415 protein-coding genes, 2 tRNA genes and 15 pseudogenes (2 of these 432 cut by a window edge) are annotated in these 461373 nt (G+C 60.7%); 185 read left to right on the forward strand and 247 right to left on the reverse strand.

What is annotated here, in order from left to right; all coding sequences use genetic code 11:
- Positions 1-533: the 5' portion of an AI-2E family transporter gene (locus V1294_RS29200; protein WP_334478814.1), read on the reverse strand. The gene continues 460 nt to the left of window position 1, outside the view; 533 of the gene's 993 nt are visible here — the first part of the coding sequence; its start codon is at positions 531-533; its stop codon lies off the left edge, out of view.
- Positions 534-750: 217 nt separating this feature from the next.
- Between V1294_RS29200 and V1294_RS29205 the strand changes: the two genes are divergently transcribed.
- The gene (locus tag V1294_RS29205) at positions 751-2358 is read left to right on the forward strand and encodes a caspase family protein (RefSeq protein ID WP_334502005.1); all 1608 of its coding nucleotides are present in this window, start codon (positions 751-753) and stop codon (positions 2356-2358) included.
- 72 nt (positions 2359-2430) lie between these two features.
- On the opposite strand, the gene V1294_RS29210 is transcribed toward V1294_RS29205, so the two are convergent.
- The 4 genes from V1294_RS29210 to thiD all read right to left on the reverse strand — a co-directional run bounded on the left by V1294_RS29210 (position 2431) and on the right by thiD (position 6364).
- Positions 2431-3420, reverse strand: coding sequence for a threonine ammonia-lyase (locus tag V1294_RS29210; RefSeq protein ID WP_334478811.1), 990 nt, complete (start codon positions 3418-3420; stop codon positions 2431-2433).
- A gap of 71 nt (positions 3421-3491) precedes the next feature.
- Complete coding sequence (locus V1294_RS29215; protein WP_334489580.1) at positions 3492-4547, reverse strand: glycosyltransferase family 4 protein; 1056 nt, start codon at positions 4545-4547, stop codon at positions 3492-3494.
- Complete coding sequence (locus V1294_RS29220) at positions 4547-5359, reverse strand: UDP-2,3-diacylglucosamine diphosphatase (RefSeq protein WP_334502007.1); 813 nt, start codon at positions 5357-5359, stop codon at positions 4547-4549. The genes V1294_RS29215 and V1294_RS29220 overlap by 1 nt, the downstream gene beginning before the upstream one ends.
- A gap of 204 nt (positions 5360-5563) precedes the next feature.
- Positions 5564-6364 (reverse strand): bifunctional hydroxymethylpyrimidine kinase/phosphomethylpyrimidine kinase, encoded by an 801-nt coding sequence (thiD, locus tag V1294_RS29225; protein WP_334502009.1) that lies wholly within the window; start codon positions 6362-6364, stop codon positions 5564-5566.
- Between the two features lie 132 nt (positions 6365-6496).
- Between thiD and V1294_RS29230 the strand changes: the two genes are divergently transcribed.
- The 3 genes from V1294_RS29230 (at position 6497) to V1294_RS29240 (ending at position 8950) form a co-directional block, all read left to right on the forward strand.
- A complete protein-coding gene (locus tag V1294_RS29230) occupies positions 6497-6742 on the forward strand; it encodes an Lrp/AsnC ligand binding domain-containing protein (RefSeq protein WP_029583462.1) in 246 nt (81 codons plus the stop codon).
- A gap of 74 nt (positions 6743-6816) precedes the next feature.
- Positions 6817-7887 carry an Ldh family oxidoreductase gene (locus V1294_RS29235; RefSeq protein ID WP_334502012.1) on the forward strand — a complete coding sequence of 357 codons (1071 nt, stop codon included), beginning with the start codon at positions 6817-6819 and terminating at the stop codon, positions 7885-7887.
- Between the two features lie 235 nt (positions 7888-8122).
- Positions 8123-8950: a J domain-containing protein gene (locus V1294_RS29240; protein ID WP_334502014.1), complete on the forward strand. Its 828-nt coding sequence runs from the start codon at positions 8123-8125 to the stop codon at positions 8948-8950.
- Between the two features lie 20 nt (positions 8951-8970).
- On the opposite strand, the gene V1294_RS29245 is transcribed toward V1294_RS29240, so the two are convergent.
- Positions 8971-9906, reverse strand: a complete 936-nt coding sequence (locus V1294_RS29245) for a c-type cytochrome (RefSeq protein ID WP_334502017.1) — start codon at positions 9904-9906, stop codon at positions 8971-8973.
- A gap of 165 nt (positions 9907-10071) precedes the next feature.
- On the opposite strand from V1294_RS29245, the gene V1294_RS29250 reads away from it, so the two are divergent.
- Positions 10072-10494 (forward strand): CHRD domain-containing protein, encoded by a 423-nt coding sequence (locus V1294_RS29250; protein WP_334502020.1) that lies wholly within the window; start codon positions 10072-10074, stop codon positions 10492-10494.
- A gap of 213 nt (positions 10495-10707) precedes the next feature.
- On the opposite strand, the gene V1294_RS29255 is transcribed toward V1294_RS29250, so the two are convergent.
- From V1294_RS29255 to V1294_RS29290, 8 genes are all read right to left on the reverse strand, one after another.
- Positions 10708-11154 carry a c-type cytochrome gene (locus V1294_RS29255; protein WP_334478799.1) on the reverse strand — a complete coding sequence of 149 codons (447 nt, stop codon included), beginning with the start codon at positions 11152-11154 and terminating at the stop codon, positions 10708-10710.
- A 106-nt stretch (positions 11155-11260) separates the two neighbouring features.
- A complete protein-coding gene (locus V1294_RS29260; RefSeq protein ID WP_334502022.1) occupies positions 11261-13570 on the reverse strand; it encodes a xanthine dehydrogenase family protein molybdopterin-binding subunit in 2310 nt (769 codons plus the stop codon).
- A 303-nt stretch (positions 13571-13873) separates the two neighbouring features.
- Positions 13874-14746 (reverse strand): outer membrane protein, encoded by an 873-nt coding sequence (locus tag V1294_RS29265; RefSeq protein WP_334502023.1) that lies wholly within the window; start codon positions 14744-14746, stop codon positions 13874-13876.
- Positions 14747-14916: 170 nt separating this feature from the next.
- Complete coding sequence (gene murJ / locus V1294_RS29270; RefSeq protein WP_334502026.1) at positions 14917-16461, reverse strand: murein biosynthesis integral membrane protein MurJ; 1545 nt, start codon at positions 16459-16461, stop codon at positions 14917-14919.
- A gap of 36 nt (positions 16462-16497) precedes the next feature.
- Positions 16498-17649, reverse strand: a complete 1152-nt coding sequence (locus V1294_RS29275; RefSeq protein ID WP_334502029.1) for a DegT/DnrJ/EryC1/StrS family aminotransferase — start codon at positions 17647-17649, stop codon at positions 16498-16500.
- Between the two features lie 28 nt (positions 17650-17677).
- Positions 17678-18694 carry a Gfo/Idh/MocA family oxidoreductase gene (locus V1294_RS29280; RefSeq protein WP_334478792.1) on the reverse strand — a complete coding sequence of 339 codons (1017 nt, stop codon included), beginning with the start codon at positions 18692-18694 and terminating at the stop codon, positions 17678-17680.
- 166 nt (positions 18695-18860) lie between these two features.
- Positions 18861-20273, reverse strand: coding sequence for a mannose-1-phosphate guanylyltransferase/mannose-6-phosphate isomerase (locus V1294_RS29285; protein ID WP_334502032.1), 1413 nt, complete (start codon positions 20271-20273; stop codon positions 18861-18863).
- A 7-nt stretch (positions 20274-20280) separates the two neighbouring features.
- Positions 20281-21270, reverse strand: coding sequence for an NAD-dependent epimerase (locus V1294_RS29290; RefSeq protein WP_334502034.1), 990 nt, complete (start codon positions 21268-21270; stop codon positions 20281-20283).
- Between the two features lie 178 nt (positions 21271-21448).
- Between V1294_RS29290 and V1294_RS29295 the strand changes: the two genes are divergently transcribed.
- Together V1294_RS29295 and V1294_RS29300 are read left to right on the forward strand one after the other, a co-directional pair.
- Complete coding sequence (locus V1294_RS29295; RefSeq protein WP_334502036.1) at positions 21449-22408, forward strand: lysylphosphatidylglycerol synthase transmembrane domain-containing protein; 960 nt, start codon at positions 21449-21451, stop codon at positions 22406-22408.
- 29 nt (positions 22409-22437) lie between these two features.
- Positions 22438-23454, forward strand: a complete 1017-nt coding sequence (locus V1294_RS29300; protein WP_334502037.1) for a glycosyl transferase — start codon at positions 22438-22440, stop codon at positions 23452-23454.
- On the opposite strand, the gene V1294_RS29305 is transcribed toward V1294_RS29300, so the two are convergent.
- From V1294_RS29305 to rfaD, 5 genes are all read right to left on the reverse strand, one after another.
- Positions 23451-24653, reverse strand: a complete 1203-nt coding sequence (locus tag V1294_RS29305) for a glycosyltransferase family 4 protein (protein ID WP_334502039.1) — start codon at positions 24651-24653, stop codon at positions 23451-23453. The two genes, V1294_RS29300 and V1294_RS29305, sit on opposite strands and share 4 nt — an antisense overlap.
- 48 nt (positions 24654-24701) lie before the next feature.
- Positions 24702-26618 (reverse strand): SDR family NAD(P)-dependent oxidoreductase, encoded by a 1917-nt coding sequence (locus tag V1294_RS29310; RefSeq protein WP_334502040.1) that lies wholly within the window; start codon positions 26616-26618, stop codon positions 24702-24704.
- An 87-nt stretch (positions 26619-26705) separates the two neighbouring features.
- Positions 26706-27932 carry an O-antigen ligase family protein gene (locus V1294_RS29315; RefSeq protein WP_334504862.1) on the reverse strand — a complete coding sequence of 409 codons (1227 nt, stop codon included), beginning with the start codon at positions 27930-27932 and terminating at the stop codon, positions 26706-26708.
- 65 nt (positions 27933-27997) lie between these two features.
- Positions 27998-29470: a D-glycero-beta-D-manno-heptose-7-phosphate kinase gene (gene rfaE1, locus V1294_RS29320; protein WP_334502041.1), complete on the reverse strand. Its 1473-nt coding sequence runs from the start codon at positions 29468-29470 to the stop codon at positions 27998-28000.
- Between the two features lie 18 nt (positions 29471-29488).
- Positions 29489-30466 (reverse strand): ADP-glyceromanno-heptose 6-epimerase, encoded by a 978-nt coding sequence (rfaD, locus tag V1294_RS29325; RefSeq protein WP_334502042.1) that lies wholly within the window; start codon positions 30464-30466, stop codon positions 29489-29491.
- A gap of 161 nt (positions 30467-30627) precedes the next feature.
- Between rfaD and waaF the strand changes: the two genes are divergently transcribed.
- Both waaF and V1294_RS29335 read left to right on the forward strand, forming a co-directional pair.
- Entirely contained in the window at positions 30628-31695 is a 1068-nt protein-coding gene (waaF, locus tag V1294_RS29330) for a lipopolysaccharide heptosyltransferase II (RefSeq protein ID WP_334502043.1), read from the forward strand.
- A 123-nt stretch (positions 31696-31818) separates the two neighbouring features.
- Positions 31819-32412, forward strand: coding sequence for a D-sedoheptulose 7-phosphate isomerase (locus V1294_RS29335; protein WP_334502045.1), 594 nt, complete (start codon positions 31819-31821; stop codon positions 32410-32412).
- Positions 32413-32473: 61 nt separating this feature from the next.
- On the opposite strand, the gene V1294_RS29340 is transcribed toward V1294_RS29335, so the two are convergent.
- A complete protein-coding gene (locus V1294_RS29340; protein ID WP_334502046.1) occupies positions 32474-33532 on the reverse strand; it encodes a glycosyltransferase family 4 protein in 1059 nt (352 codons plus the stop codon).
- Between the two features lie 171 nt (positions 33533-33703).
- On the opposite strand from V1294_RS29340, the gene galE reads away from it, so the two are divergent.
- The 5 genes from galE to V1294_RS29365 all read left to right on the forward strand — a co-directional run bounded on the left by galE (position 33704) and on the right by V1294_RS29365 (position 38521).
- A complete protein-coding gene (gene galE, locus V1294_RS29345) occupies positions 33704-34717 on the forward strand; it encodes a UDP-glucose 4-epimerase GalE (RefSeq protein WP_334502047.1) in 1014 nt (337 codons plus the stop codon).
- A 103-nt stretch (positions 34718-34820) separates the two neighbouring features.
- Positions 34821-36641, forward strand: coding sequence for an ABC transporter ATP-binding protein (locus V1294_RS29350; RefSeq protein WP_334502049.1), 1821 nt, complete (start codon positions 34821-34823; stop codon positions 36639-36641).
- Positions 36642-36746: 105 nt separating this feature from the next.
- Entirely contained in the window at positions 36747-37448 is a 702-nt protein-coding gene (locus tag V1294_RS29355; protein WP_334478770.1) for a fumarylacetoacetate hydrolase family protein, read from the forward strand.
- A gap of 270 nt (positions 37449-37718) precedes the next feature.
- Positions 37719-38033 carry an EthD family reductase gene (locus V1294_RS29360; protein WP_334478768.1) on the forward strand — a complete coding sequence of 105 codons (315 nt, stop codon included), beginning with the start codon at positions 37719-37721 and terminating at the stop codon, positions 38031-38033.
- Between the two features lie 92 nt (positions 38034-38125).
- Positions 38126-38521: an ACT domain-containing protein gene (locus V1294_RS29365; RefSeq protein ID WP_334504864.1), complete on the forward strand. Its 396-nt coding sequence runs from the start codon at positions 38126-38128 to the stop codon at positions 38519-38521.
- Positions 38522-39257: 736 nt separating this feature from the next.
- Here the strand turns inward: V1294_RS29365 and V1294_RS29370 are convergent.
- From V1294_RS29370 to V1294_RS29390, 5 genes are all read right to left on the reverse strand, one after another.
- Complete coding sequence (locus V1294_RS29370) at positions 39258-39410, reverse strand: hypothetical protein (protein WP_190241690.1); 153 nt, start codon at positions 39408-39410, stop codon at positions 39258-39260.
- A gap of 160 nt (positions 39411-39570) precedes the next feature.
- Complete coding sequence (locus tag V1294_RS29375) at positions 39571-41037, reverse strand: flavin-containing monooxygenase (RefSeq protein WP_334502051.1); 1467 nt, start codon at positions 41035-41037, stop codon at positions 39571-39573.
- Between the two features lie 222 nt (positions 41038-41259).
- Complete coding sequence (gene ahcY, locus V1294_RS29380; protein ID WP_334478761.1) at positions 41260-42687, reverse strand: adenosylhomocysteinase; 1428 nt, start codon at positions 42685-42687, stop codon at positions 41260-41262.
- A 126-nt stretch (positions 42688-42813) separates the two neighbouring features.
- On the reverse strand, positions 42814-44007 hold the full coding sequence (gene metK, locus V1294_RS29385; protein WP_334478760.1) for a methionine adenosyltransferase: 1194 nt from the start codon (positions 44005-44007) through the stop codon (positions 42814-42816).
- A 57-nt stretch (positions 44008-44064) separates the two neighbouring features.
- Positions 44065-45417 carry a hypothetical protein gene (locus tag V1294_RS29390; RefSeq protein WP_334504866.1) on the reverse strand — a complete coding sequence of 451 codons (1353 nt, stop codon included), beginning with the start codon at positions 45415-45417 and terminating at the stop codon, positions 44065-44067.
- 190 nt (positions 45418-45607) lie between these two features.
- Here V1294_RS29390 and V1294_RS29395 point away from each other — a divergent pair, with 190 nt between their 5' ends.
- Positions 45608-47353: a caspase family protein gene (locus V1294_RS29395; RefSeq protein WP_334502052.1), complete on the forward strand. Its 1746-nt coding sequence runs from the start codon at positions 45608-45610 to the stop codon at positions 47351-47353.
- Between the two features lie 117 nt (positions 47354-47470).
- Here V1294_RS29395 and V1294_RS29400 read toward each other — a convergent pair whose 3' ends face one another.
- The 6 genes from V1294_RS29400 to V1294_RS29425 all read right to left on the reverse strand — a co-directional run bounded on the left by V1294_RS29400 (position 47471) and on the right by V1294_RS29425 (position 53314).
- Entirely contained in the window at positions 47471-48589 is a 1119-nt protein-coding gene (locus V1294_RS29400; protein ID WP_334502053.1) for a cobalamin-independent methionine synthase II family protein, read from the reverse strand.
- A gap of 18 nt (positions 48590-48607) precedes the next feature.
- Complete coding sequence (locus V1294_RS29405) at positions 48608-49324, reverse strand: ABC transporter ATP-binding protein (RefSeq protein ID WP_334478753.1); 717 nt, start codon at positions 49322-49324, stop codon at positions 48608-48610.
- Positions 49317-50069: an ABC transporter ATP-binding protein gene (locus V1294_RS29410; protein ID WP_334502054.1), complete on the reverse strand. Its 753-nt coding sequence runs from the start codon at positions 50067-50069 to the stop codon at positions 49317-49319. The genes V1294_RS29405 and V1294_RS29410 overlap by 8 nt, the downstream gene beginning before the upstream one ends.
- Positions 50066-51097 carry a branched-chain amino acid ABC transporter permease gene (locus V1294_RS29415; RefSeq protein ID WP_334478751.1) on the reverse strand — a complete coding sequence of 344 codons (1032 nt, stop codon included), beginning with the start codon at positions 51095-51097 and terminating at the stop codon, positions 50066-50068. Before V1294_RS29415 ends, V1294_RS29410 begins: the two co-directional genes overlap by 4 nt.
- A 7-nt stretch (positions 51098-51104) precedes the next feature.
- A complete protein-coding gene (locus tag V1294_RS29420) occupies positions 51105-51974 on the reverse strand; it encodes a branched-chain amino acid ABC transporter permease (protein WP_334358903.1) in 870 nt (289 codons plus the stop codon).
- A gap of 161 nt (positions 51975-52135) precedes the next feature.
- Positions 52136-53314, reverse strand: a complete 1179-nt coding sequence (locus V1294_RS29425) for an ABC transporter substrate-binding protein (RefSeq protein WP_417021116.1) — start codon at positions 53312-53314, stop codon at positions 52136-52138.
- A gap of 360 nt (positions 53315-53674) precedes the next feature.
- Here V1294_RS29425 and V1294_RS29430 point away from each other — a divergent pair, with 360 nt between their 5' ends.
- On the forward strand, positions 53675-53953 hold the full coding sequence (locus V1294_RS29430) for a hypothetical protein (protein ID WP_334502055.1): 279 nt from the start codon (positions 53675-53677) through the stop codon (positions 53951-53953).
- On the opposite strand, the gene purU is transcribed toward V1294_RS29430, so the two are convergent.
- The gene (purU, locus tag V1294_RS29435; RefSeq protein ID WP_334502058.1) at positions 53950-54813 is read right to left on the reverse strand and encodes a formyltetrahydrofolate deformylase; all 864 of its coding nucleotides are present in this window, start codon (positions 54811-54813) and stop codon (positions 53950-53952) included. The genes V1294_RS29430 and purU overlap by 4 nt on opposite strands.
- A gap of 139 nt (positions 54814-54952) precedes the next feature.
- Here purU and V1294_RS29440 point away from each other — a divergent pair, with 139 nt between their 5' ends.
- Together V1294_RS29440 and V1294_RS29445 are read left to right on the forward strand one after the other, a co-directional pair.
- Positions 54953-55798, forward strand: coding sequence for a uroporphyrinogen-III synthase (locus V1294_RS29440; RefSeq protein WP_334502060.1), 846 nt, complete (start codon positions 54953-54955; stop codon positions 55796-55798).
- Positions 55799-56504: 706 nt separating this feature from the next.
- Positions 56505-56837: a hypothetical protein gene (locus V1294_RS29445; protein ID WP_334502063.1), complete on the forward strand. Its 333-nt coding sequence runs from the start codon at positions 56505-56507 to the stop codon at positions 56835-56837.
- 350 nt (positions 56838-57187) lie between these two features.
- Here the strand turns inward: V1294_RS29445 and V1294_RS29450 are convergent, their stop codons facing one another.
- The 4 genes from V1294_RS29450 to V1294_RS29465 all read right to left on the reverse strand — a co-directional run bounded on the left by V1294_RS29450 (position 57188) and on the right by V1294_RS29465 (position 61057).
- On the reverse strand, positions 57188-58168 hold the full coding sequence (locus V1294_RS29450; protein ID WP_334502065.1) for a Bug family tripartite tricarboxylate transporter substrate binding protein: 981 nt from the start codon (positions 58166-58168) through the stop codon (positions 57188-57190).
- A 111-nt stretch (positions 58169-58279) separates the two neighbouring features.
- On the reverse strand, positions 58280-59224 hold the full coding sequence (gene fcl / locus V1294_RS29455) for a GDP-L-fucose synthase (RefSeq protein ID WP_334502067.1): 945 nt from the start codon (positions 59222-59224) through the stop codon (positions 58280-58282).
- On the reverse strand, positions 59205-60290 hold the full coding sequence (gmd, locus tag V1294_RS29460) for a GDP-mannose 4,6-dehydratase (RefSeq protein WP_334502069.1): 1086 nt from the start codon (positions 60288-60290) through the stop codon (positions 59205-59207). The genes fcl and gmd (V1294_RS29460) overlap by 20 nt, the downstream gene beginning before the upstream one ends.
- Positions 60291-60382: 92 nt before the next feature.
- Positions 60383-61057, reverse strand: coding sequence for a Crp/Fnr family transcriptional regulator (locus V1294_RS29465; RefSeq protein ID WP_334502071.1), 675 nt, complete (start codon positions 61055-61057; stop codon positions 60383-60385).
- A gap of 309 nt (positions 61058-61366) precedes the next feature.
- Here V1294_RS29465 and V1294_RS29470 point away from each other — a divergent pair, with 309 nt between their 5' ends.
- The 7 genes from V1294_RS29470 (at position 61367) to V1294_RS29500 (ending at position 68586) form a co-directional block, all read left to right on the forward strand.
- Positions 61367-62188: an ABC transporter ATP-binding protein gene (locus tag V1294_RS29470; protein WP_334502073.1), complete on the forward strand. Its 822-nt coding sequence runs from the start codon at positions 61367-61369 to the stop codon at positions 62186-62188.
- Positions 62185-64116, forward strand: coding sequence for a long-chain fatty acid--CoA ligase (locus V1294_RS29475; protein ID WP_334502075.1), 1932 nt, complete (start codon positions 62185-62187; stop codon positions 64114-64116). The genes V1294_RS29470 and V1294_RS29475 overlap by 4 nt, the downstream gene beginning before the upstream one ends.
- Positions 64113-64268: a hypothetical protein gene (locus tag V1294_RS29480; protein ID WP_334478733.1), complete on the forward strand. Its 156-nt coding sequence runs from the start codon at positions 64113-64115 to the stop codon at positions 64266-64268. Before V1294_RS29475 ends, V1294_RS29480 begins: the two co-directional genes overlap by 4 nt.
- On the forward strand, positions 64265-65158 hold the full coding sequence (locus V1294_RS29485; RefSeq protein ID WP_108513280.1) for a branched-chain amino acid ABC transporter permease: 894 nt from the start codon (positions 64265-64267) through the stop codon (positions 65156-65158). Before V1294_RS29480 ends, V1294_RS29485 begins: the two co-directional genes overlap by 4 nt.
- A 6-nt stretch (positions 65159-65164) precedes the next feature.
- Positions 65165-66238, forward strand: coding sequence for a branched-chain amino acid ABC transporter permease (locus V1294_RS29490; RefSeq protein ID WP_334502079.1), 1074 nt, complete (start codon positions 65165-65167; stop codon positions 66236-66238).
- A 56-nt stretch (positions 66239-66294) separates the two neighbouring features.
- Positions 66295-67575: an ABC transporter substrate-binding protein gene (locus tag V1294_RS29495; protein WP_334478729.1), complete on the forward strand. Its 1281-nt coding sequence runs from the start codon at positions 66295-66297 to the stop codon at positions 67573-67575.
- A 168-nt stretch (positions 67576-67743) separates the two neighbouring features.
- Complete coding sequence (locus tag V1294_RS29500) at positions 67744-68586, forward strand: ABC transporter ATP-binding protein (RefSeq protein WP_334478728.1); 843 nt, start codon at positions 67744-67746, stop codon at positions 68584-68586.
- A 17-nt stretch (positions 68587-68603) separates the two neighbouring features.
- On the opposite strand, the gene V1294_RS29505 is transcribed toward V1294_RS29500, so the two are convergent.
- Positions 68604-69764, reverse strand: coding sequence for an AGE family epimerase/isomerase (locus V1294_RS29505; protein WP_334502081.1), 1161 nt, complete (start codon positions 69762-69764; stop codon positions 68604-68606).
- Between the two features lie 89 nt (positions 69765-69853).
- Here V1294_RS29505 and V1294_RS29510 point away from each other — a divergent pair, with 89 nt between their 5' ends.
- From V1294_RS29510 to V1294_RS29520, 3 genes and pseudogenes are all read left to right on the forward strand, one after another.
- Positions 69854-71080 (forward strand): phenylacetate--CoA ligase family protein, encoded by a 1227-nt coding sequence (locus V1294_RS29510; protein WP_334502084.1) that lies wholly within the window; start codon positions 69854-69856, stop codon positions 71078-71080.
- 92 nt (positions 71081-71172) lie between these two features.
- Positions 71173-71528, forward strand: a pseudogene (locus tag V1294_RS29515) (DUF968 domain-containing protein); the annotation flags it as partial.
- A gap of 115 nt (positions 71529-71643) precedes the next feature.
- Entirely contained in the window at positions 71644-72081 is a 438-nt protein-coding gene (locus tag V1294_RS29520; RefSeq protein WP_334502087.1) for a hypothetical protein, read from the forward strand.
- 333 nt (positions 72082-72414) lie between these two features.
- Here the strand turns inward: V1294_RS29520 and V1294_RS29525 are convergent, their stop codons facing one another.
- The gene (locus V1294_RS29525) at positions 72415-72675 is read right to left on the reverse strand and encodes a hypothetical protein (protein ID WP_334502089.1); all 261 of its coding nucleotides are present in this window, start codon (positions 72673-72675) and stop codon (positions 72415-72417) included.
- A 189-nt stretch (positions 72676-72864) separates the two neighbouring features.
- Here V1294_RS29525 and V1294_RS29530 point away from each other — a divergent pair, with 189 nt between their 5' ends.
- Complete coding sequence (locus V1294_RS29530) at positions 72865-73005, forward strand: hypothetical protein (RefSeq protein WP_334502091.1); 141 nt, start codon at positions 72865-72867, stop codon at positions 73003-73005.
- A 271-nt stretch (positions 73006-73276) separates the two neighbouring features.
- Here the strand turns inward: V1294_RS29530 and asnB (V1294_RS29535) are convergent, their stop codons facing one another.
- From asnB (V1294_RS29535) to V1294_RS29545, 3 genes are all read right to left on the reverse strand, one after another.
- On the reverse strand, positions 73277-75220 hold the full coding sequence (gene asnB / locus V1294_RS29535; protein WP_334502093.1) for an asparagine synthase (glutamine-hydrolyzing): 1944 nt from the start codon (positions 75218-75220) through the stop codon (positions 73277-73279).
- 93 nt (positions 75221-75313) lie between these two features.
- Complete coding sequence (locus V1294_RS29540; protein ID WP_334502098.1) at positions 75314-76792, reverse strand: hypothetical protein; 1479 nt, start codon at positions 76790-76792, stop codon at positions 75314-75316.
- Positions 76793-77036: 244 nt separating this feature from the next.
- Entirely contained in the window at positions 77037-77906 is an 870-nt protein-coding gene (locus tag V1294_RS29545) for a class I SAM-dependent methyltransferase (protein WP_334502100.1), read from the reverse strand.
- Positions 77907-77998: 92 nt separating this feature from the next.
- On the opposite strand from V1294_RS29545, the gene V1294_RS29550 reads away from it, so the two are divergent.
- The 5 genes from V1294_RS29550 to V1294_RS29570 all read left to right on the forward strand — a co-directional run bounded on the left by V1294_RS29550 (position 77999) and on the right by V1294_RS29570 (position 82530).
- Positions 77999-78853: a class I SAM-dependent methyltransferase gene (locus V1294_RS29550; protein ID WP_334502102.1), complete on the forward strand. Its 855-nt coding sequence runs from the start codon at positions 77999-78001 to the stop codon at positions 78851-78853.
- A gap of 39 nt (positions 78854-78892) precedes the next feature.
- The gene (locus V1294_RS29555) at positions 78893-79588 is read left to right on the forward strand and encodes a class I SAM-dependent methyltransferase (RefSeq protein ID WP_334502104.1); all 696 of its coding nucleotides are present in this window, start codon (positions 78893-78895) and stop codon (positions 79586-79588) included.
- Positions 79585-80448 (forward strand): glycosyltransferase family 2 protein, encoded by an 864-nt coding sequence (locus tag V1294_RS29560; protein WP_334502107.1) that lies wholly within the window; start codon positions 79585-79587, stop codon positions 80446-80448. The genes V1294_RS29555 and V1294_RS29560 overlap by 4 nt, the downstream gene beginning before the upstream one ends.
- A 235-nt stretch (positions 80449-80683) precedes the next feature.
- Complete coding sequence (locus tag V1294_RS29565; RefSeq protein ID WP_334502109.1) at positions 80684-81766, forward strand: NAD-dependent epimerase/dehydratase family protein; 1083 nt, start codon at positions 80684-80686, stop codon at positions 81764-81766.
- Between the two features lie 263 nt (positions 81767-82029).
- Complete coding sequence (locus V1294_RS29570; protein ID WP_334502111.1) at positions 82030-82530, forward strand: D-glycero-alpha-D-manno-heptose-1,7-bisphosphate 7-phosphatase; 501 nt, start codon at positions 82030-82032, stop codon at positions 82528-82530.
- 161 nt (positions 82531-82691) lie between these two features.
- Here V1294_RS29570 and V1294_RS29575 read toward each other — a convergent pair whose 3' ends face one another.
- Positions 82692-83150 (reverse strand): hypothetical protein, encoded by a 459-nt coding sequence (locus tag V1294_RS29575; RefSeq protein WP_334502113.1) that lies wholly within the window; start codon positions 83148-83150, stop codon positions 82692-82694.
- Positions 83151-83616: 466 nt separating this feature from the next.
- On the opposite strand from V1294_RS29575, the gene gmd (V1294_RS29580) reads away from it, so the two are divergent.
- The 3 genes from gmd (V1294_RS29580) to V1294_RS29590 all read left to right on the forward strand — a co-directional run bounded on the left by gmd (V1294_RS29580) (position 83617) and on the right by V1294_RS29590 (position 87623).
- On the forward strand, positions 83617-84693 hold the full coding sequence (gmd, locus tag V1294_RS29580) for a GDP-mannose 4,6-dehydratase (protein WP_334502114.1): 1077 nt from the start codon (positions 83617-83619) through the stop codon (positions 84691-84693).
- 203 nt (positions 84694-84896) lie between these two features.
- Entirely contained in the window at positions 84897-86132 is a 1236-nt protein-coding gene (locus tag V1294_RS29585; RefSeq protein WP_334502115.1) for a glycosyltransferase family 4 protein, read from the forward strand.
- A gap of 177 nt (positions 86133-86309) precedes the next feature.
- Entirely contained in the window at positions 86310-87623 is a 1314-nt protein-coding gene (locus V1294_RS29590; RefSeq protein ID WP_334502116.1) for an aminotransferase class III-fold pyridoxal phosphate-dependent enzyme, read from the forward strand.
- Here V1294_RS29590 and V1294_RS29595 read toward each other — a convergent pair.
- The 8 genes from V1294_RS29595 to neuB are packed head-to-tail and all read right to left on the reverse strand — an operon-like array spanning position 87620 to position 94538.
- Positions 87620-88288 (reverse strand): hypothetical protein, encoded by a 669-nt coding sequence (locus V1294_RS29595; protein WP_334502117.1) that lies wholly within the window; start codon positions 88286-88288, stop codon positions 87620-87622. The genes V1294_RS29590 and V1294_RS29595 overlap by 4 nt on opposite strands.
- 4 nt (positions 88289-88292) lie before the next feature.
- Positions 88293-89069 (reverse strand): imidazole glycerol phosphate synthase cyclase subunit, encoded by a 777-nt coding sequence (locus V1294_RS29600; protein WP_334502119.1) that lies wholly within the window; start codon positions 89067-89069, stop codon positions 88293-88295.
- A 13-nt stretch (positions 89070-89082) separates the two neighbouring features.
- Complete coding sequence (gene hisH, locus V1294_RS29605) at positions 89083-89721, reverse strand: imidazole glycerol phosphate synthase subunit HisH (protein ID WP_334502121.1); 639 nt, start codon at positions 89719-89721, stop codon at positions 89083-89085.
- A gap of 33 nt (positions 89722-89754) precedes the next feature.
- Positions 89755-90933 carry an N-acetyl sugar amidotransferase gene (locus V1294_RS29610; RefSeq protein ID WP_334502122.1) on the reverse strand — a complete coding sequence of 393 codons (1179 nt, stop codon included), beginning with the start codon at positions 90931-90933 and terminating at the stop codon, positions 89755-89757.
- Between the two features lie 37 nt (positions 90934-90970).
- A complete protein-coding gene (locus V1294_RS29615; protein WP_334502123.1) occupies positions 90971-91783 on the reverse strand; it encodes an SDR family oxidoreductase in 813 nt (270 codons plus the stop codon).
- Positions 91780-92820 (reverse strand): nucleotidyltransferase family protein, encoded by a 1041-nt coding sequence (locus V1294_RS29620; RefSeq protein WP_334502124.1) that lies wholly within the window; start codon positions 92818-92820, stop codon positions 91780-91782. Before V1294_RS29620 ends, V1294_RS29615 begins: the two co-directional genes overlap by 4 nt.
- Positions 92821-93459, reverse strand: coding sequence for a NeuD/PglB/VioB family sugar acetyltransferase (locus V1294_RS29625; protein WP_334502126.1), 639 nt, complete (start codon positions 93457-93459; stop codon positions 92821-92823). It lies immediately after the preceding gene.
- Entirely contained in the window at positions 93456-94538 is a 1083-nt protein-coding gene (gene neuB / locus V1294_RS29630) for an N-acetylneuraminate synthase (protein WP_334502128.1), read from the reverse strand. Before neuB ends, V1294_RS29625 begins: the two co-directional genes overlap by 4 nt.
- Before the next feature lie 184 nt (positions 94539-94722).
- On the opposite strand from neuB, the gene V1294_RS29635 reads away from it, so the two are divergent.
- The 3 genes from V1294_RS29635 to V1294_RS29645 all read left to right on the forward strand — a co-directional run bounded on the left by V1294_RS29635 (position 94723) and on the right by V1294_RS29645 (position 97903).
- Positions 94723-95469: an acylneuraminate cytidylyltransferase family protein gene (locus V1294_RS29635; protein ID WP_334502129.1), complete on the forward strand. Its 747-nt coding sequence runs from the start codon at positions 94723-94725 to the stop codon at positions 95467-95469.
- Positions 95466-96656: a UDP-N-acetylglucosamine 2-epimerase gene (gene neuC / locus V1294_RS29640; RefSeq protein ID WP_334502130.1), complete on the forward strand. Its 1191-nt coding sequence runs from the start codon at positions 95466-95468 to the stop codon at positions 96654-96656. Before V1294_RS29635 ends, neuC begins: the two co-directional genes overlap by 4 nt.
- 92 nt (positions 96657-96748) lie before the next feature.
- Positions 96749-97903: a hypothetical protein gene (locus tag V1294_RS29645; protein WP_334502131.1), complete on the forward strand. Its 1155-nt coding sequence runs from the start codon at positions 96749-96751 to the stop codon at positions 97901-97903.
- Between the two features lie 28 nt (positions 97904-97931).
- On the opposite strand, the gene V1294_RS29650 is transcribed toward V1294_RS29645, so the two are convergent.
- Positions 97932-98732: an FkbM family methyltransferase gene (locus tag V1294_RS29650; protein ID WP_334502133.1), complete on the reverse strand. Its 801-nt coding sequence runs from the start codon at positions 98730-98732 to the stop codon at positions 97932-97934.
- Positions 98733-98895: 163 nt separating this feature from the next.
- Here V1294_RS29650 and V1294_RS29655 point away from each other — a divergent pair, with 163 nt between their 5' ends.
- A complete protein-coding gene (locus V1294_RS29655; protein WP_334502135.1) occupies positions 98896-99855 on the forward strand; it encodes an NAD-dependent epimerase/dehydratase family protein in 960 nt (319 codons plus the stop codon).
- Positions 99856-99861: 6 nt separating this feature from the next.
- Here the strand turns inward: V1294_RS29655 and V1294_RS29660 are convergent, their stop codons facing one another.
- The 9 genes from V1294_RS29660 to V1294_RS29700 form a co-directional block, all read right to left on the reverse strand.
- Entirely contained in the window at positions 99862-101265 is a 1404-nt protein-coding gene (locus V1294_RS29660; protein WP_334502137.1) for a hypothetical protein, read from the reverse strand.
- A gap of 206 nt (positions 101266-101471) precedes the next feature.
- Positions 101472-102797, reverse strand: a complete 1326-nt coding sequence (locus V1294_RS29665; RefSeq protein WP_334502139.1) for a polysaccharide biosynthesis C-terminal domain-containing protein — start codon at positions 102795-102797, stop codon at positions 101472-101474.
- Between the two features lie 63 nt (positions 102798-102860).
- Positions 102861-104249 (reverse strand): hypothetical protein, encoded by a 1389-nt coding sequence (locus tag V1294_RS29670; protein WP_334502141.1) that lies wholly within the window; start codon positions 104247-104249, stop codon positions 102861-102863.
- Positions 104249-105469, reverse strand: coding sequence for a LegC family aminotransferase (locus V1294_RS29675; protein WP_334502142.1), 1221 nt, complete (start codon positions 105467-105469; stop codon positions 104249-104251). The genes V1294_RS29670 and V1294_RS29675 overlap by 1 nt, the downstream gene beginning before the upstream one ends.
- A 5-nt stretch (positions 105470-105474) precedes the next feature.
- Positions 105475-106473: an NAD-dependent 4,6-dehydratase LegB gene (locus V1294_RS29680; RefSeq protein WP_334502143.1), complete on the reverse strand. Its 999-nt coding sequence runs from the start codon at positions 106471-106473 to the stop codon at positions 105475-105477.
- A 229-nt stretch (positions 106474-106702) separates the two neighbouring features.
- On the reverse strand, positions 106703-107803 hold the full coding sequence (locus V1294_RS29685; RefSeq protein WP_334502145.1) for a DegT/DnrJ/EryC1/StrS family aminotransferase: 1101 nt from the start codon (positions 107801-107803) through the stop codon (positions 106703-106705).
- Between the two features lie 11 nt (positions 107804-107814).
- Positions 107815-108282: an acyltransferase gene (locus tag V1294_RS29690; protein WP_334502147.1), complete on the reverse strand. Its 468-nt coding sequence runs from the start codon at positions 108280-108282 to the stop codon at positions 107815-107817.
- Entirely contained in the window at positions 108279-109340 is a 1062-nt protein-coding gene (locus V1294_RS29695; RefSeq protein ID WP_334502149.1) for a Gfo/Idh/MocA family protein, read from the reverse strand. The genes V1294_RS29690 and V1294_RS29695 overlap by 4 nt, the downstream gene beginning before the upstream one ends.
- Before the next feature lie 387 nt (positions 109341-109727).
- Positions 109728-110177: a hypothetical protein gene (locus V1294_RS29700; protein WP_334502150.1), complete on the reverse strand. Its 450-nt coding sequence runs from the start codon at positions 110175-110177 to the stop codon at positions 109728-109730.
- Between the two features lie 200 nt (positions 110178-110377).
- Between V1294_RS29700 and V1294_RS29705 the strand changes: the two genes are divergently transcribed.
- The gene (locus V1294_RS29705) at positions 110378-111691 is read left to right on the forward strand and encodes a hypothetical protein (protein ID WP_334502152.1); all 1314 of its coding nucleotides are present in this window, start codon (positions 110378-110380) and stop codon (positions 111689-111691) included.
- A gap of 67 nt (positions 111692-111758) precedes the next feature.
- Here the strand turns inward: V1294_RS29705 and V1294_RS29710 are convergent, their stop codons facing one another.
- The 9 genes from V1294_RS29710 to V1294_RS29750 all read right to left on the reverse strand — a co-directional run bounded on the left by V1294_RS29710 (position 111759) and on the right by V1294_RS29750 (position 124911).
- The gene (locus tag V1294_RS29710; RefSeq protein WP_334502154.1) at positions 111759-112934 is read right to left on the reverse strand and encodes a glycosyltransferase family 4 protein; all 1176 of its coding nucleotides are present in this window, start codon (positions 112932-112934) and stop codon (positions 111759-111761) included.
- Positions 112931-113860 (reverse strand): NAD-dependent epimerase/dehydratase family protein, encoded by a 930-nt coding sequence (locus V1294_RS29715; protein WP_334502155.1) that lies wholly within the window; start codon positions 113858-113860, stop codon positions 112931-112933. The genes V1294_RS29710 and V1294_RS29715 overlap by 4 nt, the downstream gene beginning before the upstream one ends.
- A complete protein-coding gene (locus tag V1294_RS29720; protein ID WP_334502157.1) occupies positions 113857-114714 on the reverse strand; it encodes a class I SAM-dependent methyltransferase in 858 nt (285 codons plus the stop codon). The genes V1294_RS29715 and V1294_RS29720 overlap by 4 nt, the downstream gene beginning before the upstream one ends.
- A 32-nt stretch (positions 114715-114746) precedes the next feature.
- Positions 114747-115814 (reverse strand): glycosyltransferase family protein, encoded by a 1068-nt coding sequence (locus V1294_RS29725; RefSeq protein ID WP_334502158.1) that lies wholly within the window; start codon positions 115812-115814, stop codon positions 114747-114749.
- Between the two features lie 5 nt (positions 115815-115819).
- A complete protein-coding gene (locus V1294_RS29730; protein ID WP_334502159.1) occupies positions 115820-116410 on the reverse strand; it encodes an acyltransferase in 591 nt (196 codons plus the stop codon).
- Position 116411: 1 nt separating this feature from the next.
- On the reverse strand, positions 116412-118247 hold the full coding sequence (asnB, locus tag V1294_RS29735) for an asparagine synthase (glutamine-hydrolyzing) (RefSeq protein WP_334502161.1): 1836 nt from the start codon (positions 118245-118247) through the stop codon (positions 116412-116414).
- A 3-nt stretch (positions 118248-118250) separates the two neighbouring features.
- Positions 118251-119804, reverse strand: coding sequence for an oligosaccharide flippase family protein (locus V1294_RS29740; protein WP_334502163.1), 1554 nt, complete (start codon positions 119802-119804; stop codon positions 118251-118253).
- A 390-nt stretch (positions 119805-120194) separates the two neighbouring features.
- Positions 120195-121373 (reverse strand): acyltransferase family protein, encoded by a 1179-nt coding sequence (locus V1294_RS29745; RefSeq protein WP_334502165.1) that lies wholly within the window; start codon positions 121371-121373, stop codon positions 120195-120197.
- Positions 121374-121827: 454 nt separating this feature from the next.
- A complete protein-coding gene (locus V1294_RS29750; protein ID WP_334502167.1) occupies positions 121828-124911 on the reverse strand; it encodes a M10 family metallopeptidase C-terminal domain-containing protein in 3084 nt (1027 codons plus the stop codon).
- 344 nt (positions 124912-125255) lie between these two features.
- Here V1294_RS29750 and V1294_RS29755 point away from each other — a divergent pair, with 344 nt between their 5' ends.
- The 7 genes from V1294_RS29755 to V1294_RS29785 all read left to right on the forward strand — a co-directional run bounded on the left by V1294_RS29755 (position 125256) and on the right by V1294_RS29785 (position 130332).
- On the forward strand, positions 125256-126449 hold the full coding sequence (locus V1294_RS29755) for a CaiB/BaiF CoA transferase family protein (protein ID WP_334502169.1): 1194 nt from the start codon (positions 125256-125258) through the stop codon (positions 126447-126449).
- Positions 126450-126642: 193 nt separating this feature from the next.
- Positions 126643-127119 carry a type II 3-dehydroquinate dehydratase gene (locus V1294_RS29760; RefSeq protein WP_334502171.1) on the forward strand — a complete coding sequence of 159 codons (477 nt, stop codon included), beginning with the start codon at positions 126643-126645 and terminating at the stop codon, positions 127117-127119.
- Positions 127120-127134: 15 nt separating this feature from the next.
- Positions 127135-127584 carry a hypothetical protein gene (locus V1294_RS29765; protein ID WP_334502174.1) on the forward strand — a complete coding sequence of 150 codons (450 nt, stop codon included), beginning with the start codon at positions 127135-127137 and terminating at the stop codon, positions 127582-127584.
- A 27-nt stretch (positions 127585-127611) separates the two neighbouring features.
- Positions 127612-127794, forward strand: coding sequence for a hypothetical protein (locus tag V1294_RS29770; protein WP_334502176.1), 183 nt, complete (start codon positions 127612-127614; stop codon positions 127792-127794).
- 162 nt (positions 127795-127956) lie between these two features.
- A complete protein-coding gene (locus V1294_RS29775) occupies positions 127957-128196 on the forward strand; it encodes a hypothetical protein (protein ID WP_334502177.1) in 240 nt (79 codons plus the stop codon).
- A 68-nt stretch (positions 128197-128264) separates the two neighbouring features.
- Positions 128265-128894, forward strand: a complete 630-nt coding sequence (locus V1294_RS29780) for a hypothetical protein (protein ID WP_334502179.1) — start codon at positions 128265-128267, stop codon at positions 128892-128894.
- Positions 128895-129096: 202 nt separating this feature from the next.
- Positions 129097-130332 (forward strand): radical SAM protein, encoded by a 1236-nt coding sequence (locus tag V1294_RS29785; RefSeq protein ID WP_334502181.1) that lies wholly within the window; start codon positions 129097-129099, stop codon positions 130330-130332.
- 629 nt (positions 130333-130961) lie between these two features.
- On the opposite strand, the gene V1294_RS29790 is transcribed toward V1294_RS29785, so the two are convergent.
- Positions 130962-132407 carry a tripartite tricarboxylate transporter permease gene (locus V1294_RS29790; protein ID WP_334502183.1) on the reverse strand — a complete coding sequence of 482 codons (1446 nt, stop codon included), beginning with the start codon at positions 132405-132407 and terminating at the stop codon, positions 130962-130964.
- Positions 132408-132972: 565 nt separating this feature from the next.
- Between V1294_RS29790 and V1294_RS29795 the strand changes: the two genes are divergently transcribed.
- The 3 genes from V1294_RS29795 (at position 132973) to V1294_RS29805 (ending at position 136095) form a co-directional block, all read left to right on the forward strand.
- The gene (locus V1294_RS29795; RefSeq protein ID WP_334502184.1) at positions 132973-134631 is read left to right on the forward strand and encodes a recombinase family protein; all 1659 of its coding nucleotides are present in this window, start codon (positions 132973-132975) and stop codon (positions 134629-134631) included.
- Positions 134632-135075: 444 nt separating this feature from the next.
- Positions 135076-135270, forward strand: coding sequence for a hypothetical protein (locus V1294_RS29800; RefSeq protein ID WP_334502185.1), 195 nt, complete (start codon positions 135076-135078; stop codon positions 135268-135270).
- Positions 135271-135423: 153 nt separating this feature from the next.
- Entirely contained in the window at positions 135424-136095 is a 672-nt protein-coding gene (locus V1294_RS29805; RefSeq protein WP_334502188.1) for a PEP-CTERM sorting domain-containing protein, read from the forward strand.
- Between the two features lie 149 nt (positions 136096-136244).
- Here the strand turns inward: V1294_RS29805 and V1294_RS29810 are convergent, their stop codons facing one another.
- Genes V1294_RS29810 through V1294_RS29835 form a run of 6 tightly spaced genes read right to left on the reverse strand, consistent with a single transcriptional unit; the run spans position 136245 to position 138827 of the window.
- Entirely contained in the window at positions 136245-136640 is a 396-nt protein-coding gene (locus V1294_RS29810; RefSeq protein ID WP_334502191.1) for a hypothetical protein, read from the reverse strand.
- Positions 136641-136680: 40 nt separating this feature from the next.
- Positions 136681-136995, reverse strand: coding sequence for a hypothetical protein (locus tag V1294_RS29815; protein WP_334502193.1), 315 nt, complete (start codon positions 136993-136995; stop codon positions 136681-136683).
- Positions 136995-137213: a hypothetical protein gene (locus tag V1294_RS29820; protein WP_334502194.1), complete on the reverse strand. Its 219-nt coding sequence runs from the start codon at positions 137211-137213 to the stop codon at positions 136995-136997. The genes V1294_RS29815 and V1294_RS29820 overlap by 1 nt, the downstream gene beginning before the upstream one ends.
- Positions 137210-137374, reverse strand: a complete 165-nt coding sequence (locus tag V1294_RS29825) for a hypothetical protein (protein ID WP_334502195.1) — start codon at positions 137372-137374, stop codon at positions 137210-137212. Before V1294_RS29825 ends, V1294_RS29820 begins: the two co-directional genes overlap by 4 nt.
- Complete coding sequence (locus tag V1294_RS29830) at positions 137374-138270, reverse strand: metallophosphoesterase (RefSeq protein WP_334502196.1); 897 nt, start codon at positions 138268-138270, stop codon at positions 137374-137376. Before V1294_RS29830 ends, V1294_RS29825 begins: the two co-directional genes overlap by 1 nt.
- Positions 138267-138827 (reverse strand): metallophosphoesterase, encoded by a 561-nt coding sequence (locus V1294_RS29835; protein ID WP_334502197.1) that lies wholly within the window; start codon positions 138825-138827, stop codon positions 138267-138269. The genes V1294_RS29830 and V1294_RS29835 overlap by 4 nt, the downstream gene beginning before the upstream one ends.
- Positions 138828-138966: 139 nt before the next feature.
- Here V1294_RS29835 and V1294_RS29840 point away from each other — a divergent pair, with 139 nt between their 5' ends.
- The 6 genes from V1294_RS29840 to V1294_RS29865 all read left to right on the forward strand — a co-directional run bounded on the left by V1294_RS29840 (position 138967) and on the right by V1294_RS29865 (position 142528).
- Positions 138967-139278, forward strand: a complete 312-nt coding sequence (locus tag V1294_RS29840) for a hypothetical protein (protein WP_334502199.1) — start codon at positions 138967-138969, stop codon at positions 139276-139278.
- Positions 139279-139901: 623 nt separating this feature from the next.
- Positions 139902-140198 (forward strand): hypothetical protein, encoded by a 297-nt coding sequence (locus V1294_RS29845; protein ID WP_334502201.1) that lies wholly within the window; start codon positions 139902-139904, stop codon positions 140196-140198.
- Positions 140195-140467, forward strand: a complete 273-nt coding sequence (locus V1294_RS29850; RefSeq protein WP_334502204.1) for a hypothetical protein — start codon at positions 140195-140197, stop codon at positions 140465-140467. The genes V1294_RS29845 and V1294_RS29850 overlap by 4 nt, the downstream gene beginning before the upstream one ends.
- 13 nt (positions 140468-140480) lie before the next feature.
- Entirely contained in the window at positions 140481-140774 is a 294-nt protein-coding gene (locus V1294_RS29855; protein ID WP_334502207.1) for a hypothetical protein, read from the forward strand.
- Entirely contained in the window at positions 140771-141166 is a 396-nt protein-coding gene (locus V1294_RS29860; protein ID WP_334502209.1) for a hypothetical protein, read from the forward strand. The genes V1294_RS29855 and V1294_RS29860 overlap by 4 nt, the downstream gene beginning before the upstream one ends.
- Positions 141167-141919: 753 nt before the next feature.
- The gene (locus tag V1294_RS29865; protein ID WP_334502211.1) at positions 141920-142528 is read left to right on the forward strand and encodes a hypothetical protein; all 609 of its coding nucleotides are present in this window, start codon (positions 141920-141922) and stop codon (positions 142526-142528) included.
- 178 nt (positions 142529-142706) lie between these two features.
- Here the strand turns inward: V1294_RS29865 and V1294_RS29870 are convergent, their stop codons facing one another.
- Both V1294_RS29870 and rpmD read right to left on the reverse strand, forming a co-directional pair.
- Positions 142707-143156: a hypothetical protein gene (locus V1294_RS29870; RefSeq protein ID WP_334505012.1), complete on the reverse strand. Its 450-nt coding sequence runs from the start codon at positions 143154-143156 to the stop codon at positions 142707-142709.
- Positions 143157-143248: 92 nt separating this feature from the next.
- A pseudogene (gene rpmD / locus V1294_RS29875) lies at positions 143249-143425 on the reverse strand (50S ribosomal protein L30); the annotation flags it as partial.
- Positions 143426-144451: 1026 nt separating this feature from the next.
- Between rpmD and V1294_RS29880 the strand changes: the two are divergent.
- On the forward strand, positions 144452-144664 hold the full coding sequence (locus V1294_RS29880) for a hypothetical protein (RefSeq protein WP_334502214.1): 213 nt from the start codon (positions 144452-144454) through the stop codon (positions 144662-144664).
- A gap of 182 nt (positions 144665-144846) precedes the next feature.
- Here the strand turns inward: V1294_RS29880 and V1294_RS29885 are convergent, their stop codons facing one another.
- The 4 genes from V1294_RS29885 to V1294_RS29905 all read right to left on the reverse strand — a co-directional run bounded on the left by V1294_RS29885 (position 144847) and on the right by V1294_RS29905 (position 151396).
- The gene (locus tag V1294_RS29885) at positions 144847-146913 is read right to left on the reverse strand and encodes a hypothetical protein (protein WP_334502216.1); all 2067 of its coding nucleotides are present in this window, start codon (positions 146911-146913) and stop codon (positions 144847-144849) included.
- A 667-nt stretch (positions 146914-147580) separates the two neighbouring features.
- Complete coding sequence (locus tag V1294_RS29895; protein ID WP_334502218.1) at positions 147581-147817, reverse strand: hypothetical protein; 237 nt, start codon at positions 147815-147817, stop codon at positions 147581-147583.
- Between the two features lie 433 nt (positions 147818-148250).
- A complete protein-coding gene (locus V1294_RS29900) occupies positions 148251-150590 on the reverse strand; it encodes a hypothetical protein (RefSeq protein WP_334502220.1) in 2340 nt (779 codons plus the stop codon).
- 380 nt (positions 150591-150970) lie between these two features.
- The gene (locus V1294_RS29905) at positions 150971-151396 is read right to left on the reverse strand and encodes a hypothetical protein (RefSeq protein WP_334502222.1); all 426 of its coding nucleotides are present in this window, start codon (positions 151394-151396) and stop codon (positions 150971-150973) included.
- A 216-nt stretch (positions 151397-151612) separates the two neighbouring features.
- Here V1294_RS29905 and V1294_RS29910 point away from each other — a divergent pair, with 216 nt between their 5' ends.
- From V1294_RS29910 to V1294_RS29930, 5 genes are all read left to right on the forward strand, one after another.
- Positions 151613-153445, forward strand: a complete 1833-nt coding sequence (locus tag V1294_RS29910; RefSeq protein ID WP_334502224.1) for an AAA family ATPase — start codon at positions 151613-151615, stop codon at positions 153443-153445.
- Complete coding sequence (locus tag V1294_RS29915; protein ID WP_334502226.1) at positions 153445-153753, forward strand: DUF6634 family protein; 309 nt, start codon at positions 153445-153447, stop codon at positions 153751-153753. The genes V1294_RS29910 and V1294_RS29915 overlap by 1 nt, the downstream gene beginning before the upstream one ends.
- A gap of 1 nt (position 153754) precedes the next feature.
- On the forward strand, positions 153755-154240 hold the full coding sequence (locus V1294_RS29920; RefSeq protein ID WP_334502228.1) for a hypothetical protein: 486 nt from the start codon (positions 153755-153757) through the stop codon (positions 154238-154240).
- The gene (locus tag V1294_RS29925; protein ID WP_334502229.1) at positions 154237-154572 is read left to right on the forward strand and encodes a hypothetical protein; all 336 of its coding nucleotides are present in this window, start codon (positions 154237-154239) and stop codon (positions 154570-154572) included. The genes V1294_RS29920 and V1294_RS29925 overlap by 4 nt, the downstream gene beginning before the upstream one ends.
- A 95-nt stretch (positions 154573-154667) precedes the next feature.
- Positions 154668-155201, forward strand: a complete 534-nt coding sequence (locus V1294_RS29930; RefSeq protein WP_334502231.1) for a DUF433 domain-containing protein — start codon at positions 154668-154670, stop codon at positions 155199-155201.
- A 117-nt stretch (positions 155202-155318) separates the two neighbouring features.
- On the opposite strand, the gene V1294_RS29935 is transcribed toward V1294_RS29930, so the two are convergent.
- Positions 155319-155696: a hypothetical protein gene (locus V1294_RS29935; protein WP_334502232.1), complete on the reverse strand. Its 378-nt coding sequence runs from the start codon at positions 155694-155696 to the stop codon at positions 155319-155321.
- Positions 155697-155780: 84 nt separating this feature from the next.
- Positions 155781-155990 (reverse strand): hypothetical protein, encoded by a 210-nt coding sequence (locus V1294_RS29940; protein ID WP_334502233.1) that lies wholly within the window; start codon positions 155988-155990, stop codon positions 155781-155783.
- Positions 155991-156321: 331 nt separating this feature from the next.
- Here V1294_RS29940 and V1294_RS29945 point away from each other — a divergent pair, with 331 nt between their 5' ends.
- The 3 genes from V1294_RS29945 to V1294_RS29955 all read left to right on the forward strand — a co-directional run bounded on the left by V1294_RS29945 (position 156322) and on the right by V1294_RS29955 (position 158452).
- Positions 156322-156804 (forward strand): hypothetical protein, encoded by a 483-nt coding sequence (locus V1294_RS29945; RefSeq protein WP_334502235.1) that lies wholly within the window; start codon positions 156322-156324, stop codon positions 156802-156804.
- A 220-nt stretch (positions 156805-157024) separates the two neighbouring features.
- The gene (locus V1294_RS29950) at positions 157025-157318 is read left to right on the forward strand and encodes a hypothetical protein (protein WP_334502236.1); all 294 of its coding nucleotides are present in this window, start codon (positions 157025-157027) and stop codon (positions 157316-157318) included.
- Positions 157319-158044: 726 nt separating this feature from the next.
- Complete coding sequence (locus tag V1294_RS29955) at positions 158045-158452, forward strand: hypothetical protein (RefSeq protein ID WP_334502238.1); 408 nt, start codon at positions 158045-158047, stop codon at positions 158450-158452.
- A gap of 23 nt (positions 158453-158475) precedes the next feature.
- Here V1294_RS29955 and V1294_RS29960 read toward each other — a convergent pair whose 3' ends face one another.
- Positions 158476-158976, reverse strand: a complete 501-nt coding sequence (locus tag V1294_RS29960) for a hypothetical protein (RefSeq protein WP_334502240.1) — start codon at positions 158974-158976, stop codon at positions 158476-158478.
- A gap of 494 nt (positions 158977-159470) precedes the next feature.
- Between V1294_RS29960 and V1294_RS29965 the strand changes: the two genes are divergently transcribed.
- Complete coding sequence (locus tag V1294_RS29965; protein WP_334502242.1) at positions 159471-159809, forward strand: transposase; 339 nt, start codon at positions 159471-159473, stop codon at positions 159807-159809.
- Between the two features lie 179 nt (positions 159810-159988).
- Here V1294_RS29965 and V1294_RS29970 read toward each other — a convergent pair whose 3' ends face one another.
- Positions 159989-160873, reverse strand: coding sequence for a hypothetical protein (locus tag V1294_RS29970; RefSeq protein WP_334502243.1), 885 nt, complete (start codon positions 160871-160873; stop codon positions 159989-159991).
- A 152-nt stretch (positions 160874-161025) separates the two neighbouring features.
- On the opposite strand from V1294_RS29970, the gene V1294_RS29975 reads away from it, so the two are divergent.
- The 3 genes from V1294_RS29975 (at position 161026) to V1294_RS29985 (ending at position 164145) form a co-directional block, all read left to right on the forward strand.
- Positions 161026-161949, forward strand: a complete 924-nt coding sequence (locus V1294_RS29975; protein WP_334502245.1) for a hypothetical protein — start codon at positions 161026-161028, stop codon at positions 161947-161949.
- Between the two features lie 524 nt (positions 161950-162473).
- Positions 162474-162713, forward strand: coding sequence for a hypothetical protein (locus V1294_RS29980; RefSeq protein WP_334502248.1), 240 nt, complete (start codon positions 162474-162476; stop codon positions 162711-162713).
- Positions 162714-163668: 955 nt separating this feature from the next.
- A complete protein-coding gene (locus tag V1294_RS29985; RefSeq protein ID WP_334502250.1) occupies positions 163669-164145 on the forward strand; it encodes a type II 3-dehydroquinate dehydratase in 477 nt (158 codons plus the stop codon).
- A gap of 357 nt (positions 164146-164502) precedes the next feature.
- Here V1294_RS29985 and V1294_RS29990 read toward each other — a convergent pair whose 3' ends face one another.
- Positions 164503-165786 (reverse strand): allantoate amidohydrolase, encoded by a 1284-nt coding sequence (locus V1294_RS29990; protein WP_334502253.1) that lies wholly within the window; start codon positions 165784-165786, stop codon positions 164503-164505.
- A gap of 54 nt (positions 165787-165840) precedes the next feature.
- The gene (gene pucL / locus V1294_RS29995; RefSeq protein ID WP_334502255.1) at positions 165841-166683 is read right to left on the reverse strand and encodes a factor-independent urate hydroxylase; all 843 of its coding nucleotides are present in this window, start codon (positions 166681-166683) and stop codon (positions 165841-165843) included.
- Positions 166684-166867: 184 nt separating this feature from the next.
- Here pucL and V1294_RS30000 point away from each other — a divergent pair.
- Positions 166868-168260, forward strand: a pseudogene (locus V1294_RS30000) (nucleobase:cation symporter-2 family protein).
- Between the two features lie 111 nt (positions 168261-168371).
- On the opposite strand, the gene uraD reads toward V1294_RS30000, so the two are convergent.
- The 8 genes from uraD to V1294_RS30040 form a co-directional block, all read right to left on the reverse strand.
- Complete coding sequence (gene uraD, locus V1294_RS30005; protein ID WP_334502257.1) at positions 168372-169256, reverse strand: 2-oxo-4-hydroxy-4-carboxy-5-ureidoimidazoline decarboxylase; 885 nt, start codon at positions 169254-169256, stop codon at positions 168372-168374.
- Positions 169257-169267: 11 nt separating this feature from the next.
- Positions 169268-170206, reverse strand: a complete 939-nt coding sequence (gene puuE, locus V1294_RS30010; protein ID WP_334502258.1) for an allantoinase PuuE — start codon at positions 170204-170206, stop codon at positions 169268-169270.
- A 2-nt stretch (positions 170207-170208) separates the two neighbouring features.
- Complete coding sequence (locus tag V1294_RS30015) at positions 170209-170622, reverse strand: DUF3830 family protein (protein ID WP_334478636.1); 414 nt, start codon at positions 170620-170622, stop codon at positions 170209-170211.
- A 141-nt stretch (positions 170623-170763) separates the two neighbouring features.
- On the reverse strand, positions 170764-171903 hold the full coding sequence (locus V1294_RS30020) for a mechanosensitive ion channel family protein (protein WP_334502259.1): 1140 nt from the start codon (positions 171901-171903) through the stop codon (positions 170764-170766).
- A 139-nt stretch (positions 171904-172042) separates the two neighbouring features.
- Entirely contained in the window at positions 172043-172834 is a 792-nt protein-coding gene (locus V1294_RS30025) for a shikimate dehydrogenase family protein (protein ID WP_334502260.1), read from the reverse strand.
- A 4-nt stretch (positions 172835-172838) separates the two neighbouring features.
- Positions 172839-173678 carry a carbohydrate ABC transporter permease gene (locus V1294_RS30030; protein WP_334502262.1) on the reverse strand — a complete coding sequence of 280 codons (840 nt, stop codon included), beginning with the start codon at positions 173676-173678 and terminating at the stop codon, positions 172839-172841.
- Positions 173675-174574, reverse strand: a complete 900-nt coding sequence (locus V1294_RS30035) for a carbohydrate ABC transporter permease (protein WP_334502264.1) — start codon at positions 174572-174574, stop codon at positions 173675-173677. The genes V1294_RS30030 and V1294_RS30035 overlap by 4 nt, the downstream gene beginning before the upstream one ends.
- Entirely contained in the window at positions 174571-175935 is a 1365-nt protein-coding gene (locus tag V1294_RS30040) for an ABC transporter substrate-binding protein (protein ID WP_334502266.1), read from the reverse strand. Before V1294_RS30040 ends, V1294_RS30035 begins: the two co-directional genes overlap by 4 nt.
- Positions 175936-176088: 153 nt before the next feature.
- On the opposite strand from V1294_RS30040, the gene V1294_RS30045 reads away from it, so the two are divergent.
- From V1294_RS30045 to V1294_RS30100, 12 genes are all read left to right on the forward strand, one after another.
- On the forward strand, positions 176089-176847 hold the full coding sequence (locus V1294_RS30045; RefSeq protein ID WP_334502268.1) for a FadR/GntR family transcriptional regulator: 759 nt from the start codon (positions 176089-176091) through the stop codon (positions 176845-176847).
- Between the two features lie 82 nt (positions 176848-176929).
- A complete protein-coding gene (locus tag V1294_RS30050; RefSeq protein ID WP_334502270.1) occupies positions 176930-178003 on the forward strand; it encodes an LLM class flavin-dependent oxidoreductase in 1074 nt (357 codons plus the stop codon).
- 85 nt (positions 178004-178088) lie between these two features.
- Positions 178089-179066: an NADPH:quinone oxidoreductase family protein gene (locus V1294_RS30055; RefSeq protein ID WP_334502272.1), complete on the forward strand. Its 978-nt coding sequence runs from the start codon at positions 178089-178091 to the stop codon at positions 179064-179066.
- Between the two features lie 29 nt (positions 179067-179095).
- A complete protein-coding gene (locus tag V1294_RS30060; RefSeq protein WP_334502274.1) occupies positions 179096-179659 on the forward strand; it encodes a DUF2889 domain-containing protein in 564 nt (187 codons plus the stop codon).
- A 36-nt stretch (positions 179660-179695) separates the two neighbouring features.
- Complete coding sequence (locus V1294_RS30065; protein WP_334478621.1) at positions 179696-179995, forward strand: hypothetical protein; 300 nt, start codon at positions 179696-179698, stop codon at positions 179993-179995.
- A 529-nt stretch (positions 179996-180524) separates the two neighbouring features.
- Positions 180525-180824 carry a helix-turn-helix domain-containing protein gene (locus V1294_RS30070; protein WP_334502276.1) on the forward strand — a complete coding sequence of 100 codons (300 nt, stop codon included), beginning with the start codon at positions 180525-180527 and terminating at the stop codon, positions 180822-180824.
- A complete protein-coding gene (gene hyfB / locus V1294_RS30075; protein ID WP_334502278.1) occupies positions 180824-182836 on the forward strand; it encodes a hydrogenase 4 subunit B in 2013 nt (670 codons plus the stop codon). Before V1294_RS30070 ends, hyfB begins: the two co-directional genes overlap by 1 nt.
- Complete coding sequence (locus V1294_RS30080) at positions 182827-183783, forward strand: respiratory chain complex I subunit 1 family protein (RefSeq protein ID WP_334478617.1); 957 nt, start codon at positions 182827-182829, stop codon at positions 183781-183783. Before hyfB ends, V1294_RS30080 begins: the two co-directional genes overlap by 10 nt.
- Before the next feature lie 5 nt (positions 183784-183788).
- Positions 183789-184451 carry a hydrogenase-4 component E gene (locus V1294_RS30085; protein WP_334489563.1) on the forward strand — a complete coding sequence of 221 codons (663 nt, stop codon included), beginning with the start codon at positions 183789-183791 and terminating at the stop codon, positions 184449-184451.
- Positions 184448-185899, forward strand: coding sequence for a hydrogenase 4 subunit F (locus V1294_RS30090; RefSeq protein ID WP_334502280.1), 1452 nt, complete (start codon positions 184448-184450; stop codon positions 185897-185899). The genes V1294_RS30085 and V1294_RS30090 overlap by 4 nt, the downstream gene beginning before the upstream one ends.
- A 12-nt stretch (positions 185900-185911) precedes the next feature.
- A complete protein-coding gene (locus V1294_RS30095) occupies positions 185912-187423 on the forward strand; it encodes a hydrogenase large subunit (RefSeq protein WP_334502282.1) in 1512 nt (503 codons plus the stop codon).
- A 12-nt stretch (positions 187424-187435) separates the two neighbouring features.
- Positions 187436-187969: an NADH-quinone oxidoreductase subunit B family protein gene (locus V1294_RS30100; protein WP_334502284.1), complete on the forward strand. Its 534-nt coding sequence runs from the start codon at positions 187436-187438 to the stop codon at positions 187967-187969.
- 6 nt (positions 187970-187975) lie between these two features.
- Here the strand turns inward: V1294_RS30100 and V1294_RS30105 are convergent, their stop codons facing one another.
- Positions 187976-188290 (reverse strand): helix-turn-helix transcriptional regulator, encoded by a 315-nt coding sequence (locus V1294_RS30105; protein ID WP_334502286.1) that lies wholly within the window; start codon positions 188288-188290, stop codon positions 187976-187978.
- 183 nt (positions 188291-188473) lie between these two features.
- Between V1294_RS30105 and V1294_RS30110 the strand changes: the two genes are divergently transcribed.
- A complete protein-coding gene (locus tag V1294_RS30110) occupies positions 188474-189103 on the forward strand; it encodes a class I SAM-dependent methyltransferase (RefSeq protein WP_334502288.1) in 630 nt (209 codons plus the stop codon).
- A gap of 146 nt (positions 189104-189249) precedes the next feature.
- On the opposite strand, the gene V1294_RS30115 is transcribed toward V1294_RS30110, so the two are convergent.
- The 8 genes from V1294_RS30115 to V1294_RS30150 form a co-directional block, all read right to left on the reverse strand.
- Positions 189250-189753, reverse strand: coding sequence for an SRPBCC family protein (locus V1294_RS30115; protein WP_057854007.1), 504 nt, complete (start codon positions 189751-189753; stop codon positions 189250-189252).
- Positions 189728-190078 (reverse strand): ArsR/SmtB family transcription factor, encoded by a 351-nt coding sequence (locus tag V1294_RS30120; protein ID WP_417021115.1) that lies wholly within the window; start codon positions 190076-190078, stop codon positions 189728-189730. Before V1294_RS30120 ends, V1294_RS30115 begins: the two co-directional genes overlap by 26 nt.
- Before the next feature lie 200 nt (positions 190079-190278).
- Positions 190279-191469 carry a mannonate dehydratase gene (gene uxuA / locus V1294_RS30125; protein ID WP_334504869.1) on the reverse strand — a complete coding sequence of 397 codons (1191 nt, stop codon included), beginning with the start codon at positions 191467-191469 and terminating at the stop codon, positions 190279-190281.
- A gap of 31 nt (positions 191470-191500) precedes the next feature.
- Complete coding sequence (locus V1294_RS30130) at positions 191501-192547, reverse strand: L-idonate 5-dehydrogenase (RefSeq protein ID WP_334502289.1); 1047 nt, start codon at positions 192545-192547, stop codon at positions 191501-191503.
- On the reverse strand, positions 192544-193950 hold the full coding sequence (locus V1294_RS30135; RefSeq protein ID WP_334502290.1) for a TRAP transporter large permease: 1407 nt from the start codon (positions 193948-193950) through the stop codon (positions 192544-192546). Before V1294_RS30135 ends, V1294_RS30130 begins: the two co-directional genes overlap by 4 nt.
- Before the next feature lie 4 nt (positions 193951-193954).
- Positions 193955-194533 carry a TRAP transporter small permease gene (locus V1294_RS30140; protein WP_334502291.1) on the reverse strand — a complete coding sequence of 193 codons (579 nt, stop codon included), beginning with the start codon at positions 194531-194533 and terminating at the stop codon, positions 193955-193957.
- 82 nt (positions 194534-194615) lie between these two features.
- Positions 194616-195590 (reverse strand): sialic acid TRAP transporter substrate-binding protein SiaP, encoded by a 975-nt coding sequence (locus V1294_RS30145; protein ID WP_334478598.1) that lies wholly within the window; start codon positions 195588-195590, stop codon positions 194616-194618.
- Between the two features lie 92 nt (positions 195591-195682).
- On the reverse strand, positions 195683-196420 hold the full coding sequence (locus V1294_RS30150) for a FadR/GntR family transcriptional regulator (RefSeq protein WP_334478596.1): 738 nt from the start codon (positions 196418-196420) through the stop codon (positions 195683-195685).
- Positions 196421-196541: 121 nt separating this feature from the next.
- Here V1294_RS30150 and V1294_RS30155 point away from each other — a divergent pair, with 121 nt between their 5' ends.
- Positions 196542-198062: a mannitol dehydrogenase family protein gene (locus tag V1294_RS30155; RefSeq protein WP_334502293.1), complete on the forward strand. Its 1521-nt coding sequence runs from the start codon at positions 196542-196544 to the stop codon at positions 198060-198062.
- A gap of 46 nt (positions 198063-198108) precedes the next feature.
- Here the strand turns inward: V1294_RS30155 and V1294_RS30160 are convergent, their stop codons facing one another.
- Complete coding sequence (locus V1294_RS30160) at positions 198109-198960, reverse strand: alpha/beta hydrolase (RefSeq protein ID WP_334502295.1); 852 nt, start codon at positions 198958-198960, stop codon at positions 198109-198111.
- Between the two features lie 156 nt (positions 198961-199116).
- Here V1294_RS30160 and kynU point away from each other — a divergent pair, with 156 nt between their 5' ends.
- The 3 genes from kynU (at position 199117) to V1294_RS30175 (ending at position 201730) form a co-directional block, all read left to right on the forward strand.
- On the forward strand, positions 199117-200310 hold the full coding sequence (gene kynU, locus V1294_RS30165; RefSeq protein ID WP_334502297.1) for a kynureninase: 1194 nt from the start codon (positions 199117-199119) through the stop codon (positions 200308-200310).
- Positions 200307-201146: a tryptophan 2,3-dioxygenase gene (kynA, locus tag V1294_RS30170; RefSeq protein WP_334502299.1), complete on the forward strand. Its 840-nt coding sequence runs from the start codon at positions 200307-200309 to the stop codon at positions 201144-201146. Before kynU ends, kynA begins: the two co-directional genes overlap by 4 nt.
- A 146-nt stretch (positions 201147-201292) precedes the next feature.
- Positions 201293-201730, forward strand: a complete 438-nt coding sequence (locus V1294_RS30175) for a VOC family protein (RefSeq protein ID WP_334502301.1) — start codon at positions 201293-201295, stop codon at positions 201728-201730.
- A 191-nt stretch (positions 201731-201921) separates the two neighbouring features.
- Here V1294_RS30175 and V1294_RS30180 read toward each other — a convergent pair whose 3' ends face one another.
- From V1294_RS30180 to V1294_RS30195, 4 genes are all read right to left on the reverse strand, one after another.
- The gene (locus V1294_RS30180; RefSeq protein WP_417021114.1) at positions 201922-202395 is read right to left on the reverse strand and encodes a RidA family protein; all 474 of its coding nucleotides are present in this window, start codon (positions 202393-202395) and stop codon (positions 201922-201924) included.
- Between the two features lie 31 nt (positions 202396-202426).
- On the reverse strand, positions 202427-204118 hold the full coding sequence (locus V1294_RS30185) for a benzoate-CoA ligase family protein (protein WP_334502303.1): 1692 nt from the start codon (positions 204116-204118) through the stop codon (positions 202427-202429).
- A gap of 171 nt (positions 204119-204289) precedes the next feature.
- A complete protein-coding gene (locus V1294_RS30190) occupies positions 204290-205780 on the reverse strand; it encodes a flavin-containing monooxygenase (RefSeq protein WP_334502305.1) in 1491 nt (496 codons plus the stop codon).
- Between the two features lie 84 nt (positions 205781-205864).
- Complete coding sequence (locus tag V1294_RS30195; protein WP_247517930.1) at positions 205865-206314, reverse strand: cupin domain-containing protein; 450 nt, start codon at positions 206312-206314, stop codon at positions 205865-205867.
- 250 nt (positions 206315-206564) lie between these two features.
- On the opposite strand from V1294_RS30195, the gene V1294_RS30200 reads away from it, so the two are divergent.
- A complete protein-coding gene (locus tag V1294_RS30200) occupies positions 206565-207584 on the forward strand; it encodes an AraC family transcriptional regulator (RefSeq protein ID WP_334502306.1) in 1020 nt (339 codons plus the stop codon).
- 33 nt (positions 207585-207617) lie between these two features.
- Here V1294_RS30200 and V1294_RS30205 read toward each other — a convergent pair whose 3' ends face one another.
- Positions 207618-208112, reverse strand: coding sequence for a MarR family winged helix-turn-helix transcriptional regulator (locus V1294_RS30205; protein ID WP_334478575.1), 495 nt, complete (start codon positions 208110-208112; stop codon positions 207618-207620).
- Positions 208113-208323: 211 nt separating this feature from the next.
- Between V1294_RS30205 and V1294_RS30210 the strand changes: the two genes are divergently transcribed.
- A complete protein-coding gene (locus V1294_RS30210) occupies positions 208324-209496 on the forward strand; it encodes an ABC transporter substrate-binding protein (RefSeq protein ID WP_334502307.1) in 1173 nt (390 codons plus the stop codon).
- Positions 209497-209516: 20 nt separating this feature from the next.
- Entirely contained in the window at positions 209517-209972 is a 456-nt protein-coding gene (locus V1294_RS30215; RefSeq protein WP_334502310.1) for a cupin domain-containing protein, read from the forward strand.
- Between the two features lie 104 nt (positions 209973-210076).
- On the opposite strand, the gene V1294_RS30220 is transcribed toward V1294_RS30215, so the two are convergent.
- From V1294_RS30220 to V1294_RS30255, 8 genes and pseudogenes are all read right to left on the reverse strand, one after another.
- Positions 210077-211327, reverse strand: a complete 1251-nt coding sequence (locus tag V1294_RS30220; RefSeq protein ID WP_334502312.1) for a flavin-dependent oxidoreductase — start codon at positions 211325-211327, stop codon at positions 210077-210079.
- Positions 211328-211518: 191 nt separating this feature from the next.
- The gene (locus V1294_RS30225; protein ID WP_334502314.1) at positions 211519-213867 is read right to left on the reverse strand and encodes a bifunctional salicylyl-CoA 5-hydroxylase/oxidoreductase; all 2349 of its coding nucleotides are present in this window, start codon (positions 213865-213867) and stop codon (positions 211519-211521) included.
- A gap of 180 nt (positions 213868-214047) precedes the next feature.
- Complete coding sequence (locus tag V1294_RS30230; RefSeq protein WP_334502315.1) at positions 214048-214884, reverse strand: enoyl-CoA hydratase family protein; 837 nt, start codon at positions 214882-214884, stop codon at positions 214048-214050.
- Between the two features lie 41 nt (positions 214885-214925).
- Positions 214926-215687, reverse strand: a complete 762-nt coding sequence (locus tag V1294_RS30235; protein WP_334502316.1) for an SDR family NAD(P)-dependent oxidoreductase — start codon at positions 215685-215687, stop codon at positions 214926-214928.
- Positions 215688-216954: 1267 nt separating this feature from the next.
- Positions 216955-217152: a hypothetical protein gene (locus V1294_RS30240; protein WP_334502317.1), complete on the reverse strand. Its 198-nt coding sequence runs from the start codon at positions 217150-217152 to the stop codon at positions 216955-216957.
- 173 nt (positions 217153-217325) lie between these two features.
- On the reverse strand, positions 217326-218213 hold the full coding sequence (locus V1294_RS30245) for a universal stress protein (RefSeq protein WP_334478563.1): 888 nt from the start codon (positions 218211-218213) through the stop codon (positions 217326-217328).
- A gap of 288 nt (positions 218214-218501) precedes the next feature.
- Positions 218502-219438: pseudogene (locus V1294_RS30250) on the reverse strand (alpha/beta fold hydrolase).
- Positions 219439-219518: 80 nt separating this feature from the next.
- A complete protein-coding gene (locus V1294_RS30255; RefSeq protein ID WP_334502319.1) occupies positions 219519-220706 on the reverse strand; it encodes a CaiB/BaiF CoA transferase family protein in 1188 nt (395 codons plus the stop codon).
- Positions 220707-220815: 109 nt separating this feature from the next.
- Between V1294_RS30255 and V1294_RS30260 the strand changes: the two genes are divergently transcribed.
- Positions 220816-221745: a dihydrodipicolinate synthase family protein gene (locus V1294_RS30260; protein ID WP_334478559.1), complete on the forward strand. Its 930-nt coding sequence runs from the start codon at positions 220816-220818 to the stop codon at positions 221743-221745.
- 85 nt (positions 221746-221830) lie between these two features.
- Entirely contained in the window at positions 221831-222022 is a 192-nt protein-coding gene (locus V1294_RS30265) for a hypothetical protein (protein WP_334478558.1), read from the forward strand.
- A gap of 25 nt (positions 222023-222047) precedes the next feature.
- Here the strand turns inward: V1294_RS30265 and V1294_RS30270 are convergent, their stop codons facing one another.
- The 10 genes from V1294_RS30270 to V1294_RS30315 all read right to left on the reverse strand — a co-directional run bounded on the left by V1294_RS30270 (position 222048) and on the right by V1294_RS30315 (position 234422).
- Positions 222048-222731: an endonuclease/exonuclease/phosphatase family protein gene (locus V1294_RS30270; RefSeq protein WP_334502321.1), complete on the reverse strand. Its 684-nt coding sequence runs from the start codon at positions 222729-222731 to the stop codon at positions 222048-222050.
- Positions 222728-224725 carry a VTT domain-containing protein gene (locus tag V1294_RS30275; protein ID WP_334502323.1) on the reverse strand — a complete coding sequence of 666 codons (1998 nt, stop codon included), beginning with the start codon at positions 224723-224725 and terminating at the stop codon, positions 222728-222730. Before V1294_RS30275 ends, V1294_RS30270 begins: the two co-directional genes overlap by 4 nt.
- Before the next feature lie 240 nt (positions 224726-224965).
- The gene (locus V1294_RS30280; protein ID WP_334502325.1) at positions 224966-225154 is read right to left on the reverse strand and encodes a hypothetical protein; all 189 of its coding nucleotides are present in this window, start codon (positions 225152-225154) and stop codon (positions 224966-224968) included.
- A 78-nt stretch (positions 225155-225232) separates the two neighbouring features.
- Complete coding sequence (locus V1294_RS30285; protein ID WP_334502327.1) at positions 225233-225421, reverse strand: hypothetical protein; 189 nt, start codon at positions 225419-225421, stop codon at positions 225233-225235.
- Positions 225422-225474: 53 nt separating this feature from the next.
- On the reverse strand, positions 225475-227037 hold the full coding sequence (locus tag V1294_RS30290; RefSeq protein ID WP_334502329.1) for a GNAT family N-acetyltransferase: 1563 nt from the start codon (positions 227035-227037) through the stop codon (positions 225475-225477).
- 45 nt (positions 227038-227082) lie between these two features.
- Complete coding sequence (locus V1294_RS30295) at positions 227083-228447, reverse strand: HlyD family type I secretion periplasmic adaptor subunit (RefSeq protein ID WP_334478549.1); 1365 nt, start codon at positions 228445-228447, stop codon at positions 227083-227085.
- Between the two features lie 41 nt (positions 228448-228488).
- Positions 228489-230633, reverse strand: a complete 2145-nt coding sequence (locus V1294_RS30300; RefSeq protein WP_334502332.1) for a type I secretion system permease/ATPase — start codon at positions 230631-230633, stop codon at positions 228489-228491.
- A 48-nt stretch (positions 230634-230681) separates the two neighbouring features.
- On the reverse strand, positions 230682-232448 hold the full coding sequence (locus V1294_RS30305; protein WP_334502334.1) for a hypothetical protein: 1767 nt from the start codon (positions 232446-232448) through the stop codon (positions 230682-230684).
- A 303-nt stretch (positions 232449-232751) separates the two neighbouring features.
- Positions 232752-233573, reverse strand: coding sequence for a hypothetical protein (locus tag V1294_RS30310; RefSeq protein ID WP_334502337.1), 822 nt, complete (start codon positions 233571-233573; stop codon positions 232752-232754).
- 300 nt (positions 233574-233873) lie between these two features.
- Positions 233874-234422, reverse strand: a complete 549-nt coding sequence (locus V1294_RS30315; RefSeq protein WP_442895392.1) for a hypothetical protein — start codon at positions 234420-234422, stop codon at positions 233874-233876.
- A 402-nt stretch (positions 234423-234824) separates the two neighbouring features.
- Here V1294_RS30315 and V1294_RS30320 point away from each other — a divergent pair, with 402 nt between their 5' ends.
- Both V1294_RS30320 and V1294_RS30325 read left to right on the forward strand, forming a co-directional pair.
- Positions 234825-235697 (forward strand): response regulator transcription factor, encoded by an 873-nt coding sequence (locus V1294_RS30320; RefSeq protein ID WP_334502340.1) that lies wholly within the window; start codon positions 234825-234827, stop codon positions 235695-235697.
- A 443-nt stretch (positions 235698-236140) separates the two neighbouring features.
- Positions 236141-237337, forward strand: coding sequence for an acetyl-CoA C-acyltransferase (locus V1294_RS30325; protein ID WP_334502341.1), 1197 nt, complete (start codon positions 236141-236143; stop codon positions 237335-237337).
- A 27-nt stretch (positions 237338-237364) separates the two neighbouring features.
- Here V1294_RS30325 and V1294_RS30330 read toward each other — a convergent pair whose 3' ends face one another.
- From V1294_RS30330 to V1294_RS30340, 3 genes and pseudogenes are all read right to left on the reverse strand, one after another.
- The gene (locus tag V1294_RS30330) at positions 237365-239140 is read right to left on the reverse strand and encodes a PAS domain-containing sensor histidine kinase (RefSeq protein WP_334502343.1); all 1776 of its coding nucleotides are present in this window, start codon (positions 239138-239140) and stop codon (positions 237365-237367) included.
- Between the two features lie 76 nt (positions 239141-239216).
- A pseudogene (locus tag V1294_RS30335) lies at positions 239217-239666 on the reverse strand (MHYT domain-containing protein); the annotation flags it as partial.
- Between the two features lie 296 nt (positions 239667-239962).
- A complete protein-coding gene (locus tag V1294_RS30340; RefSeq protein WP_244608183.1) occupies positions 239963-240844 on the reverse strand; it encodes an RNA polymerase factor sigma-32 in 882 nt (293 codons plus the stop codon).
- A gap of 456 nt (positions 240845-241300) precedes the next feature.
- On the opposite strand from V1294_RS30340, the gene V1294_RS30345 reads away from it, so the two are divergent.
- Positions 241301-241594 (forward strand): hypothetical protein, encoded by a 294-nt coding sequence (locus tag V1294_RS30345; RefSeq protein ID WP_334502345.1) that lies wholly within the window; start codon positions 241301-241303, stop codon positions 241592-241594.
- Between the two features lie 33 nt (positions 241595-241627).
- On the opposite strand, the gene V1294_RS30350 is transcribed toward V1294_RS30345, so the two are convergent.
- Positions 241628-242992, reverse strand: coding sequence for a sensor histidine kinase (locus V1294_RS30350; RefSeq protein ID WP_334502347.1), 1365 nt, complete (start codon positions 242990-242992; stop codon positions 241628-241630).
- A gap of 91 nt (positions 242993-243083) precedes the next feature.
- Positions 243084-243761 (reverse strand): response regulator transcription factor, encoded by a 678-nt coding sequence (locus tag V1294_RS30355; RefSeq protein WP_334502349.1) that lies wholly within the window; start codon positions 243759-243761, stop codon positions 243084-243086.
- Positions 243762-244215: 454 nt separating this feature from the next.
- Between V1294_RS30355 and V1294_RS30360 the strand changes: the two genes are divergently transcribed.
- From V1294_RS30360 to V1294_RS30380, 5 genes are all read left to right on the forward strand, one after another.
- A complete protein-coding gene (locus V1294_RS30360) occupies positions 244216-244440 on the forward strand; it encodes a hypothetical protein (RefSeq protein ID WP_334502351.1) in 225 nt (74 codons plus the stop codon).
- 264 nt (positions 244441-244704) lie between these two features.
- On the forward strand, positions 244705-245067 hold the full coding sequence (locus V1294_RS30365; RefSeq protein ID WP_334502353.1) for a hypothetical protein: 363 nt from the start codon (positions 244705-244707) through the stop codon (positions 245065-245067).
- A 119-nt stretch (positions 245068-245186) separates the two neighbouring features.
- On the forward strand, positions 245187-245936 hold the full coding sequence (locus V1294_RS30370; RefSeq protein ID WP_334478526.1) for a hypothetical protein: 750 nt from the start codon (positions 245187-245189) through the stop codon (positions 245934-245936).
- Between the two features lie 27 nt (positions 245937-245963).
- A complete protein-coding gene (locus tag V1294_RS30375) occupies positions 245964-247142 on the forward strand; it encodes an efflux RND transporter periplasmic adaptor subunit (protein ID WP_334502355.1) in 1179 nt (392 codons plus the stop codon).
- The gene (locus V1294_RS30380) at positions 247139-250249 is read left to right on the forward strand and encodes an efflux RND transporter permease subunit (protein ID WP_108513392.1); all 3111 of its coding nucleotides are present in this window, start codon (positions 247139-247141) and stop codon (positions 250247-250249) included. Before V1294_RS30375 ends, V1294_RS30380 begins: the two co-directional genes overlap by 4 nt.
- A 66-nt stretch (positions 250250-250315) precedes the next feature.
- Here the strand turns inward: V1294_RS30380 and V1294_RS30385 are convergent, their stop codons facing one another.
- The 8 genes from V1294_RS30385 to urtA all read right to left on the reverse strand — a co-directional run bounded on the left by V1294_RS30385 (position 250316) and on the right by urtA (position 258058).
- Entirely contained in the window at positions 250316-251356 is a 1041-nt protein-coding gene (locus V1294_RS30385) for an aliphatic amidase (protein WP_334502358.1), read from the reverse strand.
- A gap of 42 nt (positions 251357-251398) precedes the next feature.
- A complete protein-coding gene (locus V1294_RS30390; protein ID WP_334502360.1) occupies positions 251399-251746 on the reverse strand; it encodes an FmdB family zinc ribbon protein in 348 nt (115 codons plus the stop codon).
- Between the two features lie 93 nt (positions 251747-251839).
- Entirely contained in the window at positions 251840-253069 is a 1230-nt protein-coding gene (gene fmdA, locus V1294_RS30395) for a formamidase (RefSeq protein ID WP_334502362.1), read from the reverse strand.
- 36 nt (positions 253070-253105) lie between these two features.
- Positions 253106-253795, reverse strand: coding sequence for an urea ABC transporter ATP-binding subunit UrtE (gene urtE / locus V1294_RS30400; RefSeq protein WP_334478519.1), 690 nt, complete (start codon positions 253793-253795; stop codon positions 253106-253108).
- An 11-nt stretch (positions 253796-253806) separates the two neighbouring features.
- The gene (gene urtD, locus V1294_RS30405; protein WP_334502364.1) at positions 253807-254562 is read right to left on the reverse strand and encodes an urea ABC transporter ATP-binding protein UrtD; all 756 of its coding nucleotides are present in this window, start codon (positions 254560-254562) and stop codon (positions 253807-253809) included.
- Positions 254563-254573: 11 nt separating this feature from the next.
- Entirely contained in the window at positions 254574-255722 is a 1149-nt protein-coding gene (gene urtC / locus V1294_RS30410) for an urea ABC transporter permease subunit UrtC (RefSeq protein ID WP_334502367.1), read from the reverse strand.
- Positions 255723-255739: 17 nt separating this feature from the next.
- The gene (urtB, locus tag V1294_RS30415; protein WP_334502369.1) at positions 255740-256666 is read right to left on the reverse strand and encodes an urea ABC transporter permease subunit UrtB; all 927 of its coding nucleotides are present in this window, start codon (positions 256664-256666) and stop codon (positions 255740-255742) included.
- Positions 256667-256798: 132 nt separating this feature from the next.
- On the reverse strand, positions 256799-258058 hold the full coding sequence (gene urtA, locus V1294_RS30420; RefSeq protein WP_334478513.1) for an urea ABC transporter substrate-binding protein: 1260 nt from the start codon (positions 258056-258058) through the stop codon (positions 256799-256801).
- 174 nt (positions 258059-258232) lie between these two features.
- On the opposite strand from urtA, the gene V1294_RS30425 reads away from it, so the two are divergent.
- The 5 genes from V1294_RS30425 to V1294_RS30445 all read left to right on the forward strand — a co-directional run bounded on the left by V1294_RS30425 (position 258233) and on the right by V1294_RS30445 (position 265138).
- The gene (locus tag V1294_RS30425; RefSeq protein ID WP_334502372.1) at positions 258233-261604 is read left to right on the forward strand and encodes a hybrid sensor histidine kinase/response regulator; all 3372 of its coding nucleotides are present in this window, start codon (positions 258233-258235) and stop codon (positions 261602-261604) included.
- Complete coding sequence (locus tag V1294_RS30430) at positions 261594-262523, forward strand: response regulator (protein ID WP_334478509.1); 930 nt, start codon at positions 261594-261596, stop codon at positions 262521-262523. The genes V1294_RS30425 and V1294_RS30430 overlap by 11 nt, the downstream gene beginning before the upstream one ends.
- A gap of 219 nt (positions 262524-262742) precedes the next feature.
- Positions 262743-263567, forward strand: a complete 825-nt coding sequence (locus V1294_RS30435) for an aminoglycoside N(3)-acetyltransferase (RefSeq protein WP_334502374.1) — start codon at positions 262743-262745, stop codon at positions 263565-263567.
- Positions 263568-263760: 193 nt separating this feature from the next.
- The gene (locus V1294_RS30440) at positions 263761-264492 is read left to right on the forward strand and encodes a GntR family transcriptional regulator (RefSeq protein ID WP_334502376.1); all 732 of its coding nucleotides are present in this window, start codon (positions 263761-263763) and stop codon (positions 264490-264492) included.
- 190 nt (positions 264493-264682) lie between these two features.
- Positions 264683-265138: a hypothetical protein gene (locus V1294_RS30445; protein ID WP_334502378.1), complete on the forward strand. Its 456-nt coding sequence runs from the start codon at positions 264683-264685 to the stop codon at positions 265136-265138.
- A 71-nt stretch (positions 265139-265209) separates the two neighbouring features.
- Here the strand turns inward: V1294_RS30445 and V1294_RS30450 are convergent, their stop codons facing one another.
- The 3 genes from V1294_RS30450 to V1294_RS30460 all read right to left on the reverse strand — a co-directional run bounded on the left by V1294_RS30450 (position 265210) and on the right by V1294_RS30460 (position 268259).
- Positions 265210-265584, reverse strand: a complete 375-nt coding sequence (locus tag V1294_RS30450; protein WP_334478504.1) for a response regulator transcription factor — start codon at positions 265582-265584, stop codon at positions 265210-265212.
- Between the two features lie 182 nt (positions 265585-265766).
- The gene (locus V1294_RS30455) at positions 265767-266405 is read right to left on the reverse strand and encodes a response regulator transcription factor (RefSeq protein ID WP_334502380.1); all 639 of its coding nucleotides are present in this window, start codon (positions 266403-266405) and stop codon (positions 265767-265769) included.
- A gap of 9 nt (positions 266406-266414) precedes the next feature.
- Positions 266415-268259, reverse strand: a complete 1845-nt coding sequence (locus tag V1294_RS30460; RefSeq protein ID WP_334502382.1) for a sensor histidine kinase — start codon at positions 268257-268259, stop codon at positions 266415-266417.
- A 289-nt stretch (positions 268260-268548) separates the two neighbouring features.
- Between V1294_RS30460 and V1294_RS30465 the strand changes: the two genes are divergently transcribed.
- On the forward strand, positions 268549-269220 hold the full coding sequence (locus V1294_RS30465) for a helix-turn-helix domain-containing protein (protein WP_334489556.1): 672 nt from the start codon (positions 268549-268551) through the stop codon (positions 269218-269220).
- Between the two features lie 7 nt (positions 269221-269227).
- On the opposite strand, the gene V1294_RS30470 is transcribed toward V1294_RS30465, so the two are convergent.
- Positions 269228-269446: an alpha/beta fold hydrolase gene (locus V1294_RS30470; RefSeq protein WP_334502384.1), complete on the reverse strand. Its 219-nt coding sequence runs from the start codon at positions 269444-269446 to the stop codon at positions 269228-269230.
- A gap of 13 nt (positions 269447-269459) precedes the next feature.
- Positions 269460-270110: an alpha/beta fold hydrolase gene (locus V1294_RS30475; RefSeq protein WP_334502385.1), complete on the reverse strand. Its 651-nt coding sequence runs from the start codon at positions 270108-270110 to the stop codon at positions 269460-269462.
- A 368-nt stretch (positions 270111-270478) separates the two neighbouring features.
- Between V1294_RS30475 and V1294_RS30480 the strand changes: the two genes are divergently transcribed.
- The 5 genes from V1294_RS30480 (at position 270479) to V1294_RS30500 (ending at position 273602) form a co-directional block, all read left to right on the forward strand.
- Positions 270479-271126 carry a CoA transferase subunit A gene (locus tag V1294_RS30480; protein WP_334502386.1) on the forward strand — a complete coding sequence of 216 codons (648 nt, stop codon included), beginning with the start codon at positions 270479-270481 and terminating at the stop codon, positions 271124-271126.
- 3 nt (positions 271127-271129) lie between these two features.
- A complete protein-coding gene (locus V1294_RS30485; RefSeq protein WP_334478497.1) occupies positions 271130-271780 on the forward strand; it encodes a 3-oxoacid CoA-transferase subunit B in 651 nt (216 codons plus the stop codon).
- Positions 271781-271809: 29 nt separating this feature from the next.
- Complete coding sequence (locus tag V1294_RS30490) at positions 271810-272268, forward strand: MaoC family dehydratase (protein WP_334502388.1); 459 nt, start codon at positions 271810-271812, stop codon at positions 272266-272268.
- 48 nt (positions 272269-272316) lie between these two features.
- The gene (locus V1294_RS30495) at positions 272317-272607 is read left to right on the forward strand and encodes a hypothetical protein (protein WP_334478494.1); all 291 of its coding nucleotides are present in this window, start codon (positions 272317-272319) and stop codon (positions 272605-272607) included.
- 233 nt (positions 272608-272840) lie between these two features.
- On the forward strand, positions 272841-273602 hold the full coding sequence (locus tag V1294_RS30500) for an outer membrane protein (protein ID WP_334502389.1): 762 nt from the start codon (positions 272841-272843) through the stop codon (positions 273600-273602).
- A 305-nt stretch (positions 273603-273907) separates the two neighbouring features.
- On the opposite strand, the gene V1294_RS30505 is transcribed toward V1294_RS30500, so the two are convergent.
- The 7 genes from V1294_RS30505 to V1294_RS30535 form a co-directional block, all read right to left on the reverse strand.
- Complete coding sequence (locus V1294_RS30505; protein WP_334502391.1) at positions 273908-274354, reverse strand: hypothetical protein; 447 nt, start codon at positions 274352-274354, stop codon at positions 273908-273910.
- A 138-nt stretch (positions 274355-274492) separates the two neighbouring features.
- Positions 274493-274684, reverse strand: coding sequence for a hypothetical protein (locus V1294_RS30510; RefSeq protein WP_334490254.1), 192 nt, complete (start codon positions 274682-274684; stop codon positions 274493-274495).
- A 166-nt stretch (positions 274685-274850) separates the two neighbouring features.
- Positions 274851-275642, reverse strand: a complete 792-nt coding sequence (gene fabI, locus V1294_RS30515; RefSeq protein WP_334502393.1) for an enoyl-ACP reductase FabI — start codon at positions 275640-275642, stop codon at positions 274851-274853.
- Positions 275639-276856, reverse strand: a complete 1218-nt coding sequence (locus V1294_RS30520; RefSeq protein ID WP_334502395.1) for an acetate/propionate family kinase — start codon at positions 276854-276856, stop codon at positions 275639-275641. Before V1294_RS30520 ends, fabI begins: the two co-directional genes overlap by 4 nt.
- 5 nt (positions 276857-276861) lie before the next feature.
- On the reverse strand, positions 276862-277833 hold the full coding sequence (locus V1294_RS30525) for a phosphate acetyltransferase (RefSeq protein ID WP_334502397.1): 972 nt from the start codon (positions 277831-277833) through the stop codon (positions 276862-276864).
- A 29-nt stretch (positions 277834-277862) separates the two neighbouring features.
- On the reverse strand, positions 277863-280052 hold the full coding sequence (locus V1294_RS30530) for a DUF3141 domain-containing protein (protein ID WP_334502399.1): 2190 nt from the start codon (positions 280050-280052) through the stop codon (positions 277863-277865).
- Positions 280053-280170: 118 nt separating this feature from the next.
- A complete protein-coding gene (locus V1294_RS30535; RefSeq protein ID WP_334502402.1) occupies positions 280171-281349 on the reverse strand; it encodes an AI-2E family transporter in 1179 nt (392 codons plus the stop codon).
- Positions 281350-281484: 135 nt separating this feature from the next.
- Here V1294_RS30535 and V1294_RS30540 point away from each other — a divergent pair, with 135 nt between their 5' ends.
- Positions 281485-282006, forward strand: a complete 522-nt coding sequence (locus V1294_RS30540; RefSeq protein ID WP_334502404.1) for a GNAT family N-acetyltransferase — start codon at positions 281485-281487, stop codon at positions 282004-282006.
- A 32-nt stretch (positions 282007-282038) separates the two neighbouring features.
- On the opposite strand, the gene V1294_RS30545 is transcribed toward V1294_RS30540, so the two are convergent.
- Positions 282039-282287 carry a hypothetical protein gene (locus V1294_RS30545; protein WP_334502406.1) on the reverse strand — a complete coding sequence of 83 codons (249 nt, stop codon included), beginning with the start codon at positions 282285-282287 and terminating at the stop codon, positions 282039-282041.
- A gap of 837 nt (positions 282288-283124) precedes the next feature.
- Here V1294_RS30545 and V1294_RS30550 point away from each other — a divergent pair.
- Positions 283125-283265, forward strand: a complete 141-nt coding sequence (locus V1294_RS30550) for a hypothetical protein (RefSeq protein WP_334502408.1) — start codon at positions 283125-283127, stop codon at positions 283263-283265.
- Between the two features lie 326 nt (positions 283266-283591).
- On the opposite strand, the gene V1294_RS30555 is transcribed toward V1294_RS30550, so the two are convergent.
- The 3 genes from V1294_RS30555 to V1294_RS30565 all read right to left on the reverse strand — a co-directional run bounded on the left by V1294_RS30555 (position 283592) and on the right by V1294_RS30565 (position 286347).
- Entirely contained in the window at positions 283592-283888 is a 297-nt protein-coding gene (locus V1294_RS30555) for an HU family DNA-binding protein (protein ID WP_108513426.1), read from the reverse strand.
- A gap of 726 nt (positions 283889-284614) precedes the next feature.
- Positions 284615-285904, reverse strand: a complete 1290-nt coding sequence (locus V1294_RS30560) for an ABC transporter substrate-binding protein (RefSeq protein WP_334502412.1) — start codon at positions 285902-285904, stop codon at positions 284615-284617.
- 20 nt (positions 285905-285924) lie between these two features.
- Complete coding sequence (locus V1294_RS30565) at positions 285925-286347, reverse strand: carbohydrate ABC transporter permease (protein WP_334502414.1); 423 nt, start codon at positions 286345-286347, stop codon at positions 285925-285927.
- Positions 286348-286448: 101 nt separating this feature from the next.
- On the opposite strand from V1294_RS30565, the gene V1294_RS30570 reads away from it, so the two are divergent.
- Positions 286449-286862 carry a helix-turn-helix domain-containing protein gene (locus V1294_RS30570; RefSeq protein ID WP_334502416.1) on the forward strand — a complete coding sequence of 138 codons (414 nt, stop codon included), beginning with the start codon at positions 286449-286451 and terminating at the stop codon, positions 286860-286862.
- A 748-nt stretch (positions 286863-287610) separates the two neighbouring features.
- Here the strand turns inward: V1294_RS30570 and V1294_RS30580 are convergent.
- Positions 287611-289224 carry a DHA2 family efflux MFS transporter permease subunit gene (locus V1294_RS30580; RefSeq protein ID WP_334502419.1) on the reverse strand — a complete coding sequence of 538 codons (1614 nt, stop codon included), beginning with the start codon at positions 289222-289224 and terminating at the stop codon, positions 287611-287613.
- Positions 289221-290222 carry an HlyD family secretion protein gene (locus V1294_RS30585; RefSeq protein ID WP_417021241.1) on the reverse strand — a complete coding sequence of 334 codons (1002 nt, stop codon included), beginning with the start codon at positions 290220-290222 and terminating at the stop codon, positions 289221-289223. The genes V1294_RS30580 and V1294_RS30585 overlap by 4 nt, the downstream gene beginning before the upstream one ends.
- Before the next feature lie 490 nt (positions 290223-290712).
- Here V1294_RS30585 and V1294_RS30590 point away from each other — a divergent pair, with 490 nt between their 5' ends.
- The gene (locus V1294_RS30590; protein WP_334478479.1) at positions 290713-290964 is read left to right on the forward strand and encodes a hypothetical protein; all 252 of its coding nucleotides are present in this window, start codon (positions 290713-290715) and stop codon (positions 290962-290964) included.
- Between the two features lie 219 nt (positions 290965-291183).
- Here V1294_RS30590 and V1294_RS30595 read toward each other — a convergent pair whose 3' ends face one another.
- Positions 291184-291363: a hypothetical protein gene (locus tag V1294_RS30595; protein ID WP_108518767.1), complete on the reverse strand. Its 180-nt coding sequence runs from the start codon at positions 291361-291363 to the stop codon at positions 291184-291186.
- Between the two features lie 389 nt (positions 291364-291752).
- On the opposite strand from V1294_RS30595, the gene V1294_RS30600 reads away from it, so the two are divergent.
- The gene (locus tag V1294_RS30600; protein ID WP_334502423.1) at positions 291753-292403 is read left to right on the forward strand and encodes a phosphoribosyltransferase; all 651 of its coding nucleotides are present in this window, start codon (positions 291753-291755) and stop codon (positions 292401-292403) included.
- 81 nt (positions 292404-292484) lie between these two features.
- Here V1294_RS30600 and V1294_RS30605 read toward each other — a convergent pair whose 3' ends face one another.
- A complete protein-coding gene (locus tag V1294_RS30605) occupies positions 292485-293966 on the reverse strand; it encodes a trypsin-like peptidase domain-containing protein (RefSeq protein ID WP_334502426.1) in 1482 nt (493 codons plus the stop codon).
- 1177 nt (positions 293967-295143) lie between these two features.
- Here V1294_RS30605 and V1294_RS30615 point away from each other — a divergent pair.
- The gene (locus V1294_RS30615; RefSeq protein WP_334502428.1) at positions 295144-295569 is read left to right on the forward strand and encodes a hypothetical protein; all 426 of its coding nucleotides are present in this window, start codon (positions 295144-295146) and stop codon (positions 295567-295569) included.
- Between the two features lie 99 nt (positions 295570-295668).
- Entirely contained in the window at positions 295669-296592 is a 924-nt protein-coding gene (locus tag V1294_RS30620; protein WP_334502431.1) for a complex I NDUFA9 subunit family protein, read from the forward strand.
- Between the two features lie 30 nt (positions 296593-296622).
- On the opposite strand, the gene V1294_RS30625 is transcribed toward V1294_RS30620, so the two are convergent.
- The 3 genes and pseudogenes from V1294_RS30625 to V1294_RS38115 form a co-directional block, all read right to left on the reverse strand.
- Positions 296623-296856, reverse strand: coding sequence for a hypothetical protein (locus V1294_RS30625; RefSeq protein ID WP_334478467.1), 234 nt, complete (start codon positions 296854-296856; stop codon positions 296623-296625).
- Positions 296857-296875: 19 nt separating this feature from the next.
- Positions 296876-297376, reverse strand: a complete 501-nt coding sequence (locus tag V1294_RS30630; protein ID WP_334502433.1) for a hypothetical protein — start codon at positions 297374-297376, stop codon at positions 296876-296878.
- 219 nt (positions 297377-297595) lie between these two features.
- A pseudogene (locus V1294_RS38115) lies at positions 297596-297688 on the reverse strand (NADH-quinone oxidoreductase subunit B); the annotation flags it as partial.
- Between the two features lie 80 nt (positions 297689-297768).
- Here V1294_RS38115 and V1294_RS30635 point away from each other — a divergent pair.
- Positions 297769-298044 (forward strand): hypothetical protein, encoded by a 276-nt coding sequence (locus V1294_RS30635; RefSeq protein WP_334502435.1) that lies wholly within the window; start codon positions 297769-297771, stop codon positions 298042-298044.
- A 77-nt stretch (positions 298045-298121) separates the two neighbouring features.
- Positions 298122-298466 carry an antibiotic biosynthesis monooxygenase family protein gene (locus V1294_RS30640; RefSeq protein WP_334478465.1) on the forward strand — a complete coding sequence of 115 codons (345 nt, stop codon included), beginning with the start codon at positions 298122-298124 and terminating at the stop codon, positions 298464-298466.
- A gap of 965 nt (positions 298467-299431) precedes the next feature.
- Here V1294_RS30640 and V1294_RS30645 read toward each other — a convergent pair.
- The 4 genes from V1294_RS30645 to V1294_RS30660 all read right to left on the reverse strand — a co-directional run bounded on the left by V1294_RS30645 (position 299432) and on the right by V1294_RS30660 (position 302206).
- The gene (locus V1294_RS30645) at positions 299432-299698 is read right to left on the reverse strand and encodes a hypothetical protein (RefSeq protein ID WP_334502437.1); all 267 of its coding nucleotides are present in this window, start codon (positions 299696-299698) and stop codon (positions 299432-299434) included.
- Positions 299695-299874, reverse strand: a complete 180-nt coding sequence (locus V1294_RS30650) for a hypothetical protein (protein ID WP_334478462.1) — start codon at positions 299872-299874, stop codon at positions 299695-299697. Before V1294_RS30650 ends, V1294_RS30645 begins: the two co-directional genes overlap by 4 nt.
- Positions 299875-299884: 10 nt before the next feature.
- Positions 299885-301090 carry an FAD-dependent monooxygenase gene (locus V1294_RS30655; protein WP_334478461.1) on the reverse strand — a complete coding sequence of 402 codons (1206 nt, stop codon included), beginning with the start codon at positions 301088-301090 and terminating at the stop codon, positions 299885-299887.
- Between the two features lie 123 nt (positions 301091-301213).
- Positions 301214-302206 (reverse strand): Bug family tripartite tricarboxylate transporter substrate binding protein, encoded by a 993-nt coding sequence (locus tag V1294_RS30660; RefSeq protein ID WP_334502438.1) that lies wholly within the window; start codon positions 302204-302206, stop codon positions 301214-301216.
- Positions 302207-302406: 200 nt separating this feature from the next.
- Here V1294_RS30660 and V1294_RS30665 point away from each other — a divergent pair, with 200 nt between their 5' ends.
- The 5 genes from V1294_RS30665 to V1294_RS30685 all read left to right on the forward strand — a co-directional run bounded on the left by V1294_RS30665 (position 302407) and on the right by V1294_RS30685 (position 309385).
- A complete protein-coding gene (locus V1294_RS30665; protein WP_334502439.1) occupies positions 302407-303171 on the forward strand; it encodes an IclR family transcriptional regulator in 765 nt (254 codons plus the stop codon).
- Positions 303172-303286: 115 nt separating this feature from the next.
- On the forward strand, positions 303287-304888 hold the full coding sequence (locus V1294_RS30670; RefSeq protein WP_334502440.1) for an FAD-dependent monooxygenase: 1602 nt from the start codon (positions 303287-303289) through the stop codon (positions 304886-304888).
- A gap of 74 nt (positions 304889-304962) precedes the next feature.
- Positions 304963-306696 carry a thiamine pyrophosphate-requiring protein gene (locus tag V1294_RS30675; protein WP_334502442.1) on the forward strand — a complete coding sequence of 578 codons (1734 nt, stop codon included), beginning with the start codon at positions 304963-304965 and terminating at the stop codon, positions 306694-306696.
- A gap of 33 nt (positions 306697-306729) precedes the next feature.
- On the forward strand, positions 306730-307701 hold the full coding sequence (locus V1294_RS30680; protein ID WP_334502443.1) for a Bug family tripartite tricarboxylate transporter substrate binding protein: 972 nt from the start codon (positions 306730-306732) through the stop codon (positions 307699-307701).
- Positions 307702-307726: 25 nt separating this feature from the next.
- Positions 307727-309385: an FAD-dependent oxidoreductase gene (locus V1294_RS30685; protein ID WP_334502445.1), complete on the forward strand. Its 1659-nt coding sequence runs from the start codon at positions 307727-307729 to the stop codon at positions 309383-309385.
- A 991-nt stretch (positions 309386-310376) separates the two neighbouring features.
- Here V1294_RS30685 and V1294_RS30690 read toward each other — a convergent pair.
- Entirely contained in the window at positions 310377-310604 is a 228-nt protein-coding gene (locus V1294_RS30690; RefSeq protein WP_334478449.1) for a hypothetical protein, read from the reverse strand.
- A gap of 444 nt (positions 310605-311048) precedes the next feature.
- Here V1294_RS30690 and V1294_RS30695 point away from each other — a divergent pair, with 444 nt between their 5' ends.
- Positions 311049-311558 (forward strand): hypothetical protein, encoded by a 510-nt coding sequence (locus V1294_RS30695; protein WP_442895393.1) that lies wholly within the window; start codon positions 311049-311051, stop codon positions 311556-311558.
- Between the two features lie 183 nt (positions 311559-311741).
- Here the strand turns inward: V1294_RS30695 and V1294_RS30700 are convergent, their stop codons facing one another.
- Positions 311742-314846, reverse strand: coding sequence for a DEAD/DEAH box helicase (locus tag V1294_RS30700; protein WP_334504873.1), 3105 nt, complete (start codon positions 314844-314846; stop codon positions 311742-311744).
- A gap of 775 nt (positions 314847-315621) precedes the next feature.
- Between V1294_RS30700 and V1294_RS30705 the strand changes: the two genes are divergently transcribed.
- Positions 315622-316275, forward strand: a complete 654-nt coding sequence (locus V1294_RS30705; RefSeq protein WP_334502446.1) for a glycerophosphodiester phosphodiesterase — start codon at positions 315622-315624, stop codon at positions 316273-316275.
- Positions 316276-316406: 131 nt separating this feature from the next.
- Here V1294_RS30705 and V1294_RS30710 read toward each other — a convergent pair whose 3' ends face one another.
- The 8 genes and pseudogenes from V1294_RS30710 to V1294_RS30740 all read right to left on the reverse strand — a co-directional run bounded on the left by V1294_RS30710 (position 316407) and on the right by V1294_RS30740 (position 322903).
- A complete protein-coding gene (locus V1294_RS30710) occupies positions 316407-316721 on the reverse strand; it encodes a GYD domain-containing protein (RefSeq protein WP_334419665.1) in 315 nt (104 codons plus the stop codon).
- Positions 316722-316756: 35 nt separating this feature from the next.
- A complete protein-coding gene (locus V1294_RS30715; RefSeq protein WP_334502447.1) occupies positions 316757-317644 on the reverse strand; it encodes a CheR family methyltransferase in 888 nt (295 codons plus the stop codon).
- A 451-nt stretch (positions 317645-318095) separates the two neighbouring features.
- Positions 318096-318512, reverse strand: coding sequence for a non-homologous end-joining DNA ligase LigD (ligD, locus tag V1294_RS38120; RefSeq protein WP_417021110.1), 417 nt, complete (start codon positions 318510-318512; stop codon positions 318096-318098).
- Positions 318442-319097: pseudogene (ligD, locus tag V1294_RS38125) on the reverse strand (non-homologous end-joining DNA ligase LigD). Before ligD (V1294_RS38125) ends, ligD (V1294_RS38120) begins: the two are co-directional and overlap by 71 nt.
- Positions 319007-319925, reverse strand: a pseudogene (gene ligD, locus V1294_RS30725) (non-homologous end-joining DNA ligase). The pseudogenes ligD (V1294_RS38125) and ligD (V1294_RS30725) overlap by 91 nt, the downstream one beginning before the upstream one ends.
- The gene (locus V1294_RS30730; protein ID WP_334502448.1) at positions 319912-320409 is read right to left on the reverse strand and encodes a DNA polymerase ligase N-terminal domain-containing protein; all 498 of its coding nucleotides are present in this window, start codon (positions 320407-320409) and stop codon (positions 319912-319914) included. The pseudogene ligD (V1294_RS30725) and the gene V1294_RS30730 overlap by 14 nt, the downstream one beginning before the upstream one ends.
- Positions 320410-320671: 262 nt before the next feature.
- Complete coding sequence (locus tag V1294_RS30735; protein ID WP_334502449.1) at positions 320672-321493, reverse strand: phosphosulfolactate synthase; 822 nt, start codon at positions 321491-321493, stop codon at positions 320672-320674.
- 30 nt (positions 321494-321523) lie between these two features.
- Positions 321524-322903, reverse strand: a complete 1380-nt coding sequence (locus V1294_RS30740; protein ID WP_334502450.1) for an MmgE/PrpD family protein — start codon at positions 322901-322903, stop codon at positions 321524-321526.
- Between the two features lie 291 nt (positions 322904-323194).
- Here V1294_RS30740 and V1294_RS30745 point away from each other — a divergent pair, with 291 nt between their 5' ends.
- Genes V1294_RS30745 through V1294_RS30755 form a run of 3 tightly spaced genes read left to right on the forward strand, consistent with a single transcriptional unit; the run spans position 323195 to position 324924 of the window.
- Complete coding sequence (locus V1294_RS30745; RefSeq protein WP_334419673.1) at positions 323195-323518, forward strand: rhodanese-like domain-containing protein; 324 nt, start codon at positions 323195-323197, stop codon at positions 323516-323518.
- Between the two features lie 36 nt (positions 323519-323554).
- Positions 323555-324118 (forward strand): uracil-DNA glycosylase, encoded by a 564-nt coding sequence (locus V1294_RS30750; RefSeq protein WP_334502451.1) that lies wholly within the window; start codon positions 323555-323557, stop codon positions 324116-324118.
- Between the two features lie 26 nt (positions 324119-324144).
- Positions 324145-324924 carry a succinate dehydrogenase iron-sulfur subunit gene (locus V1294_RS30755; RefSeq protein WP_334502452.1) on the forward strand — a complete coding sequence of 260 codons (780 nt, stop codon included), beginning with the start codon at positions 324145-324147 and terminating at the stop codon, positions 324922-324924.
- Between the two features lie 144 nt (positions 324925-325068).
- On the opposite strand, the gene V1294_RS30760 is transcribed toward V1294_RS30755, so the two are convergent.
- The gene (locus V1294_RS30760) at positions 325069-325476 is read right to left on the reverse strand and encodes a hypothetical protein (protein ID WP_334478435.1); all 408 of its coding nucleotides are present in this window, start codon (positions 325474-325476) and stop codon (positions 325069-325071) included.
- Positions 325477-325657: 181 nt separating this feature from the next.
- Between V1294_RS30760 and greA the strand changes: the two genes are divergently transcribed.
- The 4 genes from greA to V1294_RS30780 all read left to right on the forward strand — a co-directional run bounded on the left by greA (position 325658) and on the right by V1294_RS30780 (position 327426).
- The gene (gene greA / locus V1294_RS30765; RefSeq protein ID WP_334478434.1) at positions 325658-326158 is read left to right on the forward strand and encodes a transcription elongation factor GreA; all 501 of its coding nucleotides are present in this window, start codon (positions 325658-325660) and stop codon (positions 326156-326158) included.
- Positions 326159-326357: 199 nt separating this feature from the next.
- Positions 326358-326828, forward strand: a complete 471-nt coding sequence (locus V1294_RS30770; protein WP_334502453.1) for an ABC transporter substrate-binding protein — start codon at positions 326358-326360, stop codon at positions 326826-326828.
- Positions 326825-327100, forward strand: a complete 276-nt coding sequence (locus V1294_RS30775; protein ID WP_334502454.1) for a hypothetical protein — start codon at positions 326825-326827, stop codon at positions 327098-327100. The genes V1294_RS30770 and V1294_RS30775 overlap by 4 nt, the downstream gene beginning before the upstream one ends.
- Complete coding sequence (locus tag V1294_RS30780; protein WP_334502456.1) at positions 327097-327426, forward strand: hypothetical protein; 330 nt, start codon at positions 327097-327099, stop codon at positions 327424-327426. Before V1294_RS30775 ends, V1294_RS30780 begins: the two co-directional genes overlap by 4 nt.
- 21 nt (positions 327427-327447) lie before the next feature.
- Here the strand turns inward: V1294_RS30780 and V1294_RS30785 are convergent, their stop codons facing one another.
- Positions 327448-327585 carry a zinc-binding dehydrogenase gene (locus tag V1294_RS30785; protein WP_334502458.1) on the reverse strand — a complete coding sequence of 46 codons (138 nt, stop codon included), beginning with the start codon at positions 327583-327585 and terminating at the stop codon, positions 327448-327450.
- Positions 327586-327710: 125 nt separating this feature from the next.
- Between V1294_RS30785 and V1294_RS30790 the strand changes: the two genes are divergently transcribed.
- Both V1294_RS30790 and V1294_RS30795 read left to right on the forward strand, forming a co-directional pair.
- Positions 327711-330089: a phosphoketolase family protein gene (locus tag V1294_RS30790; RefSeq protein ID WP_334502461.1), complete on the forward strand. Its 2379-nt coding sequence runs from the start codon at positions 327711-327713 to the stop codon at positions 330087-330089.
- A 9-nt stretch (positions 330090-330098) separates the two neighbouring features.
- Positions 330099-331304: an acetate/propionate family kinase gene (locus V1294_RS30795; protein WP_334502463.1), complete on the forward strand. Its 1206-nt coding sequence runs from the start codon at positions 330099-330101 to the stop codon at positions 331302-331304.
- On the opposite strand, the gene V1294_RS30800 is transcribed toward V1294_RS30795, so the two are convergent.
- The 4 genes from V1294_RS30800 to V1294_RS30815 all read right to left on the reverse strand — a co-directional run bounded on the left by V1294_RS30800 (position 331301) and on the right by V1294_RS30815 (position 333255).
- Positions 331301-331582 carry a hypothetical protein gene (locus tag V1294_RS30800; protein ID WP_334502466.1) on the reverse strand — a complete coding sequence of 94 codons (282 nt, stop codon included), beginning with the start codon at positions 331580-331582 and terminating at the stop codon, positions 331301-331303. The two genes, V1294_RS30795 and V1294_RS30800, sit on opposite strands and share 4 nt — an antisense overlap.
- 12 nt (positions 331583-331594) lie before the next feature.
- Complete coding sequence (locus tag V1294_RS30805) at positions 331595-331894, reverse strand: hypothetical protein (RefSeq protein WP_334502469.1); 300 nt, start codon at positions 331892-331894, stop codon at positions 331595-331597.
- 556 nt (positions 331895-332450) lie between these two features.
- Positions 332451-333005 carry a NuoB/complex I 20 kDa subunit family protein gene (locus tag V1294_RS30810; RefSeq protein ID WP_334502471.1) on the reverse strand — a complete coding sequence of 185 codons (555 nt, stop codon included), beginning with the start codon at positions 333003-333005 and terminating at the stop codon, positions 332451-332453.
- 85 nt (positions 333006-333090) lie between these two features.
- Positions 333091-333255, reverse strand: coding sequence for a peptide ABC transporter permease (locus V1294_RS30815; RefSeq protein WP_334478424.1), 165 nt, complete (start codon positions 333253-333255; stop codon positions 333091-333093).
- A gap of 196 nt (positions 333256-333451) precedes the next feature.
- Here V1294_RS30815 and V1294_RS30820 point away from each other — a divergent pair.
- Positions 333452-333897, forward strand: a pseudogene (locus V1294_RS30820) (NADH-quinone oxidoreductase subunit D); the annotation flags it as partial.
- Between the two features lie 1916 nt (positions 333898-335813).
- Here V1294_RS30820 and V1294_RS30825 read toward each other — a convergent pair.
- Complete coding sequence (locus V1294_RS30825; RefSeq protein ID WP_334356720.1) at positions 335814-336074, reverse strand: hypothetical protein; 261 nt, start codon at positions 336072-336074, stop codon at positions 335814-335816.
- A gap of 81 nt (positions 336075-336155) precedes the next feature.
- Between V1294_RS30825 and V1294_RS30830 the strand changes: the two genes are divergently transcribed.
- On the forward strand, positions 336156-338246 hold the full coding sequence (locus V1294_RS30830; protein ID WP_334502474.1) for an MASE1 domain-containing protein: 2091 nt from the start codon (positions 336156-336158) through the stop codon (positions 338244-338246).
- Between the two features lie 25 nt (positions 338247-338271).
- Here V1294_RS30830 and V1294_RS30835 read toward each other — a convergent pair whose 3' ends face one another.
- The 11 genes from V1294_RS30835 to V1294_RS30885 all read right to left on the reverse strand — a co-directional run bounded on the left by V1294_RS30835 (position 338272) and on the right by V1294_RS30885 (position 350042).
- Positions 338272-338652, reverse strand: coding sequence for a response regulator (locus V1294_RS30835; RefSeq protein ID WP_334502477.1), 381 nt, complete (start codon positions 338650-338652; stop codon positions 338272-338274).
- A gap of 218 nt (positions 338653-338870) precedes the next feature.
- Complete coding sequence (locus V1294_RS30840) at positions 338871-339101, reverse strand: hypothetical protein (protein ID WP_334502480.1); 231 nt, start codon at positions 339099-339101, stop codon at positions 338871-338873.
- Positions 339102-339348: 247 nt separating this feature from the next.
- Positions 339349-339657 carry a hypothetical protein gene (locus V1294_RS30845; protein WP_334502482.1) on the reverse strand — a complete coding sequence of 103 codons (309 nt, stop codon included), beginning with the start codon at positions 339655-339657 and terminating at the stop codon, positions 339349-339351.
- Positions 339658-339952: 295 nt separating this feature from the next.
- A complete protein-coding gene (locus tag V1294_RS30850; protein WP_334502484.1) occupies positions 339953-341776 on the reverse strand; it encodes a sensor histidine kinase in 1824 nt (607 codons plus the stop codon).
- A gap of 112 nt (positions 341777-341888) precedes the next feature.
- On the reverse strand, positions 341889-342242 hold the full coding sequence (locus tag V1294_RS30855) for a response regulator transcription factor (protein WP_334478413.1): 354 nt from the start codon (positions 342240-342242) through the stop codon (positions 341889-341891).
- A 171-nt stretch (positions 342243-342413) separates the two neighbouring features.
- Positions 342414-342770, reverse strand: a complete 357-nt coding sequence (locus V1294_RS30860) for an HdeA/HdeB family chaperone (RefSeq protein WP_334504875.1) — start codon at positions 342768-342770, stop codon at positions 342414-342416.
- 318 nt (positions 342771-343088) lie between these two features.
- Complete coding sequence (locus V1294_RS30865; protein ID WP_334504878.1) at positions 343089-344594, reverse strand: DUF1254 domain-containing protein; 1506 nt, start codon at positions 344592-344594, stop codon at positions 343089-343091.
- A gap of 141 nt (positions 344595-344735) precedes the next feature.
- Positions 344736-346166: a DUF1254 domain-containing protein gene (locus V1294_RS30870; RefSeq protein ID WP_334478411.1), complete on the reverse strand. Its 1431-nt coding sequence runs from the start codon at positions 346164-346166 to the stop codon at positions 344736-344738.
- Positions 346167-346222: 56 nt separating this feature from the next.
- Entirely contained in the window at positions 346223-347662 is a 1440-nt protein-coding gene (locus V1294_RS30875) for a DUF1254 domain-containing protein (protein ID WP_334502487.1), read from the reverse strand.
- Between the two features lie 152 nt (positions 347663-347814).
- Positions 347815-349245, reverse strand: a complete 1431-nt coding sequence (locus tag V1294_RS30880) for a DUF1254 domain-containing protein (protein WP_334502489.1) — start codon at positions 349243-349245, stop codon at positions 347815-347817.
- A 116-nt stretch (positions 349246-349361) separates the two neighbouring features.
- Positions 349362-350042, reverse strand: coding sequence for a hypothetical protein (locus tag V1294_RS30885; protein ID WP_334502492.1), 681 nt, complete (start codon positions 350040-350042; stop codon positions 349362-349364).
- Positions 350043-350269: 227 nt separating this feature from the next.
- Between V1294_RS30885 and V1294_RS30890 the strand changes: the two genes are divergently transcribed.
- From V1294_RS30890 to V1294_RS30905, 4 genes are all read left to right on the forward strand, one after another.
- On the forward strand, positions 350270-351379 hold the full coding sequence (locus V1294_RS30890; protein WP_334502494.1) for an HlyD family secretion protein: 1110 nt from the start codon (positions 350270-350272) through the stop codon (positions 351377-351379).
- A 227-nt stretch (positions 351380-351606) separates the two neighbouring features.
- Positions 351607-352254, forward strand: coding sequence for a response regulator transcription factor (locus V1294_RS30895; RefSeq protein ID WP_334502496.1), 648 nt, complete (start codon positions 351607-351609; stop codon positions 352252-352254).
- 151 nt (positions 352255-352405) lie between these two features.
- Positions 352406-352909 (forward strand): helix-turn-helix domain-containing protein, encoded by a 504-nt coding sequence (locus V1294_RS30900; protein ID WP_334502498.1) that lies wholly within the window; start codon positions 352406-352408, stop codon positions 352907-352909.
- 209 nt (positions 352910-353118) lie between these two features.
- Positions 353119-354099, forward strand: coding sequence for a SphA family protein (locus tag V1294_RS30905; RefSeq protein ID WP_334504881.1), 981 nt, complete (start codon positions 353119-353121; stop codon positions 354097-354099).
- 7 nt (positions 354100-354106) lie between these two features.
- Here V1294_RS30905 and V1294_RS30910 read toward each other — a convergent pair whose 3' ends face one another.
- Positions 354107-355420 carry a TAXI family TRAP transporter solute-binding subunit gene (locus V1294_RS30910; RefSeq protein WP_334502500.1) on the reverse strand — a complete coding sequence of 438 codons (1314 nt, stop codon included), beginning with the start codon at positions 355418-355420 and terminating at the stop codon, positions 354107-354109.
- Between the two features lie 532 nt (positions 355421-355952).
- On the opposite strand from V1294_RS30910, the gene V1294_RS30915 reads away from it, so the two are divergent.
- Positions 355953-356183, forward strand: coding sequence for a hypothetical protein (locus tag V1294_RS30915; RefSeq protein ID WP_334504883.1), 231 nt, complete (start codon positions 355953-355955; stop codon positions 356181-356183).
- Positions 356184-356293: 110 nt separating this feature from the next.
- On the opposite strand, the gene V1294_RS30920 is transcribed toward V1294_RS30915, so the two are convergent.
- The 3 genes from V1294_RS30920 to V1294_RS30930 form a co-directional block, all read right to left on the reverse strand.
- Entirely contained in the window at positions 356294-357499 is a 1206-nt protein-coding gene (locus V1294_RS30920; RefSeq protein WP_334502502.1) for an ABC transporter substrate-binding protein, read from the reverse strand.
- Between the two features lie 267 nt (positions 357500-357766).
- Positions 357767-359311 (reverse strand): AMP-binding protein, encoded by a 1545-nt coding sequence (locus V1294_RS30925; RefSeq protein WP_334502505.1) that lies wholly within the window; start codon positions 359309-359311, stop codon positions 357767-357769.
- 44 nt (positions 359312-359355) lie between these two features.
- Positions 359356-360348: an NAD(P)H-dependent flavin oxidoreductase gene (locus V1294_RS30930; RefSeq protein ID WP_334502507.1), complete on the reverse strand. Its 993-nt coding sequence runs from the start codon at positions 360346-360348 to the stop codon at positions 359356-359358.
- 322 nt (positions 360349-360670) lie between these two features.
- Here V1294_RS30930 and V1294_RS30935 point away from each other — a divergent pair, with 322 nt between their 5' ends.
- Complete coding sequence (locus V1294_RS30935) at positions 360671-361744, forward strand: AraC family transcriptional regulator (protein WP_334502509.1); 1074 nt, start codon at positions 360671-360673, stop codon at positions 361742-361744.
- 126 nt (positions 361745-361870) lie between these two features.
- On the opposite strand, the gene V1294_RS30940 is transcribed toward V1294_RS30935, so the two are convergent.
- Positions 361871-362746, reverse strand: a complete 876-nt coding sequence (locus V1294_RS30940) for a LysR substrate-binding domain-containing protein (protein ID WP_334502511.1) — start codon at positions 362744-362746, stop codon at positions 361871-361873.
- A gap of 144 nt (positions 362747-362890) precedes the next feature.
- On the opposite strand from V1294_RS30940, the gene V1294_RS30945 reads away from it, so the two are divergent.
- A complete protein-coding gene (locus tag V1294_RS30945; protein WP_334502513.1) occupies positions 362891-363667 on the forward strand; it encodes an acyl-CoA thioesterase domain-containing protein in 777 nt (258 codons plus the stop codon).
- Positions 363668-363966: 299 nt separating this feature from the next.
- Here V1294_RS30945 and V1294_RS30950 read toward each other — a convergent pair.
- Positions 363967-364121, reverse strand: a pseudogene (locus tag V1294_RS30950) (GFA family protein); the annotation flags it as partial.
- A gap of 1175 nt (positions 364122-365296) precedes the next feature.
- On the opposite strand from V1294_RS30950, the gene V1294_RS30955 reads away from it, so the two are divergent.
- Positions 365297-366007, forward strand: coding sequence for an outer membrane protein (locus V1294_RS30955; protein ID WP_334502515.1), 711 nt, complete (start codon positions 365297-365299; stop codon positions 366005-366007).
- Positions 366008-366512: 505 nt separating this feature from the next.
- Here the strand turns inward: V1294_RS30955 and V1294_RS30960 are convergent.
- Complete coding sequence (locus V1294_RS30960) at positions 366513-367577, reverse strand: helix-turn-helix transcriptional regulator (protein WP_334502517.1); 1065 nt, start codon at positions 367575-367577, stop codon at positions 366513-366515.
- A gap of 254 nt (positions 367578-367831) precedes the next feature.
- On the opposite strand from V1294_RS30960, the gene V1294_RS30965 reads away from it, so the two are divergent.
- The gene (locus tag V1294_RS30965) at positions 367832-368071 is read left to right on the forward strand and encodes a hypothetical protein (protein ID WP_334502520.1); all 240 of its coding nucleotides are present in this window, start codon (positions 367832-367834) and stop codon (positions 368069-368071) included.
- A gap of 243 nt (positions 368072-368314) precedes the next feature.
- On the opposite strand, the gene V1294_RS30970 is transcribed toward V1294_RS30965, so the two are convergent.
- On the reverse strand, positions 368315-368722 hold the full coding sequence (locus tag V1294_RS30970; protein WP_334502522.1) for an SRPBCC family protein: 408 nt from the start codon (positions 368720-368722) through the stop codon (positions 368315-368317).
- 330 nt (positions 368723-369052) lie between these two features.
- On the opposite strand from V1294_RS30970, the gene V1294_RS30975 reads away from it, so the two are divergent.
- A complete protein-coding gene (locus V1294_RS30975) occupies positions 369053-369751 on the forward strand; it encodes a winged helix-turn-helix transcriptional regulator (RefSeq protein WP_334502525.1) in 699 nt (232 codons plus the stop codon).
- A 150-nt stretch (positions 369752-369901) separates the two neighbouring features.
- The gene (locus V1294_RS30980; protein ID WP_334502527.1) at positions 369902-370324 is read left to right on the forward strand and encodes a GFA family protein; all 423 of its coding nucleotides are present in this window, start codon (positions 369902-369904) and stop codon (positions 370322-370324) included.
- Positions 370325-370784: 460 nt separating this feature from the next.
- Here the strand turns inward: V1294_RS30980 and V1294_RS30985 are convergent, their stop codons facing one another.
- The gene (locus V1294_RS30985) at positions 370785-371204 is read right to left on the reverse strand and encodes a hypothetical protein (protein ID WP_334502530.1); all 420 of its coding nucleotides are present in this window, start codon (positions 371202-371204) and stop codon (positions 370785-370787) included.
- A gap of 497 nt (positions 371205-371701) precedes the next feature.
- On the opposite strand from V1294_RS30985, the gene V1294_RS30990 reads away from it, so the two are divergent.
- Entirely contained in the window at positions 371702-372022 is a 321-nt protein-coding gene (locus V1294_RS30990; protein ID WP_334502531.1) for a hypothetical protein, read from the forward strand.
- 123 nt (positions 372023-372145) lie between these two features.
- Here V1294_RS30990 and V1294_RS38130 read toward each other — a convergent pair.
- The 8 genes and pseudogenes from V1294_RS38130 to V1294_RS31020 form a co-directional block, all read right to left on the reverse strand.
- Positions 372146-372249 (reverse strand): annotated as a pseudogene (locus tag V1294_RS38130) (helix-turn-helix transcriptional regulator); the annotation flags it as partial.
- Between the two features lie 256 nt (positions 372250-372505).
- A pseudogene (locus V1294_RS38135) lies at positions 372506-372721 on the reverse strand (SRPBCC family protein); the annotation flags it as partial.
- An 18-nt stretch (positions 372722-372739) separates the two neighbouring features.
- A complete protein-coding gene (locus tag V1294_RS38140) occupies positions 372740-372988 on the reverse strand; it encodes an SRPBCC family protein (protein WP_442895394.1) in 249 nt (82 codons plus the stop codon).
- A 556-nt stretch (positions 372989-373544) separates the two neighbouring features.
- Positions 373545-374039, reverse strand: a complete 495-nt coding sequence (locus V1294_RS31000; RefSeq protein WP_334502532.1) for a DUF3455 domain-containing protein — start codon at positions 374037-374039, stop codon at positions 373545-373547.
- Positions 374040-374299: 260 nt separating this feature from the next.
- A complete protein-coding gene (locus V1294_RS31005) occupies positions 374300-374488 on the reverse strand; it encodes a DUF6894 family protein (protein WP_334502533.1) in 189 nt (62 codons plus the stop codon).
- A 426-nt stretch (positions 374489-374914) separates the two neighbouring features.
- A complete protein-coding gene (locus tag V1294_RS31010) occupies positions 374915-375808 on the reverse strand; it encodes an outer membrane protein (RefSeq protein WP_334502535.1) in 894 nt (297 codons plus the stop codon).
- Between the two features lie 438 nt (positions 375809-376246).
- The gene (locus V1294_RS31015; protein ID WP_334502537.1) at positions 376247-379486 is read right to left on the reverse strand and encodes an autotransporter outer membrane beta-barrel domain-containing protein; all 3240 of its coding nucleotides are present in this window, start codon (positions 379484-379486) and stop codon (positions 376247-376249) included.
- A 659-nt stretch (positions 379487-380145) separates the two neighbouring features.
- Positions 380146-381063, reverse strand: coding sequence for a helix-turn-helix transcriptional regulator (locus V1294_RS31020; RefSeq protein ID WP_334502539.1), 918 nt, complete (start codon positions 381061-381063; stop codon positions 380146-380148).
- A gap of 370 nt (positions 381064-381433) precedes the next feature.
- Here V1294_RS31020 and V1294_RS38145 point away from each other — a divergent pair, with 370 nt between their 5' ends.
- On the forward strand, positions 381434-381805 hold the full coding sequence (locus V1294_RS38145) for a hypothetical protein (RefSeq protein WP_442895469.1): 372 nt from the start codon (positions 381434-381436) through the stop codon (positions 381803-381805).
- Positions 381806-381944: 139 nt separating this feature from the next.
- Here the strand turns inward: V1294_RS38145 and paaI are convergent, their stop codons facing one another.
- Entirely contained in the window at positions 381945-382397 is a 453-nt protein-coding gene (gene paaI, locus V1294_RS31025; protein ID WP_334502541.1) for a hydroxyphenylacetyl-CoA thioesterase PaaI, read from the reverse strand.
- A gap of 283 nt (positions 382398-382680) precedes the next feature.
- Positions 382681-383553, reverse strand: a complete 873-nt coding sequence (locus V1294_RS31030) for a hypothetical protein (RefSeq protein ID WP_334502543.1) — start codon at positions 383551-383553, stop codon at positions 382681-382683.
- Between the two features lie 360 nt (positions 383554-383913).
- Between V1294_RS31030 and V1294_RS31035 the strand changes: the two genes are divergently transcribed.
- The 3 genes from V1294_RS31035 to V1294_RS31045 all read left to right on the forward strand — a co-directional run bounded on the left by V1294_RS31035 (position 383914) and on the right by V1294_RS31045 (position 385366).
- Complete coding sequence (locus V1294_RS31035; protein ID WP_334478374.1) at positions 383914-384240, forward strand: DUF1330 domain-containing protein; 327 nt, start codon at positions 383914-383916, stop codon at positions 384238-384240.
- 98 nt (positions 384241-384338) lie between these two features.
- The gene (locus V1294_RS31040) at positions 384339-384716 is read left to right on the forward strand and encodes a hypothetical protein (RefSeq protein WP_334478372.1); all 378 of its coding nucleotides are present in this window, start codon (positions 384339-384341) and stop codon (positions 384714-384716) included.
- 77 nt (positions 384717-384793) lie between these two features.
- Positions 384794-385366: a hypothetical protein gene (locus tag V1294_RS31045; RefSeq protein ID WP_334502545.1), complete on the forward strand. Its 573-nt coding sequence runs from the start codon at positions 384794-384796 to the stop codon at positions 385364-385366.
- A 400-nt stretch (positions 385367-385766) separates the two neighbouring features.
- Here the strand turns inward: V1294_RS31045 and V1294_RS31050 are convergent.
- Positions 385767-386001: pseudogene (locus V1294_RS31050) on the reverse strand (TRAP transporter large permease subunit); the annotation flags it as partial.
- A 406-nt stretch (positions 386002-386407) separates the two neighbouring features.
- Here V1294_RS31050 and V1294_RS31055 point away from each other — a divergent pair.
- Positions 386408-386588, forward strand: a pseudogene (locus V1294_RS31055) (IS5/IS1182 family transposase); the annotation flags it as partial.
- Between the two features lie 165 nt (positions 386589-386753).
- On the opposite strand, the gene V1294_RS31060 reads toward V1294_RS31055, so the two are convergent.
- The 6 genes from V1294_RS31060 to V1294_RS31085 form a co-directional block, all read right to left on the reverse strand.
- The gene (locus V1294_RS31060) at positions 386754-387005 is read right to left on the reverse strand and encodes a MafI family immunity protein (RefSeq protein WP_334502547.1); all 252 of its coding nucleotides are present in this window, start codon (positions 387003-387005) and stop codon (positions 386754-386756) included.
- On the reverse strand, positions 387002-390529 hold the full coding sequence (locus V1294_RS31065; protein ID WP_334502549.1) for an RHS repeat-associated core domain-containing protein: 3528 nt from the start codon (positions 390527-390529) through the stop codon (positions 387002-387004). Before V1294_RS31065 ends, V1294_RS31060 begins: the two co-directional genes overlap by 4 nt.
- Positions 390530-390654: 125 nt before the next feature.
- Positions 390655-393492: an FG-GAP-like repeat-containing protein gene (locus V1294_RS31070; protein ID WP_334502551.1), complete on the reverse strand. Its 2838-nt coding sequence runs from the start codon at positions 393490-393492 to the stop codon at positions 390655-390657.
- Between the two features lie 233 nt (positions 393493-393725).
- Complete coding sequence (locus V1294_RS31075) at positions 393726-394226, reverse strand: hypothetical protein (RefSeq protein ID WP_334502553.1); 501 nt, start codon at positions 394224-394226, stop codon at positions 393726-393728.
- Positions 394223-394804 carry a type II secretion system protein GspM gene (gene gspM, locus V1294_RS31080; RefSeq protein ID WP_334502555.1) on the reverse strand — a complete coding sequence of 194 codons (582 nt, stop codon included), beginning with the start codon at positions 394802-394804 and terminating at the stop codon, positions 394223-394225. Before gspM ends, V1294_RS31075 begins: the two co-directional genes overlap by 4 nt.
- Complete coding sequence (locus V1294_RS31085; RefSeq protein WP_334502557.1) at positions 394801-395424, reverse strand: PilN domain-containing protein; 624 nt, start codon at positions 395422-395424, stop codon at positions 394801-394803. Before V1294_RS31085 ends, gspM begins: the two co-directional genes overlap by 4 nt.
- A gap of 33 nt (positions 395425-395457) precedes the next feature.
- Between V1294_RS31085 and V1294_RS31090 the strand changes: the two genes are divergently transcribed.
- Positions 395458-395907: a hypothetical protein gene (locus V1294_RS31090; protein WP_334502559.1), complete on the forward strand. Its 450-nt coding sequence runs from the start codon at positions 395458-395460 to the stop codon at positions 395905-395907.
- Between the two features lie 80 nt (positions 395908-395987).
- On the opposite strand, the gene V1294_RS31095 is transcribed toward V1294_RS31090, so the two are convergent.
- From V1294_RS31095 to V1294_RS31150, 12 genes are all read right to left on the reverse strand, one after another.
- Complete coding sequence (locus tag V1294_RS31095) at positions 395988-397763, reverse strand: GspE/PulE family protein (protein ID WP_442895395.1); 1776 nt, start codon at positions 397761-397763, stop codon at positions 395988-395990.
- Positions 397764-397774: 11 nt separating this feature from the next.
- Entirely contained in the window at positions 397775-398269 is a 495-nt protein-coding gene (locus tag V1294_RS31100) for a prepilin peptidase (protein ID WP_334502561.1), read from the reverse strand.
- A complete protein-coding gene (locus V1294_RS31105; protein WP_334502563.1) occupies positions 398266-399096 on the reverse strand; it encodes a general secretion pathway protein GspK in 831 nt (276 codons plus the stop codon). The genes V1294_RS31100 and V1294_RS31105 overlap by 4 nt, the downstream gene beginning before the upstream one ends.
- A 28-nt stretch (positions 399097-399124) precedes the next feature.
- Complete coding sequence (locus tag V1294_RS31110) at positions 399125-399814, reverse strand: prepilin-type N-terminal cleavage/methylation domain-containing protein (protein WP_334502565.1); 690 nt, start codon at positions 399812-399814, stop codon at positions 399125-399127.
- The gene (locus tag V1294_RS31115; protein ID WP_334502568.1) at positions 399811-400305 is read right to left on the reverse strand and encodes a prepilin-type N-terminal cleavage/methylation domain-containing protein; all 495 of its coding nucleotides are present in this window, start codon (positions 400303-400305) and stop codon (positions 399811-399813) included. Before V1294_RS31115 ends, V1294_RS31110 begins: the two co-directional genes overlap by 4 nt.
- Before the next feature lie 37 nt (positions 400306-400342).
- On the reverse strand, positions 400343-400852 hold the full coding sequence (gene gspG / locus V1294_RS31120) for a type II secretion system major pseudopilin GspG (RefSeq protein ID WP_442895396.1): 510 nt from the start codon (positions 400850-400852) through the stop codon (positions 400343-400345).
- Positions 400853-400873: 21 nt separating this feature from the next.
- Positions 400874-401335 (reverse strand): GspH/FimT family pseudopilin, encoded by a 462-nt coding sequence (locus tag V1294_RS31125; RefSeq protein WP_334502571.1) that lies wholly within the window; start codon positions 401333-401335, stop codon positions 400874-400876.
- A complete protein-coding gene (locus V1294_RS31130) occupies positions 401332-402555 on the reverse strand; it encodes a type II secretion system F family protein (protein ID WP_334502572.1) in 1224 nt (407 codons plus the stop codon). Before V1294_RS31130 ends, V1294_RS31125 begins: the two co-directional genes overlap by 4 nt.
- A complete protein-coding gene (gspD, locus tag V1294_RS31135; protein ID WP_334502574.1) occupies positions 402555-404645 on the reverse strand; it encodes a type II secretion system secretin GspD in 2091 nt (696 codons plus the stop codon). The genes V1294_RS31130 and gspD overlap by 1 nt, the downstream gene beginning before the upstream one ends.
- A gap of 597 nt (positions 404646-405242) precedes the next feature.
- The gene (locus tag V1294_RS31140; protein ID WP_334502576.1) at positions 405243-405821 is read right to left on the reverse strand and encodes a hypothetical protein; all 579 of its coding nucleotides are present in this window, start codon (positions 405819-405821) and stop codon (positions 405243-405245) included.
- Positions 405818-409321 (reverse strand): polymorphic toxin type 28 domain-containing protein, encoded by a 3504-nt coding sequence (locus tag V1294_RS31145; protein WP_334502578.1) that lies wholly within the window; start codon positions 409319-409321, stop codon positions 405818-405820. Before V1294_RS31145 ends, V1294_RS31140 begins: the two co-directional genes overlap by 4 nt.
- Positions 409322-409405: 84 nt before the next feature.
- Positions 409406-413608 carry an FG-GAP-like repeat-containing protein gene (locus V1294_RS31150; protein ID WP_334502581.1) on the reverse strand — a complete coding sequence of 1401 codons (4203 nt, stop codon included), beginning with the start codon at positions 413606-413608 and terminating at the stop codon, positions 409406-409408.
- A 950-nt stretch (positions 413609-414558) separates the two neighbouring features.
- Between V1294_RS31150 and V1294_RS31155 the strand changes: the two are divergent.
- From V1294_RS31155 to terL, 5 genes and pseudogenes are all read left to right on the forward strand, one after another.
- A pseudogene (locus V1294_RS31155) lies at positions 414559-415853 on the forward strand (ISNCY family transposase).
- A gap of 228 nt (positions 415854-416081) precedes the next feature.
- Positions 416082-416729, forward strand: coding sequence for a hypothetical protein (locus V1294_RS31160; RefSeq protein ID WP_334502583.1), 648 nt, complete (start codon positions 416082-416084; stop codon positions 416727-416729).
- Positions 416730-416750: 21 nt separating this feature from the next.
- The gene (locus V1294_RS31165; RefSeq protein ID WP_334502585.1) at positions 416751-418133 is read left to right on the forward strand and encodes a site-specific DNA-methyltransferase; all 1383 of its coding nucleotides are present in this window, start codon (positions 416751-416753) and stop codon (positions 418131-418133) included.
- Positions 418130-418618, forward strand: coding sequence for a DUF5681 domain-containing protein (locus V1294_RS31170; protein WP_334502587.1), 489 nt, complete (start codon positions 418130-418132; stop codon positions 418616-418618). Before V1294_RS31165 ends, V1294_RS31170 begins: the two co-directional genes overlap by 4 nt.
- A complete protein-coding gene (terL, locus tag V1294_RS31175; RefSeq protein ID WP_334502589.1) occupies positions 418605-420017 on the forward strand; it encodes a phage terminase large subunit in 1413 nt (470 codons plus the stop codon). The genes V1294_RS31170 and terL overlap by 14 nt, the downstream gene beginning before the upstream one ends.
- Before the next feature lie 223 nt (positions 420018-420240).
- Here terL and V1294_RS31180 read toward each other — a convergent pair whose 3' ends face one another.
- Together V1294_RS31180 and V1294_RS31185 are read right to left on the reverse strand one after the other, a co-directional pair.
- Positions 420241-420807 carry a hypothetical protein gene (locus V1294_RS31180; RefSeq protein ID WP_334502591.1) on the reverse strand — a complete coding sequence of 189 codons (567 nt, stop codon included), beginning with the start codon at positions 420805-420807 and terminating at the stop codon, positions 420241-420243.
- A gap of 4 nt (positions 420808-420811) precedes the next feature.
- Positions 420812-421894, reverse strand: a complete 1083-nt coding sequence (locus tag V1294_RS31185; protein ID WP_334502593.1) for a hypothetical protein — start codon at positions 421892-421894, stop codon at positions 420812-420814.
- 196 nt (positions 421895-422090) lie between these two features.
- On the opposite strand from V1294_RS31185, the gene V1294_RS31190 reads away from it, so the two are divergent.
- The 5 genes from V1294_RS31190 to V1294_RS31210 all read left to right on the forward strand — a co-directional run bounded on the left by V1294_RS31190 (position 422091) and on the right by V1294_RS31210 (position 425153).
- Positions 422091-422381 (forward strand): helix-turn-helix domain-containing protein, encoded by a 291-nt coding sequence (locus V1294_RS31190; protein ID WP_334502594.1) that lies wholly within the window; start codon positions 422091-422093, stop codon positions 422379-422381.
- A 132-nt stretch (positions 422382-422513) separates the two neighbouring features.
- Positions 422514-422735, forward strand: a complete 222-nt coding sequence (locus V1294_RS31195) for a hypothetical protein (RefSeq protein WP_334502596.1) — start codon at positions 422514-422516, stop codon at positions 422733-422735.
- A 90-nt stretch (positions 422736-422825) separates the two neighbouring features.
- Positions 422826-423158 (forward strand): DUF3489 domain-containing protein, encoded by a 333-nt coding sequence (locus V1294_RS31200; protein ID WP_334502599.1) that lies wholly within the window; start codon positions 422826-422828, stop codon positions 423156-423158.
- Positions 423155-423649, forward strand: coding sequence for a DUF2924 domain-containing protein (locus tag V1294_RS31205; protein WP_334502601.1), 495 nt, complete (start codon positions 423155-423157; stop codon positions 423647-423649). Before V1294_RS31200 ends, V1294_RS31205 begins: the two co-directional genes overlap by 4 nt.
- Entirely contained in the window at positions 423639-425153 is a 1515-nt protein-coding gene (locus V1294_RS31210) for a recombinase family protein (RefSeq protein ID WP_334504887.1), read from the forward strand. The genes V1294_RS31205 and V1294_RS31210 overlap by 11 nt, the downstream gene beginning before the upstream one ends.
- Positions 425154-425539: 386 nt before the next feature.
- Here the strand turns inward: V1294_RS31210 and V1294_RS31215 are convergent, their stop codons facing one another.
- Together V1294_RS31215 and V1294_RS31220 are read right to left on the reverse strand one after the other, a co-directional pair.
- Positions 425540-427981 carry a DUF4238 domain-containing protein gene (locus V1294_RS31215; protein WP_334502603.1) on the reverse strand — a complete coding sequence of 814 codons (2442 nt, stop codon included), beginning with the start codon at positions 427979-427981 and terminating at the stop codon, positions 425540-425542.
- A 502-nt stretch (positions 427982-428483) separates the two neighbouring features.
- Positions 428484-429992, reverse strand: a complete 1509-nt coding sequence (locus tag V1294_RS31220) for a hypothetical protein (RefSeq protein WP_334502606.1) — start codon at positions 429990-429992, stop codon at positions 428484-428486.
- A 568-nt stretch (positions 429993-430560) separates the two neighbouring features.
- Between V1294_RS31220 and V1294_RS31225 the strand changes: the two genes are divergently transcribed.
- The 11 genes from V1294_RS31225 (at position 430561) to V1294_RS31275 (ending at position 447920) form a co-directional block, all read left to right on the forward strand.
- The gene (locus tag V1294_RS31225; protein ID WP_334502607.1) at positions 430561-432270 is read left to right on the forward strand and encodes a caspase family protein; all 1710 of its coding nucleotides are present in this window, start codon (positions 430561-430563) and stop codon (positions 432268-432270) included.
- Positions 432267-433229 carry a serine protease gene (locus V1294_RS31230; protein WP_334502608.1) on the forward strand — a complete coding sequence of 321 codons (963 nt, stop codon included), beginning with the start codon at positions 432267-432269 and terminating at the stop codon, positions 433227-433229. Before V1294_RS31225 ends, V1294_RS31230 begins: the two co-directional genes overlap by 4 nt.
- Positions 433230-433647: 418 nt before the next feature.
- Entirely contained in the window at positions 433648-434583 is a 936-nt protein-coding gene (locus tag V1294_RS31235) for a hypothetical protein (RefSeq protein WP_334502609.1), read from the forward strand.
- 1281 nt (positions 434584-435864) lie between these two features.
- The gene (locus tag V1294_RS31240) at positions 435865-436155 is read left to right on the forward strand and encodes a hypothetical protein (protein WP_334502610.1); all 291 of its coding nucleotides are present in this window, start codon (positions 435865-435867) and stop codon (positions 436153-436155) included.
- Positions 436156-436693: 538 nt separating this feature from the next.
- Positions 436694-437443, forward strand: coding sequence for a hypothetical protein (locus tag V1294_RS31245; protein ID WP_334502611.1), 750 nt, complete (start codon positions 436694-436696; stop codon positions 437441-437443).
- A 514-nt stretch (positions 437444-437957) separates the two neighbouring features.
- Positions 437958-438122, forward strand: a complete 165-nt coding sequence (locus V1294_RS31250) for a hypothetical protein (protein ID WP_334502613.1) — start codon at positions 437958-437960, stop codon at positions 438120-438122.
- A gap of 74 nt (positions 438123-438196) precedes the next feature.
- A tRNA-OTHER gene (locus tag V1294_RS31255) sits at positions 438197-438273 on the forward strand.
- Positions 438274-438313: 40 nt separating this feature from the next.
- A complete protein-coding gene (locus V1294_RS31260) occupies positions 438314-442600 on the forward strand; it encodes an NACHT domain-containing protein (RefSeq protein ID WP_334502615.1) in 4287 nt (1428 codons plus the stop codon).
- 136 nt (positions 442601-442736) lie between these two features.
- Positions 442737-446798: a P-loop NTPase gene (locus tag V1294_RS31265; protein WP_334502617.1), complete on the forward strand. Its 4062-nt coding sequence runs from the start codon at positions 442737-442739 to the stop codon at positions 446796-446798.
- Positions 446799-446800: 2 nt separating this feature from the next.
- Positions 446801-446965, forward strand: a complete 165-nt coding sequence (locus V1294_RS31270; protein ID WP_334502618.1) for a hypothetical protein — start codon at positions 446801-446803, stop codon at positions 446963-446965.
- A 109-nt stretch (positions 446966-447074) separates the two neighbouring features.
- A complete protein-coding gene (locus tag V1294_RS31275; protein WP_334502620.1) occupies positions 447075-447920 on the forward strand; it encodes an RES family NAD+ phosphorylase in 846 nt (281 codons plus the stop codon).
- Between the two features lie 966 nt (positions 447921-448886).
- Here V1294_RS31275 and V1294_RS31280 read toward each other — a convergent pair.
- Positions 448887-448961, reverse strand: a tRNA-Gln gene (locus V1294_RS31280).
- Between the two features lie 278 nt (positions 448962-449239).
- Between V1294_RS31280 and V1294_RS31285 the strand changes: the two genes are divergently transcribed.
- Both V1294_RS31285 and V1294_RS31290 read left to right on the forward strand, forming a co-directional pair.
- Positions 449240-451024, forward strand: coding sequence for an acyl-CoA dehydrogenase (locus V1294_RS31285; protein WP_334502621.1), 1785 nt, complete (start codon positions 449240-449242; stop codon positions 451022-451024).
- A gap of 207 nt (positions 451025-451231) precedes the next feature.
- Complete coding sequence (locus V1294_RS31290) at positions 451232-452581, forward strand: hypothetical protein (RefSeq protein WP_334502623.1); 1350 nt, start codon at positions 451232-451234, stop codon at positions 452579-452581.
- A 117-nt stretch (positions 452582-452698) separates the two neighbouring features.
- Here the strand turns inward: V1294_RS31290 and V1294_RS31295 are convergent, their stop codons facing one another.
- The 3 genes from V1294_RS31295 to V1294_RS31305 form a co-directional block, all read right to left on the reverse strand.
- Positions 452699-453028 carry a GcrA family cell cycle regulator gene (locus V1294_RS31295; RefSeq protein WP_108518747.1) on the reverse strand — a complete coding sequence of 110 codons (330 nt, stop codon included), beginning with the start codon at positions 453026-453028 and terminating at the stop codon, positions 452699-452701.
- A 128-nt stretch (positions 453029-453156) separates the two neighbouring features.
- On the reverse strand, positions 453157-454278 hold the full coding sequence (locus V1294_RS31300; RefSeq protein WP_334502625.1) for a hypothetical protein: 1122 nt from the start codon (positions 454276-454278) through the stop codon (positions 453157-453159).
- On the reverse strand, positions 454275-454466 hold the full coding sequence (locus V1294_RS31305) for a hypothetical protein (protein ID WP_108518742.1): 192 nt from the start codon (positions 454464-454466) through the stop codon (positions 454275-454277). Before V1294_RS31305 ends, V1294_RS31300 begins: the two co-directional genes overlap by 4 nt.
- A gap of 680 nt (positions 454467-455146) precedes the next feature.
- On the opposite strand from V1294_RS31305, the gene V1294_RS31310 reads away from it, so the two are divergent.
- The gene (locus tag V1294_RS31310; protein ID WP_334502627.1) at positions 455147-455362 is read left to right on the forward strand and encodes a hypothetical protein; all 216 of its coding nucleotides are present in this window, start codon (positions 455147-455149) and stop codon (positions 455360-455362) included.
- Between the two features lie 340 nt (positions 455363-455702).
- Here V1294_RS31310 and V1294_RS31315 read toward each other — a convergent pair whose 3' ends face one another.
- Positions 455703-456506, reverse strand: a complete 804-nt coding sequence (locus tag V1294_RS31315) for a hypothetical protein (RefSeq protein ID WP_334502629.1) — start codon at positions 456504-456506, stop codon at positions 455703-455705.
- Between the two features lie 6 nt (positions 456507-456512).
- Complete coding sequence (locus V1294_RS31320; protein ID WP_334502631.1) at positions 456513-456767, reverse strand: hypothetical protein; 255 nt, start codon at positions 456765-456767, stop codon at positions 456513-456515.
- A 464-nt stretch (positions 456768-457231) separates the two neighbouring features.
- On the opposite strand from V1294_RS31320, the gene V1294_RS31325 reads away from it, so the two are divergent.
- Positions 457232-458491: an IS110 family transposase gene (locus V1294_RS31325; RefSeq protein WP_334502633.1), complete on the forward strand. Its 1260-nt coding sequence runs from the start codon at positions 457232-457234 to the stop codon at positions 458489-458491.
- Between the two features lie 213 nt (positions 458492-458704).
- Here V1294_RS31325 and V1294_RS31330 read toward each other — a convergent pair whose 3' ends face one another.
- Together V1294_RS31330 and V1294_RS31335 are read right to left on the reverse strand one after the other, a co-directional pair.
- On the reverse strand, positions 458705-458911 hold the full coding sequence (locus V1294_RS31330) for a DUF1737 domain-containing protein (RefSeq protein ID WP_334502636.1): 207 nt from the start codon (positions 458909-458911) through the stop codon (positions 458705-458707).
- Positions 458912-459031: 120 nt separating this feature from the next.
- Complete coding sequence (locus V1294_RS31335; RefSeq protein WP_334502639.1) at positions 459032-459985, reverse strand: ring-cleaving dioxygenase; 954 nt, start codon at positions 459983-459985, stop codon at positions 459032-459034.
- Between the two features lie 130 nt (positions 459986-460115).
- Between V1294_RS31335 and V1294_RS31340 the strand changes: the two genes are divergently transcribed.
- On the forward strand, positions 460116-460883 hold the full coding sequence (locus V1294_RS31340) for a crotonase/enoyl-CoA hydratase family protein (RefSeq protein ID WP_334502641.1): 768 nt from the start codon (positions 460116-460118) through the stop codon (positions 460881-460883).
- 158 nt (positions 460884-461041) lie between these two features.
- On the forward strand, positions 461042-461373 hold the 5' end (the start) of the coding sequence (locus V1294_RS31345) for a bifunctional metallophosphatase/5'-nucleotidase (RefSeq protein WP_442895397.1). The gene runs 1336 nt beyond the window's last position; the window shows 332 of its 1668 coding nt (coding positions 1-332); it begins with the start codon at positions 461042-461044; its stop codon lies beyond the right edge, outside the window.

A 461373-nucleotide genomic window follows, 5' to 3' on the forward strand; every position in this document is an offset into this window, starting at 1 on the left:
AGCAAGTACCTTCGAAATTTCGTCGCGGTCGCCGCGCTGCCGTCGAGCAGTACTTGGGCCGCGGTACGATTATCCAGCCGCTCGATCTTCTGCCTGACATTGTCGACTTCGAGAAGTCCGAGCATGACGTAAACGAGCGCAATCACCCAGAAGGTCAGCGTGGTATTGACGCGCCCGGTGACATACTGCGTCGCGCGCAAGAGCCAGCCTACGTTGAAATGTTCGGCCCAAAGCCCTGCGACCGAAACGCCGTGGCCGTCCAGCCAAGTCACCATCGTCGAATAAAGGGCCTGGTAGCGCGGCAGATCCGCGACCAGCGATCGTCCGACGCGACCAAATCCCCAGGCCGCGAGAGAGGCAAAGCCGAGACAGATCGCCACCGTGACGACGACGGTGATCGCCAGCGCGACAAGCTTCGGCATCCACGACTGCAGCCGCTTCTGGACCGGCCACACGATGGCGATGATGAAAATGGCCGCCGCAAGCGGCGCGAACACGTTGCTCGCCTGAGCCGCAGCCGCGATGACCAGCACCGCCGCGATGATTCCGGTTGCGATCGTTAGTCCGAAGCTTACCCCATGTTGGGTTCCTTCGACCTTCCAGCAACCCGAGATTGTCAGCTGTCTTGAACCGCGGCAAGAGCCGGCCGCCTCCGGCAGCAAGCGTGACCGCCATCACGTACCGCAAGGGTAAAGCGGGTTAGCGTCCCCACAGCAAATCTCGCCACGAGATTCACGTGAGGAAGCCGCCATGTCCCGTTTTAAGTCATTGCTGTTATCTGCCAGCCTGCTGGCAGGCCTGCTGGGCTTCGCCGGCGCCTCTTTCGCCGAAGCCCCCAACGCCGACATCCGCAACGGCATGCAAACGCCACCGGCGGCGGACCAGCGCATCGCGCTGGTGATCGGCAATTCGAATTACCAGACCGCGCCAAAGCTCGCCAATCCCGGCAACGACGCGCAATCGATGGCGCAGCTTTTGAACTCGGCGGGCTTCGAGGTGACGCAGGCGACCGACCTGACGCGCAGCGACATGGTCAAGGTCGTGCAGGACTTCTCCGCCAGGGTCGCCGAGCGCGGCCCCGGCGCCGTCGCCATGATCTACTATGCCGGCCACGGCGTGCAGGTGGCGGGCGAGAACTATCTGCTCCCGGTCGATGCAAAAATCTCTTCGCCGTCCGATCTCGACCGCAATTCGCTGCGGCTGGTCGATCTGATGGGCACGCTGGAATCGATCCAGAGCCGGATGCGTATCGTCGTGCTCGACGCCTGCCGCAACAATCCGTTCCCGGAGGTCAATGACACCGGGCGGGGCCTTGCCATCGTCGACGCGCCGAACGGCTCGATCGTCGGCTACTCGACCGCGCCGGGCATGGAGGCGCAGGACGGCGACGGCAACCACAGCCCGTATACGTCGGCTTTCCTGAATGTCGCACGCGAACCGAACCTGCCGATCGAGCAATTGTTCAAGCGCGTCCGGCTCGAAGTGAACAGCGCGACCAAGGGCCGTCAGACGCCGTGGGAAAGCTCGTCGCTGACCTCCGATTTCTATTTCTTCGGCGATACGGCGGTTGCGGCAAGCCGCTCGCCGGATCGCCGCCCGATCATGCAGGCTGCGGCTAATCTGCCGTCGCGTTCGGTGCGCCAGGCCTACGACTACGTGCTGTCCGAAGGCTCGCCCGAGTATTATGAGGAGTTCATCCGGCTCTACCCGCATGACCCGCTGTGCGACCACATCCGCGTGCTGCTCGGCAACCTGCAGGTGGCAAAGGCGTGGCACAAGGCGGTGCTCGCGAACTCGCCCTTCGCCTACAAGACGTTCCATGACAATTATTCCAACAGCCAGTACGCCAAGTCTGCATTGAAGCTGCAGGCTGCGCCGAAGGCGGTGCATCTGATGCAGTTCACGCATCTGGCGAAGCAGTCGCCGTCGTTCAAGTCGGGGAACTTCGGCCACGCGCCGACGCTGGGTATCTCCAAGGGCAATCTTGGCGCCCAGGCTCATATACCCTCGCCATCGAAGATCGTTACGCTGCCCGCCAAGGGCGGGATCGCCCCGGCCAATATTGGTAACAACGGCAAAGTGGGTAAGGTCACGACCTTGCCTGGCAAGATCAACACGAATCCCGTCAACACCGGCAAGGTCGCGAAATTGCCCGGCAGGTTCAACAACAATTCGGCACGGCTCACCAACAGGCCGACGGTCAACACCGCGCCGCGTCGTTTCAACAGCGGTATGGGCGGAGGCTTCAGCCAGCGCGTCGCCGCAAGCCCGTCGCGCAATTCATTCGCCCGCAGTTCGTTCGGCGGCAGTTCGTTCGGCGGCCGTTCGTTTGGCGGCGGCGGCTTCGGACGGCGCTGACGGGAGAGCTTCGTACAAACGCGAAACCGGGCAGAGCACACGCTCTGCCCGGTTCCGTTTGAGATGGGATGATCAGGCGACCAGCTTGGCGAACAGGTCCGCGTCGACATTGCCGCCGGAGAGCACGATGACGACGTTCTTGCCCCTCGCATCGATGCGACCGGCCAACAGCGCGGCGAGGCCGACGGCGCCGCCCGGCTCGACCACAAGCTTCAATTCCCGATAGGCATAGGCGACCGCCGCGCCGACTTCCTCGTCGGAGGCGATCACGCCATTCGCCAGCAGCTTGCTGTTGATCGAGAAGGTGAGTTCGCCCGGCATCGCCGCCATCAGCGCATCGCAGATGGTGCGGCCGGCGGCATGATGGGCCTCGCGGTGGCCGGCGCGCAGCGACAGGCCATGATCGTCATAGTCCTTGGGTTCGGCGACGATCACCTGCGCTTGCGGAAATTTTGCCTTCACCGCCGTCGCAACGCCGGCGATCAGCCCGCCGCCCGAGGCCGGTGCCACCACGATATCGGGGACGAGCCCAAGCGCCGTCATGTCTTCGGCGATCTCACGGCCCGCGGTGCCTTGTCCGGCGATCACGAAGGGATCGTCATAGGGGCGCACCAGCGTCGCGCCGCGCTTCGCAGCAATGCCGTTGGCGATCGCTTCGCGGTCTTCCTTGTCGCGGTCGTAGAGCACCACCTCGGCGCCGTAGCCCTTGGTGCGCTCGCGCTTGGTGACGGGAGAATCCGCAGGCATCACGATGGTGGCCTGCATGCTGAGGATCTGCGCCGCCGCCGCTACGCCCTGGGCGTGGTTGCCGGAAGAGAACGCGACCACGCCGCCGCCGCGCTTGTCCTGCGGGATCGAGGCCAGCTTGTTGAAGGCGCCACGGAACTTGAACGATCCGGTCCGCTGCAGCATTTCGGGCTTCAGAAACACCTTGGTCCCGACGCGTTCATTGAGAACGGGGAACGACAACAGCGGCGTCCGCACCGCAAAGGGCGCGACCACTTTGGCGGCGGCCTCGATATCGGCCGCGCCAATGGGTGGATTTTGGATAGATTCTGGCATCCGCAATTTGTATCGCGGTCGCCGACGGGCGGGCAAGACGATTTACCGTGAATTCAGCATTACCCGTGAACTCAGGCGGCGAAATGCGGATCTTCCGTGCCAAATTCGGCCACCTCGCCTTCCGGCAGGACCGGGCGGGTGGTCAGGGCATGCTCGACAAAGACCCGCGCGGAGGCCTGCCAGCTGTAGCCGGTGGCGAATTCGACGCAATCCTGCCGCGAAACCTGCAGCGCCTCCAGGCAGGCCGCGCGCAGGTCGTCGTCCAGGACGCCGACCGGCGCCGAGCCGATCACGTCTCGCGGACCGGTGACCGGAAAGGCGGCAACCGGCAGGCCACTGGCCAGCGCCTCCAACAGCACCAGGCCAAACGTGTCGGTCTTGCTGGGAAATACGAAAATGTCCGACGCCGCGTAGATTTCAGCCAGTTCCTCGCCGTGCCTGGCGCCCAGGAACACGGCGTCCGGATATTTCCGCTCCAATGCCGCTCGGGCCGGCCCATCGCCGACGACGAGCTTGGTGCCGGGCAGATCGAGGTCGAGGAACGCTTCGAGATTCTTTTCGACCGCGAGGCGCCCGACGCTGAGATATACCGGCATCGGCAGACAGAGATCGACGCTGCGCGGATGAAACAGCGAGGTGTCGACGCCACGCGACCACAGCACCACGTTGCGAAAGCCGCGCATGCGCAATTCGGCCGCCAGCGCCGGCGTAGCCGCCATCACCGCCTGGCTCGGCCGATGGAAGGCGCGCAGCACTCGCCAAACCCAGGCTTCCGGTATCGGCGAACGCGCCGAAACATATTCGGGAAAGCGGGTGTGAAAGCTCGTGGTGAACGGCACGCCGCGCTTGCGGCAATAGCGCCGCACCAATAGCCCGATCGGGCCCTCGGTCGCGATATGAATGCTGTCGGGCTTTGCCGCCTCGATCAGCTTTGCGATTTTTGCCGGATATGGCAGCGCCAGCCGCAGATCGGGATAGCTCGGCATCGCAAAAGTGCGAAACGATTGCGGCGTCAGGAAGCTCACCTCGACGCCAAATCCCTTGGCCGCCTCTGCCATCATGGTCAGCGTGCGAACCACCCCGTTGACCTGGGGATGCCACGCATCGGTCGCGACCAGGATATGCATCATGCGGCGCGCGCCGCGACGCGGGGAACCGGCACCGTCCTTCGCAGTGGATCGGTCCAGGTGATGATCTCGAACCGGCCGTCCTCGTGCTCGGCGAGCGCAGTGCAGCTTTCCACCCAGTCACCGCAATTCATGTAGCGGATGCCATGCTCGTCGCGGATGGTGGCGTAGTGGATGTGGCCGCAGATCACGCCGTCGGCGCCGTGCCGCCGCGCCTCGCCGGCCAAGGTCTTTTCGAACGCGCCGATATAGTTCACGGCGTTCTTGACCTTCAGCTTCGCCCATTGCGACAGCGACCAATAGGGCACGCCGAACATGCGCCGGAAGAAATTGACGAGGCGATTCATCTGAATGGCGAAATCATAGGCCTTGTCGCCGAGATGGGCGAGCCAGCGCGCGTTCTGCACCACGAGGTCGAAAATATCGCCATGGATGACGAGATAGCGCTTGCCGTCGACGCCCTCATGAATGGTGTTCTCCACCACGTCGATACCGCCGAAATGCGTGCCGTAATAGTTGCGCAGGAACTCGTCATGATTGCCCGGCACGTAGATGACCTTGGCGCCCTTGCGCGCCTTGCGCAGCATCTTCTGCACGAAGTCGTTGTGCGATTGCGGCCAGTACCAGCTCGACTTCAGCGCCCAGCCATCGACAATATCGCCGACGAGATAGATGGTGTCGGCGTCATGGCTCTTGAGGAAATCCAGCAATCGATCGGCTTGCGAGCCGCGGGCTCCGAGATGAACATCGGAGATAAACAAGGTGCGAAAACGCCGTTCCGGGCTTTCTTCACTCAAGGAGTCACTACCCATACCTGTCCCCTGACAGATTTCTGTGACAGGGCGATGACTGTTCACGCCGCGATATTTCCGCGAGAATCACTGCCGCGCCCCCCACTTGCGGATAGCAGCGCGATGCGACAGGCAGGCGACAGTGGAGAGGCAATACGTAGCCGGATGGAGCCAACGGGGCGCGCATTCACGCGACCCGTTGGCTCCATCCGGGCTACGCTTGCTTCAATAAAACTTGTGAAAATGATGGATCGGCCCGTGACCGCGGCCAACGCTGAAACGGTCCGCCTCCGCAATCGCAGCGCTGACCCAGGCCTTGGCGTTGCGCACGGCGCTGTCCATGCCCTCGCCTTTCGCGAGCTCCGCGGCAATCGCCGAGGAGAGCGAGCAGCCGGTGCCATGGGTATTTTTTGTGGCGATGCGCGGCGCGGCGAGTGCGGTGACACCGGAGGAATCTATCAGATAGTCGATGCTCTCGGCGCCCTCCCCGTGGCCGCCCTTGATCAGCACCGCCTTGCAACCGAGCGCCAGCAATCGCCTGCCTTGTTTCTCGACGGCGGCTTCGTCCGCCGCCACGCCTTCGTCGAGCAGCGCTGCGGCTTCCGGCAGATTGGGCGTGATCACCGACGCCAGCGGAATGAGCCTGGTCCGCAACGCGTCGACGGCTTCGGTCGCGAGCAGCCGGTCGCCCGAAGTTGCCACCATCACGGGATCGAGCACGACATGCTTCGGCGCCCAGCGCTTGAGCCCGGCGACGATGGCATCGATGACCGGCGGGTGCGCCACCATGCCGATCTTGACCGCGCCGACGTCGAGATCTGAAAACACCGCGTCGATCTGCGCGGTCACGAACTCCGCCGGTACCTGGTGGATGCCGCTGACGCCCGTGGTGTTCTGCGCGGTCAGCGCCGTGATCACGGAGGCGCCGTAGACGCCGAGCGCGGCAAACGTCTTGAGGTCGGCCTGGATGCCCGCTCCTCCAGAGGAATCCGAGCCGGCGATGGTGAGCGCGATCGGCGTCGTCATCGCAAGCCTCGCGCAAATCGTGTGGTGAGGGCCATGAATTGTCCTACCGCGGCAGGGCACGGGCGGCAAGCTGGCTTGCCATCCCCGGCGGTTTTTGGCCTATTGGGGCCAACATTTTTGGAGACGACAGCGATGGTTCCCTTCTTCGTCCAGTTCAAATGCAAGCTCGGCCAGTCCTATGCCGTCGCCAATGCGCTCGCGGAGGCCGAGATCGCCTCGGAGATCTATTCCACCGCCGGCGATTACGATCTGCTGGTCAAATTCTACGTCGATAACGACACCGACATCGGCCATTTCGTCAACGAGAAGGTGCAGGTGATTCCGGGCATCCAGGACACCCACACCATCATCACCTTCAAGGCGTTCGGCACCGGCTAGCAACGGCGGCCCCCGCCTGCCCGCCATCGCCGTTAACTTTGCCCGGCGCGCGGCTATGCCCGCGGCCTCAGTGAGTGTCCGTCCTGTCCGATACATCAGTCACCTTTGACCGGTTGAAGGCCTTCATCGAGCAGGCGCTCACCGCGGTGGGCTTGCCGGACGCCGATGCTGCAACGGTCGCGGCCCTGATGGCGGAGGCCGACCTGCAGGGATCGGACGGGCACGGCGTCAGCCGGTTGCCGCAATATGTCCGGCGGATCAAAGCCGGCGGCTTCAACGTCCGGCCCAACATCCATGTGGTGCACGAGCACGCCGGCACCGCCGTCCTGAACGGCGACAATGGCATGGGCCACCTCGTGATGAAACGCGCGGCCGGGATGGCGATCGAAAAGGCGCGCAGCACCGGAATAGGCTGGGTCAACTCGCAGTTCAGCAACCATGCCGGCCCCGCCTCGCTCTACGCCACGATGCCGCTCGCCCATGACATGATCGGGCTCTACTTCGCGGTCGGCAACGCCAATCACCTTCCGGCCTGGGGCGGCCTCGACATGCTGCTGTCGACCAATCCGATCGCAGCCGCCATTCCGGCCGGCGACGAAAACCCGATCGTGCTCGACATGGCGACCACGGTCGCCGCCTACGGGAAAGTGAAAACCAAGGCGCTGCGCGGCGAGACCATGCCGGAGGGCTGGATGATCGATCGCGAAGGCAAGCCGCTGACCGACCCGAAACGCGCCGACGAAGGCATGCTGCTGCCGCTCGGCGGCATGGAGGCCGGATACAAGGGCTACGGCCTTGCGATGATCATCGGCCTGCTCGCAGGCACGCTCGGCGGCGCCGCGATGGGCCGCGACGTGATCGACTTCAATCACGACGACGACAGCGTCACCAACACCGGACAGGCGGTCGCCGCGATCAACATCGCAGCCTTCGGCGACATTGCCGTCTTCAAGCGAAGCGTCGATTCGCTGGTGCGCGATTTCCGCAACAGCCGGCGTATGCCGGGCGTGGACCGCATCTGGGTGCCCGGCGAACGCAGCCATGAAACGCGCCTCAGGCGGACCAGCCTTGGCATTCCCATAGCGCCTGCGCTGCTGCGGGGGCTGGACCAGGTCGCCGACGATCTTGGGCTTGCGCGGCTCTAGGCCGCGTCCTGCGGCTGTGATGGCGGCCGGGGGCTGGAGGCCGCCGCATCCGTGTGCTGCCGCCGATGAAGCCGCCTCGCGGGCGGTACCCATTAACCATCCCAGCGGATTTGCATGCTTTTGCCATAAGAGCATCATTCTACCGCCTTGATATTTTTGATTACCTAAGGCGTCGTCAATCGGAGGGCTCCGCGGCGGGGGACGTTCCGAGGGGGAAATAGTCGCGAGTACCACCATGAGGACGCTATACGATTTGCTCGGGGCGCTTCCGAGTGATGACGCCGAGGGCTTGCGGACCGCGTTCCGCAAGGCTGCGAAGGCGACACATCCCGATATCAATCCCGACAATCCCGATGCTGCCCTGAGGTTCAGGGAGCTGGTGCGCGCCTATGACATCCTGACCGATGCCGAGCAGCGCGAGACCTACGATGAACTGCTCGCCATTGCGCTTCAGCCGCCGGCCACGAAGGCCGTGCAGACCTACGAGACCGTGCGCAAGGTTGCCTCCAACACGATGGCGGCAACGGTCATTTCGGCGGTGCTGGTCGGAGGCTACGTCCTGTTCGGACTGTTTTCAACGCCACCTGGCGCAGCGGAAATCACGACCGACAGGACCATCGGCGAAGCGCAAGTCGTCGCAGCGCTGCATCCTGACGTCACGGCTTCGGATGAACCGCCCGTCCAGCGCGAGGGGGACGTATCGACCGTCGGCGCCATCGGGACATCGGCGGTTGCGCCCGCGGCGAAAGAGGCAAACGTCACGGCCATCGGCCGTTTCGAACAGGTCCCGGGATTCGTCTCATACAATCTCGCGATTCAATATTATCCGCGCTTCGCAACCGCCAATTTCGACCGCGGCATCGTTCTGTATCGCGTCGGCGATTTCGACCCGTTCGCCGCTATCGCTCCACCCAAGCCGGCCACGGACTTGAGGCGGGCAAAGATCGCCACGCCTGCGACCGCCACACCTGCGCCGCGCAAGCCGCTGATGATCGTGCCTCCTATTGCGTCCCCTGCGCCGCCAGAGAGGCGAATGCCGATCACCGCGGCCTTGACGCCCTGAGCGCAGGCGCAACGCGCCGGTCATGACTTCTCGGCGTCCTTTGCCTTCTTGGGCCGCGGCGGTCCCTCGACCGGCGGCAGCGACTTCAGGTATTCTGCGATGGCGGCGCGATCCTCCGGCGGCAATTGCGAAATGTTTCTGATCACCCGCGCCATCGATCCGCCGGCGGTGTCGCCGTCAGGCGTTTGCCCGGTTTCGAGGAAGTAGGCGATGTCCTTCGCGCTCCACTCGTCCAATCGCTTCTGGGTGATGTTGGGCACCCAGCCCTCGCCCTCCGGATTGGGCCCGCCTGCGAAGCGTTGCGCCTCGACGATACCGCCGAGGAAGTTGCGCGGGCTGTGGCACTCGGCGCAATGGCCCGGACCGTTGACGAGATAAGCGCCGCGATTCCATGACGCCGAATGTGAAGCGTCCACCGTGTAAGGCTTGCCGTCCATGAACAGCCATTTCCAGATGCCGACATTGCGACGGATGTTGAACGGAAACGGCAAGTCGTGGTCGCGCGGCTTGCCGGCAACCGGCGCCAGCGTCTTCAGATAGGCGAAGAGGTCGCGGATATCGTCGACCGTCGCATGCTGGTAGGACGCATAGGGAAAGGCCGGGAAATAATGCGCGCCGTCCGGCGACGTCCCCTTGAGCACTGCAGTTACAAAATCCGCTTCGCTCCACCGGCCGATACCGTAGGTGGGATCGGACGAGATGTTGGGAACGTAGAACGTCCCGAACGGCGACGGCATCGCAAGCCCGCCGCCCAGTTTCAGCCGATCGGGCTGGTTGGGAACGGCATGGCAGGAGGAACAGCCGCCGGCATTGAACGTTGTGAGGCCGTTGGCGAGGTTCGGCGTGCGAGGAGAGAGCGAGGCCGGGGCAACAACTGCAGGGATCGTCAGCCACCAGAAGATTCCAGCGCCGGCGGCGCCAACCAGGATCAAGCCAAGGAGAATTCGTCGCAGCATTTACCGATCCGTCATCAAGCTTCGCAATTCAACGACCAGTATGAACGCACTTTGCGCCATAGGCTTCCACGAAATTTTCAGACGTTGTTGGCGTTTCGGGAATAAATTCGTGAGGTCGTTGTTTTGAGGCTGACACGGCCGTTTGATGTCAACAGGAGAAACACCATGTCGAACAAGACCATGCTTGTCACGCTTGCGCTGGGGGCAGCGATTGCTTTTGCCGGACCCGCGTCCGCCGACAAGATGAAGGCGACGCTCGATGGCAAGGCCCAGGTGCCGCCCAACACCAGCGCGGCCACCGGCACCGCCGACATCGACTACGATCCCGCCAGCAAGAAGCTGAGCTGGAAGCTTTCCTATTCCGGCCTGTCCGGTCCTGCCACCGCCGCGCATTTCCACGGCCCTGCCGAAGCCGGCAAGAACGCCGGCGTCGCGGTCGCTATCCCGAACGCGACGTCGAGCCCGGTCGAGGGCAGCGCGACGCTGACCGATGCGCAGGCCGCGGACCTCGTGGCCGGCAAGTACTACGTCAACATTCACACCGCAGCCAATCCGGGCGGCGAAATCCGCGGCCAGGTAACCAAATAAATCAAGTCACCAGGCAAATTTGGTGACGAAGCAGGTAAGTTCGAACACGAGTAAACAAGAACAAGAAAAGGCTAACACAAAAGGGGCGGACGCTTCGCGGCGTCCGCCCCTTTTTAGGCCGGAGCATGATCGGGCAAAATGCGTAACTGTTTTCCCTCGCGACAAACGCGGAAACGCGTTTGCGCGGAGATCATGCTCAAAGTTAGAATGCGATCAGCCCTTCTTGATCCGGAATGTCTCGTGGCAGCCACCGCACTGCTTGCCGATGACGGGCAGTTCCGCCTTTAGCGTGTCGAGATTCTTGACCTTGCCTTGGGCATCGGCGACGACCTTGGCGAAGCTCTTAATTTGGGACTCGAAGCCGGCCTTGTCATCCCAGATTTTCGGCGAAGGATCGTAATCACCCTCCAGCTTAATACCTTTCATGCTCGCGGGGAACAGCGTCGGAAGGTTCTTGGCGGTGTCTTCGAACTGGGCCAGCGCGGCATTGACAGTCGCCTGATCGTAGGGCTTTTCGCCCTTGACCATCGCCGACAACGCGCCGGCGTTCTTGCCATTGTCCTTCATCATGGCCTGGGTCCGCTTGACCTGATCCTGCTGTGCAACGACCGCACCGGCACTGAATGCAAGCACAGCTGCGACGACGATGATCCGCTTCATTGGCTAAATCCCCCTTCAATTCGGGTTTGTACCGGTCCCAAAGGTGGTGCGGACTGGTTGTTTGTAAACACCGCATGCCGCGCATCATTCCGCATGCGACAAAATATCAGAGATTATGCAGCTTCTGTGCCTCACGGATTGCGATCCAGACCCGCTCGGCCGTGGCCGGCATGTCGATGTGATCGATCTTGTACTCGCGCCACAGGCCCTCGATGATCGCATTGACCACCGCGGGACAGGAACCGATCGCACCCGCCTCGCCCGCGCCCTTGACGCCGAGCGGATTGGTCGTGCACGGCACGTTGTGGGTTTCGAAATGGAATGACGGGCCGTCGGATGCGCGCGGCACCGCATAGTCCATGAAGGTGCCGGTGACGAGCTGGCCGTCAGTCGCGCTGTAGACTGCCTGCTCCATCAATGCCTGGCCGATCCCCTGCATCGCGCCGCCATGCACCTGGCCGGCGAGCAGCAGCGGATTGAGCGTGACGCCGAAATCGTCGACAATGACATAGTTGATGATCTTGATGATGCCGGTGGCGGGATCGATCTCGACTTCGGCGAGATGCGTGCCGTTCGGATAGGTGCCATCGGCCTGCGCGAAGGTCGCACTCGCATTCAGTTTCGAGGGATCGACGCCCGGACGTTTTGCAAGATCCGCGAAGCTGATCGAGCGGTCGGTGCCGGCGATGTGCACGAGGCCATTGCTGATCTCGAGGTCGCCGGCACTGGTCTCCAGCGCTTCGGCGGCGATCTCCTTCAGCTTGCCGCCGAGATCGCGGGTGGCACGCTCGACGCTGACGCCGCCGGTCGGGATCGACGCCGAGCCGCCGGTGCCGAGACCGGTGGCGATCTTGTCGGTGTCGCCCTGCAGGATGTGGACGCGCTCCGGTGGCACTCCGAACTGCTCGGCGACGAGTTGTGCGTAAGCGGTCTGGTGGCCCTGCCCGCTCGACTGGGTGCCGATCAGGATAGAGATGTCGCCATTGGGATCGAGCGCGACATTGGCGGTCTCCTCGCCCATGGTGCCGCAGACCTCGACATAGCAGGCCATGCCGATGCCGCGCATCAGGCCGGCCTTCTTCGCCGCCTTGGCGCGCTTGGGAAACTCCTTCCAGTTGGCGACTTCCATCGCGCGCTTCATATGCGCAGTGAAGTCGCCGGAATCGTAGACCTTTCCGGTCGCGGTCTTGTAGGGCATCGCCTTCGGCGGAATGAAATTCTTGCGCCGGATCGCATCCGGCGTCATGCCGAGCTTACGCGCCGCCGCATCGACCAGCCGCTCGACCACATACGCAGCTTCAGGCCGCCCGGCGCCGCGATAGGCATCGACCGGCACGGTGTTGGTGAACACGGTGCGGACGCGGCAATGGAAGGCCTGGATGTCGTAGAGCCCGGGCAGCATGCCGGCGCCGCCATGCGGGATGTAAGGCCCGAAGGTCGAGAGATAGGCGCCCATGTCGCCCATCAGGTCGACGTCCATCCCCAAGAACTTGCCGTCCTCAGCCAGCGCCATCTTTGCGGTGGTGACGTTGTCGCGGCCCTGCGCGTCGCCGATGAAGTGATCGGAGCGGTCGGCGGTCCATTTGATGGTCTTGCGCAGCTTTTTCGCGGCGACTGAAATCAGGGCGTATTCGCGGTAAGGGAATAGTTTCGTGCCGAAGCCGCCGCCGACGTCGGGGCAGATCACCCGCATCTTCTCCATCGGCATCTTCAACACCATGCCGCACAGGATTTCGCGCAGGCGATGGCTGCCCTGGCTGCCGATGGTCAACGTCAGGTGATCGCGCTTGGCGTCGTATTCGGCAACCGCAGCGCGCGTTTCCATGAAGTTGGTGATGACGCGCGGGTTGACGATCGATACCTCGGCGACCGCATGCGCCTTGGCAAAGGCGGCCTCAGCCGCCTTCTTGTCGCCGATCGACACGTCGAACAGCACGTTGCCGGGCTTGTCGGGCCAGACCTGCGGCGCGCCCTGCTTGACGGCGTTGACGACGCCCACCACCGAAGGAAGCGGCGTCCATTTGACGTCGATCGCCTCGATCGCATCGCGGGCCTGGTCGATGCTATCGGCGACCACGAAGGCCACGGCGTCGCCGACATGGCGCACCTCGTCCTTGGCGAGGATCGGGTATGGCGGGCCGGTGAAGGGATCGGTTTCCAGGTTGAACAGGCACGGCAGGTCGCCGAGATCGCCGACCTCGGCCGCGGTCAGAATCAACGACACGCCCGGCATCCCGCGGGCCTTGGTGACGTTGATGGTAAATTTCGCATGCGCATGCGGCGAGCGCAGCATCAGCGCATGCATCGCGGGCTGTGGCGAATGGTCGTCGGTATAGCGGCCCTTGCCGCGAATCAGCGCGTCATCTTCCTTGCGGAGAACGCTTTGACCGACGCCGAATTTGATGGGAGCTGCCATCGTATCTCCAATTGTCCTGGAGCACGATGACGCCTCTTCGAACCGTCATCCGCCCCATCTTTTTGTTTGAGCATGGCCCTTTCGGAAAACCGGTACCCACTTTTCCGGGCCAGGCTCTAGAAGCGTTCCATATTGCAGCGGTTCGCGCGTCAGCGCAAACCGCTTTCGGCACACCGGTCATGACCCGGTCTTGGCCTGGCGCAACAGACCCGGCGCCCACTCAGCGGAATTTTTCGCAACCGCACAACAAAAAGCCCCGGACGATGCCGGGGCTTCGAGTTCAGGGAGGAGACTACGTCGAAATCAATACTTCGCGATCACCGGGCCGCCGAAGGTGTAGTTCAGGCCGACGCGCAGGACGTGATCGTGGAAGCGCGTGTCTACATCAGCCCTGATCGCGCTCGCCGGCGCGAGCGTGAAGCTACCGGCGCGGAAGCTGTCGAAATCCATGTAAAGGTATTCGAGCTTGGCGCTCCAGTTGTTGGTGATCTTGCCTTCGACACCGGCGCCGACTGTCCAGCCGAAGCGGATATCGTCGTTCGAGGTAACCGAGGCGACGGCAACGCCGGCCGGAGTCACGCCAGCCATCGTGCCGGTGGTCTTGAACGAGCCATAGGCCAAACCACCGGTGCCGTAGAACAGAACCCGGGGAGTTGCGAGCACACCAACGCGGCCGCGCAGGGTGCCGAACCATTCGAGGTGCGTATCCACGGCAAGGCTGGTCCCGGTCACGCCCGGCGGCAGGAACGTCAAGCCGGGAAGGCACGGTCCGCCGACGCCCGTTGCGGCGCAACGAAACACGCCCCTGCCCTTCTCGTCCGACCACTGCGCGTCGGCTTCGATACCGAACACCCAGTTGCTGCTCTGCCAGTTGTAGCCGATCTGGCCGCCCGCGATCGCGCCGTCCATGTTGTAGCCGGCGTTGGTGATGGAGCCGGCGGGCGGAGCGATCGGCAAGCCAGTGGCGGTGTTGAAATAGGAAACGTCGGAATTGCCGCGGCCCCAGCTATAGCCGGCGTTACCGCCAATATAGAAGCCGGTCCAGTTCCAGACCTCGACCATGGCCGGCGGTGCCTTGGTGTAGCGCGGAGCCAAGTCCGCTGCGGATGCTATCGAAGTTGCAGCCACAATAGCCAGTGCCGAAGCTGCGATTGCCTTGAAGGCTGAAACGCCCATGGAAGCCCCTCTCTGAAAAACCGTTAATTAAATCCGGGATCAACCTAACGCGGAGTCGCCACACAATCATGTACGGATCGGCCGCAAATGGCGCTTTTCGGGAACTTGTTGCAAAAATGCCCGAATACGGCCAACACGCCCCAATCAAAAAATTTTCTTTTTATTTACAATCAGCTACGGGCGGATGTCCGGTCGCGCAGCAGCGAGAATAGCCACCCCCTGCCAAACAGCAGCAGGATCAAGACGCCGTACACAAAGGCACCCGCCACAATCAGCAGCAGCAACGCGGTCTCATCCCGGAAGGTGTGCATCTGCGCGAAATAGAAGCTGGCGAATCGCGCGATGGCCCAAAGTGCGGCGGCGAGCAGAACACCGGCCGCCGCGAACTTGGCGAGTGAAATCATCCAGGCGCGATCGAGTTCGAGGTAACCTGCCCGCACCGCGAAGAAGAGCACCAGCAACAGATTGACCCAGGCCCCGGTGGCCGTGGCGAGCGCCAGGCCGATTTGCGCCAGCGCGCCCATCAACGCGACCTTCAGCGCCACGTTGACAGCCACACCGGTCAGCGCCGCCTTGACCGGCGTCGCGGTGTCGTGGCGGGCGTAGAAGGTCGCGACCGCGCTGCGGATGGTCACGAACGGAATGAGTCCGATCGCGTAAGCGGCCAGCGTGGCACCCGCGGCTGCGGCATCCGCCTTCGAGAACGCGCCGCGCGCAAACATCGCGCGCATGATGACGTCAGGCACGGTCAGGAAGGCAGCAACGAACGGCACCGAAAACAACAGCGAGAATTCGAATGCCCGCCGCTGCGCGGCCGACGCACCGGTGACATCGTTCGCGGTGAGGCGCCGCGACATTTCCGGCAACAGCACAGTGCCGATCGCGATCCCGATCACGCCGATCGGCAACTGGTTGAGACGGTCGGCGTAATACAGCGCCGAAAGCGCGCCCGCCGGCAGAAAGGTTGCGATGATGGTGTCGGCGAACAACGCGATCTGCGTTCCCATCGAACCGATGGTCGCGGGGCCCAGCGCGCGAAAGAACGCGCGGACATCATCGTCGAGCTTGAACACCGCGAATTTGGGCAGGATGCCGGTCTTTGCCGCGTCACCGGCCAGCAACATGAATTCGAGGATGCCGGCGATCAATACGCCCCACGCGGCGGCGTAGCCCGCGCCCGGAAAGAACCCGGCCAGCGCCAGCGTCGCCATCATCGACAGATTGAGAAAGATCGGCGCGGCGGCAGCACTTGCGAAGCGGTGCATCACGTTGAGCATGCCGCCGTACAACGTCACCAGCGTGATCAGCAGCAGATACGGAAACGTGATCCGCGTCAGTGAGATCGCGAGTTCGCCGCGCGCCGGGTCATCCTTGAACCCCGGCGCGAGGATGGCGATCACCTCCGGCATGAACCACCAGGCCGCGACGAGCAGAATCACCTGGACGGCAAACAGCAGCGTGAAGACGCGATCGGCGAACAGCTTTGCCGACGCTTCGCTCTTGCCGTGCAGATGCGCATAGGCCGGCACGAAGGCGGCGTTGAAGGCGCCCTCGGCGAAGATCGCGCGAAAATGATTGGGCAGCCGCAGCGCCACGAAGAACGCATCCGCGACGGGACCGGCACCGAGAATGGCGGCGAGCATGATATCGCGCGCGAATCCGGTCAGCCGCGAAAGCAGCGTGTAACCGCCGACGGTGAAGATGCGTCCGAGCATGCGCCGCTTCTAGCGCATATTCGCCAAACCGTGAAATCAGGCAGAAAGCGCGCCGCGCACCGCCTCGATCACGCGATCCTGCGTCGCCTCGTCGAGATAGGCGTGAATCGGCAGGCTGATGACATCGTCCGAAAGCTTTTCGCTCACCGGCAGCCCGCCATCCGCCACCGGGAAACCCTTGTACGCGGTCTGCTGATGCATCGATTTCGTGTAGTAGACCATCGTCGGAACGCCCTGCGCCCTCAGCGCTGCCGCAAAACCGTCGCGATCGGTCCCCTTGGGCAGGCGGATGGTGTACTGCGCCCAGATCGAAGTGCATCCGGGAGCCAGCCGCGGTACGGTCACGAAGTTGCCGAGACCGCGCGAATAGCGTTCCGCCACGCGGTTGCGCGCCGCGATCTCGTCCTCGAAAATCTTCAACTTCTCGATCAGCACCGCCGCCTGCATGGTATCGAGCCGTCCGGTCAAGCCAAGGCGCACGTTGTCGTATTTGTCGGAGCCCTGGCCGTGCACGCGGATGCTGCGCAGCGTCTCGGCAAGCTTGTCATCATCGGTAAGGATGGCGCCACCATCGCCGAAGCAACCGAGCGGTTTTGTCGGAAAGAAGCTGGTCGCGGTCGCAAGTCCCAAGGAGCCGATCCGGCGACCCTTGTAGCTTGCGCCAAAACCCTGGGCTGCGTCATCGAGCACGAACAGGCCCTCGGCCTGCGCGACCTCGGCGATCGCATCGTGATCGGCGCTTTGGCCAAACAGGTCGACCGGGATCACGGCCCGGGGCTTCAGGCCGCGCTGCTTCGCCGTCGCGATGCCACGCCGGAGCGAACCTGCATCCATGTTGTAGGTCGCTTCGTCGACATCGACGAATACCGGCGTCGCGCCGGTCAGCGCCACGGCTTCGCCGGTCGCGCAGAACGTGAACGATGGACACAGGACGGCGTCCCCCGGGCCGACTTCCCTGGCCATCAAGACCATCAGAAGCGCGTCGGTGCCGCTCGCGCAGCTCACGACATGCTTGGCGCCGCAGAAATCCGCCAACGCCTTCTCCAGCACGGCCACTTCCGGACCATTGATGAAGAGGCAATGGCTGGTCACACGCGAGAGCGCCTCATCAATCGATGTGCCGAGCCGCCGGCGCTGCGAGCCGAGGTCATAGAAGGGAACGGGTTCTGGACGCATGTGCTGGTTCATGTGGCCTTGCTGGAATCGGAATGGAGGTTTAGCCGGCGATGCGGCGCGGACCCTTGCGCGCGGCAGAGGCCGCGGGCTTGGCGGGCTGCTCGAGGCAGCGGATCGCGATTTCGAGACTGGCGACGCCCTCGTCGCCGGAAACCGCCGGCAAATTGCCGGTGCGGACGGCATCGAGGAATGCGATCAGCTCGGCGCGCAGCGGTTCATCATGCCCGACCGGCAGATGGCGCATCGAATAGCTGCCGTCGGGCTTGAAGCCGAAGCATTCTGTCACCTGACGCGTCAACAGATCGCCCATCACATATTTGCCGCGCGTCGCGACCGTGACGCTGCGCGCCTTGAACGGTGTCAGCCAGTTGGTGTTGATATGGGCGAGCACGCCCGAGGCGGTGCGGAACTGTAATAGCGCGATATCCTCGCGCTCGGCGACTGCGCTGGAAAGCTGCGGCTGTACCTCGACGATATCGGATTCGGTGAACCAGCGGATCAGGTCGATATCGTGCACGGCCAGATCGATCACGACGCCGACATTGGACATGCGCGGCGGGAACGGCCCGACGCGGGTGATGCCGATGGAGAGAATATCCTCGCCCGCGATCGCCTGCTTGATCGCGGCGACCGCCGGATTGAAGCGCTCGACATGGCCGACCATCAGCGTCACGCCGGCGCTGCGCGCCGCATTGACGATGTCCTGCCCCTCCTCCACCGTCGAGGCGACCGGCTTCTCGACCAGGATGTGGATGTTGCGTGTGATGCAGGCCAGCGCAATCTCGTGATGGAGATGGGTCGGCGCCGCGATCGTGATGGCGTCGACGCCTTCGTCGAACAGCTCCTCAAGATCGGCGAACGCCCGGCAACCGACCAGCGCAATGGCCCGCGCGCGGTGTTCCGGCAACGGATCGACGATGCCGACCAGCGTCACATCAGGCAGACCTGCCAGCACGCGGGCATGGTTGCTGCCCATCACACCCGCGCCGACCACACCGACGCGCAGCCCGCGTTTTGCATCGGTCTTCGCATCAGATGCGGACCCTTTGGAACTCATGATTTTGTCGACCCCAAGACAGACTTTAAGCAGATTTCTGCGCCGGTAGTGTCCCCGGCGGTTCTCTAGCACGGCCGTCATAGATGTGGCGAACGCGATCGACGGTTTTCGGACACGTTTTGATTCAAACAATTACAGCCGCCGACCCGGTAAAATTACGGCTCGCTCAACTGCGCTTGTAGTCGTCCTCGATGCGGATGATATCGTCCTCGCCGAAATAGCTGCCGGTCTGGACCTCGATCAGTTCGAGCTGGATCTTGCCCGGATTCTCCAGCCGGTGCACCGCGCCGATCGGGATGTAGATTGATTCGTTCTCGTGCACGGTTTTGATCAGTTCGTTGACGGTGACCTGCGCCGTTCCGCGTACCACGACCCAGTGCTCGGCGCGGTGGTGGTGCTTCTGCAGCGAAAGCCGCCCGCCCGGCTTGACGATGATGCGCTTGACCTGATGACGGTCGCCATTGTCGACCGACTGATAGGATCCCCAGGGCCTGTGCACCCTGATGTGATCCTCGGTCACCTGCGGTGCCACCGTCTTCAGCTTTGCGACCAGCCGCTTCAGCCCGTTGGCGTCCTGTTGCCTGGAGACCAGCACGGCGTCCTGGGTCGCGACCACCACGAGGTCGTCGACGCCTTCGAGCGCGACCAGCGCGCGGTCGGTCGATACGTTGCAATTGCGGGAATCCTCGAACACCGCCACGCCCCGCGCCGCGTTGCCCTCGCCGTCCTTGCCGGACAATTCCCACACCGCATGCCAGGAGCCGACATCGGACCAGCCGCACGCGACCGGCACGACCGCGGCGCGCGCGGTCTTTTCCATGACCGCGTAATCGATCGAGATCGACTTCGCCGATCCGAACGCGGCCTCATCGAGCTTGACGAATCCGAGGTCGGCGCCGGCTTTCGTCACCGCATCAGTTACGGCCTGGACGCTTTCCGCATCGACCTTGCGATATTCGTCCGTCAGGACGGCGGCGCGGAACATGAAGTTGCCGCTGTTCCAGAGATAGCCGGCCTCGACATAACCCGCAGCCGTTGCCGGGTCCGGCTTCTCGACAAACTTCGCGACCGCACGGACCTTGCCGGAAATGACCTCGCCGGGATTGATGTAGCCATATTCGGTGGCGGCGCGTTCGGGCTGCACGCCGAACGTCACGATGTGCCCGGCTTCCGCCGCAGCCAGTCCCTCGCGGCAGGCGGCGCGGAAAGCGGGCGTGTCGGAAACCACGTGATCGGCGGCCAGCGCCAGCACGATCGCATCCTTGTCGCGCACCTCTGCAAAGGCGGCGCCGGCCGCGATCGCGGGCCCGGAATCGCGCCGCATCGGCTCGAGCAGCACGTCGGCCTCGAGGGCGATCTCCGCCAGTTGCTCGAGCACCATGAAGCGATAGGCGTTGTTGGTGATGATGACGGGCCGTTCGAACAGATCAGCATCGGAAACCCGCAACAGCGTGTCCTGGAACGTCGAGCGCGCGCCGAACAAGGACAGGAACTGCTTGGGGTGGACCTCGCGCGAGGCCGGCCACAGCCGCGTTCCCGCGCCGCCGCACATGATCAGGGGAATAATTCGTCGGTTCATCGGCGTCTCAAATCCTGTAGTGGTCACGATACCAGGCGACAAAATCGGCAAGCCCGTCCTCGATCGAGGTCTGCGGCCTGAAGCCGGTGTCGCGCATCAGTTCCGCGACATCGGCGAAGGTCTCGGTCACGTCGCCGGGCTGCATCGGCAGCATCTCCTTGACCGCCGCACGGCCCAATTCCCGCTCCAGGACTGATACCACATGGGTCAGTTCTTCCGGATGATTATTGCCGACATTGTAAACCCGTGCCGGCGCCCCGGCGCCCTCGCCGCCGTCACGCGGGGCCTGGTCGACCAGTTGCAATACGACGCGCGTCACATCGTCGATATGGGTAAAGTCGCGCCGCATCCTGCCGTGGTTAAAGAGCCTGATCGGGGTCCCTTCCACGATCGCTTTGGTAAACAGGAAAATCGCCATATCGGGCCGTCCCCACGGCCCGTAGATGGTAAAGAACCGCAGGCCCGTCACCGGAAGCCGGTACAGATGGCTGTAGGAATGCGCGATCAGCTCATTGGCCTTCTTTGTGGCGGCGTAGAGGCTGACCGGATGGTCGGTTTTGTCGTCCACCGAAAACGGTAGTTTCGTATTGGCGCCGTATACCGACGACGAAGATGCATAGACCAGGTGGCCGCAGCCATGATGCCGGCACCCCTCCAGCACATTGACGAAGCCTTCGAGATTGGCGTCGACATAGGCGTGCGGATGATCGATCGAATAACGCACGCCGGCCTGCGCCGCGAGATGCACCACCTTGGCAAAGCGGTGTCCGGCGAACAGGCGCTCCATCGATGCGCGGTCGGCGAGATCGATCTGCTCGAACGCAAAGCCCTGCTCCCGGCGCAGGATGTCCAGCCGCGCGCGTTTCAGCGCCGGATCGTAATAATCGTTGAGACTATCGAGGCCGACCACGGCGCGGCCTTCGGCGAGCAGCCGGCGAGCGACGTGGAAGCCGATGAAGCCCGCAGCTCCGGTGACCAATATGGGTTGATCGGGCATCGTATCCTTGGAAGGTGCCGCTCAAGGGTTGAAATCTCTGTCCGGGCCTCTTTACCTGCGTTGGCGAGGCCGCCGCAACACCTAGCAGCTCCGCTATTGCCAGATCGGCCCGAAAACCATACCAAGGCGCCGAATTGCATCGCTTTTTGCACCCCCTTCTCAAACCCGCACGGGCGAGATGCGCCGTATCCTGCTTTCGACGTTGAAGATACTGATCTCGGCGGCGCTCCTGTATTTTTCGCTGCGCAAGGTCGACCTTGCCGAACTCGTCGCTCGCATCGACGTTTCCAGCCTGGGCTGGATCGGCGTGGCGATTGCCGTGACGTTCCTGCAGATATTCATCGGCGTCCTGCGATGGCGCGAGATCAGCGCGGAGTGCGGGGCGCCGCTGCCAACCAGGCAGGCGATGCGCTTCAACGTGATCGGAACCTTCTTCAACCAGACGCTGCCCTCCTCGATCGGCGGTGACGCGGTCAGGCTGTGGCTGGTGGCCCGCAACGGCGCCGGCTGGCGGGCCGCGACCTATTCCATCTTCGTCGATCGCGCCATCGGCCTGATCGCGCTCGCAGTGGTGATTGTCGCGAGCCTGCCCTGGAGCTACCGCCTGATCACCGATCCGCACGGCAGGTCGGCCTTGCTTTTCGTCGATTTCGCAGCCCTTGGCGGCGGCCTCGGATTTCTGCTGCTCGGCCAGCTGCCATGGCCGTGGCTGAAGCACTGGTGGGGCACTCACCACATCCATGCCTGTTCTGTCATCGCCAATCGCGTGCTGTTCAGCCGCGTTCACGGCCCGAAAGTCGCAGTGCTTTCCTTGCTGGTGCATGTGCTTGCCGTCGTCATCGCCTGGTGCGTAGTGCAATCGATCGCAGCCCCCGTTCTGTTCAGCCAGATTTTCCAACTCGTTCCGCCCGTCATGCTGATCACCATGCTGCCGATCTCGATTGCCGGCTGGGGCGTCCGCGAGGCCACCATGGGGCTGGCGTTCGGTTATGCCGGCCTGATGGCCAACGAGGGCGTCAATATCTCCCTGCTCTATGGCGCGGTATCCTTCATCGTCGGCGCGATCGGTGGCCTGGTCTGGATATTGAGCGCCGAGAAGGCCGCGCAGGGCACGGTGCCCATCGAAGTTCCCAAATAGTCTTTCGAGCAACTTTCCACGCGGATAGAATGGCCAGTTCGCAACTACTGCTGTCGTTTGCTGCCGCAGCGCCTGCGGCGCTGTTGTCGGGCGTCCTGATATGGGCAATCCGGCCGATGCTGGTGCGAATAGCGCTGGCAAGGCCGAATGCGCGCTCTTCCCATCGGGTTCCGACGCCGCAGGGCGCGGGCATCGCGGTGATCGCGGCCACGCTGATCGCGGCCGTCACGGTCATCGCCTTTGCCGGCACGGCGGAGATCAAAATTCCCGTCGCGGTATTCGGCGCGACGCTGTTCATCGCGGGCGTGGGCTTTGCCGACGACGTCCATTCCATCCCGGTGGTGCCGCGGCTGCTGCTGCAGGGATTAGCCGTCGCGGCGGTGATCCTTGCCGCGCCCGAAAGCTTGCGGATCGTTCCGGCCTGCCCGCTCTGGCTCGAGCGCGGCCTGTTGTTGCTCGCAGGCCTGTGGTTCGTGAACCTCGTCAACTTCATGGACGGGCTGGACCTGATGACGGCAGCCGAGATCGTGCCCATCACCGGCGCGTTCGTTCTGCTCGGCTGGCTCGCCGAACTTCCGGCGCCCGCGACGGTCGCCGCTGCGGCGCTGCTCGGGGCGATGCTCGGCTTTGCGCCTTTCAACCGGCCGGTGGCGAAAATCTTTCTCGGCGACGTCGGCAGCCTGCCGATCGGGCTATTGGCCGGCTGGTGTCTGCTGCAGCTCGCCTGGCATCAGCAGATTGCGGCGGCGCTGCTGTTGCCGCTTTATTATCTCACTGACGCCACCGTCACGCTCCTGCGGCGCATCATCAGGCGCGAACCGTTCTGGGCGGCGCATCGCACCCACTTCTATCAGCGCGCCACCGACAACGGCTTTCCGGTGTGGCGCGTGGTGAGCGAGGTGTTCGCCCTCAACGTCCTGCTCGCTGCGCTGGCGATCGGCTCGGTCATGACCTCTTCTTCGGCGATCGCCGGCCTGCTTCTCGCCATCGGCGGCATCGCCACGGCGCTGCTGATGTACCGCTTCTCACGCCGGCAACCCGGCTAATCCGGCTTCTTTCGCAAAAGCTCGCGGATCAGGCTGCAATAGTCGGTCATGGCGATCTCAAAATCGAATCGCCCTGCGATTTCGGCCGCGCGCTCGGCCCGCTGCGGATCCTTGGCACCGGCGGCACGACTGATCGTTTTCGCGAGCTCATCGGCTCTGCCGGGTTCGACGACCCAGCCGACATCGTGTTCGGTCACCGTCAACGCCGCCTCGGCGCCCACTTCGGAAACCAGGATCACCGGGCGGCCGATCGCCAGCAGATTGTAGAACCGGCTGGGCACCGATACACCGGCGACGTTCCTGCGGTAGGGAATGATCCAGACATCGGCGGCAGAAAGAAACGTCTCCAGCCGGTCGTCCTCGACGCGATCGACCAGCGTGACGTTCGGAAGCCTTGCCTCGGACTGCATCTCGCGCAACTGATCGAATCCGATCCCCCAGCCCGACAGCAGGAAATGAATATCCCTGCTCTCACGTAGCAGGCGCGCAGCCTCGAATACGATGACGGGATCGTGGGTAAAGCCGAGATTGCCTGACAGACCGACGACGAAGCGGGCGGAAAGCGGACGGCGATAGGGATTATCAGGATCGACCGCGCGAACGCCGCGCGCGAGCGTCGCCCAGTTCGGAATGAAATGGATCTTGTCGCTTGTCACTCCGCCATAGCGCAGCAGCAGCTTTTCGGTGTCGCGGCCGATGATGACGACGGCGTCGAGCGCGCGAAACATCAACGCGTTCAGGCCGCGCATCGCACTTGCCGGCAACGAATGCGGCTTCAGAAGACCTGCCATGATGAGGACATCGGGATAGAGATCGTGCATGATCAGCACCGACCTCGCGCCCCTCAGTTTCGCGGCAGCGGCAAACGCGTAAGGCAGCAGGAAGGGTGCGGGCACCGTGAGCGCGACGTCGCCGCGGCGCAATTTCACCAATAACGCTGCGAACATCCGGATCGTAAACAGCAGTTCGGCCAGAGCGCGCTTGAGCAATGCGGCCTTGCCGGGCATCCAATTCCTGACTTCGACGACCGCAGGCTTGCCGGCGGCCGCTTTGGCGGCGGAGCCTGCCGTTCCCGACAGCACCAGGACTTCGGCTTCCCGCGCCACGCGTTCCGAAATCGCCGCCATGATCGCCGCCGTCGTGCTCGGATCCGGCGGATAATGCTGGCTGACGACGACGACTTTTCCGGACTTCTGCATCATGGCTTTCGAAACGGCCCGCAACCGCCGGCGGACACCGAAAAAAGATCAGGCGGCGTTCGAGCCGAACTCGGGCACGGCATCCTTGAGCACCGCGCGGATGGTGGAACGGTCATCCCGCGCAATCGCCTCCTCGAGCGCCGCAAGCCATTTGCGCAACGTCTGCATCGGCGGCTCGTTCGGCTTGGCCGCCATGATGCCGGAGACCCCGATCTCTACCGGAGGCTCCTCGCTGGCGAACAGGATCTCGTTCAGCCGCTCGCCCGGCCGCATGCCGGTGAATACCACCTCGATATCGATGCCGGGTTCGAGGCCGGACAGGCGGATCATCCGCTCGGCCATCTCCACGATCTTGACCGGCTGTCCCATGTTGAGGACGTAGACGGAAACATCGGGCCGCGCCGGCGTCAGCGCGTGGGTGGCCGCCGTCAGCACGAGATCGCAGGCTTCGCGGATGGTCATGAAGTAGCGGACCATGTCCGGATGCGTCACCGTGACCGGGCCACCGGCCTCGATCTGCGCCTTGAATTTCGGCACCACCGATCCGTTGGAGGCCAGCACGTTGCCGAACCGCACCGAGATCAACCGCATGTGCGGCTTGCCCTCCGATTGCGTCATCAGGTCATGGTCGAGCGCTTGGCAATACATTTCGGCAAAGCGCTTGGTCAGGCCCAGCATCGAGACCGGCTCGATCGCCTTGTCGGTCGAGATCATCACCATTGCTTCGGCGCCCGCCGCAAGCGCCGCGTCGGCGACGTTGACGGAACCGAAGATGTTAGTCTTGACGCCCTCGCTCCAGTCGCGTTCGAGGATCGGCACATGCTTCAGGGCGGCGGCATGGAACACGATGTCGGGCTTGAATTCCTTCATCAGGTTCATGATCCGGTCACGATCGCGGATATCGGCGATTCGGCCCTCGATCACGGCATTGGTTCCGTGCGCGGTCAGCGCCTCCGTCACCGCGTAGAGCGCGGGTTCCGAGTGCTCGATCACCAATAGCCGCGCGGCGCCGAAGGTTGCGACGCGGTCGCAAATCTCCGAACCGATCGAGCCGCCGCCGCCGGTGACGATCACCGCCTTACCCTTCACCAGCGCTTCGAGCCGCGCGTAGTCGATCTTCTCGCTCGGCCGCAGCAGCAGGTCTTCGACGGCGACATTGGTCAGCCTCGGCACGTCGCCGCTTTCGAGCGACGGCAGGCGGCTGACGAACAGGCCGAGCCGCTTGGCCCGCATCAGGACCGCTTCGGGGTGCGCCTCGGGTTCGAACGCCGACGGGGTCATGACGACCCGCGAAATCGGTTTTCCGCGTCCGGCATAATCGCGCACCACGTCCTCGACATCGTCGAGCCCGCCGAGCACCGGCACGTTGCGGATCGACTGGCCGCGGTCCGCGGCCGACGGCGACAGCACGCCGACCGGCCAAAGCTGCTTGACTGCACCGCTCTCAATCGCGCGCAACAGTACCTCCGCATCGGCGGCGCGGCCGATCAACAGCGTCGACGACGCTCCTTCGGTCCGGGCATGGCGGCGAACGCGCGAGTAGCGGAAATAGCGATAGCCGAAACGGAGCGCGCTCAGCGCGAACACCTGGAGAAACCAGTAGAGCACGATGGTGATGCGGCCGAACAGCACCGGCGCCTTGGCGTTCGATGCCGTGAAAATGAAGGCATAGTCGAGCACGATGAGCGCTACCGTCAGAATACTCGCTACGCGCATGATGTTCAGCGCATCGGGGAGCGAAATGAAACGCCATTTCGTCGTCGTCAGGTTGAAGACGTAGCAGATCACGATGCTGAAGAGGATGAAGAGGGGCAGAATGCGCAGCAATAGCGGCAGCCGGGCATAGAAGGCCTCGCCTCCCTCGAAGCGCAAATAGAAGCTTGCAAGCAGCGCAAACGCGGTCGCCAGCGCATCATGCGCTGCGATCAGGTAATTGCGACGGGTCAGTTGCGAAAGATGCGTCATTCCATTAGCCGGCTGCGGAGCGAGTGGGGATTCGCGAGGCGCGTCCCGAGCCCGCTGATATCTCATCTCTGGCGTGCACGCCAGCGATCATGGCCGGGCTGTTCCGGAAGATTCCTCCGCCTCGCCGCCGGATCCGGCGCGCAGCACCATGCCTCCGGCTATACCGACGCCCAGCACATACATCCAGCCTTCATGAAAATCGAACAGATGCGAGTTGAACAGCGACGTGAAGATATTCTGCGCGACGACCAGCAGCCCGATCCAGGTGGCGAGCCCGTCGCCGCGAAACAGGATCAGATGAGTGAGCCACATTGCGTACAGCAAAACGACGCCGACGATGCCCCATTGAACCGCGACATTGAGCGTCTGGTTGTGCGGATTTCCGATCACCTCGCTGCTGGCCTGGTAGGAGCCGTGCGTGGCGACGCGCTCGAACAGGCCTCGCGTGGCACCGGTGCCGTGGCCGATCAACGGCGCCTCAGCAAAGAAGCCAAGAGATTTCCGCCAGAATTCAAGCCTCAGCCCGATCGATGTCGGGACGTTTTGTTCCTTGTAGAGCCGATAGTCCCGGGCAAACGTCTCGGCGGTCTGGCGCAATGCCGGCGAGGTCTGCCAGGCCACGGCGGAGAACGCGGCTCCCACGCATAGGATGATGACGATGCTACGCCACCTCAGATGCAGCAGCGCAAATACCGCGAACATGACCGGCACCGTGACCAGCGCGGTGCGCGACACCACCAGAAACGCCATGTTGACGAAGAAGCCAAAGGCGATGGCGGTGAGCAGCAGGGCCAGCGCGATGCGCTTTGCCCGCAGCAGCATGATGACCGGGTAGGCCAGCGCGACCGCGCACAGCGTGAATTCCTGGCTCTGGGCGATGTAGTTCTTGACGAAGATACCGCGCGCCGCGAGTTCGGGAGTCCGCAACGAAAGTTCCGGACGGAGAAACACTATCCAGGACATCAGCATCAACAATGTGCACGAGACGAGGAACGCCACGAATACCCACGACCCGCGCTCCGATCGCTCGAAGTGATAGAGCAGAACCGGAAGCACCAGGAATTTCGCGGCCGGGCCCATGGCATAGAGCCTCGCGCCCCAGGCAGCGTCCGACCACAGAGTTCCGACAAGCGTCAGAACAAACAGGGCGATCGGTAGCGCGGATCTTGGGCGCTTCAGCGAGGCCAGAAAGCCCTTCAGTTCAACGGTCGGCGCAACCGTGATCAGAAGGACAGCGCCGAAAATACCGACCAGCGAGGTCGACCATGGCAGCGACAGCGCAAGCAGCACTGCGACGATGTCGCTCACCTTCATCCATGCGGCCGGATCGCGCCAGACCGGCAGCGCCTTGGCAATTGACGAGGAAGCTGCGTTGCCGCTCACGCCTTGCCTCCCCGCGCGCGGCCGACCAGCGACGTCGTGCTGTGGCCCGGCAGAATGTCGACGAGCACGACCTCGCCGCCGCCGGCCTCGACGATCTCGTGGCCGACGACCTGCTCGCGGGCATAGTCGCCGCCCTTGACCAGCACGCTCGGCTTCACCCGGGTGATCAGTTCGATCGGCGTGTCTTCCTCGAAGATCGCGACGAGATCGACCGCCTCCAGCGCCGCCAGCACTTCGGCGCGCGCCTGCTCGTCCTGAACCGGACGCCCCTCGCCCTTCAGCCATTTCGTCGAGGCATCGCTGTTGAGCCCGACGATCAGCCGGTCGCAGGCGCGGCGCGCGGCCGTCAGCACCTTGACGTGGCCGGGATGCAGGATGTCGAAGCAGCCATTGGTGAAGCCGATGCGCAATCCCTGCCGGCGCCATTCCGCCAGATGTGCATCGAGATCGCCGCCAGCAGGCACGATCTTCTCTTCAGCCGCCAGCGACGCATGCGGCAGGATCTTCCGCCGCAGCTCCGCCGGCGTCACGGTCGCGGTGCCCTTCTTGCCGACCGCAACTGCGGCGGCCGCATTCGCCATCCGCAGCGCCGTCTCCCAGTCGGCTCCGGCCGCAAGCGAAAGCGCCAGCACGGCGGCAACCGTGTCACCCGCGCCCGAGACGTCGCACACCTTGACCGGCAACGCCGGCACGTGGATCGCCTCGCCGCCGCGCGCCACCAGCGTCATGCCGTGTTCGCTCTGCGTCACCAGCATCGCCTCGCAATCGGCGAGAACCATCGCATCCTGCGCCGCGCCGGCAATGTTCAGGTCGGTATCGGCTCGGCTGCGGGTGGCTTCCGCAAATTCCTTGCGGTTGGGCGTCAAGAGCGTGGCGCCGCGATAGATCGCGAAATTGGCGCTCTTGGGGTCGACGATCACGCGCTTGCCGAGCTTCTTCGCGGCGTCGATGATGTTGCGGATGACGCGCGCCGTCAGCACGCCCTTGGCGTAGTCGGACAGCAGCACGATATCGGCGCGCGCGATCTGCGGCAGGATCGCGTCGATCAGCTTTTGCTCCACATCCGCCGAGGCCGGAACGGCCTGCTCCCAATCCGCGCGCAGCAAGTGGGTGGAAAAATGTTCGGAGACGAAGCGCACCTTGCGCGTCGTCGGGCGGGAGGAATCGCAGACCAGCATAGCCTCGATCAACTTCTCCCTCGCCAGATCGGCCTTCAGCTTCGTACCCGCCTCGTCCTCGCCGACCAGCCCTACAAAGATGCAGCGCGCGCCGAGAGCGGCGATGTTGCGCGCGACATTGCCGGCGCCGCCGACATTGCTCTCGCTGCGCTGGACCGCAATCACGGGCGCCGGCGCTTCCGGCGAAATGCGCGACACCTCGCCATAGACGAATTCGTCGAGCATGAGGTCGCCGATGCAGAGCACCGTCTGACGTGGGATCGCCTGGCTCAGGGCTTCAAAATCGAACATCTGTCTACCTGGTGCCCATCAGCGAAAGCGATCGGTGCAATCGAGAAAGCCCTTCACGTAACGCTCGACCGCGTCTTCCAGCGCGGTGAAGCCGCCATTATATCCGGCGCGCAGCAGCCGATCGACTTCGCTCTGGGTGAAGTATTGATAGCTGCCGCGGATCGCTTCGGGCATGTCGACATACTGGATGTTCGGTGTGCCGCCGAGCGCCGCATAGGCCGACAGCATCAGGTCGCGAAAGCTGCGCGCTGTGCCGGTGCCGACATTGAAGATGCCGCTGACGCCAGGCGCAGCCAGCAGCCACATCATCACGCGCACGACGTCGTCGACATAGATGAAGTCGCGCCGCTGGTCGCCATCGGCGATGCCTTCGCGGTGCGACTTGAACAATTGCACGGGGCGCCCGGCCTTGACGTCGTCGAAGCGCCGCGCCAGCACGCTCATCATCGTGCCCTTGTGATATTCGTTGGGGCCGAACACGTTGAAGAACTTCAACCCGGCCCATTGCGGCGGCAGCCGCTCGCCGCGCGCGGCGCGTTCGACGACCGCCATGTCGAACAGATGCTTGCTCCAGCCGTAGAGATTCATCGGCCGCAGCTTCTTCAAGGCGTCCATGGATTGGTCGTCGCTAAAGCCTGAGCTGCCGTCGCCATAGGTCGCGGCCGAGGACGCATAGATCAGCGGCGTGGCATTCGCCGTGCACCAGTCCAAAAGCCGCATCGACAGCCGGAAATTGGTCTCGATCACCAGATCGCCGTCGGTCGCCGTGGTCTCGGAGATGGCGCCGAGATGAATGACAGCCTCCAGCCGGCGGCCCTTCAGCCAGTCCATCAGTTCCGACGGCGGCACGACATCGGCGAGCCGGCGCTTGGCCAGATTGCGCCATTTGCCGTCGTGGCCGAGCACGTCGCACACGGCCACGTCCCGGCCGGCGTCATTCAACGCAGCCACGACGTTCGACCCGATAAAACCGGCGCCCCCGGTCACCAGCAACATGCCATCCCCTGCCATGATTGTTCGGCAAAGCTTTGCCTCACTCCCGCGCGGCAGGCAACTTTGGTTTCTTTGGGGCGGTAAGGGCGGATCGCTCGACTTTACCTGCCCTCGCAGAGCGGTTACCTCCGGAGCCGGAATTGCCTTGGCATCGAAAACAAAATATGAACACGAATTCGCTTAATGGGATCGAGATGGAGGACGCCGCCGACACGCGGCCGATCCTGATCGTGCCCTATATGTGGATCGGCGATTTTGTCCGCGGCCACACGGTCGTGCGTGTCCTCAAGCAGCGCTGGCCGAACCGGCCGGTCGATCTGCTGGTGACCTCGCTCTGCGCGCCCCTAGTCGACTACATGCCGGGTGTTCGCGCCGGGATCGTCTGGGACCTGCCCCGCGGCCGGTTGGCGGTAGCCAAGCAGTGGGGGCTGGCCACCGAGCTGCGCTCCCAGGGTTATGGAACCGCCCTCATCCTGCCCCGCACCTGGAAAGCCGCGATTGCGCCGACGCTGGCCGGGATTTCCGAGCGCGTCGGCTTTTTCGGCGAGGCGAGATTTGGGCTGATCAACCGGATGCGCTGGGGCGAGAAGGCCCTGCCCCGCTTCATCGACAAGAATGCCGCGCTGGCGCTGCCTGCCGGCGCGCCGCTGCCGGGCGAATGGCCGGTGCCGCAGCTCGTCGTGCCGCCGGAGGAAATCGCGCGCTGGCGGCAGGCCAACGAATTGGGCTCAGGCCCCGCGGTGGCGCTGGCCCCTGGGTCCGTCGGCGCCTCCAAGCGCTGGACCTATTACCCCGGCGCCGCACGGCTCCTGGCCGAGCGCGGGCTCGACGTCTGGGTGGTCGGCGGCCCCGGCGAGAAGGCGCTGGCGCAGGAGATCGTTGCCGCCGGCCGCGGCAAGGTCCGCGACCTCACCGGCACCGACCTGCGCAACGGCATCCTGGCGATGGCGGCGGCCGGCGTCGCCATCTCGAACGATTCCGGCCTGATGCACATCGCGGCAGCGATCGGCACGCCGACCATGGGCATTTTCGGCCCCACCAGTCCCTACCTGTGGGCGCCGCTGAACGGTCTTGCCGCGACGGTTGTTCAGACCAAGGCGGTGCTGCCCTGCCAGCCCTGCCAACGCACCGTCTGCACCATGAACGACCACCGCTGCATGCGCGACATCGATCCCTCCTACGTGGCCGACGTGGCGCAGCGCCTGCTGGTGACTCACACCAGAGCGCGATAGACCGCGGCGATTGCGTTCGCCTCTACAGCACACGCTCCCCCCCCCGCATTGACCATTGCCAAGCTTGCGCCGCCGCACAGCTATCTCTACCAAGGCCAACAATTGCAACACCGTGGGTGCGTCTTGAGCCAAGACATTATCGCAAACCATCTGCAACACTCGTTAGCCGCGCTTGAGCGTGCGGCGCGGGACGCGGCGTTGCTCGCCACCGCGCACAAGGTCGCGGCGACGATCGTCGACGCACTGCGCTCCGGCAACAGGCTGCTGATCATCGGCAATGGCGGCAGCGCCGCGGATGCCCAGCATATCGCCGCTGAAACAATGGGCCGTTACAAGAAAGAGCGACCCGCCTATGCCGCGGTGGCTTTGACTACAGATACTTCTGCGCTGACCGCGATTGGCAATGACTACAGCTTCGAGCGGGTGTTCGCGCGTCAGGTCGAAGGCCTGGGAATGCGCGGCGACGTACTAATGGCCCTATCCACCTCGGGTCGTTCGCCGAACATTCTGGCGGCGCTGCGCATGGCACGTGAACGCGGTCTCGTAACTATCGGCTTCACCGGGAGCAACGGCGAAGCGTTGCGTACGGCCTGCGATCACCTGCTGATCGTGCCGAGCGACGACACGCCGGTCATCCAGCAAATCTATATGGCGTATGCCCACGGCATCTGCGACGAGATCGAGCAGGGCATGATGCGCGAGGCCGCCAAAGAATGATCGGGGTACGCCGACCGCTTCGCTCAACCACGATGGAGACGGCGCAGCATGTTTTCGCTTCTCAGCCGAGCGTACGATAGACCGCGGCGATCGCGTTCGCTTCCGCCTCGAGGCTGAATTTCTGCAGCACACGCGCGCGCGCATGTTCGCCCATCGCGATTGCCGATGCCGGATCGCGCATCAACGGCTCCAGCGCCGCGACCAGCGCCTCGGTATCCCCCGGCGGCGTCAGCACGCCGGTCACGCCATCCTCGACCACGAATTCGGCGGCGCCTGCGCGCGACGCCACCAGCGCCGCACCTGAGGACATCGCCTCGATCAGCGTCAGGCCAAAACCTTCATTGCGCGAGGTGAAGGCGTAGATCGTCAGCCGCTGATACCAGCGCTGCACTTCCGCGATTTCGAGCTCGCCCGTGATGACGATGCGCGATTGCAGCCCGGCCGCCTCGATCTGATGCTTCAGACCGTTGGCAAAGCCCTGCTGCTCCGGCACCACCGCGCCGACGATGACAGCGGTGAAATCGGGATAACGCGGCAGCAGCCGGCACATCGCCTCGACAAAGACGTCCGTGCCCTTTTGCGCGCGCACCCGGCCAAAGCAGCCGATCGCGTAACGCCCCGGCAGTTTGGCTTCCGCAAACGCTGTCGCGCGATCGGCCGGCGGTGCGTAGCTGTCGGTATCGACGCCATGCATCACCACAACAGCCTTGCGCTTGAGAAACGACGCCGAGAGTTCGGAAGTGGCAATCACCGCATCCATCTGCCGGATCAGCCAGCGCGTCAGCCGCTTGTGATGCCGCTGCGCCGCCGAGGTGAAGACGAGTTTCAGCGGCCAGCCGAGCGCGCGCAGCAACAGCCCTGCGATCATCTCGTCATTGCGCCGCGCGTGCCAGATCAGCGGCGTGTTGTGGCGCCGGAGTTTCAACAGATCCGCAAAACCCATCCGCGCGATGCCGTCGGGCGCATGCGGCCCGAGCCACGCCGCGCGGTACATTGTGGCAAGCTTCGGCGCCACCATCCGGTTGGTCGCGGTGACGCCCGAATAGCGCCTGTGCAGATTCGGCACGATCAGTTGCAGATCACTGGCCAAATTGTTCTCGATCGGCACGTCCGGCTCCATTTCAGCCAGTTCCTATACGCAACATTAAGCATAGTGGCCAGTTCGCCCGTGCCGAAACCCACTCTTCACCGCAGCCCCGCTAGCATCGCCTCCCATAGAGCGCGACCAGCATGAAGTGGAAACCGGTTTTGCGTCCGGGCGCGCGCCAAATTCAAGAGCGAGAGGTGGCCCATGACCGTGCTCGTCACAGGTGGCGCCGGCTATATCGGAAGTCACATGGTTCATGCGCTGGTGGATGCCGGCGAAAGCGTCGTCGTGATCGACAATCTGTCCACCGGATTCTCCGCCTTCCTGCCGGAAGGCGTGCCTCTGTTCATCGGGGACGCCGGCGATGAAAACCTCGTCGCAGGCGTGATCGCCCAGCACGGCATCGAGAGCATCATTCATTTCGCCGGCTCCATCGTGGTGCCGGATTCGGTGCGCGATCCGCTCGGCTATTATCGCAACAACACCATGACGACCCGCAGCCTCTTGAATGCTGCGGTGAAGGGCGGCGTCAACCGCTTCATCTTTTCGTCGACGGCTGCCGTCTACGGCAATCCGGACCAGGTGCCGGTGCCGGAACATGCGCCGACGCGGCCGGCGTCGCCCTACGGCTCTTCCAAGCTGATGACGGAAATCATGCTGCACGATGTCGCTTCCGCCCATGGCATGAACTATGTCGTGCTGCGCTACTTCAACGTCGCCGGCGCCGATCCTTTGGGCCGCTGCGGCCTCGCCACCGTCGGCGCCACACATCTGCTCAAGATCGCGGTCGAAGCCGCGACCGGCCAGCGCGCCAAGATCGACGTGTACGGCACTGACTACCCGACGCCGGACGGAAGCTGCATCCGCGATTTCATCCATGTCAGCGATCTCGCGCAGGCCCATCGCGCCGCGCTGGCCTACTTGCGCGACGGCAAAAGCTCAATCACGCTGAACTGCGGTTACGGCCGCGGCTACTCCGTGCTCGAAACCATTGAAGCCGTCCGCCGCGTCTCCGGGCGCAATTTCGCGGTTTCATATGCGCCGCGCCGTCCCGGCGACATCATGACGATGGTCGCAGACGTCAGCCGCATTCACGCGGCGCTGGACTGGACGCCGCAATTCGACAATCTCGAGACCATCGCCTCCCACGCGCTGGCCTGGGAACAGAAGCTGTTCCACGACCGCGGCGGCCTTCCGCAGCATGCGGAATCAGCCTGAAATCAAGCGCTTATTTGGCTTGAAAAAGCCCCGCCAAGCAGGCAAGGACTAACCCGCAGCAGCCCTGACGCGCCGGCTACGAGGCGCCGTCAATGGAACGCGGATGACCGAACTTCCAAGCAAACCGATCAGAAAAATTACCGACGATCCCTATGGCGCGGCGATCCTGATTCGCCGCCTCGTCATGGAACAGGGTTCTGTCTATTGGCGGCGCTATCTGACCGCGTTCGCGCTGATGGGCGTGTCCGCCGGCGCCACGGCGGGCTCCGCCTATATTTTGGGCCAGGTGATCAATCAGGCCTATATCGACAAGAACGTCGTTGGCATCGCCATCCTCTCCGGCGTCACGGTGGTGCTGCTGTTCATCAAGGGTCTGGCGACCTACGGCCACACCGTGATCCTGTCGAAGATCAGCAACGCCATCCTCGCCAACAACCAGCGGCGGCTGTTTGCCAAGCTGATGAGCGAAAGCATCGGATTCTATTCCGCGCGGCATTCTTCTGAATTTTTGGCGCGGATGACGTCGGGCGCAAAATCCATCACCGACGTGCTGACGCTGTTGATCAACGCGGTCGGACGCGACGTGCTGCTGCTGGTCAGCCTGATATTCGTGATGGTGACGCAGGATCCGGTGCTGTCGTTTATCGGCCTCGTGGTGGTGCCGCCAGCGATGCTGATCCTGCGCAAGCTGATCAAGCGCATCAAGGGCCTCGCCCACAACCAGTTCACCGGCAGCGCCGACATCATGGAGACCATGCAGGAATCGCTGCAGGGCATCCGCACGGTGAAGGCCTTCACGCTGGAAGACACCATGCAGCGGCGCATCGACGAGAACATTGCCGTGGTCGAGCGCAACGCCAACAAGATGGCGCGGGTCTCCAACCGCTCCAATCCGCTGATGGAAATGCTCGGCGGCTTTGCCGTCGCCGGCTGCCTGCTCTATGGCGGCTACAGCGTGGTCGCGCTCGGCGCCACGCCCGGCCAGTTCTTCTCCTTCATGACGGCGTTTCTGCTGGCGACCGAACCCGCCAAGCGGCTGGCGCGGCTCAACATCGACCTCAACAGCCAGTTGGTCGGCGCGCGCATGCTGCTCGAAATCGTCGACAGCCCGGCGAGCGAGCCGGCCGACAACGACAAGCCGGCGCTGAAATTGTCGAACGCACGGGTCGAGTTCCGCGATGTCAATTTCGCCTACCGCCCGGACGAGCCGGTGCTGAGGGCCATAAGCTTCATCGCCGAGCCCGGCAAGACCACCGCTTTGGTCGGCCCGTCGGGCGGCGGCAAGTCCACGGTGCTGGCGCTGTTGCTGCGGCTCTATGAGGTGAACGACGGCGAGATCCTGATCGACGGCCAGAACATATCCGCCGTATCGCGGCATTCGCTGCGCACCCAGACCGGCTATGTCGGGCAGGACGTCTACCTGTTCCGCGATACGATCGGCGCCAACATCGCCTTCGGCAAGGAAGGCGCCACGCAGGACGAGATCGTGGCGGCGGCGAAAGCGGCCTGCGCGCACGATTTCATCATGGGCTTTCCACTTGGCTACGACACGCCCGTCGGCGAGCACGGCACGCAGCTCTCCGGCGGCCAGCGACAACGCATCGCAGTGGCGCGGGCGCTGCTCAAGAACGCGCCGATCATCCTCCTGGATGAGGCCACCGCGGCGCTCGATTCCGAATCCGAAAAGGCGGTGCAGGAGGCGATCGAGCATCTGTGCCGGAACCGCACCACCATCGTGATCGCCCACCGCCTCCACACCATCATGCATGCCGACGCCATCCTGGTGGTCGAGGGCGGCGAGATCGTCGAGCGCGGCCAGCACGACGATTTGCTGCGGCGCGGCGGCCGCTACGCCTCGTTCTTCCGCCTGCAACAGCGCGACGCCGGCCATCCCAGTCTGGCGCCGGTCAGCGCAACCGCGTAAAAGCGAGAGTATGATCCGGAAAAGTGGGTACCGGTTTTCCGAAAAGATCATGCTCAAATAAAAGATGAGCCCGGATTTCCTACTGTAACCCGTTGAGACCCCTTCATGAACGCAGCCTCCTACGTCATTCCCGCAGCCCCGCAGCCTTCGCTTCCCGTCGTCGGCGAGGCCGGCTCCTACCCCGTCCGCCGCATCTGGTGCGTCGGGCGCAACTATCTCGAGCACATCCGCGAGATGGGCAATGACGAGCGCGCGCCGCCGTTCTTCTTCGCCAAGCACGCCGACATGCTGGTGCCCGACGGCGCCACGATCCCCTATCCGCCGCTGACCAAGGATCTGCATCACGAGGTCGAACTGATCGTCGCGATGAAGAGCGGCGGCCTCAACATCTCGGCCGACAAGGCGCTCGACCATGTCTACGGCTATGCCGTCGGCATCGACCTCACCCGCCGCGACCTGCAGATCGCCTCGCGCAAGAAGGAGCGGCCGTGGGAAGTCGGCAAGTCGTTCGACTATTCCGCGCCATGCTCCGCGATCCAGCCGGCCGCCAAGATCGGCCATCCCACCAAGGGCAAGATCTGGCTGACGGTGAACGGCACGGAAACCCAAAAAGGTGATCTGACCGAACTGATCTGGAACGTGCCGGAGATCATCTGGCAGCTCTCGCAACAGGTAAAACTCGCCGCCGGCGACATCATCATGACGGGCACGCCGGCCGGCGTCTCCCAGCTCAACCCCGGCGACAAGATCGAGTGCGGCGTCGACGGCGTCGGCACGCTGAAGGTCGCGATCGGCAAGCCGGAATAGGCTGAACCGAAAGCCATCGCGAAATGCAAAGCCCCGGATCTGATCCGGGGCTTTTCTTATTGGTGCGCAGGATGGGTGGAGCGAAGCGATACCCATCACCTCCTGACGGCAATTGCTGATGGCTTGAGCTCCTTGCCAAGCGCATCGCCGTTGCGGGTCCCTGGTCCAGCCCGACAGCCGCTGCCTTCCGGTTGCAAGATCCGCAAAACTGACACAGACTCCGGATATTGCCGGAGCATAACGGCGAATGTCGGATCGGAGGACACATCCATGATCAAGGTAAGCGTTATGTATCCCAATACGCCCGGCGGACGCTTCGATCACGATTACTACCGCGACAAGCATATGCCGCTCGTGAAAGCGCGCATGGGCGATGCGTGCAGGTCCTACACCGTCGACAAGGGCATGGCCGGTGGCGCACCCGGCGCCCCCGCAACCTATGTCGGGATGTGTCACATCTTCTGCGACTCGGTCGAGGCCTTCCAGGCCGGCTTCGGGCCTCACGCCAAGGAGATCATGGCCGACATCCCGAACTATACCGACCAATCTCCGGTCATCCAGATCAGTGAAGTCGTCGTAGGCTGACGACCCGGCAGAAGCAGCCCGGATGAGCCATCGGACGCGCAATCGTGCGCCCGGTGGCTGATGCGGGCTACTTGCTGAAAGAGCACACGACCATGCCGGGCGAAGGCAATCTCAAGACACTGAACATGAAGCCCGAGATGCAGGAAGGCATTTTCGTTTTTTGCAGCATTCCGGAAGACGAGGAAATTCCAGCCACGCTCAGGCCGGTGCACATCTTCCGTGAACGCGAAGGAACGGCTTTCATCGTACGGCGCGAGGAAGCCGAAGCTGCAGGGCTCCCCCATCAATTTGCATCGCAAATGATCACGCTGACCGTTCATTCCTCGCTTGAAGCAGTCGGCTTTCTGGCGGCAATCACCGGTCTATTGGCGGACGCCGGCATAAGCGTGAATGCCGTATCGGCCTTCTATCACGACCATCTATTTGTGCCGGAGCACAGAGCCAGCGAAGCGCTGCATCTTCTGCAAAACATGCATGATCAGACGTAGCAAAATCCTCACTACGGGCTGATTTGCTTCGCGCACAAGCGCAACTTTGTGCAGCACCTGCGACACGATGGCTCGACGGGCAAATCACTTAAGACCTGTCCAGCCCATCGCGCAAAAATATTCTGCTTTCGTTCTCACCCAAATCAGTCCCATAACTCCGCCCGTCTCACGGCGGATGAGGGGCGTTGGCCATCGTCACGAACGCGCGGTGAGATGCGATGGACGCGAGAGCTGCGACTGACGTGTGTGGCTTGAGCGTACGGCGAAGTCGTGTGGTTCGGGCGCCGCGGTGCTGGCGCTAAGTCCCAGGAGAAGCGAAGCTTCTCGGGGACGACGGAGGCAAAAGAGCCGTTCTCCGGGAAGAGCACGAAGTAAGCCGTAAAGCCATTGCGCAGGGAAGGCCGGAATGCTCCCGCTGCCCTGTATGCTCGTGTGCACTTTTGTTTGCGCAAATCGCACGCGAGACCGCGGGTGCAGCAAGCACCCGGTCTTCCCTGCGCCCTCTAAATTCTGGAGGGCAAACGAAGATGCAAACCTCGGGCGATCAGCGCCGCGAGAATACAAAACTATTTCCGCCGTCATCGTCCGCGAAGGCGGACGATCCAGTATTCCAGAGACGTCAGTGATTGAACCGAGAAGCCGCGGCGTACTGGATGCCCCGCCGGAGCCTGTCATCGGGCTCGCCGAAGGCGAGACCCGGTGGCGGGGTATGACGACCTTGGTATGGGGCGAAGCCTCAGCTCCGCAACGCCTGCAGACCCTTGAAGGTCAGGCGCTTGGGGTCCCTCACGCCGGCCAGATAGAATTTTCGGATGAAGGCTACGGCCGCTTCGCGGTCGCAATCGGTCAGCGCCACGATGGCATCGACGGCTATTCGCTGGGCGTCCATGGGCTTCCTCGTGCTGTCAGGGGCCACAAGCCACGCAGCGTATAGGGACGCCGGTTAATCCGGCGTTAACCGTGAGGGAACCTTGAACGATTCGCGCTCGCCTACGTATACGCGAAATAACGCATGGGGCGTCGGGACGCACCTCGCGCGGTGGAACCGCTCACGAATACTGCATCACCCCGTCGTCGACCTTGCCGTAGCGCAGGGTGACGATGTCGAGCGCATAATTCTGATACAGCCGCCACGGCCGCTTCGAGCCCTGCTTGGGCAGTTTCGCAATCGATCGCTGCACGTAACCGGAGGAGAAATCCAGCGACGGCAGTTCTGTGACGTCAGGATCGACATTATGCGGCACGCACTGCTTGTAGCCGTTGCGGTCCATGTAATTGATCAGCCGGCAGACATATTCGCAGGTGAGATCGCATTTCAGCGTCCACGACGCGTTGGTGTAGCCGAACGCCGAGGCCATGTTCGGAATGTCCGAATACATCATGCCCTTGTAGTTCAGCGTTCGCGCGAAATCGACCGTGCGGCCGTCGACGCTGACCTCGAGGCCGCCGAGCACCTGCAGGTTCAGCCCGGTCGCGGTGACAATGATGTCGGCCTCGAGCTCGCTGCCGTCCTTCAACTTGATGCCGCCCTTGGTGAAGCTGCCGATCTCATGGGTGACGACGGAGGCGCGCTTGTCCCGGATCGACTTGAACAGGTCACCGTCAGGCACCAGGCACAGCCGCTGCTCCCACGGATTGTAGCGCGGCGTGAAATGCTTGGCGACGTCGTATTCCGGCCCCAGCGCCATCTTGACGCCGCCGAGGATCAACTGCTTGGCGCGATCGGGCTTGCGGCGGCAGAGCTGGAAGAAATACATGCCGAACAGCACGTTGCGCCAGCGGATCATGTGATAGGCGAGTTTCGCGGAGAGATTCCGGCGCAGCTTGTTGGCGAGCGCATCTTCCGCCGGCCGCGCCACCACGTAAGTCGGCGAGCGCTGCAGCATGGTGACATGCGACGCGGTCTTGGCCATTTCGGGCACCAGCGTCACCGCTGTGGCGCCCGAGCCGATCACCACCACGCGCTTGCCGGCATAGTCGAGGTCTTCAGGCCATTTCTGCGGATGCACGATCCGGCCTTCGAAGTCAGCCGTGCCGGAAAATTCCGGCGTGTAGCCTTCCTCGTATTTGTAATAGCCCGAGCACATGAACAGGAAATTGCAGGTGAAGCGTACGATTTCGGTCGCGCCCTCACCCACCGTGCGCTCAGCCTCCACGGTCCAGCGCGCATCCGGCGACGACCACGACGCGCGCTTGACGCGATGGTGGAAGCGAATCTTCCTGTCGATGCCGTTGTCTACAGCGGTCTCGCAGACATAATTCAGTATCCGCGGCCCGTCCGCAATCGCCTTCGGCTCGGTCCACGGTTTGAACGAATAGCCGAGCGTATACATGTCCGAGTCGGAGCGGATGCCGGGATAGCGAAACAGATCCCAGGTGCCGCCGATGCAGTCGCGTCCCTCGAGGATCACGTAGCTCTTGCCCGGGCATTTCTCCTGCAGGTGATAGCCCGCGCCGATGCCGGACAGGCCGGCACCGACGATCAGCACGTCGAAATGTTCAGTTGCCTCGGTCATGGCGCTCTCCCTGCTGCCCGATCTAATGGGCAGCAGAGAGGAATTGCAACTCGCATTGTCAGGTTGCCGCGGCGATACAGGCTGTATCGGAATTTACGATTGAATCTCAACGATCACGGGTTGTGCGGCCAACCAGCAAAAAGCCCCGGATCGCTCCGGGGCTTGCTGAGGCTCTGGCATTTACGTCAGGACGACACCTGCAGCGGCGCACCCTGCCTGAAATCAATACCGGTAATGATCCGACTTGAACGGGCCTTCCGGCTTGACGCCGATATATTCGGCCTGGTCCTTGCGCAGCTCGGTCAGCTTGACGCCGATCTTGGCGAGATGCAGCCGGGCCACCTTCTCGTCCAGCGTCTTCGGCAGCACGTAGACCTTCTTCTCGTACTTGCCGTCCTTGTTGTTGGCCCAGAGCTCGATCTGCGCCAGCGTCTGGTTGGTGAACGACGCCGACATCACGAAGGACGGATGGCCCATGGCATTGCCGAGGTTCACCAGGCGGCCTTCCGACAGCAGGATGATGCGGTGCTTGTCGGGGAATTCGATCTCGTCGACCTGCGGCTTGATGTTGGTCCACTTCAGGTTACGGAGCCCTGCGATCTGGATCTCGTTGTCGAAGTGACCGATGTTGCAAACGATGGCGCGATCCTTCATCGCGCGCATGTGGTCGATGGTGATGATGTCCTTGTTGCCGGTCGCGGTGACGAAGATGTCGGCGCGCGGGGCGGCGTCTTCCATGGTCACGACTTCATAGCCTTCCATCGCCGCCTGCAGCGCGCAGATCGGATCGACTTCGGAAACCATGACACGGCAGCCGGCCTGGCGCAGCGAGGCGGCCGAGCCCTTGCCGACGTCGCCGAAGCCCGCAACCATCGCGGTCTTGCCGGACATCATCACGTCGGTGCCGCGGCGGATGCCGTCGACCAGCGATTCACGGCAACCATAGAGGTTGTCGAATTTCGACTTGGTGACGCTGTCGTTGACGTTGATGGCGGGGAACAGCAGCTTGCCTTCCTTCTCCATATTGTAGAGCCGGTGCACGCCCGTGGTGGTCTCTTCGGAAACGCCTTTGATGTTCTTGGCGATCTCGGCGAAGTAGCCCTTCGGCTTTTCCTTCAGGAGCTTCTTGATCAGCGCGAAGAACACTTCCTCTTCTTCCGACTCCGGCTTGTCGAGGAACTTGACGTCGCCGTTCTCGGCGCGCAGGCCGTGATGCACCAGCATGGTGGCGTCGCCGCCGTCATCGAGGATCATGTTGGGCGTGCCGCCGCCGTGCCAGTCGAACAGCTTTGCGGTGTAGTCCCAGTATTCGGCGAGCGTTTCGCCCTTCACCGCGAACACCGGAATGCCGGCGGCGGCGATGGCGGCTGCCGCATGGTCCTGCGTCGAATAGATGTTGCACGACACCCAGCGGATATCGGCGCCGAGGGCCGCCAGCGTCTCGATCAAGACCGCGGTCTGGATCGTCATGTGCAGGGAGCCGGCGATGCGAGCGCCCTTCAACGGCTGCTTCGGGCCGTATTCCTCGCGCGTCGCCATCAGGCCGGGCATTTCGGTCTCGGCCAGCGAGATTTCCTTGCGGCCGAATTCGGCGAGCGAGATGTCCTTGACGATGTAGTCGGTAAAGGCGGGCTTGGTGGGGGCGTTCATGAGAGCTTCCTGTTGTTGAGCTCGTCATTCCGGGTTGCCCAAAAGAGGCGAACCCGGAATCTCGACATGATGGAGGGGGATTCCGGGTTCGCTCGCAGTCGCGAGTGCCCCGAAATGACGCAAGAACTAAAGCGCGCGCTTGAGCGGTTCGACCAAGTCGGTCTTCTCCCAGGAGAAGCCGCCTTCATTGTCCGGCGTGCGGCCGAAATGGCCGTAGGCCGAAGTACGCGCGTAGATCGGCCGGTTGAGATCGAGATGGGTGCGGATGCCGCGCGGCGTCAAATCCATCGCCTGCGCAGCCGCCTTCTCGAGCTTGTCCTCCGGCACCTTTCCGGTGCCATGGGTATCGATATAGATCGACAGCGGCCGCGCCACGCCGATCGCGTAGGCGAGCTGCAGCGTGCAACGATCGGCAAGACCGGCGGCGACGATGTTCTTGGCGACGTAGCGCGCCGCATAGGCCGCCGAACGGTCGACCTTGGTCGGGTCCTTGCCGGAGAACGCGCCGCCGCCATGCGGGGCCGCGCCGCCATAGGTATCGACAATGATCTTGCGGCCGGTGAGGCCGGAGTCACCGTCGGGGCCGCCGATGTAGAACTTTCCGGTGGGATTGATGTGCCAGATGGTCTTGCCGTTGATCCAGTCCTTCGGCAGCGCCTCGCGCACATAGGGCTCGATAATGTCGCGAACCTGATTGGAGGTCAGGTCCTCGACCAGATGCTGGTGCGAGACCACGATCTCGCGGACGCCGACAGGCTTGCCATTCTCGTACTGTACGGTGACCTGGCTCTTGGAGTCCGGACCCAGCACCTTTTCGCGGCCGGAGTGGCGGGCTTCGGAAATCAGCCGCAGGATCTTGTGGGCGTAGAAGATCGGCGCCGGCATCAGATCCGGCGTCTCGTTGGTGGCGTAGCCGAACATGATGCCCTGGTCGCCCGCGCCCTCTTCCTGATTGCTGGGCTGCTTGGCGTCGACGCCCTGCGCGATGTCAGCGGACTGCGGATGCAACAGGATTTCAATGTCGGCGGTCTTCCAGTGAAAACCTTCCTGCTCGTAGCCGATATCCTTGATCGCCTCGCGCACGGTGTTTTCGATCTGCTCATTGGTGACCGAATCCGGGCCGCGGGTTTCGCCGGCGATCACCACCTTGTTGGTGGTGGCGAGCGTTTCGCAGGCCGCGCGGATCGCCCACGGATCGATGCCCGCCTTCGGACCTTCGCGGTAAAACAGGTCGACGATCTCGTCGGAAATCCGGTCGCAAACCTTGTCGGGATGACCCTCGGAGACCGACTCGCTGGTGAACAGATAGGACGCGCGCATCAACAACCCCTTGTTCCCGCCGAATGCCGGCGGCTGTTTGTGATCTATCCTGGAATGTCAGTCGCGACGGCGCGAAATGACGTAGGATTCGTCGTAAAACCAAAGCCCATTATGCTTGCGCAAAACCTCTCTGGTGGCATCGAGGGTTCGGCTGTTTTCTGTCATTTCCGTCAACCGGTCGTCTTCGATCTGGGCGACATACACCGCCGCATTCCACGCTGCAAAGGCCGTCGAGGTTCCGATCTGGCCGGTGACCTCGTTGGGCAGCGCTTCCATATCATAACGGAAGATGGAACGGTTATCGGCGTAGGCATTAAAGTTAAGGTCGCGCCCGGCCGATCCCAGCTCGTATTTCACCGCGCGCAATAGCTCATGACGGCTCACGGCGAAAGGATTTTCTCCCGGCCAGACCGATTGGATGATTTCCAGGCCCGGATCCTGCCCATGGGAGTGAATTCCGATCAAACGCCCCCCTGCCCGCAGAGCCCGGGCCAGCGGCGCGATGATCCGCTTGGCGCGGAAATTCACAGAGGATTTCGCCCGATAGGGCTGGGAAGCAATCACAAGATCGAAATTGGCCTCGGTCCGGCCCGCCCGGGGGATGATCGAATCAAGCAGGAACCGGTGGTCTTCCCGGTATACGACCAGCGCCACCGGGCGTTCATAGATCGGCATGCCCGATTTGGCGCTGATGTTGGCCCGCCAGTTTTGTTCCAGAAACGGCCCCAATTCGGCGATCTGTGTCTCGAATTCGCCCGAGGAGGCCCCCCGCAGGGCGACCTCGTGCCAGATCATTCCGGCGGCGGCCGCGGGAGAGGCCGGCGTCAGCCAGGGTGCCTCGGCGTAATGCATGTTGGTCAGGACGACGACGGTCGCCGGGTGCTCGAACAGCCGGTCCGGCACCTTGTCGAGCGTCAGGCGGACGTCCTCGAGGCTCAACTCCTTGCCGGCGATGTAGAACGGCATATGGGGGAAGCGGCCGTGCATCGAGCGCATCACCCGCGCCAGCACCGTGCCGTCGCCAACACCGGCGTCGAATACCCGCAGCGCCGGCGGGCGCGGGTGCAGGCTGGAAAGCTCCAGCGCCACCCGCTCCGCAATTACCCGCTTCTCGCTGCAGGTATGGACGAACAGCAGGTATTTCTGGCGGTTCTCGAAAAAGCGGAAATTGCCCCGCGGATCACGCTTCTCCGGCGGCACCTCGAGCCCGCGCGGCGGCGGGAGGGTGCCGGTGGACGCCGCGATATAGGCCTGGATGCGATCCAGCGTATCGATGGTGATGCGTTTGCCCTCGCGCAGCCGATGCACCAGCTTGCCGTCGTTGACCGACCGGCGGCCAAACGTCGTCTCCGCCATGTCGGAGTGGCGGCAGAAGTCGGTGATCTGGCTGAGAATTTGATCGTTCTTCATCAGGCGGGAGTATTGGGAAATATCGGTGGGCAACACCAAGTGACGGCAGCATCCTACCACGCCCTGCCCACCAAAAGAAACCCCCTACTGCCGGCGGCCGACGATGTAGCGCGGCCGGCCTTGAACCCCCGCTCCGCGGGGAGCAACAAAGCGGTATCCGCTATTCGCGACCGCCAATCACGGGGACCTGATGCGCCGCGCAATCCTGACGCTTACCCTGCTCGCCGCCGCGCTTTGGCCGGCGCCCTCCCTCGCCCAATCGCGCGCGCAACTTGGGCCGCTCTGCACCACCGACACCACGCCGGCCGATCAGCAGATCAACGCCTGCAACAAGATCATCGCGCTGAAAGTGTTTGCCGGCGAGAAGCTCGCGACCATCTATTTCTGGCGCGCGGTCGGCTGGAACAAGAAAGGCAACTACAATCAGGTGATCGCGGACGCCGGCGAATCCATCCGCCTGCACCCCAGCACCGCCACTTATAATCTGCGTGGCTCGGCCTACTACGACAAGGGCGAGGACGACATCGCGATCGCGGACTTCAACGACGCGCTGCGGATCGGGCCGCCGAGCGGCATCATCTTTCACAACCGCGGCAACGCCTGGCGCTCCAAGGGCGAATACGCCAAGGCGATCGCCGACTACGATCAAGCGATCAAGCTCGGCCCGCCGTCGGCCTTTTCCTGGCAGAACCGCGGTACCTCGAAACGCGCGCTCGGCGATCTCGATGGCGCGCTGGCCGACATCAACGAGGCGATCCGGCTCGACCCGGAATTGCCGCAGCCGTTGACCAGCCGCGCGGTGATCTGGCGCGCCAAGGGCGATCTCGATCGCGCCATCGCCGATACGACCGAAGCGATCCGGCTCGCCAAGGCCAAGGCGCCAGTCAATATCATGACGCCGCCCGGCAGTGTTCTGATCTCGGCCTATAGCCATCGCGCGCTCGCCTATGAGGCCAAGGGCGATTTCGACCGCGCCAGGCAGGATTACGCCGCGGCGCTCGAAGGCAAGGCCTCCGACGCCGGCAGCAAGGCAAACCAGGCCACCGCAAAGGTTCGCCTGTCGCTATTGTCAGAGACGGTGCCGCCGGCGCCACGAAATACACCTGCAGCACCGGCGCCGTCCGCCAGCAAAGCCGCGCCGGCTTCGCCGGTGGGCGCAGCGAGCCCGCACCCCGTAGCCGAGCAGCGCCAGCGCGCAGAGACCGGCAGGGAAACCAGCAGGCGCGTTGCGCTGGTGATCGGCAACGGCGCCTATGCGCGTGTCAGGGCGCTACCCAATCCGACCAACGATGCGCGCGCGATGGCAAAAAGCCTGCGCGACATCGGATTCGTGGTGACCGAAGGCACCGACCTCGACCGCACGGCGATGCAGGCGACCATCCGCGACTTCCTGCGCGATGCCGCACGGGCGCAGGTGGCGGTGGTCTACTACGCCGGTCACGGCGTGCAGATCGACGGCCGCAATTACCTGGCGCCGATCGATATCCAGTTACGGGCCGGCAGCGGCATGACGGAAGCGATGATGGACATGGATACCATCATGGCCGGCCTCGACGACCAGGTCCGGACCAACATCCTGATCCTCGATGCCTGCCGCAACAACCCGATGGCGCCGAAGCTGGCTTCTGCCGGTCCGGCCCGTGACATCGAGGCCGGATCGGGACTCGCCGCGCCGGCCACACTCGGCGCCGGCGCGACGTTAGGTGCGGGCACGCTGATCGCATTCGCAACGGCGCCCGGACAGGTCGCGCTCGACGGCGAAGGCGCCAACAGCCCGTTCTCGGCCGCGCTGACGCGCCACATCGGCACGCCGGGGTTAGAGGTGCAGCAGATGCTGACGCGGGTACGGGCCGAGGTAGTCGCGGCGACCAAGGGCAAGCAGGTGCCGTGGTCGAATTCGTCGCTGCTGGGTGAGGTTTATCTGGCGGAGAAGTGAAGACGGTTGCGCCGCCCTCACGGCGTCATTGCGAGCGCAGCGAAGCAATCCACCTCTCCGCACCGGGATAGATGGATTGCTTCGTCGCTGCGCTCCTCGCAATGACGGTTGAGAGACTTACTTCCCCCACACCTCGTTCGCTACTTCGACCGCGAGGCTGAGCTTGGCCCATTGCTCTTCCTCGGACAGGATGTTGCCTTCCTCAGTCGAGGCAAATCCGCATTGCGGCGAGACCGCGAGTTGGTCGAGGGGCGCGAACCTGGCGGCCTCTTCGAGGCGGCGCTTGATGTCGTCCTTCTTCTCCAGTTCGCCGAATTTCGACGTAATGACGCCGACCACGACCACCTTGTTGCCCTTCGGCAAATAGCGCAGCGGCTCGAAGCCACCGGCACGGTCGGAATCATATTCGAGGAAATAGCCGTCGTAATTAGTGCCGGCCAGCATGGTCTCGGCCACCGGCTCGTAGCCGCCGGACGAGATCCAGGTCGAGCGGAAATTGCCGCGGCAGACATGCGTGGTAACCACCATGTCGGCCGGACGCTCGGCCAGCGCATAATTGATGACGCGCGCGTAGATTTCCTGCAGGCCGTCGGGATTGTCGCCGCGCTCGCGCGCCTTCTGCAACTCTTCCTGCGAGCAGAGATAGGCCCACACGGTGTCGTCGAACTGCAGGTAGCGGCAGCCGGCGTCGTAGAATGCCTTCACCGCCTTGCGATAGGTCTTGCCGAGATCGAGAAAGAACTCCTCCAGATCAGGATAGACCTCCTTCGAGATCGACTTGCGGCCGCCGCGGAAATGCAGCACGGCGGGCGACGGGATCGTCATCTTCGCCGTGACGTGCGCGGTGTCGGCATGCTTCTTCAGGAAGCGGAAATGATCCAGCATCGGATGGTCGTCCGGGAAATCGAGCTTGCCGATCACGCGGACGGCGTCATGGCGGGTCTCGACGCCCGCGAACTGAATACCGGTCTCGGGGTGGAAGAGCTCGCAGCCGGTGAGCTTGGCCAGAAAATCGAAATGCCACCAGGAGCGGCGGAACTCGCCGTCGGTCGCGAGCTTCAGGCCGATGGAAGCCTGCTTGTGCACGACCTTTTCGATCTCAAGGTCCTCGGCCTTGCGCAAATCCTCCGCCGTGATCTCGCCCTTCTCCAGCTTGGCACGCGCTTCCTTGATGCGCGGTGGCCGCAACAGGCTGCCGACCTCGTCGGCGCGGAACGGGGGCTTTGTTCTCTGCATGGTTTTCACTCCCTAAATCTAGTGCGCGGCAGCGCCGGCGACGCCGAGATAGCGTTCGAGCACCGCGGGATCGGCCTTCAACGCGTGGCTTGGCGCATCATGCACGATTGCGCCGCGTTCCAATATCACAACCCGATCGGCCAGCCCCAGAATCTTTTGCGCATTCTGCTCGACGATGATCGAACAGATGCCCCCCGAACGGGTGATGGTGCCGAGCGCCCGGAGCAGTTCCTCGACGATGATCGGCGCCAGGCCCTCGGTCGGTTCGTCGAGCAGCAAAACCTTGGGATTGAGGGTCAGCGCGCGGCCGATCGCCAGCATCTGCTGCTCGCCGCCGGAGAGCTGGTTGCCGAAATTGCTGCGGCGTTCCTTCAGCCGCGGAAACATTTCGTAAACCTTGTCCACGGTCCAGGGGCCGGGCTGGGCCACCGCGGTCATGTTTTCCTCGACCGTCAGCGAGCGGAAAATATTGCGCTCCTGCGGCACCCAGCCGATCCCCGCCCGCGCCCGCTGGTCCGGCCGCATCGCCGTGATGTCCACCCCGCCAAGCGCAAGGTTTCCGCCGAAGCGGCGGGTGATGCCGACGATCGAATTGATCAGCGTGGTCTTGCCGGTGCCGTTGCGGCCGAGCAGCGCCAGCACCTGGCCTTCGCCCAGCGTCAGCGACATCGAGGGCAGCACGACCGCCTCGCCGTAGCCGGCGCGCAAGGCATCGATGGCGAGAAGATCAGACATCGGCGGCCTCACCGAGATAGACCGCCTTGACCTGCGGATCCCTGGCCACCTCGTCGGGCGGTCCCTCCACCAGCATGGCGCCGTTGACGAGGACGGAAATGCGGTCGGCGAACGAGAACACCAGATCCATGTCGTGTTCGATCAGCAGTACGGTGACGTCGCGCGGCAGCGCGGCGACCGCCGCCAGGATATCGTGGCGTTCGCTCTCGGGTACGCCGGCGGCGGGCTCGTCGAGCAGCAGCACGCGGGGCTTGGTCGCGATCGCGACCGCGATTTCGAGCAGACGCTGTTTGCCGTAAGGAAGCGTCGCGGTCAGGTCGTTCATCACGTCGAGCAGATGAAAGCGCCCGAGCGTTTCTGCTATCTCCTCGTTGACGTCGGCGCGCGTGCCCATCCGCCGCCACCAGTCGCCGCCGCGGCCGAGCCGTTCTGAAACCGCAAGCCCGATCGTCTCGAGTGGGGTCAGGTCGGCATAGAGCTGATTGATCTGGAAGGTGCGCGACAGCCCGCGCAGCACCCGGGCGTGGACCGGCAGATCGGTGATGTCGTTGCCTTCGAGCAGGATCCGCCCTCCATTGGGCTTGAGCACGCCGGTCAGGAGATTGATGACGGTGGTCTTGCCGGCGCCGTTCGGCCCGATCAGGGCGTGGCGGGCGCCCTGCTCCACCTGCAGCGACAGATCGCGCGTAACCTTCAAGCCGCCGAAGGATTTCTCCAGTCCCTTGGTTTCCAGCGCGATCGTCATGGCGCATCGCTTTCGGGAACGGCCACGACGGCCTTGCGGCCGAAGACCTGGCGGATCAACAGGTTCGGTCCCCAAAGCACCCAGCGATGGATGCGCTCGCGGCCCACCAGCACGATCACGACCAGAACGAGCCCGATCCAGAACATCCAGTATTGCGGCGTAATGGTCTGGAACAGCTCCTGCAGCATCTTGAACACGACCGCGCCGATCAGCCCGCCATAGAGATAGCCGGTGCCGCCGATGACGAGCACCAGCATCAGATCGGCCGAGCGCTCGAACGCGAACACGTCGAGCGAGGCCAATGCCGTAGTCTGGGTGAACAGCGCCCCGGCAATGCCGGCATAGAACGCTGCCACTGTATAGATTGCGATCAGGCGGCGGTTGACGGGTACGCCGATCGCGGACGCCCGCAGCGGATTGTTCTTGATCGCGCGCAGCGACAGGCCGAACGGTGAGTTCACGATCCGCCGCGCCAGCAGAAACAGCAGGAACAGCACGATCAGCGAGTAGAAGAAGCCGGTCTTGCCGAACATGTCGAACGCAAACAGGCCGAGGATCGGCTGCATCTCGATGCCTTGCAGCCCGTCGGTGCCGCCGGTGATGTTGGAGAACCGTTCCGCCAGCGCCTCCAGCAGCAGCGCGATGCCAAGCGTCACCATCAGCCGGGTCAGGTCGACGCCGCGGATGACGAGGAAACTCGTGAGAAAGCCGAGCACGGTCGCGATCAGGCCGGCCGCGACAAGCGCGATCACCGGCTCGTTGATGATGCCGTGCAGAGCCAATAGCCCCGCCGAATAAGCCCCGACGCCGAAGAAGGCGGCGTGCCCCAGCGAGACGATGCCGGCATAGCCGAGGATCAGGTCGAGCGACAGCGTGAACAACGCCAGCCGCACGATGTCGGTCATGATCAGATAGCGGGAGGGAAACAGGAACGCGCAGGATGCCGCGAGAATCCAGAATGCGATTTCGGCGGGGCGCCAGCGGGCGCGGGCGATGGCATGGGATGAGACGTCGGTTACTGCGGTCATCGCGGGCTCATCGCGTGGCGGTGCGGCCGAACAGGCCGTTCGGACGCCAGATCAGGATCACGATCATGATGGTGTAGATGACGAACGGGCCCATCTTGGGCACGTAGTACTTGCCAGCGACGTCGCCGATGCCGAGCAATAGCGACGCGAGGAACGGCCCGGTGATGCTGGAGGAGCCGCCGACGGTGACCACGATCAAAAAGTAGATCATGAATTTTAGCGGAAAATACGGATCGAGCCCGAGGATCTCGGCGCTCAGGGCGCCGCCGAGACCCGCAAGGCCGCAGCCGAAAGCGAAGGTGAAGGCAAAGACCTGCGGCACGTTGATGCCGAGGCCGCTTGCCGCGCGGGGATCGTCCACGGCCGCGCGCAGGCGGCTGCCGAAGCGGGTCTTCGCCAGGATCAATTGCAGCGCCACTGTGAGCAGGCCGCAGATCACGATGATCATCAGCCGGTAGCGGCCGATGCCGACGCCGAAGAAATCAAACTGGCCCTCGAGCGCCGCCGGCAGCTTGATGAAGATCCGCGACGATCCCATGATGTAGTCGACCGCCGCCACCGACATAAAGGTCAGGCCGATCGTGAACAGCACCTGATCGAGATGGCTGCGGGTGTAGAGGTGGCGGTAGAGCGTTCGCTCCAATAACACACCTATCGCGGCGGCCGAGACAAAGGCGAGCGGAAGCGCCGTGAAGAACGGCCAGCCGGAATTGTTGACCAATACCGCGCAGATATAGCCGCCGGTCATGGCGAAGGCGCCATGGGCAAGGTTGACGAAATTCATCAGCCCCAGCGTCACCGCCAACCCGCAAGCGAGCACGAACAGCAGCATGCCGTAGGCGACACCGTCGAACAGGATGGTGAAGAGCGTGGTCATGGATAAGGTTGAGCCTCTACGTGGGACTCGTCATTCCGGGATGGTCCGAAGGACCAGACCCCAGGTGCGCAATTGCGCACCGGGGAATCTCGAGAACCTCAGGTGCGCAATTGCGCACCATAGTTCGCGCTGACGCACGCCCCGGGATGACGACTTCGCCGTTACTTCTTCGTCTTGCCGGAATCCTTCACCGCCTCGAAGGTCGCGAATTCGACGTTGTAGAGTTCGCCGTCGACCTTCTCGACCTTGCGGATATAGATGTTCTGCACGATGTCGCGGGTTTCCGGATCGATGGAGATCGGGCCGCGCGGGCTTTCCCACTTCATGCCCTTCATCGCCGCGATCAGCGCATCGCCGTCGGTCTTGCCGCCGGTCTTCTTTAGCGCCTCGTAGATCAGGCGGATGCCGTCATAGCCGCCGACCGCCATGAAGCCCGGGCGCGAGCCGAAGGCCTTCTTGTAGGCGGCGACGAATTCCTTATTTGCCGCCGAGGGATGCGCCGCAGAATAGAGATGCGCGGTGACGGTGCCGAGCGCCGCATCGCCCATGCCGTTGAGCAGATCGTCGTCCATCACGTCGCCGGGACCGATCACCTTGATGCCCGACTTGTCGAGCCCGCGCTCGGCATATTGCTTCATGAAGTTGCCGCCCTGTCCTGCCGGCACGAACACGAACACGGCGTCAGGCTTGGAATCCTTCATGCGCTGCAGGAACGGAGCAAAATCAGGGTTTTGCAGCGGCACCTTCACCTCTTCCACGATCTCGCCGCCACCGGCGGTGAAGTTCTGCTTGAAGAAGTTCAAGGCGTCGTTGCCGGGCGCATAGTCGGAGGTCAGCGTCGCCACCTTCTTGATGCCGTTCTTGGCGGCCCAGTCACCGATGATGGTCGACGACTGCGCCAGCGTGAAGGAGGTGCGCACGATATAGGGCGAACGCTCGGTGATGATCGAGGTGCCCGCCGCCATCACGATTTCCGGAACCTTGGCCTGCGTCGCCAGCGGCGCCGCCGCGAGTGCAGCGGGCGTCACGCCAAAACCCGCGATGAAATTGACCTTGTCGTTGACGATCAGTTCCTGCGCGAGGCGCTTGGTGTTGTCGGGAACCGCCGCGTCGTCCTTCAGGATGACTTCGATCTTCTTGCCGGCGACGGTATCGCCGTTCTGCTGCATGTAGAGCTTGACCGCGTTGTCGATCTGCTTGCCGGTCGATGCCTGGCCGCCGGTCATCGGCAGGATCAGGCCGATCTTGACGGTCTCCTGGGCGTGAGCCGGCGCGAACGCCAGCATTGCCGCGACGGCGCCTGTGGCCAGCAACATGTGACTGCGAATAGACATGAACATTTCCCCCTGATCGGCCTTGTGTCCTCGAACCGAGTCCCCGGCCCTTGATCTCCACCATAACCCAGATTTTTCGACCGGGTAGCGCGGCAACATGGCGTCCTTGGCTGCCCTTTTGTCAATCGGACCATTGGCGTGCCGCGGCGAAAGTTGCCGGGGCAACGGGAACTGTCGTGAAATACGCGACGGTATTATAATATGATCCGATATTGCTGCCCGACGTCTCCCAAGCGCGACCGCCTATTTGTACGATTGTACAAATGAAATGGTCCTGTCAACAAAGAAGCGCCCTTGCTGGTTTGCTGAAGGGCAGCGCCGCCCTAAATCCATCATCCTTAAAGGGTCAGACTGTACCTTCTGCCAATGCCGATCAGCGCGCGCCATATTGTCACGATCATCACCGTTGCCCTCGCGGGCTGCGGCATGGTCGGTTGCGGAACGATCAACGAGAAGCTGGCCGCCGGAGTCAGCGACGCCATTCCGGCGGCGATCGGCGGCATGCCCGCGGACGCGCCGCCGCGTCCCGGGACCGCGAAATACGACGAGTACATGCGGGAGCGCGAGCGAAAGCGCCTGCTGCCGGCATCCGAACGGGGCGAGGAAGCAAAGCCCGCGCCCTCATCGCAGGACGCAGCTCGCTAATCCATGAACACTACGGTCTTGCGGCCATTGAGGATCACGCGGTCCTCGAGATGATGGCGCATGGCGCGCGCCAGCACGCGGCGCTCGATGTCGCGGCCCTTGCGCGAGAGATCTTCCGGCGTGTCGCGGTGGCTGATGCGCTCGACGTCCTGGTCGATGATCGGGCCTTCGTCGAGGTCGCGCGTGACGTAATGCGCGGTGGCGCCAATCAGCTTGACGCCGCGCTCATGCGCCTGGTGGTAGGGCCGCGCGCCCTTGAAGCCCGGCAGGAACGAATGGTGGATGTTGATACAGCGCCCCGACAATTTTGCCGACATCTCGTCCGACAGTATCTGCATGTAGCGCGCCAGCACCACGAGATCGGTCTTGGTGTCCTGAACCAGTTTCCAAACCGCCTCTTCCTGCTCGCGCTTGGTTTCCTTCGTCACCGGCATGTAGTGGAAAGGGATCTCGCCGAAATCGAGATTGCCGTAGGTCTCGCGCGGGTGGTTGGAAACTACAGCGGTTGGGATCATCTCGAGTTCGCCGGTGCGCCAGCGATAGAGGATATCGACCAGGCAATGATCGGACTTGGAGACCAGCAGCATCACCCGGCGGCGGCTGGCGCGGTCGCGCATCTGCCAGTCCATGGCAAAGCGGTCGGCGATCGCGGTGAAGCCGGTTTGCAGGGCCGTCAACTCGACCGCGAGATCGGCCGCGGTGAACACCACCCGCATGAAGAATTTTCCGGTTTCGATGTCGTCGAACTGCTGGGCGTCCAGGATGTTCTGTCCGTTATGGGCGAGAAAGGTCGACACCGCGGAAACGATGCCGGGACGATCCGGGCAGGACAGGGTCAGGACGAACTGGTGATCGGGCATGGCGAGGCTGACTACAATTCGGGCAAAAGGGTGAAGCGGCGATTGCGGCCCTGCTCTATCACCGCGCATACGCTTGCGCCAATCCCGAAACCGGGGGCAGGATGAACAAAGCGCGAAGCAACAGCGTTGGAGCGAGATCATGGCAGACAGATTGAACGGTTACCGCATCCTGATCCTGGAAACGCGCGAGGAAGCGCAGTTTTCCCGCCTGCTTACCGAGCAGGGCGCCGACGTGCTGCAATGTCCGATGTTCACCATCCACGACGCGCCGGACCCGGCGCCGGTCGAAGCCTGGATCGGGCGGTGCATTGAAAGGCCCTTCGACGACGTCGTGCTGATGACGGGCGAAGGCCTGCGCCGGCTGATGAAGGTGGTACGGCGCATGGGCACCGAAGCGGCATTCGTCGCCTCACTCGGCAAGGCGCGTACATTTGCGCGCGGGCCCAAACCGGGCAAGGCGCTGCGCGAAATCGGGCTGGAACCGCAGATGACGACGGAAAAGCCGACCTCCGAAGGCATAGCCGAGATGCTGTCGCGCCTCGATCTCGGCGGCCATCGCCTCGGCCTGCAGCTTTACCCGGACAAGGATCACAGCGTCCTGATCGGCGCGATCAAGGCGCAAGGCGCCGAGGTCGATACCGTGCTGCCCTATGTCTATGATGCGCAGGCCGCCGACGCCAACATCATCGCCGCGATCGACGAGATGGCGGCAGGCCGCATCGACGCGATCGCGCTGACCAATCTCGGCCAGGTGCGCCGTCTCATCGAGGTGGCGCGGGCGCGCGGTTGCGAGGACCGGTTACGTGAGGGGCTAGAGCGCACGCCGATCGCTTCCGTTGGACCGGCCGTATCGGACGAACTCAAGTCTCATGGCCTGCGCACCGATATCTATCCAGCCGACGACGCGTTTTTCATGCGGCCGCTGATATCGGCGATGGCGGCGGCGCTTTCGAAGAACCCACCACGCGCGGCTGCAAGAATCTAACGGTTCAGCCATAATCCGGATTACTTGCGACTTGCCAAAGATCTGCTTTGCCGCGGATTGCGGACACTACGCGCTGATCTCCGCATGTCTGCGCCAAAAGCAGAAGTTCGAGCCTTTTCTGCAAAGCTGCGTTTTCGCCCGCCACGATTGATTGACCGGCTTGGCGTGATCGGCGGAGACAAGTGGTATGATGTCCTATCGACTGCCGCAACAAGGAAAAGGTACGAATGTTCATGGGCCCGCTCAATTGGCAGTTCGACACTGACGGCTCTGCCGCCGGTCAACCAGGGCGTTAGAAGGCAGCATGAATCGCCTAAGATACCCCACGATTGCCGCAGCTTTGGCGACCGTTCATCTAGCGTTGGCGTTGAGCTGTCTTCTCGTCAGTTTTTCCTTGGGAATGGGGCGCTTCGACTCGGGTGGCGATATGAGCCAACTCGAAAGTTTGGCCAAGGCGCTTTCGGACACGCTCCTTTCGCCGATCTCACATGTACAGACCAAGGGATCATCGTCCCCGATACAGTGGGCGGTCGTTGTTGCAAACAGCATTCTTTGGGGTGCCGTTCTTGCAGTACCGGTATGGGCATTGGCACGACTGTTAAGGGGGAAAGGTGCTGCGTGAACCATCGTGCGCCGCGTCTGACCGCGCACAGCGGTGGTGGCCGGCCGCTCAACTCGGTCGTTGGGAGACAACGTGAGAATGTTCTTGTCTAGATTGTTGATGGTAATGAAATTTATCGTGCCCGCCCTCTATATTGCGGGAGCAATAGTGATCTGGCTGGATTTTTTAAGATCGAACCCTGATGGCCTTGCCAATATTTGGATTGCAATCTACACGTTTCCAATTGTCATAATTGGCACCTTTCTACTGCAAGGCGAATTCCCATATGTGCCTGGCCGCTACTATGAAGCGCACGCCCTGTACTTCTGGCCGAGTGTTGCCCTTCTCACTCTTGCATTATTTTTCGTTTTCCATGCCTTGCAGAAAATCGTTCATCCGGCCGCTTCAATGGACGCGCAAAAAGCCGCGCGCGACTGAACCCATTCGTTAATCGACCCGAATGTCTGCTTTTCAATTGTCCGACCGGCGGCTTCGGGTCGATTTTGTTGAAAAAGGTCCTTTTTCGCTGATGACTGAAAACTCTCAGGGCCGCTGGTGCGTCTCTCTCGCTGCGAGGTGAGGGACCACAATTACGCTAGAATGATCGCTGGCTCTTGTATCGATTCTACAGAGCCTTGCAGCGGCTGAAATCGCCGATGCGCTACATTTGCGAGATTTTCGGAGCCCCAAGGTTTTCGAGTTTTCAACACAATCGGTCACTTACGGACATGACGGGCGGCCTATCGCGGCCACTGTCTTGCTTAGCCGCCAGTTTGATGAATATCGTCCTAATCCACCTTCGCGCCGGCGAACTTGACCACCTTGCCCCATTTCTCGGTTTCGACCGCCACCAGCTTGCCGAAGTCGGCGGCCGAGCCCGGCAGCAGGATGGCGCCGATCTCGGTGAACCGCGCCTTTGCCTTCGGATCGGCGAGGATTTCGTTGACTGCCTTGTTGAGCCTGTCGACGATTTCGGGCGGCGTGCCTTTCGGCGCCGCGAGGCCATACCAGGCGCTCGCCTCGTAGCCCGGAAGATAATCGGCGACCAGCGGCAGATCCGGCAACACGTCCGAACGCGTCGTGCTGGTGACGGCGAGGCCGCGCAGCTTGCCGGATTTGACGTGCTCGGCGCAGGTCGGAAGATTGTCGAACATCACCTGCATCTGGCCGGACAGCATGTCGGTGAGTGCCGGCGCGCCGCCGCGGTAGGGCACGTGCTGCATGTTGATGCCGGTGAGCATCTTGAACAGTTCACCTGACATGTGGATCGTCGACCCGTTGCCCGATGACGCCATGTTGAGCTTGCCGGGATTGGCCTTGGCATAGGCGATCAATTCAGGAATCGATTTGATCGGCAGCGATGGGTGCACCACCACGACATTGGGAAAGCGGATGATGCCGGCGATCGGCTCCATCTCCTTCATGAAATCGAACGGCAGCTTGTCATAGAGCGTGGCGTTGATGGCGTTGGCCGGGGCGACGAGAAGCAGCGTGTAACCGTCCGGCGTAGCGCGCAGCACGGACTCGGTGGCGATGTTGGTGCCGCCGCCCGGCCGGTTTTCGATAACGAATGATTGCCCGAGCTTTTCCGACAGCCACTGCCCCATCAGACGCGCGGTGAGGTCTGCCGAGCCGCCTGGCGTGTAACCGATCACGATGCGAACCGGCCGCGCGGGGTAGGCCTGCGCGCTTGCACTTCCGGATGCGAGCGGAAGCGCAGCCGCACCGGCTGCGAATTGCAAAAATTGACGACGCTGAAATTTTTTCATGTCTCCTCCAACGTACCGGCGGCTCTTGCGGCCGCCTGGGTGCGCATACTATCCGTGGAGCGTCGTGAAGCCGACAGATATTCTCAGTCCGGAGGCGGAAGGTTTACCGCGTCACTTCGTCTCGCTCAGGAAAGCCTGATAGGCGAGCCTGATGCCATCCTCCAGCGAGGTAGAGGCTCGCCAGCCAAGCCTGGTCAGCCGGCTGACGTCGAGCAGCTTGCGCGGCGTGCCGTCCGGGCGCGAGGTGTCGAAACCGATCTCGCCAGTGTAGCCGACGGTCGCTGCGACCACCCGGGCGAATTCGGCGATCGTGATGTCCTCGCCGGTGCCGATATTGACCAGCTCATCGCCGGAATAGGTCTTCATCAAATGGATGCAGGCGTCCGCGAGATCGTCGACATAGAGGAATTCGCGCCGCGGCGTGCCGGTGCCCCAGACCACGACCTCGCTCGCGCCGGACATCTTCGCCTCGTGGAAGCGGCGGATCAGGGCGGCGACGACGTGGCTGTATTCGGGATGATAATTGTCGCCGCTGCCGTAGAGATTGGTCGGCATCACATTGATGAAGTCGGCGCCATATTGGCTGCGATAGGCCTCCACCATCTTGATCCCGGCGATCTTGGCAATCGCATAGGGCTCGTTGGTCGGCTCCAGCGGCCCTGTCAGTATGGCATCCTCGCGCAACGGCTGCGGCGCCAGCTTCGGATAGATGCAGGACGAGCCGAGGAACATCAGTTTCTCGGCGCCATGGACATGCGCCGCATGGATCACGTTCGCCGCAATTACCAGATTGTCGTAGAGGAATTCGGCGCGCAGCGTGTTGTTGGCGACGATGCCGCCGACCTTGGCGGCCGCGAGAAACACCACCTGCGGACGCTTTGCGGTGAACCAGCGGTTGACCGCGGCCTGATCGCGCAGATCGGCCTCGCCGCGGCTCGCCGTCAGCAGTTCGACGTTTTCCGCCGCCAGCCGGCGCACCAGCGCCGAGCCGACCATGCCGCGGTGGCCGGCGACGTAGACCGTCTTGCCCTCCAGCTCAAACGGCAGGCTTGCCATTGGCCACCTCCCGCCGCGCCTCTGCGAGATCGCTTGCGACCATTTCCTTGACCAGCTGGGCGAACGAGGTCTTGGGCTTCCAGCCGAGTTTCTCGCGCGCCTTGCTGGCATCGCCGACCAGAAGATCGACTTCGGTCGGCCGGAAGTAGACCGGATCGATCCTGACCAGGGTCTTGCCGGACTTGCCGTCGACGCCGGTTTCATCGACGCCCTTGCCGCGCCATTCGATGGTGCGGCCGACTTCGGCGAACGCCAGCTTGACGAATTCGCGCACCGAACGGGTCTCGCCGGTCGCCAGCACGAAATCGTCGGGGACATCCGCCTGCAATATCCTGTGCATGCCCTCGACATAGTCCCGCGCGTGCCCCCAGTCGCGCTTGGCTTCGAGATTGCCGAGATAGAGCGCCTCTTCCAGACCAGTCTCGATCCGGGCAACGCTGCGCGTGATCTTGCGGGTCACAAACGTCTCGCCGCGGATCGGGCTCTCATGGTTGAACAGGATGCCGTTACTGGCAAACATGCCGTAGGCCTCGCGGTAGTTCACCGTGATCCAGTAGCCGTACAGCTTTGCGACGCCGTAAGGCGAGCGTGGATAAAATGGCGTGCTCTCCTTCTGCGGTACCTCTTGCACCAGGCCGTAGAGTTCCGAGGTCGAGGCCTGATAAAACCGCGTCTCCTTCTCCATGCCGAGGATCCGGATCGCCTCGAGTAGCCGCAGCACGCCGATGGCGTCGGCATTGGCGGTATATTCCGGGCTCTCAAAACTGACGCCGACATGGCTCTGGGCGGCGAGGTTGTAGATCTCGGTCGGCCTGATCTGCTGCATCAGCCGGATCAGGTTGGTCGAGTCAGTCATGTCGCCGTAATGCAGCAGGAACGGCACGTTGCGGGAATGCGGATCCTGGTAGAGGTGATCGATACGGGCGGTGTTGAACGAGGACGACCGCCGCTTGACGCCATGGACGGTGTAGCCAAGGCCGAGCAGATATTCGGCAAGATAGGCGCCGTCCTGGCCGGTGACGCCGGTGATCAGCGCCACGCGCCGCTGTGAATCCTGAGCCGTCATATCTTCTCCAAACGCGTTCTCGCGCAGGCCATAGCATTTCGACCCCCGCCAAGTCTATCGCCAAAGTCTTTTAAAATCAGTCTCTTAGGGGCTTAATCTCCGTGGTGGCGCAAGCGTTCGAGTTCGATGATGGTGACGCCACCATATTCGAGCCGCAGCAGGCCTTCCTTCTCCAGCCGCTTCAGGCACTGGTTGGCATTCTGCCGCGAAATACCGGACAACGCTCCGATTTCTTCCTGCGTGATCTCCAGATGGCGCGTCATGTCCGGATAGAGAATCGGGTTGAATAGCGAGGCGATCGAACGCGCGACGCGGCTGGTGGCGTCGAGCGTGCGGCCGTGTTCCACCGCGCCGATGAACTGGCCAAGCCGCTCGTTGAGCTGCCGGACCAGAAAGCGGTTGAATGCGACACTGTTCTCGAACAGCCAGAAGAAGGTATTGCGATCCATCAGCGCCAGCCTGGTATCGCGCAACGCGACTACGTCGTAACGGCGCGGCTCGCTCTTCAGCATCGAGCCCTCGCCAAACCAGGCGCCTGCCGTGAGGCCGGCGAAGGTCGCGGCCTTGCCGCCGCTCGACACGGTGCTCATCCGGGCAAGGCCGGTGACGATGCCGGTCCAGTAGTCGAAGGCATCGCCGCGCATGAAAATATGTTCGTTGGCGCGATAGGATTTCTCCACGATGCCGCCACGGGCGACCTCGATTTCCCGATCGTTGAGTTCGCGCGACCACGCCGCGATGCGCTTGAGATATTCCGCAGCAATCATGATCGCATCGACCGTCGCGTCCCCATCGATTCTCTTGCTGCACTGCAGCAGAAGCGCTCTCAGACGAAATTTCCCGACCAATTGTCAGGCAAAAGACATTTCAAACTATCGCATTGCCCTAAGGAGAGCCACCTCGGTACGCGCCGTCCATGGCGCGGTGGCGGGGTGCGACGCTACCACGCGTGACATCGTCCGGCATCGATAGTCGGATGGCCTGTCTGTCACCGCCGATGTAGGATCGCGCATGCGATTGCGAACGATAGATATAAATAAAGAGCGCTGCTCAAGCGCCATATCTGGAGGGAATGAGTGGCTTACACGTTGGAAGTGCGCGGGGTATCTCTGCGCTTCGGTGGCGTCCGTGCGCTGACCGAAGTCTCCTTCGGCGTGAACGAGGGCGAATTGTTCTCGATCATCGGCCCGAACGGGGCCGGCAAGACCTCCATCGTCAATTGCATTTCCGGCCGCTACAAGCCGACCGAAGGCCAGCTTTTTTACCGCGGCAAGGACATCACCGGCCTCAATCCAAACGCGCGGCCCCGGCTGGGCATCGGCCGCACCTTCCAGAACCTGGCGCTGTTCCATCACATGAGCGTGCTCGACAACATCATGGTCGGGCGGCACCACCTGCTGAAGAACAACTTCATCACGGGCTCGCTGTACTGGCTGACCGGCGCACGGCGCGAGGAACTCGAGCACCGCCGCAAGGTGGAGGAGATCATCGACTTCCTCGACCTCCAGTCCGTGCGCAAAGCCACCGCCGGCACCCTGCCCTACGGCCTGCGCAAGCGCGTCGAGCTCGCCCGCGCCATGGCGCTGGAGCCGCAGCTGATCCTGCTTGACGAGCCGATGGCCGGCATGAACTTCGAGGAAAAGGAGGACATGGCGCGCTACATCGTCGATCTCAACGAAGAGTTCGGCATGACCGTCATGATGATCGAGCACGACATGGGCGTGGTGATGGACATCTCCCACCGCGTCATGGTGCTGGATTTCGGCCGCAAGATCGCCGAGGGCGATCCGGCGTCCGTGCTCGCCGACCCCCATGTCAAGCGCGCCTATCTCGGAGAAGAGGATGAAGCTCTCGTCGACCCCGACGATACGCCGGCGCCTCGGGAGAGCGTGGCATGATGGATTACGCCGGACGCGCCGCGCAGGCGGATACTTTTCCGAAACTGTTGCGCCTCAACGCGAAGGAACACGGCGGCGAGATCGCGTTGCGCGAAAAGGACCTCGGGCTGTGGCGCGTCTTCACCTGGAACGACTACCAGAAGCGCGTGCATGATTTCGCGCTCGGCATGCTCGAACTGGGTCTCGGCCGCGGCGACGTCATCGGTATCATCGGCGACAACCGGCCGGATTGGGTGGCGGCTGAAATCGCAACGCATGCCATCGGCGCCATGAGCCTCGGCCTTTATCGCGACGTGCTGGACGAGGAAGCGGCCTACCTTCTCAGCTATGGCGACGCAAAACTGGTGTTCGCCGAAGACGAAGAGCAGGTCGACAAGCTGCTGGCGCTGGCCGATCGCGCCCCCAACCTCAAGCACATCGTCTATTCCGATCCGCGCGGCATGCGGAAATACGACGATCCGCGCTTGATGGAGGCGGAAAAGCTGGCCACCATGGGTCGCGACCGCGCCGCGCGCGAGCTCGGCCTTTACGATCGGCTGGTCGATGCCACCGGCGGCGAGGATGTCGCGATCCTCTGCACCACCTCGGGCACCACCGCCAACCCCAAGCTGGCGATGCTCGCAGCCGGGCGCGTGCTGAAACATTGCGCGACCTATCTGGCATTCGATCCGAAGGGGCCGGACGACGAATATGTCTCTGTGCTGCCGCTGCCCTGGATCATGGAACAGGTCTACGCGCTCGGCAAAGGGCTGCTGTGCCGGATGAAGGTCAACTTCGTCGAAGAGCCCGAGACCATGATGCACGATTTCCGCGAGATCGCGCCGACCTTCGTGCTGTTCGCGCCGCGGCTCTGGGAATCGATCGCTGCCGATGTGCGCGCCGGCGTGATGGATTCGTCGCCGCTGAAACAGAAGCTATTCGACGTCGGCATGAAGACGGGGCTTACGGCGCTGGCCCATGGCAAGCGATCGATGTTGGCCGACCAGTTGCTGTTCCGCGCGCTGCGCGACCGCCTCGGCTTCACGCGGCTGCGTTCGGCCGCGACGGGCGGCGCCGCGCTCGGGCCGGATACTTTCAAATTCTTCCAGGCGATGGGCGTGCCGTTGCGCACGCTCTACGGCCAGACCGAAATGTTGGGGGCCTACACACTTCATCCCTTTGGCAAGGTCGATCCGGATACGACGGGCGTGCCGATGGCCGACGACATCGAGCTCCGCGTCGACAACCCCGACATCAACGGCGTCGGCGAAATCGTCGTGCGGCATCCCAACATGTTCCTCGGCTACTACAAGAATCCGGAAGCCTCGGCCGCCGACATGAAAGACGGCTGGATGCATTCCGGCGACGCCGGCTATTTCAACAACGACAAGCAGCTCGTCGTCATCGACCGCATCAAGGATCTCGCCGAGACCTCGCGCGGCGAGCGCTTCTCGCCGCAATATCTGGAGAACAAGCTGAAGTTCTCGCCCTACATCGCCGAGACGGTCGTGCTCGGCGCCGGCCGCGATACGCTGGCGGCAATGATCTGCATCCGTTACTCGATCATCTCGAAATGGGCGGAGAAGAACCGCATCTCGTTCACGACCTATACCGACCTCTCCTCGCGCCCCGAGGTCTACGCGCTGTTGCGCAAGGAGGTCGAGGGCGTCAACGCCACGCTGCCGCCGGCACAACGCATCTCGCGCTTCCTGCTGCTCTACAAGGAACTCGACGCCGATGACGGCGAGCTGACCCGCACCCGAAAGGTCCGCCGCAGCGTCATCAACGAGAAATACGCCGACATCATCGACGCGATCTACGGCGGCAAGAGCGACATTCCCGTCGACACCGTGATCCGCTTCCAGGACGGCACCACCCAGCGCATCCGCACCACGCTCCGGGTGGTCGATCTCGGCCATGATGCGCCGATGGCGGAGGCCGCGGAATGATGGCGATGTCTGCCAGCAGCGCCGCAAAATTGATCGTCATGCGCGGGCTTGACCCGCGCATCCATCATCTTTCGAAGAAGCGCTTTTTTAAGCAATGGATCGCCGGGTCAAGCCCGGCGATGACAGCTTGTACGTCCGGTGACTTCGCATGAACACCCAGCTTCTGATCCAGCTCCTGGTCAACGGCCTCGTGGTCGGCACGCTCTACGGCGTGGTCGCGATGTCGTTCGTGCTGATCTACAAGGCGACGCAGGTCGTGAACTTTGCACAGGGCGAACTGTTGCTGGTCGGCGCCTGGGTGTGCTGGTGGCTTCTCACCAAATATCAGGTGCCGTTCTATCTGGGCATGCCGATCACGCTGGTCTTCATGTTCCTGTTCGGCATCGCCATCCAGATCGTCATCCTGCGCCCGATGATCGGCGAGCCGATCATTTCCGTGATCATGGTGACGATCGCGCTGTCGACGGTATTCTCCGCGCTGATGAAGTGGATGTTCGGCGTCAATTTGCAGCCGTTCCCGCGCATCTTCCAGACCCAGAACGTCAACATCCTCGGACTGCAGGTGCAGACCGTCTATCTGATGAGTCTTGCGGTCTCGGTGGCGATGATGATCGGTATGGCGTGGTTCTTCCGCCTTTCCAAATACGGTCTCGCCATGCGCGCCACCGCGTTCAACCAGCAGGTTGCACAGTCGCTCGGCATCTCCGTGAAAAGCGTATTTGCGATGGCCTGGGCGATCTCGGCGACCGTCTCCGCCGTCGCCGGCGTGGTGGTGGCCGTCGTCAACGGCGTCTCGGCCGGGCTTTCCGCCTATGGCGTCAAGGTGTTTCCGGCGGCGATTTTGGGCGGCCTCGACAGCGTCGGCGGCGCCGTGCTCGGCGGCATCATCATCGGGCTATTGGAAAACTTCGCGCATTTTCTCGACAGCGAATATCTGCACTGGGGCAATCTCTACGAGATCGCGCCGTTCTATGCGCTCATCATTATCCTGATGATCAAGCCGTACGGCCTGTTCGGCACCAAAGACATCGAGCGGGTGTAAACAATCATGGCAGGCCAGACCCTCATTCCCGCCGGCGATTTCCGCACCAGCTATGCGGCGGATACCACCGTGTTTCCGACCACGACCAGCCGCAACGCCATGATCGCAGGCATCGTCCTGATCTGCTTTGCACCGCACGTCGTCAACGAATACATCCTCAGTCTCCTGATCCAGATCGGCATCTTCGGCATCGCAGCCCTTGGGCTGAACATCGTCGTCGGCTTCACCGGCCAGATCTCGATCGGCCACGCCGCCTTCTTCGGCTTCGGCGCCTTCACCTCGGCCTATCTCTCGAACCGGTTCGGCATTCCCGTCTTCTTCTGCATCCCGCTTGCAGGCGTCGTGACGGCCGCAGTCGGCCTGATCTTCGGCCTGCCCGCCGCGCGGCTGAAAGGGCTTTATCTCGCGATCGCGACGCTGGCGGCGCAGTACATCCTGCTCGACTTCTTTGCCCGCGCCGAATGGTTCACCGGCGGCAGCGTTCCGGCCAGCGCCGAACCGTTCTCGATCTTCGGCTACATGCTGCGCGGCGATAAACAGTATTTCTACGTCGTGCTGGCCTACGTCATCGTCTGCTATCTCCTGGTCACCAACCTGATCCGTTCGCGCGACGGACGCGCGCTGGTCGCGGTGCGCGACCATTATCTGTCCGCCGAGATCATGGGCATCAACCTGACCAAATACCGGACGCTGTCGTTCGGGCTTGCGGCGTTCTTTGCCGGCGTCGGCGGCGCGCTCTACGCGCATTACAATCAGGTGGTCTCCAACGAAGGCTTCGGCATCGACCGCTCGATCATCTTCCTGGCGATGATCATCATCGGCGGGCTCGGCTCGATCATGGGCACGCTGATGGGAACCGCCTTCATGGTGCTGCTGCCTGAATCGATGGAATGGCTCAGCGTCGCACTGCGCGGCAGTCCGATCGACCAGTTCCTGGGATTGAAGAACAACATCGCTTTCCTGCGCGAGATGGCGATCGGAATCATCATCATCGTCTTTCTGGTGTTCGAACCGGACGGACTCGCGCATCGCTGGCGGCAGATCAAGGCATATTGGAAACTCTACCCGTTCTCGCATTGAGGTCGGAACGGGACGGACAACAAGAAGACCTCGAGAAATAACCGGAGGATTAGTCCATGACGATGAAGACTCTACTGAGCACCGCCTCGCTGGCGCTCCTGCTGGCGAGCGCCGCAACGACGTCGCAGGCCCAGGTCGCGCTGGGGCATCTCACCGACTATTCGGGCCCCACCTCGGACGTCGGAACGCCGTTCGGACAGGGTGTCGCGGACACCTATGCGTGGATCAACAAGAGCGGCGGCATCAACGGCGCCAAGGTCAACCTCGATACCGTCGACTACGGCTACCAGGTGCCGCGCGCGATCGCCCAGTACAAGAAGTGGTCCGGCTCCGACAAGGTCGCCGCCATTCTCGGCTGGGGCACCGCCGACACCGAAGCGCTGACGGGATTCCTGGCCCAGGACAAGATCCCGGATATCTCGGCATCCTATGCCGCGGCGCTCTCCGACCCGACCGGCGCCGGCGGCAAGGCCAAGCCTGCCCCCTACAACTTCTTCTACGGTCCAAGCTACTCGGACGCGGTTCGCGGCATGCTGACCTGGGCCGCCGAGGACTGGAAGTCCAAGGGCAAGCCCGGCAAGCCGAAGTTCGTTCATATGGGCGCCAACCACCCCTACCCGAACGCGCCGAAGGCCGCCGGTGAAGCCATTGCCGCCGAACTCGGCTTCGAACTGCTGCCGCCGATCGTGTTCGCCTTGACGCCCGGCGATTACAGCGCGCAGTGCCTGACCCTGAAGAGCTCGGGCGCGAACTACGCCTATCTCGGCAACACCGCCGGCTCGAACATCTCCGTGCTCAACGCCTGCAAGGCCGCCGGCGTCGACGTGCAGTTCCTCGGCAACGTCTGGGGCATGGACGAGAACGCCGCCAAGGCTGCTGGTGCCGCCGCCGACGGCGTGGTGTTCCCGCTGCGCACCGCGGTGGCGTGGGGCGGCAGCGCTCCCGGCATGAAGACCTTCATGGAAATCTCCAAGATGTCGGATGCGGCCGGTACCGCCTACCGTCCGGTGCATTACATCGCCGGCGTCTGCACCGCGCTCTACATGAAGGAAGCCGTCGAATGGGCTGCCAAGAACGGCGGCGCCACCGGCGAGAACGTCAAGAAGGGCTTTTATCAGAAGAAGGATTGGGTGCCCGCGGGCGGCGAAGGCATCTGCAATCCCTCGACCTTCACCGAAACCGATCACCGCGGCACGCTCAAGGTTGATCTCTATCGCATGAAGGTCGCAGGCGCGACCGACGCCCCGCTCAACGATCTGGTCAAGAACGGCGGCATCAAGATGGAGAAGGTGAAGACGATCGACCTGCCGCGCAAGCCCGAATGGCTCGGCTGGTAGGTTAGGCGTGCCTACAGGCGCCTCAACGCTCAACTGCCGTCCCCCGCCTTGTGCGCAATTGCGCACTGGGGCGGGGGATCCAGTACGCCGCAGCGTCTCGGTCGATCGCAGACGCCTCTGGAATACTGGGTCACCCGCTTTCGCGGGTGACGACACCGAGAGGTCAACATGACTGAAGTAACCGAAATCGACCGCCCTCCGACGGCCACGACGCCCGCTGCCGCCCCACTCCTCAGCGTCCGCAACATCGAGGTGGTCTACGACAAGGTCATCCTGGTGCTGCGCGGCCTCAGCCTCGACGTGCCGAAGGGCGCGATTGTCGCCCTGCTCGGCGCCAACGGCGCCGGCAAGTCGACGACGCTGAAGGCGATCTCAGGGCTTCTCAAGACCGAGGACGGCGAAGTCATCCGCGGCGAGATCGTCTTCGATGGCGAGCGCATCGACGGCATCGATCCCGACAAGATCGTCCGCCGCGGCATCTTTCAGGTGATGGAGGGCCGCCGCATCATATCCGACATGACCTCGATCGAGAATTTGAAGCTCGGCGCCTTTACCCGCAGCGACAATGAGGTCGGCGCCGATATCGACATGGTGTTCAAATATTTCCCGCGCCTGAAGGAGCGCACCGGGCTTGCCGGCTATCTCTCCGGCGGCGAGCAGCAAATGCTGGCGATCGGCCGCGCGCTGATGGCGCGGCCCAAGATGATCCTGATGGACGAGCCGTCGATGGGCCTGTCCCCGCTCCTGGTCAAGGAAGTTTTTGGGATCATCAAGGCAATCAACCGCGACCTCGGCGTCACCATCCTGCTGGTGGAGCAAAACGCGCGCGCGGCGCTGTCGGTCGCGAGCCACGGCTACATCATGGAACAGGGCAAGGTGGTGCTCGACGGCACCGCCGACGAATTGCGCGACAACGAGGACGTCAAAGAATTCTACCTCGGCGGCGCCGGCGACCAGCGCAAGAGCTTCAAGAACCTGAAAAGCTTCAAGCGGCGAAAGCGGTGGCTGTGACCGCCATCACTCATCATTTAGCCGATCACCTGCTCTGCTTCTGCAGCTGCGCAAAGAACATGATAGAACGAAGACGCAGGGATGGTGGCGACCAGCGATTTGCCGGCGCGATCGAATTGGTCGTACCAGCCGCCCGCGACGGGATGGCTCAGATAATGCCGTTCGAGCCGCGCCAACGCCGCGCGCGCTTCGTCGGCGGCTCCCGCCTCGCCCGCTTCAGCCTGCGCGATCCACGCCTTGGCGATTTCGGTCTGCGGCCACAGCCGGCGTGTATGCCGCCTGATGTTGCCGCCCGCGTCGCCCTCGTCGATCAGGCAACCGGTCGCCTCGTCGCGATAGCGCAGCGCCGAAGCCAGCAGTTCGCCGCGGTAGCGGCCGGTCGGGCAGCCGGTGATGCGTTCAAAGCCCTTCAAGAGCCACGCCCACTCCGCCTGGTGTCCGGGCTCGACGCTGACGGGCTCGATCTTCGAGAAGTCTTCCTCAAAGTACTCGCCAAGCACCTGCCGCTGCTTGTCGTAGAGGTTGGCCAGAAACAGGCTGAAGAAATTCCCGGCCCTGTTCTGGAACACGATGTCGTGCGTCGCGTCGAACGCCGCGATCATCGCTTCGAACAGATGCATGTGAGGGTTCTGCCGTCGCGGCAGCGACACCGGCAATCCTTCGTGAACCCCGCCGTGCGGCGAGCGCAACTGCGTCTCCACGAAATGGCACAGCGCGTCGATCTCGGCGCGGACCTGCGCATCGCGATCGAGTCCATGGACGGTTGCAAGGGCGAGCAGGACAAAGGCGTGATCGTAGGAATCGCGCAGCGGGTCCAGCACAGCACCATCCGGCGTCAGCGTGTGGACAAAGCCCGGTCTGCCATCGGGAGCTTTCGCCTTCGCCAGCAGGTGCTCCAGCCCCTTCAGCGCGATCGCGCGGCCGTCGGGATACCAACCCATTTGTGCCGCCTTGGCGTAGCAATAGATCTGGCGCGCCTGTACGAACACCCGGCGCGGTGCCGAGGCATCGGCGCGGCCTTCCACATCGAGCCGATCGATAAAGCCGCCCGCTACGTCGTCCCAGCCTTCGGTCGACCACAGCGGCAGGCAATGGTCGATCATGCGAAGCTTCAGCCTCGCGACGATATCGGCCGAATCCAGCATATCTGCCGCCGCAGCGGTATCTCTTTCAGCCATTGCGTTCCCTGGAACATCAACACCGGTAGAAGCCGTCTGATAGCACGTCAGAGGCGGCACGCAATCGACCCTAAACTGGGGAATTCGTCATGACGGATCATTACGACGCCCTCGAAACGCGCGAGCCGGCGAAACGCGAGGCGGAGCTGTTTTCCCGGCTTCCGGACATCCTGCGCAAGGCATTGGCCGCGCCGGCCTATGCCGAGCGCCTGAAGGGCGTCGACCCGGCTTCTGTGACCAGCCGCGCCGCGCTGGCGCGCCTGCCGGTGCTGCGCAAGTCGGAACTCCCTGCCCTGCACAAGGCCGCGCCCCCCTTCGGCGGTTTCGTGGCCGGGCCTTTGGGGTCGTTCGGGCGGCTGTTCACCTCGCCAGGGCCGATCTTCGAGCCCGAGCCCGTTCACGCCGACCCCTGGCGCGGCGCACGGGCGTTGTTTGCGGCCGGTTTCCGACCCGGCGACGTCGTGCTCAACACCTTCAGCTACCATCTGACGCCCGGCGGCTTCATCTTCGATGCGTCGGCGCGGGCGCTGGGATGTGCGGTGATTCCGGCCGGCCCCGGCAACACCGAGCAGCAGTTCGAACTGATCGAGGCCTATCGGCCGGTCGGCTATAGCGGCACGCCTGATTTCCTCAAAATCCTGCTCGACGCTGCCGCAGGCGCCGAGCGCGACGTTTCCTCGATCAAGCGCGCGTTGGTATCCGGCGCGGCGTTTCCGAAATCGCTGCAGGACGAAGTTAGATCGCGCGGCATCGACGCCTATCAGGCGTTCGGCACCGCCGACCTCGGCCTGGTCGCCTTCGAGACGCCGGCGCGCGATGGCATGGTCGTCAACGAGGACCTGATCATGGAAATCGTGCGTCCCGGCACCGGCGATCCCGTGGCGCCCGGCGACGTCGGCGAGATCGTCGTCACCTCGCTCGATCCGCAGCATCCGTGGATCAGGCTCGCGCTCGGCGATCTCACCGCAACGCTGGCCGGGACAAGCCCATGCGGACGCACCAACATGCGCATCAAGGGCTGGATGGGCCGCGCCGACCAGACCACAAAGGTCAAAGGCATGTTCGTCCGCCCCGAGCAGATCGCCGAGATCGGCAAGCGCCATCCCGAACTCGGACGGCTGCGCCTCGTGGTCACGCGGTCCGGCGAGACTGATCTGATGACGCTGAAGGCGGAGACGGCTGCACCCGGCAGCGCGCTCGAAGCTGAGCTCGCCGCCACCTTGCGCTCGGTGACGAAACTCGGCGGTAATGTCGAACTAGTCGCTGCGGGCTCGCTGCCAAACGACGGCAGGGTGATAGCTGACGAGCGTACCTAGCTGTGCCAAGGGCACAGCCGTGCCCGCCCAACGGATCCAATGAGCAATAGTTCACAAGCGATCCGTCCACGGCGGCGCAGAAAGGCTCCATCGCCGCTCTCGCTCTGCCGAAGGAGCCGGTGCGTAAGCGAAACAACTCCACCTATCCTTCGTACGAGGACAGCCTTGCCTGATCTGTCAACAAACCCCGTCAGACCCACACCACCTCAAGTTCGCCCAACCAAGAGCCCTGGGACGCAAGGTCAGCGATGAGTTCACGGTGCCGCTCTGTCGCACCCACCACCAGGATCTGCATCGCCACGGCAACGAGAAGGCCTGGTGGGCGAACATGCAGATCGTGCCAATGCCTATTGCCAAGCAATTGTGGAACGCAAGCCAAGCCGTCGGCCAAGATGGGGCCCCGGCTACCCCTTCCCATACAACACCGGCCGAAAGACTCGCAACATGAATGCGCCCTTTGGTACCGGTCAAGATCTTACACTAGCCACGTTGCCCGCGGAGTTCGAAGCTCTGTCGCCCCCGCCCTTGCTTTGCCGGGTGAATCACTCGAAAGATATCAGCTGATGCGTCAAATAATATTCGCCGAGCTCGCGCCACGATCCGCGATCGAGTGGCTTCTGGCGGTCGATGTGGTGGAATTATCCTGGGAGATCCAACGCTATCGAGTATTGCGGCACAAACTGTTGGAACACTACCGCGAAAACGCTATTGAACAGAGTTTGCACCACATCGACCTCGCAGGAATACCGCCCGAGATTGCCCCCGTCGCTGACCATATTCGGCGAAACGCACTGAACTGGCGAGTAAATCCAACGGCTAGGCGCGAGATCGAAGCACGACTTGCAGCCTATGGCTACGATTCGAATGCGATCAATACGCAAGTCTATCTGCAAGCGCGCGACGTCTTCTTGGTCTTCGAGGCGCTGCTCAATAGCGCGCAGAGCCGGCGTCTGTCCCTCCTCCGCGAAATAAAGAGGTCCGTGCTAAGAGCCTGGCCTTAGGACGCCTGCCTTGCAACTGCATGGCGCAGAAAATAGCACGCTTTGGCGTTTAGAACGCCAATTAGAACTGCAAGGAGTTCGCGCGCTGCGGAGTTGCCCAAGATGCTCCGGCGCTGGCGGCGCTATCGCGTTGGCTGCACCATAGCTGCGATGCCCTTACCACATCACCATCCCGCCTTCCTGCATCAAAGATCAGCGAGCTGCTGCCGTGGAACTTGAAGGCGAACCGTTGAACGCCGGTGCGGCCAAATCCGGCGTAGCACCTGATCGAGGCTGGGGTTTGGAATAAGCCAGCGCGCAGACTGGTAGCCCTTAGCGGAAGCGAGACCCTTCCTAGAGCCAATCGGGAAAGGCGTCGTGTGTGGCGTAGTGGATCATCACCTTGAGCTGCTCGGCCTCGGTCAGGCCAGCGGCCCGCAGGTCGTTGATGAACTCTCTGATGGTCGACAACTCCAAGAAACCGAGAAATCCGGCTCCAGCCGGCGAAGCATCGCATTGGCCCGGAATCCATGGTTCCTCGGCAAAAACAACCAAATCTTCCGGCAGCTCGTGTAGGAGCCCGGGCAGCTCGGCCAATATGAACTTGCCTCGCATTCGGCGATCAATCTCTTCGTTGCGAGCACATTAACGCTGCGCCGCCAGCAGAAGAGCACGCTGGCGCTCGGACACCCAGGTGCCTGGGTGGCGATCTCGGCCGTCAGGTCCTATTCCTTGAGATGGGCCAAACTGCGGCCCGCAAGTTGGTCCTCACCGGACGGGTACGTTATCGCCACGAGAAGCCCGATGCAGCTGCGACGCAGGCCCCGACCATTCGAAGTGCACAACCATGCCGTTGTGAGCCGCCGCGACGCGCTGGAGCAGCTTAAGGCATTGGCGGATGACGCGAGCGTCACCGGCGATGCCAAGTCCCCGGTGGTGATCTAAGAGGACGGCAAACAGATTGGCCCCGGCCAGAGTAGCTTTGCCGACATCAACGAATTAGGCAGGGGGCGGTATGCGCACTGGCCCAACGGCCTTGGTTTCTCAGCCAGCGACAACAGTAACCCGGCCAACGGCGAGTACCAGCGAGCCCCCGATGATCGCCAACATAGTTTCTCTGCGTTTCGTGATTTCCTCCCGAACCCTGCCCTTCCTTTAAAGAAGCGCAATATTAGTCGCCCGGTAACGAGATCCACCGGCGTGCGGGTCTCTATCTTCATTGGCGCTTTAAGCCGCGCAGATGTGTATCCGTCTGGCAAGGCAGCAGATCAATGCCTTCTAGCTGTGATCGCCAAAGGGCAAATGTCAGTAGGGGCCAAAGCGCGTAGGCATGATTTGCCTTCCGACTTGCGTGATCCAACCAAAGGTCGCGTATCACACCCGGCCTTAGGTAGGGCTCAAAAATATCCTGCGAGCGCTCGAAAACGTTTTCACCCAGACGCCGCAGCGGACCACGCAGCAACCTGGCAATGGGGGTATTGAATCCCCGCTTTGGAGCACTCCAGATTTGCTCGCCTGCGCCCCTGCTGCGAAGTGCCTTTCTCAGTAGCGGCTTGGTCTGGCCACGCAAAGGCACGATTAGATCGAGGTTGCAGTGGCCCGAAAATTCCATGATACGTCGATCAAGAAAGGGAACACGTATCTCAACGCCGTTTGCCATGCTCATTGCATCCGTCTTCATCAGAAGGCCGGCCGGCAGATGGTAGGTTTGGTCAGCGATTAGGCATCGATCCAACATAACAGGCCCGTCGGCGCGCTCGATAGCGGCGCGGTACCCGCCCATGGGACTTTCACTTGAGAGATAACGAAGCGCGGATCCGTAAAGGCCTGATACAAGAAATTCGGGGACATAGCGCCGCCATTCCGCATGAGGATACGAAGCCCCGGCCGCGAGCCCGAGCAGGAAGCGCGACAAGAGGGATGTCGCCGGAAGCCGCTTTTCGTTGCCGCCCGATATCCCGTACATGAACTTACCAACAGCTTCTGCGACGCCTTTCGGAATCATAGCGCCGGCGCCATGGGCAAGACGCGAAGCCTTGTAAGTCGGATATCCGCCGAAGAACTCGTCCGCGCCGTCGCCAGACAGAGCCACAGTGGAATTGCGGCGCAACTCTTGGGTCAGTAGGAGCAGCGGCCCTGCGCTTTCATCTGCGACCTGACCGTCGAAATGATGGACCACGCGCGCGAGGGTCGCATCGGGCCGCGGATCGTCGCTGACTGGTACAATGCGGTGCGGCAGTGAGGTTTGCTGTGCAACAAGGGAGGCGATTCCCGTTTCATCGTGAGATTGTTCCGCGAACGACGCCGTGACGAGGGGAAATCTGCCCAGCTTCGCAACCGAGTAAGCGATAAGGGAGCTGTCGATTCCGCCGCTCTGTAAAATTCCAACCGGCACGTCACTAATAAGCTGGTCGCTGACAACCTGATCAAACAGCGGAAGAAAGGCATCAACCGCGTCGTCAAGATTTCGAAACCCTTGCCCTCTGCGAGGCTGCCAGAAGCGTCGCGTTGTTTCGTTGCCATTCTCATAAATCGTAATCGAGCCCGGCTCGATCTGGCGAATGTGCCGCATCGTAGTCGATGTCGGCCCGACATAGCCCATCGCAAGGAACCGGTGCAGCCCTTCGGGGTCCAAATCGCGAGGATGCCGCGGGTCGGCCAGCAGACCTTTGATCTCGCTGGCGAATCGAACGACACCGCCAGTCGAAGAAAAGAACAGGGGCTTGGTTCCGATTGAATCCCGCGCCAGCATCAGGCGCCTAGCCGCCGCATCCCAAAGCCCGATGGCAAAGATGCCCTCAATGCGGGAGAATAGCTTCTCCCCCCAGGCCAGATAGCCGGCAGGCAGAATCTCCGTGTCGCAATGGGAGCGAAACGTGACGCCGAAATCGCGTTCAAGCTCCGAGCGCAACTCGGCTTCGTTATAGATCTCCCCGTTATAGGTTACGGTTATCCTTCCTGTCGGGTCACTCATCGGCTGCCGGCCGGCCGCCGTGAGATCGCGGATTGCGAGCCGGCGATGCCCCAAGCCGACGGCACCATCGATCCAGATTTCGCCGGCATCCGGACCGCGATGGGCCAGAACGTCAGTCATCCGCTTCATAACTTTCGGATCGACGTCCTGGCCGTCGAAATTGAAGATGCCGGCAATTCCACACATGCGCTCAGTCGGGTTTTGGAATCGGGGGAAAACGGGTCGATAGCAAGAAAACAAGCAGCGATGTAGTGATTTTCGACGCTCGACAGTCAGCGTCTATGAACAGCCGATCGCCTTTCCTTGATAGGAAGTAAACCTAAGCAATCGCATTCGCCCGGTGTCGATCACCTCAGCAGGCTCGCGCGATGCAAACTCCCCCGGCTCTGTCCCTCTTGGCAATGCCAAGACCACGTTGAAATCACCACACACACGTTCCACGATCTTGTCCACGTCCGAAAAATCCTTTCCGAGATGCACTAGCTTGTATGAAGCACCGAGTTGCTGGCTGATGGGATTGGCTTCGAGAACCGGAGAAACCACTACGTCCGCGTAGCGGGTATTTCGTCCGATGTCGTCCCACATGAGATAGGTATCGCGATCAATCCGTCCCATTAGGTATGATTCCGCGTTCGTGACCTTGACGGCGTAGAAAGCCGCGCAAGACGCCAAGACTAGGCTTGCCGAAGCAAGGCCAAACCGCCATGAGGCCATTTTGGGAGATGACAGTCGGAGCAGCGTAAAAAGGCTGATCGGAAGCAAGGCGAAAGGAACCAGCGCGTAAGCGAACATCGCCTTCATCATCGCCCATCGGTGAATATAAGTGTGCTGGCTCAAGATGATCATGTGCAGGTAGAACGGAACTGTGATCAACATCAGAATCGATCCCATTGCGAATAAGGATCGGCGCTCGAACGGATTGCGAGCTCGGACATACGAGACAACGATCAATGCGAGCGTAAGTAGCGCCGATATTACAATGACGAAGAACGTTGATTCCGAAAACCAGTCCCGATGCATCTCTATAAAGGCTTGAAAAAAACCAGACCTGTGCTCCGTTTGGGTGAGATTCATTCGCTCCATGACTTTGAAGACAAGTTGGTCCAGTGACGCCAATATCCCGGTACTTCCCGTGGGCGAATCGGGAGAAAGAAAGCGCCAAACCAGATATAGCGAGAATGCGCTGATCGGGATGAGCGCCAGCCACATTAAGCGGCGTAACGTCATGCGCTCCTCGATGCCGGCGTAACCGGCGGCGATGCGGCTGATGAGCCAGAACGCAAACAACGTGTAGGATAGCCAGTCGACTAGAAAGGCCAAGTAGATGGTGATCAGTTGCAATCCTTCGATGATTCGCTTTTCGCGTCCCGATTTGCTCCCATAAAACATCACTTCAAGCATGATGAACGTCGTAGTGTAGATCAGGACGGCATTGGTTACGTCGTAGATCTGCGAAAACACATACAGAGGGCCGCGGGACAGCAGAATCGGGAACATGACGGCGATAGCCACCAAGGCGCTGCCGACGTTCCCTAGCCGGTTCATCAATGCAAGATTGAACGCTATGAAAGCGGCCGCTAACGCGATCAGGCCGTGTTCGACGGTGTTGACCCAGTTCACCAGCGGGATGCTCGGTTGCATGCCCAAAAATTTTGCGGCGAGATAGATTGGGACAAAGGCCCCCGGAGGCCAGGACTGGTAAAGGGTGCGTGCAGGCGCCTCGATTGAGCGAGGCGCGTATGGGGTGGAAAACCACATTTTGAGGGCTCCCTCGTCCCACCACATCCGGGTCCACATGTGTGCCGCCGCCGTACACACATCGGCATCCCACACGGGTATCTGGTTCATATAGGGGAACCGCAGGCCAATTGAGTAAAGCCAAATCATCAGGACCGCAAACACAACCAGTCCTGCTGTCAAAGTTCGCGCGCGCATGAATATCCTAGACTAGCCTTGGATTGGATCCACGGTTGCGTGAGAACCTTTGCACTGAAGCCATGCCTCATGCAACTTGCGCGGGATGACTTTCAAGCCCACGCTCTAGGCTTTTGTCACGTCGCGTTCCTACTACAGTCCAGCTATATCCATGACGGAAGTGCAATTGAACATCTGCAAAGCCGTTCGATTCGAGAAGTCCGCGCGCCTCGGCTTCGCTATAGTACTTCGCATAGGCCGGTCTCAATTGGTCGTACACCACAAGATAACGCTTCGAGCGGGAAAACCGGCCTAAGACATTTCTAATATAGTCGCCGAGCGGCAATCCCGGCAGAAGGCGGCAGGCAACAATATAGACGTCAAGCGCCAACAAGAGGAAATGTGCAATTGCCGCCACGAAGAAATGCGGAAGCCGAGTAGTAAGGGCGCGCAATGCACGAATCCCAGACACGATGAGTCCGCTGCCTTCCTTTCCGTACAGCCAAACAATTATCCTCCCGCCGGGAGCCAACGCGCGTAACGAAGCCGCGATTACGGGGCGGGGGTCAGGGATGTGGTGGATCACGCCGATTGAGACGACGAAATCGTACTGACCATCGGTGGGAATCTCGTGTCCCGCCTTGTTCAGAAAAACGACACGGTCCGCATGCTGCACAAGGTTGCGCTTTAGTACTTCGAAAGCGGCGGACGGTTCTATGGCCGTCACCTCTTTTGCTCCAGCTTGCAGCAGCATGCTGACAATTCGTCCCGTGCCACTGCCAATCTCCGCGATGCGCTTACCTCTAAGGTCGTCGAGCTTGAGCAAGGGACGAAGAGTCCCCTCCAGCACACCGACGTCTCCGTAATAGCCCTCGTTGTCCGTATAACGCTGCCATTGATCGCCGAAATCGGAGATTGTCTGACGTGCCAGATGAGACTGGGAGCGTCTAGCTCTCATTATGCTGCCTCCGCGATATTGTGAGGGTATCCAAAGAATGCAAAAATAGCAGTGCGAGGTTGATCTTGGGCTAGTTGCAAGCTATGCAATAAATGCAACTTTTGCGCAAGTTGAACGGTTGGTCGAAGCGAGCGCAGGAACTCATTCATTTTGTGAATCGGACTATGGAAAGTTCCCGACAAAAGCAACACTACACCGAAATCCATGACGCCTATGAGTTGCATTACTACGACGCGACATCGATGAAGTACCGGTCGCGATTCATCTACGACTGGCTGTTCAGCCGAGCCGATTTGAGCAACGCGAAGATCGCCGATCTCGCGTGCGGCAGCGGCCACAATTCACTGGCAATCATCGAACGGTTCCGTGGCGTTCGTACCGTTGGTTTCGACATCTCCGATCGGGCCTGCGAATCCTATCAACGCACCACCGGAAACCCCGCTCGCGCGATCGATCTGACACGGCCCGCGCACGTTTCGGAGAAATTCGACGGAGCGATCATCGTCGGTGGCCTTCATCATTGCGTCGCAGATCTTCCGCAGGCATTGCGCAACATCGCGGAGATCGTGAAGCCGGGCGGTCACCTCCTGATGATGGAACCAAGCGCCGACTTCGCGCTCAACATCGTCCGCGACAAGTGGTATGTAGTGGACAAATATTTCGATGCCCCGACGGAGTGGGCCCTATCTCACGAAGCAATCCTCAAACAGGCTTCGCCATACTTCGAAGGCGACGCCGTTCGCTATTTTGGCGGACCTGCCTATTTCCTGATTCTCAACAGCCTAGTCACGCGTGTACCGCCAAGGATCAAGCCGATGCTTTGGCCGATTGTAAAGCCGATTGAAATCGCCTTCAGCAACATTCCGCTGCCCAGCATGTACCCCTGTTTCCTTGCAAGCTGGAAGCGGACCGGAGTGCCGGTTTCCGGCAAAAACCCCATTAAATAGGACATTGCCTTGGTCAAGCAGGAGTCCGAATGGCATCGAATGGCACCGACATTTTCCAGCGCCATCGCCGACGCGCGCAACTACATGGACTGGATCGTGGGCACTCTGAGGCCCTACTTCGGCCGTGACGTGCTGGAAGTCGGAATAGGCCACGGCAGCTATTACGAATATCTAGGCAAACTCGGCAGCTATCATGGTGTCGATATCGATCCGAACAATGTAGCAACCTCGCGCGTAAGATATCCAGGCGGTAGCTTCGAACTTGCCGATATCTGCTCGGAGGCGTTCAGGTCGCGCTTCCCGCCTGGCAGCGTCGATACCGTGGTGTGCTGCAATGTCATCGAGCACATCGAAGACGACAATCGCGCCGTCGCGAATATGGCCAACGCGCTTGCACCGGGTGGACATTTGTTGATCCTGGTGCCTGCGCTGAATCAGCTTTATGGCGATCTGGACCGGCTCGCCGGCCATTACCGCCGATACGACAAGGGGCTCATGCTCAAGGCGTGCGCGGGGGTACCAATCGAAGTTCTCGATCTCCGCTACTTCAACTCGATCGGCGGGCTTGCGTGGTGGATAAACAGCTTCGTACGACACCAGTCGCTGGATGATTCTGGGGTCAACGCGCAGATTCGCATCTTCGACAAATACGTCCTGCCGGTTTCGAGATTCGTGGATCCCCTGACCCGCAACTTTTTCGGCCAATCTTTAATCTGCGTCGCGCGCAAATCATGATCTCGATTGTAATTCCCGCGCTGAACGAAGCGCATGGTGTCGGCGCAGCCGTTGCTAATATCTGCAGCGTCATGACAAGCGCCAACCTGGTGCCGTTCGAGATTATCGTAGTCGATGACGGATCAACGGACGAAACCGGAATAGTTGCCATCGCGGCCGGGGCCCGGGTCGTCCGCCATCCTCATAACCTGGGTTATGGGCGGTCGCTAAAAAAGGGGATTGAGTCGGCGATATACGAGACAATCGTAATATCCGACGCCGATGGTACCTATCCGGCAACGGCCATTCCCGAAATCGTCAGTCTTTACAACGAAGGCTTTGATATGGTGGTGGGCCAGCGGCATGGCCCGCACTATCGAGAATCCATTCTCAAGATGCCGCTGCGCGCAATACTGCGTTTCCTCGTTGAATGGACAGCCGGCCGCCGCATTCCCGACATCAATTCAGGCCTGCGCGTTTTCAGCCGCAACGCAGTGATGAAATACTTCCCGCATCTGTGCGACACTTTCAGCTTCACCACATCCCTAACACTCGCTTATATGATGACCAACCGGTTCGTCACCTATTACAGGATCGATTATTTCGAACGAAGTGGCCGAAGCAAGGTGCGCCTGTTCAGGGATTCCCTGAGAACCTTGCAATATGTCATCGAGGCCATCCTCTACTATAATCCGCTAAAGATATTCCTGCTGTTCAGCTTGATGTGCCTTGCGATTGCCACGCCCATGATGCTGGCCTCACTTTACTTTTCGGTAGTGACTGGCGTTATGCTTGCAGTAGGTATCGCTATGGTGGCGGTCATCATGCTTGGCATCGGAATGCTGGCTGTTCTGCTCAAGCAAATTATGGACAAAGGCTGAAGCGGTTTACCGCGCCGGCCGCTGCCATGGCGCTGGCTTTAGAGGCGTAGCTCAAGGAAGGATTTCCCAATTCCATCGCGTATCCGCTTGGCCGGGACGGCAGTCCCGCTTTCGGTCCGTCTGTAGCCGACGCGGCTCGTCCAATGCAGGCCGAGCCCTACATTCTCCTGTCCGAGGTACCCCGGCAAGGCAGAGTTAGTTCCAGCTATGGATGCAAACTCTCGGTTGCCCCAGAATGATCCGTCCGGCTATATTGGAGTTTAGTGGATCAGTTCAGACCCTGAGCCATTTTTGCAGAGCCATTTTTGCAGGTTACATGCAGCTAGAAGTTCAACGGCAAGTGAATACCCCGGGGCTGTCGACTTTGCACGCCATGCCTGCTCACGATGCTACTGCGCCCCAATTCCGCTCCTCCGCGTCCAACTCGAACAGTGGCTGCAACAAGAAAAAGCCAAGGGTGCTCGTGACCGGCGCCGACGGATTCATTGGGCGCCATCTCGTTCCCTACCTCGCCATTCAGGGATACACCGTGATTGCCGCATCAAGGGCAGCATTCACTTTCGATAACCCGAACATCGCCGCCGTTTCGCTTCCGGATCTCTCGAGCCTGTTTGACTGGCAGCCCCTTCTGTCGCAATGCGACAGCGTGGTGCATCTCGCCGGCATCGCACACAAATATGCCGGCGATGACCTTTACGATCGCATCAATCATCGCGCGACCTCGGCGCTCGCGCAGGCGATATCTCGCAGCGGTACAAAACATCTGGTGTTTATTTCCACGATCGCCGCCCAGTCCGGCTCATATGCGGATCATGAGCTGACCGAGGATGATTTTCCGACACCCAATAATGCGTATGGACGATCCAAGTTCGCCGCCGAACAGGCCATTCGCGCGGCGGGCATTTCATTCACGATCTTGCGGCCCGTCGTGATTTACGGCGAGGGCGAGAAAGGAAACTTCGCGACCGTCCACCGACTTTCGCGTCTTCCGATCCCGCTTCCGTTCGGGTCGCTGACCGCTGAGCGATCCGTACTGTCGATCCAGAATTTCAACTCGGCGGTCGAGACAGCGCTCAGCACCCCCCGCGCGCAGGGAGAAACCTTTATCGTATCGGATCCCCAGCCGGTAACCGTTGCAAATCTCATTGCGAGCTACCGCGTCAGCCTGGGCAGATCACCGTGGTTGATCCCGGTGCCCGAAAGCTGGATTAGGGCGTCGCTTAAGGCCATAGGCCAGGGCGCAATCTGGGAGCGGATCGGGCGGCCCCTGGTGGCTCCTCCAACCAAGCTGCTTGCGCTCGGCTGGAAGCCCTCCTGAGCGAATTGAATTCGTGGCAGCACAGGACCTTCGCAACTGCTGCGCAGCAAAACGCGCCGGCATTGATAGTGCGGGGAACGGCGCATTCTCGAGTTCCTCGTCCACAGACTAGCGATACATGGATTGGCACCGCTCGGATTGAAGTTAGCGATCAGATGGCCTGGATAACCGCCACAATCCGACGCTATTCTCTTGTTTCGCATTTAGATTTGCAACCCAGATAGTTCTGGCGTGATTGCACCACTCGGTTTCAAGGCAATGAAATGAAGAGACCAGCAGTTTTCTTTGATCGGGACGGTGTGCTGATCGAAGACAGCGGTTATGTTTTCGAAGTTAGTAAGCTGAGGTGGATAGATGGCGCACGCGAAGCGGTAAAGGCCGCCAATGATGCTGGATGCTTTGCATTCGTGGTTACGAATCAGTCAGGTGTCGCTAGAGGCCTCTACGAGGAAAGTCACGTTGAAGAATTACATAAGGTGATGATAGACGATTTGGCAAAAATTGGAGCTCACGTCGACGCGTTCGAATACTGCCCTTATCATCCCGAGGCTCCGATAGAGCGGTATCGTCGAGTAAGCCCTCGACGTAAGCCTGCACCAGGCATGATTAACGATCTGCTAGAGCGTTTTCCGGTGGATGTCAGTCGCAGCATACTTATAGGCGACAAGCCCACCGATATGGAAGCAGCACGGGCCGCTGGAATAAAAGGATATCTGTTTGTGGGCCCTAACCTAGAGCATTTCTTGAGAGCGGTCCTTGAATGAGACTTAGTATACTCGGTCAACATCGATCCTGAGCGCTTGATCGAATGGATGCGGGAGCTAACACTACTCAACGTATCTAGCGGTCGCAGACGAGCGATGAGCATCGACTACGGTGTTGGGACTGTCAGAGAAAAGCATCAGCAGCACTTGGGCGCATGATACTAATGTTTTTCAGATTGATAGGGTCTAACCACCCAATAAGCTCTACCATTCGTCGCTGGATCAGTACCGTCGCTTGAAGACCAATACATGGTAGTGCCATTCTTCCTCCAATGAGAAAAACGGCCGCGACCAAAACAGGCGATATCCGCATGATCGCTGTGTGCCGGTCCAAGACGTGTGTTATTCTCGTATAGTTCTATGGTGGAGCGCCCGTTGTTATCGTCGGAATCGGCCAACTCGTCGAACAACTTATATCTCTCCTTCGCTACCGCGAATTTCGAGCATTCGAGCCGCGCAAATGGCGGCATGAGCCGGATCTTCTCACCCGGAACATCAGGGCCAAAAGCGAAGTTTAGATCTGGCGCGTAGGTAACCTGCAGCCAATCCGCTGCAACAAAATAAGCGCAAACTGCAGCGACAGCGCAGGCCGACTGTAGGGCTTTGTATGGGACGGTCATGGGGACAATTGCTATAAATGTCAGACATATAGCACCCGGTTCTTGGTGGTAAAGCCATCTTCGGCAACGGGAATTGTGTGCGGCCGTCATAAGATACGCAATTGGACGCCCCTGCACCACAAATACCGTGTAGCTGCGGAACCTTTTTACTCTGACGTGGAAAGGAGAACTGTTTGTTTTTCGGACCTCCACCGTCGATGTGCCCCTCTGCGTAATCTCGATTGAGCTATGCTATTAAGTGCTGAGATCCACATGACGGAGCCGACGACCTAATGCACAGAGTCCCTCGCTTGCATTTGCCAACTTTGTTAGGTTAAGGAGGCCTAGCCGGCTTGGAAAACCGGTGAACGGCAACCGAACCCAGCACGGGAAGCGCCGGCGACCTCAGGTTTTTAGGGTGCCTACCAATAACTCGCGTCGCGCATCTCGTACGGGATCTTCCAGAACATTTGTATAGGTTGAAGCTATGACACGGAAACCGCCTGTTGCGCTGATCACAGGCGTCACCGGCCAGGATGGCGCCTATCTTGCCGAATATCTGCTCGGGCTCGGCTACACCGTCCACGGCATCAAGCGGAGGTCGTCCTCGTTCAACACCGCCCGCATCGATCACCTCTACCAGGATCCGCATTCCCGCAATGTGCCGTTCCTGCTGCATTACGGTGACATGACCGACTCGACCAACCTGATCCGGCTGATGCAGCAGATCAGGCCGACCGAGATCTACAACCTCGCCGCCCAGAGCCATGTCGGCGTCAGCTTCGAAAGCCCGGAATACACCGCCAATGCCGACGCCATCGGCGTGCTGCGGCTCCTGGAGGCGATCCGCATTCTTGGCATGGAGCAGGAGACGCGGTTCTATCAGGCCTCGACTTCCGAGCTCTACGGTCTGGTCCAGGAGGTGCCGCAGAGGGAATCGACGCCGTTCTACCCGCGGTCTCCTTATGGCGTCGCCAAACTGTACGGCTACTGGATCACGGTGAACTACCGTGAGGCCTACGGCATCTATGCCTCGAACGGCATCCTGTTCAACCATGAGAGCCCGATCCGCGGCGAGACTTTTGTGACGCGCAAGATCACGCGCAGCGTCGCCCGCATCGAGACCGGCCTGGACGAAGCGCTCTATCTCGGCAATCTCGAAGCCAAGCGCGACTGGGGCCATGCGCGGGATTATGTCGAGGGCATGCACAGGATATTGCAGGCGGACGCGCCCGACGATTTCGTGCTGGCGACCGGCGAAACCCGTTCGGTGCGTGAGTTTGTCGAACTGGCGTTCGCCGAAGTTGGCCGCCGCATCGAATGGCGCGGCCAAGGCGTCGACGAGACCGGCGTCGACGCCAAGTCCGGCAAGACCATCCTGCGCATCGATCCCGTCTATTTCCGGCCGACCGAAGTCGATCTTCTGGTCGGCGATGCCAGCAAGGCGCGCGAGAAGCTCGGCTGGCAGCCCAAGACGTCGTTTGCCCAACTGGTCAAGGAAATGGTCGCAAGCGATCTTGCCGAAGCGCGGCGGGAGGTGGCCAATGGCAAGCCTTCCGTTTGAGCTGAAAGGCAAGACGGTCTACATCGCGGCATGGTCGGGTCCGCGCTGGTGCGCAGGCTGCTTGACGTCAGCCGGTTGGCCGAGCTCGGTTGGCGCGCCAGCACGCCCCTCGACGACGGTATCAGCCCCACCTACGAAGCATACCGAACGAAACAGTCGACTGATCGACCATCAGCGCTCCACATTTCAGATAGCCGTCACACATGGACAACTCTGCAAGGCTGATCCTCGCTACTCAGTTCTATCCCCCGGATACGAGCACGACGGCGGTGTATCTGGGTAAGATCGCCGATACACTTGCAGTAGATAGCCAAGTTGTCGTAGTTTCCGCCACGCCCAACTCGGATTTCCTCAGCGCTGACCCGCGCAGCAATCCGACCCTCATCGAAATCAGAAACTGGAATCCGCCCAAGTCCGCAATCGTGCAACGCGCGGCGGCGGTTTGCCTGCTGGCCGCGCGGATGTTCTTCTCGGTCTTGAAGCGAGCAACATCCAGCGACATCGTCTTTTGCATAACGACTCCTTTCACGTTGCCTTACACCGTGCTTCTGGCGGCGAAACTGCGAGGCGCCGCGACGCTGCTTCTCATCCACGATCTCTATCCCGAAGCGCTTGAAGCGGCCGGCCTGATCCAATCCAAGTCCTTTGCTGCCCGGCTCATCCGCTTCGCAAACACGCTCCTGTTTCGAAGCCTGGACGCCATCGTCGTCATCGGACGGGATGTACCGCCCCTAATCCTGAAGTACCCAGGCGTCAAACCAGACAAGCTTCACATCATCCCCAATTGGCCGCTAATCCCGATCGGATATCGGGAGATTGACCCATCCAGCCGTTTCCGCGCCCCGGATGCTTCCAAATTCATCGTCGGACTATCAGGCAATCTCGGCTTCACCCATTCCCCTGCAACGGTGGTTGAAGCCGCAAGACTGCTGCAGTCGGAGGACGACATTCATTTCATGCTGTCCGGATGGGGCGTCGGCTGGAAGGAATTGAATGATCTGTTCGCACGGGAAAGACTCGCCAACGTCACGATCCTGAGCCCAGTCCCTGAGGATGAGCTCGTCGAGTTCCTGTCCGCGGCGGATCTATGGGTCATACCCTACCGTCGAAATATCGCCGGCGTGTCGATCCCGAGCCGCCTCTACAATCTGTTGGCCGTCGGCCGGCCGGTCGTTGTCGCGTCAGAGACAAATTCGGAAGGAGCCCTGGTGCTCGGCGAAGAGGCTATTGGATGGGTCGTGCCGCCCGAGGACCCGGTCGAGCTTGCCCGGGCTATCCGGGAGGCTGCACGAGATCGTCAGGCGACGACCGAAAAGGGAAAGCGAGCGGCCAGCGTTGCCTCCAAGTACCGTGCAGAAGCTGCGCTTGCCCTTTATCGCAGCGTCGTCAACGACGTCAGGCAGGCAAGGATGGGCCGCAGGGACCGTCAAACGACCTGACAACGCGCTGGCCACAGAACTCTCTACTGCGGGTCGCGCGCTCCCGGTCAAGACAGGCGGTGCGGTGGCGAACACGCTTACATAAATCGGTTGCGAGCAGACGCCGGGCCCGGCACCTTGCCTGACCGAGGGGCTTGGGGTATCCACCGCCTGCTTTCCCTGCAGGAGAAACATGCGATGTCGAGCACTGGCCAAACGCTCTACCGGCGCGCGCGCAAGGTCATGCCCGGCGGAACGCAATTGCTCTCCAAGCGGCCCGAAATGTTCCTACCCGAGCAGTGGCCGACCTACTTCAAATCGGCCAAGGGCGCCGAAATCGTCGACCTCGATGGCAAGACCTATCTGGACATGAGCTATTGCGGCATCGGTGCCACCATTCTGGGCTTTGCCGATCCCGACGTCGACTCCGCGGTGAAGACCGCGATCGACATGGGCTCGATGTCGACGCTGAATTGCGCCGAGGATATCGAGCTCGCGGAACTGCTGATCGAGCTGCATCCCTGGGCGGACATGGTCCGCTTCGGCCGCGCCGGCGGCGAAGCGATGGCGATCGCGATCCGCATCGCGCGCGCGGCCACCGGCCGCGATATGGTAGCATTCTGCGGCTATCATGGCTGGCACGATTGGTATCTCAGCGCCAATCTCGGCGAGACCACCGCACTCGACGGCCACCTGCTGCCGGGCCTGGATACCAAGGGCGTACCGCGCGGTCTCGCCGGGCTGATGCATCCCTTCCACTTCAACAAGCTCGACGAGATCGAGGCGATCGTTGCCGCGAACGGTGAGCGGCTCGCTGCGATCGTGATGGAGCCGGTGCGCTCCAGCGAGCCCGAGCCCGCCTTCATCAAGGGCATCCGCGCACTCGCCGACCGCTGCGGCGCGGTGCTGATCTTCGACGAGGTGACGTCGGGCTTCCGCATCAATTCCGGTGGCGCGCACCTCGCCTATGACGTCGACCCCGACATCGCGGTGTTCGCCAAGGCGATTGCCAACGGCTTTCCGATGGCGGCGATCGTCGGCCGGGGATCCGTGATGGATGCTGCGCAGGAAACCTTTGTCAGCTCGACCGCGTGGACTGAGCGCGTCGGACCAGTCGCAGCCCTTGCCACCCTGCGCAAGCATCGCGAGCAGAACGTCGCTAGGCATCTGATGCTCATCGGCACCCGCATCCAGAAGGGCTGGAGCGAGGCATCAGAGGCAACCGGCCTGCCGGTGCACGTCTCCGGCATTTCGCCGCTCGGGCATTTCGCCTTCGACCTGCCTGACGCCCAAGAGGTGCGCACACTGTTCACCCAGATGATGCTCGACCGAGGCATTCTCGCCACCGGCTCGTTCTACGCGATGTGGGCGCATACCGACGCCCATGTCGACCGCTATCTGGAAACCGTGAACGAGGTGTTCCGCGACCTGCGGACCGCAGTGGACCAGAAGGCCGTCAAGCAATTGCTGCGCGGCCCGGTGGCCCATTCCGGTTTCAAGCGCCTCACCTAATCAGGGTCCACCCCGAAAATATCGCGCCTCACGTTGCGCGACGTCGGCGAGCGCGCGGCCCTCGGATAGATGCCGTGCAGCACGCCGTCGGCCGCGAGCGCGCCGCCATCAATGATGATCGCTCCCGTCGAAACGAAGGTGTTGTCGCCGACGGCGGTCTTCCCGATCACGCGGCTGCCGCCATACATCACGATACCACGGCCGAACGACGGGTAGTCGTTCTCAAGGTTCGCACCGACCGTGCAGTTGTGATAGCAGATGAAGTAATCCGAATAGTGCGCGCGGCCGAGCACGGTACCGACCGGATGCTGGACCGCGAACACGTCGGGCAGTTCGACCTCATAGAACGCATCCAGCGCGTGCAGCGCCTTGTTGAGCGCATAGGCCTTGTCGGCGATGGGATGGCCAGGCCGCTCGCGGAACGCGCTGTTTGCGAGGTAGTAGAGAAAGATCGCGTATTGGTCGGAGTGCCAGTGCGAGAATCGCGCCTCGCCATTGGCAAAGAACCCCTTGAGCCTGACTCGCGTGAAGCAGTGCTCGATCCGCCCGAGCGCAAGATCCACAAATTTCGGCAAGTCGCCGAGATCGGCGCTGTCCGGGAACAGGCTCTCGAACTGCTTCCGCACATAGCCGGCGAGGTCAATGCGGGCAAGCGAGAGCTGCACGGTACTAGTTCCTGCTGTTAGAGCTCGCCCGCACTTCGAGGCCGCGCGAGTAGAGATGGCTGCGCAGCTTGATCGGGCTATGATCGGTGAAGAGGAACATCGAGGAAATCGCCACCGCGGACGCGCCGGCCTCCAGCGCATCGATCGCATGCTGCAGCGAGCCACAGCCGCCGGAGACGATCAATGGCACACTCAGCACGTTGGCGGCCTTATGGATCATTTCGAGGTCGTAACCGCTCATGGTGCCGTCGCGGTCGATCGAGCCGAGCAGCACCTCGCCGCAATGAAGGTCCTCGCAGCGCCGCGCCCACTCGATCGGATCGAGGGCTGCGTGCTCGCGGCCGCCGTCGATGAACACGCTGGCGTGGTGGGGGCTGATCTTCTTGTAGTCGATCGATACCGTGATGCATTGGTCGCCGAACACCCGCGCCGCATCGCGGACGAATTCGGGACGCCTCACCGCTTCCGAGTTGACTGAAACCTTGTCGGCGCCGGCGCGCAGCAGCATGTTGACGTCTTCAAGCGTCTTGACGCCGCCGCCGACCGTGAACGGCATGAATATCTCTTCCGACATCCGCTCGATGATATCGACCACGCGGCCGCGCGAGGCTTCGCTCGGTACGATGTCGAGCACGATCAACTCGTCGACGCCATAGTCGTTATAGACTTTCGCGGTCGTCACCGGATTGCCGGCGGCACGCTCGTTCTCGAAGAAGTGGACATATTTGACGAGCCGGCCGTCGCGCAGCAGGAATTTCGGGATTAGGCGCTTCTTCAGCATCGCAGGCTAATTTTCAAGGATTCCAGCGCAGGAAATTGCTCATCAGCTCGATCCCGCTGTCCTGGCTCTTCTCGGGATGGAACTGGGTGGCGACGATATTGTCTTTTGCGATGATCGCCGTCACGGACTGACCGTATTGTGCAAGGCCAACGACGTCGCCCGAGTTGTTGCAGCGCATGGCGAACGAGTGCACGAAATAGAATGCCAGATTACCCTCGCGGATACCAGCGAGGATCGGATGGTCGCGCTCCCTGGCCACCATGTTCCAACCCATATGCGGGATCTTCAGCGCAGGATCGTTTGGCATCAGGCGCGCGACATCGGCATCGAACCAGCCGAGCCCGCGATGCAGGACGCCGTCATCGGCATGCTCCTCGGAGGACTGCGCCAGCAATTGCATGCCGAGGCATACGGCCAGGAACGGTTTGCCCTTTTCACGGACGTTACGTTCAAGCAATTCGTCGATGCCGCGGGCGCGGATGTTGAGCATGGCGTCGCCGAAGGCACCGACGCCGGGCAGGATCACATGCGAGGCATCGGCGATGACGTCGGCGTCGTGGGTCACAATCGGATTGTAGCCGCAGTACTCGACGGCATTGCGGACCGATCGTACATTGTTGATGCCGTAGTCGACAATCGCAACGTCTGACATCGCCTTAGCTCCCCCGCCGCCAGCGCCGATAAATCACCCCTTGCCGCCGATTTCAACACCCGGATGGTTCGGCCACGGCACCGGGGTTCGGTCCCACTTGTCCATGTCAGGCATTTTCCTGCCCGGCTCCACCGCGTTCGGGGAAAACTGCCACGGGCTGACCTCGTGTTTGATCGCGATGCCGAGAAACTGTTCTTCGGTGAGCTGCAGATAATCCAGGAACAGGTCGAGGCTCGGCGGCCGCTTGCCGTCATATTCGCGCACTAGGGCTTCTCCCTGCTCGCGGGTCATGCGCTTGTTGCGGATGTCGATATTGGCGAGATGGTTGGTTCGCCCCATGCCGCGCTTGATGTATTTCAGATAGTCGCGCACGCCCTGGAAGAAGCACTCGATCTTCTCGTAGTCGTATTCAGGCGGAATGCCCTCGACCTCCTGGCCTTTCCAGCCGAGCTCGCTCTTGATGATGTCGACGTGCTTCTTGGTGTCCCACTTGATGTAGCTGCCGAGACAGACCGAGCGGCACTTGATTCGCATCAATTCCTTGCGCGGCGGATAGACGAACGGATACAGGTCGCGCTTGGCGACGCGGCCGCCGAGGAATTCGTACATGTCGTCGGCGGTGATGCCGAGATTCATGGCGCGGTTGAAGCGCTTCTCGTCGACCTCCTCCATCTCGTCGTAGGAATAGAACGACTGGTATTCGGCAAGACTCTCGCCCCACATCAGCAGCGGCGTCTCGTACCGGATCGCGATCTGCATGGTGTGGGCATAGATGCCGGTATGGCAGTGCCAGCAGAAGTCGCCGCGGCGCTTCAGTGATTCCAGCATCAATTCGCGCACCACATGCCAGTTCGGCGTGAAGTTCAGAACGTCGACGCCGAGCTGCTTGAATACGCTGGTGTTGTTCTCCTCGACCAGCGGTCGATAGAACCAGTGGTCGAAGCGCACCACCAGGGGCTTCAGGCCGAGCTTGCGCACGACATACCAGAGCTGGAACACACTGTCCTTGCCGCCCGAATAGGGCACGATGCAGTCGTAGAGGCCCTTGTCGCGGTATTGGCCGACCAGCTCCATGAGCTGCTTGTAGCGATCTTCCCAGTCGATCTGGGTGTCACGAACCTCGATCTGACGGCAAACGCTGCAGGAACCGGTTTCGTCGAACGATGTCGCCTCCGCCGTTTCCGGCAACAAGCATTTGCTACAGCTCAACATTTCAGGGATTCTCGCGATTGCATGATTTGCTGTCGGCTTACCACGCCGTCCAGCCCCCGTCGACCGCAATGCACTGGCCTGTCACATAGGCCGATAAATCGCTCGCCAGATAGGCCACAGCGCCCTTCATGTCGTCCTCCCGCGCCATGCGCGCAAGCGGCGTGCGGGACAGATAGCGGCTCAAAAATGGCTCCGGCGTGGCCCTGAACACACCTCCAGGCGCCACGGCGTTGACCCGGACTTTCGGCGCCATGGTGGTTGCAAGCCAGCGCGTCATCTGGATCAGGCCGCCCTTGCTCGCGGCATAGGCCGCGGGGTTCCCCAGAGCGGTTCCCTCGTAAAGCCGCCAGTCCGGCCCGGCGAGCCCGTAGATCGAGGAGATATTGATCACACTGCCGTGGCCGGACCTGGCCAGATCCTCGGCTGCGGCCTGGACCAGGACGAACGGCGCGGTCAGGTTGACCTCGAGCGCCCGCCGCCAGGTCGCATCCGACTGCTGCTCAAACGGCACGGCCCACCCCTCAAGCCCGCTGGTGCCGACAAAGGCCGCGCAGTTGACAATGATGTCGATACCGCCGAACGCATCGCGCACCCGCCGCGGCAGATCTTTAACCGCCTCACCCTGCTCGAAATCGCAGTCGAACATTTCCGCCTTGACCGGCCAGCTCTTCGCAAGCTCTGCCGCAGCCTGTTTGCCGGCAGACGCCGCAATATCGACCAGCGCGATCGTGGAGCCAAGCTCGGCCAGGCCGCCCGCAATCGCGCGGCCGATATGACCGGCGCCCCCGGTGATGACAGCGACGCGCCCGTCGAGTGACATCATCTCGCGGAGAAAACGTTCGGTGCTCATCCGAAAATCCTCTGAAACTCGTCGGAGGCGCGCTGCAGATCGTCTAGCCGGCCGACATCGATCCAGTACTCCCGCAGCGGGAACACCACAGATGGCTTGCCGGTAGCGATCGTTCGCTCGATCAGCATGGGCATGTCCACGGCCTCGTTGGCGTCGAGGTAGTCGAGCACGCCAGGATCGAGCAGATAGACGCCGGCATTGACGAAGAATTTCTGCGTCGGCTTCTCGCGGATGCCGAGCAGGCGATGATCGTCGAAATCGATGACGCCGAACGGCACCGTCACCGAATGCTCGCGCACGCAGATGGTGGAGAACGCCTGATGCTCGCGGTGATATTTCAGCAACTGCTCGAAGTTCACGGTCGTGAGCAGATCTCCGTTCATGACAAAAAACGGCTGCGTGGGCCGCTCGGGCAACAGCGACAGCGCGCCAGCGGTGCCGAGGCGCGCGTTCTCCTGGAGATAGTTGATCTCAACGCCCCAGGCAGAGCCGTCGCCGAAATGGTCGCGGATCATGTCGGCCTTGTAGTTGACCGAGATGAAGAACTTGCCGAAGCCGGCCTTGACGAAACCGCCGAGCACGGTCTCCAGGATCGGCTTGTCGCCAACCCGGATCAGGGGCTTCGGTATGTCATCGGTCAGCGGCTTCAGCCGCGAGCCGAGGCCGCCGGCCATCAGGACCACCCAGTGGTCGGATTGCTGCGCGAGCGCAAGATCGTCGATCAGCTTGACCTCGACCACCCTGCCCTCGGCATCGACGATCGGAAGCTGGTGGATCGAATGCTTGCGCATCAGGTTGAGCGCAGCCGCGTTGGAAATGCCAACCGGCGCCGTGATCGGCGTGCGGTTCATCACGAGGTCGACGGAGGCATCGAGCCCGACGCCACCGAGCAGCGCGCGCCGCACATCGCCGTCGGTGACGGTGCCGACGATCCTGCCGTCACGTTCGACCACGGCGAGCTGTAAATGGCCTTGATCGATCCGCCGCAGCGTCTCGATCAGGGGCGTATCTTCACTGACAACGAATATTTCTTTCATTTACGAACCAATCCGGTCGCCGCCGGCGAAGGCGCCGGCTCCGACATTCTTTGCGACCAAGGCGCCCGCGGCAACGACAGCTCCCGCTCCCACGCTGACGCCCACCAGAACCACCGCGCCCGCGCCGATATGGGCGCTCTCGCCGATCGACACACCGCCGCAGAGCACCGCCCCCGGCGCGACATGAGCGTGATCGCCCACGATGCAGTCATGCTCCACCACCGCGCGCGTATTCACCAGAGCATTCCGCCCGATCCGCGCCGCCGACTGGATGACGGCGCCCGCCATCACCTGCGCGCCGTCGCCGAGCGTTGCATCGGAGGCAATCGCCGCGGAGGCATGCGAGATCACCGGAAACCTGTAACCCAGAGCGGCGAAACGGCCAAACAGCGTACGCCGCCCGGACAGGCCCGAATCGGTACGCGAGGCGCGGTTGCCCAGGCCGTTCACGAGCTCGACTGAATCCACGCTCATCTTCAGGATGTCTTCGTCGGATCCCGCGACCGGAACACCGCCAACCGCCCCGCCCCGCAGTGCGGTGTCGCGATCCATCACGGCGATGGGGCGTATGCCACGGCTCCGTAATGCTTCGATGACAACGCGGGCATGACCGCCGGCACAGAGCACGATAAGGCTCATGGCTCCAGCGCCTCATTGGCCGCATAGTCGCGCTGCGCCGTCTTGCCGAGATAGCTCCAGTATTCGATCGGCGGAATGCCGTCACCGGGCCGCTTGACGCCGAGATTGTCCTCCGTGAAGCGCTCGCCGGCGCTAACGGAGCGGATCGCAACAAGACTCCGTCGTGCCACCGTACGATTTGGGATCTCTTCCCGCGCAGGTATCTTGCGGCCGTCGCCGAGCGCGACCTCGACGTCGCGGATCGATGCAATCATCCTGGCCATTTCGTCGGGCTCGATCGAGGCGCGGTGATCGGGCCCCGGCAGATTGCAATCGAGCGTCAGGTGTTTTTCGATCACCGCCGCGCCGAGCGCAACCGCGGCTGCCGCAACATGAATGCCGCGGCTGTGATCGGAAAAGCCAACGGGAAGCTCGAACGCATCGCGCAGCGTCGCCATCGCGCGCAGATTGATCGACTGCGGATCGGCCGGATACTCGGTCGTGCAGTGCAGTAGCGTGACCTTGGCGCGCAGCTCGGTCCAGGTCTCGCGGTCGAGCAGACAGCTGGCGAAATCCGCAGGCGATGGCCGCGCGTGCACGTCCTCGAGATAGCCGAAGGCAATGACGCCGAGCGCCTGCTCCACTTCCGCCAGCGTCGCCATGCCGGTTGACAGGATGATCGGCAGTCGAAAGCGCGCCAGATGCAACAGCAGCGGCGCGTTGGTGAGATCGCCCGATCCGACCTTCAGGGTCGAGACGCCGATTCGGCGGACCAGATGCGTGGCGCTGTCGGCATCGAACGGGGTCGACATGTAGGTGATGCCGGCGGCCACGCAGGCCGTGGCAATGCGTTCTTCGTCGTCCTCGCTGAGCTCGAGCGCGCGCAGCATTTCCAGCTGTGACTGCGCGTTGCCGGTGGTCGCCTGCTGATAGCTCGCCTTCGCGGCCTCCGCGGTCGCAAGCCTGTCGGCACGAAACGATTGAAACTTGACGACGTCGGCCCCTGCCCGCGCGGCCGCCTCTACCAGTTCGAGCGCCCGCGCGCGATCGCCGTTATGGTTAACACCGGCCTCAGCAATGATCAGGGTTCGGCGATGCATGGGGTTTCGTCGCTGAGCGCGGGGGGCGACCGAAATCACCCGCCTATCAAGCGGTTGTCTTAGTCGAGTACACTGGTAAAAGCAACGCAAGCGGCGGCTTGCGGCGTTCCCCTTTGAGCCTCCTGGCCGGCGACGAATGGTGCCGGTCCTTGTTCGGCGCTGACAGCGGGATTGTCGAGAGCAAATGACGAATTCGCCGGAGATATTGTTCCTGCTGGTGGGCCGCGGAGGATCCAAGGGATTGCCGGGCAAGAACCTGCGCCAGGTCGGCGGTCTCAGCCTGGTCGGCTATAAGGCAAATGCGGCGCGGCAATCGCGCTACTGCTCGCGTCTGATCGTCTCCAGCGACAGCGCGGAGATCCAGGCCGAGGCGAAGCGCCACGGCGCCGAGGTGCTGTTCGACCGCCCCGCCGAGCTTGCGAGCGACACCGCCTCCTCCAACGACGTGGTGCTTCACGCCATGGACTGGGTCGAGACGCATGAAGGACGGCGCTACGACGCCATCATGCTCCTGGAACCATCGTCGCCTTTCGCACGGCCGGAACATTTCGACGAGGCGGTCGAACTGTTCGCCGCGCGCAAGGCGAGCCTTGTGGTAGGCATGCGCGAGACCGAAGTGGCCTCGATCTTCGTCGGGACGTTGGGCGCGGATGGCTCGATCGGCGGCATCGTCGAGAAGATGCTGAAGACGACGGCGCAGCGGCGGCAGGACCAGACGCCTGAAGTCACCATGAACGGCGCGCTCTACCTCGTCGGCTGGGACGCGATGCGCAAGCACCGAAAAATCTACGCCGATCCCTCCGCAAGCTATGGCATCATGATGGACCGCCTGCATTCGATCGAAATCGAGAGTGCTGCCGACCTCGCCTACGCATCCTACGTCATAGAGCACGGCATGCTCGACGCGTCGCCATGGCGGAAATCCGCATGACCGCAAGCCGCCGCATCGCCGTCGTCACCGGTTCGCGGGCCGACTACGGATTGCTGCGGGGAATCCTGACGCGGCTGAAGGAGACGGATGACGTTTCCCTCAGCATTATCGCCTGCGGCATGCATCTGGTGCCGCGCTTCGGCGAGACCTGGCGAGCTATCGAGGCCGACGGGTTTACAATCGCAGCGAAGATCGATCTTCAGCTGTACGACGATCGCGCCGAGACGGTGGCGCGCGGTACCGGCATCGGCGTTTCCGGCTTTGCCGATGTGCTCCCCCGGCTCGCGCCGGATGTTCTTGTCATGCTCGGCGACCGCTACGAGGTGCTGGCTGCCGCGGTCGCGGCGACGCTGTTGAACATCCCGATCGCACACATCCATGGCGGCGAGATCACCGCCGGCGCCTTCGACGATGCGATCCGCCACGCCATCACGAAGATGGCCTGCCTGCATTTCGTTGCGGCCGAGCCCTATCGGCAGCGCGTGATCCAGATGGGCGAAAATCCCGACTTCGTTTTCAATGTCGGCGCACCGGGCCTTGATCTCGCCAGCACGGCGCCGGCGCTCAGCCGGACCGAGCTGTTCGCAAGGCTCGGCGTCGGCGGCCCGGAGCGCTTCCTGCTGGTCACGCTGCATCCGACCACGGCGCGGCCGGATACGGATGCAACGAATGTCGCCGCACTCCTCGGCGCGCTCGCCGAGGTCAAGGACCGTAGCATCATCTTCACCGGCGTCAACGCCGATCCCGGCTATCGCGCGATCGACGACGCCATCAAGGCCTTTGTCGCGGCACGGCCAGACCGCGCGTTTCACTTCACCTCGCTCGGCAGCGAGCGCTACTGGGCCGCGCTGCGGCTCGCCGACGCCGTGGTCGGCAACTCCTCCAGTGGCATCCTGGAGGCGCCGGCCGTCGGGGTGCCCTCAATCAATATCGGCGACCGCCAGCAGGGCCGGCTGCGCGCCGCCTCGACCATCGATTGCCCGGCCGATTCGGCCACCATTCTCGCAAGTCTGGCGCACATTTTCGAAGGCCGGTTCGGCCCTGATCCGGGCGCAGAGCCGCCCTATGGCCGTGGGGGCGCGTCGGAGAAGATCGCTGGAACCCTTCGAAAGATCGACCTCCGTGGCGCTTTCCCGAAGCATTTCCATGATTTAGCCGTTGCGCTGGAACACCCCGGGAAGGGCTGATAACCGCCGGCCGTTGTTGCCTGTGCAATGCGCCAAGTTGTATAGATCCGACGACGTTGAGACGATCCGCGCTAGGCCCGGAGAAACGCGACATGACGACAATCGATTCCCTTACGGATGCGGCCCCCGCGGCACGAGCCGTCGATGTCGGTGAGCTGCCGATCCCGCCCTATCGTGGCAACACCCTGCCCTCGATCGACTATGACGCGCATCCAGCCTATGGCGGCATGTTCGCCCGGCCGACCTTCCGCGAGCGGCTTTATGCGTTGAATGTGTTCCTGCGGACCTTCGCCTTTGTCACCATCCGCCGCATCGTCGATTACGACAACATGCCGCTATTGACCAAGGAAGCCGGCTTTAGTGGCCTCAACGCGCGGACGGCCTTGCGTTACATCTCGATGTATGCGCGCATCCGCGCCAGCCGCGCGATCGGCACGCTGACCGGCACGCGACGTCCTGCGGTACTGGCAAACCCGGCATTGCTGAACAAGATCAAATCCGATGGCATCGTCTGCCTGACGCTCGCGCCGGATGAAATCGACCAGATCCGAAGCGTCACCGATCCGGGCTTTGCCAAGCTCGACGAGCGTCGTGCCGGCATTCCGCCTGAGAAACGCAAGTTCGACGATAATGTCTACTGGTGCACGCGCTCGGCCGATCCACAGGCCTTCGCGACGGTCGAGAAGATCTTCAAGCGCTATGGCATCATGGACGCTGCGAGCGCCTATCTCGGCCGCCCGGCCGGCGTGAAGCACGTCAATGCACAGATCAACGACCAGGACCTCGCGTTTTGGAAGCGGGTCTTCCCGGACACACAACTCGCGGACCCCTGGGGCAGCTACCTGCATATCGATGCCACCTACGGCATGCTGAAATGTGCGATCTACGTCCACGATATCGGCCCGGACGGCGGCCCGTTTTGCTACATCCGCGGCAGCCAAAATGCGAAGATCGGGTGGTTCGAAGGCATGGTGCGCCGAACCAACGACTTCAGCGGCTTCTCGGGCCGGCGCCCCGACGCGCGCAAGAAATTCATGGCGCTGCCGGCGTTCCTGCGCAAGAAGGCGGATTTCGGCGGCGACCTGCAAGACGACTCCCCCGACGTGGCGCGACTGCGCGAGGGACATTTCGCAGCGACGTCGAACTACGGCAATTGCGTACTGTTCGACGGCAACGGCATGCATCGCGGCGGCATGGTGAACAAGGGCGAGCGCCGCTGCCTGTTCATCCTGCTCGCGGAACTCTGAGGCCCGGCCCTAGCGGCGTGACGGGCGATCAGCTCTTCGCGCAGTGCAGCTTGCTCGGCCGCGTCAGATAATCCGCGAGCTGTTCGGGACTGAAATAGGCTGACTGGCTGCGCAGCGGGCTGTCCTTGCGGATAAAGGCAAGATCGATCTGCGCGAGCGCGCCGTCCAGCGAGCGCATGTGGCCCTCGAGCACGTCATAGACCGCGAACCCCGCCTCGTCACAGAAGCGCACGATGTCGGCGAACTGCGGAATGCCATGCCGCATCGGCATCATCGTGGTCTCGAGTATCATGAGGTCGATCTCGTTGATGCGCGACCCCAGCCCCTTCAGCACCTCGATCTCGGCACCCTGGGTGTCGACCTTGATGAATACCGGATGCTCAAGCTTCTCCGGCAACAATGAATCCAGCCGACGCATCGGCGTCTTCCGCGCTTCGCCGTCGAGCGCCTTGCCTTCGACCTGCGCGAAGATGCTTGAGCCCGAGATATCGTCATGGACGTTGAAGGTGATCTCGCCGTCCTCGGCGCCGGCGGCGACCAGAAAATATTCGGCGTCGAGCCGCTGCTTGAGCTGCTCGAGCACGGGACGGCATTCAGCGACCGGCTCGACCAAAAAATACTTCGCGCGCGGGAACGCGTCGTAGATCGGTGAGGTGCCGAAGGCGATGCCGACGTCGATCACCGTCTTCACCTCGAATCCCAGCGACTTCAGGTGTTTGAAGAACAGCGCGAAGTTCCGGACCGGTGCGTTGGTGCGCATCAGGCGCAGGCCGATCGGCTCCAGGACGCGATTGATGGCCTGGAACGCGGCTGAGACGAATGCCTTCATGAAGCGTGCGCCGGTTGGGCAAGAGCCGGGGTGAAAAAATCGATCGCAAAATGCCTGGTCCGCCAGAGGATTCGGTGGAATTTGCAATCGACAGGTCGATTTGGTAGATCAGCCGGGCAAGCCGGTCAAGCGACCGTCCCTCGGCCGTGACAGCGACATCAGCATGAAAATTCTCGTGACCGGAAGCTCCGGCTTCATCGGCCAGGCATTGGTGCGGCGGCTGCGCACTGAGGGGTGTGCAGTTGTGGGGCTCGACAAGGTTCCGGCTGCCGCAACCGATATTGTCTGCGACCTCCTGGAGGCCGATCGTCTCAAAGAGGCCGTGCAGAACGCGGCACCCGACGCGCTGGTCCATCTCGCCGCGCGCATCGACCTCGACGAGAAGACCAATCTTGCGGGCTATGCCGCCAATATCGAGGGCGTTGAGAATCTGGTCGAAGTGGTGCGGCTGACGCCGTCGATCCGGCGTGGGATCTGGACCTCATCGCAGCTCGTCTGCCGCGTCGGCTATGTGCCGAAAAGCGACACCGATTACACGGCGGACACTCTGTACGGAAAGAGCAAGGTCCGCACCGAACAGATCGTCCGCAGCGCCAATGGCGGCGAGCGCGAATGGTGTCTGGCGCGCCCCACCACGGTCTGGGGGCCCGGCATGAGCGCGCACTATCAGCGCTTCCTCCGAATGATCGAGCGCGGATACTATTTCCACGTCGGCCACGACCCGCTCTGGAAGTCCTATAGCTATATCGACAACATTGCGTTCCAGTACTGGCGCCTGCTGGTGGTGCCTGCCGAACAGATCCAGGGCCGAACGTTCTATCTTGCCGACTACACGCCGATCGACCTCATCGCCTGGTGCGACGCCTTTCAGCGTGCGTTCGGCGCTCGCGCCGTTTCGCATCTGCCAATCGCCATTGCGCGCACATTGGCGTTTTGCGGCGATGCCGTGAACTCAGTCGGGGTGAAGAGGTTTCCCTTCAATTCATTCCGCCTTAACAATGTGCTCACGCAATATCAATTCGACCTCAAGCCGACGGCTTCGGTCTGCGGCGATCTGCCGTTTGATATGGAGCAAGGCGTCGCGGCGACGGTTGCTTGGCTGCGCGACATCTCGGCGCACTGACCGACTTTAGGTGGCCGAGCTGTTCACCTGAAGCTCGCCGGCATCCTCCGGCGATCCCGACCGCAGCCTGGCAAAATCAAGCGTGAAACCGGTCACAACCAGCGAAACCAGCACCAGCGCCGAATTTGCTATGCCCAGCGGCCCCTGCACCACGCTGAGCAGGATGCTGGCGAGGACAAAGGCTAGGAGCAGCGACGGCGTCATCAGGTCGGAGTGTTTGCTTCCCGCCGCGCTCCAGCCCGCCACGACGCCCCAGATCAGGACGTAAATGATTGCACCGACAAAGCCGAAATCGATGAAGGCGGCGGCCCACACGGTCGGGAAGAATCCGTAGATCAAGGCAGCTCTCAGCTCGGCCTTCATCGCCTCGACCTGCTGGTTGCGCGGGAAGAAGACCCGCAGCAGCGGTGACAGCACCCCGATCTCGTAGACTCCCCATTTCGGAGTGAACTTGTCGCGTGCGTGCCACGCGATATCAATGGTGCGCACCCCGTGGGTCAGATAGAAATAGGTGCTCAGGCCGATCATCGCGCCAGGTGCCGATAGGCGGCCGGATTCGATCGCGGACGCGACGTAGCCCCGCGGCTTCACATTCCAGGCTTCCAACCTCATCGCGAGGATCGCGTCGGCGGAGCTCGGCTTTTGCTCCGGCGGTGGAGCCGCGCCCGCCTCTGCAATTCGCTTGCTAAGATCAGTTGCCGTGATTTTCTCGCTGGTCTCGGGCGGCCCGCTGGCAACGGCAGGAGGTACCTCGCGCTGCGTCTGTTCCTGCTGCAGCTTGGTGATCAGCGGCGACATCTGGATGCAGAAATTCTGCCGGCTCGTCCAGATCCCGCTCGAATAGATGGCAAACAGCCCGATCACGGCGACCGTTTTGAGGATGAGATAATGACCGCGCGGCAGCGGCGGTCGCCCCTGTGCGAGGCGGATCAGCATCGTCACGGCAACCAGAACGAGAACGAACAGGAGCGGCATCCGCCCTGAATAGAGCACCGCATAACCGGCTGGAGAAACGATGGACAATTGCGCCAGTGCCGCCGCCCATCCTGTGATTTCCTCTCCCTTGAGCAGGAACAGTACCACCGACACAAAGCCGAAGGAGAACATGGCATAGCCGCCATAGAGCAGTGGTGTCCGCTCGATCGATATGGCGTCGACCAGCCCGGGCGCACAGCGCAACAACTCCGCGTAGGCACTATTGCTCACCCCGCTCAGCACCATGCGGTCAAGTGCGATCAACGCAATGCCCACAATACCGAAAAGCGACACAGCGATGACGATGCGATTCAGCATCCGCCTGGAAAGCGGAGGCATTGGGACCTGACGCGAGAAATGGCGGACGAAAAGAAATCGGCCCCCCCGATGGCCGAGCAGGAAGAGCGCGACGCCCGAGCCGACCACGGTCAGCACGACGATGGACGGCTGTTCCGGATAGTCTATTGGTCCGACGGCGACGCTTATGAGCGCTGCACACCAGATCAAGACGATCAGGATTGCGGGTGACGAGAGACCGCCCGCCAATTGGATAAGCCGCTGCATTTTGCCGTCAGAAAAGCGCCGAAGCCCTAGAGTTGTGTAGCAGGGTCATTTTGACACCGCAATGACGGTGCGCTCGTTCATGGGTAGAGCATGTCCGGATCAGTCGGAAGGCCGACAGTATCCAGCTCGGCGGGTTCCTTGCGAGTCTCGCGCATTCTGTGGATGGCCAGTATGCCCAGCGACAGGAACAGCGCGGCGCTGGCGATGGCACCGGCCACTGCCGCACCATAGATTCCGTACACGGGAACCAGGAGGACGTTGAGCAGCGTCGACACCACGGCCGAACCGAGATTGCAGAGCATGAGATACTTGTCCGAGCGCGCCGCATAGAGCGCGTAGGAGGGAACATCAGCCAACATGCGCAGGAAGATTCCAGGCAGCATGGCATAAAACACCCCGATGGCGGACGCGTAGGTGGATAGTCCGAGCACCGACAACATCGGCTCCATGGCAAAGCCACAGATGATTACCGTTGCCGACGCCAGCGCCAGCATCGACCAGAAGAACGAGCGGAGTGCCGCGCGGTAAGTGTCGACGCCCGCCGCATATCCCGCGATGACTTTCGGCAGAAACTGGTGCGACACCGATCCGCCCAGCGACAGCAGGCCGATCAGGATCGTCGAATAGAACGTGTAGATGCCGAGCGCATCGCGACCAACGAAGATGTCGATGACGAAGCGGTCGACATAGGAGATGACCAGCGCGCCGACTGCGGTGAACATGAAGGGGCGCGCCGTCCGCAGGCCCTCGCGAATGGTCGACCAGTCGGGCCGGTATCCCCTTAGCTCGCGCCAGGGAAGCTCGGAGAGCGAGAAGGCGGAAAAGCCGATCGACAGCACGCCGCCCAGCGCCCACAAGACCAGCACCGTCTCGAGTGTTCGCGTCGAAGGCGCCGCGAACATCAGCAGCGCGATGGCATAGACCCAGATGCCGCCACGAAGGAACACGCCGACATAGGCGCGCACCGGCCGCGAGGTGATGATCAGGATCCGCGTAGCCTCCAGCGAGACATGCTCGGTGATCAGGATCACGACGAACCATGGCGCAAGACGGATCGGGAACCAGCCCGCGGCGATCGCACCGAAAACCATGACGCCGATCGCAAGCAGCGCCGCCGAGCCGAGCGCCATCTGGTCCGCGATGATCCGTGCGCGCCGCTCCGACGTCGCCGGCACTAATTCGCGTAGCGTATAGGAGTAGAACTCGAGTCCGACCGCGAGCAGCGCGAACGCAAGCGTCGCGGTCAGGAGACCGTATTGCCCCATCTCGGCCGGCGACAGCATGCGTGCCAGCAACAGCGATAACAGGAAGCGGCTTGCCAGCGTCATTGCGCGTAGGATGAGCGCCGCGGCCGTGCCCGCAATCGCAGGCCGGGTCACGAGGTCAAGCACACGAGATCGCATCACGCTGTTCCATCCCCCCATCGGCCGTCGACATCGGTTACAGCGCATTCCCCCCCGTGATCGTCAGGCGGCGGTTCTGCAGGATTTCAGGAAGCGCGGCAAATGCGCGTTCAGCGAACGCGCCAATGGCTCGACTGATGCGCGTGCGGCCGCATTCGTGGGATCGAAGTCGCGCCAGCCGAAATAGTCGCCCTCAACACTGATTGCCGCAAGATGCCGTACGACGTCGCGCCGCATCGTCTCGAGATCGTCTGACAGGCGCCATCTCGCAAGCCGCTCTGCCAGCGCGTCGATGTCGCCGACATCCCGGATGTGCACGAAGTGCTGCTCGGTCGCATAGTAAGGCTCGGTCGCGACCGAACAAAGCCCCGCCAACGCCGCCTGGAGCCCGATCGTCCCCGTGAACGTCACCGAGACCCCGCATTTGCCGATCAGCAGGTTGGCCGGCACATCATAGGGAACCAGCGTGACGAAGGGCAGCTTTGACAGCCGCTCGAACAACTCGCGCTGGCGGAAACCGAATTGCAGCGGATGATCCTTGACGAAGATGCGATAGCCCGCGCGGACAAGCACCTCGCAATAGCGCAGCAGCACGTCGTCATGCGCAAGCATGTCCTGGGACTGCAGCCAATAGTCCATCGAGGCTTCGGGAAATAGCTGCAGTCCGAGGAACACTCGCCGCTCGCGCGGCAGATCGGCAAGCCGCTTGTCCCAGTCATGGTCGAGCAGCTTGAGTGCCGCGACGTCGCGGACGCCCACCTTGTGCTTCAGTCGCTTTAGTGCGTCGAGATAATGGCAGTTGTAGCGGTCGCGCTTGAGGAAGCGCCAGACATTAAAGAAGGCGCCCCGCACGGCGTAGTAACCGAATATGCGCCAGAACTGGGCCCGCGAAAAGCGCTTGGCACCGCGCACATAGGCGGGTGCGAAATCTGCGGTGCAGAGCTGGCCCACCGCCGCATTGATGTCCTCGCTGGAGGGCTCGCGCAACCAGGCGGGCCGGCCGCGACGCATCAGCATCACCTGATCGGGAATGATCGATGTCGTCATTTCGAGGAAGTCGATGCTGCGCCGGCGCGCGGTCCGCTCCATCACGTCCATGACATAGCGATCGATGGTAAACGTCATAACGAGATCGGGATCGAGCTTGTCGAAGACCAGCTCGATCGCCTGGGTCATGCCGCCGATCATCCTGAGCGCGAGATCTCGGCCGATGCTGCGGAGCACGCGGCAGCGCAGGATGATATCGGCGCATCCCTCCTCGCCAAACCGCGCGAGTGCGACAGAAGCCGCATCCCCCCTTTCGATAAAACGGTAGAAATCGTCGACTAGGGAATAATCGCCGTCGTCCCGCAGGTCGCTCAGCACGACCGCGTCGGCAAACTCCATGCGCGACGCAAGGTACTTCCACCACGGCGTTGTGCTGTGAATGGTGAAGAAGACGACGCGGGGCATCAGATCTTGTTCGCGCTATCGGCCAAGAAGGGACTGCTCGGCAAATTGATGCACCGCGTATGCATGTCTTCGGCGATTGGAAGCAGCGAACGCGGGCAGTCTCGGTACATCGGCAAGAGGTGCATTGGCGTCCACAGCGGCCTTGCGCGAATGCCGTGACCGTGCAGCGCCTCGAGCAACCGGTCGCGCTCGGCGGCGTGTTCGCGGTCGAGCACAAGCGTATTGAGCCAGTAGTTGCTTTGCGAGCCCTTCGGCTCACGATAGATGCGCGCCCAGGGGAAATCGCTGAAAGCACGCAGGTAACGCTCGGCGAGCATACGCTTGGCCTCGACCATCGCCAACAGCCGCTCCATCTGCGCGCAACCAAGCGCCGCATTGATGTTCGGCAGGCGGTAGTTGTAGGCGACCTCGTCATGGTCGAATGCCCAGGCGTGCGCCTTCTTCGCCGTAGAGGTGAAGTGCCGCGCGTGACGGGCATGCGCCTCGTCGTCGGTCACGATCATGCCGCCGCCGCCGGTAGTGACGATTTTATTGCCGTTGAAGCTTAGTACGGCGGAATGGCCGAACGTGCCGCAGCCCTGCCCGCCCAGGGTCGAGCCGAGCGATTCGGTCGCGTCCTCAACGATCACGAGATCGTATTTGGCGGCCACCGCGCCGAGTGCAGCCATATCCACCGGATGCCCGAAGATATGCACCGGAACCACCGCGCGAAGCCGGCGGCCGGTCTGCTTGTTCACCCATGCGCCGCTCCGCCGCACCGCGATGGCACCAAGATGCGCCTCGAGCGCCTGGGGATCAAGCCCCAGCGTATCCCAGGTCGAATCGACGAAATGCGGGATGGCGCCGGCATGGCTCACCGCGTTCGCCGTGGCGACGAAGGTAATTGAGGGCAGCAGCACCTCGTCGCCTTGCTCGACACCCTCGAGCACCAGTGCGGCGTGAAGCGCGGCGGTACCGTTGACGATCGCCACCGCATGGCGCGCGCCAGTCGCGGCCGCAACCATCTCCTCGAAGCGAGTGACATATTTGCCCGCTGATGACACCCAATTGGTGTCGATGCAATCGAGCACGAGCTCCCGCTCGCGCTCGCCAAAGCGCGGCTCGTGCAACTCGACCGGGCGCGCGGCCGCGCCGAGCACGGCATCCATCGCGTCGAGCACGGGCTTGAGATCAGGTATGGCGGGACGGTCGCGGCTCGCCTGGGCGGAGGAGATGCTCATCTTATTCACAGCGTGTACGCATTGGCACGATAGCGAGACAGGTTCTCCTGCTTGGTGAACCAGGCGATGGTATGTTCGAGGCCATTGCGCAGGCCGTCGACACCGGCAAAGTGCGGCGACCAGCCGAGCAGCTTCTGCGCCTTGGCGTTGCTGGCCCACAGGCGATCAACTTCGCTGCGCTCGGGACGGACGCGGACGTCGTCTTGCTCGATCTCGATCGACACGTCCATCAGCTCGGCGATCATGCGCGCGGTATCGCCGATCGAGATCTCGAACGCACTGCCGATATTGATGACCTCACCGATGCCGGCTTTCGATTCGAGCGCTGCCAGGAAGCCGCCGATGGTATCGGCGACATAGTTGAAATCGCGCGTTGGATGGACGCTGCCGAGCTTGATCTTGCGCGCGCCCGCCGCGATCTGGGTAATGATGGTCGGGATCACCGCGCGCGCCGATTGCCGGGGACCATAGGTATTGAACGGCCGCACCACGGTCACCGGCGTGCCGAACGAACGCTCGAATGACAGCGCGAGCTGATCCGCACCGATCTTGGTTGCGGAATAGGGCGATTGCCCCTGCAGGCGATGGTCCTCAGTGATCGGAACGAATTGGGCCGTGCCATAGACCTCGCTGGTCGAGGTATGCACCAAATGCTCAACGCCGAGATCTCGCGCCGCCTGCAGCAAATTGAGGGTGCCGCGGATGTTGGTTTCGACGTATGTGTCCGGCGAATGATAGGAATAGGGAATCGCAATCAGCGCTGCGAGATGCAAGACGGCGTCGCATCCCTTCATCGCGGTGTGCACACCATTTGGGTCGCACACATTTCCTGCGAATATATCGAGCTCCTTGCGGATCTCGGGTGGCGAGGAATCAAGCCAGCCGTGCGAACCCATGCTGTTGTAGTGCACAAATGCGCGCACCGCGAAATTGCGGCGGACCAGTTCCTCCGCGAGGTGGGATCCAATAAATCCGCCGGCGCCTGTTAGCAAAATTTTCCGCAACTTCTCGGTTCCCTTCGCCAAGCCAAGCTACCCTGAAAAATAAGGTACCCGATCTGGTACGGCCGCTTCTAAACAGTCCTTCTGCGAGAGGCCAGCCGGAACGCACAGAAAATATGAGCACCATCCATCTTACGTCGGCAAAGTGCTCTCCCCGTAACGGATTGATCCCAATAACAATTACCCGGATTGCGCTGAAAATCGACAGCTACCATGATACCGCGCCAATCACTTAGCGGAACGCGCGGATGAGATCGATGACACTTTGGAGTTGTTCCGCGGCGATCTCCGCAAACATCGGCAGCGACAGGATACGTCCCTGATCGGCGAACGCATTCGGAAATTGCTCGGGACGTTGGTCCAGCCGCCGATACGCGGCAAGGAACGGCAGCGCCGTCGGATAATTGATCGCAGTCTGCACGCCGTTGGCGTTCAGGTGTGCCGCCAGCGCGTCGCGGCGCGGATGCCTGATCGTATAGAGGTGATAGACATGGCTGCGGCCCGGGGCGACCTCTGGCACGACGACGTCCTCGATCTGGTTGAGACCGGCGTCGTAAACCTTGGCGGCGTCCTGCCGCGCCTTTGTCCACTGCGCCAGATGCGGCAGCTTGGCCGACAGGATCGCCGCCTGCATGCCGTCGAGCCGGCTGTTGATGCCCTCGATGTGATGCTGATGTTTCACTAAGCCGCCGTGCCGTGCCAGCATGGTCATGTGTTCGGCAAGCGCATCGTCATTGGTCACGACAGCGCCGGCATCGCCCATCGCACCGAGATTCTTGCCCGGATAGAAAGAATAAGTCGCAGCCGCGCCGAAGGTGCCGACCTGCTGGCCTTTGTAGCGCGCCAAATGCGCCTGCGCGCAATCCTCTACCACCCAGAGCTTGTGCCTGCGCGCGATCGCCATGATCGAGTCCATTTCTGCCGGCTGCCCGTACAGATGAACCGGAATGATGCCGACCGTGCGCGGCGTGATCGCGGCTTCGATCGCCGCCGGATCAATCGTGAACGTCGTGCCGTCGGTATCGCAAAACACCACGGTCGCGCCGGCATGCGTAATCATTGCCGAGGTGCTGATCCAGGAATGCGCGGTGCTAATCACCTCGTCACCCGGGTTAACCTTCAGTGCGGCCATGGCCAGATACAGCGCGTCGGTGCCGTTGGCGCAGGAGACGCAATGCTTGACGTCTACGGCCGCAGCAAACTCCCGTTCGAAGGCGTCGACATAGGACCCGCGAATGAAGGCGTTGTCGCGGATGACGGATGCAATCGCGCCGTCGATCTCGTTCTTGATGGTCTGATACTGCAGTTGCAGGTCGGCAAAAGGCACCGGCATTGATTGTCTTCCTAACTGTCCGCCAGCAGCCGGCGCGCCGGATTGCCTGCATACGTCCCTGGCGTCGTGATGTCCCTGGTTACCACCGAGCCCGCGCCGATCACGACGTCATCGGTGATCTTGACCGGCATGATCGTGGCGTTGGATCCGATCGAGACGCGGTTGCCGATCACGGTCTCGCGCCACAATTCCTTGTTGCCGCGAGCCGGGCCGCCGGTCGAAAACGTATCGTTCACGAACATCACGCCATGGCCGACAAAGCAGTCTTCGCCGATCGTGACCAGTTCGCAGATCAAGGCGTGGGACTGCACCCGCGTGCGCGCGCCGACTACGACGCCTTTCTGGATCTCGGTGAACGGTCCGACAAAACAATCGTCGCCGATTTTGCAGCCGTAGAGATTGCACGGCTTCACGATCTTGACGCCTGTGCCGAAATCAACGTCGCGCACGCCGGCCTGATGTATCTCCGGCCGGTTCACGGCACGACACCAAGCCGGCCCAGCCGCGGCGCGAAGCGAAGCGGCACCTCGGCACCGGTCTCGATCGATTCGTAGAGCGCGGAAATCAGTTCCAAGCTCTTGCGCCCTTCGAGGCCATCGACGAGCGCCGAACGCTGGTTCACCAGGCAGTCGACCACGTGCTGGTAATAGGCCTGGTGGCCGAAGCCGTAGACGTTCGGAGGATTGACGGAAAATTTCTTGATCACGTCCTTGTCGGACGGAAGTTCTTCGACAAAACGCCAGTGCCGGATCTGGTTAACGGCAAAGCCCGCAATTTCAACCGTTCCCTTCTCTCCGAGAATCGAAAGTGAGCCTTCGAGGTCGGATGGACGCGCTGCCGTCGTCGCCTCGATGATCCCGAGCGCGCCGTTCCGGAATTTCAGCGTGGCAACCGCCGTGTCTTCGGCTTCGATTTTTGCCAGCGCCGTCACGGCGCGGGCATGAATGCTGACGACGTCGCCAAAGAACCATTCCAGCATGTCGACGTGGTGGCTGGCCTGGTTCGAGAGAACACCGCCGTCATAGGCCCAAGTGCCGCGCCAGGCATCCTGATCGTAATAAGCCTGGTCGCGGCACCAGCGGACGCGAACCGTGCCGAGAACCAGGCGGCCGAAGCGGCCGGCCTCCAGCGCCTCGCGCGCCTTCACGACGGGAACATTGAACCGGTTCTGCTTGACGACAAACAGCTTGACGCCGGCCACGTCGCAGGCGCGGATCATGTCATCGGCGTCCTGCAGCCGTAGTGCCATCGGCTTCTCGACGATGGCATGCTTTCCCGCCTTAGCGCAGGCGATAACATGCGCGGGGTGCATTCCGCTCGGGGTCAGAACAGCGACAGCGTCGATGTCCTTCCGGGCGAGGAAGGCGTCGGTGTTATAATCCGCGGGAACGCCGAATTTGGACGCGATCGCGTCGGCTCGCGCCCGGATCGGATCGCAGACAGCAACGAGACTTGCTCCACTGATGTGACCGCCTCCGAGCAATTCGGAATGACGCTTGGCGATGCGCCCACATCCGAGCAGGCCAATTCTAATCATATTGCGTCCCCATACCGACCGATCACTTGCACAACGACTTCGGCAACAACCAAAGACCATCGTCCGGTGTCAATCGATTTCCCTGTCATTTGGCTCTTTCCCGCGATCCGGTCGCGTGATACGACCTAGTCGCTGACATTCAGTAAATGTCACTGCCGCCTCAGACCTTGTCAACTCGGAAGGCTCCTTGCTGACTTGCTAGGTCCACGCTCGTCAACAGCCCGAAGGTTGATTGGCGCGCGGTGTTCCGCCTTTAGTCGATGAACCCGCTGTCTAGTGAAGGGCGGCGAGGACTTTAACATGACCGGAGGAGCCGAACGGCCGTGGCAGTTCAACGCGTCCGGCTTGCAACCGCCCATCGATCCAGGCGCCGATTTGCACTGAAAATCATTCCGGCTTCACCGCCCAATAGGCCCGGCCATTAGTCTGCGGATCACTGTTGTCCGACGAGGAAAAGACGAAAATCGCCCCATTGTTTCGCCAATGAGAATAGCGGCCTCGACCAACCGCCCGGATGTCTTCATGAACGCCATGAGGGGGTCCGAGCCTCCTTTCGTCTTCGAATATTTCGATTGGTGACCGCTCGTTATTGTCGACCGAGTCCGCGAGGCCGCTAAACTTCTCGTCGCGGGCGATGACGGCAAAATCGGAGTTCACAAACCGTGAGAACGGCCTTCGCAAAAGCACCTTTTCGCCTGCGACTTTCGGTTCTGCATGGGACACGGCCGGCGGCACATAGTCGAGCTGCAGCCAGCGCGCCACCAGGAAATAGGTGATTATCGCGACAACCGCGGATACCAGCTTGGTCCGTTTGTCCCAACGCACTGTCAAAGCCATGATTGCCGCTTAGGTTTAATCGCTCCGCATGCTATAAACCGACTCTGCCCCTTCCAGCAACCAAGCCCTGGCATTCGCGATGTGGTATGGTTCTTCCATCGGGTTGCACCCGCCTTGCTTGGCGATCGATCCATTACAAGCCGCAGCGAAGCAGACCTGCGGACCCGGAAACAATGAAAAGTCTGATTGAGCAAAAACACATGGTCGCACTCAACCGCCTGATTGGAGAACGTCAGCGGCTAATTTTCCTTAACTGGCTTCTCGTCGCTGCCTGCTGCGCCTCCTTGGTTTTCGTTGCCCGGTTTTACTCGGAATATTACATATCCTTCCGGCCGGCGGGCTTATTTGGCGCAATCGTGCTGATCACTGCATTTGCACTTGTCTCACTGCTTTTTGCCTTTGCTCCCAATAATTTCGGTTACATCGTCGGTTTCTATTGTTATGTGATGATCGCGGGATATCTCTGGCTAAATCATTTTTCGGAGTTGATATATAATCATCGATTGGCCCAATTCTCTGCGGCGGCATCGGCGATAGCTTTCTTGTTGCCCGCTTTGTTCATCTCTTCGCCCGTACGGCAATTTTACGCTCTGTCTTCATCAGCACTGGACCGTCTCCTCACACTGATCCTGTTGCTGAGCCTTGCGACCGTTCTCCTCGGCGCCAGCTACAACTTCAAATTCGTCAGCATTGAGAACATCTACAACTACCGCTCCGAACTCCGATTTCCGGTGATTTTGAACTACGTGATCGGAATAACATCCAACGCGCTGCTGCCATTTGCATTCGCCTGTTTCGTAGGACGCGGAGACATCTGGCGTGCCGGCGCGGCTCTGCTTCTGCTTTTGCTGTTCTATCCGATCACGCTGAGCAAATTGGCCCTGTTCACGCCGTTTTGGCTCGTGGCAATGTTGGCCCTTTCAAGGTATTTCAACTTCAAGCTTGCTGTCACTCTATCGCTGCTTGTGCCTATATCCGTGGGATTATTGCTGATCATTCTGTTCCAGCATGAGATCCTGCCTTACAGCATGACCATTCCCTATTTTGGGCTCGTGAATTTTCGGATGATTGCTGTTCCTTCGTTGGCCATGGACTATTACAATAGTTTTTTCTTCACCCATCCCGTGACGCATTTCTGTCAGATACGCTTACTCAAGCCCTTCGTCGCTTGCCCCTATCAGGAGCAGCTGGCGAGCGTCATTTACAATGCTTTTGGCATTGGCGGGCAATTCAATGCATCACTGTTTGCCACTGAAGGGATCGCCTCCGTAGGAGCCTTCTTTGCCCCGGTTACGGCGCTGATATCCGGGCTCGTTATAGCGGTCGGTAATCGACTTTCTGCTGGTTTACCGCCGCAGTTCATCCTGATCTCGGGCGCCGTCATTGCCCAAGCGCTTCTCAACGTGCCCCTGACCACGATGCTGCTCACCCACGGCGGCGCGATCCTGTTTCTTCTCTGGTACATCGTGCCGCGAAAGGCATTCGGATTGGGGGCGAACAAGCCGCAGGCTTAACCTGTGTGCGGCTTGGCGGGAATATGCCGCGCAGGGCTCAGCCTCCCGGCGCCGACTGGCAGACGTGCTACTGCCGCGGAAAAATCTGCATTGAACTTCGAACCGTATTGGCAAAATCCGCTGCGAAGGCAGCGACGCGGTCGTTTTGATGCGGAACCGGATATCGAATGATCGAAACTTCGGAATCCAGCGAAGCGCGTATGAGGTGATCTGCCAATGTTGTGGGATCGTCCGTTCCGAAATAGCGCGCCGCGCCGGCGGCCTGCTCGCGGTGCACATCAAGATCGGATAATATCATTGGGACGCCAAATGACTTCGCCTCTTCCACTGTCGTGCTCCATCCCTCAAATCGAGATGGGTTAATCAGCGCACTGCAAGCCCGTAACAGCGCATATACGTGCGGCATTGGAATCATTCCCAAATGAAGGAAGCGCTGTTCGAGGCCGAGGCTTCGGACCTGCGCCATGAACTGGTCGAAATAGCCGCGCTCTTGCGGATCTTCGGTGCTGCCCGTTGCGCACACCACGACATCGAACCCGCGCTGCACCAGGATAGCCAACGCATCGACCACGACCTGGTGGTTCTTGTGCCTGTAAAATTGATTTGGCAGGTAAAAATATTTCTCCGGCAATTGGTACTGTGCGACGACCTCGGCTGGATTCGTGGTCAACAACGCCGGCGATGGCCGGGTCGCGAAGCGAACCGTGGAAGTCTTGTTGGTAGCCCGAGGGTAATATTTCCTGAAGTCGCCAAGCGCGCTCTCGCTGCTGAGCATGATCGTCCGCCCTGAGGCGATCTGAACGCGGAAACCGGCCTCGCGCCGCCATCGTGCGGCAGCCGGAAAGAGTTGGGGCAACTTGCGATGCTGCAGATCGGGGAACCAGGCCACCGCCGGATAAGGCAGGCGCCAACCAAAGAAACGCGCGGCTTCGAAAACGGCGTCGATACGCATCCTCCGGAATTCCGCCGCCGCTGTCCGGTCCAACCCCAGCGCAACGGCAGCAGCTAACCCGGCACGGCCTTCGAAAGCCGCCGATCGCACGACTTCCACGCACGGTATCTCGGCTAGCTCCGCGAGATCGGCGTCGTCGTCACGGTTCCCGGCAAAGAGAATCGGGCTGAATTCGCCTGGGCGAAACTGGGCCAGTGCCGCAAAAAGATTGCTCTGGTAATTGTAGCCCCCAGCCCAAAGCCGGCGGGGAATATGCGTAAACGCGAGACGCACCGGCGCGCCCGGGCTCACTGGATCTGATCCTTGAACCACGAAACATAATCCGCAAGACCCTGTTCAACCGGGATCTTCCAGTCGAAGGACAGCGTGCGCGACATCGCGTCGTCCGACAGCAGACTTGCCGGGTCGCCGGCGCGAACGATGCCGGAATACTGCACGGAAATGCTTCCGCCCCAGCATTTTGCAAGGATTGCAGCAATCCGCGCCACGGTCGTGCCAATCGCGGATCCGCCGTTGATCACCTGAAAGGTCTCCACCTGCGGCCTTTTGTCGATCTCGACCAGCAGCCGAACAACGTCACGGACATCGATCCAGTCCCGCACCTCCGCGCCTGTGCCTCCCAGCACCAGCTTTCGCTCACCGGCCTGCAGGCGAGAGCAGATGTCCCAGGGCAATTGCTTGCGCAAATTCGGCCCGTAGACCGAGAACAGCCGCGCCACCGTGCTGTACAAGCCAAAGGTGACAGCGTAACTTCGGCAAAGCTGCTCCATCATCAGCTTGTGCTGCCCGTAGGGCGACATCGGAAGCGTTGCTGCATCCACTCCAATCGGCCCCTCGTGATCGGCGCCATAGACCGCCGCGCTCGATACGACAATCAAGCGACAATCCCTTGCGGCGCTGCGCAGCCACTCCAGCAATCTGGCCGTGCTTGCAACAGTGCGCGAAAAGTCCTCAAACGGCTGCGCGATCGACAGCCCAACCGACGAGCCGCCGGCCAGATGGAAAATCGTCGACGGCAATCCGGAGTGCTCCGCCAGCGCATTGAGATTGGCTGCATCGATCTCGCCGTTCAACCAATGCTCAAGGCCGAGGCGATGTCTTTCGGTCTCGCCGATCGCGCCGTGGCCGATGCCGTGAACGCGACAGCCCCGATCGGCCAGCACCCGAACGAGATGCCGACCGATGAAGCCATTGGCGCCGGTAACCCACACGTTCATGCCGGGGCCTTACGACAGACGAATGAGTAGAGCCGGCCGGGCCGATGGTCAAAGGGCTCTGCCATCGAAAGCAGCGATGTGAAGACGCTCCTGGAAGCGAGCGCGGCGCGCCAGACGGGCCTGACCGGAATCCTGGCTGTCAATCTCTCCACGACGGCCGCCCGAAGCGTTTCGATTGTATAGGGAAACAGATTGATCGGGCTCTTCAGCGGCGCAAGTACCTCGATCGCGGCAAATCCCGCACCCCTTAGTGCGCCGACATACCGATCGAGAAGATACGCGTGCTCGCCGCCATAGAGGTGATGCAGGGGATGCTGGTCGAGGAATGCGCCAAGGTCGGCTTCCTTGCTGATCACGTGTTCGCGCGCGGCGATGAGCATTCCGCCGGGGCGAAGCACGCGGGACATTTCCCGGCAGGCACCGTCTAGATCGCGCATATGATGCAGCACGGCCCGCGCGAATACGACATCAAACGTGCCGTCAGCGAACGGAAGGCGCTCGGAAAATTCTTCGACCACCTCGATTGTCAGGCGGGCCTCGGCCGCGAGCCCACGGATCGCCGCCGTCCCGACCACAGCGCTGGGGTCAGGCTCCAGCGCGGTGACCGCAAATCCGCTCCGCGCCAGCGCATAACTCGCGATTCCACGCCCGGCGCCGACGTCGAGCGCCTTGCCGGTCCGGTGCTCCAGAAACTTCGAAACCGCCTGCCATTCGGCACTGGCAAAATAGCGCTCGGCGGCAGCGATCAGAGGGTCGTCATAGAATGCGTCGAGCACGAGTTGACGCTTGTCCGGCTGGTTGCGCAGCCAGATCACGGCATCTTCCCACGTCGTGAGAGGCTTTTCGTCCAACATGCAAACCCGCACTTGCTGGCCCGGCGCGCCGGTCAGATCAGATCCTGAAATTTCGTCCATTGCAGTTGTTTGCTATAGCGCTCTCTCACCATGGCGCAACCCGCCTGAGCGATGGATCTGGCCAAAGTTTCGTCTCTCATGAGCCTGTTGATCAACTCGGGTATTTGCTCGGCGGAGGAGTATTCCAGCATGGTTTCGCCATCAACGAAACCCTCCGGATAGCGCCCTGCATCCGTCAAAAGGACCGCTCCGCAGCCCGTTGCCTCAAAGCATCTCATATTGCCGCGATCCTCTCCGGCCATGTCCACCGCACCGTTGAATACGATCCGGCTTTTGGCGATCGCGGCATACGCATCCAGGCCATACAGCGGATCGGCGCGAATCTCGCGAATTTCGTCCGGATGACGGTATGAGCGAAGCGCCGGCACAGGAGGAAGAAAATTTGCCAATCGGGTGAGGCGTGAATCTTCGAGGTAAAAGCGCGCCCGGATACCGGGCGTCGAAGCGGCAGCGCGGAGAGCCTGGCTGCGTTTGACGTGGTGCCGCGAGAATCCTCCGATGAAGATGAGGTCAAGTTCATCGGTTCGGGCTGCAGCATAGGCATCCATCACAGGATCGTGCGCCGGAAAAAAATACGCCACCCGACAGCCTTTCTGGCGCCAGCTATCGAGGATTGACGGAAAATTGCATACGATCAGGTCGTATTTCGTCAGGTCTGCGCTTCCGGATGGTGCCGCTCGCCAGCCAATCGACTTCCTCACGCAACCCGGCAACTTCGCAGCAAACTCGCTACCGTAACGGATCGGGTCAAGATTATAGAATACCTCAGTGCGATGCTGCTCGATCTGCGCGAGCAGAATTTGCTCCAGGTTCTTTGTCCGCAGACCATTCTCTTTCGCCCACAGCAACTGCAGCTGCTCATCGTCGCCATTGGTGTAGAACGCGTCGGGGCTGTTGGTGAGCACGGGCAGAAGAATATGGGACGCCGTGAACCTGGTATCGAGAAACTGCGATCGTCCGGCGGCAAAGCTTTGATAGGGTGACTGGCGGCGATTGACACGGAATCCACGTGAAAGGCCGTTATTCTGGAAAACGCGCATGGCAGTCAACCGGCCGGACGCGCGTCTGACGGCGGGCTTAACGCGCGGATTATTCTGGCGGGATTCCCGGCCGCGAGGGTGTATGGTGGAATATCGCGGGTGACCACCGAACAAGCTCCGATTACGGCGCCTTCTCCGATAGTCACTCCCTTCAGGACGCTCACGTTAAATCCGATCCAGGCCCTATCGCTCACCACGACTGGCGCATGCGCGATCCGCTCCCAGTTTTTTCGGCCGGCGCCCCATTCGCGAACATCGTTCCGGCGATCCATCCAATCGATACTGTGGGAGTCGTGGTCCACAATCGTAATTCCCCATGACATGATGACATCGTCGCCGATGACGAGGCTTCGATAACAGATCAGATGGCTTCGTCCGATAAATGTGCGGTCCCCGATCTGAACTTTGCCTCCAGTTTCCTCGAAGCTAATTTCGGCGTGAACGATCGAATCTTCCCCCACTGACAAGGTATTGCCGGCTACCTGTCGGATACGGCGCCATGCGATTGTCGATCCACGACCGATATTCACCGCACCCGAAAGCCGGCTCTTCCAACCAAGGATGGCGTCGACGCCTGTGAGGATTAGTCTTCGCATGTCAGGATCTTGCCAGCATCCATTTCATATTCAGATACGGCCAGATGCGGGCGGCCGACTCCCAGTCCCACTGCTTTGACGAGGTCAAGTGGCTAACCGTCCGGCGCAAGCCCTCCTCATCCACCAGTTCGGCGAACGCCGGCACCTTCTGATCGAGCAGACTGGCAGTCCAGCCGGCAAGAGGCCCGTTCAACCATTCCGGCATCGGCGAATTGAACCCCACCTTCCGGCGTCCCATGCGGATGGATTCCGGCATCAGGTCGGCCATCGCCCGCCGCGCAATCGCTTTGGAATAGCCATCGGAGAATTTGCACGTCTCCGGCAACGCCATGGTGTACGTCACCAGGCGCCAGTCCATGAATGGCATCCGGACCTCGATGCCGTGCGCCATCGACAGGCGGTCGAAGTTTCGCAGGATGGTAGGCAGCACAGTGCTGTGAAACATCCCGTAGAGCCGCCGGTTCAATGGACCCCAGTCGCGCGGCAGCACGTCGGCGGCGGCGACCAGCGGAAGCTGGGCCGGAACGTCGCGCAGACCGCCGCGCAGGAAATAGTGCCCCCGGCGTTTGATCATCAGCGTCCGCAACAGATCGGCACCTCGTCCAGCCAGCGTCGAACCGGAGCTAAGTCCTGCGAGCAGGTTTCGCATCCGGAACATGCCCGATTGTCCCTCCTGAAGATAGGCTCCCATCAGTTCATCCGCGCCATGGCCGTCCAGCGACACCGTTACGTCGTGACGCCTGAGTTCCCGATAGATTAACCAGGCGGCGCTTGGAAGTCCGATATAGACGTCATCATTGTCGTCGAGAATTCGATCGAGTTCGTTCAGCGCGTCGGCCTTCCCGATCTCGAGGAATGCGGGCACGACATCCGCCCAGGCCGCGGCCTCCTCGGCCATCGGCCGCTCGTCGTTCGAGGCGCCGGGAAATGTCGCAACGAAGGCATGGCGCCACGAGGTGCTGTCCCGCGGGCCCATACCGGCTTTCTCGTGCGCCGCCATGGTGCAGATCACGGCCGACGAATCGAACCCTCCCGACAGACAGGTCCCGATCGGAACGTCGCTGCGCATTCGCAGCGCAACCGCATCCTGGAAAATCTCGCGAAAGCGCTCGACCCGTTCGGCTTCGGTGTTCGGGATTGCCGGCAGGTGATCCACCGTCCGCCACCAGCGCCGGATTTCCAACCTCCCTCGGCGCAACCACATGCAGTGACCGCCCTGCAGCCGGCGCACCTCCTGGCAAAGCGTCCGTTCGCTGCCCTCGACGCCAAAGGCATCGAGCATGAGCCGTCGCGCCACGTCGATGTCCAGCGAAGCATTGATCAGACCGCTTCGCACCAATGCGCGCTGCTCTGATGCAAAGACAAAGCGCTCCGATGTCAGCGCATATAATAGCGGCTTGATGCCGAAGCGGTCGCGCGCCAGAAACAACTCTTCGGTCTTGATGTCGAAGATCGCCAGCGCCCACATTCCGTTGAAGCGCGTCAGCATGCCTTCCTGCCACGCCCGCCAGGCGGCCAGGATGACCTCCGTGTCAGACTGGCTGCGGAAAATTGCCCCCTGCGCCTCGAGCTCGCGCCGCAGTTCGAGGAAATTGTAGATCTCGCCGTTGAACACGATCACATGGCGGCCGTCGCCGGAAACCATCGGCTGATAGCCCCCTTCGCCGGGGTCGATGATTGCCAGCCGACGGTGGCCGAATGCCAGATTACGGTTCGCGCTGAACCAGCTTCCCTCGCCAAACGGCCCGCGATGCGCGACCAGGTTCGTCAGTCGCGAGATTTCCGCCGGTTCGACCGCCTTGCCGCGGAGGTTCACGATGCCTGCAATTCCGCACATTCGTCAGATCGCCTTGATGGGCAGGAAGCGACCGGCGATGACGCGGACATCCCGCCAGCAGGCCGCGCCGTAGGGGCCAGCCTGCGAAGCCACGACCGCGACGACGAAGATGATACCGGCCACCAGCACATAGAGGCCCCCCACGTACCACCAGCCAAGCGCCTGGTCGAGTTGCGCGCTGCGGAAGCCATATCGCAACGCCAGTGCGGTTGCGATACCGATCCCGATCGGCATCAGCACGAAGTGGATCAGACGCAACCACATGCCGGTGAGGCTGAAATGCCGGCGCAGCAGGATCACGACGGTGACCATTTGGGCGAGCATGCCGATGCAGGCGCTCCATCCCGCCGCCTGCCATCCGAAATAAGGCAAGGCGATCGCGCTGGTCGTCAGCGTGAACACGCCCGTGAGGAGGGAGATCAGCGCATTCGAGCTCGATCGCCCTTGCGCGAGAAGATAGAATGCAAAAACGTTCGAGCTCGATCCGAGTATGCCGGCGATCGACAATATCACCAGCACACGCTGAGATTCGGCGGCCACTTCGGCGCCGGTCCACAGATGAAGCAACGGGCCGGCGACCGGGATCAGGCCGCCAAGCGCACTCGCGGCGAGCACGTTGAGTATCCAGGAAGAGCGGAACAGTAGATCGGCCCTGCGATCGTCAGCCTCCTTTTGCAGAGTGCTGAAGAACGGGAAGAGAATTTCGCCGACCTTCAGGACGCCGATATACACTGCCTCCTCCAGCCGCTGCGCAATCGTAAAGAAGCCGACGAATTGCGGCTGCAGCAAAGCTCCAAGCAGATAACGATCCGCCTGCGCGGCAATGAGTGCGCCGCTCTGTGCGGCCAATTGCCAGCTGCCCAGCTTGACCAGATCACCGAGCGCCCCGCGATCGATCGACGGCCGCGCCAGCCAATCGCCTACGACACGTCGGGACCACCCGAAGGCGAGCAGCAGGCTCGTTGCAAAGCCCAGCGCCTGACAGCCGAGAAACGTCGAGGCCTGCGGCCAGCGCGGAATGAGAAACAGCATCGAGCCTGTCGCGACCACGGTGCTGATGATGCTGATCGAAGCAACCCTTCGATAGTCCTGGCGCGCCGTGAACAAGGCCAGGAAGATGGCGGACAGGCACTGGCACAGCCATCCGGCACTGGCCAGCACAAACGCAAGCCCGAGATCATCGGCGGACGGCCCGCTCAAATGAAATCCGAGGCGCGCAAGCGGCGCCCCGGCCAAACCGAAAAGAATCGCAATCAGGCCGCCCGCCGCCAATGCGAGCATCGCTGCCGTGGCGAACAGGCGTCGCGCATCGTCACACTCGGATGGCCCTAATCGTTGGGCGAGTTCTCGCGTCGTCGACAGCGCCAGCGCGTTGCTGAACGCCAGCGCGGGTGCAACACACGCCGTGACCAGACCTGCGACGCCGAACACAGCCACGCCGAGGCGGAAGACCACGAACGGCAGGACAACGAGATTGAGTCCCACAGCCACGATAAAGGCGATCGCGTTCCAGGCAGAATTACCCAGCAAATCGGTCGGACTTCTTTTCAATGCCATATCTGCTTCAGGCCGGCGCGACATGGATCGGTCGATCAGGAGTTAGCCCACCTACCCAACGACCAGGGAACAAGCCGCGCCGCGAATGATTTAGAAGCGGCACTTGCCGGCTTGACCGAAGCACCGAGCCGGAGGTCGCTAAGTGTTTGACTTGCCCCACCCTAGCCTATCTACAGTAGCGGCTAAGAGGCCGCAATACAGCCCATGTAAGTCATTGAAATATATTTGCTTAATGATACAGACGATCAAACCAGCTCTCTTCGGCTGGATGCGCCTGCTCCGATTTTCGTCCCTTAAAGCTTGGCGGGCTTTGCAGAGATCCCAGCTGCTGATCCGAATACATGTTCATCTGTGCGGACGTGGAAGGCGCGCCACGGCTTCGGGATAGCATCAAGCCTTTTCCTGCAAGCGATGTGCACGAGGCACGAAATGGCTCAGCAGTCTCCTGTTCTCTACGAGAAGGGCAACCTTTGAAGCGATATATGTAATCGGCGCGAGGACAGCCGACACTGTGATCACGGATATCATCCAGTCCCGATTGTGAAGCAAAGGGTGCAGCAAGCTGAAACTCAGCAGAAGTAGCGGATAGTGGATGACATAAAGTGTATAGGAAAATCGTGCCGATCCGCTGATTGCCTTGGATATCCGCACACCCGAAAAAGTCGCCCAGCGTATCAGGATCGACACCACGAGCGTAAGAAAGGCGCCCACAATCACCATCATCCTCTGCGCAGAAGGTGTATCGAAAGGATTAAGCAGATCGCTGACCAAGTGCCCGCGCCCCATGACGAACATCATGATTAAGGCGCTAACGGCTAATGCCGCTGCCCTTGGCCAAAACTTGTCGGTGAATAGTTGGCCCTTGACGTAAATGTGCCCGAGCCAGAAGCCGCTGAGCCAGATCAGGAAAAACCAAAGAAACAGAGTGTTGCGACCATATAGCAGCATGACGCCAACGGCGGCTAGCGGGAGCAAGGTAGAAAATGACCAGCCGTTCCAGAGTCGCGCTGACAAGAATATGAGAATGTAGAACCACCATTCGTAGCTCAAGGTCCAGAGCGGCCCGTCCATATTAATGGGCGGCGGAGCCCCCGGGACCGCTCCATAGAGCAGAAAGAATGTGCTGGGAAGCGCCGACCATTCGAGTGTCGCGCGTTCTCGGGCAACGAATAATTCTCCCCCAAGCCGAAAGCTCTCCCGACCGTGCAGGCCCAGAAGTTGGATTGTCAGGTAAACCAGGATGGTGATGACAATTGCCGCAATCAGCGGCGGATAAATCCTGAGTATTCGCGCTTCGGCAAATCTTGCCCATTGAAATGACCCATCCGCATTTCTATGACGAAGAGTGCTAACGTATATCATGAACCCGCTGACGATGAAAAACATGGTCACTGCGTGAGTGGCCAATAGACTCGTCAGGATATGGCTCGGAGAACCGACCCCATAATAGGGCAAGACGAACACCTGGAATCCGTGGACGCACGCAACGATCATTGCGCTCACGCCGCGCAAAGCATCCATCATGTTCGACGTTGCTGCATCGACCTTGACCTTGCCTCTGTTGTTCATCTGATGAATCGCGATTGGATAACGTGGCGCTCTGCAAATTCGGACGTCTGAATTGTCGCACTGAAGAAGGCGCCGTTAATCATTGATGGTAGCTCATCTCAAGCCTGATCTAGTCATTAACAACATGAGAGGCCTCTCGTTTCAAGTGCTCAAATTTTCTGTACGGGCTCTCAGAGGCGATGCAGCCATCGCTCTACCCGATCGTACGTTCCTTTGCTCTCACCACTGGGCCCAGCGTCCAATTGCATGCACTCGGCACATCTCCAGCAAGCATCGGGTTACAATTATCGAGATGACCGAATACTACTGCTCAGGCTCGCCCTCTCTTTGCTGGGCAACCTGTTTGCCCTAAACACAGGGCACGGGACCGGGCGGTCAACATACGCGGCGGAACGAGAAGCGCTGAGTGGAACGTCAGGCTAAACAAGTGCCGGTGTGTTCTGAGCTGGTTTGGCTAATGCAGGAAGAAAAAGCCAGCGTGCAGCTCGGTCAGCTGAAGCTTTGCGTCGTCATGGTTGTAGATGTTGATTATCGCATCCTGACCGCCATTCGCCGCATGGAACAACGAATCTGCCTGCGCAACCCTGAGAAGCGCCCCGAGGTTCGCATCGCTGGCCGGCGCTGAAAATTCAGCCAACCAGACTGAATCAGTTCCTCCGCCCTGCTCACCGAAATCTGTCCGGAACAGGAACGCGTCACGAGAGCCGGGCGTAGCCGGGGCCACTTGCGACATATCGAGGGATGAGGCTTCGAGGGATGAAGCTGCACTGGGTGCGACAGAAGCTCCCACACTAATCACACCGTCGCCGTTGAGATCCTGTTGGAAGCTCGCCTCAAGCGTCTTGATGGTTGAGCTCGCCCCCGATGCAGGCGCGGTATTGGTGATGTAATTGCCGCCGCTGTCGACGCTCCAGACAATGTAGCTGTCGGCCGTCCCGTACTTCAACACGACCTGATAACCGGTGGTCGTCTGCTCTGTTCCGATTGGGGTCCAGGCGCCAAACTGACCCGCCACAACCGGCGAACCGTAACATTTCAGCTCGGGGCCGGAGCCATTGCTGATGGCCTCAAGATAATAGTTATTTCCGACCTGAACCAGCTTGGTCGATCCGAAGGATTCGATGGCTGTACCTGACGCAACGGGAACGCCAATCGTGCCGTCGCCGTTGAGATCCTGTTGGAAGCTCACCTCAAGCGTCTCAATGGTAGAGCTCGTCCCCGACGCAGGCGCGGTGTTGGTGATGTAGTTGCCGTTGCTGTCGACGCTCCAGATGATGTAGCTGTCAGATGTCCCGTTTTTCAAGACAACCTGATAGCCGCTGCCCGTCTGCTCTGTCCCGATCGGCGTCCAGGCGCCAAACTGGCCCACGACTACCGGCGCTCCGTAACAATACAGCTCGGGGCCGGAATTGCTGCTGACGCTGGCGAGATAATAGTTGCTGCCGACCTGAACCAGCTTGGTCGATCCGAAGGACTCGATGGCTGTTCCGGACGCGATGGGAACACCGATCGTGCCGTCGCCGTTGAGATCCTGTTGGAAGCTCACCTCAAGCGTCTCAATGGTAGAGCTCGTCCCCGACGCAGGCGCGGTGTTGGTGATGTAGTTGCCGTTGCTGTCGACGCTCCAGATGATGTAGCTGTCAGATGTCCCGTTTTTCAAGACAACCTGATAGCCGCTGCCCGTCTGCTCTGTCCCGATCGGCGTCCAGGCGCCAAACTGGCCCACAACTACCGGCGCTCCGTAACAATACAGCTCGGGGCCGGAATTGCTGCTGACGCTGGCGAGATAATAGTTGCTGCCGACCTGAACCAGCTTGGTCGATCCGAAGGACTCGATGGCTGTTCCGGACGCGATGGGAACGCCGATCGTGCCGTCGCCGTTGAGATCCTGTTGGAAGCTCACCTCAAGCGTCTCAATGGTAGAGCTCGTCCCCGACGCAGGCGCGGTGTTGGTGATGTAGTTGCCGTTGCTGTCGACGCTCCAGATGATGTAGCTGTCAGATGTCCCGTTTTTCAAGACAACCTGATAGCCGCTGCCCGTCTGCTCTGTCCCGATCGGCGTCCAGGCGCCAAACTGGCCCACGACGACCGGTGCTCCGTAACAATACAGCTGAGGGCCGGCTCCGCTGCTGTTGCTCTGAAGAAAGTAATAAGAGGAAATCTGGACCAGACTGGTTGCCCCCAATGCTTCAATAACCGTTGGAGGGCCCAGGAATGTCGTGCTCGCAAACGTTCCGTCTGAAAACTGAAAGTTCTCCACGCCGGTAAGGGTATCTGCGCCATCGAGTTGACCGGAGGAACGTTGGTCGACGACCGTGAACGTCTGTGTCGCCGAGTTAAAAGCAATTACGTAGTTGCTTTGGGCACCTGAGAAGACCGCAACGTCAGTACCGGACCCGCCCACGATGGTGTCGTTCCCGGCGCCACCATCCAGCGTATCGGCGCCGCCGCCGCCCGACAGCGTACAGCCTGTGTCGCTTGCGATTAGCTTGTCGTTGCCGCTGCCGCCAATGGCTTTCTCGATGACCGCGCTGAGTGCGATCCCGATATTGTTGACGAGGCTGCCGATCGAGCAAAAGGCGCCCGCGTGCAGGTCGATGGTCTGCGCCCCCGAATAGCCGGAGCAATCGAGCGTGTCGGTGCCGCCGCTGTCATAGATCGTCAGCGCCGGCGCCGAGGTGTAGTTGCCGAAATTGAAGACGGCGCCGGCATTGCTGTTGAAGCCATAGACGGTGTCGCCGGTTCGCGTCGAGGTCGCCGCGCCGTACATCGAAGCCACGGCGTAGATGTCCGCCATCTGCGGCGTCACGACGTAGCGGTATGAGCTCCCGGAATAATTGTACTCCGGGAAATACGACATGACCGAATATTGCCAGGTGTCGTTGGCGTAGAGCGCGTTGGTCGAATACGACGCGCTGCCATCGTACGGCCCCTGGTGGCCGAGGCCGAGCGCATGTCCGATTTCATGGATGTAGGTCTGGTAGGCGTAGCTATCGATGCCGGTCTTGCCGTCGTTCGCGCCGCCGTCGGTGGTGACCCAGTCGGTGCTGATGTTGACATATGCGTATGCGATCGCGCCGGAGCCGTAGTAGGGCGCGCCGGCATAGGCTTGCATCGTGCCGTTGTGGGTGAAGGTGATGTTCGCGGAGCCGGAGGTCTGGACGAAGGTGATGTTGGCAACCTCGGACCATGCCTGCAGCGCCGACTGCGCCAGGAACTGCTCCGCCGAATTCAGCCCGGTGATGTTGTAGGTGATGGTGTGGGACACCCAATGATGGGCGATTTCGGTGGGGGTGCGGGATTGCCAAAAGCCGTTGATGAGGTAGTCGGCGAGCGTCGCGATCGATGCCACCGGCTTTGCAGCACTGACGGCGCTGCTCGAGCTTCCGGCATTTTCGGCGAGCGGGTACGGGTCGGAATCGTCGTCGACAAAGAACGTATCCCTCGCCCCTTCATGCACAGGCATGCCCGCGCCCTCACCAGCATCGAACGACGCGAAAGCCCAGATCTCATCGGAATACAGACCGTTCTTCTTCATCGATCAGGCCCGTCAGCAGGTCGTTCGGTTGCGGAGAATCGCAAAGCACACGGGAGGCTAGAATCGCCTCATTAACGCTTGTTTACCAGCCGGACTTGTCGCGCGCCTGCTTGACGGTGAATTATAGCGAAAAGCAGAATCCTCCCGTAACCCGTAGTTTTGCGGGGCCGGATTTCGGCCGTCTCGCACAGGCGAGCTTCCGATCCAAAAATGGCGCCCCGCCCCGCCCGCATGGCCGGCCGCTCGCCGGGCGTCGAACAAGGAGTTGGAAATCAGCGCCAGATTGGTTAAGCCAGACTGGTCTGCTCGTTCCCACGCGAAATCCAAAAAACAAAGGTTTCTCAATGCCTTTCCCCCGCGCTTCGCAGGCCCTTTCCCGCTTCACCGTGCTCGATCTGACCCGCGTTCGCTCCGGCCCCACCTGCGTGCGGCAGCTGGCGGATTGGGGCGCCAACGTCATCAAGATCGACGCGCTGCTGGAAGACAGCGGCGGCGAGCAGCCGGGCGGCCCGCGCCAGGGCTCGGATTTCCAGAATTTGCACCGCAACAAGCGGGCCATGACGCTGAACCTGAAGGACCCCAAGGGCCTCGAAGTCTTCAAGCGCCTCGCGGAGCAGGCCGACGTCGTGGTCGAAAATTTTCGTCCCGACGTGAAAGCCAAACTCGGCATCGACTATGAGAGCCTGCGCCAGATCAACCCGCGCATCGTCTATGGCAGCATCTCCGGCTTCGGCCAGGACGGCCCCTACCACAAGCGGCCGGGCTTCGATCAGATCGCGCAGGGCATGGGCGGGCTGATGTCGATCACCGGTGCGCCCGGGGAGGGTCCGATGCGGGTCGGCATCCCCGTCGCCGACCTCACCGCCGGGCTGTTCTGTGCGCTTGGCATCCTCACCGCGCTTTTGGAGCGCGACGTCTCCGGCGAGGGCCAGTGGGTGCAGACCTCGCTGTTGCAGGCGCAGATCTTTATGCTGGATTTCCAGGCCTCGCGCTGGCTGATGGAAAAGGACGTCGCCAAGCAGGCCGGCAACAATCATCCGACCTCGATCCCGACCGGCGTATTCAAGACCTCCGACGGCTACATCAACATCGCCACCACGGGCGGGAGGATCTGGGAACGCTGCGCGCAGGCGATCGGCGCGCCCGAACTGGTCACCAACCCCGATTACGCCACCGCGCCCGCGCGCTCGAAGAACCGCGACGCGCTGAACGAGATGATCGGCCGGCTCACCGAGAAGAAATCGACGGAAACCTGGGTCAGGGAATTGAACGAGGCCGGCGTCCCCTGCGGCCCGATCTATTCGATCGACCAGATGTTCGACGACGCCCAGGTCAAGCACCTCGGCATCGCCCAGCACGTGCCGAACGACGAGAACCGCCACATCCAGCTCGTCGGTCAGCCGGTGACGTTGTCGCGCACACCAAGCACCATGGCGGCACGCCCGCCGGAGTTCGGCGAGCAGACCGAAGAGGTGCTGGCCGAATTCGGCTTCGGCAAGGACGAGATCGCCGAGCTGCGCCAGCGCAAGGTGGTGTAGGCCCAATCCGCCGTCATTGCGAGCGAAGCGAAGCAATCCATCTATCCGCTTGCGGCACCATGGATTGCTTCGTCGCTTCCGCTCCTCGCAATGACGATTGTTGATCGATCGCCGCGTTGAGCAGATGCTTCACGGCTGACATGTTGCCGCGATCGGCTACACTGCCCTTTCATTATCCCGTGAAAGGCTTTCCATGCGCATCATGATCCTCAATGGCCCGAACCTGAACATGCTCGGCATTCGCGAGCCGCACATTTACGGCTCGACCACGCTCGACGCCATCAAGGCCTCCTGCGAGGAGTTTGCCACCTTCACCAGCACGCAACTGGCGTTTCACCAGTCGAACCACGAGGGCGAGCTGGTCGACCTGATCCAGTCCGCACGCACCTCGGCGGACGCCCTCATCATCAATCCGGCCGCCTATTCCTTCACCTCGATTGCGATGTTCGACGCCATGAAGATTTTTGAAGGCCCGATCTATGAGGTGCACATCTCCAATATCCACGCCCGCGATGAGCTGCATCGGCACTCCAAGCTTTCCGCCGCCGTGAGAGGCGTGATCGCGGGCCTCGGGCCCTACGGCTACATCGTCGCCATGCAGGCCGCACTGCAGGCTGCCGGCCAATTGCCGGGGTCGCTGCCGCCGGCCGTGCGCGTCGGCCCGAGATGACGGATGGAGCCTGACATGCAGGGAGCTGGTTATCTCGCCATCTGGAGCGATCTCGCGCCGCAGGACGAAACCGACTGGGCGCACTGGATCACGCGCGAACATGCCGCCGAGCGCGTCGGCGTCAACGGCTTCCTGGCGTGCCGCATCTTCCGCGCGCTGGGCGTCTCGGTGAACCGCTACTTCATCCTCTATGAACTCGAGGACGAGCGCGCCGTCGGCGGTCCGGACTATCTGGCGCGGCTGAATGCGCCGACGCCGTGGTCGCAGCGCATCATGCCCCGGCTCGGCAATTTCGCCCGCGGCGGCGGCCGCATCGCTGCCTCAGCCGGCACCGGCCAGGGTGGCATCGTCGCTCCCCTGCGCCTCGATACCGCGCCGCCCTGGGACGCCGCTGGGGTTGTCGCGGAGTTGGCCGGCCTCGACCGCATCATCGCCGTGCGGGTCCTGCTCACCGATATCGCGTAAACCTCGATCAAGACCCGCGAGAAGGGCATGCGGGCCAACGACGGCTCCTTCGCAGCCCTGCTGCTGATCGAGGGACTGGACGAAGCCGCGGTGCGCGACGCTCTCCATCACTTGCGCAAGACGCTTCCTGCCGAGGATCACGGCGCGATCGACGACCTGCCGCTCTACCGGCTGGCATTCAGCCTGCCGAAACGACTCCTGCCGGGCTGAAGCGCAGACGACGAAGGCAGTTCGCTTTGTGGCCAGAAGCGGACAGTTCGAAGATTGCTCGCCTAGCTTTAGAATCGCCCTAAGGTTGCTGAAACAAACCACCTGTATTACACCTTAGCGGAAGCGCGAACTTCCACGTAACGCAGGACAAAAAGACTAGCGATGAACGACAGCAACAGCATGTTGATATCCCTTCTCCCCTTTTTTATCATGAGCATTCCGCTCGCGATCTGCGCTGCGGCGCTCGCCCCGAGACTGGGCAAAAGTAGAGCGTTGTGGGCGATTCTATGCCTGATCCCTCTGATCAATCTCGTCTTTCTGTACTACGTGTTTTATTGCGTATCGGCTCGCGTCTTGGATCGGCTCGATGCGATTGCGAAACGTGTCGGCGCTGAAGTGTAGTGGAAGCAGGATTGCAAGCTTCGCAAGAAAGATGACGCCGGGTGCTTTGGAAACTTTACTTTGGGCTGATGAGCCTTCTCGTCGTGGGCAGCGTCGGCATTACCCTCATCGACGGGTCGCACCCGATCTACCCTGTAGCGGACTACGTCATCCTGGGGCTGACCGTTGCTCAGCTTATCGGCTTGTATGGCTACGCACTCAAGCGGCCGATGCTGTCCGAGCGGCTTTGGCAGTTAGCTTTTCCATTGTTCACGCTCAACCTAGTCGCAACGCTGGTGATTGGCAGCATACGCTTTGCAGCAGCGCGGGGCGATATAGGAGTGCCAGCGGCCACCATTGCGGCCCTCTTATTTGGGATACCGTTCCATCTTCCACTCCTGCTCGCTGATCGACGGTTCGCATTCCGTTCTACGACAACGATCTGGAAATTGCCGGTGTGGGATTTCCATGTCGCCTTTGGGGCCAGAAGCAGTTGCCCCGGCCCCACCACATTTCGGCTACAATACCGGAGGCATACTTCCTCCCCTGCTCAACCGGTGAACACCGGCCTTTCGTTCGATCCCTCGGCTGCGTCGCGAAAAGAGGAGCATGATCATGGGGATAACGACGCTGAAGGTTTTGGCGAGCGTCCTGCAACTGCATGGGCCAGGCGCGACAATTCAGAGCGATCATCAAGGCATCGACGCACTGCTGAGTGACCTGCGCGGCCAGGGTGGCGATCCCGTGGCAACCGAGGTTGCCTTCAGACGAGGGGCATTTGCCAAAGGGGCGCGTGCCGGCGCCTTTCGCAGGGCCGGATATGCTCCGGGTGCGGGCGCGTTCCGCAGAGGGGGATTTGTCCGAGGATACTAGACCAGTCGAAGACTGATAATCGTTTCATCCAGCCCATCTGGTGCCGATATGTCGGCTGACGATTTGGATCCTGCCACCTTTCAACACCAGCCGATCACGCAGTTGCTGGTTAAGGTGGCAACGAGATGTACCATCGATTGCTCCTACTGCTATTGGTTCCGCGACGCGGCCGTCTACAACAAGCCGAAGCTGATGGGCACCTACGTGCTGCATCAATTACTGCAGCGCATCGAACAACACGTCGCCAAATACTCCCTTGCCGAGTTTCCCATCATTCTGCACGGCGGCGAGCCCTTGCTGTGGGGCGTTGAGAATTTCCATCGTTTTGCTGAGGCTTGTGAGAACATTTCATCACGGATGGGCTGCGAAATACCTATCGCGGTCACAACTAACGGTGTGCTGATCGATCGCGAATGGCTGGACTGCTTCGAGACGCGCAACATCTCAGTTGCGATCAGCCTTGATGGACCGGCACATATTCACGACATTCACCGTCGCACGTTTCAAGATACGGGCACCCACGCTGTAGTGGAACGCGCCGCCCGCATGCTGGTGTCACGCGACATTGGCGTAATTGCTTTGGCCGTCTGCAATCCCGCCTACCCACCGGCGGACTATGTGGAGTTTTTCGCTGCGTGCGGGATTTCAAACTATGACATCATGATCCCCGATGCGACGGCAGATGAGAAGCCAGCATCCATTGCCTCATTCTACAATGGTCTGTTCGACTTGTGGCTGACGGCCAATCGCAGCGCTCCGACAACAAGTATCCGGATCATTTCCGACATGATCACTGCCCTGCTCGGCAACAATTCACCTACCGAGGGCGTAGGCCATAAGCCCATCGAACTTTGTACCATCATGACCGACGGCACGGTCGAGGCTCACGATGTGTTGCGGATCGCAGGCGACGGATTCACACAGACCAAGTTCGACATCTTCGATCATGCCATCGACGACGTCAGGAGTGAGCCTCGCTGGAAAGCCGCGCGCGACGCTTCAATTCATCTTTGCGAGAAGTGCCGACAATGCAAGTTCATGAACGCCTGCGGCGGCGGCTATCTTCCGCATCGTTTCTCCAAGGAAAATGGTTACGACAACCCGTCGGTCTATTGCGACGATCTCTATTCGATGTTTGAGAACATGCAATCCGTATTGGAGAGCCATCTTTACGTCGGCAAGCCAGGCGGGGAACGCATCAACGTGCGAGAGACGTTGCCAGGCACCTACACGCAAGATGGTGGGCACGCTGTCGCTCTGCCCGCCCTACGCCCTGTGGACTGATTTGCCTTGCCGGCAAGCGTAATTTCGATGCACGGCTGCGACCAATTGGCACGACGGGCAAATCAGCCAAAACCTGTCCAGCTCTTCCCGCAAAAATATTCCGCTTAACTTCCAGAGCAAATCATCGGCATAACCCCGCCCATCCCAAGGCAGATGAGGGGCGCTCGCGATCGTAACGAACGCGCGGTGAGATGCGGTGGACGCGAAAGCCATGACTGACGAGACAGGCTAAAGCGTACGGCGAAGTCGTGTGGTCCTGACGCCGCGGTGCTAGCGTTAAGTTCGCGAGAGGCACGCCTCTCACGGGCGACGGTGGCAAGAGAGCCGCTCAGCGGGGAGGGCTCGCTATAAGCCGTAAAGCCACTGCGCAGGGAAGGCCGGAGTGTTTCCGCTGAACCTGTATGCTCGTGTGCGCGTTCTCTGTGCGCAATTGCACGCGAGACCGCGGGTGCAGCGTGCACCCGGTCTTCCCTGCGCCCTTGTTTTCGAGGGTGGGACAACGAAGATGCAAACCTCGGGCGGAATGCGCCGCGAGAACGCGAAGCCATATTCAGTCGTCATCACCCGCCTTGTGCGCAATTGCGTACAAGGCGTGTGATGACGATTTGTTTCGCGTCAAACGTCCGCGGCTACGCCTTCGCCGGCCGCAACATGCGCGTGACGCTGCCGAACGCCCAATCGATGACGGGCCAGAACAGCAGCACGATCGCCAGTGTCGTGATCGAACCAACGAGACCGTTCGACCAGAACACCTTCATGTCGCCGCCGGAGCCGATCATCGACAGGCGGAACGCATCCTCGGCGCGGTTGCCGAGCACCAGCGCCAGCGTGAACGGCGCCAGCGGAATGCCGATTTTTTTGAACACGTAACCGACGACGCCAAACCCCAGCATCAACCAGATGTCGAACATCGCGTTCTGGATCGCGTAGGCGCCGATCGCACAGGACACCACGATCATGGGCGCGACCGCTGCGAACGGCACGCGCAGGATCGAGGCGAAGATCGGCACCGTGGTCAGCACCAGCACGAGACCGACGACATTGCCGAGATACATCGACGCAATCAGGCCCCAGACGAAATCCTTGTGCTCGACGAACAGCAACGGACCCGGATTGAGGCCCCACACCATCAACCCACCGAGCAGGATCGCCGCGGTGCCGGAGCCGGGAATGCCGAGCGCGAGCATCGGCAGCAGCGCCGCGGTGCCCGAAGCATGGGCCGCGGTTTCCGGCGCGAACACGCCTTCGATGCGGCCATTGCCAAAGCTGTCCTGGTCCTTGGAAAAGCGCTTGGCGAGGTTGTAGCTCATGAAGGAGGCGGCAATCGCACCACCCGGGGTGATGCCGAGCCAGCAGCCGATGAAGGAGGAGCGGAACAGCGTCACCCAGTATTTCGGCAAATCATTCCAGACCGACAGCACCACGCGCAGGGAGATGCCGGCGGCGTGACCGCGCAGCGCCAGGCGCTCCTCCATGGTGAGCAGGATTTCGCTGATGCCGAACAGGCCGATGACGGCGACCAGGAAGTTGACGCCGCGCAACAGCTCCGCCGAACCAAAGGTCATGCGCAACTGGCCGGACACGGTGTCCATGCCGATGCCGGCGAGCAAGAGGCCGAGCGACATCGAAATCACAGTCTTGTGCTTGGCTTCGCGGCCGAGGCCGACGAAAGAGCAGAAGGTGAGCAGATACACCGCGAAGAATTCAGGCGGCCCGAATTTCAGCGCGAAGGAGGAAATCATCGGCGCCAGGACCGTGATCAGCATCACCGCGACCAGCGAGCCGATGAACGACGAGGTGAAGGCCGCGGTCAGCGCTTCCGCCGCCCTGCCCTGCTGCGCCATCGGATAGCCGTCGAAGGTGGTCGCGACCGACCAGGCCTCGCCGGGGAGTTTGAACAGGAGCGAGGTAATGGCGCCGCCGAACAGCGCGCCCCAATAGATGCAGGACAGCATCACGATCGCCGACGTCGGATCCATCGTGAATGTCAGCGGCAACAGGATGGCCACGCCGTTCGGGCCGCCGAGGCCGGGCAGTACGCCGACAAAAATGCCGAGCACGAGGCCGAGCATCATCAGCAGCAGCGTTTTCCGGGCATGCCGCCACCACCGCGCACAGGCGGGCCGCCGGTCACGTCGAGCCCTTCCTCCTTGCAGGTCGGGACGTCGTTGGCCGGCGGACGCTGATGGCAATGACGGTGATCGCCTAGCGGCAACGATCTGGAGTAATTGGCCGAATTAGACGACCCGCCTGCCATTGTCTTATCGCTGCATAGGTCATCGAATACCAAACGAACGGTCCGGGGCCTGTCGTGTCTGTCAACAAGCCGCCTGCGTGGCTTTCGCTATCCAAAACCAAATAGGGACCGCCGCAGGTTTGGGTTGCCTTCTGCAAGCAGGCGGTGGAAGATTGATTGCATTTCGCGGTCTCGACGGGCGTACCCGATGGACCATTGAAGGACTGATTAGTCGTCTCCATGCATCCGGCCAGAAGTCGCGGCCAGAACCAAAATCGAAAAAACACGCATCAAAAAGTGCTCCCCACACAGTATCCAATCGCAGCTTTAGGACAAAATCAACTAGGAATTGCATAGATATCAACGACTTGGTATCATGAAATGGTGCCGGAGCCAGTTGATCCATGGTCAATGCGCTCGTCATCCGCCGCAATACGCAACTGGAAAAAGCCCAGCGGGCACTTCGCGCGGCGCAGTATGTGCGCATGTCTACGGATTATCAGCGATACTCGATCCAGAACCAAGCCGCTGCCATCGCGGTATATGCTCATCAACGAAACCTTACTATCGTTCGAAATTACGTCGACGAAGGCCGCAGCGGCTTGAGGATCAAGGGGCGACCGGGCCTAATCGAACTGATCGAGGATGTTCAATCCGGACACGCGGACTTCGATCACATCCTGGTTTACGACGTCAGCCGATGGGGGCGCTTCCAGGATGTTGACGAAAGCGCGCACTACGAATTCGTCTGCAAGCAAAATGGCGTCAAGGTTGCCTATTGCGCTGAGCAATTTGACAACGACGGAAGCCTTCTGTCGAGCATCGTCAAGAACATCAAGCGCGTGATGGCGGCTGAGTACAGCCGGGAGCTTTCGGTCAAGGTGCACACCGGTCAAAGCCGAATAGCGGGCCTCGGGTATCGTGTTGGCGGCCCCCTCACCTTCGGGCTCCGCAGGGAATTGGTCGATGCGAACGCGCGTTCAAAATGCGGACTTGCAAAGGGAGAGCGCAAGTCGCTGCAAACGGACCGCGTGCGGCTGCAGGCTGGATCTGACGATGAAGCCGCGATCGTCAGGTGGATATTCCATCAGTTCGTCATCGGCCGACAGTCGGACAGCCAAATCGCTCGGGAACTCAATCAGACGAGGGTCACCAATCAAGGACGATCCTGGACCGACGGGATGATCCACACCATTCTCAAGAATGAAAACTACATCGGCAACGTCGTTTATAACCGCACCAGCCGGCGCCTTGGACAGAAGCTGGCGAACAATCCTCATCACAATTGGATTCGAGGCCTGGCGGTTATCGATCCGATCGTCGATCCGGGCCTCTTTGCGCGCGCCCAGAAAATAATGGCCGAGCGGCGCGTCGAGATTGCGGAAGATCAGATGCTGCTGAGGCTGCGGGCGACACTCCATCGAAAGGGAAAGCTGAACTCCAGCATCATCAACAACACGGCCGGGCTTCCCTCCGTCTCGTCATATACCAAGCATTTTGGAACGTTGCGAAAGGTCTACGCGCTGCTCGGGTATGTACCATCGCGCGACTGCGACTGGATAGACACCCGACTTTTTTGGTCCGACGTTTTGGCGAAGCACGCCACGCAAATGGCCGAGGCGTTGAGCGTCGAGCAAAAACTTCAGCCGGTCGTCGAGCAGAGCCGCGTCGGACTGACGATCAATGGAAAACTTAAAGTCACCTTTCTGGCGGCGCGACATCTGGCAAAGAGAGGCGCAAATCATGCCCCGCAGTGGAGGGCCCACTGTAGCAAGATAACCTCCGGGCTCTTGGTTGTGCTCCGATTGAACGAAGCCAACAAAGCCGTTCAGGATTATGTGGTTTTACCGGCTTCGGGGGGAAGCGGGGCATACGTAAGGCTTTCGGATGCGGCTTTGATTCGTCAAAAGGCGGCGCGCGTCGATAGCTTGGACGAACTGATCCGAGAGATCAAAATGGGATTGATAGCGCCCAACCGTGTCGCGCCAGCCATGCCAGCAGCAAAGAGCAAGCGAAGGAAACCAATCCGGCCCAAAACCACGGCCGGCCACGCACGGCGCTGACGGATCGCAGATAGAGGTAGGCGCCGATTAGCTTGCCGTAATTTTTTCTGAAATCGCCGTTGAGCTTGGATATCTCGACAAGCTCCGAAGACTGGTCAGACATGACATCTCCTTCGGCCACGCAGTCAAATTGCGCGCCGCTGTACAGGTTTAGGGCATGGGAATGAACCGCTCTTGGGGCCTGGGAAGGAAGTCGCAAGGGCCTAGCGGTAGTTTGGCCTTAAACCACTGATTTGCCCGACGGGGCAACAGAAAAGATTCGATGCGCCAGCGCGAGCGAACCGATCCACACGACCGCTTCCTCGAATAGAACAACGTTGAATGCGCCCGTGCCGTCCCAGGAGATTTCGAGAACTTTCTTGTTGCTGTAGGAAGTGCGGAGCCGAGAAAACTCAGCGACTAAGGGCAGTCGAAACGGCTCGAAAGGTCAATGAAGAGAGGGCCATGTCGAAACTCGCGGAGATGTTTTTCTTCTCCCTCGATCTCCAGGACTCCCACCAGATTGGCAGAGTGAGCTACCCGGTATGCGATGCGGCCGATCGCCTTGGCTCTCCGCTGGCTTTCCTCGCGATCGGCTCCGTTCAATGTTGCGGCTCTACTCTTCCGAACACCTCGCGTAGCGAAATCCCGCAGCAATAGTCAACTTTAATTTTTCGCCTAGCTTCGATTGACTCAACCTCAGCGGGAAGATCAAAATAGCTGACTCATGGAGAGGATTCTCGCTGTGCGCAAGTATTACTGGTTGTCACTTCTCTTCCTCGTTAGTTTCGGTGCGAACGCATCACCCTCGTCTTGAGTACAGGCGACCTATCTGCTGTTGCTCAGCTCGGAAAATCCGGCCAGGGATGGTGGAGCAAAGACACCTCCAACATAGCGACTAACACGAATTATACGACCGGCACGAGCTTCGAAGTTAGCCCGGGAGTAAATTTCAGCTATCGAAGCTTCTTCACATTCGATTTCGGTAACCCGGCGGTGCAGGGCTATACCATCACCGGCGCAACGCTACAGCTTCAGGCGTTCATCGGCACCGGCTTAAACGACGGCGGGCAGATTTCTTTGTTCGACGTGAGCACCTCGCCAATCCTCCTAAACAACACGGTGGAGTTGGCCACGCAATCGATCTGGGACGACCTCGGCAACGGCACTCTGTATGGTACTAGCCAGGTTGGCGGCGCGATCAATCCGACGGATATACTCAGCTTCCAATTGAACGGCGCCGCCCTCGCGGACCTAAACAACGCAATCGGTCATGGGCTATTTTCGATCAGCGCCACGAAGGTCTTGAATGAGACATTCAGCGGCTCGAGCGCCAATGGAAATCAGCGACTATTGCTAGAGCTATCTCCGGCCGTCCCCGAGTCCTCCACCTGGGCCATGATGATCTTGGGCTTCGCTGGCGTGGGCTATCTAGCCTATCGCCGATCGCGCAAGGATCATGGTCTCGCGCTCGCTGCGGCCTAATCGAACCACTACACGACGCATGAGAGAGCCGCCTTCGGGCGGCTTTTCTTTTTGCATGGCGTTCTTCACTTCGGAGGCGGCAAGCTCCAACGCTGAAAGTTAGGTGGCCGCGGCGCGCACTGCACATGCGATAATGGCATTACTCCTGATCAGCGCGCCCAGCCCGGCCGAGTTTGCGGTCTGGCTTGCGGCGACGGCGGCAAACCCTTGATGCCGCCCGCGCGGGTCCAGCCACCGGCCGGCTCGGAATGATACGGCGGTGTGTTGTCGGGATCTAACGCGGGCGGTATCGCAGTGATCGGCGTCGGCGGTGCGACATTGGCGGCGCGCAGGCAATTGTTCTCGGCATCGAAGGCGGCATTCGACCAGATCATGGACGTGAGCGCGCTCAGATGTTCCGGCGATAGATTGCTGGCACCTTCAAGGAAGGCGTTAAGCGCCGGACTGCCTTCCGGCATCCCGATCAGGCGCGCGAGCGCCGGCGACTGCTTCCAGCAGACGACTCCCTTGCGACGGCGGGGGATGCGGGCGAAGTAGGAGGGCATCAGTCGATGGACTCTGCTCGCCATCCTGTGCCGACGTAGCTCACAGCCGCACCGCCGTTGGCTCGGTCGCCGCTGCCCGTTCCAGCACCTCGACGACGTCGGGACTGGCGTCCTCATCCAGCGACATCATACACATCGAAGTGATGTCCTGTCGGTTGTCCAACCAGAACAGAATCTTACCGCCGTCGTTCAGCCTTGCGATCGCGTAGCCCTCGGACCGCAGCAGATCGAGCAGCTGATGAAACAGCCTCTTCATGCGCTCAGCTTCAAGGTCGACGGCGACAACAGCCACCGCCGGCATCGTAGCGACGACAGCGGTTGCAGCAGCCCCGGCGATGAGTTCGCGGCGGTCCATCAATTCAGCCTCCTCTTTCTCTCGCTCTCTGCGATCTGCCACGCTTTGAACTCATAGGCGTCGTCGGGATGCAGGTAGATGTCGATGTTCGCCGTCGACAGCGCGCGGCTGATGACCAAGAGGTTCGACAGCGACCCCATCGCGATCGCGACGCCGTCTTGCATGACAAGGACGCGGCCGGGGTGCTGGTTGGGAGCGGCATGGATGCGTTGGCTCATGTTTCGATTCCGTAGATTTTGTTGTGATGCCGGATAGCGTCCTGCTGCTCGGCTTCCGTGAGATCGCGCCAGCGCACGATCTGCTCTCCGCCTGGCCGGCAGACCATCCAGAGGCTGTCGGCGCCGTCGTCGACGTCGGTGGTGTCGGTGGGATCTGCCATCACATCCTCATTCCGATTCCGAGCGACAGCTTCGGCTCGAGCGTGACAACCAACGTCGGATCGAAATCCGGATTCTCGCGGCGGCCGCCGAGCTCCGGATATCCCCTCGGATTCGACACGACGCGCGCCTGGCCAACGACGTAATCCCGGTTGCCGTGGATGTGGCCGTGCAGCCAAAGTGAAGGTGCCGCGTCGCCGTGCATCAGATGCTCGACGTCGGTCGAATAGCACCAATCCATTTCGCGGGTGCGCTCCGGATGCGCGGGATCGTAGCCGAGCAGCGAGCGGCGCGACGGCGCCATGTGCGTGACGACGACCGCGTCCTGATCGGCGGGACGGTCCGCCAGCGCGCTCTCGATGAATCTGACCGACGCCTTGTGGGCGTCGACGGTCTGCCCCGGCGTCAGCCTGTCGCGCGAGCGGCCGGCGCCGGTTTTGATGCACCTGTAGTCGTTCATCGCGCGAGCGGCGGCGCGCACCGCTTCGGCGTGCGACATGTAGGGCGGGCGCACCGACATGTCGGTCCACATCGTCGCGCCGATGAACAAGACGCCCTCGATCTCAACAGCGGAGTCGTCCAGCAGGATGATGTCCAGTTCGCGCGCGACCTCCGGCATCAGCCTGCGCTGGGCTTCCCAAGTGGTTTTCATTTCGGGGTGACGACGCAGGATCTTGGGGTTGCCCTCACTGTAATAGTCGTGGTTGCCGGCCACATAGATCAAAGGCCGGCTGCGGTCCGAATACAGATCGCGCACGCGGCGCAGCGCGACCGTCCCCGGCGCGGCCGCGTCGCCGGCAACAACAGTCACGTCGGCGTCGACGGACGGCATGCTCGCGAGCGCGTTGCCGGCGATGTCGAGATGCAAATCGCTAACTAGGTTGATGCGCAGCGTCACGGCGTCACTCCTCCGTTCGGATCCGGGTCGCCTTCGGGATCCACTAGCGGCGGCAGCGCGGCGAGGTACTGCTTGATCTGATTGAGCCGCACCGGCGCGAAGCCGAGCACGTCAACGCCGATGTCAGCGCTTTGCCGGTTGCCCGGCAGACGGCCGTGATTGTGGCCGTAGAGCATGAGGGCCCCCTTCCGGATGCCAGGCCACGTGCGCCACGCGTAATGGCACAGGACTACGCGTTGGCTGTCGATCGACAGATATGCGACGTCGCGCGGCGGAGAGGCCCACGGCAGCTTGAGGGTCTGGTCGTCGTCGTGGTTGCCGATGACGAGGTGCTTCCGCCCCTGCAGGCTGTCGAACAGCGCGCGCAATTCGTTCGCGTCGCCCGCGCGGTGCGCGAAATCGCCGAGCACCATGACGTCGTCGTCATTCTTCACGACGCTGTTCCAGGACATCTTCAAGACGCTGTTCATCTCGCGCACGTCGGCGAACGGACGCTGGCAGAGCTTGATGATGCCGGCATGGAAGTAGTGCGGGTCGGCGATCAGGAACGTAGCCAAGGATTCAGCCCCTCGATGATGGAGTCGGAAAACACTCAGTCCTTCGCATTTGAAGGATTGGTTTAACGAGAATTACATCGTTGTGTGCCAAAGTCAATACATCGTACATCTCATGTACGCTTTGCCAAGGAGATTGCAGATGACCACCGTTGGCGGCTCTCACGCACACTTTGACGTCGGCGCTTTCACGACCGGGGCCGCCGGCGGCGCACTTTCGATCGCCGGCGCGCTCGTCGCCGGCATCGCGAATTACCGCGCGGCCGTCGAGGCGAACTACGATGACTGGGCGGACGCAAAGCTTCGCGCGGCACTGCGGTACTCCGAGCTGATGCGCGCCCGCGAGCAGATCATGATGGGCCGGCTGGCACAGGAGCTGACGGCGGCACACGATGAGATCGCGCGGCTCAAGCGCGATCACGCCGTCAGTGCCGCTCGAGCTCTGAAGCGATAGTCGCGAACGACGGTTGGCCGAAGCAGGGGTCGGCAATCGGCTCCTGCTTCACCCATTTCGCCGCCGGTAACGGCTGCAACTTGCGAACGCGAGGCATCGCAAATAGGCGTGAAATATGCGCGATAATTGCGCGCTCCGGCGCATCAACGAGAGTGAAACACTCCTCTCGATTGAGGCCCCTCGCCCACTCCTTGACGTTCCTCGGCCATTTCGTCGGCAGCGGCTGCGGCGCATCAGCGAGCAACGATTCCGCGGCCCAGGTCTGCAGTGAGACGGCGACTTGGCGATACATCTCCGCGTGATCGACCGCCGGCGCCGACGGGATCTCGGCCGGCGGCGCGACCTCCGGAACGTCGACCTGACCGCGCACCGCCGCCAGGGAAAAGGAATCTAAACGGTGCGGAAATCGCCGCTGCAGCTACTCCGATCGCGGTTCTCAACGCTCCAATGATGGCAGAAATAATGGCACGCATGGTCGCCTCCGTTTGTTGCGCGCGCGCAGTGAACGCTGCCGGCCGGAAAGACGCAAGCGGGGCCAAGAATTTGGGGACCGCTTGACACTAGACGCACACATCGTACATACTATGTCGTGTCTGAGTTTGGTTACGAGCAAGGATTCACTAGTGCGTAGGCCGCCTCCCCAGAAGCCAGAATCAATCCCCGCCGAAATCCCCGATCGCCTCGCCCTGGTCGGCACGACGCTTTACGGAAAGTCCTGGCGTCGCCGCCTGGCCGAGGGTCTAAACATCTCTCGCAGCACGCTGTGGGATTGGCTCTCCGGAGCCGGCAAGCGCCGCGACCGTCGCGACATCGACGGCGACTTGATTGATCTGCTCGACACCGAGTGTGATGCCGCCAGCGAGCGCGCGCTGCAGATCTCCGCCCTCCGCCGCCGCTTCATGACCGGGAGGACGTCATGATGACCAACCAGGGTGCCAGTTGGTCCGACGCCGATATCAATCGGCTCGCAAGGCTCTATTTTTCTGTTCCGAGGCCGTCGATCGACGAGATCGCGTCTCAGCTGGGACGCACCAAGAAGGCCGTGTGGACGGAGGTTTCGAGGCTCGGCAGGCCAAGCCAGGCGCCAAGCTGCGGACATGCCTGGGACATGTCTGCGATGGCAGGAAGAGGTTCTTTCCCGCCGGAATCGGCGAGCGGATCTGCAGTTTTTGCAAGGGCAGCGAAGTGATGATGTGTGCGTGATGGACTCCAATGTCATCCGATTGAGAACTGGAAAGCCGATAGCGGAGCCGATCGAGATCAGCGTGACGTCTCTGACGGTCGGCGACGAGCTCTACCGCGCGCGCCGCGCCGTCGACCGCGACACGAAGCGCGGCTTCGTGACCATCATCGACGATACCGGCACCGCCATTATGGTCCTGTCGTCTTCATTTCCTGAGCAGCACATCAGCCAGCTGATCGTCGGTTGGCGCACCGGCTACAGGATCGGGCTCGAGCGCGGCCGTCGTGAACCACACTTGGAGAGCGTGTCGTGAGCCGCTGGCCCAAGACTGCACACTGGAAACGCCTGGAGATGGCCTTACGCGAGACGCATGGATCGCGCTGGCGGACCGCCGGCGCCACGCTGCTCCGCTGCGTGCGGCGTGATCTGCGTGCGCTGGTCGACCGCGACATGGATCCGGCCGATATCAAGCGGCTCGACGCGCTGCTGATCAGCCATCTGCACCGGCACGCCGCCGATCTGCAACGACGCGCAGATGATGTCTGCAACGTCGCGCGCGCCGTCATGCGGGCGACCAATGAGGTCGGCATCAACTACGAGATCGAGATCCCCGTGATTTTCGACACCGACACCCCACCAGTCGACGTCTCGGATGAGGACACGCCGTGGGCACGGGCCGTCGCTGCTCTTCTGGAAGACGCATGACACGCCCAGGAGGATTCCCCAGGATCAAGCGCCCGGATCCCAAGACGGCGCCGGTGACTCCTGTCGCCGCGACGCCTCCCGCGGAGGTCGTTACGGCATCTCCGGAGACCGCGCCGGCGCGTGTTCCGATGCCGGCGACGTCTCGCTGGCCGCGGCCTAAGGCACCGCCGCCGCCGAAGCCTTGGGCCGGGCCCAAGCTACCGCCAATGCCAAGTGTACCGCGCGCTCAGTCTCCGAGACCCGTTACTGCCGCCGTCACGGCGCCAGGAGCCACCGCCGGTTCGGCCGCGCGGGATCGGTTTTTGCACCCTAATTTCGGCGACGTCCTGGTCCGCGCAGGGCTGGTCACTTCGTCGCGACCGGCTGCAGCACCAGCACCGCAGCCCACCGCGCAGGTCGAGGTCGTCGCTCCTGCTGCGTCGGTGGAGAGGCCACCGGTGCCGGAGCCTGAATACGATGAGGACGGCAGGAGGCTCATCACCACTCCGTTGCAGTCGCCGGCGCGGCCGGTGCCGACCGTCTTGCATCCAGGGCCGACAGCGAATTCTGGCCTTCCAAGAGTGCAGCGCCCGCCGCCTTCAGCTCCGAAGGCGCCGCCTGCTCCGGTGGAGAAGCCGCGCCTCTCGATGTACGACGCCGGAAAATTGGCGCTACGTCGGCCTGTCAACAAGACGCAGCAGCCAGCATCCGCCAGCACACAAAAGCTGCCGAAGCTGACGGCCGACGACATCCCATTCTGATTGATTTGATGCGATGAAGCTGACCGCTGACCACCGAATCCTCATGGCACTACGCGACGGCTTCACGTTCACGCGCGCCGTCGGTAGCGCCTACGGGACCGGACACAATTTCGAGACGTGCCTGATCCGCCATCCGGACGGCCGTCGTCTGTCGATCCGGTCTCCGTCGGCGTGGCGGGCTCGCGACGCCGGCCTGATCGAACAGGGGCGCGCTCGGCGGTCCGACGACTATGAAGTGCAGCAAGAGCACGAATGGACGCTGACGGAGGCTGGCCAGGCCGCAGCGGCCCTCCTCCCTCAGGTCCCGGCCGACGTCCTGTTCGCGCCGCCGGAGCCGGCCGCCCCGGAGAAGCTCGATCGTGCGCGCGCTCGCCGTCACATGGCTAAGGTCGTCAAGGTGCTGACTTTTAACGGCGGTCGGATCCGCGGGCGGCGGGTCATGTTCCCGGGCACCGGGTCGTGTCTCACGGTGCCTTACGCGAGCAACCTACGACGCGACATTCCAGACGACGTGATGGCGCTGCTGGCGCCGCATGTGGGGCCGTTCGTCGACGTCGACGGCAAGGAATCGCTGCGGATCACCGAGCCCGGCATCGCCGCGACGGCTAAGCGCGTGCGCTAGAGTTTTTCTTAGATTTCCCGTCACAGAAGTGGGGGAGTAACGGGGGCGTTCAAGGATTCGGGCGTACACGTGACGGCATCACATGTGACGCCTATCGGATCGCAGTGTAACTGAGCGTGCGATAGTGGTACGCCAACTCGACTTAGCTTCCCATCTGATGCACCACGGAAATCGACGATCAGGTAAGGCAGACGCCTGGCCAAACTGCGCCGGATCCCCGCCGCTCGACGGCCTCGAACTCCAGCGAGTAGTCGAGAAAGTGCGCCCGGGAGGCGAATACGTTCCCGTAGATCGCGCCGCCCATCCATTCCTTCTCGACGATGAAGTTCACGTTCTCCGGATGGTGTTTGCTTCGATCCAGGAATTTTTGCCACGCATCATCGGTGTCCCCGGTTCGCGGGCGCACGGTCTTCACCTCGACGTAAAGGTTGTCTTTGCCGCGATCGATGACGAAGTCGATCCTACGGCCGTCCGGAAGCTCTGGTTCGTACGTGATCGAGCCGGTGACGTGTGGATCGTCGATAAGAAGTTTCGCGACCGCCAGTTCGTTGATGCGTTCGCTGATGGCCCGGTCGTCGCCCTTGGGATCCGCGCGGCAGGCGTCGACCGCCTCTTCGAACTGCTCCACAGCGCTTCGCCCCGGACTATGCCGGCTAGGATGGGCTCGCGGTACAGTGCTCGGACGGCGCCTGCGAGCCTGTCTAATTCGGTCGCGAGTCGGACGACGCGGACGAGATGTCTGACCTTGGCGACCATCCCGCGCACCTCCGGCGAGTCTGCACGTTCGACGACGCGCCCTATTCGATTTAGGCCGAGTCCGATCAGCGTTTCCCGCTGTCGGTGGTGCCGTCGGATGGGACTCGCTATCTGTTCGATTGCCAGGAAGACCTTGTTCATGGCGTGGTCCAGAATCCTGTGTTCACTAGCGGATGCTCACCACGAATGCCAGCGCACGGCGCCGGCGCAAACGAGCAGCCTGTGCCGCCAGTCGAATGAGTCGGGAGGCCTCCTCGGGAGACCGTCCCGTCGTTGTTGTTTCCGGTGATGCAAACGTATGCGAGCGCGACCGGCGAAAATCAAGGGGTGCGGTGTCTCCGTCGTGGGAGCACCATGAACGCCTGCGGTCAGAAGCGGCCACCCGCCCCTTCCTAACCCGCGTCCGTTCTAGCGGACGCCTCGTTTGGACCCACGCGAGCTTGCTTCTGCCTACGACCGAAGCCGGCCGCATTATTTGGCGTTGCGTAGTACCTAGTATGCGGCCGCAAGACATTGCTTCCCGTTCCCTACGACAAATCGATTTGTGGATATGTACATTTGAGCTACCGGACCTCCTAAGGTCGTTTGGTAGGCGGGTGAATTCGGAAACTTTATTTGCGGCGCTCTAGTACTGTCAGGCAGCCACTCGACAATGTCGCCTGAGATCACTCTCTGTCCGACTATCGTCCGTCCGACGTCCATCGTGGCCTTAACAGAACCATTCGCATCGGTGAACTCGAAGAGGAGCGTCCCCGCATCACCATCCTGCTGTAGGACGTCGCCATTCAATTCGATATCGCCGCCGCGCCCAATATCCGAAGGATTCACTCCTACAATCTGCGCCCATCTTGCGGCCGTGATTGGAAATTTACTGTCGTCGGCCAATTCGCTACGTAAGTCAGCCAAGACCTGAGACCAATCGGTCCCCTTCAGTTGCATGGCCATCCTCGCGGCCGGCGGCACGTCTACGTTCACGCACAAAGCAGTTTCCTTTCCGGGGACACAGTGCGCTTTGCAATCGACCGCGGGCGCGATCTTAGTTGCCGTAATGGCTCCTAGAAGTGGTGGATACCTGAAATTTGGCGGCCACTGCTCAGGAGCTGGCCGTGAAGCACACGTAGTACCGGGCGGATATACGCGCGACGAAGAGCATTTGGGAACAATGAAGTGCACAAGGTGAGTATTCGGCACTCCACTCACGGTATCTCGGCCGGCATCGCATCCGATCCAAACGTCCGCGCCCGCGCCAGCTTTGCGCTCAGTTGGTGGAAGCTCGTCGTATTTGACGCCGCTATCGCGTACTCGCTCAATCGCAAAAATCAAGCTTACCTGACCATCATCGGTCTTTACGTTAGGCCTGGCCGTCGCAAAAAAGCCTAGCGCATGTGGATCGAGCGCAGTTTGACAGCGATTGTCGGATCTGCGCGAGAACGAAAAACAGGATTGACCATCGCAGTACGAAGAACCTCCACCACCTCCCCCACCGTTGTCGCCGCTACATGCAGTCAGAAGGCTGCCTACGACCACGACAGCAAATACAGATAAGCTCTTCATGGCTTCACCTATTGAAAACAATGGAGCGCCAGCTCCCGTGATTGGGAACCGCCATTAAAATCTAGATAGTTGGCCCTCGACGCTACATCCAAATAAAGAACAGCCGCGAGAATGAACGTCATCGTAGGGGTGTCGAAATTGTGCCAACGCGGTCGGATGTCATTCAGGAGAGTCGCGCCCTTTCCGCCGCAGTTCAGTTGATCGTCCCGGGATGTCATCGGTTTGGGCGACATGATCTTGCAAAATCCGCCTTCATGAAATCCGGGTCTGCCGCCCCAAGTTGACATCGCGGAAATCGATTGAATGACTGGAGGGTCGAAGATCGTCTCCGAACGGAAAGACGCTATTGGCAAGACAACCGCAACGTTCCCTATGTTGGGTGAGTTCAATTGAAATCCCGCGGGCGACGATTGCGCGAACATCACATTCCATCCACTATCAACTAGGATGTCGGTCCCCAACTTCGTATAAAATTTGGGCCCTCCCGTCCTCGTTGGACTGCCGCTGCTGCACTGCAGAGATGTTCGATCATGCGCGACGCGTGCATCGAGGGCAACGCGCACCGAAGGTATCAATGCCCCAATTGTCGCGACGAGCCGAGCAAATAGCTCATCGTCTATAATGAGATATTTGTCAGAATCGATCTGCAGGTAGACTTTTCCGCCCGTGAGGAAGTCCTGCTCGCTCGTCCCGGAAGATCTCTGACGAGCCGTCTTTGATAGCTCAATATGGAGAAGCTTTATTACCTCGTCTTTCCATTTAAGCCGATCTCGATACCGATCTAGTCCGTTCGGATTTGTGCCTAGCGACCACCGGCTGGCGGAAAGACATTCTATTGATGGGGATCCCGCACAACATAATGATCCCGCACAATTGGCAGGAATAGGAGCAGGCAAGGGCAAGGGCTTTTGTACCAACCCAATCAAGACGAGCGGATTTACGAAACTTAAGATCCCATTCCGCCAGTCGGGGTTGATCACAAATGCGTCGCCTCCGCCGTTAGTTGGAACGACTTTGAAGGTCGATCCCAAAAGCCGATAGCCACCCAGCGTCCAAAACGCGTAGTTTGCTTGAGCGTCTATAAAGTCGCGCTCCGGCTGCGAGAGCGTCAGCGGTTCGCACTGATTGGGTTGGCCTACTTCTGTGAGTTTAAACGTGCCCGTCTTCTTGATTGACCCCTGATTCCCGAGCATCCCGATCTGGCCCAACTTGCCAGCCACACCAGGATTGCCAAGCAGACCCTGCCTCTCAATTTCCTTACTGATGCAAGGTCCGCCGCGACCGCCGCAACCTTGTAGGCCCGGCAATCCGCCAGGGCCAGGCAAGCCAGCGGCGCCCGGAACGCCAGGCTGCACATTTGCGTTCACCTTGAACCGCGGACTGGGGCTGCCAACATCGATGATAAGCTGAGCTCCATCGCCACCCGCCCCTCCATGGCCGCCATTGTCTCCGAATCGTCCGTCGCCGCCACGCCCACCGATGCCCGGGCCATTACTACAGATTGGGTTGCCCCGGCCTTCGGTGCCTTGCTCGCCATTTCCGCCAGACCAGCCGCGTGTACCGTCCGCGCCGCGTTGTCCGTCAGAACCCATCGTTTGAAGATTTAAGGTGCCCGCTCCGCTTTGAGCCACATGAATTTCTACATCGCCTGCGGACATCCCAGGCCGTCCGGAGGCGGCGTCCATGGGGAGGCCTTTGACAACCTTGCCTCCATTGCGACCCTGACCCGAACCATTCGTCGGACCCGGATCCCATGATGGGAAGGCAACCGGCAAGTCAGAACCTTTCGGTGGGGGGATCGCAGATTGTTCGCTTTCCCACGCATAGTTGAAAGCACGAATGGTTGCCGATCCGCTTATAATGAGGTTCTCAGCATCGATTGATAATTTGTGACCGTTCGTCGTGATAACGCTGTCAGGCGGCAAAACTAGGTTTTTTGCTAGGATGCATGTTTCCTTCGACAGGGACGTGCTTGCGCTAAGCAGTAAATCCGTGTCCTTCGCTCCGAGCGTGTCTTCGCAAGCTTGGGCAGAGACAGTAAGAATGGCAAAGAGGACAATACACAGTAATCGCATTTTCTCCCCCCAGGAAACCTTACTATACCCTTGCACGCAAAGCGTGCAAGCTGCGCTGGGGAGAGCTACGTCGTGGACTCATAAGCTCTGGTCCAAAGGCGCGCTGAAGCGAGAGCGACAGCGGTGAGGACGTTGCGTGCGAGCTTGTCGAATCGGTTGCGATGCGCCTGAAATGCTTGAACTTGCAGAAGAAGCGCTCAACTCTCGGGCTAACGGCATCCCCTATTGGGTACAAGACCTAGGTCTATACCCGCCTTGGGCGGACGTCATAGCGAAGCTGTCCCTGAACGCGGGGCTATTCAACTCGATGCGGAACGTCGCGGAGGCTTTGAAATTGGACGTCGACGAGACTGTGCGACACGTCCAGAGGATCAACGACATGTCGATTGTGTATCGGCTCCGAACTTTGACCCCTATAGGCGTCCAACAGTGACCCCAGCCAACTGCTGCTTTCCTTCGCAGTACCAATAACTTCGAGCGCCATTGGTGGGGTCTGCGTTGGACGCCCATTGGGGGTCAAACGGCTCGCCGATTTACAACCCGGGGACGAGATCGTCATCCGGGTCAGTCATTGAGAGGGCAGCGTGTTTCAGGCGCCACCGAACTTCAACCTGAGTCCACCAGCCGAAAGCATCAACGACAATCTGCGCTTGGCTTCCGATGACGGTCAGAACACCGGTGACGAGTCATCCGGCGCATTCGCGCCGAGAGAGGACTCTCTGGGCTCGCCCCTTTCGTCACCCGGATCACGCAGCCGGCGCCGGAGCCTGCGCAGCGTGTCCTTTATCTCCGCCAGATCGAATCCCCTGCTCTGAAGGTCAGCCAAGGCCCGGCCGACCAGATCCCAATCGTCCCCGGTCATCTCCTTCGACTTCGCCGTCGCCAGAGCCACGAGCAGGGCCATGCCGATTTCGTACGTGGTCGCCGCTCCGCGTTGATCGAGTCTGACGCGCCAGGCTGCCGTCCGAGCGCGCGCCTTGGCGCGGCCGATTGCCGGATCCTGCCGACGACGCGGTCTTACGCTCCGCGAATCCGGGCGATCCGGATTCCGGAAATATTCCGTCCGCCGGGTCTCGTCGATCTCCGATACGACCCGGGCGACATCATCGGCTTTCGAACTCCTCATACTCAATCTCCAGCGGCACGCCCTCTGGTGCCTGCGGAATCTTTGGTTCCAGAAGCCGCAAATGGCAAGGCCCGGGTCAGCACGTGACCCACCGGAGACAGCACGGCGCCTGCAGCAGGAAGCATGCGACCCACCGGACATGATGTTGGATGATTTGGAAGGCTTGACCCGGAGGACGTGTCAGCCGGCTGACTATCGACGACGCACTGGCTCAATGCCGACGGTGATGCACCCAGGCGGATCGTTCGAGTACCATTGCCCGGAATGCCGGATCGTCCGCGAGGTCCACCCCTTCGTCGGCCTGCTGACGATGCTTCGCGCTGCGCCATGCGGCCACTGCCACGCGCCAATCGTCGCGAATCCGGCACGCTTCCTCGAATTCGGTCAGCGAGTCCTTGTCGACCACCCACGCAGGAAGCGGCAGATCAGTGGTTTTGCCCGGATTTCGCACGGGATCGAATGCATGGACCGGTGTGGGCGCAGCAACGGGGACGGATTGAGCGCAGGATTCCGGATCCGGAACGATGACGTGGGAAGGGTTGCTCTGCTTACCGGATTGCTCTGACTTGTTAGAAAGAAGGTGATCTTGATATCTTGCAGCTTCCAGGACGGTTTTGAGAACATGATCGAAATGGGCGTAAGCTACTGACCTGCTTACGGTTCCGGCCTTCGCGAGGGCGTTGACAACCTCGGCCTTGACCACCTGGATGCCGGAGTCCATGCGCAATTCGATCTCCTCGGCGATGAGGCCGCAGTGAAGGTCCTTCATGTTCAACCGGCTCTCTGTGCCGCCCTGGGACTTCCTGTATAGTTCAACGCGTTTGCGCTCCTCGGCGGTCGCCATCGGGCCAGCGACGGGGCAATCCTTCTGCTGGTTACGGTAGTAGTCGCGACCGCGGTTGCAGAACTCTCCGATCGCGCTGGGGGTCAGATCCATCTGGACGACGAAGTCGCGCTGCGCTTTTAGCACCGAGCGAACCGCCAGTGTGTCGCTGTGCTCCTTGATGAGCCTGTTGGTCACCACGCCGTCGACCGGGTGATAGAGCCAGTCGACGAACGTCGCGTTCTTTTTGATCGCCTGTAAGAAGGCCGAATCCTTGCGGCGCTGGGCCGCCTTGATCTCCAGGCGCCGGAAGGCGATGCCGTCGTTCCAGATCGCCAGGGACAGGTTCACCTTCGCCCCGCTCTGCTGCGAGGCCTTGTGGACCTTGGCTCGGCGCTGCATCTCGCGCTTGTTCGGCGTGATGGTCGGAAGGGCCGCCCGCCAGTCGTCCATGGTGGCGAAGTGGTCGTCGCAGGTCTCGATGCTGAAGCTCGGAGAGAGCGGGTTTTTCGTCTTGAAGATGTTGGTGTGTCCAGGGTCGGCGCCGAGCTCGATCAGCAGGCTGACGATGCCGGCCTGGATCATCGAGTGGAGCTTGAACTGCTGATCCTTCTTCTTCCCCTTGCCGCGCAGCACGCGCGAGCCCGGTGGCAACATCCAGACCAAATGCGGGTTCTCTACCCCCAAGCCGTCGCATTCCCGGCCGCGGAACGTAATGATATTCGGCATCAGGTGTGACGGCAGGAGCTTACGTAGTTGAGCACGCAGCCCGGCGACAGACTCCCACCAGCCGTCCAGATCGACGATGAAGGCGCATCTTCGGCTCTTGTCGAGAACGATGTAGCTCTCGTCGAGCACGAACAGGCGCCGCCTGCCTTCCAGGCTCGATGAATATTCAACTTCCTTGTTGTAGCCGTAGTTGACCCAGCCGCGCGGCAGCGAGCTGTTGAGCAGACTGAGAGAGATGATTCTGAGCCAGCTTCGGATCGCCGGCGCCGCCGTTCCGTCGGCGTGCTCGAAGAATTCATTGAAGTCGGCATACACGCGGTCGGCGATCGGCATCGAGCCACGATGCCAGAACTCGCGCATCCGCCTCGCAGTCGATTTGGTGGCCCGCGACGCATTAACCATCGCCACGAACTGCTCGTCCTTGACGTAGTGCATGAAGTTCGGGGGGAGTTCGCGCGGCTTGGGGCGCTTCGGAAGCGGCTTACCCTTTGCCAAGGCACGTTTGCACCTGGCCTCCCACTCTGCTTCTTTTTTGTCGCTGCGCCCTTTGAAGTAGCCCCTCCTCTTCGCCGCGCGCTCAACGCCGGCCTTCTTCGCGGCGGCAGCAACGTCCGTGACGTCGCCGAACCACTTCTTCCAGCCCGGCTCAGTCGCCGGCGTGGTGTGAGGAACGGTCGGCTCGATCGGGCCGGTCACCACGGTGACCACATCACCGCGGCGATGCGTGATGATCGGCTTGTGGACGAATTTCGGTTTTGGGGCCACGTGCGGGAAGTAGACTGGCGGCCCATCGTCGAACGGAATGTCCTTGGCGAGCAACGTCGGCTTCTTCTCCGTCTTGAAATAAGCCTCTTGCCCAGTGCGCTTGCGGCTGACGTTGCGGCGGATTGGCTTGTGCGCCTCCGCCGGCTTCGCGTCGTAGCGTCCGCCAGGCAATACGAACGTGTCCGTTGGCACGGCCGAGACGATGTCCGCAGATGTGGGCGCGATCGAAAACAAACTCGGATCCTTGGTTCAGGCAACCATACCGAGCTGGAGAACCGAAAGTGTCAACAAGGATTCGCGCAAGGATTCGCTGCTATCCGCGGAAATTTCTGTATTCCGTCAGATGCCTGATAAGTGGCTTATCGGTCAAACCCCACCAAAGAACACAACCACCATCGAGGGGTCTACGGTTTCGGAACTGCCAGTTTCGAGTGCAGAACATTTCGAATCTCGGATTGTCGACAATTCGACTCTCGAAATGTCACTTCCCGAATTCGAAGTGCAGTCATCCCACCGTCGATTCGGCAAGCCATTGAAAATGATTCATTTTCACGGACATTCCGAAATCAATATAATCCGAGATTCGGATTATTCGAGAGTCGAATTGTGCGCCTTCACTTTTCGTCGTTGTCCACGGCGCGCTTGGCCCACTCGAAGTATCCCCACTCGTCATCGAGCCACTCATCTGGCACGCGGAACCCCAGCAGTTTGTCGTTGATGTCGACCCAGCGCGCCCAGCGCTCGCCGAACCGCAGCGGATCAGGCGCCTTGAGAGGAGCCGGGGCCTCGGCGTCGATGCGGCCGACGGCATCGATTTTCGGATTCCGCGGGTCCGCGCGCAGGAACGCGACCAACAGCTTCTCGATGTAGCGCGACCTGGACTCCCCACGCTCCTTGGCCCGGATGTCGAGCATGTGCACGAGATCTGCGTGGACCCGCATCATCAGCCGGCCTTCGCGGATCTCGTCGACAACGGGGGCTTTCGCCCGCGTAGGCTTCTTGCGGTCGCGCTTCGGTTTCGTCGCCTTCGAGTCCTTCATCGTCCGTTATCCATGCTCCGATCGAACGGTTGCCATTGTACGTACATTGTGATTACAAAGGACGCCAATGATGGCAACTTCGTACGGACGTTGGGGTAGCATGGAATTCAAGGATTCGATAGCCGAGGAGGCCGCCTGCTACTGGCTCCAGACCGTGCTGGAAGATAGAGCCGAGAGCGCGCCGCCGCCGGCGCCCGTCGAGCCGGAGGCCGAGCGATGAGTGACGTCGACAGGCGCATACTTTGGCTGGCCGGCTGGCTGTGCTTGCCGACGTGGCGAGCGGCTTTCCGCATGGCGAGCGACCGAACCCGTCAGGTCGCCGGTTTCGACGCCGTCGGCGAGCTGGAGGCAGCCGGCACGATCCTGGAGCGCATCCGCATCGTGAGCGGATTTGCCCAGCGCGTGCGCGTCGCCGACCCCGTGCTGTCGTGCGCGTTCGAACTGCTGGCGCTGCGCACTACCGACGACCAGTCGGTGATCCACGCCGCCGTCGCCGGCGCGCTCGGCGTGCTTGCGAGCGCCGACGGTGACACCCGTGAGGCGCGGGCTCGCCTGCGCGTCTGGAACGACGTCGCGCGCCACAAGTACGATCCGGCGGCGTACGACGATTTCTTCGCGCTCGCAGACACGTACTGGCGCAGCGAGATGCAGCGCATCGTCGCAGACGAGGAGGACGACTCCAGGATCGTGAGCGGTACTACGGCGTGCGTCGCGATCCTCGAGCACGACCGCGGGGACGACGCGATGGAATGGCTTCGCAAAACCACGGAGCGGCAGGTCGCGAGGCTCGGCATCGAACTGCCGGCGCTCGACGGGCGCGACCGCAAGAAGCAGGCTGCGCTGATCCGTGGATTCTCCAACGTGCTGTCCGCGCAGGGCCGCGACTGGACGGGCGAGCTCGCATTGGCCTGGCAGGCCATGCTATGCGATCCGCGCAAGCCGCAAACGTTCACGTGCGTGCTGCCGCAGATCTCGTGGATCCTGGAGCACCGGTCCATCATCACGAAACCGCCAGAGCAGCGCTTCCTGCGGGACCGCTTGGAAATCTGGTGGCGTGCAGCCCGCGGCGAGTGGGCCGACTCCAACCCTCCGGTTTCCGTTTTCCGGATCGCCGCCGTCGAAGCCGGCCGCGACTACCACGGTATGGACGAGGGGACGCCACCCGAGCCGCCTCCACCAACACAGTCGGCGCCGTCGGTCGTCGTCATGCCCGGCAAGCTTGCCGAGGAGAGAAACATGCCGACGGCTTGGCGGGATATGCGCGACCAGGCGCTGCCGCTGATCGTTGTCCGCGATATCGCAAGGATTCGCGACACGCTGCGCGCGGAGTATCCACATGCTTGGCAGGCCGTTGGCGTCCTGCTGCAGGACCTGCGGGAAGGTCTGCCGGTGCGTATGCGTCCGACCCTGCTTTTGGGCCCCCTTGGGTCTGGTAAGTCGAGGGTCGTGAGACGGCTTGCAGAGCTCATCGGTGGCGCCATGTACGTGTATCGATACGACGACGCGGCCGCCCACGATGGGACGTATGCAGGCAGCCCAAAATCATGGTCGTCTGCGCAGCCGAGAGTTCCGGCACGCGCGATCATGATGTCGCGGATGGCCAACCCAATCGCACTCGTCGATGAGATCGATAAGGGTGGGATCTCGACGTACAACGGAAATCTCTGGAACAGTATGACGCCGTTCCTGGAGTGCGAGACGTCGGCGCGCTACCGCGAGACCGGCCTCGACGCAGAACTTGACCTGTCCCACGTCTGCCACCTAGCCACCGCGAACAGCATCGATCGGCTGCCGGCGCCGCTGCGCGACCGCTATCGCGTGATCCGGATCCCCTCGCCTACGCTGCAGCACCTGCCTGCGCTGGCCGCGGCCGTGATGCGCGACCCGGCCGCCGAGGACGAGGCTCGGTCGCATGACCAGCCGCTCGCGGACGACGAACTTGCGATCATTGGCCGGGCCTGGGCGCGTGAGAGATTCTCGATGCGCAAGCTGCAGAGATTGATCGCAGCGACGCTCGAAACGCGCGATGCATGCGCGCGGAGGCACTGATGTCGATCGACGAGAAGAAGCTCCACAACGATTTCGAGGCCTACCTCCGCGGCGAGGATCCGCCGCCGGATGAGCTCGCGACGGCGCCGCGGATCGATCAGTGGGTTCCGGCGATCTCGCGCGGCCCGGACGGAAACTATCGGATGACGCTGGTCGGCATGATGATCGGCCATCCGACGCTGACTAATGGGCGGCGCATCGAGACGTCGCCGCTCGTCTGGATCGACGGCCAGTCGCGCTGGGCGCGGACGATGTCGCGGGTGTACGTACTCGGCGAGCCGGCAGGCGCCAGAGAAAGCGAGGTCTAAGATGAGGACATTCACGCTGCTCGAAGAGGGCCAGTCGGCCAGGTCGATCTACGTTCGCGGCGATGGCGAGGTGACTGTCTACGATGTCGGCAGGACGCTGCGTTGCCGCGTGTCGATCGACGGCGCGGAGACGGCATGGCAGATGCTCGAGCGCGTGATGCCTGGCACCGTCCATGCCGAGGCGGTCCGCCTCAAGATCGGCCGCCTGGTCGAGCGTGTGCAGACTGGCTGGCGGCCCAGCTATCCGGACGAGATCGATCCGGACATTCCGCAGCGGACGTTGCGCCGCGCGAGGTTTGCGATCGAGACGATGGCGTATCCCGAGGATCCGGAGGATCCCTACCACGCGCCGGCCACCGTCCTGATGGGTGTCGACGAGAGTGGCCGGGTCCAGCCGACCGGTGAGGTCCTCTGGATCGACGCCGGCCGCGAGTGGGCACTGTGCGAGGACGGGTTCTGGTGGACGCCAGCGGAGGCGGAGCGATGAGCTCGATCTGGCACGCCATTTTGTCCACGAACGCTGCGCCGCCCGTCGTTGGATCGCTTTGGCTCGTCGCCATGCCAACGCCGACGACGAATCCGCATGCGGTCGGCCGGATCCTGTCGGTCGCGCGGCGGCCAGGCGGCCACATGCCGACGTGGAATCTGACGGTCGCCGTCGAGAACGATGACGATGCAGTCGCGAAGCGCGCATACCCGCACTCGCTCGCGATCGACTGCTACGCCACGCCGGCCGAGGCCGAGCGCTGGCATGCCGTCGACCTCGAGCATTTCGGCAGGCGCGGATACGCCCGCAATCACTGGCCGGAGGGGAGCTGACATGATCGGTGATCCCGTGCAGCATCTGCTCGAGCGTCTGCAGACCGGTCGGCAGCAAGCACGGCTCTGCGAGGACTGCTTTTTTGGTGGACGCCATGACCGATGCAATCCAGCGCCTGCTTGAGCGCCTGCAGACCGACTGGCGACCCGTCTCTCAGGAAATCGACCCCGCGATCCCGCAGCGGACCCTTGTCGAGTGGTCGATGGTGCCTGGGAGCGCGGCGGTGTCGGCGATGAAGCTGTGGGGGACGCCGCTCGAGGAGATCGGCGACGTCGATAACACCTGGCTGACCGAAGAGGTGCTGTGGATCGATCCGTGGCTCTCCTGGGCGCTGTGCGCCGACGGGATGTGCTGGCTGCAGGCCGAGGTGGTCACGCGCCGGCACGGCGTGATGGGTGGGATGCCGTGCTTCGACGGCACGCGGATCCCCGCCAGGATGTTGTGCAGTTACGTGCTGGCGTCGACGGCGGTCGACGAGATGTGTCGATATTATCCTTCGCTGACGCCAGGCGCGGCGCAGACCGCGATCCTACGCGCCTTCAGGCTTCTCGAGCAGCACGCGCCTGTCATCGGGCCCGCGAGATCCGCTCGAAGCGCTGCTCGACCAGGCGCCGCGCGAGGACGATGAGGGAAACTAACTCGACTTAGCTTCCCTCTTCTTGCGTGTCGCCGTGCGGCGACCAACGTGCCGAAATGGCGCCTTTGGAGAGTGAATTGTCGCCGCTCGCCGACGAACGGGAAGAACTCACCTGAAGTCCGACCAGCATCCGTCTTCCTCATGCTGACCGCTCCGCATCTCGCAGCCGTCGTCGAGCAGCCGCTGGCCGACCTGGCGCCACTTGGCGTCGGCGCCGAAGCGCGCGATCGCGTCGTCGCGTCGGAGCTCGATCGCCCTGCCGCAGCGCTCGCACCCGACGCGCAGGACGGCGGCCTGGATCTCGCCGAGTGTCCTGCTCGGCGTCAGTGTCGACGTCACCGCACGTGGATCTGACAGCACCGCCTGCAACCAGGCGTCCTCGTCGGAGATCGGCGCCGCATGGCGGCTTAGCCTGCGCTCCACCTCTTCCGTGCGCTGCTGCTTCGCCGTCGGAAACCGCCACTCCGCGCACCGCCTGCCAGCCATAGACAATCTGCTCGCTAATCGAAAATACGGACACGGACTGCTCGCTAGTCGAATATTACGGACTAAACCGCGAACTCAGGCGCGCTAATCGAATATTACGGACATCGGCCGTTGACTTGAGAACATATGATCGTTCCCCGTCAATCCAGGAATCATTGAAATGTCAGCGCCGGCCGAGCACCAACCCGCTGACGATGCCGCCGAGGTGGAAACCGCGACGATGCAGCGATCGAGGCGTGCGGCGGCGATGCCCGGGCCGCCGTACGCGCCCTGCTCGAGCTTGACGCCGGCCATCACACAAGCTCCATCAAGGCCGCGTCGTCGGCTGGCGACAGCGTCGGCTGCGGCGTCACCGGCTTCGGGGTGCAGAACAGGAGCAGCGCGGCTTGGTCGCCTTCATCGACGAGGCCGGCAACAATATGCTGGTGTTCTCGTCCCGGACGCGTACGTCGCGCAGCTGATCGTCGCGTGGCGAACCGGCTATCGCCAAAGACTCGGCCGCGGCGAACGCTGGCTGGAGAGCGTGTCGTCAGCCGCTGGCCGAAGACGGCGCACGCACTGGCAGCGGCTGGTCGCTGCCTTCCGCGAGACCGATGGGGCCAGTTGGCGCACCGCAGGAGCTAAGTTGCTCAGCTACGAAAGGGGCGACCTGCGCGCGATGTTCGATCGCGAGATGTCTATCGAAACGCTCGACGCGACGATCGTAGCTCACCTCCACCGCGACGCTGCAAAGCTGCAGAAGCGCACCGAGGAGGTCTGCAATGTCGCCGGCGACGTCATGCGCGCGATGTACGATGTCCCACACGACTGCGCTCTCGAGATCCCGCTGATCCTCGACGACGCCGATCCCGCGCCTGGAAGTGGGCTTATGGCCAGCCGCTTAGTCGCGGTCTCGCCGCCGCTGTCTGCAGACGACCGCGCCTACATGGAGCGGTTACTTAAGACGCCGCCCGCGACTGTGGAGCCACACAAGTGGAGTTCGCCCGAGGCAAGGCAGCGATGGATCGACCCATGTGCGAAGCCGCCGCGGCCGTCCGCCCGCGCGCCGAAGCGGCGGTGGAAGCCGGCGCCGAAGCCGCTCACGGCCGACGACATCCCGTTCGACTGAGGCCACCAAATTCCCTTTCTCGCACACGCACCGTTCGAGAATCTCCCGGGTCAGATCGACATGTGGCGCGAGCGGTCAGGCGGCTCGCGGCAGCCTCTCCTGGACGCTGGGATCCGGTGGAGATTTTGAGGGTGTGCTCGATAGTGAATGGGAATCGCGTCTTCGAGGTGGACGAGAGTGCGGCTAGGGCCTATCTCCACATCGCCGTAGGGGCTGCGGCATGATCGTCGACAGCGGCACGGGATGGCTCCTGGAGGAGCGATACGCACCGGCCATGCGATACATGCAGGACCCGCCGCTTTGCCACGTCGCCGACATCGCCTATGCAGCTCCGTACGCCAAGCGGGTCGCCGCGTGGGTCCATCAGTTGAAGAAGATGACTGACAAGCAGCTGGATGCGGTCAACGGCATCATCGAAAAGCGCGGCTGGATCGAGCCGCCGCGGTGGCGGCCGTTCGCCGCCGTCGAGGAGCGATACCACTTATCGAAAGTGGAAGTGCGGACCCGTCTATAGCATCTACGTCTGCCCGGGCCTGCCGTTCGACGCCCATATCGCCGAAATCAAGGCTTTGGTGAAGGGCAAGCCGGCCGACCTCGACGGCGAGATCGCGATCGGCGACATCTGCCAGTACACTAGGGACACCGACGACCCTCGCCTACCGCCAACGCCGAGCGAGCGGCGGCTCCCTATGTCACCGTGTGCCGGCGAGTTGGGCAAGCTGATCGAATGAATCTCGGTTTCTTCGTTACCAAAGGGGGGAAGTAACGCAGGCGTTCAGAAGATCGAGCGCACTCGTGACGGCGTCACGTGTGACGTCTTTGGATCGCAGGGTAACATAGCGTGCGATAGTGGGAAGCTAACTGGACTTAGCTTCTCATCGGATGCACCAGAAATTTGAGGCGTCGGCCGAAGCGGCGGCGTCGGACTACTTAGGTGGCCACCATGGAGCGGTCAGGACGAAAGAGCGCTGCTCGTCGTCAACGACGCGCCCTCGATCGCGAGCTCGCGGCGCTCTATGCGAGGTCGTCGCGCGGTTACCTGCGCGGCCGGCGGGTCCGAACGGCAGGGAGCTCGAGTTAACGCAACACCTGTTACACGCGTGAATCCTTGCTCCGCCGTCCCCTTGTTGGGTTACGGGGAGAGCGGATTTTTCCAGTCGAATTTTGCCTGCAATCCCTGAATGTTTGAAGGACCAGGCGCGCAGCGTTGCTCGGTGTGGACAACCCTGGGGACAGCGTCGTGAGCCGATCGCCGAGCGACACCGTGGAGGAGCAGCCAGCCGAGCATCGGCCGGAGCGCGGCGCCGCGCCTGACGCCGCCCAGATCCGCTTCCGCGTCGACCCGGCTAACGTCCCTCCGGAGAAGGCAGCTAGGCGGCTCCACCTGACTCCACAGCAGTTCACCGAGGTACTGCCTCGCCTGCTCGCCCGCGGCTTCCCGCCAGCTGACCCGGACACCGGGATGTATGACCTCGAGGCCATCGACCGGCGGAGGGCCGCCCGTCACAGGCCGGATCCGGTGCCGGTCGCGTTGACATTCCGGCCTGAAGATCCGCAGAGTGCCGCCACCGGGGGAATGGCGGAGAGGTCCATTGCCGCAAAAAATCGGTGCTGGACGTTGAACTTCACTTTCTGCGGACTGAAATAACCGCAATTGCTAGCAGATTGCCCTCAGCTGACCAATCCGGCGGGCTGGCCATAGCCGCATTCAGGGTCCACACCGATGCGCAGAGGATCGGTCACAGGAAGCCATTGCAACATCAAAGCCCTAGCATCTGGATCAATCGGATTGTCTTCGGTCCTGTCGCTCAACCGCCTGATCAACCAGCCGAAGAAAAGGGCCGCCGTATCAAGCTCCTCCGGCGGGCAACTGCCGCTCGCGGCTTCAGCAAAAAGTTCGAGCGCGATTTGTCCGACGACTTCTGGCTCGTAAGTAATCGCTGCCCGCGTCAGCTCCTCTAGCATGGCCGGAGGGATCGTATTCAAGGTCGTGAGCACTTTATTGATGTAGGCAAGATGATCGCGACGCCACGCACGCCACATGTTGTCGTCGTAAACGCGATGAAATTTCTGCGGCGCCAACGCGTCGACACGGAGCTGATCCAGCTCGATTGCAGCAGCGAATCCACTGAGAAGATCTCGGATGTCTTCCAGCATTAGCGTCTTGGTCATCGCTCTTTCTCTCCTAGGTTGAGGCTACGATCTGGCGGTTTGCCCTATTTAGTCTGCACATTAAAAGGCGCGCCGAGGAAGACGAAAGTCTGCGCTAGGCCACCGAAAGCGTGGAAAACTCCGCTGGATGAGAAGCTTACCGGCCCAGCGTAGCGGGCGACCGACGAGCGCCGTTGACTGCAAATGGCGCGCCAGTCAGAATAAAACTGCAAAGTCACGCTTAAGAGACTGCATGGCGTTGACGCGTCTTGGACAGCAGCAGTTCGCCGACGCCCCGCAATAGAATGAAAGCGAGGGTAACGTCGGCCGCAACGGGGTTGGCCGACGACCAAAGCGCCGGGGCCTTCCGAAGCTGAGACGTTCGAGGGCGAGTTCGGGCGCCAAGCTACGGCGCGATCGGCGAGAGCTGATGCCGGGCGGTCTCGAATGCCCACGGGGGCACCAAGGCCGCGCTGGTGCTGACGGCCAGCTGACAACGCTGCCGCGTCCAATTCATGCGCAATGCGCTCGCCCATGGAGCCGAGAGCAGCAGGTGCGTAGTCTCCGCCTCCATCGTCACCACCTTTGTCCAGGACGACGCCGAGGCGACTGGCGCAAGGTCGCCGACCAGTTGCGGCCGTCAATGCCTTCTGGCCAGGCTGATGAACGAGGCCGAAGCGAACGTGCTCGCATTGATGAACTTTCCTGCCTCGCATCGGACCAGGCTCCAATCGACCAATCCGATTGAGCGCCTCAATGGCGAAATCAAGCGGCGCACCGAGGTTGTTGAGCTTCCCCAGGGACGCCGCTATCAGGTGTCTCGTCGGCACTATCTTGCTCGGACAGAACAATGAATGAGCGGCCCAGCGAGATCGTCACATGCCGTTGGAAACTATCGCTTTATCAGCGATAGTCCCATCGTCGCCTCGCCCACCGTAGCGACCTGACTGATCGGGGCCTAACCGGCGATCATAGTGATCATCAACAACCTACCACCACGGGACACGATCAGGCCAATGCGCAAGCACATCGATCACCCCTTGATGTGCGCTTGAGCAAACCCGATCTGCGGAGTGGGCATGCGAGCATGGTAGCGCTGCATCGAGGCATTGAACTTGTCCTCAAAGGCAGCATCCGTGGCGAATTCCGTGACCTGGTCAACCACCGCCATTTCGATGGCATCGCAAACGTGAGGCGGGATGGTCGTCATCCTGATAGTGCGGCAGACAGTGCTCTCATCTTGCAAAAGCAGGATCATGGTCCTTCCATCGTTCGTCTCGCGACGAGGCAGATACCTTGTCCCTTCGTCTTCGAGACCGATATGAAAGTGGGTCTCGAAAAAGAGCTGCTTTCGATCCGACGGCCTGATGATACGGCAGGTTAGGATAGCTGCGTTGTCCTGGCGCTCGAACGCGAACTGAGTGAGGCCAGTCTGAATGAGATTGATCTCAGCTCGCGTCGGGTCGCGCAACTCGCAAACGAGCATAATGCCGTTCGGTGGAACATGGCCGCCGATGGCAATGCCTGAGCCTCCGTCGGGGCCGGTGTCAAACCGGCCAAAGCCGGTGGGTTCACCGAGCGAAATTCGAACGGCGGACGGGCCCGTAATCTTCGGCACGGCGAACCTGACCAGCGAGCGCATCTCGGTAACCGAACTGACCGCCGGAGCGATGTGGTTATCAAGTCCAACGCTGCCCACGACCACACCAAATCCCGGCGCCGTGTTGCTCTGGCCGAGCCCGAAACGTGCGTCAAAACGGCCTTGGCCATCCGCGTTGACATACAGAATGTCGCCGTTGGGGAACTGATGGGCAAATTCAATCGGCCCGTGCACTACGGACCGGAGGCCTTCGAGGGTCGGCAGGATATCCGTCGCCATGACTTCATGCCTATAAGGGTCGATCACCAATGCTCGCATCTTCTCCTCCTCGTGGCATTCATTGCCACAAAACGCTTAGGCTCCAGCAGGAACTATCTTTTTCTTGCAGCGGACTCGTTTACGTGGCAATGAATGCCACGTGATCCCACGAGAGTCGAGCACCGCCTTTGTCTATCGTTAATGCAGGGTTAATGCTGGCCGTTCTGAAGAACGCCCGACGCGATGAGCGGCCGTGGCCCGAGATCGCCTTCGCTCTCCTCGAATTAGAAAGGATCGCGGCGGTGGACGAAAACGGCCGGCCGTGGATTCAACGTGCTGAGGTCGAAAGCGGATACGCCGCAAACCAACTTCGCAGGATGACCAAGGCCTCGCTGTTTCGGGATCACCTCATTCAATTCGAGCCGGCTCTCGCTGAAAAGTTATTATCCAGACCGTTCTCGCATATCGAGACCATTTCAAGAATTTGGCGACTCGATGAAAGCGAGGCCCGCTCACTGATTGAAGGACGATACCCAAACGCCACCTTTCGCGATCTTTACGCGGCCTATGAACGCGTGAGCAAATCAAGCCACGGAATCGCTCCCATCATGGCGGGGAAAAAGGCAGCAAAGGAATTTCGCGACAAAGCAATTTCGCTCTTTAAGAACGATCAATCGTTGCTCTTCGGCGGCGAGATAACGTTCGATGTCGAGATTGTGCGGCCAATTGTTCCGTTTCGGTATGCGAATCCGGATTGCTATGTCGTTTGCCGTGAGAACAACAAAGTGACGCGCATCGAAGCTATGGATAGTTTCGCGCTTTACGACGGAACGCACACAGAAGTCGCCCTGCGTAAAATGATTGCCACGGCAACGGAATCTACTTTTTTTTCGCGCTTCTGGATCGTGGTGCCAGCCGGTGAGAGTGCTACCGTCGTCCTTTCGGAATGTGATCACCTCGGCCTCCTCAATGTAGGCGTCATCTTAATGATTGACGGAGCGCTCAAATGGCAGCGTGTTCCCTCCATCAAGGTTAAGCCTAGTCCCGACCGGCGTGACCGGTGGAGCGAGTACGCGTTGTCGCGGCTACGACGGCGCCAAACCGTTGCTGAAGGTGAGAATGCAGGTGACGAATGATCTGGAGCAATGCCACGAAAGTCGTTTCGAGAATGGATGCCCAGCGCGCGACTCGCCCTTTCGGTAGTGTCGGCACAGGTAAGTCGAGAGCGATCAAGGAGGCATCGGGCACGCAAATCTTTCTGCCGGATCGAAACCGAGTTTATTCCGAACTGTCTGAAACAGATGCAGCCGCCGTCTCAAGGATCGTGACGGGCGAAAAGCGACGACATCTGTGAACATAGACGAAACGGCACGTTTTGGACAGTGCTCGGTAGTGCTCGCCGCCTGAAGCCTCACTTTGATTCCTATGCAAATATACGTCTAGGGCGGAGCATTTACAGGACCGCGCTCTAGTGAGGGCTCGGGCCCGTGAGCTGACGGCGCTTTTGAAGTCGCTCACTAACCAAGTCAGCTTCCTGGACAGGAAACGGATATCGCTCGAAAATTGTTTCTCGACCTACGAATGCTCGAGCTGGAAGCTGCGGCTACCACTGAGCGCGTAGAGTGACGGCGTTAGAGCCTGACATGACGTTTTTCAACCAATGGGTATCGGCGACTTTCTGGCGCGCGAGTGGGAGTCGTTGTTCAAGAGCGTTCCGAAGGCCACGATCGCTGCTTGCGGTGAACCTGGTCCCATTATTCGATTTATTGTCGGGGGTTTCCGCGAAATGCGATGGCAGGCGCTGACCGCCGAAGGCGTGCGGACTGCAATGCGTCATCACGGGAAGAAGGCTCAGCGTCTGCGCGGAAATCATGCACAGGGCCTGAAAGTGCGTAAGTGATATGACACAACCCGAACCTGGTGAAATCTCCCCGTAAGCTTTTCCTCAGCGCAGCGACGCATCTGACCATCGTCCTTTCCATGGTCCAGTGCAGCGTCACCTTGGTAAATGTTGTCAACGGGTTCGAGAATTCAAACTGCTTAAGCTGAACCCGTCGCCTTGACGCACCTGCGCAGGCATCCTGGCAATACAGCCGATTGGGCTGTTGAGGAGGCAATCGTGGTTCGTACGAAACAGATGATGACTGTCTCAGCCGACAGGACCCGGTCGACAGCGCCACAAGCCAAGCTCGGGACGTGAGTGATCCGTGCATGCGCGACCGTTAGTCGTAAAAATTGTTATCGTCAGCATTTGCAAAATGAAGGCGACAACGCAGAAAAGAGCGCAAAGAGCGATCAGCCGCTTTTTCATATACGCACAACTTGTTCCGCAGGTGCACGAGCGCGGGACACCCCCCGATCCGTAGAACATTCGCTGGCGCGGTTCGCCGACGCAACCGAACAACCGCACCAACGCCGGTATGGCCCAAAGCAGCTGTTGTCCGTAGTCTTGCGGGGTCGGATTTCGGCCGCGCCGGGCTTCCGATCCAAATGGCACCTCGCCCTGCCGCCCATGCGAACCCCGCCGTACGCAGAACGAGGAGTTGGAAATCGGCGCCAGATCGTTATTGTTTCAGGTCAGATCGGTCTGCCGTCCCACGCAAAGACCAAAAAAACAAGGTCTTTCAATGCCTTTCTCCCGCGCTTCGCAGGCTCTTTCCCGCTTCGCCGTGCGAAGCGTTTGCGCAAGGGAGCGAAGCGACGAAGCAATCCATCTCTCCGCTTGTCGCACTATGGATTGCTTCGCTTCGCTCGCAATGACGCCGTGAGAGCGCCGCGTTGAGCAGATGCTTCACGGCTGACATGTTGCCGCGATCAGCTACACTGCCCTTTCATTATCCCGTGAAAGGCATTCCATGCGCATCATGATCCTCAATGGCCCAAACCTGAACATGCTCGGCATCCGCGAGCCGCACATCTACGGCTCGACCACGCTCGACGCCATCAAGGCGTCATGTGAAGAGTTTGCCGCTTTCGCCGGCGCAGAGCTGGCGTTCCATCAATTGAACCACGAGGGCGTGCTGGTCGATCTCATCCAGTCCGCGCGCACCGCGGCGGACGCCCTCATCATCAATCCCGCCGCCTACTCCTTCACCTCGATTGCGATGTTCGACGCCATGAAGATTTTTGACGGCCCGATCTACGAGGTACACATCTCCAACATCCATGCCCGCGACGAGTTGCACCGGCACTCCAAGCTTTCGGCCGCGGTGAAAGGCGTCATCGCGGGCCTCGGCCCCTACGGCTACATCGCGGCCATGCAGGCCGCACTGCAGGCTGCCGGTCAGTTGCCGGCGTCGCTGCCCACGGCCATCCGCGTCAGCCCGAAATGACGGATGGAGCCGCCATCTGGAGCGGCGATGCGGCCGCCGCCGCGGGCGAAATTGCCGAGCCGAGGCATGATGCGTTGCGACCATGGACATCGCGCAGACCTCCATCAAGGCCCGCGAGAAGGGCATGCGAGCCAACGACGGCTCGTTCGCCGCTCTGCTGCTGATCGAGGGACTAGACGAAACCGCGATCCGCGACGCGCTCCACCATCTGCGCAAGGCGCTCCCTGCCGAGGATCACGGCGTCATCGACACCCTGCCACTCTGGCGTTCAGCCTCCCGAAGCGACTGCTGCCAGGCTGACGAACGCGCGCGTCGAGGAGGTAGGATGGGTTTCGCTGCGCTCCACCCATCCTGCGATCAGGCGGTGCCGCCCGCTTCCCTTGGCCGGAAATTCTCGATCAGCCGCAGCAACACGCGCGCGCCGGAATCGGCGTCGGCGGGTTCGACGTGCTCGGCCGGGTTATGGCTGATGCCGCCGCGGCAGCGCACGAACAGCATGGCGACATCGGCGATATCGATCATCGCCATGCCGTCATGCCCCGCCCCGCTCGGCAGTTCGAACACGCCATAGCCTTCCGCCGCAACCGCTTCCGCTACCTGCGCTTTCAGCCACGGCGCACAGGGCACGGTGCGGTTTTCGTGGGTGACGTCGATCTGCAGCGACAGCTCGCGCCGCTTCGCGATCGCTTCGATGCGGCGGACGATATCGGCCACCGCAAGCTTGCGGTGCGCATCCGTCGGCGCGCGAATATCCAGCGTGAACGACACCTTGCCCGGGATCACGTTGGTGGCGCCCGGAAGCGCGGTGATGGCGCCGACGGTGCCGACCAGTCCGGCACTATCGGCCTTGCAGAACTCCTCGACCGCCGCGATACATTCGGCGGCGCCGGCCAGCGCGTCACGCCGCATCGCCATCGGCACGGTTCCGGCGTGCCCGGCCATGCCTGTCAGGTTCGCCGCCAGCCGCGTGGCGCCAGCGATTGCCGTCACCACGCCGACGGGAAGGTTTTGCTGCTCCAGCACCGGCCCCTGCTCGATATGCAGTTCGACATAGGCATGCAGCTCGCGGCGCGTCCGCGCCGCCGCGCCGATATGCTCTGGGTCGAGCCCGAACTGCGCCATCGCCTCGCGCAGGGTGAGGCCGTTCGCATCGCGCGCATTGAGCACGCTTTCGTCGAAGGTGCCGGCGACCGCCCGGCTGCCGAGCAAGGTGGAGGCAAACCGCACGCCTTCCTCGTCGGCAAAGCCGACGATCTCGATCGCAAACGGCAATCGCACGCCGCGCCGGTTCAGATCGGCGACGCAGGCGATCGCCGTAATCACGCCGAGCGGGCCGTCCCATTTGCCGGCGTCGCGCACGGTGTCGTAATGCGAACCCAGCATCAGGCAGGGCAAGCCGGGACGTTCGCCGTCATAGCGGCCGCAGACATTGCCGATAGCGTCGAGATGCGCGGCCATTCCGGCATCTTTCATCCACGACATCAGGAGATCGGCAGCTGTGCGATGCTCAGGCGAAAGGAAGATCCGAGCCAGATGCGCAGCTGTCTCGGAAATCGCCCCGAGCTGATTGATCCGGCTCACGATTTCGTCGCCGAGCCGTGATCCTGTGGTCGCGCCGATGGCCGCCTTCGTCTCGCTCATGCCGTTCCAGGTAGCGCGCTTCGATCGGCGCTGCTCGATGGGTGGGCGTGCCTTTTAACCCCTTCCCACCGTGCACTCAATCTGGCCGTGGGGCTCGTCGGTCGGCAGGAAAACGTCATTATTGTTATCCAGCCCGAATGCCGACAGGTTCATCGGAATGAAGTGCATGTTCGGGCAGGCCATGCTGACTTCCGAGATTTCCGGCACGGCTGCCAGCGCCGCCTCTCCCATCCGGTACAGGCTGTCCTGCACGCTCATGCTGTAGGTCGTGCTGAACACTTCGAGCAAGGTGCCGAGAATCCGCGCATTGGCCGTCGGATAATTCGCAGGTCCCCCCGACCACTTCCAGGACGCCAGCATGCTGGTGGCGCACATCCGGTCGGCGGTCTCCGGCAGCGTGGTGTAGCGATCCCGGGGATAATTCTCCCAGCCGGACTGCGTCGATTTCATGAAGGCAAAGCCGTCGATACCGGACGTCAATGCCGTTGGTCCCCCACGCACCACTGAGGCTTCGACGAACGGCTTGCCGTTGCTGTCGAGCACGAAGCTGTGGGGATGCGGCTTGCCGCCGAAACTCAGGCGACTCCATTTGGTCTCGTGCGCGGTGATGGCAACCGAGGCAATCTGCGGATAGATGTCGAGATATCGCTGCGCCAGCACCTGGCAGAAATCCTCGGTGCTCAGCCCCGTGTTTTCACGCGCGACCACGTTGACGATGTTCTTGATCGTATCCGTCGCTACCGAGGTGGAATTGTCGGCGTGGGTATAGGCACGGGCAAAGTCGCCCTCGATCATTGCCTTGACGCTGAGCTGGCTGACTTCGTGCTGGTCGCCGTTCCGGTGAATCCGCATAACCCGGACGCGGCCCTTACCATATCTGTTCCTGATCAGCGGCATCCGAACGCCTCCCGTTCAACCTGCAATTTGCGGGGATCCACCCGCTATGGTTCAATATTGAGCAACCTTCGTGCCACAGGGCAAGATCTTGGGGGACAAGGTCTTTGGGGGACAAGCTTCTGGCACGAGCCTTGTATCAGTTCAAACAGGCCCGGTGGCCTGCATCCAGGGGGGGAGTCCGAACATGAGCGGCGAAGTCCATCCAGTCGACCAGATCCTGCCGACGCCGCGATTGCTGGCGCTCGGCCTGCAGCATGTCTTGGTGATGTATGCCGGCGCGGTTGCCGTGCCGTTGATTATCGGCCGCGCACTGAAATTGCCGCCGGAAGACGTGGCCTTCCTGATCAGCGCCGACTTGTTCGCCTGCGGCATCGCCACGCTGGTGCAATGTATCGGCTTCCCCGGCGTCGGTATCCGGTTGCCAGTGATGATGGGTGTGACGTTTGCCTCCGTCGGGCCGATGCTGTCGATGGCGGCCGCGCCTGATATCGGCCTGCTCGGGCATCTACGGCTCGGTGATAGCGGCCGGGCTATTTGCCATCGTTGCCGCGCCCTTCATCAGCCGGTTGCTGCCGCTGTTTCCGCCCGTCGTCACCGGGACCATCATCCTGGTGATCGGCATTTCCCTGATGCGGGTCGGCATCAACTGGGCCGGTGGCGGCCTGCCCACCCTGACCAAAATGATCGACGGCGTGCCGCACGCTTTCCCAAATCCCGCCTACGGCCAGTTGCAGGGGCTCGGCATTGCGCTGTTCGTGCTGCTGGTGATCCTCGGCCTGATCAAATGGGGCTCCGGCTTCGTCGCCAATGTCGCCGTGCTGCTCGGCATCGTCGCGGGCGCCGTTCTTGCCGCCGTGCTCGGCATGATGCATTTCGAGAAAGTCGCCGCGGCGCCGTGGGCCGCGATCGTGCTGCCGCTGCATTTCGGGCCGCCGAAGTTTCAGCTCGTCCCCATCATCACCATGTGCATCGTGATGATCGTGGTGATGATCGAATCGCTCGGCATGTTCCTGGCGCTTGGCGAGATCACCGGCAAGGCGGTCAGCCGCGATGTGCTGACCCGTGGCTTGCGGGCCGACGGCGTCGGCACATTTCTGGGCGGGCTGTTCAACACCTTTCCCTACACGTCGTTCTCGCAGAATGTCGGCCTGGTCGGCGTCACCGGTGTGCGCTCGCGCTGGGTCACGATCGCCGGCGGCGGCATCCTGCTGCTGCTCGGGCTGCTGCCAAAGATGGCGGCGCTGGTCGAGGCCGTGCCGCTGGTCGTGCTCGGCGGCGCCGGCCTCGTGATGTTCGGCATGGTGGCGGCCACCGGCGCGCGCATCCTCACCGCAGTCGACTTCAAGAACAACCGCTACAATCTGTTCGTGGTCGCGATATCGGTCGGCTTCGGCATGATCCCGCTGGTTTCGCCCAACTTCTTCAAGAACTTGCCGCACGGCCTGCATCCGTTGCTGGAGTCCGGCATTCTGCTTAGCGCGCTGGTCGCGGTGGCGCTGAACGCCTTCCTCAACGGCGTCAGCGGCAAGACAGCGGAAGCCGACGCCACAGCGGCTGCGGCAACGGCGACGCATTAGGTTGGGAGGCCGTAGGATGGGCAAAGGCGCACTTGCGCCGTGCCCACCATCGATCAACGCCATCGCCTGGAAAATGGTGGGCACGCTGCGCTTTGCCCACCGATTCGGCGATCAGCTTCCGCGGTAGGTCGCATAGCTCCAGGGCGTGACCAACAACGGCACGTGGAGATGGGCTTCCGGGTCGCTCACCGAGAAGTGCAGCGGAATGCGATCGAGAAACGGCGGATCTGACAGCGGCACGCCGCGATCGGCAAAATAGGCGCCGACGTGAAATGCCAGTTCGTAGCGACCGATCGGCACCGGCCGGCCGCCGATCAGCGGCTGATCGGTGCGGCCGTCGCTGTTGGTGACAGCGCCCGCCACCACGCGGGCCTCGCCAAGTTCGGACAGCTCGGTTAGTTCCACCGCTATCCCCGCCGCAGGCCTGCCGCTGTGGGTATCCAGCACATGGGTCGACAGGCGGCCGTGCACCGGAAGCTTGTCCTCGGACGCGACGAACTGGTCGAGACGCAGCGCCGCGATCCGGCAGATTTCCCCTATCGAGGTTTGCGCCTCGGCCTTTGCATCGTTCGGCAGCCGGCGCTCGAAATCGCGCAGGATCGAATCGCGGGTATGGCGCCGAACGCAGACGACATAGGGAAAGCCGAATTTGGCGCGGTAGGCATTGTTGACGCGCTCGAACGCAACAAATTCAGCATCCGAAAGCCGATCCAGGCCGGCGCTGTTCTGTTCAGCGTTCGACTCCGCGGTGAGACCCGCGGCGCGCTGGGTCTTGCTGGCGAGATCAGGATGCGCCCTGATCAGCGCCAGCCGCAATTCCTCAGGGGCGCGATCGACCGCCGACTTCATCGCGGCGAACAGCTCGTTGACACTTGCGAACGGCCGCAGCGCGGCTGCCTGTTCGGCGATCCATGGCGAATACTCAAAGACATTGGCCAGCGCGGTTACGAAGTCGTCCTGGCTGCAAATGTTGAGATCGGAAAGCTTGTTCAACATCGCTTTCGCACCTATCCAATGTCGAAAGCATCGTCGGCAAGATGCGCCAGATTGGCGTGCCAGTGCTGCGCGATCTCAAGCCGCGTCGGCACCCAGACCCGCTCGTGCTGTCCGATGTAGTCGAGAAACCGCATCAGCGCCGCCGCGCGGCCGGGACGGCCGACGACCCGGCAATGCAGGCCGATCGACATCATCTTCGGCGCGGTTTCGCCTTCCCTGTAAAGGACGTCAAAGCTGTCCTTGAGGTAGGTAAAGAATTCATCCCCGCCGCCAAAGCCCTGCGCGTTCACAAACCGCATGTCGTTGGCGTCGAGCGTGTAGGGAATGACCAGATGCGGCTTCGACCCGCGCGCCCTGATCCAGTATGGCAGGTCGTCGGCATAGGAGTCGCAGAGATAAAGCAATCCGCCGGTTTCCATCAGAAGCCTGAGCGTATTGATCGAAGAGCGCCCGGTGTACCAGCCGAGCGGGGGTGCGCCGGTCGCCTCGGTGTGGATACGGATCGCCGCCGCGATCTCGACGCGCTCCTCGGACTCCGACATGTCCTTGTGCTCGATCCATTTCAGGCTGTGGCTGGCGATGTCCCAGCCAGCTTCCTTCATGGCGGCGACCACATCCGGATTTCGCTTCAAGGCCATCGCGACGCCGAACACGGTCACCGGCAAATTGCGTTCGGTGAACATCCGCCACAGCCGCCAGAAGCCGGCGCGCGAACCATATTCGAACATCGATTCGATATTGGCGTGGCGCTGGCCGGGCCAGGGCTGCGCGCCCAGCACGTCGGACAGGAAGGCTTCCGAGGCGCGATCGCCGTCGAGAACATTGTTCTCGCCGCCTTCCTCGAAATTCACCACGAACTGCACCGCGACCCGCGCATTGCCGGGCCATCGAGGATCGGGCGGGTTGCGCCCGTAGCCGCGGAAGTCGCGCGGATAGGCGGGCGCAGCCATGCTCACACTTCCTCGAAGCGGATCTTTTGCGCGCCCTTCCACAGCACGGTCTTGCCGAAAGCGGTCAGGTTCTCCAGCCCCGAGGTCAGGGTGATGAAATGGTTGCCGGCGAGCTGGCCCATCTTGCTCGCAAAGTGCACGCCGCCATAGGCCAGCAGGATCTCGGTCTCGCTGATGCCGCCGGGATAAAGGATGATCTGGCCGGGCGCGGGATAGCTGGTGTGGTTCTCGTAGGAGACCCCGAAATCGAGATTGCCGAGCGGCATCCAGACACCCTCACCGCTCCAGCGGACGTGGATCGCCTGGCTCTCGAACGGCATCGCCTTGCGGAAGGCGGCCACCGTCTTGGGCGCCAGTTGCTCCTCGAAACGGGCCTCGAAGGTGAATTCACCGGCACGGACAATCAGTTGGCTCATCGATCTCTTCTTCTGGATATAGGTAAGGACGCAGGTTCAGCCGTATCCATTACAGCCGGAACCAGCGGAAGCAAGGGCCATTCCAGCCCGTGGGAGGTTTCAACGCGGAGCGTTTGGAACAGGAATCTGTCCCCGCGAGCCTCAGCTATGGGCCCGCGCCGGGACCGGCCGGGGCGGCCCATCGCCATGCTTGAAAGCGCCGCCGAAGTCGATCGGGGGCGATACCATCGCGCGTTCGCGCGGGAACGCTTCCGGCATCTCTTGGCGAATGAAAGCGAGCAGTTTTTCCCTGATCTCGCAGCGGAGATCCCAGGATTGCGGCGCGGATCTGGCGCTGACCAGCGCCCGAAGCTCGATCGCCCGCGGGCTGGCCTCGATCACCTGGAGATTGACCACCGCCCCATCCCACAGTCTGGACTCGCGCACGGCCTCCTCTAACCGCTGCCTGATCCGCGAGACATCGGTGCAGTAATCGACATGAAAGGCGATGGCGCCGATCAGCGACTGGGTGTCGCGGGTCCAGTTCTGGAACGGACGCTCGATGAAATAGGACAGCGGGACCACCATCCTGCGCCAGTCCCACAGCCGGATCACGACATAGGTCGAGGCGATGTCCTCGACCCAGCCCCATTCGTTCTCGATGATGACGGCGTCCTCGATCCGGATCGGCTGGGTGATCGCGATCTGGACACCGGCGATCAGGTTTGAGAGCAGCGGGCGGGCGGCAAGGCCGAGGATCAGGCCGGCGGCGCCGGCGGAGGCAAACAGGCTGACGCCATATTGCTTGACGGATTCGAAAGTCATCAGCGCCGTCGATACCGCAATGATGACGATCAACGTATCGATCACGCGCTTGAAGACACGCACCTGGGTGACGTGCTTGCGGGCGAGAAAGTTCTCGTCGGTATCGAGGCGAAAGCGCTGCAGATAGCGCGCAGCACCCATATCCACCGCGCGAACCGTGATCCATCCGATCAGCGCGATGACGGCGACGATGAAAAAATGCCTGAGCTGTTCACGAAGCACGTCGTTCAACGGCGCCAGCGGCAGCACCAGCGCCACCGCCACGAGACAGAGCGCCAGCCGGGCCGGGCCGGCGACCCTTTGCAGCAGCAACGTCACGGCCGGCCAGCGCGTGCCGACCGCCCGCTTGATGACGCGCGCCGCGATACCGTGCACGAACAGCGCCATGACGATGGCGCCAATGACAAGGCAGAGACCCACCAGCCATCGCGGCACAAAGCCAAACATCTGTTCGAACCATGACAAAATATCGTCCATGCAAATTCCCGCTGCGTAGCACACGTTCTGCCGCTAACGCAGGCTTCCGGGCATGGGTCCTCTGCCCAATGCAGTGCAGCAATTCACTGAGCGCATTTCCGAATTCAGTTGGGAACGCGGGTTCCCACGTAACTCGTGTTCACGCGTCGCTGCGCCAGAATGCGGTCTGCAGGGGCAGTTGGTGTTTGATCATCGCCACGCCATCGACCACCTTCAAGCCACGCGCGATGCAGGCCTGCATGAACTCAGTCTGGCGAGCGGCGATGATGTCGAACACAGCGCAATCAACGGGCAAGCGCCCCGGATCCATCGGTAGGGCGTCCGTCTCGCGAAGCCCGAGCGAGGTAGCGTTGACCACCAGGCCGGCGTCATCGAACTTTTCATCCAAGCTGATCTCAAGATCGGCGAAACGGCTGCGGAGTTTCGCGGCCAGCGTTTCAACCGGCCCCGGCGTTTCGTTCAGGATTCGCAGCCGCCGCGCACCGGCAGCGGCCAGCGCGTGGCAGATCGCCCGGCCGGCGCCGCCCGCTCCGATCACGACGCAGCGGCGGTCGGGATCGAACACCCCCTCCTCGCATGCTGCATTCAGGAAACCGCCGCCGTCAAAGGACTCGCCGACCAGCCGTCCACCCGGCTCAATCCGGATGGTGTTGACGACGCCTTCGAACTCGGCGGCAGGGCCGATGGCGTCACAGAGCTCGAACGCCGCCGGCTTGTGCGGCATAGTGAGGTTGAAGCCGGCGACGCTGGGCGATTTGGCCAGCGTGCGGATCGTCTCCGCCAGATGCTCGGGCGCAATGTCGAGCGGCACCATGTGCCAGTCGAGCCCGTTGCAGTGGAAGTACGGCGTGTAATGGCGCGGTGCGCCGACATGCCCGGCCGGGTGGGCAAAGATAAAGACTAACCGCGAAGCACCGGTCGGAAGCTGCATCGCTCTACCCCTTTACGGCGCCGGCCGTCAGCCCGCTCACCAGATAGCGGCGCACCGCGAGCGAGAAGATCAGCACCGGCGCCATGACAAGCGATCCGCCGGCGGCGATCTTGCCCCACTCCCAGCCCTCGTAGTTCATGAAGTTGACCACGGCAACCGGCGCGGTTCGCGCATTGGTCCGCGTCAGGATCAGGGCGAAGAAGAAATCGTTCCAGGCGTAGAGAAAGCACAGGATCGCGGTCGCGGCGATCCCGGGCGTCACCATCGGCAGCACGATCTGGAGGAAGACGACACGGGTCGATGCGCCATCGACCAACGCCGCCTCTTCCAGCGATGGCGGCACCGTCTCGAAGAACGGCTGCATCATCCAGATCACCAGCGGCAGGTTGAAGCTGGTGTAGACCAGCGCCAGCCCGGTGACGGTGTCGAGCAGCCCGATCCAGCGGTAGAACAGGAAGAACGGAATCGTGAACGCGATCGGTGGCGCCATTCGCGTCACCAGAATGGCAAAGCTCAGCGCGTGCTTGCCTCGCCCCGCCCATCGCGACAGCGCGTAGGCCGCGGGCACCCCGAGAACGAGCGCCAGCGCGGTGGAGAACGAGGCGCTCATCAGGCTGTTGACGAAGGAGACCGGAAACGCGCCCTGCCAGAGCGAGGCGTAGTTCTGCAGCGTCGGCGTGAAGATCAAAGGCGGTGGAAACTGCAGGATCAGGTCGTTGGACTTGAAACTCATCTGCAGCAGCCAGAGGAACGGCGACAGCAGCACGATCAGCGTCACGCCGATCGCCACGAGCCGGCGAACGCTGGCCGAACGACGGATAGGCCCGCTGATGCCGCCACTCATGCCATGGCCTCCCGACGGCGGCCCATCCACACCACGCCGAGGCTGACGGCGACGACGAGCAGCAGCATCACAATGGTGACTGCGCTGGAATAGCCGATCTCGTTGAAATCGAACGCCAGCAGGTAAGCGTAATAGTTCGTCACCTCGGTGACGCTGCCCGGCCCGCCGCCGGTCAGCAGGAATACCAGCGGGAAGGCTTTCACGCTGTCGATCAGGCGAAACATGCCCGAGATCACCAGGATCGGCGTGATGAAGGGCAGCGTGATGTAGAAGAAGATCTGCAGCCGGTTGGCGCCGTCGACCAGCGCCGCTTCGGAAAATTCGTCCGGAATCGTCTGCAGCGCGGCCAGCACCATCAGAAAGGTGAACGGCAACCATTCCCAGGTATCGGCGATGATGATCGCGGTTAGCGCAAAGTCGACGCTGGAGGTCAGCGACGGCATCGCGATGTTGAGCAGGCCAGCGGCGTAGTAGAGCGGGCTGATGTCGGGCGTGTAGATCAGTTTCCAGATGATCGCCACCACGATCGGCGGCAGCACCATCGGGATCAGAAAGAAGGTGCGGGCGAATTCCACGACGCGCGACTGCGTGTGCAGCAACAGCGCCAGCAGCATGCCGAGCAGGACCTGGAACAGCACGCCCCAGAACGACAGCTTGGCCTGCACCCACAGCGAATTGACGAAACGCGGATCGCCCGGCAGCAGGCGATAGTTGCGCAAGGGCGAACTGAAATCGGTCGACGAGCCCGGATTGACCAACTGGAATGGCGTCAGGCTGGTCACGACCAGATAGATCGCGGGCAGGCCCGCGATCATGAACAGCACGATCAGGCTCGGCGCCAGCGCGATAGCGTTGAAGCGGCGGCGCTCGGCGTCGACCAGTCCTTTTCCACTCAAAGCGCAGTCCCGGCCCGGCGCATATTGGCAATCGCCTGCTCCTGAGCGGCGTTCATCGCCGCCTGGGCCGGAAGCTGCCCGGTCGCGACCTGCTCGAAGGCCTTGTTGAGGACATCGCCGACGATCGGGAATTCCTTCACGGTGCGATAGGCCATGTAGTTCTCGCCCTTGGCCGGCAGTCCCAGCACCTCGAGATAGAGCGCGCCGAGGTCCTGGCCATTCACCGTGTTGAGCTTGCGATATTCCTCGCTCTCGATCACGGATCTGCGGCAGACCGAGGAATGGCCGTGCTCCTTGACGAGCCGCATCGAGATTTCCGGGCTGAGCGCCCATTTGATGAATTCCCACGCCGCCTTCTTGTTCTTGGCGTTCTTGGGAATGCCGAGCCCCTGGCTGTTGGCGGCCGGGAAATCGCGCACCGGGCCGGCCGGCATCCGCACGACGCGCGAGGTGTCTTTCACCTTGCTATCGCCGGACATCAGGATCGGCGTGATCCATGCGCTGGAATGGATGAAGATGTTGGAGCGGCCGGTGAGCAGGGCCTGGCGCGCCTGATCTTCGGTGTATGTCAGCACGCCCTTTGGCGCGTAGTTCTTCAACAGGTTCGCGTAGAACTCGACCGCCTGAACCGCTTCCGGCGAGTTCAGCGCCGGCATGATGTCGGTGGGCGGATTGCGGAAGATGTTGCCGCCAAAGCCCTGGATGTAGGGCGGCAGGCACCAGTGGTGAAGCTGGAAGCTCACGATGCCGGTGACCCCATCGGTGCCGTTGATCTCGGCGCAGACCTGCTGCAACTCGGCAAAGGTCTTCGGAATCTTCAGCCCCTTCTTCTCCATCAAATCCATTCGGGAGAGGCCCATCACCATGGCGCCGCCTTCCCATGAATAGCCGTAGGTGGCGCCCTTGGCGTCGCGGTAAGCCACCTGCGCGCCTTCGACGAAATCCTTCGGCTTCCACTCCGCCGGCGTCAAATTGGGATCGCCGGTGAACTCATCGAGATTGGCGAGCAGCCCCGCCGCGACCCAGCGCGCGGCGAGAATGAAGGTGACGTTGACGAAGTCGAAGGCCGAGCCGCCCGACGACAGTTCGAGATTGGCCTGCTGGTTGTAGACCGGAAACGCCGAGAGCTGCAGGTCGACCTTCATGCCGGTCTGCGCCTCGAACTCGGGAATGTAGTTCTGCAGCAGGGTGAAGAAGCGGTGCTGGAATGACGCGCCGCGCAGCGTGACGCCGGCAAAGGGTTTGGTCTGCGCGATGACCGGCATCGGGAATGCCGCCGCGCCGATGGTGGCGGCGCCGGCCCGAAGCAGCGTTCGGCGGCTGAGGCCCGCGGATTTATCGCTCGAATTCTTCTTGGTCATGGTGCCCTCCCTGACGAGCTTTTCGACAATATGACCGACATAAAATAGACTGTCAAAAGGAGGCTTCTCTCCATTTGGCTATTTTTACGGTATCAATTGACATCGCATCGCAATAAAGCAGACAATATTATTTCAAGGCTTGAGGGTCACGATTTGCCCAGGGACGCCGAACTCCGCCAGTCCAACACCCACGTCGCGCGCGAAATCGCAAAACTCATCGTTTCCGGCGTATGGCACGAGGGCTGGACGCTGCCGCGCGAGATCGAGCTGGCCTCGCAATTTGGCGTCAGCCGCACCTCGATCCGGGAATCGCTGTCCGTCCTCAAGGCGAAAGGCTTGATCGCGGCACGGCAGAAGGCCGGCACGCATGTCCGCGAGCGGATCAACTGGAACATGCTGGATGCGGAGCTTCTGGAGTGGACATGGGCGCTGCGCCCCACCGAAGAATTCGCCCGGCAGCTCACGCAGGTGCGGCGCATCGTCGAGCCGGAGGCCTGCGCGATCTGCGCCGAGCGTGGCTCCGATGCCGATCTTGCCCGCATCGAACGGGCTTATCGCGAGATGGACGCTGCCGGCATGGACAGCCGCGCCTATTCCGAACCTGATCTGCGCTTCCACCGCGGCATCCTGACGGCGACCGGGAATGATTTTCTGGTCGCCTTCGGCGCGACGGTAGAGGCGGCGCTTCGGATGTCGTTCGACCTCTCGACGCTGAACCCGGGGGCGCCGCGCAAGAGCCTGCCCTATCACCGCGCCATCCTCGACGAGATATGGGCGCGCAATCCCGATGGCGCGCGGCGCGCGATGCATCGCCTGATGGACCTGACCGAGCGCAATATTACCTCGGCCCTGTCACGCCGGCATGGCGAAGCGATGGCGGCAGCGGATGCCAGCCGTGAGCACGACGCGTAACGGAACGGCCCTAAACGCTTGCTTTCCCTTGATGTTGTGCGTTTCATTCCAGTCAAACATCAAGCGACCTCAGGAAACACCCATGCCCGCAAGAATCATCGGAATGATCGGCACCCAGCAGGAAGGCGTCGCGGTTCACCTGATCAAGGGACAGATATCGCGGGAGTGGGTGATCGACTTCACCCGTCTGCACGAGCAGTGGAACTATGATTCTGTTCTCGTTGGATATTACGCGTCCGCCGCCGAAGGTTTTGCGATTGCGCTTTATGCCGCCGACCACACCGAGCGGATCAAGTTCCTGATCGCGCACCGCCCGGGCTCGGTGGCGCCGGCGCTGGCGGCGCGGCAGGTCGCGACCTTCGACCAGCTCACGCAAGGGCGGATGGCGCTGCATATCATCGCCGGCACCAGCGACGCGGACCAGGCCAGCGAGGGCGACTTCCTGCCCAAGAATGACCGCTACCGCCGCGCCGGCGAATATCTTGACGTGATGCGCAAGCTCTGGACCAACGACAGCCCGATCAACCATCGCGGCGAGTTCTACCGCGTCGAGGGCGGCTACTCCGACATCAAGCCGTACCAGCAGCCCTGCCCGCCGCTGTTCTTCGGCGGCTCATCGGAAGGCGCGCTGGAGATGGGGGCCAAGCATTGCGACGTGTTCGCGATCTTCGGCGAGCCGCTCAAGGAGACGCGGGAGCGGGTGCAGGATTTCCGGAGGCGCGCCGCCGCCTTCGGGCGCAGCGTCGGCTTCAACATGTCGCTGCGGCCGATCATGGCGGACAGCGAAGGCGCGGCGTGGGACAAGGCCAACGCCCTGCTGGCGGATGTCGAGCGCAAGACCGGCGCCGCGCCGCAGCCGACCAACCATTCCGCCGAACGCCTGCTCGGCTACGCCGCGCGCGGCGACGTGCATGACGAGCGGCTGTGGATGGGGATCGCGCGCGCCACCGGCGCACCCGGCAATACGTCATGCCTGGTCGGAACGCCCGAGCAGATCGCGGCAGCGGTGCTGGAATATTACCGGCTCGGCATTCACTCCTTCCTGCTGCGCGGTTTTGAGAATCCGCACGACACGGTGGCGATCGGCCGCGACCTCAGTCCACTCATCAAGCAAGGCGCGCTTGCGATCGACCAGCAGGCTGAAGCGGCCGAATAGAACTTCACCCGAAGAATTTGCAGACGCCTCAAGATGCCGGCGTAATGCATTGGAGTCCAAGAAGGAAACGCATGAAAGAAATTGCATGAAGGCCGTGGTTGTCGAGAACTACGATTCGATCGACGGCATCTCGATCAAGGAGATCGATACGCCCGGCGTTTCCAAAGGCTGCGTCCGCGTCAAGGTCGGCGCCGCGGCGGTCGGCTTCGTCGATGGATTGAAGGTGCAAGGACTTTACCAGACCAAGGACCCGCTGCCGTTCGTGCCGGGCACAGAGTTTGCCGGCATCGTCGACGCCGTTGCCGATGACGTCACCGCGTTCAAACCGGGCATGCCGGTGATCGGCATGACCCGTTCCGGCGCGCTGGCCGAATATATCTCGGTGCCATCTGCGGCGCTCAAGCACCTGCCGCCGCAGGTTCCCTTCGAGGCAGGGGCATCGTTTCAGGCCAACTATCTGACCGGGCTTTACGCGCTGGATGCCCGTGCATCGCTGCGCGACGGCGAGATATTGCTGGTGCTGGGCGCGGCCGGCGGCGTCGGCATCGCCGCCGTTCAACTCGGCAAGCTGATGGGCGCGCGGGTGATCGCAGCCGCCTCGACGGCGGAGAAGCGCGCCTTCGCGGTGCAGTTCGGCGCCGATCAAACCATCGACTACACCCGCGCGGATTGGCGGGATACGCTGAAGGAATTGACCGGCGGGCATGGGCCGGACGTGATCTTCGACCCTGTTGGCGGCGAAGTGGCGCTGCAGGCGTTTCGCTCGATCGCCTGGCGCGGACGGCATCTGGTCGTCGGGTTCGCCTCGGGCACGATTCCGGCGCTGGCGTTCAACCTGCCGCTGCTCAAGGGCGGAGCGCTGCTCGGCGTCGATCTCGCCCAGATCCAAAAGCGCGAGCCGGAGACCCACACCCGCCTGATGGCGCAATTGTTCGACTGGCTGGGATCGGGCAAATTTCAGCCCGTGGTCGGCAAGGTCGTGCCGTTCGAAAATTTCCGCGACGCATTCAAAACCATGCAGTCGCGATCGGCGCTCGGGAAGATGATTGTCAAATTCGGCTGAAGTGACGCATCGATGCAGGATACGAACTGATGCCCCTGGAAAATGGCAATAAATCGCGCCGCCTGATGCATACGCGATCAGTCGAATGCGAAGGCTTTTTGCGCGACGACGGGCTCTGGGAAGTCGAGGCGTGGCTGCGCGACACAAAACCCTTCATCCAGTGCGCCGACCGCTTCCGCGGCGAACTGAAGCCGGGCGCTCCCGTGCACGATATCGGCCTGCGGCTCGCCATCGACGACGGCATGACCATCCGCGAGGCGCAAGCGATGATGCGCGCGACGCCCTGTCCCACCTGCATAGAGGTCGAGCCGATCCTGCAGCACCTGACCGGCGAGCGCATCGGCCCTGGCTGGCGCGAAACCGTGAGGCGCAAGATCGGCCGGCTGGAAACCTGCACGCATCTGATGGAATTGCTCGGCCCCGCCGTGACCACGCTGCACCAGACCATGTCCTACGGCGGGAATCCGGACGGCCGCGATACGCTGGAGAACCAGCAGAACTCCGGCGAGCGCCCATTCTTCATCGGCGGCTGCCATTCCTGGCGCACCGACGGCCCTGATCGGATCCCTGTGAACCTCGGCGGCCACCCCTAGACTTAACCTAAGGGGCCTCAGCGGAGGGATTAGGTCATGGCTATTGTACAATTTACGCGCTTCAAGAGCGACAAGCCTGAGGAAATGGTCAAGACCGCCAAGCAGGCGAAGGCAATCTTCGAAAAGCACGGCGCTGAATTTCTTCGGCTTTCCCGGTTTCACACCGGTATGTGGGCCGGGGAGTTTCTCATCTCTACGCGCTATTCCAGCTGGGAAGTGTACGGAAAGGTACAGGAAGCATTGGCAAAGGACGAAGCATTCGCGAAGCTGTTGGCGCACACGACCACCTTTGCCGAATTGACAGGCCGTAACATCGCAGTCAGCATCGATCTCTGAAGCTCGAAGCTGCGGGCGTCGCTTTCGAATATTGAGGTTCTGGAGCGAACCGCTTCGGCTGCAGCCGTCTCGGACCGGCTGCAATGTGCCGACGCCGCCAAGCGCAGTCGTCTTGACGGTGTCGGTATTGTGCTCGCCGCCTTGTTCGGGCCACGACGGGCAAGGACGACAAAACCCGGCCAAACCTCAAGGCAACAGCTAATTCGCACGATGCAAGTGCCCGATCAAATCGGCTGCATCGCTGCACTCGTTTGCCAGCCCGCCGCGTAGTCCCGCAATGATCCCGGCGCGGTTCATCATGTGGCTACCGTCAAAAAATTGCACGTGGCCTGCAGCGCGCAAATTCGAACTGTAACGCCGATGCTGTCGAGCGCCACGGCGCGGCGCGCCCATGCGACGCCCGGAAACCCTGGAAAGCACCCCTCAGAATAGATATCTGAGATATCACTTATTGACATATTAGCATCAATAATTAGGATGCAAGAATGACCTTTCATATTGGCCCTAGCCTCGCCGGCGAGGCAGGCTGATGATCACTGCGGCTCAATTGCGGGCTGCCAGGGTGCTTCTCGGCATCGACCAGCGTCGGCTCGCGGAGCTGTCGGGGCTTTCGGTGCCAACCATTCAGCGGATGGAAGCGAGTGAGACGATGGTTCGGGGCAATGTCGATTCGCTGGTGAAACTGATCACCGCGCTCGACGATGCCGGCATCGAATTGATCGACGATGGGGCAAACAGCGACGGCGGCGGACGCGGTGTGCGGCTCAAGGCCGGTTCCGGAGCTCGCGCGGAAGACAAGACATCGGGCGGCGCGAGGACGCGCAAATAATGTCGGCCGTCGCCCTGCAAATGGTCTGTGTCGCCGGATTGCTCGGCTTGGCTGTGCTGGCGATCGTTCTGGGCCGGTCGAAGATCTCCACAGCCGTCATCTACGGCGCGACGCTTGCCGTATCGGCGATTGCATTGGCCGGCGCGTTGCGCAGCCTGCTTGGCGGCGCCGATGCCACCACCCTTACCCTGCCGGTCGGCTTGCCATGGCTTGGTGCGCACTTCCGTCTCGACGCATTGGCCTCGTTCTTTCTCGTCGTCATCAATCTGGGTGGGGCGTCGGCAAGTCTCTATGGCCTCGGCTACGGCCATCATGACCCCGCGCCGCATCGCGTGCTGCCGTTCTTCCCCGCCTTTCTCGCCGGCATGAACCTCGTGGTGCTGGCCGACGACGCCTTCTCCTACCTGCTGTGCTGGGAATTCATGTCGCTGGCGTCGTGGGCGCTGGTCGTGGCCCACCATCGCGAACGGGGCAACGCCAAGGCCGGCTACGTCTATCTGGTGATGGCAAGCTTCGGCACGCTCGCCTTGCTGCTCGCGTTCGGCCTGCTGGCGGGTCCGGCGGGAGATTACGGCTTTGCCGCCATTCGCGCCGCCCAGCACACGTCCTACGCGGCGACGCTGGTGCTGATCCTGATGCTGCTCGGCGCCGGCTCGAAGGCCGGCCTGGTGCCGTTGCATGTCTGGCTGCCGCTCGCCCATCCGGCCGCGCCGAGCCACGTTTCCGCGCTGATGAGCGGCGTCATGACCAAGGTCGCGATCTACGGCTTCATTCGCGTCATGTTCGATCTGCTGGGACAGCCGAGCTGGCCGGCCAGCGTAGTCGTGCTGTTCCTCGGCAGCATCACCGCCGTCATGGGCATCCTTTACGCCATGATGGAGAAGGACCTGAAGCGCCTGCTGGCCTACTCCACCATCGAAAATATCGGCATCGTGTTCGTCAGCCTCGGCCTCGCCATGGCATTCCAGGCCAATGGACTGAAGGCGGCGGCGGCGCTCGCCTTCACGGCCGCCTTGTTTCATGCGCTTAACCACTCCTTCTTCAAGAGCCTGCTGTTCTTCGGAGCCGGCGCCGTTCTCACGGCGACGGGCGAGCGCGACATGGACAAGCTCGGCGGCCTCATCCACCGCATGCCGTTCACGAGCTTCGTCGTCCTCGTCGGCTGCGTCGCGATCTCGGCGCTGCCGCCGTTCAACGGCTTCGTTTCGGAGTGGCTGATCTTCCAGGCCGTGCTGCAAAGTCCGGAGCTCCCACAATGGGCGCTGAAGATCATGGTGCCCGCGGTCGGCGCGATGCTTGCGCTCGCCGCCGCACTGGCCGCGGCCTGTTTCGTCAAGACCTACGGCGTGACCTTTCTCGGCCGACCGCGCGGCGCCGCGGCGGAAGTCGCCGGTGAAGTCGATCGTTTCTCGCTCGCGGCCATGTTCATTCTCGCAGCGCTTTGCCTGCTGGCCGGAATCCTGCCGGGGCTGGCGATCGACGCGCTTGCGCCGGTCGCCACCCAGATTCTCGGCAGCCGCATGCCGGCCCAGACGGGTCAGGCCTGGCTTTCGATCGTGCCGATCGCGGAGAGCCGCAGCTCCTACAATGGATTGCTGGTGATGGTGTTCATCACGGCAGCCGCCTCGCTTGCCGTCTATTTCATTCATCGCTTCGCCTCCCACGCGCTGCGACGGGGGCCGGCCTGGGGATGCGGTTTCTCCGACGCCACGCCTGCCGCGCAATATTCTGCCGTCAGCTTTGCGCAACCGATCCGCCGCGTGTTCGGCACGCTAGTGTTCCACGCCCGCGATCACGTTACGATGCCGCCGCCGGGAGACCTCCGGCCGGCGCGGCTGCGGATTGAACTGCATGATCTGGTCTGGAGCGGAATATATGCGCCGATCGCGGATGCCGTCGGCTTCTTGTCGACACGGCTCAATCGCCTGCAGTTCCTGACCATCCGGCGATATCTCAGCCTGGTCTTTGCCACCCTCGTCACGCTGCTGCTGGTGCTCGCGATATGGTCGTGATCTCCGACATCATCGTGCAAGGCGTGCAGATGCTGCTGGTGCTGCTGCTCGCCCCGCTGCTGACCGGTTACGTGCGCAAGATCAAGGCGCGGCTGGTACGCCGCCAGGGCGCCTCGGTCTTTCAGCCCTATCGCGACCTGCTGCGGCTCCTGCGCAAGGAAGTGGTGCTGGCCGACAACGCATCATGGCTGTTCCGCGTCACACCCTACATCACCTTCGCGGCGATCTGGGTCGCCGCCGCCCTGGTGCCGACCTTCGCAACCGGGCTGCTGTTCAACTGGACCGCCGATCTCATTGCTATCGTTGCATTGCTCGGAAGCGCGCGCTTCTTCCTCGCACTCGCGGGGATGGACGTCGGCACCAGTTTCGGCGGCATCGGCTCCAGCCGCGAGGTGATGATCGCAGCGCTTGCCGAGCCCGCGATGCTGCTGATCGTATTCTGTCTGGCGCTGGTCGCCGGCTCGACGCAACTCTCGACCGTCTCGCACTTCCTGGCGTCGTCCTATGTGGGGTTGCGGGTGTCGCTCGGAATGGCGCTGGTCGCGCTGTTCATGGTGGCGATCGCAGAGAACGCACGCATCCCGGTCGACAATCCGGCGACGCACCTCGAACTCACCATGGTGCACGAGGCGATGATCCTGGAATATTCGGGACGGCACCTCGCGATGATCGAACTCGGCGCTTTCCTGAAGCTGCTGCTCTACGTCTCGCTGATCGCCTGCGTGTTCCTCCCCTGGCAGATCGCGCTCTACGGCAGCGGCGCGTTGTCCTACACGATCGGCGCCGGCGCCTACATCGCCAAACTCGCGCTTGCCGGCTTCCTGCTCGCACTGTTCGAGACCGCCACGGCGAAGATGCGGGTGTTTCGCGTTCCGCAGTTCCTCGGCGCGGCGCTCATGCTGGGCTTGCTCGGCACCCTCCTGCTGTTCGTCTCGAGGAGTTTCTGATGCAGATGCATAGCCTCGCCTTCGACGTTTCGCACACGCTGGCCGGTGGCCTGGTGCTGATCAGCCTGATGATGCTGTATCAGGACCGTCTCTATTCGCTGCTCAACGTATTCGCGCTCCACGCCCTGGTGCTGTCGCTCTCGGTCGCCTGGCAGGCTTTCATCCAGGATGCGCCCCATCTCTACGTCACCGCGGTCATCGCCCTGGTGTTCAAGGCGATCATCATTCCGGTGGCCCTGCACCGCATCGTCAAGCAGCTCGGGATTCACCGCGATATCGAATCCGCCGTCGGAATCGGCCCGACCATGCTGGCCGGGATGGGGCTGGTCGCGCTCTCGCTGGTTCTCATGTTGCGGGTGACGAGCGACGCCGACCCGCTGGCGCGCGAAGATCTTGCCTTTGCGCTGTCAGTGGTCCTGCTCGGACTTCTGGTCATGGTGACGCGCCGCAATGCGGTCAGCCAGGTCGTCGGCTTCATGTCGCTCGAAAACGGACTGGTGCTGGCCGCAACCGGCGCCAAGGGCATGCCGCTGGTAGTCGAGATCAGCGTCGCCTTCTCGATCCTGATCGCGTTCATCGTCATCGGCATCTTCCTGTTCCGAATCCGCGAGCGTTTCGATTCGGTGGACGTCTCCGCCCTCGACGACTTTCGGGGCGAACGCCGATGACCCTCTCTTTCTTCAATCCCGTCACCGCGGTCCTGCTGATCCCGATCTGCTGGGCCGCGCTGCTGGCCGCCCTGCCCGGCTACCGTGTGACGGCGCGGCTGAACGTCGTGGCGAGCCTCGCGACGTTCCTGTCTGCGCTCTCGCTGTTCGTGATCGAGCGGCCTAGCCCCGGGCCGTACGTGCTGATCGACGATCTGAACATCGTCTTCATCGTGCTCAATACCTTCGTGGGATTCACCACCAGCATCTTCAGCGCGAGCTATATCGCGCACGAACTAGATACCGGCCGGCTGACGCCGGTGTATCTGCGGTTCTATCATGCCATGTACCAGACCATGATGTTCGGTATGAATCTCGCTTTCGTATCGAACAATATCGGTTTGATGTGGGTTGCCGTCGAACTCGCGACGCTGACGACGGTGCTGATGGTCGGAATCTATCGTACCCACGCCGCGCTGGAAGCGGCCTGGAAATATTTCATCCTGGGCAGCGTCGGAATTGCGCTCGCCTTGTTCGGCACCATCCTGGTCTACATGGCGGCGCGTCCGGTGATGGGCGAAGGCCAGGACGGCATGGTCTGGACGATGCTGGTCGAGCGCGCGGCGAATTTCGACGCGGCCCTTCTCAATGTTGCCTTCGTTTTCCTGTTTCTCGGCTACGGCACGAAGGTCGGCCTCGCACCGCTGCATGCCTGGCTGCCCGACGCGCATGCCGAAGGTCCGACGCCGATATCGGCGGTGTTGTCGGGCCTCTTGCTGAACGTCGCGCTCTATGCGCTGCTGCGCTTCAAGATATTGCTCGCGGCCAACCCCGCTTCGATTGCCCCCGGTCCCCTGATGGTGACGATGGGCCTGGTCTCGCTGATCTTCGCCGCCTTCATGTTGTACCGGCGGCGCGACATCAAACGCCTGTTCGCCTATTCCTCGATCGAACACATGGGCATCATCGTGTTTGCGTTCGGCATGGGCGGTCCGCTCGCCAATTTTGCCGGGCTGCTGCACATGGTGATGCATAGCCTGACCAAGTCGGCGATCTTCTACGCCGTCGGACATATTTCGCAAATCAAGGGTACCCAACGGATCTCGCGGATCCGCGGCTTGACGGTGACCCATCCGGCGCTCGGCTGGGGGCTGGTGGTGGGCGTCGTCGCGATCGCAGGCCTGCCGCCGCTCGGCATCTTCATGAGCGAATTTCTCGTCGTGAGTTCGACCTTTGCCAGGCAGCCGCTGCTCGCGATCGTGCTGGTATTCGGGCTGTTGCTGGCCTTCGGCGCCTTGATGTTGCGCCTGACCAGCGTCGCCTTCGGCGAGCCGCGCGGCAGCACGGCGTCGGCCGAGGCTTCCTACATTCCTATGTTCGCTCATCTCGCACTGGTCTTGGGCGCGGGAGTCTATCTTCCTGCTCCGCTGGTGGTCTGGTTTCAGCATGTGGCCCAATTGCTCGGATAGGAACGACGTGACATGCCATCACTGATCGATTTGACGCTGGAAGGCCGCAAGGTTGGGCAACACCGCCCGTGGCCGCGCGTTATAGTCGATGCTTCGGTCTGGACATTCGCCGCGGCCGAACTGGCGCATGGTCGCTGGAGCCTGCTCGGCCTGTGGGGCGAACCCGCAACGGTTCACATGGCGATCATGGACGGACAGACCGCGGAGATCGCGGTTGTCAGCCTGGATTGCCCCGATCGCACGTTTCCTTCCGTCGGCAAGCATCATCCGCCGGCGCTGCGGCTGGAACGGACCATCAATGATCTGTTCGGATTGTCAGCCGAAGGCTCGCCCGACGTGCGGCCGTGGCTCGATCACAACCGCTGGGGCGTGCGCTTTCCATTGGGCGATCGCATCGACGCGTTGCCGAAGGCGGCGCCTTACCGTTTCCTCGCCGCGGAAGGCGACGGCCTGCACCAGATCGCGGTCGGCCCGGTGCATGCGGGCATCATCGAGCCCGGACATTTCCGCTTTACCGCGAGCGGCGAAACCGTGGTCCGGCTGGAGCAGCGGCTCGGATATGTCCACAAGGGCATCGACGGGCTGATGACCGGCGCCAGCCTGGCGCGCGGTGTTCAACTCGCCGCCCGCACGTCGGGCGACAGCACCGTGGCCTACGCCTACGCGTTTTCGCGCGCGGCCGAAGCAGCCCTCGACCTCGTCATACCTGACCGGGCCGTGTTCCTGCGCGCGCTGCTGGCAGAACTCGAGCGGCTCGCCAACCATCTCGGCGACATCGGCGCGATCTGCAACGATGCCTCCTTTGCATTGATGCACGCGCATTGCGGCGTGCTGCGCGAGAGCGTGCTGCGCGCCGCCGGCGCGGCCTTCGGCCATCGCCTGATGCGCGACGTCATCGTGCCCGGCGGTGTCAGCCGCGACATCAGCGATGGCGGCGTGCAAGCCATCCGGGCCGCGCTGGACAATATCCGGCTGCGCTTTCCGGCTCTGGTCGAACTCTATGACAACACCGCTTCGCTGCAGGATCGCACGGTCGATACCGGCGTGCTCAAACCGCCGCTGGCCAGGCAGTATGCCGCAGGCGGCTATATCGGCCGCGCCTCAGGCCGCTCGTTCGACGCGCGCCGGGCGCTGGCCTATCCGCCCTATGATCGTCTGCGCTTCGATGTTCCCACGCTCGATGAGGGCGACGTCAATGCGCGAGTCTGGATCAGGGTACGCGAGGTCGAGCAAAGCCTTTCGCTGATCGAGCAGATCCTGCGCCGGCTTGCCAAAGGCGCGACGCGCACGGAAGTGCCGCTTGGAGGGGCAGTGCGGGAGGGCATGGCGGTGGTGGAGGGATTCCGCGGTGACGTCCTGGTCTGGCTACGCTTGCGCAATGGCCTGATCGAACGATGTCACATGCGGGACCCGTCCTGGTTTCAATGGCCGCTGCTCGAGGCTGTGATCGAGAACAACATCGTCGCGGACTTTCCACTCTGCAACAAGTCGTTCAACTGTTCCTATTCGGGCCACGATCTGTAAGGAAGTCACGCAATGCGCAAGCTGCTTTTTGAAAGCGTGTTCCGCCGGCCGCTCACCGAGCAGGCGCCCTCACCCGATGACGCTGCCGTGGCGGAACTCGCCACCGCGCTCGGGAAAGCCGCGCGGCGACGGCTCGGCCGGAGCCTGTCGATCCGCGAGGTCGATGCCGGATCCTGCAATGGATGCGAGCTTGAAATTCACGCACTCAACAACGCCTATTATGACGTCGAACGGTTCGGCCTGCGGTTCGTCGCCTCGCCGCGTCATGCCGACGTCCTGATGGTGACGGGACCGGTAACGAAAAACATACGCGAGGCGCTCGAACGCACCTATCACGCGACGCCGAACCCGAAATGGGTCGTCGCGGTCGGAGATTGCGCGCGGAACGGAGGATGTTTTGCCGGCAGCTATGCGGTCGTCGGCGGCGTCTCCGAGGTCGTCCCGGTCGACCTGCACATTCCCGGCTGCCCGCCTGCCCCCACAGCCATGCTGCAAGGATTGCTGGCGCTGCTGGAACACGCGGACGCGGGCGCGGTTACGTCGTGAGGAACGCTATCGAACCCGCTCCAGCACCCTCTTCGGTTGGCGGGCGGTCTTGCTCTTTGTTTTGGGATTTGTGAGATGTTCGCGAAGGCGCACCCCTCGCCCACCTGTGGCGCTCGCGGCGCCCGGATTGATCAACTCGATCCCGGCGCTCTCGAGCGCGGAAACCAGTTTCATCAGGGAATCGACGTTGGCGCGGATCACGCCGTCGCTGGCTTCCATGCGCTGGATGGTCGGCACCGAAAGATCGGCCAGCTCGGCCATTTGCCGCTGATCGATGCTCAGAAGCGCGCGCGCGGCCCTGAGTTGATTGGCGCTAATCATGGGGCAGCTCTCCCGGTTCGGAAGCGGATATATTTATCCCATCTAAATTACCGTCTCAAGCATCAATTTAGAGGTTCAGTATATCAAAGAGGACGCCGCAAATGATCTCTGCATGATTGGCATCCGATTCATGACATGATAAGCGATGTCTCAAACATCCAATTTAATGCATGGTGACGTCAGGTGCGGTTGCTGGGGCGCTATCGGGGCAGGAACGGCGCAATCGAAATTGTCGAATGCTCCGCGGATGGAACGCGGATCTATTTCGAGGAGGGCGTCAGGCAGAGCCAGGCGACGCCCGACGGCGAGAGCGTCTTCAGCTACGTCAAGCTCATGGACGAACTCCTGCATCGCGCGATGAACGTTCTCGTCCTGGGATGCGGCGGCGGGAATCTCGCCACCAGACTGGCGCGTCTTGGAAAGGAGCTGACGATCGTCGACAACAATCCGATCAGCTTCATGATCGCTCAGAGATATTTTGGGCTGCCTGACGGATTGCCGCTGATCGTGTCCGATTTCCGGAAATTCATTCTCGACGACGATCTGCTTTACGACGGGATCGCCATCGATGTCGGAGGTCCGGATTTTTGCTTTGACGATGAATTCGACGTCGAGACTTGCGACGCCATCCGCGCGCGGTTGACGCCCGGCGGCCGCATCGTCATGAACGTGCTGGTCGCGAACGACATCGACCCGGTACCCGATCGCATCGCCGCGCGGCTCCCGGCGACCGGCTGGCAACGTGGATTATCGACGAGCAGGGCGTCCAGGATCGAAATGCAATCATTGCATGCGTGCCGGAGAAGCAGTTGAACGCGCGCCCGGCGCTTGCCGAGGTGATGCAAAACAGCCTCGAGCGCCGGTCGATCCGGCGAAGCAGGTTGCGCGGTCGCAGCCTCGGCGCGATGTATTCCACCGCTGACAGGTAACCAGCCGCGCCGAGAAACGCTCGCTTCAGTTTAAGTAGCGTTACTGCGTTCGACGTGCTGCGCCAGTTTCTCGAGGGTCTGATAACCGAACTCGACCGCGCCGAATCCGATTCCCGCGTCGCGCTGAGCCTTCGTCGGATGCAACTGCCGCAAAGTGATGACGGTCTTGCCGTCGCTCTGCTCATCGAACGTGATGGTGGTGCGGAAAATGCCAGGATCGTTGTCTTTGTCGGCGCCATGATCGATCTCGATCAGGTGCGGCCTCTCGATGCGCCGGAATTGCATCCGGTTCGTATATCGCTTGCCGTCGGGAGCGATCATATCGAACCGCCATTCGCCGTTGACGCGAATATCCATTGACTTTGTCTCGACCCTAAAACCGGCAGGACCAAACCATTGGGGGAGATGGCGCGGATCAACCCAGGCGGAGAACACCAACTCCCGTGGCGCGTTGATCACGCGCGAGAGGACGATCTCTCTATCGAGCGCCCAAGTGGACAGTGGCGTTTCATTTTGACTTGCGTTTGCGGGCATTGGACTTTTCCTCTTTCTTCAGTTTCTCAACGTACATTCCCAGTCGATCCAGTCGTTGCTCCCAAATCTCCCTTTGGGCCGCCAACCAAACCTCGACGGCTGCGAGAGCTTCCGTCTGCAATGCGCACATCCTGACGCGACCGGTCTTCTCGGACGCAACGAGGCCGCTGCTCTCTAGAATGCGGATGTGTTTCATCAGGCTCGGCAGCGCCATTTCGAACGGCTTCGCCAGCTCTCCGACGGATGCCTCGCCATCACATAGTCGCATGACGATCGCACGACGGGTCGCGTCGGACAGGGCGCCGAAAACGTGGTCGAGTTGCATTGATTGGTTAGCCATAAAGCTAACTATAGCGGAGACACAAACGTGTGTCAAGGAAAGTTAGCCATACGGCTAACTAATAGATAGTGAGCACAGCGTCGTCGATCGAGTTCGCCAACTCGACGCAGCAAATTCAGTCGCTTTCGGAGCGAAGCGGACGTGGGGGTGAGCCTTCTGCAGAACCGAATTTATGAGTTCACAGCCTAGCCGGCGTGTTCGATGGCGCGGATGGCGCCGCGCAGTTCAGCGAGCCCGCGCAGCCGGCCGATCGCGGTATAGCCGGGATTGGTGCGTTTGGTTTCCGCGAGATCGTCGAGCATGCGATGACCGTGATCCGGCCGGAACACAATCTGATCGTTCGATGAACGCTTGCGGTTCTCGGTGAGCAACGCCTTGAGCACCGCGATCATATCGACGTCGCCGTCGAGATGATCGGACTCGAAAAACGACAGGCCGTCGCCTTCCCGCTTGGTCGCGCGCAGATGGGCAAAGCCGATCCGCGGCGCAAAGCGCTTCGCCATCGCGGGCAGATCGTTTTCCGCGCGCACACCAAGCGAGCCGGTGCAGAAGCAGATACCGTTGGCCTTCGACGGCACCGCATCGAACAGCGCCTGATAATCCTCGGCCGAGGATGCAATGCGCGGCAGGCCGAACAGCGGCCGCGGCGGATCATCCGGATGCAGCGTCAGCGTCACCCCAAGCTGCTCGGCGACCGGCGTCACGCGCGCGAGGAATTCGCTGAGGTGCCGGCGCAGCACCGCGGAATCGATGCCGCGATACTGCTGCAAGCGGTCGCGGAATTGCGGGATCGTCAGCGGATCGGTGGTGGAGCCCGGCAGCGCACTGGCAATGTTGGTGACGAGGACGTCGATATCGGCCTGCGTCATCCGCGAATACACTTCCTCGGCGCGACGCCGCGCGGCCTCGGAATATTCGAGCGGCGCCTCGGGGCGCTCCAGGATATGCAGATCGAACGCCGCGAACCGTTCATGGTCGAAGCGCATCGCCTTGGCGCCGTTCGGCAGTTCCCATTCGAGATCGGTGCGGCACCAGTCCACGACGGGCATGAAATTGTAGCAGATGATCTTGATGCCGGCAGAAGCCACCGCCTCGAGGCTCGCGATCCAGGCCTCGATCGAGCCGGTCGCCTTCCCGCCGAGCCGCTTGACGTCATCGGGGATCGGAATCGATTCCACCACCGACCATATCAACGGCGCCCGGCCGGGCTGCGAGTTCTCGATCAGGTTCTTGCGCTCTTCGACCGCCGCGCGCGTCCAGGCCTCGCCGATCGGCACCTGATGCAGCGCCGTCACCACGTCGGTCGCGCCGGCCTGGCGGATATCGTCGAGCGACACTGGATCATTGGGCCCGTACCACCGCCATCCCTGCAGCATCATGGGCGATCTCCTGAAGCGAAAATTGCAATCACGCCGTCAGCACGACCTTGACGCTTTGCGAACGGTCGAGCGCTAGCCGAACCGCGTCGGGTGCCACCGAAAGCGGGCGCTCCGCCGTCACCAGCGAAAGCACGTCGACGCTGCCATCGGCGATCAGCTCGACCGCGGTGAAGAATTCCATCCCGAAGCGGAACGAGCCGCGGAGGTCGATCTCCTTGGCCATCACCGCATTCGCCGGCACTGCAATCTGTCCGCCCGGCAGGTTACCGACCTGAACCACGACGCCGCCGCGCCTGACGGCGCCGATGGCGCTGGCAAGGCCTGCGGCCGTTCCCGAAACTTCAAACGCGACATCGAACGGACGCGTCGCGGCTTCCGCCTTCAGCGCCTCCTCGCCGCCGGAGATATCGACGACATGGTTGGCGCCAAGCCTTGTCGCGAACGCCAGCGGCGCCGCCGCGATGTCGACGACGGTGGCCTCCGCGATCCCTGCGCGCTGCGCTGCCAGCATGGTCAGCAAGCCGATGGGACCGGCGCCGAACAGCACCGCGCGCTTGCCGGTGACGTCGCCGGCGCGGGTGACCGCATGCAGGCACACCGCCAGCGGTTCGGCGAGCGCCGCCGCCTGAAACGTCACGTGATCGGGAATCTTCACGCATTGCGCGGGAATGGCGTCGAAGTAGGACGCAAAGCCGCCTTGCATATGCGGGGTCTTCGAGGCCGAACCCATGAAGAAGATGTTCTCGCAGAGATTGGGCCGGTTCTCGCGGCAAGGCTTGCAATGGCCGCACCAGCGCGACGGATTGAGGGCGACGCGGTCGCCGACCTTCACATCGGGAACGGAGCCCGCGATCTCGACCACCTCGCCCGCGATCTCGTGGCCGAGCACCAGCGGCGAGGTCACGACGAAATCGCCGGTGCGGGCATGGCGGTAGTAATGCATGTCGGAGCCGCAAATGCCGCCGGCGCCGAAACGAATCCGCACCATGCCGGACGCCAGGGGATCGAGCGGCCGCTCGACCATGCGCAGATCTTCCGGGCCGAACAGCGTTGCGGCCAAAGCCATCGATGTCATCTTGAGAGTCCCATATATTTCGGTAGCCAGAGCGTCAGCTCCGGGATGTAGGTGATGGCGACGAGCGCCAATAGCAGCGGCACCAGCCACGGCAGAATCGCCATGGTCGTGCGCTCGACGGACAGTTTCGCCACGCGCGCAAGCACGAACAGCACCATGCCGAGCGGCGGATGTAGCAAGCCGATCATCAGGTTCAGCGTCATGATCAGGCCGAAATGAATGGGATCGATGCCCAGTTTCAGAACGATCGGCAGCAGGATCGGAACCAGAATGGTGATCGCGGCAATGGTGTCGATGAAGCAGCCGACGAACAGGATCAGGATGTTGGCCAGCAGCAGGAACACCCATTTGTTCTGGGTGATCCCGAGCATCGCATCCGTCAGCGTCTGCGCCGCCTGCGACACGGTCAGCAGCCACGCGAAGATCGAGGCCGCCGTCACGATGAACAGCACCGACGCCGTGGTCTCGATAGTGTCGAAAGTCGCTTTCGCCACCGTTTGCAGCGTCATCGAGCGATAACGCACCAGCCCGAGGAACAGCGACCAGATCACCGCGGCAACCGCGGCTTCGGTCGGCGTGAACCAGCCGAGCGTCATGCCGCCGATCAGGATGACCGGCGCCATCAGCGCCATCACCGCGGAGAAATCGAAATACCAATCGAGCGCCAGCAGCGCCACGAGACCGATGCCAACCGCCATGTTCACCGACATCCCGCCGACGACCAAGAGCCAGACCACCAGCGGGAATGCCAGGACGATAAAGATTTCGAGGGCGGCCGAACCGATCTGCGGCCATGAGAACGGGGTATCGCTGCCCCAGCCGTTCTTGTGGGCGAAATAGGCCACCGTCGCCATCATGGCCAACGTCATGACGACGCCGGGAATCACGCCGCCGAGGAACAGCGCGCCGATCGAGACGTTCGCCATCATGCCGTAGATCACGAACGGCAATGACGGCGGGATGATCGGCCCGAGCGTGGCGGACGCCGCGGTGACGCCGACGGCGAACTCGGTCGAGTAGCCGTGGTCCTTCATCGCCTTGATCTCGATGGTGCCGAGGCCAGCGGCATCCGCGATCGCGGTACCGGACATGCCGGAGAAGATCACCGAGCCCACGATATTGACGTGGCCGAGACCGCCGCGCATCCAGCCCACCAGCGCGACCGCGAATTTGTAGATGCGGCCTGTCACGCCCGCGATGTTCATGAGATTGCCGGCCAGAATGAAAAACGGCACGGCCAGCAGCGGAAAGCTTTCGACGCCCGCGATCATGCGCTGCGCCAGCGTCACGTCCGGCGTGATGCCGGTGACGAGAATGTACACCAGCGACGACACCGCCATGGCGAGCGCGACCGGCAGGCCGACCAGCATCAGCAGCAGAAATCCCCCAAGCAGCAGCAGCATCGCCCTAGCCTTCCGTTCCGTCGAAGGCGCCGGGGCGCTCCAGGATCGAATAGCCCCGCCGCCAGTTTTCGACCGCGATCTGGATCGAGCGCGCGAACATCAGCACGAAGCCGAGCACCACGGCGTAATAGACAAAACCTTTTTGGAACTTGATCGTGGTCATCCGCTCGTCGCCGATGATCTGGGTGAATTGCCAGACCAGCTTGATCGCGTATCCGAAGAAGGCGATGCGGATCAGGTCGATGACGGTCGATAGCGCGCGCGCCGGAAGATGCGGCAAATAGCGGAACAGCAGATCGACCTGGATGTGCCGCGACAGCCGAACGCACATCGCCGAGCCGATGAACACCACGCCGATCAGGCAGTAGGTCGCGATTTCCTCGGTCCAGGCATAGCTGTCGTTGAGGACATAGCGGGTGAAGAACTGCAGGAAGACCGACAGCGCCATGATCCAGAAGATGACCAGCGCCAGCCAGTCCTCGGGCGCATATCCGCTTAGATCGGCGCCCTTGGGGACCTCGTCCTCAAAGGTGTGGGCGATCTCGTCCGCCGTGATCTGCTTGTGCACTTCAACCGTCGACATGCGCCCTCCCCGAGTTGGGCTTTGAGAAGTCTCCGCCGTGCCTGCCGCGAACGTGGCAAGCACGGACGGAAGCCATAGCCGTTTACTTCACCGCCTGGATGCGTTCCCAGTCCGCCTTGCGGTAGTCGAAGCTCTCGAAGCTGACGGTCTTGAGGACGGTATCGCGGAACTCAGACTTGTTGACCTCGGTCACCGTCAGGCCCTTCTGCTTGAAGAAATCGACCAGCTTGGCTTCGTTGGTCTTGATCTCGGCGGTCGCCTTCGCGGCCGCTTCCTGCGCGACGTCGGTGAAGATCTTGCGGTCTTCCTCAGACAACTTTTTCCAGAGCGCGCCGGAGACCACGGTGTTGAGATGATCGACGATGTGGCCGGTCAGCACGATATGCTTCTGCACCTCGTAGAACTTCTTCGCTTCGATCGTGGTGAGCGGATTTTCCTGGGCTTCCACGGTGCCGTTCTGCAGGGCGAGATAGACCTCGGCAAACGCGATCGGTGCGGTATTGGCGCCGCAGGCGCGCGGCATCGCGAGATAGGCCGGCACGTCAGGCACACGAATCTTGAGGCCCTTCATGTCGGCGCAGGTCTTGATCGGCTTGTTCGACGAGGTGTGACGTACACCGTAGTAAGTCACCGCCACGATGCGATGGCCGGTCTTGTCCTCGTAGCCCTTCGTAAGTTCCTTGAAGACGTCGCTCTTGGTATAGGCCAGCAGATGGTCGGCATCGCGGAAGGTGTAGGGATAGTAGGTCACGCCGATCGGCGGAAAGCTCTTGGCCGCAAAGCTCGAGCCGGAAATGATCATGTCGACCGAGCCCAACGAAAGCCCCTGGTTGATGTCGGTTTCCTTGCCGAGCTGCGAGGCCGGATAGACGTCGATCTGGTAACGCCCGCTGGTGCGCTTGTTGATTTCGCCGGCTGCCCAGACGGAAGCTGTGTGGAACGGCTCGGAAGTCTCGTAAACATGCGCCCATTTGAGTTTGGTCTGCGCCATGCCCGATGTGGTCGCGGCCAACAGCGCAGCGGACGCCGCGAATGCAATCGTCAATTTCTTCAACACGTGAATTCCTCCCTTGCTACAATTTGTTTTTGTTACTCAACCGGTGCGGCATTTCGCCGAACCGTTCGAATTCTTAGTCTTTCCCTGATCGTTCAGCCGCTACTTGCGCGAACGCGGGAGGCGGACGAGGCTTCGGCTCCGAAATTTTGCGCAAAGCGCGCTTGCGAACGCGCCAAGTGCTCGCGCATCGTCACGCGCGCCGCGTCGGCATCATGCGCGGCAATGGCATCGCGGATCGCCCGGTGCTCGGCCAGCGCCGCATTCCAGGATTCCGGATTCTCGAAATAGTGGGCGAGCTTGGCGAAGTAGGGATTGAGCCGCTGGTCGAACAACTCGCCGACGACACGAACCAGCACGGCGTTGTCGAGACATCCGGCTACAGCGACATGAAACGCGCGGTCATGGATCATCGAGGCCTCGCCCGGATGCTGCACCTTGGCCATCGCATCCAGCGAAGCGTCGATGCGCGCGATGTCTTCGGGTGTCGCCACCCGCGCGGCCTGTTCGGCGATGGCGCCTTCAAGGAATTCGCGGGCGCGTAAGAGTTCGAACGGGCCTTCGATCTCGGCCGCCGCCGGCAAGGGCGGCGCGAGCGCCGCCGGTTCACTGACATAAATTCCGGAGCCGACGCGAATTCGGACCCGGCCCTCGACTTCCAGGGCGATCAGGGCTTCGCGCACCGTCGGCCGCGACACTTTCAACTGTTCGGCAAGATCGCGCTCGGTCGGAAGTCGGCTGCCCACGCGGTATTCGCCGCTGTCGATCAAGGCGCGGAGCTGATCGGCAACCTGGCGATAAAGACGTCGCGCTTCCACGGCTTCGAGCGGCACGCTCGGCTCTCCCTGACGATCCCTTAAGTGATCGATTTTTCTTGCTTTGATCGGGCCAAGGCCAATAAATCGGCAATATTGGCCTTACCAATTGACCAAAGATTGATAGATCGTGCCGCCCATGTCAAGCGAAACGCCGAAAGATCACGTTTACGGCCCGAAAGTCGGCGATTTGCGCCTGTCCAACGCCAGCCTCGACACACTTCCCGGCCATATCGGGCGACCGGCCTATGACCGCTCGCGCGTCACGCCGGGCATCGTCCATCTCGGAATCGGCGCGTTCCACCGGGCACACCAGGCGGTGGTGATCGACGAACTCCTTGCAGGTGGCGCGACGGACTGGGGAATCGTCGGGGCCAGCTTGCGCAGTCCGGAAACGCGCGATGCCCTCGCCCCGCAGGATTGCCTCTACACCCTCGCCGTTCGCTCCGGCGCGGGCACCGATCACCGGATCATCGGCTCGGTCCTCGCATGCGAAGTCGCCAAGGAGAGACCCACCCCTCTGATCGCGCGCCTCGCTCACCCGGCCACGCGCATCGTCTCGCTGACGGTCACCGAGAAGGGCTACTGCCACACGCCGCAAACCGGCGACCTCGACGAAAATCATCCCGACATCGTTCATGACCTGCAAAATCCGGGCACGCCGCGCTCGGCCATCGGATTCCTGGTGGCCGCGCTGGCGCGCCGGCGGATTGCGGGTGCCGCCCCCTTCACCGTTCTATCGTGCGACAATCTCTCCGCCAACGGCCATACGGTGGGGCGGATCGTGACGCAGTTCGCCGCCTTGCGGTCGCGCAACCTCGCCAAATGGATTGAGACCGAGGTTGCCTTCCCGTCGACAATGGTGGACCGGATCGTGCCGGAGACCACCGACCTCGACCGATCAGAGGTTTCCTCCGCGCTCGGCATGACCGACGCGTGGCCGGTGGTAACGGAGCCGTTCACGCAATGGATCGTTGAAGATCGCTTTCCAGCCGGACGGCCGGATTTCGCGGCCGCAGGCGTGCAAATGGTCTCGGATGTGACGCCGTTCGAGCACATGAAACTGCGGCTGCTAAATGCCAGTCACTCGGCGCTGGCCTATCTCGGCTATCTCGCCGGCCATGAGACCATCGCCGCGGCCATGACCGACCATCGCTTCGCGGCCTTTGCCCAGCGGGTAATGCAGGATGCGGCGCCAACGCTGACGATGCCCGAAGGTACCGACCTTGCCGCCTACAGCGCGTCACTGCTGCACCGCTTCTCCAATGCCGCCCTGCATCACCGTACTTGGCAGATCGCGATGGACGGCTCGCAGAAACTGCCGCAGCGGCTGCTCGCCACCATGCAGGACCGGTTGTGGCTGGGCCTTTCGATCGACACGCATGCGCTCGCGGTAGCGGGCTGGATGCGCTACGTCACAGCAAAGGACGAACAGGGACGCGCCATCGACGTGCGCGATCCGCTTGCCAGGGAACTGGCCGATATCAGCGAGCGCGCCGGCCCGTTCGCGGAGCGCCTCGCTCCCGCGCTGCTGGAGGTGAACTCCATTTTCGGCAACCTCGGCAGCGATCCTCGCGTGCGCAACGCCGTCACCGAGGCGCTCTCAAAACTCTATGCCCTGGGTGCACGACAGACGGTGCAGACGTTTCAGCCAACTTGACTGCTAGGTCAGAACCACCTGATGGCAAGGCCCCCGCGACCGCCGTTCATTTCGGAAATTCAGCAGGCCACGGAGACAACAACGTCCTGGTGAGTTGGTGATTGGGATCGGCGAGCCCGTCGATGACATCGAAATGATGCCGGCCGGGTTCTTCGATCATGCAGGTTCTCGCGCCGAGCCCGGTCCAGATGTTGGCGAGGAGCGCGTTCTGGCGGACGAATTCCGGGCGCTCGGCGCTGCCCACCCAGCACGTCACGCGTGCATTCTGCATCGGCTCCAGCAATGCGGGGCTTTCCACGAGCGCCTCGGCCTCGTCGATCCGGAGGTCCGTATTCATGGCGGTCTTCGTCAGCGGACGAAGGTCATGAACCCCGGAAATGGAAACCGTGTGGCTGATGCGCGCCCGGACATCGTCCGGGAGCGGCGACGTCGCCGAAATCATGCGTGTCACCAGATGCCCGCCGGCGGAATGCCCGGTCAGAAAAAGCGGGCCCTCGACCATCGCGGCGGCGCGCTCGACGGCCGCGGCAATTTCGCGCGTGATTTCGGAGATGCGCACGGTCGGGCACAGCGTGTAGGAAGGCATCGCCACCGCATAGCCGCTTTCAACCGATCCGCGCGCGAGATGCGACCAAAAGCTCTTGTCGAGCGCCTTCCAGAATCCGCCATGGACGAAGACGACCAGGCCGTTTGGCCGGCCTTCCGGTCCAAAGAGATCGAAGCGGTTTCGTGCGCGCTCGCCATAGCTGATATCGAGCGTCGCGCGGCCGCCACCCTGGAGTGCATCGCGATAGGCCTGCGCGGGCTGCACCCACGCGGCCGGCCAGCGTTCGCCGCCCGGAATGTTCGGAGCATTCGCATAGGCGTCGTTCCAGTCGGAAATCTGATGAAAAATCACGCGGTTCGGTTTCCATTCGATCTTGTGGGCCAGCGGATGCCCATCCGCCGGCAACAAGTCTATACCGGGACGCACGCCTCCCGCCCATAAATTTCAAGCTTGAAATAATCGATGTCCGCGCGAATAATTCCCCCGGGGCGCGGACCTGGGAAAGACATGACCGATTTCACGCGAACAAAATCCCTGTTCGCCATCCCGGATGGCATGATCTATCTGGACGGCAATTCGCTCGGCCCCCTGCCCGTTGCAGCCGCCGATCGCGTCGGCCGCATGATATCCGAGGAATGGGGCAAGCACCTCATCAAGGGCTGGAACGTCGCCGGGTGGATGACGCAGCCGCGGCGTGTCGGCGACCGAATCGGCCGGTTGATCGGCGCTGTCGACGGGACGGTGGTAGTGGGCGATACGCTGTCCATCAAGGTCTACCAGGCGCTGGCCTCCGCGCTCGAGCTCAATCCGTCGCGGCGCGTGATCTTGTCGGATACCGGCAACTTTCCTTCCGACCTTTACATCGCCAGCGGTCTGCTTGAATCGCTCGACCGTGGCTACGAGTTGAAGGTCGTGGCCCCCGAAGACGTCGAAGCCGCCATCGATGAGACGATCGCGGTGCTGATGCTGACCGAGGTCGACTATCGCACCGGCCGGTTGCACGACATGCGCGCACTGACGCGCAGGGCGCATGCCGCCGGCGCGTTGACGGTCTGGGATCTGGCGCATTCCGCGGGCGCGATTCCGGTCGACCTGTTAAGCACCGAAGCCGATTTCGCAGTCGGCTGCACCTACAAATATCTCAATGCCGGCCCGGGCGCGCCGGCCTTCATCTATGTGGCGCCGAAGCACGCCGATACGGCGCGGCCGGCGCTTTCCGGTTGGATGGGTCATCACGCGCCCTTTGCCTTTGACCTCGACTATCGCGCCGGACCGGGCATTGAGCGAATGCGGGTCGGTACGCCCCCGATCATTGCGATGGCCGCGCTCGACGCCGCCCTCGACGTCTGGGATGGCGTCAGCATGACCGACGTGCGCCATGCATCGATCGCGCTGGCCGACCTGTTCATCCGCGAAGTCGAAGGGCGTTGTCCCGAGCTGACACTGGCTTCGCCGCGGGACGGAAAGCAGCGCGGCAGCCAGGTTTCGTTTCGTCACCCGGAGGGTTACGCGATCATGCAGGCGCTGATCGCGCGCGACGTGATCGGCGACTTCCGCGCGCCGGACATGATGCGCTTCGGCTTTACACCGCTCTACATCGGAGAAGCCGAGGTTCGCGCGGCAGTCGAAATCATCGCCGACGTCTTGACCAATCGCCGCTGGGATACCGCGGATTACCGCAAGAAGGCGCTCGTAACATGACTGGCAAGCCCGACGAACCCTCGCGTGAGGGACCCCAGATATCGTTCGAAGGGCGCATGTCCTACAGCGATTATCTGCACCTGGAACGCGTTCTGGGCGCACAAGAGCCGCTCTCGGACGCCCATGACGAACTGCTGTTCATCATCCAGCACCAGACCTCCGAACTCTGGATGAAGCTCGCCATCCATGAAATCCGTTCCGCCATCAAGGCGATCCGCCAAGACCAGTTGCAGCCCGCCTTCAAGATGCTGTCGCGCGTCGCCCGGATCTTCGAGCAGCTCAATACCGCCTGGGACGTGTTGCGGACGATGACACCCAGCGAATACACCGAGTTTCGCGATCAGCTCGGGCAATCCTCGGGTTTCCAGTCGTACCAGTACCGCGCGATCGAGTTCCTCGCCGGCAATCGCAATTTGGCGCTGCTTGGCCCGCACGCCCACCGCGCCGACATCATGGCAAAGCTTGAGGAAATTCTCGCTGAGCCGGGCCTCTATGACGAGGCGCTGCTGCTGCTGGCGCGCAATGGTTTTGACATCGGCGAAGACGCGCGCCGAACCGACTGGCGCGTCAAGCGCACGCCAAACGACGAGGTTTTGGAGGCCTGGAAGACTGTCTATGCGTCGCCGGCGAAACACTGGATGCTCTACGAGCTCGCGGAAAAGCTGGTCGATTTCGAGGACTATTTCCGCCGCTGGCGCTTCAACCACGTCACGACGGTCGAGCGCATCATCGGCCTGAAGCGCGGAACCGGCGGCACGTCGGGCGTCTCCTATTTGCGCAAGATGCTCGAGGTCGAACTTTTTCCGGAACTCTGGAAGCTGCGAACAGAGCTCTAAGAGACCGTTTGAAAGCGCGGTTTGAGGCGGTCCATGATTCAAGCTTCTGATGTGGACAGCAGCGAATCGGGCCCGGATGGCCTCCGGTGTTGGGGGCACCTCAAGCGTCCGTAGTTAGACCAGGCGACACCTTGGAGATTGGAAACATGGCGCTCAAGCGGATGGACAACGTAGGAATCGTCGTCGAAGACCTCGGAGGGACGATTGATTTCTTTCGCGAACTCGGCCTTGAGCTCGAAGGGCGGACCACGATCGAAGGAGAATGGGCCGGACATGTCACTGGACTGGGCGATCAGCGTGTCGAGATTGCCATGATGCGCACACCGGACGGCCACAGCCGGCTCGAGCTCTCCCGCTTCCTCACGCCGCCTGTCGTCGCAGATCACCGGAACGCCCCGGTCAACGCTCTAGGCTACCTCCGCGTCATGTTCGCCGTGGACGACATCGACGAGACGCTTGAAAGGCTCCGCACGCGCGGTGCGCAGCTCGTAGGCGAAGTAGTCCAGTATAAAGACGCGTATCGGCTCTGCTACATCCGTGGGCCTGAGGGGCTTCTCATCGGACTCGCCCAAGAACTCAGCTGAGCGCAATACGAAGACAAAGGGCGAAGAGTGACCAATGTCAGCGAGCGCGTCCGAGGCCGACTCGCCTGTTCGAGGTCCATCCCTCCACGGTTGGCCGCGTTCTCGCCAAGCACGATTAGGTCGTCAACCCGGGCCGGGTCGCCCGCGAAAGCCGCCGTCAGCAGCCTAAGACGACGCCCGATAAGCGGGTTTCAGCGCGGCACCACTGCGGTAGCTTCGATCTCGACGCGGGCGGCTTTCTCGACCAGACGCACTACCTGCACCAGCGCCATCGCCGGATAATGCGCGCCAAAAATCTCGCGATAGGCGCGGCCAAGTTCTTTCAGGCTGGCGAGATATTCCTCGATGTCGACGACATACCAGGTCAAACGCACCAGATGTTCGGGCCTAGCGCCGCCCTCGGCAAGAATTTCGGAAATATTGGAGAGCGTCTGACGCACCTGCGCGACGAAGTCCGGCGCCAGATGCCCTTGCGTATCCCAACCGATCACGCCGCCGGTCACCACGAGACGGCCATCGGCGGCCATGCCGTTGGCATACCCCTTTGGCATCGGCCAGCCGCTCGGCTGCAGCACTTGCGGGCCGGACGACGGGGTGTCGGTCTCCACGTCAGGAGTTTTGGGGTGAGGCACCACCGTCAAGGTGGGGCCTTTAGGCGCGGTCACCGGCTGTTCTCCTTCATGCAATTCAAAGCATTCACTCCGCGGCGACATCAGGCGATGACGCAGCTCCGGCCGCAGCCATCTGCCTCAGCGCAAAGCGCCTCAGCTTGCCAGTCTCGGTCTTCGGCAGTTGCGCGACATATTCGATCGCACGCGGATATTTGTACGGCGCAATGGTCTGCTTGACATGATCCTGCAACGCCTGCGTCAGCGCGGCGTCGCCCATGGCGCCACCCGCCAGAACCACGTAGGCCTTGACGATCATGCCGCGAGCCTCGTCGGGCGCGCCGACCACGCCGCATTCGGCGACGGCAGGATGCGACAGCAACGCCGTTTCGATCTCGGGACCTGCAATGTTGTAGCCGGAGGAGACGATCATGTCGTCCGAACGGGCCACAAAGGACAGCCGGCCAGTCGCGTCGCGGACAAAGGAATCGCCCGTCAGGTTCCAACCGTCGCGCACATAGTTCGATTGCCTCTTGTCGGCGAGATAGCGGCATCCGGTCGGCCCGCGCACTGCAAGCTTGCCGACAGTATCAGGTGGCAATTCGTTCATGTCGTCGTCGACGATTTTTGCCTCGTAGCCCGCGACCGGATGCCCCGTCGTCCCCGCAACCGCGTCGCCGACGCGGTTGGTGATGAAAATGTGCAGCAGTTCCGTCGAGCCGATGCCGTCGAGAATGGTCTTGCCGGTCTTGCGGGTCCAGTTTTCGAACACCGGTGCCGGCAAGGTTTCGCCCGCGGAGACCGCGATTCGCAGCGACGACAGGTCGGCGCCGTTGTCCATCGCGGCCATCATCGCGCGATACGCGGTCGGCGAGGTGAAGCAGATCGTCGCCTTGTAGGTCTCGATGATCTTGACCATCTCGGGCGGCGCCGCGTTTTCCAACAGCGTTGCGGTCGCGCCGAACCGCAATGGGAAGATTGCGAGCCCGCCGAGCCCGAACGTAAAGGCTAGTGGCGGCGAGCCGACGAAAACATCATCTTCGGTCACGTCAAGGACTTCCCTGGCATAGCCGTCCGCCACGATCATCAGGTCGCGATGGAAATGCATCGTCGCTTTGGGTTCGCCCGTGGTGCCCGACGTAAATCCAAGCAGGGCTACATCGTCGCGTCCCGTTCTCACGGCTTCGAACTTTACCGGCTTGTTCAGCGCTATCCGGTCGAGCTCGGCATCATGGTTGGACGTGCCGTCGAAATTCACCACCTGCTTGAGAAAGCGGCTGGTCTTCGCGCACGCAACCAGTTCATCGGCAATGCGGCTGTCGGTCAGCGCCAGCGCAATCTCGGCCTTGTCGACGATCTTGCTCAGCTCGCCGGCGCGCAGCATCGGCATGGTGTTGACGACGACCGCGCCGGCCTTGGTGGCCGCAAGCCAGGCCGCGACCAGCGCGGGATTGTTGCCGGAACGGATCAGGACGCGGTTGCCGGGCTTGACGCCGTAGTTCTCCACCAGCGCATGCGCGAGGCGGTTGGACCAATCGGCCAGTTCCTTGTAAGTGCGCTGGCGGCCGTTGCCGATCAGCGCGATCCGATCGCCCCAGCCTTTCTCGACAATGCGGTCAGTCAGTTCGACCGCGGCATTGAGATATTCCGGATACTGAAACTCGGGCCGGTCGAGCAGCAGGTCCGGCCATTGGTCGGACGGCGGCAGATTTCGCCGCGCAAAGTCATCGATATGGCCCGATGGGCCAAGAGGCTGACCAAAGGTCCGGCTGGGTGACATTTTCATCTCCCCTCGCTTCCATCAATGAAAGGCTCGAGATCAATATCGAGGACGTCCGGCAAGCCGTCTCGCAAATCATTTTAGGCTTAAAACAATTTTTCGCAAGTGTGGAATCGCCCCTGCCCACCGCCGGTACTGGCCTGCGGCAGCGCCATGGGAACCCCTCCTCCGTCAGGCCGCGCGGTAGGCCGGCGCCGCGGCCAGGAAGCGGCCATAGGCCGCGGCGTCGGGCGGGGTAAATTTCTCCACCAGCGGATTGGCCCGGCGTCCGGACACCCCGATATCCGCCAGCAATTCGTCAAAATGCTTGAAGTGATAGGGCGCCACGCACAGGCCGCCATAGATGCCGGCCGCCGGCCGCTCGACGCGCTTGAAATGCAGCATCATCTCGATGTTGTCCTGCATCTCCTCAAGCGTCGGCTGACGGGCGAGCTGGCCATCGGCGTAGCGCACCAGCCAGTTCGCCGCGAGATCAGCGCACAGCACCGTGCAGAAGCTGGAATTGAAACCGACGAATCCCATCTCGGGCAGGTCCGGATTGGCGATTAGCCGATAGAGCCGGTATTGCCCGTCGGGATCGACCAGCTTCTCGCGGTACGCCTGCGGCAGGAACGGCACGCCCAGTTTGTAGCCGATCGCGAGCACGGCGACATCGGCCTGGACGCACTGCCCGCCGGTCGTCACGATCGAATTGCAGTCGTAGCGCGCAAAGCTGCCTCTGATGGCCTTGATGCGGCCGTCGGCGACCATCGGAAAGAATCCTGGCGTGGCGATCGGCACCGCGCAATTGACACCATCCTCGATCCGCTCTTTCGGCACCATGTCGCATTTGCCGAGCTTGAGCTGAACTTTCAGCAGGCTCTCCAGTCCACGCCAGTTTGCCCAGACGAGCGGCTTTGCGACCGCATGCGCGAACTGCGACATCGCGCCGATGCCCCAGCTCCGGAACATCTCCTCCTGCGCGCGGATGTAGAGAATGCGTTTGAAATTGACCAGGCCGCCGATGAAATAGGGAATCCGCCACACCGGCTCGCGGTACACCAGCGTCACTTCGGCAGCGCCGGAATTCACCGCATTGACCGCAATGTCCGTCGCCGATTTCGAACCGCCGAGCACGACGATCCTGCGGCCTTTCGCGATCATCGGATCGTTGTACTGCGAGGAGTGCAGGATGCGCCCGCCCTGCGCCGTGAAAGTGTCTTCACCGGGCAGGCTGAGTGTCTGGGGCTCGTTGAACTGCCCGGTACAAACTGCGACAAAATCGAAATCCTCGTAACGGACACCGCCGTCCGGCCCCCGCAGCTCGATCCGCCAGCCGGGCGCGGAATCGGGCCGGCGATCCATCTGCACCACGGCCGTGTTGAAGCTGATGGCACCGAGGAGATCGTTGTCCTTGGCGTATTCAGTCAGATAGGCGTGGACCTGCGGGCCCTTCGGCCATTCCGGATAGGAATCCGGCATCGCCTTGTCGGTGTAACGATAGAGATCCTTCGGGCTTTGCGTTTGCACCTCGGGATAGGACCGCGCCGGCTCCCAGACGCCACCGAGATCGCCGCTGCGCTCGACGATCGTGATTTGATGTCCGCGCGCGGCGAAGGCTTTTGCAGCGGCCAGACCGGATACGCCGGCGCCGATGATACAAACCTGTTTTTGCCTGACCATGACAATTCTCCAGCAGGGATCAGCCCCAGAACTGAGGGCTCAACGCGCTGCGATTTCCGGTGCAGTTGCCCGGCGGTTGCTGAGCTATTCGTTGGCTTCGGGCGGCAGGAAGTTCACTTCATGCTGCGCTGATATCCGGACCACCTCTTCGGGATCCGTCAGATTGTGGAGCTGGTTGAACAGCGCTTCGAGCTTCTGCATCGGTGACACCCAGAACAGCGCGCGTGCCGGTTTATCGGACTTGTTGAAATAGCCATGCGGAATGCCACGCGGCATCCGAACGAGGTCGCCGGCCTTGGCCTGCACCCAGACGCCGTCGAGCTTGAGGTCGAGGGTGCCCTCCTGCACCAGGATGAATTCATCCTGCGTCGGGTGGACGTGCACCGGCACGAACTGGCCGGGTTCGCTGTTGGTCTCGAAGGCAAAGGTTGAATCGGTCACGGCTTTAGGGAAGTAGACCTGACCCAGGATGTTCCAGGTCTTGCCGCCGTAGCCCGTGCCATTGGCGGTGATGCCTTTTTCGAGTGCTGCCATATCGCCATCTCCTGTGTCGCGGTTGGTGGTTCTTGGTGTCGAACTCGTTTCGCGCAGGCTGCGGCCCAGCGGCCCGACCGTCTAGCCAGAAAACGAATCCGTCGTCCGCGGATAGAAATTTTTCTGATTGCTGCGGCGCGGAAAGACGGCTCTTGCCTCCGGATCGGGCAGGCAAACGCCAACAAATCGCCTTTCCAATAGGGACCTGCGCCGATATTATAGGCTTCAAATAAATGCAAAGGGCCGGGCCGTGGCGAGAGCTACCAGCATTCCCCAGCATGACCCCGCCGTCCGGCTGGCGGCGTTCAACCGTGTTTCGACCGATAGCGTCGACGCTGCCGCCGACGCGGTTGGGCGGATATTCTGCCCGCACGAACTGAAGCCCACCGCGCGAGCATCACCCGACTTTTTTGCGCTGCATAACAGCGCGGTCTTTGGCGGCTTCTCCGTCAATTACGTCGCCTATGGCGGGTCGGTGTCGATCGACCCCGGCTGTCTCGAGCGCTTCTTCCTGCTGCAAATTCCCGTGCACGGTTCGGCGCGGATCCAAACGGCGGCGCGCGACATCGCAGCCGCTCCGGGCGCCAGCGCGTCGCTATTATCGCCGACTATCCCCACACGAATGACCTGGCAGGGCAATTGCGCCCAGATCATTCTGCTGGTCGAGCGCCGCCTGTTGGAGCAACGGGCTGCGGCGCTGTCGGGCCGGCCAGCGGGCGCGGTCGAGTTCGAGCCCGCGGTCGATCTCTCCTCGAGAGACGGCCGGGCGCTTCAGTCGCAAATTATGGAGCTCGTCGATCTCGCCGAACGGCTCGGACCGCAACGGCCGCTTTCGCCGATGGCGGCGGCCAATCTGCGCGAGACACTGTTGGGTACCTTGCTTCACGGCCAGCGCCACAGCGCCAGCGACGCGATCGAGCGATTTGGCGGCCGGGCCGAAGCGCTGCCGCAGCCGCTACGGCGGGCACGCGAATTCCTGTATGCGCACGCGGAAGAGCCGCTCGACCTCACGCAGCTTGCCGAAGCCGCAGGCACGGGTATCCGTGCGCTGCAGCTCGGCTTTCAGCGGCATTTCGAAACGTCGATCTCTGAGATGCTGCGCGATATCAGGCTCGCGCATCTCAATGTCAGGTTGGCCGCCGCCTCCCCTGACGAAAGCATCACCGATATCGCATTCGAGCTTGGATTTACCCATCTCAGCCGGATGGCAAGCGCCTACCGCGCCAAGTTCGGCGAAACGCCCTCGGCGACCCTGCGCGGGATGAACTAGCGTTCGGCCAGTTGCTTCAGCCGCAGCGTCGCCTCAGCCCGCTCGCGTCTTCGCGGACTTCTGCGCCGACGCCTTGGTCTTGGCCAGCAGGCGCATCAGTTCGCGGACGTCCTTTGGCGTCAGGTCCCCGAAGACATCGGCAATCCACAATTCATGCTCCGCCGCCATCTTGCGGAATTCGGCCCGCCCCGCCTTGGTCAGGCGGATTACCTGCACGCGGCGGTCGGCGTCCGACGTGCGGCGGTCGAGATGTCCGGATTCGACGAGGCGCTCGACCAGCCCGGTGACGTTGCCGTTCGAGACCATCATCCGCTTGGAGACGTCGGACAGTGTCATGCCCTCCGGCACCTTGTCGAGCTGGGCCATCAGATCGAACCGCGGCAGCGTGACGTCGAAGCGTTCGCGCAAGCGGCTGCGCACCTCGCCCTCGATCAGCGTCGTGCAGGTCAGCAGGCGGAGCCACAGCCTGAGTTCATCGCCATGATGTTCCGGGAGCTCGACGGCCTTGGTCTCTGAATCAAGGATCATGATGTAAATCTTGTCTGGCTTGGGCGTTCGGTGATCCGAACAGAGAGCAGCTTTCGATCATTGCCCAGATTTCTTTAAGTTTCAAGCAATTGGCGCATGGCTTGCATGGATGCGTTCTGCTTGCAGGTGCAGTCACCGTCAGAATAAGCTGCATCCCGAGCATTTGGTGCGACGTGGGTTTCGGCTGCAGAGGCCGAACGGAGGAATAATCATGAAGCAGTCGTTGAAGCTGACCGGACTTGCCGTTTTGCTGGGTGTTGCCGCGGAGCCAGTCGCAGCGCAGGAGAAAATCAAGATCGGCGTGATCACGACCTTGTCCGGGCCGGCCGCCGTCCTCGGCCAGCAATCGCGCGACGGCCTGCAACTCGGAATCAAAGACCTCGGCGGCAAGATGGCAGGCAAGGATGTTGAGGTCGTCGTCGTCGACGACGAACTCAAGCCCGACGGCGCCGTGACCAAGGCCAAGGGCCTGCTCGAACGCGAGAAGGTCGACTTTGTTGTCGGGCCGATTTTCTCCAACATCCTGCAAGCCATTCACCGGCCGGTGACCGAGAACAAGACGTTCCTGATCAGTCCGAACGCGGGGCCGTCGAGCTATGCTGGCAAGGAGTGCAGCCCGTTCTTCTACGTCACTTCCTATCAGAACGACCAGGTGCACGAGATCCTCGGCAAGGTCGCCCAGGATCGCGGCTACAAGCGCATGTACGTGCTGGTGCCGAACTATCAGGCCGGCAAGGATTCGGCGGCCGGATTCAAGCTCGACTACAAGGGCGAGATTGCGGAAGAAAGCTACACGCCGCTCGGTACGCTGGATTTCCAGGTCGAGCTGACCAAGATTTCTTCTTCCAAGGTCGATGCGCTGTTCACCTTCATGCCGGGCGGCATGGGCGTCGGCCTCGTCAAGCAGTACCGGCAGGCCGGCCTCGCCGACAAGATCCCGGTGCTGTCGGCATTCACCGTCGATGAATCCACCCTGCCCGCGCAGCAGGACGCTGCGGTTGGCATGTTCGGCGGCGCCAACTGGGCGCCCGACATGGACAATCCCCAGAGCAAGAAGTTTGTCGCCGCTTATGAAGCTGCCTACAACAGCGTGCCCGGCACCTACGCCATGCAGGGCTACGACACGGCCATGCTGATCGACAGCGCGGTGAAGGCGGTGAAGGGCGACCTCAAAAACAAGGAGGCGGTATCGGCGGCGCTTCGGAAGGCCGAGTTCACTTCGCTGCGCGGCGACTTCAAGTTCAACGTCAACGGCTACCCGATCCAGAATTTTTATCTGACCAAGGTCGCCAAGCGTCCGGACGGAAAATTCCAGACCGAGATCGTCGAGAAGGTATTTTCCAACTATGGCGACCGTTACGCCAAGGATTGCACCGCGAAATAATTTTTGGAAGGGAACAGCCAATGAAGACCGAAATCGCCGGCATCACGCGCGCCAATGAAGGCATCCAGGGAATCTCCTGGAGCATCCTCGGCCAGACCTATGTGCCGAAAAACGTCACCGAGCATTCCTTCTCATGGCATGCGACGTTCCCGCCCGAGACCTTCGTGCCGCCGCATATTCATCCCGACCAGGACGAATATCTCTACATCCTCGAGGGCCAGCTCGACTTCTTCCTCGACGGCGCCGAGACGCAGGCGACGCCCGGCGATCTGGTGCGGCTGCCGATGGGCAAGCCGCACGGCATCTTCAACAAGTCCGGCCGCACCGCGAAGACGCTGTTCTGGGTGTCGCCGACGCGGCGGCTCTACGATCTGTTCTGGGCGATCCACAACATGAAGGAGCAGACGCCGGACGCGGTGGTAGCGCTGGCCGCCGAGCACAACATCCACTTCCTGCCGCCACCTCCGGGGGCGTGAGATCATCTTCGTAGCCCGGATGGAGCGCAGCGCAATCCGGGGCCTTCGGGATACGGCCGCCACCGTCCCGGATTGCGCTGCGCTCCATCCGGGCTACGGGATTTTTACCGCACTGCCGCCAATCCCAGTGGTGGCGGCGCAAAGCCGGCCTTGGACGCATAGCCGCGCACGATCGCCTCGCGCTGGGCGTGGCTCAGCACCTTCTCGATATCAGTAAATCCATCCGGCGCCAGTTGCTCGACCGCGTCGATCACGCCCTCGGGGCCGCCGCGGCGGTTGGCGCGCACGATCTCCGCCGTCATCGGCAGCCGCTTCTGCTCATAGGCCACCAGCGCCTGACGCGGATGCTCTGCTCGCGCCAGTTCGTCGGCCAGCGCGCGGGCATCGAGGATCGCCTGCGAGGCGCCGTTGGAGCCAACCGGATACATCGGGTGCGCGGCGTCGCCGAGCAGCGTCACCCGGCCCCAGGTCCAGTACGGCAGCGGATCGCGGTCGCAGCAGGGGTACTCGTAGAATTCCGACGTCGCCGAGATCAGGCTGCGCACATCGACATACGGCACCTTGAAGCGCTCGACATGCGGCATCAGCTCCTCGCGCTTGCCGGGCCGCGACCAGTCCTCGCGGCGTGGTGGCGGCACATTGCCATCGCCGATCTTCACCATGACAGCCCAGTTGGTCAGCCGGCTCGACGGGCTCGATCCTTCCGCGATCGGGTAAATCACGACCTTGGCATTCAGCCCGCCGGCCACGATCATCGAGCGGCCGGTCAGGAACGCCGGCCAGTCGCGCGCGCCACGCCATAGCATCAACCCGTTCCAGCACGGCGGCCCCTCGTCCGGAAACAGCATCTCGCGCACGCGCGAGTGAATACCGTCGGCGCCGATCAGGATATCGCCGCGCGCGGTTTTGACATGGGCGCCGGTGCGGTCGAAAAAATGCGCAACCACGCCGCCCTCGTGCTGCGCGAACGCGCCGAGACGGCAGCCGATGTGGATGGCCTCAGGGCCGAGCCGTTCCTCGACGGCGCGATGGATCACGCTCTGCAGGCGGCCGCGATGAACCGAGAATTGCGGCACGTCGTGGCCGGCGTCGAGCCCGCGCGGCTCGCGCCAGACTTCCTGGCCGTGGCGGCTGAGATAATACAATTGGTCAGTGCGCACAGCGGCGGCATCCAGCCGGTCCAGCAGCCCGAGGCCGGTCAATTCTCTGATCGCATGCGGAAGTGTGTTGATGCCGACGCCAAGCTCGCGGATGCTTTCGGACTGTTCGAACAACTCGCAGTCGATGCCGCGCGCCCGCAACATGAGCGCAGTGGTGAGGCCGCCGATGCCGCCCCCGACGATGATCGCTTTCATGCGCGTTACTCCACTTTCTTCAACCTCGCCCCGCTTGCGGGGAGAGGTCGGATCGCATCGATAGATGCGATCCGGGTGAGGGGGGTACCGCACTCTCCGCACACCCAGTTCGCGGAGAGAGCCCCTCACCCCTGCCCTCTCCCCGCGAAGGGCGGGGAAAAGGAGGTGATGGAGGGAGCCTGCCATCCGGCCTATTCGGCTGCAAGCGGCTTTGTCGCCTCGGCTTTCAGCTCGGCGCGGGTTTTCGGCTTACCCTTAATTTTGAGGTCTTCGAAATCCTGCCGGTCGCGGACGCTGTTGCGGAAGATTTGTTCCTTGCCCGGCAGATATTGTGGCGGACATGCGATATCGGCGCCGTACCAGGCCGCTGCCCGCATCGTGAACGACGGATCGACCAGATGCGGCCGGGCCAGCGCCACGAGGTCGGCACGCCCGGCGGCGAGGATGGTGTTGACCTGGTCCGCGGTGGTGATATTCCCGACGCACATGGTCGCGACCCTGGCTTCGTTCCGGACCTGATCGGAGAACGGCGTCTGGAACATCCGGCCGTAGATCGGCTGCGCGTCGCGCACGGTCTGGCCCGTGGAGACATCGACCAGGTCGACGCCGGCCTCGGCGAACGCGCGCGCGACCGCCACCGCGTCGTCGCCGGTGATGCCGCCCGCGGCCCAGTCGGTGGCGGAGATACGAACCGACATCGGCTTGTGCGCCGGCCATGCCGCGCGCATCGCCTCGAACACTTCCAGCGGATAGCGCAGCCGGTTGGCGAGCGAGCCGCCATATTCGTCGGCGCGCTGGTTGGTCAGCGGCGAAATGAAACTCGCCAGCAGATAACCATGGGCGCAGTGCATCTCAAGCATGTCGAAACCGCAGGCTTCGCCGCGCAGGGCCGCCGCGACGAACTCCTGCTTGACGCGGTCCATCGCGGCGCGATCCATTTCGCGCGGCACCTGGCTGTCGGGGAAGTAAGGTAGTGGCGACGCCGAGATCGTGTCCCAACCGCCCTGCTCGAGCGGCCGGTCCATCCCCTCCCACATCAATTTGGTCGCGCCCTTGCGGCCGGCATGTCCAAGCTGCAGGCAGATTTTGGCGGCGGAATTGGCGTGGACGAAATCGACGATGCGCGTCCACGCGGCCTGCTGCTCGTCGTTCCACAAGCCAGTGCAGCCCGGCGTGATGCGGGCGTCGCGGCCGACGCAGGTCATCTCGGTGAAGATCAGCCCGGCGCCGCCGATGGCGCGCGAGCCATAATGCACCAGATGGAAATCGCCGGGCACACCCTCCTTCGCCGAGTACATGCACATCGGCGACACCACCGCGCGATTCGCAACTTCCATCTCGCGCAACTTGAGCGGCTGGAACATCGGCGCCACGGGCTTGTCGATATCGACATCGAAGCCCTTGGCGCGCACCTGTTTTGCAAACGCCTTGTCGACCTCGCGGACGAATTCCGGCGCGCGCAGCGTGAGGTTATCGTAAGTGATCGCCTTGGCGCGGGTCATGACGCCGAAGGCGAACTGCACGGGATCGAAATCCCAGAAGCGGTCGACATGTTCGAACCAGACCAACGACACGTCGGCGGCGTGCTGGGTCTTTTCGACCTCCTCGCGCCGGCCATGCTCGTAGGTTTGCAATGCGCCCTCGACCGTCGGCGCCTGCGCCATCGCATCGGCCAGCGCGATCGCGTCTTCCATCGCGAGCTTGGTGCCGGAGCCGATCGAGAAATGCGCCGTGGCCTTGGCGTCGCCAAGCAGCACCATGTTGTCCTTGACCCAGCGCTGGCTGCGGATCATCGGGAAATTGCGCCACATCGAGCGGTTGACCAGCAGCGGATGACCGTCGAGGAACCAGCCGAAAATCTCGGCCATGCGGTCGGCGGATTGCTGCTCGCTCAGGCCTTCGAGCCCGGCACGCTCAAAGGTTTCGGCATCGGTCTCGAAAATCCAGGTCGAGCGTCCCGCCTCATACTGATAGGCGTGCGCGATGAACGGGCCCCACTCCGTCTCCTGGAAGATGAAGGTGAAGGCGTCGAGCGGCTTGGTCGAGCCCATCCAGGCGAACTTGTTGGAGCGCAGATCAATCTGGGGCTGGAAGTGATCGATGTGCTTGTCGCGGAAGCGGCTGTTGATGCCGTCGGCCAGCACGATCAGGTCGGCATCGGCAAAGCGCGCCTCGTCATCGATATCGGTCTCGAACAGCAGCATCACGCCGAGTTCACGGGCGCGCTCCTGCAGGATCAGCAGCAGCGTCCGGCGCGAGCAGCCGCAAAAACCGTTGCCGCCGACGCGGTGGACGGTGCCGCGGAAATGCACGGCGATATCGTCCCAATAGGCGAATTCCTGGGTGATGCGGCGGTAGCTCGGCGGATCGTATTTCTCGAAATTGTCCAGCGTCGCGTCCGAGAACACCACCCCGAAGCCGAACGTGTCGTCGGTGCGGTTGCGCTCATAGACCGTGATCTCGGCCTGGGGCCGCTGTTTCTTCAAGAGGATCGCGGCGTAGAGACCGGCCGGTCCGCCGCCGATAATCGCGATCTTCATCTACCGCCTCCGAAACAGGCTGTCGGGCTAGTTCGAAATTACTTTAAGCCTAAAATAATTTTGGGGCAAGGGGGCTGGCGGCTCGTTCGTAGACCGGATGGAGCGTAGCGCAATCCGGGATTTTCGCGCCATCGGACGGAATCCCGGGTTTCGCTGCGCTTCACCCGGGCTATGGTCCCGTCAATTCCCCTGGAATACCGGGGTCCGCTTGTTCGAGAACGCCTCGAAGGCGCGGCCGAAATCTTCCGTCGTCATGCAGAGCGCTTGCGCAACCGCTTCGGCCTCGATCGCCTCCTCCACCGACATCGCCCATTCCATCGCCAGCATGCGCTTGGTCATGGTGTTGGCAAAAGTCGGCCCTTCGGAAATCTGCTTGGCCAGAAGCTGCGCCTGCGGCAGCACTGCGTCCGGCGTGACAATACGGCTGAAGAAGCCCCAGCGTTCGCCCTCCTCCGCGGTCATGAAGCGGCCGGTGTAGAGCAGTTCGGAGGCCCGCGACTGCCCGATGATGCGCGGCAGGATTGCGCAGGCGCCCATGTCGCAGCCGGCGAGCCCGACCTTGTTGAACAGGAATGCGACCTTGGCGCCGGTGGCGGCCAGGCGCAGATCCGAGGCCATCGCGACGATCGCGCCCGCGCCGGCGCAGATGCCCTCGACGGCAGCCACGATCGGCTGCGGGCACGCACGCATCGCCTTGACGAGATCGCCGGTCATGCGGGTAAAGGCGGTCAGCCTCTTGGTATCCATCTGAATCAAGGGACCGATGATCTCGAACACGTCGCCACCCGACGAGAAGTTGCCGCCCGCGCCTGACACGACGATGGTCTTGACCTCGTCATCCATCGCGCAGGCGCGGAAGAAATCAGTGAGTTCGCGATAGCTCTCGAAGGTCAGCGGATTCTTTCGCTCGGGACGGTTGAGCGTCACGGTGGCGACGCGATCGACCACGGCCAGCAAGAAATGCTTCGGCGAATAATCGCCCAGCGGCAGCGTGACGGGGTTGGCGGGCTTGCTCATGATCTCTCCCTGACTTTAATCGTTATCGATGTGGCGGCCGATCAGACTTCGCCGCCCGCCACCGCAATGGCCTGTCCCGTGATGGCGCCAGCGCTCTCGCCGCAGAGCCACAGCACGGCGTCGGCTACCTCCGATGGCGCAACAAGGCGTCCTTGCGGATTATGTTTCGACAGTTCCGCGATGGCTTGCTCGCGGCTGCGGCCAGTCTTCTTGATGATGTTGTCGATCGAGCCTTCCAGCAGATCAGTTTCGGTGAAGCCGGGGCAGACGGCGTTGACGGTGATGCCGCTCTTCGCCGTCTCCAGCGCCAGCGAACGGACGAGGCCGATCACCGCGTGCTTGGCCGCGCTGTAGGCCGAGACATAGGCGTAACCCTTGAGGCCGGCGGTGGATGCGACGGCAACGATCCGCCCGTGGCGACGCTCCGTCATTCCAGGCAATACCGCCTGCGTGGCGTGGACCACACCCATGAAATTGACGTCCATCATCCGCTGGAACAATGACGCATCGGAGCGGCCGAACGGCGAAGAATCCGCCGCGCCCGCATTGGCAACGAGGATGTCGATCGGTTGCCGCGCGGCGGCCTCCGCTATGGCCGATTTGACCGACGCCTGATCGGCGACGTCGGCCACGGCTGCGAACTGCGCCGCGCCGGATGCCACGGCTTCGTCCAGCGTCGCGCGGTTGCGGCCGAGCACCGTTACCGTCGCGCCCGCTTTCGACAGCGCCGCCGATATCGCCAGCCCAATGCCGCGCCCGCCGCCGGTGACGAGCGCATGGGAGGAACGCGACAATGGGGACATCGGTCAAGCCTCCTGGATGAGGGTTCAGCATATATTTTAAACTTCAAGCTTTTGCAAGGAAGCGGCGAGGCCAGGGTGGTGGTCAGGTGGCTCGGATTGGGCACCTTCCCTCACCGTCATTGCGAGCCACCACCCGGTCGGCGCGAAGCGCCGCCGGATGACAGGCTCCGCGAAGCAATCCATAGCGCGACAAGCGGAGAGATGGATTGCTTCGCTGCGCTCGCAATGACGGTGGATATAGATTCGCGATCTCGCGGCGCACGTCGCCCGAGGTTTGCATCTTCGTTTGCCCTCTTCGAGAACAGAGGGCGCAGGGAAGACCGGGTGCTTGCTGCACCCGCGGTCTCGCGTGCGATTTGCGCAAACAAAATTGCACACGAGCATACAGGGCAGCGGGAACACTCCGGCCTTCCCTGCGCAATGGCTTTACGGCTTACTTCGTGCTCTTCCCGGAGAACGGCTCTTTTGCCTCCGTCGCCTGCGCTTCTTATCGCACGCTTAACGCCAGCACCGCGGCGCCCGAACCACACGACTTCGCCGTACGCTCAAGCTGCACACGTCAGTCGCAGCTCTCGCGTCCATCGCATCTCACCGCACGTTCGTGACGATCGCGAGCGCCCCTCAATTGGGTGAGACGGGGCGGAGTTATGCAGCTGATTTGGGCGAGAACGAAAGCGGAATATTTTTGATTACCGGGATTGACACGATTTCGGAAAATCAGAAGTGATTTGCCCGACAAGTGGCTTTTGTCGCACCCATTGCCTCCACATCGTCATCGCGAGCGAAACGAAGCAATCCATAGCGCGGCTTGCAGAGACGTGGATTGCTTCGCTTCGCTCGCAATGACGCGGATATGATTTCGCGATGCTGCCGCGATGGGATTTCACCGGGCAGCTCACCCCGTCCGCGTTTCCCGGTCCTTGAACAGATGGACGATCGCGTTCGCGTAGTATTGCAGCAGCACGAACGCTTTCGGGTTGGCGCGGTAGGTGTCGTCGGTCTCGATCACCAGATGGCGCAGCGTCAGCGTCCGCAGGCCGACGGAGATGGCGTAGTCGCGGTCGGCGCGCGGGATGTGAACATAGCTTCCTGCTCGTTCGAGCTCGCCGATCAGGATGGAAACGCACCAAATTCCGCATCGCAGCCACGTAATGCGATGTGCCGACAGGCGACATCAACTGTCGCGACTGCGACGTCCGTTCACTCGCCGAACCTGAACCCACTCGACAGGTTTTCGTCCTATGCCCAATCCCAAAAGCATCATGGTCTAGTCTTCGTCCGGCTCGCGCACGACCGGCGGCTCGTCGCCGCGGTCGTCTTCGTCCTCTTCCTCTTCCTCTTCCTCTTCGTCCTCGTCTTCTTCGTCTTCATTAGGATCTCGGGGCGGCATCGTGTTGCCCATGATCACGAAGGGACTCCTGTCGATCAACCTGGTGAAAAATTCCTCGGGGATGTGTGGGGTCATGTTGTTACTCCTCAGGTGTGGGGGAACTTGGCTTCAGTCCGCCCGACGCTCCCAAGGGAGGAGGGTCGGTGCGTCAATCGCACGGCCCCCCCACCCGCCTTCGGCGAGGGAGCAAGCCCGCCATAGCGTTGGCGTCGGCGGCAACCTGCGCTGGGGTTGCGCTCTGACGAGGGCTAATGCGCCAAGAGAACGGGGCGTGCCGAAGCGTTCTTAAGAATGTGGCGCGTAGCCCCGCCCAGAAGCATCTCGCGCAGGCGGCTATGGGAATAGGCGCCCATGATCAGCAGGCCGGCTTCATGCTCTGCCCCCGCCGCGAGCAGCGTATCGCCCACCGAGCGCAATTCCGGTGCAACCACTTGCGCGGTCGCACCGATGCCATGACAGCGCAAATAGGCAAGCACCTCCGCCTGCGAGGCTTGGCGATTGCTGGCGTCCCGATCAACGCTTATGACCCGCACTGATTTGGCGAGTTGCATGAACGGTATGGCAGCCGAGACCGCGTGCCAGCATTCCGGGCTCTCGTCCCAGGCGATCATCACGCTGTCGGTCAGATCACTCTGCAGGCGAGCCGGCGCCAACAGCACGGGGCGACGGGTCTGCAGCAGCGATTGCTCGGTAATGGCCATGAACGATTCCATCACGGTGGCGCTTGCGGCGACCATTAGGTCGAAGGCAGCGGCCCGTTGCGCCGCGATTTCCACATACGATCCCTCGGCTTCGCGCCAGGATGCTGCGAGCGGGCTGCCGGGCTCGTCGTTCGCCGATAGCATCGGGATGCCGACTACCGCGCAGGCCCGCGCGAAAACCTCACGCGCTTCCCGCGTAGTTCGCTCCCGTTCCTCGGCGTACCAATTTACCGATGCGGCGGTCACCGCTTGTCCCATTTCAGTGACAGTTAGGCCGCCACGCGCGACACCGCTACGTGTGACCGGCGGCGGCTGGCTGATGAACAGTGCCTGGACGTGAGCCCCCAATGCCTTGGCGGCAGACAGGGCCGTCTCTATTTGGCCGGTGTGACTGGCTGAGCCGGGAAGTGGAACCAGGATTCGCTTGATACTCATGAAAGCCTCCTGCGATGCCGCCGTTTGCGACCGGCAGACGGCATATGTGTGTTGAGCCGAAAGCGAAATCGCGCAATAGCGCCTGATTCATAACTCCCGGAATCACCCCAAAGTTCCGGAGACCCGCAGGTGTGTCGGTTGCCGACATTGGTCGTCGATGCCCGCTTTGGGTCATTCGCGATCGGGTCGAGCCAGCAGCAAGTCCGGCCATGTCCGGAAAAGCGGAAGTAAATTCATCGCGCTTCAATCGGAATTTGGCTGCGTGCTAATGAGTCCACACCCTACTGGCTAGCCCGGCATGAAGGCATCGAATGCGGCCCAGAGTTGCTCGCGATGGCGGTCGTCTTCCTGCAGGATTTCGTGCTTCGCACCCGCAATCACGCGATGCGACCCCGCCGGCAGATGCCGGGCAAACGCTGCAATGGCCGGGGTCGATACGATGGTGTCGTCGCCTGCCGCTAGCATCAGGACCGGCTGGTGAACCCGGCCGGCAAACTCGCGCGAACGAAACTCGGCCATCGCGGCAAAGGCCGCATCGAGCCACGCCACGGTCGGCGACGCGATCCCGAGCGTCGGATCGGCCTTCAGGATAGAAGCGTTGCGGGCGTAGCGGCGCGGGTCCGAGGTCAGGGGATTGCCGGGAAAGGCCGTTGACTTGATCAGGTCGATGCTGCCGCCTGGAATAAACCGCTCGCCCATTCCACCCGCGCGGAGCATGCGCATCAGGCCGCGCATCGGCAGCGAAGTGCGCAGACGCGGCAGGTCGATCATCGGCGCGCAGAGCACGAGGCGTTCGAACATTTCAATGCCGGCATGCGCGACGCGCAGCATGACCGCGCCGCCCATCGAATGGGCCAGCGCAAAATAGGGCGGCGGACAATCCGGCAGTACGACCTGCTTGACGAAGGCCGCCACGTCGATCTCGTAATCCGAAAAAATTCCGGACATGGCCCTTGAGCGGATTGCGCAGCCGGCGCGAGGAATGCCCCTGTCCCCGCCAGTCGATGACAGCCACGGCATAACCGCGTTTGCGCAGATCCCGTACCGTCTCGAAATATTTCTCGATGTACTCGCCGCACCCGGTGAAGACGCAGACGGGTCCCCCTGCGCCGCTGGCCGGCGCCGCCCAGCGCGCAAAGCGCAATGTGGCGCCATCCGGCGTCCCAATCGTTCCGGCAAACGCACCCTCCGGAACAGGATTGGCCGGTATCGACAGCAGCGTCATGGCGCTGATGTCCAGGCTGCGGTTTGGCGAAAGACCACCTGACGGCAACGAACAAGACGCCAGGTCGTCGGCCGCGGCATCTAGATGATCCCGTTGTTGCGAAGCGCGGCGATCGCTTCCGCGTCGTAGCCGATATCGGCCAGCACGCGATCGGTGTGCTCGCCGAGCGTCGGCGGGCGCGTCGTGATCTCGCCCGGCGTCTCCGACAATCGCACGGCGGCACGTACCGTCGGCGCGGGCTTCGGCAGGCCCGGATAGTCGACATCCTGCATGAAGCCGGTGGCGCGGATGTGCGGGTGCTCGAGCGCCTGTTGCGGGCTCAGCACCGGTCCGGCCGGAATCATCGCTTTGCCCAGCGTATCGACCGCTTCCTGCGTGGTGCGCTCGGCGCACCAGCGCGCCATCCGCTTGCTGATGACAGGACCGTTGTCGCCGCGCTTGAGGTCGTCGGCGAAGCGCGGGTCGTTCAGCCAGTGATCCTCCTCGCCCATCAATCTGGCCCAGCGGATGAACAGCGGATGGCCGGTGACCTGGCACAGCACCCAGCCGTCTTTGGTGCGGTAGATGTCGGCGGGCGCCGCGGTCTGGCCGAGATTGCCGGTCGGCACACGATTGGCTGATATCACTGCCTGCTCGATCAGCGTGGCGTTGGTGAAGGAGAGCGCGGTCGCCAGCAATGCGCCCTCGACGATCTGCCCGCGCCCGGATTTGCCGCGCTCGATCAGGGCGGCGAGCGTGCCGAACGCGCAATGCAGCGCCGTGCCGAAATCGACCCAGTTCACCGCGGCGCGGTACGGCGGATCGCCCTTGCCCGTCATGTACACTGCGCCCGACATCACCTGCCCGACGCCGTCAAAACCGACGCGGTCGGACCACGGCCCGGGCCCGCCGAACGCGGTTGCCGTGGTCAAGATGATGTCCGGCTTGATCGCCTTCAGCGATTCATAATCGAGCTTCATCGCGCGCAGCGTCTGCGGCGGCAAATTGGCAACGACGACGTCAGCGGTGGCGACCAGCCGGCGCATCACCTCCTGCGCCTCCGGTTTCATCGGATCGAGCGTGATGCATTTCTTGTTGCGATTGACCTGCAGGAACAGCGCGCCCTCGCCGCCTTCGCCGACCGGCGCCACGAAACGATCCTCGCTGCCGTCGCGTTTCTCCACGCGAATGACTTCCGCACCGAATTCGGCCAGCAAGGTCGCGCAATACGGCCCCGCGATATAACGCCCGAAATCGAGGACGCGAACGCCCTCCAGAACTCCCCCCATCAATCTTTCCCTTGTTCTTGCTGCGCGATTGCGCCGAGCCTTCTATCATGTTGATGAATGCATCGGACAACCATACAATCACTGATCCTGTTCGAATGGAACATCCAGAATGACCCTGACTGCACAACGGCCCTATCGCGGTGTTTTCCCCGTTGCTCCGACCATCTTCGACGACCGTGGGGAGCTCGATCTCGCGGGGCAACGCCGCTGTATCGATTTCATGATCGACGCCGGCTCCAATGGCCTGTGCATTCTGGCCAACTTCTCCGAGCAGTTCGTCCTGACCGATGCCGAGCGCGAACAGGTGATGCACGCGGTGCTCGAGCATGTCGCCGGCCGCGTTCCCGTGATCGTGACGACGACGCATTTCGGCTCGCGCATCTGCGCCGAGCGCAGCCGCCAAGCCCAGGACGCGGGCGCGGCGATGGTGATGATCATGCCGCCCTATCACGGCGCCACTTTCCGCGTGCCGGAAAAGGGAATTTTCGACTTCTATCGCACCGTGTCTGACGCCATCGACATCCCCATCATGATCCAGGATGCGCCCGTTGCCGGGACGCCGCTTTCGGTCGACCTGCTGGCCCGCATGGCGCGGGAAATTCCGAACATCCGCTATTTCAAGATCGAGGTGCCGATGGCGGCGGCGAAGCTTCGCGATCTCATCGCGGCCGGCGGCGACAGCATCGAAGGGCCCTGGGACGGCGAGGAAGCCATCACCCTGATGGCCGATCTCGATGCGGGTGCGACCGGCGCCATGACGGGCGGCGGCTATCCTGATGGCATCAGGCAAATCGTCGATCCGTATCTTGCGGGGCGCCGGGAAGAAGCGATGGCGGCCTATGGGCGATGGCTGCCGCTGATCAATTACGAAAACCGCCAATGCGGCTTGCAGGCCGCCAAGATCCTGATGCAGGAAGGCGGCGTGATCGGCTCGGACGCGGTTCGTCATCCCTTGCAACGGGTTCATCCGGCGGCGCGCGCGGGTCTCATTGAAATCGCCCGCCAGCTCGATCCCGTCGTGTTGCGCTGGGGACAGTGATATCGCCTTCATGACGGCCAAACGCAAAAGCTCACGGGAACGGAACCTTCACTTCGATCAAACGTAAAAATCGGGGAGGAGCGACATGACCGAACAACAGATTTTTGCCTTGCTGCTGGGCGAGGCGGCGATGACGGTCTGGGGCGATATGCCGCGCGACATTCAGGAAGCGTTGTTCGAGACCGCGATGCGCGAGCGGGAGGACCTGCGCCATGGCCTCGCCTGTCTGCTGCATGAGCGCCACCCCAGAACGCAGCATCCGGCCAAGCCCGCGTGACCGAGCCTACCTGACGCAAGCCCCTCTACTGCGGAAATGCAACGTCCGCGATCACGGGAAGATGGTCCGAATAGGCGCGGGCCTTGCGATCGGTCCAGGCCGAGCGGATCGCCAGATCGCGCGAGGCATAGATCCGGTCCAGCCGCATCATCGGCAACCGGGAGGGAAACGTCCGCAAGCGCGTTCGCACCGGGCAAATCCGCGCCAGCACGCCCCTCACCGACTTCACCCAGAACCAGTCATTGAAATCGCCGAGCACGAGCGTCCGCGTCGGCCGCACCAGGTCCGCCAGGGCATGGGCCTGGGCGTGCCTTTCATGGATGCTCAGGCCGAGATGCGTGGCAATGACCGTTACCTCGCCATGATCAGACAGGATGCGTGCGGCAATGGCCCTGCGGGGCTCCCGTTCCAGATACGAGACGTCGGAAATTTTCGGCGGCTCGGCGAAGGGCCAGCGGCTCAACAGCACCTGTCCGTAGTCGCCGTCCTCGGTGACGATCGAGCGCGCATCGACGCTGTGGTCACCGACGGCCTTGGCCAGCAGGGCAAAGGGGTCATCGGTTCGTCCGCGCGAATCGACCTCCTGCAGCGCCACGACATCAGGCGACCAGTGACGGATGATGGAGCACACGCCGTCCAGATCGAAACCCGGATTGAGGTGGAAGATGCCGTGAACATTCCACGTCATGATGCGTATCGTAGCCGTCACGTTCGTCGTCCCGCCATCCACGTCACCAAAAACTGCACGCCAAGGCACAGCGCGATCCAGGCGAGGATCGCCAGCGCCAGCAGCACCGCGTTCGTCCACGAGGCGTTCCTGGCCAGATCCGCGATCTGCGCGCCGAGCGCGGCCATGACCGCGATCCCCGGCGCCATGCCGAGCACGGTGCCGAGCAGAAAATCGCGCAGGCTGAGCTTGCTGGCGCCCGCCACCAGGTTCACGATCGAGAACGGGGCGATCGGCACCATCCGGATCATCGCGACCGCGACGACCCCCTTGCCGATAATGCGGCTCTGAACCCGGGCCGCCCGGCGCCCGAGTAGGCGCTGCAGCCGCGCCTGGCCCAGCACGCGGCCGATCGAAAACAGCGTGAGTGCGCTGAGCAGCACGCCGGCGCCGGCGCTGAAGAAACCCATCCACGGCCCCAGCGCCGCCGACGTCGCCGCGATCAACACCAGCACCGGAAACACCACCAGCCCGCCGACGACGAAAGCGGCAATCGCAAACAGCGGCGCGAATTGCGTCCGCGCGGATTGCGAAATGACCGAAGACACGAAGCCGACGTCAGCGAAATCGCGTAACGACGTGTACTGCCAGGCTAGCGCTAGGCCGGCGAGCGCCGCGGCCAACCCCGACACGGCCAAAATGGTTCTTGCCGTCCACATCCGATTGGCGGCGCGATCGAGGTGAAGCGGTTCTCGGGGATCTGCGACGGGCTGCACCATAGTTGCCATGCTGCCGGCTGACGCGGCCGGGTCGATCGGCAGCAACGATTTCGTGCCGCCGCGCTCCGCCAGGCGGTCGAGGAATTCAAACAGATCGGCTTCGTTGCTTTCGATCTCCCGTTCTTCGACGCCGCAGAAATGCCCGATCAGGCCGCGGCGAAGCCGGGCGATATACTCCCGATGCGCACCGCACGTCGCCTCGAAGGCGAGATCGCACTCAGTGTCAGCGCCCATCGAGCGATTGTTGAGGTTGGCCGAACCCACGCGCAGGATGCGGTCGTCGACGATCATCACCTTGCTGTGCACCATGACGACGGCAGCCTGGTCCGCATCCCTTGTCGATGGATGGAGAAAGCGAATCCGGTCCATGACGCCTGCCGCGACGAACTGGGCGATGAATCCGCCGCGGCCGCTCTGCATGGCCTGCGATTCGAACCAGGACGAATGCATCTTCGGCGTGACGATCAGAACGCGAAGCTGTGGCACATCCAGCATCCGCTGCGCCAGGAGGCGCGCGATGTCGGTGGCGCTGGTGAACTGGTTCTCGATATAGATGAAGCGATCGGCCGCATTGATGGACGCCTTGAACAGAAGCGCGACCTCGTTCACGCCGGCTTCACTCGCGGAGGCGATCTCGGTCCGCGCGATGCCCACCGTCATTCCCCGGCATTGCACCGGCACCGAGGCCGGCCAGCGCTCGCCCTTGACGGATACGGTTGTTTCGACCGTGCAGCCGGCGGCGCGCCACCTGTTCTCCGCCAACTCCGTCAGGCTGACCGCGGCTTTCCCATCCACCATGCATTGCACGTCGTGAAAGGGCGGATAGGGCTTGCCGTCGGGATCGGTGCGGAGCGGATGATGGGCTTCGTGCGCGCTGGTGTCCCAGCGCCTTATCGTGAGGTCGAGACCGCCGACGAACGCAAGCGCGCCGTCGATGACAACGATCTTCTGGTGCTGCGACGACCCCAGGGGAAGGCTGGAGTCGAAGCAGAAGCAAAGCCGGTCCGCTGTTTCCGAGGTGAATTTGGCGGCTGAATTCCACTCCCGCTCCGCCGCGTAGAGGGCCGGGAAATTCCAGCTCAGGATGTTGATCCGCAGCTCGGGCTTCGCCTTCAGGAGCGCTTTCAGAAACGCGCCGAGCTCTTCCGGATAACCATCATCGGCCTGCCCGGAAGGCCCGACGAACCGCGTCAGGCTGTGGATGTCCCAGCCGATGATGTAGACTTGGCTCGTCGCGAGCAGCAGCGCTTCCCGCAAAGCGGCGAAATATGCGGCTGCGTCATTGAGGATTGCCAGCCGCCCTGCCTTGCACCTTCTCCAGACGGTGTCGCCCGGGATGAGGATGGATGAGCTTTGCAGCAGGCGGCACCTCGGCAAAACATGGCGTGTGAGCGCGGGACTACGCGCGCAGGCCCGCTGTGAGCAAACGTTTGGCAGGCAAGACCGTTCCTGCACCCGGAACGGTTTTGCGCTCCGCAATTGCTCGGGAAATCCAGTCTAGCGGCGATCCTGGCCGGACGGGCCATCTTCCCCGGCCACCGGCTCGATGTAGGTGCTGTGCAACGAGGTTGCCGACCTGAAGCCGTCGAACATCACGCGGACCGTGCTGCGATAGCGGCCCATGCCGATGACGACCCCTTCCCTGCCGGCGAGATTTGGGCATCGCGCCGCGCCGAGTGCGGTCATCCTGATGCGGGTCCGTGGAGACAGCCCGGGCGGTTCTGCAGGCGATCGCGACGAACCGAGAGCCATTGCGGGACTCATCTATTCACCCGGCGATGAAAAGCGTTCGGCGTCGAAGGCTTGGCGGGAAATCCACCGACGCACCATGCGATTGACCAACGCCGGCGAGTCGGAGGCGATCGCAGCTGCCGCCCACGCGGGCAGCAGAGGCATCCGGCCATCGAACCCCGGCTGCGAGCAATGCCTGTCGTTTCCGTTCATCGTGACCATCGTGCCCGCTCCTTCCCCGCCATGGCGAGCAGGGCCGTGCCGGCAAACCCGCGTCACGCCGAGACCGAGTGTTCGCTGGCGGTCTGCCGGTCCGGCGTGGGCCGCCAATCGCGCCACTTCCGAACCGACGGGGCGCTCGCCGGTTCGATCGCGGCCAGCACCGCGGCGTTGATCTCCGCCATCCGCCCGAGCTTGGCCATGCACCTGGCAACCGCGACGAAACCATCCGGCTGATCCGGTTGCAGCCGCATGAATTCGAGGTGCTGGCGTAATGCTTCCTCGTGCTGACCGAGGCTTTCGCAGACCTGGCCCAGACATTGCCACGCCTTGGCGGCGTCGGGCCGAACCGTCGTGAGAATCCGGAACTGCCGCTTGGCCGCGGCAAAGTCCCCCTTCGCCGCCAGCAATTGGCCGAGCCGGTGCAACGCATCGGCGTGCTTCGGCTGAACCTCCAGGATCCGCCGGTAGCCGATTTCCGCGTCAGTCGACTTTCCCTTCCGGTGCAGCTCGGTCGCCAGTTGCAGGACCTCGGGAATGCTGCGGGGATCGATCCCGCCGCCTAGATTCCTGCCGTTCCTGGTCTCCAGAACGGTGCAGCGGATCTTGCGCTCCACGCAGCCGAACGAATATTTGTACGGCTCGTTTCCGCGCAGGAAGTCGTATTCGGAAAAGCCGTTCGCGATCGCGTGGCGAATGCTGAAGGCGTGCAGGATCACTCCTGACGGCGGCCCGTCGAACGTCTCGTCACGTCCGGTCATGTAGAACAAAAACGCCCGCTTGCGCGGATCCACCAGCGTGGCCAGCGCCGCGACGGGCCGGTCGCGATTCCAGAAGGTCGGCAGGTACAGCATGCCGGATTGAAAGCTGCGCGTCAGCATGGCGCCGTTCGAGGCGACCAGGCTTTCGATCCTGTCACCCTTGCGAGGACGCCATTTCGTCTCCCAGAAGCCCAGCAAGGTCTTGAGGTCCTGCGCGAACGTCTCGGGCGTCGAAACGGTTATTCGATATTCGCCGGGCGTATCGACCTGCTTGAGGAGGCGCCGGATTTTCTGCCTGGTATTGGCGCTCAGCGATTCCAGATAGCTATTCCAGTCCTTGGGTAGCGTGAGATACGGGCAGAGACTGTTATCGATACCGTCGACCTTGTTGACCCTGCCGACCTCCGTATAGTTGAAATTGGCTTTCGGAAAGCAGGCCAGAAGCAACCGCGAGCGCCGCTCCGACATCCGCACATTTTCAAGATTGAGCCGCGCCCAATTCATCTGCCTGATGCAGCGGGCAAAGGCTGGAATGACCTTGTTCTCCGCCTCGGGCCTGCAAATGATGCCAGTGTAGTCGGCTGCGAAATTGCCGGCCATCCTCAGGTCGCTGACGACGTCTGATTTCTCGATCCTGTTCTGCAGCCGCAAGGGAAGGAACGCAACATAAGGCAGATCGGCGGACTCGCCGGCTTTTGCCGCCAGGATGAACCACGGCCGCTGGAGGTGGGACAGCCAGCCGTTGAGCCATTGCCACGACAGGAATATCTGCGCTTCGTCGTCCGCGTCGTAGACGCCGTTCCAGTTGTCCTCGAGCTTGGCCAGGGACGGCAGGGTTTCGATGATGTCGATATGCACGGCGGACACCTTTCCAAAGCTGCGTGTTAACTGCTCATTGATCGTCTAGCGCTCTCGGAATGCGCGCATCATGCTGTCGTGGATCGGCCTGACGATGTACTGGAAGAACGTCCGCTCCGACGTCTTGATGTAGACCTCGGCCGGCATGCCGGGCGTCGGGCTGAAGTTCGGCACATTCCTGCTCTCCTCGCTGTTGAGCTTGACGCGCACGATATAGATGTCGGTCGGTCCCACCTGCTGGGACTTCTTTTCGTCCGCCAGCGTATCGGCCGAGAGATAGATGACGTCGCCGGAAACCATCGGCGTAATGCGCTGATTCAGCGCCGTCAGCCGCACCATCGCTATCTGTCCGTGCTTCACGCTGTCGATGTCCTGCGGCCGCAACCGCGCCTCGATGATCAGCTCGTCCTTCAGCGGCAGCAACTCCATGATGTTCTTGCCGGCCTCGACCACCCCGCCCCGCGTATGATAGCGCAGCTTCACCACCACGCCGCTCACCGGCGCCGTGACGCGGACCCGATCGAGGATGCCCTTGGCGCTCAGCATCCGCTCGCGGACGTCGGCCAGTTCGCCGCGGATCTCGTGCATCTGTTCGACCGCGGTCTTGATCGCGGTCTTGCGCACGCCATTGATCTGCTCGACCGCGCGGGCGATGCGTTCCTTGGCATCGCCGATGTCGCCCATGATGCGGCCGACCTCGCCTTCCAGATTGGCCTTCTGCCGCTGCAGCACCATCAGTTCCGGCTTGCGCACCAGCCCGGCCTGCACCAGCTTGTCCTTGGTCACGATTTCCTCATCGAGCAGAACGATCTGCCGATGGGCGGCGTCGAGCTGCACCCGGGATCCCCGGATTCGCTCCTCCAGCGCGTTGATGCTCTCCTGGATGCTCTTGACGTCGCTGTTGAGGTTGTTGCGGCGCGCCGTGAATGTCATCTGCTGGCTGTCGACGATTTCCCTCGCCTCAGGCGAGCTGGGCAGCCATTGGACGATCTCGGGCGGCAAGGTGATTTCTTTTTCCTCCTTCATCTCGGCCTGCAGCCTCGCATCGATGGCCGTCAGGCGGATGCGCCGCAGGAACAGCCGCTGCAGCTCCGCGCGCGCCGCGGTGTCGTCGAGCTCGAGCAGCATTTGTCCGGCTTCCACCGTGTCGCCTTCGCGAACGTAGATTTCGCGGATCATTCCGCCCTCGAGATGCTGGACGATCTTGTTCTGTCCGGTAACGACGAACACGCCCGAGGCGACCACGGCGCCGGCGATCGGCGCCATGTTGCCCCAGACGCCAAAGCCCATCAGCACCACCGCCATGATCAGCGCACCGGCAACGGTTGGCAGCCTGGTCGATCGCGGCAGCGAATCGTACCAGGTGCCTTCCGATTCCGCGGCGCGGACCGCAATTTTCCTGTTGGCCATCGCGTAACCTCGTTGCTGTCAAACCCGGCCGGCGCCTTCGATCAATTCAACGAAGGCGGATCACCCGGCCCTGTCGGGATATTGTTCGGCTTGCGTCCGGTGATCATCGGAATGATCTCGTCGCGGCCGCCGAAAGCCTGCACCGCGCCCTGATGCAGGATCATGATCTTGTCGACGCTCATCAGCAGCGCCGCGCGCTGGGTGATCGTCACCACCGTGATCTGTTTTTCCTTGGCGCGCACCAGCGCCTTGGCCAGTGCCCGCTCGCCGTTGGCGTCCAGATTCGAATTCGGCTCATCGAGCACGATCAGGCGCGGGTTGCCGTAGAATGCGCGCGCCAGCCCGATCCGCTGCCGCTGGCCGCCGGACAGCGGGCTGCCGTCCATGCCGACGATGGTCTCGTAGCCCTGGGCAAAACTCGAAATCATCTCATGCACGTCGGCGGTCTCGGCGGCGTCGAACACGTCCTCGTCACGTGCGTCGTCGCGCATGCGGCCGATGTTGGCCTTGATGGATGCCGGGAACAGTTGCACGTCCTGCGGCAGGTAGCCGACGCTCTCGCCGAACTGGCGCGGATCCCAGTTGCGCAGGTCCATCATGTCGAGCCTGACGCTGCCGGCGGTCGGGATGATGGATCCGACCAGCATGCGGGCCAGCATGGTTTTCCCGGTGCCGGAATCTCCCACAATGGCGAGCGATTCCCCGGGCTTCAATTGAAAGCTGATTCCGTTCAGGATCACCTTCTTGTTCGGCGGCGGCACGTAGAGAATGCGCTCGACATTGAGATAGCCGGCCGGACGCGGCAGGCGGAGCCGCTCCAGGTTGAGCGGCGAGTTCAGCAACAGCGACTTGATGCGGGCATAGGCCGAACGCGCCTGCACGAAGCTGCGCCAGCCTTCGATGGTGCCCTCCAGCGGCGCCAGCGCGCGGCTCGCCACGATTGAGGCGGCGATGACCATGCCGCTGGTGATCTGAGCGTCCAGCGCCAGCCATGCGCCCCAACCCAGGATGGCGATCTGGGTGCACAGCCGCAGGAACTTCGACATCCCCGTCATCAGGATGTTGAGATCCTGTCCGATCACTTGCGCCTTCAAGGACTCCACGGTTTCGCGGCCCCATACCTGAACGCCTTCCGGAATCATGCCCATCGCATTGATGACCTGGGCATTGCGGGCCATCGATTCCGCCTGCAGGTTTGCCCGGGCGCCGTAATTGTTCGCCTGGTTGAACGGGATCGCGGTGACGCGCTGGTTCAGCAGCGCAACCGCGACCAGCGCGACGCCCGAGCCCAGCACGATGAATCCGAGATGGGGATGGATCAGGAAAACGACCGCGAAATAGACCGGCGCGACCGGCGTATCGAACATCGTCAGCAATACCGGACCGGTAATGAACGCTCGGAGGTGCTGCAGGTCGGCAAGCGTCTGGAATTCGCGGCTGGATCCACTCTGCGCGGATTTGGCGGCGGCGCTTAGCACCGGTCCGCCCAGTTTGGCTTCGGTCTCGACCGCAACCCGCATCAGGATGATGCGGCGCATCATGTCCATCAGCACGTGCGCCCCGATCGCGATGACTACGATAATGGTCAGCATCACCAGCGTATCCGTGCTGCGGCTGGTCAGCACGCGATCGGACATGTTGAACAGGTAGATCGGTATAGCCAGTACCAGCAAATTGACCACAACCGAGAAGATCCCGACGGTCACCATGTTGCGGCGGGCATTCGCCAGGCCGCTGCCGAGCACGTCCCTGAATTCATTGTCGCTGGAGCGCTTGTGCAGCGGCGGTGAGTTACCACCACCGCCACCTCCACCACCGTTACCGCCTGAAGAGCCGCCGCCGTCCTTGTCGCCTCCGGTGCGCTGCGGCGGGGCTGGAACCGCTTGCTCGATAACGACGGTGGATCCCGGCGGCGGGCTCTTGGCTTCCGTCTTGGCTTCCGTCCTGGCTGCTTCTCGCGGAGATGGCTTGACCGACGGCAGCTCGACGATCTTGGCTTCGGCACGGGCATCGTTCTCGTCGGCAAATTTGACGGGCGGATCTTCAGCCGGATCTTCGGCGCGCGAAGGCGGCGCATCAAACCACGGGCGAAGCGGAATTATCTTCGCCGTGTTCGACGTTGCTTCGTCATGCTGAATTAGGCGTCCGCTCGCGGCGCTGCCTGGACGATTATCCCAGCCCCACATTTGAAAACTCTCCTGCAAGTGCAATGAACAAAACAACTGCTCTTGCCGCTAATGCAGCACGCTTGCCATCGGGTCTGACTGCACCGAATTGGCAATCGCTGCCGGCGGCGGGCTCGCCGTGTCCTGAGGGTGGTCATCGACGAAAGCAATGAGTTCGGTCACCAGCGCGTGGGTATCGCCGTTGACGGCGCTGTCCGAAGCTGTCGGCACCAGATCGGCCTGCACCAAAATGGAATCGGTGTAGATGTGGCCCCCGACGTAAGTTGCATCAGGATTGACGTCCACGATCGCAGCGTCGTTGACCAGTTCGTTGCCGCCTGTGGTGACCGACTGCGTCACGGCTCCGTCCGGATCAAGCGCCAGCAGATCGGCCACGGGCTGGTTCTGGAGCTGATACATCACGTCGACGTCGGAGGTGATGTTGGTCTGCCAAGCCGCGTTGATGTCGTAATAGTCTCCAGTGATGTACAGCACTTTCAGCGGGCCGCCATGACCGATGAGGGCACCGGCCAATTCGGGATCGAGCGATGTCATGCCGGCGTCCAGCAGCCTTTGGATCAGCTCGAGGTTTCCGGGCAGCTCGTCGAAAGCATCGCCGCCATAGTTCGCAATCGTGGCGTCGTTCAACAGGTTGTTGTTGTCTGAACTCGCTGATTGAGACGGATCGGCGCCGTCGGCCGCCATCTTGATCTTGTCATTGTCCAACAGGATGTTGTTTTGAAAGATCACGTTCAGGCCGTGATAGCTGCCCTTGATGATGATCAGGTCGTATTCAACGCTGCCGTCGATGATCTGGGCCAGATTACCCTGGGTATTGTAACCACTGACGAGGTTATAATGGCTGCTGCTGCTGACCTGTGTTGCCACATCGTTGTCGGAGAGAAGGTTGACCTGCGCGACTGCATGAACGCTGTAGAAGTCGCCGTCGACCACGTCGACGATCCAGTTCGGGCCGGCAAATTGGGCCGAGAAGCCAGTGTAGATGCTGGGGTTCTGGACAAAATCGGCGATATTGGTCGCGACGTCCTGATCGCTGGTGGATGATGGCTCGCGGTCCCCGCCCGATATGCGGACCCGATCATCGTCCATAATGGTGTTGGTCTGGAAGATGGCATCGGTCTTGAAGTAATCTCCCATCACCACCATGGTGCGGGCGGACTCGCCGATATCGACGATCAGCGCCGCGTTGATGCTGAAGTTATTGCCCAACGAAGCCCACTGGCCGATACCGTGCCCGGTGTCGGGCAGTTCTGGCGCCTCGGCCGGCGGCGTCTCTTCCGACGGCCGCTCCTGCAGCTCGCCGTTGACATAGTAGCCAGGGGTCACCGAGTGTGCATCCGGCGTGCCCCCACGGTCGGCCCAGTCGGCGTCGTGAGTGCTCAGGAAATCCGTAGCGCCGCCATCGGTCTGCGGCATCTGCCAGTTGACGGGAATCGCGGCGTTCGCGTCGGCCGCCAATTCCTCGATAATGGTCATCGCATCGCTGTTGAGGCGTTCGATCAGAGGCGCAACCACGGCCAGGGCATCCGCCGGCAGATTGACGTCGTCATCATGCATGAAGTTGTATTGATGAGCCGTCAGTTGGGTCTCCGGACCACCATCCTGGTATTTTACTGTGACGTGATGTTCGACGCTGCCCCCTCCACCACCGCCGCCCGGCGGTTTCAGCAGCGGCACGTTCGGCGCCGGCGAACGCGGAAAGAAATCTGAATCGTCGTCCTCGGGATTCCGAAGCAGCTTGAGCGGGCGGCCTCGGACGAAATGGATCGGATCGTCCGGCATCAGCTCCGGCATCGGGCCGGCCGCGGTCTCCATGTCTTCAGGCACGACGCGATAATCGTAATTCGGCCGAAGCGTGGTGTAATCGCCGGGGGCATGGGGCGCGAGACTCTCGTCATCCTGGACGCGGTCGCGGGCGATATCGTGGAAGATCTGCAGATATCCTGCGAAGTGCGAAATTATTTCAACGAAGCTCGCTGACGCCATGGGAACCTCCCCGTCGCCGTAGACTGTGAAGCCGCGGTACGGTCCTCAGTCCTTCGGCAACTGCAGCGACCGAAATGAATGAATGGAAAAAAGGACCCGCGCGACTGGCGCCGCGCGGATCGAACGCTAAAACTAGCCTATGTCGTTATCAGTCAGATTGTCACCCGCAGCCTGAATGGTGATGCTGTTGAACTGGATGTTCGCACCCTGCGTGATGTTCTGGTCGAAGGCAGACTGGTTGAGAACTGCATCGGCGCTGGACGAAACGTTTGCACGATCGCCAATATCGCCGGCGTCGATCCTGGACGTCCCGCCCTCGATCTTGGCGTCCATGCTGAAGCTGGCACCCGGCTCACACCACGATCCACCGTTGCCGCCATAGTAGGTGGCAGACGAGCTGTTGCTGTCTTGATCGACCAGGTTGTTGACCTGATCAATATTGAACTGGTTGCCGTCGTTCATCTTCTGGTCGACCACGTCGGGCATGACAATAGACCCGGCCGTAGTGAAGTTGTAGAGATCGATGACCGGGCTGCTCAGCCCGCTTGTGTCCACGTCGACATCCACATCGACATCAACGTCTACCTTGCTCTCGACGGTGTTTTCGATCTTGTTTTCGATGTTGTTGTCGATCTTGTTGTCGACCGTGTTGTCGACCTTGTTGTCGAGATCGTTATCTACCTTGTTGTCGAGCTTGTTGTCGACGGTATTTTCGTTCTTGTTCTCATTCTCATTCTTGTTGTCGTTCTCGTTCTCGTTTTCGTTCTCGCTCTTGGAATCCAGCGACTGAACGGCGAACTGCAACTGGCCCTGACCTTGACCTTGGCCTTGGCCTTGACCTTGCAACTGAGCCTGGAGATTGGCCTGCGCCTGCAACTGGTCTTGCTTCTGGTCCTGGTCCTGGTCCTGTTCCTGATCGTTGGGATCCCAATACTTCTTGGCCTGCTTAGCCATAACGCGCTCCTGAGGTTGGAGCATCGCGGCCGGAACGAGATCGCTGATCTTCTAAGTCTGCGGTCTTCGAAGCGCGGCGGTGCTCTTTGCGTCGGTCCTTCCGACTGCCGGCACCTCGCCTTATTGCGGGTGTCAGCAATGTCAGTTTGCCGACACATCTTCGCAAACAACATGCACGCATTAGATGCAGCGCTGTATCTTGCGATATCAACCATCGACGCCGTTGTGGCTTCGACAGAGTCAGTTTTTGAATGAACAGAAGCGGGACGAGGCAGGATTGCTCGTCATGCGCGGCCTGTTTCAAGCCGCATCAACGGACACGCTTTGCGGCTGTGCGCCGCAGACATGCGCTTCAAGGCGCGGCAGCAGATCCCAGATCTCGCGGTTGATTTTCGTCATCTCGTGGGTCGTCCGCAGCATCTCCTGCAGACGGCCTTCGTCCAGAGCCTTTATCTCTCCGAACCTCAGGCTCGACCTTGTTTCCATCAATCGCATCGACTGTGTGTGGGTGATGGCGCCCGAGGAATCGAAGATGAACATGCAGTGATTCAATTCATTGCGGACCTTGGTGGACTCCGAGAACCGTTCGATGAGCGCCGTCAGATTTTTCGACAGTACCTTGTCGCTAACCCTGATCTTGGCCAGTCGCTGGATCAGATCGAGTCTCGCGCGGGTCGTGTTCAAAGTCGCGAACACCACCGCGGCGGAAGCCTCGTCGGTGCGCAGCAAAATCATCAGCACGTAGATGAAAAGGCTTTCGTTGTTCGACCAGCTGCAGATCAGGTTTCCCATCAGGGCGAGAACGAATGTACGGCGGTCTGCCGAGGCTGGCGCGGCCGCGGCGAGCATGTCGAAGTCCGGTTTTGGAGGCAGTTTGCTGACAAACATGGCAGTGGGTCCGCGATGCAGGCCGACATATTCACTCATTTGATCGTAACGGCTTCGTCGCCGAGGCAGTACATATCGAAAGATATAATAGCAGAGGTTGGGTCTGCACCTCAATACAACCGTTATGTTCAAAAATGTCGCCTTCCCGCTACGATCTTGCTGCAGTTCCCTTTTTTTCAACGACTTCTTGTCACACTCGGGCTCCTTGGCATTCCGTCGGAACAAGCGTAAACTTTTATGCACAATTAAGATGCTAAGTGATCTGTTTCACAGCGGTCCAGAAGGGTCGGAAGCAATCTATCGATAGTCATAGGATGTAATCATCGATAGTCATTGGACGTAATACATATATAGGGGCGCGTTATGTCGGTCCCGTTCAAGAAGACGGTTTTCCTTGTCGACGCGATGGCCTTCAGACGAGCTCGCGCAGAGAGCTTCCTAAACCCGTGGGCCAGGAACGAAAGCGTCGAACTGATTTCGCTCGATCCTGACGAAGCCCACACGAGACTCGTCGAGCGCGCCGTATGCGACATGCTGATTTACAGCGTCGGCGCGCCCTCTCCCCACGAGGTCTTCACCGAGATACAGGTATTGCATACGCTTCGCCGTGACGCGGCGCTCGCGATCGTCTCCGACGACGAAAATCCCGCCACCGTCCTCGCTGCGATGCGTTGCGGGGCTCAGGGTTACTTCAGCAATTCCATGGCGCCCGAACTTGCGTTGCAGGCCCTTTCGTTCGTCCTCCACGGCGGCACTTATTTTCCGCCGACCGCCATCCTGGCCAGCCAGACCTTCAGCACACCGGCGCCCATCGAATACAGGCTGCCTGAACTTTCCCAGGAGCAATCGCTTCCGGGGCCTGAACAACAGACGCAGGCGCCGCCTCTCGGACCGGAGGACGGCCTTTACGAGCCGCAAGTCCCCCTTTTCGACGACAAGGTGCTTAGCGTGCCGCGCCATAGCTTCAACGGCGTACGGCCCGCGCCCGAGTTTACCGAACGGCAGTACGCCGTTCTGGTTTGCCTCTGCCAGGGCGACCCCAACAAGGTCATCGGTCGCAAGCTCGGCATGACCGAAACAACCGTGAAAGTCCATGTCCGCGAAATCATGCGCAAGCTGGGCGTAAGCAACCGGACCCAGGTCGCGATCGCCGCGGCGCATGTCTGCTCGGACAACGCAGTCGAACTGGTTTCCGCGGATCTATCCATGGCGGTCAAGCCGTCGATCTCTCACTAGCGATGAATTTTCGGCACTGCGTCCCAAGTGCCATTGCGCCATCCTTGCGGAAATGAATCAGTACCCAATCGGTTCCACAATGCGCGCGTTGGAGAAGACACAGGGTTCATTGGTACTAATCCTTCCGACATAGCGATTCACGAAAGAACGAGTAACCGAGGAGGCTTTTGCACCCCCTCGTTCCCCGGTCCTCCGCTCCAGCCGGGATTCGCGGCAGGGACACGCTTCTGAAGGAAAAGCCGGGCCCCGGGGCGGCCCTTTCCCGCGGCCGATGGCGCGCTCGATCGGCTCCGCGAGGATGCGCCGCCGGGCGGGCTTTGATTTCCTCCATCTCCCGGCGGTCTTTCCGGCAGCGCCTCGTTGCGCAAGGCGGCAGCACCCCATTGCAATCCCGGTATATATGATTATCGTCATATAACAGTGACCGAGCAGGAGAACCCGTGATGTCCGCAAGCCCCGATCCCGTCGTCATCCTTTCCGCTGCCCGCACGCCGCTTGGCCGGTTTATGGGCGAATTGTCCCCCCTCAGCGCGCACAAGCTCGGCGGGCATGTGATTGGCGCCGCGCTGGAACGGGCGAAACTTGCTCCGGAGCGCATTGACGAGGTGTTCATGGGCAACGTGCTGCCGGCCGGACAGGGCCAGGCCCCGGCGCGACAGGCTGCGCGCGGCGCCGGACTGCCAGATGCCACCGGCGCCACCACCGTCAACAAGGTCTGCGGTTCCGGCATGAAAGCGACCATGCTGGCGCATGACATCATCCATGCGGGCTCAGCCGCAATCGTGCTGTCCGGCGGCATGGAGAGCATGAGCAATGCGCCCTATTTGCTGGCAAAGGCGCGCGGCGGCTATCGCGCCGGCCATGACCGGATCATCGATCACATGATGATGGACGGGTTGGAAGACGCCTACGAGAGCGGCCGCTCGATGGGCGATTTCGGCGAGGCCACCGCGGAGGCCTATCAGTTCACCCGCAAGGACCAGGATACCTATGCGATGGAGACGCTGACCCTCGCCCGCAAGGCGGTCGAGGGTGGCGCGTTCAGGGCCGAGATCGCGCCAGTCACGCTCACCGAAAAGGCCGGCCCGCGCGTCGTCGCCAATGACGAACATCCGCTCAAGGTGGACCCTGGCAAGATTCCCGGATTGAAGCCCGCGTTCCGCGCCAACGGCACCATCACGCCGGCCGCCTCTTCCGCCAATGCCGATGGCGCCGCGGCGCTCATTCTGGCCAGGCGTTCGCTCGCCGATCGTGACGGCCTGCCGGTGCTCGCCGAGATCAAGGGCCACGCCACGCACAGCCAGGAGCCGCAGTGGTTCACCACCGCGCCGATCCCGGCCATCCGCAAGCTGCTCGACAAGGTCGGCTGGGCCGTCTCCGACGTCGACCTGTTCGAGATCAACGAAGCCTTCGCAGTGGTGGCGATGGCGGCGCAGAAGGATCTCGGCATCGCCAGAGAAAAACTCAACGTCAATGGCGGCGCCTGCGCACTCGGCCATCCGATCGGCGCCACCGGCGCGCGATTGATCGTGACGCTGCTGCATGCACTGGAAGCGCGGAACCTGAGACGCGGCGTCGCCGCCTTGTGCATCGGCGGCGGCGAAGCTACCGCCATCGCCGTCGAGCGCGCCGTTCGCTGATCATCGCTCGCTGGCGGCCTCGCCGTGCTAGGCTCTCTTCGGGTGTAGGGTCAAAACCGAGCGCATATCGGCCTGTACGCGCATTGCCTCCTCGATGGCGGCCACCAGCGCCGTCTGGTCGAACGGTTTGGAAATGCGAGGCAGATGAGGCTGCGTGGAGCCTGGAAGCTCGGCATATCCCGTGCAGAGCACGACGGGCGTGCCGGGACGCTCGGCGGCCACAGCCTCGGCCAGCTGAAGCCCGTTCATTCCCGGCATGGCGTAATCGGTCACCACGATGTCGATCTTCGGCATTCGGGGCAGCAGCCGGACTGCCTCCTCGCCAGAGCGCGCTTCGATCACGGCGTGGCCGAGATCATCGAGCATCGCAGCGATGCTGTCGAGAACAAGAAGGTCATCATCGACGACCAACACGGAGATGGGTCGACTGCCGCGGGATGCGGAGCGCGACGGCTCAGCCGCATGGGGCACCGGCACCTTTTCGTCCTGACAGGCGGGCAGCCAGATCTCGGCCGTGGTCCCTTCGCCGATGTGGCTCTTCAGCAGCAGCGCGCCTCCGGACTGTTCGGCTAACCCTTTTACCATCGAGAGGCCGAGACCGGTTCCCTTGCCAATACCTTTGGTCGTAAAGAACGGCTCCTGCGCATGCTTCAGCGTCTTCTCGTCCATGCCGCATCCGGTGTCGCTCACCGCGAGCGCGACGTATCGTCCTTCCGCGAGACCGTCGATGGCATGCTCTTCGCGTGCGGAGATGCTGATCACCCCGCCGCCCGCCCTTATCGAATCCCGCGCATTGACGGCGAGGTTGAGGATCGCGAGCTCCAGCTGGTTGGCATCGACCTTCACATTTGCAAGTTCGATCGGAAAACGGGTCTCGACCCGGATGCCCGGATCAAACTTCAAGAGAGCTGCCATTCCGCGCACCAGCTCCGGGACATCCACGACGACGGGCTTGAGGTCCTGCTTGCGCGCGAATGCAAGCATGCGCTGGGTCAGCGAGGCCCCCCGGAGGGCCCCCTGGATCGCGTTGTCGAGGAGCCGGTGAATCCTGGGATCTTCGGGCTGGAGGCGCTTCTTCGCGAGTTCGAGGCTGCCCAGGATCACGGCGAGTAGGTTGTTGAAGTCGTGGGCCACGCCGCCGGTAAGCTGTCCGACAGTCTCCATCTTCTGCGATATCACGAGCGCGTCGCGCGTGCGCTCCAGCGCTTCCTGGGCTCGGCGGCGTTCCGTCACGTCCCGAACGATCTTGGCGAAGCCTATGGGCTCGCCCCGCTCGTTCCGCACCACGCGTATAGTCGTCTCGGCCCAGAAGCGGCTGCCGTCCTTGCGAACGCGCCAGCCTTCGCCTGTCGACTTGCCTTCCCGTTTTGCCTCCAGAAGCATGGCATCCGGAATTCCGGAATGGCGTTCCTCGTCCGTGTGAAGGATGGCGTAGTGCGTCCCGACGATCTCGTCGCCGTAGCCGATCAGCCGGCGCGCGCCGAGATTCCAGTTCGCCACCCGTCCCTCGGGGTCGAGCATGAAGATGGCGTGATCGGCCACACCCTCCACCAGCAGCCGGAATCTCTCCTCGCTTCGCCTGAGCGCCTCGGCTTCGCGACCAGCTCGTTCTGCCGAGAACCGGTCGTACACGGCCGCAGCAAGCCCCATGACAAGGACGACAATCGTGGTGCCGGCGATCAGGAACGCGAGGGGCGCTTGTCCCACCGAGCCGGGTGCTGCGCGGCCAAGGACGGCATCCGCCGGAACGAAGGAGGAGCCCTGCATGGCTGCGTAGTGCATCCCGGAAATCGCCACGCCCATGACGGCTCCGCGCCGATATGCGCTCGAGCACGCTCGTCATGTGAAAAGCGAGGCGCAGCGCTATGATGGACGCTCCGATCGCAATGGCGATGGAAAGCACGACCCAGACGGGATCGTAGTGGATGGAGGCCGCCATCCGCATGGCGCTCATGCCGGTGTAGTGCATGCCGGAGATTGCGAGCCCCATTGCAATGCCGGAAACGACGAGCGCGTTCGACCGCCGACTTACGACGACAAACGCGCCTGCCGCGACCAGGATGGGAATGGCAAGCGAGAGGAGCGTGAGGAGCGGATCATAGGAAATATCCACGCCGGGCAGGCTAAAGGCCAGCATGGCCACGAAATGCATGGACCAGATGCCGCCGCCCATCGCGACTGCCGCAGCCCCGAGCCAGCCCAGGCTGGCGGAACCTGAAGCGGCCCGCATGCGAGTCGCGAGATCCAGTGCCGTATAGGAAGAAAGCGCGGCGATCAGGACCGACAGCGCGACGAGAACGGGGTCATGGGAGCCTGGATGGTGATGCATTCCGTTCGACGACGCGTTGAAAACATCTGAATAGCACCGTTTTTCCAACAGCGCATTGTTCCGGTGCCGAATAGTTGAAGGCCAAGTTCGACGAAAAGCCCGGCCGGGCCGGGAGGGATCGAACCTCCGAATGGCGAAATCAAAATCCGCTAGGTTATTCAACGGCTTCAATGGGTATCAAGAAAGATGCCCAAAATGCCCCTTAGCGAGCGCGTGGCTCGCTGATCGGGCGATTGGAGGGAATGCGGCCAGCGCGAACGGTAGCGCTTGCCGCTCTCTTGCCGGCCGGCCGCCTCTCACGCCGGGAGGAGAGCAGGTCTTAAATTCCTGGTGGCAGCGCGCCTGACCTTTTCGAAGGCCAGCGTTTCAATTTGCCGCACGCGCTCGCCGGAAATGGACAGCTCGCGTCCGAGATCCTCCAGGCTCGGCGGATCCTCGCTGAGCCGCCGCGCCTCGAACACACGCCGCTCCCGCGCGGTCAGCACATCAAGGGCCGAACGGAGCGCCTTCGCCTTTTGCGCGCTTTCGTCCTGCTCGGCGACGATCGCCTCGGCGTTCGGCGAATGATCGACCAGCATCGCCTCCCATTCGGTCGGTCCGTCATCGCTGACCGGCGCATTCAGGGAGACGTCCCCCGTCAGACGGCTGCTCATCTCGATCACTTCGCGAAGCGGGACCACGAGCTCACGCGCGACGGCCTCGGCCACCTCCTGCGTCAGCCCTGCCCTGTCGCCGCCGAACTTGTTCATGGCGCGCCTGAAGCCGAAGAACAGCTTCCGCTGCGCCGCCGTCGTCCCGATCTTGACCAGCGACCGCGACCGCAGGATGTAATCGTGAATCGCGGCCTTGATCCACCACAGCGCGTAGGTGGAAAACCGGGCGCCGCGGCCGGGCTCAAAGTGCGAAGCCGCGATCACGAGGCCGAGATTGGCTTCGCCGATCAGATCGGCAAGCGGAAGGTCGTATCGCTGGTAGCGGCGCGCGACCTTTGCCGCCAACCGGAGATGGCTGGTGACGAGCGCATCGGTCGCGCTGCGGTCGCGATGCTCCTGCCAGCGCCGTGCGAGCTGCTGCTCGCGCGTCGGTTCAAGCAGAACGTATCGCTTGATGAGGGAGGCGTACTCATCGACGAGCGCGCGCGATCTGCCTTCGGTCAATATCTCGCGTCTGTCCGACATTAGTGTTGTGCAGTGAGCGTTCATGGGTGGCTCCAATCCATAGGGGTCCGGCAGGCAGACCCTAGGAGAAGGCACCACGATACAGCCATTAAATTGGAATTGAGGAACGTAAATTCGCTGTTAGGATTTTGCGCAACTATCGTCTTGATTTAAAAACCGCACGATTTCGTTCCGAACAAATTTGTGAAAGATCGAACGGTGAGCCGCCGCGCACGCGCGTATGATCTCGCTTCCCACACAAACGCTTCTCGAGACGGCTCAAGATTAGTTGAGCTTCGTGAAAGGCAATTTAGTGGGGCGACGGCGCCCCCGCCCCACATCTCCATCATGCATCCGCTGTCCCGGATGCAGCTTCAAGCGAGCAGTTCGCATTCGGAAGTACACAGGCCCGTTACGGTGCCGTGATCGCGCTTCCGCGTCCGGCGAACTCCCGCATCGACGATATGGAGAAAGACAATGAAATCGATCAAGACAATCGCTGTCGCAGGATTGCTGTCGCTGATGGCAGCGGCGCCCGCCTTCGCTCAGGAAGCCATTCAGGAGCCGGGCGCCTTTGCATTCTATTATCCGAATCTGGACGTCCTGAACGGCGGCGCCCCGACGCCGGCCTACAGGATGGAAGGGATGCCGCCTTCGGTGATGCAATCCTATAACGAAAGGGAAAGCGGCATGGCCGGCCCCACCGTCTGGCATCATGGCGGAGTCCTCCGCGCCTCTCACGCCAAGCATGACAGCCACCGGCATGGATGACGTCGCCTTCGCCGCCTTCGCAGCTCACCGATTCTATGCCCGGCCGACGGGCTCATCGGGGCAAATGATCTCCACCCGGCCTCCCGGGCCGGAGTGGATGATCAGGCGAAATCCGTGCAGTTTTACGATGGCCGAAACCAGGTTCAGTCCGAGGCCTATGCCCGGCGTGCTGCGGATCTTGTCCGAGCGATAGAACCGGCGCAGCACGGCCTCATGTTCCTTATCGCTGATCCCCGGACCCGTATCCGTCACACGCAGGATGGTTTCTCCCTCGCCGCGCAGCAGCTCCAGCTTGACGCTGCCGCTCCGGGGCGTGAACTTGATGGCATTGTCGACGAGGTTGGCAACTGCCTCCAGCAGCAGATCTCGATCGCCGCGCACGTGAAGCGTGCCTGACGTACTCGCGCTCAGCGCGATGTGCTTGTCTTCGGCGATCGGCTCGTACATGTCGCAGACCTCGCGCAGCATTTCGCCGAGAGCAACATCGCCGAATGCGGCTGACCGGCGGCTGTTCTCGATTTCGGCCAGGCGCAGCAGCGCCGTAACGATCGACAGCGACTGGTCGATGCCGGCGATGGCCTTGTCGGCGGCCTGCTGGAGCTGCTCCAGACTGGTGGCGTTGGTGCGGCCCCGCTCGAGCGTCAGGCGCGCGCGCGTCAGCGGCGTTCGCAGATCGTGGGCGATGTCGTTGCCGACACCGGCCAGCGCATTGATGGTGGTCTCCAGTTCATCGAGCATACCGTTGACGATGGCGGCGAGCCGCGAGAACGGTTCATCGATATTCCGGTGCGGCAGCCGCTCGTGCAGATCTCCGGCGATGATGCGCCGAACCCGCATGTTGACCTCCTCGACGCGCTTTTGCGCGCGAACGCTCAGCCACGCGCCCGCCAGCAGCCAGAAGCAGAACGCGGGCAACAGGCCAAGCGCGAGCGCTGCTCCGACAACCCTGGAGATTTCACGGGTCTCGTCGACGTTGCGTCCAATCACCAGGACATTGCCATCATCAAGGCTCCGCGCGACGGCCCTGACCAATGGAGCGTCGGCCTCCTTGTCATCGGCCCGCGCCATCCGCACACTCTTCACCGGCGCGCCGGGCCCGAGATCGTCCGGCAGGCGTACGACATTGCCGGCAAGGCGATTTCCCTTTGCATCGAAGATGCCGGCGAACTGGACGCCGCGGGAATCCTGATCGAGATGATCGTCGAGCGCGCTGATCAGGCGACCGGGCGGCAGCGCGGCAAAGAAATTGACCTGCGTCGTGATCATGCGATCGGAACGCGCGATCAGGTAACCATCGATCTTGAAGTAGATGAAGCCGAACAGGATCGTGACAAAAGCCGCGAACAAGGCTGCCAGTGCGGCGGCCCAGTGAAACGTGTTCGAGCGTATGAACTGCATCTGATGCTTCGAATCCTGCCGCCCGATTACCTCGCCGGCTCCGACGACGCGGGCGCGCGGCACGATCGTCAAAAACAACCCGGGAATTAACCTAGGACACCGCGCGCAGAATGAACCCCGCGCCGCGGACATTGTGAATCATCGGGGTGTCGCCCGGACCGTCGACCTTGTGCCGCACGCGGCCCATATGCACGTCGACCAGGTTGGTTGCCGGGACAAACTTGTAGTTCCAGACTTCCTCGAGCAGCATGGCCCGCGTGAGCAGCTGGTCGCTCCGCCGCATCATGTATTCGAGCAGGCGAAACTCGCGCGGCAAGAGATCGATCTCGCGTTCGCCGCGTTTCGCCGTGCGCTCGATCAGGTCGAGCTCGAGCTGTCCCACCCGCAGGGTGGTTTCCCGCGTTTCCGGCGGGCGGCGCAGCAGCGCTTCTATTCGCGCGACGAGTTCGACGACCGCGAACGGCTTGGTGAGGTAGTCGTCGCCACCCATCCGCAATCCGCGCACGCGGTCATCGACCGCCCCAAGCGCGCTCAACACCAGGACCGGCGTGCGCACCTGATCCTTCCGCAGGGACTCGATGACGGTAAGGCCGTCCATTCCCGGCAACAGGCGGTCGACGATCATGGCATCCGGCCGCAAGTCGCGCGCCTTGGCGAGACCATCCAGTCCGTCGGACGACCATTCCACATCGAAGCCGCGATCGGCCAGCTCGGCGGCGATTTCTCCAGCCGTCTCGTCGTCATCTTCTATGAGCAGAACTTTCGTCATGAGATCATTCCGACTGCCATCAAGATCCCCTCCCGCCGCACGGCACGGCTCGGTCGCAATGATACGCCGGCCGGCCGATAAAGCCATGGTGACGACGCAAGTCTCACGGGTTCAGGAGAGCCGGACAGCGTCGCCATCCCTTTGGGATCCGGCGTGCGCCATCCGCCCGGCGGCCATTTCCGCTGCCTCGGTACGAGCACAGCGAGCCCGCTCGAAACAGGTAACGCTCGTCGGCGCGCGGTGCCAATAAATAGCAATTTAATGAATCGACAGGCCGGCATCGTCAGGTCCCCGCGGGCGATTTCGGGCCGGGCCAGGCAACAGATCGGGCCCCGCATCATTCTCACGCCGAGTTGAAAGCACGTGAAGCGATGTGCCTTTTGGACGATGGCGGGCCGGCCGCACGTCACAGGGAGAAGCCAGCCTGGCTTCCCCTCACCTATGGAGAACACCAATGCACAAAGTGAAACTTCTGTCGGCTGCGTTACTGACCGCAGCCACCTTCGCCACCCCGGTGCTGGCTGCCACCTCGCGGCATGTCGTCACCGATAGCGACGGCCGCATGATGTCGACGATGCATCGCGGCGAAGGCGATAGCTGCATCCGCGCTCCGCGCGTCGGCGCCTACGCCTCCGAACCGTGGACCGTGCCGCCTTGCGAGCCCCACACGGGTTACTGATCCGCTCGCACTGCGACGGAGCGACGAAACAAGACGGGCTGGCGGGATATCCGCCAGCCCGTCCTCTTTTGGCGTGCGCCCGGGCAGTTCGCCTTTTTGACGCACGTCTGCTGCTGCTCCGGTTCGTGAACGCGACTAACGGCGAATTTAATGGAGGCTTTGTGCATCGCACCTACCTGTCAGTCATCCGACGTTTCGTTCGCGTGGCTCGTTGAGGTTCGCGCGTCACGGCGCCGAGCAATCTGACTGAAAAGGAGTGTCATGATGAAACGGATGATCACGATATTGGCAACGGCGCTTCTCGCTTCGAGCCTGATGTCGGGCGCGGCCGATGCCCGCGGTGGTGGCGGCGGTGGCGGTCACGGCGGCGGCTTCGGTGGCGGCGGCCATATGGGCGGCGGTTTTGGCGGTGGAGGCCACTTCGGCGGCATGGGCGGCGGCGAACACATGGGGGGCGTTGGTGTCGGCGGCGGTGGCCACATCGGCGCGCATGGTTTCGGACTGCACCAGCACGCCCTGCATCGCTTCGGCGGATACGGACCGGGATACGGCTACTACGGTTATCCCGATTGCTACGACTGGTACGAGCTGCATCCCGACCAGCCCTTGCCGCTGAGCTGCAGCTGAGATCCTCGCGCAAATCCTGCCTCGCAGGCTGTCGGACCGGAAGGCACTTTCTCGATGCCCCAGACCGATCGCCTCCCTGCTTATTCGTTCGCACTGCCCCACCGGCACCGGAGAGCACCATGAAACGCTTCCTGATGATCACGACAGCCTTGGCCCTGCTATGCGGCCAGGCCTTTGCGCAGCAGGCCGCGGTAATGCCGACGCCTTCGCTTTCGACCACGTCGCCGCTCGGCATGGTGCCAAGCGCGCCAGTCGGCGGCACCGGCATCCCGTTTGGCGCAACGGAAATCGCCTCCCCCGGCGTAAGTCCGGCGCCGATCTCGTCGACCATTGGCAGCACCGTGTGCTCGACCATCGGTACGGCACCGTCAACGATGTTCGGATCGGCGACCACCTTTGACGGCGGGGGCGTGGACGTCGGGACCGTCACACCGCAGAGCACGATGTCCACGATGCCGGGAATGTCGACATCAGCAATGTCGTCATCGGGTATTTCGCCGACATCGGCCCTGATCGATACTTCGGGTACCCAAAGCATGTGCGGCGCCGGCTCGAACAATCTCGCTGCGTCATCGACGCCGACGTCTCCCACGACGCCGGGCGGCGTGCCGCGCACCGGCATTCCGATGGGGTCGACCGAGATCGGCAATCTCGGGGTCAGCTCCGCCGCGATGGTGCCCACCATCACCGTCGGACCTACCATCAGCACCATCGCGCCAACGATCCCGACAGTGCCCGCCGTCACGCTGGCGGCCGCGAACACGACAGCCGTCGCTGCGCCGACCGATCCCATCACGGGGATACCGAACATCACAGGGGCGCCGAACACGATACCGGGCCTGTCAGCCGCCGCCACGATGTTGCGTTGAGCGAAAACCCACGTGCGAGAAGCAGCCATGAAAATGAAAGTCGCAATACCTGCCGTCATGTTCGGCGTTGCCGCCGCGGGCGGCCTCCTCTTCCTGACGCACGCCCATTTATTCAAAGCCGCCGTCGCAGCCGCGCCGCCGGCTCCGGTCCCGGTCGTGGCCGGCGTGGTCAGCCAGCATGACGTGCCGATCTACCAGAACGGCGTCGGCACCGTGATTGCCTACAACACCGACGTCGTGCGGGCCCAGATCCAGGGCCAGCTCATCAGCATCAACTTCACCGAAGGACAGACCGTCCATGCCGGCGACCTGCTCGCGCAAATCGATCCGCGCCCCTACCAGGCCCAGATCGACCAGTTCGAGGGAAATCTGGAGCGCGACCAGGCCCAACTCACCAATGCCCGTGCCAATCTCACGCGTTACACCCAGCTCGGCGACAAGGGTTGGGCCACGCCGCAGTTGATAGAGACCCAGAACGCGCAGGTCGGCCAGCTCGAGGCCGCGATCAAGACCGACCAGGCGCTGATCGAGGCGGCCAAGGTGCAGCTCAGCTACACCCGGCTGACCTCGCCGATCGACGGCGTGGTCGGGATTCGCCAGATCGACGTCGGCAACATCATCAGCCCGACGACGCCCAACGGCCTCGTCGTCGTGACGCAGCTCGATCCCATCTCGCTGATCTTTACCCTGCCGGAAGGGGTGCTGCCGCAGATCCTCAGGCAGGAGCAGGCGACCAAAACGCCGCTTCCGGTCCTCGCCTATAACCAGGACGATACGCTCGAGCTGGGTAAGGGCCAACTCGCGCTGGTCAACAACGAGATCCTGCAGACCACCGGCTCGATCCAGCTCAAGGCAACCTTTCCCAACAAGTCGCGCGAGCTGTGGCCGGGTGAACTGGTCAATGCGCGGCTGCTCGTTACGACCCGGCACAACGGCCTGACCGTCCCTGCCTCCGTCGTGCAGCAAGGTCCGAACGGCGCCTATGCGTATGTCATCAAACCCGACAGCACGGTCGCGATCCGTCCGCTCAAGGTCGCTCAAATCGCCGACGGCGAAGCGCTGATCGATTCCGGGCTGAAGGCCGGCGAGCAGGTCGTGATTGACGGACAGTACCGGCTGCTGCCGGGCACCCATGTCACGATTCTGCACGGCGAAGCGGCCGAGGAAGCAGCGGCACAGCAAGCACAACAGGCGATCATCCCATGAACATATCCGCACCCTTCATCCAGCGGCCGATCGCGACCGCGCTCCTGATGGTCGGCCTTCTGGTCGGCGGCCTGGTCGCCTATCCGCTGCTGCCGATCGCAGCGCTGCCGAACGTCAACTATCCGACGCTTCAGGTCACGGCGCAGTTGCCGGGCGCCGATCCTCAGACCATGGCGGCGTCGGTCGCGACGCCGCTCGAACTCCAGTTCGGCCAGATTCCGGGTCTCACCCAGATGACGTCGGCGAGCGCACTCGGCTACACCCAGATCACGCTGCAGTTCGATCTGAACCGCCAGATCGACGGAACGGTCAGCGATACGCTGTCGGCAATCAACGCCGCCAGTCCGTTTCTGCCGTCCGGCATTCCCTACCCGCCGACGATCCGCAAGGTCAATCCGGCCGATACGCCGATCCTCGTGCTCGGCCTGACCTCGGACAGCCTGCCGCTGACCACGGTGGACGCCTATGCGGAAAACATCCTGCTGCAGAAGATTTCGCAGATACCGGGCGTCGGCCTCGTCGGCCTCGGCGGCCAGCAAAAGCCCGCCGTGCGGGTGCAGCTCGATCCGCAGGCGCTTGCCGCGCGCGGCATCAATCTGGAGGACGTCCGCACGGCGCTCGGCCAGGCCAATGTCGACCTGCCGAAAGGCACGCTCAACAGCCCGCGCCAGACCTATACGCTGAACACCAACGATCAGCTGCTGAATGCGGACGATTACGCCAACCTGGTGATCGCCTACCGAAACGGCTCGCCGGTCCGCATCCGTGACGTCGGCCGCGCCGTCAGCGCGCCGGAAAACGACCTGATCGCCGGCTGGTACAACAACCAGCGCGCGGTCATCATGGCGATCCAGCGCCAGCCCGGCGCCAACGTCATCGACACTGTCGAGCGGATCAAGGCGATGATGCCGGTGCTGCAGGCATCGATCCCACCCGCCGTCAAGGTCAACGTCATCTCCGACCGCACCGATACGGTCCGCGCATCCATCCACGACGTTCAGTTCACGCTGATACTGACGGTTGCGCTTGTCGTGATGGTGATATTCGTCTTTCTAAGAAATTTCTGGGCGACGGTTATCCCGGCGGTCACCGTTCCGCTTTCGCTGATCGGCACCTTCGCGGTCCTCTACGAACTCGGCTACAGCCTCGACAATTTATCGCTGATGGCACTGTCGATCGCCGTGGGCTTCGTGGTCGATGACGCCGTCGTCGTGATCGAAAACATCGTGCGGCACATGGAGGGAGGCGCCACGCCCTACGAAGCGGCGCTGAAGGGCGCCGGCGAAATCGGCTTCACCATCATGTCGATCACGCTGTCGCTGATCGCGGTGTTCATTCCACTGTTCCTGATGGGCGGATATGTCGGACTGCTGTTCCGCGAATTTGCCGTCACCGTCAGCGTGGCGCTGCTGCTGTCGCTGGTGATCTCGCTGACCTTGACGCCCATGATGTGCGCGCGGCTGCTCAAGCCGGAAAGCAGGACGCATGGGCGGCTGTTCCGCCTCTCTGAAGGCGGCTTCAATGCCTTGCTCGGCGCCTACGAGGCGGGGCTCAGAATCGTGCTGCGTCACCGCTTCATCACGCTACTCACGATGTTTGCGACCATCGCACTGACCGGCTATCTCTACGTGGTCATTCCCAAAGGCTTCTTTCCACAGCAGGACACCGGGCTGATCATCGGCCTGTCCGAAGCCGCACAGGATATCTCCTATCAGGCGATGACCGAGCGCCAGCAGGCCTTGCTCAATGCCATCATGAGGGATCCGGCCGTCGCATCCATCGGCTCGGCGATCGGCGCCGGCGGCGGCAACACCACGGTCAACAACGGCCGCATCTACATTGCGCTCAAGCCCTACAAGCAACGCGACAGCATGGAAACGGTGCTCGCGCGCTTGCGGACCAATCTGGCCAAGATCCAGGGCATCACGCTCTATATGCAGGCCGCGCAGGATATCACCATCGGCGGCCGGGTCTCGAAAACCCAGTATCAGTACACGCTGGGCGACGCCGATCCCGGCGAGCTGAACCACTGGGCGGCACTGTTCCTCGACAGGATCAAGAAGGTCCCCGGCATCACCGACGTCGCGACCGACCAGCTCAATTCCGGTCCCCTGCTCGACATCGCCATCAAGCGTGAAGTGGCATCGAGCTACGGCATCCTGCCCTTCACCATCGACAACACGCTCGATGACGCCTTTGGCCAGCGCATCGTCTCGACCATGTACACGGCCCTGAACCAGTACCACGTCGTCATGGAGGTCAACCCGAAGTTCCAGTACTCGCCGGAGGCATTGACCGGCATCTACGTCAAATCCTCAGCCGGCCAGGAAGTGCCGCTATCGACGCTGGTCGACAGCGTGGTCAAGGTCGCCCCGCTCGTGGTCAACCATCAGGGCCAGTTCCCGTCGGTGACGATCTCCTTCAACCTGCTGCCGGGCACGGCGATCGGCGAAGCGACAACGGCCATCCAGCATATCGAACAGCAACTCGGCAAGCCGCTGTCGCTGCAGACGAGCTTCCAAGGCAACGCGCAGGCCTTCGGGGATTCGCTGTCGACCACGCCGATCCTGATCGCCGCCGCGCTGTTCGTGATCTACCTCATCCTCGGCATCTTGTATGAGAGCCTGATCCATCCCATCACCATCATCTCGACGCTGCCGTCGGCGGGGCTGGGAGCATTGTTGCTGCTGATGGCGGCTCACCTCGATCTCAGCGTGATCGCGATCGTCGGCATCATCCTCCTGATCGGCATCGTCAAGAAGAACGGCATCATGCTGGTCGATTTCGCCCTGCATGTCGGCAAACAGGAGGGATTGACGGCGGAGCAAGCAATCTACCGCGCCTGCATCATGCGTTTCCGGCCGATCCTCATGACCACGATGGCGGCCATGCTTGCCGGCGTTCCGATGATGCTCGGCACCGGCGCAGGCTCCGAGATACGTCAGCCGCTCGGCTACGCCATCGTCGGAGGTCTCGCCGTGTCGCAGCTCCTCACGCTGTACACGACGCCGGTGGTCTACATTTACCTCGACAGGCTGCAGACCTGGCTGTTCGGCAAGCCGAAGCCGGCGATCGACGGCGCTGCCGACCTGACGCCGGCCGAATGACGGCAATCCCGGGCGGCTCGATGCAGCCGCCCGGCCGGTCGCCGGGAGACGCGCTGGCTCAGCGCTCTAGTAATTGCTCCCCGTCATCTCGTTCGGGATGCCCTCGATCGGGCATTCGTCGGTGCCAACCGTAGGCCGCGTCATTGCCTCGACCATTTCGCGCGTGCCTTCGGGATCGTCGATCCACTTCTTGTAGAAGTCATAGGGGCAGGACGCGACGCCTTGAGCGCCTTCGCCGGAATTGATCATGCCGGTATAGCCGCGATGCAGCAGCTTGAAGAGATGGTTCTGCGACTGGCCATGGCGGCGAGCATCGCGGATCAGGCTCTTCGACAAGCCTGCGTACTGGATGCCGTATTCTTCCTCGCCGGTCTCGCCCAGCGTGCGGCCGTCGAAGCCGATGATCGCGGAGTGACCGAAGTACGAATAGACGCCGTCGAAGCCGGCGGCATTGGCGACCGCCACATAGACATTGTTGGCCCAGGCCATCGCCCTGGAAATCAGGATCTGCTGTTCCTTGGCCGGATACATGTAACCCTGGCAGCGCACGATCAGCTCGGCGCCCTTCATCGCGCAGTCGCGCCAGATCTCCGGAAAGTTGCCGTCGTCGCAGATGATCAGGCTGACCTTCAGACCCTTCGGGCCTTCGGACACATAGGTGCAATTGCCGGGATACCAGCCTTCGATCGGCACCCACGGCATGATCTTGCGGTACTTCTGGACGATCTCGCCCTTGTCGTTCATCAGGATCAGGGTGTTGTACGGCGCCTTGTGCGGATGCTCCTCGTGGCGCTCGCCGGTGAGCGAGAATACGCCCCAGACTTTTGCCTTGCGGCAGGCTTCGGCAAAGATTTCCGTCTCGGCGCCGGGGATCTGCGAAGCGGTCTCGTACATCTCCTTGGAGTCGTACATGATGCCGTGGGTGGAATATTCCGGGAAGATCACGAGATCCATGCCCGGCAGGCCGAGCTTCATGCCGACGATCATGTCGGCGATCTTGCGGGCGTTGTCGAGCACCTCGGCCTTGGTGTGCAGGCGCGGCATTTTGTAGTTGACGACGGCGACGCCGACCGTGTCTTTGCTGGAGGAAATGTCACCGTGGAGCATGGGATCGCCTCTTGTTCTGGTTTGGGTTTGACGGATCGCGCTTCAGTGGCTGATCATCCATGGGCGTGCGGTCGGAAAACCCTTGGCGCCGCTGCGCGTCTTGGTCATCAGCCGGGCCGGTTTCTTCTTTCCGGTTGAGCAGCAGCCGCAGCCGGGGCCGTGCGCGGCCTTGTATTCGGCGACTGTCTTCGGCGCGTGAGCGCTGCGCTCGTTGGTGGCCATCGCTTTCCGCTTGTCCGACGGCATGCAGAAGAACGCCGGCGCAGTCAGGATCACGCGCGGCGATTCATTGTCGCAGCGCGGGCAATCCTGCGGATCGTCGCATTCGGCCATCGGCCGCATGTCCGTGAACGGGCCGCAATCGTTGCAGAGATATTCGTAGACGGGCATTTCGTTTCCTCGCGCTATGATTTGGAAGATCACAACAGCGGATGCGGGGCGGCCGGCACGCTTGAGCCGTCCCGCATCCTTCTCGCGCAGGGATCACTTGTCCGGCGAGATCGGCATCTGGATGTCGCCCGTGATGTGTTTGATCGGTCCCGCCGAGGACGGCATGATGTCGAAGTCGAAGATCTCCGTCGGCAGCCACAGCGTCGCGCAGGCGTTCGGCACGTCGACCACGCCGGAGATATGGCCCTGGCACGGCGCGGTGCCGAGGATCGAATAGGCCTGTGCGCCCGAGTAGCCGAACTTCTTCAGATATTCGATCGCGTTCAAACAGGCCTGGCGGTAGGCGATGTGGACGTCGAGGTAATGCTGCTTGCCGACCTCATCGACCGAGATGCCCTCGAAGATCAGATAGTCCTTGTAGTTCGGCGTGATCGGCGACGGCTTGAACACGGGGTTCTTGATGCCGTACTTGGCGACGCCATCCTTGATGATATCGACCTTGAGATGCAGCCAGCCGGCCATTTCGATGGCGCCGCAGAAGGTGATCTCGCCGTCGCCCTGGCTGAAATGCAGATCGCCCATCGAGAGGCCGCCGCCGGGCACATAGACCGGGAAGAAGATCTTTGAGCCGCGCGACAGGTCCTTGATGTCGCAATTGCCGCCATGTTCACGCGGCGGCACGGTGCGCGCGCCCTCGGCGCCGACCTTGGCCTTGGCGTCACCCTTGGCCCGGCCGGCGTGCGCGGTCGCCGCGAACGGCGGATTGGCGAGGCCGGGCACGCGGGTCGGGTTGGTCGCGATCAGCGCCGTCTCACGTTCGTTCCAGGTCGCCAGCAACTTTGGATCGGGCAGACAGCCGATCAGGCCGGGATGGATCAGGCCGGCAAAGTTCACACCGGGTACGTGGCGCGACGAGGTATAGAGGCCCTTGATATCCCAGATCGACTTCTGCGCCAGCGGGAAATGATCGGTCAGGAAGCCGCCGCCATTTTGCTTGGAGAAGAAGCCGTTAAAGCCCCAGAGGCTTTCCTTCAGCGGGCCGACATCGAGCAGGTCGACCACCAGCAAATCTCCGGGCTCGGCGCCCTTGACGCCGATCGGGCCGGACAGGAAATGCACTATCGACAGATCGATGTCGCGCACGTCGTCGGCGGAATCGTTGTTCTTGATGAAACCGCCGGTCCAGTCATAGGTCTCGATGATGAAATCGTCGCCCGGGTTGACCCACGAAACCATCGGGATGTCGGGATGCCACCGGTTGTGGATCATGTCGTTGTCGTAGGCCGACTTCGAAAGATCGACCTTGATCAGTGTCTCTGGCATCGATAGCTCCCCTTTTAGACAGCACAGGTTGGGTTTTCAGACGGACAGGAATTTCGAGACTTGCGCGGCATCGACGCTGTCGCGCGGGTCGTCGCGGACGATCTCGCCGTTCTCGATCACCAGCACGCGGTCGGCGATGTCGAGCGCGAAGCTCAGCACCTGTTCAGACACCACGATCGACAGGCCGCGCTCGTCGCGAATCCGTTTCAAGGTGCGCGCCATGTCCTTGATGATCGACGGCTGGATACCTTCGGTCGGCTCATCCAGCAGCAGCACCTTCGGCTTGGTCGCGAGCGCGCGTGCGATGGCGAGTTGCTGCTGCTGCCCGCCCGACAAGTTGCCGCCACGGCGGTCCTTCATCTCCAGCAGCACCGGAAACAGCTCGTAGATGTCATCAGGCACTTCCGAGCCGCCCGACACCACGAGGCCAGTCTCGATGTTTTCCTTCACCGTCATGGTCGAGAAGATCATGCGGCCCTGCGGCACGTAGGCGAGGCCCTTGGCGACGCGATCGTAGCTCGGCAGCGCACTGAGTTCGGTGCCTTCCATGCTCACCGAGCCGCTCCTGGTGGGCACGATCCCCATCAGCGACTTCATCAGCGTCGTCTTGCCCATGCCGTTGCGGCCCATGATCGCGACGATCTCGTTGGGCGCTACCGACACGTTGAGGCCGTGCAGCACTTCGCTCTGGCCGTAGGCGACGTGTAGATCCGAAATAGCCAGCATCGATGTACTCCTTAGTGTCCGAGGTACACTTCAATGACCTTCGGATCGTTCTTGACCTTTTCCATCGTCCCCTCGGACAGGATCTGTCCCTGGTGCAGCACGGTGACCTTGTGGGCGATGTCCTCGACGAATTTCATGTCGTGCTCGATCACCAGCACCGAACGGTCCTTGATGATGCGGTTGAGCAGTTCGGCCGTCTTGGCGCGCTCGGACACGCTCATGCCGGCGACGGGTTCGTCGAGCATCAGAAGGTCCGGGTCCTGAATCAGCAGCATGCCGATCTCGAGCCACTGCTTCTGGCCGTGGCTCAACTGGTCGGCAAAGGTGTCGAGGCGGTCCTTCAGAAAGATCATTTCCGCGACCTCTTCGACCCGCTCCTTTACCGCCGCGTCACGCTGGAATGTCAGTGAACCGAACACGGTGCGGCCGCGCGGATACGAGATCTCGAGATTCTCGAACACGGTAAGATCCTCGAACACCGACGGTGTCTGGAATTTGCGGCCGACGCCAGCCTGCACGATCTCGTTCTCCTTCAGCTTCGTCAGCTCCTTGCCGCGAAACTGGATCGACCCGGAGGTTGCTCTCGTTTTGCCGCAGATCAGATCGAGCACCGTGGTCTTGCCCGCGCCGTTGGGGCCGATGATCACGCGGATCTCGTTTTCCTCGACATAGAAAGACAGATCATTGACCGCCTTGAACCCGTCGAAGGAAACAGTGAGCGCTTCGACCGCGAGCAGAAATTCCTTGGGCTGGTGACCGATGAGCATGATCTATCTCCTCATTCCGCCGGCGCGCCGTCGGCGACGGAATCGTCGCTCCAGCCGTTTTTGGGTTTCGATTTGCGCGATGCCAGGAGGCGATCGATGCGCGGCTGCACGTAGTCCTGCCAGATGCCGGACAGGCCGTTCGGGAAAGCCAGCACGACGGCGATGAACAGCGCGCCGAGGCCGAACAGCCAAAGCTGCGGGAAGGACTCCGAAAGGCTGGTCTTGGCAAAATTGACCAGCAGCGAGCCCCACACCGCGCCGAAGATCGACATCCGCCCGCCGACCGCCGTGTAGATCACCATCTCGATCGATGGCACGATGCCGACAAAGGACGGCGACATGAAACCGACATTGAGCGCGAACATGGCGCCCCCGATCGCGGCGAACACCGCGGCCATGCAGAAGGCGAAGATCTTGAAGTTGGCGACGCTGTAACCGGAGAAGCGGACGCGGTCTTCCTGTTCGCGCATCGCCACCAGGATACGGCCGAGCTTGGTCAGGCGGATGAACTGCGCGATGCCGATGCAGACGAACAGCAACACCACCTCGACAAAGTACAGGATGATCTTGGCGTGGTCCGGCCGGATGTCCCAACCCTTGAGGGTGCGCAGGTCGGTCATGCCGTTGATGCCGCCGGTGTAACCCTGCTGTCCCACGATGAGGATAGTCAGGATCGCGGCGACGGCCTGAGTGATGATCGCGAAGTACGTGCCGCCGACGCGGCGCTTGAACATCGCCGTGCCGATGATCAACGCAAACAGGCCGGGCACCAGGATGATTGCAGCGATGGTAAAGGTAAGACTGTGGAAGGGTTGCCAGAACAGCGGCAGCGAGGTGATCTGATTCCAATCCATGAAATCCGGAATGCCAGGGGTCGACTGAATCTTGGTGTTCTCGACGCTGGAGGCCTCCAGCTTGAGGAACATCGCCATGCAGTAGCCGCCAAGGCCGAAGAACACCCCCTGCCCCAGGCTCAGAATGCCACCGTAGCCCCAGCACAACACAAGCCCGATCGCGACAAAGGCGTAGGTCAGATACTTCGCGACCAGGTTGAGGCGGAATACGTCCAGCGACAGCGGCAGGATCACGACCAGGACGACGGCCAGAGCAATGAAGCCGATGAGTTCGGATCGATTGAAGAAGCGTGAAGTGATGATCATGAACGTGCCTGCTTCTGTTATTTGCGGACTTTGAGAGCGAACAAGCCTTGCGGCCGCAGCATCAGGATTCCGACCACAGCAAGCAGCGTGAGCACCTTGGCCATCGAGCCCGACATGAAGAATTCCAGCGTCGACTGGGTCTGCGAGATCGAGAAGGCGGAGGCGATGGTGCCAAGGAGGCTGGCAGCGCCGCCGAACACGACCACCAGGAAGGTATCGACGATGTAGAGTTGGCCAGACGTCGGTCCGGTCGAGCCGATCATGGTGAAGGCACTTCCGGCGACGCCGGCGATGCCGCAACCTAACCCGAAGGTGTAACGGTCGACCTTCTCGGTATTGATGCCGACGGCGCCGGCCATGATGCGGTTCTGCACCACGGCGCGAACCTGGCGGCCCCAGCGCGATTTGTACAGGACGTAGGCGACCACGACGGTAATCAGCACGGTCAGGCCCATCACGAAGACGCCGTTGATCGGGACTTCGATAGAATCGGTGACCTTGAGCGAACCCAGCATCCATTGCGGCAGTTCAACGCCGACCTCGCGCGGGCCGAACACCGAACGATAGGTCTGCTGGAGGATCAGGCTGAGACCCCAGGTGGCGAGCAGCGTATCGAGCGGGCGTTTGTAGAGATGACGGATCAGCGCCCATTCGACCAGCATCCCCAGCGCGCCGGATGCCAGAAACGCCAGCAGCATCGCTAGGAAGAAATATCCGGAGAACAGGGAAGGCAAATAGTGCTGGAACGTATTCGACGTCATCCAGGTGACGTAGGCCCCCAGGATCATGAACTCGCCATGCGCCATGTTGATGACGCCCATCTGGCCGAAGATGATCGCAAGACCGAGCGCCATCAGCACGTAGACGGAAAACAGGATCAGGCCCGCAAAGCCCTGCATGACGAAGATGGAGCCCAGATCGCCAATCGAATATTCGCCGAACATCGATGTTTCTCCGTCGAGGAAAGGTGCCCGCGTCGCGAGAGAATTCGCGACGCGGGGTCGTCAAGCGCGGATTGACGGTCCACGCCAGGGAGCTGGTTGCTCGAGAGAAGCTTGCGGAGAGTTCCGCTGCGCTTACTGGTAGCCCTTCGGGAACGGATCGGGCTCGACCAGATCGGCGGTCTCGAAGATCAGCTCGAACTGGCCATCGAGCTTGGCCTTGCCGACGCGGGTCTTCGACCAGAGGTGATGGTTTTCATGGATGCGCACGTAACCTTCGGGCGCCTCCTTGAATTCGATGCCTGGCGAAGCGGCGGCGATCTTGTCGACATCGAAGCTGCCGGCCTTCTCGCAGGTCAGCTTCCACAGCCACGGACCGAGATAGCCGGCCTGCGTCACGTCGCCGATCACCGTCTTCTCGCCCCACAGCTTCTTGAAGGCGGGAACGAACGCTTTGTTGTTGGCATTGTCGAGCGACTGGAAGTACTTCATGCAGGCATAGGCGCCTGCGATGTTTTCGCCGCCGATGCCGTCGATTTCGTCTTCGGTCACCGAGATCGTCAGCAGCGCCTGCTTCGAAAGGTCGACGCCGGCCGCCTTGAGCTGCTTGTAGAAGGCGACGTTCGAACCGCCGACGACGTCGGTGAAGATGACGTCGGGCTTGGTCAGCTTGATCTTGTTGATCACTGAATTGAACTGGGTGCTGCCGAGCGCGTAATATTCCTCGCCGACGACCTTGCCCTTCAGCACATTCTCGACGTGCTTGCGCGCGATCTTGTTCGAGGTGCGCGGCCAGATGTAGTCCGAGCCAATGAAGAAGAACGATTTGGCGCCCTTCTCCTTGGCGATCCAGTTCAGGCCTGCGAGAATCTGCTGGGTGGCTTCCTGGCCGGTGTAGATGACGTTCTTGGACTGCTCGAGGCCTTCATAGAAGGTCGGATAATAGAGCATGCCGTTGTACTGCTCGACGACCGGCAGCACCGCCTTGCGCGATGCCGAGGTCCAGCAGCCCATGATCGCCGCGACCTTGTCGTTGACGAGAAGCTTCTTGGCCTTTTCCGCAAATGTCGGCCAGTCGCTGGCACCGTCTTCCTGGATGAACTTGATCTTGCGTCCGAGCACGCCGCCGGCGGCGTTGATCTGCTCGATCGCGAGCTTTTCGGCCTGGATCGAACCGGTTTCCGAAATCGCCATCGTTCCAGTAGCGGAGTGCAGGATGCCGACGGTGACTTCCGTATCGGTGACCGCGAGGCCCGTTGTGTTGACCACGGAGGTTGCGGGGCCGGCCCCGAATGACGGCCGGGGAAGCATCGAAATGAACGGCAGTGCCGCTGCGCCCATCAGCAGTTTGCGGCGAAGCGGCGACTGCAGGCCCTTGTTTGGTTCGTCTGACATGAGCACCCCATTTTTGGTTCGAGAACGCAGATTGGTCAGACGAGGATGGCTTGGATTTGTGCACTGCACAGATACGTGGGATTGCGTATATTGCACCGCAAAATAGCGACGTAGATTTTGGTACGGAGTTTGCTGGCTACGCAGGGGTCGGTTGAACTGGGCAGGAGCATCACAGTGGCAGGGCGGCAGCGGATCGACCGCGTCAGACGCCAATATAATCAGTGGGTTGCTAACCAGACCCTGGAAGACTATGCGCTGCGCTTCACCGCCAAGAGCGCCCGGCGATGGTCGGCCGCCCGCGTCGCCAATACCGCGCTTGGCGCGATCTCTTTTCTGGCGCTGGAAGCGATCGGCGGCACGATTACGCTGAATTACGGCGCAGCCAACGCCACCGCCGCCATCCTGGTCGTCAGTGTCATCATCTTCTTTTGCGGCCTGCCGATTGCCTACCATGCCGCAAAATGCGGCATCGATATCGACCTGCTGACCCGCGGCGCCGGCTTCGGCTATATCGGCTCGACCATTACGTCGCTGATCTACGCCTCCTTCACCTTCATCTTCTTCGCGCTCGAAGCGGTCATCATGGCCGCCGCGCTGGAGATGTGCTTCGGCATCCCGCGCCCGATCGGCTATCTCATCAGCGCCGTCGTCATCATTCCGCTGGTGACCTACGGCATCACTCTGATCAGCCGCTTTCAACTGTGGACACAGCCGCTCTGGATCGTCCTGCACATCCTCCCCTTCGTGGCGATCGCCTGGGCCAACCCGCACTCGTTTACGGAGTGGCGGAAATTCGCCGGCGAGCATGGCGACGCCGGCGGCCATCTCGATCTGCTGCTGTTCGGCACCGCCGCCTCAGTGGTGTTTTCGCTGGTCGCGCAGATCGGCGAGCAGGTCGACTTCCTGCGGTTTCTGCCGCGCGACCGCCGAACCTCTCGCGCCTCATGGTGGATCGCATTGCTGAGCGCCGGCCCCGGCTGGATCATCTTTGGCGCGCTCAAATTATTGTTGGGCTCGTTCCTCGCCTACTTCGCGCTCAGCCACGGCGTCCCCAGCGAGCACGCCGCCGAGCCCGCGCATATGTATCTCGAAGCGTTCCGCTACGTGCTGTCGCAGCCCGATCTGGTGCTGGCGCTGACCGGCACCTTCGTCATTCTCTCGCAGATCAAGATCAACGTCACCAACGCCTATGCCGGCTCGATCGCGTGGTCGAACTTCTTCTCGCGCCTGACCCACAGCCATCCCGGCCGCGTGGTCTGGCTGGTGTTCAACGTCATGGTGGCGCTGCTCTTGATGGAAATCGGCGTCTACAAGGCGCTGGAGCAGACGTTGGCGCTCTACTCCAACGTTGCGATTGCCTGGGTCGGCGCGCTGGTCGCCGATCTCGTCATCAACAAACCGCTGGGCTTGCGCCCGCAGCACATCGAGTTCAAGCGCGCGCATCTCTACGATATCAATCCGGTCGGCGTCGGCGCGATGACGATCGCGACCATCGTCTCGATCAGCGCGTTCTACGGCCTGTTCGGGCCGACGGCGAAGGCGCTGTCCGCTTTCGTGGCGCTCGCCGTCGCCTTCGTCACCGCGCCCCTGATCGCCTGGGCCACCGACGGCAAATATTACATCGCGCGCAAGCCGAAGCGAAGCTGGCAGAACCTCGAAGCGATCCAGTGCTGTATCTGCGAGCATTCGTTCGAGCCGGAGGACATGGCCTCCTGCCCCGCCTATGCCGGCCCGATCTGCTCGCTGTGCTGTTCGCTCGACGCGCGCTGCCACGATCTCTGCAAGCCGCATGCGCGGATCGGCGCGCAGGTATCGGAGACGCTGGGCAAGATGCTGCCGGAGCCGATCTGCGCCCGGATCAACTCGCAGTTCGGGCATTATGTCGGCGTGTTCGCGATATCCGCCGGCCTCGTCGGGCTGACACTCGGGCTGATCTACCTGCAGACGTCGGCGAAGGTCGCGGTGGACAATCTCCTTCTGTCCGACGTGCTGTGGAAGGTGTTCTTCGCGCTCACCATCATCATCGGCGTGGTGGCGTGGCTGTTCGTGCTGGCGCAGGAGAGCCGTCGCGCGGCCGAAGCGGAAACGCGGCGGCAGACCGCGCTTCTGATTCAGGAAATCGACGCGCACAAACGCACCGATGCCGAGCTGCAGCGCGCCAAGGAAGTGGCGGAATCGGCGAACCTCGCCAAGAGCCGCTATGTGGTCGGCCTCAGCCACGAACTGCGCTCGCCGCTGAACGCCATCAGTGGCTATGCCCAGTTGCTTGAGCAGGATTCCGGCCTTGCCACCAAGCCGCGCGATCAGGTGCGCGTGGTCCGGCGCAGCGCCGACCATCTGTCCGGACTGATCGACGGCATTCTGGACATTTCCAAGATCGAGGCCGGCCGGCTCTATCTGTCGCGCGACGAGGTGCGGTTCAGCGAATTCCTCGACCAGCTCGTGGGGATGTTTCGCGTTCAGGCCGCCGCCAAGGGCATCGATTTCGTTTTCAGGCGGCCTTCGGTGCTGCCCCTCGTCGTCTATGCCGATGAAAAACGCCTGCGCCAGGTTCTGATCAACCTGCTGTCGAATGCGCTGAAATTCACGCAGACCGGCAGCGTGCAGTTCGTCGTACACTACCGCAGCCCGGTCGCGGAGTTCGAGGTGATCGATACCGGCCCCGGCATCCAGGCCAGCGACCTCGAACGCATCTTCGCACCGTTCGAGCGCGGTGCGCTCGGCGTATCGCAGCCGCAGACCGGCACCGGACTCGGGCTGACCATCAGCCGGCTGCTCGCCGGCGTGATGGGCGGCGATATCAGGGTGACGAGCGAAGTCGGCACCGGCAGCATTTTCCGCGTCAAGATCCTGCTGTCGGAAGTCACCAATCCGACGCGGATTGCGCCGATCGAGGCGCCGATCTTCGGCTATCACGGCCCGCGCAAGACGATCCTGATTACCGACGACGATCCGACTCACCGCGACCTCCTGCGCGAGGTGCTGGCGCCGCTCGGCTTCATTCTCTTGAGCGCGCCCGATGGACCCGGCTGCCTCGCGCTGGCGCAGCACTGCCGGCCTGATTTGTTTCTGCTTGATATCTCGATGGCGGGCATGGACGGCTGGACGGTGGCGGAAACGTTGCGCGCCAGCGGCCATCACCAGGCCCGCATCCTGATGGTGTCGGCGAGCGCGCTTGAAGCGCACGGCGCGCCGCTGGCGCAGCCGTTTCACGACGGCTATCTGATGAAGCCGATCGACATCCCCAAGCTGGTGGAGACGATCCGGCAGTTGCTCAAGATCGAATGGCAGTACGAGGCGGAGCCAATACCCCAGCCGCGCTGGAGACCGGAGACCGGATCGCGGCCGCCGGTGAAATATGTCGAGGAACTGATCGGTCTCGGGCAACTCGGCTACATCCGCGCGATCCAGGTCAAGCTGGACGAGATCGGCCAAGATTACCCTGAGCATGCCGACTTCGTGTCGCAAATGCGTACCTTGATCGACCGCTTCGATCTCGATCAGTACATGGCGGCCCTGAAAACACTGCACAGCTATGATCACTGAATCAAAAAAGCGCGACGTCGCCCTCATCGTCGATGATTCGCCGGAGACGCTGCGGCTGCTCACCGACGCGCTCGACGGCGCCGGCATGACGGTCATGGTCGCACTTGACGGTGCAGCAGCGATGCGGATCGTCGACCAGATCACGCCCGACATCGTATTGCTCGACGCGGTCATGCCCGGGCTGGACGGTTTTGAAACCTGCAGGCGGCTGAAGCGCGACGCCGGCCTCGACCATGTGCCTATCATCTTCATGACGGGGCTGGCCGAAACCGAACACATCGTTCGCGGGCTGGAAGCCGGCGGCGTCGACTATGTGACAAAACCGATTGCGGTCGAGGAGATGCTGGCGCGCATCCGCGTCCACCTCGCCAATGCGCGGCTGACCCAGAGCGCGCGTGCCGCCCTCGACGTCTCCGGCCGCTATCTGCTCGCCGTCAACGGCGTCGGCAAGATCATGTGGGCGACGCCACAGGCGCAGAAACTGCTGTCGGATGCGCTTAGCCCTGACAGCGACGACGATGTCGTGCTGCCCGACCCGATCCCGCAATGGCTGGACCAGGCCCGCAAGGGCAAGGCCGGGTCGAAGGCCGCGATCATGACCGCGCTTCCCGGCAACGAACAACTCCGGCTGCAATACATGGGCAGACTGGGCACCAACGAATTCCTGCTGCGGCTTGCAAAAGATTCCGGCGCCGACGCACCGGCGGAATTCTCCAGCGAGCTTGGCCTGACGACGCGCGAGGGCGAAGTGCTGTCGTGGCTGTCGAAGGGCAAGACCAACCGCGACATCGCGCAAATTCTGGGCTTGAGCCCGCGCACCGTCGACAAGCACCTCGAGCAGATCTACTCGAAACTCGGCGTCGAGAACCGCACCGCGGCGGCTGCGATCGCGGTGAACGCGAAGCATCGAAAATCCTGACGCAAGGTCAGCTTGGCCCTGCCGATCCAGCACGCTGTTCGCCGAAACTCCCTGACGGGCACAATTGAAGCCTGGCTCAGATAAATCATGGGACAGGCCATTTACCGGCATAAATGGCACTGCTAATTGAAAAGGCCTGCTGGGTTTGATGCGCGCAGGCGGTTCAATGGCCGCGGTGGATTTCGAGCAGTCGAATGCCGAGACGCACGATGGATTTGCATGGGCGCTGATTCAAACACAGGAAACAGCGAGGCGCCGCACACCAAGGCCGGAATTGCCTCGGACCTTCGGCGGCTGGGAGTGAGTACCGGGCAGGTACTTATGGTGCATTCGTCTCTCAGCGCTATCGGCCATGTGCTGGGCGGTGCGCCGACTGTGGTTCGTGCGTTGATGGACGTCCTGGGACCGCAGGGCACATTGGTGATGCCGGCGTTCAGCCCCGGGGTGTCAGACCCGGCAACCTGGAACGATCATCACTTTGGGGATGACGTTATCGAATTCGTGCGACGGCACGTGCCTGCCTTTGATCCTGCGATCACGCCGACAAGCATGGGCGCCATCGCGGAGACGTTTCGAACCTGGCCCGATGTCATGCGTAGCGAACATCCGCAAGTCTCGGTCACCGCGCGCGGGCCACTAGCCAGGTTCATTGTGAGCCCGCATGAACTGTCATGGGGACAAGGTGCGGGGTCGCCGTTCGCGCGTCTGTATGAACTCGATGCCAAATTGCTACTGCTCGGAGTGGGCTTCAATCGGGCCACACTGCTTCATTTTGCCGAATCCCGCCTACCGCACGGGCGGAGGAAGATGCGGAAGATTCCGGTGGATGCCGGGAGCGAGCGAGCATGGGTTTCCGCACCGGATGTGGGCGATGACTTGAACAGATATTTTCCGCTCATCGGCGAGCAGTTCATGCAACTCGGGCAGGCTCAGGTGGGTCCTGTCGGGCGAGCGCGTTGCAAGCTCACCTCGGCGCAGGCAATCGTCGACTTCGCAAGCGACTTTCTTTCCAAAGCGCTCGACCCGGACGCCACATCCCACTGACCTCGCGGTCAGGCGGTCCAGAATTGCCGGTTTCGGAGCCGAGGCCGCCGGCATGGCCCCGGATTCCTCGGGCTCCCTCCCCCGGCCTATCGGCCTCCAATCATCGGACGTTGTTTGATTTTTTCGAAAATCGGCCCTAGTGTGCGGACTGCAACCCATGACGTGTTGCGGACAGCGACCCAGGACGACGCGGATGCGCGACAGGCTCAAGCCAGCAGGAGAAACGCGCGCGGCGGACGTGCTGCACCGGATGCGCACTGACATCATCAGCTGCACGCTGAAGCCCGGCGCCAAGCTTCGGTTCGAAGCGCTGCGCGAGATGTACGCCGTCAGCTTCTCTACGCTGCGGGAGGCACTGTCGCGTCTCGTGGCCGAGGGCCTCGTGGTCGCGGAGGACCAGCGCGGCTTTGTGGTCGCGCCGGTCTCGATTGACGACCTGAATGACCTCACCTACGTCCGCGTGCTCGTCGAGCGTGAATGCATCGGGCTTGCCGTCAAGCACGGTAACGACGATTGGGAAGCCGATATCATCGGCGCTTTCCACCGGATGGACCGCCTCCAGAACCGCCTCGGCCCCAACTACTATCTTTCCGGCGAGTGGGACAAACTGCACGGCGACTTTCATTTTTCGCTCGTCGCCGCCTGCGGCTCCCCCAACCTGCTGGAGATCCGCCAGAAGCTGTTCGAACGCGCGCACCGCTACCGACGCATGTCGTCGCAGTTCCGGCCAAAGTGGCGCGCCAAGGATGTCGAACACAAGATGATCATGGATTCGGCGATCGCGCGGAATACGGCAAAGGCTCAGGAACTCATCGAGCGCCACATCCGCGAGACGACCAAAAACGTCATCAAGCACGCTGGTCATCTCTTCGTCGCACACGATGAGGACCGTCGCAGCCGGGCTGCTCACGTCGCCGCGGAATGATCCGACCGTCTGCACAAAATCAAACTTGCCGGTGAAGTAACCGCTTCATGCCATCTCCTCGCTCGGCCGGGCGCTGCCGAAAATTGAAGTCGCGCGGCGTCGCAAATGCTTGATTTGGATCAAAGGAGCGGTCTCGGCGCTGACGCTAGCTACCGGTTCAGGCGCGACGGTCATTGAGGAAGGATCAGCCATGCCCGAGAAAATCGACGAACTGCTGCCCACGGCAAGGGAAATCCAGAAGCAAGCCGCCCTCCAGGAGGCTGAAAGGGCCGAACAATATGCCCGCAGAACAGCCGCAGCCGAATCTGAAAAGCACAAGCTGATCGAAAAACTGAGCAAGCCGTCGGGCCTGACCGAAGACGAAAAGGTCAAGCTTGCCTCGACCGTCATCCAGCGCGCGGTACGAAATGGGCTGAGCGAGGTTCAGGTCTATCGGTTCCCCCACACGCTGTGCACCGACAACGGCCGCGCCATCAATCAACAGGAGCCGGGCTGGGAAAAGACGCTAACGGGAATAGCGCAGGAAATCTTTCAGCTCTGGTCCGACTATCTGAAACCGCGCGGCTACCGCATCCACTATCAGATCGTCGATTTTCCCGGAGGTGTGCCGGGCGACATCAGCATTACGATCGCTTGGGGCGAATAATCGCGATCCGGCGAGCCGAGGCGCCCGACAGGCGCCTCGGCATGAAGCGTAGTGTTCGCGACGGCGACAATCTACGCTGCCCTGGCCGCTAATTTTTCGATCGGCTCGATCAGCGACTTCGCCCGGAATGGCTTTGTAAGATAGGCAATGCAGCCGGAGTCGATGGCGGCCATGCGGACCGTGGGGCTGTCGTTGGCGGTAATGTAAATAACCGGCAGTGAAATCCCTGCCGCTCTGAGACGGTGCCTCAGTTCAATTCCAGATTCGTTGTTCAGATCGATGTCGAGAACCACGCAACATGCCGACTCGAAATCGTCGTGATTCTGGAACTCCTCGGCGGACGAAAACACAACGCTGTCGTAACCGTGTTCGCGTAGCAGCCGCTTTAGCCCTTTGAGCATTCCAGGGTCATCATCGACGACAAAGACGACATTCCGATTTCCCAAGATCGCAATCCCTGATCGCGCCTTGAACGTCTTTCCAGGAGACGATCTGAAACCTGTCAGCGTCCGCCGAAGCCGATCAGGTCGTGGTTCCCCGACTCACCACACTATTTTGGTAAGCCCTGAGTCCCGCATTTACTATTGTCCCATGGGACAATGCGAACTCAAATCCTGTTGACGACTTCTCAATTCGTCTGTCCGGTACTCGACGGATCTCTCAAAACTCCGGCCCGCTCGGCAAGGGAGACCAATTCGGCAAGAGACTGCACTTGCAGCTTCTCCATCACCCTGTGGCGATGCGCCTTGATCGTGCGTTCGGTCGCGCCCAATACGTTGGCGACCTGCTTGTTGGTCTTGCCGCGAATGACGAGTTCGAAGACTTCGCGTTCGCGCGGCGTCAACTTCGCAATATGAGCGCGCACGACGTCGAGCTGGATTCTCTGGCCGCGCATTACCTCGTGGTGAGCCAGGGCCCGCTCAACTGCGGCAAGAAGCTCCTCCGACGATACGGGCTTGGTGAGAACATCTTCTGCGCCCGCCTTGATGGCCCGCACCGTGGTCTGGACATCCGCATAGCCCGTGAGAAAAACGATCGGCAAGATCGAGCCGATTTCGCTCAAACGCCCCTGCAGCTCCGGACCGCTCAATCCCGGTATTCGCACGTCGAGCAAAATGCAGCCCAATTCATTTTCGCTCGGCAGACTGTCGAGCAAATGCTGGGCCGACGGATAAGTCGCGACTTCGTAACCGGCCTTCTTCAAACGACGTTCGATAGCCGTCCGAAACGAGGCGTCGTCGTCAACAATATGCACATACCCCGGCAATGGACCCCCCTACGATAAGGATAGCGGCAGAGACAAACGAAACACCGCGCCACCACTTTCCTTCTGATTTTCCGCCCAGATGCGCCCGTTATGCGCCTGTACGATGGTGCGCGAGATCGACAGGCCAATTCCCATTCCTTGCTGCTTGGTGGTGAAGAATGGATCAAAGACCTCGTTCAACTTCTCGGTCGGAATCCCGGGACCGGAATCCGAAATCGAAACAACTGCGGACGACCCACCATTCATCTCGGTTCGCCCAATCACGGTCCGCCCATTTGGTATCGCAGCCATCGCATCCATGCTGTTCACAACCAGGTTCATGATGACCTGCTGAAGCTGAACCTGATCGCCCTTCACCTGAAGCGGCTCTCCCGAGGGCTCGAAATACAGCGCAACTTTTCGCACCGATGCCTGAACCGACAGGAAATCGAATACCTTGCGCACGGTATCGTTGAGGTCGACAGCCTTGTCCTCGAACGGCGTCCTTCTCAAGAAGCTGCGCATGCGATGAATGACCTCGCTGGCGCGAATATCATCCCGCCTGATGTCGGCAAGGATTTCCTTGACCTCGCTTAAGTTCGGCGCCGGAGAACTCAATATCAGTTCTGCCGTCTCGGCATTGGTCAGAATTGTACCGAGGGGCTGATTCAGCTCGTGCGCGATCGTGGAAGTCAGCTCCCCGGCTGTCGCCTGACGATTCGCGTGGGCCAGCTCGGTCAGGCGATTCCGGGATTCGCGTTCAGCAATGGCTCGCCCATGCCGCTCGTGCAGCAAAATCGAAATCAGCCCGGCCTGTATCAACAACGCGGCCGCAACAGAAAGGGACTGCCAACGATACTTCTCCCACACATTTGGCTCGCGAAAACGAATTTCGCTTCCGGGAGGCAAATCAGACCCGCGGACCCCCCATCGCTGCATCTGCAGCCAATTGAAGATCGGCTTCACCGCTTGCGACATCGTTACGGGAATACTCGACGCCGGTTCTCCGTGTAAAATCCGCGACGCCAGCTTTGCGGCGTCAGCGCCAACCAGACCGGGAACGATGACAGAGCCCCCGATGCTGCCCAGCTCAACAAGCGGTTCCGCCGCAACGATAATTGGCCGATTCGCCTTCTCCGCAACCAGCTCAAACGCTTTGGCAGGCGAATAGTAGGTACCCTCACCATCGGAATAGATTGCGGAATAGATGATGGCGCTGCGCGCGGGGAGCGCTTCGACCCTCTTGCGCACTTCCGCCATCGTCGCGCCCACGAGATCAATGACATTCAATCCCGCGGTGGCCTTGGGTATCTCAAGGCCCCAGCTCCCGAATATGTTCTGGCGGTCCCAATGATCGCCAACGAAGACGACGGTTTCGAGATCAGGCACCACCGCTCGCGCGACCTCGATTGAATCGGCGAGTCGTGTCTTGAGAGTGCTGCCCGTTATATCGTTCGGCAATTTCAGCCGGGCGTAGTCGATCTCATCGACCATCCCGAACACGACAGGAATTCCCGGCCATAATTCATCCCTCCAGCGCTGCACAAGCTCCAGGGCCCCGGCGCCCATCGTGACGATAACGCCGATATCCTTGTCTCGATATTTCTCGCTGAAGTGACGGCGCAGACTTTCGTCATAGGCATCGCCATCAAAACGGCTGAGATCGAGACTTTCGGAGAAAAGCGTGGTGTGAGCGCTGGCACCGCCGTCGATCCCGGCGCGGAGCCCAGCGAACACCTGAAGGAAAAACGGCCCCGTAGATTGGGATTGGTCCAGAACAAGTATCGATCGCGAACGCAACTCCTGCGCCGTCACCGGGAGAGGGGTGAGGACGACAGCTACACTCATCAACAACGCACTGATCCAGTCGCCCATGGCATCAGAACCGAGGTTAGGCGATGAAGAATTGTCCCCACCATCGCCAATGAAACAAAAAATGAGACGTCGGCCGGGACAGCGGGCACGTCCTATAAAAATTTCTTACTGTTCTACTGTAATATTGGCCTTCCGGTCATTGTCCCAGAGGCCAATGACCCTCGATACAATAGCCTTCCCTGCACGCTCTGGTTTAACACAATTCCGGGAGCGGCCAGCCACGCATAGACACATGGCAACGCAGGCCTCTCCGGGATGCGAACAAATTGTCTCAAACAGGGAGAGATCCATGTTTGTCAACGTCAATGCTCATCCCGGAAGCAGGCCGAGGACTCTGGGGCAACTCGGCGAGCTTTCACGGGCAAGGGTAATCCTCAGCGAATTCAAGTACAACAAGGGCACAGAAATCTTTGGAGAGGCGGAACCTGCCGACTATATCTACCAGGTCGGAGACGGCGCGGTTCGCACCCACAAGCTTCTTTCCGACGGCCGCCGCCAGATCGGCGCGTTCCACCTCGCCGGCGACATTTTTGGACTGGAGAACGGTTTAACCCATCGATTTACCGCGGAAGCGATCGTCGATACGACAGTACGGCTGATGAAACGATGCAGCCTGGAGCACGTTGCGGAAACAGACGCGATGGTGGCGCTCGATCTCCTGAATATGACAACGAGCAACCTCCGGCATGCCGAGGACCACATGCTGCTCTTGGGGCGCAAGACGTCGCTGGAACGCGTCGCCGCATTCCTGCGCGAGATGGACCTCCGCTTGACGGCCGCCGGCGTGATGGCCCTTCCGATGTCGCGTCGCGATATCGCCGACTATCTCGGCCTGACGCTCGAAACGGTGTCCCGGGCGCTGTCACATCTTCACGGCATGGGCATTCTCGGCTTTCTCGGCCAGACCCAGCGGCAAATCGTACTGCTGGACCGGGGACGGCTGGCGGAGCTGGACCTTTAGCGCGGAGCTAGATCGCGACTTCGCTTCCGGGAAGCCCGCCGAACCATGCGCCAAAGTATCCGGCGTAGAGAGCGGGCGATTCGAGATTCATTGAATGTCCAATGCCCGGCACCGTGATTAGCCGGCAATCCGGCATGGCTGCTGCCATGGTCTTGAGATCGGCAGGAGCTATCCAGCCATCCTTCTCGCCCCACAGCACCAGGTGCGGGTGCCAGATCTCCGCCATGCGCCGTTCCAGGTCACCGCTCTCCCGCTCCAGATTGAGGTTGAACGGCGTCCCGAGCCAGACGCCCTCGGACACACCGAATGTCTGCTCCAGGATGCGGTTCGTAGAACGCCTGGATCTCAGCGAGGCCCTCGCGAAAGCGCGGCACGGTATTTGGCGCAAGGCTCTCGGGGACGAACAGCGAGGCCGCGGCGGTGGCCATGACCGCGCGCGTCAGCTCCCGGCTCCTCATCATCTTGCGAAACAGATCGGTCTGCTCGGCATTGAAGGCCATGCCCAGCGGCGTAACCGGATCCAGCGCGAACACCCTGCCAAAGCGTTCGGGCTGCTTGAGCAGCATGCGCGCGGCAATGATGCCGCCGGTGGAGTGGGTGGCGAGGTGGCAGAAGGGAATCTGCAACTCATCGAGTGCGGCCAGCATGTCGAGCGCATGCTGGCGCATGGAATAGTTGGAGAAATCGGCCGTCGGCGGCGGCCGGTCACTTTCGCCGCAGCCGCGCCAGTCGATGCCGATCACACGAACGCCGCTGGGGAACAGCGGCGCGGCGAGTTCGATCCAGTCCTTGCTGGCGAGATTGCCGTGGATGAAGACAACGGTGACATCGCCCTCGCCCCACTGTCGCCAGCCGAGTTGGACCTCACCCGCTCGCACCCGTGCCACCATCAGGTTCCTACTTGTTCAGGCCGGCGTTCGGCGCTGCGCTGGTCGACGTTGGCACAACACCGACAGTGATCTCGCTTGAAGGGCCATTGACCAGACGGTCGATGGCAACAGGCGAATTGACTCAGACCTGCTGCCGCTTCGCAACGAAGTGGACACGGCCATCGAGAGCCGCCACGAGCAGGTACGCAAGCTATGGGACGATATGCTGTCCTCGATTGGCATAGAACGCCGCAAGGACCGATAGACGGCGATCCCGGCAATGGCATCGATACCAGAAGCGGAAGCCTTGATACAGATCAAAGCTTCACGCCGGCTTCGCTCCACCTTCGGGCAAGCGCCTGCAAGCGCAAGCGATTTCGGAGTCTCCGATGAAAGCCGTCTCCGTGGAAGAAGCGGTCGCCAGGATCCCCAACGGCTCAACCGTGATGGTCGGTGGGTTCATGGGGGTCGGAACGCCGGAGCGTCTGCTGGACGAACTGGTCAGGCAAAGGAAGTGCGAACTCTCCATCATCAGCAATGACGCCGCGTTCCCCGGCAAGGGCGTCGGGAAACTGTTCGATGCGGCGCTGGTCTCGACGCTGACCACAAGCCACATTGGGCTCAATCCGAACGTACAAAAGCAGATGATGGCCAACCAGGTCGCCGTCAACCTGGTGCCTCAGGGCACCTTCGTCGAGCGCATTCGGGCCGGCGGCTGCGGCCTGGGAGGCGTACTGACGCCGACGGGCGTCGGCACCATGGTCGAGGAAGGCAAACGAAGGATCGAGGTCGACGGCAAGAGCTTCCTGCTCGAGACGGCGCTTCGCTCGGACTTTGCGCTGATCCATGCATTTCTGGCGGATTACCTTGGCAACCTCGCCTACGCGTTGACCGCACGCAACTTCAATCCCGTCATGGCAATGGCGGCCGATACCGTCATCGTCACCGCGGAGAACATCGTTCCCGTCGGCGTCATCGCGCCCGACCATGTCGTAACGCCCGCGCCGCTCGTCGATTACCTCATCGCCAACGGGTGACCCGTGGATGCTCAATCGATCATCGCGCGACGGGTGGCACGCGAACTCCGCGCAGGTAACCTCGTCAATCTCGGCATCGGAATTCCGACACTGGTCGCAAACTTTGTTCCGTCCGATCTCAAGGTATTTTTTCAGTCGGAAAACGGATTGATCGGCACGGGACCCATACCGGAGCAAGGCATGGCTCACCCCCACCTTACCGATGCCGGCGGACGGCCGATCAGCGCCCTGCCCGGCGCCTGCGTCTTCGACAGCGCGATGTCGTTCGGATTGATCCGTGGTGGTCACGTGGATATAACGGTCCTCGGCGGCCTGCAGGTCGACGCCGAAGGACACCTCGCCAACTGGATGATCCCCGGCAAGATGGTGCCGGGGATGGGCGGCGCGATGGACCTGGTGACCGGAGCAAAGCGCGTCATCGTCGCCATGCAGCACGCCGCCAAGGGAAAATCGAAGATCGTGCAGAAATGCGCACTGCCGCTGACTTCTTCCCGGCCGGTCGACCTGGTCGTCACCGATATGGCGGTGATCGGCTTCACCGCCGGACGGATAACGCTTCAGGAGACCGCGCCGGGCGTCACCATCGCCGAGGTCATGGCGGTAACGGAAGCGGACTTGTTCATCCCAGCCAACGTTCCCCAAATGAAAATCTGATCCGACAAGCTTAGGCACGAGGACCAGCAATGCGCATCTTCAGCGACTTCAGCGAGTTCAAGGCAGCGGTCGGCACCGAGGTCGGAGCCAGCGAATGGATTGACGTAACCCAGGAGCGCATCAACCTCTTTGCGCAGGCGACCTGCGACGATCAATGGATCCATGTCGACCAGGAGCGGGCAAGGAACGAGCTTCCGGGGGGCGTCACCGTCGCCCACGGCCTGCTGTCGCTCAGCCTTGCCCCGATGTTCATTCGTTCCGTGATGGGGCTCAAAGGACTGCGCAACACGTTGAACTATGGCGCGGACCGGATCCGCTATCTCTCCCCCGTCCCGGCCGGCTCACGGATCAGAGGCCGCACCAGCATCGCCGAAGTGGAAGACGTCCCGCCCGATGGCTTGAGGGTCAACTACCACATGGTGATCGAAATCGAAGGCGGCCAGCGTCCTGCGTGCGTCGCCGAGCTGATCGCGCTCCACCACCGCTGAACGCGATGCCGGAGACGCTCCGGCTGGCAGATCCATCGGAATTATCGGATGAAGAAGCACACTTGGTATGTGACCTTCGAACTCCCATGGCGAGGCACAGCGGTCCGCAGCCGGCGCTCCCGATCGACCCAAACGTTTGAAACCGAAATGGAAGCCAGGAATTTTGCGCGTGCGAAATTCGACGAGGGATTGGTCGTGACCGCCGGAACAATCATTCCTCATTTGCCGAGACGCGCGATCCCATCGGGAAACATTCCGTCATGGCTTGACGAAGGACAGCAACAAGACAGCGGCAACGCGGCGGAAAGCACTGACCCGCACTCTGGGAAGATCGAATAAACCGCACCTTCAAAGGGCGCGCGAAACTCTCGCGGCGCACAGCCGTGCCCGCCATATGCACGATAATCAACAAAGCAATATGAGCGCTCACCCATTGCTCTTGAGTGTTGCCATTTTGGCACGAGCATTTTGCCTAAAGTACGTAGGCTTCAGTTGCAAGTTGGAATCAATGCAACGCCTGCAACACCCGTTGGTGGGGACAATTTAAAGCCAACGGAAATGGAGAGGAAAAAATGAAAAGTTTTCTGCTGGCTACCGTTGGTCTTGTAGCATTGGTCGGCATCGCCGCCCCCACATCCGCTGCGGATATGGCAGTCAAGGCACGGCCACCCGCGCCGGTCGTGGCTCCGATCTACGACTGGACTGGCTTCTACATCGGCGCCAACGGCGGCTGGGGTACGAGCCGCAAGTGCTGGGACTTCGTGACGCCGGCCGGCACGTTCGTCACGGCCGAGGGTTGCCATGACGCAGACGGCGGCACCGTCGGCGGTCAGCTCGGCTATCGCTGGCAGGCCGGCACCTGGGTGTTCGGCATTGAAGGCCAGGGCAACTGGGCCGACTTCCAGGGCAGCAATGAGAGCCTGTTTTTCCCCGGCCTCCGCAACGAATCGCGCATCGATGCGTTCGGCCTGATCACGGGCCAGGTCGGTTACGCCGCCAACAACGTTCTGTTCTACGTCAAGGGCGGTGCGGCCGTTACGGCGGACCGTTTCCGCGTCTTTGATATTCCCACGGGCCTCGTAGTCGCCACCACTGGCGACGACACCCGTTGGGGTGCCGTGGTCGGCGCGGGCATCGAATTCGGCTTCGCTCCCAACTGGTCGGTCGGCGTCGAGTACAATCACCTGTTCATGCAGGACCGCACCCACACCTTCGTCGACCCGACCGGCGCCTTCGTCGGCAACGACCGCATCACTCAGGACGTCGATATCGTCACCGCTCGCATCAACTACCGCTTCGGCGGTTTCGGGGCGCCTGTCGCGGCTCGCTACTGATCAAGGGTTTGTCTCCAGCAAGTCGAGCCTTGGCCCCGGCACAGTGCCGGGGCTTTTTTGTATGTGCCGAGTATGAACGACAGCTTGGAGGTGGAAGTACTCTATCCAGCCTGATGACGGCGAAGGGTTAGCGAAGCGCAAGGGCGTCATCGCGAGGTGGGGTCTGAAGACAGCGCGGAGCAAAACCGCGGTCCGATGGACAAGGCCCGCAGCTCTGACGAGACGCTTAGGCCGCTCTGCATCCCGAAGTGAAAAAAGGGTGGTTGCCGTTCTACAATCGGTTGGCGACAGGATTGCGGATGCCATCACCAGACGGTGTTGCCAAACCAGCCGAACCGCGGCTGCCGCGCGACCAAGACCGGATGTGGCGTCACGTGCCGCTTCACGATTTTGCGTGGCCGTTGCGGCTTCAGTTCTCGCCGTCGCGGGTTGGATGGCTCCAGCCGCTTCGCGTCGGATGGTTGCATCAACGCAAATGCTTCGCGTTCCCTCTCCTTTATAGAGACGCCGGAGGCCGTCGCTGGACTGGCCACGCGGCCCTCCACGATCGCGGTCGGCGCGGGAACGATCGTCGGAAGGGTGGTATCGAAAACAATGCGCTCCGGCCATTTCCGATCGGAGTGAATGCGGATGACGGACGAATTGGCGTGCGATCTCTCAATGACCGGCAATCCGGTCAGGCATGCGTCCAGAAGGAACACCAGAGTGAGCAGTATTCCGCCGACATAAAGGAAATATCGCGCCAAGGGCATACGCTACTCCGTCGCGGCGCCGCACCCGCTTCGAGGTCGAACCCGGGTACGGTCGTGTCTTGGCAAGAGCCGCCTTCCACCTCGACGTCGAGCAATCCGAGACATCAACGAGGTGCTATGGCGGCAAGAAAGGTCCGGTCAGCGCCGACCGACGCGATCCACCGGGCCACCGCGGTTCGTGGGCGTGCCGACACGGCCGACGCCGGGCGTCGCCACCGCACGCGCGACCGGCCGCGGGCGCAGCACGACGCCTGCCCTAAGGCTGACCACGGCCCCCTCTGCCGGCTTGATACAGATCAAGGGCACGTGCGTAGAGGCTACTTGGGCCATCCTCGTTTCGCTTGAGCTCCCTCCTCGCCGCGCGCCAGCAGCGTCGTGCGCAACACCTCAAAGATCACCGCCGTCGACCAGCCGAACAACAGAACCCCGTTCATCGCGGTCATCGGTCCAAGCAGAGACCAACGTTTGACCGGCGCCACGTCGACCGCCGTGCGTCTCAATCGATGATGTGATATCCACCGTCGATATACATGACGCCGCCCGTGATCAGCTTCGCGGCGTCGAGCGCCAGGAATGCCGTCGCCGCACCGACGTCGTCGATGCTCACGAGACTCCGTGCAGGCGCGGTGGTTTGCGCCTTGTCCATCAGCTCGTCGAATTCGGGAATTCCTGAAGCAGCGCGCGTCGCCAATGGCCCCGGCGAGATCGCGTGCACCCGGATCCCCTTGGGGCCAAGTTCGGCTGCGATGTAGCGGACGGCGGCCTCGAGGCCCGCCTTCGCAACGCCCATGACGTTATAGTTTTTGACGACCATCTGGCTGCCGTAATAGGTCATGGTGAAAAGCGTGCCGCCATTCTTCATCAGCGGCTCCGCCAGATGCGCCATCCGCATGAACGACCAGCAGGAAACGTCCATCGTCTTGAGGAAGCCGTCGCGCTCGACATCGACGACGCGCCCATGCAGGGCCTCCTTCGGAGAGAAGGCGATCGAGTGCAGCAGGAAATCGAGCTGTCCCCACTCCTTCCCGATCCGCTCGAACACCTGTTCGGTCTGTCCTTCGGCATTCACATCGAGCGGCATGAAGATCGAAGCCTCGAGATCCTTTGCCAGCGGCTCGACGTGCTTCCTGGCCCGCTCGTTCAGGTAGGTGACCGCAAGCTCCGCGCCCAGGGCCCGAAACGCCTTGGCGCATCCCCATGCGATCGACTGATCGTTGGCGATACCGACGATCAGTCCCTTCCGTCCCTTCAGCGCAATCTTGGTTTCTGGAAATACCGGAATGGTCATGACGCTCTCTCGCGTTTCAGACTGGAGGATGAGTGTCGATTCCACAGCAGCGACAATGTGTGCTGTGCAATCATGAGTTCTTCGTCGGTCGGCACGATGTAGACCGGAATTTTGCTGTCCCCGCGCGATATCCGAGAGCTGTGGCGAGCGTTCTCGACCGGGTCGAGAGACACCCCAAGCCATTCGAGCCGCTCCGCAATCCGTGCCCGAATGCCGACGGAATTTTCACCGATTCCCGCGGTGAAGACGAAACCATCGAGACCTTGCAGGGCCGCAGCCAGCATTCCGGCCTGCAGCGCAACCCTGTGGACGAAATAGTCGACGGCAAACACCGCATGGGGATCGCAGCTGTTCTGAAGCTCCCGCATGTCGTTGCTGACGCCGGAAAGTCCCTTCAGCCCGCAATCGCGGTAGAGAAAATCCTGCACCTCGGCTGCTGACATGCCCTTTGCCGTCATCAGGTACAAAATGACTCCGGGATCGATCTGGCCGGTGCGCGTTCCCATCGGGAGTCCATCGAGCGCGGTGAATCCCATCGTGCTCTCCACGCTCCGTCCGCCGTGTATGGCGCACATGGAGGCGCCGCTTCCGAGATGCGCCACGATCACCCGGGCGCTGGCGATTTCGGGTGCAACGTCCGGCAGCGTCTGTGCGATGTACTCATAGGAAAGACCATGAAATCCGTAACGGCGGACTCCCTCCTCGTGCAGCCTAATGGGTATGGCGTAGTGGTCGGCGACCTCGTCGTGGTCGCGGTGAAAAGCCGTGTCGAAGCAGGCGACCTGGGGCAGCGCAGGAAATTTGGCAAGCAGGATTCGGATCGGCGCCAGATTGTGGGGCTGGTGCAATGGCGCAAGTGCCGTCAACCGCTCAAGACGCGCGACCACGCCATGATCGATCAATACGGGGCGATCGTAGTCGGGACCGCCATGGACGACGCGATGGCCGACGGCGAGCGGCCTCAATTGATGTTCGTCCCGTAGCCAGGCGCTGGCGAGCATCAAGGCGGTCGGGACATCAGGTACGTTCTCAATCGGATAGACCCGATCCGCCAACGACTCTCCTGCCGCGCCGGTTGCGCGCAGCCGTGGACGGCTGCCGATCCCGTCCATCTGCCCCTTGATCTGTCGGCGCAGCCTGCTGTTGCCATCCACGGCAAACACCTGGAACTTGACGCTTGAAGAGCCGCCATTGATGACGAGGATGGTGTCCATGGCCGTCACGCTGCGATTGTCTGGGTGCGGCGACGCCGCGCGTCGGCATGGAGCGTCGCAACCGCGCAGGAAGCCATGCGCGCTCTCGCTGAATCGGCACGCGACGTCAACACGATCGGCACGCGAGCGCCCAGTACGATTCCGGCACTGTCCGCCTTCGCGAAGTACGCAAGGTTCTTGGCCAGCATGTTACCGGCCTCGAGATCCGGCACCACCAGGATCTGCCCTCGTCCTGCAACTTCCGACTTTATTCCCTTGATCCGCGCCGCTTCGGGATCGACTGCGTTGTCAAATGCGAGCGGCCCATCCAGCAGCCCGCCCGTGATCTGCCCGCGGTCCGCCATCTTGCAGAGCGCGGCGGCCTCGATGGTCGACGGTATCTTGGATGTAATGGTCTCGACCGCCGAGAGAATAGCGACTCGGGGAGACGTGCCGATTCCAATCTGGATAAAGAGATCAATCGCATTCTGTATGATGTCACGCTTGACATCGAGGTCCGGAAAAATATTGATCGCGGCATCGGTGATAAACACGGTCTCGCTATAAGTCGGAACATCCATGATGAAGACGTGACTGATCCGCCTCTCCGTGCGCAGCCCGGTCGCCTTCGCGGTCACGCTTCGCATAAGTTCGTCGGTGTGCAGGCTGCCTTTCATCAGCATCTCGCCCTTGGCCGCGTAAATCAGCTCGACTGCCTTTGCGGCGGCAGCCTCGCTGTGAGGCGCATCGACCAGCTCAAATGCGCTGATGTCGATACCGTGCTTGAACGCGACCGCCCTGATCTTCGCCGATGGTCCGACAAGCACGGGCTTGATGATGCCCGCCTCGGCGGCATCGGCTGCGCCGCGCAGCGAACTTTCATCGCACGGATGCACGACGATGGTTGTCGCCGGCGGGATCGCTTTAGCCGCTGCAATGAGACGATCGTATTTCGCGCCGGCTCTCGCTTCACCCGCTTCTATGGATGCAATGCCCATTTTCAACTCTCCGATCAACCGGCCAAAGCCTAAGACGCCTTCGCCTGCGATGCTCCTGCGAGACCGAACAATTCAGTCACGCGATCGAGCCGCTTGGCTGCTTCGCCGGATATTTCCGCACTCGCGGACAGCACGCCCCGAATTGCCTCCAGGCCGGCACGCCGCTCGTCTTCGCCGGGCGGAAGCAGTTTGGGAATGGCGGCGAGGCTCGCCGCCGGCTCGAGCAGCAGCATGAAGAATTGCTCGCGCACGACCTTCTTGAACTGCGCGAGCGTGAGACGCGAGCCTGCGTCGTTGGCGCGAGCCCGCCGCAATGCCTCCAAGCTCCGCTCGTCGACCATCCCCCGCGAACTTCCGACATAGAGCAGGCCGCGAATGACGCATTCCCTGAGACCCCCGCTGCCGACCTGCGATCTGAGCTCGGCGATACGCGCCTCCAGACGCTTGCGGTGTTCGGGTGACATCTGCAGCTTTGGCGAAACTTCGGCATCCGGCGTGACGCCGACGGCGGCCTGCACCACGGGCGATCCATAGATGCCGAGAAAGAGCGCTTCGCTAAATGCTTCCTGCGTGTCGCGCCACTTGTCGAGGACGTCGACGATGTTCTTCGAGACGGTCTCCTGGAACTTGACGAACGGATTGTCCTCTGCCGCCGGCTTGCGCTGCTCGCGAATCTTGTCCGCGGCTCTGGCGACGCCCTTCATGACGGTGGTATCGCCTCCAAAGGCCTCGTAAGAGACGCGTAGCGGATGCCATTGGCGCGTCAACTCCGCCATTTGGGGCGTAACTGCCGCACGGACCCACGGCTGCACAAACTTCCGGTAATTCGAAAGGTTGATTTCGGATACGCGGGCGGCGGTCGCAAACCGCCGTTCATCTTCGGCCGTGTTGCCGCCCATCGCCCTGATATCGTCCAGCGTGCGCCGCTCGCACCGCATGATCCACGTTCCACCGGCAAGCTCCGCATGGATTGTGTCGGCGGATTTGGCTTCGAACGTTGCCTCGTAAAGCCCGGGCGGCAGCACGTCGATCAGGTCGATATTGCTCGAGAATTCGCTGTGCTCCTTCTTGGCGACGCCGCCGGAGACGAAGATGCCGAGATGCCCGACCGTCTCGTGAACGGTGTAGACGATGGTCTGCCCATACGCCCGGATCTCATCGACATCGCTGTAGAGATCCAGAATCCAGCCCAGCGCCTGCTGCGGCGGCGTGATGTTGTCGCCCTTTGAACAGAACACCACGATGGGGGAGCTGATATTCCGAAGGTCAACGGTCTGGCCGTCCGATGTCTTGATGCGCCCGGCGGCGAGGTTATTGCCGACGAACAGTTCGTCGACAATGAACTGGATCTCCTCGGCATTCAAATTGACGTGCCCGCCCCACCAGCGCTCGAATTCGAGGTAACGATCCGCCTCGCTGTCGACCTTCGAATAGACATTGTATTGCTTGGTCCAGAGCGTGTTCGCGGGGTTCATGTTCTCGAAGTTCTGAACAAGCCACGCCCCGTCGAACTTGCCGCCGCCAAGGTCGCTGGTGAGCGCGGTCAGCCAGCTTCCGCCCAATAACCCACCTGAGTAGCGCATCGGGTTCTTGCCGCGGACGCCGGCCCAGTAGGACAATGGCGCGCCGGCGATGATCAGCGGGCCGAACAACTCCGGCCGCAGCGAGGCCAGAATCATGACCGCCCAGCCGGCTTGGCAGTTGCCGATCACGCATGGCTTGCCGTCGGCTTCCGGATGCAGGGCGATAACCTTCTCGATAAAGACGGCCTCGGCTCTCGCGATGTCCTCGATGGTCTGACCGGGCATCGGTTCGGGCAGGAAGCCGATGAAATAGCAGGGATGGCCGGCTTTCATCGCCACGCCGATCTCGCTGTCGGCCTTGAAACCGCCGATTCCCGGCCCGTGACCCGCACGAGGATCAACCACCACGAACGGGCGGCGCTTGTTATCAATCGCCACGCCGCTTGGCGGAGCAACGCTTACCAGCGCATAGTTGACGGGGCGCGGAAGGGTTCTGCCGTCGACGATCAATTCAACTTCGTAGTTGAGGACATGAGGCGCGGTTTCAGCGATGTGTTCGCGGTATTGCAGTCCGCGCCGGCGCATGACATCGAGGAACAGAACACTGCGTTGCCCGGTATCGACCAGATATTCGAGGCCGGATGCAAAGAGCCCCGGAAGCGCTTCGCCCGAGAAGGCCGGCTTGTTGGTAAACATGCTCGATTCTCTCACTGCTTGCAGCCCTGCATCAGGATTGCGCCCGGGCGGCAGGGACCATTGATATAGGTCAAGGGAACAGCGCCCGTTCGGCGCGTGCAGCCACTTCAAGAAGCGCCTAAACGCCAGGCATTGCGGCGACTTTTTCGGTGCTCTGTTCGACACCAGTAGCGGCGGCATCGGCCCGCTCTTCGCGGATCCAGGCCATCATCAATTCCCAGGTCACCGCCAGAATGATGGGCCCGACAAACAGCCCGAGGATGCCATGCGCTAGCATTCCGCCCAGAACACCGATGAAGATGACAAGCATCGGCGTATTCAGCCCACGTCCCATGAGTATCGGTTTGAGGACATTGTCGGCCAACCCCACGACCAGAAGATAGACCGTCAACGGAAGCGCCAGCGCAAAGTCCATGGTCGCCCAGATCCATATGATGACGGGAACAAGGACGATTGCAGATCCGATCTGCAGGATGGCAAGAATCAGCACGAGGAAAGCCAACACGCCCGCATGAGGCACGCCTGCAAGCTTCAATCCGATTCCGACCAGCAGTGATTGAAGGACGGCTACACCGATGACTCCCTGAGCTATCGTGCGTATCGTCAACCCGGCAAGTGCGACAAAATCCTGGCTGCGCTGGGTAACCAAGCGCGCCTGGATCCTTTTTATTGCCGCCACGAGACCTGGACCGTAATGGAACAGGAAGCCCGACAGCACCACCGACGCGACGAATTTGAGCGTTCCCAGGCCCGCGCTGCCGGCAAAGGCAAGCACCGGACCAGCCAATGGCTTCAGGTGCGGGGCGACTTCTTTAAGCGCGGCCCCGAGATTTGTGAAAGCATAGTTCCAGAGTTCGTGAATCTGGGCGCCGACGACCGGCCACTCCTTGACGCCTTCAGGAGGTGACGGAATGACCAGGGTGCCGCCGCCAAGCTGGCGAGCAAACTCTTGCAAGCCATCGATCACGCCGTATCCAAGCCATGTCACCGGTCCAATGACGATCGCAAGATTGATGACAGTGATGATCGCGGCTGCCAGCTTCGGCCGATCGCCGAGATGCACCGATAGCCAGTTGTACGGCCGGTACAGGGCCACGGTCAGAACCATGCTCCAGGCGAGCATGGGGATGAAGGGACGAACAAGAACGAACGACCAGTAAACGAGGAAGGCCAGCAGACCCAGGCGGAGCGCCAGCTGGAAGATTTCTCCTCCGGATATCGTCTGTCGAACTACCCTCTCGGCCATCGTTTCGACCTCGTTGACGCGCGCAACGACCCCGCAGCGGACCGGATGCATCCCGATTGAACTTCACCTGACATCAGGAGCCTATCGGCGCCTGCCCAGGCGCGCGCTTGATCCAGATCAATCGGCAGCACGCAAAGGTCGTTCTGGCTGGTCAAGTGCACTGCCGGAGCCGGGGAGCCTCTCGTTATGCCTGAAGCCGCCGAATATTCGGTCCGTGAGCATCTTCGCGACGATCGTCCAATCACGATCCGTGCGCTTCGTCCTGATGACCGGGCTGAGATGCTCGCGGCGATCGGGCGGACCAGCATGCAATCGCTGCAGCGGCGCTTCTTCGTGCCGAAGAAGGGTTTTTCCGAGAACGAAATGGCCTTCTTCCTCAACATCGACTTTGAATCGCACGTCGCAATCGTCGCGGAAATCGCTGAGGATGGCCACCTGGTCATCGTCGGCGGCGGACGCTATATCGTTGTCCAATCGGGCCAGGCGGAGATCGCTTTCGTCGTGGTCGACGCCTATCAGGGCCAGGGTATCGGGACGATCCTGATGCGGCATCTCGCGGTCCTGGCGCGCGACGCAGGCCTCAAGGAACTGGTCGCGGAGGTGTTGCCCGAGAACACCGCCATGCTGAAACTGTTCAAGAAGTTCGGCTTCCGGCCCGACTCAAAAGGATCGCCGCAGGTGGTCCACCTGACGCTGCAACTGCCTTGAGCACGGAGATTCGTGCCGGAGTTCGCTCGACGCTACCGCAGCCCCAGCAGCGAGCGGCGATAGCCGTTGCTACGGGCTTCCTCCCGGCACACAAAACTTCCGGTAAAGCCGCGGCCATACCGTCGTTGCCGCTTCGAGTAGTAGATCCCTTTGCCGAGATCGAGCCAGACGACCACATCGGCGCGGCAATATCGTTGCGCCTGTGCTTCATATCGGAACGGCGTGAGCGGATTCGCAAAGGCGCCGGCAACGCCATAGGCAATGATCGAAGCGGTTATCACACCCGTACCCCAGAGTCCTGCGCGCGCAGCGCTACAATTCAGCGGCAGACATACGCCCCGTTGACCAGCACGCGGACACAGGCTGTGCCCGCAGCGGCTGCACCAACGGCCGCTCCGCCGACCACCGCGCGGCGGGTTTGTCGTCGTGCAACGCCCGCAACGCTCCCAGGGGTCGCCGGCCGTCCTACTCTCGCCTCCGCGCTCTCAATCGACAGTGCAAGACCATTGCTGGGTGACCACGTTACCGATCCAAGAGTCCCGAACGCGAAAACCGCGGTAGCCAAGAGCGCCCGCCTGATGCTGATCTTCTTCATATCGATCTCCTCTGCTGATGAGGCCATCGAAAACCCTCCGAGATCAGCGCGGTTGATCCAGGTCAATAAGCTTCGCTGACCTAATTCGGCACAGTCAATACTGCTGTCTTCGCATCTCGGCATCGAAGAACTCAAAGGCATTGTTGATGATATTCTGCGAGATGACCGGCGCACCAGCGAGGTTATTCGGAGGATGCGTAGCCTGCTGAGTGCTTCAGTCGGGTAGCGTTCAGTTCAGCGGTGCGCAGATAGATCTGCGTAATAGTACTGGCGTGCGATACCGGACGGCAACGTCCGGATCCCTGATCCCCCTGCCGAGGGTTAAATTATTGCCACGGGTTTACGACAAGCGCCCTGTCCGGACTATTGCCCCAATGGTCATTGTCCCAACGGGCGAGTGACCTTGACTGAACGCAAATCCGACGTGATCGCCGTTCCAGGACCTTGACCTGAGGGAAGACCAGGCGCTTCGAAGCGCAACGACATGCATCGCTACCGTAATCCATGCACAACAGAGGAGACCATGAAACAGGGTGCGAAAAACATTAATCTCGCCGCTTCCGCATTTGCGTTTGCGGCGCTGTTTTCGTTCAGCTGGTCACCTGTCGGACCCGTCAAACGCGCAGATATGGCAACCGATGTTCGATCGGAGCCGTTGCTGTGATCAACGCATGCTCGAACGCGCGCATGGCCCGCCAACTTGGCGTCAATCGCCAACATCGGCTTGCTGACCGAAACAAAGGTCTGAGCGTCCGCATCTGTTCACGGAGAACGAACAGAGTCCGTATTTTTGCGGTCAGACAAGTAAATAAACAAAAAACAAAAGGCCACGCGGGCATTACACCGCATGGCCTTTGCGAGACTGTTCCCTAGGCCCCCAAGAGATTCCGTCTCGGGGCGAAGAGTGCGCGGGTGGAGGCGTCTGTCCAGGTGGTGACGGAATTACCCACAGGCTAGACGAACGAACACACCTCAACCAACTCGCCCGCTTCAAACAGCGTCTTTAGCAACCTTCAGAGGTGACGCCTTGACCGACTTGCTGGCTGGCTTGGCCGCGAACTCCATAGGCTCTTTCGTGAAAGGATTTACACCGCTACGGGCTTCAGTAGCAGGCTTGTTCACGACTGACATTTTGACGAAGCCGGGAATGACGAACTCGCCGGATTCATTCAGCTCCTTATAGCCTACAATCGCCATCTGCTCGATGACGGCCTTTACGTCTCCTTTGGAAACCTGCGTTCCCTCTGCAATTGCATCAATCAACTGATTCTTGGTCATCTTGGCCATGATGGATTCCTTTGTGGAGGCTCAGAACAATTCAATGCGCATGAGCTACGCGGAGTGCGTCACACTGTTTAAAGCGCAGCAAAGCCACGCAGCTCGCTTCTCGTTCATGCCTATGGTCATGAAGTCACCGGGCTTAAAACCTATCGAGACCCAAAACGCAAGGAGCAGCTCGGCGTATGTTCCATGCCTGGCTTCTACTCACCTGCGCTTTTCTTTGATTGAACCATCGCCCAAATCTCCGCTTCGGACCTAATGGCCCACAGCCATGACAATGCAAATTATTGCAGATGCAATTGCGCGTGCCGGACGTGCCAGGTCTCGGTCCCCAACCGGACCTGCGATGTCTCAACCCGTCTTTCGCATGAGGTAGCTTATGAGAGATTGGAGATCCACTCCTCCCATCGATGCACCGATGACTGCGTCACCGGCAACAAACAGGTGGCGAGCGAAATGGCGACATCTCTCTACAACGGGCAGCGGAATCGCGCCATTCAAAATGAAGCCGCCAAAACGGGCGAATAGACGAGCAATATCAATTGGTTGGGGTGGGAGGGTACGCAGCCAGAATGGAGCAGCGTTGCATGGCTGATCGCGGCCATGCTTGAGTGCTGAGAATATTTGTTTCTCCCGCTCGATCGGCCCAATCCGTCATGAGGAAAGCTTGAGCTACCGACGGCGCGAGCGCGACGGCCCGATCGAGTCCCGCCCCGCGCGTTCGATCGCCAGCTAGTCGCCGCACTTTGGCAGAAGCTTGGATACATCTCCAACCAGCTCAGGCATGACCTGCTCCGCAGTGCGCTTGCCCGTCACCAGGCTCTCCATATGGTGCTTGATCACCTCAATAATTTTCAGCGAATTATCGCCTGGAAAAGATGCCCATTCCGTCAGCAGCGGCAATTGCTGGATACTGGTCAAGTGGTTGGGGCTCCTTGCATAGAAAGCGCCGAGCATCTCCGGCGTCTTCACGGCAATCTCGTTGCCAGGCATATAGCCGGTGGAATTGACCATCGCGGTCTGGCCGACCGGCCCGGTGGCGAACTTTACATATTTCCAGGCGGCCTTCTGGCGTTCGGCGTCCTTTGCGAAAACCATGGCGACGTTTCCGCCTGCGGGAAGGCGCCCGTCGACGACGGCGAGCGGGAAGGCGACGGTTTTGAACTGGAACCGACCGCCGATCTGCCGCTCGGCCGCGGCCACATAGGATGTGGAATCCGCTGATATCGCGATGTTGCCTGCGACGAATGATTGCCGGGCCTGACCGAGCCCGAGATTCGGCATGCCCGATTTGCCGAAAGCTTCGAGCGTCTTCAGCGCCCACATGCCGTTCGCATCGTCGAAGGCGATGCTGCATCCGTCGGCTTTGAGAATACGGCCGCCTTTGCTCGTCACCAGCGACTGGAAGAGCCAGTTTCCGGTTTGCTCCCACTGATAATAGAAGCCCGTAGCCGCAGTGCCCGCTTTCGCCTCGATGGTCTTGCCCAGAGCCAGAAGCTCTGGCCAGGTCTTTGGAAGCGCTGACACATCGGTGCCGGCCTTCGCGAGCAGATCGGCATTGACGTAGAGCACCGGTGTCGAGACGGCGAACGGCAGGCCGTAGAGCTTGCCTTTGTATTTTCCGAGTTCCGCAAGCGTCGGGTAATAGCCAAGTTCGGCAAGCCCACCATCTGCCGCTGCGAATCCGTCCAGCGGCGCGCCTAATCCCCGATCCACGAACAGGCCAATCTGATTGATTCCGTTGAAAGCCACATCCGGCGGGCGACCGGTGATCTGGTCACGCAGGATCTGCTGCGCGGCCTCCTCGTAGCTCGCCACGGGATTGCGGAACTTCACCTTGATATCGGGATGCGCCTCGGTGAAACGCCTGGCCAATTCCTGATGCAGCGCATTGAAGGTACCGGGTGTGGTGTAGAGCACGTCGAGCGTGACCTCCGCGCGTGCAGAGGTCGCGCCGATTGCCACGAGGGCAACGGCTCCGGCGAGCACCGGACCTAGCCGGGTTACGATTTGATCAAGCATGGACGGTCTCCAGTTTTGGATTACTTCATGGTCGTTGCGGCGAGGCCGTCGATAAACCGGCGCTGCGCGATCAGGAATGCAATGAGGAGTGGGGCGACGATAATCACGGCGCCGGCCATCAGCGGACCGAGGAACTGCCCGGCTTCATCGTCACGGAAGAGCAGGATGCCGAGCGCGGGCGTGGAAATCTCCGCGCTGCGAACCGCGATAAGCGGCCAGAACAAGTCGTTCCAGTGGGCCACAATCGAGAAGATGCCAAAGGCGGCCAGCGCCGGCGTGGTCATGGGGATCATGATGCGCCAGATGATCTCGAACTCGCCGAGCCCATCGAGGCGGGCTGCGTGAATGATCTCGTCGGGTATGGACCGAAAGAATTGCCGCAGCAGGAAAATGCCGAAAGTAGAGATCGCCCACGGTTGATATGCCGTCGTTCGCAGTTCCATTTGATTGTACCGGGCAGGAATTCAACCACGGTGCTTGATGCCTTCTGAACCTTCCGAGAAGAAATCGAAATCCCGCACGCCGAACAAACGCGGCGCAAAAAATGCGGGTTTCGTCGAAGAAGCCGACTCATGTCGACGAACACGTGGGGAAGCGGTTGCGTCTCAGGCGCACCCTCCTCGGCCTCAGTCAGGACGACTTAGCAAGGCGTCTTGGCCTGACGTCTCAGCTCATCCAAAAATATGAGGCCGGGGAAACCCGTATCAGCGCGTCAAGACTCTACAGCATTGCCGTGCAACTCGCCGTCCCGATCACATGGTTCTTCGACGAGTTGGAAGTCAAGAAACGGGCCTCCGCCGAGTCGAAGCAGACCTCCGAAGCGCAGGATTGGAGTGAACTCGTTACGAAGCGAGAGTCCCGTCAACTCCTCGAACTCTATTTCGGCATTGCTGATGAACGCCTGCGCCGAAAATTGATGGAAGTCGCGCAACTTCTGAAAACAACAGACGCGGAATAACGGTCAGCGAGGTCCGCCTCTCCCTTCGGGCCGCAATAGGCCAGTTTTTTTGACATCTCGGCACGGCTCCGGAACGATTGCGCCGGTTGGGCTTTGATTCACGGAGATGTCTCATGGTGAGAGAAGGTCCAGCCCAACCCGCGCCACCGCCGAAGGAGCCGTATCCTGCGGAAAAGGCCCGAGGCGGTGAAATCATTCTCAACACGCCCGGCCGTCGCGCCATTTTCATCGCCGGTCTTTTGGGTGCCGTTGTCCTGGCGATAGTCCTCGGGAAGCTAATCCCTTCGGCACCAAGAGGCGACGTCGATGGATCGAAGATCGAGCGCCCGTCCAGGCTTTTCCAGTAAGGGATCGAGCAGATGGCAACAGAACGGAAAACCAGCCGGCAAATCTACGACGAAAGCGTCAGGATTCGCCGGCAAGTTGACGACGGACGGCCAAGGCAGTCCGAAGATGACATCCAGCGAGAGCAACTCGGACCGAGGGGAGTACCGGGAAAGCCGGATCCCGCAAAAATGGTCCCCCAGCGCAAGAAAAAAACGCCTTCAGAATTCGACCCCGGCCATACCGCCTGAGTTTTGGAACACGATCCACGCACATCGCCGTGAGCTGCGGCATGCACGCAAGGACGTTCCTCGGGACCATTCTTAGCGTGCCGCGCGCAAGGGCGTTAATCGGAAGGCAACGTTGATATTCTAGCCCCTTTTCGCTCGAAGCGTCGGTAGAGGGGCGATTTGAAGCCTCACCTCTAATGTCCTTTCGCTGGCGCGCTCAAGTCGATCGGCTTGAGGATGAGTGCAAGTGGAATCATCAAACCGCCGATGATTGCCAGTGTCCAGAACACATCGATATAAGCGAGGAAGTCGACCTGCCGCTGCAAGGTTTGGCCCACCCACGCGACCGCCTGTGACGTTGCCTCGGTGGCGCTCGAGCCTTGCGACTGGAAATAGCGCGTCACGGCATCGACGGTCTGCTGATAACTGATATCGGACGGCCCCGCATGTTCGATCAGACGGCTCTGATGGAACTGCTGACGCTGCGCCAGGACACTCTGCGCCAACGCAACTCCCATCGATCCCCCGATGTTGCGGGCAACGTTGATCAGAGCTGACGCCTGATTGGTTTTGTCCGGCGGCAAGCCGTCGTAGGACGCCGTCGTGACCGGCAGGAACAGGAACGGTAACCCCAGCGCGAGGAAGATGCGCGACCACGCAGCGTAGGAATAGGTGATATCGCTGTTCAAGCCGGTGAGGTGCCACATCGCAAGTGCGACAATACACGCGCCTATCATGATCAGGTATTTCGGCTGCACGACGCCGACCAGTTTTCCGACGATCGGCATCATCATCAGCGTGAATATCCCACCGGGCGAAAGGGCCAATCCGGCCAGCATCGCGGTGTACCCGAGTTCGGTCTGCAGCAGTTGCGGCAATAGCTGCGTCGTCGAGATCAGCACGGCTCCGGTGCCGAGCATAACGAGGAAGCAGGCGCCGAAGTGGCGGCGTCCCAACAGCCGGATGTCGACGATTGGATCCTTTCGGGTCAATTCCCACGGTATGAGCGCCAGCAAGCAGAACGCCGAGACAAGCGCGAATCCGAGGATCATATTGGATCCGAACCAGTCCTTGCGCTGTCCCTGGTCAAGGACGAATTCGAGCGAACCAAGCCCGATCGCGACCAGCACGAAGCCGATATAATCGACACGCAGACCGTTTTTCAGGAGCTCGCGCCGCTCTTCTTCGGCGCCCGAAGGCTCTCTAACCAGCGTCCCGACAAGGAACAGCGACAACATTCCCATCGGAACGTTGATCAGGAAAACCCAATGCCAGGAATAGGTGTCGGTGATCCATCCGCCCAGCGTCGGACCTATGACAGGGGCGACCACGACCGCTACGCCGTAGATGGCGAAGGCCTGGCCGCGCTTGGCGGGTGGGAATGAATCGGCAAGAATCGCCTGCTCACTAGTCGCCATCCCTCCCCCGCCAAGTCCCTGCAGGATGCGGAATAGAACCAGGGATTCGAGGCTCCAGGCAAATCCGCACAACAACGACGCAAAGGCGAACGTTGCCACGCAAATCATGTAAAATCGCTTGCGGCCGATAACCGTAGATAGCCAGCCCGAAATCGACAGCACGATCGCGTTGGCAACGAGATAACTCGTGATGACGTAAGTGCTCTCGTCGATGCCAACGGCCAACCCGCCGGCGATATGACGCAACGCGACATTGGCAATTGTGGTGTCCAAAACCTCCATGAAGGTTGCGATCGAGACCACGAAGGCGATGAGATAGGGATTATGTCCGCCAGCCGCGGAACGCTCTGGCGACCAGGAGGAGTTCGTTCCGTCCGCGACGTCTGTCATCGCACCCTGGTCCAGGGCACGACCGACATGCCCGGGCCGACCGGAATATCGGGCGGCCAGTCGTCAACCACGATCTTGACCGGAACACGCTGCACGACCTTCACAAAATTGCCGGTGGCATTTTCCGCAGGCAACAGGCTGAAGGCGGTGCCCGAACCAGGCTGCACCGAATCGACGTGCCCCTTGAGCTTGCGACCCGGATAGGCGTCGATCCTGATCTCGACCGGCTGACCGGGCCGCATGTCGGCAAGCTGTGTCTCCTTGTAATTGGCCGTGATCCAGACTTCATCCGGCACGAACATCATCAGGCTTTGCCCCGCGGTAGCGAAAGCGCCCTTCGCTCCGCTCAGCTTGACGACACGGCCGGATTGAGCCGCCTGGACATTGGTGTATTGCAAATTGAGCCTGGCCTGATCGAGCTGGGCGCCCGCTTGTTGTTTTGACGCCTCGGCACTCTTGTGCTGGGTTTGCAGCACTTTCAATCCCAGCTCTGCTCCAATCTCGGCTGCCTTGGCGCGGCTGGTGTTAGCCTGCTGGGCTTCAAGATCGGACTTTGTCTGTTGGGCGCGCTGAACCGTGCCGGCGCCCTTCTGGACGAGATCCCCGGCGCGATCGGCCTCCTCTCTTGAAAATTGAAGCTGCGCCTCGGCCTGTTTGAGCTGCGCCTTGGCCTGATCGATCTGTGCCTGTTGGCTGTCGATCTGCGCGTCGATATTGGCGACGTTGGCTTGCGCGACCGCGACCTGCGCTTGCGCCTGATCGACGGCAATTCGGTAGTCGCGATCGTCAATGCGAGCCAGCAGATCGCCTGCATTGACATGCTGGTTATCGGTGACCGGCACCGCGACAACATAGCCGCCCACTTTCGGCGCGACCGAAAAGCTGCGCGCAGCCACGAACGCATCGTCGGTCGATTCAAAATGGCGGACCTGCAACCAGTACGCAACTCCGCCAATCAGCGCGATCAACAGCACGCAAGCCGTCAGGCTTGCCAGGATCCAATGCTCGCGCAGCCGTTCTCGCCACGACTGCTTGCCGGGAGATGGCTCCGCTTGCTCGGCTTCAGCGCCGCGCGCGGGTTCAGACGTCTGTTGCGGGTGGCGATTAGGCTGTCGCGTCGTGTCCGCGGACGGCCCACGCTCCTGAGTTTGTGCATGCAACGCAGCACCTCAAGCGATTTGGCATGCAGTCCAGTCAGGCCTAACCGCGCGGGCCGGGGACTGGTTCCCCGGAACGAAGCCCCGATATGGCACCGCGCGCGGTCGTCAAAACAAGGCCCCGCCCAGTTAACTGAGTAACTGACGGGGCGCTTAGAGCGTTCGCTTCTTCGGGGGATTTCTCCTTTCCAAAGCTACTGGGTCCGTCGAAATAACGAGCTGCTGTCCATGTCGTTCCTAAACTCCGTCCCGCAAATCTTTTCCGTGACAGCGATATTTAGGAACCAAGCCTGGTCCGGCTAGTTCCTCGATCAACGGTCGAGGAAAGACGATGTCGACATGGTTCAAGGACGATGCCAATCCGCAGCTACTTACGGAAGCGAAGCAGATCGCCTGGGAGTTTCTCGAACGCAGCGGCGAGATCGATGATCCCGGGGAGGTCAATCAGTTCCTGATAGGCAAGATTGAACAAATGATCGAACAAGGTCAGCGAAACAGGCTGGCGCTTTCGAACCGTGCAATAGCCGCCTTTCAGGAATATCGACGGGCGCGAACCATAGAGCTCGCGCTGGTTTCGCGCTGAGGTACGCCACTGAGAGATGATCACGCGCGCCGCACCCCGCATCCTTTAGAGAGCTCGCGAACAGCAGCACATCACAGAGCTTGTCATGCACGTTGTGCAATGGCCTATCATGTAACGATTGGATGTCCGCCAGCGGCCGCAGCTTGCATTCGCCCCATGGAAGCGCAGCAGCCGGCGATGCCTTCTCCTTCGGCACGGCTGGCCTCGAGGGTGAATGCATCAGAGCCCCGCAGCGATGCGAATGCCCAGGGCCAGAAGAACGCAACCCACAAGGCCGGCTATGAAAACCACACGCATCCATGGCTTGCGCAGGATGATCTCGCCCTGCCGTGCCTTCTCGCCGGGATAGGTTCGGGAACCATCCGAATGTTGAGGTCCCGGATTCTGCGTTTCAGACATCTGCACACCGCCTTGCCAAGGTACTCAACGGATGCTCCGCGGACGAGTTCCTGATGGAACACCGCCGGGCGTCATTGCGTTGCCGATAAGGCCAAGGAATAACTATCGATGTCACGATATGATCCCTGATGAGGCAGACTGCCGTGGCCAGCGCGAAGATCAGCGCAAGTGCGCCTGTCGGGGTATTTTGGCGCCAGCACAGGTGCCGGCGCCACCTCATCGTGACAGCGGAGTCGCCGTGGCGATCGGCTGCCGCGCGCTTGAACTAGTGCCTGCTGAAAAGCAGCTCAGCATTGTGCCGGGCCGACTCACCTTTTAGGAGCTGGGCGCGCTGAAGCAGGTCTGGCGAGCCGCTGGCTCGAAACTCATTTGAGAGTAACGCGGCCATCATGAATCACCATCTGTTCCGCGACCGTAGCGATGCTGGCCGGCAACTGGCGCAAAAACTTGGATATCTGGAGCACGCCCAACCGCTGGTCCTCGCGCTGCCGCGTGGCGGCGTCCCCGTCGGCATCGAGGTCGCACACGCGCTGCATGCGCCACTTGATCTGTTGCTGGTGCGCAAGATCGGCGTGCCGTGGCATCCCGAACTTGCCGCCGGGGCGGTGATCGATGGCGCGCGGCCCCGCACAGTCATCAACGAGGACGTCGTGCGTACGGCTGGTGTGTCCAAGTCCGAGCTCGCGAGGATCGTCGAAGCCGAACTCGCGAAGATCGAACGCCGTAGGCGCCTCTGGTTGAGCGACCGGCCGCACATTTCCGTCGCCGGACACAGCGCCATCGTCGTTGATGACGGCATTGCCACGGGCGCGAGCGCAAGGGTCGCACTTCAGGCCGTTCGCGCCGAGGGCGCCGCCCGCCTCGTCCTCGCGACGCCGGTGGCGCCAGCGGAAACGGTCGAGATGCTTCGTGCCGAATGCGATGACATGGTGTGCCTGGCAACGCCCGAGGATTTCACGGCGGTGGGCATCTACTATGAAGATTTTCACCAAGTGGACGACAAGGAAGTACAGGAACTCCTGCAACGCGCGCCAATCTGAGCGTCCGTAAATTAAGCCTCCGGGATCCTCGGCGGCCGGCCCTCGACTCTCAGTCATGTGCCCGCCGCGACATTCAATCCGTCAATTGACGGGAATAGCGACAAACCGCGTTGCCTGGCTTGACTTTACCCGTGCCAATGCGATGCGCTTGCCCTTGCTTTGAACCTCAGTCAGCGCCTTGTAGAAGTCGACAGGAGCCTTCACGGCGTTGCCGCCTACGTCGAGAATAACATCCCCGGTCGAAAGTCCGCTCTCAGCCGCAACACCTCCGGGATCAAGATCGGCGACGATGACACCTCGGACACCGCGGCCAAAGTTTTCCGCAGGCATCAGGGTCAATCCGACGTTTGGCTTATCGCTATCTGCCGTCGGTGATTTCGATTTTTCAGCAATCGAGCGGCTCTCATTGCGAGGAATCGGAAGTTCGCCCAGCGTTACGTTGACATTTTTTTGCTCGTTCTGACGGATCAGGCCGACCTCGATTGATTTTCCGGGGGGCATATCGCTGACTCTCCTTATCAAGTCGCGATCATTGCTGGCTAGCTGGCCCGCAACAGAAGTGATGACGTCGCCCGGCGCGATGCCGGCTTTCGCAGCCGGGCTGTCCGGCTGGATTTCGGCGACCAAGACGCCGTAGACCGGTTTGTTGAGATCGAGACCATCCACGATGTCGGGACTCACCGACTGAACCTCGACGCCGATCCAGCCACGGGAGACGATACCCTTCTGTTTGAGTCTGTCCGCGATCGTCTTGACGGTTTCCGCTGGAATGGCAAAGCCGACACCGACCGAGCCGCCCGTCGGCGAAAATATTGCACTGTTGATGCCAATCACTTTGCCGCTGACATCGAAGGTCGGTCCACCGGAATTGCCCTGATTGACCGGCGCATCGATTTGGATGAAGTCGTTGTAGGGACCAAGGATGTCGCGCGCGCGGGCCGAGACAATTCCAGCCGTCACCGTACCGCCGAGTCCAAACGGGTTGCCGACGGCAAGAACCCGCGCGCCGATCCGAGGCGCCTTGTCGGCGATCTGGGCAACGGGGAATTCCTTTTCGCCCTCTATCTTGAGCAGCGCGAGATCCGTTTTCGGGTCGGCGCCAACCAGCTTGGCAGGGTAACTCCTGCCGTCGTCGGTGATGACCTCAATTTTTTCGCCGCCCCTGACCAGATGGCTGGTCGTCATGGCGTATCCATCCGATGATATGAAGAAGCCTGACCCGAGAGTGGTGGCGGTACGGGGCTGTCGGCCGCCCATCGGCACATCGGAACGCTTCGAGGGCGCGTCGCGACCGGAAGGCGGCTCCTCGTCGTCGGCGTCTTGCTCTACCTTCGCGCGCACCCCCACGACCGTCGGCTTGATGCGGTCCACGAGATCTTCAAAGCCCACTGGCAGGGCGGCGGATTGAAAGCCAACCGCGGGATTGTACCAGGAGTGCAGTTCTCTCCAGGCACTCGATCCGCCCAGCCAGGCAGCCGTTCCTGCTCCGAGAATTCCGATCGAAAGAATAGAGGCAGCAAGAATGGCGCGGCGCATCTTACCGGCGGTACGTTTTTCGGCCATGAGCTCTCTCCAAACACCAAATCCAGACCTGACCGGAGGCCTCCAGCACCCGATGGCATCAAGTGGTCAACTCTCTCATCTCAGCCGAGGCGCACGGAATCAGTTTCCGTACTTTCGGCTTCCGGATTCCATGTGCTTTTGGCAGCCGAACCCTTGCAGGATGCAGCGGCGCAATCCCTCTCTTACGCGGACGAGACGTGAGAACCGCGCGGGCTCGACTACGCCGCACATAGCGGCGCCTGTTGCCGCTGGGTCGTATTTCATCGCGGCATCAGCCAGCGACATGATACCTACGAGGCGCTTGTTTCGACTGACGACTGGCAACCGCCTGACTTGTATATAGCTCATCACTGGGCGAACTGGCGCCTGCCGAAGTGGTTCCAAAGCAAATAGTGGCGATTGCGCGTGAGCAGGCTGAATTGCGCACTGAATTGCGCACCCCACCCCTCAGCCTTTCGCCAATGCATGGCTGCTGCTGATGGAGCGCAATGCTTCCAAATGATCGGGCATCGCGCCCGGCAGGAAACATTAAACATTACGGTCTGGAAACATTACGGTCTGGCGACATTTTTGATTTGGGCCGCTTGCTGGAACGCCGTCCCTGGTTGAGGCGTTTCCATTTTCGGGTTTCCACCCAGAGGAGATGGACATGAGAAAACTGACACTGACATTGCTCGCCGGCGCCGGTGCCCTCATAGCCTCGAATGCATATGCGGCCGACGAGATTCAAACCGGAGGCGGTTCTCCCCTCCTTCATCAAGCACGGCTAATCTGTGACGACACCGGCCGATGTTGGAATACCCGGAGTGATCGTCGGGTGATCAGAGATGGTTACTATGCAACTCCGCGGTACTATGACGACTACGATCGCGGCTATTATCGCAGGCCGGGCATAGGCGTTTATGGGCCGGGGTTCAGCTTCGGCATCGGCCCAGACTGGTAAAGCCCGTTTAGCGGCGCTTTGGAGGCGCGCCAGCGTTGGAGGCGCGCCTCGGAGGTACGACGGCCATTCGGCGGACAATTTGCAAACACTACCGAGCGATTCCATTTCGCTCGCGAGGTGCGCTGCGGGCCGCAGTTTGATTTACGAGCCGTGATGCACCGGTTCTTCGTGATGTACTGGTCCTTTTGGTCATGAACATGGAGTAACTCGGCTTGCCAGCAGGGAGAATGCTCGATGTGTGATTATGGTCTTCACGCCGTCGGATCGCGGGCCGCCAAGGTGGGCGACCGGCTAATTTCAACCCGATTTCCCGGGACCGAAACGCGGGGCTTCGCGGCGGTGGGCGAACCGGGGGTGGCAGTCTGCATTCTCCCAGGTACCGAACTCTCCTTTGAACGCAAAATCGAGACCGTCCATGCCTTCGCTCCTCTCTGCCCGAGTTTCGGATTTGGCATGCAGGGCGAACAGCTTGCCCGGTTTCGACGAGTCGCCTCCCGCCAACCGCACGTGCATCATGACGCACTCGAGCTTGCCAACGGCAGGATCGTCCTCGTGACGAGGCTCAGAGAGGATCAGCGCGCGAGCGTCCTGCAGCTACCGGCGAACTCGCGGTTCGGCAAGGTCGACGAGGGTCTCCATCAGCTGATAGCTGAAACCTGATCTCTAGAGATTGCTATGCGACAGATGATCGCCAATAAGCGCATGGCGTACGCGATATCGGGGCGGCGTAGCTAACAACCGTCGTGGTCGGTGGAGAATGTGAACGGTCGCAGCCAGACAGGTAAACTTGTCGTCGTGTTTGGCGGGACCGGCTTTCTTGGCCGCCGAGCAGTCCGGCATCTACGCAGGCACGAGTTTCCCGTTCGCGTGGCGTCGAGACATCCCGATCGAGGCCGGGAGCTGTTTGGGTCCGACGATTCCCAGATCGAATCGATCGAAGTGAACATCCATAGCGAGCCATCGATCGCCAGAGCTGTTGCCGGCGCTTATGGCGTGGTGAATGCAGTTAGTCTTTATGTCGAGCGTGGACGGGCGACGTTTCATTCCGTACATGTCGAAGCTGCCCACCGCATAGCGGCGCAGGCGCAACAAGCCGAAGTCGAACGGCTCGTACACATTTCTGGAATCGGCTCCGATGCGACCTCGTCATCGCTCTACATCCGCAAACGCGGCGAGGGCGAGTCGGCAGTCCGGGCAGCGTTTGCCGGAGCGACCGTCGTTCGCCCGGCTGTAATGTTCGGCCCAGATGACACGTTCATTACCACTATAATCACGCTCCTCCGGCGCTTCCCCGTTTATCCAATGTTCGGACAAGGACTGACGAGATTACAGCCGGCCTACGTGGAAGACGTGGGAGAAGCGATTGCGCAGGTATTGCAAGGGTCCGAAACGGGTGCCACGTTCGAGTGCGGCGGCCCGCGCGTCTACTCCTATAAGGAGCTCGTCAGAGCCCTCGCGCGCGAAGCCGGGGTTAAACCTATTCTTCTCCCCGTTCCCTTCGCCGCGTGGCACGCATTGTCGCGGATCTTGGCAATATTGCCGAGCCCGCCAATTACTCGTCATCAAGTAGCGCTCATGCAAGTCGACAATATGCAATCGCCGGAAATGCCGGGATTTGAACGGCTGGGAATTTCACCGCATGCGGTCGAGGAAATCGTCCAGACCATGCTGAGAGGCCACTAACCGGGCCCGACCCCACACAGATCGCCCGGGCTAGATCCGATCGCGCAGCCCTTTAACGCCTTCGCCTTCGGCACAATGCTCGCAACAAAAAAATGTGCCGGCCTTCTCGAGGCCATGCCCGACGATGCGGATTCCGCAATGATTGCAGGTTGGTGCGAGCGCATGAATGGCGCATTCGAAGCTATCAAAGGTATGTGCCTTGCCGTTCATCGTGACCTGAAAGGCTTTGTCGTAGTCGTTGCCGCAGGTTTCACATGTCGCCATGATGTCCACCTTTCGCTGATCAGCGTGTCAAATGATGATGTCTTAGGCCGCGTTTCCATTCCTGAGATCCATTTAGTCGATATGAATCAATCGCCGGAAAACCGGTCAGATCGCGAGAAACTTGTGAGGATGGCTGACACAGCAATAAGCCAGCACCGGCCGCCGTGATGGAAGCCAGGAATTGAATATCCGGCCGTTGTGCGGGATTGCGCGCAATCGCTGCTGCTTCATATTGAAGTCTCGCATTGCAGGCGCAACTCGGGAGGGCATTGAAACGCCCGCAGGCGTCGTGACGCATACAGGCAGCATCCAAAGCATCAACAGGCCGAGTTCCTGGTCGGCTACCCGGACCACAGTAATTGCCATGAAATAGCAGCCCGCCGTAGTCGATGTGACGGCCGTCGCCAGCAATCGATTGCTTGCCGTGAAATTCCCCAGATCGCGCTTCCGCCATTGCGGTCAGGACAACACAGGCGCAAAGGACGACAACCACGCACGAACGCTCCAGCCGGAGATACATGGCATTAGGCCTCGTCATGCTTGAGTGGCCGAAAGCATAATGTTCAGGGCGTGCCCGAGTTCCAGATGGAGTAGCGTTAGAGCGGTCGCTACGCGGGTTCCTGGCTCGCCGGCGAGCGGCACGGCCGCCCTATAGTCTTTCGCTGGTCAGTCGCTGACCGTAAAAGGCCGGCGCCATTTTGGCGTACGATATCCCGCGACGGTCATCACGCAGACTGGCCGGTGACGCACGCAGTGCAAAGCCGAAACGCTCAGCGTTGTAGCGCGGCATCGGCGTCATTTCGATCACGCAATAGACAAGACCACACTTCATACGTTCCGCCGGTCGGCGCGTTTGCGGAACAGATGAAGGTACCCGGGCGTTTCAGTTCCAGCGAAGCGAAGGAAATCCGCATGGCCGAGGCTGCGCTCCGCAATTTCACGATCAATTTCGGACCGCAACACCCGGCGGCACACGGGGTGTTGCGCCTGGTTCTGGAGCTCGACGGCGAGGTGGTCCAGCGCGTCGATCCCCACATCGGCCTGCTCCATCGCGGCACTGAAAAACTTATCGAGCACAAAACCTATCTGCAGGCGCTGCCGTATTTCGACCGGCTCGGCCACATGCTGGCCGACGTTTCCGCCATCATCGGATCGCTCGATATCGTGTTCGGAGAGATTGATCGATGAGTTCAGGATCCGAGACTACCGAAATGCCAGATCACTGCGATGCGCGGCGGAAAATCGCCCGAGAAAGGAGAGACATCATGCCCAATATTCAGATCAACACTCAGACGATCACGCAGATCACGGTGGTTGATGCCGAGCCGGAAAAGCAGGCTGAGGTTTTGTCAATGATGGCAGAGCGAGCGCGTTTCATGGCGCGCCAGCCGGGCTTTGTCTCAATCAGCCTGCATCGCAGTCTCGATGGACGACGCATTGTCAACTACGTCCAATGGCAAAACCGTCAACTCCTGCAGCAGGCTCACCAATCGCCGGATTTTCGCAAGGTCTGGGGGAAGCTTGACGATTTGACCGACCAAATTGACCCACACCTTTACGAAGTTGCCGAGGTCCTGGAAGTTGCCGAGGTCTTGGACGGTGCTCGCTGAGCATCTCGTGATGGGTGGACTCGAAGGCGAGAAATAGTTGCGCAAGGTCGCGGCGCCGACTCTGCCCGGATCGGCCAGAGTTGCTCGATGTTGTTCCGATAAGCACGTGCGCGACATGTTAGGCCATGGCGTAGCTGCTCACACCCCGCAAGCAGCGTTCAGGGACCTTTTGCGAGGTACGGCGTTACGCTTGAGGGCACTATGGAGGAATAGTCATGCCAGAGCGACGAACCGTGGAGAAGGCCCGGAAGGACAAGCGCGCGGGCAAATCAACCACCACTCAGGCGGGCGAATTTGTGCATGAGGAGATCCGCAAGGTTCGCCGCGGCGAACATGGGGCGAGATCGCCGCAGCAGGCCATTGCCATTGGCCTATCCAAAGCGAGGCGCGCAGGCGTTGCTCTTCGCCCGCCACGGAAAGGCAAGGCCAAGGCGAGCACCCGCAAAAGCGCCGAGTACGCGTATGAGGCAGGCCAGGGCAAGCGAAAGCCCCGACGCCGACCGCGCGTCTCGCGCGCCGTGTCACGGGTCCTTAAGCGCGAACCGCGCAGCACGGCGTCGCGCACCGCGCTCTCGAAGCAAGCGCGTCGTGCCGCCTCGCGCCGCACCGCCTCAGCTCGTTCTGCCGCAGCCAGGAAAGCCGTAAAGACAAAAGGCGCCGCTGGCCGCTCTGCCGCCGCCAAGAAAGCGGCGCGAACCAGAGGGCGTCGCCGACGATAGCGCGAGTTGGTCGATAGTTACTCCGGACCTAATTCCTGTCCGAACACCTCGTCCGGACGACCTCTTCGTGAAGGGAGATGGCGGGGCGAAGGGAGATGGCGGGGAAAACGATTGACGCTACCCGTGCCTCCGGATGCAACGGAACGTTGCGCTGGGACGGGACCTTCTTGATCCGCCTGCGTTCAATTTTGGCAATGTGGAGATAGGGAACGTCTCCGTTATACGGAACGTCTCCGTTATCGAAGATCACATCACCGACCATCGCTCCAAGCCGCCATCCTCGACGCGCTGGCCGCCATAACGACGGTCGATCTCGGCCAGCGCAAGTTTCATTCCGTCGAAGTAGGTCCCTTGGGCCACACTCATATTCATGGCGGTCGGCGGGGCCTCCACGCCGTCGATCATTTGCCGGAGGATATGATGCTTCGCCGGCACAAGGGCGTTCTTCTGAAGCATGGCCAAATGACGCTGCACGGCCTCGATGTCGGCCTCCGAAAGTCCATCGGAGGTCATGCGGATACGATCCACCGCGCGGACGATGGCGGTGGGGCGCCCTGGGCATCGAGCAAGGCGTAGGTCCACAATGCCCGCTTGTCGTCCGACCGCGCCTGGTCGACGTCGAAACCGGGCGCGCTCTTTGCAGCGAGTGCGACCTTCTCCAGGTGCCGCTCCACGACAGCGCGAAGCATTGCACCGATTTCACACGGGGACGGCGGTAGCATCGTATCTGTACATCCAGTCGTAACGCTCCCGCAGGCGGTCTTCCGCCCACTCGCGCTCCACATAGGCCTGCGCCGTCGCCGGATCTCCCAGCAATGGATTGTGAAAGCGTTTCGTGTTGTCGGCCGATCCGTTGACGACGCGGGATGTGCGTTCGTACCTCGCCGATTCATAGGCGCGGAATGCCGCGGCAACGTCCATGCCGTGCGCCTCGAGCGCTCGAGACAGGATGTAGCCGTCCTCGATCGCCATGACGGCGCCTTGTGCGAGGAACGGCAGTGTCGGATGGCAAGCGTCGCCGAGCAGCGTGACGCGACCCACCGACCACGACGGAAGAGGACGGCGCAGTTTCAATGCCCAGAGATAAGGCTGGGGAATGGCTGCGATGAGCGTCTGTACGTCTTCATGCCATCCAGCGAAGTCGGCGAGCATGTCCGCATGCGAACCCGGCGTCGTCCAGGACTCTTCGTGCCAGTCCTCGCGTTCGACGACGCCTACGAAGTTCATCAGCGTTCCGCGCCGCAAGGGATACTGCACGACGTGTCGGCCGGGCCCGACCCAGTTCGACGAGACTGAACGTGCTAGGCGGGGCGGCAGGTCCGCCATCGGGATGACGCCGCGCCATGCAACGAGACCCGTGAATTCAGCGTTGTCCGAGCCATGCAGTCCTGCACGGATCACGGAGTGGATTCCGTCGGCGCCAATCAGCGCGTCGCCTTCGGCGGTGCTGCCGTCGTCGAACCGCAGGATTACGCGCGCTCCTACGGTCTCGCATCCGACAGTCCTATGTCCCAGACGAAGTGCGCCGGGGACAGCCGTCGTCACCGCATCCGACAGGATACCCAGCAGGTCCGGCCGGAACATCGTGACGTAGGGGTGACCATAGGTCTGCACCGACACGGCGCCGAGATCGAAAGCGGTCCATGCTTGGCCGGTATTCCACATCCGAATTTCACGCCGCTCCGGATGCGCGGCCTCTTCCATGACGCGAGTAGCGAGGCCGAGTTCGTGAAGGACAAGCATGCCGTTGGCGCTGATCTGCACACCGGCCCCGATCTCCTGAAGGATCTGCGCCTGCTCGTAAATCTCGACCTCGAAGCCACGCTTGATGAGGGAAAGCGCCGCCGTCAGCCCGCCTATGCCGCCGCCGGCTACGATGATTTTGGGTTTTCCGGCATTTTTCACAGCTTGCTACCCTTTCTTATGGATGCCAGCAGGACCGTCGCCAAAAACAGCCGTTCCTCCTAAGCCAGCTTTTGACTCAAGGTCGACATGGGCAAGAAAAAGCCCCGGAGAGTCTCGTTCAAGCTATTCTGAAGTGATCTGGGCATCCTTGACGACTTTGGCCCAGCGCATGCGGTCCCTGGCGATCAGTTCTGCCAGGCGCTCAGGCGAGCCGCCTTGAGCGATCAAGCCTTGCTTGTCGAGTACGGCCCGAACGCCAGGCTGCGCCAGTATCTCGTTGAAAACCGCATTGTAGCGGTCAACGATCGCTTTCGGTGTATCGACCGGAACAAGAACGCCATACCACAAATCGACATCGAAATCGGTCACGCCAAGTTCCGCCAACGTCGGCACATGCATCGCCTGCGGCGCCCGAGCTTGGCTGCCGACGGCCAGGATACGGATTTGTCCCGCTTCCGCGAGAGGAAGCGCGGTATGGATCGGCAAGAACATGGCTGAGACATGTCCGCCCGCGAGATCTTTCACGGCGCCCGCAGAACCCGGATAGGGAATGTGTGTCAGGTTGATTTTCGCCGTCAGCTTCAGGAGCTCCATGGCGAGATGCTGCGGTGTTCCCCGACCCGGGGAAGCATAGTTGATCTCGCCCGGCTTGCTGCGAGCAACTGCGATCAGTTCAGGGAAGTTGTTGACCTTGATCGAAGGATGCACAACGAGCGCAAGAACGCCGGTCGCGATCTCCACGATCGGCGCGAAGCTCCTCTCTGGATCGTACGGGATCGAGCGATAAAGGCTCGCATTCATCACAAAAGTATTGACGGTCACTAGAAGCGTGTTGCCATCCGGAGCAGCGCGCGCCGCTGCATCCGTGCCAATGTTGCCGCTCGCACCAGCCTTGTTCTCCACGATGACAGGTTGGTTCCAGCGCTGCCGCAATTCCTCACTGAGGATACGCGCGAGTAGATCGGGCCCTGTGCCTGGCGAGAACGGAACGTTGAGCCGGATTGTTTGCTGCGACTGCCCCTGGGCCAGGCTTGGCGTTATTGCGGCAAAGGCCGCGGCCAGGATTCCCAGCACCGTGCGGCGCGAATGCGTGCAACTTGCGGAGTCGGTCGCCACGATATCCCCCGTTCATGCCAGCGGGTGGTCCGCCCGCGGTTACAGCCTAACAAAATCTCTCAATATGAGATTTTGATGTATTATGCGCTGATCGCGCGCCAGTTCAAGATTGATTCTGTCAGACCGGAAAAGTATCGCCGTAAGCAGGTGCGAGGCCGCGAGCCGAAAGTGGAGCGATGTCAGACCATGCGGCCTGAGGCATGAAGCCGACGAACAGCCTGGAACGGGTGCTGGCGGTTCTCGAGGTGTTTTCCGAGGAGCGCCTGGAATGGACGCCCGAGGATTTGATGCGCGAGCTCGGCTATAGCCGGCCGACGCTCTACCGCTATCTGAAGATCCTGAAAGATGCCGGCTTCCTGATGTCGACCCGCAATTCCGGCGTCACGCTGGGGCCCAAGGTCGTCGAGATGGATTATCTGACGCGGCGCTCCGATCCGCTGGTGCTGCACGGTGTGCCCTATCTGAAAGAGCTGACGGCGGCCCATTCCTGCACCGCCATGGTTTTGCGCTGGTACGGCAACAAGATCCTCTGTGTCGCCTCTGAATCCTCCACCAAAAACCCGATCAGTTCCTATCCGCGCGGACGGCCGATGCCGCTGGGGCGCGGCGCGATCGCGCGCTCGATCATGGCGCTGCTGCCGCGGCCGCGGCTGGTGCCGCTGGTCGAGCGCAACCTCGCCGACCTGCGCTCGGTCGGCCTCGGCAACACTGCCGCCGACGTCCTGAAAAGCCTGAAGAAGGTTCGCAAGGCCGGATTTGCCATCGCCTATGGCGAGGTCACGCCGGGTGCGGTCGGCATCGCTGCGCCGATCTTCGACGACCGGCACTACCCGATCGCCAGTGTCTGCGTCACCATTGCCGGCAACCTCGTGACCGGCGCCCAGATCGATCAGATCGGCGCCGAGGTCCGGCGCGTGGCGCTGCAGATCTCGGCGGATCAGGCCTCGGTGAGGCCGAAAATATGAAGTACAATCTTACATTATGAGATTATCCTTGACTTGGCGACGGTCCTGATTTCATTTCGCCGTGCCCGCGGCCCATCGCCGGGCGGACGACTCACGCCAATCGCAAGAAGCCAAGATGAGCACGCCCACCGAATCCCCAGCGCAAGTCGTCATCGTCGGAGGCGGGCCGGTCGGTCTTGGTCTTGCGATCGATCTCGGCCAGCGTGGTGTCAGGTGCGTTCTGGTCGAGCGCTACAATAGTCCGCAACCGATCCCGAAGGGTCAGAACCTGACCCAGCGTACCCTTGAGCACTTTTACTTCTGGGGCGCGGAGGCGGAGCTTCGCGCGGCGCGGACCATCCCGCGCGATTACGGCATCGGCGGCATGACGTCGTACGGCACGCTGCTAAGCGGCTACAGATATGACTGGCTGCAGCGCGAGCTGGTGCGGCCCTATTACTTCACCGACAACGAACGGCTGCCGCAATATGCCACCGAAGCGGTGCTGCGGCAGCGCCTGAGCGAGTTGCAAGGTGTCGAGACTATATACGGCTGGAGCGCTTCCGGCATCGAGCAGGACACGGATGGCGTGCAGGTGACAGTGGCCGAGCGCAACAGCGACCGTCGTCGCACATTGCGGGCGGATTATGTGGTCGGCTGTGACGGCAGTCGCTCTTTGGTGCGCGAGGCCACTGGCATCACACAGACCCTGACCGACCACGACCGGCTGATGGTGCTGCTGGTGTTCCGCTCGACCGGTCTGCACAAGTTGCTCGAGCGCTTTCCCAACAAGTCATTCTACAATGTGCTGCATCCGGAGCTAGAGGGCTACTGGAAGTTCTTCGGCCGCGTCGATCTCGGCAGCACCTGGTTCTTCCACGCGCCGGTGCCGCTCGGCACCACCAAAGACAATTTCGATTTTCCCCGCTATCTGTATTCGGCGGTCGGCGAGGAGTTTGACGTCGAATTCGAGCACATCGGCTTCTGGGATCTGCGCGTCGCGATATCAGATCAATATAGCATCGGGCGCGTCCTCATCGCCGGCGACGCTGCGCATAGCCATCCGCCCTATGGCGGCTACGGCATCAACACCGGCCTCGAAGACGCCGCCAATCTCGGCTGGAAGCTTGCCGCGGCGCTGCAAGGCTGGGCCGGAGCACATCTCCTGGATTCCTACGGCGAGGAACGGCGGCCGGTGTTCGCCTCGACCGCGCGGGACTTTATCGAGAAGGCGATCCAGAGCGACAGGGAGTTTTTGGCCAAATTCGATCCCGCGATCGACAAGGCTGCATTTGAAGCCGAATGGCTGGCGCGCTCGTCCGGTGCGCGTTCCGAGGTCAATTCGTTCGAGCCGAATTACGAGGGCTCCTCCATCGTCGCGGGTCAGCCAGATGCCACCTGCAGCGCGATCGGGTCGCATGAATTCGCAGCCCGGGCCGGACATCACCTGGCGCCGCGCCAGCTCGCATCTAGCCGCAATGTCTTCGAGGAACTGGGCGCCGGTTTTACGCTGCTCGATCTCGGCGCGCCGGACGCTGCCGTCACTGAAATCAGGTCCGCGGCCGAAGCGAGCGGAGTGCCGCTCACGCTGATCAGGGACGACAGCGCGGAAGTGCAAAAATTCTACCAGGCGACGCTGATTCTGGTCCGGCCCGATCAGTTTGTCGCCTGGGTGTCGGACGGCGATGTGACAGATGCCGCAGCTATCATCCGTCGCGTGGTCGGCGGCCACCCCTGACGGTATACGCGCCAACTCCGTCGAATAAGAAAACAAGCCGAAAGCTGGCAAAGGAAACACAGGGAATCAAGGGTATGAGCCGTCATAGCGCCGCGCATTATTTTCTCGAGGGTCTGGTCGATCTCGGCGTTGAATATATCTTCGCCAATCTCGGCACCGACCACGTCTCGCTGATCGAGGAGATCGCCCGCTGGGACCGCGAAGGCCGCAAGCATCCGGAAGTTATCCTCTGCCCGCATGAGATCGTCGCCGTGCACATGGCCGGCGGCTATGCGCTGGCGACCGGCAGGGGACAGGCGGTGTTCGTGCATGTCGATGCTGGGACCGCCAATGCCTGCATGGCGATCCAGAACCTGTTTCGTTACCGGCTGCCGGTGATGCTGTTCGCCGGACGCGCGCCTTACACGCTGCATGGCGAATTGACCGGATCGCGCGACACCTATGTGCACTTCGTGCAGGATCCCTTCGACATCGCCAGTATCGTGCGGCCCTATGTCAAATGGGAATACTCGCTGCCCTCGGGCATCGTCGTGAAGGAGGCGCTTGCCCGCGCGAGCGCCTTCATGCACAGCGATCCACCGGGGCCAGTCTACATGATGCTGCCGCGCGAGACGCTGGCCGAACAATGGGACGAGGCGCAGATGCCGGCCTATAACCCCGCGCGCTTTGGCAGCGTCGCGGTCGGCGGTATCGATCAGGACCGCGTCGAAACCATCGCCAGCCGATTGATGGCTTCGGAAAATCCGATCGCGCTGACGGCCTATCTCGGTCGCAATGCGGACGCTGTCGCGGCGCTGGAGCGCCTCGCGCTGGCCTGCGGCATCCGGATCGCGGAATTCAACTCGATCGATCTCAACGTCTCGCAGGATTCGCCGTGCTTCGCCGGTTTCGATCCGCTGCCTCTGCTGGAACAGGCCGATGTCGGGCTGCTGCTCGATACCGACGTGCCTTTTGTGCCGCAATACGCTAGGCGCGTCGAAGCCATCGACTGGATCCAGATCGACATCGATCCGTTGAAGTCGGATTTCCCGATGTGGGGATTCCCGACCGACATCAGGGTCCAGGCCGATTGCGCGACTGTTCTGCGGCAGGTGCTCGAAGTGGTCGAGGCGCGCGCGGATGATCTTTATCGCAAGCGCGTCACTGAGCGCACCGCCGGCTGGAGCGGTGCGCGCGATGCAGCGGCCAGGCGCCGCGCCGCTGCTGCCGAGAACAAGGGCGCGTCAGGCGCGCTCAGCGCGGCCTATCTGTTCGCAACCCTGAACCGTGCGTTGTCGCAGGACGATATCGTCGTCAACGAAGCGATCCGCAATGGGCCGCTGCTGCAGGAGCAGATCCGTCGCACGCAGCCGCACAGCTACGTCGGCCTCGCCGGCGGCGGGCTCGGCTTCAGCGGCGGCATGGCGCTGGGCTTGAAGTTGGCGCAGCCGGAGCGGCGCATCGTGCAGATCATCGGCGACGGCGCCTATCATTTTTCTTCGCCGGACTCCGTATTCGCCGTCGCCCAGCAATATCAAATTCCGATTCTGACAGTCGTGCTCGACAATGGCGGCTGGCAGGCGGTCAAGTCGTCGGTACAGAGGGTCTATCCGAAGGGCGTCGCCGCCGAGACCGATTCCTTTCAATCGCAACTGCGCTCGGGCCGGCAGGGCGAAAAACGAGGCTTCTCCGATATCGGCCGCGCCTTCGGCGCGCATGGTGAATTCGTCAGCGAGCCGGATGAACTCACCGCTGCGGTCGAGCGCTGCCTCGCCGCTGTCGACGGCGGGATCGCTGCCGTCCTGCATGTCCAGATCACGCCGCTCTAGCGCGCCAATCCAGCCCGGGGAGGGATCGAAATCATGAAAACCTTTAGCCGCGTGGCGCTGGCCGCCATCTGTTTGAGCTCTTTCGGCCTCGCGCCTGCTGCCGCCGAGGTCGAATATCCGGGCCGGGCGATTCACATCATCGTCGGCTTCACGCCGGGTGGTGGCAACGACATCATCGCCCGCATCTTCGGGCAGAAACTATCGGAAAGTCTCGGCCAGCCGGTCATCATTGAAAACAAGCCCGGCGCGGGGGCGATCCTTGCCACCGAATACGTCGCGCGGTCTGCACCTGATGGCTACACGCTGCTGGTCGGTGCCAGCGGCGCGATGGTGATCAATCCGGCAGTCTATGAGAAGCTGAGCTACGACACGATGCGGGATTTCAAGCCGGTGTCCGAGCTTGGATCGTTTCCACTGATCCTGATCGTCAACGCGGCGTCGCCGTTCAAGTCGTTGGCCGATCTCGTCGCCTACGCAAAAAGCAATCCAGACAAGGCGAACTATTCCAGTTCCTCCGCCGCCTTCCAGCTCGCGACCGAGCTGTTCAAGCAGAAGACCGGCGTTCCGATGCAGATGATCCCCTACAAGGGAGCCAACGATTCCGTCACCGCGGTGATCTCGGGCGAGGTGACCGCGACCATCGCCGACGCCGGACCGGTGACCAGCCAGGTCAACGGCGGTCAGGCGCGCGCGTTGGCAGTTGCTGCTCCGAAGCGGATGGACAGTTTGCCCGATGTGCCAACCATGAAGGAGGCGGGCGCTGACGTCGAAGCGGTGTTGTGGAGCGGCATATTCGTGCCCGCGGCGACGCCGCCCGAAATTGTCAGGAAGCTGGAGGCTGAATTCGTCCGCATCGCGCGGTTGCCGGACGTGATCTCCCGCCTAAAATTGCTCAACATCGAGTCCGTCGGCAATTCGTCGGAGGAGTTTTCGCGCGTCATCGCGGCGGATCTTGAACGCTGGAGAGCGGTGGCCCGCGCCGGCAATATCAAGATAGCCCAGTAGAACAGTCGTGCGCGGAGACGGGGAAATGGCCGAGCAGCTGCAGGCTGACGTCGTGGTGGTTGGCGCAGGCCCGGTCGGGCTGACCTTGGCAATGGATCTGGCCTGGCGCGGCGTCGACGTCATCCTGCTGGAATCCCGCGCGCGGGGCGAGCCGCCCAGCGTCAAGTCGAATCACGTCTCGGCGCGCTCGATGGAAATCTTCCGCCGGCTCGGCGTCGCGCAAAAGGTGCGCGACGCCGGATTGCCGGCGGATTATCCCAACGACGTGGTCTTTCGAACTGCGTTTCTCGGCCGCGAAATCACGCGGATCAAAATTCCGTGCCGTTCCGAGCGCTATACGGCCAAGGATGGCCCAGATACCTGGTGGCCGACGCCGGAGCCGCCGCACCGGATCAATCAGATCTATCTCGAGCCGGTGTTGTTCGCTCATCTGTCGGCGATGCCGAGCGCGCGCATTTTCAACGGCACGACACTGGTCGATTTTGCGCAAGGCGCCGAACGAGTTACGGCCTTCGCCACCGCGAACGGCAAGGAGATCGATATTTCCTGTAAATTTTTGATCGGCTGCGATGGCGGCCGCTCGCTGGTGCGCAAGAAAATCGGCGCGACACTGAGCGGCGACGTCGCCTTGCAGTATGTGCAGTCGAGTTACATTCGCGCGCCGAAGTTGCTCGGATTGCTGCTGGAACAAGGTGGCACTCCGGCATGGGCATCTTTTGCACTGAATGCGCGGCAATCCGGCAACGTTTACGCGATCGACGGCAAGCAGAACTGGCTGGTTCATGTTTATCTCAAGCCGGGAGTAACGGACTTTGAAGCCGTCGACCGCGACGCCGCGATCCGCACCGTGCTCGGCGTCGACCAGGATTTCGAATACGAACTGATCAGCAAGGAAGACTGGGTCGGGCGCCGCCTGATCGCCGACAAGGTGCGCGACGACAAGGTCTTCATCTGCGGCGATGCCTGTCATCTCTGGGTGCCCTATGCCGGCTACGGCATGAATGCCGGCATTGCCGACGCCGCTAACCTGGCGTGGCTCCTGGCGGCGCGGCTCGAAGGCTGGGGCGCTGAGGGAATGTTGGCAGCCTATGCCGCCGAGCGCCTGCCGATCACCGATCAGGTTTCGCATTTCGCGATGGACCATGCGCATGCAATGACCACGGCGCGACAATCCGTAAGCGACGAAATCGAGGCAGAGGGACCGGAGGCCGACGCCTATCGCGCCGCGCTTGGCAAGGCGACTTATGACCTCAATGTGCAGCAGTATTGCTGCGCGGGATTGAACTTCGGCTATTTCTATCAAGGCTCGCCGATCATTGTGTATGATGGTGAACCTGCGCCCCCTTATACGATGGGAGAGTTCACGCCATCGACAATTCCGGGCGCCCGCCTACCCCACGTCTGGCTCGCAGATCGACGTTCGATTTATGACGCGATGGGACCGCACTACACGCTGCTGCGACTGGACCCGGACATAGACGTATCCAGCCTGACAAATGCCGCAGTGGCTGCCTGCGTCCCGTTGACGGTACTTGATCTATCCAGCCCTGAAGCGGCGGAGTTGTTTCCGTACGACCTCATATTGGTCCGACCAGACCAGCATGTCGCTTGGCGGGGAAATGGCACCTCAGCCGATCCCGGTCGACTCGTGGATATCGTCCGTGGCGCGGGATCCGCAAAGTAGATTGGCTAACCCGCATTGCTGGAGTCATAAGGCGACCTTATCAATTCATGAGTATTTTGTGGCTAACCCGAAGCGTCAGGACTCTGCAAGATGATCTGAGGCGTGTGTATCAACCCACAGCGGAACGCGAACGATCATGAGAAAATTGCTGTTGGCGCTCGTTCTATTGACGATCCTGCCAGCTCACCTTCCTCGTGACCAAGGCGACCAGGGTTGGAGCATCAAGCATTTCCACTCGTCCTGGCTGCCGGCACAATGACGATCGGCAATTGCTACCAGTGCACCGACAATACCGGCCGGCATCCCTAGAAATCCAAATCTGTTGGCTGGCGCGAGCCTCACAAGAAACACCAGGAGGGATCATGAGAAGCGCTTCGAGAGCCGTGATAGCAATCGTGCTCGCATGCCAGTGGACAGCGGTTGGGAGTGGTACGGCTGCGGGCGCCTACCCCGAACGTGCGATCCGCCTCGTCGTTGGGTTTCCCGCCGGCGGCAGTTCCGATGCAATCGCACGCATCGTACGGCCGACCGCCGAAAAGCAATTGGGGCATACGTTGGTCATTGAAAATCGCCCGGATCGACCGCGGTGTGACGGCGGATACACACAGGGAAACCAGGCCCGCAGGATGGCCGACAACTGAGGCGGCCCAACTCCAACGAATCCAGCACTCGCCGATGCAGCTCGACCGGATCACGTTCGCCACCCTTGGCGAACTCATGATCCATTGGGCAACGAGGATGGTAAGTGGGTCGGTGCGCACCGTAAGCTTGATTTCCGTCAGGAATGACTTCAAAGGACTTGCCAAGCATTTCCACGCCTTTGGGAAGACGCATCGAACATCCGGTAAATAGTATCGTGCACCTCCGCGCGGGTCGGGCGGGAGCACAACACTCTCTCACCGATAGAAGCCAAGGGCGGGGCGGCGATGGCTTCAGTAGATTCCCGTAATGTTCGAGAGTAGAGGAAAATCGAATCGGACTCCTCCGCCGACTACTTTAAGTTAGCCAGCTTCTCTCTGTTCTCAATCGCCCGTTCGACGCTCGCGAACATTCCCAATACACATCTTCGGGCGGCCTCGTGGTACTCGCCCTCGCTGCGGACTACGCTCTTGGCGATCTCAATCCTAGTTTCTTTAGTTTTGAAAATCTTTGGCAGCCGAGCGAAAACTGTATCAACTGCAGCCTGCATTTCGTTCGCTTTCTTACTATCGAGCAACATGCGCCATCTCCTTGCCTGCATTGCCTGCTTACAAACGAAGAGGGGGTTTGAGATCTTTACCCACTGCCAATATATCGGTGCCCCTGAACCCTCGATGAACGCCCTCGAATTCGAAACCACAAAAAGCTGATCGTTCTGTCGGGTCCACGACAGAGGGAGAGCCCGCGAGCATCTCGCCGAACGTTAATTTTTGAGGGGAGGTCCATCATGCCCGTCAAGCAGAACCCATCGACCAGCATGGCGGCTGATTCGGGACGGTCTCGCTCAGATCGCGATCCGAATCGTGACGAGCCGCCGGCCGCCGGGCACAGGGATGGCCTCCCAATGCGCAGGGACCAAGACACGACGCAACTCCGCAACCAACACAGCCGCTATCCTCGACGAGGCTTACCTCGATGCCACCGAGAACATCCAGGGTATCTCGATCGCAACGGAAATCGCGACTTGACCAGAGTGAAAATCCTGAGCGAGACCGGCCTGACCACCTACGCCGGCATCTCCTACAACAAATTTCTGGCAAAGCTCGCCTCTGACCACCGAAAGCCAAATGGGCAGTTACGTTATCACGCGAAAGATGCGTCCAGCATTCGTTCAATCCCCCTCGGCAAATTCCATGGGTTCGGCCCGGCGGCAAGCGTGAAGATGAACGGTCTCAGCATCTTCACGGGGATGGATATGTGCAACCAGACGCTCGGGTTCCTGAACGCACGCTTCGGCAAGGCCGGTAGCTACTATTACTGGATCTCGCGCGCCATCGGCGAACGCCCAATTAGAGCTAACCGGATTCGGAAGTTCGTCGGCGCCGAAAACCCGTTCTCGCAGGGTTTAGCGGACTACGACGCGCTAGCGGCGGAGCTGCAGCCGCTGGTCGACAAGGTTTGGGGCCATTGTGAAGCTACCGGCGCGCGGGGCCGGACGGCAACCCCCAAAGTAAAGTTTCCGATTTCGAATTGATCACCCGCAGCAGGTCAGTCCCGTCATCGACGCTGAGCTTGGCCCTCGACCTGCTGAGGCATCTGATGCCCCCAAAGAAGACAATATGAACGCTCGGAACCTCCGTTTCCGGATTCAACAGGCCCGAACCTGAAGACGAGGATCAGTTGCCTCTCCACGTTAGATGAATAGCAGTCGCCGCGATTACTCGTCCAGAAGGTCGAGGAACTCTTCGACCTTCCTAAGCGGTCCCTCGCGTCCGTTGCTGATGTACACAACCCGATCGCCATCGCGTTGCAGTGATCGCGCCCTGGATTTCCGAAGTCGTCCCGGCAGGAATGTCGCGGCTACGGCATCCGGGCCGACATCAAGTCTTATGATTCCTCTTCGCCTGCAGTCGATCCTGAGCCTTGCTGCGGTAAAGAAATCGCGGGCCGCCGGAGGCAATCTGCCGAAGCGACGGGAAGTCTCCTCCTCGAGATCGTCCAACTCATCTTCGCTTCGGCATCTGGCGACGCGGCCGTAGATTTCCAGCCGAACCGCCTCCGATTGCACGTAGCCTGCGGGCAACATGTCTCCTACGGGCAGATTCAGGTCAGGCACCCACAGGTCGGCTGTTCTGTCGTCGGCTTTCTCCGAGGCCAATTTCAGAAGGTGGCTGTAGAGCACGGGTCCGAACACCTGCACGTGGCCCGACTGTCGCTCTGAAAGCACGTCCCCCGCTCCCCTGAGGTCCAGATCCCGCGCACTGATCGCGAAACCCGCGCCCGGTCTGCTGAACTCCTCCAGAACGGCCAACCGCTTCTCAGATCGCTCCGAGCCCGAATCGGTCAGCAAATGCGCAAACGCCCGTATCCCGCTGCGGCCCACCCTTCCTCTGAGCTGATGAAGTTGCGCGAGACCGAACTTTTCGGGCCAACAGACCACGATCGTGTTTGCACGTGGGATATCGAGACCGCTCTCTACGATGTTGGTCGCCAGCAGCACGTCCGCCGCGCCTTCGACGAAGCTCATCATTCGGTCATCTATGTCGTCGGCGGGCAACTTGCCATGCAGACAGACGATGCGGAGATCCGGGGCCACCGATTGAACGCGCGCCAGCATCGGATCGAGATCCTGAATTCGCGGACAGATCAAGAAGCTTTGCCCGTGCCGCCTTTGCTCGCGCAGCAATGCGGAGGCAATAGCAGCATCCGAAAGAGGAGCAACCTTTGTGACGACCGGGAGTCGATGAATGGGCGGAGAGGCGATGACGCTAAGATCCCTGAAGCCAGCAAGACCGCCCGCGAGAGTCCGCGGAATCGGCGTGGCGCTCATCCAAAGGGCATGAATACTCCTGGCCAGCCCGGAAAGTCTCGCCTTCTCCGCCGCCCCAAAATGCTGTTCCTCATCGATGACGACAAGGCCGAGGCCGGCGAACTTCACGTCCTTCGAGGTGAGGGCCTGCGTTCCGACTACGACCTTCAATTTGCCACTCTTCAGCCCCTCCTTCACCTCTCTTGTAGCTGCGCCCGAACCGGTTCGCGACAAACTCCCCACTTCGATGCCAAACGGAGCGAAGCGTTTGCGGAAAGTCGCGACATGCTGTCTTGCCAGGACCGTCGTCGGCACCGCTATCGCCACCTGCTTCCCTGACAATACGACGGCAGCCGTGGCTCGCAACGCCACCTCGGTTTTGCCGAATCCGACGTCGCCGCAAATGATCCTGTCCATGGGGTGGCCCGACGCAAGATCATTCAAGACGTCCCGAATGGCTTTCGCTTGGTCGACTGTCGTGAAATACGGAAAGCGCGCGACGAACCTTTCATAGACGGGACCTGGAGGTACAAGTTTCGGCGCCCGCCGGCGGCGTCGCTGGCTGATGTGTTTCGCGAGTTGCTTGCCGGCGACTTGGATTTCGCGCTCCGCCTCGGTACGCCGGCTCCACCATGTACTTCCATCCGCTTTGTCGAGGGTCAGCTCGCCGCGCTCCGACGCGTATGGCCAGATCAAGGCGACGTCGGCGGGCGGAACGAGAACGGCATCGTCTCCCGCAAATACCAGCCGGATCATTTCGCGCGACGACCCGCCCCCCGTTGCCACGGTCTGCAAGCCGTCGAGCAAGGCCAGTCCCCGCTGCAGATGAACGACCGCGGCGCCCTGCTCCGGTACATCTGCGTGGTCGAAAGCCGCATTCCAGCTTCTAGCCAGGGGCTGCGGATGATGGGCCCTGCTGCCGAGCACATCGGAAGCCGTTACGACGACAAGAGATTTCCGGCCAGGTACGACAAACCCTCTATCAAAATCGGCCAGCAGCGCCGCCTCACGGTGGCGTCCGGCCGTCGCCTCGTTCCAATCCGCAAAGTGCTCTGCCTTGACTCCGCTCATCCGTTCCAGCACGCGCAGGTCGTCCTCATGCGCTGCGACGAAAACCAGGCGCGAACCGGCGCGCCGCGTATCGTCGACGAACGCACGAAGCGCCTTCCTGGGCGATGCAACCTGCGAAAAGTCCGGTGCGGGAGCGAAACGTGCCTTTTGCGACAGCACGTTCATACGCCTGGTCGCCTGCTTCCATTCGCGCCTCCCGAGGTATTCTCGGTCTCTGTCCGTGCGACCCGCCGCCTCCTCGATCGTGCTAAGCCAGCTATCAGCGTGCGCTGAAACGCCGGCATCCGCGACCCACTTGGCTCGACCACAATAGTCGAATAGGGTCGAGCGCTTTCCGCGCATGTTCCCGAAGGCCAGCCGCTCCGACATCGGGTCGATGAGAAGCTCTTTCGTCTCAAAAACGATGTCATGTTCTATCGGATCGAACGCCACGATCCGACGTATCAGCCCGCCGGAATGCTCTACTCTGAACGGACCGAGCGCGCCGGCGGGAAAAATCTCGAATGTCTTCCCGTGAAACAGCGCGCCGCCGGGATAGTCCGCCTCTTCGTCAAGGTCGTATCCGAGGGTCTCAAGCCGCGGCCGGAGATCTTGTTCAGAAAACGCGGCGCCGACTTTCAACCGAAGGATTACGCGAGACCAACTCGCCACAGTGGGAAGGCGCTCCATCACGGCCTCTGCCGTGGACACGAGCAGAACCGGCTTCTCAGGCTTGGCAAGGCGCCGCAAGACCGAACTTCGTCTGCCCGCGATTTCGTGCGACGGCTCCAGCTGATCGAACGGCAGCGTATTGAGTCTTGGAAAAACAAGCACATCGCACGAAGCATCGATGGCATGAATGATGGCACCCAGCCGCTCGGCTCTATTCCCGTGTTCAGCAAGAAAGACGACGCCATTGCGGCCAGACTTCCTCCACTGTACGAGCAGATGGAGGGCCATCATGCCTAGGGGCGATGAAGAAGAGATTGCAGCCCGCGATGAAGAATTCTTTCGCTTCGTTGCCCTGCTGGCAACGTGCGCTTTTTTAGAACGGCCCACGTTGATCCCGTCGTTGATCGCGACCATCTCACGCTGATGGCGAGTGTTGCTTCGAAGAGGCCGGCTCTGATGTGCGAGCTACGCCTAGGATTGCATACATATGCGAGTTTGATCGCGGACGCACGCTTCCAGTCCAATCATCCCGTGAAACATCGCTTGGGAGCGGAGGCCTCTCGATCGTCCCCCTTCTCCGCCCGACAGATCACGGTTCTCAGCATTAGTGCGTTTCGGTTCGCCTTTCCGATCCTGATGCTCCGTTGCAGATCGAAATGAGATTCGGCAAGGACGCGCGCGGAAATTGACCGACTGCTCTTCGCCGTTGTTGGCTATGAGCGTTTCCCGGTCAAATTTCGTGCACCAGGCAAGTCCACCACGAGGGTATCAAATTCATTTTGCAAGGGAGCGCTGATTATTGGCTGATCTGGCAACTTCTTCGCTGGCTCGTACCACGGTCGACCTACGACCGGCACTCAGAGCAATTTGACAGGTATGAGGCTATTCTCGACTACGGCTGCGCGGCGCTAGTGGCGAGATTCCTTGGAACCTAAAATCGTTTGAAATCAATGGGCAGGTCCAAGTTAGCCAAGAGATTTCGATTTGAAATTGCGCCTCAAGCTGCACATTTCTCTCTACGGGGAGATTGCATGGCGCGCGCAGCTTGGCTTTTACGGACCTCGTCATGAAGCTTATTGCGCATCGTGGATGGTCCGCGGGTCGGGGTGAAAACTCGCTCGCCGCGTTCGCACGTGCCGCCCGTGACGGCAGAATATCTGGTGTCGAATTCGACGTCTGCCTTGCAGCGGATTCCGACACATTGGTGGTGTCACACGACCCGCCGCGTCATGTCGAGAATGCGCTTACCCTCGATGCGGCACTATCGCTTCTTTCGCCGACTGACCTTGAACTGTTTGTGGAGGTGAAGGAGACGGAACTTGTCTCAAGAGTCATCGAGAGGCTGGTTGCCAGCAACGTGGCCCGTCGCTCGGTCGTATTTGCCTTTGCTGCCGTCGCAAGATCCTTTCCGTGGGAGGGTACGCGACCGGTGCGCCTGGGCATCATCGTCATGTACCCGTGGAACCTGAATTGTGCGGTGCGCAGGTATGCGCCGGATGTCCTCCTGCTCGGCTGGGACGCGCGCGCTTGGACGCGAGTCGCTTTTCGCGCCTGGTGGACCGTTTTCTCGCTTGAGCACCTTGCGCGACGCTACCACGTGCCGGTTGTGGTAGGAATCGTGCAACGCATGGACGACCTTCATTGGCTCTCGCGGCAGCGCCTCTACGGGGTGGTTGCCGACGTCGACCGCACTATCGGCCGCAGCGCCAGACCTGATTAGGCCGGCGCAAACCCGTTCGTCGCCCGTGAAGTATTCCAAAGCAGCTAACAGATCGGTCTGATCTGGCGTGGGGAAGTATTCGATTTTGCAGGAAAGCCGGGTGCGGAGCCCGGTTCTCCGGCAGGCATGACTCATGCGCGGGCCGCGCCCGGAAGCGTCCGGACGATTTCCTTGAATCGGTCCCATTCAGTCGCCGACCAGATTTCGGTCTGGGCATGGCCAAAAGTACGGATGAGCGTTGAAACCTTGGCTGCAGTTTCGATATCCCTTGCGACGAAGATATCGAGGTAATCGTACGGGCCGAGCACAGCATAGCTGCTGAGCCATTCAACCTCCGGGCATTGCTCGCGGACGCGTTTCATGGCGTCGCGTTCGAGGGCTTCCAGTCCTTTCGGCGAACGAACGGCATCCGGATTTAGGCGGGTGAGCATGATGAATGTCGGCATGGCACCATCTCCTTGGCAAGGACGAGACCGCCAGCTCAATCAATCCGCTGGTGCGCGCCTAGTTGCGGCAATCGATCGTAGGATTGGTACGAAACTGAACGCTCGGCGACCTCAGTCCGTTCGAAAATATGCGGCGCGCCACACAGGGGTCTCAACATCTGCTTGACGCTCGGCAGCCGCTCATGCGTTCCAATGACGAGATAGCCGTGCGGCGCAAGGCGATCCATGATGCGCCTCAGCACATGACGTTGCAACGGTTCCGCGAAGTAGGTGAACGCGATGTTGCGGCAAAGAACGAGATCAAACATCCATGCTGGTCCCCGTCTCCGCAAGTCCTGAGGCAGGAATTCAATCCCTTCCCGATGTTTCGGCTTGATGCAGTAGAGGAGCCCGACCCGGTCGAATGCCTGCTCAATCAACCGCGGCGGGAATTCGCCGAGGCTGGTTGGCTCAAAGCACCCTCGCCGCGCCCTTGCGAGAACGGTTTCATCGATATCGGTCGCCACGATTGACACCGACGCATCGGGAAACTCACGCGCTACATCGTAGCCCCAAATGACTTTCAACGTGTATGGCTCTTCGCCAGACGCGCAGCCGGCAGACCAGATGCGGACCATCCTTCCTTCGCGAACGGCGCGTGCCGCGATCTCAGGAAGCACGCGTTCGCGCAAGGTCTCGTACACGCTCCTGTCGCGATAGAAACGGGAAATGGTCACGACGCAGCAATTATCAAAGGCCATCCACTCGGCAGGATCGGCCTCGAGGCGGCGGCGGTAGGCCGCAAAATCGGCAAGTCCGAGTTCGCGGATTCGCCGGTTCAGGCGCTTGCAGACTTGGCGGCGCACCTTACGAAAACCGGGCCAGCGGAAATCGCGCTGCGCGAGCGCCCACTGAAGAAAACCGGTGCAATCTCGATCGTCCATGGAACTGCCGATCAAGCGTGGTCAAACTGCTTGGCGGACCGCTCGCCGGCGGCGAATACCCGTTGTTCCACTGGCAGCGGAGACATATCAAAAGTACCAGCAATAGCCGCGCCGGCAAACGCGATGATGCGGGTCCCGGAACGCCCAACAATGGCAGTATCAGTGATAGCCAGGCTCGTTAAGTCGAGCATCCAGACTAGGCGCTACTAGGCAAGGACGTCGTCGGCCCCGACTCGTCCTGGATGCCAATTCAGCCTAAGGACGCATGCGAATCCCTGCTGGGAGATCGCGGGTGTCTCTAATTGGCAAAGCAACGTTTCACCGTCGTAGTCGCCTCTCCCAACTCTGACAGCGGCGATACCGGCGAGCAGCTCTTTGTCAGCGAGCCCTTGAGCGGCCTCCTGGCGGCAATCTGGTGGGGCGCGCCCGGGCAAGATCACTTTGGCCTGGCTTATGATCGCGAGGTGCGAGCGCGCGCCTTCGAGTCCCTCTCAAGGCTGCGGACGATGCGATGCAGGTCGGTTCGTTGTTTAAGGATTGGCTTCAGCAGGTCGCCTCTGGTTTTCAGTCGTCTGAAGATGGTCTTGATGGTAAATCGCCGCGGATTCAGCCCCTTTCTTACTTCGCGCCAATCCAGGGGAGTTGAAACCGTCGCACCCGGCCAGGGTCGCAGCGAATATGGCGCCGCCGCAGTCTGGCCGATCGCATTCCGCATATAATCGAGGTAGACCTTTCCGCGCCGTTTTCCGATTCGATGTTGCGTCGTGGCCAGAGCGGGTATTTCGGCTTCGATTCGTTCAGCCAACAGCTTCGCGAAGTGACGGACTTGCGCAAAGGTATATTTCCCCGCCGAATGGGACCAATACATGGATCCCCTTCTTCCCGGAGGTCTTGCAGTAGCTTTTCACGCGCAACCCCTCCAGGACCTGGCGCGCCGTTTGTGCAACGGCGATAACGTCGTCGAAAACGTCACCTTTACTCGGATCGAGGTCGAGGATCATGAAATCCGGCTTGTCGGGACGCGCGATGCGCGAAGACCATGGATTGATTTCGATGCAGCCGAGGTTGGCGAGATAGAGAAGAGTGTCCTTGTTGTTGCAGACCACGTAGTCCACAGTCTTTCCAGCGCTTTTGGCGCGCAGCGAAACGCTCTTGACGAATCGAGGAAGTCGCTTGGGATCGACGTCTTTCTGAAAAAATGGTTGCCTTTGATGCCGTCAGGAAACCGATTGAGGGCTTCGGCCTGGTCTTTGACATAAGGCAGCAGGTAAGGCGCAATCTTCTCGCAATAAGCTATCACGTCGCCCTTGGAATACCGCTCCTTCGGCCAGAACACTTTGTCTAGATTGGTGAAATTTACGGTCATGCTCGCTCTCGCCTGACTTGCCGCGCGGGCTTGTCGGTGCGCAGGCCGAGGAACACGGGATGACGCATCTCGCCCTTGCGAGTCCATTCGGTGAACTTCACTTGGCACACGAGCCGCGGTTTGATCCACGTCGTCTGGTCTTCGTGCGGAACGTCTGTGAACGGCTGCTTGCCGGTCTTCAGCTTCACCATGCGGGCGTGCAGCGTCGCGAGCATTTCGGTCGAAAAGCCCCCGCCGCTGTGACCGGCATAAACCAGTTTGCCCTCCTCATAGAGGCCTAGCACCAGTGAGCCGAAATGCTTCCGGCTGCCGCGCGGTGCGGTAAAGCCGACGATGATGGCTTCCTGCTCGTGGCCGGTCTTTATCTTTAGCCATTCTCTCGTGCGCTTGCCGGAATAATACCGACCGGACACACGCTTGGCGATGACACCTTCCTCGCCCGCGCGTTTTGCCTTGTTGAATGCTGCTTGGCCGTGTTTCTTTCGATGGACGCTGAAACGGATCAATGGATGGCGGCCCAGAATAGCGTGCAGGCGCTGCTTGCGCTCGACCAGTGGTGCGCCGCGCAAATCATTGTCGTCGAGGAAGAGAAGATCGAAGACGTAATATCGGAGGCGCGCTTTGCCCTTCAGGGCGTTCTGCAACAGTTGAAACCGGGATTGGCCGTGCGCGTCGAGGGCCACCAGTTCGCCATCGATCACGGCGTTGCGCTTGATAATGTGGAGCGCTTCGGCGATCGCCGGCGTACCGTCTGGTCACGTCATTGCCATTGCGCGAATACAGGGAAGCGTCTCCGCCTCCGGTTTTTGCAACCAGTCGGAAGCCATCCCATTTCGTCTCGAAAACCCACTCCTTATCGTCGAACGGCGCGTCGATCAGGGTTGCAAGCATTGGCTTCAGGTCACTCTTTCGCATGCTTCTTGATCAGCAGCCATTGCTTCGGGCTTTTCAAGCGCACGAGCGAATACGTTTCCCTGAGCTTGCTCCCATTGAGAACGAAGCTCATGCGCCCTCGCCGCAACCCTGCCCGCATGGATCGCTCGCTCTCCGCAAGATTGTGAGCGCCTTCAGCCGCGTAGGTTCCTGCGTCCCATTTTTCCGCGGTCCCGGCACCGTACTCGACCTCGGGTATCGCTCCCTCGAAATCCTTGTACGCGTAGGGATGATCCTCAACCTGCACGGCGAGGCGCTTGTTCGCAGACCTTCTGGGCGGGCCTTTGGGGACGGCCCAGCTCTTGAGCACGCGGTCCAGCTCCAACCGAAAATCATGATGCACGTGCGAGGCGCGATGCTTTTGGACGACAAAAATCAGCCCCCTCGCTCTGCGATGCGCATTCGCACGCGGCTCTGGCGTCTTCCGAAAATTACGCTTCCTGCGATAGGCGGTCAGCGCCATCATGATTCGCGGCTTTCGTTCCGGGAAAACGCCGCTTGGCGACCACTGGTTCCGAAAAATGGGCAGTAATGCTGCCAGTCCTCCTGCGCTACGCTCGGCCAAGCTGCTACGCGTAGGTCAACAATCCGAGCACAAGTGTGCAAGTGCAACACGCGCAGGTCAATTCGGGGACGGCCCTGCATGCCACCCATTTCTGCGATTCACATAAATAGGGCCCGGGATCTCCCCACGGCCGGCTGTGGAACGGCAAAATATCGTGCACGACTCATGGAGCAAGGTTTTGAATGCGGCCCCAAGTGCTTTTGGTGCCCCAAATGCCGGACCGCAGCGCCTCGAGCTGTATGATCTGGCTGTGATCGACGAATAGATTGACCTCGTTGCCATAGTTCTTGATGTACCACTCGAATACTGCGGGATCGGCACCTTCGAACATGACCTTTTCGAGCCCAAGCTGATTGATGATACGGGCAACCACATCAGTGCGCCATTTGCTCACATTTTCGGTGATACCTTCGCTTTCGATCATGATGATGTCGGCGCCGGCATCGAGCGCGCGCTCGGCCTGTGCGATCAGCCAGCCGACATCCTTGGTACCCTCGGCCGCGAGTTCTTCGGTCGCGGTGCTACCGCCAGCGCCGAACTGAATGCCGAGTTCGGGCTTGGCCTTCAGCCCGGCGCGTTTCACGTTCTGAATCAGGCGAAGCAGGCTATCCGTTGGCAAGCTGATGAAGCCGGTGGAAATTTCGATCACATCGAAGCCGAGCGCTTTGGCTTCCTCAATGTAGCGATCAACCGCTTCCGGACCAAAACGCAGCACGTTTTCGATCCAGCCGCCGGTCGACACGTAAACATCATGATCGTGTGCCAGCTTGTTTATGCTCGTCACCGCGCCCGCGGGCATCAGCGCGAACGACCCGCCCGCATACTTGATCCCATCGATCCAGGCACCGACCGTCTCCAGGACGTCGGCGAGATGACGCGGACCATAAGCGCTGTAGTATGGTCCTCGAATTTCGGTAAGGCCGGTCTTGCGCGGCTTTGCCGAGCGCGCCGCCCGGGGAATGAAAGAAAATGTGGTATCGGTCATCGGTCTCGTCCTTCTAACGCGCGCAGAACATCATGTGACAGCGGCATGCCAGCGAATAGCGCCGAGCAACTTCGTCAAGTCGGCGATCGGGCGCTCGTCGAGCGTGGCGATCACGTCGGCTATCGCCGCGCGCTCCGCTGCGGTGGTCAGGGTGCGGCTCACGCGATCGAACTTGGCTTGCGCGGCCGTCCAATCGAAGGGGCTGGTGTGAAAGCCGTGATAGGCTTGCCGCTGCACGGAACAGACGGTGCCATCCTCCAGCTCCACTTCGAGCTCGGCTGGCAGGCGCTGTGGGAATAGCCCCGTTAGCGATGCTTCCGGCGTGATGGTTACCTTGCGCAGCATCTGCTGGACATCGGTGGCGGCTATGCGATCGGGCGCGTACTGCTCGGGCTGCACCTGGCCGTCAATAAGGGCAACCGCCAGCATATAAGGAAGGCTGTGATCGGCCTCCTCCTTTGTTCGCACAATTCGTTTATCGCCTTCCTCTCCACCACCGATGATCCGATGGGCCACCGCAAAGGTCTTGAGCCGTACGGCCCGCACCGCGCCGGCTGCAAAGTGCGGATCGGAACGAATATCGAGGGCAGCATCGATGGCAGACTGCGCATGGATCTCGGCATTGTGCTTTTTCAGTATGGTGCGGCGCACGCGCTCCATGTCTTCCTTCGACCAGTCGATCTCGAATGGTCCAGCGATCGTGTCCATGAATCCCTTATTGCCCTCGAAAACCGCTTCCGGCCCGGTAATGCCGTGTGCCGCAAGCAGCGTCGCGTATGTCGCCGCCATGGCCGTATTCGGATAGGCGAGGCCCTTCCAGTGCGACAGCGCGCCGGTGCGGGTAACGCGCAGCGCGTTGTTCGCAGTGCCACTGATGGCGATTGCGTTGGCAATCTGATCGCGCGAGAGAGCGAGCGCCTTGGCAGCTCCGGCAGCCGCCGCGTAGGCGCCCTGGGTTGTGTGATCGAACCCCTTGTCTCGCACCGGAGCAACATCGCTCAAACGGGTATGGATCTGATATGCGACTGCGAGCGCGGTCAAGAAGTCCGCACCGCTTGCCTGCTGCATCTCGGCTGACGCCAGAACCGCGCCGAGATTGTCGGACGGATGACATGTCTCGCCTTCAGCGAGATAGCTATCCATGAAATCGAGATACCGGCTGAGCGCGCCATTGAAGAAGGCCGCCCGGTCCGGAGCGGTGCTGCCGCCGCCGATGAGGGTCGATAGAGGGCGGCCACCGAGTTCGTCTGTAAGCTTGCGGATGGCGCCGATGGGGCCAGCGTCAAGTGCGCCCAGCGCGACGCCAATGCTGTCCAGCACGCGGATTTTCAGCTGCTCCACAGCCGCAATACTGAGGTCGGCAAAACGCGCCCGCTCAACAAAGCCGGCCAATATCTGCACCTGGGTCATAGCCCGGCTCCTTGGTTCAAAGGTGGTGTGCAAGGATCGAATGATCAAATGACACTTGCTCGACAAGGGCCTCATCGCGCTGAGCCCGGAAGGCCTCTCGGTCGGGTTCCATCGCAGCATTGATCGCGGCCGCCAGGGCGATGGCCACGGCTGGCCGATATTGCGCTGCGCTGCTTCCTCATCCTCCTCGCAGTCCCGCAACCGCTATGTTGAAGGCGAAGTTCCAAACGACGACGGAACCGTTCTATTGGCGACGAGTTGCCCGTAAAAGAGCGTGCCAGGAGAGCAACGATGCAGGAAATTTCTCGTGAGCAGGTACGGTCGCTGATGCGGCGACATGCCAGCATCGTCGAAGTGCTTCCGGAGCCGAATTTTCGAAAAGGGCATCTGCCCGGAGCAATCAACGTTCCCTTCGATGAAGCATTCGACGAGCACATCCAGAATGCAATTCCCGACAAGAATGTCCCGGTGGTTGTCTATTGCGCTGATGGCGAGTGTCAGCTGTCGCCTCAGGCTGCTGAACATTTGGATCGGCTGGGTTACACCAAAGTATTCGACTACAAGGCCGGCAAAGCCGACTGGCAGAAAGCGAGCCTGCGAACCGAAGCCGGCTGAGCAAGGTACCTTTTGGCTTGGCGAGTGCCGGAACCGATGGCCAAGACAAGTGCCGCAAACAAACTTCTCGATCACCGTCGTGTCGCGCCTGAAGGTCTGTTCCGGCGACCGCGGCTATACTTGGTTGGTGAAGCGCCAGGCGGCGAGGAAGCCGCGCAGGGCAGGCCTTTCGTCGGGCCGGCCGGTAACGCATTGCGCAAGATGTTGGAGGAGAGTGGGATCGACCCTGGCCAGCTCCGTTTGGCAAATGTCATTCCATTTCGGCCCATCGAACATTCCGAAGACCGCAAGCCACGCAATCGCAGCCCAACGACTGATGAAATCCAGTGCTATGGTGCAGCGGTGCTAACTGACATCCGACGTTCCAAGCCGAGCGTGATCGTTGCCCTTGGCAGCACGGCGGCCCGCCTATTCGGCGAGTCGCAGTCGATTCAAACGGCCCGCAAGGCAAAGCGCCAATTTGAAGGCCATCCGCTGCAGATCACTTTCCACCCGGCCTACGTCCGCCGCTTCGGCGGGAGAAACGGCGACGCTTGGCGTCAGACGGTCGCCGACTTACGGCGAGCCTGGAAAGAATCGGGGTTGTCTAGATTCAAGTAGCGCTTGAAGCTCTCGACGAGGCGCTGATGGTCCAATTCACACTTCCCAATAACTCGAAGATCGGCGCAGGTAAGACGTGGGCTCGGCCGGCGGGCGCACGGGATCCACGCGAGTACCGCGTCTATCGTTGGAATCCCGACGATGGGAAGAACCCACGCATGGACACCTACTTCGTCGATCTCGACGATTGCGGGCCGATGGTGCTCGACGCGCTGATCTGGATCAAGAACGTCATCGATCCGACCCTCACCTTCCGCCGCTCCTGCGGCGAGGGAATCTGCGGCTCGTGCTCGATGAACATCGACGGCACCAATACGCTCGCCTGCACCATGGCGACGGATGCAATCAAGGGCGTGGTCCGGGTCTATCCGCTGCCGCATCTTCCGGTAATCAAGGATCTCGTTCCCGATCTTGGCAATTTCTACGCCCAGTACGCTTCGATTGAGCCGTGGCTCAAGACAGTCACGCCGACGCCGGAAAAAGAATGGAAACAATCGCCCAGCGACCGCGCCAAGCTCGACGGCCTCTACGAATGCATTCTCTGCGCTTGCTGCAGTACCGGGTGTCCCAGCTATTGGTGGACCAGCGAGCGCTTCCTCGGGCCAGCAGCCCTGCTGCAAGCGCACCGCTGGATCATGGACAGCCGCGACGAGGGAAGCGGCGAGCGGCTCGATAATCTTGAGGACCCGTTCCGCCTCTACCGCTGCCACACCATCATGAATTGCGCCAAGGTCTGCCCGAAAGATCTCAACCCCGCCAAGGCCATCGCGGAGATCAAAAAGATGCTCGTCGAGCGACAAGTGTGACCGCATTGCATGTCCGTTTCCGCAGATTGCGAAACTATTTTTCGCCGCAGACGTTTATTCGCCTCTAGGGGAGAATGCCCGATGTGCGATTATAGTCTTCACGCTGTCAGGTCGCGGGCGGCCAAGGCAGGCGACCTATTAATTTCAACCAGTTTCCCCGGAACCGAAACGCGCGGCTTCACGGCGGCGGGCGAGCCGGGAGTGGCAGTCTGCCTTCTCCCAGGCACCGAACTCGTTTTCGAGCGCGAAATCGAGACCGCCCACGCCTTCGCTCGCCTCCTGCCGAGCTTCCGGTTTGGCATGCAAGGCGAACGACTTGCCCGGTTTCGACGAATCGATGTCCGCCAACCGCGCATGCATCATGACGCGCTGGAGCTTGCCAACGGCAGGATAGTTCTCGTGACAAAGCTCAGCGAGGGTCAGCGCGCGACCGTCCTGCAACTGCCGGCGAACTCGAAGTTCGGCAAAACGGACGAAAGCAGGAGTTCGCCCGAAGCCACTGAGGCGCTGGCGGGGCCATGACCGTCGAGCCGGCGGCAGCGGCGTCAACAATACTGGTTCCGACCTAAGATAGCCCTGCAAACGCGGAACATTGTATTCCTGCGACAGTTGGGGGAGGCAAGCGCTGATCCGCTGCTGTTCCCCTGCTCCGTAGCGCCAAGGGGATCCATCCGAAGGGCGTGGCGGGGAACGTGCGCATGCACGTCCCACCTCGGACCTAGGCACAGGCCCAATGAATGACGATATCGAAACACCGATTCAGAAGCTGCCCACGACAGCCGAGGGTTACGCCGGTCTGCAAGACGAACTGAGGCGCCGCGTCCAGGTCGATCGCCCGCGCATCAACGAACGCATCAAGGATGCACTCGCGGATGATCCCAACCTGCCCGAGAATGCGGAGTACCAAGCCGCCAAATTCGAGCAGGAAGGCAACGAGGCACGCATCGCAGAACTTCAGGACAAGCTTGCCCGCGCCGAAGTAATCGACATATCGAAGCTCTCCGGCGACACCGTCAAATTCGGCGCCACAGTGACCGTCATCGACGAGGATACCGACGAGAAGCGGGTTTGGCAGATCGTTGGTGAGCCCGAGGCGGACGCAAAGAAGCGCAAGATTTCGATTTTTTCGCCGCTTGCCCGCGCATTAATCGGAAAGACCAAAGGCATGAGCATTGAGGTCCTGACGCCTGGAGGCGCCAGAGCCTTTAAGATCCGCAAAGTGGAATGGCGTTGAGGCCCAGCCATTGGACCGGGTGCGGCCCAGCATCAAACTGATCGGTTCAGTTCCCGCTCGCGACCTCGACACGGATGTTCATTGCGGCTCATCGACGTAAACCCGCGCCTGTCCTGCGCTAGTCCTTACCGTCGCCTCGTGTTTTGAAGCTTTTCGCCAAGCTCGATGTCTGCTTGTTCCCTTGATTAGAGGATCGGCAATGCAAACGTCCCGACTGTGCAAGATTGGCATCGGTGCGCCTCTTTCGGGACGAGGAGCCCCACTTGGTCGCGAGATGATGCAGGCGGCCGGAATCGCTGTTGTTGAGGCGAACGAGACTTGCAACGCCGCTGGAATCCGCCTCGGGGCATGGGTGCTGGATGATGCCGGTGATCCAGAGGAAGGCCGAACGATCGCCCACCGCTTTGCGGATGACGATGCCGTTCTCGCGATCATAGGGCATTATAACAGCAACGTGACGCTGGCGACCGCGCCTATTTATCTGGAACGTAGCCTGCCACTCGTTGCGCCGATCGTTTCAAACCCAAAACTGACCGAATCAGGATGGACCAACGTCTTCCGCTTCACTAACCGGGACAACGTCACAGCAGCGGCGATCACCCGGTACCTGCGCGACGAACGGCAAAAAGCGAGCGCGATCGTCGTCGAGACGCAAACGGCTCCAGCATGAGCGCGCAATTCGTTACTGCGTGGAAAGCGGTGGGCGGAACCGTTATCAACCATCATCAAGTTAGCGAGGGCTGTGAAGACTTTGTCGCATTAGTGAACGGATTTTCCGGAGATACCGACCTTGTATTCTATGGCGGCACATTTGAGGGAGCGCCTCTGCTCAAGGAAATGCGGACCCAGCGCTACATGCAGCTGTTTGCGGCCGGCGACGGATGCTGGGATGTCGGAAATTTCCTTGTGCCGGCCGTTCGGCGACGGAAGGCGAAGGCGTGATTGTGCTGTCGGCTTGTCCGGAGATCGGAACGGTGGCCGGATCGAGTGACTTCGCCATGCGATACGAACGTCAATTCGGTCCGATCACGAACTATGCGGTCAATTCTTTCGATGCCACGATGACGGTCGTTGAAGCTATCTGCGCGGCTGCGAGCCGCGGCGCGTTGGTTCGAGCCGGCGTGCTGGAGTGCCTGAGAGGTATCAATCGAATCGGGATCGCCTACCCTATGCCGGTACGGTGGGACTCAAGAGGCGACAATATGGCGGCCGTGACTGCACTGCACATCGTGAGGGGTGGACACTTCCATCAAGTTGCATCGATCTGAAGCTGGTGCACCGGCGCCCGGTCATCCGACCGTCAGCACGACCTTGCCGACCAAATGCCCCTGTTCGGCCGAGGCGAGCGCCTCGGCAGCGGCATCCAGCGAAACGGTCTTCTGACGGTGCGGCTTCACCCTCGCTATTCTTTCGGGGAACTCGCGCATCGGATCAAGTCACCCTGAGCCGCAGACGACCCCGCTACACTTCCTTATGAGCGGAACCTACGGCCTCACATTCGATTGAAGCAACGTGATCTTCAGGTTTGAAGTAGCACCTAAGGGATTGGACGGTGCATCAACCCGCGAATACAACCAGCGAACTCGGGCAACTTGATCGCTACTGGCGCGCGGCGAACTATCTGTCCGTCGGGCAGATCTATCTGCTCGACAATCCTCTACTTCGCGAGCGTCTGCAACCTACGCATATCAAACCCCGTTTGCTCGGGCACTGGGGCACGACACCGGGGCTGAACTTCATCTATGCCCATTTGAATCGCGTCATACGCGCCCGCAATCTCGACATGATCTATATATGCGGTCCCGGGCACGGCGGACCGGGCATGGTTGCCAACACCTATCTCGAAGGCACCTACAGCGAAATCTACCCTGACATTACGCAAGATATCGACGGCCTGCGAAAGCTCTTCCGGCAGTTTTCCTTTCCTGGTGGAATTCCAAGCCATGCCGCACCGGAGACCCCCGGTTCTATTCATGAAGGAGGTGAGTTGGGCTACGCGCTCGTACACGCTTACGGCGCCGCCTTCGACAATCCGGATCTCGTGGTCGCCTGTGTGATCGGGGACGGCGAAGCCGAAACCGGTCCGCTCGCCGCATCATGGCACTCCAACAAGTTTCTCAATCCCGCTCGAGACGGGGCTGTCCTGCCGATCCTGCATCTCAACGGCTACAAAATCGCCAACCCGACGATCCTCGCACGCCTGCCAACCGACGAACTGGATCAGCTGTTGAGCGGATACGGTCATGATCTGCTGTTCGTGGAGGGAAGCGAACCGAGCGAAATGCACCAGAAGATGGCACAAACGCTTGATGAGGCGTTTGATCGGATCCGGGAAATTCAAATCAGTGCAAGGAATGGGGGCAGACGGCAGCGCCCGCGCTGGCCAATGATCGTGTTGCGTAGTCCTAAGGGGTGGACCGGCCCGAAAGACGTCGATGGCAAGAAGGTTGAGGGTTTTTGGCGCGCCCACCAGGTGCCGGTCGACGGCGTACGAACCAATCCGACGCATCTAGACATTCTGGAGAATTGGATGCGGAGCTATCAGCCGGATACGCTGTTCGATGAGAGCGGACGGCTCGTTGGCGAGTTGCAGGCTTTGGCTCCGACCGGCAGCCATCGCATGAGCGCAAATCCGCACGCTAATGGCGGGACATTAAAACGAAAGCTCGAATTACCGGATTATCGTCAACACGCCATCGAGGTACCCTCCCCGGGCGCCGGGCCCGAAGAGGCCACGCGAGTCATGGGCAATTATCTCCGCGACGTGATCGAGCTCAACGCCGAAGCCAGAACATTCCGGCTTATGGGACCCGACGAGACCTCGTCAAACCGGCTCGATGCGGTATTCGAGGCGACCGAGCGGGTGTGGATGGAAGATATCGAACCCTACGATGTCCATCTCGGCCGGGATGGCCGGGTCATGGAGGTGCTGAGCGAGCACCTTTGTCAGGGATGGCTCGAAGGTTACCTCCTCACTGGTCGACATGGGTTATTCAATTGCTACGAAGCGTTCGTTCACATTGTCGATTCCATGTTCAATCAACATGCGAAATGGCTCGAAGTGTCGCGCACGTTGCCATGGCGGCAGCCGATCGCTTCCTTGAATTATTTGCTCAGTTCACATGTATGGCGGCAAGATCACAATGGCTTCAGTCATCAGGACCCTGGTTTCGTCGACCTAGTGGCTAACAAGGATGCGGATATCGTTCGCATCTATCTTCCGCCCGATGCTAACTCCCTTCTATGTGTGACCGACCACTGCCTGCGGACCTATGACCGCATCAACGTCATCGTGGCTGGAAAGCAACCGGCGCCGCAATGGCTGTCGATGGCGGAAGCCGAAGCGCACTGTGCTGCCGGCATCGGCATTTGGAGCTGGGCGGGGACAGAAGAAACAGACGAACCCGACGTGGTAATGGCATGCGCCGGCGATATCCCGACGTTGGAAACGCTGGCCGCCGTCTCACTGCTGCGCGATGCATTTCCAGACATGAAAGTCCGCGTCGTCAACGTGGTCGATCTGATGGCGCTGCAACCACGTGAGCAGCATCCTCATGGCCTTTCCGATAAAGAATTCGATAGACTCTTCACCCGCAACAGGCCGGTGATCTTCGCCTACCACGGCTATCCCTACATGATCCATCGTCTCACCTACAACCGCGCCAACCATGACAATATCCATGTTCGCGGCTTCCGCGAGAAGGGCACGACGACGACCCCGTTCGACATGGTGGTTCTCAACGAGCTTGATCGATTCCACCTGGCGATCGAAGCGATCGATCGCGTCCCCGGCCTTGTCTCAAAAGGCGCGTCGGCCAAGCAGGCGTTCCACTCGAGGCTCACCGAGCATCACCGATATGTCCGCGAACACGGTGAGGACATGGCCGAAATTCAAGGCTGGCACTGGCGGAGCAAAGAAACGATCGACTAGGATTACTCGATGCCGCAAGCGATACTGGCGCTCAATGCCGGTTCATCCAGCATTAAATTTGCTGCTTACAGAGTTGGTACCGGCTCCGAACTGACCCTCGCGTGCAAGGGCAGCCTGGATCGGCACGCCAGGGAAGCCAAATTGATCGTCAAGGATGCTGCCAGCACAGTTCTGCAAGAGCACACGTCCGAATCCGTCGATTCGAGTTCGGCCTTGACAACATTGTTACTTGGACGCATCGAACCACTGCTCGGCGACGCTGAATTGGCAGCAGTCGGTCACCGAGTCGTTCACGGCGGGCCGACCTTCTCTGCTCCTGTGTTGGTTGATTCCGCGGTCTTGCAGGCGCTCGACGCGCTCACGCCATTAGCCCCGCTTCATCAGCCCGGATGTCTTGATCCCATTCGCAGCCTGATCTCCGTCCGACCAAGGCTGTTGCAGGTTGCCTGCTTTGACACGGCATTCCACCACGATCTTCCGCCGACTTACCGCCGATTTCCGTTGCCTGCCGAATTTGAAGCGGACGGCATTCGCCGCTACGGATTCCACGGTCTTTCGTTCGAATATATCGCGCGGAGCCTCGATTCGGTTGAGGCGCGCGTCGTCGTCGCGCATTTAGGCAGCGGCTCCAGCCTCTGTGCTATCCGCAACGGAAAGAGCGTCAATACCACGATGAGCCTGACGCCCCTCGACGGGTTGATGATGGCCACCCGCAGCGGCGCCATCGATCCGGGACTTGTCCTTTACCTTCAACAAACGAAAAACATGTCAGCGTCAGAAATCGAAGAACTCCTTTACCACAGGTCGGGCTTGATCGGGCTCTCTGGAATATCGTCCGACATGAGGATCCTGCTCGCGAGCGACGATCTGAAAGCAAAGGAAGCTATCGATCAGTTCTGCGCCTGTGTGGCCGAACAAATCGCGGCTATGGCAACATGCATGAGCGGAGTTGATCTGCTGGTGTTTACAGGCGGAATCGGAGAAAACAGCCCGGAGATCCGGAAGCAAATCTGCGCGCGGCTGAATTGGCTGGGCCTCAGAATCGACGATGAGGCGAACATGCGCGGGCACAATTCTATCTCCACACGGGAAAGCCGCTTCGCGGTCCGCGTGATACCGACCGATGAAGAGTCCGTGATCGCTATGCAAACCCGAGACATAATCGATCGCGCAAATTTAGAGGATCCCAACCGGATTGCGAAAAGCCCGGCCTAATCGAGCATCCTCAGATCTTCAAGTTCGAACCGGCGGTCGCGAAATTCCTCCTGCAGCTTCTCAGGATACTCGGGCTTCTCCTCTTCACTCAGGCCTGCGCCTGGCGGCGCGCCGGCCTCAGGATTCTTGATCGACAATGCGAAGCCCGCTTCCGGCGCGAAATTGAAAGCGCGTTGCACCTCGGATGGGTGCTTCGGCAGTTCCAGCGCGTAAGCGACGTGCAGTTGACCGTTCAATAGCGTAATCGCATAGACGCCTTCGCCGGCTGGGCGGACCACGGGCGCGTGGCGTCATCCCCTCGTTTGTGTCTGGTATTCGCTTTCCCGCAAGCGGCGCTCCACCGCGTCGGCCGAATCGGTCACATGGTGAACGAAACCCCAGAACCGCTCATGCTCGGCTGCCTTGGGCAAGCGCTTGCGGCCGACGATAAGCAGGCGAAAGCGAGTTTCTCCCTGTGGCTTGAGCACAATGAAGAACCGCTGCACGTCGACCAGGCTTGTCGGATTCTCCTCTCCGACCGCAGGTCGGTAGAGGAAGAAGATGTCCCCACGTTCCAAAGTTTCGTGTCGAGGCGCGCGCGAAGTTGCCATGGCTCCGCTCCATCTCTTGGAAAGCCGCAATAGCCGAACCGGTTCCGGTCACACGTAATCCATTCCGTGTCGTCACTTGCGGTGGTATTTCACGGAACTCCCAAACCCGCGCACGGTTGCAGCGACAGGCGCCGTAATGTGGAACTGGAGATGCAGGGTGGCCGCTTCGCGCCGCGCGGCGTGCGGTCGAGGGAATAATTCGGATCATGCCGAGAATCTAGCCCGCATCAATTGCCGGGGCTAGATTCGATCACGTAGACCTTTAACGCCCCCGCCTTGGGTGCAATGCTCGCAACAGAAAAAAGTCCCTGCCTTCTCCAAGCCGTGCCCGACGATGCGGATTCCGCAATGATCGCAGGTCGGTGCGAGCGCATGAATGGCGTATTCGAAGCTATCAAAGGTATGCGCCTCGCCGTTCATCGTGACCTAAAAGACCTTGTAGCCATGATGTCCGCCTTCGCAGATATCTCGCAGATGCATACGGAAGTCTGCAAATGGTTCAGCTCCACCAGCGGATACTGCCAAGATCGATCATCCTAGAACCTGGACAGCCTTCTCACCGCTCGATCGTGCCCGTCCGCCGAATCTTCTTTTGCAGGAGCATAATGCCGTACAACAGCGCCTCGGCCGTGGGTGGACAGCCCGGTACATAGATGTCGACTGGGACGATCCGATCGCAACCGCGCACCACCGAATACGAGTAGTGATAGTAGCCGCCGCCATTGGCGCAGGATCCCATCGAGATCACATAGCGCGGCTCCGGCATCTGATCATACACCTTGCGTAATGCTGGCGCCATTTTGTTGCACAATGTGCCGGCAACAATCATCACGTCGGACTGGCGCGGCGAGGCACGCGGGGCAAAGCCGAAGCGTTCGACGTCGTAGCGCGGCATCGCCACCTGCATCATTTCAATCGCGCAGCAGGCGAGACCGAAAGTCATCCACATCAGCGAGCCGCTGCGCGCCCAGGTGACCAAGTTGTCTGCGGATGTGACCAGAAAACCCCGGTCCGACAGCTCGTGGTTCACCTCGCGAAAGAAATGATCGTCCGCGCCAATTTGCGGGTCGGCATAGGGATGGATGGTCCCGACTGGCGCAGTCATCGTCATGACTGGATGTCCGCCTTGCACTGTGAGTTGACTATTGCCCATGCAGATCTCCTGCTGGCCCGGCACTGCCGATGCGATGCACGGTTCAATGAGCAAATCGGGCAAAGGCGAGAAGCAGCGCCAACACCACGGCTCCCGCCAACCCTGCGATGAAGATCGCGCGGCGCAGCGGAGTGCGGAGAATGATCTCGCCTCCTCTGGCCTTCTCGGCCGGATAAGGCGCTGTCGGGCGTTCGTTCCGTTCGGTCATTGCTGGATCGACTCGGTTTCCATGCATCTGATTGTTCTCGAAAATGCACGCCGCTCTCGCCTCTCGGGGGCCAAACCAAAGCCAGACGAAAGGTTCCTGGCCGGCTGGCTCAAATCTCGCCGGCCGGCACACCTGTGGAACCGGTAATGGTACCGGACATTTCACCAGCGGCTCCAGCAAACGAAACGAGGCCCGCATGGCCGACGCTGCGCCCCGCAATTTCACGATCAATTTTGGACCGCAACACCCGGCAGCGCACGGGTGTTGCGCCTTGTGCTGGAACTTGACGGTGAGGTGGTCGAGCGTGTCGACCCCCATATCGGCCTGCTCCATCGCGGCACCGAAAAGTTGATCGAGCACAAGACCTACCTGCAGGCGTTGCCCTACTTCGACCGGCTCGACTATGTCGCACCGATGAACCAGGAGCATGCGTTCTGCCTCGCGGCGGAAAAGCTGCTTGGGATCACGGTCCCCCGGCGCGGCCAGCACATCCGGGTGCTCTATTGCGAGATCGGGCGCCTGCTGTCGCATCTGCTCAACATTACCACCCAGGCGATGGACGTTGGTGCCCTGACGCCGCCGCTATGGGGCTTTGAAGAGCGGGAAAAGCTGATGGTGTTCTATGAGCGGGCCTCCGGCGCTGTTTTTTGAGCGAGCTTTATCTTGCGGCTTCCGCCTCAGCCTGAGAAGAAGCAGGCCGCGCCGCTCGCGCAGGCTTCGATCTCTTCGACGGCGCCTGTCCCATAGGTGCTGGCGTATTTCGCCACTCCGTGGGTTGGGTCTTCACCGTCATCGAGGTGCGCTTCTTGGACATTAGCCTCTGCCGGTCCTGCGTTGACCGCGCTTTGTCTTTCCGATTGCGACTTGGACGCTTCGGGGCCAACTTTGCCCCACTGGCCGGACGCGCACACGGCCGTTATCACCCTCGCTGATCAAGGCTTGAAGGCTGATGTCATCGTCAATGCGCACAAGTTTGACATCGGTCTCAGGCTTCCAGTGTAGGGTGACGTCGAGATCACCGGGGAAGATTTGCCACTTCGTGCCGTCATCCAACTCGACAATATGGCTCTCGGAATGCGCTGTGATCTTCATAGGCTCTCCTGCTTGGATCGCTCATTCCAAACAAGGCGTTAGAACCGGGTTCGGTTCCGCCCTGTGCGACCAGTTGCCTCTGCAAAGTTCAGCGCTACCGTTCCTCGAACAAGAACGTGACTGACGAACTTCAACGTACGTTGAGCGCGCCGTGTTCTGCTTCGAATAGCTCGCCGAGAATCCTAATCCCAAAAGGGATGGATTCTGTTCCGACTGCCAGGGATCTGGAACCCTCTCCGGGTCCCGCCGGTCCTTGTTTGTAACGTTGCCTTGTTTGCAACGCAGCCCTTCTTGAACCGAAACTGGGCGATTAATACATTGTTATCGCATTGTCCCAATGGCCGCTATCGGTGATGAGAACGCCGGGTCGCGCTCCCGCCAATCCTCGAATGGATGGAGCAGCGCATGCGAAAGCGTCGCCGTTTCAGACAAATTACCTCCCTTGAAGAACGCCTTGCACAGGAAGCAGCGCAGTTACGCAAGCAGGCCCAAATCCAACGCCTTACGGAATTGTTCGAGTAAGAAGCGCTTCTATTTTTCAAGGCGCTTTAGAATGGCCACCCCAGCTCGAAAGACGAAGACCTAAAATCTCTGCCAGTTCCCCGCGACTGTCGATTGGTAGGCGGGATGCGCCATTTCGAATTAGGATGTCACCTGGACGGCTTGGCTTTGCCCTCCGAAGCTTGACCGGCCAGACAAAGAATCGCCATCAAACCAAGCCGCGTTGCTGCGGCAGCGACGCTATGTTCTTGCCCTCGGCACGCCCGGGCCACACTCTATCATATCGATCGACTCGATTGAGCCAGCTGCCTTTGACCTCGGGCTGGTCAGCGTCATATTTATAGAATCCTGCGTTGCGAGTTTTGCAGGCGCGTCTATGTTCTTCGGGGCTCTAACCCCCGTTTGAACGCAGTTCCGATCTTGTTAGGACCAAGGTCTCATCAAGCTCTCGTGGAGCGATTTTGACGATCTGTGCACGTCGGGCCATCACCTTCGAGTTCTCAGACCAACCACGATGGCTAAGACCGATAGTGGAAGCCCTACAAAACAATCTCGTTCCGGAAAATTATCCGTCGAACTTGTGCTCGCCTCAAGAGACGCCGCCCTTACCTCAGCTGTGGTTCAAGCAATTCCACGACCCGTTGCACTACATACCGGACCTGACGATCACGGATTCCCACGAACTCGCCTGCCCTTTCAGGATCGATCGTATTGCCTCGGACTGCCCCAACATCATCCATGATTCGGCGAATCCTTCGGTGCACCGCCGGCCCCAAACGCGCCTCGCGAGCCAACGCTATCAGAGCTACGGCATCCAACTTCGCAAAGCGGTGAAGGCCCGTTCGAATCCGAAACAGGAAGATGTCTCGACCAGGCAACTCCCGAAGCGCCGATTCCAGCTTTGGCTGAAGTTCTTTGAGATAGAAAAATGGGGGGACCGCAGGGTTGCAGCGCCCCATTCAGTTTCAGCGCCTCCCGACGCGATTAACCGGACCCCCGCGATTCATCGGTGTCCCAGGCCGTACTCCAACTCCGGCAGCACCGACGCCGGGAGTGACCACGGCTCGCGCGACCGGCCGCGGCCGCAGCACCACGCCGGGCCTTGCGACGCATCCCACCGGATAGGCAACATATTGGCAATACACTACCGCCCCGGCCGGTTCAGTGCTTGCCGTGATGAACCCAGCCATCAGCAACGCAGATAGCGCGATCGAAAGCTTCTTCATCGTTACCTCCGCCATTCTGACTAAACGGTTTCATTGAACAATCTGCGCTGACATACGCCGCGCAACATCGCAGGCGATAAGGTGAACCTTCTTCATACCGGTGACTATGCAAAATCGGACAGTTTCTGGGGCGGCCTGAGCGGTTCAGCTTTCGGCATTACCGACTTCGGTTGCGCGCTGGCAATAGGGCTTAGTATCGCTCGCGTCGCACGTTTTGTGCTACATGCGGGGTTCGAGAGAGGCTGCCGCGTGCTTCAGGATCTACGAAATCAGGTCCAGCGCCGAGTGCTCCCTGTCGCTGATCCGACGCGGCGATGGGTCAGCGCGATCGGGCTCGCTGTGGCTGTCGGCATCGCCTATTTCCTGGCCGCGCGACTGAGTCTTTCTCTACTGACAAAACCTGACGGCGTAGCCGTGTTCTGGCCGGCCTCCGGTGTTGCCGCCGGCGTCCTGATAGCGGTGGGCCGGAGTGCGCGATGGCCGGTGGCAATCGGTACGATGGCGGCAACGATCGTAGCCAATCTGTTGGGAGACCGAACCTTCGCCGGCGCTATCACCTTCGCCTTATGCAATGCTGGAGAAGCGATCCTCACGGCTGTCCTTGTCGAGCGCCAATTTGGTTCGGATTTCGGCCTCGACCGGCTGCGCCACGTCCTGGGATTACTTTCGGCAGCGGTCTTCGCGGCGGCCGTCTCCGGAATCGGTGGGGCTCTGGGGTTCAAACTGTTCCACGGCTCGACGGCACCGATCCTGACCATTTGGCAGCATTGGTTTGCGGCCGACGCCCTCGGCATCGTCACGGTTGCACCGGTGTTGATCGGAGTTGCCGCGGCCGTGCGCAACCCGCCGCCGCAGAGCGAGGCAATCGAAGGTGCCATGGCGCTCGTGGCGATAACCTCGACAAGCGCGATTAATATCTTTCTACCCCGCGAATCATGGGCGACTTTGGTGCCGCTCGCCTTGCTGTTCCCACTGTTGCTGTGGCTTGCCGCCCGCTGCCGGCCGGCGTTCGCCGCGGCGGCCGCGTTCATCGTTGCACTGACAATCGTATGGACGACTACCTTCGGCATCGGGTATTTCGGCGACCCCGATCTCCCGATCGCCGACCGCATCCTGGGTGCCCAAGCCGGCATCCTGACGACGTCGCTCTGCACGTTCGTTCTTGCCGCGCTATTCGCAGAGCGGCGTCTGCACGAGGCAGCGCTCAGTGAGGGCGCGGCGCGGCTGCAGGAGGCGTTGACGGCCGGGGCGGTGACGGCTTTCGAATGGGATGTCCGCACCGGTTCGTCGCACCGCAGCGATAACGCGGCAAAGATTCTGGGATACGACCCGCAAGCGCCCTTTACCGGGACTGATTTTCTTGCGTCGATTCATCCGGCGGACCGCGCGCACTTCAAAGCGCACGTGAGGAACGTCCGCCCCGACAGCCCTTCGTATGCGGTCACCTTCCGTGTGATGCGTCCTGACGGTCATGAAATGTGGCTGGAGGAAACAGCGACGGCCGAGTTCGACGCATCCGGGCACTGTGTACGCATCAAAGGCCTGACCCTCGACATCACCGAGCGCAAGCGGGCTGACGAGCACCAACGCTTGCTGATCGCGGAGCTTGACCACCGCGTCAAGAACGTGCTCACGCGCGTTGCCGTGGTCGCCATGTATACGCGCCAGGGCAGCAGCACGATGGACGAGTTTATCCAGGCACTCGATCGCCGCATCCAAAGCATGGCAGTCGCTCATGAGCTATTGAGCCAAGGTCACTGGCAGGGCGTTCGCCTCGCGGATATTGTCCGCCGCCAACTAGCTCCCTACGCGACGGACGCAAATACGACGACTAACGGCCCCGACATCACACTCACCGCCGCGGCATCCGAGGCGCTGGGGATGGTGCTGCATGAGCTTGTGACCAACGCCTCCAAATACGGCGCGCTGTCGATTCCGGATGGTCGGGTGTCGGTAAGCTGGGAGTGCGGCAACAGCGACGATACGGCGACAAGTGTGATGATCGTATGGCGTGAGACGGGCGGCCCGCCGGTATCGGCTCCGACTCAATACGGATACGGAACCAGCCTTATTTGCGATCTCATCCCTCACGAACTCGGCGGTAAGGTCGACCTCGCTTTTTCGTCCGAGGGCGTGTGCTGCACAATCGAGATACCCCTCAAGCGCAGATAAGCGACCATCGCACGGGAGAACCCCTTCATCGATCCACCTTCCTGGCAATGATCGGGCGCAAGATCGCAAGAAGCTGTTCCTTGCTGACGGGCTTCTGCAGAATGGCCTCGGCCTTTCCTGGGGCTAGAGAAACAACCGCGTAGCCAGTGAGCACGATAACTGGAATGCCTTGTTCATGCAGCCGATCGATCAAGCCGTCGGCCCGCTCGCCTTCTCGGAGATTAATGTCGACGATGGCTACATCCGGGGTGCGCTCGGCAACCAGGCGCTCGGCGTCCGCCGTGGTCGCGGCTGGTCCGGCCACGTCCGCTCCCAAGACATGAAGCAAGGTCTTCAAGGCTTTGCCGACGTGCCAGGAATCCTCGACTAAGAGGATACCCACGCCCTGCAGTTCCAAATTTTCCATCCCGTCTTCCGTCAAAAGCAGCCCCATAATCGGAATTTTACCAATCAAAGCACACCCGGCCGCTGGCGGGCTAGAGAGCATGATGGGTCGGAGTTGAATCGACTAGCTGTAAGCGCGACGCACAGCCGGTCCCGCTCGCTGCGATGATCCGGGAATTCCGTGAAAGTAATAACGTCAAGCTGGATCCGACGTTGTCAGATACGCCCTCCGTCAGTCAGCTATCGCATGTCATTTCGCAGGCGGCGCCTGCGTTTCTTCTCGGTGCGCTGGCCGCCTTCATTGCCGTCCTGATTTCCCGCCCGAACCGAATCGTCGACCGAACGGTAATCCTGAACGGGATTGCTGATTGACGATACCGTCCGGTGCCGGCTCAAGGCCGATCTTCCACGCCTGATGCGACGCGCGGCGATGATGAACCGGGCCATCTTCTGGGCGGTGGTCGCCAGCATTGCTGGTCATCGTCGCTTTTGTAACGGCGTTCTTGCAACTCCAGCATAAGCGGGGTCGCTGTCTTCATGATATCGCTCGCCGCGTTCACCATCTCGCTGGTCGATTTGCCCGGGAGGTGCGAATTGCACTGAGTGAGCACGACCATTACAGCTGATTTGGAAAACCCTGCGGCTGAATGTACGTGCGTTCGCCGTCCCCCGGCATCGTCGGCTTGCGATCCAAAGTACGAAAGGTCAGACTGAGCAGTCATCGGGCCCATTGGTCCAGTTGAAGGCAAGTCAACAGGCTGACGTAGCTCGGCGTGCCGCCAACGCTTTCGTTCGCGGTACAGTTTGCTCTGTTGGCCGCGGGAAACTTCGACCACCGGCTGGCCAGCTGCTGGCGGGCTTGCTGTTCATCCCTTATGCAGCTTTTTAACGATTGATCGACGGAGAGCCCGACGGTAGCGGCAACATCGAGCTTGCAATTTCGGGCAATATCGAACTTTGGCACATTGTCAGCCATTGCAACAACCAACTGAGAACTCACGACAATCATCGAGATCGAGATAGGCATTGTGGCCTCCAGCTCGCAGTGGCTTCACGGCATTCTAAGAAAGGCGCCCTCAGTCAGCTCTTCGTTCGATTTCTATGCAAGTCGGGGCGCGCGTCGTCTATGCGAAAACGGACAGGCATCCATAGAAGTCCGTGCCTGATTTTGCATAGCCGGATGCGCCCGCTTCGATAATCTTTGACTTCATCAGCGGTGAGGCGGTTCTAATACGTAACGCATCGCCCACGTGCCATCGATGGACAGATGAAGTCATCACGGCAGGTCATATGGGCGCAACGAATGTGACCGCTCATTTTGCCTAAGCGCTAGCCACCGGAAGCCTAAAGGAGAACACCGCGCCCCCGGTGCGATTCTCGGCCCACAACTCGCCGCCGTAGCTTTCGAGTATCGTTCGTGCAATTGGGAGTCCCAGCCCCGTCCCTTGCAGCTTCGTTGTGACAAACGGATTGAAAATGCTGACCAGTTTATCGTTGGGGATACCCGGGCCGGAGTCGGATATTCGGGCCTCGACCCCGCCGGTATCAGCCAAATTTGTTCGGATCGTCAGATTATGCGGTTTGGCTACCTCCTCCATCGCGTCCACGCCGTTCATCACGAGGTTGATGATGACTTGCTGCAGATGAATCGGATCGCAGCGCACCCGTAGTGGCTCCGGCGCAAGAATGGTACGTAAAATCACTCCCCGCCTCGTCACTTCAGGAGACACAATCTTGACGACGTCGCGCACGGTGTCGTTCAAATCGAGCGTCTGCAGATCGGCTTCCGTCCTGTTGTTGAGCAAATTCCGCAGGCCGCTGATAATCTCGCTCGCACGTTGCTCATCCCGGACAATATCGGAAAGGATTTCGCCGAGCTGAGCCATGTCGAGTGGATGAGCCTTGAGCAACATCTGCGCGGCCTCGGTATTGCTCAAGATGGCTCCGAGCGGCTGATTGAGTTCATGAGCGATCGAGGACGACAGAACGCTTGCGGTCGTGACGCGATTCAGACGGACGACCTCCTGACGGCGACTGATCGCCTCCGCTTCGGCGACAAGACGTCGCCGCCGCTCGACGAGCAGCAATGCAATGATGCCCGCCTGCAGCAGGATGGCCGCCATAACAGCCGTCAGTTGCGGGCGATACTGCTCCCAGAGGCTGGGCACGCGAAAAACAACTTCGCTGCCCGGCGGCAATTGGCTTTCACTGATGTTCCAGCGCTTCAGCTCCCTCCAGTCGTATCTGGGCGATGCCGCTGGAATCGGAGGCGTCTTGATGCTGCCCGGCGACTCTCCGCCGAGAATGCGCACGGCAACTGCGGCGGTCTGGCGGCTGACGTCGGATATGTTCGTCATCCGGCCGCCGACGATCCCTCGGCCGAAGAACGTGTCCTGTTCTGAAAAGATTGGCGCATTGGCGACCGCGTGAATCCGGTCTATGGCTCGACCGCCTTCGTGCACGACGCCGGCGGCGTCCACCAACATCTGGGCGTAGACGATGATGGTCCGGGGTGGCAGGACAGCCACCTGCTTGAGGATCTCTTCCAGCGACAGTTCATTGGAATAAGTGATCTCGACCCGGCTTGTCAGCGGTTGGAGCAGCTTGCGCATCTCCTCCAGCCATCGCTTCTCGATCGGAGAACTCCCGTGCACGATGAAGACCTTGGTCGTCTCCGGAACTAACTTCAGTATCTGTTCGACAGTGCCCAATACGTCGATAGATACGGAGACCATCGCATCGGTCGCCGGTGCGTTCGGAGAAATCCGCTGCTCGAGGGCCGCGTACAAGGTTGGGATCGAAGGAAAAATCCGCGGACGGTTTTGCTGAAAGAATCGTGCCGCGGGGCCGCCGATCGTCATGATCAGGTCGAGTTTGCGCTCGGAGAACACCGCATTCAAATAGCTGACAAAGGCGTCTTCATTCCCGTCGGGGAAGCGAGCCGTCGACAGGGAGGCCTCGAAGATATCGATGGGATCTTTCGACTGAAGCCTCAACTCCTCGCGGATCTTTCTTGCGTAGTCATCCCACGGCGAGAAATCGCGGCCGACGGAATGGACAATCAGCACCCGCTTTGGCTGGGAAAAAGCCGCACCGGTCATCGCCAGGAGCAGAACGATCGAACTGAGAAATATTCGAATTATCATGCGATAAGGCGGTCCGTTTACGCGGGATGTCACGATATGACCCGGAACCCAATCCTACTCGACTTGCCCAGTACCTATTCCCTGCAATCGTTAAGGAATTGGGCTCCATTCCTCAGGGAATCCTGCCGACGGCATCGATCAGCAGCTTTGACAGAAACGGTTTCTTCAAATACGCAATGCAGCCCGCGTCGAATGCCTCCTGCCGGGTAACCTCATTATCGATGGCCGTCATCATAATGACCGGTAATTCCCTACCTGACGCGATCAACTGCCGTTGCAGGTCGATGCCTGAGATTCCGCCAAGGTGAATATCCAGCAGCAAACAATCCGCTTCGCACTCGGCATAGGCCTCCAAAAACGACTCTGCCGATGCAAACGTCCGGACACGGTAGCCATGGGCCGACAAAAGGCGGTTTAGACCTTGGAGCATGCTGGGATTGTCGTCGACGACAGCTATGGTGCGCATGACGAAACGATCATTGGCTGTTTGCAGTTATCCCTTCGGCAAGAAAGGCAATTCCCAGTTACGGATCGCGATCAGGACTGGCGCTTGCGAACAGCAATCTGCATCGGCCCTCCCTGGGACGCTATGCACAATCCGCCCTTGCGCAGGGTCGCCGAGATCGCTGTGAATCCGCTAGGGCTTCATTTCAATCCCCAGCTTCGCCCGCATGTCCTTGAACACGACGGCGACCGCCTCGATGATCAATTGACCGGGGTTCGCCTTGCAATAGACAATGATTTCGTGCTCGGCCTCTTTTGATTTGACGATATCCATATAATGCTTGCGAGCAAGTCCGTTGTACCAGCCGCTGTACCAGGCTGTCAGGCGGTCGGCATCGCCTTGCCAGGTCCCGGCCAGCTGAGCGCATGTCAACTTCTGGACATTGAGGAAGCCGTTGGCGTCGGCATAGGTGCTGAGATCGACCTGGGCGCGGGCAACCGGAATCGCCGTCGCAGACAGTATCGTTGCGAAAATCAGGGCCCTGTGCATCTTGCGCTCCATTCCATTCTCCTGCTGAGCTCGTCGCCTGGTCGCTGAATTGAAGCGGGAGAAGTCCTGCATCTCCCCCGCTTCCTCTCTTCTCAGTAGAACGCGGATAGTGGTAGTAGCGCACGCAGGCCGCGCGTACGGTCTCAACGGGCTAGGCCATCAAGGCCTGGTACGATGGTGCGATGAAGAGCTTCATCCGCACGGCGAACGAGGCCGCTCCACTGGCCGCGAAAGAAGAGAAGAAATAGCCCGCAAGAGACGACATCCTCCGCACCGGTGCGGAGCGGCAAGCGCCTAGCCTGCCGCTCCGTTACCGCATCACTGCACCAGTTCGATCTCGCCCGGCTTCCATGTCTTGTCGAACCAAGGCTCCAGCGGACCGTAGAGCCGAAGGATCATGAACCAGCCCTTGCCCGGAATCGTCTGCACCCAGTTGTTCTCCATTCCCGCCGGGGCCTTCGGTCCGAAGTAGACATCCACCGATCCGTCCGTATTGACCTTGACTCCCTTGCTCTGGCTACTGACGCTCGGGGCTTGCTGGTCGGTTTGCACCATCGAGCGGGTCTGGTTGTCGTAGACGATGACCGACCAGAAATCCTTGACCGGGATATTTGGCGGCAGGCGCAGCTTGTAAGTGTTGCCGCCATCAAAGGGATTGCCCTTCGCATCCTGCACCGACCAGGGATATTGCGAGCCCCGGCCCACCATCTTCTCTTCCATCGCTGGCGTGACGCCGATGGCGAAGTAATAGTAGAAGACAGCACCGTCCAAGTTGCTGACACCGGGTGCTGTCTCGAACTTGTAGCCGCCGAAAAACGGCAAGCGCCACGTACTGTCCGGATAGAAATACGCATCCTTCGCGCGAACCTTGAAGGCGATCGTCCGCGCCGTCACGGCGCCGATGTTGGCGGCGTCGGTCAGGATCCTCTTCATCCGCTCATCGGGATTGAAGGGCTGGCCCTTGACGATGCCGATCGAGGCGAACAGGCCCAGGGTGGTGGGATCGGAACCGTCCGCCGGCTCTTCCTGGATGACCTGGTTCAACAGGCTCCAGAACGAGTAGTCACCCGGCGAGACAAAGTTCGAGGGAATACCGGAAGCATTGACGAACTTCATCGGCGGTGGGTTGGCGGTCTCGGCCAGGCGATAGATCCGCAGGTTCTTCTTGACCGAGTCAACCCCGGGTCGGGTCGAACCGTCCACAACGAAGGCACGAAAGACGAGGTAGCTGCCGAAAGTGCTCGGCCGCACGACGTGATACCCCGGTGGTATCTCGCCCTTGAATCCAGGCGGCAACAGGAGGTATTTGCCGCCCTCGCCCTTGTCGGCCCCGGTGATGCCGATGTCCGCCACCCACTTGTACCAGAAGTCGTCGATCATCCCGAGCACCTTGGGCGGAATCTCGGCCACCACCGGTCCCTTGCTCGTGTCGACCCACATGAAGTTGTAGATCGTGTTGTCGTTGGCCGTCAGCGCGACGGTCTTCGGATCGACCAGATTTTCCCAGATCACGTCTGTCTGGTTATCAGGTCCGAACTTGCGCAGCGAGTCGCGCATGCCGGCCTGATTCACGATCGGAATCGCCAGCAGATAAGCCTGTAGCGCGCGCGAACGATCCAGGTTGTCGTAGATTTTTTCAACGGTATCGACCGACGGGTAGCCGTAATCGAGATTCAGCGTCCCGATCGAGGATTCGATCTTGTCCGGTACGGCGACGCCCGATGAGAAAGGCGTCGTCATCTTGTAGGTCTGTGCGGAAGCGGCGCCCAAGCCCATCAGTACCACTGCAACGGTGGCGCAAAGCAGTCTCGTCGCGCGCATCACGGCTCTCTCCTCGTCGACAGCCACTGCAAGAGTAGCGCCGGCCAATCTCAGGTAGCGTTTCATGAGCTTTTGTTCCTTGTTGCAATCCGGGCTGCGCGGCGCCTCACGTGGCACCGCGCATCAGCAGGTCGGGGATAATCATTACGCAGCATTGATACCGGGCGGCTGCCACGTCCCATTGCCGACCGGCAGAATTGAAGGCGCTTCTGTTTTCGGCCAGTAGAGCCGCATGACCGTATAAATCGGGCCGTTCGGCGCCGGTAGCCAGTTCGATTCCTTATCCGCACCCGGCGACTTGTGCTGGATGTACAGCGTCAGCGACCCGTCGGCGTTCTTCTTCATGGTCGGCAGCATCGGCGAATTGATCAGATAGCGGTTGATCGGATTCTCGATCAGAAGCTGCGTCTTGCCATCGTACATCGTCACCGACCAGAAGGCGTTGACCGGCGGCAATTTACCGGCCGGGAAGGTCAGCGTGTAGTTGTGCTTGCTGCCGTCGAGCGGCTTGCCGTCATCGTCGACGCGCGTGAGCGGATAGACCGCCTCGACCGCATCGTTGCCGTAGATGCCCGCCTTGGCGCCCGCGGCGCGTTTCAGCCAGTCGCCATTGTAGAACTCGGCATTGCCAAAGAAGGAGTTGACCTGCCATCCGTTGAGCGATACGCCGCCCTTTGCGACGGCCTCGTCGACTTTTCGTTCGCCTTGCCTCATTCCGATGAGAATCTCCGCCTTGTGCTCAAGCGGGAGATCCCTGAAGCTGAAGGTCTTTCCCGGCCCGACGCCGATGCGCGCAAGCTTCGCGCGGATATCCTTCTCGCTCTCGAGCGCCGGCGCGAACTGCAGGCAGAAATCGAGATACTCGAAGAAGTTCGTCTTCACGAGTTCCTTGTCGATCTTCGGAAAATTCACAGCCGGCGAAGCGGGCGGCGCCGGCTGCTTCAGAAAGGCGGAAAGCGGCTGCGCCTTATAGCCGGCCTGCACCTTGATCACGTTGCCGATGTCGCCCGGATCAAAAAGCTGGGTGCGAAAGAGAACGAACGAAAACTGCGTGGTCGACTGGAACACCTTCTTGACTCCGGCGGGAGTTGCTCCCTTCCACTCCGGTCCGACGACCATGTAGTCGCCAGCCTCGCTTCCAGTGGCGCGGCTGCCGATATAGCCGTAGTTGAATGTGTTGCCGTCGATAAGCTGGACAGCGTAGTAGCGCTTCGGGTCCACCGCCGGGACCGAAACCACCATCGGCTCCGCCCTCAGGTCTACCCACAAAATCGAATAGGGCGTGTCGCTGTTCGGCGTAATGACGGCGGTGTCTTTATAAGTAGCGACGTGGGATAAGTTCTTGATCTGATTGAACGGCGCCTTGAACTGCCCCGAATTCTGGTCAACGGCAAATTCGTACATGGTGCCGTAGTTCATCACGATCGGCAGGCCGTAGATGAATCCGGTTTCGGCGATGCCCTTGGCCTCGATGATGCCGGGATAGCTCTGCGCCATCAGCAGGCTTGGCCTGGCAATCGCGGCGCCGGCGGCGATCGCCACGGTGGAGCGAAGTAAATCTCGCTTCGTCAACATTTGCACTACTCCTTAACTCGATTGAATTGTCGAATCGATCTGCATTCGGACGTCTGTCAAACCCGCTTGATGCCGGGCGGCCGCCAGGTGCCTTCGCCGGCCGGCAGGATGGACGGCGCTTCCGTCTTCGGCCAGTACAGGCGCATCACGAGATAGATCGTGTCATTGGGCGCAGGCAGCCAATTTGCTTCCTTGTCCGCGCCGGGGCTGTCCTTCTGGATGTAGAGGGTGAGCGAGCCATCCTCATTCTTCTTCATGCCGGGTAACATCGGCGAGTTGATGAGGTAGCGGTTGATCGGGTTCTTGATCAGGAGTTGGCTCTTGCCGTCATACATCGTCACCGACCAGAAGGAGTTCACCGGTGGCAGTTGTCCCGCCGGGAAGGTCAGTGTGTAATTGTGCTTGCTGCCGTCGAGCGTCTGGCCGTCGCTGTCAACGCGCGTGAACGGATAGGTCGCTTCCGCCGGGTCATTGCCATAAATGCCGGCCTGAGCGGCGACGGCACGCTTCAACCAGTCGCCATTGTAGTGGGCGCTATCGCCTGGAAGACCGCTAACCCGCCAGCCATTAATCGCCTTGCCGGCATTTGCGACGGCCTCGTCGACCTTCCGCTGGCCCTCCTTCATGCCGAGGCCAAGCTCCAGCTTATGCTCCAGTGGCAGGTCCTTGAAGTTGAGGGCCTTGCCCGGCCCGACGCCGATGCGTGCCAGCTTGGCGCGTATCTCCTTCTCATTACCCTGTTCCGGCGCGAATTGCAGCGCGAAGTCGAGATAATCGAAGAAGTTGGTCTTCACGAGTTCCTTGTCGATCTTGGGGAAGTCGATGGTTGGCGCGGCCGACGGCGGCGTCTGCTTCAGATAGGCCGAGAGCATCTGCACCTTGTAGCCAGCTTGCACCTTCTTGACGTTGTCGAGATCATCCGGGCCGAAAAGCTGGGTGCGATAGCCCGCGAGGGAAAACTGTGTGCTCGAACGAAACACCTGTTTGATGCCCGCCGGGGTGTCGCCCTTCCAGTCGGGCCCGACCACCATGTAGTCGCTGGCCTCGCTCCCTGTGGCTCGGGTGCCGATATAGCCGTAATTGTAGGTATTGCCGTCGCAGAGCATGACCGAGTAGTAGCGCTTCGGGTCGATCGCCGGCACCGAGAGCACCACCGGTTCCGCCCGCAAATCCAGCCACACGAAGGAATAGGGCGTGTCGCTGTTCGGCGTGACGATTGCCGTATCCTTGTAGGTGTAGACGTTGGGCTCGTTCTTGATTTGGTTGAACGGCGCCTTGAACTGCCCCGAATTGCGATCGACCGCGTACTCGTACATGATTGCATAGTTCATCACGATTGGCAGGCCGTAGATGAACCCTGCCTCGGCGATGTCCTTGGCCTCTAACAGCCTGGGCCAATCGGCTTTGTTCTGCGCAATTGCCGGGGTGGACTTCGCCGTTGTGACGGCGAGCGCAGTCATCGCAGCGGAGCGAAGCAGATCGCGTTTCGTCAACATGGGATGCTCTCCTTTATCATCGTCGTTGTTTCGTGCGGTCGGATGCCAGCGCCAAAGCGCCGGCGTTCAATAGCAGGGCGGATAAGGGTAATAGCCGCAGGCCGGACGAGCGTAGGGATATGAGAGTTTGTGTTTGCAGGACGACTTCAGGCTCACGTGACCTGCTTGACCGGCGGAATCTTCCACGATCCATCGATGATCGAGGGGTTCTTCTCGTTCGGCCAATACAGCCGCATCATCAGGACAAAATCGCCTGACGGTGCGGGAAGCCAGTTGGATTCCTTGTCCTTCCCCGGCGAGTCCTTCTGGATGTAGAGATCGGTGGAGCCGTCCGGATTCGATTTCAGCTCCTCGCGCGCGCTGATCGAGTAGCGGTTGAGCGGATTTTTGACGAAGAAATAGCCGGAGTCATACATCGTGAGCGACCAAAATCCCTCCGCCGGAGGCAGCTGGCCCTTGGCGAAACGCATCACGTACTTGTTGGCGCCGTTGTACTTGCGGCCCTCCGCATCCTTCTGTGAAGTCGGATAGACCGCGTCCTGCGGCCGGTTGGCCCCAAGCCCGATCGCGGTGACGAGCGCGCGCATCAGGTAGTCAGTCCCGTAGATGCCGGTCTTGGTCGTGAAGGCCCAGCCGTTCTCGTCGGTAATGTTCTTGTTGACCTTGAACTGCAACATGATCCGGTCGACGGCGACCTCTGGCACTCGCTTGACGAAATCCGCCTTGAGCTTGCTTGCGTCGAAGTCCTGACCCGGCACGATGCCGAGCTTGGCGAATTTGGCCAACTGCGGTGCATCGGCCGCCGCCGGAGGATTATCCTTCATCAGCTTGCACAGCAGCGTGAAGTACGCCACCGTATCCATCCGGTTGACCTGCTCGCGCACGGCCGTCTTCATGTCGATTGTGGGATCGACGGTCCCCGGAGGCGGCGTGTAGGGTTTTCCGTATGAGCTCAACGGCACCAGCTTGAATTCATCCTGCAGCTTGTGCACCTCGGCGTAATCCTCCGGCGTGCCGGTGCAGTAGATGCGCCCGAGCAGCCATACGATGGCGGTGGGCGACTTGTATTCCTTGACCCCTGGGGGCAGCGTGCCCTTCCAGCCCGGGCCGGTGATCGCGTAGGTCTGCGCACCGGTGCCGGTGGTGCGCTTGCCCGGCACCTCGAACACGGTGGTCCAGCCGTCGAGCATCGGCAACAGTGCGTAGCGGCCTTTCATGTCGGGGATGCTGAGCACCCACGGCTCCTTGCCGACATCGAAAAACGACGTCGTGTAGAGCGTGTCGGCGTTCGGCGCGGTGACGTCCCGGAACGATGCATCGGGATAGTGCCGCAGCTTGATGATCTGGCCCATCGGTCCGCGCGTCCCGGCGGGAGCCGCGACGTTGGTGATGACGCGCCGCGTCATCTCCATCGTCACCAGCGGATATCCGAAGATGTAGGCGTCGGTGGCGAGCAGGAAGTCCTCGATGCCCTCCCCGATTCCGAGGAATGAACCGAGTTCGGCACGGCTGATAGTGCTTGCGGAAGCTCCCGCCAACAGGCTGAGGCCGCCCAGGGTGAGATTGCGTCGCGTGATGTCCATTGAAAATCTCCGTTCAATCGGATTGCGTTTGGTTCAGATCAAAAGGCGCTGACGATTCCCTGATCGAGACGCCGTGCAAACGGGGGAAGCGGCGCCTCCCCCGTTTTTCGCGGGTCTCAGTAACAAGGCGGATATGGGTAATAGCCGCAGGCCGGACGGGGGTACGCGTATGCGTACGGGTGGTAGTACGCAGCTGCTCCATACGCTGCCGCCCCGACGGCGCCGGCATACATCGCGCCCCTGAATGCCGTGCGGCGTGCAACGCCTGCAAACGACAACGGCGTGAACGGCCGGCCGATGATGTCGATGAAGAGCGCGGCCGCGCCGTCGGCGCCGGCCAGATCGCCTTCAAGGACCTGAACGTTGAAAGTGAGCTTGTCGCCCTCGAGCTTCGGGTTCTTCAGCACCACGACGGCGTCCTTTACCGAGCCGTCCTTGCCGAGCACGGAAACGGTCGCGTTCGGCGGGTTCTTGGCGAAGCTGTCGTCACCGGATCCCCATTCCGCGATCACGTCGGCGGTTGGCTGGTGACCCGCGGCGCGCACCGGACGGTCCGCGAAGATGATCGAGCTCGGTGTCACGCCGGTCAGGGTCAGCGTGTCGCCCTGCAGGGCGGCGCCGCGCGAATTAAGCACGAACAGCGACGGCACGAGCTCGGACTTGGCGTGCCCTGAAGCTGCACCGATTGTTTTCATGTTGTGGGGCACCGGGGCCGTCTGTCCGAAGGACGCCCTCGGGCCAATTAACGCCGAAACCACGAGCAGTCCCGCAATCTGTGCCAGCCTTGCGCGCTTCATGTCTGCCTCTCCTGTTGTGAATGGGATGACCACGTCTCGGACGGTCACGCTCGTCCACGACTATGAGAAGGCTTCGCGCGATCGACTATGCAAAAACCAGCAACGCAAAGAATTTGCTGAGATGATCTGAAAATATAGAGTTCTCGCTGCGACCGATTTTGCATAGCGCGTCCCGGTGCACATCCGGCAAATGAGCAGTTGGCGCCACGAAACGAGAGAGGCCGCCCGTGGTTATTATCCTGTGCCTCTATGTGCTCGCGATGTGGGCGATATTTTCCAAGCTCAAGCTGGTCCGCTGGGGCTGGCTGTCGGGAACGATTTCGATACTGATCGGCGGGTTCATTCTCGCGACCTTTATGGCGCTGTTCAATTACCTCACGCCATCCGGCACAGTCACCGTCACAGGCAGAGTTGTCGAGGTAACTCCGAATGTATCCGGCGAGGTCGTGGCTATTCCGGTCAAGCCCAACGTGCCCGTGAAGACGGGCGACGTATTGTTTCAGATCGATCCAGCGCCGTTCCAGTACAAGGTCTCACAGTTGCGGGCATCATTGGCCGCGGCGCGACAGCAGGCAAAGGTTCTCAAGTCCAATTACGAGCAGGCCACCGCGAACGTCGCCGGTCTCGACGCGCAGCAGAAATATAATGCGAAGCGGCTCGACAACATCCAGAGGCTATATGCAAGCGGAGCCAACACCGAGTTCAAGGAACAGGACACCCAGATTCAATACGAAACCGTGACAGCTCAACTCAATGCGGCCAAAGCTACCCAGCAGAGCGCCAAACTGGCGCTGGACTCGGAGATCGGCGGCGTCAATACATCGGTTGCCCAGATCCAGGCACAGCTCGATCACGCCACCTGGGAGCTATCGCAAACCAACGTTCGAGTGCCAGCCGACGGGTACGTCACCGTCGTCGCGCTGTCGGTTGGCGATCGTGCGACACAGGCCCGTTCGACGATGTCGTTCATCGTCGAGAAGGAGATTACAATTGTCGGGTTGTTCTCGCAGAATGGTTTCCAGACCATTAAGGTCGGAGCGCCCGTCGATATCGTATTCGACAATGCGCCTGGCCGGATCTATCACGCAAAAATCATCGCGATTCCAAAGGGAATCGGCCAGGGCCAGATCGCCGTCTCCGGGACGCTCGCGCGCACCACGGCGCTAGGTGGCGCGACGACCTTCCCTGCGGAAATTTCCGTGCCTGATGAAATGAGCCGAGACTCGCTGCGGTTGGGAATGTCGGGAAGCGCCACCGCATTTGCCGCAAATGCAGGCGTTATCGGCCTGTTGGCGTCAATACTGGTGTGGGTCAGCTCCTATACGGCGTACCTGTAGCCAGCCGATTGGCACAACTGCATATTCCCGAGTCAGGCACAGACTTGCATATTGCATACATACACGCTCCGCGTTGACCGCCGGGGGGCTACACGTTATTCTCGCATTTCCGATTTTTCCTTGCTCAACGGCGTGCTTAGCCTTGGCTTGGCGCGCTCGCAGCGGATCGCTTCCGGAGTATGTTCGGGACTCGGCCGACGGGCCACGACAAGGGCGAGAGATTGGGAATGACGGGCGCGCCCGTAGTTTATATCGTGGACGACGACGCGTCGTTTCGCGGCGCGATTTCCCGGGTATTGAAAGCTTCGGGTTATGCCGTGGTCGAGTTCGACTCGGCGGCCGACTTTTTGCAGAACATCCCCGACGCCAAACCCGGCTGTCTTCTGCTCGACGTGCAGATGCCCGCATTCGGCGGTCTGGAGCTTCAGCAGGAGCTGGCGAAGCTGTCGCATCACTGGCCGATCATCTTCATAACCGGTCACGGCGATATTCCAACGACCGTTCGCGCTATCAAGGCTGGCGCCGAAGACTTTCTCTCCAAGCCGATCCTGAGGCAGACGCTGCTGGAAGCGATCGATCGCGCGCTGTCACGCTTTGCGGCGATCCAGCAGAGTCAGGGCCGGCTCGATGCGCTAAACGCTCTGATTGCGAAACTAACTTCCCGCGAGAGCGAGGTTTTCGCGTTGATGGTCCGCGGCAAAATGAACAAGCAGATTGCGCATTTGCTGGGTACTTCCGAGCGAACCATCAAGTATCATAGACAGATGATCATGCAGAAGCTTCAGGTCGGATCGTTTGCCGAGGCAGTCTCGGTGGCGGAGCGAACCGGAATCCTGACGCCCCAGCCCTCGCCCGACATCAAGAGCGCTTCATAGCCGTCGCCGCGCGAGCGCCCCCGCCGCGCCCCGCTGACGGCCGTTCAACTACCGGTTTTGCCCTCAGGTACAGTAGCGCGCTGTCGCGCATGATGCTGAGTTGCCCCAAGTCCAGCGCTTTCACCGCGATCGCAGAATCGGGGGGCATTAGATGACTATCAGTTATTTGTCAGTAAATCTTTCAGACGTTTCTAGCCAATCGACGATCAGAACCTGGCGCGATCTCGTGGTCCAAGCCGAGGCGATCGCTCTGGCAGAACTCGATTCACCGCTGCACATTTCGGCTCTCTGCAACGCCCTTGCCGTCAGCGAGCGCACGCTGCGCAAGGCATTTCACAATGTCCACGGCGTCCCCCCTTGTCGCCATCTTCGCATGCAGCGGTTGTTACAGGCGAGGCGCGCGCTGCTGTCTTCCGACAGCAACCTCACGACCGTTACAGAGGTTGCGACCTGCTACGGCTTTGCGGAATTGGGGCGCTTCTCGGTCGAATACCGCAGCGTATTTGGTGAAAGCCCTTCGGAGACCCTGCAGCGGACGTCGCAAGCCGACGCCGGCGAGTCGTCTGAACCGCACGAAAACGCAACGCCGCAACGAGACCACAGGCCCTCAATTGCACGCCGGCCAGCGTTGCCTACCGCTGCAGCTCAGGCGTGACTTTGCGGCAACAACTAGGACGGAAAATCAAAACCGGATCGAATCTGCATAGCGACCGCACCTGGCGTGAAATTTCCTCGCTATGCGGATCCAAAGAGATTTCGAGGGGCAAACAGATGACGCGCGAACGATCTCAGCAAACCACCAGCTTGCGTCCGAGGCATACCAGCGCAGCCGTAGCGATCGCGCTGCTGGCTTGCCTTCCGAGCATGTCCCGCGCCGACGAGGGTGGCGTTTCCTACTGGCTGCCTGGCCGTTTTGGCAGCCTCGCAGCCGTCCCCGCCGTGCCGGGCTGGTCGATGGCTGCGGTCTACTATCATACCACCGTGGAAGCATCCGGCGCGGTGGCCGCAGCCAGGCAGATTCAGATCGGCAGGATCCCCGCCAACGTCGCCGTCAGCCTGGACGCCAGTCTGAGCGCACAGGGCGATCTCGTATTTCTGAATCCTACCTATACGTTCGCAACGCCGGTGCTTGGCGGACAACTGGCGATCGGCGTTATCGGCCTGTTCGGTCGTTCGAGTGCCAGTGTCGACGGCACGCTGACGGCAGCCCTCGGTCCGCTGGCGGTGACCCGGACCGGCTTCATCCAGGACTCAATCACATCGGTGGGTGACCTGTATCCGCAGGCAACGCTGAAGTGGAATGCCGGCGTGCACAATTTCATGACCTATCTGACCGGCGACGTCCCCGTCGGTGCCTATAGCTCAACCCGCCTTGCCAATCTCGGCATCGGCCATGCCGCCATCGATGGCGGCGGTGGCTATACCTATTTCAACCCGGCGGCGGGCCAAGAGTTTTCGGCCGTTGCGGGATTTACCTACAACTTCAAGAATCACGACACCAACTACCAGAACGGAATCGACTTTCATGTCGACTGGGGAATGTCGCAATTCCTTTCCAAGCAGTTTTTCGTCGGTTTTGTCGGATATGGCTACCAGCAGATCACCGACGATTTCGGCCAGCACCCGATCCTGGGAGCTTTTCGATCGCGCGTGCTCGGCATCGGCCCCCAGGCCGGCTTCCTGTTTCCCGTCGGCGACATGCAGGGATACCTCAACCTGAAAGCCTATGGTGAGTTCGCGGCAGAGAATCGGCCATCGGGATGGAATGCTTGGCTGACGTTCTCGATCTCGCCGATGGCGCCGGCCAGCACGTTGACGCCGACGAAGCATCGGATTGTGAAATAACGCAATGCTACTGTCGGGAGGCCACCGTCGAACGAACCAGCATCCGGCGGTGGCTCATCAGATACTGTAGCCTGTGGGCCGCGAGACCCAGCGCGGCCATCTCGGCGCTGTCGGCGTTCTCGCCCGCGTTCCTCGCAAGCTCGTTCTTCAGGATATCGTCAATCCGCTTTTCGATATCCTCGAGTTCGGCTTCGCTTTTCGCATTCCTGATTTCGTTGCCGAGCTCGTAGAGCGGCTCCAGCATGCTCTCGGGCCCGGTGCCGGATCGGGCGAAACGCCAGGCAGCCACGAGGATGGAGATCAGCGAGCCCAGCAGCAACGAGCCGTAGTAGAGCTTGTCATCATACCTATCGAGAAAACTCTGCTGGTTGCCATTGTAATAGGTCGCGGCCCCCGGATGGATCGGGATCAGCGCGTCCGCGTCCGTGCTCGGTGCTGCGGCCTGGCCCAGTATCGGAAACTGCGACAGCAGGTCCCGTTTCGCATCGACCAGCGACTGCGTCAGGTCGGTAATGGCGTCGGCGCTTACGGTCTTGTTGGCGACGAGAAAGTACGAAACGCGCAGCGACGTGAGATCATCGGAAGGGACCGGCGGTGCGCCCCGCAAGGTGCCCTTCGGGATGTCATAGCTCTCGTAGTACTGCGCAACATTGGCGACCGCGCCGGCCGATTCGATCTCGATCAGCTTTGGCGCCGATCCCTTGGCGCGTTCCTGTTGAAAGAATTGCCTGACCTTGGCGAGATACTTTTCCGTCAGCGGAACAACAGCCAGCAAAGCGTGAACTTTTCCCGATGCGAGCGCTGCTGAGGCGTCGTTGATGGCAACATCCTGAAAACTGACCTGATACACCTGCTTCAGCGCCTCGACTGCCGGCTGGTTGATCGCTCCGCCGATGATACCGACCGTCGTATTGCGGAGATCGCCCAGACTATCGGCGCTCGCAACCGATGGGGTCATAATCAAGACCACGCCGTGGGTCAGGAGCAACACGCTCCTGGCATCCGCCAGACCGCCTGTATCGCCGCGAACAACGGCGAGGTCCACCCTGTGCGCGGCCAACAATTCGGCCGCCTGTGCCGATGTACCGGCGTCGCTGACTTTCAACCGGACATGCGAGTTGGACGCTGTCAGGCGCGCTGATATCGCCGAGATAAGCGCCAGCGCCTCGCCATCGGTCGACCCGGCAGCCACAGTAAGAACAACTGGCTTTGCGAAGTAGCGATACGCGAACCATCCGCCGCCGATCGTCGCAGCCGTCGCTGCCCCGACAATCGATATCCTGAGCCATCGCGGCCACAGATTGATCGCGAGGCCCGCCATCGCGTTACATCACGAGCGCCAGCTTGCCCGGCGGCGGCTGCGAAAACGCCGTCGTTGAACCCATCAGCGCGGCCAACGATAAACCTGCCAATATTCCAGGACTTTTCATGGACATGTTCAATCACTTTTCTGCTGGTTCGCCCCGCCTGCCTATCGAGATGGGTCTGTTCGTCGCTGGCAGGATATCCTTAAGGGCTGGGCCACCCGCCTGACTATGCAAATTCGGGCGTTTGAAATGATCGCGCCGTGATCCATGACATCTTAATCTTTGATATTTTGGCGCGCCTGCATCGCTGTTCGGACATACGCCTGATCTCGGCGTCACTCACTCAGCCGACAGGTGCGCCAACTGGAATCCGTCCTCGGCGTCGACTTGTTTGGTGGTCCAAGAAGCAAGCCAGAACTGACACCTACGGGCCAATCACTTGCTCCGGTCCTGACCGCAGCGCTCGACCAGATCGATAACGCTGTTCGAGCTGTCCTTGCTGAGAAAGAGGGCCTTCTTCAGGTTGCGTGTCTAAGCACGCTAGCGATGCGCTGGCTGATCCCACGCCTGCATCGGTTCACACAGGTCCACCCAGGCATTGACGTGCGCCTCAGCACCGACAAAGAACACATCGACCCTGAGCGCGGGAGCTTCGATCTTGTTATCACAGTGATCGATGGCACGGGCGCGCGACCGTGCTGCCTCAACCGGGTTGGCGGAATATGGGGCCTCGTCGATCACGCAGACGTTCAATCCATATTCTATCTTTTTAAGTGAGGGACGGCGCAAAGTTGTATGCGATACCCCGCAGTCGCCATCTGCCGAACCCGGAAGCGAATGAAGCCTCAATAGTGGCGAACGACAAAGCAATTTTGCTGGATGGCCTTTCAAAATTGCATGTTCCCTTTCAGTAACCCGCCGAAGAGTTCCCATTGCGTGCCCTTGAAGCGCATCATCTGCATTTGTTCGATCGGGGAAAAGTTATCCGCACTAGTGTTGATCGTGATGCCGGGAAGCAGGACGTCTGATTTGACAGCCCTCAAGCTTGCGGCTTGCTTCATTATATTTTCACGCGTGAGCTCGTTTCCGCACTGCTTCAGTACCTGCTCCATCGCCTGGGCGAACAAGTAGCCTAGGGTCACGATCGTGTCGGCCCTGTTTGCTTCCGGCATATATCTGTTGAGGAACTCTAGATAAGATGCCATCCCTGGATCGTCCTTCCACTGCGGGTCCATTGTATCCTTGTAGAAGGTAGCGGAAATTAGGCCTTGCAAGCTATCCAGCCCTGCAGCCGCAATGACTGCCCCGACCGACGAGGACACGCTCGTGACGATATGGAGCGGCCGCCAACCGAGTTCGCTAACCTTTTTTATTGCCTGCGCTGCGAACTTCGGGCTCGAGAAATTTACGAGCACGTCCGCGTCTGAGTGTTTGAGCTTAACGACCTGCGAATCGATCGTTGGCTCTGACACTTCGTAAGATTCTCGTGCGACGATCATCGACTGTTTACTGCCCAAAGCGTCTATGAATCCGCGCATCAGGTCTTTGCCAAAATCGTCATTTTGAAACAGAATGGCGATCTTGGCGTCCGGCTTCTGTTCGAGAATGGATTTTGCAAAGATTCTGCCTTCCGTCTGATAGTTGACGGCCAGGCCCATCGTCCACGGAAAATTCTTCGGGTCGGCCCACTTAGTGGCGGCGGATGCGACGAACAGCTGCGGTACCTTGCGGCCGTTTATATACTTGTGGATGGCGGAGTTCGATGGCGTCCCCATAGAGCTGAAGATCAGGAGCACCTCGTCGCTCTCGACGAGCTTGCGGGCCTGTTCGACGGCTTTGGGCGGACTGTATGCGTCGTCGTAACTGATGAAATTAATCTTGCGTCCGTTGATACCCCCGCGATCGTTGAGTCTCTTAAAATATGCAGCCTCCGCCTTTCCGATCAATCCGTATGCGGATGCTGGCCCGCTATAGGGCATGATGTTGCCTATCTTGATTTCTGTGTCCGTAACGCCTGCATCATATTTTTTCTGCACCTGCGCAGAGGCTGAATGGATCACACCAAGCATGAAAAGCGCGGCGATCACTGACATTTCGGCTCTAACCATCGTTTTTCCGTTCCTTCGTGAGTTCCCGACATCGGGCGTTTCAGCTGGCTCTGGCGCTACCGCAGATTGACTCCACTGATTGAAAGCTTCCGTCCCTGAAAGGCTGAGTCGACCATTGACGACAATCTGCGCGCCAGGGAAAAGCGACGCCAACTCGAGAGCGAGGCTGCGCGCAAGAGTCGTTCAGCACTCGACGGCAATCGTAGTAAGCATTTTGGTTGCTTCGCAGCTCCATCGTACGAAAGAGCAGCGCTATGTCTGGGTGCAATAGCGCGCGCGCAAAGCTTGTTTATCGACCTTGCCTAGCGGCGTCATCGGCAGGTCGTCGACAAAATAGATTGACTTCGGAGCTTGAACGGCTCCCTTCTTGTCTTTGACGTGCAGAACGAGCTCCTGCTCGGAGGCGCCGTGCGGTGAGCGCAAGACAACAATCGCGGTGACCGCTTCGCCCCACTTTTCGTCAGGCACGCCGATGACCGCAGCATTGGCGACGGCTGGATGAGACGTCAGTGAATCCTCGACTTCGCGCGGAAATACGTTGAATCCGCCGGTGATGACCATATCTTTCTTGCGATCGACAATGTAGAGGAATCCTTCATCATCCCTTCGTCCGATATCGCCCGTATGCAGCCACCCGTGCTTCAACGTTTCGTGCGTGAGATCCGAAAGCTTCCAGTATTCTTCCATCACATAGGGGCTGCGAATGCAGATTTCGCCGGCGTCGCCCAGCGGTACTTCACTCCCCTCATCATCGATCAGCCGTACGTCGGCTGCCGTGACGGGAAGTCCGCACGATGTGAAAAGATGCTTGCGCGAAAGATCATGGTCCGACTTTCGCAATACTGTTGCCGGGTAGCATTCGGTCTGACCATAGAGCTGCGAGAACACTGGTCCGATGCGCTTCAGCCCGTCCTCCAACCGGCTCGGCGACATCGCTGCCGCGCCGTAGAGCAGCAGTTCGAGACTTGAAAGGTCGGCCTTTGCGAACTCGGGATGATCCAGCAGAGCATAGATCATCGTCGGGACCATCAGCGAGAAATTGATTTTGTGCTCGCTGATCGTCCTCAAGACACGCGAGGGATCGAAGCCGGTCAGCAGATGAACCGTTCCCCCCAGAATCAGGGTCGGGAGCACCTTTACGCCAGCGACATGGCTGATCGGTGCCACCGTGAGATACCGGGGAGAAACAGGAAGTTCAAAGTTAGCAAGGATCGCCGTCACGTATGACGTTACCGCACCATGCCGCCGCATTGCGCCCTTCGGGCGCCCGGTTGTTCCGCCGGTGTAGTTGAGAAGCGCGATATCGGTGGTCTTCGCCAGATCGCGCGGCGTGAACGATCCCGCTGCTTCTGCGCCTGAGAGAAGGTCAGCGCCGAAACTGGCGTGCCCAATTCGAAATAGTTTCATGTCGCGCGGAATTCGCGCTGCAAGCTGATCACCTCGCGTCGCGAAATGCTCCGCATCGACGACTAGCGCATCAACTTCGGCGTCTTCGATTTGATAGATTTGATCGTCCAGCGACCCCGCCGGGTGCAGCCATGTGATGCTGAACCCGCTCAGGTGGGCGGCCACCGAGGCGCACCAGCAATACCCGCAATTGCCGGCCAGGAAGGCAATACGGCGGGGCCGGACGAGACCCGCCTTTGCATAAATCGATTGAATGCGTCCAATCAGATCAGCCGCGCCTCGATAGGTTAGCTTGTGGCTGTCCCACACGAACGCGGTTCTATCCGGATAACGCGAGAGCGCCCGCAACGTTTGCCGGCCAATCGTGGGGCCTGAAGTCGCCAATTCCATTTACGTCTCCGTTTGAGCCCGCCGATCCTTGCCGGCATGGGCCGCTAGTTCACGCGTGTTGCATCGCGCGCTTGGCAGTATTCGATGAATACTTCGTTCACTAGTTCCGCGACGGTAGTGACGCGATCGACGCCCGAGACGCTGTGTCCAGCACTCCAGATGTCGCGCCAGCGCTTCGGCCCCAATGTCGATGTCTTGCCGCCATACATCTCTGCGGCTTCGAGGACGGTGATTTGCTCATTCAGTTTCCCGGGGTCGAGACCGGCATTGATGATCGACGGCAACAGGATGTTGGTCTGCAAGCCCGTAAAGGCGTTTGTCAGCGTGACGTCGTCGATCGAACTGTCGACGAGCATCTGTTTGTGTTCGTCCGCGGCCATGCTCTCGCGGGTCGCTATGAATCGGGTGCCCATGTAGGCGAGACGGCATCCAAGCACGCGCGAGGCCCATAACGCGAAGCCGTCGGAGATGCCGCCGGCAAGCACAATCGGGCCGGAAAATATTTGACTGACGGCCCGCACGAATGCGAACGGGTTAAGCCATCCGGTTTGACCGCCGGCCCCCGCTGTCAACAAGATCAGACCATCGGCGCCGGCTTCGAGCGCACCCTCCGCGTGCCGCAACGTTCCGACGTCGGCAAAAACCAGAGATCCCGCATCATGAAGCGGCGGAATCACCGCTGCCGGAGAACCAACGCTCGTGATGACGATTTCGCTGCGATACTTGATGACGCAGGCGAGATCGTCCGCCAACCTCGGCTGCCGCATGATGAGATTTGGGCAGAATGGCGCGACAGGCTTGCCGTGATTGTCGGCTTTTGCCTTGGCGCCGGCATTTGTTATTTTAGCGAGCCAGCCGTCCAGTTCCTCGCTCGTCCTGGCATTCGCCGTTGGAAAGGCGCCGATCACCCCTGCCGCGCATGCGGCAGCAACCATGTCCGGGCCCGACACATGAAGCATGGGAGCGGCGATCAAAGGGAGCCGCAAGCGCGATGTGATGCGCTCAGGCAAGGCATCCGCGTACTCAGCGCCGTTCATCGATCGCGGCTCGCTACGTTCAGGCGCAGGAGACCTGCGATCTCCTCCACCGTTTGTACCGAACCGAAGGCCGCCTTGAAGATGTCCAGGGGGCCCCGATATGTGCGATCACTGGCCATGGCGCTAAGCGTGAACGGCAGCAGTCTCGGAATTCGCTCTTCAGAAAGCCGAGAGAACTCTGGGCCACGAGCACGACCTAATTTGATCACGGTTTCCCTCACTGGTATGCCTTTGGGCCATGAACAACATGCCGCAGCGTAGTTGACGGGTTGCGCCATTTGGCGCCAATTAGGTGGCGGATCGTGCCATCTTGAGAACTCAGATGCCCAAACACACGCACCGGCGCCCTGCTGCACAGTTCGAGCCCACCACAGTACCGATTGCCTTCATTCATACGATACTCTCGGGCTACAAGAGATACGGCCGGGACGCCTCGTCATTGTTGCGGCGCACCCAAATCGCGCCAGCAATTCTCGACAATCCCGGCGCATTGATCACATGGCAGCAGTTCCAGACCTTCTATTTCGGGGCGGTTCGCGAACTTGAGGACGAAACGGTCGGCTGCTACACGCGCCCGATACAGGTTATTGCGGGGCTCCTGTGGCGCGCGGCACTCGCCGCGCCGACTCTCGGTCTCGCGCTCCGCCGCTGGTTTCGATATCAGGCGCTGCTCATTGAGGATGTCACGATCGAAATTACGATCACCGGGCAGAATGCAGTTATCGCTTTGAACGAACATTCTGATCTAGGCGCGCGGCGGGACTTTGCTTGTGTCACCTGGCTCAAGGTTATTCATGGCTTCGCCTCATGGTTGATCGATTCCAGGGTGCCGCTGATCGACGTGACGTTCCCCTATCCTCGTCCACCGCATGGCGCACTGTATGCTCTCTATTTTCCTGGCAAGATCAGCTTCGGTCGTGAAGTCACGAGCCTGAGCTTCGACCGACGCTATCTCGAACTCCCGGTGGTACGAGACGACCAGGCTCTGCGTCGGATGCTGAAACAGCAATGTAATATGATGATCGTGCAATATCGCCGGGATCGGCTGCTCTCGGCACGCGTGCGTGAGCAGTTGCGCGCGGATCTAGGCCTCGCCTTAGGAGTTGAGGGTATTTCCCGCGCCTTGCGACTCTCGACCCGTAGTCTGCACCGCCATCTGCGGGAGGAAGGCACCTCCTTCCAGGCGATCAAGAACCATCTGCGTTGCGAATGGGCGATGACTCTGCTGACCGGTCCCGCTTTGCCGGTTAAGGTGATAGCGAAACAACTCCGCTTCGCCGACGACAAGGCCTTCGCTCGAGCATTCAAGCAGTGGACGGGGCAATCGCCCTCGACCTATCGGCGGGTAGTGGTGGCAAAGCGGCCAACTGCCAAAGCGGTACGCTTCGGGCGGTGAACCGGGAAGGCGCTGGCGGGGTCGCCAACTTCCTGTCCGATCCGAAGCGCTCGATGTGAACCCATTCTGCGAGCCCATCTTCGCAAGACTGGCCGATGGTAACTCCGTAAATCGGAGCTGTTGTTGTTAACGGGAGCGGTCGACTGCGTCCACGATCCATCGCCGGAGCGCGCCAATCCGCCGGTCGCGCGCCTGTTCGGTTCGCGACACCAGATAAATCGTCTCAGCGGGACCGATTTCTATATCAAAGGGGGCGACCAGCTTTTTGCCAAATCCAGGTCGCGCCTTGATCAAAGGAGCCATGGCGAGCCCGACGCCAAGGCCATGTTCTGCCGCCTCGAGCACCGCTGGCACGCTGTCGAGCCAAAGATGACCACGCGGTGTGATGTGCGGGATCCCGGCCTCCCTAAGCCAGACCGGCCAAGCGCGGGGCTGCGTCGTGAGGTGGATGAGCACCTGGCGGGACAAGTCGTCAGGCCTGCGCAGGTCGCTCTTGATCAGCGCGGGTGCGCATACCGGCAATCCGCTGACCTCGATCAGCGGTTCGAATTTCAGGCCGGCTGAATGCTCACGTCCATAACGGATGGCGACGTCGACCCGTGAACTGTTGAAGTCTGCATATTGATGCGTCGCTTCGATGCGCAACGTCAGTTCCGGATGGCGTCGTTTAAAATCCGGCAACGCCGGAATCAGCACGGTGCTGGTGAAGAATGGCAATGCGCTGATCCACAATTCGCCGCCGCTGTCTCGCCGATGTCGCAGCAGCTCCTGGCCGGCTTCCTGTAGCGCCGCCAGCGCTAGCGAAACTTTCGCCAGATAGCGCTGTCCGTCCGCGGTCAATCGCACCGACCGCGCGCCGCGAACAAAGAGCTTCACACCAAATTGCGCCTCCAGCCCGCGGATCTGGTGGCTGATTGCCGATGGGCTGAGCGCTAGATCGCGCGCGGCACGGCGGAAGCTCAATTGGGTCGCGGCACGCTCGAACGCGAGCAGCGCCGTCACCGGAGGGAGCGCCCGCAGCGGCAAGTCCGATGATACTGACGGGTGAACATTTTTCATCTCAAGTGATCTAATCCCTTTTGCTATGAGGATTGTTATCATTCAAATTGCGCTGGCACTCAATATTCTCACTCTTGGAAATCCCGCTTGACTATCTTCGAGCCGCTAGGCGTCCCTCATCACTGGCAGCCTTCGCCGCTGGCCGCAGGACCATTCGCAGGATTGCAGGGTGGCGCCGTCGCCAGCCTGCTGACGGCGGAAATCGAAGCGATCGCCGGACCGCGAAAGTGGGGGAGCGCCGTCTCCGCGACGGCGTGGTTCCTGCGCCCGACGCCTATCGCGAAGTTGCGAACGCGGCTTGCCGTTGTGAGCGAGGGCGGCCGCGTCAGCGTCGTCGACAATACGCTGTGGCCTGACGGCGAAGAGGATCCTTGCGCCACCGTGCGGGTAACGCTGTCGCGCGAACGCGCAATCGAGGTGCCGGGATTTGTGGACGGAGGGGGTGACAGCTTCGACCCAACTCGGTTCCCGGCGCGTCACGTGCAGGCTGCCCGCGGCCGGCCATGGTTCATGGACGCCATGGAGGCGCGCGCAGGCGATGGCATCGCTTGGTTTCGGCTCAAACACCAGATCATCGATGGCGCCGGCCCACTGTCGTCCGTGCTCGGACCTGCGGACTGGACCCATGGCATCGCGCGGCCGTTCCAGAATGTCGTCGCGGATCCCAATCCAAACCTGACGGTCCAGCTCCTCAGGCGGCCGGCAGGCGAGTGGGTGGGGATCCGCGCACAGAGCCGCTGGCAACCCGCCAGCGGGCTCGGAATCGGAAGCGGTACATTGCTGGATTTGCACGGAGAAATTGGCCATGTCTCTATGTCGGTAGTGCTGGTGCCATTTCCGAAGTCGGCGTCGGTCGCAAACTAGCCGCTCTCCCGGCTGCCCGCCGGCATCAGTGAGGCGCGCTTTGGCCGATCGTTAGTTCCGCTTGTTTCCTAGACGCGGCTTCACCGCGTTTTGTCCGGTCTTGTCCCTTCGCGAGCAAAATCGAACACCTCAAAGTTCGAGATCTCTGACGATTCGAACGCGAATGCACCACGACTGCGTCAGTTGAGGATCAGCATCGAAGCTCTCGAGAGATGTGACAAGTCGGGTGACAGGCGCCGAACGAAAACGATCGCACCATGCGGTACGATTTCCTCAGGCTCGGCAACGTTCAGGATTTCTCCTGACTTGATCTGTACCGCCTCCGGCTTCCATAGGCTGAAGGCGTTGACGGGCCGTCTGACCACAACCGACAAGTACTGCAATGACAGTAGCCCACGGCCTCGGGCGATCCAGTGACCTCAAGTTTAACGGCGCCGCCTCCAATGTGACTCATGCGTCTTGAGCTTGCGTTTCAATGAGACGCTCGCTGCATAGATTGTGTGTGGCCGCTCAGAGCGAACCAGGGCTCATCAACCCGCATGGGAGCCTGCCTGAGGCACTTTTTAACTCGCAAAAAAAGCTTGCGCAGCGCTTCGTCCTCGTGCTCGCAACCATCTTGGCATTAGCCCCGCGGCGGTGGGCCGGAAAAAGTCAATCCGCTGCCGGAGTGCAGGTCGATTGCCATGAACACTCCAGCAACGAGGAGAGTCATCGTACAACATAAAACTAACGCCATTTCAGGATGCTTCTCGATCGCAAAGTTTATTTTAGATAGCAGGTCCATAAATGTCCTCGTTTCTAAAGTGAAGCTACGCGACGAGGATTCGTCGCTGAGGTTTCAACTCAACTCAAAACCGCTCCCAATACCGAGGCTAGATTCCCAAGCACAAGTGGCGGCCACCCATGAAGCTCACGCGGAACAGAAAAGCATGACATCTTGATGCCCGGCTGCGAGGAGCAATTTTCCCTTGAGCTTCCAGAGTACGGCCTTCCAAAGAACGAGAGTCATGGTGTCGAATAAGATTGGGGATCGTAGCCTTGCATTTGCGGCCTCGCGTCCCTCGATCAGAGGATGCGGCGGCCCCAAGTAGCGCCGCGCCATGCGATAGTGGGTTGGCCCTGCTGCTTGCTTACTACACTGCGCTTGCCGTGGATTAGCAGCGCCTCATCCTCCGATCGAATGACGCGGCAGGCATATGTTTGTCGCCATGATCTGGCTCAGCTCTGGCCTCGCTGTCGCTAGAACCAGATGAGGGGACAAAGCAGGAAAAACTGATGAGGACCACATGAAACCAATTTCGATCGTGACGACGCTCGTGGCAGGGTTCGCGTTCGTGGCGGCTATGGACGGAGCATTCGCCCGAGCTAGCACCGGTACACGCCCCATCAGCACTGCCGCGGGAAAGCCCTTCAACATTAATGGTGGTACGGGCAAAGGCGTCGGCGGTGAGGCCAATGCCGGATTTGGCGGCTCCGCCGGTGGCACTACCCGACCCCGTCGCTCCCCCGCTCATCGGCCATGGGAACCAAGATCATATTAGTCATCGCAGAAGACGCAGGCACTCAGATCTCGTTCGTGTGTCTTTGTTGCTGCGAGAGATCGCTGCACCTAGAGAGGTTAGGATTTCAATGAAGCAAATCTGGAACGGATTGGTCTTGGCGGCGGTTCTTTCGGCGCCTGCAATGGCGACGGATATGATCCATCCGGTCCACAGTAAAGCACCGGCCATAGACCACTTATACAATTGGTCAGGTGTGTATGCTGGCGCCCATGTTGGTTATAACTGGGGACGCGCCCGCGTCGCCGACAATGGCGTCGTCACCGAAAATGCGGTGCGGATGGATGGAGCCGTCGGGGGGCTGCTTGCCGGTGTAAACTGGCAGGCCGGTGCGTTCGTCTATGGTCTGGAAGGTGATTTCGGGGTGAGCAATTTGCGGGGTACTGGCACCGTCACCCCGCCCTCGCCCCCACCAACCACAATCCCACCCGCGCCGATCGTTCAGCTACCCAATCACTACAAGGTTGACTGGACCGGGTCCGTTCGCGCACGGGTGGGTTACGCCATCCTCCCAAAAACGCTGGTGTACGTCGCGGGTGGCCTTGCACTGGCAAACTTTGAGTTCCGTGACGGTGACGCGGTGTACGCCATCTCCCGCCTCCTCAATGGTTGGGTTATCGGCGGCGGTGTCGACCATGCATTCACGTCGAATCTGATCGGTCGTCTCGAATATCTCTATGCGGACTATGGAAACCGGGATTTCGCGGTTGTTCCTGGCGACACCTACAATGTTGGCTTCAAGACCCAAACATTTTGCGGCGCGATGATCTGGAAATTCTGACCATATGGAATAATCCGGATTCACGGCGCGGGGGATAATCCTCGAGCAAGACGACATGATCCCCCGATCGCCGGACGCGCACCCATTCTGCCGATGCTAGTCGAACGGTTGGGGGAACAAAACCATCATACGGAAAGCATCTGGACTATGATCAAGATCCCAAACGTTCTAATTGCGTGCATGATCGCCATAGGCGGAGCAGCAGCGGCTGCCAGCGTCAATCCGGCGCTTGCGATGACAGCCGCGCCGAGCGGCCCTTCAGCATCGACGGCCGCCATCGTACTGACCTCGACCGTCGTTCGGCATCCAGGCGGCAATATTGTGCGGCCCGTTATCCGCGATAGCGCCGGCCAGACCGTTAATCGCCTGCCTGGTCGGTCCATAGGGCTAGGCAAACCGCGCAGGATGCAGTGCCTCAACTACGGCGGCAGGAACAGGTGCAGGCCTTACTGACGCAGCAAGTATCTCTGAAGGGCACGCCGACAAATACTTGGCGTGCCCTTTTTCAATCTGCCAACGGCGTGGAAAAACCGGCGACCAGCTTGACCAGATCGGCCTGACGGCTGGTTCCGGTCTTTTCAAACAAACGGCTGACATGCGTCTTGATCGTAGTTTGCGCGACGCCGAGCGCCGCGGCGACTTCCGGAACACCGCCAACTTCAACGACGGCAAGCAATACGCGCAACTCCGTTGGCGTCAACTTATAGGTAAGCCCTATGACTTCCGGAGCCGATCGCGTTTCCAGGATGGCCTTGCGGACGAACACTGCAGCGATCGCCGTATGGGCGACGCCGGCACGCAGACGAGCCTCTGAGGCCAGCGGCAACACGTGAACGACATAACGTTCTCCATCAGGCGCGCGCAATGGCAACGCGAGCCCCTTGGTACCGAGCGCGGCGTCGCCTTGATCGACCATTGCGAACTTATCGCGCAACGTTTTGTTGATCTGTGCCTCACCTGCGACGAGTTGCCCATTCATTGAACGCAGCACGCTGCCTTCGCTAAGAATCGCGCTCCCTGCGGAGTTGGCGTGGATGATCTGTCCTCTTCCATCGACAAGAAACATACCGGCGCCGAGTCCATCGAACGTATCTGCAAACGTCTGCGCTTCTTCGCGCTTGAGGCTGATCACCTTTCCAATCAGCGCCGCACGGCGGACGTGGGGAATAACAAGTGACATACGCCGGCGCATTTCATCATCGACCATGCCGTCCGCAATGCCCCGGAAAACACTGAGAAAAACATAACTAGTCGCTGATTTGTCCAGCACGGCACTCGCAACGTCGATCCAACCTTGGGGGACTGCCCATTCCTGGTAGAAGCGCCCTTTGCAGTATTCCTCAAAGCATACGAGATCCGGAAGACTCACGATTTGTCCGCCGCCAACAAACGCCAGTGCCGCAAAGGGGTCAAACTTCGAATATGTCTCCGAATAGAGCCGCACGCGATTCGGATCGATACCGAACTGATAGCGAGCTTCCACGAATGCACTGCCGCTATCCTTGAAGACAAGCGCAGCTGCCCGGCCGCCGACAAATTCCGATATCTCTTCAAGAACGACAGTCCACATCGCAGGGTCAAGGGAGGCATCGTAGATATGCCCAATAAGACGGGATGCTCTTTGATATAGGGGTGGGCGCTCGCTCCCTGCGTCTGGTCGACCTGCCCCGCAGGGCGGTGGATATTTTGCGATCTGTTGAACGGCACGACTCAAACTATCTCTCCTCTCAACATGGAGCCGCTATTCCGCAGCTGCAACCTTGGCAGCGATGGAGTTAGGGCAGCTAATTGCCGCGGACAAAGGTTTCTGGGCGCGATGCTGCCTTGGAAGGCATCAGGACCACGGACATCGAGACCCCGGCGGATCTCGCCGCACCGATCGAGCAGCGCGCCGCTCTCCAAGCGCCTACTCCGACTTCGGAATGCCAGCGAGTTTGCGGCGAACGACCCAGCGCCAGTGCCGACGGCTTCCAGCAATTGCGCGCGCCGAGTGGTGGTTCGAAGGTCGCCAAGCGAGTTTCCGAAGGTGAGAAATATTGCGCGTCGGCTCTGAACGAAGGCTGAGCATCTAACAAAAGGGATCTTGTCACTTCAGATGAAAGATATTCACCCATCTCTCCAAAGGCCGGTGGAGATTTTGCGGTTTGTTGAACGGCACGAGCCAATATTTCTCTCCTCTCAAACCGGCCGAAAGACGTTAGGCAAACGGAAGAAGCCGAAGCATCTCGCCGGTGAGCGTCGAACTTGGAGTCCGCGCCGCACCGGCGGAGCCGCGCCGGTAAAATAACGGAACAAAGGGCCTTCTGCTTATTTGGCCAGTTTAGCTTTGATCTCGGCCAGACCAGCTTCGTAGACGCCGTTCAACGCCTCGCTAGCAGCCTTTTCCTTGCCCTGGTCCGGCGTGTAGGAGCCGGTCCAGGTAATGGTGGAGAAGCCGTCACCCTTGGGCGTAACCTTGATCGTCGACGTGTAGTTCGTGACCGGCAATGGACTCGATATGAATGCGTAGGAATAGCTGTACTCTGCATCATCCCGTGCGATTTGCGTTTCCACGAACGCCGCCTTGCCATCCTTGGTCACGAGGGTTCGGGTCGGCGGCGTCTTGCCGTCCTCAATGCAGGCTCCCACGGGCGGCAACCAGTCCTTGATCGCGCAGAATGGACCGATCATGGACCACACAGCCGATGGCGACGCTTTCACGTCGATGGTGCGCATCAACGTGGCCGCGGAAGCGGGGAAGACACCGATAGCTACATGCGCTACTGCGCAAAGCGCCGCGGAACGCATCATTGTCGGCATGGTCGGTTTAATCGTATGCTTTCTCACAGGAAATCCTCATCGGTTGGAAGCTGGAGCTGCGGCTCGGCCGCAAGCGACGACAAGCTGAGTGCAGCTCTTGGGCGAGCCCAAGCCCGCCCCGGCCAACTACCAATCTGCGTTGCGCGCAACCAGTTCAGGAATTGAATCGAGGCCGGTACAGAAACTGAACTGGAAGCGCTTACATTTAAGCCGTAGGCTTCCCTGGTCGTTTTGGCGGAGGTAAGCATGTCGATAGGCAGCTATAAGCAATTCTGCCCGGTCGCGATGGCCGCGGAGATATTATGCACGCGCTGGACTGTGGTTTTGCTCCGCGAGCTCGTGGCCGGTTCAACGCGCTTTAACGAATTGCGCCGCGGCGTGCCGCGGATGTCGCCGGCCCTGCTCTCGCAACGCCTCAAAGATCTTGAAGTAGCCGGTATCGTCGCCCGCACGGCCTCGACGTCCGAGGCCGGCATTTTCGAATATCATCTGACATTGTCCGGACGTGAGCTCGGTCCGATCGTCGAGGCATTCGGCATCTGGGGTCAGCGCCGGATCGAAGCGGATTTGTCGCTCCAGCATCTGGACGTCCAACTTCTGATGTGGGACATGCGACGAAATCTGAATACGACCCCTATGCCGCGAACTCGCAGCGTGATTCAGTTCGTCTATCCCGAGCTTTCGGCTGCGCAGCGTTCCTGGTGGCTGCTCGTCGATCCCCAGGACGGTGTCGATCTTTGTTCGATCGATCCCGGCTTCGACGTCGACCTCTATGTATCCGTCGATCTGCGCACCATGACGGCCATCTGGATGGGACTTGATACCGTGCGCGCTGCTGTTGGCAGCGAGCGCATGCTGCTGACCGGAAACCAGCAACTTGCCTCGGCCATGCAGAGCTGGCTCGGTCTTAGCCCGTTTGCAAAAGAACAAAAGCTCGCAAGCTGAATGCAACCAGCCAGCATGAAACTGAACCTCGGTTGCAACCGCATCGCCTCTGCGGTCTGCGATGACGCGCAAGTACAGTTCGTGAACTGGAATGTTATCAAATTTCCTTGATAATTGGCGTGACTTGATCAACTTCGAAAGGGAAGAAACATGAGTCACGTCGGAGGCTGCTTCTGCGGCGCGGTTAAACTTGAGGTCACCGGATCGCCGGAAGGCATGGGCTATTGTCATTGCAACTCTTGTCGGTCGTGGTCGGGCGGGCCCGTCAATGCCTTCACGCTGTGGAAGCCGGAAGCGGTGCAGGTCAAGTCAGGAGCCGAGCACGTTGCGACGTTCCAGAAGACGCCACTCAGCGAGCGTCAGTATTGCAAGAAGTGTGGCGGGCATCTGATGACCAACCATCCGACCCTAGGACTGGTTGACGTGTTCGCCGCCACGATCCCGACGCTTGCCTTCACTCCCGGCGTTCACGTCAATTACGCCGAAACGGTGCTGCGCATGCGGGACGGACTCCCCAAGCTCAAGGACTTTCCGGCCGAGCTGGGCGGCTCCGGCGAAGTCGTCACGGAATAAGGGCCAGCTCTCGAACGGCGACCGACTGAAAAGTCACGCATCTCCGGTCTCGTCGAAGCCGAGCTCAAGCTCGCGCTTCGGCGATGAATCTGTAGGATCACAAGCGATAGAAGTTGGCGCTGCGACGCCGCAGGTCCCGGCTTCCAAAACATTCCACCACTGATCCTCTGATCGAATGACGGAACGTGATCGGCGTTCTGTCATCCATCCGGTTGGCAAAGGCTTGCAGGTGTTAAAGCATTCAGCCGCGATTCATTTGAGTGAGTGCAGACAATTTTTCGCTGGCAAAAAGTTAGCAAGCAAACGTCAGGCCTGGATCATGCTTCCAGGCCTGACGTTTTTGGCCGCGAACGCGGAGCTTCTTTGAACCATTCCTTGAGCAGGTCCGAAAAGCGAAGCCCGAGCTTAAGCTCGGGTTTCGACGATGGGTCTATGGTCGCGAAGGACGATGCCCAAGCGCTCATTCGCAGAACCCGACGTAAGCCGGTTCACGAGCTTCTATCGCACCGGCACAACGATGATTGGCACCGTGACGACCCGCCGATGGTGATTGTGATGGCGATGAGACCTGTGCCAGCCACTGCGATCGAACCTGTGCTGGTGTCGGGCAGTAATTGGCGGGAGAGGCTTCCTTATCGGCTCCGAGCCGACATGCGGCGTCGCGGTTGGCCTCGCTATCCCGCATATTGTTCGCCATCATTCGCGATTGCCTTGGGCCTTCGCTTCCAAATAACGGCATGTTGCCGCAGCTCTTCCGCTCCGCTGGATGAGGCACGTTTTGTCGGCGAACGATCTGCTTCAGGTGGCTTTCGGCGCAACCGGCAACAAATTCCGTGTCCACCTTGATTTTGGCGATGGGAAAGTTGGGCAGTTCCACCAAGAGTCAGCGGTCACCAAGATCATCGACTGCGAGAGCGACACTGTCGGACTTTCCTGGCGACGTCCATCGCAAGATCAAGGTTCTGAATGATCTCGGGTGCTCTTGATGGCTATGACCATGCCTCTGAAGGGCGGCGCGACATTAGTTAGTCGCCGCGTCGAGAGCTTCGCGTCTTTCGATCGGCGGATGCTGGCGGCGAAACGAACACGAAGCATCAACTCGCCGGGATCCGCGAAGTTAGCGCACCCGGCACGGAATCGCGGGCGACGATCCCGTGCTCGAAGGATTCTAGATTATCGGGCGATCGGAATGGGAACAGGCTTGGTCGTCCCGCCGCCAGCCCCGGGCCGCGGCCCGACTACGCCGCGTTTGAACAGCTCCCCCGGATCCTTTCCGATAATGGGAGGACTTTCATAGCGGCTATGCTTGTGCCTGTGTTTGTGCCAGCGGTTATAATAGCTGTGCCTTCCGCTATGTCTGTGATCGGACCTGCCGTCATGGCCGACACGACCGTCACCTTTTCCGGGGTCAATGGGAATGGGAGGAAGAGGCTTGCCGATCGGACCGCCAGGAGCGGGTTTTGCGACGATGCCGGCGGTGCCGCCGGCAGCCGGTGGGGACGTGGTTTCGGTGTTGCCGATGCCCGTGCCAGGCCGACGACCACTTTCGGCAAACGCCTCATCCGTCACTACAGCCAGGGTGATAGCAGCCACGAGCATCGGAAGAATCCGGATCGTTATTGCGAAGCATTCAGGTATCTTCATCAACTGGTCCTCTCGCTCGTTCACTGCACGATGCCGCCTGCCCAAGATTCCTGACCTCGCTTGGAACGAGATTCGACGGACCGTAGTGCGATGCTGAAAGGCGCGCGTCCTGCGATCGGAGGACGCGAGCCGCAGGATGAAGGTCTGATTAGCTGAGGCCGGCGCGCGATTTTCACATCAGACTGCGTGCGGCGTCGAAAATCCAGTAACCAGTTTGACCAGATCGGCCTGGCGGCTGACACCTGTTTTTCAAACATTCGACTGACATGCGTCTGGATTGTTCCGAGAACGAACGACCTGTCGCCGACTTCTCGAGCGCGGCACTTGCAACGTCAATCCACCCCCGGGACCGCGCCCATTACCGATAGAGGCGCCGCTGGGGCAAAAAGCCCGCGCGTGGGACGAAGTTTTTGGCTTTCTTCGTTGGAGGTCGGATCGGTATCTCGCCGGCCAACGTGCCGGAGGCTTGGCTCACGTCCAGCCGCTAACGCGCAAGCGATTTGTCAGGAAAGCGGGCCTGCCGGCGAGGTCACCGGCCTACTTCGCGAGCCTGGCCTTGATGGAGGTCAGACCCGCTTCGTAAATCGCGAGCAAACCATCGCTCGCGTCCTTTTCTTTCCCCGGCTCTGGGGTGTATGTGCTGCTCCAGATCACGGTGGATGTGTCCTTACCGTTCGCCACCACTTTGATCGTTGACACGTATTGCCTGACCGGCAACGGCGTCGCCCGGAAGTTGTAGGAATAACGATACTTTGCGTCGTTACGAGCGGTCTAGGTCTCCACGAACGCCGACTTGCCGTCCTTGGTCACAAGTGTGCGGGTCGGCGGCGACTTGCCGTCCTCGATGCAGGCGCCAACGGGTGGCAGCCAGTCCTTGATCGCGCAAAACGGACCGATCGCAGCCCATACCGCCGATGGCGTGCCATCGACATCAACCCTGGACGACAGCGTGCCAGCGAAAGCCGATGACGTACCCACGGTCAGGAACGCAAGCGCGCCAAGTGCCGCAGCGTGGATCATTGCCGTGACTTTCCGTTCAGTCGCATGTTTTTTCATAAGGAGTCCTTACCGTTTGGAGGCTGCGAAAATGCAGCTCAGCGCCGATCGGCGATAAGCGCCGACAAGGCAGTGAATGATTCCAGGCGGGCCCGTGCTCGCGAAATGCGGACTATCAGCCTTCGCCACGCCCCACTAGTTCAGGAACTGAACCTGGGCAGCGTGGAGGCCTCGTGTAGAGGCTGGATCATCGGAAATTGATCGAAGGGCGGCGCTCATCTCCGGTCGCGGATCAGGCACACCGGCTGACAGGCGGTGTCCACGATCAACCATGCGCCGCTGGCGCCCTCCAGAGTCGAGATCGATCTGATCCGACGAACCGCCTGCCCTTCGCCGCTTCACAGGCACCGACGCCCGACTCGAAGATCGAGCAATCATCTGCTCAGCTGGAACAGCCTGCAGCTCGAATCATCCAGGGCAGGTCCTCGACCCCGACCTCCCCGGCCAGGCAGCTGCGGCCGGCTTTTTCTAGATCGAAGCGCGCAATCCAGCCAGATTGCTGCAGGGAAGAGCAGAGCTTTCAGCTTCTCTTGCGCAAGAACACATAGTCCGCGGAATAGGCAACGCTGCGGTAGCTGCCCGCCTTCTCGCATGGTCCCTGCGCCATTCCGCCCTGCGTGTTGAGACGCTGGACGGTTGTCACGGTAGCGAAGGTGCCCTCGCCGTGATGTTCCGTCACGTCAAGCTTGAGCCAGGCGATGTCGTTCGACGTCGCGCCCGGCGCGGTGGCAGCAGCCTTTCCCCGTATTGCGCTCCCATCCATATGCTCCCAATTCGGTCCCGCGTAGTGGCGTCCGACGGTTTTTCCGTCCTGTACCAGCGCGGCGATAGGCTCGCGAAACTGCCAGACCGGCTTGCCATCGGCACCAGGTTTGCAATCGTAGATCTGGGCGCCTTCGGCGTGCAGCGTCGCGACTACAATGGCGTCCGGGACGGCAAGCCCTGCCGGCACCTGGGCCGAGGCCTGCGTTGCGGACAGCGCGGCGATAGCAAGCGAGATGGCGATAAGCGGCATTTTCAAACGGCTATTCATAGGCCCTCTTTTCGAAGATTCGTCTTTGCCAGGTTCACCCACGACCATAGCGCCATATGGATCGCGCCGCGTCGTACGGTCGGAGGATGCGCGCGTCTAAGTCCGCATGCCTCGCGTCCACGGCTGTCGCGCACCGATTTTCTAATCCGATTGGAATTCACGTTCTGGTATTCGCCCGTTTGGCTGGTGCATATGACGTGCTGTCTTCGGCTGCGTCAGGATTGACCGAGGATCGGCAGACTTCATTTCTGCGGCTCATCCCTGACCCGTATCCAGCCGCCGCTGTTCCGCAGTTCGGGCCGCGAAACCACAAGATGCCGCGCCATTTCGTCAGCGGCCGCCGCTGCGCTGGTGGCGTGTTCGAACAACATTCCTCCGGGGTCCAGAACCACATATTGATCGAAGATGAGATCGAAGAAAAAGCGAGGCATTCTCTGGGACACCTAACAGAGCGGCTGACGACTGGATGACGCATTGGGAACAAATCGGTTGCACCTGCAAGATCACGACTTCTGCCCGATGCTCGCGGCAGCGGACGCAAAGGCGCGAGTGACGCGCAACAGCGGAGGATGGGGCTTCCCTGGTAGCCGCTTGTGGCTGGCAAAAACCGGGGTCGATGAAGAGGCGCCCAGCCATACTGGCGCGCTATATGGGACGCGCCCTCCGAACGGAGGAGAACGCGACGGCACGCCTCGGCTGGATCCATGCGTGGTTAATGCGAGGCGGAGCGATGAGACGGTCGGCAGCTTGTGTCGATGAGTGTTGCAACACCGAGAATCATCGAACACAAAAAGCCCGGCGCGAGGCCGGGCTTTGCGTTGAAGCGCTGAACCGGCGCCGGCCGGTCGCCCTTGCGATCAATTGAAGTGATAGTTCACACCGACGCGAACGATGTGGTCGTCGAAGCGCACTTTGGTCGACGTATCGACAGCGCCAATACCGAATCCTGAGAAGGCCGTAGGCCCAAAACTGCTGCTGACAAGGCTTCCGGTCGAATAGGTCGCGGAGCCCAGATCATAGTATAGATACTCGAGCTTGGCGCTCCAGTTGGGAGCGAACATCCACTCGCCACCCGCACCAACGGCATATCCCACGCGCATGCCAGAAAACGCTCCTGATGCCGGAGTGATGGTGAAGGGCGGTTGGTTGGGGTTAGTGGCATTAATCCCGGATTGAGCGATGGCCGTGTCGGATTTTGTTTCCCCGTACGCCAAGCCACCGGTCGCATATAAAAGAATGTTCGGATTCACGGTAACGCCGAGACGAGCCCGAAACGTTCCAAGGTAGGCCGGATCCGACGTATTGGCGATGTTGGTCGCGAAGCCAGTCCCGGGTGGTACGCCGGGACCTCCCGGAAACACAGATGAGGACGAGCTTCGGCGCGATCGGGATATGCCCTGAATGTCCGCCTCGAAACCCGCTACAAACAACGGCGAGAATTGATAGTTGTACCCAAACTGACCGCCGCCGATGAAGCTGTTTGATCCCCGGGACGAACTTGTTGCACCAGCCGCCATGGCGGCTGCATTGGGCAGGTCAGCCGTATTGGCCGGAGACACCGCTCCGCTGGTGCTGACTTCGTTTGCGCCACCAACCCAGCCTGCATTAACACCGGCATACCAGCCGGACCAGTTGGCGGCGGGAGCCATCATCGCGGGCGCCTTGGCGTAGGTGCGCGCGCCGAGATCGGCGGCGAAGCTTGAACCGGATAGCGCCACCGCCACAACCATTCCGCCCAAAATCCGCTTCATTGAATTCTCCGTTGATTACGCGACCACGCGAGTGGCAGCGCCCGACATGAATCTCACAAGCGAGATTCGATATCCGCTAGTCTTATGCGCGAGGGGGATTTGCGACTTGGACGGAAGCGCAGAGGGCTTGGACCAAAACGAAATGCGGACAATTGGTGTGCCGCTGATGCAAATTTGCGACAGGCCCGGCCATGATCGGCATCGAGCGGTCATGCAAACGTCGCGCGGCCCTATACGCATTCCGTCAGCCTTCGTCATTCCCCGATGCGCAATTGCGCAACGTAGATGGTCCGAAGGACCAGACCTCAGGTGTGCAATTGCACACCGGGGAATCTCGAGATTCTCAGGTGCGCAATTGCGCACCATAGTTCGATGCTTTGCATCGCCCCGGAATGACGGCTTCGGATTGCCCCGCCTGACGGCGCGGCGGCGAAACGCTCAGAACGTCACCCGCACGCCGCCCTTGGCGGTGGCGGTGCGGCTCTGGTCGGACATCGCGATGCCTTCGACGGCGCCGAACACCGCGACGTTTTGGTTGGTGCGATAGTCGAAGCCGGCGCCGAACACCGCGCCGACCGTGCTGGCTTTGCCCGGCGTGGCGAAGGCGAGGTTCTGCCCGATCAGCACGGTGCTCACCGTGGTGTCGCCGACCCGCTGCAGCGCGATCACGCCGCCATGGACATTGGTTTTCAAGACGTGGTCGCCGCCGAAGAAGCTCGTCGTCCTGGAGACGTCGAGTTCGGCCCGCTCCTCGATATCCTGCAACGTGCGCCGGCCGACCGAGAGCGTCTGCGCCGAGCCGGATTCGCTATAGCCGTCGAAGAAGCCGGCGACATAGCGCAGCCGCGCCGTCGGCGTCAGCAAATAGCCGTTGCCGACGTCGAGGCGATAGCCATAGGCCACTTCCGGGCTGACGAACCAGCCGTTGTAGCTGGCGCTCGCGGTATCAATGCCTCCGGCAATGTTGTTCTGCACCAGCCGGCTCGACTTGTTGCGGGCATTGCCGCCCTGCAGCGTCAAATCGAGGAACTGGTTCGCCCATTCGAACCGGCTGTAGCCGCCGCCGAACACGTACTCGGTGTCGACCTTCTGCGAGCTCAGATCGATTGAGAGCCGTCCGGCGCCGCCGCCAATGAACGCCCCGAGCAGCCAGTCCGGCCGGACCTTGCGGTCGATGCCGATCGCGCCGCCAAACGCGGTCGCGGTCGAACGCAGCGTCGCATCGGTCTCGTTCTGGGTGCGTTGTCCGCCGAAGGCGCTGCTCCAGACCGTCACCGGCGCCGCGCCCCAGCTCGCCGCCGGAGCCTTGTTGAAGATCTGCGCATTGGCCTTCGCCGCCGGCACAGAGTCCTCCATGGCGTAGCTCATCATCGTCAGGTTCGAGCCGCCGGTCGGCGACACGCCGTTGAGCCGGCCCTGCACCATCGACGACACGCCGCCGGTGAACTCCATCAGCGTTCGATCGGCTTGCGCCAATGCGGTGGGATCGAGCGAGGCGGTGACGTCGCCGACCGTCACGCTGGGCTGGCCGCCCGCTCCGAGCGAGACCAGCACCGTGTTGATGACGCCTTCGAAATTGACGAGCCGCGCCTTCAGCGCCTCGACCACACCCGCCGCGCTGCGCGTCAAGGTCGACAAGCCGCGCCCCGGAGAGCCGGTGGTGGCCTCGACATTGATGACGTCGGCGGTGTTGAGACCCATGTCGACCTTGCCGACGACCTGCGAGCCGAGCTTCAGGGTCAGCGTGTCGGCGGCGCTGGTCAGCTTGATCGCGGTACCCGCCGCGCCGGCAGTACTGGCGATGGTACCGGCGTTGGTGATGGTGGCGGCACCGCTGGCTTGAATGCCGATCGTGCCCTTGATTGTGCCGCCGTCGTTGTTCACGGTCGCGGTGCCGTTGGCGAGGATGCCGAACGCCCCGCCTGAGATCGTGCCGCCGCTGTTGTTGGTGACGTTGGCGATGCCGGCACTGATGCCGGTCGCCGCGCCCTCGATGGTGCCGGTGTTGGCGCGGAGGGTGACAAAATTGGTCCCACGGACGGCAAGGGCCCCGGAGATCAGGCCGGCGTTAGTGACGGTGACGCCGTCGCCGAAGAGGCCCTCCCCGCCTCCCGAGATGGTGCCGGTGCTGGCGTTGGTGACATTGAGGGTCCCGCCGATGATGGCGGCGCTGGTTGCGCCCCCCAGGATGTGACCGGCATTGGCCACGATGGCGGTGGTCGCATTGATACCCTGTTTCCCCGAGATGATGCCGGCAACGCCGTTGGTCACGGTGGCGGTGCCGGTTGCATTGATGCCATCGAAGCCGCCGGAGATGGTGCCGGCGTTGGCGGTGACGTTGACATTATTGCCCTGAATGCCGACGCCGGTTATCGCGTCGGTACCCGAGATGGTGCCGGTGCCGTTGCTGACAGTTATACTGTGGTCGGCTTGGATGCCGAACGCCGTGCCCGAGATGTTGCCGATGTTACCGGACGCATTGATGGTCGCGTTGCTCCCGGTCGCAGCAATCCCGGTAGTTCCCGAGATAATGTTGGCATTGTTGATGATGTTGGTGCCGCTACCGCTGATCTCGATGCCAATCCCTAAGCCGGTAATGGTGCCTGTATTCGCGGTCACATTGACGGTGGATCCACCGATGCCGACCAGTCCACCCGAGATGGCGCCGGCGTTGGCGACCGCGGCAGTGGTCGTGGCCGCGATGCCGAACGCCCCGCCCGAAATGGTGCCGGCGTTGGCGGTGACGTTGACGGCGCTGCCGAAAATGCCCTTGCCGTCTAGGTCGGTACCCGAGATCGTGCCGGTGCCGTTGCTGACGGTTATAGTGTTGTTGGCTTGGATGCCGAACGCCCCGCCCGAGATGCCGCCGGTGTTGCCGGACGCATCGATGGTGACGTTGGTCCCCGTCGCAAAAATGCCGGAGCCGTCAGGGCTTCCCGAGATGGTGCTGGCATTGTTGATGATGTTGGTGCCGCTACCTGTGATCTGGATGCCAGTTAAGCCATCGATGGTGCCTGTATTCGCGGTCACACTGACGGTGGATCCAACGATGCCGACCTGTCCCGAGATGGCGCCGGCATTGTCGAGGGTGACGGTGCCGTTTGTGCTCCTGATACCAAATAATACGCCAGAGATGGTGCCGGTGCTCGCATTCGTCACATTCGCGGCGCCGGCGCTGATGGCGCCGCCGTTCGCACCCGGTCCCAATACCTGACCAGCGTTGTTGAGATTAAGAGCGCCAAGGGTGATGCCGTTGTTGCCCGTGATGATGCCGCTGATTGTGTTGGTAATAGTGGCATCAGTCCCAGTGATGCCAGCGGCACCCGCGCCCGTGATGGTGCCGGAACTATTAAACGTCGCCCCCGTACCGATGACCACCCCGAAACTATCTCCCGTCACCGACGCGCCCGACTGGATATTGTAGGTGTTATTATTGTCGTTCACGGAGCCGTAGCCGGCAATGCCGCCCGGCCCGCTATTGGTGGTCGCGCCGGAGCAATCGACGACCGAATCGCTGGCTGACGCGCTCGGCGATCCACCTACGGTGCAGGCCTCGGCCTGCCCGATCGCAGCGAACGGCGCGCTCAACAGCGCCAGCGCCAGCGCGGTCGCCGGCAGGCCGGCTGGCTGGCTCGATCGCGCCTGAGATGCGGCATCGTTTGGGGTAGCTCGGGTCATCTGCATTCCATTCGCTTCAAATTCGAAAACCGATTCGCTGCCGGACGCGACGGCGCACGCCTGCGAGAGTTGGCATCCGCAAACCCTAAACATCGCCGTGAATGAAACTTGGACAGAAACGAAAACGGATTGGGCCAGAACGAAGTACGGACAATTTCTCCGCCGCTGATGCAAATCGGCGACAGGCCCAGGCAATGATCGGCATCGAACCGGGCATGCACAACGTCTCGCGGCCTTCCGCGGCCATATCGGCGGCGGAGAAGCACGATCTCCGCAGCAGCAGCAGAAGGCTGGCTCAGCGAGAGCGTGATGAGTTGAGGTTGAAGCGGCGGGACTACTTCTCCCTCGCCCCGCTTGCGGGGTCGAGACGAGCGAAGCTCGCTCTTAGAGGGTCGGGGCGAGGAGGACTCTCCACAGATTCATGCTCGCGGATGGTCCCCCTCACCCGGATTGCCGGACTATCCGGAGCCTGTCATCAGGCGCGCATTCGCGCGACCCGTTGGCATCGCCGAGGCAATCCGACCTCTCCCCGCAAGCGGCCGCCCTTGCGGGGAGAGGTGAGCCAAACGTCGAGGCCCCTTCAACCTAAACTTATCACGCTTTAGATGGCGCCTTCACACACCAGCGACGAGAGGGACCAAGCCGATGCGAGGAATCTTTCAGGGATTATCCGGCTCATTGGCGGCAGCTTCCCTGACGTCTCGTGGCGTGAGGCCGTAAAAATTTCGGAAGCTGCGGTTGAAGTACGACAGATCGCCAAACCCGACGTCGTAGGCAATGGTGCTCACCGGGCGTCGGCGGGATCGCGGTGCGCAGAGCATCCGATGAGCGTGCACGAGCCGCCGATTGAGCAGGAATGCGGAAAACGTCGTGCCATCGACCTCGAAAAGCATTTGCAGGTAGCGCGCGGACACGCCGAGTTCCGCGGCAACAGCTCCAACCGAAAGGTCTCGACGGCCGCTTTGCTGCATGATGTAGGTCTTGGCAGCAATTAGCCGGGCGGCACGCACTCCGCGATCCTGCGCCGCGCCGGCGTGGTCACGTGTTGCTCCAAGCGCAAGTGCAACAAGGTCGTGGATATGACTGACTGCAAGATGCAGAAGCGCGGTCGCCGCCACCGCGTTGTCGTCGAGCAGCGTAGCCGCGTAGCCTGTCAAGAGCCTAAGGGCGTCGGTCTTTCGGGTTATATGACGCATCGAAACCTCGTCAATATCGCTGACAAGCTGCGAGATGATCGAGCGCGGAACCCGGAGCAAGGAAGATCGGCCGGAAACAAACCGGTCGAATGTGATCACTTGGTCGCTTCTGATCAGCACGGCATCACGCTCGCGAAGCACCACCTCGCGTTCGCCGGCCGCGATGGCAGCCGCTCCCGTGCAGTTCACAAGGAGCGCGACGTCGTCGTTGCCATCCGCGACAAATTTGCGGGTCCGCTTGACGCGGGCGGCCGACATATTTCCCGACACCAGATTCAATCCGGGCAAATGACGCGAAACAATGGAGGACTGGAACAGCGCGTCTTCGGCCGGTTCGATTTCGACACCGAGCACGGTACATCCATAGTGCTCGCGCCACATCGAAACGCGATCTTCCTCAGGCAGATCGTCGGTCGAGAACCGGATTGTTGCGAAGTCAGTCGCTTCGGTCATGCAGGTTTTTCCGTTCGGGACGGCGACGCTTCTGGTCGGCATGGTCCCCTATGGATAGATCGCGACGACCCAGGCCGCATCCTGCGATCGGTGGACGCGGACGCGATGCGCTTGTGTTATAGGGCGGTGGCTTTGGGTACCCGACCGTCATCTCGACGTCGCGGTAACCGAACCGCTGTTTCGCCGAAAGACGCGGCGCGAGTCCGCATCGAATCATCTCACGTCAGAAAGGCTGGGCAAACCGAGGAGTATCGCATTGAGCCTGGGTGAAATCCGTAACCTCGACCATACTATCCTCTTGTGCAACAAGATGGATGAAACGCGCGCGTTTTACCGCGACATCATGAAGTTTCCAATTGAGACTGACCGTGGGAATTGGGTCAGTTTTCGCGTGGGTGCCGCGCTACTGACGCTGCGGCCCCGCGTATCGTGGGTCGTCTGCGACGTTGGGAAGTCAATGCCTGAATCAGCGGCGATCCAGCTTGCCTTTCGCGTCCCGCCCCCGGCTGTAGAAACCTGCATGCGGAATTGGTCGCCAAGGGTGTGTCAATCCTATGGGGGCCAACCGATCTGCCTGACTGGCGCCACCGCACGATGTTCTTTCGCGACCCCGAGGACAACATCATCGAAATCTACGCTGAATACTGACCTTCGATGCTGGATGACATAAGTTTGATGAACAAGCACTTCAGCTTTGAGCCACTCGGACACAAAAAAGCTCTGCGCGACGCCGGGCCTCACGTGGTGTTTCACAAAGGCGGCGTTACCGCCGACGCCAGCGCGGGAGGTTAGACTGAAGGGCCGGTATTCTACCGCCCTGTAGTGACGGGCAGAAGGACCCCACCTATCACCCGCGAATGAGCGCGGAACTCCGCTATGATGGCATGTTCCAAAGTAACTCTGACACCGTAGAGTCCGGATCGTCCGGAACGTACGATTTCGGTCGCCGTCGCCACCAAACGGTCGCCGAGCCTGGTCGGTCGCAAAAACGAAATGCGGCAGTGTGCGGAGACGGTCCGTTCGTTGTAGGTATTCGAGGCAAGCGAAAATGTCACATCGGCCAACGTGAAAATAGCGCCTCCATGGGTGATCCCGAGGCCGTTGACCATCGCAGGCAGCACAGTCATCGCGACGGTGGCTTGGCCCGCCTCGATCGATAGCCGCTCCAGGCCAAGGCTTCGGAGCGTGGCGTCCTGTCTCCACAAGAAGTCCGCGCATGCCCGCGCCAGCTCGGAGGGCGAAATGCCCGCTGCATCGTTCACTGAAAGCTCCTCTTCTAATATTCCCCAATGCAATGGCGGCGCTCGGGAACCGGCGCGTGATGTCTGACAATTCGGCGCGGCGGGTCATCAGGATCAGCTGGCCATCCCAAACCGCAACGAACTCTTGCCGCGTCAACAGGTCGAGCTGCAGCGCTGCGGTGGCTGCAAGCTGAGGCCGACGAAGAGGCCGCCGTCCATTATGCGCGCCAGACGGCAGCCTCGTCGAATGCACGACACGCGAAAATTCACGCTGCGATCCTGTTCCAGTTCACACTGTTTCGATTTATTGCTGCTTGCGGTCGGTGCTGCCGTTCCTGGACGGCCCTGCACCCGAACCGCCCGCCGCTTTTTGTGTCTGGGTCACGGTCACGCCTCCGCCGCCCGACGCCTTTCGATGATCGCGGACGGCCGGCTGTGTCCCGTTGCTGGGTGGAGGGGTCGTGCTGACCGTTCCACTGGGCGCAGCGGGCGGCGGACTGCCGGGAGCAGGGGCAGCAGCCTTGCCTTGGCGATGATCGTTGACGACCGGCGCGGCGTTACCCAATGCGTCGCGGTTGCGATGGCCGGTCGGTTGGGGGACTGGCTGGCCCGCTGCGATCGCTCTGTCGCGGACGACGTTGTCGCGCCCCAGGGCGTACTCGTTTTTCGCGGTTGCGGGATTGGCGTATGCGGCATTGACGCCTGCGGCCTTGAGCTGTCTGGCCAATTCAGGATCCCAGACGTGATAACTGGCCCCATTCGGCGCCAAGATCATCTGTCCATTTTCGATCGGAACGCCTTGCTTGACCGTGTAGGTATGGGTGCCCGCCCCATCTGTAACGACGACCTTGGTGTACTGGCCGTTCCAGCCCCGGTTCGGGTCGTCCGCGACAACGCCGCCCTTGCTCTTGTCTCCAGTCTTGGTACCGCGACCTGGCTTGAACGGACTATCATCGCGTCCATATTTGTTCCGATTCTTGAGGTTGTCTGAATATGCTTTGTCTACGCACGCCTTGAAGGTGGCCTCACATTTTGCTTCGCATATGCCGCCTTTGCATTTTGAAGAACATCGGCTAGCATCACCGGAACAGCTCTTTGTTTCAGCGAGGGCTGACGGCACATGGGTGAAGGCCCCAAGGCTCGTAAGGCCAAGGGCAATGATGAGAAACTTACGCATTCCGGTCTCCGGGTTGGTTCACGGGGTCCGCTGCCTGTGGAATGGCTGAATCGCTCACCCCCGTAAGCTGCCCGCAATCATGGACGCCTACCGATCGCACCGCGTCGTACGATCGGAGGATAAAAGTCGTGCTTTTCAAGATAGCGAGTGGCGGCGCCATAGGAAGCGACCATGTTCGCCACAACCGTCGGCGCCGGACTCGTGATTGATGCAGTGCCTGCTCCAGTCCCGACCATCAATACAGATTCTGTATTGGCCTGATTCAGTTCCTGAACTGGTAATCGCTGCGTTCGTCAGGCAAGTCGAGGCCAGACCTTCGCGCATCCGCGGCGGCTAACATACAAACAGGATAGACATCTCATGAAGGCATTTCTGATAGCAGATATCAAAGTGACGGACGATAAATGGGTGCCGGAATACGCGACTTCAGTACACGACCTCGTGCATAAACACGGCGGCAAGTATCTGTCGCGCAGCGGCAATGTGAAGACACTTGAGGGTACGCCTCTGGAAACTTCCCTTATCGCAATTATGGCGTTTCCATCGGCAAAGCACGCGGAGGCCTTCGTTGCTGACCCCGCGTACGCCCCTTACGTCGCGGCTCGCCGAGCCGGTAGCGAAAGCCGCTTCCAACTAATCGACGATACCGATTTGGCCGGCACAATATCGTATCTGAATAAGGGCTAAATAACAGGTCTCCCGCGCTTGCTTCACGGAATCCCGCTCTCCTCTCCCCTGCGGGCACCGTGGCGCTTTTCTGAGACCGAGAAACCGCAGGAGCGGCCTTGTTGCGGACATACCAACCGGACGCCCTGCTGTTTTGCCTGAGAATTATTTCGCAAGCTGGTCTGTGCTTTTTCCAGGCCCGATTCTCCAACGGCACCCGCTTGCCACGATCTGCGAAGACGCCCAATGGCCAGCGTTGCGGACACCAAAGCTACGCGACGCCATCAAATACCAGACAATCCGACGACATCTCGAAAGGCCTTCTCGATGAAATTAAGCAAGACGACCAAGGCATCACATTGCCCAACGAGTATCGACTGCTTGACGCCTCATTTCTTGTAGGCATTTCAGGTCCTTCCTCAACGAACACCTCGAAGAGCAACACCGCGCCCTCCGATGCCATCCTCATCGAATCCATCAAACCTGGATCCCAGTGATCCTTCGGTGTGGGTGGGCCTCCGGCTTGTCCACGGCCCGGCTTGGTTGGCGCACCACAGGCTCGAGACTTGCGCATATGCAGACGGCATCGAGGCGAGCAAGACTTGACCGTGAAGGACGCGCTTTTTTCCCACCAAACGCAGCCGAGCTGGACCAGGCGCGCCGGATCTTGGCATCGCCTCTATGCTGGATAGTCGCCGAAGAAGTGGCCGAACATCGGGAGCGGTGGATCCGGCTGCTCCTAGCTATCCAGACCATCGTTCCTCGGTACATAATTGCCGTCGAACTCAACGATAGCGACTCTGCCGAAGAAGGATTGCGGAATTGGTCAGAGGAATTGCAGCAGACGCTCGAACCTAATGACTTATCGGCCGACTTCCGGAGCACACTGGAGCTGATCCGAAAGCACCCCCGGCACGGTGGCATGACCGAACTGGAGGAGGCAGAGCTGACCGACGGACAGGGCCGTGCGCTGTCGGCGCACCGGACGCAGCAGAGCTACATCGGCTACGCGAAGCGGACCCAGAAGCGCGTGCTGGCAGCAACCCGCAAGCGGCACGCGCACAGGCTGGCGAACGAAATGGCTACAGACGTTCAGAATGAGCAGCAGAAAACCGTTCAGAATGAACAGCAGAACAAAGCGGTTTAGCTGAGCAATATCAACTGGCTGGCGACTCAGTGCCGTTCGAACCTGTCTCCGGCCGAATTCCCTGCAAACAGGGAATTTTTCAGGGAATTGTCGAAGATTGGCACCCCGGAGACGCCGATCGTAGCGCGGAATCGCGACATCTACGGGGGTATCGGCGCAAATTCCCTACCCCGGATTGCAGGGAATTTGTCCGGCTAACAGGGTATTTTTCCAGGCACAGCAGGCAATCCCAAAGGATTCAAGGCTCTCGTTGCAGACCCATTCAAACTAGCAGACCGTCATCCCGGTGCAGGGGATGATTCGTGACCTACCTGGACGCGCTTATTCCCGAGCATCGCAGGGCCGGCGGCGGCCAACGGCGTCATCGGCGCCCGCTATTCGTTGCCCGTCGACCTCGCGGTCAGAGAAAGCCGATGGAGAACCAAGGTACTGCGGCTATAATTAGAAGCCCAAGAAGTAAAACGCCGAGATATGGCCAAACACGCTTCATCGCCACTTCGGGAGCTACTCTTCCGATCGCGCAAGGCGAATAATAGCCCACCCCAAATGGAGGCGAACAAACCCAAGCCCATCGAGAGCACGACGACGACGGCGCAATGCACGTCATTTATTGCCAGCTGACGCGCGATGGGAAAATGACCGGTCGGTTAGATCCGACGAAAAAAGAAGCCATGGAGCTCTCAGCCCAAGAGACCTTAGTCACCTTGCGAACGACCAAAGCCGTTTTCGGAAAAGTTCTGAACGTGCTGAACTAGGTTGGCGGCCCCTTTCTGAGCGGCGGCTGGCGCCAACCAGTCTACCGCAGCCTTTGGAAGCCCAAGATATTCCAAGACTTCGCTTGCTAGAGGCTCGACGCCAAATGTCGCAACTTCACTCGCATCGAACGACACCTCCAACGCACCACGTTCTAAGCCGCGAGACTGAATGGATTGTTCAAACTCACGGAGGTCGAGCGCGGCTTGCTGGTTCAGATATTTGAGGCTACCCGACTATCGCCTTTCCGATGAGGCGGTGTGCGAACGCTAGGTGGAGAGCCCCTAGTTCCAGTTCTTCACCGGGGAAGAGTTCTTCCCAGCACGAGTTGCCGCACGAGCGCGCCTTGAACCGATGGCGCAACTGGCTCGGCGACAGGCTGGAGCCTTTACTGGCCGAGAGCCTGCGCCTGGCCCGAGGGTGGCGCGTCACCGTAGTACGCGCTCACCTGTCCATTTCGCCCAAAGCATCTCTTCGTCCATGGTCGCGGCTTGGGTGTAGGCGGCCATCTCTTCATAGGTTAATTTATCTACTAGGCAGTGACGCATTAGGCGCGTTGCGATTGCTTCCGACCGAACGCTGCAAAAACAGCAATCGAGCTTTGAAGACCGCCAGTGATGGTGCCACCGCAATCTCAGCGATTAGGGGCAATGTTCATCAGCTTGGCCAATCGGACGAGTTCCTGCCGCTGAGTTGCTGACAACACGATACTCTGTTGGGAAATAGCATCGATTAGCCATTCAAGCGCAACTCCATATTCACGATTCTCGATAAACTCCTCGACGATCCCCACGGTGCTAGAGTCGAGCTGACCTTTCAAAGGACTAAGAAAGGAGGTTAGCGAATTCGCCAGGTGCTCCCAACGTTCGATTCGACTATCGCTCATGGATTCCTCGGTACATTAGTTGGATATCCCGTGATGATTCGACGACCATCATCTACAGTTTTGATATCAATACCATCTCTCGTGCCCTGCGATATGGTTCTTGTCCCTTGAGTCCTTCGACTTGAACTTGGGTCCGTAGCAACGTCCGATACTTCGCCGAGTATCTTTTCGTCTGACCAGCTAGGTGGAAACTCCGATTTTCCAGCGGTTCCCGTACCCGCCCTGTGCCCACCGCCGGTATTGTCACCATCTAGTATGTGCCCTTTGCCCTTATCGTCCGTCAGATCGGGAGGATTAGCGGAATCGTTCGTAAAGATATTCCAAGTCTTCCAGATGCCATAGGCGGCTGCGACAGCAGAAGTACCGAACAAGAAATCTGAAACAAAAGCTGCTCCAATAATTGGGGCCGCGACGACTATGGCTCCATTTGCATTCCTAAATCTTTGCTCCGCACTTCCCTCAAAACGGTTCGTCGCAAGATACTGGTATGCACCCGTAAGTGCACCGTTAGCAAACTTGCCGCCGCCGGCCACAGAAACTACGCCGCCGATGGTGGCGCGCGCGAGGGTCGCGCCCATGTACTGACCAAAATCGGTCTTCGCATTGGGGAACAACTGACCGGTCACCGGAGACAGGGCCGCTCCTACCGCGGCGGATGCTGCTCCCGATGCGCAAGATCCTCCGGAGGCAACTGACGACGCGCATCCCACGGCAGCGTTCGCACCAACATAGGCCAGCGGGTTTCCCGCCAGCGCTGATGTACCGCTGAATGCGTACGTTGTAACCGCTGCTATTGCGGCCGCCTTCAGCACCTGCCCCAGATTGCCCCCGGATATGCCCGTCACGATGGCGGCACTCACGGCGGCAACGCAGGGGACACAAGCCCCTGCAGTAGCTGCATTCAGCACCACATTGAGCGTGATCTGCACGATCGACATGAAATTGTTTTTGATGAAGTTACCGATGGCGGTGAACGCCTTGCCGATCCAGCCGAAGGCGTTGGAGAACCAGTTGAAGCCGTTGGGATCGGTGAAGGCGAGCGGGTCGTTGCCGACATAGGAGTACCGGTTCCAGCCCTGCATGTTCATGGGGTCGGTGACCGTCGGGTCCGCGCTGGTGAACCTTGCCAGCAATGGATCGTAGACGCGCCCGTTCAGGTGCACGAGGCCGCCGATCGAGAGCTGCTCCTCACCGGTGAAGCCGCGCGTGGACTGGCTGGTGATACTGCCCGCGGTGTCGTCGCTGCCGTTCGGGTTGCGCCGCTTGCCCCAGGCGTCGTAGCTCAGCCGCTCCACGACCAGGCCGTTCTCGTCCGAGATCACCGAGATCGAGCCGAGATGATCGGTGTGGAAGTAGCGTGTCGTCAGCGTCTCGGAGGCCGTCTGCAGCACCCGCATGCCGACCTTGGCATTGCCGACCGCGAGATAATCGGTCCACTTCTGTGAGATCTGGCCGGGATTGGTGACCTCCGCCAGCACGCCGAAGCCGGCGATGTAGAGCGTAGTGCCTTCCGGCGTCACCTGCTTGAAGCGCTGGTGCTCGGTGTCGTCCACGAAGCTGATGGTACGGGTACCTTGCGTGATCGATGCCGGCTTGTTGTAGGAGGTCCACGCGATGGTGCGGTTCAGGCCGGAGGTCTGGTTGCCGTTCTGATCGTAGGTGAAGGTAGTCGAGATCAAGCCGGAAGTGATGCTCGTGACGGCATGCGGCAGCGGCTGGCCGGCCGCCGGATAGACGTAGGTGCCGACGTCGGACTTGGTCAGCATGTTGCCGATCGCGCTGTAGCTGAAGGTCTTTGCAAGCGGCGTCGGCGTCAGGTTGACCGTCGAGGACGTCAACCGGTTCAGCGTGTCGTAGGAAAACGTCTCGGACAGATTGGTGTTGGCATCGGTGCGTGACAACGGATTGCCAAGCCGGTCATAGGTGTAGCCGAGATTCTGCACCGCGGTGCCAGCACCGCTGCCGGTGGTGAGGCTGCTGAGCCGGCCAGTGGTCGCTTCGAAGGCGCGATTGGTTACGAGACCATTGCCCGACGTGAGCTGCGTCAGATGCCCCTCGGCATCCATCGTGTTCGCGGTCCAGTAGGCCTGGCTGGTGGCGTCGTTGGATAGCTGGTTGGCAAAGCCGAGGCTGTTGTAGCCATAGCGCGCGGTGAAGCCGGAAGGATAGTTGACCTTGCTGATGCGGCTCTGGGCATCGTAGATCGCCCCCATCACATAGGTCGCGCCGTCGATCGTGGTTGAGACCTGCGAGGGCCGGCCGAGGGTGTCGTAGGCCACGCTGCGGCCAAAGCCGTTGCCGGCGCCCGCCGTGATCCCGGAAGACGCAAGCTTGCCGATGCCGTGGGCGGCGGTGTCGTAGGTCCATACGCTTGTGACGTCGACCTCGACGCGTTGCACGATACGGTCAAGCTTGTCGTAGGTGAGCGATGTGACCTGGCTCTTGGCGTCGGTCTGGCTGACCAGCTGGCCGAGCGTGTTATAACTATAGGTCCAGTGGCCGAGATCGGGATCGGTGCTCGCGACCTTGCGGCCGCGCAAATCGTAGGTGGCAGTCACGACGTTGCCGGCGGCGTCCGTGGCCGAGAGCAGATTGCCGACCGCGTCATAGGCATAGGTCATGACGCCGCTCTGGGCGTCGGTGATCGAGACCACCTTGCCCTGGCTGTTCTTGACGACCGTGCGGGTCTGGCTCAGCGCATTGGTCTCGGTAACGGACAGGCCGTGATAGGCGGTCTGCGAGAGGCTGCCGTCGGGCTTGGTCTCAGTCAGGACACGGCCGAGCGTGTCGTAGGTGTAGGTGGTGTATTGCGGCGTGCCGCCGCTGACGAAGTACGGCCGGCTGATCTGCGTCAGGCGGCCGAGCGCGTCATAAGTCCTGGTCGCGCGGACGACCGCGCCATTGAACCCCTGGGTCTCGCGCGCGATCTCACGATCGAGCTGGTCAAAATACACGGTCACATAGGGGCCGCTGACCGTGGTGCCGTCGGCGGCATAGGGAGTTTCGGTAACGAAATAGCTCGCACCCGATACGCAGGTTGCGGTACCGCCGTTCACGCCGTTACAGAAGCTGTAGATCCACTTGGTTTGGGTGCTGTCGGCGCGAACCTCCTGGGTCTTGCGGCCGAACACGTCATAGCTGAAAGTCGTGGTCAGACCATTGGGGCCGGTGTGACTGGTCGGCTTGCCGACGCGGGCATCGTACTGGATGCTCTCGCTCTGGCCGAGCGCGTTGGTGTTGGCGCTGTTGAACTGGCCATTCGCGCTGAAGGCACTGCTCGAAGAGCGCGTGACGATGTCGGCGCCGCTGACCGTGACCGAAGTCTTGTTGCCAAAACTGTCGTAGCCATAGTCGGTCTGCAGCCGCAGCGCCGGGGTGTCGGGCTCGACCACCTCCTGGTTCAGCACGCCTTGCGCATCATAGGCAAATGACGCAGTTCGCGCGATGGTACTTGCGGCCCATCCCGTGCTCGACGACAGCAGAATGACGGCAGCCGCAACCGACGACTTCACGATCTTCAACATTTGCCTATTCCCCAAAGCACAGAGTGCAAATCAGCCAGTCGATGAAGCACGCACTCACACAAAGCTTACAAGCAGACGTACACGACACGCAGGAAAAGGTAGCGCCTCCGCCGGGCCCTCACCCGCTACGGCGCTACGTTCGTTACTGTCGCCCGCGTCAGCCGGCCGAGATACCAGAGGCTCGGATCATTGCTGTAGGTATTGTTGGTCGTCTTGCTGAACCCATCCGGTGTCGACACCACCACCTGGGTCGCGTTCAAATAGGCGTCGTACTGGTTCGACGTCGTCACCGTCGGCAACGCCGATCCATCCAGATCCGCACCGCTCGAGACGTTCTGCGTCACGTAGACATGGTACGGAGCACCACCGCTGGTGTCGTAGGATTGATACGTGTTTATCGACTGGCCAAGCGTCAACGCGCCGATCGTTCGACTGGTCGAAGCGACTAAGCCAATGAAGGGGAAGTTCTGACGATAATTGGTCGTGTCAGAAATGCCCGTCTGCAGATCTTTCACGGTCATTTGCGCGAAGCCGAGATAGCCGCGGCCACGCATGTCAATCTTCGCTCCGGCGTAAGTATACGTCGAGCTATAGGTACCGCCGACGCCGTTTGAGGTATCGACCTGCGATACAACGTAAACGGGACTTTGAAATTCTTGCACAGGATATGTTGCGCCAGAACCTTTGGTATACACACTCGATTTTGTAAGGGCGTCGTAATTGATTGTCACCACCGCACCAAGGCCGCTGGTCACCGAGGTAATCACGTCCCTCACACCGCCATTTGCCAGCAAAGACAAATAGGAGTGATCTCGCACAAACGTTATATCCGTGAGCCCATCCCCATTGTAGTCGCCAGGAAAAGGTTCCCAGTACGTCGCGGGCGGAGATCCAAAACTGAATCCTCCACCGTAAGCTCCGACTTTTTGCGAGAAGTGCCCATCGCCGTTGCTGACGAGAAAGTAGTAGCCTCCGTCAGACAACAGCGCGAGATCGCTCCGGCCATCTCCATTGATGTCTGAAGTGAAAGGCATAAAGTTCTGATGCAGCGGAATTCCGAAATTCAAACCGTTGGAAAGAGTATCGACGGTTTGCGCAAATGTGCCGTCCCCTTTTCCGAGAAAACACCAATATGCGTTGCCGCCGACGACCGCAAAGTCAGCCTTACCGTCTCCATTAAAGTCGCCCGGAAACAATGCGTATTGGTATCCGGGCGGGCCACCGTAGTTTGACCCCAACGGGTAACCTACGCCTCCCGCACCACGGAAGGTACCGTCTCCATTACTTAGAAGAACGTAGTAACCATCGTTGCTGAGCATTGCGAAGTCGGTCTTGCCGTCACCATTGTAGTCGCCCGGCATCAAGTTGTATTGTGTGACGGCAGACAAGATGGGCGAAATCCACCCCACGGATCTAGTCAAACCAGCTACATTGGTACCAAAATTCCAACCGTTCGGGTGAGCTCCAATTATTTCGGAAAACGTTCCATCTCCATTGCTCAGGAACGTCCAATAGTTGGCGCCATTGATTAACGCAAAGTCGGTACGCCCGTCACCATTGAAGTCACCGGTAAAGGGTCGGTATAGGGAGGAAGGTGGCCAGCCATAGTTTGACCCTGCCGCGTAGAGATGTCCTCCGGGGCCGCCTAACGTGCCATCGCCATTGCCAAGATAGATGTAATATATATTGCCCCCTAATAGGATAAAGTCTGTCTTACCATCGCCGTTGAAATCGCCAGTCATCGGAACGAAATTTGCAGTTACGGGATTGCCGAAATTGGCACCATTGGGATAAGGGAAAACTCCGACAGCTCTAAATGTCCCATCGCCGTTGCCGAGCATCGAGTAATACCCATCGTTGCTCGCCATGATGATATCCGCTATGCCATCCCCGTTGAAATCCCCCGACACCGGCACACGTAAGGAGCGCGGCGGCGTTCCAAAGTCCCATCCATTCGGGAGAGCGTACCCTTGGAAGGACATCGAAACTGTTCCACCAGCCGTAGCCCACTGAAACGTTGTAGCCGGCAAGCAGACGCTGCTCGGTCCACACGGCGTAACCGCATTCAACTGCGAACGACCGCTGCTTGGACTCACCTGATATGAGAGCGCGTAATCCGTAACCAAGGCAGCCCCGACAAACGTCTTGACGCTTGTCAAACGCACATTGTTCTGCATCAGAGAGCCCGACTGATACAGCGGGGAAATGTCCGGCCGCGTTGCGTAGACAAACTGGACCGAGTTGTAAGGGCTAACCGAGGCCGATGAATTGCCAGTATAGTCAATCCGGCTGGGATGGAATTGGCCGTTTGTCGTGTCGTTGATGTAGCTGACCGTGTAGTAGTTCCCCTTCGTGTCACTGACTTTGTTCACCGTCCATGCGCGCGCGGTCGTTTTGCCTTGCGCGAGAATCCGCGAATCCACGCTGTTACCGAACTCAAGAGTTTGGCCGGACTTTGTACGAACTTCGAACCATGCCGGCCCCGTCCCAGCGGCACCGCGCGAGATCACTTTGGAGTAAGACTCAATCTCGGTACGGTATTGCGTACCGTCAGCTCCGTACGCGCCGTTGATCGCCGTGAGTCGCTGCCCGTCCAAACAAAAGCGATCGTTGGCGTCAAAGTTGACGCCGCCAACCACATTATCTTGCGCCATCGTTTTCGGGCAGCGGCCAATAGACGGCAGACCGGCAAGCGACCAACCCAACCCCAAAATCCCATTGGGGCCCTGGCTGCTATACTCCAGCGACAAGCTCGGACTCATGCCGGCCGTACCAGGCGGCAGCGCAATAGGGATCGAATATGTCGCCGCTCCCGTCGGACTCACTCCAGACTGGCCGGATAGCGACATCGTGCCGGAATGACTTAAGGTTGTGGATAGATTTAAAAAAAACGCCGCCACAACCAACACTGCGGCGGACAGATGCAAACGCCGACCATCGTCAGCAACCATTCCCATCGACATTCCCCAACCCCCAGCTCAACGTGTGTAAGCAAATCAACACAACGTTAGGAGACATCAACTTCTGCGCGTCGTCAATCGCACCGACACCCTTTCCAAAAAAAATTTTTCTCAACCGGATGCGAAAGAAGATCGGCGACATTGGACTAAAAATTCACCCGAGAGACATGCGAAGTTCACAAGCAACAGTGTGCATAATGCGCATCCCGTGACTCTTGCGACAACTTCAGCGACTTTCAGTCAGGAGGATAGAGACTCAATTCGATTGATCGTCCCGCCTGCTCAAGCTTCACGCCCATTCTGTTGACGGACTTGACCTTCCAGCCCTGAAACGTCTCGCCCTCCCCCGCCCACGCTCCGCCCGATCCGGCTTTGCTGAACAAATACGCCTTGCTGAGGCCGTTCTTGATCATCACGCCGCCAACAGCGAGGCCGGGATCGACGGCTACCGGCGGCGGCGGCGCCGTCACCGCGGGCGGGGCCGGCGGTGGGGGAACGAAGGGTTCGCGTGATTTGAACAATACCGGACGCGCCAGAATTTGCCCGTAGCTTTCGACCGGTCTCCGGTTGGTCGCATTTACGACCGAGCCCGTCAGATTAACATTCCAGTCAATTTTGTCGGCCACGGCCGAACCATCAGACGCAAGCTGCGTCGCCACGTTGGCCAGCAGGCCAGCATTGACGCACAAGACGATCAACAAGCCGGCCGCACGGAGTGGGGCAATGCGCCATCTCATGGTTGCCCACCCACCTGCATAGCGCCAAAGATATCGAGTTGCGCCTGGATGACGGGTTCTTCTGAAGCGCCCTGCCTGGGTGGCGGGGGGCTCTTCAGGGCGGCACCGGCAATGAAGAGATAGGGTTTCGAGCTCTCGATCGCATGGACTGCCTTGACGATGGATTGCAGCGAACCGAAGATCTCGATGCGCGACCCGCTATATCTGATCTGGTCGACAGTCTTGACGGGTAGCGCCTGCACCGCGCGCAACTTCGCACCACCCGCCTCGGCCATCGCCTTCAATTTGGTCTGCAGATCGGCGCTGACGACGTTTTCGTTCGGGCCAACAAGAAACTCGCCCCCCTGCATCTGGGCTTTTGTGTCGGAAACGATCGACTGGACGTTGGCCGCCTGCGCGGCGATGGCGGCCAGCCGCATGAGCACTTTCCTCTGCTCTTCGATGCGGTTTTCGCGATCCGCGAACAGCGTATATAACGGCAAGACGAAAAAGCCGACGATCGCAACGCATATCGCCACATTGCCGAGCACAAAGAGCGCCTGGCGGCGGAATTGAGCGTCGCCGAATATCTTCCTCATCGCGCGGCTTCCTTGAGCATGGTGGGCCTTCGTACCGTTGCCTGTAGGGCGAACCGTTCGCGTCCTTCGGCCGTATCGAAGGCAACCGGCGACGTTAGCGCCGCATCGAGGAACAGCCTCGACCCATCGATGATCCCGACGAGACTTGGCGCCGCCCCCGAAAATCCGATCATGGTCACCTGTCCCTCGCGCTTGCCGGAAATTTCAGCGAGACGGAACTCGGTCAGCCACGAATGAGACGGCATGACCCGTGTCGTCTCCTCCCATAAATCGATCAACCCCGGCGCCTCGCTCCGTTGCAGCCGAAGTCGGACCAGCGCGTTTCGTTTCTCGTGCAATTGATCGACAAGGGCGCGCACGTGCTGCGCCTTTTTGCTCGTCGCCGCAATCTCATCGCCGAGACGGTCGAGCGCGGCCTGCTGGTTCAGATATTTGAGGCTGCCCGATAACAGCGCGAGAATAACTGCGCTGCAACACAAGGCAGGCACCAGCTTGTGCCTCCACGATTTTCGCGCCTCCGCACTGCGGCGCAAATTGATCATGGGCGCGCACTGTTCGCCGTCACAGGCGTCGAACATGATAAATGCAATATTGTCGGTACTCAGGTTGAGTTCCGCCAAGGCGTGATGCACGAACTGACGCTGAATTATCCATTGCCGAACCTCGATCTTTTCACCGCCGGCGATCTCACTTGCCACGTGATCGCAATAGATATCGTCGGCCTTGAAAGGCGTCTTCTTCGCAAGATCCTGGGCAATGACGTCATCAACGACGCCACCGGCTTGGGCCGGAAGGATCAATTGCCTGCCAAAGACGCTCTCCGCCGGCAGCCGAAGACCAAGGTCGACGTCTCGCCGTTCCAGTTTCCGCGAGAGCAGGAAGCGATCAATCTCCAGCAAGAGGTTGCTCACCGACGCTGCGCGCTCCGAAGTGATTGGCGCGAATACACCGTCCAGCAGCTCAAGTGTGACTTCCTCCTGACCGGCGGAGATCACCAATCGCGGCCGCCCGCGCCCGGTGAGGAATTCTGCATACCTTTCGGGAAACAGGTTCACAAATTCGTTCATCCACCATCGTCCGAAGCGGTTCAAAAGCTTCGATAGCGGTGCAATGCCCGGTCGGCTCAACGAAAGTTGCATCGGCGCCTCACGATCTCATTTCGGTTGTTGCGAAGAAGTCTCCGCTATCCCATTCGAGTCGCACGCAACACCTCGTCGATCGTGGTTTCTCCCCGCCACACCCTGATAGCTCCCGTCTCGTACATGCCGAGCATGCCGCGCGTCCGCGCAGCCTTGCTGATCTGATCGTCGGACGCACTCGATAGAATGAGGCCGTGGAGCCCAGGATCGATCAATAATACCTCGGCGATCGTCGAACGGCCGGAAAACCCGACACCCACACATTCCGCACAACCGACCGCCTCCAGAATCTTCGGCTTGCCGTACCTTTCGATACCAGGAACCGCACGCGTCAACTCGCTTGCCCAATGGCCCGCCTGCTTATGCTCACGCACGCAGCAACGGCAAAGTTTTCGGACCAGCCGCTGCGCCACAACGCCTTTGACCGTCGAAGCCAGCAGGTAGTTCTCAACGCCGATGTCGATCAGCCGTGTGATCGCCGCAGCGGCGCTATTGGTATGGAGCGTCGATAGAACCAGATGGCCTGTGAGCGAGGACTGAATGGCAATTCGCGCCGTTTCCAGGTCACGAATTTCGCCGATCATGATGATATCCGGATCCTGACGCAGGATCGCCCGCAGCGCATGCGGGAAATCCAGCCCGATTTCTGCCTGCACCTGCACTTGATTGATGCCAGCCAATTGATATTCGATCGGATCCTCAACCGAAAAGATATTTCGCTCTGCATTGTTCAGCGAACTGAGAGCCGTATAAAGCGTGGTCGTCTTGCCGCTACCCGTCGGTCCGGTTACCAAAATAATTCCGTTGGGTTCCTGCAACAGTCCCCGAAGTGCGGAAATCTGATCGGCCGAGAAGCCTAGCTCGACGAAGTCAAGCGCCACCCGAGTACGATCGAGGATACGCAGAACCACGCTCTCGCCGAATATGGTCGGAATGGTCGATACACGAAAATCTATGTCAATACCTCTGATAGCTATCTTGATACGACCATCCTGCGGCATACGCCGCTCGGCGATATCGAGTTTGGCCATAATCTTGAGACGCGACGTGACGGCCGCACGTAACGCAGGCTCCAGCACCTGTGCTGTTCGGAGCATTCCATCGATCCGGTAACGGACAACCACCTGGTCAACGTTCGGCTTGATATGAATGTCGGAAGCGCGAGCCTCTACCGCACCGGCGATGATCTGATTAACGAGCCGGATGACCGGCGCTTCGCTCGCGATATCGCGCAGGCGCTGTACGTCAAGTTCGCTGGCTTCCCCCGATCCGAGTGAACGATTGTCAGAATCGCTGGCACGCACCGCATAGAGGGCATCGAACGATTTCTCGAAATCGGCTGGCGCAAAGATCCTGACATTGACCTTCAAATTGGTCAGATAAGCCAGTGCGCGGATAGGCTCGATGTTGAGAGGATCCGTCACACCAACGGAAAGCGTACCGCCTTCGAGCGCCAATGGCAGGACGCGGTTGCGACGCACGAAATCAGCCTCAATCACGTCAGGAAGAAGCCGCTCGAGCGGCAGGTCGTCAGGACGCGCCAATTTGAGGGCGAGGAATTTTGAAAGCGCCGCAACCAGATTGATCTCAGAGACCAGCCCAAGCTTGGTCAGGACACGATCCAGCCGCTCGCCAGTCTTGTGGGCGGCGCTTGTCGCGCGCTCAAGAACGATATGATCGACGATGTTTTCCGCAATGAGAAAGTCGCCGAAGCCTTGTTCAAATTGCATGTTGTTCGAGTTATCAATCGCTCCGAATCCCGATGCCCAGGGCAAGGGCTCCGGCTTTGTGTTTGTCCGCCGATTTTCGAGCATCGCCATTCCTTCCGTATCTAGGAGCCGGGTACAATTGCCATCGACCAGCACACCACGGTACCAAGGCCAAGAAACGGGCCAAACGGTAGACGCGCTGCGATATCGAGTTTCCGCCCCTTTGCAGATCGAACGATTACAAAAATCAATGCAGAACAGGACGCGATCAGGAGCATCGAGGTGATCTGCTCCCATCCGATCCAGAGTCCTGCTGCAGCAGCGAATTTCTGGTCACCAAACCCGAGGCCATCGATGCCGCGAACATAGCGGAATAGAGCGGCTATCATCGACAGGACGACGAATCCAAACAGCGCCCCAAGAAGAGCATCCGTTAGATCGGGGCGGCCAACAAAGACCGCCTGACCAACTCCACCGGCGGCCAACATCGCGTTGAGACGATTTGGCAGGATCATCTCCCGGCAGTCGATCACCGCCATCCTCAAGACAGTGGCTATAAGCAAACAGCCAAAGGCGGCCTTCGATATTACCAGCAGGTCTCCCAAACCATCGCTCATTTGGCCCCCCAGCTCAGCAGCCAATATGGCTGATTGGGATTTTGCGTTAGCCGAACCGTTGCCTCATGCACGAATGTTCTGTTTGACTTCTCAAACTCCGTCCGGATCGTGAAGGCGCGACCTTGCAGAAACGTCATGACGTCGCTGGCCGATCTTTCCATCAACTGCTGGCTTACGCGCGCTGCCAACGCGGATTCGACGGCATCCGGCGTCATGTTCGGAAGCGCGCGTAACACTTCACGTGGCGCCACTTGCGGATCGAGAAACTGGCGGCCCGAATAAACCGTCAATGCAGGTTCTATCCGCTGGAACAGGGCCGGCGTCATATCCATCACGAGCAAGAGTTCGTCGACACTCTGAAAGGGCCCATTGCGAGGCCGATATCCGCTTCCGAGAGCCCGGTAGTCCTGCTCCTTTGCGCCGTTGAGATGCTTGAGTGGCGTCGCCGTTCTCCAGTCCACGATCTTGTCAGCAAGAGCGCTGGCAGAACCAGAATCGAGGCCAGCTGACCTCAGCAAGCCTGCGAGCAACGACCCTTCTGCCTGGTTGAGGTCGATCTTGCCCAACTCGTCCTGAATCGAGATCCTGATGGAAGTTCCGCTGAACTCGAAGTTCTGCGTGCCACCGTCGGTCCGCCACCGGCGCTCAGAACGCGGTTCGAGCAACCCGGCGACTGCGCGATTAACACCCGCCTCTACCGTCGCGTTGACGCTAGCCATCTCAAGGCCATTGCGCGCAAGACTGTATGACATGTTGCCGCTCCATAGCAGCGACAGCGAGATCGCTGCCAGCAACCCCAGTCCCCACAGTACAGAAACGACAGGCATTTTCCTTTCCCTATCCGTTAGAGCCGGCCTAGCGGCCACGGCACCGCGTGGTGATCGGATCGTAAACGCAGCTCACGTCAGCAAGAATGCGCGGCGCGATCAGCAGGTCCGGCCATAGCCGCGCGTCGCCGGAACGGAATCCCACGCGAAGGCGGACAAGCCTCGGTACGTCGCTTTGTTTCGTCCAGCTGTCGTTCCATTGAAGCTTTCGCTCCGTCGCGGTCTCTCCGAAGTAGGAAAACTCTGCCCGATCTATCCCGGAAAGCAGCAACGTCTTTGTCGTCATTGATTGATCGTTGGGGCCGGCAAGCTCAGGCGTCGCGGAGACGACCAGGTCGGCCTGCGCCTGTCGCCGCTCGACGAAAACACTGAAACGAAACCTGCCGCCGCCATTCGAGGCGATCGGCGCATTTCCAAGGAAACTGACGGCCTCCTTTGTGCCCTCAAAATCTATCTGCTGCTGGAGCGAACCGTTCGTCACCATCATGGGATAGAGATTGCCGATGGTCCGCCGCAGCAGATCCTGCGAAATCATATTGCGTTCAAACTGCTCGGCGCCTCTGCCTGCGCTCTGCCAGGCACGCAAACCAAACCGCACATTGTCGAACAACAGGGTCACGAGCAGACTGAACAAGGCCAGCCCAACCAAGAGTTCCACAAGCGTGAAGCCCGCCTCACCACCGGTATGACGCCCGATTATCGCGGAGCGTGGGCTCATTGGCGCGTTGCCTTTGGTCCAAGACGCAATGTCGTCAATGCGTAGAAGCGCCTCTCCGTCCCCTCCTCCCACTCGACCTCCGCGGAAACACTATAGAGTCCGACGGGTCTCTCGTCGCTCTCCCTTACATTGTCATACGGTTGCATCTTCAAACGCCAGCGGTATCCATTTGGGTATTGGCCGTCCCGCACTTCCGCCCTGATCGCCAAATCGGTGCCTACTTCAGCCATCAGAGACTGCGCCAAGGAGCCGGCTCCCGCCATCCTCTGCGCGGACGCCGTTTGGCGCAGGCTGTTCGAAATCAATCCTAGTAACAGGCTCAGGCCAGCCGAAAGCATGGCCAGCGCCACGATGACCTCGACCAACGTAAACCCGGCCTCGCGCTTCCCGCCGATCATCGAGCGACGCAGCATACGTCCCCATTGGCAGCGTAACGGCAGCGGCCCATGCAAGGGCCACGAGCGGCGGGCCGCAGCTGCCGGCAGATACATGCACATTTCCGCTTCCCGCTGCCGGACCGTCGTCATGTTATTGCTGCCTGCCGGTCACGGTTGCTGCCGCGACCGAACTGTCACCCTCGCGCCCCTCCGGCCCCAGCGAGACGATGTCATACGCACCTTGTTGGCCCGGAAATTTGTAGACGTAAGGCCGCCCCCATGGATCCTTCGGCACTGAATTGTCGTTCAGGTACGGCCCGTTCCATGATGCTGCACCGTCAGGCCGTTGCGTCAAGGCGCCGAGCCCTTCTGCCGAGGTCGGATAGCGGCCATTGTCCAGGTAATAGAGATCGAGAGCCGCGGAGAATCCCTGAATCTGGATACGTGCCGTCTTCACTTTTGAATCTGAAAGGTAGCCCAAGACCCTGGGGCCGACGAGACCCATGAGCAGGCCGATGATGGCGACCACCACCAGGATCTCGACCAACGTAAATCCTGCGTCGGAACGATGCAGCCGGCCAGAACGATTCCCGGACTTCTGCCTCCCAAGCCCCACTATCAGATTGGCAAGGCCTGTTTGGAATATTCTTGTCAAACGCATTGGATTGCCCCTCATTTTCAATCAGCAAGGTGGTCCTTTGCGAACCGTGCCTGTAAGCCAATCGACGCACAGCTTGGTCTGCTTTCCTCGAAGTGACAGTGTCACGTCACCCCCGGTCGAAGAGCCGTCCGGGAAGAACTGAAAGCCACCATTCGAAGCGGCAGACTGCATCGCCGAAGCGAAGGTCAATTTGGCTTCAATGTTCGGAGCAAAGGGGCGCTCAGAAACGACGCTCGATCGAAATGTCCGCCGATCGACATCGATGAAAAGTGCCATTTGCGCATTTCGCGTGACGGCCGCGGAGCGCGTGACGCGAAGCGCCGCCGCCAACTCGCTCGACGCCATATCCAGACGCAAGCCCTCTGAACCGCCAGAGAGCAAGGGCGCCGCAAACGTCGTCGTGAGCGCAATGATTGTCAGCACGACAAGCATTTCCACCAATGTGAAGCCCTCGCAGCGGCTTCTGCTTTCGCTGGCACTCATCGGCCCACCATGTCGTTGATGCTGAGGACCGCATTCATAACCGGCATGATCAGGGCGCCAACCATGAGCGCAATTCCGACCGTAAGCGCTGGCGTGAGCGCCGACATGAAGCGATCGATGTTACTCTGCGTCTGCCGCTCAAGCATGACTGCGACCCGCGTCAGCATGCGGTCCAGTTTTCCCGCCTCCTCTCCGACGGAAATCATCTGCAAGGCAATCGCCGGCAATACGGCTTCGGCCCGCAACGCTCGGTGCAGTGCTGTTCCCTGATGAACGGCCTCGATCACCCGATCCATTCCAGCGGCGATGTGGCGATTGCCGATCACGCTGCATGCCGACTTTGCCGCCTGGATCAGTGGGACGCCCGCCTTGAGCATTGTCCCAAGGGTACGCGCAAAACGCGCCGCTTCCTGCTGCAACAGAAACGCTCCGACAACCGGGAGCCGCAACTTGAGACGATCTAGCTGTTGCCGCACTTCCGGATTGCGTGTCGCAACGGAGACGGCCCCGAGAAGCGCCGAGAGTACAATCGCGGAGCTCGCAGCGATCTCAATCCACCTTTCCTGCAACGCCAACATGAACTGAATGCTCGTCGGCATCGGCTTGCCACTTTGACCGAAAATCGGTGCAATCGATGGGATGAGTCCACCAACGATGATTGCGAGCGTGCCCAGGCTGAGAACGACCAGCATGCAGGGATAAATGAGCGCCGACTGGACCCGCGCGCGGATTTCCGCCCTGCTCTCCAGCAGTTCGGCTAACTCGACAAACACGTCGGCTAGCGTTCCTCCGGTTTCGCCGGCTCGCACGACCGCAATATAATCCGCAGGAAACACCGCAGACTGCTTCTGCATGGCATCCGACAACGGCATGCCATTCAGGATCTCGGACAGCAGGCCCTCGACCAACTCGCGAAGCCGCGAGGACGATGCCTGCTCTTGAAGTATGCGTAACGCATCGTCGAGCGGGATTTCCGCGGCATTGAGCATCGCGAACTCCCGCGTGAACGCGAGAAGGTCCCCACGTCGGGCGCCCCCTCCACCGAGCACGATTTCGCGATTCCACCATCTGGTGCCGGATTGATCCGCCGAATGCATCTGGAACGGCGACAACCCTTGTGACCACAGCGCTTCGTTGGCCGCATCTAGCGATGTCGCATCGACCGTTCCCTCGGCAAAGCGACCGTCATGACCATATGCGCGGTAGCGAAACGTCGGCATCACTCAAGTATCCTGCGTCCCATCTGCTCAACAGTGCGCGATCGGGCCCGGCGATGTGGCCCTTCGACTGCGATGTAGCGCCGAAACTCGTCTGTAATGAATCTCGCCTCATCCAGATTGCGAATGACGTGCGGCCTGATCAGGATTACGAGTTCGGTCTTGACGATCTCGTGGTCCTTGTAGCGGGCGGCGTTGCCAAATACCGGAAGGTCACCCAGGATTGGGATCTGGGTGCGGCCGACGGATTTGCTTTCCTGGATCATTCCACCCAGCACCAGGGCCTCGCCATTGTTCACCACCACGCTTGTCTTGATCTTGCGCTGGCGGATCGTCGGCGAGTCGATTTTCGAAGAGGTCGTCAGCACCACGCTGGAAACCTCTTGCTCGATGTCGAGCAGGACGCGGCCACTTTCGTTGATGCGCGGCGTGATCGACAGGATCACGCCGGTGTCCTTGTAGCTCACCGAGTTGACAATTGGTGCGCCGGGAGTCAGCACGCCCGTCGCCGACTGCGTCGTGATCGGAACCTGATCGCCGATCTGCAATATGGCTGGCTTGTTGTCCATGACCGTGAGCGACGGCGACGACACGATGTTGATGTCGGTGACCTTGTTCAGCATGTCCAGCGTCACGGCGACATTCGCCGCCGTCAGGGCATAGGAGAATCCAGGAAATACCGAGGTGACCGCGCCGTTCAAGGCATCGCTGAAGGTGTATCCGGCGTTCTTTTGCTGCATGTACCAGCGAACGCCGAATTTGAGATCGTCGTTCAGCGTCACTTCAGCAATCGTCGCCTCGATCAGCACCTGGTTGGGCATCAGATCGAGCTGGCTGATCACCTGCTGCACGCGCACGTAATCGGCCTTGGTCGCCTCAATCAAAATCGCGTTTTTGGCTTCATCCGCAACGATCTTGACCCGTGGCCCATCGGTCGTGCCGTCATTGCCGAGCTGGACCGTCGAACCGGAACTCGGGCTGGAAGTCGCCGGAGCACTCGCGACCGCAGGCTGGGCACGGCCCACTCCGCCAAACCCGCCGGACGACAAACCGATCGATCCCGTTACGCCCGTAGAGCCGGAACCGATGCCCCCTGACTGCTGAGGCGCGGACTGAACCCTCGCCTCCTGATAGGCCGGCGAAACGTTGCGGCGCGCCGCCGATCCGGCGGTCTCGTTCGAGAACATCGATTGCAGGACATCCACAAGTTCCTGCGCCCGCCGATTTTGCACCGAATAGGTGAAGAGCTGTTTTTCGCTGCCCTGCGCCTGGGCGTCGAGGCGGCGGATCCAGGTTTCGGCACGACGGAGATATTGCGGTTGCGGCGAAATCACCAAAATGGCGCCGAGCCGCTTGTTCGGGAGAAACTGCACCATGCCCGCCATCGGGCCTTCGCGATCGGAGGCAAACACCGTCTTCAGTTCGCTCGTGATAGCCTCCGGTTGCGAGCTCTTGACCGGTACAATCGCAAACGACATTCCCTTCATGACGTCGATATCGAACAGCGCGATCGACTCCTTCATGCTGGTGATTTCCTCGCGGTTGCCAGATAGCGTGATCAGATTACGCGTGTCGTCGGCGCGGACAATGCCGCCGCGCGGCGCGATAACTTCCAGCACGCGCCGGATTTCAGAAGCGGCAACATATTTGAGCTGCACGACCTGCAGCCCAGTGCCGATCAACTCGCCATCGTCACCCTCTTCCGTCCTGATCCTGGCGCCGACGACGGCCTGATCTGCGGCGGCGATGCGATAAGTGCCCTTGGTATTGACGATCACCGCGTTGTTGGCACGCAGCGCTGCCTGGAACAGATCGATGACGGTCGATCGCGCCACGGGCTTCGGCGTCTGGATCGTGACCTTGCCTTCGATGCCGGGATCTACCGTATATTTGACCGAGAGAATGTCGCCGAGAATGGTCTTGGCCGCTTGCGGCGCCGGCACGTTGACAAGGTTTATCGTGACTCCGTCGACGGCATCTTCCGATGACCGGCCGATCGTACCGGTGGCCTGCTCACCAACGAAACGACCTGATCCTTCGATGACAGTCGATTGGCCGCCGCGATTATTCGCAAGCAGCGACGAGCCGCCCATCCTATCAGTCGACCGTCCCAATCCTTCGCCCGTACGTGTCGCAGTCGGCGGCATCGGCGCGGAGGTCCACGTCGAAGAAGCCGGCACGTCAACGTCCGTCTGGCACGCGGAGAGGCCTAGCGCGAGAAAAAGCAACAGAGCTTGGAGCCGGGAAGCTCGGTAATTCAACGCAGGCACTCCCACCGACACGCCGCGGCGCGTCGACCGCACCTCTACCTGCAATTGTACACAGTTTCAGAGGGTGAATGTGAATCTATGCAATCCATTCACAGGTAATGCACATGATTATTCAAAAACATCGGAGTAAGTTGCTCCGTCCAAGTCAAGCGGCTGGGTGCGACAAACGGCAGAGATCGCCCGTCCATTGTAATCGTTGCCATGAGCCGGGTTGTCGTCCATCGATACCCCTCGACCGGTCTAGCCGTGCCCGATCTTGGCCTGGTTCTCCGCTGTAATCCCCATGACCATGATCATTGGGAACCTGTTCTATGATGATTGACCTGATACCTCTTGCCATCAAGTCGAGCATTATCGGTTGAGAACTCGGTCCTGAGATGGCACCAGCAGGTAAACATTTCTGCGCCTAGGTCCGCTCGCCTAATGAAGGCGACGCCCGAGCTTTCGCTCAACACGCTCTATAACTTGCATGTCTATTTCCGTAGAAAAATTGACCAATCTCGACGCTGACGGAATGTCTTTCCATTCCAACTTCTCCGATCGACAAAGCGCAAAGTAGGCTGCGCTTCGAATAAGCGGACGCTCCTCCTCATTTAAAAAGATGCCGTAAATAAGCTCTAACAGTTCCACGTCTGAATTTTCTCGAAGATATTCGCCAACAGTTCCGATCGTTTGAAGCTTGACGTAGCCGTCGACATCCCAATCGACGCCGTTCAGAAAGCGCACCAAATCCCCTTTGTACTCCTGCGACAATCCCCACGACCAGCATAAGACCTTCACCGCGAGTGCTGATAGTTGCGCATCACCAACATTATTTAGAAACGGCTCTACTATTTTCCTATACTTAGGTGAACCGGCTCTGCCCAGAATTTGTATCAGCGTGTACAGGTCCGCACCTCTCTCCAAGGAAATCATTCGCACAACTTCCGAGAGTTCTGCATCGGAAATCTTGCCCCATTGTGCTCGCTTCAAAAGCTCTGAGAGATTTATCTTCATCACGGAACAAATTTCTTGGAATGATCTAGTAGGCGACTTGCATTCCCGAGCTCTGTCTCAAGGAAACTGCGTTCGAGTTGGCTGGTTCCTGGATAGCTCAGTCTGTTGTTGACGCTACCGATGTAATTTAAGAGTCCTTGTTGGGCCTCTCTAACCTCAGTCACATGATCATAAGGCGTGCCATCCCACTTTCGCGCGACGACCTCTCCGTTAAGTTCACGCAACGCGGCGGTCAGGTGTGTATCATCTAATATCGATTTGTATCGGTCAACTCCCTGCGGACTTTGCAGCAAGTCCGGATATTGATTTGCTAAGGCCGCAAGTGCCCATACCCACAACGGGATGGGAACGCGAACCGTACCTGGATTCGGATTTGGATCGTCATCAAGTGGTGGCCCTCCATTTCTAGGATACTGTGCATAGGCATCGTTTGGGTCGCTGGAGCTCGCAGTTCCGCGGCTTGAACGCGACTGCGGGCCGAACATGTACTGGAAGGCACCGGTCACGGCTCCGTTTTCGAACTTGCCGCCGCCTGCCACGGACGCAAGTCCGCCGACGATGCTGGACGCCGCAAGTCGGCCGGGGCCGCCGGGTATCCGGCCAACCAGCGGCGACGCCGCTGCCGTGACACCAGCCGCAAGCCCACCCGATTTGCAGCTTCCGCCAGATGCCGCAGCGGACAGACATCCAATCATCGCGCTTCCGGCGACATTAGCGAGATACTGCCCGCTTTGTGAAATCCCCTGTTGGGCTAGATCACCTACGAAATTGCCAAGCCCCTGGAACGCCCCAGCAGTTATCGCCGCGATCGATGCTGCTCTGACTATTTGTCCGAGGTTGCCGCCGGAAAGACCGGTGACGATAGCTGCACCTGCTGCTGCGGCAAGGACCGGCCCGAGTGGCAACGACAAGACCGCCGTGATTACGGTCTGGACTATCGAACGCCAGTTTTGCGTGAAGAAGTTTGCAACGCTGTTGAAGAAGCTCGACAGCCAGGAGAAGCCCGACGGATCGGTGAAGGCGAGCGGATCGTTGCCGACGTAGGAGTATCGGTTCCAGGCCTGCGCGTTCATCGGATCCGGCACGGTCGGATCGGGGCTGATCATGCGTCCGACCAAGGCGTCATAGACGCGGCCGTTCATGTGAACGAGCCCAACCGAGTCGAGCTCTTCATGGCCAGTGAAGCCGCGGCTGGTCTGGCTGGTGATGCTGCCGGTCGGATCGTCGGCGCCGTTCGGATGGCGCCGCTTGCCCCAGGCATCATAGCTCAGGCGCTCCACCACCACCCCGCTCTCGTTGGTGATGACCGAGATCGAGCCGAGGTGGTCGGTGTGGAAGTAGCGTAGCGAAACGGTCGTTGTGGTGACTTCCTTCACCCGCATGCCGACCCGGACATTGCCGACCGACAGATACTCGTTCCAGCGCGGCGCGGCGGAGCCGACGCCGAACAGTTCGGCGGTGACGCCGAACGCATGGATGTAAAGCGTGGTGCCGTCGGGGGCGACCTGCTTGATGCGCTGGTGTTCGGTATTGTGCTGGAAGCTGACCGTGCGGGTGCCCTGCGTGATGGTCGCGGGCATGTTGTAGGAGGTCCAGGTAATGGTGCGCCCGAGCCCCGCGGTCTGGTTGCCGTTGGGGTCGTAGCTGAAGGTCGTGCTGATCGTGGAGCCGCTGATGCTCATCACGGCATGCGGCAGCGGCGAACCGGGCGGCGCGTAGCTGTAGGTGCCGACCTCCGACTTCGACATCATGTTGCCGATGCTGTTGTACGTATACGCCTTGGCTGGCGCGACGCTGCCGCTCACTGTCGCCGTCAGCAGCCGGTTCAGCGGGTCGTAAGTAAAGCTCTCGGACAGGTTCTGGGTGTCATCGGTGCGTGACAGCGGGTTGCCGAGCAGGTCGTAGGTGTAGGCCGAACTCTGCACGCTATTGCCGGCGCCCGCCGCGATCGATTGCAGACGCCCGGTGGTGGCCGAGAAAGTGCGTGTCGTAACAATGCCGTTGCCGCTGGTCTGCTGGGTCAGATGCTGTTCGGCATCGATCCCGTTGGCAGTCCAGAATGTCTGCGCGCTGCCGTCGGAGAGCTGGTTGGCGTAGCCGAGGCTGTTGTAGCCGTAGCTGGCGACAAAGCCCGAGGGATAGGTGACCTGGCTCAGCCTTCCATTGGCGTCATAGCCGGCCCCCATTGTATACGTCGTGCCGTCAATCGTGGTCGCGGCCTGGCTCGGACGGCCGAGCGCGTCATACGTCATCGTGCGCTGATAGCCCGCCGTGGGACCCGCCGTGATGCTGGCGGAGGCGACCTTGCCGATGCCGTTGGCCGCGGTGTCATAGACCCACACCGAGGTCATGTCCGGCTCGACCCGTTGCAGCGGCCGGCCGAGCTTGTCGTAGCTGATGGTGGCGGTCTGGAGCTTGGCGTCGGTCTGGCTCGTCAGTTCGCCCAGCACATTATAGGTATAGGTCCAGGAACCCAGATTGGGATCGCTGCTCGCAATCTTGCGGCCGCGGGTGTCGTAGGTCGGGGTGACGATATTGGTCTCCGCGTCGGTGGTCTGGATCAGCTTGCCGAACGCGTTGTAGGCATACAGCATGGTGTTGCCAGCCGCATCCGTCACCGACACCACATCGCCCGCGCTGTTCTTGGTCACCGTACGGGTCTGGTTCTTGGCGTTGGTCTCGGTGGTCGTCAGCCCGTGATAGGCGTTTTGCACGGTGCTGTTGTCCGGCATGGTCACCAGCGTCGCGCGGCCGAGCGCGTCATAGGTCGTGTAGGTGGTCCATTGCGGCGTGCCGCCATTGACAAAATACGGGCGGCTGACCTTCAGCACCCGGCCCTGGCTGTCATACTGCTTGGCGCCACGGACGATGCTGCCGTCAAACCCTTGCGTGTCGCGTGCCACTTCGCGCTCAAGGCTGTCGAAATACACGATGACCGTCGGCGCGTTCTGCGTCGTGCCGTCGGCGGCAAAGGAGTTCGCCTGGTTCAGCCGCACCGCGCCGGCCGGGCAACTCGCCGTGCCGCCATTGAAGCCGCTGCAGAAGGAATAGGTGAACTGGCTTCTTGTGCCGTCGGCGCGGACTTCCAGTATCTTGCGGCCAAAGCCGTCATAGCTCCAGGTGGTGGTCAGTCCGTTCGGTCCGGTGTGGCTGGTCGGCTGGCCGAAGCGTGGATCGTATTGCCACGTCTCGCTCTGTCCCAGCGCATTGGTCGCCGAGGTCGCAAAGCGGCCCTGCGCGTCGTAAGTCGTGCTCGCCGCGCGCGTGACGATGTCGATGCCGCTGACGGTTGCCGATGTCTTGTTGCCGTAGGCGTCATAGACGTAATCGGTCTGCAGCCGCATTGTCGGCGTGCCGGGCTCGACGACTTCCTGCGTCAGCAAACCCGAGGCTGGATCATAGCCGAAGCCGGAGCTGCGCGTGCCACTCGACTGGGCAAGAGCCGCACCCGACCAGACGGCGGCAAGCGCCATCGCTCCTGCGTATTGAGCCAACTTCTTCATCGCATCCCCCGCCACGCGAACGCCCGTCGCGCCCAAAATATGATCGCACATGCGCTGGCTTCTTCAGCCAGCGCACGATCTTCCTCAGTTGAGCGGCCCGCGCCGGTCGCCCACCGCACTCCACGTGATGAAGGAATTGCCGAGCACCGCCGAGCCCGCCGCTCCTCCGGGACGGCCGGCACATCCGGGGCCAGAGCCCCCTGCCGATCCCGCAACACCGGGTCCCCCGCCTGCTCCGCCGGCTTGGCCTAATGGCGCAAAGGTACCGCCCGCTCCTCCGGCTGATATCGTCCCGGCGCTTCCAGAGCGCGGTCCTGGAATAGGCGCCCCTATTGTTCCCCCGGCCCCTGGGGCGGAACCCGCCCCGCCTCCGCCTCCTCCGCTCCATGCAACAGCATTATTAGACCCGCCAATCCCCCCGCCTCCGCCGCCTCCCCAAATCGCGTTATTGTTTGTGATCGTCAGAGCAAGTTGCGCCCGCAGAGCCGGGCCCCCGTCACCTGCTACTGGAGTGCCAGTACCGCACAAAGCGGTCAGAGACCCGGCGCCATTTCCCCCACTGCCGACAATCGTGCCGTTGTTAATGATCTGCAGCGTGCTGCCCGCGGGGAATACGCCCGTGTCGAATGCGGGCGTCGATGTCGAACTCGATCCGATTACAACACCGCTAGCAATCGTCACCACCCAAATGCCGGGCGTGCCCGCGGTAGCGAAACCATTGGCCAACAGGTAGCTCCACAAGTTCAAATTGTTGGTACTGCTCGCAATCGTCACTACCGTCGGCTGCGTGCAGCTTTGGTGGGTGAAGCTGCCCGTCAAGATTCCGCTCGCACCGCAGGTGCGCGTTTGCGCGACCGAAGAGCAAACCTGGCCGATCGGTACACTGGCGGCTGAGTAAGCCGTGACGCTCTGGCCCTGAGTGATCGTACCGCCCCAGGGCAATGCGCAAAGTGCCGCACAGCTCTGCTGTGTATAGCTTCCGCTGAGCGCCCCAAGCGAGCACATGCGCGTCTCCGCGATCGTGCTGCAGGCCTGTCCCACAGGCGGGTTCGCCGCCGAATACGCCGCTACGCTTGCCCCGCTTGCGATCGTTCCGCCCCACGGCAAAGTACACGCCATCGGAGTGCAGGACTGCTGGGTGTAACTGCCGCTCAGCGTACCGTTGGTGCATGTGCGCGTCTGCGCAATCGCGCTACAGGCCTGTCCGACCGACGGGGTAGCTGCCGAATATGCCGTCACGCTCTGGCCGTTGCCGATGGTGCCACCCCAGGGCACGGAGCAATATTGGCCAAGCTGTTGCGGCGCCTGCGCTGTGACCGTCGCGGCGGTCAGCCGCCCGAGCAGCCAGTTGGTCGTGTCGTTCGTGTAGGTGTTGTTGGTCGTCTTGCTGTAGCCATCCGACGTCGCCACCGTGATCTGCGTCGCATTGTTGTAGGCATCGTATTGATAGGAAGTGGTCGCGCTCGGCACCGCCGTTCCGTCGAGATCATTCTTGGTGGTCTGGCTCTCGGTCAGAAACACCTGATAGCGCGTTCCTCCGAGCGACGTTGAACCATATGTGTTGGTCGTCGCGCCAAGCGTGGCACTGGCGAGTGTCTGAGATTCATTCGCTACTGAAAACAGGAAGGGATAGTCCTGCCGATAGGTCGTGGTCTGAACGATATTTGTCTGCAGGTCCGTCGTCTTCATCTGACGGAAACCGAGGAATCCGCGGCCGTTGATATCGGTTTTTGCACCGACATAGGCGTAAGCCGTGGCAAGCGTGCCGCCAATCCCGTTCGAGACGTCGATGCGTGAGACCGCCTGAAGCGGCATCTGCACATCGATGACTGGATCGACCGCCGTGTTGTCCTTGGTATAGACTGCGCTGTCAGTCAGAGACTTATAGGTAAGGGTGACCGTGGCTCCGACGCCGTTGGTGACTGTCTTGATGATATCCGGTGACGCGCCGTCGCTGAGCCACAACAAGCGAGCGCCTGTCGAGCGCGAGTCAGTCCCGGAGCGGCTGTCCCACAACACATCGGTTTTGCCGTCGCCGTTGAAATCGGCCAATATCGGCACGTAGCCAACGGGCCCAGTCCCACCGTAGTTCTGCACCACCGTGAAGGTCCCATCGCCCTTCCCAAACCACGCGACGCTTGAACCGGTCGATAAACCATTTCCGTCCACGCTGACCCAGAGCACGTCGGCAATGCCGTCCCCGTTAAGGTCTGCAGCATTTGGGATGTAGCCGGCCAGTGTTCCGTTCTGGCCGCCGGGATTGGCAATGACGTCGAAAGTGCCGTCACCCCTGCTAATCCAGAGAATGCGCTGCCCAGTCGTAAGCTTAGAGGTGCTGTCGAATTGATTCCAAAGGATATCGGTTTTGCCGTCACCATTGATATCAACAGAAAGGGCGTGGTGTCCGCTGACACTTGCGTCAGCGCCGCTGACCTGCGTGAACGTGCCGTCGCCGATCCCCAGCCAGAGCCCGAATTTTCCTCCGTTAAATGCGGTGGTGGACCAGAGGATGTCACCAACTCCGTCGCCGTTGAAGTCCACAGGACGAAGAGAACTCATAGCGGCTATAATTGACGCGATGGGGGTCCCATCGAAGGGGCCCCCATTTATGGTTCCTGGGAAATACGTCGACAGATTGATGTCGTTAGTAGCGACCGTTCCGTCTGAATTTACCCGCCAGACCGTCAAGATGCTCGAATTGCGCCACATTAGATCAGTGCGTCCATCGGCGTTGACGTCGAACACCGCGATAGGCACGCTTGAAGGAGGAGCCGCCCCTGTACCGATCGCGAACCCCGCCCCTGACGTACTGATCCATGTCGTACTTGGCACCGGCAAAGGGAAAGATAGGTACCACCAAACGTCCGAACGACCATCGCGATTGAAGTCACCAATGAGGGGGGCATAGTAGAAGACGAAGTCCCCTGTTAGTTGGACTGGAGTCAGTACTCCATTCTGGCCCACGAAATTGCTGTTGACGTTGAATCCGCCCGCGCCCGTGCTGGTCCACAATACGCGCGTGCCATTTGTCCCGACTTTATTGGCCGGCTCGTCATCCCACATCACGTCAGGCAGGCCGTCACCGTTAAAATCCCCGATATACGGACGCGAGCCAGCGAGCGCCCCATTTTGGCCGGCGACGTTGGAGATCACCGTCGGTGTCGTCGTCCCGTTCTGCCATGTGAAGCTCGTCGCCGGCAGGCAATTGTTTGAGCCGTCACATAGCGTGATGCTGGCGAGCTGACTGCGGCCAGTCGCACTGCCCGGCTGGTAAGCCAGCCTGTAATCGGCAACGAGCGCCGACCCGGAATAGGTCTGCACCTTGGTCAACCGCACCGTCGTCTTGAGCAGCGAACCGGCATGATAAACCGGAAGCACGTCGGTGCGGCTCGTATCATAAACGAACTGCACCGAGTTATAGGGCGCAAGCGAAGCGGCATCGTTGCCGGTATAATCGATCCGGCTCGGATAGGCCTGTCCGTTCACAGAATCATTGACATACGTGACGGTGAAATAGTTGCCCTTGGTGTCGCTGACCTTATTGACGCCCCAGGAGCGCGCGGACGTCTTGCCTTGTGCCAGAATGCGGGAATCAGTTGTATTGCCCAACTGGAGTATCTGACCCGATTTGCTGCGCACCTCGAACCAGGCCGGCCCCGTTCCTGCCGTGCCATGCGAAACGATCTTCGAAAAACTCTCGATCTCGGTGCGGTACTCCGTACCGTCCGCGCCATAGACTCCCGTCACCGCAACCAATCGCTGGCCGTCGATGCAGAACCGGTCATTGGCATCATAGTTGACGGCGCCTGCCACGCCATCCTGCGCTACGGTGCGCGGGCAGCGACCGATCGCGGGCAGTCCGCTGAGCGACCAGCCGACACCGGCCAGCCCCGCTCCCAGCCATCCGCTGGAAGCTCCGCTCTGACTATTGTAGTCAAGCGATAGCGAAGGGCTCATCCCCGCGGTGCCCGGTGGCACCGATATCGGGACGGAATAGGTAGCAGCGCCGGACGAGCTAACACCGGACTTGCCTGGCAACGACGAGGTTTGCGCTGAAGCTTGCAGCAAAGCTAACGACAGGCCCACCGCAACGCTGATAATCGTCGGCAGTACTCGACCAACGCAGCAAACAATGAGTTTGCCGCGAAACAATGATACCCCAGCCATACCCCACCCCAAGCCAAATTCGAGTGCAAGACTCCGCCGCCCTCGGTCAGCGTCGCCGACCGGACACAAAACTCTGCGATTTCGTTGAAAGCGCCTTGAAGGACTCAAAGCGCAGAGCATGAGAGCGCGCTATTCCTGCATTCCGAACACCACCCACCAATCACACTCGTGATGTTTCACGAAACTTCCTGCGCTCGCAACGAGACAACCTTACAGCGAACTTGTTGTCCACAATCTTATGTTGAATAAAAATATTTCGGCTGAGGTTGCGACTTTTGACATCATTTCTTCAACAATCATCTATGTCAGCGTGCGCACCTTCTCTCCGGCTTATCGAACGATCATCAAGCCATCGAGTTTTCGAGGACCTCCGCAAAAATCGAACATTAGGTTGGTCTTGCCAACCAACCGCAATGGCATGTCCTAACGAATTGACGAACGCGAATGCTTGGATGAACGCGCCATAAAGCCTAGCGAAGGTCTGCGGCGGCCGTTATCATGCCAAACCGATAATTGTCCGGCGCGGCTCAGATGACGCAGGCGCGCGGGCGACGCGCCTGCTTCTCAACCATGAATGGCATGCAACAACTCCTCGTTGCATCATCCATTGTGGCCGGGGAATAGTGCGCACGGACTTTCTTTCTGGCACCGTTGCGCCATCGCCTCTTTACCTTCTGCAATTGAGCCCGGCCTCGTCCAGCTTCCGGCCGTTCGTCCTTTTCCAACTTGGAAGGCTTCCTGATCGACGGCTCGTTCGAGCGGCAGCAACCCCGCCGGGGCGACAGGGCGTGCGCTTCCCCGACGAAACGCACAGCACACTTAGTGAAGTCCTTTAGCGCTCTATTCAGCGGACTAAGGACCGCGCCTTTTAGCGACGCCAGCAGAACGCCGCTTACATCCGCTCGCCAGATTGGGTCGAAACACTTTGCTGGTGAATTTGCAGAGACTCGCAGCAAATTCCATAACCGCTCATTACGCGAATGCTTGCTGTAGACGCCGGATAGAGAAGTCACCTTTGGCCCAGATAGAGATGTCACTCTCCACGGTTTCGGTTGGGGAGTTTTGGGCCGATGACGGTGATTGCGATGAGCCGGACGGAGATCGACCGGATGAGCGTGTTGCAGGATCTGGCGGCAAGCAGGATCACGGTTGCGGACGCCGCGACGCTGATGGGTCTGGCCGACGTCAGGTGTTCCGGCTTGGCAAGGCCTTTGCCCGGCACGGTCCGGAAGCCCTGGTGTCGCGCCGACGAGGCCGGCCGAGCAACCGCAGCTATCCGAGCGCCTGGCGCGCCGAAGTCCTTGGCATCATCCGGGAGCGTTACCCGGACTTCGGCCCGACGCTGGCGGCCGAGAAGCTGGCGGAGCTGCACAGCATTCACCTTGGGCGCGAGACGCTGCGGCAATGGATGATCGCGGCCGGGCTGTGGAAGGACCGCCGAGCGCGATTGAAGGCTGTTCACCAGCCGCGGTACCGGCGGGATTGTTTTGGCGAGCTGATCCAGATTGACGGGTCGGAGCACTGGTGGTTCGAGGGCCGCGGACCGCAATGCACCCTGCTCGTCTACATTGACGACGCCACTAGCCGACTGATGCATCTGCAGTTTGTTGAGAGCGAGAGCACCTTCGACTATTTTGCGGCGACCCGAGCCTATCTGGAACGTTATGGCAAGCCGGTGGCGTTCTATTCGGACAAGCACGGCGTGTTCCGGGTCAACAAGAAGGATGCGGTCGGCGGCGATGGCATGACCCAGTTCGGACGGGCTTTGCATGCGCTCAATATCGACATCATCTGCGCCAACTCCTCGCAGGCCAAGGGCCGGGTCGAACGGGCCAATGGCACGCTGCAGGACCGGTTGGTCAAGGAGATGCGATTAAGCGGCATCGATACGATTGAGGCCGGCAACGCATTCCTGCCGGCGTTCATGGAGAAGTACAATGCGCGCTTTGCCAAAGCGCCGTTAGAGGATCGCGACCTGCATCGGCCGCTCGCCAGTCATGAAGATATCGATGATGCTTTCGCCTGGAAGGAAGAGCGCTCGGTCTCGGTAAACCTGACTCTGCAGTATGACCAGGTACTCTTCATTCTCGAGCCAACCAAGATCGCACGGTCGCTGGCGCGCAAGCGGGTCACCGTGATTGACTACCCTGATGGACGGCTGGTGATCCGCCACAACGGCATCGAACTGCCCTATCGCACCTTCGACAAGCGGCCGCAGGTCAACCAAGCTGCCATTGTCGAGAACAAGCGCCTGGGGCCGATCCTGGCCTATATCGCCGAGCAGCAGAAGCAGCTCGACATGTCGCGCTCGGCCAAGGCGCCGCGCCGGCGCGGCCAGAAGAACCACATCTTCAAGGTCGGATAGATGAGCACCCGGGCGGCGCGTTGCGCGATCTGATGGCTCCACGCACCGCCCTCTCGATACAAAGGAATTCAACCCCAGCAAAGGAAAGGACGGCTAAGCCACCCCCAAACCGGGTGACATTTCTAAATGGCCCAAATCGTGACTTCCCTAAATGGCGGCGACACTTGCGGCGCTGACAGGTGATGCCCTGTTGACATCTGCCAATTTGAAACCTATTCTGTAGTTTCAATGATTGGCTACAAGCGAAATCAAGTTGAGGAGGCGATCTCTCGAACAGTGGGAGAGAAATCGGCCGAGCCCAGTCAAGCGCTGCGTACTCAACTGAAGCGGCTCCTTGATACTGATAGGGCTTTGACACGCGAGGCGAGAGCGAAAGGCGATAAAACAAGCAACTACGCTTTCTATAGCCGCGACGCACCCGGAAAGGGTTCGGAAGTGCTCTTTTCGAACTTTGAAGCTTTCGCACTGGAGACAGGCTGGCGCCTATTGGAACACCGTTGGCCTCAAGGATTCGTAGTCAACGCGCTGCGACATGTTCGGAGAGATTTTGAACGGCATCATTCTCGCATACTCAGGCAAGATCCCGTCGTCCTATTCGATGAAGAAGCAATTCGAGCCAACGCACAGCCGGGCGATTTGGGCGTCGATAATACTGACCCCGTCTACCTGACGATAGTTACCGGCAAGGCTTCTTACGAGGATGGGATCGATGATAGGACCAGCTTAAAAATATGCCGGGGCATGGAAGAAGTCTCTAAGTTCGTCAAGCAGAACCACGCGCACTCATCGAGTCTTTTCGAACTTGCGACTCGTGCCCACCGCTTGAGAGAACAACTCGCGCTCGCCCTGCCCCGGACGCGCGGTAGAAGCTCATAGGCAAACACAGACAAAAAGATCATGCGTCGATTTGAAACCCATATACAGACTACAAAAGGCGCGGATACGCTGCCCGGATCAGGCGTTATGCAGGTCAGGCTCGCTTCGTTGCGAACATTGAAACCGTCGCAAAGGAATGCGCGAACTCATTCGAAGCGTCAAATCAAGCAAATCGCCGATTCCATCCTGGCCGTGGGGTGGACCTATCCAATCCTCGTCGACGAGAACGACGATATCGTCGCGGGTAACGGCCGGTACCGGGCGGCCTTGCATATCGGTCTGACCGAAGTTCCAGTAATGACGATCACCGGGTTAAGCGAGACGCAGAAACGCGCGCTTGCCCTTGCAGACAACAAGATTGCCGCGAATGCGGGTTGGGACAGGCCGATACTAGCTGCAGAACTTGGAGAGCTCGCCACTCTACTGCCTGAAATCAATCTCGATATTTCCATAACTGGCTTCGATGCAGCGGAGATCGACGCATTGTCTGTCGATTTTTCTGATCCCGAGCGAGAACCGGCTGAAGAGATTCCTGCCCCTCAGAGCGATCGCGCAGTTTCCCAGATCGGTGACCTTTGGACCCTCGGCGAACATCGCCTGATTTGTGGCAATGCTTGTGAAGAAGCAGCGGTCAAACAGTTGATGGGGCAAAGGCTCGCCGCAATGCTGTTTTGTGATCCACCATACAACGTTCGCATCGGCGGCGTTGTAGGTCGGGGAAAGGTCAAACATAGAGAATTCTCTTCAGCCTCTGGCGAAATGTCCCCCTCCCAATTCATAGATTTTCTAGTCCGATGGATGACGCAGGCGGCACGCTTTTCCGAAGATGGATCGATCCACTATGTCTGCATCGATTGGCGTCATCTCGGGGAGATGCTCGCGGCAGGCAATGAAGTCTACAGCGAGCTAAAGAACGTCGTGGTTTGGGCAAAAACCAACGCTGGTCAAGGCAGCTTTTACCGATCTCAGCATGAGTTGATCTTTGTTTTTAAGAATGGCGATGCCCCGCATCAAAATAACATCGAGCTAGGTAAGCACGGCCGCAATCGCAGCAACGTTTGGACTTATGCCGGCGTCAACACGTTTCGTGCCAATCGAATGGATGAATTGTCGCTGCACCCTACAGTTAAGCCGGTCGCACTTGTCTCCGACGCGATTCGTGACTGTTCCCGGCGCGGCGAAATCGTGCTGGACGCATTTATGGGCAGCGGCACAACCATACTTGCCGCAGAACGCGTTGGTCGGCGTGCCTATGGACTAGAGATCGATCCGTTATACGTCGACGTCGCGATCCGGCGTTGGCAGTCGTTCACCAAGCGTGACGCGATCCTCAAGGCAACCGGTCAGACCTTTGATGAGGTCGCCACAAGTGGGCTCGTTCGCAAAATTCGGAGGATACGATGAGCGACGATGAAGACGAGTCAAAAGCTCGGCCGCCGCGCGAGAGACTTCCGCCGAGAAAATCCGCTAGGGCCAAACAATCTTTGAAGCGTATCCGCTTACGATCGGACGACGGGCGGGACGATGAGGTCGGTTATGGAAAGCCACCTCGCTCACATCAATTTAAGTCTGGTCAAAGCGGCAATCCCAAAGGGCGACCGAAGGGATCGAAAAATGAGTCCACAATTTTAAAAGAGGTGCTCAATGAGAAACTCTCTCTCCGACAATCGAACGGGCGCATAAGGAAAATCCCTGTCCTCGAGGGGATCCATCGCAAGCAGACCGAACTTGCCTTGAAGGGAGAGGTGAAGAGCGCCGTATTCGTGCTCAACAGATATGCTGCCTTGGTCTCTGGCGAACTCCAGCCGGAAGATCTCAGTGAAGACGATCGTGCGGTGCTCGACGCATTTGCGCGCCGGCTGCGGGGGTCCAACAATGACGATCAATGAATTTCGGATGCTCAAATTCGCTCTCAGTCGGGACTTCATGTCTTTCACCGATCGCGGCGTGCGGGAACTCAACCAGGGCGGTTCATTTATCCACAATTGGCATTTGGATGCGGTCGCGTGGCATTTGAAGAAGGTAATGGCTGGAGAAACCAAGCGTCTTATTATCAACCTCCCTCCCAGGTCCCTCAAATCTCTCATGGTCTCGGTTCTTTTCCCAGCCTCCTGGTTAGGACACGATCCTCGCAAGAAAATTTTTGGCATTAGTTATGGCGGCGATCTAGCCGCAAAACACGCCCGAGATTCTCAGTCGATAATGCAGACAGATTGGTACCGCCTGACGTTCCCACGCACGCGAATTACACGTATCGCCGACTCGTCGATCTACACCGATCAGCGGGGCTTTCGCAAAGCTACTTCGATCAATGCCACTCTGACTGGCTTAGGAGGCGACTGCTTCATCATCGACGACCCGCTGAAGCCCGTCGACGCTCAATCCGAGCCGCTTCGAAATGCTGTCAATGACTGGATATCCCACACCTTGATTTCGCGCTTGGACGACAAGGCCAAGGGAGCAATTATAGTCGTCATGCAGCGCGTTCATCAACACGATCTGACTGGCTATCTTACAGAGAATTTTCCGGGGACTTGGACTTTATTGAGTTTGCCGGCAATCGCCCGCGAGGAGGAAACTGTAGAAATCGGCCCCAAACGCTTCCACTCAAGACAAATTGGCGAAGCCCTCCATCCCGATCGCGAGCCCATTGAGGTCCTCGAAAATGTAAGGCGCGAATTGGGGTCCGACATTTTTGAGGGGCAGTACCAACAATCTCCGGTTCCGCCTGGCGGCGCAATGGTGAAACGGGATTGGTTGCAGTACTACGACGTACTTCCCGAACGCACATACCCAGCACGGGTCATTCAAAGTTGGGATACGGCGGTCAAGAATGGTGCGCAGAATGATTTTTCCGTCTGCACGACTTGGCTCATGGTTGGCAATAAGTTTTATCTTATGGATTTAGTCAGAGAACGGTTTGAATATCCTCGCCTCAAGCAGACTGCATTGTTGTTGGCGGACAAATTCAAGCCAAATGTGATTCTGATCGAGGATGCTTCGACTGGCAGTCCGCTCGCTCAAGAACTCCGCCAAGCAGGAACCTTTGCCGTCCGACTAGTTCCTGTAGAACATGACAAAGTCGCTCGGCTGTATGTTCAGCAGGCAAAGTTCGAGGCTGGTCAGGTTTTCTTTCCGAGGCGAGCATCCTATCTAGCTACACTAGAGGCGGAGTTGCTTTCATTCCCACAGAGTAAACACGACGATCAAGTTGACAGCATTACGCAGGCTCTGGGCTCTCAAGCTTCGAAGTATAGGTATGATACTTCTCTATCGTGGGTGGGTTAGTGAAAACCTAGAACGTCGCTCCACTTGAAAGCTGCGATTAATCGCGCTCTATGTCGAAAAGACCAAATTCGGCAGACCGCAACGTTCGCCAACCGAGCGCTCTCGCAATTAATGGTCGATCTTCGGTGGAACGGGCGCTTGAGCTTCACCGCCCGCAAAAGAGCCATAAGATTGCTCTTGCTTTTGGCAATAGTGTAATGGAGCAACGGGTCAAAGGCGACGCCTAGGCGTCGATCTCGATGTTTTGTTCAAAGCGACGCAGCTTGATCCTGCTCTGCCGGGTCAATTCGATAATGCGTTCAGCACTGATGATCTGCCGTCGAACGATGGGGACTAGATCGGCCTCTATTTCAGCACGGTTCGGAACCGCCACCGCGAAATCAAATCCCTCATTGTGAGTAATAAAGCGACGGCCGAGTGTTTCCAGCCCAACAACCGCAAAACCGTATCTTAGATAAGGATATACCTGCTTGTGACGCTGCGCTTTCCAGGAGTAGGTGATGACGTCGTGAGTCGAAAATGTTCCCGACTTCAACTCGGTCACCACGAGGGGGATTTCCGCCTTGCTGACTAGAATGTCGGTCTGGAATGCATATTGGCCGCGCCGCGGCGCACCGTCTCCATTATTGCTGATCTTTCCGGACCCATCGATTTCAATCCGGTACAGCAGGTTCGCGCCTTGATGAACCTGATAGTTACTAGACAAAGCGGAAGCGAGCACCTCCCTGACGTAGACGGTAACGTCGTGCTCACTTTGCGAATTTGAGGGTATTTCGGCCAGTGCAGGCATTTGGTTAGACCGCGTCATATCGGGGGAATGCCGTCTTGAGCCGCTCGATGGTGGCGCGCCATTTCGGTACCCTCGGTGCGCAGACCGTGTTTCGGTTGCCGAACAGGCCGGGTTCGTTGACGGCATTTTCTAGGGTCACGGTCTGCGCCCATTTCACCGCAACGAAATATTCCCCCTTCTCGCCTTGCCTGGGATTCTTGTAGTTCTCAGCTCCGAGAATGTCGGAGACCGCCTTTTGTGTTCCTTCGACATTGATACGGAATTCATTGGCCGGCGTGGAAACGCCCCTGACCCTGCCGACCCCCACAAAACCGTAGCCGGGAGCTTTCACCCAGATTCGGTCACCGGACTTGAGAAGTTTCAATGTATTTGAATACCAGGCCCCTCCCCCCGCACTGACGAAGCCGTACTTGGCGGCTTCCACCCAGGAGCGGCCCTCCGTGCCAAAAGATACGTAGAACTCACCATTCCAGGCTGCGTGTGGTGATTTGGACTCGGTTGCGCTGGTCGCTAGCTGGGATTCGACGGGGTCTTGCAGCCAGGCGCGGCTGAGGAACTTGTCGCTGCCGTTCTCGAAGATCTCGAAACAAAGCACGTTGATCGCGACCGACCGCTTGCTGAGGTAGGAAACGATCCGCTCCGAACTTGCATCAAGGGATGCTGCAACGATCACGATCTGATGGTGATTCGGAAACTCCTCCGTGTCGATCGCCGTGCCGAACCTTGCTTCAAAATCCCTGGCCAGATCCCCACCATCGCTAAACCGCGAATAGATCCGGAAGACGGCTTCGGCATCGAGTGCTTCGACCCAGGTTGCATAGTCAATGGCTTGAGCCACGACTTCGCGGGGAGAACGACCGCGCTTGATTTCGATGAGGATCAATGAGCTATCCGGCGCAATCCCCAGCAGGTCGATGCGTCCGCCCGATCCGGTGTCTTCTTGCTGACCAATGATCATCCACTCGTCGGAAACGATCTCTGGAGCGGCCACGATCATCTCTTCGAGCAATTTCACCGAAGCAAGAGCGCTGGCACGAAGCCGTTGGGGTGGCTGTGCGATCCGCCAAATTCGCTGTCCTACTGGCATTTAACTTTCCTTGCTGAGGCGATGCGCGGCTGTTTTCCGCCTCGCTTTCGTTTGGCCTTGAGCCGTCCGACAGCATTCGCTCGGTTGCGCGCCTGACATCCAGTGCAAAGCCCCTGAGCCGCCCCAGAAGAGCAGATCAGAGTTAATATTATCCTCTTTTGGGATAATCCGATGATGGGATCAGCCTGCCCCGGCAATGACCCCTTCCCGCGGCATCGGCAAGACCGTTCATTCGGCCGACCAGACGGCTTTTTGCGCGCTGATGATTGCAGCGCGCAAGGCGGCTGGGCTGACGCAACACGCGCTTGCCCGCCGGCTTGGGAGGCCACAGTCATTTGTGGCCAAATATGAGGGCGGCGAGCGGCGGCTGGACGTGGTCGAGTTCGTGGCGGTTGTTCGAGCCATCGGGGGTGATCCGGTCAGGCTGCTGCGGGATTTTGTGGCCGGCAAGTTACCGCCTAAGGGCCGTAAGAGGTCGCCAAGATAGGCAGGGACATTCGTTTTCCCACGATCACATCGTGATCCGCAACGCCGGATCTTCGCCACAAGATTATCCACAATTCCGCTCGACTTCTGCGAGCATTGGAGCGCTACTGACGGCCGTCAAGGAGGTCATTCAATGGATACAACGGCCATCAACGAAACCATAAAGATCTGCTTTGGCGAGATGCATGCCAAGCTGAGCGAGGCGATGCAGCTTGCAAAGGCGGCGGAAGCCTGTGCCCAAGCCGGCAGCCTCGACCAAGGCGTCGAGATTTCCATGGAAATGGACCAGCTGCTTTATGATGCGGGTCGCCTGCACGATGCGATCTGCCTGATGAATCGAATCAAGGAGCACTAGTCGCCTCCCCTCTGGGTTCTCGCCCTGCTTCTCGGCGGGGCTTGTCTCAGTGGCAGCACAAGATGCTGTCGTTGATGACAGGAGAGCCAAATGGCCAAATCCAAATCAAAAATCGCAAAGGGAGCGGCGAAGGCTGCGACCCGAAAGCGCCAATCTCCAGCAGTGAAGTCGCCGAACAAGCAAGGTGCTACGTCACTTACCTCAAAGGGGGTGTCGTCCAAGCAGGACACGGTTCTCGCCCTTCTTCGACGGGCCAAGGGCGCGCCGATTGCCGCCATCGTCAAAGCAACTGGTTGGCAGCCTCACTCGGTCCGGGGCTTCTTCTCCGGCGTCGTGAAGAAGAAGCTCAAGCTGGCACTCACGTCCGAGAGGGTCGGCGATCAGCGGCTCTATCGCATTGCGAAATCCGGAGCGGCGGCATGAAGGAGTCGTGGCCGGCAGGCGCCAAAGCGAATCCCGAAGTCGAGAGCGAGCTGGAGCGCCTGCCGGCCATCCCCATCGTCGAACTGAGGAAGCGATATCGGGAACTGTTCAAGGCCGAACCGCCCAAGGCATTCGGGCCAGACCTTCTGAGGCGCAGCATCGCCCATCGGATCCAGGAAAAGGCCTATGGCAGCCTGCCCCCGGCAACGCGGCGCACGCTGGATCAGCTGATGAAACAGGCAGTAGCCAAGCCCAACGCTAGGCTCGACCTGCCTCGTCGGATCAAGCCCGGCTCCGAACTTGTGCGCACATGGAATCGGCGGGCCTACCGGGTCAGGGTGCTGGAGAAGGGCTTTGCCTATGACGGCAAAACTTTTGCTAGCCTGTCGGAGATCGCTACCCTCATTACCGGCACCAAATGGAACGGCCCCCGGTTCTTCGGCCTAAGATCTAATGGCTCCGCAGATAGAGGCGATGGCCATGCCGGCTGAGTCGGCCAAGTCGCTGCGCTGCGCCATCTATACTCGCAAATCGACCGAGCACGGTCTGGACCAGGAGTTCAATTCTCTTGACGCTCAGCGGGAGGCCTGCGAGGCCTATATCAAGAGCCAGGCTTCGCAAGGCTGGAAGCTGCTGCCACAGCACTATGACGACCCGGCCTATTCCGGCGGCAACCTGGAGCGACCCGCCCTAAAGCGGCTCCTTCGCGAAATCCAGCTCGGCAGGATCGACGTGGTCGTCGTCTACAAGATCGACCGCCTGACCCGATCGCTGGCTGACTTTGCTAAACTGGTCGAGACGTTCGATGCCCGCTCCATATCGTTTGTGGCAGTCACCCAGCAGTTCAATACGACCACGTCGATGGGGCGGCTAACCCTGAACGTCCTCTTGTCCTTTGCACAATTCGAACGCGAGCTTGCTTCCGAACGGGTCAGGGACAAGGTGGCGGCTTCCCGTAAGAAGGGCAAATGGACCGGCGGCACCGTTCCGCTTGGTTACGAAGCCAAGGACAAAAAGCTCGTCGTCAACAAGGCCGAGGCACAAACCGTCCGCACCATCTTCGAGCTGTATCTCGAACTGCGATCATTCGGCAAACTGGTCGCCGAACTTGACCGCAGACGTATTGTTACCAAGCGACGTGACACCAAGGTCGCCAAATATCGGGGCGGCATTCCCTTCACTTATGGTCCCCTCGCCTATTTCCTGAAAAATCGCATCTACCTCGGCGAGATTCATCACGGTGGCAAATGGTTCAAGGGGGAGCACGCCGCTATCCTCGACCGTCAGACCTTTGACCGGGTGCAGCTGTTGCTCAAGGAGAATAACGCCAGGCGCGGCACGAAATTCTCGGAGAGCGGCGCCCTGCTCAAAGGCAAGCTGTTTGACGACAAAGGTAACCGGATGGGCCCAAGCTTTTCCGGCAAGAATGGCGTGCGATATCGATTCTACGTCAGCACCGCATTGCGCGGACGAAAACACAAGGCTGGCTCAGTCACCCGGATCTCGGCACCGGAAATCGAAGATCTCGTCGAGGCGGAGGTTCGAAGTAAACTGAACGCTGACGAGGTTGCGCTTGAAGAACTTTTTGGACAGATACAGTGCGTGACGGTACTGGCGGGCAAGATCCAGATCACGTTGCGAGATGCGAGCGACAACAAGCGCCCGATTGAAATCCCATGGGCTTCAAAGCCCAAAGATGAAGCGCAAATTCAATTTGCACCAGCCGAAACAAGAACCGATCCGAAGCTGATAAGAGCGATTGTCAGGGCTCAGGCGTGGCTTGACCAGCTTTCCGAAGGTCACCATACGTCCATCGAAGATCTGGCGGCTGCTGCGGATTATAATCCAAAAGTTATTCGGCAAGGCCTCAGACTCGCATTTCTCGCTCCCCAAATTGCGGCACGCGCCCTGCATGACGATACGCCTATCCGGCTTAAACAGATCCCCAAGCTCCTACCCCTATCATGGCGTGAGCAGCTCCAGTCGATCGGCTGATTTCGTCCATCGAATGTTATGGAACAGAAATTCTGAGCACTGACAAGTTCACGAAGCCGTTGTTTGGCAGCTTCACCTTCTGCCGCTCTGCTTCACACCTGTCGGGAAACATGGGAGACCATCCGCCGATTTGATGACACGAAAGTCCGCCCGATTCACGATAGGCGAAATCATGAACAAAACGCCAACCCGCTGCCACATCACGAGCCGCAGCCCATTCGACTGATACGCTTTCGTATGAAAGCTTATCAGTCGCGAACTGACTCCATTTGTGTAATTTCCTTATCAGTGACAAGCCAAGGCGCTCGGCCGGACACCAGACAATGCTGAGAATTGTTGGTAACGGGTACTACCGCGGCCCTGTATTTCAGGGAGGCGAGGAACGATCAGTCAGTCCGGGAGGCGAGCTTGTCACTCGGCGAATTGATGTAGAAGGCCATCGGCACGTTCGGCAGATGGTGCTCCGAACTTGACATCAACAACAGCCGATTGACCGTATTGTCCTGGATCCCTCCCTCGGGAAACATGCTAAGGACTTGCGCTTTCTTCACATCGGCCTGCATGTTTTCCAGCACAGCCTGCGCAGCCGCATGGGTACGGGCGAAGCGGCCGGCAAGGCCTTGCTCAACGTTCGGTTTCGGCCCCCGCTCCCCTAGTCTGGTCAGGTATTTGAAGGCGTCGCGCATCACCGGCTGATAACCGGCAAACGCCTTATCCGACGCGGTTTTGAAAATATCGGGGAGATGTTGCGGAAACGCGAACGTCGACGCGCCAATATTCTGCGCAAGCTCGGGCAGCGCCATCTCGCGCGGGCGCGCCGGTCGGCGCACGGCGAAACGCATTTCCTGCCAGCGCGCAGGGCTGTCGGTAATGATACTGGCGCCGGTCGCTTGCGCCAGATACATCGCCATCTCGAAGTTGGGCTGCAGCCTCATCGCGTTAAGCCTTCCATTGTCCTTTCCACTCTCGTTTGGTTCCTGGTGCAAAACGGCCAACCGGTCATACTGCTGCACGTCCAGCATCTGCTGCAGCTTGAAATCGAGCGCTTCTTCGGTTTGACTGGGATACATCCTGCTCAGCTGTGCCCGCAAAAGAGCGGGTGACATTGACATAATGCTACGGCCGGTGTCCGCTTTCATAAGCGCCATCGTGCGCTCGTCCTGGAAGAAACGAGGATCAATGTTGTCATGACGCGCGTGGGCCATGGCCATCATCTGATTGCGCAAATGACTGTCGAAGTCGCAAGGGTCGGGGATCAATTGCACCAGGCCACGGTCGACGAGCGGAATGACCGTCAGGAAGAAGATGATCGCCTTCAGCACCTCCAGCCGATACGAGCTCGGATTTTGCACTGGGCTGTATTTGGGATTGATGATACGCGGGTTGGTGAACGGATGCTGGATAATCAATTCACCAAAATAAAGCGATGCGCCGAGCGCGTAGTCCGTGATGGCATCGGGATGAATGCGGCCGGTATAGATCGCGCGCGGCCTGCCGTCCGGCTTCGGCAGCAATTGTAGGAGATCGGTATCCTCCGGCCATAGATCCCCGTACAAGAGATAGATCAGCTTGATCTTCTCATCCGTCAGTTCGCGGCGGACCGTCGTCCAGTCCTTGTCCTCGGCAAGCCCAAGCACATTCTCCAGCGCGTTGAAGAACATCATGTTGCGGTCGCGGATGCTGCGCTCGGTCCAGCTGGGCCGCAGTTCGGGCGGCTTTCCCGCGCAACAGTCCGCAAAGTTGCGCCCGTAGCCGCAGCCGCATGGGTCTTTGGGGCGCAGTGGCCTCACCGGCGGCGGCTTCTTCAAGATCTCGTGCTGTTTTTCCGTCCGGCCGAAGGCGTCTTGATAGTAAACCGTGCCGTCGTTGAACTTTGCGAACATCTCACCGCCATAGCGATACAATTCGTTTTTCGGCGGCAACAAGACATACCGAAGGTCACCCCACGCCTCGGTCTGGTCCGGATGAAGCCATTCCTTGCGACCGGCGGCGATATAGCGGCGCGCCCGCGCGCGAATGATCCGGTTGACACGCACAACGTCAGGAGCCGCGAGCTTGCGCTCGCGGATAAAGGCGTGGGTCTGAACCATCGAATTGCGGTAGTTGCGCGCGAAGGTGCGCTTTTCAAGCGGGCCCGCCGTAGGGTCCTGCGCATATTCGAGATTTGTGAAAATCATGCAGAAATCTCGCGACAGCGGAAAGAGTGTCTGGGACGCCTTTAGCGTAATCGATGGGTCGAGCGGATACGCGCAGGGCCCGACTTCCGGTGGCACCGCGTGATTGAAGATCGTCACGGGATGGTCGCTGATGATGAACTTGGTCTCAGAGTCCTCGGCGGAGACGATTTCGCGCACGCCCTCGGCCCAGATCGTGCAATGCATCGCTCGGATGCCTTGCATCTCGAGCATCAGCTCATTTTGCGTCAGGGCCGGGTATTGCGCCCTTAGCCAGTCGAGTCCTTTCGGCGTGCGGATTTTCTGGACATCGACATACCGAAAAAAGGCTTCGAATTGACGATGCCACTCGCTCATGTCCGCTTGCATGAACGCTCGGACAGCCTGGGCACCCTTGGCATCCATATCGCCGAACAGGTTGCGCTCGATCTCGTCATTGACCAACGTTCCAAAGAAAGTTGAATAAAGGTCGCGCTGCTGAAAACACCGGGTCGTTGGCCAATGGACAAGCGAGTTATGGGGCTTAGTACGGCCATCAGGAAGCAGGATCTGTGTCGGCGTCAGGTCCAAATAAGCGAGCGTGTTGCGGCCCGGCTCAAAGAAGCCCTCCTGATACCATCGTGGTACGTAATGGTTGTTCCTCGTTGCTGACATGCGGGTTATCGAGCGGCCACGGGGGCACTGCCATAGCATGAGTTCCGGCCTGCGTGCATCGGTTTCGGATGGCTAGTCGCGGGAAGATCTTATCCCGCTGGCCCATGTCATGTCCGCAATCGCTTTGCAAGCCAATGGCGCGGCGGAAGATGAGGTCGCGCCGAACCAGCGAGAGTGGGGTTAGACGCCGATCAGGTCGCAGGCTGTAAGCCTTTGCTCGAAACCTTATCAATCGACAACTGAATCCATTCCAATTCAAATCGACTTTCGGTACTACCGATCGAATAAGCATGCTGCGCGCGCACCTCCCCTCACATCCAATTGGGCGTGGGCGCATTGGGATCGAGCAGCTTTTCGCGCTTCAGCCAGTTAGCCTCCATAAGGACTTGCACCTGAACCGGAAGCCGGTGGTGAATCCTGGAACATGCCCGGTTGGAAGCATGGCAGTGGGAAAAAGTCGGGCGACCAGCGTGTCTCGCCATTAGACGTGCGGTTTGTCAGATTAGGGACTTGCGTCAGCCATCGCCGGATTCGGCGGGATCTGGCAAAGGTCTAAGAATTTCTTGATTTCAGCATCGTCCTTTAGCGAACCAGGACTGCTCGGAGGCATGGTCTTCTCAACAGCCTGCCGCAGGATAACCCCACAATACTCAGCGGTCGACGAAGACAGCTGCGGGAAACGGCCCGCCGGCCCGTCCTTCTCGTGACAGCTGCTACACGCCGAAGGAACGCGGTTTGAGGTCTCGGATTCAGCATTCTGCGGCCAGGCCGGCGGTACAAATGGATCGTAACGGTTCGCCGCAAAAGTAGGAAAATTGAAGGGAGGTCTGTTGAGCTTACCCATCAACACGCCCGCACCCAAGTCTGCTTTGGGGTGGATGATGAATGGGTTTTCGCCGGCGTGACACGTGGTGCAAACACCGCCAGTGCCATTATTAAGGTCAAATCCGCCGCCTTGGTAACGTCCTTTCGGATCAATCTTTAGGTCTGGCACGCCGATCGGAATCTGCTCACCTGCTGCGAATTCGAAACCAACTCCCCCTGTGACGCCCGTTCCATCGGTGACGGGCATCTGATTGTCCCAGATACAAACCTTAGATGTCGTCTGTCCTAAGCAAATAACGCCATCGAGGGCGACCGTTTGCTTGCTATCGTCTGCGTAACGCGGCAAGGCGAAGCACATTCCCGCCGGACTGGCGTAGACGCGCAGTTCGGCAGGCGTACCAACAATAAACTGAGTTTCCTTGGGGATGAAGCCTAGGCTTTTCCAGCCGTCGGTGCCCGCCGCATCCATCTTTCCGACCGGTGGGGGAATGGGTACCCCGTTGCTTCGACACTCATCGATGTACTGCTGCCCGCTCTTTTGTGTACTCACGAGCGGCTGACCAAGGCGTGGCAGCGAGAACGGTGCATTCAAGGACATTTGCTTCTGGAGCAAATCGCGGACCTGTACATCCGGCACGAACCTCCGAGTCGGCGTTCGCACGTCAGTGCCCTCCGGTACTTCGGTCTTAAGCGACTGGTCTAAAGCGTTCAGGAAACTCCCGATACGTCCCGCGGCGGGGTCCTTAGAATAGGGCACCAGAGATACAAGGAATCTGTTCGTAAGTAGGAGCTGGTTTTGACGCGATGAGGCCGGCACTTGCGTCAGCGCTTTTTCGCTTTCCGCGATGCTAGCCGCTCTCTCAGCCGGCATGGATGACGCAAGCTTCTTTCGATAGAATTCTTGTGCATTCGCAATGAAATCTTGAGTGACCTTGATCTGTCGACCTTGGTGGTCGAAAAACGCCCCGTGCCCGATGTACGCGATTGGCTCATCTGGCTCCGCCGCCAATACGTCAAACACATTCAAAAAAAACAGGCAGCTTAAAAACAAAGGTCGCAAATTTCTGCATTTAGCAGTCATCAAAACCTCCCTAAAAAGGGCCACCCTGATCATGTCTACTAATCTGTAGTTGTCAACCGCCACTTTGGCCCGCTGGGGCGTTCCAGGAAGCATCTTCGCCAGCATGCCCCTTCCCGCGCGCCAACACTTGAATGGATTGGATGCGGGCCAGCTCTCTTTGATCCGGCGATGTTTGCGCCTGCTCTGACAGTTTAGAAACGGTAGCCCTCCTAGGTGCTGGAAGGCAGCCGAAGGTCCGCTTAGAGGCACGGAGTTGCCGTACCGACAAGACATAACTTCAGCGCACTGAGAGTGGATCAGCACTCAGGCATCGCGAGCGAAGTTGTAAGGAGCACGATAACTCAATGGGGCAGCGGTCCCGGTTGGTCCATTATTGCTACCGTACGCCAAAGCGGTTGATCGAAGGGGCACCTGATGGACGCAATCTTTTGACGGGTATTGCTGGCGGAATAGCTGTCACGACCTGTTCGGCTTGCCGCACAATTTCAAACGATTGCAACTTTAAGTAAATTCGCGTAAGCTAAGGGTGAAATCGGGCAAGAGACGACGGCGTGGAAGATGGCCGTACCTAGTTCGAAGCGCCTGCGCATCGGGTCGACGACGCTCGGTTGTTTTACCGCCTAGGCTGCCGCTGTTACGATTCATATTAACGATAGCGACTAAGGCATTTGAAATGAGATATTTCGCGAGAAGCGCGCTCTCGGTCGCATTCGCGTGCCTTTGCACTTTGAGCAGTGCGGAAGACCTCATCCCGAACTACGTTTTCGAACAACCCGTACCGCGGAAGGCTTACGTTCTAGCGATCTCGGACTATGAGCACGAGGACAAGTTGCCGAGCTCCGTGAAGGACGAGGCCACCGTGAAGGCAAAGCTGGAATCATTGAAATTCGCCGTCACGCTGGCCAGCAGCGAAGCAAAAAGGAACGCTGAGGTCTTGCGATCAGATCTCAAGTTCTTCTTCAGTTCAATCAAGCGAGGAGAAATAGTCCTAGTGTACTACTCTGGCCACGGATTTTGGTTTAGAGGCAGAAATTTTATCGTTCCGTCGACAGTCGACAACGCTAATCCGCCTAAGCAGCCTGGCAGTGGCGATCCGGTTGATCCCGAAGACTTGAATGTGTCCATATCGGAGATCGTTAGTCTGATCGACCACGTGGGAGCCGGCCAGGCGACCGTCGTGATTGATGCTTGCCGAGATGCGCCCAAGTTTCCGATGTCAAAGGCGGACGCTCTCCAAAAAAAAGTTGATTTGTTGCAAGGAGCTTCATCACTGCTCTTCTTTGCCGCTCAAGAAGGTTACTCATCTGAAGGCAGTACCGATCCAGACCAGAATAGCAAGTATACCGGCTACTGGCTTAAATACGTCGATCAACCCGGCAAGCCAATCATCGATGCACACCGACAGGCGACGATAGCTGTTCAGATGGCCACTCAAGGCCACCAAACTCCTGAGCTAGGTGGTGTTTACAGCGGCGCGCTGTATCCCGCTCCGTCACAGGAGGTCTTGGATGAAGAGAAGGCCAGCTGGATAGCCATCTTGACCGCCGGTACGGAAGGAGATGCGAATTTTTATGTGCGACTTCTTCCTGGATCCCGCTTTGTCGCCGCGGCTCGGAAATGGTTAGCAGATCGACAAAGCCAGCCAAGAAGAACGACAACAAGCCGAGTAAATCCGCTCGCAGTGGAGAATGCTGGCCAGTTTTCAACTGTCCTTAGTACGCGCACTTTCCCGACCGACGCAAACAAATTGGGCGAGACTCTCTCTACGGTGGTCCCTGGGCTGAGCGGAAATTTGGAGTTTTCCGGAACGCAGCGGTCTGATGGAGAGAACGCGACCCCTAAATCGAAACCATACATCACAGCAAGAGCGACAATAGATACGTTTGATCGGCCTAGTCTGACGGGCGCGAAACTAAGAACGCTAAACAAAGGCGACAGCTTCATAGCAAGCAATTTCCTAAGGATTGATAAAAAAAACTGGATCGAAGGTTCGTTTCAGGACGGCAAAACAATTTACGTGCCAGACGCGGCAATCCCGGATTTGCGTAACCTTGCCACAGCGAAGCTGCGCGTCTCCGACGTTACGTTCGGGAGCAGTGACATCCTGTCACCTCCGAACTTTTCTTCACTTGCAATGACAGTAGAAGAAATTGGCGCCAAAAATGTCGTAGGTGTAAGCGTCCGCATTCGCCCACCGACTAATGTCGATAAAGCATATGGCGCACAGTCTTCGCAACTTCGTCTCACTCGTATTCGTTCCGAACTGTTGAGGCTTGGTATTTCGAACGCCCTCATCGGGGGGATTATTGAGCAGAGCGAAGGCACAACTGTCGCCAATACCGCTCGCATTACGATAGCTGTAAATCAGGAGGCTAAACGATGAAGCCGGATATGATTTCCCTCCGCGGACGCGCTTCGATCGCATGCGCGCTTGGCGCACTTGCTCTCGTGTGCGGCACTATGCTGCTGACGCCTGCCTACAGCGACGAACTAGCTGCGGATCAGCTCCAAGGTTCGGCACCTTACATCGAGACTGCCCGACGCTATTTGCAGAGTGCCGAGCAAAAGATCATTGGCGGCCATCCGGTTTTACCTGGCACACATAAATGGCAGAGTTCGCTGCAGATTTCATGGGTTCCGAGCGGCGTTGACGCTCACTTCTGCGGTGGATCTCTGATAGCGCCTGATTGGATCCTGACGGCCGGCCATTGCATGGAGGACTTAAAGTCGACCGATGTGAGAGCTGTTGTGGGGACTTCCGACCTTGGAAAGAGCGCGCAAGCTCGCAGCGTCAGGCGCATCATCGTACACGCGAAGTACGCTACGGATAAGTCCAACCTTGTAGCCGGCCCTCATCCAGTGAACGATGTGGCGCTAGTTCAGGTCTTCAAACCCTTCGAAATGAATGCGCAGTTGCAACAGATATCGCTGATCGATACCGCGTTGGAGGCCACCATTGCTCAACCCAACCAAGAGATGACTGCATCGGGATTTGGCGCGACAAAGGTGGGCGGGAAGCCCGTTGCCGGCCTACTTTCGGTAGACGTGCCATTCGTGAGTCGCGAGACCTGCAACCGCCCGCAAAGCTACGATCACGCCATCACTGACGGGATGATTTGTGCCGGCGAAGTCAACAAAGATTCTTGTCAAGGAGATAGCGGTGGCCCCCTCACCTATCATCCTTTGAAAGACGATGTTGTTCAGATAGGCATCGTTGGATGGGGAGACAAATGCGGCGTCCAAAATAAATACGGTGTCTATACGCGGGTGAGCGCATACCGAGATTGGATCGCGGCCTGCATGTCTAGCCCTAATGACCTCGCTAAGTGTCCGCGGAAATAAATCAGCGGCGCAGGAGACAGACGGACATCGACATAGAGGACCGCGATCTCCATTGTCCTAGAAGGCGGATGGTGACGGCTGCGCCGAAACGATCGAGTCGCATGCCGACCTATCTATTGCTGTAGCCTTACGGTGGCCGATCAAGTTGACATTTTCTGTTGGCGATTTCGCTTCATAGCGTCCGTCGAAAAGGTCGATCTACAGGAGCTTCTGTTGGATGGAACGTCAGAGCCTTGATAGCATCGTCGTGTTTCAGAGACTCAAATTCGGAATAGGCCCTTACTAGAGTGTCCATGACTCGCGCTACCCGCGGGGTGACATTCTATACGTTTTTGAAGACGCTGGCTCCAATCGAGAAGTCGCTTGCAGGCTACCAATAGTTGTGGGAACCTAGCTGCGTACGTTGGGGGCAACGATTATGTTTCGGCGATTTGTAGCCGCAGCCTATTGCTGCGCCAGCATTGCAGGCTGTGCGACTTTGCCAACTGAGCGAGCTGATGGTGTTTCGTTAGCCCTCGTCGAAACTCGCGTAAAATGTGAAATTGGGAAGGCTTACAAGGAGCTTGGCAGTCGAGTAGATTCATCTGGTAAGCACATCTTTCCAGACCTCAGCAGATGGGCTGCAGCCGTCACATTGTCGATGTTAGTGGATACCACTGGAGGGATAGCGCCCTCGGGTTCGGCCCTTGGCCCGTTCGGTAGTCTTGGCCCGCTAGAGATAACTGCCGGCGCAAGTCTGAACGCCAAACGCACCGCTCTCTCCAATGTCTACACAGCGTTCGCAGAAGCTGCGCTTCACGACTGCAAGAATGTCCCTGTCGGCATCCTGCTTGAGGGAAATCTTGGCCTTGCCGAATGGATTGTTCGAGTCTTCGAAGATCAACTCAAGGTTCAACTGGCAGCTGAAGAAAATTCAAAATTTGGTCAAGTGTTGCCATTCATAGGCAAAGATAAGTCAATCGGCTATACGCTTGATTTCCTCACAACCCTGGGTGCTGGTGTAACACCAAACTGGGCCTTTAGCGGCGGCTCAGCAAAGGCCGGCTTCGCATATGAAGCAAAGCTGACCAACTCTCTCGACATCGCCATGGTTGAAATGGGTCCTGGAGACTTTGAAAAGATATTTCAGACGTTCCATATCAAGGCCGTTACCCGACGAAAGCTGGTTGATGAACAAGATCCAGACAACCCGAACAGAACAATCCGCACCGTCAAGACGATCACCGTGCGTCCCGCCCGTACGGAACAGCGCTATGTGGGAAGAACGGGGATTGGGAGCGACACGAAAGCGAAGCTAAACGTCGTACTGCAGCAATTGAACAACAAGTTACTCATTCAAAGTCTTAGGAGGTAGCCCCCTTCATCCAGCACCAACCCATTACGCAGCACCTGCCGCCGTGGTAGCCGTGCAATAAAATGATGGCACATCTGCAGAACGTACCGAAGGTAAGAATCTGGTCGACCCCGGCGGCAACGGTCGCGCGTGTCGACGCGATCGCGCAGCTCAACATCTTCTCCGAGTTCGACCTCGACCAAAAAACAAGTCGCTCCCTAGGATTGCGATAGCCTGTGCGCGGAAGATCAGATACATCAGAGTGCAGCTCTGGGGGACACGGTCTTGACGGTCGCTTGACAAAATACGTAAGCGCTACGCCATTCAAGGGACGTTTGCTTCCGGACCCGCAAACCATTTATCGGCCGCGATCCCCGATCGAGCACGCACAATTCGAAGCTTGGCTCAAGCGTTCATTGAAGAATTGAGCTAATAGTGCGAACCAGATCAGACGAATCTGAGATGACCGTTAGAGCGGACTGATAAGCTTTGCGACCAAACCTTATCAGTCAGCGAACTGACTCCATTTGTGTGATTTCCTTATAAGTCGTCTGGGGCTTTCTTCGTGGGACTTGGTCACTGTACCGCATGGAACCCAGTAGAAAGTCAATCGTAGGCCTCGACCCTCATCGCGAACTGCAGAGCCTCAGCTAGAGCGAACCCTTGCCGGTTGGAAACGTCGTGATTGAAGCGAAGGATGCTTTTCATTGTATCTTGGCGCTGTAGGCCACGGCGTATGAGCGCATTTCCAACGACTTGCCCCGGATTGAACCGCTATACCTTGCATTCGACCGTCTTGAGCTTGTGAGCTTGGGCCTATATTGATACTGGAAGCCAAGCGCGCGCTGATGCGGCCGGTCGGCCACATCCATATCGGATACGAGATTGCCTGTTTAGGGCCTGACAAAATTCAGGATTCTCACTCTTCCATCGGTTGATGGTGCGCTCATCCTTTTCGAAAGAAGTCGGCGATTTTGCATCCGCCGCACCAAGGCGACAGAGCTTCGCGGCCCAATCTGCATACGCAGGGCAGTAGTTAGACGGGCGGCCTGCGTTTGCCACGTCTCATTATACGCACAGCAGTAGGAATCTTGGCAAGCTTGCTTCTCGTAAGGGAATGCAACCTTCAAAGCGTCGCGGAGCAGCTCCTCGGATCCGTTTTGGCAGATTGGCTTGTCCCTTAGGTACTTGCAAAAGACATCGCCCACTTGCGACAGGCGGAACCTGAGCTGTTTACACTTCCATTAGAGCGTACTTTCGTTAAATATCAGACGATTCATTTAAGACATTTGGGAGCCGCCCATGCGCAAGTTCGCTTTGATCACATCATTGCTGGCTATCGCCGCTCTGCCCGCAACTGCCGCTTATTCGCAGGATGCGGTCCTCAAACTTATCAAAATCGCTACCAAGAACGGTAAGCCCGTGTTCAACATCGTCGTTGGCGGAACCGTGCTCGGAACTTGCTACGAGACCGATTGTGCCAGCGAGGTGCGGAAATTAGCAGAGCAGCTAGTACCGACGGAGGCTGACCTCAATCACTCGGAGGATGATGAGGCCGCCGAGAAGCCAAAAGGGAAAGAGGGCCGGCACTGAAAGTCCAGGCAAGGGGGGCGAACTGAAATTAGTTGCACTACATAAAAAGACGCCCCGGGATGTGGGCGCTTATGCACTGATTTGGCGTTCGATCCTTTTGTAACTCTATTCTTGAGAGGACGGGCAGTCCGCACTTCCAGACATGACCACTTGCCAGGCCACCAAGACCAATCGATCCCTTCAACAAAAAGATTTAGAAGGTTGAGCTGCAGCCAGCGATTTCAGATAGAGAAGCTTCGCGCGCTTAATACCTGTGCTGCGATTTAGTCCGCTTCTTTCGCGATCGTCGCATATGAGTGATAAGCATCAGAGCCATCGCCCGCTATGCGGAGGCTGATGGTATAGCAGAGGAGCTTTCTGGTCGGCTCTATTGGCACGTCACATACCGCTTGTTGCCAGGAAAAGAATGCATTTAAATCTCCATGCTTTCAGCGTCGTCACGCTCTAGCCCTCACCGCTAAGCCTGCGGCGAGAAGTCGTTTACAGCAAGAGGCAATCACATAATATCTCTATCGGGACGCGCTGGGGCCTTTCATACATGTCAGACATTCTTTCTCACGTCGCAGATTCTATCGAATCACACGAGCAGATCTTCGCAAGGCTAATCTCCGTCTCCATCCTTGCCTTTGCTCTCTATCTATCGCTCAGGCAGCTTAAAGATGCGCACTCGCGCGAAATTTACGCAATCTGGTACGTCTTCTCCTTGTTCTTCGTGATATTTTCGGGCTTGGCGTACATTGCAACAATAAAGCAAATCAAGGTAATTGCGGTTTGCGGCGAATACGCCAGCACATGCAGGGCTATGATCGGTTGGCTTGTGAACGTAAACGACGAGCTGATCCTGGTTGGCTCCCTTTTCGCTATCGGCATCATTCCGCAGCTGTTGACCTACTTCCTCAGTGGGTTGACAGGGTCAGCGTCGCCACCGAAGTTCGTATGGCATATCGAGCAAATCGCAGTGTGGAGCCTAATCAAGTTTCTTGCGGGCTTTAGTGGCGTTACAATGGGAATTACTTTTGGAGAGTTCGCTGCAGGTAAACCTTCGGACTTCGGTGTCTACCTGGGTGGGGCAATGTTCGTTTTTGGCGCATTCTATCTTGCGGCAGCAGAAACTTGGCTAAGGGAAGGTTTGCCGGCGCTATGGCGTAGATACGAAGCGCATCTATGGCCGCTCGCAGCAATTCATAGGTTCTTCACACGTAACGCCCGCAAGGACTCTCCCGAACGCTTTTCGCTTTACGTCGAACCCGCCACAGCGCAAGATTCTCCGCGCACCGAAAATCTCTAAACCTTTTCGCAGAGGCAGTTATGCAGTTCGACAGTCGCCTCTGCCCGTGTAGGACTGACGTAATTCTCGAATTTAATCCAGTTCGGCACCGATAACGTTTTGTTAGAAACCTTATCAGTCTGCGAACTGACTCCGTTTTGCGACCAAACCTTATCATTTGGCGAACTGACTCCATTTCGCATAATTCCTTATCAGTCTGCAGACCCACGCAGTAACTCACCGGAGTCTTCGGCAGTGTCCGATTCATTCGGAGCCAGGGGTGTCTTCTCAGCACGGCCGAGATAATGTTGCCTGCGACTTCGAGCAAATCTGCTGCGGGTGGCTGGGTCGAGCGCTTGAGAAAACCAACAAGCCGCAGCCTACCGACAGGATCTTCCCCAAGTCGCACCATGCGATGTTCAATAAGATCCTGGTCGAGCTTGGTTGAAGCACGACCAGGAGGGACGTCCGCGCACGCTCTACAGCCTGCGCCACACCTACATTTGCTTCCCTGATGGAGGGTGCCGACATCTACATGCTGACCACGAACTGCCGCACCAGTGCTGAGATGATCGAGAATTACCATACCGCTCACTTGAAGGGCGTGCTGGATGCCAGCTCTAATAGTGTCAGGAAGACGAAGCCGCCGAAGAAGGAAGTGGCGGAAATCCGCCGAGGCGAGCTCGAAACCCCGCGCTAGGTTGCCCAAACCATGTGCGAAAACTGTTGGATTCTCTTGGCCTTAGGCGAATTGCGCCGTATAGATGGGCCGATGCGGGCGTGGCGGAATTGGTAAGAAAATCCGTGGGGCCGCAAGGCCTGTGCCGGTTCGAGTCCGGCCGCCCGCACCAGCTTAAGGGGTGAAGTCGATTGGGAGTGAAGCAATCAACGATGAAGCGGTTGTTTGCCTTGTCAGGCAACCGTTGTGCATTTCCAGATTGCCCTACCCGATTATCTGCTGAAGGCGGCACAGAGTTCGTGGCAGAAATCTGCCATATCGAAGCTGATAACTCGACAGGCGCCCGCTACAATCCGGCCCAATCAGACGAAGAGCGGCATGGTTTCTCAAATCTCATTCTTATGTGTGGCACGCACCACACTAAGATCGATGGCGATGAGAAAACTTACACGATAGCCAAGCTCAGAGAATGGAAACACACGGCTGAACTAGCAGCTCTCGAAGGCTATATAAGCGGCGCTACGGCGGACATTCCTGCGGCAATCGTAGCCGCAATTATTGCCGAGCTTGCCAAGCGAACTTCGATCGAGACCGCGCCGGATGTCGATGAACTCTCTACAATCGCCCTGGCAGAAGCCGCCGCAGACATCGCAACGTTTCGTCGCGGAGCACGGTGGCCAGTTCACCCTGTTGGGCTAGCGCTTCGCGTCGCCGGACAAGATTCAGCTCGTCCGTCGTTCGCGATAGACTCCCTCGCGGACATAATCTCAAGGTTCAGCGAAGTCACCGTAGTAGCGAACCCAGGGACCGGAAAGACTACAACCCTCATCCAATTGACCGAAGCGGCGATCAGAGAGAAGCAGTCCGTCGCCGTTTACATTCCCCTAAATGAACTTACACATGGCTTGGGTCCGCTGTTCAAGACTGTGGCCGAACGCCCCTCATTTCAGAAAACGACAGCGACCCACCTGGAAACTCTGGCCAGAGCCGGAAAACTCATTCTCGTCTTAGACGGATGGAATGAGCTTTCCGAAACTGCGCGCCACGCGGTGAAGGTTCAACTTACGCAGTTGCGGCGCAATTTTCCTGATTTGAATATTGTTGCTAGCACCCGCCAGCAAGCTGTGTTCCCGCCCTTGGATGGGCCGATCGTTGAAATTCAGCCACTTAGCCAAGATCAACAGCTAGAGATCGCGCGAGCCTTAAAAGGCACAGAGGGGGCTCAAATTGTTGATCACGCCCTACGAACTCCCGGCTTACGTGAGTTAGTAGAGATACCGCTCTATCTGACAGCTCTGGTTTCCTTTAGCACCGACGGCAAATTGCCGACGACCAAAGAAGAGGTTCTTCGTCTTTTCATTGCCCAGCACGAGAACGACCAAGAGACGGCAGAGGCCCTGCGCGCAATCTTTCATGACGAGGTGATGCGCCAACTGTCAAACGGTGCAACTGAGCAAGGCACCACGTCTTTAACTGAGGAGGACGCCCGGGCTATTGTTGTGCGCACGCACAAGCAGCTCGTCGCACAACAACAGCTTCATCAGCCGGCAGATCCCCAAAAGGTACTGGGCTTACTCGTCACGCATCATATTTTGATACGTCTGGGCACCGAGCCGCAACAATATGAGTTTCAGCACCAGCAATTTCAAGAATTCTACGCGTCTTCTTTTGTCGAGAAGACAATGCTTGCGTCAGCATCAGGTGACACCGCGGCAACGACCTCACTAAGGCAGTCGATTCTAGATCAACGCCATTGGGAAGAAGCAATCCTTTTTGCGTGCGAGCGACTGTCTCGGTCAGCGCAGGCAAGCGCTGTTGCAAAGGTGATTTCGTTGGCTCTCGCGGTTGATCCAATGCTCTCCGCCGAAATGATTTATCGATCCAATGACACAGTCTGGCGAGAGGCATCCGGATTTGTTCAAGCTTTCGTTCAGAGCTGGCATCGTCCGGGGCACGTTGATCGTGCCGTAAAATTCATGCTCAACACTGGAAAACCGGAGTTTGCTGACCTCATTTGGCCGCTGCTGCTAAGCTCCGATGATCAAGTTAGCCTCCGTGCCCTCAGCACGGTACGCCGAATTCGCCCAGGTGTCTTGGGTGCTAATGTAGACCGACGGTTTGCCGAGGTGGACGAAAATGTTCGATTGAGGGTCATATCCGAATTTGTGTTTCGGGGGGACATTCAAACAATTGAACTCGCAGCAAGCTTGGCAAAACTTGATGCAAGTGATTCCGTTCGAGGATCGGTCGCTGAGGGGCTAGCCTTTAGGAGAGCGGACGCTCTGCTAACCGATTTGCTTCAAACGTCGGGCCCTGCGGTTTGGCGAAAGCTTGCAAAGGACGGATACGATCGCGAAATCGCGGACCCAGCCATTCGCGAGCGGCTTAAGGCGGAACGTGAGGAGATGGACGCCGAATCTACCGATGATATCGCGCACCTCTACTCCCTTATTCAAAAAGATGCTCAGCCTACCGAAATCCAAACGGCGTTAGAAGCGCTCGATTTTGCCAGCAAGGACGATCGTTCCCCACATCTACTTTACGAAATTCGCCAGAAATATCCCGCTGCGATCCCAGACGCTTGTCGCACCTGGCTGAAAGCTGGGAAACAGCTTCCGCTCCACATCGACGAGCACCTCAATGGAGCATCACCGCGATCAGATACAGCTGTTCTAGCCATTGCGATTGCTGATGGCACGGATAGATCGTCTCTAGTGGCGGCCGCCTTGTGCGATACGGGGGAAGTGGCAACCCTTCTGGATATAGCAAGCAAGAAGCGCGAGGCACTCGTCGGTCAGTCATACTCTACGCATCGCGTCCTCTATGATGAGATTCGGGTATTCGAGCAACGTATTGCCAATACCCAAGCCGAGGCCTTTGTCGGCGCTTTGCTCGCCTTGCCGCAAACGTCCGACCCGAGCGAGATCAACTTCTTCGCGGACCTGATTGGGAGTCATGGAAAGTACGGCTCGCAAAGTGGCTCGCTTGTGCTGCCCGAACCTCAACATGAGAGATTGGCGGCGCTACTCAGCTCCTGGGCTACGGCTCTTGTTAATGATCCGCGATCAACACGAGCTCAGTTGGCCGAACTGGCTATCGCCATTTGTCGAACGCCATCCCCAAGCTTGTCTAAGAGCATAAAGCTCATGCTGGATGAAGACATCCGGCGGAAGACGTCCGGAGAAGATCGCGGAACGATCTGGAGCAACTGGTATGCAAAAGCACTCGTAACGATCGCTGACGACGCGGTGATAGAGATGCTTGTCGGATATCTCGACAACGAGGAATTCGGCGCGGAAGCTGCCCGCAGCCTCAAGGCCATTTTTGACCGACGCGAGGGACGGCAGACGACCGATCGACCGATAAGAGGTTGGCCGGATTATTCTGGTGTTGCAGAAGCACGATCACGTCGAGGCACTGAAATTGTAGAGAGCGCCTGCGCATCTCCCATTATGGCCGCAATAGAGCGCATTTGCCAGAACGGTCAAACTGACGCCGAAAGGCGCAGAGCGCTTGAAATGAGTGTGGTTGTTCTCAGTGTGCCTTATGCAGATCGAGAACAGACCATCGAAAAGGTCGTCAATCTTCCCTTGCCAGTAGCAGCAAAGCAGAACTTGTTCTGCGCGATGGCGATAGACGGCCAAATCCTGCCGGTCGGCCTGGTCCGCGCCGGCATCGACGCATGGATTGAAAGTACTAAGACGCAAAGTTGGAAACTACACGACAACAACCATTGGGAAATTGAACGTTGGCTGGCGCTTCTTGCGTTCACGGATAATCCGCTAAGCGTCGTTGCGGCCCTTCAAGAAATAGGAGCCCTATACCAATATCCCCATCAGTTGGAAGGCGTTGTTGCGGCGTTTGGGAACGCGCCGGGCCAGCAGGGAGAAGAAGCGCTGATCCGACTGGCCAGGGAATGCCCTTGGATCGCCAGCGAACATACGTTCGTAGGCGCCTTCCTCCGTCTCAACAATGGAAGCGCTCTGTTTTCGATGCTGGATTTGGTGAAGGACGGAACGTTTGGAAAGGCCCGGGGCGGCATAGATAGGCGAGATATTGTGCTCAAGGTGGCGAGCCAACTGCAGGGCTCCCCTACTGTCCTAGCCGAAGCGAAAGCGCGCTATCTTGGTGACCAGAGCGACAAGCTTCTGGAATTAGCTCTCGCGGAGGTTGGTGGACCTGACGTCGTCGTTTCAATTGTCCGCGCCTATGCACAACGAAGGCAACCATTTGATGCCATGCTGGCCCATGCGATACGGGAAGCCGCGACGCAGCGGCAGCCGTCGAGCACTTGGTCTGGCGCCTACGCGCTTCATCCCCAGCCCTTGATAGAGCTTCGCAAAGAGCTCTATGGCCTCCTTGGTGGGCCCAGCGAGGAATTGGGACGGAAAGGACTTGTGGCAATTGATCGGCTTCGCGATGAGTACGGCGTCTCAGATTGCGAACCGCGCCATCCAGACATACAGGCCGGCGGTAGCTGGCCACGCGTCAGCGGCTGACCCACGAATCAAGCCCCCGATCGATCTGGAGAGCCATAGCGGACGGCTTACAAATAACTACGCATTTACAACATCTTAAACGGCGCTACAGAAGCGCAGATTGATTTTTTCTCAAACACATTGTATGTGTATGAGAATGAATACGCAGAAGGCGCGCACCTCTAAGCAGTCAGCCAAATACGCCAGGTTCGGGCAGCTTCTCGCGCGGCTTCGCATGGCCGCCCGCATCGAACGGCAGGCGGATTTCGCCAACATGCTCGAGGCTACGCAGCAGACCGTGAGCCGCTGGGAAGCAGGGCTTTCGCGTCCGCGCGAAAGCCAGATTCCTCAAATCGCGACGGCTTTGGGTGTCGAGCCCGACGAGCTCTTGGAAGCTGCCGGGTACTCGGTCCCGACCGTCGTTGCGAGCTTTGACAAACCATTTCCTGTCGACGCCCTCTCCCCGGAAACGTTTGAGCGCCTGTGCGCGTATCTCGTGCAGCGGATGCATCCCGACGCGGAGATCCACCTTGCAGGCGGCCGCGGTCATACGCAGGACGGCACCGATGTGCTGATGACCCTTCCGGACGGGACCAAATACTCTTTCCAGTGCAAGCGCACCGAGGAGTTCGGCCCACAGAAGGTACACGCAGCAATCGCCAAGCATACCATCAAGGCCAATAAGAAGATTCTCGTGCTTAGCCGCGTGGCGAGCCCGCAGACGCGTGAAGCGCTTACCATGCATAAGGGCTGGGCGCTGTGGGATAAGGATGACCTGTCTCTGAAAATCAGAGCCTTGGACAAGGTCGACCAACTTGCCCTGGTTGACACCTTCTTTGCAGGCCGCCGATTTGAGCTTCTCGGAATCAGTGAGGAAGGCGTTTGGGAAACTAGCGCCGAGTTCTTTGCGGCGTTTCAGAGCGAGACAGCCCTGTTCAACCACACCTGGAAGCTGGTGGGACGAACTGAACCGCTTCAAGAGCTCGTCAACTATCTTGACGAAGACAAGACCCGGATCGTCTTCCTGATCGGATCAGGTGGAAGCGGCAAGTCTCGCGTATTGAAGGATGCCATCGAGACCTACGAAGCCTCTCACAAGGGGACGCGTGTAAGATTTCTTGCGCGCACCGCTGAAGCTACGAAGCGTAGCCTAGAAGAGCTCGGCGAAACGCCCTCGCTCCTCGTCGTGGACGATGCCCATGACCGTAGCGACCTCCCTATCCTATTCCAGCATGCGGCGACCACAGACCACACCAAACTTGTTTTAGCGCTAAGGCCGTACGGTCTCGATCATCTTAAGGCCCAGGCGAGCAACTACTCGCTCATCGAAATGGTACGCGACGTCAAACTGGCTTCTCTGTCCAAGACAGACGCCGAGACGCTGGCCAAGCAGGTCTTGAAGAAGGAGAACGGGCCGTTAGAGGCGGCAAAGGACATCGCAAACCTCACTTACGACTGCCCGCTAGCTACCGTGGTCGGCGCGCAAATCGTAGCCCGAGACAAGAAGCAGTTTGACCTGGCTAAAAATGAGGATGCCTTCCGTTCTACCCTCTTCGGCAGGTTCGAAAATGTCATTGCCGGCGAGTTGGGACAAAAGTCAGACGGCGAGCCCATCAAGAAGCTGCTTGGCGCCATCTCTCTCTTCCAGCCCTTCTATTTGGATGATCCGCAGTTGCTTAAGCTCATCCAAGAGCTTGAAGGCATTGCGCCCCACGATACCAGCAGGCTCTTCAAACTGTTGATTGATGCCGGCGTCTTGTTCAAGCGCGGCGCAAAATATCGCCTGTCGCCCGACGTCCTTGCCGACTACGTGATCGAGGCCGCCTGCGTCGGCGTTGGGCGTCAGTCCACTGGATATGCCGAGACGGCTTTTGACCTTGCTGGAGATAGGCTAGCCGACAACTTGCTTCTCAACCTGGGAAAACTGGACTGGCGGCTCTCCAATGGCGACGCGAGCAACAGCGACCTTCTGAATGGCGTTTGGCGTAAGCTCAAGCCACGCTCGGACTATCAGGACCCGCATATTCGCGCGGTTGAGGGGGTGGCCTATTATCAGCCGCTCCGCGCAATCGAGTTCGGCGAAGCCCTCATCAGGCGGGGCGAGTTCACGTCCCAGCTCTCCACATTATTCAAGTACGCGGCCTTCAACCTCTCATATTTGGAGCGCGCGTGTTCGGCGCTTTGGGAGTTGGGGAAGGATGACAGGCGCGAATTACACTCGCACCCCAATCATCCGATTCGCACATTGGCAGAGCTTTGCGAAGTCGCTCCGAATAAGCCACTCATTTTCAACGAGAAGATCGTGGAATTCGCTCTGCAGCTCGCGGACGACCCGACGGCATGGAACGCACATTACACCCCCCTCGATGTTTTGAAGGCGATTTTTCAAACCGAGGGCCACACGACTGAAAGCAAAAATCACACGGTCACTTTCAAGCCGTTCACCGTGGCCGCCAAGGCGGTAGCTTCCCTCAGAAAGCGAGCAGTCACGACCACGATCGCTCTTTTGGGAAGTCCAAATATTCGGGTAGCGACAAAGGCTGCGGAGGCGCTCGGTCACGCACTGCATTATCCGAGAGGCATGTTCAACGCCAAGGTCGATAAATCGCTTTACGATGAGTGGACTGCAATCTTCTGCGAGACCATGGGAGAGATTGAGCGAGCCGTACGTTCGCATGCGTATGACCCCCTCGTCCTGGTGGGCCTTGTTAAAGCGATCTCATGGCATGACCAGTACAGCAACACAGCAACCTCTAAGCCGGCCAAGAAGCTGAAGAAACTCCTTACAGCTTCGCTGGACTACCGCGTCTTCGCGACCCTAAGCGATGGATACGGCATGGAGTTCCGCAGGTTCAACCCAAAAACCCACGAAGCCGAATGGGATAAATATCTCAAGTCGCTTGCTTCTGAACTCATCGCAAAGTTTGCCCTCGGAGAGGATCTAAGGCAATTCATCGCCGAGCAACTGGAGCACATTCGGGCTGCAAACCCCAACGCGTCGGCCTCCCCTCATGTTCTATACGGCGCTTTGCTAAGGGCATCTCCGACGTTGCCTGAGGCTACCATCGCCGAAGCGCTCCAAAATCCAGTATCCCCGACCGCACGCTTTGTAGGAGATGCGTTGCTCACATTGTGGCTCAAGGATGTGAGTGCTGGGCGAAGCAAGATGCAGCAGCTGTTAAGGTGTTCCAATCCGGATCTGCATGCGAGCGTCGGCAGAGCAATCCAGGGCATAAGCCTCGCTCAGCGCGCCTATGGCCCTGAGGAGGCTGATGCGCTTGAGCAACTCTTGTCGTCCGAACACGAATGGACCGTTTACTCCGGCATCCATGCGCTGCGTTCGCTCTCACGGGCGAACGCCGAGGACGCATTGCGACTCGCTCGCCGAACGAACGTGGGCGCAACGCCACGGCTGGCAGATGAGCTTCTCTGCCTCTTTGGCTTCGGCGAGGAGTTACCCTTCCATCTTCTGAGCGAGGCAGACGTCAAGCTGTTCTTCGACAAGCTCATGGCCATTCCTAAGCTTGATGGGCATTGGACTGAAGTGTTTCTGTCCAATGCGTCCAAGAGTTTTCCGGATCTGACGCTGGACTTCCTTATCGCCCGGATTGAAAAGGCAGTCTCGACCAATTCCTGGAACTATCGACCGACTAACCATGGTCCTTATGTTCATGTCCCGCTCAAGCTTCGCGAGGCACCTAATTATGGCGCGCTGCTTGCCAAGACGGTGCAGTGGATTAGCAATGCCCGCTACGAAAAGGACCAGCGCGTTCTTTTCAATTATCGAGCCCGTGAGCTGTTCGAGGCCGCGTTTGGCGAGTTCGATGAAGAGGTAGTCGCATTTCTCGCGCGATGGTCAGAAACTGCGGATGAAGCAGGCTTCAAGATCATGTCGAATCTTCTCGAAGAGGCTCCCCATACCTTTGTTTTCACGCATAAGGACTTTGTCTTCAAACTGATGAGCAGGGCAAAGCGCGTTGGCGATAAAGCTCTCGAATACGTCGGCTCCGCTCTATTTTCGGCATCCGTAGGCGGCATGAGGCAGGGTACGGCAGGCGAACCGTTCCCGCGAGACGTAGAAACAAAGGAGAGCGCCGAGCAGATCTTGGCGACGCTCTCGAAATTTTCGCCTGTGTATGAGCTCTACGATAGCCTCCTAAAAAACGCGCAAGGCGAGATCGCGCGCTCCCTGCGCGAGCGCGAAGAATTCGAGGATTAGCCATGGAGCGCTTCGAGCTCACGGTTGTTGCCCAGGGTTCACAATCCGTTTGGGTGGCCGTCTTGGTCGTGGCGCTCATCTGCACCACTGTCATTGCCGTCGTGGCCTCGTTTGCGGCGGCCAAGCTTTGGCAAGGGCATCCCGAGCCTCGCAAGAAGCGTCGCTAGGCCCGCGCGTCCAGTCTTTACCATCGACGAGATAAGGCTGCAGCTTACTATGCCTGACGCAAACCTACCCCCGACTGTGCCCCCTAGCATCACTCGTCGATTTCCGCCGTTGCCCATTGATGAGCTGGTTGCTTTGATCCGGAGTTATCCCAACTGCGACGTTTCGAGCAAAAAGGCGATCATTTCCAGACTGGTCGGGGTTCATCCAACGCTTAACCTCGAATGGGGGCCAGGCTGGCGCTTTAGGCGTGCCCGGAAGCTGCGTGCGGATGAACGTCCCGATCATGTGGATGGGCTGATTTGGCGCAAAGATGTTTCGGCTGCACTTGGCCGTGCGAACCCGGCCGGATATCAGGTTCTCTATGTCGCGGATCGTATCGACACAGCACTTCTGGAAACGCACATAACGGACGACCCGGCTGTTATCTCCGAGTTCTCGGTCCAGCAAGGCCGCACTGTGCGCATCGCTTCCATAGGCGAGCTCATGCAAATTCAGCGCACCGGCCGGGGCTTCCTCTCGGGGGATTCTTCCGAAGCGTTGAGCTCAATGCTGAACGCTTGCGAGCCAAACGAAGCAAAGTCGCTCATTATCACAGATGCATTCTTGCACGAGTGCCTCACCTCGCATGATGACTATGACATCTCGTCCCACGTCGCCCTATGCGTGTTTGAAAAGAACCAGCAAGTGTCAGTGATCGCGTACAGCAGTCGTCAGCACGCCGGAGCGCTGTGCTTCGTGGTTAGGGTGGACGATTTTTGGAAGAACTGGTGCCTCGTTGCCGTCCGTCACATCCAAGCTCAGCACCTCGCTTGCGGCATGTATAGACTTAGAGAGCCCACGTGGGTGGACGGGATATTCACCGACGGTAGGTTGCGATGGAGTGATCAAAGGCTAGCCGAGAACGAGCGAGCAGAATTGCGGCCACCATTCACTCCAGAGCCCATCTCTTCATAGGCGGAGCATGCGAATTACTGGTTTCCGTCTCTAATCGAAATTCTTCTTGGCCACGTCGGTGAACCGACCGGGCTCTACGCGCAAGCGCGCCGTGCCATTTGTCTCGGCCTTCGGTGACGATCCTTGCGTGAGGGGCTACCGACCGAGCCCGGCTCCAACGCTAACGATGTCTCGACAGTCAGCAGCCTATTGGGACATTCGCCTGTCTAACGGCCGCCTGTTCCGGCCATTGATCCAAGGACGAAAAAGGCACTCTTCGCTTCTTGACCAGCAAATGCGCGTTCTGGCGCGATCCTATTGCGTCTCGAGGCCCATCTGCCGTTGCCCGCCTGACCCCAGTGCACGGCAAGAGGACAGGAAAAGTAGGCCCGAGGCGCGTCAGGGCAAGGCATCCAACTGTATCCCTGAAGCGAGCCTTCGGCCGGCCCCTCCGTCGCGCCGCCGCTGTCTCCTCGTTCCTTGAAGTTTCCCGTCTGGCCCTGATTGGCGCAACGAATGCAAATTCATGACTAAAGCCTGGGCCAAACGACAGGCCCAGGTCGGCGCCATGAGCGCGACGAATGTTTCGTGTCCCCCACTTACAAGGTGCGGCGCTACTCAATTATCGCACAAGCGGCGCCGGCAGCTTGCAGATGAGGAACAGCATGCATGCCTCGAGATTTCCAACTCAAGACTGATAAGCAAACTCTCAAAACCTATCCAGTCTCAGACTGATAAGCTTTTGCTCGAAACCTTATCAGTGCCGAAAATCGACTGCCGCCTTCGGGCGGCAGTCGTGATCGAACCAGTCTCCGCCGATAGTCTCCGCAAAATGGGAATATCTGCGGACACGGCCGGAGATTTTCGCCGATTTCCACCTCAGGTTCGGCAAGCGGGAGCCCAGAGACGAAAGCGAATGCGCAGAAAGCCGGGATTTCCGGCCCATTCTGACGTCTCTTCGGAAACCTGGCTATACCCGGGAATGGGTGGCTGGGGCGGGAGGGATCGAACCTCCGAATGGCGGAATCAAAATCCGCTGCCTTACCGCTTGGCTACGCCCCAACAGTCCGGGCCGGAACACGGGATCGACCAGCGCGACCTGTTCCGGCACCGCCGGTCTATAGAGGGAGCAACGCTATTTCAACAGGCTGCGGGGCCGAATTTCACCCCAAAATCGGGCCCCGTCGATCTACCCTTATATAAAGGGTCATTGCTTTGGGTGCGCCGGGCCGGTTTTCCCGCCCCCGGGCGGGGCGAATACCGCCCAGCGGAGAGTTGAGAGAACCCCGGTTTCGTGGGAAGACGGCGGCAGCCATTAGCCAAAAAGCGAGATTATCGTCATGACTTACCGCGCGCCGATCTCCGACATCCTGCTCGCGCTCAACCACGGCGCAGGCCTGCAGGCGGCCGTGAAGGCCGGTCATTACGGCGATTTCGACAGCGACATCACCGCGGCCGTGCTGGAGGAAGCCGGCAAATTCGCCGGCGACGTGCTGGCGCCGCTGAACAAAGTGGGCGACGAACACGGCATCAAGCTCGCCGACGACAAGGTGACGACCGCGCCCGGCTGGCCGGATGCGTACCAGCGCTGGATCGCCGGCGGGTGGAACGCGGTGTCGGGCCCGGAAGCCTTTGGCGGCCAGGGCCTGCCGATGGCGATCAATGCCGCCTGCACCGAAATCTGGAGCGCGTCGAACATCGCGTTCGGCCTCTGCCCGCTGCTGACGCTCTCCGCCATCGAGGCGCTCGACGCCCATGGCAGCGAGGAGCTGAAGCAGATCTATCTGGAGAAACTCGTCTCCGGCGAATGGACCGGCACCATGCAGCTCACCGAGCCGCAGGCTGGCTCCGATGTCGGCGCGCTGCGTACCCGCGCCGAGCGCGCTGGTGATGGTACCTACCGCATCAAGGGCACCAAGATCTTCATCACCTATGGCGACCACGACATGACCGATAACATCGTGCATTTCGTTCTCGCCCGCCTGCCCGATGCGCCCGCGGGCACCAAGGGGATTTCGCTGTTCCTGATTCCGAAATTCATGGTCAACGCCGACGGCTCGCTGGGCGCGCGCAACGACATCTATCCGTCCGGCGTCGAGCACAAGCTCGGCATGCACGCCTCCCCCACCTGCACCATGACGATGGGCGATCACGGCGGCGCCGTCGGTTACCTGATCGGCGAGGAAAATCGCGGCATGCTCTGCATGTTCACGATGATGAACCAGGCCCGCCTCGGCGTCGGCCTCGAAGGCGTCGGCATTGCCGACCGCGCCTATCAGCAGGCGCTGGCCTTTGCGCAGGAGCGCAAGCAGGGCCGCGCCGTCGGCAAGAAGGGCGACGGGCTCGATCCGATCATCGTGCATCCCGACGTCAAGCGCATGCTGTTGCAGATGCGCAGCCTGACGGCCGCCGCCCGCTCGATCTGCTACGCCACGGCGGTGGCGCTCGACATTTCCACGCGCGCCACGGATGCCAGGGTGCGGGCCGACGCCGCCGCGCGCGGCGCGCTGCTGACGCCGATTGCAAAAGCCTTCTCCACCGACATCGGCAACGAGGTGACGTATCTCGGCGTGCAGATCCACGGCGGCATGGGTTTTATCGAGGAGACCGGCGCCGCGCAGCATTATCGCGACGCGCGCATCACCTCGATCTACGAGGGCACCAACGGCATTCAGTCGATCGACCTCGTCACGCGCAAACTCGCCGCGAACGGCGGCGCATCGGTCTGGGCCCTGCTCGATGAACTCAGCGGCATCGTCAAGCAGGTCGAGGCCACGAACGATCCCGCCTTCGGGACCACAGGCGCGAAACTGCGCGATGCACTCGGCTCGCTGGAGCGCGCCAGCAAGTGGCTGTTGGAACGCGTGGCGTCCGCGCCGAACGACGCGCTCGCCGGCGCCACGCCATATCTGCGCTTGTTCGGCTCGACGCTCGGCGGCTGCATGCTGGCCGGCGAAGCGCTGGCCGCGAAGGGCAACGGCGAAGCCGGCGGCGATCCGCAGCGCTACGTGACGGTGGCGCGGTTCTTTGCCGAGAACGTCACCGTGCAAGCGGGATCGCTGGAGAAGACGGTCACCGACAGCGCGGAAGCCGTGAACGGCGCGGATGCGGTGTTGCTGGGCTAAGCGACGCAGTCGCGTGAATGCGCATGCGTCGCAAAATGACACAGCAAGTTCCATGCTGCCCGCGTTGTATTGAAGCAACACTTTCAAAAAATTAGATGATCCCGTAGCTTCCCGCAGTTGCGCATTCATTTCGCAGTGCGAACAATGCGCGTCGTCGCGTGCTTGGCTGTGTAATTGGGCTCATGCGGAGCCTGGGGAGGCCGGATCATGGACCCATGGCGATTGGCAACGAAGGCGCAGCGCCGCATCAATTTAGTCGCGGGCTTGGCTCTCGCGAGTTGTGTTCTCGCCTGGCTCGCAGGCTTCGGTTCGGCTTCCACCCAGCACATCAGCGCTTCCGTCGAGAACGCCGGCGCAAAGACAGTCGTGGAACGCCACGAACCATCTCTGGTCGCAAGCGTCGAGCCTACGGTTATGCCGCAGGCGACAGTAGTAGCGAACGCCGCCATCGGTGATGTTGCGACGGCAACGGCCGCCGAAGCCACGCCAAAAGCCGCCGACACGACGGCAAGCCTGGATGAGCCGAAACCTTTTGTCGTGGCCTCGCTGCCGGAATCGTCACAGGTAGTTCCGGCCGAAACACCGTCCGCCGAGGGCAAGCAGGCGAGCATGCCTGATCCCGCGCCAGCGAAAACCGCCGACGCGACGGCAAGCCCGGATGAGCCGAAGCCTTTTGTGGTGGCCTCAACCGATCCGTCGCAGGTATTTTCGCCCGAGGAAGTCGCAACGGCGCCTGAGCCTGCCCTGCCGGCTGTGAGCACCATCGAAATCAACGAGGAGTGCCTGGTAGCCGAGATCTGCATCGATCGGTACCTGTGGGCGCTCTACGAACGGGCGCCCAAGATCGACGCCATCAAGGTGACTGAGCGGCGGAAAGTCACGATCAAGCGGAAGGGCAAGACGGTGACCGTCACCAGGACCTTCACCAGGCGTGTCGACGAGGAGTTTGGGTGGAAGGACCCGAAGGCGGCGGACAAAGCCGGCATGCCGATGATGGACTACGTGATCGGCGGCATGGACCGGAGTTTCAAGATAAAGCTGTTTCATACGCTCCACGCGGCGGAGCAGGCTGGACTGCAGCCCGGCATCACCAGCGCGTTCCGCGATGACTACCGTCAATCAATCGCCACCGGCCTCAAGGCCGCAACCGATCGATCCTACCACGGTGGGAGTACCCGTGGCGGCTATGGCCGCGGGCTTGCGGCCGACATCGTGAGCGTCAAGGGCGCGACCCGGGCGCAGCGATGGGTCTCGACTGAAAAGCTCTGGAAATGGGTCGACGAGCGCGGCAAGGAATTTGGCATCGGCCGGCCCTATCTCGACAGGGATCCGCCGCACGTGGCGCCGATCGACGGCAAGGAATATACCTCTCGCCGAGGTGGCGCGAAGACTCAGGTGGCCGAAGCGAAGCCGAAAACGCACGTGGCGGAAGCGAAAATCAAGAAAGGCAAGCGGCTGGCTGCTCGAGGCGACCACAGCGCAGCCAAACGCGCGCGAAACGTAAAATTGTCCAAAGGCGCGAGAACCGCGAAATTGTCCAGAGGACGGACCATGTAAAACCGGTTCAACCACGCACTTCCCGCCCCGGCGGGAAGACTGCAAGCTTGCCCTGCCTACGCTCCTGTCAGGAGCGCATCAATCATACCCATCCTCTCGACCAGACGGCAGCAAGCGTCAGCCCGTATTCCTGACCGCATTGGCCAGCATGGCGTAAAGCTCGCGCTTGGTGAGCTCCCTGGTCTGCTTTGCGACAGGCTTCTGCGTAGACACCACCCTATCCACTGGCCGGGCGCAGGCTGCTGCGAGCGTCTGCCTTCGCGTCGGCACGGCCACGATCCTGGGGTTGGCCGTCGGTGGCTTGTGACCCCGCTTGTGGCCCAAGCGCTTCAGCTTCGCGCTCACTGCGTTGCGGCTGTAGCCCAGTCGACTTGCGATCTGACCGGCGCTGTAGCCCGCGGCCCAGAGTTCTTTGAGCAGTGCTACGTCTTTCGCATCCCAACTCATGGGAGATACTTATACACCGAATGTCGGCGACAGGCGAGTCGTTGCTGATGGTTCGTTGGCCGATGGTTCATCTCGTCGTTAATGCAGCCATCATCATCACTCGCGAAGTTGATGACTGCGGTCAGCTCTTACTTCGGATCGCGAACTCGCGAACCAGCCGCCGCGACCGTCAAGGCGATCGCTGCCGGATCGCAGCAGAGCACCATCAACAATATCAGCCACCGCACCGCGACTTCGGGCGCGACGCCGACCATCATCGCAAGATACTGGATCGGGCCTGCGGATGCCTCGACGCGGGAACGTTCACCGGCCAGCGCCGCGCGTTGCGCCTGCAGACCGACCAGCGTTGCGGTTGCCGCCTGCCGCTGCGTATCCAGCCCATCCCGCGTCAGGCGCTGTTGGGTCGCGATGTTGATCGCCCGCGTCACCCGGCCGCGGCTTGTCGATTCGTCGACGGCCCGGTCGATCTGCGCAATGCGGCTGTCCAGGTCGGCAACGGCCGCCTTTTGCGCCGTCACGCGGGCGTCGAGCGCCTCAATGCGCTCGGTGACACCGGAACGCGACGTGGCCGCCACGCTGACATGCGCCTCGACCAGCTTGCCGAACACACCAGCGGCATTGATCAGCGCAAGGCCGGCAACGAGGGCCACCATGACGAAACGCATTTTCCAGTTGGTCCGGCGCCAATGCGCGGCCAGCCATCCGGCTATCACCAGCTTGCCGGCTTCCATCGTGGCGGCGAGCACCATGACCGCAACCGGCGCGCCGGGAAATATCTCGGCCATGCCCGCGACGGAAAAATAGGCCGCGACCGTCGCCAGTGCGAGCGCTGCAACAAGGGCAAAGGCGCGGCTGGCGCGCGCGCGTTCCGGCGTGGCGGGAACGGCCTCCGGCACGATGGGTGCGGAAAACTCTGGCGGCTCGAGCGGCGCGTTGGGCGCCTCTGGCTCGCCATCGGCCTCGGTCGTCTTGGCCTCGGTCGTCTTGGTCCTGGCTGTCCTGGCTGCCTTAGCCTTGGTGCCTTTAGCGGCCTTGGATGCCGGAGAGGCGCGGCTGCGTTTCGTCGCCGGCAACGGCGCCTCGCCGGATGATTCAACGCTTACGTCTTCCATAGGCGTCGCCACCAATCGAGGCGTGCGATGTGAGGCATTGGCCCAGGCGTCAAGCTGATGCCTGATGCGCACAGCATCGCTGTCGCCCTCCGTCGGTTCGGTCGTGGAGATCGCTTGCGTGGTTGCGCGGCGTGTCATGTGGCCCCCTGCCTCGTAACGGCAAACGCCAGCTTCTCCTCGGCGAAGAACTGGAGTGTGCCGTAACCTTCCGTGTCGACGGCATACCTGAAGCTTCCGTCAACGGTCGGAAACACCGCGACAACCGTGCCCGACTCGTGATCGTTGGCAACGTTTTCGACTTGCTCACCAACCGCAAATTTCGCCATCGAAAACTCCTTTTCGGATTCGTCGATGCGATTATATCTCCACGGGCAGGCTGACGCTGCCCAACGATTCGCCTTCCGGAATTTAGGACGATGGTTGTTGCACTAATGTCTCATCCTGCTCGCGGGAGGGAACCGCTCTACATGTGGAGCGTGAAACGAACATGGCGCGATGTCCGGATTGAGTCTGAAATGCGCATCAAGGACGAAATCAACCGGACGATCTGAATTTGCGAGTTCGCGAGCGAACCCAGTAGCGAGCGAGCCCAATTTGTAGGATGGGTGGAGCGCAGCGATACCCATCAATATTGCTGCCCGGGACGGTGATGGGTTTCGCTGCGCTCTACCCATCCTACGAACTGTGCGATCATCGCGAGCCCAGACACGGCAATCCAGCACTGTTGCAGCGTTAAGACAGTCACAGCCATTCCGGCACGGTCCCGTAGTTCTACGCTTTGCGAATCGTCCATGCCCGCCCCTACTCTCAGCGCAGTTCGCATTCCCCTGGCGTTTGCTGGTATCCGTCCCGCGCAAAAAAGCACGGCTACGGAAGGGTTGCGTATTTGCAGGTCAATTCGCGTAAGGGGCGTCCAAAAAAACGGCGTGCACCAATGTTGGCATGAACCCTGCATTGGCTGAATGAAGCTAAACGAATTGGATATTCCTTATCAACGAAGGTCACCATGCTCGTCACTCTCGTCGCCGTTCTCTGCAACAGCCAGCTCTGTCTCGAAAAAGTCGTTACCACCAGTGACCAGTCCGGCATCACCATGAGCGCCTGCGCGGTCAACGCGCAGATCGGAATTGCCGACTGGCTCGCCAAGGGGCCGTATCGCGACTGGCGATTGCAGCGCTACAAATGCGTGCTCGGGAAGTACACGCCGAAGAACGAAGGCTGAGCAGCCGCAAGCTGCCTCACGCTGGCGCGGTTCATTGCCGGGCATAGTGAATTTGTTTGCGTCAAAGTTCGTAAACATGACTTCGCCTTCTCGCGGCGCACGGCACCCGAGGGTTGCATGAACCTTGTCCCTCCTGGGGAGGGAGCAGGGAATGCCGGGTGCTTGCTGCACCCGCGGTCTCAGCCGGCCAATGGGCGTCACCGTAACTCCGAGCTATTCGAATCTCACGCAAGATTGTTGCGGAAATTCGCTGCGAGAAGAGGCTCTGCAATCTTATTATTATTGCATCGAAGTGCAGAGCTTCGCAGTAATTTGCAAGAAACCAGGATTGCTTCAGATTCTAAGCTTGCTGAGAAGTCCCGAAGGATGCGGCGATTACATCGAACAGCTCAATGTTAGCCCGAACTCCCAAAACAAAATCGCTGGCATCCCCTCCCCCGTATAATCGACTTCCGTAGACAAGCTGATCAAATGGCTCACTCCCTCCCAACTCAAACGCAAATTTGAGATCGTCCGCGTGGAATATCCGAAATATCAATGGCATTTGGGTACAATAAGGGCTCCCCCCGAGATCAGTGCTGACCTCGAAGACAAGGCCGCAGCTTAGATTTTTATGCCAGCGATTACGACGGCGCTTAAATGCTTGCGCCGAACAAAACTCATCAATGAAGGGAATGACGTCCCGCTTCTTTCCTGTCCAACCTGTCGTCCGAATTCCTAAACGCTCGCCCTCCTGCTTCGTCTGCTTCTTTATGAAGGCTGCTTCGCTCATCCTGAACTCTGCATCAAGCCCAGTTTTCTTAATGTGCTCAAACAAGCATCTGATAAGGGGGGGATAGCGAAATGGAGGCTCGACAAAATCCCTGGCCGCAGAGAGTTCGTCCAAAAATGCAGACCGGTATTTTGGTTCAATGCCAAATATCCGCTGGTCCGAAATTACCTTTCCTGCGCACAGCATTGTCTCGAACGCGACTTCATCCCAATATCGATTGAGCAAGTCCGCCTGGTGTTCACCGCAGAACTCAATCATTCGATTCTGCCATGCCCTGTGGACCAAGAAGCCGCGCGCCTCAAAGGCAAGCTGTGTCGAAACACGGCCTGGCCAGTTTGCCACCACGTTCAGAAGAGGGTGATCTTCCATCATCACATCTCACCGCAAAAGGATGATCCAAGACGGCGGCGGTGGCACAAAATAACCATTTGCACCCGGCTGGCTACTGAAATTGTCGCCGATCGCATATACGACGCGCGCGGTGCCGTCATCGCCGATGGATTCAACGAGCAGGATATGTTTGGGGCTTCCGAGCCACACGCCAACCCAAACGCCGCTCCATTGCTGGAATGCATTCCCTGGCTTCGTAGTCGCAACAGTTGCATCAGATGGGAGTGGGACGCCGTCGATCATGAGATCGCCGGCACTGGCGGCCTATGACCGCGTCAAAAACGGTAGAAGTACGAACGGCTGAAGCTTATGAAACAAGGTGCTTCCTTGCAACTAAACGGCGAACAACCGCAACAATGGACGCCTCACGCGTTCATGGCAAGCCTTCGAATCAACGGATTCATAGATGGGTGGAGCGCGGCAATACCCATCATCACGGAGTACGACGACGATGATGGGTTTCGCTTCGCTCTACCCATCCTGTACCCTTCTGGCGTTCGGCACCAGTCGTTGATGTAGACTGGCTGCACGGGCCGATCTGCCGGGAGCTGCCTGACCCACCCGTGCTATGAGCCACCTTCGTAGGACCTGCGCCCCGGTGGAGCGGCTGCGATCAATATCCACTAGGAGGTTTGCGCCAAGAGCGCCAGTACAGGGATCGATCGGGATCGCAGTGGGCCCGCTTTGAGAAGCGAGGAGGTCCAGTAATGGTTGAGGATGTGCGTTGGTTTGTCGGGATCGATTGGGCAACACAGAGCCACCGCGTTTGCCTGCTTGATAGCGAAGGAGGACGCATGGGCGAGCGGGAGTTCGCCCATGGCGGAGCCGGACTGACGGAACTGCGAGATTGGTTGCTGCAGAAGACCGGGGCTGCGCCGGGGCAGATCGCCGTCGCGATCGAGATGCCGCATGGTCCCGTGGTGGAGATGCTGCTCGAGCACGGGTTTGTGGTCTTTGCCATCAATCCCAAGCAGCTCGATCGTTTCCGCGATCGCTTCACAGTCGCAGGCGCCAAGGATGACAGCCGAGACGCCCTTGTCCTTGGAGACTCACTGCGTACCGATCGGAAAGCCTTCCGGCAGCTTGCGATCGACAATCCGGTGGTGATCGAGCTGCGCGAGTGGTCGCGCCTCGTGGACGAGTTGCAGCAGGAACGGACGCGTCTGGCCAATCGTCTGCGTCAGCAGCTGTGGCGCTACTATCCGCAGGCGACCGAACTAGCCGATGATGTCGGGGACGACTGGTTCCTGGCGCTGTGGCAAAAGGTGCCGACCCCCGCCGCCGCCGCGAAGGTAACGGAGAAGACGGTTGCGCGCATCCTCAAGGACCACCGCATCCGGCGTCTCGATGCCGCCACCGTGCTGCAGACCTTGCGCAAGACGGCCTTGTTCGTCGCCCCAGGCACGACGGAGGCCGCTTGCGTGCATATCCGCAGTCTCGCGGCGCGCATGCACCTGGTCAATCAGCAGATCAAGGAAGCCCACAACGCCCTGGACGGCCTCTGCGCCGGGCTCGCGGCACCGGACGAGGAGAGCCCGTCGGGGCAGAGCCGTGAGCAGTGTGACGTGGCAATCCTTCGCTCCTGGCCGGGAATCGGCAGGATTGTTCTCGCCACACTGCTCACCGAGGCAGCGCAGCCGCTGCAGGCCCGAGATTATCACGCCTTGCGTGCGCTGGCAGGGGGTGCTCCGGTGACGCGGCAAAGCGGCAAACAACGCTTCGTGATCCGCCGCCACGCCTGCAACAGGAGGCTGCAGACCGCCGTTCATCATTGGTCGCGCGTTGCCATCCAGCACGATGCTGCCGCGCGGCGCCGCTATGATGCCTTGCGGCAGCGCGGCCACGGCCATGCACGTGCGTTGCGTAGCGTGGGCGATCGCCTGCTCTCGGCTCTATGCTCGACCCTCAAGAGCCGGACCCTGTATGATGCCAACCGCGGGAGTTCGCAGATCTCCGTCAAACAGTAAGCCTCATTCCTTGGTTCGGCCGCTTGCGACCATTCCTTCGTCCCGACCTGCCGAACCCGACAGCGACGCGCGCAGACGCTGTCCAGGATGCCATCGGCACCGGCGTAGCCGGCGCGGAGCGTCCTGGACGGCGGCGAGCACGGCGCTACGCTCGTCATTCAAGGACGCCCAGCTCCTTGACGAAAGCTAGGAGGTCCTACGAAGTCTTCTGCGCTACAGCTTCGACAAATCCATTTCGGGATCGTACGTCTTGTCTTCGACGTCCTTGGTGATGACTTGCCCGCAAATCACTTCGCCGCGCTTCTGGTCGAATGTCAAAGTCGGGTGTCCGTAGAGCTGCCACCCGCCGTTCAGAGCAGCGGTCACCCGATGACAGAATGCGGCGTCATCCTTGCCGGTGAGATATCGGTAGGCCTTCATGATGTCCTTCACAGGATCGAACAAGCTTTAGCCCGTAGGATGGGTGGAGCGCAGCGATGCCCATCAATGGCGGCGTAGAACGATGATGGGTTTCGCTGCGCTCTACCCATCCTACGAAATTTACGAAATCGGCTTCAGGCCCGCCTCGATCGCCGCCCTTCGCGGCTCCAGGAACGGCGGCAGCGCCAGTTTCTCACCAAGCGTCTCCATCGGCTCATCCGTCGCAAACCCGGGTCCATCCGTCGCGATCTCGAACAAGATGCCGTTGGGTTCGCGGAAATAGAGGCTGCGGAAATAGAAGCGGTCGATCTCGCCGCTGTTGGGAATGCGAAGCTCGTTCAGGCGCTGCGTCCAGGCGTGGTATTGCGCTTCGTCGGGGGTGCGGAACGCGACGTGGTGGACGCCGCCGGCGCCCTGTCGCGCCATTGGCGAATCCTTGTCTTCGAGCACGTGCAGTTCGGCGGCGGGGCTACTCTGTCCCTTTGCCTCGCCCATCTCGAAGACATGGATCTGCGCGCCGTGGGCGGCATAGTCGCGCACGCGGCGCATGTTCATGACTTCGGTCAGCACGAATGCAGTCCGCGACAACTCGTGCACGGTCAGCACGATCGGACCCAGGCCGCGGATCTGGTGCTCTATCGGCACCGGGCTGCGTTCCCACGGCGAAGCCGTGCCCTTGCCGCCATCGTCGACCAGCACCAGCCGCTGGCCCTCGCCGTCCTCGAACGGCAGCGTCAGCCGGCCGTCGACCTCGACGATATCGCGTGCCACAGCGCCGGCTGTCTTGAGGCGATCCCGCCAGTAGCCGAGGGTGTTTTCGCCCGCGACGCGCAGGCCGGTGCGCGAGATCGAATTGGTTCCGCGCCGCTCGGGGGCGGCCGGAAAGTCGAAGAAGGTGAGATCGGTGCCGGGATTGGCATTGCCGTCGGCGTAGAACAGGTGATAGGCGCTGACGTCGTCCTGGTTGACGGTCTTCTTGACCAGCCGCATGCCCAGCAGGCCGGTGTAAAAGGCCAAATTGTCCCGCGGCTTCGCGGAGATCGCGGTAAGGTGATGAATTCCGCCTAGCTGCATTGCGTTATCCTCGCAGTCACGTCCCCGGGAAAATCGGCCGAAACAGTTTGGCCTCTTGCCGGATCATGTAGGATATGGCCGGATGATTGGCCAGCGGCACCGTTGCCGCCAGCGATCCAGGGACAGGTTCATGACCGGGCACCTCATTGTAACAGACGAAGACGCGACGCGCGTAATCAAGCTGCGGCGGCCCGAGAAAAAGAACGCATTCACCCAGGACATGTATCGCGGGATGAGCGATGCTATCGACAAGGCGCAGAACAATCCCGATATCCGCTGCATCATCATAACCGGCGGTTCGGGCGTGTTCACCGCCGGCAACGATCTCGAGGACTTTCTCAAAGAGAGCACCTCGAATACCGATGCGCCACGCGGAACCTCCAACGCCGTAAAACTGCTTTATTCGCTGGCGCACAACGTCAAGCCGATCATCGCCGCCGTCGACGGCGTCGCGATCGGAATCGGCACCACGATGCTGTTCCATTGCGACTATGTGCTCGCCAGCACGACCGCGACCTTTTCGACGCCGTTCATCAAGCTCGGGCTGGTGCCGGAAGGCGCATCCAGCCTGTTGATGCCGCGCACCATGGGCCACCAGCGCGCCTTCGCCATGCTGGTGATGGGGCGCAAGTTTTCGGCCGACGAGGCGCGCGAGGCGGGCTTCGTCAATGTGGTGGTGGCGCCCGGACACACCGAAGCCGAGGCGCGCAAGGTGGCCCGCGAGATTTGCGCGCTGCCGGCCGAAGCCGTCGCGATCTCGCGAAAACTGCTGAAGCTGCCGCTGGAGGACATGACGCGGCGGATCGACCAGGAGAGCCATCTGTTCGGCGAACGGATGCACTCAAAGGAAGCGGTGGCGTCGTTCGAGGCGTTCTTTGAACGGAAAGGGGTGAGGTAAAGGGCACGCTTTCGCCCCACCGTCATTGCGAGCGCAGCGAAGCAATCCATCGCGCCGCATCAAGAAAGAATGGATTGCTTCGTCGCTGCGCTCCCTTGCACAAACGCTTCGCGTTTGTCGCAGGCAATGACGCGGAAACAGCAAACTACCTGTCATACATGAATACTCCCCTCCGCCCGATCCTTGCAGCATTCGCGATCATGATGGCGCTCGCCGCATCATCGTTCGCCCAAGCCCCCACCCCCGTCGATCTGCGCATTCTCGCGATCAACGATTTTCACGGCTACCTGCGCCCGCCGCCGGGCGGGATCTCGATTGCCGATCCCGAGGACAGAACAAAGAAGATCACCGTCCCGGCCGGCGGCGCCGAACATATGGCGACGCTGGTGGGCCAGCTTCGCGAGGGGCACAGGAATACGATCTTCGTCGCGGCCGGCGACCTGATCGGCGCCAGCCCGTTTTTGTCGGCGATGTTCCATGACGAGCCGAC

Source organism: Bradyrhizobium sp. AZCC 1678, from assembly GCF_036924765.1.
In the GTDB taxonomy this organism is placed as follows: Bacteria; Pseudomonadota; Alphaproteobacteria; order Rhizobiales; family Xanthobacteraceae; genus Bradyrhizobium; species Bradyrhizobium algeriense.

What these genes read in the sequence shown, in the direction of transcription:
- V1294_RS30845 (WP_334502482.1), bottom strand. Translation starts at nt 339,657, where the DNA reads ATGCCTATCTCGATCTCGATGATTGTCGTGAGTTCTCAGTTGGTTGTT.
- V1294_RS29755 (WP_334502169.1), top strand. Translation starts at nt 125,256, where the DNA reads ATGCCTTTCCCCCGCGCTTCGCAGGCCCTTTCCCGCTTCACCGTGCTC.
- V1294_RS29465 (WP_334502071.1), bottom strand. Translation starts at nt 61,057, where the DNA reads ATGATTGCTGCGGAATATCTCAAGCGCATCGCGGCGTGGTCGCGCGAA.
- V1294_RS30390 (WP_334502360.1), bottom strand. Translation starts at nt 251,746, where the DNA reads ATGCCCGTCTACGAATATCTCTGCAACGATTGCGGCCCGTTCACGGAC.
- V1294_RS30805 (WP_334502469.1), bottom strand. Translation starts at nt 331,894, where the DNA reads ATGGCAACTTCGCGCGCGCCTCGACACGAAACTTTGGAACGTGGGGAC.
- V1294_RS30135 (WP_334502290.1), bottom strand. Translation starts at nt 193,950, where the DNA reads ATGCTGCTGCTGCTTGGGGGATTTCTGCTGCTGATGCTGGTCGGCCTG.
- V1294_RS30520 (WP_334502395.1), bottom strand. Translation starts at nt 276,856, where the DNA reads ATGGACACCATCCTCGTCATCAATGGCGGCTCTTCAAGCGTCAAGTTC.
- V1294_RS31075 (WP_334502553.1), bottom strand. Translation starts at nt 394,226, where the DNA reads ATGAGATGGCGCATTGCCCCACTCCGTGCGGCCGGCTTGTTGATCGTC.
- V1294_RS31210 (WP_334504887.1), top strand. Translation starts at nt 423,639, where the DNA reads ATGCCGGCTGAGTCGGCCAAGTCGCTGCGCTGCGCCATCTATACTCGC.
- V1294_RS30580 (WP_334502419.1), bottom strand. Translation starts at nt 289,224, where the DNA reads ATGACAGACGTCGCGGACGGAACGAACTCCTCCTGGTCGCCAGAGCGT.
- rfaE1 (WP_334502041.1), bottom strand. Translation starts at nt 29,470, where the DNA reads ATGTTCGATTTTGAAGCCCTGAGCCAGGCGATCCCACGTCAGACGGTG.
- V1294_RS30350 (WP_334502347.1), bottom strand. Translation starts at nt 242,992, where the DNA reads ATGCAGTTCATACGCTCGAACACGTTTCACTGGGCCGCCGCACTGGCA.
- V1294_RS29615 (WP_334502123.1), bottom strand. Translation starts at nt 91,783, where the DNA reads ATGAGCACCGAACGTTTTCTCCGCGAGATGATGTCACTCGACGGGCGC.
- V1294_RS29895 (WP_334502218.1), bottom strand. Translation starts at nt 147,817, where the DNA reads ATGGCCCTGCTCGTGGCTCTGGCGACGGCGAAGTCGAAGGAGATGACC.
- V1294_RS30690 (WP_334478449.1), bottom strand. Translation starts at nt 310,604, where the DNA reads ATGTTGCTCGATAGTAAGAAAGCGAACGAAATGCAGGCTGCAGTTGAT.
- V1294_RS30640 (WP_334478465.1), top strand. Translation starts at nt 298,122, where the DNA reads ATGCCCAATATTCAGATCAACACTCAGACGATCACGCAGATCACGGTG.
- V1294_RS31065 (WP_334502549.1), bottom strand. Translation starts at nt 390,529, where the DNA reads ATGTTGAAGATCGTGAAGTCGTCGGTTGCGGCTGCCGTCATTCTGCTG.
- V1294_RS30625 (WP_334478467.1), bottom strand. Translation starts at nt 296,856, where the DNA reads ATGGCGACATGTGAAACCTGCGGCAACGACTACGACAAAGCCTTTCAG.
- V1294_RS31265 (WP_334502617.1), top strand. Translation starts at nt 442,737, where the DNA reads ATGAATACGCAGAAGGCGCGCACCTCTAAGCAGTCAGCCAAATACGCC.
- V1294_RS30300 (WP_334502332.1), bottom strand. Translation starts at nt 230,633, where the DNA reads ATGTGGGGCTGGGATAATCGTCCAGGCAGCGCCGCGAGCGGACGCCTA.
- V1294_RS29275 (WP_334502029.1), bottom strand. Translation starts at nt 17,649, where the DNA reads ATGAACCAGCACATGCGTCCAGAACCCGTTCCCTTCTATGACCTCGGC.
- V1294_RS30900 (WP_334502498.1), top strand. Translation starts at nt 352,406, where the DNA reads ATGACTATCAGTTATTTGTCAGTAAATCTTTCAGACGTTTCTAGCCAA.
- V1294_RS29450 (WP_334502065.1), bottom strand. Translation starts at nt 58,168, where the DNA reads ATGAAAAAATTTCAGCGTCGTCAATTTTTGCAATTCGCAGCCGGTGCG.
- V1294_RS30675 (WP_334502442.1), top strand. Translation starts at nt 304,963, where the DNA reads ATGAGCCGTCATAGCGCCGCGCATTATTTTCTCGAGGGTCTGGTCGAT.
- V1294_RS30065 (WP_334478621.1), top strand. Translation starts at nt 179,696, where the DNA reads ATGGCTATTGTACAATTTACGCGCTTCAAGAGCGACAAGCCTGAGGAA.
- V1294_RS29920 (WP_334502228.1), top strand. Translation starts at nt 153,755, where the DNA reads ATGAGGACATTCACGCTGCTCGAAGAGGGCCAGTCGGCCAGGTCGATC.
- V1294_RS31060 (WP_334502547.1), bottom strand. Translation starts at nt 387,005, where the DNA reads ATGAGCGATAGTCGAATCGAACGTTGGGAGCACCTGGCGAATTCGCTA.
- V1294_RS31285 (WP_334502621.1), top strand. Translation starts at nt 449,240, where the DNA reads ATGACTTACCGCGCGCCGATCTCCGACATCCTGCTCGCGCTCAACCAC.
- V1294_RS30280 (WP_334502325.1), bottom strand. Translation starts at nt 225,154, where the DNA reads ATGACCGCACTCGGCGCGGCGCGATGCCCAAATCTCGCCGGCAGGGAA.
- V1294_RS30090 (WP_334502280.1), top strand. Translation starts at nt 184,448, where the DNA reads ATGACCCTCTCTTTCTTCAATCCCGTCACCGCGGTCCTGCTGATCCCG.
- V1294_RS29210 (WP_334478811.1), bottom strand. Translation starts at nt 3,420, where the DNA reads ATGCCAGAATCTATCCAAAATCCACCCATTGGCGCGGCCGATATCGAG.
- V1294_RS30205 (WP_334478575.1), bottom strand. Translation starts at nt 208,112, where the DNA reads ATGATCCTTGATTCAGAGACCAAGGCCGTCGAGCTCCCGGAACATCAT.
- V1294_RS31105 (WP_334502563.1), bottom strand. Translation starts at nt 399,096, where the DNA reads ATGCCTGTCGTTTCTGTACTGTGGGGACTGGGGTTGCTGGCAGCGATC.
- V1294_RS29555 (WP_334502104.1), top strand. Translation starts at nt 78,893, where the DNA reads ATGGCACCGACATTTTCCAGCGCCATCGCCGACGCGCGCAACTACATG.
- V1294_RS30375 (WP_334502355.1), top strand. Translation starts at nt 245,964, where the DNA reads ATGAAAATGAAAGTCGCAATACCTGCCGTCATGTTCGGCGTTGCCGCC.
- V1294_RS31195 (WP_334502596.1), top strand. Translation starts at nt 422,514, where the DNA reads ATGGATACAACGGCCATCAACGAAACCATAAAGATCTGCTTTGGCGAG.
- V1294_RS30175 (WP_334502301.1), top strand. Translation starts at nt 201,293, where the DNA reads ATGGCGCTCAAGCGGATGGACAACGTAGGAATCGTCGTCGAAGACCTC.
- V1294_RS31100 (WP_334502561.1), bottom strand. Translation starts at nt 398,269, where the DNA reads ATGAGCGATGGTTTGGGAGACCTGCTGGTAATATCGAAGGCCGCCTTT.
- V1294_RS31240 (WP_334502610.1), top strand. Translation starts at nt 435,865, where the DNA reads ATGCGCAAGTTCGCTTTGATCACATCATTGCTGGCTATCGCCGCTCTG.
- V1294_RS30060 (WP_334502274.1), top strand. Translation starts at nt 179,096, where the DNA reads ATGCCCCTGGAAAATGGCAATAAATCGCGCCGCCTGATGCATACGCGA.
- V1294_RS31160 (WP_334502583.1), top strand. Translation starts at nt 416,082, where the DNA reads ATGATTGGCTACAAGCGAAATCAAGTTGAGGAGGCGATCTCTCGAACA.
- gmd (WP_334502114.1), top strand. Translation starts at nt 83,617, where the DNA reads ATGACACGGAAACCGCCTGTTGCGCTGATCACAGGCGTCACCGGCCAG.
- V1294_RS30210 (WP_334502307.1), top strand. Translation starts at nt 208,324, where the DNA reads ATGAAGCAGTCGTTGAAGCTGACCGGACTTGCCGTTTTGCTGGGTGTT.
- V1294_RS29975 (WP_334502245.1), top strand. Translation starts at nt 161,026, where the DNA reads ATGCTGGCCGTTCTGAAGAACGCCCGACGCGATGAGCGGCCGTGGCCC.
- V1294_RS29970 (WP_334502243.1), bottom strand. Translation starts at nt 160,873, where the DNA reads ATGCGAGCATTGGTGATCGACCCTTATAGGCATGAAGTCATGGCGACG.
- V1294_RS30020 (WP_334502259.1), bottom strand. Translation starts at nt 171,903, where the DNA reads ATGGACGATATTTTGTCATGGTTCGAACAGATGTTTGGCTTTGTGCCG.
- V1294_RS29510 (WP_334502084.1), top strand. Translation starts at nt 69,854, where the DNA reads ATGACGGATCATTACGACGCCCTCGAAACGCGCGAGCCGGCGAAACGC.
- V1294_RS29815 (WP_334502193.1), bottom strand. Translation starts at nt 136,995, where the DNA reads ATGGACCGCCGCGAACTCATCGCCGGGGCTGCTGCAACCGCTGTCGTC.
- V1294_RS30920 (WP_334502502.1), bottom strand. Translation starts at nt 357,499, where the DNA reads ATGTCAGTGATCGCCGCGCTTTTCATGCTTGGTGTGATCCATTCAGCC.
- asnB (WP_334502093.1), bottom strand. Translation starts at nt 75,220, where the DNA reads ATGTGTGGAATTGCCGGCATCTTCAATTTCGACGGCCAGGACGTCGAT.
- V1294_RS30875 (WP_334502487.1), bottom strand. Translation starts at nt 347,662, where the DNA reads ATGTTGACGAAACGCGATCTGCTTCGCTCCGCTGCGATGACTGCGCTC.
- V1294_RS29925 (WP_334502229.1), top strand. Translation starts at nt 154,237, where the DNA reads ATGAGCTCGATCTGGCACGCCATTTTGTCCACGAACGCTGCGCCGCCC.
- V1294_RS29930 (WP_334502231.1), top strand. Translation starts at nt 154,668, where the DNA reads ATGACCGATGCAATCCAGCGCCTGCTTGAGCGCCTGCAGACCGACTGG.
- V1294_RS30700 (WP_334504873.1), bottom strand. Translation starts at nt 314,846, where the DNA reads ATGATGGCCCTCCATCTGCTCGTACAGTGGAGGAAGTCTGGCCGCAAT.
- V1294_RS30570 (WP_334502416.1), top strand. Translation starts at nt 286,449, where the DNA reads ATGCGGGTTTCGTCGAAGAAGCCGACTCATGTCGACGAACACGTGGGG.
- V1294_RS29850 (WP_334502204.1), top strand. Translation starts at nt 140,195, where the DNA reads ATGATGACCAACCAGGGTGCCAGTTGGTCCGACGCCGATATCAATCGG.
- V1294_RS29405 (WP_334478753.1), bottom strand. Translation starts at nt 49,324, where the DNA reads ATGTCTGATCTTCTCGCCATCGATGCCTTGCGCGCCGGCTACGGCGAG.
- V1294_RS29990 (WP_334502253.1), bottom strand. Translation starts at nt 165,786, where the DNA reads ATGAGCGAGACGAAGGCGGCCATCGGCGCGACCACAGGATCACGGCTC.
- gspM (WP_334502555.1), bottom strand. Translation starts at nt 394,804, where the DNA reads ATGAGGAAGATATTCGGCGACGCTCAATTCCGCCGCCAGGCGCTCTTT.
- V1294_RS29730 (WP_334502159.1), bottom strand. Translation starts at nt 116,410, where the DNA reads ATGCGAAGACTAATCCTCACAGGCGTCGACGCCATCCTTGGTTGGAAG.
- V1294_RS30975 (WP_334502525.1), top strand. Translation starts at nt 369,053, where the DNA reads ATGTCGATAGGCAGCTATAAGCAATTCTGCCCGGTCGCGATGGCCGCG.
- V1294_RS30555 (WP_108513426.1), bottom strand. Translation starts at nt 283,888, where the DNA reads ATGGCCAAGATGACCAAGAATCAGTTGATTGATGCAATTGCAGAGGGA.
- V1294_RS29780 (WP_334502179.1), top strand. Translation starts at nt 128,265, where the DNA reads ATGAGCCTTCTCGTCGTGGGCAGCGTCGGCATTACCCTCATCGACGGG.
- V1294_RS29280 (WP_334478792.1), bottom strand. Translation starts at nt 18,694, where the DNA reads ATGAGTTCCAAAGGGTCCGCATCTGATGCGAAGACCGATGCAAAACGC.
- V1294_RS29400 (WP_334502053.1), bottom strand. Translation starts at nt 48,589, where the DNA reads ATGCAGAGAACAAAGCCCCCGTTCCGCGCCGACGAGGTCGGCAGCCTG.
- V1294_RS29705 (WP_334502152.1), top strand. Translation starts at nt 110,378, where the DNA reads ATGGTCGCACTCAACCGCCTGATTGGAGAACGTCAGCGGCTAATTTTC.
- V1294_RS29260 (WP_334502022.1), bottom strand. Translation starts at nt 13,570, where the DNA reads ATGGCAGCTCCCATCAAATTCGGCGTCGGTCAAAGCGTTCTCCGCAAG.
- V1294_RS31005 (WP_334502533.1), bottom strand. Translation starts at nt 374,488, where the DNA reads ATGCCTCGCTTTTTCTTCGATCTCATCTTCGATCAATATGTGGTTCTG.
- V1294_RS30265 (WP_334478558.1), top strand. Translation starts at nt 221,831, where the DNA reads ATGACCGAACAACAGATTTTTGCCTTGCTGCTGGGCGAGGCGGCGATG.
- V1294_RS29255 (WP_334478799.1), bottom strand. Translation starts at nt 11,154, where the DNA reads ATGAAGCGGATCATCGTCGTCGCAGCTGTGCTTGCATTCAGTGCCGGT.
- V1294_RS29915 (WP_334502226.1), top strand. Translation starts at nt 153,445, where the DNA reads ATGTCGATCGACGAGAAGAAGCTCCACAACGATTTCGAGGCCTACCTC.
- V1294_RS31190 (WP_334502594.1), top strand. Translation starts at nt 422,091, where the DNA reads ATGACCCCTTCCCGCGGCATCGGCAAGACCGTTCATTCGGCCGACCAG.
- V1294_RS29865 (WP_334502211.1), top strand. Translation starts at nt 141,920, where the DNA reads ATGAAGCTGACCGCTGACCACCGAATCCTCATGGCACTACGCGACGGC.
- V1294_RS29700 (WP_334502150.1), bottom strand. Translation starts at nt 110,177, where the DNA reads ATGGCTTTGACAGTGCGTTGGGACAAACGGACCAAGCTGGTATCCGCG.
- V1294_RS31145 (WP_334502578.1), bottom strand. Translation starts at nt 409,321, where the DNA reads ATGAAGAAGTTGGCTCAATACGCAGGAGCGATGGCGCTTGCCGCCGTC.
- hisH (WP_334502121.1), bottom strand. Translation starts at nt 89,721, where the DNA reads ATGTCAGACGTTGCGATTGTCGACTACGGCATCAACAATGTACGATCG.
- V1294_RS31170 (WP_334502587.1), top strand. Translation starts at nt 418,130, where the DNA reads ATGAGCGACGATGAAGACGAGTCAAAAGCTCGGCCGCCGCGCGAGAGA.
- V1294_RS30440 (WP_334502376.1), top strand. Translation starts at nt 263,761, where the DNA reads ATGCGCGACAGGCTCAAGCCAGCAGGAGAAACGCGCGCGGCGGACGTG.
- V1294_RS31205 (WP_334502601.1), top strand. Translation starts at nt 423,155, where the DNA reads ATGAAGGAGTCGTGGCCGGCAGGCGCCAAAGCGAATCCCGAAGTCGAG.
- V1294_RS30155 (WP_334502293.1), top strand. Translation starts at nt 196,542, where the DNA reads ATGTCAAGCGAAACGCCGAAAGATCACGTTTACGGCCCGAAAGTCGGC.
- V1294_RS30320 (WP_334502340.1), top strand. Translation starts at nt 234,825, where the DNA reads ATGTCGGTCCCGTTCAAGAAGACGGTTTTCCTTGTCGACGCGATGGCC.
- V1294_RS30370 (WP_334478526.1), top strand. Translation starts at nt 245,187, where the DNA reads ATGAAACGCTTCCTGATGATCACGACAGCCTTGGCCCTGCTATGCGGC.
- V1294_RS29290 (WP_334502034.1), bottom strand. Translation starts at nt 21,270, where the DNA reads ATGCCCGATCAACCCATATTGGTCACCGGAGCTGCGGGCTTCATCGGC.
- V1294_RS29635 (WP_334502129.1), top strand. Translation starts at nt 94,723, where the DNA reads ATGACGAATTCGCCGGAGATATTGTTCCTGCTGGTGGGCCGCGGAGGA.
- puuE (WP_334502258.1), bottom strand. Translation starts at nt 170,206, where the DNA reads ATGGCTGCGCCCGCCTATCCGCGCGACTTCCGCGGCTACGGGCGCAAC.
- V1294_RS31215 (WP_334502603.1), bottom strand. Translation starts at nt 427,981, where the DNA reads ATGTCAGCAACGAGGAACAACCATTACGTACCACGATGGTATCAGGAG.
- V1294_RS30325 (WP_334502341.1), top strand. Translation starts at nt 236,141, where the DNA reads ATGTCCGCAAGCCCCGATCCCGTCGTCATCCTTTCCGCTGCCCGCACG.
- ahcY (WP_334478761.1), bottom strand. Translation starts at nt 42,687, where the DNA reads ATGAACGCCCCCACCAAGCCCGCCTTTACCGACTACATCGTCAAGGAC.
- V1294_RS29415 (WP_334478751.1), bottom strand. Translation starts at nt 51,097, where the DNA reads ATGACCGCAGTAACCGACGTCTCATCCCATGCCATCGCCCGCGCCCGC.
- V1294_RS30310 (WP_334502337.1), bottom strand. Translation starts at nt 233,573, where the DNA reads ATGGCTAAGCAGGCCAAGAAGTATTGGGATCCCAACGATCAGGAACAG.
- V1294_RS30855 (WP_334478413.1), bottom strand. Translation starts at nt 342,242, where the DNA reads ATGCGCACCATAGCTGTCGTCGACGACAATCCCAGCATGCTCCAAGGT.
- V1294_RS29855 (WP_334502207.1), top strand. Translation starts at nt 140,481, where the DNA reads ATGGACTCCAATGTCATCCGATTGAGAACTGGAAAGCCGATAGCGGAG.
- V1294_RS29960 (WP_334502240.1), bottom strand. Translation starts at nt 158,976, where the DNA reads ATGACCAAGACGCTAATGCTGGAAGACATCCGAGATCTTCTCAGTGGA.
- V1294_RS29370 (WP_190241690.1), bottom strand. Translation starts at nt 39,410, where the DNA reads ATGGACGCCCAGCGAATAGCCGTCGATGCCATCGTGGCGCTGACCGAT.
- kynU (WP_334502297.1), top strand. Translation starts at nt 199,117, where the DNA reads ATGACCGATTTCACGCGAACAAAATCCCTGTTCGCCATCCCGGATGGC.
- V1294_RS29935 (WP_334502232.1), bottom strand. Translation starts at nt 155,696, where the DNA reads ATGGCTGGCAGGCGGTGCGCGGAGTGGCGGTTTCCGACGGCGAAGCAG.
- V1294_RS29315 (WP_334504862.1), bottom strand. Translation starts at nt 27,932, where the DNA reads ATGAAGGTGAGCGACATCGTCGCAGTGCTGCTTGCGCTGTCGCTGCCA.
- V1294_RS31150 (WP_334502581.1), bottom strand. Translation starts at nt 413,608, where the DNA reads ATGCTCTGCGCTTTGAGTCCTTCAAGGCGCTTTCAACGAAATCGCAGA.
- V1294_RS30360 (WP_334502351.1), top strand. Translation starts at nt 244,216, where the DNA reads ATGCACAAAGTGAAACTTCTGTCGGCTGCGTTACTGACCGCAGCCACC.
- V1294_RS30295 (WP_334478549.1), bottom strand. Translation starts at nt 228,447, where the DNA reads ATGGCCAACAGGAAAATTGCGGTCCGCGCCGCGGAATCGGAAGGCACC.
- murJ (WP_334502026.1), bottom strand. Translation starts at nt 16,461, where the DNA reads ATGCTCGGACGCATCTTCACCGTCGGCGGTTACACGCTGCTTTCGCGG.
- V1294_RS30970 (WP_334502522.1), bottom strand. Translation starts at nt 368,722, where the DNA reads ATGCGCACCATCGACGTGAAAGCGTCGCCATCGGCTGTGTGGTCCATG.
- V1294_RS29560 (WP_334502107.1), top strand. Translation starts at nt 79,585, where the DNA reads ATGATCTCGATTGTAATTCCCGCGCTGAACGAAGCGCATGGTGTCGGC.
- gspD (WP_334502574.1), bottom strand. Translation starts at nt 404,645, where the DNA reads ATGGGCGGCTCGTCGCTGCTTGCGAATAATCGCGGCGGCCAATCGACT.
- V1294_RS30560 (WP_334502412.1), bottom strand. Translation starts at nt 285,904, where the DNA reads ATGCTTGATCAAATCGTAACCCGGCTAGGTCCGGTGCTCGCCGGAGCC.
- V1294_RS30905 (WP_334504881.1), top strand. Translation starts at nt 353,119, where the DNA reads ATGTCCCGCGCCGACGAGGGTGGCGTTTCCTACTGGCTGCCTGGCCGT.
- V1294_RS31030 (WP_334502543.1), bottom strand. Translation starts at nt 383,553, where the DNA reads ATGCGTAAGTTTCTCATCATTGCCCTTGGCCTTACGAGCCTTGGGGCC.
- V1294_RS30960 (WP_334502517.1), bottom strand. Translation starts at nt 367,577, where the DNA reads ATGTGGACTGTCGTTCTTGAAGAGATATCGGAATTTGTCGGCGGCCGG.
- V1294_RS29295 (WP_334502036.1), top strand. Translation starts at nt 21,449, where the DNA reads ATGCGCCGTATCCTGCTTTCGACGTTGAAGATACTGATCTCGGCGGCG.
- pucL (WP_334502255.1), bottom strand. Translation starts at nt 166,683, where the DNA reads ATGCCGCTGATCAGGAACAGATATGGTAAGGGCCGCGTCCGGGTTATG.
- V1294_RS30930 (WP_334502507.1), bottom strand. Translation starts at nt 360,348, where the DNA reads ATGAACGGCGCTGAGTACGCGGATGCCTTGCCTGAGCGCATCACATCG.
- V1294_RS30590 (WP_334478479.1), top strand. Translation starts at nt 290,713, where the DNA reads ATGTCGACATGGTTCAAGGACGATGCCAATCCGCAGCTACTTACGGAA.
- V1294_RS29590 (WP_334502116.1), top strand. Translation starts at nt 86,310, where the DNA reads ATGTCGAGCACTGGCCAAACGCTCTACCGGCGCGCGCGCAAGGTCATG.
- ligD (WP_417021110.1), bottom strand. Translation starts at nt 318,512, where the DNA reads ATGTATTGGTCCCATTCGGCGGGGAAATATACCTTTGCGCAAGTCCGT.
- V1294_RS29390 (WP_334504866.1), bottom strand. Translation starts at nt 45,417, where the DNA reads ATGAAGAACGATCAAATTCTCAGCCAGATCACCGACTTCTGCCGCCAC.
- V1294_RS31260 (WP_334502615.1), top strand. Translation starts at nt 438,314, where the DNA reads ATGAAGCGGTTGTTTGCCTTGTCAGGCAACCGTTGTGCATTTCCAGAT.
- V1294_RS30315 (WP_442895392.1), bottom strand. Translation starts at nt 234,422, where the DNA reads ATGCTCGCCGCGGCCGCGCCAGCCTCGGCAGACCGCCGTACATTCGTT.
- V1294_RS29410 (WP_334502054.1), bottom strand. Translation starts at nt 50,069, where the DNA reads ATGACGATCGCGCTGGAAACCAAGGGACTGGAGAAATCCTTCGGCGGC.
- V1294_RS31095 (WP_442895395.1), bottom strand. Translation starts at nt 397,763, where the DNA reads ATGGCGATGCTCGAAAATCGGCGGACAAACACAAAGCCGGAGCCCTTG.
- V1294_RS29745 (WP_334502165.1), bottom strand. Translation starts at nt 121,373, where the DNA reads ATGAACAACAGAGGCAAGGTCAAGGTCGATGCAGCAACGTCGAACATG.
- V1294_RS30430 (WP_334478509.1), top strand. Translation starts at nt 261,594, where the DNA reads ATGATCACTGAATCAAAAAAGCGCGACGTCGCCCTCATCGTCGATGAT.
- V1294_RS30500 (WP_334502389.1), top strand. Translation starts at nt 272,841, where the DNA reads ATGAAAAGTTTTCTGCTGGCTACCGTTGGTCTTGTAGCATTGGTCGGC.
- greA (WP_334478434.1), top strand. Translation starts at nt 325,658, where the DNA reads ATGAATGACGATATCGAAACACCGATTCAGAAGCTGCCCACGACAGCC.
- V1294_RS30740 (WP_334502450.1), bottom strand. Translation starts at nt 322,903, where the DNA reads ATGACCCAGGTGCAGATATTGGCCGGCTTTGTTGAGCGGGCGCGTTTT.
- V1294_RS30305 (WP_334502334.1), bottom strand. Translation starts at nt 232,448, where the DNA reads ATGGAGACCGCGGCCGGCCCGATGCCGGAGCTGATGCCGGACGATCCG.
- V1294_RS31015 (WP_334502537.1), bottom strand. Translation starts at nt 379,486, where the DNA reads ATGACCCGAGCTACCCCAAACGATGCCGCATCTCAGGCGCGATCGAGC.
- V1294_RS29715 (WP_334502155.1), bottom strand. Translation starts at nt 113,860, where the DNA reads ATGAACGTGTGGGTTACCGGCGCCAATGGCTTCATCGGTCGGCATCTC.
- V1294_RS38140 (WP_442895394.1), bottom strand. Translation starts at nt 372,988, where the DNA reads ATGATCCACGCTGCGGCACTTGGCGCGCTTGCGTTCCTGACCGTGGGT.
- V1294_RS30100 (WP_334502284.1), top strand. Translation starts at nt 187,436, where the DNA reads ATGCGCAAGCTGCTTTTTGAAAGCGTGTTCCGCCGGCCGCTCACCGAG.
- V1294_RS29250 (WP_334502020.1), top strand. Translation starts at nt 10,072, where the DNA reads ATGTCGAACAAGACCATGCTTGTCACGCTTGCGCTGGGGGCAGCGATT.
- V1294_RS30345 (WP_334502345.1), top strand. Translation starts at nt 241,301, where the DNA reads ATGAAATCGATCAAGACAATCGCTGTCGCAGGATTGCTGTCGCTGATG.
- V1294_RS29440 (WP_334502060.1), top strand. Translation starts at nt 54,953, where the DNA reads ATGGCAGACAGATTGAACGGTTACCGCATCCTGATCCTGGAAACGCGC.
- V1294_RS29550 (WP_334502102.1), top strand. Translation starts at nt 77,999, where the DNA reads ATGCAACTTTTGCGCAAGTTGAACGGTTGGTCGAAGCGAGCGCAGGAA.
- V1294_RS29215 (WP_334489580.1), bottom strand. Translation starts at nt 4,547, where the DNA reads ATGCATATCCTGGTCGCGACCGATGCGTGGCATCCCCAGGTCAACGGG.
- V1294_RS30330 (WP_334502343.1), bottom strand. Translation starts at nt 239,140, where the DNA reads ATGGGCGTGGCGATTTCCGGGATGCACTACGCAGCCATGCAGGGCTCC.
- V1294_RS31010 (WP_334502535.1), bottom strand. Translation starts at nt 375,808, where the DNA reads ATGAAGCGGATTTTGGGCGGAATGGTTGTGGCGGTGGCGCTATCCGGT.
- V1294_RS30615 (WP_334502428.1), top strand. Translation starts at nt 295,144, where the DNA reads ATGTGTGATTATGGTCTTCACGCCGTCGGATCGCGGGCCGCCAAGGTG.
- V1294_RS30225 (WP_334502314.1), bottom strand. Translation starts at nt 213,867, where the DNA reads ATGAAGATCGCGATTATCGGCGGCGGACCGGCCGGTCTCTACGCCGCG.
- V1294_RS30445 (WP_334502378.1), top strand. Translation starts at nt 264,683, where the DNA reads ATGCCCGAGAAAATCGACGAACTGCTGCCCACGGCAAGGGAAATCCAG.
- V1294_RS31295 (WP_108518747.1), bottom strand. Translation starts at nt 453,028, where the DNA reads ATGAGTTGGGATGCGAAAGACGTAGCACTGCTCAAAGAACTCTGGGCC.
- V1294_RS30935 (WP_334502509.1), top strand. Translation starts at nt 360,671, where the DNA reads ATGCCCAAACACACGCACCGGCGCCCTGCTGCACAGTTCGAGCCCACC.
- V1294_RS29395 (WP_334502052.1), top strand. Translation starts at nt 45,608, where the DNA reads ATGCGCCGCGCAATCCTGACGCTTACCCTGCTCGCCGCCGCGCTTTGG.
- waaF (WP_334502043.1), top strand. Translation starts at nt 30,628, where the DNA reads ATGAACACGAATTCGCTTAATGGGATCGAGATGGAGGACGCCGCCGAC.
- V1294_RS30595 (WP_108518767.1), bottom strand. Translation starts at nt 291,363, where the DNA reads ATGTCTGAAACGCAGAATCCGGGACCTCAACATTCGGATGGTTCCCGA.
- V1294_RS29490 (WP_334502079.1), top strand. Translation starts at nt 65,165, where the DNA reads ATGGCAGGCCAGACCCTCATTCCCGCCGGCGATTTCCGCACCAGCTAT.
- V1294_RS30140 (WP_334502291.1), bottom strand. Translation starts at nt 194,533, where the DNA reads ATGTCGACGGTTGAAGTGCACAAGCAGATCACGGCGGACGAGATCGCC.
- V1294_RS29230 (WP_029583462.1), top strand. Translation starts at nt 6,497, where the DNA reads ATGGTTCCCTTCTTCGTCCAGTTCAAATGCAAGCTCGGCCAGTCCTAT.
- V1294_RS29475 (WP_334502075.1), top strand. Translation starts at nt 62,185, where the DNA reads ATGATGGATTACGCCGGACGCGCCGCGCAGGCGGATACTTTTCCGAAA.
- V1294_RS30495 (WP_334478494.1), top strand. Translation starts at nt 272,317, where the DNA reads ATGAAGAAGCACACTTGGTATGTGACCTTCGAACTCCCATGGCGAGGC.
- V1294_RS31335 (WP_334502639.1), bottom strand. Translation starts at nt 459,985, where the DNA reads ATGCAGCTAGGCGGAATTCATCACCTTACCGCGATCTCCGCGAAGCCG.
- V1294_RS30185 (WP_334502303.1), bottom strand. Translation starts at nt 204,118, where the DNA reads ATGTCACCCAGCCGGACCTTTGGTCAGCCTCTTGGCCCATCGGGCCAT.
- V1294_RS30510 (WP_334490254.1), bottom strand. Translation starts at nt 274,684, where the DNA reads ATGGCCCAAGTAGCCTCTACGCACGTGCCCTTGATCTGTATCAAGCCG.
- V1294_RS30715 (WP_334502447.1), bottom strand. Translation starts at nt 317,644, where the DNA reads ATGGACGATCGAGATTGCACCGGTTTTCTTCAGTGGGCGCTCGCGCAG.
- V1294_RS29375 (WP_334502051.1), bottom strand. Translation starts at nt 41,037, where the DNA reads ATGACCGAGGCAACTGAACATTTCGACGTGCTGATCGTCGGTGCCGGC.
- V1294_RS30685 (WP_334502445.1), top strand. Translation starts at nt 307,727, where the DNA reads ATGGCCGAGCAGCTGCAGGCTGACGTCGTGGTGGTTGGCGCAGGCCCG.
- V1294_RS29840 (WP_334502199.1), top strand. Translation starts at nt 138,967, where the DNA reads ATGACCACCGTTGGCGGCTCTCACGCACACTTTGACGTCGGCGCTTTC.
- V1294_RS31165 (WP_334502585.1), top strand. Translation starts at nt 416,751, where the DNA reads ATGCGTCGATTTGAAACCCATATACAGACTACAAAAGGCGCGGATACG.
- V1294_RS30340 (WP_244608183.1), bottom strand. Translation starts at nt 240,844, where the DNA reads ATGTCGGACAGACGCGAGATATTGACCGAAGGCAGATCGCGCGCGCTC.
- V1294_RS31315 (WP_334502629.1), bottom strand. Translation starts at nt 456,506, where the DNA reads ATGATGGAAGATCACCCTCTTCTGAACGTGGTGGCAAACTGGCCAGGC.
- galE (WP_334502047.1), top strand. Translation starts at nt 33,704, where the DNA reads ATGACCGTGCTCGTCACAGGTGGCGCCGGCTATATCGGAAGTCACATG.
- V1294_RS29575 (WP_334502113.1), bottom strand. Translation starts at nt 83,150, where the DNA reads ATGACCGTCCCATACAAAGCCCTACAGTCGGCCTGCGCTGTCGCTGCA.
- rfaD (WP_334502042.1), bottom strand. Translation starts at nt 30,466, where the DNA reads ATGTTGCTGGTGACCGGGGGCGCCGGTTTTATCGGGTCGAACGTCGTG.
- metK (WP_334478760.1), bottom strand. Translation starts at nt 44,007, where the DNA reads ATGCGCGCGTCCTATCTGTTCACCAGCGAGTCGGTCTCCGAGGGTCAT.
- V1294_RS30115 (WP_057854007.1), bottom strand. Translation starts at nt 189,753, where the DNA reads ATGCCCGCAAACGCAAGTCAAAATGAAACGCCACTGTCCACTTGGGCG.
- thiD (WP_334502009.1), bottom strand. Translation starts at nt 6,364, where the DNA reads ATGACGACGCCGATCGCGCTCACCATCGCCGGCTCGGATTCCTCTGGA.
- hyfB (WP_334502278.1), top strand. Translation starts at nt 180,824, where the DNA reads ATGTCGGCCGTCGCCCTGCAAATGGTCTGTGTCGCCGGATTGCTCGGC.
- V1294_RS29505 (WP_334502081.1), bottom strand. Translation starts at nt 69,764, where the DNA reads ATGGCTGAAAGAGATACCGCTGCGGCGGCAGATATGCTGGATTCGGCC.
- V1294_RS30565 (WP_334502414.1), bottom strand. Translation starts at nt 286,347, where the DNA reads ATGGAACTGCGAACGACGGCATATCAACCGTGGGCGATCTCTACTTTC.
- V1294_RS30220 (WP_334502312.1), bottom strand. Translation starts at nt 211,327, where the DNA reads ATGAAAGCGATCATCGTCGGGGGCGGCATCGGCGGCCTCACCACTGCG.
- V1294_RS31070 (WP_334502551.1), bottom strand. Translation starts at nt 393,492, where the DNA reads ATGTCGATGGGAATGGTTGCTGACGATGGTCGGCGTTTGCATCTGTCC.
- V1294_RS29985 (WP_334502250.1), top strand. Translation starts at nt 163,669, where the DNA reads ATGCGCATCATGATCCTCAATGGCCCAAACCTGAACATGCTCGGCATC.
- V1294_RS30475 (WP_334502385.1), bottom strand. Translation starts at nt 270,110, where the DNA reads ATGGTGGCACGGGTGCGAGCGGGTGAGGTCCAACTCGGCTGGCGACAG.
- V1294_RS31180 (WP_334502591.1), bottom strand. Translation starts at nt 420,807, where the DNA reads ATGCCTGCACTGGCCGAAATACCCTCAAATTCGCAAAGTGAGCACGAC.
- V1294_RS29265 (WP_334502023.1), bottom strand. Translation starts at nt 14,746, where the DNA reads ATGGGCGTTTCAGCCTTCAAGGCAATCGCAGCTTCGGCACTGGCTATT.
- V1294_RS29765 (WP_334502174.1), top strand. Translation starts at nt 127,135, where the DNA reads ATGCAGGGAGCTGGTTATCTCGCCATCTGGAGCGATCTCGCGCCGCAG.
- V1294_RS31290 (WP_334502623.1), top strand. Translation starts at nt 451,232, where the DNA reads ATGGACCCATGGCGATTGGCAACGAAGGCGCAGCGCCGCATCAATTTA.
- V1294_RS29760 (WP_334502171.1), top strand. Translation starts at nt 126,643, where the DNA reads ATGCGCATCATGATCCTCAATGGCCCGAACCTGAACATGCTCGGCATT.
- V1294_RS31200 (WP_334502599.1), top strand. Translation starts at nt 422,826, where the DNA reads ATGGCCAAATCCAAATCAAAAATCGCAAAGGGAGCGGCGAAGGCTGCG.
- V1294_RS29545 (WP_334502100.1), bottom strand. Translation starts at nt 77,906, where the DNA reads ATGAGAGCTAGACGCTCCCAGTCTCATCTGGCACGTCAGACAATCTCC.
- V1294_RS30860 (WP_334504875.1), bottom strand. Translation starts at nt 342,770, where the DNA reads ATGCACAGGGCCCTGATTTTCGCAACGATACTGTCTGCGACGGCGATT.
- V1294_RS29365 (WP_334504864.1), top strand. Translation starts at nt 38,126, where the DNA reads ATGCCGGGCGAAGGCAATCTCAAGACACTGAACATGAAGCCCGAGATG.
- V1294_RS29795 (WP_334502184.1), top strand. Translation starts at nt 132,973, where the DNA reads ATGGTCAATGCGCTCGTCATCCGCCGCAATACGCAACTGGAAAAAGCC.
- V1294_RS30850 (WP_334502484.1), bottom strand. Translation starts at nt 341,776, where the DNA reads ATGATAATTCGAATATTTCTCAGTTCGATCGTTCTGCTCCTGGCGATG.
- V1294_RS29910 (WP_334502224.1), top strand. Translation starts at nt 151,613, where the DNA reads ATGAGTGACGTCGACAGGCGCATACTTTGGCTGGCCGGCTGGCTGTGC.
- V1294_RS29285 (WP_334502032.1), bottom strand. Translation starts at nt 20,273, where the DNA reads ATGAACCGACGAATTATTCCCCTGATCATGTGCGGCGGCGCGGGAACG.
- V1294_RS30710 (WP_334419665.1), bottom strand. Translation starts at nt 316,721, where the DNA reads ATGCCGACATTCATCATGCTCACCCGCCTAAATCCGGATGCCGTTCGT.
- V1294_RS31305 (WP_108518742.1), bottom strand. Translation starts at nt 454,466, where the DNA reads ATGGCGAAATTTGCGGTTGGTGAGCAAGTCGAAAACGTTGCCAACGAT.
- V1294_RS31035 (WP_334478374.1), top strand. Translation starts at nt 383,914, where the DNA reads ATGAAGGCATTTCTGATAGCAGATATCAAAGTGACGGACGATAAATGG.
- fmdA (WP_334502362.1), bottom strand. Translation starts at nt 253,069, where the DNA reads ATGCCAGAGACACTGATCAAGGTCGATCTTTCGAAGTCGGCCTACGAC.
- urtC (WP_334502367.1), bottom strand. Translation starts at nt 255,722, where the DNA reads ATGATCATCACTTCACGCTTCTTCAATCGATCCGAACTCATCGGCTTC.
- V1294_RS30235 (WP_334502316.1), bottom strand. Translation starts at nt 215,687, where the DNA reads ATGTCCCCATTGTCGCGTTCCTCCCATGCGCTCGTCACCGGCGGCGGG.
- V1294_RS31000 (WP_334502532.1), bottom strand. Translation starts at nt 374,039, where the DNA reads ATGCCGCTTATCGCCATCTCGCTTGCTATCGCCGCGCTGTCCGCAACG.
- V1294_RS30260 (WP_334478559.1), top strand. Translation starts at nt 220,816, where the DNA reads ATGACCCTGACTGCACAACGGCCCTATCGCGGTGTTTTCCCCGTTGCT.
- V1294_RS30385 (WP_334502358.1), bottom strand. Translation starts at nt 251,356, where the DNA reads ATGCTCCACGGTGACATTTCCTCCAGCAAAGACACGGTCGGCGTCGCC.
- V1294_RS30870 (WP_334478411.1), bottom strand. Translation starts at nt 346,166, where the DNA reads ATGTTGACGAAGCGAGATTTACTTCGCTCCACCGTGGCGATCGCCGCC.
- V1294_RS29695 (WP_334502149.1), bottom strand. Translation starts at nt 109,340, where the DNA reads ATGATTAGAATTGGCCTGCTCGGATGTGGGCGCATCGCCAAGCGTCAT.
- V1294_RS29310 (WP_334502040.1), bottom strand. Translation starts at nt 26,618, where the DNA reads ATGACGCATCTTTCGCAACTGACCCGTCGCAATTACCTGATCGCAGCG.
- V1294_RS30880 (WP_334502489.1), bottom strand. Translation starts at nt 349,245, where the DNA reads ATGGACATCACGCGACGCAATCTCACCCTGGGCGGCCTCAGCCTGTTG.
- V1294_RS30980 (WP_334502527.1), top strand. Translation starts at nt 369,902, where the DNA reads ATGAGTCACGTCGGAGGCTGCTTCTGCGGCGCGGTTAAACTTGAGGTC.
- V1294_RS30285 (WP_334502327.1), bottom strand. Translation starts at nt 225,421, where the DNA reads ATGGTCACGATGAACGGAAACGACAGGCATTGCTCGCAGCCGGGGTTC.
- kynA (WP_334502299.1), top strand. Translation starts at nt 200,307, where the DNA reads ATGACTGGCAAGCCCGACGAACCCTCGCGTGAGGGACCCCAGATATCG.
- V1294_RS30080 (WP_334478617.1), top strand. Translation starts at nt 182,827, where the DNA reads ATGGTCGTGATCTCCGACATCATCGTGCAAGGCGTGCAGATGCTGCTG.
- V1294_RS30105 (WP_334502286.1), bottom strand. Translation starts at nt 188,290, where the DNA reads ATGATTAGCGCCAATCAACTCAGGGCCGCGCGCGCGCTTCTGAGCATC.
- V1294_RS31115 (WP_334502568.1), bottom strand. Translation starts at nt 400,305, where the DNA reads ATGTATCTGCCGGCAGCTGCGGCCCGCCGCTCGTGGCCCTTGCATGGG.
- V1294_RS29790 (WP_334502183.1), bottom strand. Translation starts at nt 132,407, where the DNA reads ATGATGCTCGGCCTCGTGCTCGGCATTTTTGTCGGCGTACTGCCCGGC.
- V1294_RS29940 (WP_334502233.1), bottom strand. Translation starts at nt 155,990, where the DNA reads ATGGCCGGCGTCAAGCTCGAGCAGGGCGCGTACGGCGGCCCGGGCATC.
- V1294_RS30085 (WP_334489563.1), top strand. Translation starts at nt 183,789, where the DNA reads ATGCATAGCCTCGCCTTCGACGTTTCGCACACGCTGGCCGGTGGCCTG.
- V1294_RS30195 (WP_247517930.1), bottom strand. Translation starts at nt 206,314, where the DNA reads ATGGCAGCACTCGAAAAAGGCATCACCGCCAATGGCACGGGCTACGGC.
- V1294_RS30840 (WP_334502480.1), bottom strand. Translation starts at nt 339,101, where the DNA reads ATGCTGGCGACCACCGCCCAGAAGATGGCCCGGTTCATCATCGCCGCG.
- V1294_RS29360 (WP_334478768.1), top strand. Translation starts at nt 37,719, where the DNA reads ATGATCAAGGTAAGCGTTATGTATCCCAATACGCCCGGCGGACGCTTC.
- V1294_RS30215 (WP_334502310.1), top strand. Translation starts at nt 209,517, where the DNA reads ATGAAGACCGAAATCGCCGGCATCACGCGCGCCAATGAAGGCATCCAG.
- V1294_RS29430 (WP_334502055.1), top strand. Translation starts at nt 53,675, where the DNA reads ATGCCGATCAGCGCGCGCCATATTGTCACGATCATCACCGTTGCCCTC.
- V1294_RS29565 (WP_334502109.1), top strand. Translation starts at nt 80,684, where the DNA reads ATGATCCGTCCGGCTATATTGGAGTTTAGTGGATCAGTTCAGACCCTG.
- V1294_RS29520 (WP_334502087.1), top strand. Translation starts at nt 71,644, where the DNA reads ATGCGTCAAATAATATTCGCCGAGCTCGCGCCACGATCCGCGATCGAG.
- V1294_RS30550 (WP_334502408.1), top strand. Translation starts at nt 283,125, where the DNA reads ATGAAACAGGGTGCGAAAAACATTAATCTCGCCGCTTCCGCATTTGCG.
- V1294_RS29610 (WP_334502122.1), bottom strand. Translation starts at nt 90,933, where the DNA reads ATGTTGAGCTGTAGCAAATGCTTGTTGCCGGAAACGGCGGAGGCGACA.
- V1294_RS30730 (WP_334502448.1), bottom strand. Translation starts at nt 320,409, where the DNA reads ATGATGGCGCTGACCGCCTATCGCAGGAAGCGTAATTTTCGGAAGACG.
- V1294_RS29800 (WP_334502185.1), top strand. Translation starts at nt 135,076, where the DNA reads ATGTCGAAACTCGCGGAGATGTTTTTCTTCTCCCTCGATCTCCAGGAC.
- V1294_RS31045 (WP_334502545.1), top strand. Translation starts at nt 384,794, where the DNA reads ATGCAGACGGCATCGAGGCGAGCAAGACTTGACCGTGAAGGACGCGCT.
- V1294_RS30810 (WP_334502471.1), bottom strand. Translation starts at nt 333,005, where the DNA reads ATGACGATGACTGCGCCAGTCGGGACCATCCATCCCTATGCCGACCCG.
- V1294_RS29675 (WP_334502142.1), bottom strand. Translation starts at nt 105,469, where the DNA reads ATGAGCATCTCCTCCGCCCAGGCGAGCCGCGACCGTCCCGCCATACCT.
- urtA (WP_334478513.1), bottom strand. Translation starts at nt 258,058, where the DNA reads ATGTCAGACGAACCAAACAAGGGCCTGCAGTCGCCGCTTCGCCGCAAA.
- V1294_RS30705 (WP_334502446.1), top strand. Translation starts at nt 315,622, where the DNA reads ATGAAGCTTATTGCGCATCGTGGATGGTCCGCGGGTCGGGGTGAAAAC.
- V1294_RS30535 (WP_334502402.1), bottom strand. Translation starts at nt 281,349, where the DNA reads ATGCATCCGGTCCGCTGCGGGGTCGTTGCGCGCGTCAACGAGGTCGAA.
- V1294_RS30230 (WP_334502315.1), bottom strand. Translation starts at nt 214,884, where the DNA reads ATGAGCAAGCCCGCCAACCCCGTCACGCTGCCGCTGGGCGATTATTCG.
- V1294_RS30755 (WP_334502452.1), top strand. Translation starts at nt 324,145, where the DNA reads ATGGTCCAATTCACACTTCCCAATAACTCGAAGATCGGCGCAGGTAAG.
- V1294_RS30380 (WP_108513392.1), top strand. Translation starts at nt 247,139, where the DNA reads ATGAACATATCCGCACCCTTCATCCAGCGGCCGATCGCGACCGCGCTC.
- V1294_RS29305 (WP_334502039.1), bottom strand. Translation starts at nt 24,653, where the DNA reads ATGCAGAAGTCCGGAAAAGTCGTCGTCGTCAGCCAGCATTATCCGCCG.
- V1294_RS30835 (WP_334502477.1), bottom strand. Translation starts at nt 338,652, where the DNA reads ATGGAAAATTTGGAACTGCAGGGCGTGGGTATCCTCTTAGTCGAGGAT.
- V1294_RS31185 (WP_334502593.1), bottom strand. Translation starts at nt 421,894, where the DNA reads ATGCCAGTAGGACAGCGAATTTGGCGGATCGCACAGCCACCCCAACGG.
- V1294_RS30650 (WP_334478462.1), bottom strand. Translation starts at nt 299,874, where the DNA reads ATGCTTCGCGCTGTCGTGGAGCGGCACCTGGAGAAGGTCGCACTCGCT.
- V1294_RS31330 (WP_334502636.1), bottom strand. Translation starts at nt 458,911, where the DNA reads ATGAAGGCCTACCGATATCTCACCGGCAAGGATGACGCCGCATTCTGT.
- V1294_RS30070 (WP_334502276.1), top strand. Translation starts at nt 180,525, where the DNA reads ATGATCACTGCGGCTCAATTGCGGGCTGCCAGGGTGCTTCTCGGCATC.
- V1294_RS30680 (WP_334502443.1), top strand. Translation starts at nt 306,730, where the DNA reads ATGAAAACCTTTAGCCGCGTGGCGCTGGCCGCCATCTGTTTGAGCTCT.
- V1294_RS29500 (WP_334478728.1), top strand. Translation starts at nt 67,744, where the DNA reads ATGACTGAAGTAACCGAAATCGACCGCCCTCCGACGGCCACGACGCCC.
- V1294_RS29725 (WP_334502158.1), bottom strand. Translation starts at nt 115,814, where the DNA reads ATGCGCGTTTTCCAGAATAACGGCCTTTCACGTGGATTCCGTGTCAAT.
- V1294_RS30925 (WP_334502505.1), bottom strand. Translation starts at nt 359,311, where the DNA reads ATGGAATTGGCGACTTCAGGCCCCACGATTGGCCGGCAAACGTTGCGG.
- V1294_RS30055 (WP_334502272.1), top strand. Translation starts at nt 178,089, where the DNA reads ATGAAGGCCGTGGTTGTCGAGAACTACGATTCGATCGACGGCATCTCG.
- V1294_RS30460 (WP_334502382.1), bottom strand. Translation starts at nt 268,259, where the DNA reads ATGGGCGACTGGATCAGTGCGTTGTTGATGAGTGTAGCTGTCGTCCTC.
- V1294_RS30645 (WP_334502437.1), bottom strand. Translation starts at nt 299,698, where the DNA reads ATGACCTCCGATGGACTTTCGGAGGCCGACATCGAGGCCGTGCAGCGT.
- neuC (WP_334502130.1), top strand. Translation starts at nt 95,466, where the DNA reads ATGACCGCAAGCCGCCGCATCGCCGTCGTCACCGGTTCGCGGGCCGAC.
- V1294_RS29355 (WP_334478770.1), top strand. Translation starts at nt 36,747, where the DNA reads ATGAACGCAGCCTCCTACGTCATTCCCGCAGCCCCGCAGCCTTCGCTT.
- V1294_RS30895 (WP_334502496.1), top strand. Translation starts at nt 351,607, where the DNA reads ATGACGGGCGCGCCCGTAGTTTATATCGTGGACGACGACGCGTCGTTT.
- V1294_RS29720 (WP_334502157.1), bottom strand. Translation starts at nt 114,714, where the DNA reads ATGTTGGACGAAAAGCCTCTCACGACGTGGGAAGATGCCGTGATCTGG.
- V1294_RS29980 (WP_334502248.1), top strand. Translation starts at nt 162,474, where the DNA reads ATGGGTATCGGCGACTTTCTGGCGCGCGAGTGGGAGTCGTTGTTCAAG.
- V1294_RS30040 (WP_334502266.1), bottom strand. Translation starts at nt 175,935, where the DNA reads ATGACCAAGAAGAATTCGAGCGATAAATCCGCGGGCCTCAGCCGCCGA.
- V1294_RS29570 (WP_334502111.1), top strand. Translation starts at nt 82,030, where the DNA reads ATGAAGAGACCAGCAGTTTTCTTTGATCGGGACGGTGTGCTGATCGAA.
- V1294_RS29205 (WP_334502005.1), top strand. Translation starts at nt 751, where the DNA reads ATGTCCCGTTTTAAGTCATTGCTGTTATCTGCCAGCCTGCTGGCAGGC.
- V1294_RS30990 (WP_334502531.1), top strand. Translation starts at nt 371,702, where the DNA reads ATGGCCGACACGACCGTCACCTTTTCCGGGGTCAATGGGAATGGGAGG.
- V1294_RS29220 (WP_334502007.1), bottom strand. Translation starts at nt 5,359, where the DNA reads ATGGGTAGTGACTCCTTGAGTGAAGAAAGCCCGGAACGGCGTTTTCGC.
- asnB (WP_334502161.1), bottom strand. Translation starts at nt 118,247, where the DNA reads ATGTGCGGAATTGCAGGCATCGTGAACCTCCGCGGCAAGGCGGTCGAA.
- V1294_RS29685 (WP_334502145.1), bottom strand. Translation starts at nt 107,803, where the DNA reads ATGCCGGTGCCTTTTGCCGACCTGCAACTGCAGTATCAGACCATCAAG.
- V1294_RS30505 (WP_334502391.1), bottom strand. Translation starts at nt 274,354, where the DNA reads ATGCCCTTGGCGCGATATTTCCTTTATGTCGGCGGAATACTGCTCACT.
- V1294_RS30530 (WP_334502399.1), bottom strand. Translation starts at nt 280,052, where the DNA reads ATGTTTACCAACAAGCCGGCCTTCTCGGGCGAAGCGCTTCCGGGGCTC.
- V1294_RS30745 (WP_334419673.1), top strand. Translation starts at nt 323,195, where the DNA reads ATGCAGGAAATTTCTCGTGAGCAGGTACGGTCGCTGATGCGGCGACAT.
- V1294_RS29340 (WP_334502046.1), bottom strand. Translation starts at nt 33,532, where the DNA reads ATGGAGCCGGACGTGCCGATCGAGAACAATTTGGCCAGTGATCTGCAA.
- V1294_RS30885 (WP_334502492.1), bottom strand. Translation starts at nt 350,042, where the DNA reads ATGAAGCGCGCAAGGCTGGCACAGATTGCGGGACTGCTCGTGGTTTCG.
- V1294_RS30130 (WP_334502289.1), bottom strand. Translation starts at nt 192,547, where the DNA reads ATGACATCGATGGCTTTGGCCGCAACGCTGTTCGGCCCGGAAGATCTG.
- V1294_RS30785 (WP_334502458.1), bottom strand. Translation starts at nt 327,585, where the DNA reads ATGCGCGAGTTCCCCGAAAGAATAGCGAGGGTGAAGCCGCACCGTCAG.
- V1294_RS29810 (WP_334502191.1), bottom strand. Translation starts at nt 136,640, where the DNA reads ATGCCCTCCTACTTCGCCCGCATCCCCCGCCGTCGCAAGGGAGTCGTC.
- V1294_RS29825 (WP_334502195.1), bottom strand. Translation starts at nt 137,374, where the DNA reads ATGGCAGATCCCACCGACACCACCGACGTCGACGACGGCGCCGACAGC.
- V1294_RS30825 (WP_334356720.1), bottom strand. Translation starts at nt 336,074, where the DNA reads ATGAAGAAGCTTTCGATCGCGCTATCTGCGTTGCTGATGGCTGGGTTC.
- V1294_RS29655 (WP_334502135.1), top strand. Translation starts at nt 98,896, where the DNA reads ATGAAAATTCTCGTGACCGGAAGCTCCGGCTTCATCGGCCAGGCATTG.
- V1294_RS29740 (WP_334502163.1), bottom strand. Translation starts at nt 119,804, where the DNA reads ATGGCATTGAAAAGAAGTCCGACCGATTTGCTGGGTAATTCTGCCTGG.
- V1294_RS31110 (WP_334502565.1), bottom strand. Translation starts at nt 399,814, where the DNA reads ATGAGCCCACGCTCCGCGATAATCGGGCGTCATACCGGTGGTGAGGCG.
- V1294_RS31225 (WP_334502607.1), top strand. Translation starts at nt 430,561, where the DNA reads ATGAGATATTTCGCGAGAAGCGCGCTCTCGGTCGCATTCGCGTGCCTT.
- V1294_RS29585 (WP_334502115.1), top strand. Translation starts at nt 84,897, where the DNA reads ATGGACAACTCTGCAAGGCTGATCCTCGCTACTCAGTTCTATCCCCCG.
- V1294_RS31245 (WP_334502611.1), top strand. Translation starts at nt 436,694, where the DNA reads ATGTCAGACATTCTTTCTCACGTCGCAGATTCTATCGAATCACACGAG.
- V1294_RS30775 (WP_334502454.1), top strand. Translation starts at nt 326,825, where the DNA reads ATGAGCGCGCAATTCGTTACTGCGTGGAAAGCGGTGGGCGGAACCGTT.
- V1294_RS30190 (WP_334502305.1), bottom strand. Translation starts at nt 205,780, where the DNA reads ATGGTCAGGCAAAAACAGGTTTGTATCATCGGCGCCGGCGTATCCGGT.
- V1294_RS31125 (WP_334502571.1), bottom strand. Translation starts at nt 401,335, where the DNA reads ATGAGTGCCAGCGAAAGCAGAAGCCGCTGCGAGGGCTTCACATTGGTG.
- V1294_RS29480 (WP_334478733.1), top strand. Translation starts at nt 64,113, where the DNA reads ATGATGGCGATGTCTGCCAGCAGCGCCGCAAAATTGATCGTCATGCGC.
- V1294_RS30255 (WP_334502319.1), bottom strand. Translation starts at nt 220,706, where the DNA reads ATGGGGGGAGTTCTGGAGGGCGTTCGCGTCCTCGATTTCGGGCGTTAT.
- terL (WP_334502589.1), top strand. Translation starts at nt 418,605, where the DNA reads ATGACGATCAATGAATTTCGGATGCTCAAATTCGCTCTCAGTCGGGAC.
- V1294_RS30435 (WP_334502374.1), top strand. Translation starts at nt 262,743, where the DNA reads ATGGGCGCTGATTCAAACACAGGAAACAGCGAGGCGCCGCACACCAAG.
- V1294_RS30365 (WP_334502353.1), top strand. Translation starts at nt 244,705, where the DNA reads ATGAAACGGATGATCACGATATTGGCAACGGCGCTTCTCGCTTCGAGC.
- V1294_RS30525 (WP_334502397.1), bottom strand. Translation starts at nt 277,833, where the DNA reads ATGGGCATTGCATCCATAGAAGCGGGTGAAGCGAGAGCCGGCGCGAAA.
- V1294_RS29770 (WP_334502176.1), top strand. Translation starts at nt 127,612, where the DNA reads ATGCGGGCCAACGACGGCTCCTTCGCAGCCCTGCTGCTGATCGAGGGA.
- V1294_RS30600 (WP_334502423.1), top strand. Translation starts at nt 291,753, where the DNA reads ATGAATCACCATCTGTTCCGCGACCGTAGCGATGCTGGCCGGCAACTG.
- V1294_RS29885 (WP_334502216.1), bottom strand. Translation starts at nt 146,913, where the DNA reads ATGCGATTACTGTGTATTGTCCTCTTTGCCATTCTTACTGTCTCTGCC.
- V1294_RS29425 (WP_417021116.1), bottom strand. Translation starts at nt 53,314, where the DNA reads ATGTTCATGTCTATTCGCAGTCACATGTTGCTGGCCACAGGCGCCGTC.
- V1294_RS30240 (WP_334502317.1), bottom strand. Translation starts at nt 217,152, where the DNA reads ATGACCCCACACATCCCCGAGGAATTTTTCACCAGGTTGATCGACAGG.
- V1294_RS31340 (WP_334502641.1), top strand. Translation starts at nt 460,116, where the DNA reads ATGACCGGGCACCTCATTGTAACAGACGAAGACGCGACGCGCGTAATC.
- V1294_RS30735 (WP_334502449.1), bottom strand. Translation starts at nt 321,493, where the DNA reads ATGACCGATACCACATTTTCTTTCATTCCCCGGGCGGCGCGCTCGGCA.
- V1294_RS30670 (WP_334502440.1), top strand. Translation starts at nt 303,287, where the DNA reads ATGAGCACGCCCACCGAATCCCCAGCGCAAGTCGTCATCGTCGGAGGC.
- V1294_RS31230 (WP_334502608.1), top strand. Translation starts at nt 432,267, where the DNA reads ATGAAGCCGGATATGATTTCCCTCCGCGGACGCGCTTCGATCGCATGC.
- V1294_RS29950 (WP_334502236.1), top strand. Translation starts at nt 157,025, where the DNA reads ATGATCGTCGACAGCGGCACGGGATGGCTCCTGGAGGAGCGATACGCA.
- V1294_RS29485 (WP_108513280.1), top strand. Translation starts at nt 64,265, where the DNA reads ATGAACACCCAGCTTCTGATCCAGCTCCTGGTCAACGGCCTCGTGGTC.
- V1294_RS31270 (WP_334502618.1), top strand. Translation starts at nt 446,801, where the DNA reads ATGGAGCGCTTCGAGCTCACGGTTGTTGCCCAGGGTTCACAATCCGTT.
- V1294_RS29665 (WP_334502139.1), bottom strand. Translation starts at nt 102,797, where the DNA reads ATGCGATCTCGTGTGCTTGACCTCGTGACCCGGCCTGCGATTGCGGGC.
- V1294_RS30465 (WP_334489556.1), top strand. Translation starts at nt 268,549, where the DNA reads ATGTTTGTCAACGTCAATGCTCATCCCGGAAGCAGGCCGAGGACTCTG.
- V1294_RS30470 (WP_334502384.1), bottom strand. Translation starts at nt 269,446, where the DNA reads ATGGCGGAGATCTGGCACCCGCACCTGGTGCTGTGGGGCGAGAAGGAT.
- V1294_RS30245 (WP_334478563.1), bottom strand. Translation starts at nt 218,213, where the DNA reads ATGAGTATCAAGCGAATCCTGGTTCCACTTCCCGGCTCAGCCAGTCAC.
- V1294_RS30635 (WP_334502435.1), top strand. Translation starts at nt 297,769, where the DNA reads ATGGCCGAGGCTGCGCTCCGCAATTTCACGATCAATTTCGGACCGCAA.
- V1294_RS29600 (WP_334502119.1), bottom strand. Translation starts at nt 89,069, where the DNA reads ATGCTGAAGAAGCGCCTAATCCCGAAATTCCTGCTGCGCGACGGCCGG.
- V1294_RS29750 (WP_334502167.1), bottom strand. Translation starts at nt 124,911, where the DNA reads ATGAAGAAGAACGGTCTGTATTCCGATGAGATCTGGGCTTTCGCGTCG.
- V1294_RS29670 (WP_334502141.1), bottom strand. Translation starts at nt 104,249, where the DNA reads ATGCCCCGCGTCGTCTTCTTCACCATTCACAGCACAACGCCGTGGTGG.
- urtD (WP_334502364.1), bottom strand. Translation starts at nt 254,562, where the DNA reads ATGCTCATCGGTCACCAGCCCAAGGAATTTCTGCTCGCGGTCGAAGCG.
- neuB (WP_334502128.1), bottom strand. Translation starts at nt 94,538, where the DNA reads ATGCATCGCCGAACCCTGATCATTGCTGAGGCCGGTGTTAACCATAAC.
- V1294_RS30630 (WP_334502433.1), bottom strand. Translation starts at nt 297,376, where the DNA reads ATGTATCTCCGGCTGGAGCGTTCGTGCGTGGTTGTCGTCCTTTGCGCC.
- V1294_RS30015 (WP_334478636.1), bottom strand. Translation starts at nt 170,622, where the DNA reads ATGAGCCAACTGATTGTCCGTGCCGGTGAATTCACCTTCGAGGCCCGT.
- V1294_RS30750 (WP_334502451.1), top strand. Translation starts at nt 323,555, where the DNA reads ATGGCCAAGACAAGTGCCGCAAACAAACTTCTCGATCACCGTCGTGTC.
- V1294_RS29420 (WP_334358903.1), bottom strand. Translation starts at nt 51,974, where the DNA reads ATGACCACGCTCTTCACCATCCTGTTCGACGGTGTCGCCTACGGCATG.
- gspG (WP_442895396.1), bottom strand. Translation starts at nt 400,852, where the DNA reads ATGCGTTTGACAAGAATATTCCAAACAGGCCTTGCCAATCTGATAGTG.
- V1294_RS29525 (WP_334502089.1), bottom strand. Translation starts at nt 72,675, where the DNA reads ATGCGAGGCAAGTTCATATTGGCCGAGCTGCCCGGGCTCCTACACGAG.
- fcl (WP_334502067.1), bottom strand. Translation starts at nt 59,224, where the DNA reads ATGGCAAGCCTGCCGTTTGAGCTGGAGGGCAAGACGGTCTACGTCGCC.
- V1294_RS29620 (WP_334502124.1), bottom strand. Translation starts at nt 92,820, where the DNA reads ATGAAAGAAATATTCGTTGTCAGTGAAGATACGCCCCTGATCGAGACG.
- V1294_RS30955 (WP_334502515.1), top strand. Translation starts at nt 365,297, where the DNA reads ATGAAGCAAATCTGGAACGGATTGGTCTTGGCGGCGGTTCTTTCGGCG.
- V1294_RS31250 (WP_334502613.1), top strand. Translation starts at nt 437,958, where the DNA reads ATGCTGACCACGAACTGCCGCACCAGTGCTGAGATGATCGAGAATTAC.
- V1294_RS29775 (WP_334502177.1), top strand. Translation starts at nt 127,957, where the DNA reads ATGAACGACAGCAACAGCATGTTGATATCCCTTCTCCCCTTTTTTATC.
- V1294_RS29625 (WP_334502126.1), bottom strand. Translation starts at nt 93,459, where the DNA reads ATGAGCCTTATCGTGCTCTGTGCCGGCGGTCATGCCCGCGTTGTCATC.
- V1294_RS29350 (WP_334502049.1), top strand. Translation starts at nt 34,821, where the DNA reads ATGACCGAACTTCCAAGCAAACCGATCAGAAAAATTACCGACGATCCC.
- V1294_RS30030 (WP_334502262.1), bottom strand. Translation starts at nt 173,678, where the DNA reads ATGAGTGGCGGCATCAGCGGGCCTATCCGTCGTTCGGCCAGCGTTCGC.
- V1294_RS29300 (WP_334502037.1), top strand. Translation starts at nt 22,438, where the DNA reads ATGGCCAGTTCGCAACTACTGCTGTCGTTTGCTGCCGCAGCGCCTGCG.
- V1294_RS30605 (WP_334502426.1), bottom strand. Translation starts at nt 293,966, where the DNA reads ATGGCCGAAAAACGTACCGCCGGTAAGATGCGCCGCGCCATTCTTGCT.
- V1294_RS31130 (WP_334502572.1), bottom strand. Translation starts at nt 402,555, where the DNA reads ATGCCGACGTTTCGCTACCGCGCATATGGTCATGACGGTCGCTTTGCC.
- V1294_RS30025 (WP_334502260.1), bottom strand. Translation starts at nt 172,834, where the DNA reads ATGCAGCTTCCGACCGGTGCTTCGCGGTTAGTCTTTATCTTTGCCCAC.
- V1294_RS30490 (WP_334502388.1), top strand. Translation starts at nt 271,810, where the DNA reads ATGCGCATCTTCAGCGACTTCAGCGAGTTCAAGGCAGCGGTCGGCACC.
- uxuA (WP_334504869.1), bottom strand. Translation starts at nt 191,469, where the DNA reads ATGCTGCAGGGATGGCGGTGGTACGGGCCCAATGATCCAGTGTCGCTC.
- urtE (WP_334478519.1), bottom strand. Translation starts at nt 253,795, where the DNA reads ATGCTGGCTATTTCGGATCTACACGTCGCCTACGGCCAGAGCGAAGTG.
- V1294_RS30480 (WP_334502386.1), top strand. Translation starts at nt 270,479, where the DNA reads ATGAAAGCCGTCTCCGTGGAAGAAGCGGTCGCCAGGATCCCCAACGGC.
- uraD (WP_334502257.1), bottom strand. Translation starts at nt 169,256, where the DNA reads ATGTTGAACAAGCTTTCCGATCTCAACATTTGCAGCCAGGACGACTTC.
- fabI (WP_334502393.1), bottom strand. Translation starts at nt 275,642, where the DNA reads ATGACCATTCCGGTATTTCCAGAAACCAAGATTGCGCTGAAGGGACGG.
- V1294_RS29245 (WP_334502017.1), bottom strand. Translation starts at nt 9,906, where the DNA reads ATGCTGCGACGAATTCTCCTTGGCTTGATCCTGGTTGGCGCCGCCGGC.
- V1294_RS29540 (WP_334502098.1), bottom strand. Translation starts at nt 76,792, where the DNA reads ATGTGGTTTTCCACCCCATACGCGCCTCGCTCAATCGAGGCGCCTGCA.
- V1294_RS31020 (WP_334502539.1), bottom strand. Translation starts at nt 381,063, where the DNA reads ATGTGGCGCGAGCACTATGGATGTACCGTGCTCGGTGTCGAAATCGAA.
- V1294_RS29965 (WP_334502242.1), top strand. Translation starts at nt 159,471, where the DNA reads ATGCGCAATGCGCTCGCCCATGGAGCCGAGAGCAGCAGGTGCGTAGTC.
- V1294_RS31235 (WP_334502609.1), top strand. Translation starts at nt 433,648, where the DNA reads ATGTTTCGGCGATTTGTAGCCGCAGCCTATTGCTGCGCCAGCATTGCA.
- V1294_RS30355 (WP_334502349.1), bottom strand. Translation starts at nt 243,761, where the DNA reads ATGACGAAAGTTCTGCTCATAGAAGATGACGACGAGACGGCTGGAGAA.
- V1294_RS29820 (WP_334502194.1), bottom strand. Translation starts at nt 137,213, where the DNA reads ATGAGCCAACGCATCCATGCCGCTCCCAACCAGCACCCCGGCCGCGTC.
- V1294_RS29495 (WP_334478729.1), top strand. Translation starts at nt 66,295, where the DNA reads ATGACGATGAAGACTCTACTGAGCACCGCCTCGCTGGCGCTCCTGCTG.
- V1294_RS29650 (WP_334502133.1), bottom strand. Translation starts at nt 98,732, where the DNA reads ATGAAGGCATTCGTCTCAGCCGCGTTCCAGGCCATCAATCGCGTCCTG.
- V1294_RS31325 (WP_334502633.1), top strand. Translation starts at nt 457,232, where the DNA reads ATGGTTGAGGATGTGCGTTGGTTTGTCGGGATCGATTGGGCAACACAG.
- V1294_RS31220 (WP_334502606.1), bottom strand. Translation starts at nt 429,992, where the DNA reads ATGCTGGCGAAGATGCTTCCTGGAACGCCCCAGCGGGCCAAAGTGGCG.
- V1294_RS30540 (WP_334502404.1), top strand. Translation starts at nt 281,485, where the DNA reads ATGCCTGAAGCCGCCGAATATTCGGTCCGTGAGCATCTTCGCGACGAT.
- purU (WP_334502058.1), bottom strand. Translation starts at nt 54,813, where the DNA reads ATGCCCGATCACCAGTTCGTCCTGACCCTGTCCTGCCCGGATCGTCCC.
- V1294_RS30050 (WP_334502270.1), top strand. Translation starts at nt 176,930, where the DNA reads ATGCCCGCAAGAATCATCGGAATGATCGGCACCCAGCAGGAAGGCGTC.
- V1294_RS30815 (WP_334478424.1), bottom strand. Translation starts at nt 333,255, where the DNA reads ATGACCGAACGGAACGAACGCCCGACAGCGCCTTATCCGGCCGAGAAG.
- gmd (WP_334502069.1), bottom strand. Translation starts at nt 60,290, where the DNA reads ATGACGGCTCAGGATTCACAGCGGCGCGTGGCGCTGATCACCGGCGTC.
- V1294_RS30095 (WP_334502282.1), top strand. Translation starts at nt 185,912, where the DNA reads ATGCCATCACTGATCGATTTGACGCTGGAAGGCCGCAAGGTTGGGCAA.
- V1294_RS30120 (WP_417021115.1), bottom strand. Translation starts at nt 190,078, where the DNA reads ATGCAACTCGACCACGTTTTCGGCGCCCTGTCCGACGCGACCCGTCGT.
- V1294_RS31310 (WP_334502627.1), top strand. Translation starts at nt 455,147, where the DNA reads ATGCTCGTCACTCTCGTCGCCGTTCTCTGCAACAGCCAGCTCTGTCTC.
- V1294_RS29785 (WP_334502181.1), top strand. Translation starts at nt 129,097, where the DNA reads ATGTCGGCTGACGATTTGGATCCTGCCACCTTTCAACACCAGCCGATC.
- urtB (WP_334502369.1), bottom strand. Translation starts at nt 256,666, where the DNA reads ATGTTCGGCGAATATTCGATTGGCGATCTGGGCTCCATCTTCGTCATG.
- V1294_RS29645 (WP_334502131.1), top strand. Translation starts at nt 96,749, where the DNA reads ATGACGACAATCGATTCCCTTACGGATGCGGCCCCCGCGGCACGAGCC.
- V1294_RS30770 (WP_334502453.1), top strand. Translation starts at nt 326,358, where the DNA reads ATGCAAACGTCCCGACTGTGCAAGATTGGCATCGGTGCGCCTCTTTCG.
- V1294_RS29905 (WP_334502222.1), bottom strand. Translation starts at nt 151,396, where the DNA reads ATGAAGGACTCGAAGGCGACGAAACCGAAGCGCGACCGCAAGAAGCCT.
- V1294_RS30910 (WP_334502500.1), bottom strand. Translation starts at nt 355,420, where the DNA reads ATGGCGGGCCTCGCGATCAATCTGTGGCCGCGATGGCTCAGGATATCG.
- V1294_RS30665 (WP_334502439.1), top strand. Translation starts at nt 302,407, where the DNA reads ATGAAGCCGACGAACAGCCTGGAACGGGTGCTGGCGGTTCTCGAGGTG.
- V1294_RS29530 (WP_334502091.1), top strand. Translation starts at nt 72,865, where the DNA reads ATGCAGCTGCGACGCAGGCCCCGACCATTCGAAGTGCACAACCATGCC.
- V1294_RS31320 (WP_334502631.1), bottom strand. Translation starts at nt 456,767, where the DNA reads ATGATCGACGGCGTCCCACTCCCATCTGATGCAACTGTTGCGACTACG.
- V1294_RS30795 (WP_334502463.1), top strand. Translation starts at nt 330,099, where the DNA reads ATGCCGCAAGCGATACTGGCGCTCAATGCCGGTTCATCCAGCATTAAA.
- V1294_RS31300 (WP_334502625.1), bottom strand. Translation starts at nt 454,278, where the DNA reads ATGACACGCCGCGCAACCACGCAAGCGATCTCCACGACCGAACCGACG.
- V1294_RS30915 (WP_334504883.1), top strand. Translation starts at nt 355,953, where the DNA reads ATGCGCTGGCTGATCCCACGCCTGCATCGGTTCACACAGGTCCACCCA.
- V1294_RS29240 (WP_334502014.1), top strand. Translation starts at nt 8,123, where the DNA reads ATGAGGACGCTATACGATTTGCTCGGGGCGCTTCCGAGTGATGACGCC.